The 461,373-nt window shown below is 71.5% G+C and carries 285 protein-coding genes, 2 tRNA genes and 3 pseudogenes (2 of these 290 cut by a window edge); 155 read left to right on the top strand and 135 right to left on the bottom strand.

Features of this window, described 5'->3' with window-relative positions; all coding sequences use genetic code 11:
• The 12 genes from WME75_RS22930 to WME75_RS22875 all read right to left on the bottom strand — a co-directional run.
• A protein-coding gene (locus WME75_RS22930; RefSeq protein ID WP_437494534.1) for a hydroxymethylglutaryl-CoA lyase crosses the window boundary here: on the bottom strand, window positions 1-66 show its beginning. Its footprint begins 921 nt before the window's first position; only the first 66 of its 987 coding nucleotides appear in the window; the start codon lies at window positions 64-66; its stop codon lies off the left edge, out of view.
• Between the two features lie 32 nt (window positions 67-98).
• Entirely contained in the window at window positions 99-1,541 is a 1,443-nt protein-coding gene (gene purF / locus WME75_RS22925; protein WP_437494532.1) for an amidophosphoribosyltransferase, read from the bottom strand.
• Window positions 1,542-1,834: 293 nt separating this feature from the next.
• Complete coding sequence (locus WME75_RS22920; RefSeq protein WP_437494530.1) at window positions 1,835-2,518, bottom strand: hypothetical protein; 684 nt, start codon at window positions 2,516-2,518, stop codon at window positions 1,835-1,837.
• Window positions 2,519-2,633: 115 nt separating this feature from the next.
• Complete coding sequence (locus WME75_RS22915) at window positions 2,634-3,101, bottom strand: cyclic nucleotide-binding domain-containing protein (protein ID WP_437494528.1); 468 nt, start codon at window positions 3,099-3,101, stop codon at window positions 2,634-2,636.
• 74 nt (window positions 3,102-3,175) lie between these two features.
• Window positions 3,176-4,198, bottom strand: coding sequence for an energy transducer TonB (locus WME75_RS22910; RefSeq protein ID WP_437494526.1), 1,023 nt, complete (start codon window positions 4,196-4,198; stop codon window positions 3,176-3,178).
• A gap of 19 nt (window positions 4,199-4,217) precedes the next feature.
• Window positions 4,218-4,709, bottom strand: coding sequence for an ExbD/TolR family protein (locus tag WME75_RS22905; protein ID WP_437494525.1), 492 nt, complete (start codon window positions 4,707-4,709; stop codon window positions 4,218-4,220).
• On the bottom strand, window positions 4,709-5,473 hold the full coding sequence (locus WME75_RS22900; RefSeq protein WP_437494523.1) for a MotA/TolQ/ExbB proton channel family protein: 765 nt from the start codon (window positions 5,471-5,473) through the stop codon (window positions 4,709-4,711). Before WME75_RS22900 ends, WME75_RS22905 begins: the two co-directional genes overlap by 1 nt.
• A 60-nt stretch (window positions 5,474-5,533) precedes the next feature.
• Window positions 5,534-6,757 carry a tRNA pseudouridine(13) synthase TruD gene (gene truD, locus WME75_RS22895; protein ID WP_437494521.1) on the bottom strand — a complete coding sequence of 408 codons (1,224 nt, stop codon included), beginning with the start codon at window positions 6,755-6,757 and terminating at the stop codon, window positions 5,534-5,536.
• 109 nt (window positions 6,758-6,866) lie between these two features.
• On the bottom strand, window positions 6,867-7,187 hold the full coding sequence (locus WME75_RS22890; RefSeq protein WP_437494519.1) for a hypothetical protein: 321 nt from the start codon (window positions 7,185-7,187) through the stop codon (window positions 6,867-6,869).
• A gap of 58 nt (window positions 7,188-7,245) precedes the next feature.
• Window positions 7,246-8,829, bottom strand: coding sequence for an HAD-IG family 5'-nucleotidase (locus WME75_RS22885; RefSeq protein ID WP_437494517.1), 1,584 nt, complete (start codon window positions 8,827-8,829; stop codon window positions 7,246-7,248).
• A 425-nt stretch (window positions 8,830-9,254) separates the two neighbouring features.
• Entirely contained in the window at window positions 9,255-10,103 is an 849-nt protein-coding gene (locus tag WME75_RS22880; RefSeq protein WP_437494516.1) for an SDR family NAD(P)-dependent oxidoreductase, read from the bottom strand.
• A gap of 358 nt (window positions 10,104-10,461) precedes the next feature.
• Entirely contained in the window at window positions 10,462-10,776 is a 315-nt protein-coding gene (locus tag WME75_RS22875) for an Mpo1-like protein (protein WP_437494514.1), read from the bottom strand.
• A 177-nt stretch (window positions 10,777-10,953) separates the two neighbouring features.
• Between WME75_RS22875 and WME75_RS22870 the strand changes: the two genes are divergently transcribed.
• Window positions 10,954-12,918, top strand: a complete 1,965-nt coding sequence (locus WME75_RS22870; protein ID WP_437494512.1) for a sigma 54-interacting transcriptional regulator — start codon at window positions 10,954-10,956, stop codon at window positions 12,916-12,918.
• Window positions 12,919-12,987: 69 nt separating this feature from the next.
• Here the strand turns inward: WME75_RS22870 and WME75_RS22865 are convergent, their stop codons facing one another.
• The gene (locus WME75_RS22865; protein WP_437494510.1) at window positions 12,988-14,529 is read right to left on the bottom strand and encodes a Glu/Leu/Phe/Val family dehydrogenase; all 1,542 of its coding nucleotides are present in this window, start codon (window positions 14,527-14,529) and stop codon (window positions 12,988-12,990) included.
• A gap of 230 nt (window positions 14,530-14,759) precedes the next feature.
• The gene (locus tag WME75_RS22860; protein WP_437494508.1) at window positions 14,760-15,461 is read right to left on the bottom strand and encodes a hypothetical protein; all 702 of its coding nucleotides are present in this window, start codon (window positions 15,459-15,461) and stop codon (window positions 14,760-14,762) included.
• A 1,114-nt stretch (window positions 15,462-16,575) separates the two neighbouring features.
• On the opposite strand from WME75_RS22860, the gene WME75_RS22855 reads away from it, so the two are divergent.
• From WME75_RS22855 to WME75_RS22825, 7 genes are all read left to right on the top strand, one after another.
• Window positions 16,576-18,933, top strand: a complete 2,358-nt coding sequence (locus WME75_RS22855; RefSeq protein WP_437494506.1) for a right-handed parallel beta-helix repeat-containing protein — start codon at window positions 16,576-16,578, stop codon at window positions 18,931-18,933.
• Window positions 18,934-19,716: 783 nt separating this feature from the next.
• The gene (locus tag WME75_RS22850; protein ID WP_437494504.1) at window positions 19,717-21,441 is read left to right on the top strand and encodes an ABC transporter substrate-binding protein; all 1,725 of its coding nucleotides are present in this window, start codon (window positions 19,717-19,719) and stop codon (window positions 21,439-21,441) included.
• Window positions 21,442-21,489: 48 nt separating this feature from the next.
• On the top strand, window positions 21,490-22,467 hold the full coding sequence (locus WME75_RS22845; protein WP_437494502.1) for an ABC transporter permease: 978 nt from the start codon (window positions 21,490-21,492) through the stop codon (window positions 22,465-22,467).
• Between the two features lie 21 nt (window positions 22,468-22,488).
• Complete coding sequence (locus WME75_RS22840) at window positions 22,489-23,445, top strand: ABC transporter permease (protein ID WP_437494500.1); 957 nt, start codon at window positions 22,489-22,491, stop codon at window positions 23,443-23,445.
• A complete protein-coding gene (locus WME75_RS22835; protein WP_437494498.1) occupies window positions 23,435-24,394 on the top strand; it encodes an ABC transporter ATP-binding protein in 960 nt (319 codons plus the stop codon). The genes WME75_RS22840 and WME75_RS22835 overlap by 11 nt, the downstream gene beginning before the upstream one ends.
• 2 nt (window positions 24,395-24,396) lie before the next feature.
• A complete protein-coding gene (locus WME75_RS22830) occupies window positions 24,397-25,452 on the top strand; it encodes an ABC transporter ATP-binding protein (RefSeq protein WP_437494496.1) in 1,056 nt (351 codons plus the stop codon).
• 18 nt (window positions 25,453-25,470) lie between these two features.
• Window positions 25,471-26,862 (top strand): GH1 family beta-glucosidase, encoded by a 1,392-nt coding sequence (locus WME75_RS22825; RefSeq protein WP_437494494.1) that lies wholly within the window; start codon window positions 25,471-25,473, stop codon window positions 26,860-26,862.
• A 42-nt stretch (window positions 26,863-26,904) separates the two neighbouring features.
• Here the strand turns inward: WME75_RS22825 and WME75_RS22820 are convergent, their stop codons facing one another.
• Window positions 26,905-28,092, bottom strand: coding sequence for a GspE/PulE family protein (locus WME75_RS22820; RefSeq protein WP_437494492.1), 1,188 nt, complete (start codon window positions 28,090-28,092; stop codon window positions 26,905-26,907).
• The gene (locus WME75_RS22815) at window positions 28,089-29,141 is read right to left on the bottom strand and encodes a CAP domain-containing protein (protein ID WP_437494490.1); all 1,053 of its coding nucleotides are present in this window, start codon (window positions 29,139-29,141) and stop codon (window positions 28,089-28,091) included. The genes WME75_RS22820 and WME75_RS22815 overlap by 4 nt, the downstream gene beginning before the upstream one ends.
• Before the next feature lie 237 nt (window positions 29,142-29,378).
• Between WME75_RS22815 and WME75_RS22810 the strand changes: the two genes are divergently transcribed.
• From WME75_RS22810 to WME75_RS22795, 4 genes are all read left to right on the top strand, one after another.
• Window positions 29,379-30,389: a zinc-dependent alcohol dehydrogenase family protein gene (locus WME75_RS22810; RefSeq protein ID WP_437494488.1), complete on the top strand. Its 1,011-nt coding sequence runs from the start codon at window positions 29,379-29,381 to the stop codon at window positions 30,387-30,389.
• Between the two features lie 132 nt (window positions 30,390-30,521).
• Window positions 30,522-31,637 (top strand): beta-N-acetylhexosaminidase, encoded by a 1,116-nt coding sequence (gene nagZ / locus WME75_RS22805; RefSeq protein ID WP_437494486.1) that lies wholly within the window; start codon window positions 30,522-30,524, stop codon window positions 31,635-31,637.
• Window positions 31,634-32,917, top strand: coding sequence for an imidazolonepropionase (gene hutI, locus WME75_RS22800; RefSeq protein WP_437494484.1), 1,284 nt, complete (start codon window positions 31,634-31,636; stop codon window positions 32,915-32,917). Before nagZ ends, hutI begins: the two co-directional genes overlap by 4 nt.
• A gap of 56 nt (window positions 32,918-32,973) precedes the next feature.
• On the top strand, window positions 32,974-35,370 hold the full coding sequence (locus WME75_RS22795; RefSeq protein ID WP_437494482.1) for a Tex family protein: 2,397 nt from the start codon (window positions 32,974-32,976) through the stop codon (window positions 35,368-35,370).
• Window positions 35,371-35,501: 131 nt separating this feature from the next.
• On the opposite strand, the gene WME75_RS22790 is transcribed toward WME75_RS22795, so the two are convergent.
• Window positions 35,502-36,476, bottom strand: a complete 975-nt coding sequence (locus tag WME75_RS22790) for an alpha/beta fold hydrolase (protein ID WP_437494480.1) — start codon at window positions 36,474-36,476, stop codon at window positions 35,502-35,504.
• Between the two features lie 689 nt (window positions 36,477-37,165).
• Here WME75_RS22790 and WME75_RS22785 point away from each other — a divergent pair.
• Window positions 37,166-38,098: a formin gene (locus WME75_RS22785; RefSeq protein ID WP_437494478.1), complete on the top strand. Its 933-nt coding sequence runs from the start codon at window positions 37,166-37,168 to the stop codon at window positions 38,096-38,098.
• Between the two features lie 310 nt (window positions 38,099-38,408).
• Here the strand turns inward: WME75_RS22785 and WME75_RS22780 are convergent, their stop codons facing one another.
• The 7 genes from WME75_RS22780 to gatC form a co-directional block, all read right to left on the bottom strand.
• The gene (locus WME75_RS22780) at window positions 38,409-39,701 is read right to left on the bottom strand and encodes a hemolysin family protein (protein WP_437494477.1); all 1,293 of its coding nucleotides are present in this window, start codon (window positions 39,699-39,701) and stop codon (window positions 38,409-38,411) included.
• A 216-nt stretch (window positions 39,702-39,917) separates the two neighbouring features.
• Window positions 39,918-41,144 carry a tRNA pseudouridine synthase B gene (locus tag WME75_RS22775; RefSeq protein WP_437494475.1) on the bottom strand — a complete coding sequence of 409 codons (1,227 nt, stop codon included), beginning with the start codon at window positions 41,142-41,144 and terminating at the stop codon, window positions 39,918-39,920.
• Complete coding sequence (locus tag WME75_RS22770) at window positions 41,141-42,400, bottom strand: lysophospholipid acyltransferase family protein (RefSeq protein WP_437494473.1); 1,260 nt, start codon at window positions 42,398-42,400, stop codon at window positions 41,141-41,143. The genes WME75_RS22775 and WME75_RS22770 overlap by 4 nt, the downstream gene beginning before the upstream one ends.
• Before the next feature lie 20 nt (window positions 42,401-42,420).
• Complete coding sequence (locus WME75_RS22765) at window positions 42,421-43,593, bottom strand: NAD-dependent epimerase/dehydratase family protein (RefSeq protein WP_437494471.1); 1,173 nt, start codon at window positions 43,591-43,593, stop codon at window positions 42,421-42,423.
• Between the two features lie 93 nt (window positions 43,594-43,686).
• Complete coding sequence (locus WME75_RS22760) at window positions 43,687-44,283, bottom strand: GNAT family N-acetyltransferase (protein ID WP_437494469.1); 597 nt, start codon at window positions 44,281-44,283, stop codon at window positions 43,687-43,689.
• A gap of 16 nt (window positions 44,284-44,299) precedes the next feature.
• The gene (gatA, locus tag WME75_RS22755; RefSeq protein WP_437494467.1) at window positions 44,300-45,847 is read right to left on the bottom strand and encodes an Asp-tRNA(Asn)/Glu-tRNA(Gln) amidotransferase subunit GatA; all 1,548 of its coding nucleotides are present in this window, start codon (window positions 45,845-45,847) and stop codon (window positions 44,300-44,302) included.
• Window positions 45,848-45,852: 5 nt separating this feature from the next.
• Window positions 45,853-46,164 carry an Asp-tRNA(Asn)/Glu-tRNA(Gln) amidotransferase subunit GatC gene (gene gatC / locus WME75_RS22750; protein WP_437494466.1) on the bottom strand — a complete coding sequence of 104 codons (312 nt, stop codon included), beginning with the start codon at window positions 46,162-46,164 and terminating at the stop codon, window positions 45,853-45,855.
• Window positions 46,165-46,349: 185 nt separating this feature from the next.
• Between gatC and WME75_RS22745 the strand changes: the two genes are divergently transcribed.
• Complete coding sequence (locus WME75_RS22745; RefSeq protein WP_437494464.1) at window positions 46,350-49,169, top strand: hypothetical protein; 2,820 nt, start codon at window positions 46,350-46,352, stop codon at window positions 49,167-49,169.
• A 469-nt stretch (window positions 49,170-49,638) separates the two neighbouring features.
• Here the strand turns inward: WME75_RS22745 and WME75_RS22740 are convergent, their stop codons facing one another.
• Window positions 49,639-50,550, bottom strand: coding sequence for a hypothetical protein (locus WME75_RS22740; RefSeq protein ID WP_437494462.1), 912 nt, complete (start codon window positions 50,548-50,550; stop codon window positions 49,639-49,641).
• Between WME75_RS22740 and WME75_RS22735 the strand changes: the two genes are divergently transcribed.
• Entirely contained in the window at window positions 50,549-52,018 is a 1,470-nt protein-coding gene (locus WME75_RS22735; protein WP_437494460.1) for a PEGA domain-containing protein, read from the top strand. The two genes, WME75_RS22740 and WME75_RS22735, sit on opposite strands and share 2 nt — an antisense overlap.
• 197 nt (window positions 52,019-52,215) lie before the next feature.
• On the opposite strand, the gene WME75_RS22730 is transcribed toward WME75_RS22735, so the two are convergent.
• The 9 genes from WME75_RS22730 to WME75_RS22690 form a co-directional block, all read right to left on the bottom strand.
• Window positions 52,216-53,205: a hypothetical protein gene (locus WME75_RS22730; protein ID WP_437494458.1), complete on the bottom strand. Its 990-nt coding sequence runs from the start codon at window positions 53,203-53,205 to the stop codon at window positions 52,216-52,218.
• Window positions 53,202-53,699, bottom strand: a complete 498-nt coding sequence (locus tag WME75_RS22725; RefSeq protein WP_437494456.1) for a hypothetical protein — start codon at window positions 53,697-53,699, stop codon at window positions 53,202-53,204. The genes WME75_RS22730 and WME75_RS22725 overlap by 4 nt, the downstream gene beginning before the upstream one ends.
• A gap of 62 nt (window positions 53,700-53,761) precedes the next feature.
• Window positions 53,762-54,376 carry a type IV pilin protein gene (locus tag WME75_RS22720; protein WP_437494454.1) on the bottom strand — a complete coding sequence of 205 codons (615 nt, stop codon included), beginning with the start codon at window positions 54,374-54,376 and terminating at the stop codon, window positions 53,762-53,764.
• 79 nt (window positions 54,377-54,455) lie between these two features.
• Window positions 54,456-55,067 carry a type IV pilin protein gene (locus tag WME75_RS22715; RefSeq protein WP_437494452.1) on the bottom strand — a complete coding sequence of 204 codons (612 nt, stop codon included), beginning with the start codon at window positions 55,065-55,067 and terminating at the stop codon, window positions 54,456-54,458.
• A gap of 151 nt (window positions 55,068-55,218) precedes the next feature.
• On the bottom strand, window positions 55,219-55,797 hold the full coding sequence (locus tag WME75_RS22710) for a type IV pilin protein (RefSeq protein ID WP_437494450.1): 579 nt from the start codon (window positions 55,795-55,797) through the stop codon (window positions 55,219-55,221).
• 163 nt (window positions 55,798-55,960) lie between these two features.
• Window positions 55,961-57,439, bottom strand: coding sequence for a sigma-54-dependent transcriptional regulator (locus WME75_RS22705; protein WP_437494448.1), 1,479 nt, complete (start codon window positions 57,437-57,439; stop codon window positions 55,961-55,963).
• Between the two features lie 128 nt (window positions 57,440-57,567).
• On the bottom strand, window positions 57,568-57,960 hold the full coding sequence (locus WME75_RS22700) for a hypothetical protein (protein WP_437494898.1): 393 nt from the start codon (window positions 57,958-57,960) through the stop codon (window positions 57,568-57,570).
• A gap of 109 nt (window positions 57,961-58,069) precedes the next feature.
• Window positions 58,070-59,539: a 30S ribosomal protein S12 methylthiotransferase RimO gene (rimO, locus tag WME75_RS22695; protein ID WP_437494446.1), complete on the bottom strand. Its 1,470-nt coding sequence runs from the start codon at window positions 59,537-59,539 to the stop codon at window positions 58,070-58,072.
• Complete coding sequence (locus WME75_RS22690) at window positions 59,536-60,867, bottom strand: dihydroorotase (RefSeq protein ID WP_437494444.1); 1,332 nt, start codon at window positions 60,865-60,867, stop codon at window positions 59,536-59,538. The genes rimO and WME75_RS22690 overlap by 4 nt, the downstream gene beginning before the upstream one ends.
• Before the next feature lie 273 nt (window positions 60,868-61,140).
• Between WME75_RS22690 and WME75_RS22685 the strand changes: the two genes are divergently transcribed.
• The 9 genes from WME75_RS22685 (at window position 61,141) to WME75_RS22645 (ending at window position 74,456) form a co-directional block, all read left to right on the top strand.
• A tRNA-Leu gene (locus WME75_RS22685) sits at window positions 61,141-61,227 on the top strand.
• Window positions 61,228-61,451: 224 nt separating this feature from the next.
• Entirely contained in the window at window positions 61,452-62,582 is a 1,131-nt protein-coding gene (locus WME75_RS22680) for a hypothetical protein (protein WP_437494443.1), read from the top strand.
• 66 nt (window positions 62,583-62,648) lie between these two features.
• Window positions 62,649-63,719, top strand: a complete 1,071-nt coding sequence (locus WME75_RS22675; RefSeq protein WP_437494441.1) for a DUF4190 domain-containing protein — start codon at window positions 62,649-62,651, stop codon at window positions 63,717-63,719.
• A gap of 58 nt (window positions 63,720-63,777) precedes the next feature.
• Window positions 63,778-64,086 (top strand): hypothetical protein, encoded by a 309-nt coding sequence (locus WME75_RS22670; RefSeq protein WP_437494439.1) that lies wholly within the window; start codon window positions 63,778-63,780, stop codon window positions 64,084-64,086.
• A 200-nt stretch (window positions 64,087-64,286) separates the two neighbouring features.
• Window positions 64,287-65,381: a tetratricopeptide repeat protein gene (locus WME75_RS22665; RefSeq protein WP_437494437.1), complete on the top strand. Its 1,095-nt coding sequence runs from the start codon at window positions 64,287-64,289 to the stop codon at window positions 65,379-65,381.
• Window positions 65,381-66,400 (top strand): hypothetical protein, encoded by a 1,020-nt coding sequence (locus WME75_RS22660; RefSeq protein WP_437494436.1) that lies wholly within the window; start codon window positions 65,381-65,383, stop codon window positions 66,398-66,400. Before WME75_RS22665 ends, WME75_RS22660 begins: the two co-directional genes overlap by 1 nt.
• A gap of 93 nt (window positions 66,401-66,493) precedes the next feature.
• Entirely contained in the window at window positions 66,494-68,095 is a 1,602-nt protein-coding gene (locus WME75_RS22655; RefSeq protein WP_437494434.1) for a serine/threonine-protein kinase, read from the top strand.
• A gap of 176 nt (window positions 68,096-68,271) precedes the next feature.
• The gene (locus tag WME75_RS22650) at window positions 68,272-73,437 is read left to right on the top strand and encodes a hypothetical protein (RefSeq protein WP_437494433.1); all 5,166 of its coding nucleotides are present in this window, start codon (window positions 68,272-68,274) and stop codon (window positions 73,435-73,437) included.
• 44 nt (window positions 73,438-73,481) lie between these two features.
• Complete coding sequence (locus WME75_RS22645; RefSeq protein WP_437494431.1) at window positions 73,482-74,456, top strand: S66 peptidase family protein; 975 nt, start codon at window positions 73,482-73,484, stop codon at window positions 74,454-74,456.
• Window positions 74,457-74,564: 108 nt separating this feature from the next.
• On the opposite strand, the gene WME75_RS22640 is transcribed toward WME75_RS22645, so the two are convergent.
• Window positions 74,565-75,491 (bottom strand): lysophospholipid acyltransferase family protein, encoded by a 927-nt coding sequence (locus tag WME75_RS22640; RefSeq protein WP_437494429.1) that lies wholly within the window; start codon window positions 75,489-75,491, stop codon window positions 74,565-74,567.
• A gap of 87 nt (window positions 75,492-75,578) precedes the next feature.
• On the opposite strand from WME75_RS22640, the gene WME75_RS22635 reads away from it, so the two are divergent.
• From WME75_RS22635 to WME75_RS22625, 3 genes are all read left to right on the top strand, one after another.
• Complete coding sequence (locus tag WME75_RS22635) at window positions 75,579-76,556, top strand: NAD-dependent epimerase/dehydratase family protein (RefSeq protein WP_437494427.1); 978 nt, start codon at window positions 75,579-75,581, stop codon at window positions 76,554-76,556.
• 10 nt (window positions 76,557-76,566) lie between these two features.
• Window positions 76,567-77,232, top strand: a complete 666-nt coding sequence (locus tag WME75_RS22630) for a class I SAM-dependent methyltransferase (RefSeq protein WP_437494425.1) — start codon at window positions 76,567-76,569, stop codon at window positions 77,230-77,232.
• Window positions 77,233-77,298: 66 nt separating this feature from the next.
• Window positions 77,299-78,600, top strand: a complete 1,302-nt coding sequence (locus WME75_RS22625; protein WP_437494423.1) for a hypothetical protein — start codon at window positions 77,299-77,301, stop codon at window positions 78,598-78,600.
• A gap of 91 nt (window positions 78,601-78,691) precedes the next feature.
• On the opposite strand, the gene WME75_RS22620 is transcribed toward WME75_RS22625, so the two are convergent.
• Together WME75_RS22620 and WME75_RS22615 are read right to left on the bottom strand one after the other, a co-directional pair.
• The gene (locus WME75_RS22620) at window positions 78,692-79,681 is read right to left on the bottom strand and encodes a hypothetical protein (RefSeq protein WP_437494421.1); all 990 of its coding nucleotides are present in this window, start codon (window positions 79,679-79,681) and stop codon (window positions 78,692-78,694) included.
• A 30-nt stretch (window positions 79,682-79,711) separates the two neighbouring features.
• Window positions 79,712-82,900: a TonB-dependent receptor gene (locus tag WME75_RS22615; RefSeq protein ID WP_437494419.1), complete on the bottom strand. Its 3,189-nt coding sequence runs from the start codon at window positions 82,898-82,900 to the stop codon at window positions 79,712-79,714.
• 264 nt (window positions 82,901-83,164) lie between these two features.
• On the opposite strand from WME75_RS22615, the gene WME75_RS22610 reads away from it, so the two are divergent.
• The 8 genes from WME75_RS22610 (at window position 83,165) to WME75_RS22575 (ending at window position 89,587) form a co-directional block, all read left to right on the top strand.
• Entirely contained in the window at window positions 83,165-83,941 is a 777-nt protein-coding gene (locus tag WME75_RS22610) for an energy transducer TonB (protein WP_437494417.1), read from the top strand.
• Window positions 83,942-84,110: 169 nt separating this feature from the next.
• The gene (locus tag WME75_RS22605; RefSeq protein ID WP_437494415.1) at window positions 84,111-84,827 is read left to right on the top strand and encodes a MotA/TolQ/ExbB proton channel family protein; all 717 of its coding nucleotides are present in this window, start codon (window positions 84,111-84,113) and stop codon (window positions 84,825-84,827) included.
• A gap of 111 nt (window positions 84,828-84,938) precedes the next feature.
• Window positions 84,939-85,355: an ExbD/TolR family protein gene (locus WME75_RS22600; protein WP_437494413.1), complete on the top strand. Its 417-nt coding sequence runs from the start codon at window positions 84,939-84,941 to the stop codon at window positions 85,353-85,355.
• A 5-nt stretch (window positions 85,356-85,360) separates the two neighbouring features.
• Window positions 85,361-85,813, top strand: coding sequence for an ExbD/TolR family protein (locus tag WME75_RS22595; protein ID WP_437494411.1), 453 nt, complete (start codon window positions 85,361-85,363; stop codon window positions 85,811-85,813).
• 165 nt (window positions 85,814-85,978) lie between these two features.
• A complete protein-coding gene (gene thiC, locus WME75_RS22590) occupies window positions 85,979-87,367 on the top strand; it encodes a phosphomethylpyrimidine synthase ThiC (protein ID WP_437494409.1) in 1,389 nt (462 codons plus the stop codon).
• Between the two features lie 13 nt (window positions 87,368-87,380).
• Complete coding sequence (locus WME75_RS22585; RefSeq protein ID WP_437494407.1) at window positions 87,381-88,064, top strand: thiamine biosynthesis protein; 684 nt, start codon at window positions 87,381-87,383, stop codon at window positions 88,062-88,064.
• Window positions 88,065-88,187: 123 nt separating this feature from the next.
• Complete coding sequence (locus tag WME75_RS22580) at window positions 88,188-89,240, top strand: type IV pilus twitching motility protein PilT (protein WP_437494406.1); 1,053 nt, start codon at window positions 88,188-88,190, stop codon at window positions 89,238-89,240.
• A 107-nt stretch (window positions 89,241-89,347) separates the two neighbouring features.
• Entirely contained in the window at window positions 89,348-89,587 is a 240-nt protein-coding gene (locus WME75_RS22575; RefSeq protein ID WP_437494404.1) for a hypothetical protein, read from the top strand.
• 13 nt (window positions 89,588-89,600) lie between these two features.
• Here WME75_RS22575 and WME75_RS22570 read toward each other — a convergent pair whose 3' ends face one another.
• Window positions 89,601-89,921 (bottom strand): hypothetical protein, encoded by a 321-nt coding sequence (locus tag WME75_RS22570; RefSeq protein ID WP_437494402.1) that lies wholly within the window; start codon window positions 89,919-89,921, stop codon window positions 89,601-89,603.
• Between the two features lie 464 nt (window positions 89,922-90,385).
• Here WME75_RS22570 and bioB point away from each other — a divergent pair, with 464 nt between their 5' ends.
• Window positions 90,386-91,438 carry a biotin synthase BioB gene (gene bioB, locus WME75_RS22565; RefSeq protein ID WP_437494400.1) on the top strand — a complete coding sequence of 351 codons (1,053 nt, stop codon included), beginning with the start codon at window positions 90,386-90,388 and terminating at the stop codon, window positions 91,436-91,438.
• Here bioB and WME75_RS22560 read toward each other — a convergent pair.
• The 4 genes from WME75_RS22560 to WME75_RS22545 form a co-directional block, all read right to left on the bottom strand.
• Window positions 91,377-93,137: a mechanosensitive ion channel family protein gene (locus WME75_RS22560; RefSeq protein ID WP_437494399.1), complete on the bottom strand. Its 1,761-nt coding sequence runs from the start codon at window positions 93,135-93,137 to the stop codon at window positions 91,377-91,379. The two genes, bioB and WME75_RS22560, sit on opposite strands and share 62 nt — an antisense overlap.
• Before the next feature lie 114 nt (window positions 93,138-93,251).
• Window positions 93,252-94,463, bottom strand: a complete 1,212-nt coding sequence (locus WME75_RS22555; protein WP_437494896.1) for an HRDC domain-containing protein — start codon at window positions 94,461-94,463, stop codon at window positions 93,252-93,254.
• Window positions 94,460-95,425, bottom strand: a complete 966-nt coding sequence (locus WME75_RS22550; protein ID WP_437494397.1) for a matrixin family metalloprotease — start codon at window positions 95,423-95,425, stop codon at window positions 94,460-94,462. The genes WME75_RS22555 and WME75_RS22550 overlap by 4 nt, the downstream gene beginning before the upstream one ends.
• The gene (locus WME75_RS22545; RefSeq protein WP_437494396.1) at window positions 95,412-96,065 is read right to left on the bottom strand and encodes a hypothetical protein; all 654 of its coding nucleotides are present in this window, start codon (window positions 96,063-96,065) and stop codon (window positions 95,412-95,414) included. The genes WME75_RS22550 and WME75_RS22545 overlap by 14 nt, the downstream gene beginning before the upstream one ends.
• 139 nt (window positions 96,066-96,204) lie before the next feature.
• Here WME75_RS22545 and WME75_RS22540 point away from each other — a divergent pair, with 139 nt between their 5' ends.
• The 5 genes from WME75_RS22540 to WME75_RS22520 all read left to right on the top strand — a co-directional run bounded on the left by WME75_RS22540 (window position 96,205) and on the right by WME75_RS22520 (window position 101,015).
• Entirely contained in the window at window positions 96,205-96,987 is a 783-nt protein-coding gene (locus WME75_RS22540; protein ID WP_437494394.1) for a thiazole synthase, read from the top strand.
• A 230-nt stretch (window positions 96,988-97,217) separates the two neighbouring features.
• Window positions 97,218-98,522, top strand: a complete 1,305-nt coding sequence (locus WME75_RS22535; protein WP_437494392.1) for a glycosyltransferase — start codon at window positions 97,218-97,220, stop codon at window positions 98,520-98,522.
• 153 nt (window positions 98,523-98,675) lie between these two features.
• Window positions 98,676-99,950, top strand: a complete 1,275-nt coding sequence (locus WME75_RS22530; RefSeq protein ID WP_437494390.1) for a glycosyltransferase family 4 protein — start codon at window positions 98,676-98,678, stop codon at window positions 99,948-99,950.
• Window positions 99,951-100,048: 98 nt separating this feature from the next.
• On the top strand, window positions 100,049-100,366 hold the full coding sequence (locus WME75_RS22525; RefSeq protein ID WP_437494388.1) for a tetratricopeptide repeat protein: 318 nt from the start codon (window positions 100,049-100,051) through the stop codon (window positions 100,364-100,366).
• A gap of 31 nt (window positions 100,367-100,397) precedes the next feature.
• The gene (locus tag WME75_RS22520) at window positions 100,398-101,015 is read left to right on the top strand and encodes a thiamine phosphate synthase (RefSeq protein WP_437494386.1); all 618 of its coding nucleotides are present in this window, start codon (window positions 100,398-100,400) and stop codon (window positions 101,013-101,015) included.
• Between the two features lie 36 nt (window positions 101,016-101,051).
• On the opposite strand, the gene WME75_RS22515 is transcribed toward WME75_RS22520, so the two are convergent.
• Window positions 101,052-101,645, bottom strand: a complete 594-nt coding sequence (locus WME75_RS22515; RefSeq protein WP_437494384.1) for a Uma2 family endonuclease — start codon at window positions 101,643-101,645, stop codon at window positions 101,052-101,054.
• A 98-nt stretch (window positions 101,646-101,743) separates the two neighbouring features.
• Between WME75_RS22515 and ileS the strand changes: the two genes are divergently transcribed.
• From ileS to WME75_RS22495, 4 genes are all read left to right on the top strand, one after another.
• Window positions 101,744-105,658 carry an isoleucine--tRNA ligase gene (gene ileS / locus WME75_RS22510; protein ID WP_437494382.1) on the top strand — a complete coding sequence of 1,305 codons (3,915 nt, stop codon included), beginning with the start codon at window positions 101,744-101,746 and terminating at the stop codon, window positions 105,656-105,658.
• A gap of 34 nt (window positions 105,659-105,692) precedes the next feature.
• Window positions 105,693-106,919 (top strand): AAA family ATPase, encoded by a 1,227-nt coding sequence (locus tag WME75_RS22505; protein ID WP_437494380.1) that lies wholly within the window; start codon window positions 105,693-105,695, stop codon window positions 106,917-106,919.
• On the top strand, window positions 106,912-107,160 hold the full coding sequence (locus tag WME75_RS22500; RefSeq protein ID WP_437494378.1) for a hypothetical protein: 249 nt from the start codon (window positions 106,912-106,914) through the stop codon (window positions 107,158-107,160). Before WME75_RS22505 ends, WME75_RS22500 begins: the two co-directional genes overlap by 8 nt.
• A 292-nt stretch (window positions 107,161-107,452) precedes the next feature.
• On the top strand, window positions 107,453-108,673 hold the full coding sequence (locus tag WME75_RS22495; protein WP_437494376.1) for an AAA family ATPase: 1,221 nt from the start codon (window positions 107,453-107,455) through the stop codon (window positions 108,671-108,673).
• Window positions 108,674-108,710: 37 nt separating this feature from the next.
• Here the strand turns inward: WME75_RS22495 and WME75_RS22490 are convergent, their stop codons facing one another.
• Entirely contained in the window at window positions 108,711-109,403 is a 693-nt protein-coding gene (locus tag WME75_RS22490) for an HAD family hydrolase (RefSeq protein WP_437494374.1), read from the bottom strand.
• 141 nt (window positions 109,404-109,544) lie between these two features.
• Here WME75_RS22490 and WME75_RS22485 point away from each other — a divergent pair, with 141 nt between their 5' ends.
• The gene (locus tag WME75_RS22485; protein ID WP_437494372.1) at window positions 109,545-111,494 is read left to right on the top strand and encodes a hypothetical protein; all 1,950 of its coding nucleotides are present in this window, start codon (window positions 109,545-109,547) and stop codon (window positions 111,492-111,494) included.
• Between the two features lie 33 nt (window positions 111,495-111,527).
• Window positions 111,528-113,981, top strand: coding sequence for a hypothetical protein (locus WME75_RS22480; RefSeq protein ID WP_437494370.1), 2,454 nt, complete (start codon window positions 111,528-111,530; stop codon window positions 113,979-113,981).
• Between the two features lie 42 nt (window positions 113,982-114,023).
• On the opposite strand, the gene WME75_RS22475 is transcribed toward WME75_RS22480, so the two are convergent.
• Window positions 114,024-114,578 (bottom strand): exonuclease domain-containing protein, encoded by a 555-nt coding sequence (locus WME75_RS22475; protein ID WP_437494368.1) that lies wholly within the window; start codon window positions 114,576-114,578, stop codon window positions 114,024-114,026.
• A 420-nt stretch (window positions 114,579-114,998) separates the two neighbouring features.
• Here WME75_RS22475 and WME75_RS22470 point away from each other — a divergent pair, with 420 nt between their 5' ends.
• Complete coding sequence (locus WME75_RS22470; protein ID WP_437494366.1) at window positions 114,999-115,958, top strand: serine/threonine-protein kinase; 960 nt, start codon at window positions 114,999-115,001, stop codon at window positions 115,956-115,958.
• Window positions 115,959-116,111: 153 nt separating this feature from the next.
• The gene (locus tag WME75_RS22465; RefSeq protein ID WP_437494364.1) at window positions 116,112-116,687 is read left to right on the top strand and encodes a hemerythrin domain-containing protein; all 576 of its coding nucleotides are present in this window, start codon (window positions 116,112-116,114) and stop codon (window positions 116,685-116,687) included.
• A gap of 69 nt (window positions 116,688-116,756) precedes the next feature.
• On the opposite strand, the gene WME75_RS22460 is transcribed toward WME75_RS22465, so the two are convergent.
• From WME75_RS22460 to WME75_RS22450, 3 genes and pseudogenes are all read right to left on the bottom strand, one after another.
• Entirely contained in the window at window positions 116,757-117,212 is a 456-nt protein-coding gene (locus WME75_RS22460; RefSeq protein ID WP_437494362.1) for a DUF2752 domain-containing protein, read from the bottom strand.
• 12 nt (window positions 117,213-117,224) lie between these two features.
• On the bottom strand, window positions 117,225-118,580 hold the full coding sequence (locus WME75_RS22455; RefSeq protein WP_437495127.1) for a hypothetical protein: 1,356 nt from the start codon (window positions 118,578-118,580) through the stop codon (window positions 117,225-117,227).
• Between the two features lie 126 nt (window positions 118,581-118,706).
• Window positions 118,707-118,772, bottom strand: a pseudogene (locus WME75_RS22450) (zinc-ribbon domain-containing protein); the annotation flags it as partial.
• Window positions 118,773-119,502: 730 nt separating this feature from the next.
• Here WME75_RS22450 and nuoE point away from each other — a divergent pair.
• The 8 genes from nuoE (at window position 119,503) to WME75_RS22410 (ending at window position 129,626) form a co-directional block, all read left to right on the top strand.
• Entirely contained in the window at window positions 119,503-119,985 is a 483-nt protein-coding gene (nuoE, locus tag WME75_RS22445) for an NADH-quinone oxidoreductase subunit NuoE (RefSeq protein WP_437494360.1), read from the top strand.
• A gap of 4 nt (window positions 119,986-119,989) precedes the next feature.
• A complete protein-coding gene (gene nuoF / locus WME75_RS22440) occupies window positions 119,990-121,342 on the top strand; it encodes an NADH-quinone oxidoreductase subunit NuoF (protein WP_437494358.1) in 1,353 nt (450 codons plus the stop codon).
• On the top strand, window positions 121,339-121,992 hold the full coding sequence (locus WME75_RS22435; RefSeq protein WP_437494356.1) for an NADH-quinone oxidoreductase subunit J family protein: 654 nt from the start codon (window positions 121,339-121,341) through the stop codon (window positions 121,990-121,992). The genes nuoF and WME75_RS22435 overlap by 4 nt, the downstream gene beginning before the upstream one ends.
• Window positions 121,989-122,300 carry an NADH-quinone oxidoreductase subunit NuoK gene (nuoK, locus tag WME75_RS22430; RefSeq protein ID WP_437494354.1) on the top strand — a complete coding sequence of 104 codons (312 nt, stop codon included), beginning with the start codon at window positions 121,989-121,991 and terminating at the stop codon, window positions 122,298-122,300. The genes WME75_RS22435 and nuoK overlap by 4 nt, the downstream gene beginning before the upstream one ends.
• A 1-nt stretch (window position 122,301) precedes the next feature.
• Entirely contained in the window at window positions 122,302-124,866 is a 2,565-nt protein-coding gene (gene nuoL / locus WME75_RS22425; protein ID WP_437494352.1) for an NADH-quinone oxidoreductase subunit L, read from the top strand.
• Window positions 124,863-126,866 carry a complex I subunit 4 family protein gene (locus tag WME75_RS22420; protein ID WP_437494350.1) on the top strand — a complete coding sequence of 668 codons (2,004 nt, stop codon included), beginning with the start codon at window positions 124,863-124,865 and terminating at the stop codon, window positions 126,864-126,866. Before nuoL ends, WME75_RS22420 begins: the two co-directional genes overlap by 4 nt.
• Window positions 126,863-128,389, top strand: a complete 1,527-nt coding sequence (locus tag WME75_RS22415; RefSeq protein WP_437494348.1) for an NADH-quinone oxidoreductase subunit N — start codon at window positions 126,863-126,865, stop codon at window positions 128,387-128,389. Before WME75_RS22420 ends, WME75_RS22415 begins: the two co-directional genes overlap by 4 nt.
• Window positions 128,390-128,549: 160 nt before the next feature.
• On the top strand, window positions 128,550-129,626 hold the full coding sequence (locus WME75_RS22410) for a hypothetical protein (RefSeq protein ID WP_437494346.1): 1,077 nt from the start codon (window positions 128,550-128,552) through the stop codon (window positions 129,624-129,626).
• 2 nt (window positions 129,627-129,628) lie between these two features.
• On the opposite strand, the gene WME75_RS22405 is transcribed toward WME75_RS22410, so the two are convergent.
• Together WME75_RS22405 and hisC are read right to left on the bottom strand one after the other, a co-directional pair.
• Entirely contained in the window at window positions 129,629-130,783 is a 1,155-nt protein-coding gene (locus tag WME75_RS22405; RefSeq protein ID WP_437494345.1) for a tetratricopeptide repeat protein, read from the bottom strand.
• Window positions 130,774-131,865, bottom strand: a complete 1,092-nt coding sequence (hisC, locus tag WME75_RS22400; RefSeq protein WP_437494343.1) for a histidinol-phosphate transaminase — start codon at window positions 131,863-131,865, stop codon at window positions 130,774-130,776. The genes WME75_RS22405 and hisC overlap by 10 nt, the downstream gene beginning before the upstream one ends.
• A gap of 112 nt (window positions 131,866-131,977) precedes the next feature.
• Between hisC and WME75_RS22395 the strand changes: the two genes are divergently transcribed.
• Window positions 131,978-132,919: a hypothetical protein gene (locus tag WME75_RS22395; protein WP_437494341.1), complete on the top strand. Its 942-nt coding sequence runs from the start codon at window positions 131,978-131,980 to the stop codon at window positions 132,917-132,919.
• Window positions 132,920-132,934: 15 nt separating this feature from the next.
• Here WME75_RS22395 and WME75_RS22390 read toward each other — a convergent pair whose 3' ends face one another.
• Window positions 132,935-137,086, bottom strand: a complete 4,152-nt coding sequence (locus tag WME75_RS22390; protein ID WP_437494339.1) for a PAAR-like domain-containing protein — start codon at window positions 137,084-137,086, stop codon at window positions 132,935-132,937.
• A 117-nt stretch (window positions 137,087-137,203) separates the two neighbouring features.
• Between WME75_RS22390 and WME75_RS22385 the strand changes: the two genes are divergently transcribed.
• A complete protein-coding gene (locus tag WME75_RS22385; protein ID WP_437494337.1) occupies window positions 137,204-137,449 on the top strand; it encodes a hypothetical protein in 246 nt (81 codons plus the stop codon).
• Window positions 137,450-137,579: 130 nt separating this feature from the next.
• On the opposite strand, the gene WME75_RS22380 is transcribed toward WME75_RS22385, so the two are convergent.
• The 8 genes from WME75_RS22380 to WME75_RS22345 all read right to left on the bottom strand — a co-directional run bounded on the left by WME75_RS22380 (window position 137,580) and on the right by WME75_RS22345 (window position 146,345).
• Window positions 137,580-138,344 (bottom strand): phosphoenolpyruvate--protein phosphotransferase, encoded by a 765-nt coding sequence (locus WME75_RS22380; protein ID WP_437494335.1) that lies wholly within the window; start codon window positions 138,342-138,344, stop codon window positions 137,580-137,582.
• A gap of 309 nt (window positions 138,345-138,653) precedes the next feature.
• Complete coding sequence (locus WME75_RS22375; RefSeq protein WP_437494333.1) at window positions 138,654-139,451, bottom strand: hypothetical protein; 798 nt, start codon at window positions 139,449-139,451, stop codon at window positions 138,654-138,656.
• Window positions 139,448-140,701, bottom strand: a complete 1,254-nt coding sequence (locus WME75_RS22370) for an AAA family ATPase (RefSeq protein ID WP_437494894.1) — start codon at window positions 140,699-140,701, stop codon at window positions 139,448-139,450. Before WME75_RS22370 ends, WME75_RS22375 begins: the two co-directional genes overlap by 4 nt.
• A gap of 111 nt (window positions 140,702-140,812) precedes the next feature.
• The gene (locus WME75_RS22365) at window positions 140,813-141,733 is read right to left on the bottom strand and encodes a hypothetical protein (protein ID WP_437494892.1); all 921 of its coding nucleotides are present in this window, start codon (window positions 141,731-141,733) and stop codon (window positions 140,813-140,815) included.
• A 484-nt stretch (window positions 141,734-142,217) separates the two neighbouring features.
• Window positions 142,218-143,195, bottom strand: a complete 978-nt coding sequence (locus tag WME75_RS22360) for a GHMP family kinase ATP-binding protein (RefSeq protein ID WP_437494331.1) — start codon at window positions 143,193-143,195, stop codon at window positions 142,218-142,220.
• Window positions 143,192-144,205, bottom strand: a complete 1,014-nt coding sequence (gene mvaD / locus WME75_RS22355; RefSeq protein WP_437494329.1) for a diphosphomevalonate decarboxylase — start codon at window positions 144,203-144,205, stop codon at window positions 143,192-143,194. Before mvaD ends, WME75_RS22360 begins: the two co-directional genes overlap by 4 nt.
• On the bottom strand, window positions 144,202-145,236 hold the full coding sequence (mvk, locus tag WME75_RS22350; protein ID WP_437494327.1) for a mevalonate kinase: 1,035 nt from the start codon (window positions 145,234-145,236) through the stop codon (window positions 144,202-144,204). The genes mvaD and mvk overlap by 4 nt, the downstream gene beginning before the upstream one ends.
• Window positions 145,233-146,345: a polyprenyl synthetase family protein gene (locus WME75_RS22345; RefSeq protein ID WP_437494325.1), complete on the bottom strand. Its 1,113-nt coding sequence runs from the start codon at window positions 146,343-146,345 to the stop codon at window positions 145,233-145,235. Before WME75_RS22345 ends, mvk begins: the two co-directional genes overlap by 4 nt.
• Window positions 146,346-146,576: 231 nt before the next feature.
• Here WME75_RS22345 and WME75_RS22340 point away from each other — a divergent pair, with 231 nt between their 5' ends.
• Complete coding sequence (locus WME75_RS22340) at window positions 146,577-148,529, top strand: DUF6345 domain-containing protein (RefSeq protein ID WP_437494323.1); 1,953 nt, start codon at window positions 146,577-146,579, stop codon at window positions 148,527-148,529.
• A gap of 44 nt (window positions 148,530-148,573) precedes the next feature.
• Here WME75_RS22340 and WME75_RS22335 read toward each other — a convergent pair whose 3' ends face one another.
• The 4 genes from WME75_RS22335 to WME75_RS22320 all read right to left on the bottom strand — a co-directional run bounded on the left by WME75_RS22335 (window position 148,574) and on the right by WME75_RS22320 (window position 154,187).
• On the bottom strand, window positions 148,574-151,306 hold the full coding sequence (locus WME75_RS22335) for a protein kinase domain-containing protein (protein ID WP_437494321.1): 2,733 nt from the start codon (window positions 151,304-151,306) through the stop codon (window positions 148,574-148,576).
• A 14-nt stretch (window positions 151,307-151,320) separates the two neighbouring features.
• Complete coding sequence (locus WME75_RS22330) at window positions 151,321-153,162, bottom strand: nitroreductase (RefSeq protein WP_437494319.1); 1,842 nt, start codon at window positions 153,160-153,162, stop codon at window positions 151,321-151,323.
• 112 nt (window positions 153,163-153,274) lie between these two features.
• Entirely contained in the window at window positions 153,275-153,508 is a 234-nt protein-coding gene (locus tag WME75_RS22325) for an MbtH family protein (RefSeq protein WP_437494317.1), read from the bottom strand.
• A 241-nt stretch (window positions 153,509-153,749) separates the two neighbouring features.
• The gene (locus tag WME75_RS22320; RefSeq protein ID WP_437494315.1) at window positions 153,750-154,187 is read right to left on the bottom strand and encodes a CBS domain-containing protein; all 438 of its coding nucleotides are present in this window, start codon (window positions 154,185-154,187) and stop codon (window positions 153,750-153,752) included.
• Between the two features lie 533 nt (window positions 154,188-154,720).
• Between WME75_RS22320 and WME75_RS22315 the strand changes: the two are divergent.
• The 4 genes and pseudogenes from WME75_RS22315 to WME75_RS22300 form a co-directional block, all read left to right on the top strand.
• A pseudogene (locus WME75_RS22315) lies at window positions 154,721-156,325 on the top strand (SulP family inorganic anion transporter); the annotation flags it as partial.
• Between the two features lie 87 nt (window positions 156,326-156,412).
• A complete protein-coding gene (locus WME75_RS22310; RefSeq protein WP_437494890.1) occupies window positions 156,413-159,559 on the top strand; it encodes a YbcC family protein in 3,147 nt (1,048 codons plus the stop codon).
• A complete protein-coding gene (locus tag WME75_RS22305; RefSeq protein ID WP_437494313.1) occupies window positions 159,549-160,973 on the top strand; it encodes a proton-conducting transporter transmembrane domain-containing protein in 1,425 nt (474 codons plus the stop codon). The genes WME75_RS22310 and WME75_RS22305 overlap by 11 nt, the downstream gene beginning before the upstream one ends.
• Window positions 160,970-162,487 carry a complex I subunit 4 family protein gene (locus tag WME75_RS22300; protein WP_437494311.1) on the top strand — a complete coding sequence of 506 codons (1,518 nt, stop codon included), beginning with the start codon at window positions 160,970-160,972 and terminating at the stop codon, window positions 162,485-162,487. The genes WME75_RS22305 and WME75_RS22300 overlap by 4 nt, the downstream gene beginning before the upstream one ends.
• On the opposite strand, the gene WME75_RS22295 is transcribed toward WME75_RS22300, so the two are convergent.
• From WME75_RS22295 to WME75_RS22265, 7 genes are all read right to left on the bottom strand, one after another.
• Window positions 162,430-164,409, bottom strand: coding sequence for a protein kinase domain-containing protein (locus WME75_RS22295; RefSeq protein ID WP_437494308.1), 1,980 nt, complete (start codon window positions 164,407-164,409; stop codon window positions 162,430-162,432). The two genes, WME75_RS22300 and WME75_RS22295, sit on opposite strands and share 58 nt — an antisense overlap.
• Before the next feature lie 166 nt (window positions 164,410-164,575).
• Complete coding sequence (locus WME75_RS22290; protein ID WP_437494305.1) at window positions 164,576-169,936, bottom strand: trifunctional serine/threonine-protein kinase/ATP-binding protein/sensor histidine kinase; 5,361 nt, start codon at window positions 169,934-169,936, stop codon at window positions 164,576-164,578.
• Between the two features lie 39 nt (window positions 169,937-169,975).
• Window positions 169,976-170,266: a hypothetical protein gene (locus WME75_RS22285; protein WP_437494301.1), complete on the bottom strand. Its 291-nt coding sequence runs from the start codon at window positions 170,264-170,266 to the stop codon at window positions 169,976-169,978.
• A gap of 23 nt (window positions 170,267-170,289) precedes the next feature.
• Window positions 170,290-171,381: a tetratricopeptide repeat protein gene (locus tag WME75_RS22280; protein ID WP_437494298.1), complete on the bottom strand. Its 1,092-nt coding sequence runs from the start codon at window positions 171,379-171,381 to the stop codon at window positions 170,290-170,292.
• A gap of 202 nt (window positions 171,382-171,583) precedes the next feature.
• Complete coding sequence (locus WME75_RS22275) at window positions 171,584-171,874, bottom strand: hypothetical protein (protein WP_437494295.1); 291 nt, start codon at window positions 171,872-171,874, stop codon at window positions 171,584-171,586.
• A gap of 15 nt (window positions 171,875-171,889) precedes the next feature.
• A complete protein-coding gene (locus WME75_RS22270; protein WP_437494292.1) occupies window positions 171,890-172,984 on the bottom strand; it encodes a tetratricopeptide repeat protein in 1,095 nt (364 codons plus the stop codon).
• Window positions 172,985-172,995: 11 nt separating this feature from the next.
• A complete protein-coding gene (locus WME75_RS22265; RefSeq protein ID WP_437494289.1) occupies window positions 172,996-173,817 on the bottom strand; it encodes an SAM-dependent methyltransferase in 822 nt (273 codons plus the stop codon).
• Between the two features lie 517 nt (window positions 173,818-174,334).
• Between WME75_RS22265 and WME75_RS22260 the strand changes: the two genes are divergently transcribed.
• Window positions 174,335-176,227 carry a phosphoenolpyruvate carboxykinase (GTP) gene (locus WME75_RS22260; protein WP_437494888.1) on the top strand — a complete coding sequence of 631 codons (1,893 nt, stop codon included), beginning with the start codon at window positions 174,335-174,337 and terminating at the stop codon, window positions 176,225-176,227.
• A 122-nt stretch (window positions 176,228-176,349) separates the two neighbouring features.
• Window positions 176,350-182,052, top strand: coding sequence for a sensor histidine kinase (locus WME75_RS22255; RefSeq protein WP_437494286.1), 5,703 nt, complete (start codon window positions 176,350-176,352; stop codon window positions 182,050-182,052).
• 34 nt (window positions 182,053-182,086) lie between these two features.
• Here WME75_RS22255 and WME75_RS22250 read toward each other — a convergent pair whose 3' ends face one another.
• Window positions 182,087-183,112, bottom strand: coding sequence for a cation diffusion facilitator family transporter (locus WME75_RS22250; RefSeq protein WP_437494283.1), 1,026 nt, complete (start codon window positions 183,110-183,112; stop codon window positions 182,087-182,089).
• A gap of 60 nt (window positions 183,113-183,172) precedes the next feature.
• A complete protein-coding gene (locus WME75_RS22245) occupies window positions 183,173-183,775 on the bottom strand; it encodes a GNAT family N-acetyltransferase (protein WP_437494280.1) in 603 nt (200 codons plus the stop codon).
• A gap of 517 nt (window positions 183,776-184,292) precedes the next feature.
• Between WME75_RS22245 and WME75_RS22240 the strand changes: the two genes are divergently transcribed.
• Entirely contained in the window at window positions 184,293-190,007 is a 5,715-nt protein-coding gene (locus tag WME75_RS22240) for a sensor histidine kinase (protein ID WP_437494277.1), read from the top strand.
• A 453-nt stretch (window positions 190,008-190,460) separates the two neighbouring features.
• Here WME75_RS22240 and WME75_RS22235 read toward each other — a convergent pair whose 3' ends face one another.
• Complete coding sequence (locus WME75_RS22235) at window positions 190,461-190,856, bottom strand: winged helix-turn-helix transcriptional regulator (protein WP_437494274.1); 396 nt, start codon at window positions 190,854-190,856, stop codon at window positions 190,461-190,463.
• Window positions 190,857-190,939: 83 nt separating this feature from the next.
• On the opposite strand from WME75_RS22235, the gene WME75_RS22230 reads away from it, so the two are divergent.
• Both WME75_RS22230 and WME75_RS22225 read left to right on the top strand, forming a co-directional pair.
• A complete protein-coding gene (locus WME75_RS22230) occupies window positions 190,940-191,074 on the top strand; it encodes a hypothetical protein (protein ID WP_437494271.1) in 135 nt (44 codons plus the stop codon).
• Window positions 191,071-191,874, top strand: coding sequence for an SDR family oxidoreductase (locus WME75_RS22225; RefSeq protein WP_437494269.1), 804 nt, complete (start codon window positions 191,071-191,073; stop codon window positions 191,872-191,874). Before WME75_RS22230 ends, WME75_RS22225 begins: the two co-directional genes overlap by 4 nt.
• A gap of 398 nt (window positions 191,875-192,272) precedes the next feature.
• Here WME75_RS22225 and WME75_RS22220 read toward each other — a convergent pair whose 3' ends face one another.
• Window positions 192,273-193,523 (bottom strand): zinc-dependent alcohol dehydrogenase, encoded by a 1,251-nt coding sequence (locus tag WME75_RS22220; RefSeq protein WP_437494266.1) that lies wholly within the window; start codon window positions 193,521-193,523, stop codon window positions 192,273-192,275.
• A 231-nt stretch (window positions 193,524-193,754) separates the two neighbouring features.
• Window positions 193,755-194,249: a cupin domain-containing protein gene (locus tag WME75_RS22215; protein WP_437494263.1), complete on the bottom strand. Its 495-nt coding sequence runs from the start codon at window positions 194,247-194,249 to the stop codon at window positions 193,755-193,757.
• A gap of 276 nt (window positions 194,250-194,525) precedes the next feature.
• Here WME75_RS22215 and WME75_RS22210 point away from each other — a divergent pair, with 276 nt between their 5' ends.
• The 8 genes from WME75_RS22210 to WME75_RS22175 all read left to right on the top strand — a co-directional run bounded on the left by WME75_RS22210 (window position 194,526) and on the right by WME75_RS22175 (window position 202,294).
• Window positions 194,526-195,488, top strand: a complete 963-nt coding sequence (locus WME75_RS22210) for a class I SAM-dependent methyltransferase (protein ID WP_437494260.1) — start codon at window positions 194,526-194,528, stop codon at window positions 195,486-195,488.
• Window positions 195,485-196,609 (top strand): M50 family metallopeptidase, encoded by a 1,125-nt coding sequence (locus WME75_RS22205; RefSeq protein ID WP_437494257.1) that lies wholly within the window; start codon window positions 195,485-195,487, stop codon window positions 196,607-196,609. The genes WME75_RS22210 and WME75_RS22205 overlap by 4 nt, the downstream gene beginning before the upstream one ends.
• 58 nt (window positions 196,610-196,667) lie before the next feature.
• Entirely contained in the window at window positions 196,668-196,865 is a 198-nt protein-coding gene (locus WME75_RS22200) for a hypothetical protein (protein WP_437494254.1), read from the top strand.
• Between the two features lie 112 nt (window positions 196,866-196,977).
• The gene (locus WME75_RS22195) at window positions 196,978-197,877 is read left to right on the top strand and encodes a DUF692 domain-containing protein (protein WP_437494251.1); all 900 of its coding nucleotides are present in this window, start codon (window positions 196,978-196,980) and stop codon (window positions 197,875-197,877) included.
• Window positions 197,878-197,881: 4 nt separating this feature from the next.
• Window positions 197,882-198,727: a hypothetical protein gene (locus WME75_RS22190; protein ID WP_437494248.1), complete on the top strand. Its 846-nt coding sequence runs from the start codon at window positions 197,882-197,884 to the stop codon at window positions 198,725-198,727.
• Between the two features lie 4 nt (window positions 198,728-198,731).
• Window positions 198,732-201,095 (top strand): lantibiotic dehydratase, encoded by a 2,364-nt coding sequence (locus WME75_RS22185; protein WP_437494245.1) that lies wholly within the window; start codon window positions 198,732-198,734, stop codon window positions 201,093-201,095.
• 78 nt (window positions 201,096-201,173) lie between these two features.
• Window positions 201,174-201,905, top strand: coding sequence for a methyltransferase domain-containing protein (locus tag WME75_RS22180; RefSeq protein ID WP_437494243.1), 732 nt, complete (start codon window positions 201,174-201,176; stop codon window positions 201,903-201,905).
• Between the two features lie 59 nt (window positions 201,906-201,964).
• Complete coding sequence (locus WME75_RS22175; protein ID WP_437494240.1) at window positions 201,965-202,294, top strand: DHCW motif cupin fold protein; 330 nt, start codon at window positions 201,965-201,967, stop codon at window positions 202,292-202,294.
• A 93-nt stretch (window positions 202,295-202,387) separates the two neighbouring features.
• Here the strand turns inward: WME75_RS22175 and WME75_RS22170 are convergent, their stop codons facing one another.
• The gene (locus WME75_RS22170; RefSeq protein ID WP_437494237.1) at window positions 202,388-204,085 is read right to left on the bottom strand and encodes an AAA family ATPase; all 1,698 of its coding nucleotides are present in this window, start codon (window positions 204,083-204,085) and stop codon (window positions 202,388-202,390) included.
• Between the two features lie 150 nt (window positions 204,086-204,235).
• Window positions 204,236-204,901 (bottom strand): tetratricopeptide repeat protein, encoded by a 666-nt coding sequence (locus WME75_RS22165; RefSeq protein WP_437494235.1) that lies wholly within the window; start codon window positions 204,899-204,901, stop codon window positions 204,236-204,238.
• Between the two features lie 244 nt (window positions 204,902-205,145).
• Between WME75_RS22165 and WME75_RS22160 the strand changes: the two genes are divergently transcribed.
• The 6 genes from WME75_RS22160 to WME75_RS22135 all read left to right on the top strand — a co-directional run bounded on the left by WME75_RS22160 (window position 205,146) and on the right by WME75_RS22135 (window position 212,391).
• Window positions 205,146-206,420, top strand: a complete 1,275-nt coding sequence (locus WME75_RS22160) for a glycoside hydrolase family 1 protein (protein ID WP_437494232.1) — start codon at window positions 205,146-205,148, stop codon at window positions 206,418-206,420.
• Window positions 206,421-206,446: 26 nt separating this feature from the next.
• Window positions 206,447-208,279, top strand: a complete 1,833-nt coding sequence (locus WME75_RS22155) for a radical SAM protein (RefSeq protein WP_437494230.1) — start codon at window positions 206,447-206,449, stop codon at window positions 208,277-208,279.
• A 68-nt stretch (window positions 208,280-208,347) separates the two neighbouring features.
• Complete coding sequence (locus WME75_RS22150) at window positions 208,348-209,820, top strand: hypothetical protein (protein ID WP_437494227.1); 1,473 nt, start codon at window positions 208,348-208,350, stop codon at window positions 209,818-209,820.
• Window positions 209,821-209,847: 27 nt separating this feature from the next.
• Window positions 209,848-210,282: a hypothetical protein gene (locus WME75_RS22145; protein ID WP_437494224.1), complete on the top strand. Its 435-nt coding sequence runs from the start codon at window positions 209,848-209,850 to the stop codon at window positions 210,280-210,282.
• A gap of 138 nt (window positions 210,283-210,420) precedes the next feature.
• The gene (locus tag WME75_RS22140; RefSeq protein WP_437494222.1) at window positions 210,421-211,233 is read left to right on the top strand and encodes a HugZ family protein; all 813 of its coding nucleotides are present in this window, start codon (window positions 210,421-210,423) and stop codon (window positions 211,231-211,233) included.
• A 192-nt stretch (window positions 211,234-211,425) separates the two neighbouring features.
• Window positions 211,426-212,391, top strand: a complete 966-nt coding sequence (locus tag WME75_RS22135; protein WP_437494219.1) for a hypothetical protein — start codon at window positions 211,426-211,428, stop codon at window positions 212,389-212,391.
• Window positions 212,392-212,437: 46 nt separating this feature from the next.
• On the opposite strand, the gene WME75_RS22130 is transcribed toward WME75_RS22135, so the two are convergent.
• A complete protein-coding gene (locus WME75_RS22130) occupies window positions 212,438-213,724 on the bottom strand; it encodes a PAS domain S-box protein (protein WP_437494216.1) in 1,287 nt (428 codons plus the stop codon).
• A 495-nt stretch (window positions 213,725-214,219) separates the two neighbouring features.
• On the opposite strand from WME75_RS22130, the gene WME75_RS22125 reads away from it, so the two are divergent.
• The 5 genes from WME75_RS22125 (at window position 214,220) to WME75_RS22105 (ending at window position 219,671) form a co-directional block, all read left to right on the top strand.
• A complete protein-coding gene (locus tag WME75_RS22125; protein WP_437494213.1) occupies window positions 214,220-214,495 on the top strand; it encodes a hypothetical protein in 276 nt (91 codons plus the stop codon).
• A gap of 47 nt (window positions 214,496-214,542) precedes the next feature.
• Window positions 214,543-215,442, top strand: a complete 900-nt coding sequence (locus WME75_RS22120) for a PAS domain-containing protein (RefSeq protein ID WP_437494211.1) — start codon at window positions 214,543-214,545, stop codon at window positions 215,440-215,442.
• A gap of 139 nt (window positions 215,443-215,581) precedes the next feature.
• Window positions 215,582-216,508 carry a hypothetical protein gene (locus WME75_RS22115; RefSeq protein WP_437494208.1) on the top strand — a complete coding sequence of 309 codons (927 nt, stop codon included), beginning with the start codon at window positions 215,582-215,584 and terminating at the stop codon, window positions 216,506-216,508.
• Between the two features lie 521 nt (window positions 216,509-217,029).
• Complete coding sequence (locus WME75_RS22110) at window positions 217,030-218,226, top strand: glycoside hydrolase family 19 protein (RefSeq protein WP_437494205.1); 1,197 nt, start codon at window positions 217,030-217,032, stop codon at window positions 218,224-218,226.
• A 134-nt stretch (window positions 218,227-218,360) separates the two neighbouring features.
• Window positions 218,361-219,671: a glycosyl hydrolase family 18 protein gene (locus WME75_RS22105; RefSeq protein ID WP_437494202.1), complete on the top strand. Its 1,311-nt coding sequence runs from the start codon at window positions 218,361-218,363 to the stop codon at window positions 219,669-219,671.
• 178 nt (window positions 219,672-219,849) lie between these two features.
• On the opposite strand, the gene WME75_RS22100 is transcribed toward WME75_RS22105, so the two are convergent.
• The 5 genes from WME75_RS22100 to WME75_RS22080 all read right to left on the bottom strand — a co-directional run bounded on the left by WME75_RS22100 (window position 219,850) and on the right by WME75_RS22080 (window position 224,417).
• Window positions 219,850-221,052, bottom strand: a complete 1,203-nt coding sequence (locus tag WME75_RS22100) for a hypothetical protein (protein WP_437494199.1) — start codon at window positions 221,050-221,052, stop codon at window positions 219,850-219,852.
• Window positions 221,053-221,734: 682 nt separating this feature from the next.
• Window positions 221,735-221,986, bottom strand: a complete 252-nt coding sequence (locus WME75_RS22095) for a zinc-binding dehydrogenase (protein WP_437494196.1) — start codon at window positions 221,984-221,986, stop codon at window positions 221,735-221,737.
• Window positions 221,964-222,629: a hypothetical protein gene (locus WME75_RS22090; protein WP_437494193.1), complete on the bottom strand. Its 666-nt coding sequence runs from the start codon at window positions 222,627-222,629 to the stop codon at window positions 221,964-221,966. Before WME75_RS22090 ends, WME75_RS22095 begins: the two co-directional genes overlap by 23 nt.
• Before the next feature lie 282 nt (window positions 222,630-222,911).
• Window positions 222,912-223,550, bottom strand: coding sequence for a TetR/AcrR family transcriptional regulator (locus WME75_RS22085; protein ID WP_437494191.1), 639 nt, complete (start codon window positions 223,548-223,550; stop codon window positions 222,912-222,914).
• Between the two features lie 114 nt (window positions 223,551-223,664).
• Window positions 223,665-224,417, bottom strand: coding sequence for an SDR family NAD(P)-dependent oxidoreductase (locus WME75_RS22080; protein ID WP_437494188.1), 753 nt, complete (start codon window positions 224,415-224,417; stop codon window positions 223,665-223,667).
• Between the two features lie 489 nt (window positions 224,418-224,906).
• Between WME75_RS22080 and WME75_RS22075 the strand changes: the two genes are divergently transcribed.
• Window positions 224,907-226,289, top strand: coding sequence for a hypothetical protein (locus WME75_RS22075; protein ID WP_437494185.1), 1,383 nt, complete (start codon window positions 224,907-224,909; stop codon window positions 226,287-226,289).
• Here the strand turns inward: WME75_RS22075 and WME75_RS22070 are convergent.
• A complete protein-coding gene (locus WME75_RS22070; RefSeq protein WP_437494182.1) occupies window positions 226,228-226,413 on the bottom strand; it encodes a hypothetical protein in 186 nt (61 codons plus the stop codon). The two genes, WME75_RS22075 and WME75_RS22070, sit on opposite strands and share 62 nt — an antisense overlap.
• A gap of 38 nt (window positions 226,414-226,451) precedes the next feature.
• On the opposite strand from WME75_RS22070, the gene WME75_RS22065 reads away from it, so the two are divergent.
• Window positions 226,452-227,423, top strand: a complete 972-nt coding sequence (locus WME75_RS22065; RefSeq protein WP_437494179.1) for a hypothetical protein — start codon at window positions 226,452-226,454, stop codon at window positions 227,421-227,423.
• Here the strand turns inward: WME75_RS22065 and WME75_RS22060 are convergent.
• The 6 genes from WME75_RS22060 to WME75_RS22035 form a co-directional block, all read right to left on the bottom strand.
• Complete coding sequence (locus WME75_RS22060) at window positions 227,340-227,855, bottom strand: putative immunity protein (protein ID WP_437494176.1); 516 nt, start codon at window positions 227,853-227,855, stop codon at window positions 227,340-227,342. The two genes, WME75_RS22065 and WME75_RS22060, sit on opposite strands and share 84 nt — an antisense overlap.
• Window positions 227,856-228,066: 211 nt before the next feature.
• Window positions 228,067-230,397 (bottom strand): SGNH/GDSL hydrolase family protein, encoded by a 2,331-nt coding sequence (locus WME75_RS22055; protein WP_437494174.1) that lies wholly within the window; start codon window positions 230,395-230,397, stop codon window positions 228,067-228,069.
• Window positions 230,398-230,595: 198 nt separating this feature from the next.
• A complete protein-coding gene (locus WME75_RS22050; protein WP_437494171.1) occupies window positions 230,596-232,164 on the bottom strand; it encodes a S28 family serine protease in 1,569 nt (522 codons plus the stop codon).
• Window positions 232,165-232,737: 573 nt separating this feature from the next.
• Window positions 232,738-234,315: a hypothetical protein gene (locus tag WME75_RS22045; RefSeq protein ID WP_437494168.1), complete on the bottom strand. Its 1,578-nt coding sequence runs from the start codon at window positions 234,313-234,315 to the stop codon at window positions 232,738-232,740.
• Between the two features lie 637 nt (window positions 234,316-234,952).
• Window positions 234,953-235,618 (bottom strand): DUF4347 domain-containing protein, encoded by a 666-nt coding sequence (locus WME75_RS22040; protein WP_437494165.1) that lies wholly within the window; start codon window positions 235,616-235,618, stop codon window positions 234,953-234,955.
• Window positions 235,619-236,072: 454 nt separating this feature from the next.
• Window positions 236,073-237,860 carry a hypothetical protein gene (locus tag WME75_RS22035; protein WP_437494162.1) on the bottom strand — a complete coding sequence of 596 codons (1,788 nt, stop codon included), beginning with the start codon at window positions 237,858-237,860 and terminating at the stop codon, window positions 236,073-236,075.
• Window positions 237,861-238,510: 650 nt separating this feature from the next.
• On the opposite strand from WME75_RS22035, the gene WME75_RS22030 reads away from it, so the two are divergent.
• Complete coding sequence (locus WME75_RS22030) at window positions 238,511-238,819, top strand: hypothetical protein (protein ID WP_437494159.1); 309 nt, start codon at window positions 238,511-238,513, stop codon at window positions 238,817-238,819.
• A 107-nt stretch (window positions 238,820-238,926) separates the two neighbouring features.
• Here WME75_RS22030 and WME75_RS22025 read toward each other — a convergent pair whose 3' ends face one another.
• On the bottom strand, window positions 238,927-239,760 hold the full coding sequence (locus WME75_RS22025; protein WP_437494156.1) for an alpha/beta hydrolase: 834 nt from the start codon (window positions 239,758-239,760) through the stop codon (window positions 238,927-238,929).
• A 381-nt stretch (window positions 239,761-240,141) separates the two neighbouring features.
• On the opposite strand from WME75_RS22025, the gene WME75_RS22020 reads away from it, so the two are divergent.
• Window positions 240,142-241,866: a DUF1592 domain-containing protein gene (locus WME75_RS22020; RefSeq protein WP_437494153.1), complete on the top strand. Its 1,725-nt coding sequence runs from the start codon at window positions 240,142-240,144 to the stop codon at window positions 241,864-241,866.
• Entirely contained in the window at window positions 241,863-243,239 is a 1,377-nt protein-coding gene (locus WME75_RS22015) for a DUF1552 domain-containing protein (protein ID WP_437494150.1), read from the top strand. Before WME75_RS22020 ends, WME75_RS22015 begins: the two co-directional genes overlap by 4 nt.
• A 68-nt stretch (window positions 243,240-243,307) precedes the next feature.
• Here WME75_RS22015 and WME75_RS22010 read toward each other — a convergent pair whose 3' ends face one another.
• Window positions 243,308-244,480, bottom strand: coding sequence for a S1C family serine protease (locus WME75_RS22010; RefSeq protein ID WP_437494147.1), 1,173 nt, complete (start codon window positions 244,478-244,480; stop codon window positions 243,308-243,310).
• 169 nt (window positions 244,481-244,649) lie between these two features.
• On the opposite strand from WME75_RS22010, the gene serA reads away from it, so the two are divergent.
• Entirely contained in the window at window positions 244,650-245,909 is a 1,260-nt protein-coding gene (gene serA, locus WME75_RS22005) for a phosphoglycerate dehydrogenase (RefSeq protein ID WP_437494144.1), read from the top strand.
• A 51-nt stretch (window positions 245,910-245,960) separates the two neighbouring features.
• Here the strand turns inward: serA and WME75_RS22000 are convergent, their stop codons facing one another.
• From WME75_RS22000 to WME75_RS21985, 4 genes are all read right to left on the bottom strand, one after another.
• Window positions 245,961-247,184 carry an MFS transporter gene (locus WME75_RS22000; RefSeq protein ID WP_437494141.1) on the bottom strand — a complete coding sequence of 408 codons (1,224 nt, stop codon included), beginning with the start codon at window positions 247,182-247,184 and terminating at the stop codon, window positions 245,961-245,963.
• Window positions 247,185-247,288: 104 nt separating this feature from the next.
• Window positions 247,289-248,161, bottom strand: coding sequence for an alpha/beta fold hydrolase (locus tag WME75_RS21995; RefSeq protein ID WP_437494139.1), 873 nt, complete (start codon window positions 248,159-248,161; stop codon window positions 247,289-247,291).
• 128 nt (window positions 248,162-248,289) lie between these two features.
• Complete coding sequence (locus WME75_RS21990) at window positions 248,290-249,696, bottom strand: FAD-binding oxidoreductase (protein WP_437494136.1); 1,407 nt, start codon at window positions 249,694-249,696, stop codon at window positions 248,290-248,292.
• Window positions 249,697-249,745: 49 nt separating this feature from the next.
• On the bottom strand, window positions 249,746-250,570 hold the full coding sequence (locus tag WME75_RS21985) for an N-acetyltransferase family protein (RefSeq protein ID WP_437494134.1): 825 nt from the start codon (window positions 250,568-250,570) through the stop codon (window positions 249,746-249,748).
• Window positions 250,571-251,243: 673 nt separating this feature from the next.
• Here WME75_RS21985 and WME75_RS21980 point away from each other — a divergent pair.
• The 5 genes from WME75_RS21980 to WME75_RS21960 all read left to right on the top strand — a co-directional run bounded on the left by WME75_RS21980 (window position 251,244) and on the right by WME75_RS21960 (window position 256,654).
• On the top strand, window positions 251,244-251,675 hold the full coding sequence (locus WME75_RS21980) for a hypothetical protein (protein ID WP_437494131.1): 432 nt from the start codon (window positions 251,244-251,246) through the stop codon (window positions 251,673-251,675).
• A gap of 556 nt (window positions 251,676-252,231) precedes the next feature.
• Window positions 252,232-253,056, top strand: a complete 825-nt coding sequence (locus WME75_RS21975) for a CBS domain-containing protein (protein ID WP_437494128.1) — start codon at window positions 252,232-252,234, stop codon at window positions 253,054-253,056.
• Between the two features lie 148 nt (window positions 253,057-253,204).
• Entirely contained in the window at window positions 253,205-254,422 is a 1,218-nt protein-coding gene (locus WME75_RS21970) for a glycosyltransferase family 4 protein (protein WP_437494125.1), read from the top strand.
• 95 nt (window positions 254,423-254,517) lie between these two features.
• Window positions 254,518-255,534, top strand: coding sequence for an NAD-dependent epimerase/dehydratase family protein (locus WME75_RS21965; protein ID WP_437494123.1), 1,017 nt, complete (start codon window positions 254,518-254,520; stop codon window positions 255,532-255,534).
• 4 nt (window positions 255,535-255,538) lie between these two features.
• Entirely contained in the window at window positions 255,539-256,654 is a 1,116-nt protein-coding gene (locus WME75_RS21960) for a glycosyltransferase family 4 protein (RefSeq protein WP_437494120.1), read from the top strand.
• Between the two features lie 57 nt (window positions 256,655-256,711).
• Here WME75_RS21960 and WME75_RS21955 read toward each other — a convergent pair whose 3' ends face one another.
• The 3 genes from WME75_RS21955 to WME75_RS21945 form a co-directional block, all read right to left on the bottom strand.
• Window positions 256,712-258,397 (bottom strand): hypothetical protein, encoded by a 1,686-nt coding sequence (locus WME75_RS21955; protein WP_437494118.1) that lies wholly within the window; start codon window positions 258,395-258,397, stop codon window positions 256,712-256,714.
• 240 nt (window positions 258,398-258,637) lie between these two features.
• Window positions 258,638-259,705 carry an HmuY family protein gene (locus tag WME75_RS21950; RefSeq protein WP_437494115.1) on the bottom strand — a complete coding sequence of 356 codons (1,068 nt, stop codon included), beginning with the start codon at window positions 259,703-259,705 and terminating at the stop codon, window positions 258,638-258,640.
• The gene (locus tag WME75_RS21945; RefSeq protein WP_437494112.1) at window positions 259,702-261,780 is read right to left on the bottom strand and encodes a TonB-dependent receptor plug domain-containing protein; all 2,079 of its coding nucleotides are present in this window, start codon (window positions 261,778-261,780) and stop codon (window positions 259,702-259,704) included. Before WME75_RS21945 ends, WME75_RS21950 begins: the two co-directional genes overlap by 4 nt.
• Before the next feature lie 100 nt (window positions 261,781-261,880).
• On the opposite strand from WME75_RS21945, the gene WME75_RS21940 reads away from it, so the two are divergent.
• Together WME75_RS21940 and WME75_RS21935 are read left to right on the top strand one after the other, a co-directional pair.
• Window positions 261,881-262,267, top strand: a complete 387-nt coding sequence (locus WME75_RS21940) for a hypothetical protein (RefSeq protein ID WP_437494109.1) — start codon at window positions 261,881-261,883, stop codon at window positions 262,265-262,267.
• A gap of 188 nt (window positions 262,268-262,455) precedes the next feature.
• Window positions 262,456-262,530: transfer RNA gene (locus tag WME75_RS21935), tRNA-Glu, on the top strand.
• 188 nt (window positions 262,531-262,718) lie between these two features.
• On the opposite strand, the pseudogene WME75_RS21930 reads toward WME75_RS21935, so the two are convergent.
• Window positions 262,719-263,483: pseudogene (locus WME75_RS21930) on the bottom strand (tyrosine-type recombinase/integrase); the annotation flags it as partial.
• Between the two features lie 290 nt (window positions 263,484-263,773).
• Between WME75_RS21930 and WME75_RS21925 the strand changes: the two are divergent.
• From WME75_RS21925 to WME75_RS21905, 5 genes are all read left to right on the top strand, one after another.
• On the top strand, window positions 263,774-264,583 hold the full coding sequence (locus WME75_RS21925; RefSeq protein WP_437494106.1) for a hypothetical protein: 810 nt from the start codon (window positions 263,774-263,776) through the stop codon (window positions 264,581-264,583).
• 8 nt (window positions 264,584-264,591) lie between these two features.
• Complete coding sequence (gene tnpA, locus WME75_RS21920) at window positions 264,592-264,903, top strand: IS66 family insertion sequence element accessory protein TnpA (protein WP_437494104.1); 312 nt, start codon at window positions 264,592-264,594, stop codon at window positions 264,901-264,903.
• Window positions 264,900-265,256 (top strand): IS66 family insertion sequence element accessory protein TnpB, encoded by a 357-nt coding sequence (gene tnpB / locus WME75_RS21915; RefSeq protein ID WP_437494101.1) that lies wholly within the window; start codon window positions 264,900-264,902, stop codon window positions 265,254-265,256. Before tnpA ends, tnpB begins: the two co-directional genes overlap by 4 nt.
• A gap of 50 nt (window positions 265,257-265,306) precedes the next feature.
• Window positions 265,307-267,196: an IS66 family transposase gene (gene tnpC, locus WME75_RS21910; RefSeq protein WP_437494098.1), complete on the top strand. Its 1,890-nt coding sequence runs from the start codon at window positions 265,307-265,309 to the stop codon at window positions 267,194-267,196.
• Between the two features lie 98 nt (window positions 267,197-267,294).
• On the top strand, window positions 267,295-267,786 hold the full coding sequence (locus tag WME75_RS21905; RefSeq protein WP_437494095.1) for a restriction endonuclease: 492 nt from the start codon (window positions 267,295-267,297) through the stop codon (window positions 267,784-267,786).
• A 249-nt stretch (window positions 267,787-268,035) separates the two neighbouring features.
• Here WME75_RS21905 and WME75_RS21900 read toward each other — a convergent pair whose 3' ends face one another.
• Window positions 268,036-268,272 carry a hypothetical protein gene (locus WME75_RS21900; protein ID WP_437494092.1) on the bottom strand — a complete coding sequence of 79 codons (237 nt, stop codon included), beginning with the start codon at window positions 268,270-268,272 and terminating at the stop codon, window positions 268,036-268,038.
• Window positions 268,273-268,549: 277 nt separating this feature from the next.
• Window positions 268,550-268,783: a hypothetical protein gene (locus WME75_RS21895; protein WP_437494089.1), complete on the bottom strand. Its 234-nt coding sequence runs from the start codon at window positions 268,781-268,783 to the stop codon at window positions 268,550-268,552.
• 283 nt (window positions 268,784-269,066) lie between these two features.
• On the opposite strand from WME75_RS21895, the gene WME75_RS21890 reads away from it, so the two are divergent.
• A complete protein-coding gene (locus tag WME75_RS21890; RefSeq protein WP_437494086.1) occupies window positions 269,067-269,468 on the top strand; it encodes a hypothetical protein in 402 nt (133 codons plus the stop codon).
• A 76-nt stretch (window positions 269,469-269,544) separates the two neighbouring features.
• Here the strand turns inward: WME75_RS21890 and WME75_RS21885 are convergent, their stop codons facing one another.
• The gene (locus tag WME75_RS21885) at window positions 269,545-269,946 is read right to left on the bottom strand and encodes a DUF6968 family protein (protein WP_437494083.1); all 402 of its coding nucleotides are present in this window, start codon (window positions 269,944-269,946) and stop codon (window positions 269,545-269,547) included.
• Between the two features lie 806 nt (window positions 269,947-270,752).
• On the opposite strand from WME75_RS21885, the gene WME75_RS21880 reads away from it, so the two are divergent.
• Window positions 270,753-270,968: a hypothetical protein gene (locus WME75_RS21880; protein WP_437494080.1), complete on the top strand. Its 216-nt coding sequence runs from the start codon at window positions 270,753-270,755 to the stop codon at window positions 270,966-270,968.
• A gap of 591 nt (window positions 270,969-271,559) precedes the next feature.
• Here the strand turns inward: WME75_RS21880 and WME75_RS21875 are convergent.
• The 4 genes from WME75_RS21875 to WME75_RS21860 are packed head-to-tail and all read right to left on the bottom strand — an operon-like array spanning window position 271,560 to window position 275,706.
• Window positions 271,560-272,642, bottom strand: coding sequence for a hypothetical protein (locus tag WME75_RS21875; protein ID WP_437494077.1), 1,083 nt, complete (start codon window positions 272,640-272,642; stop codon window positions 271,560-271,562).
• A 60-nt stretch (window positions 272,643-272,702) separates the two neighbouring features.
• Window positions 272,703-273,758 (bottom strand): hypothetical protein, encoded by a 1,056-nt coding sequence (locus WME75_RS21870; RefSeq protein ID WP_437494074.1) that lies wholly within the window; start codon window positions 273,756-273,758, stop codon window positions 272,703-272,705.
• Window positions 273,755-275,083: a FecR domain-containing protein gene (locus tag WME75_RS21865; protein WP_437494071.1), complete on the bottom strand. Its 1,329-nt coding sequence runs from the start codon at window positions 275,081-275,083 to the stop codon at window positions 273,755-273,757. The genes WME75_RS21870 and WME75_RS21865 overlap by 4 nt, the downstream gene beginning before the upstream one ends.
• Window positions 275,059-275,706, bottom strand: coding sequence for an RNA polymerase sigma factor (locus WME75_RS21860; protein ID WP_437494068.1), 648 nt, complete (start codon window positions 275,704-275,706; stop codon window positions 275,059-275,061). The genes WME75_RS21865 and WME75_RS21860 overlap by 25 nt, the downstream gene beginning before the upstream one ends.
• Window positions 275,707-275,864: 158 nt before the next feature.
• Between WME75_RS21860 and WME75_RS21855 the strand changes: the two genes are divergently transcribed.
• From WME75_RS21855 to WME75_RS21785, 15 genes are all read left to right on the top strand, one after another.
• Window positions 275,865-276,254, top strand: a complete 390-nt coding sequence (locus WME75_RS21855; RefSeq protein WP_437494066.1) for a hypothetical protein — start codon at window positions 275,865-275,867, stop codon at window positions 276,252-276,254.
• Window positions 276,255-276,367: 113 nt separating this feature from the next.
• Complete coding sequence (locus WME75_RS21850; protein ID WP_437494064.1) at window positions 276,368-276,691, top strand: hypothetical protein; 324 nt, start codon at window positions 276,368-276,370, stop codon at window positions 276,689-276,691.
• Window positions 276,692-277,015: 324 nt separating this feature from the next.
• Window positions 277,016-286,366 (top strand): SDR family NAD(P)-dependent oxidoreductase, encoded by a 9,351-nt coding sequence (locus WME75_RS21845; RefSeq protein WP_437494062.1) that lies wholly within the window; start codon window positions 277,016-277,018, stop codon window positions 286,364-286,366.
• Window positions 286,363-290,595, top strand: a complete 4,233-nt coding sequence (locus WME75_RS21840) for an amino acid adenylation domain-containing protein (RefSeq protein WP_437494059.1) — start codon at window positions 286,363-286,365, stop codon at window positions 290,593-290,595. Before WME75_RS21845 ends, WME75_RS21840 begins: the two co-directional genes overlap by 4 nt.
• Entirely contained in the window at window positions 290,588-296,125 is a 5,538-nt protein-coding gene (locus tag WME75_RS21835; protein ID WP_437494056.1) for a type I polyketide synthase, read from the top strand. The genes WME75_RS21840 and WME75_RS21835 overlap by 8 nt, the downstream gene beginning before the upstream one ends.
• A gap of 14 nt (window positions 296,126-296,139) precedes the next feature.
• Window positions 296,140-300,882, top strand: a complete 4,743-nt coding sequence (locus tag WME75_RS21830) for a type I polyketide synthase (protein WP_437494053.1) — start codon at window positions 296,140-296,142, stop codon at window positions 300,880-300,882.
• Window positions 300,879-306,452 carry a type I polyketide synthase gene (locus tag WME75_RS21825; protein WP_437494050.1) on the top strand — a complete coding sequence of 1,858 codons (5,574 nt, stop codon included), beginning with the start codon at window positions 300,879-300,881 and terminating at the stop codon, window positions 306,450-306,452. Before WME75_RS21830 ends, WME75_RS21825 begins: the two co-directional genes overlap by 4 nt.
• Complete coding sequence (locus WME75_RS21820) at window positions 306,449-312,196, top strand: type I polyketide synthase (protein WP_437494047.1); 5,748 nt, start codon at window positions 306,449-306,451, stop codon at window positions 312,194-312,196. Before WME75_RS21825 ends, WME75_RS21820 begins: the two co-directional genes overlap by 4 nt.
• The gene (locus WME75_RS21815; protein WP_437494044.1) at window positions 312,193-316,776 is read left to right on the top strand and encodes a type I polyketide synthase; all 4,584 of its coding nucleotides are present in this window, start codon (window positions 312,193-312,195) and stop codon (window positions 316,774-316,776) included. Before WME75_RS21820 ends, WME75_RS21815 begins: the two co-directional genes overlap by 4 nt.
• On the top strand, window positions 316,773-321,536 hold the full coding sequence (locus WME75_RS21810; RefSeq protein ID WP_437494041.1) for a type I polyketide synthase: 4,764 nt from the start codon (window positions 316,773-316,775) through the stop codon (window positions 321,534-321,536). Before WME75_RS21815 ends, WME75_RS21810 begins: the two co-directional genes overlap by 4 nt.
• Window positions 321,537-321,591: 55 nt before the next feature.
• Window positions 321,592-327,366: a type I polyketide synthase gene (locus WME75_RS21805; RefSeq protein ID WP_437494038.1), complete on the top strand. Its 5,775-nt coding sequence runs from the start codon at window positions 321,592-321,594 to the stop codon at window positions 327,364-327,366.
• Window positions 327,363-340,709 (top strand): SDR family NAD(P)-dependent oxidoreductase, encoded by a 13,347-nt coding sequence (locus WME75_RS21800; RefSeq protein ID WP_437494035.1) that lies wholly within the window; start codon window positions 327,363-327,365, stop codon window positions 340,707-340,709. The genes WME75_RS21805 and WME75_RS21800 overlap by 4 nt, the downstream gene beginning before the upstream one ends.
• A 32-nt stretch (window positions 340,710-340,741) precedes the next feature.
• The gene (locus WME75_RS21795) at window positions 340,742-346,006 is read left to right on the top strand and encodes a type I polyketide synthase (protein WP_437494032.1); all 5,265 of its coding nucleotides are present in this window, start codon (window positions 340,742-340,744) and stop codon (window positions 346,004-346,006) included.
• 122 nt (window positions 346,007-346,128) lie between these two features.
• Window positions 346,129-347,274: a hypothetical protein gene (locus WME75_RS21790; RefSeq protein WP_437494029.1), complete on the top strand. Its 1,146-nt coding sequence runs from the start codon at window positions 346,129-346,131 to the stop codon at window positions 347,272-347,274.
• A gap of 246 nt (window positions 347,275-347,520) precedes the next feature.
• A complete protein-coding gene (locus WME75_RS21785) occupies window positions 347,521-347,760 on the top strand; it encodes a MerR family transcriptional regulator (protein ID WP_437494886.1) in 240 nt (79 codons plus the stop codon).
• On the opposite strand, the gene WME75_RS21780 is transcribed toward WME75_RS21785, so the two are convergent.
• Window positions 347,761-350,637 (bottom strand): hypothetical protein, encoded by a 2,877-nt coding sequence (locus tag WME75_RS21780; RefSeq protein WP_437494026.1) that lies wholly within the window; start codon window positions 350,635-350,637, stop codon window positions 347,761-347,763.
• Window positions 350,638-350,767: 130 nt separating this feature from the next.
• Here WME75_RS21780 and WME75_RS21775 point away from each other — a divergent pair, with 130 nt between their 5' ends.
• The 6 genes from WME75_RS21775 (at window position 350,768) to WME75_RS21750 (ending at window position 372,274) form a co-directional block, all read left to right on the top strand.
• A complete protein-coding gene (locus WME75_RS21775; protein WP_437494023.1) occupies window positions 350,768-359,095 on the top strand; it encodes an alpha/beta fold hydrolase in 8,328 nt (2,775 codons plus the stop codon).
• 9 nt (window positions 359,096-359,104) lie between these two features.
• Window positions 359,105-361,864 carry a hypothetical protein gene (locus tag WME75_RS21770; RefSeq protein WP_437494020.1) on the top strand — a complete coding sequence of 920 codons (2,760 nt, stop codon included), beginning with the start codon at window positions 359,105-359,107 and terminating at the stop codon, window positions 361,862-361,864.
• On the top strand, window positions 361,861-368,001 hold the full coding sequence (locus tag WME75_RS21765) for a hypothetical protein (protein WP_437494017.1): 6,141 nt from the start codon (window positions 361,861-361,863) through the stop codon (window positions 367,999-368,001). The genes WME75_RS21770 and WME75_RS21765 overlap by 4 nt, the downstream gene beginning before the upstream one ends.
• A gap of 223 nt (window positions 368,002-368,224) precedes the next feature.
• On the top strand, window positions 368,225-369,634 hold the full coding sequence (locus tag WME75_RS21760) for a hypothetical protein (RefSeq protein ID WP_437494015.1): 1,410 nt from the start codon (window positions 368,225-368,227) through the stop codon (window positions 369,632-369,634).
• Window positions 369,635-369,940: 306 nt separating this feature from the next.
• A complete protein-coding gene (locus tag WME75_RS21755) occupies window positions 369,941-371,125 on the top strand; it encodes an alpha/beta hydrolase family esterase (protein ID WP_437494013.1) in 1,185 nt (394 codons plus the stop codon).
• Between the two features lie 336 nt (window positions 371,126-371,461).
• On the top strand, window positions 371,462-372,274 hold the full coding sequence (locus WME75_RS21750) for a response regulator transcription factor (RefSeq protein WP_437494010.1): 813 nt from the start codon (window positions 371,462-371,464) through the stop codon (window positions 372,272-372,274).
• Window positions 372,275-372,314: 40 nt separating this feature from the next.
• On the opposite strand, the gene WME75_RS21745 is transcribed toward WME75_RS21750, so the two are convergent.
• Window positions 372,315-372,521 (bottom strand): hypothetical protein, encoded by a 207-nt coding sequence (locus WME75_RS21745; protein WP_437494008.1) that lies wholly within the window; start codon window positions 372,519-372,521, stop codon window positions 372,315-372,317.
• A gap of 318 nt (window positions 372,522-372,839) precedes the next feature.
• Between WME75_RS21745 and WME75_RS21740 the strand changes: the two genes are divergently transcribed.
• The 4 genes from WME75_RS21740 to WME75_RS21725 all read left to right on the top strand — a co-directional run bounded on the left by WME75_RS21740 (window position 372,840) and on the right by WME75_RS21725 (window position 389,172).
• Window positions 372,840-384,044 carry an amino acid adenylation domain-containing protein gene (locus tag WME75_RS21740; protein WP_437494005.1) on the top strand — a complete coding sequence of 3,735 codons (11,205 nt, stop codon included), beginning with the start codon at window positions 372,840-372,842 and terminating at the stop codon, window positions 384,042-384,044.
• 729 nt (window positions 384,045-384,773) lie between these two features.
• Window positions 384,774-386,480 carry a DUF1592 domain-containing protein gene (locus tag WME75_RS21735; protein ID WP_437494002.1) on the top strand — a complete coding sequence of 569 codons (1,707 nt, stop codon included), beginning with the start codon at window positions 384,774-384,776 and terminating at the stop codon, window positions 386,478-386,480.
• A gap of 19 nt (window positions 386,481-386,499) precedes the next feature.
• Complete coding sequence (locus WME75_RS21730) at window positions 386,500-388,128, top strand: DUF1552 domain-containing protein (RefSeq protein ID WP_437493999.1); 1,629 nt, start codon at window positions 386,500-386,502, stop codon at window positions 388,126-388,128.
• A gap of 222 nt (window positions 388,129-388,350) precedes the next feature.
• Window positions 388,351-389,172 carry a hypothetical protein gene (locus WME75_RS21725; RefSeq protein ID WP_437493996.1) on the top strand — a complete coding sequence of 274 codons (822 nt, stop codon included), beginning with the start codon at window positions 388,351-388,353 and terminating at the stop codon, window positions 389,170-389,172.
• Between the two features lie 255 nt (window positions 389,173-389,427).
• Here the strand turns inward: WME75_RS21725 and WME75_RS21720 are convergent, their stop codons facing one another.
• Window positions 389,428-390,000, bottom strand: coding sequence for a hypothetical protein (locus WME75_RS21720; protein ID WP_437493993.1), 573 nt, complete (start codon window positions 389,998-390,000; stop codon window positions 389,428-389,430).
• 754 nt (window positions 390,001-390,754) lie between these two features.
• Between WME75_RS21720 and WME75_RS21715 the strand changes: the two genes are divergently transcribed.
• The gene (locus WME75_RS21715) at window positions 390,755-392,377 is read left to right on the top strand and encodes a DUF1552 domain-containing protein (RefSeq protein WP_437493990.1); all 1,623 of its coding nucleotides are present in this window, start codon (window positions 390,755-390,757) and stop codon (window positions 392,375-392,377) included.
• Here the strand turns inward: WME75_RS21715 and WME75_RS21710 are convergent.
• Window positions 392,361-397,424 (bottom strand): protein kinase domain-containing protein, encoded by a 5,064-nt coding sequence (locus WME75_RS21710; protein WP_437493988.1) that lies wholly within the window; start codon window positions 397,422-397,424, stop codon window positions 392,361-392,363. The two genes, WME75_RS21715 and WME75_RS21710, sit on opposite strands and share 17 nt — an antisense overlap.
• A 270-nt stretch (window positions 397,425-397,694) precedes the next feature.
• Here WME75_RS21710 and WME75_RS21705 point away from each other — a divergent pair, with 270 nt between their 5' ends.
• The gene (locus tag WME75_RS21705; RefSeq protein WP_437493985.1) at window positions 397,695-398,609 is read left to right on the top strand and encodes an SDR family oxidoreductase; all 915 of its coding nucleotides are present in this window, start codon (window positions 397,695-397,697) and stop codon (window positions 398,607-398,609) included.
• A gap of 60 nt (window positions 398,610-398,669) precedes the next feature.
• On the opposite strand, the gene WME75_RS21700 is transcribed toward WME75_RS21705, so the two are convergent.
• From WME75_RS21700 to WME75_RS21690, 3 genes are all read right to left on the bottom strand, one after another.
• The gene (locus WME75_RS21700; protein WP_437493982.1) at window positions 398,670-399,521 is read right to left on the bottom strand and encodes a class I SAM-dependent methyltransferase; all 852 of its coding nucleotides are present in this window, start codon (window positions 399,519-399,521) and stop codon (window positions 398,670-398,672) included.
• A gap of 82 nt (window positions 399,522-399,603) precedes the next feature.
• Window positions 399,604-401,064 (bottom strand): MFS transporter, encoded by a 1,461-nt coding sequence (locus WME75_RS21695; protein ID WP_437493979.1) that lies wholly within the window; start codon window positions 401,062-401,064, stop codon window positions 399,604-399,606.
• Window positions 401,057-403,585, bottom strand: coding sequence for a PEP/pyruvate-binding domain-containing protein (locus WME75_RS21690; RefSeq protein ID WP_437493977.1), 2,529 nt, complete (start codon window positions 403,583-403,585; stop codon window positions 401,057-401,059). Before WME75_RS21690 ends, WME75_RS21695 begins: the two co-directional genes overlap by 8 nt.
• Window positions 403,586-404,003: 418 nt before the next feature.
• On the opposite strand from WME75_RS21690, the gene WME75_RS21685 reads away from it, so the two are divergent.
• The gene (locus tag WME75_RS21685) at window positions 404,004-404,411 is read left to right on the top strand and encodes a Kazal-type serine protease inhibitor family protein (RefSeq protein ID WP_437493974.1); all 408 of its coding nucleotides are present in this window, start codon (window positions 404,004-404,006) and stop codon (window positions 404,409-404,411) included.
• A gap of 324 nt (window positions 404,412-404,735) precedes the next feature.
• Window positions 404,736-406,571 carry a CotH kinase family protein gene (locus WME75_RS21680; protein ID WP_437493971.1) on the top strand — a complete coding sequence of 612 codons (1,836 nt, stop codon included), beginning with the start codon at window positions 404,736-404,738 and terminating at the stop codon, window positions 406,569-406,571.
• Window positions 406,572-406,599: 28 nt separating this feature from the next.
• On the opposite strand, the gene WME75_RS21675 is transcribed toward WME75_RS21680, so the two are convergent.
• The 5 genes from WME75_RS21675 to WME75_RS21655 all read right to left on the bottom strand — a co-directional run bounded on the left by WME75_RS21675 (window position 406,600) and on the right by WME75_RS21655 (window position 413,556).
• Entirely contained in the window at window positions 406,600-409,386 is a 2,787-nt protein-coding gene (locus WME75_RS21675) for a hypothetical protein (RefSeq protein WP_437493968.1), read from the bottom strand.
• Window positions 409,387-409,742: 356 nt separating this feature from the next.
• Window positions 409,743-411,284 carry an NCS1 family nucleobase:cation symporter-1 gene (locus WME75_RS21670; protein ID WP_437493965.1) on the bottom strand — a complete coding sequence of 514 codons (1,542 nt, stop codon included), beginning with the start codon at window positions 411,282-411,284 and terminating at the stop codon, window positions 409,743-409,745.
• A 230-nt stretch (window positions 411,285-411,514) separates the two neighbouring features.
• Complete coding sequence (locus tag WME75_RS21665; RefSeq protein ID WP_437493962.1) at window positions 411,515-412,465, bottom strand: PAS domain S-box protein; 951 nt, start codon at window positions 412,463-412,465, stop codon at window positions 411,515-411,517.
• A 285-nt stretch (window positions 412,466-412,750) separates the two neighbouring features.
• Window positions 412,751-413,230, bottom strand: coding sequence for an SRPBCC family protein (locus WME75_RS21660; protein WP_437493959.1), 480 nt, complete (start codon window positions 413,228-413,230; stop codon window positions 412,751-412,753).
• Between the two features lie 2 nt (window positions 413,231-413,232).
• Window positions 413,233-413,556 (bottom strand): ArsR/SmtB family transcription factor, encoded by a 324-nt coding sequence (locus WME75_RS21655; protein ID WP_437493957.1) that lies wholly within the window; start codon window positions 413,554-413,556, stop codon window positions 413,233-413,235.
• Window positions 413,557-413,700: 144 nt separating this feature from the next.
• Here WME75_RS21655 and WME75_RS21650 point away from each other — a divergent pair, with 144 nt between their 5' ends.
• Window positions 413,701-414,435, top strand: coding sequence for a TetR/AcrR family transcriptional regulator (locus tag WME75_RS21650; protein ID WP_437493954.1), 735 nt, complete (start codon window positions 413,701-413,703; stop codon window positions 414,433-414,435).
• 6 nt (window positions 414,436-414,441) lie between these two features.
• Entirely contained in the window at window positions 414,442-415,656 is a 1,215-nt protein-coding gene (locus WME75_RS21645; protein WP_437493951.1) for a cytochrome P450, read from the top strand.
• A 74-nt stretch (window positions 415,657-415,730) separates the two neighbouring features.
• Here the strand turns inward: WME75_RS21645 and WME75_RS21640 are convergent, their stop codons facing one another.
• Together WME75_RS21640 and WME75_RS21635 are read right to left on the bottom strand one after the other, a co-directional pair.
• Window positions 415,731-418,466: a bifunctional acetate--CoA ligase family protein/GNAT family N-acetyltransferase gene (locus WME75_RS21640; protein WP_437493948.1), complete on the bottom strand. Its 2,736-nt coding sequence runs from the start codon at window positions 418,464-418,466 to the stop codon at window positions 415,731-415,733.
• A 295-nt stretch (window positions 418,467-418,761) separates the two neighbouring features.
• Complete coding sequence (locus WME75_RS21635) at window positions 418,762-419,589, bottom strand: TetR/AcrR family transcriptional regulator (RefSeq protein WP_437493945.1); 828 nt, start codon at window positions 419,587-419,589, stop codon at window positions 418,762-418,764.
• Between the two features lie 1,138 nt (window positions 419,590-420,727).
• On the opposite strand from WME75_RS21635, the gene WME75_RS21630 reads away from it, so the two are divergent.
• Together WME75_RS21630 and uxuA are read left to right on the top strand one after the other, a co-directional pair.
• Entirely contained in the window at window positions 420,728-424,078 is a 3,351-nt protein-coding gene (locus WME75_RS21630; protein WP_437493943.1) for a glycosyl hydrolase 115 family protein, read from the top strand.
• A 227-nt stretch (window positions 424,079-424,305) separates the two neighbouring features.
• Entirely contained in the window at window positions 424,306-425,379 is a 1,074-nt protein-coding gene (gene uxuA / locus WME75_RS21625; protein WP_437493940.1) for a mannonate dehydratase, read from the top strand.
• Here uxuA and WME75_RS21620 read toward each other — a convergent pair.
• Together WME75_RS21620 and WME75_RS21615 are read right to left on the bottom strand one after the other, a co-directional pair.
• On the bottom strand, window positions 425,304-426,548 hold the full coding sequence (locus WME75_RS21620; RefSeq protein WP_437493939.1) for a hypothetical protein: 1,245 nt from the start codon (window positions 426,546-426,548) through the stop codon (window positions 425,304-425,306). The genes uxuA and WME75_RS21620 overlap by 76 nt on opposite strands.
• A gap of 327 nt (window positions 426,549-426,875) precedes the next feature.
• Window positions 426,876-427,349 (bottom strand): SH3 domain-containing protein, encoded by a 474-nt coding sequence (locus WME75_RS21615; RefSeq protein WP_437493937.1) that lies wholly within the window; start codon window positions 427,347-427,349, stop codon window positions 426,876-426,878.
• Between the two features lie 645 nt (window positions 427,350-427,994).
• On the opposite strand from WME75_RS21615, the gene rnk reads away from it, so the two are divergent.
• From rnk to WME75_RS21595, 4 genes are all read left to right on the top strand, one after another.
• Window positions 427,995-428,417 carry a nucleoside diphosphate kinase regulator gene (rnk, locus tag WME75_RS21610; protein ID WP_437493934.1) on the top strand — a complete coding sequence of 141 codons (423 nt, stop codon included), beginning with the start codon at window positions 427,995-427,997 and terminating at the stop codon, window positions 428,415-428,417.
• Between the two features lie 262 nt (window positions 428,418-428,679).
• Entirely contained in the window at window positions 428,680-429,660 is a 981-nt protein-coding gene (locus tag WME75_RS21605) for a mechanosensitive ion channel family protein (protein ID WP_437493931.1), read from the top strand.
• Between the two features lie 57 nt (window positions 429,661-429,717).
• Window positions 429,718-431,355 carry a protein kinase domain-containing protein gene (locus WME75_RS21600; RefSeq protein WP_437493929.1) on the top strand — a complete coding sequence of 546 codons (1,638 nt, stop codon included), beginning with the start codon at window positions 429,718-429,720 and terminating at the stop codon, window positions 431,353-431,355.
• A 73-nt stretch (window positions 431,356-431,428) separates the two neighbouring features.
• Window positions 431,429-432,727: a PEGA domain-containing protein gene (locus tag WME75_RS21595; RefSeq protein WP_437493926.1), complete on the top strand. Its 1,299-nt coding sequence runs from the start codon at window positions 431,429-431,431 to the stop codon at window positions 432,725-432,727.
• A gap of 55 nt (window positions 432,728-432,782) precedes the next feature.
• On the opposite strand, the gene WME75_RS21590 is transcribed toward WME75_RS21595, so the two are convergent.
• Together WME75_RS21590 and WME75_RS21585 are read right to left on the bottom strand one after the other, a co-directional pair.
• On the bottom strand, window positions 432,783-436,430 hold the full coding sequence (locus WME75_RS21590; RefSeq protein ID WP_437493923.1) for a hydantoinase B/oxoprolinase family protein: 3,648 nt from the start codon (window positions 436,428-436,430) through the stop codon (window positions 432,783-432,785).
• Between the two features lie 15 nt (window positions 436,431-436,445).
• Window positions 436,446-436,643, bottom strand: coding sequence for a hypothetical protein (locus WME75_RS21585; RefSeq protein ID WP_437493920.1), 198 nt, complete (start codon window positions 436,641-436,643; stop codon window positions 436,446-436,448).
• A 186-nt stretch (window positions 436,644-436,829) separates the two neighbouring features.
• Between WME75_RS21585 and WME75_RS21580 the strand changes: the two genes are divergently transcribed.
• From WME75_RS21580 to WME75_RS21570, 3 genes are all read left to right on the top strand, one after another.
• On the top strand, window positions 436,830-437,243 hold the full coding sequence (locus WME75_RS21580; RefSeq protein WP_437493917.1) for a hypothetical protein: 414 nt from the start codon (window positions 436,830-436,832) through the stop codon (window positions 437,241-437,243).
• Between the two features lie 153 nt (window positions 437,244-437,396).
• The gene (locus WME75_RS21575; RefSeq protein WP_437493914.1) at window positions 437,397-438,215 is read left to right on the top strand and encodes a hypothetical protein; all 819 of its coding nucleotides are present in this window, start codon (window positions 437,397-437,399) and stop codon (window positions 438,213-438,215) included.
• A gap of 159 nt (window positions 438,216-438,374) precedes the next feature.
• Window positions 438,375-439,895 (top strand): protein kinase domain-containing protein, encoded by a 1,521-nt coding sequence (locus tag WME75_RS21570; protein WP_437493911.1) that lies wholly within the window; start codon window positions 438,375-438,377, stop codon window positions 439,893-439,895.
• 120 nt (window positions 439,896-440,015) lie between these two features.
• On the opposite strand, the gene WME75_RS21565 is transcribed toward WME75_RS21570, so the two are convergent.
• A complete protein-coding gene (locus WME75_RS21565; RefSeq protein ID WP_437493908.1) occupies window positions 440,016-440,951 on the bottom strand; it encodes a LysR family transcriptional regulator in 936 nt (311 codons plus the stop codon).
• A 183-nt stretch (window positions 440,952-441,134) separates the two neighbouring features.
• Between WME75_RS21565 and WME75_RS21560 the strand changes: the two genes are divergently transcribed.
• The gene (locus tag WME75_RS21560; protein ID WP_437493905.1) at window positions 441,135-441,989 is read left to right on the top strand and encodes an SDR family oxidoreductase; all 855 of its coding nucleotides are present in this window, start codon (window positions 441,135-441,137) and stop codon (window positions 441,987-441,989) included.
• A 67-nt stretch (window positions 441,990-442,056) separates the two neighbouring features.
• Here WME75_RS21560 and WME75_RS21555 read toward each other — a convergent pair whose 3' ends face one another.
• Window positions 442,057-443,001 (bottom strand): bifunctional methylenetetrahydrofolate dehydrogenase/methenyltetrahydrofolate cyclohydrolase, encoded by a 945-nt coding sequence (locus tag WME75_RS21555; RefSeq protein ID WP_437493902.1) that lies wholly within the window; start codon window positions 442,999-443,001, stop codon window positions 442,057-442,059.
• Between the two features lie 78 nt (window positions 443,002-443,079).
• Window positions 443,080-443,937 carry a hypothetical protein gene (locus tag WME75_RS21550; protein WP_437493899.1) on the bottom strand — a complete coding sequence of 286 codons (858 nt, stop codon included), beginning with the start codon at window positions 443,935-443,937 and terminating at the stop codon, window positions 443,080-443,082.
• A gap of 473 nt (window positions 443,938-444,410) precedes the next feature.
• Here WME75_RS21550 and WME75_RS21545 point away from each other — a divergent pair, with 473 nt between their 5' ends.
• Window positions 444,411-449,342, top strand: coding sequence for an MG2 domain-containing protein (locus WME75_RS21545; RefSeq protein WP_437493897.1), 4,932 nt, complete (start codon window positions 444,411-444,413; stop codon window positions 449,340-449,342).
• Window positions 449,343-449,417: 75 nt separating this feature from the next.
• Here WME75_RS21545 and WME75_RS21540 read toward each other — a convergent pair whose 3' ends face one another.
• Window positions 449,418-450,563, bottom strand: coding sequence for an endo alpha-1,4 polygalactosaminidase (locus tag WME75_RS21540; protein ID WP_437493894.1), 1,146 nt, complete (start codon window positions 450,561-450,563; stop codon window positions 449,418-449,420).
• Window positions 450,564-450,868: 305 nt separating this feature from the next.
• Between WME75_RS21540 and WME75_RS21535 the strand changes: the two genes are divergently transcribed.
• The 4 genes from WME75_RS21535 to WME75_RS21520 all read left to right on the top strand — a co-directional run bounded on the left by WME75_RS21535 (window position 450,869) and on the right by WME75_RS21520 (window position 454,383).
• A complete protein-coding gene (locus WME75_RS21535; RefSeq protein ID WP_437493891.1) occupies window positions 450,869-452,278 on the top strand; it encodes a sigma 54-interacting transcriptional regulator in 1,410 nt (469 codons plus the stop codon).
• Window positions 452,279-452,345: 67 nt separating this feature from the next.
• Window positions 452,346-452,897: an acyltransferase gene (locus WME75_RS21530; RefSeq protein WP_437493889.1), complete on the top strand. Its 552-nt coding sequence runs from the start codon at window positions 452,346-452,348 to the stop codon at window positions 452,895-452,897.
• Window positions 452,894-454,027 (top strand): glycosyltransferase family 4 protein, encoded by a 1,134-nt coding sequence (locus tag WME75_RS21525; RefSeq protein ID WP_437493886.1) that lies wholly within the window; start codon window positions 452,894-452,896, stop codon window positions 454,025-454,027. The genes WME75_RS21530 and WME75_RS21525 overlap by 4 nt, the downstream gene beginning before the upstream one ends.
• A 131-nt stretch (window positions 454,028-454,158) precedes the next feature.
• Complete coding sequence (locus WME75_RS21520) at window positions 454,159-454,383, top strand: DUF2188 domain-containing protein (protein WP_437493883.1); 225 nt, start codon at window positions 454,159-454,161, stop codon at window positions 454,381-454,383.
• A 116-nt stretch (window positions 454,384-454,499) separates the two neighbouring features.
• On the opposite strand, the gene WME75_RS21515 is transcribed toward WME75_RS21520, so the two are convergent.
• Window positions 454,500-454,703 carry a hypothetical protein gene (locus WME75_RS21515; protein WP_437493880.1) on the bottom strand — a complete coding sequence of 68 codons (204 nt, stop codon included), beginning with the start codon at window positions 454,701-454,703 and terminating at the stop codon, window positions 454,500-454,502.
• Between the two features lie 13 nt (window positions 454,704-454,716).
• Between WME75_RS21515 and WME75_RS21510 the strand changes: the two genes are divergently transcribed.
• Window positions 454,717-455,598 carry an SMP-30/gluconolactonase/LRE family protein gene (locus WME75_RS21510; RefSeq protein ID WP_437493877.1) on the top strand — a complete coding sequence of 294 codons (882 nt, stop codon included), beginning with the start codon at window positions 454,717-454,719 and terminating at the stop codon, window positions 455,596-455,598.
• Window positions 455,599-455,779: 181 nt separating this feature from the next.
• Here WME75_RS21510 and WME75_RS21505 read toward each other — a convergent pair whose 3' ends face one another.
• The 5 genes from WME75_RS21505 to WME75_RS21485 form a co-directional block, all read right to left on the bottom strand.
• The gene (locus WME75_RS21505; RefSeq protein ID WP_437493875.1) at window positions 455,780-456,634 is read right to left on the bottom strand and encodes a formylglycine-generating enzyme family protein; all 855 of its coding nucleotides are present in this window, start codon (window positions 456,632-456,634) and stop codon (window positions 455,780-455,782) included.
• Window positions 456,634-457,605: a hypothetical protein gene (locus tag WME75_RS21500; RefSeq protein WP_437493872.1), complete on the bottom strand. Its 972-nt coding sequence runs from the start codon at window positions 457,603-457,605 to the stop codon at window positions 456,634-456,636. The genes WME75_RS21505 and WME75_RS21500 overlap by 1 nt, the downstream gene beginning before the upstream one ends.
• Window positions 457,606-457,609: 4 nt before the next feature.
• A complete protein-coding gene (locus WME75_RS21495) occupies window positions 457,610-459,271 on the bottom strand; it encodes a serine/threonine-protein kinase (RefSeq protein ID WP_437493869.1) in 1,662 nt (553 codons plus the stop codon).
• Window positions 459,272-459,329: 58 nt separating this feature from the next.
• Window positions 459,330-459,725 carry a VOC family protein gene (locus WME75_RS21490; protein WP_437493866.1) on the bottom strand — a complete coding sequence of 132 codons (396 nt, stop codon included), beginning with the start codon at window positions 459,723-459,725 and terminating at the stop codon, window positions 459,330-459,332.
• Between the two features lie 172 nt (window positions 459,726-459,897).
• Window positions 459,898-461,373 carry the 3' portion of a pentapeptide repeat-containing protein gene (locus tag WME75_RS21485; protein ID WP_437493863.1) on the bottom strand. The gene runs 3,129 nt beyond the window's last position, so 1,476 of the gene's 4,605 nt are visible here — the last part of the coding sequence; its start codon lies off the right edge, out of view; its stop codon occupies window positions 459,898-459,900.

Here is a 461,373-nt window from a genome sequence, read left to right as displayed (position 1 = left end):
GGCGAAGAGCGGCGGGGCGGCGGCGGCGCGATCCGCGCTCGAGTGCTCGGCGGTGCCCTCGGTCATCGGCAGACCCTCAGCGCCAGAGCGCGGCAGCGTCAACCACTCACCATCCGGAGCTGCTTGTTCGGCGCGGCCGGCGTGAAGGGGATCGGGTAGTTGCCGGAGAAGCACGCGTGGCAGTAGCTGTCCGCCGACGGCCGCGCGGTGGTGGCGTCGCCCTCGCGCTCCTCGATCGACCTCACGCTCTCGACCATGCCCTCCAGCGACAGGTACCCGACGCTGTCGGCCGTCAGGTAGCTGCGGATCTCGTCCACGGAGTGGCTCGAGGCGATGAGCTCCGATCGCGTCGGCGTGTCGACGCCGTAGTAGCAGGGCCAGCGCGTGGGCGGGCTCGAGATGCGGACGTGCACCTCGCGGGCGCCTGCGTCGCGGATCATCTTGACGATCTTCCGGCTCGTCGTGCCGCGGACGATCGAGTCGTCGACGACGACGACCCGCTTGCCCTGGATCACCGCCCGGTTCGGGTTGAGCTTGAGCCGGACGCCGAAGTGCCGGATCGACTGCTGCGGCTCGATGAACGTGCGGCCGACGTAGTGGCTGCGGATGAGGCCCATCTCGAAGGGCGCGCGCGCGCGGTCGGCGAAGCCGATCGCCGCCGGCACGCCCGAGTCGGGCACGGGGATCACGACGAGGTTGTCGTCGGGCTCGACCGGCTGCTCGATGGCCAGGCGCCGGCCGAACGCCTTGCGGACCTCGTAGACGCTCACGCCCTGGATCGTCGAGTCGGGGCGGGCGAAGTAGACGTGCTCGAAGATGCAGAGCTTGCGCGGCTCGGGCGCGAAGGGGAACTCGGAGCGGACCCCGTCCGCGTTGATGATCAGCATCTCGCCCGGGGCGACGTCGCGCACCTTGCGGGCGCCGATGAGGTCGAACGCCGTCGACTCGCTCGCGACCACGGGGGCAACGCCGCCGTCGCTCATCGGCATCTCGCCCAGGCAGAGCGGCCGGATGGCGCGCGGGTCGCGCACGGCGACGAGCTCGCGCTCCGTCAGGAAGAGCAGCGAGTACGCGCCCTCCACCTGCTTCAGCGCCTCCGCGATGCGGTCGCGGAGCTCTTCCTTCTTGCTCATCGCGATGAGGTGGACGATCGACTCGGTGTCGCTCGCGGTCTGGTAGATCGAGCCGCGCGCCTCGAGCCGCTCGCGCAGGGCCTCGTGGTTCGTGAGGTTGCCGTTGTGCGCGACCGCGAGCGAGCCGCGCGCGTAGTCGACGCCGAGCGGCTGCGCGTTCTTCAGGTGCGAGCCGCCCGCGGTCGAGTAGCGGACGTGGCCGATGGCGTGATCGCCGGGCAGCGCCGCGAGATCGGACGGGGTGAAGCCGGACTGCACCCGCCCCATGGCGCGGTGGCCGAAGAGGCGCTCCCCGTCGCTGCTGACGATACCCGCAGATTCCTGCCCTCGATGCTGGAGCGCGTGCAACCCGAGGTAGGCCATGTTGGCCGCCTCGGGGTGGCCAAAGATTCCGAACACACCGCACATGCCGCCTATCTAGTACGAAAACGGGGCATGACCCACCATCATGGCGATCTGTCGTCATGATGAGGCGGCCGAGCGCCGGCGCCGAGCTCTGGGCGGATGCTTGTGCGAGATCAGGGCGCGGGCAGGCCCGCAGACCGATCGCGCCTGAAACGTAAGCAGGCTAACGATCCGGCGGCGGCGCGGGGCGCCAGGGTCGCGAGATCCCTCGGTATTTTGCTGCTGGACGAGGACGGCGCGTCAGGGACGCCGGTGCTGGACGAGGAAGGCGTGTCAGGGAAACCGGGCAACTCCCGCTATTTCGGGATGTTCCAGAGCTTCTCGATGATCTTTGTTTCCATGGCGTCGCCGTGGCACGTGCCGCACTCCATGTCCTCCTTGCTCGCGCGCGAGAGCTTGTATTGGTACTCCTCCTCCATGAACGTCTGCAGGGCCTTCTTGTCCTTGCGGTTCAGGACGTGCTCGTTCCCTGCGTGACAGCTGTCGCAGAAGAGGGTGCCGCCGCCCTCGCTGCGGAGCGGCATCACGAAATTGCGCCACATCTCGCGGGCGACCTTCATGTCCCGCGTCTCTTTCTTGAAGTCGCCCTCGGCGTGGCAGCCCTCGCAGGTGTCGAAGCCGAGCGCCTTCTGGAGCAGCGGCATCACCTTCTTCTTCTGCGCGGCCGGGAGCTTCTCGAGCGCGGGGATCTTCTTGAGGTTGATCCCGATCTTCTTCAGATCGGCCTCGAACTTGGTCGTCTGGAGCGGCGTCGACTTGGCGGGCGCCTCGTCCTCCTCGCCCTTGTCGGCCTCCGCCGTCTTCTCCGGCTTCGCGGGCTTCTCGCCCTCTGCGCCGGCGGTCGCGTCGCCCTCGCCCGGGCTCGACTCTCCGTCGAAGTCGTCCTTGTCGGCCGCCGTCTCGGGCGGCGGCGTGGCGGAGCCACAGGCTCCTGCGAAGGCGCCCATCCAGAGCGCGAGGGCGAGCGCTGCGTGCTTCATCCTGGCTGCCATACTCCTCCAAAGGAACGTTGATCGTGAGCAGAGCGCGGCTCCCCGTGCAGCAGGGCGCGCCGCCTGGGCGCGCCCCCACGGTCGCCGGGCGATCGGGCGCACTCTACTCGAATTTGCCCGAGACAGAGAGGAACGTGAGCTTGTTGTTTGTCTCGCGGAGCCGCTGGACGAGCATCCGGACGACGTTCCAGAGGACCTCGTACGCGAGCTCTTTGTGCAGGAAGAGCAGATCCTCGAACGCGTCCTTCGACACGGTGAGCAGCCGGCAGCGCTCGTGGACGCGCGCGTCGGCGGAGCGGGGGGCCTCGTCGAGCAACGCCATCTCGCCGAACACCGCGCCAGGGCCGAGCACCGCGAGCGCTTCCTCGCCGATCCCGGCGATCTCGCGGCTGATCCGGACCTTGCCGTCGAGCAGGATGTAGAGCTTGTCGCCCGGATCCCCGTGCTGGAAGATCTTGGTGCCGAGGGCGTGCGTCTCCTCGCTCGCGACGCGCGAGATGAGCTCGAGCGCGGCCGGGGTGAGGCCCTTGAACAGGGGGACCTTGGAGAGCTGCTCGATCCGTTCGGGCACGATCACAAGCTGCCGCGGAGAATAACCGAGGCGCCGGCTGCAGAGCGAATTTTCAGGCAGCTCGCGGTGAGACCCTAGCGCGTGAACGTCACCGTGATGGGCGGCGTCGTGGCGGCGATCGGCGATCCCGCGCGATCCTTGCCGGGGGTGTAGCGCCGGCTGAGCGCGCACATGCGCGCGGAGCGACCGAAACCGTGTCCGGGATCACGGACGACCTTGACCGACAGCGGGCTGCCGTCGGGTCGCACCGTGATCATGAGGACGACCTTCGCCTGATCGATCTGGTCGACGTCGGCCTCCGGAGGGAAAGGACAGTTCCAGTTGCTGCTGCCGACCAGGCCGGGCGGGGCCGAGCGGTCCGGGCCGGCGGCGGCCGGAGGCGGCGGGACCGGATCGCCCGTGCCCTTGCCGCCGACGACGCCCCCGACCTTGGCGTTCGGGTTGAAGGTGGGGGACTTCGCCGTGCCCGCGCCGGCCACCTGGCCGTAGCCGACGCCCTGGCCCTCGCCGCTCGCGATCCCGCGATCGGTCATGTCGAGGACCTCGTCCGGATCCGGCTCGCGCGTGAGGACCTTCGCCGCCTCGGCGGCGGCGGGGGGCGGCTCGTAGGGGTCGTCGTTGGGCGGCGGCGTGTTCGCCTGCGGAGGCGGCGCGACCGTCGGGACCGGCTCGGGCTCGGGCTCGGGCGCCGGCGGCTCGGGCTCGGGCGGCTTGGGCTCCTCGGCCTTCGGCGGCGTGAGGTCGACCTCATAGATCGCCCAGAGGTAGTCGTGGATGCCGACGCGCATCTCCTCGACCACCTGCCGCATGTCGCGCAGCGACCCCGAGACGATCGCCCGGGCCGAGGCCGCGCTGTGGCTGGTGAGCGCCAGCGTGACCCCGAGGACGGCGCCCACGCGCGAGGCGCGGTCGCCGAGCGCCAGCACCGCGGCGAGCGGATCCGCGGCGCGCCGCCGGTCGCCGGCGCGACCCGGGGCCGGCGCGGCGAGCGCGGTCGGGGGTCCCTTGGCGCCCCCGGGGTCGGCGCCGCCGCGCTTGTCTCGGCGGCGCCCGTCGTGAAGCGCCCCCGCGGCGCGATCGCTCGTGGCCTGGCTCATAAGCTCTCGCTCGGCGCGCTCAGGGCGCGGGGCTCGGTGTTGCCGGCGCGGGGGCGGCCGGGGGAGGCGCGGCCGGGGCGCCGGGCGCCGCGCCGGGCTCGGGCGCGATCGGCGTCACGCCGAACGCGATCTTGGAGACGCCCGCCTGCTTCAGCAGATCGAGCGCGCGGATCACCCGGCCGTGCGGGACCGTCGTGTCGGCGCGGATCACGGCGCGGAGCTCCGGGTTCTTCGCCTGGGCCTCGCGCGCGATCGGCAGGATGGCGTCCTCGCCCGCGAGCTTCTTGCCGTCCGCGAGCGTGTCGCCGTTCGCGTGCAGCTCGAGCCCGAAGATGAGCTGCACCTCCTGCCCCTGCGCCGCCTTCGGCAGGTCGAGCGGGAGCGACTGCGAGACGATGATCTTCGCGGTGACCATGAAGATGATGAGGAGCACGAGGGTGATGTCGACGAGCGGCGTGACGTTGATGCCGCTGATCATGTCGTCATCGTCGTTGCGGCTCGTGCCGGCCATCAGCGCTCCTCCTCGCCCGCGCCGCTCTTCTTGCTCTCGTCCTGACGCGGCGCCCTCGCGGCCTTGCCGCGCGGCTCGGGGGCGGCGGCGGGCGCGGCCCCGGCGAACGCCGGGTCGATCTTGAGGTGCGCGAGCAGGACCCGCGTGAGCGCCTCGGTGTTGGCCAGCGTCGACTTGATCATCCGCTGGAAGAAGTTGTTCGCCGCGACGGCCGGGATGGCGACCGCGAGGCCGACCGCGGTCGCGACGAGCGCCTCGGCGATGCTCGACATGACCGCCTGCGGCGCCATGGACTGCGACGCGGCCTGCGCGACCGGCGCCTTCGCCGCCTGGCCGAGCGCGTCGAAGGCGCCGACGACGCCGATGACGGTGCCGAACAGCCCGATGAACGGCGCGTTGTTGCCGAGCGTGCCCAGGTAGGCGAGGCGCCGCTCCAGCTTCATGCGCTGGAGCGCCGCGGCGCCGGCCATCGCCTCCTCGGCCGCGTCGGGGCCCTGATGCGCCACCGCGAGGCCGGCCGAGACGACCGCGGCCTCGGCCGAGGGCGATGCGTCCATCCGCCTGCGCGCCGCCTCGATCGAATCGTCGAGGGAGGTCCGGAGATCCCGCGCGAGGACGGCGAGGTCGTCGCGGAGCGACCAGAAGAACCAGGCGCGCTCCAGGATGATGGCGACCGAGACGACGCTGAGGACGATCATCAGCCACATGACCCAGGCGGCCCCGAAGCCGACCATGATGCGCTGCAGCCACTCGACGAGGTTCATCTTGTTCCTTGGTGCCTTTCCGATGGGTGGGGTGGGGGGGGAGCCGCGCTTCGAGAGGACCTACGGGTCGGCGCCGGGCTGCCCTTCCTCGACTGCGTCCTCCTCCTCCGGAGCGGGGGCGCCCGCCGCCCCCGGCCTGCCGACGGAGGGCTGGGGGGCGGAGGCGTCGACGAGCCGAAAGACTCGCCCAAGGACGGTGGTCGCGTAGCCGCCCTTCGGTAGCACAAACGAGACGACGATTCCTTGCTCTGCGCCCGGATCGCCCGCGGGCTGAGGCGCGCCGGCGCCCACCGCCGGCTCCCAGGCGGCGGACACCTCCAGGCCGTCCACCTCCAGCCGCAGCGGGCGCCGCGTGCCTTCCCCGGCGTGGGCGAACGCGTCGAGCCTGTGCGGGTCGCCGATCGCCGCCGTGAGCACCTCGAGCTCCAGCGCGCCCGGGGCGCCCTCGGGCCAGCGCATTTTCCGGCCGAACATCGGGCCCGTCGCCGAGATCGCGAGCGCGGCGGCGCGCGCCTCGGCGTCCGCGACCTCCGGGCCCTCGAGGGGCACGAGGAACAGCCCGCCGGTGTCGCGCTTCTTGGCGAGATCGCCGGGGAGCACGGTGCTCCAGGTGCCGTCCGCCTCGCGGCGCGCGAGCACCTCGTTGAACCAGCGCGACTGGAGCGCCGAGAACAGCAGCCGCTGCTCGCGCCGGTCGCGGGGTCCGCGCTCCCGGCCCGCGAGCCACGCGAGCGCGCGCTCGGGGTTGTCGCCGTTCCTCCCGAACCGCTGCGGGCCGAACGCGTTCGGAATGCCGGCGCGGCCGATCTCGGCGAGGCGGCGCTCGGCGAGCGGGAGCGCCGCGGGGGCGATGCCGCGGAGCGCGATCCGGAACCGGTTGCCGAGCAGGTGCCCCGGCTTGAGCTTGTTGTCGTGGCGGGCGACGGCGAGGATCTCGATCCCGGGCAGCTCGGCCTGCTCGAGCAGGGGCGCGGGATCGCGCGCGAGCGGGAGCTGGATCGAGGCGGTCTGCGTGGTGATCGCGTGCCGGTCCTTCATGCCGGCGAAGCCGGTGCTGCCCGGGTCGGCCCCGAGCGCGAGCGCGATGGCCCGCACCGCGTCGGGCGTGGTGCGCCCCGTCTTGCGGAAGGTCACGAACACGTGCTCGCCGCGGCCGCTCGCCGCGTAGGCCGGGAGCTCTTCGACGACGAAGTCCGCCGGCGAGCTCCGGAGCACGGCCGTGGGAAGGTCGCCGGGCGAGCCCGCGGCCGCGAGGTCCGCGACGGGCGGGACGGTGGTTGTCATGGGAGCGCCAGCGTGACCGAAATCGTCCCGGCGTCCAGCGGCGAACGCGCGCGTGGTTGTCGCGCGCCGCGCACCCCGGCGTCCAGCGGCGAACGCGCGCGCGCGGGGGCTACCTGGGCCCGGAGACGCCGCCGACGCCGCCGCCGCCGGGCGTGGGCCTCTGCACGGTCGCGCACTCCTCGTCGCCCGTGTCGACCGTGGTGACGTCGTAGCAGCAGAGCTCACCGTCGAAATCCGCCTCGCTGTCGATGGACTCGATCGAGCTCAGGCAACCGGGGTTCTGGAAGAACACGTACGCGTCCTCGCTGGACGGGCATGCTCCCTCGAGCTCGGTCCAGTGAAAGCACGCCCGCTTGCCGCAGCCGGCCGAGAGGAGGAGGGCGGGGGAGACGAGCGCGAGGATCAGCGGGCGGAGGCTGGCGATGCGCATGGCGATCTCCGGGAGCGGCGCCCGCGCGCGGGCGCGGAGGTGCGGTGGGCCTTGGCGATCAGAGCTCGTGCGGCATCAGATCGCGCGGGCTCCGGAAGTACTGCAGCGGCGAGTAGGCGAGCAGGTTGGAGACGCGCGACGTGTAGATGCACGCGTACTCCTCGACCTGATCGCCGAAGCTGGACGTCTCGTTCGCCTCCTTGAGCAGCGAGCCCCAGTAGGGGTGAAAGCGGCGGGCGATCTCGCGCTCCAGCTTGCCGACCTCGGCGTCGACGGTCCGGAGCTGGCCGCGGATGCGCTCGACCGCGCGCTTCGTGCGGCCCCGCTCGGCCTCGTAGAACGACGTCGCGTAGTCGATCTGGACGTGGCCGCCGGCCGCCCCCGCGAGCAGCGGGCCTCCGCCCCCGTGGGTCGCGCCGTTCTTCTTCTGCTGCTCCTCCTCGATCTTGCGGGTGAGGTCCTTGTAGCGCTGCTGGTAGAAGCGGAGCTGGTCCTCGAGCTCCTCGCGGCGCCCCTCGAGCAGCGCGCTCTCCATGTGCTCGCGCCGGCACGACTCGTGGGCGGCGACCTCGGCTTCCATCTCCTGGATGATCATCGCCGTGCGCCACGCGCTCTCCTTCTTGGAGCGGAGGATGTCGCCGTAGATGTGATCGCCCACGTAGAGGACGCGATCGCCGGAGATGTTCAGGAACTTCTCGAAGTCGTGGAGGTTGCCCCCCTCGTAGACGGCGCCGCGCTCGAGCGGCGCCGTGGCGGGGCGGACCTCGGCGCCGTCGCGGATGAGGAGCGGGCGGCGCTCCTGGAAGAACGCGGGCTTCTGCGCGGCGACCACCAGGACGTCGAAGTAGTGCCGGAAGCTCGGGTACTCGGGCATCGCGTCCCCGAGCAGGTACGTCATCATCTTCTCGGTGAACGGCCAGCGCGAGTTCGTCAGCAGGAAGAGCTTCTTGCCCGCCGAGCGGAACTTGTGGAGCGTCTGCGCCAGGTTCGGGTCGCGCTGGACGAAGCGCGGCAGGTCCGAGAGCACGACGTCGAGGATGGTGCCGTCGCGGTGCGCCTCGTCGATGCACTCGCGGATGTCGGTGAAGAGCCGCGCGTAGTCGAGCGGGACGCCGCGCCCCTCGAGGGCGTCGACGATGCCGGCGTAGAGCGTGGCCTCGCTCAGCGCGTACAGCGTGTCGATCCAGTGATAGCGGGCCGTGTTCGGCCGGATCTTGCGGTGCTGGTAGAGCGACCGGAGCTCGTCCTTCGTGAGCTCGCGCAGGCCGTGGTACCCGCGCTGGACCACCTTGAACCGGTCCATCTTGAGCACGTGGCCGAAGCGCTTGTCGATCAGCAGGCCGCGGATCGGGAAGTGGATCGGGTAGCGGAGGTGCCGCAGGAGATCCTCGGGGTAGCCGCGCGCGGCGAGCTTCGTGACGGTCCCCTGGATCGAGAGGTTGTCCATCTCGGTCTGGTCGTAGATCGCCAGGGTGTAGTCCATGTCGAAGCCGACCCAGTCGACCCCCGCAAGCTTGAGGTTGCGGTTGACGAAGACGCGCCGGGTCCGCGGGATGCGCGTGGGCTCGGTCTGGGGATGGAGCCCTCCGAGGGGGAGATCGAGCTGCTCGAAGAACACAGTGGGTCGACTATCGTATCCCACGCCCACGAGGCATACCAAGAGCCCTATCTCGACGGACGCGTCGCAGCGCAGCATCGACGCGCACGCCGCACGCCGCACGCCGCACACCGCGCGCCGCGCGCGGTGCGTCCCCGGGCGCCCTCCGCCGGATCCGCCGTCCGACGCGGCGCCACCCCCCGCGCGTGGAGGCGCGCCGCGGTCGCGCGGGCGCGGCGCCCGAAAGCTGCGCCATGGTGCGCGCCCCTCCCGTCTTGTGCGATCGCGGAGGCGGACCCCCATCCGTCGCCGACGGGCACCTCGTTCGATGCTCCTCGCAGCGCCCGGGCCGGTCTCCCGCAAGCCTCCCGTCCAGTGCCCACGTCACGATGGAGCGAGGCGGCCGCGCGGGGCGCGCTCGGCGAGCGCCAGGGAGGTCGGGCGCGCGCGGTCGTCGCTCGCGGCGGACCTCAAGAAGCGGCGGCTCCGATGACGTCCGCCCGGGTGAGGCCGACGAGCCGCGAGCTCATCTCCCAGAGCCGCGCGGCCGCCTCGGCGTCCGTCGCCATCCCCTTGAGGGGCCTCACCCGGGTCCGCTCGAAGAAGGCGGGGCCCTCCGTGGGCGACGCGTCGGCCAGGATCGCGAGGAGGTTCGCGGCGGCCTGCGTCGGGGTCGCGCCCACGACGTCGATCAGCGTCTTGAGGACGCGAGAGCTCCCCTCGAAGAGCCCCGACCGCACGAGCCCGGGATAGTAGCAGAGCACCTGGGCCCCCGTGCCCGAGAGCGCCTCCGAGAGCCGGTGCGCCGCGAGCACGAGCGCGAGCTTCGACCGCGCGGACGCGGCGAGGAACGAGTAGGAGCGCTTCGACATGAGGTCGTCGAAATCGAGCCGGATGCCGTCCACCGGCGCGACAAGGTTGACCACGCGCGCGTCGCGCGCGGCCTTGAGCCGGCCGAGCAGCAGGTTCGACAGCAGGAAATGCGACAGGTAGTTCACCTGGAACGTCATCTCGAGGCCGTCGGCGGACTCCGCGCGCTCGCGCAGGAACACCCCCGCGTTGTTCACGAGCAGGTGAACGACCCCGCACCGGTCAGCCACCTGCCTGGCCGCGGCGCGCACCGACGCGAGCCGGCCGAGATCGCACTCGACGAGGCTGACCTCGCCCTGCACCTTCAGCGCGGCGAGCTTCCTCGCGCCCTCGGAGCCGGTCCTGCGGCAGAGCACGGTCACCCGGGCGCCCTGCCGCGCCAGCGCAGATGCCGTCGCGAGCCCGATCCCCGAGGTGCCCCCGGTGATCACGGCGACCTTCCCCCTCATGCTTTGCGCACTCCCCATCTCCCGTCTCCTCGTCTCGCCGTCCTCGTCCATCTCATCGCTGCGGCGGCGGGCCGGTAACGACGCTCCGGGAGCTTGTCGGCGACAGGAGCAGGCAGCGGGCACACGCCGAAGCGCCGAGACGGCGCGGTGCCCGCCGGAAACCCCGAAGAAGAAGAGTCGTCGCCCCCCGCCCGCGACACAGGTACGACCCTGCATGCATCACGTCAAGCGAGCATTATGCATCGCAGCAGGGGCGTGATGTGGGTAATTCCACATTTTCCTTGGCTGCGGGTCGGGTGTGTCCGCGTCATAGCCGTGCACGTGGGACGGCAGAGATGGCCTAGGCGGGTGCGGCGCCTCAGGGGGCGGGCGTCTCCTCGAAGACGCGCAGGCCATATTTCTCGAGACACCAGAGCACGCCGACGATCAGGCTCCGTTTGTCGTCCACGAACGACGGCTTCTTCCCCTCGAAGTAGTGACCCGCGAACTGGAAGCCCCAGCCCGTCGTGAACATCGCGGCCGCGAGCGGGAGGCCGATGAGGGTCGCGCCCACGGGGAAGCTCGCGACGATCAGCGGTATGCCGACCTTGTGACACGCCTGGTTGCGCGGATCCTGGTGGTCTTCCTTGTACCGGCGGAGCACCTCTGTCCATTCGGCGTTGAGACGGAGCATGCGCCCATCTTACCACGCTGCCGCCCCGCGGGGCGCGGGGCGCGGGGGCGCCGGCATGCGGCAGACCGAACGTCCCGGCGCGCTTTCGTCGAAGACCGGCGGTGCCGTTGCTTCCCGGTTGCCGCTTGGAGCAATGAGGCGTAGTTGGGCAACGTGAGCGGTCACAGAACCGGTCCCATGGCGACGACTGCACCGCTGTCATTCAAGACAGGGGAGCTCATTCAGGGCGCGCGCTCGGAGAAGCGGCGTGTTCTCCTGCTCGTCTACCATCATGACGGCGTCGAGATGGCCCCGATGAGCCCCGGCGTCGGCGTCGTCGTCGGCAGGGAACCCCCGGCCGACGTCGTGATCCGGGACAGGAGCATCTCGCGCCGGCACGCGCGCTTCACCCTCGTGGGCGGCGAGGTCGTGGTCGAGGACCTCGGCTCGCGCAACGGGACGCGCATCTCGGGGCAGCGGGTCGAGAACGGCGTGGTCAAGGCCGGGGACGAGGTGCTGCTCGGCGGCATCGTCGCGTCGGTGCACGTGCTCGCCGGCGGCGAGCTGCCGCCGTTCGGCCTGGAGGGCTCCGACGCGCTCCGCGTCGCCCTGCAGGCCGAGATCGTGCGGTCCAGGTTCTTCAGCCGGAAGTTCGCGCTCGTCGTGGTCCGCTCGCTCGGCGCGCAGGCGAGCCACCTCCGCCACTGGGGGCTCCGCGTGCGCGAGGCGCTGCGGCCCGTCGATCGCGTCGCGTTCTACAGCGCCGACACCCTCGAGATCCTGCTCCCCGAGGTCACGCCCGAGCTCGCGGAGGAGCTCGCGAAGGCGATCGTCGCGCGCCGCGAGGGCGAGCCCATGCTTGTGTCGGGGGTCGCCGTGTTCCCCGACGCCGCGACCTCCACCGACAAGCTCATCGAGGTCAGCCACGAGGCGTCGCGGAGCGCGAGCCCCGCGGCGCCCGTGCACCTCGCGGCCCCGGAGGGCGCGCTGCTCTACGTCGCGCCGAAGGTCGAAGGCGCCCGGCCGCCCGAGGAGGAGGGCGCCGCGGGCGCGGTGCCCGAGAGCCAGTGGGAGGCCGACGGCCACGTCCTCTCCACCAAGAGCCCGCTCATGCGATCGCTCGTCGAGGTGGCGCTGCGGGCCGCGCGCTCCTCGATCCCGGTGCTCCTGCGCGGCGAGACCGGGACGGGCAAGGAGGTGCTCGTGAGGTTCATCCACGACCGCAGCCCGCGCCGCGGCGAGCCGCTCATCTGCGTGAACTGCGGGGCGATCCCCGCGATGCTCATCGAGAGCACCCTCTTCGGCCACGAGCGCGGCGCCTTCACCGGGGCGAGCCAGCAGCAGAAGGGCGTCTTCGAGGCGGCCGCCGGCGGCACGGTCCTGCTCGACGAGATCGGCGAGCTGCCCGCCGCCGCGCAGGCCGCGCTCCTGCGCGTGCTCGAGACAAAGCGGGTGACGCGCGTCGGCGCGACAAAGGAGATCGAGGTCGACGTCCGCGTGATCGCGGCGACGCACCGCGACCTCGACGCGATGTGCGACGCCGGCACGTTCCGGCTCGATCTGCTCTACCGGCTGAACGCGATGACGCTGAACATCCCGCCGCTCCGCGCGCGCCGCGACGACATCGCGACGCTCGCCGCGGGCTTCCTGCAGCAGGCGAACGCGGCGAACCTCAGCAGGGTCCAGTCGATCACCTCCGAGGCGCTGGCCCTGCTGAAGAGCTACCCGTGGCCCGGCAACGTGCGCGAGCTCCGCAACGCGATCGAGCGGGCGGTGGTGATCGCGGAGGGCGAGGCGATCATGGCGCGCGACCTCCCGGAGCGGATCCGCGTGGCGGTGACCTCGCCCAGCTCGCCGCCCGCGACGTCGCGCGCCCACGACCCCTCGCGCTCGTCCGAGGCCGGCATGCCGGCCCTGTCCCAGCGCCCGTCCGAGCCGCTGCCCTCGCGCGCGTCCGAGCCGGCGTCGTCGGCGGCCTCCGCGGCGGGCGGCCTCAAGACGCGCCTGGAGCAGATCGAGGCCGATCTCCTGCTGGAGGCGCTGCGCGCGTCCGACTGGAACCAGACGGACGCGGCGCGGCGCCTCGAGCTGCCGCTGCGGACGCTGCAGCACAAGATCAAGGTCTACGGCATCAAGAAGCTCGGGTACGGCGTCGCCCGGTAGCGCCGCCCGAAGGGCGTCCGGCCAGGGGCGGCCGGACGTCTGCGCCGCTCCGGCGGCCGGAGGCGCGGCCTACTGGGAGAACCCTTCCAGCATGTAGTGCGCCTCGATGCGCTTGAGCGCGAGCACCATCGCGGCGAGCCGCATCGGCAGGCGCTTGCCGAGGACGAGCCTCGTCGAGTCGTGATCGTCGGTGCGGCGCGGCCGGTCCTCCGCGATGTCGCAGATCAGGCGGTAGTTGCTCTTGATGGCGCGCTCGAGCCGCGCGTTCACCTCGCCCTCGGTCCAGTGCTCCATGCGCTTGTTCTGGATCCACTCGTAGTACGAGACGGTCACGCCGCCCGCGTTGCCGATGATGTCGGGGATGATGCTGATGCCGCGCTCCGCCAGCACCCTGTCCCCCTCGGTCGTGGTCGGGCGGTTGGCGCCCTCGGCCACGAGCTTCGCCTTGAGCCGCTCGGCCACCTCGCCGGTGATGGCGTCGCCGAGCGCGGCCGGGATGCAGATCTCCGCGTCGACGCCCCAGAAGTCGTCCCGCGCGATCAGCTGGGCCCCGCCGTAGCCGGCGACCGACCGCCGGAGGTTCTGCGGGTTCTCGCTGACGTAGGTCATCAGCGCGCCGACATCGATGCCGTTCGGGTCGACCACCGCGCCGTCGGAGTCCTGGACCGCGACGCACCGGGCGCCCATCCTGCACAGGATCTCGGCGGCGGCGGAGCCGACATTGCCGAAGCCCTGCACGATGAATCGCTCCCCGGCGAGGGAGGCGCCGCGCTGCGCGTACCACTCCTCGATGCAGTACGCGAGCCCCTGGCCGGTCGCCTTGGCGCGCCCCTCGGAGCCGCCGATACGCACGTCCTTGCCCGTCACGACGCCGCGGTGGTTGTGCCGCTCGCGCTCGCCGTCGCTGTACTGGCGCAGGAGCCACGCCATCACCTCGGCGTTCGTGCCCACGTCGGGCGCGGGGATGTCGACGTTGGGCCCGATGAGCTGCTTGAGCCGGTACATGTACCGGAGCGAGATCGCCTCGATCTCCTCCTTGCTGTGCTCGCGCGGATCCATGCGAATACCGCCCTTGGCGCCGCCGAACGGGACATGCGCGATGGCGGTCTTCCAGGTCATCTCGGCGGCGAGCGCGTTGAACAGGTCGAGCGACACGGCCTTGTGGAAGCGGAGCCCGCCCTTGTAGGGCCCCCTCGCCTGGTTGTGCTGGACCCGATAGGCCTTGAAGCGAACGAACTCGCCGGGCTGGATCCGGTAAAGCCCCTGGTCGGCGAGGCGGATCACGCCGTCTTGCACGTGGATCGAGCCGCTCCGGAGCGCCTCGGGGCGGAGGATGAGCTTGCCGTTGAAGAGCGGGGTGACGGCGGCGCGGTTCAGGATCACCGACGCGGGGAGCCGTTCGTAGGTCGCGGTCGCCTCCCCGCGGAAGGGGACGAGGCGGTCCTGGAGCTGCGTGGTGATGTAGAAGATGTGCTCGTAGTCGGGCTGCTCGAGCTCCAGCCGGATGCGGGGAGCCAGGCCGATGAGATCCGCGGCCGTGTGAAACACCGCCATGGACTCACCGAAGATGTTGGTCTCCGGCTCGCGCTCTAGGAGGGGGGCGTCTTCCATCCGCGTATGCTGCCTCGACCGCGGCGGGGGTCCAACCTTTCGCGCGGGCCTCGCGCGCCGATCGAGCCAGCCCGCTGCGACGGGCGCGTGATCTCGACAGGTCGATCGACCGGCGGGCCGCCGGCCGCGCGGGGAGCTGGTGCGGCTCCCCGCAGAGGTTCCGGCGGCCCGTCGCGTCGATCACCGCTGTTCTCGACCGGCAACGTGGCCGGCCAATTCAGGCGATGAGGTCAGGGGAAGACCCCGGGGGTCCCGCCCCCCCCCAGGCCGGCGAAGGAGCCGTACGGGGAGCCGCCGAGACCGCCGCCCAAGCCGCCGCCGAGACCGCCGCCCAAGCCGCTGCCGAGACCGCCCGGCCACCCGTAGCCGCCTCCGAGGCCGCCGCCGAGGCCGCCCGGATAGCCGCCGCCGAGGCCGCCGATGCCGCCCGGATAGCCGCCGCCGAAGCCGCCCGGATAGCCGCCGCCGAGGCCGCCGAAGCCGCCCGGATAGCCGCCGCCGAAGCCGCCCGGATAGCCGCCGCCGAGGCCGCCCGGGAAGCCGCCCGGATAGCCGCCGCCGAGGCCGCCCGGGAAGCCGCCCGGGAAACCGCCCGGGACCTGCCCGGGATCCGCCTGGCCGACGGGGCCGCCCTTGCCGATGGGGGGCCCTTGAAACGGCCCACCCACGCCCGGGCCGAGAGGCCCGAAGCCCGGGCCGCCGGGGCCCTTGATCGGCCCCTGGCCGATATCGGTCTTGCCCGGGATCGCGGGCGGGCCCACCACGCCGCCGCCCCGCGTCTCCTCCGTCTCTCCCTCCCCCTCCAATGCCTGCTCGCTCGACGCCACGTCGACGTCGGCCTGCTCCAAGTCGGCCTCCTCCGGTGTCACCGCGTCGACCGCGCACCCGGTCATCAACACGGAAAAGAGCATCACCGCTTGCGCCATCTTCATATCGATCGAGCTAACCATCCGTCCTCCTTCCATGCCCCGCCAGGACCGTCAGGCCCGCAGTGGCATGTTGAGCGGTGTCGAGAGCAGGCTGCGTGCCTGACAGCGCGTGTGCAGAGCCTGCCGCATCGGCCCTCTGCGGCTGCCGGACGGCGACGGCGAAAGTGCATTGTCTGAATCCGCGCCGGGTGGGAGCTTTGCCCCTCTTCATCGCGCCCGAGCGCCGCCGCGCTGGCGCGTATCGACGCCGCCTCGCAGCGCCGATGTGGGAGGCTCCCGAGCGCTGGAGAAAGGCAAATGTCGACGCGCGCCGCGGGGCCCCCCGCGCGCGGCGCGCGGCGGGACGGGACGAGAGCGACCCGACTTGCAGCTTTATCGGGCCCTGCAAACCGCATTTCCGAAGACCTGGTCGATCTCTGCAATCGAGGGCTGAGGAGACTCGACATCATCGCTGATGGGCGGCAACGGCCCGCGGGCCTCGGGTCCTCTGGTCACGCCGTGCTCAGCCCACGTGAGCCGACAGAGGCCCAGAGCGGCGCTCCCTCTGCGGCAACCGCGTCGGCGCGGCGCGCGCCCGAGCCTCGCTTTGCTCTGCGCACCCTCGCCATGTCGTCCCGAACGACGGCGCCGCCGCGGCCATCAGCCGCGGACGGCGGCCCCGCGAGGCAGCGGGAACGGCCTCCTCCGCGGAGCCTCCCGGTGGCGCTCGGCGCGGCCCGACGTGGTTGACAGAAAGCGTGCGACCCACACGATAGGAGGCGCGCCCGAGCCTCGCTGCCCGAGAGGGTTCACACGCCCGCGCCGGAGAGAGGAGCGCGGCGCAGACGTCCCCGGCAATGCAGGGAAAGTCGGCGCGATCGCGACGCCTCCGCCTGGCAGGAGGCTATCTCCTGTTGTAGGATTCATTACGCTGAAAGGGGTCGCGCGGCGCTGTTCAGGCGCTGTCCTCGTCATCTTTCCGCGGGCTCGATGAGGATCTCCGGCGCTCGGAGCGCCGGTTCATGCCGGACACGCGGTCTCCCGTTGTCGTGGGGGCTCCGGGCAGCCGTTCGCCCCAGGAGCGAGCGGGAGCTCGCGGGGCGCGCTGCGAGGCCGCGCTGTCCAGGGAGGGTATTGCATGCGCTTCTGCGCGACGCGCGCGGGTCTGTCTTGCCTGATCGCCGGTATCGCGGTCCTGTCGCTGCTCGCCGCGGCGTGCAGCGACCCCTCGCGCAGCTCCGACGCCGCGCTCGACGGGGAGCACGTCGCCCCGCGCTGCGCGCGGGGGCACGTCCTCGGGCCCGAGGACGCGTGCATGCCGGTGGGCATCCAGGGGTGCGCAGAGCTGTTCGTGGAGGACGACGATCTCTGCCACCCCTCGATGGCGAAATGCCCTCCGGGGACGATCCCGAAGTTCGATGAGGGCTGCATCCCCGCCGGCATCCCGCGCTGCGCTCCCGAGCTCGTCGGCGACGACGGGCTCTGCCGGCCGGCCATGGCGAAGTGCCCGACAGGCACGTTCGCACTCCCGGAAGCGGGGTGCGTGTCCGTCGATGGCCCCGACGGTTGCGGGCTCGGGCCGTGGGGGAACACCCCTCGCGCGCCCGGGAACGTGTATGTCGACCCGAGCTACGCCGGCCCGGACAGCGATGGCTCCGAGGCGAGGCCGGTCACGACGCTCGAGGCGGCGCTCGAGCTCGTCGTCGAGGGCGGGACGATCGCGCTCGCGGACGGCACCTACGACGAGCCGGTCGTCATCACGAGGCCCCTCGCGATCGCCGGCCGGTGCGCCTCGCGCGTGCGCCTCCGCGGGGTGAGCCCGCTCGTCCATCCTCCGGCGACCGTGGCCGTGCTCGGCGCAGGGGAGGTGACGCTCCGGGGGGTCGAGATCGGCGGAGATGGCGCCGGCGTGGTGGCCACGGGCGCGAGCGCCGTGACGATCGAGCGCGTGCACATCAAGGGCGCTGTCCATGCGGGCGTCCTCTCGGGCGACGGCGCGCGGCTCTCAATCGCGCAGAGCTGGATCGAGGGGACGCGCTCCGGCGCCGCGGGCGACGGCATGGGCGCCTCCGTGGACACCGGCGGCGCGCTGTTCGTGAAGGAGAGCGCCGTGACGGGCAGCCGCGCCGCGGGCGTGGCCGCGCTCGAGGTGGGCGCCACGGCGGCCGTGGTGGGCAGCCTCATTGAGGGGACCTCGTCGTCGGAGCGCCTCCTGGACGGCGAGGGGATCGTCGTCCGGGGCGGCGCCGAGGCGTCGATCGAGCGCACGGCTGTGATCGGAAACCGGCTGTCGGGGATCGTCGCGTCGGGGAGCTCCCTGGCGACGATCTCCGGCGTGCTCGTCGAGGGGACGATGCCCGGGAGCCACGAGCCGAGCTACGGCATCGGCGTGTACGCGGCGAGCGGATCGCGCGTCGCGATCGACTCGAGCGTGATCCTCGGCAACTCGGAGCTCGGCGTCGCCGCCATCGGCGAGGGCTCGGCGGCGACGATGACGCGGAGCCTGGTCAAGGGCACGGTGGCGGCCCCGTCGGGGTCGCTGCTCGGCGGGTTCGGCGTCGCCGTGGCCCGCGGCGCGGCGATGCGCCTCCAGGACAGCGCGGTCGTTCAGAACCGCGGGACCGGGGTTCACGTGGGCGATCTCGCCGCCGAGCTGGTCGCGGGCGGCAACCTCATCGAGGGGACGATCGCCGGAGGGGCCTGGGGCGACGGCGCCGGGGTGGCCGTGATGGAGGGCCGCGTGACGCTCTCGTCGAATGCCATTCGCGACAACGAGGGGACCGGGCTGTCGGTGGGGTATGACGGGTCCGAGGCGACCGTGACAGGCAACCTCGTCGAAGGGCATGTCGCCCCGGACCGTCGCGCGCCGGTGGGGCAGGGGATCGTCATCTATCGGGGGGCCACCGCGGTGCTCGCGGGCAATGTCATCCGCGGCAACCGCTCCGTCGGCGTCCTCGCCGGCGCGGAGTTCCCGGGCGGCAAGGTCGAGATCACGGGGGACCTCATCGAGGACACCTCGGGCGGCGAGGCGAGCGACCGGGGCGCCGGCATCGGTGTCGCCGCCGCGGGCTATCAGCTCCGGCTCGCCTCGTCCCTCGTCCGCGCGAGCCGCACGGCCGGCGTGGCGCTGTTCGCCGCCGAGGCGGAGATCGCACAGACCGTCGTCGACGGGGTGACCGGCGACGGCGGAGTCGGGAAGGGCGCGCGGCGCGACGACCTCGTCGCCGACGGCGTCCTGGTGCTCGCCGGGTCCACAGCCACCCTCGACGACGTGCGGGTGGCCGGCTGTGCGCGGGCCGGCATCCTGTACGACCGGAGCTCGGGTCGCCTCTCCCGGGTGCGCGCCTCGGACAACCGCTTCGGGCTGGTCGTGCAGGGCTCGCCTGCGCCCCAGCTGAAGAAGGAGAGCGAGAACGCGTTCACCGGCAACAGCGCGGCAGACGAGCTTTTTGGCGCCGACCTCCGCGTGCCAGCGCTCGCTCCCCCGCTTCCGTGAGGCGCGCCCGCTCGACCACGCCCCCCGCCCCGTCGCACGAAACGAAGGCGCCGTACGAGCCCGTACGAAACCCGTACGAGCCCGTACGAAACCCTACGGACATGGATTGGAATCTTCCCCGACACGTGGTACCTACCTGGGTTCCAGGGCTACGACCGCGGGGATCAGGGCTCCACGCGTAGAGTCGCCAGCCCCGGATTGACCCTCAGCGCACCGGCCTATCGCCCGCATCGCGCCGCGCGCGCCGCGCACGATCTCCCTGCCGCCAGCGCTGGGCGAGCGCAGCACCTCGCCCCTTCGAGAGTGCCCGTCCGCACACTCGAACGAGACCGAAAAATCTGGTCTTGTCATCGCTCACGGACGTCTGTATAGACGTGCTCCGGCCGCTCTCTGAAACGATGCGTCATCGACTGCCTCCTTGCCTTGCTGTGAACGAAGAAAATAACAGCGTCAGTGCCGGAGCCCTCAGCCGTCATGACGCGCGATGACACCATGAGACGGAGTTGCCGCCGCGAGACATGACGCGCCACGACATCTCCCTTGAAAACGCGCCTGAGTGAGCGGTGTGCGAACTTGGTAGCGACCTCGAATCCCCGTTGACACTGCTGTGCGAAGACGGCTACAGTGCCGACGTCTGGATGCCGGTATGGTGCGCTGCGTTGCGCGCGTCGGGCTCCGGCGAGTCGCTCTGTCACGTGGCGGCTTCCAGGAAGATCAATTGAATGGGAGAGGGACGGTGGGCGCTCGGGCGTGTCCACGAGGGCCCCGCTTGAGGAGCATTTCATGAGGAACTGGTTGTTGCCGCGTCGAACCTTGGTTCTGTCGGCGTTGCTTCTTTCGGTCGGCGCCGCGGCAGGTTGCGGGAAGTCCGATGCGAAGAAGGACCCGGCGGGCGGCACGGCCCCGGGCGCTCAGGGGACCGGCAAGAACCCCACGACTGCGGACACCTTCCTCACCGTCTCGATCGAGCAGCAAGCGTCGTGGGTGCGCAACTTCAATCCTCTGCTGGCCTCTGGCAACGTTCGCTGGCCAACCGTCGCTGGCATCTACGAGCCGCTCCTCGTTTACAACACGATGAAGGGCGAGTTCACCCCCTGGCTCGCCTCGAAGTACGAGTGGAGCAACGGGAACAAGACGCTCACCTTCACGACGCGCCCCGGCGTGAAGTGGTCCGATGGCCAGCCGTTCACGGCGAAGGACGTGGCCTTCACCTTCGGGCTCCTGAAGAAGCACGCGGCCCTCGATCTGCAGGGCGTCTGGAAGTGGCTGACCGCGGTCGAGGCCAAGAGCGACTCCACGGTCGAGTTCACGCTCACGCGGCCGTATGTCCCCGGGCTCGTCTTCCTCGGGCACCAGCCGATCGTGCCGGAGCACAAGTGGAAGGACGTGACGGATCCGGTCACGTTCACGAACGAGAACCCGGTCGCGACGGGGCCCTTCACCGAGGTGAAGACCTTCCAGAACCAGATCTACGAGCTCGGCCGGAACCCGAACTACTGGCAGCAGGGCAAGCCCGCGATCAAGGGGCTCCGCTTCCCGGCCTACCCGGGCAACGACCAGGCGAACCTGGCGCTCCTGAACGGCGAGGTCGACTGGGCCGGCAACTTCGTCCCGGAGATCGAGAAGGTCTACGTCGGCAAGGACCCGGCGAATCACCACTACTGGTTCCCGCTCGTCGGCAGCACCGTGTTCGTCTACACGAACACGACGAAGAAGCCGCTCGACGACGTCCGGGTGCGCAAGGCGATCAGCATGTCGCTCGACCGCGATCAGATCGTCAAGGTCGCCATGAACAACTACACGCGGCCGGCGGACGCGACGGCGCTCAGCGACGCGCACGAGCGCTGGCGCAGCCAGAAGGTCGTCGAGGGCGGCGACTGGGTGAAGTTCAACCTGGCCAAGGCGAACCAGATGCTCGACGAGGCGGGCTACGCCAAGGGCCCGGACGGCATCCGCTCGAAGGACGGGAAGCCGCTGCGCTTCGACATCAACGTCGTCACCGGCTGGTCCGACTGGGTGCGCGCGGCGCAGATCGTCACGCAGCAGGTGAAGCAGATCGGCGTCGAGGCCTCGCTGAGGACGTACGACTTCAGCGCGTTCTTCGAGGCGCTCCAGAAGGGCACCTTCGACCTGTCGATGGGCTGGTCGAACGAGGAGCCGACGCCCTACAATTTCTACCGCGACCTCATCGGCACCGCGACCGTGAAGCCGGTCGGCGAGTCGTCGGCGCGCAACTGGCACCGCTTCGGCGCCAAGCAGACGGACAGCCTGTTCGAGGCGTTCGAGGCCGCGACGGATCCGGCGGAGCAGAAGAAGCTCATCGAGCAGCTCCAGGAGACGTTCTCCGAGACGGCGCCCTCGATCCCGCTGTTCCCCGGGCCGTCCTGGGGCGAGTTCAACACCCGCCGCTTCACCGGGTTCCCCAGCAAGGAGAACCCGTACGCGAAGCTGTCGCCGAACAACCCGCCCGAGTACCTGCTCGTCCTCACCGAGCTCAAGCCGAAGTGACATCGGGCGTGATCTGATCCGGAGAGCAGGTTAGAAGAGAGAGCTTCTGTGCGTTACCTTCTTCGACAGCTGGGCTTGTACTTCATCGCGGCGTGGGCATCGCTCACCCTGAACTTCCTCATTCCGCGGCTCATGCCGGGCGACCCCGCCACGGCGATGTTCGCGCGCTTCCGCGGGCAGCTTCAGCCGGAAGCGATCGACGCGCTGCGGAAGGCGTTCGGGTTCACGGATGCGCCGCTCTACATGCAATACATCACCTACCTGCGCCACACGCTGACGGGCGATCTCGGCCTGTCGATCGCGCACTTCCCCGCGAAGGTGACGGACGTCATCGCGACGGGGCTCGGCTGGACGATGCTCCTGTCGGGCGCCGCCGTGCTCGTCAGCTTCGCGCTGGGGACGCTGCTCGGCATCGTCGCGACGTGGAAGCGGGGCGGCTGGCTCGACTCGGTCATGCCGCCCGTCCTGATGTTCCTCGGCGCGTTCCCGTACTTCTGGCTCGCGATGGTGGCGCTCTACATCCTCGGCTTCGTGCTCGGGGCCTTCCCGCTGCGCCACGCCTACAGCGACACGCTCTCGCCCGAGTGGAGCTTCGAGTTCATCGGGAGCGTGCTGTCGCACATGGTCCTGCCCGCCCTGTCGATCGTCATCGCCACCATCGGCGGCTGGATGCTCGGCATGCGCAGCGCGATGGTCACCGTGCTGTCCGAGGAGTACATCACGATGGCCCAGGCCAAGGGGCTCTCCCAGTGGCGGGTCATGTTCAGCTACGCCGCGCGGAACGCGCTCCTGCCCAACGTCACCGGGTTCGGCATGGCGCTTGGCTTCGTGCTCGCCGGGTCGCTGCTCACCGAGATCGTCTTCTCGTATCCGGGTCAGGGCTACCTGCTCATCCAGGCTGTTCGTAACCAGGACTATCCGCTCATGCAGGGGATCTTCCTCACCATCACGCTGGCCGTGCTGGGGGCGAACTTCTTGGTCGACGTCGTCTACGTGTTTCTTGATCCCCGCGCCCGAGGGCGCTGAGGGCTCGGTCCAGGAGAAGCGATGGCTGCGCAACAAAGCAACAGCGGGGGCAGCGCCACCCGTTCGGCGGGGTGGATCCGCCTCCTCCTCTCGAATCGCAAGGCGATGGTGGGCACGCTCATCGTGCTCTTCTTCCTGCTCCTCTCGGTGCTCGGCCCCGTGCTCGTCGGTCAAGACCCGCACGCGTTCGTGGGCATGCCGCACGAGGCGCCCTCGGCCGAGCACCTCTTCGGCACGACGGGCCAGGGGCAGGACGTGCTCGCGCAGACGATCGTCGGCGCGCGGACCTCGCTGGCCGTCGGCTTCGCCACGGGCTTCGCCGTGATGGCGATCGGCGCGACGATCGGCATGGCCGGAGGCTACTTCGGCGGCTGGGTCGACAACGTGCTCTCGCTGCTCACGAACGTGTTCCTGATCATCCCCGGCCTGCCGATGGCCGTCGTCATCGCGGCCTACCTGCCGGCCGGGCCGATGACGATCCTCCTCGTCCTCGTCCTCACGGGCTGGGCGTGGAACGCGCGCGTGCTCCGCTCGCAGGTGCTCGCGCTGCGCGACAAGGACTTCGTCTCCGCCGCCCTCGTGAGCGGCGAGGGCAGCGCGCGCATCATCTTCCGCGAGATCCTGCCGAACATGACGTCGCTCCTCATGTCCGGCTTCATCGGCGCCACGGTCTACGCGATCGGCGCGCAGGTCGGCCTGGAGTTCCTCGGGCTCGGCGACCTCAGCGCCGTGACCTGGGGGACGAACCTCTACTGGGCAAGCAACAACGCCGCGCTCCTCACGGGCGCCTGGTGGACCATCGTGCCCACGGGCGTGTGCGTCGCGCTCGTCGGGTTCGCGCTCACGCTGATCAACTACGCGATCGACGAGATCTCGAATCCGCGGCTCCGCGCGGAGGGGTCCTGGTCGCGCCTGCTCAAGAGCCGCAACGTCGCGGCAGGTCCGTCCACGCCGGTAGTGAGGGCTCATGGCGCCTAGTCCGATTCTCTCGGTTCAGGATCTCCGGGTCGAGTTCATGACCCCGGCCGGTCCGGTCTGCGCGGTCGACAACGTCTCCTTCGACATCGCCCCGGGCGAGGTGCTGGGCCTCGCGGGCGAGTCGGGCAGCGGCAAGTCGACGGTGGCGCAGGCCATCATGCGCCTTCTCCGGCCGCCGGCGGTCATCACGGGCGGGCACGTGTACTTCGCCGGGCAGGACGTCCTGTCCATGAACGAGGAGCAGCTCCGCGCGTTCCGCTGGCGGAAGGTGGCGCTGGTGTTCCAGAGCGCGATGAACGCGCTCAACCCGGTGCTGACGATCGGCGATCAGATCGCGGATCCGATCATCGCGCACGACCGCGTGACGCCGGCGCAGGCGATGGAGCGCGCGGCCGATCTGCTCAAGCTCGTCAACATCGACCCGACGCGCTTGACCAGCTACCCGCACCAGCTGTCGGGCGGCATGCGCCAGCGCGTCGTGATCGCGATCGCCATGGCGCTCAAGCCGCCGTTCCTCATCATGGATGAGCCCACGACGGCGCTCGACGTGGTCGTGCAGCGGGAGATCCTGCAGCAGATCGCCGAGCTCAAGGAGCGCCTCGGCTTCTCGATCCTCTTCATCACGCACGACCTCTCGCTCATCGCCGAGTTCTCCACGCGCATCGCCATCCTCTATGCGGGCAAGCTCGCCGAGACCGCCCGCGCCAAGGACCTCTTCAGCGATCCGAAGCACCCGTACACGCAGGGGCTCCTCGGGTCGTTCCCCTCGGTCCGGGGCCCGCGCCGCAGGCTGCAGGGCATCCCGGGCACGCCGCCCGACATGCGCAACCCGCCGTCCGGCTGCCGCTTCCATCCCCGGTGTCCGCAAGCCTTCGCGACCTGCCAGACCGAGCAGCCGGCCCTCCGTGAAATCGCGCCCGAGCATCGCGGCGCCTGCCACCTCTACTGACGATGACGATGACGCAACCTTATGTCTCGCCTGTCCTCGACGTGGTGCGCCTCGCCAAGTTCTTCCCCGTCGGCGGCGGGCTACGCACGCAGCAGCTCCGGGCGCTGCACGACGCCTCGTTCTCGCTGGCCGAGCGTGAGGTCATCGCGCTGGTCGGAGAGTCGGGCAGCGGCAAGAGCACGATCGCACGGCTGCTCGCGCGGCTGATGCCCCCGAGCAGCGGGCAGATCCTGTTCAAGGGTCGCGACGTGCTGAAGGAAGAGCCGACCCGCGCCTCGCTCGCTTACCGCGGGCAGGTGCAGATGATCTTCCAGGATCCGTTCGGCTCGCTCAACCCGGTGCACTCGATCGGCTACCACCTGGAGCGGCCGCTGCTGCTCCACAACAAGGCGCCGAACGCCGCGATCCTCCGGGAGAAGGTGCACGCGCTCCTCAAGACGGTCGATCTCAACCCGCCTGCGGAGGTCGCGGTCAAGTACCCGCACCAGCTCTCGGGCGGCCAGCGGCAGCGCGTGGCGATCGCCCGCGCCCTCGCGGTGGATCCCAGCGTGATCCTCGCGGACGAGCCGATCTCGATGCTCGACGTCTCGATCCGCATGGGCGTCCTGAACCTGATGGAGAAGCTCAAGGAGGAGCGCGGCATCTCGTACCTCTACATCACCCACGACATCGCGAGCGCGCGCTACGTCGCGGATCGCACGATGGTGATGTACGCCGGCCACATCGTGGAGGGCGCGCCGAGCGAGGAGCTGATGCAGCAGCCGGCGCACCCGTACACGAAGCTCCTGCTCTCGGCGGTGCCGGACCCGAACGGCTCGATCCGCGGCGAGCTCCCGGCCCGCTCCGGTGCGCCGAAGCTCGTCAACCCGCCGCCGGGCTGCCCCTTCGCCGATCGCTGCCCGAGCGTGATGAACGCGTGCCGGGAGCAGATGCCGGCGGCCGTCGACGTTGGCTCGGGGCACTGGGTCCGCTGCCACCTCTACTCGCCCGGTTCCGTCGCTCCCTCCGCGCAGTACGAGCGCAAGGTACCTGCCTCCGCCGAGGCCGTATCTGTCTAAGGAGAATCGCGAGAGAACATGTCGTCCCTGAGATTTCCCGACAAGTTTGTTTGGGGGGCAGCGACGTCCTCCTACCAGATCGAGGGTGCCACGAGCGAGGATGGGCGCAGCGAGTCGATCTGGGATCGCTTCGCGAAGACGCCCGGTCAGATCACGGACGGGACCAACGGCGACATCGCGTGCGAGCACTATCACCGGTGGCCTGAAGACATCGCGCTGATGAAGAGCCTGGGCCTGATGGCCTACAGGTTCTCGATCGCGTGGCCGCGCATCCTCCCGAACGGCCGGGGCGCGGTGAACCAGAAGGGGCTCGACTTCTACAGCCGGCTGGTGGACGGCCTGCTCGAGGCTGGGATCGAGCCGTACGCGACGCTCTTCCACTGGGACCTGCCGCAGGTGCTCCAGGACGAGGTCGGGGGCTGGCAGCACCGCTCGACGGCCGATGCGTTCGTGGAGTTCGCCGACGTTGTGTCGCGGAGGCTCGGCGATCGCGTCAAGAAGTGGATCACCCACAACGAGCCGTGGTGCACGGCGTTCCTCAGCTACGAGAAGGGGATCCACGCGCCGGGCATGCGCGATTTCGGCAAGGCGCTGGCGGTGAGCCACCACCTCCTGCTCTCGCACGGCCTCGCGGTGCCCGTGCTGCGCAAGAACGTCCCCGGCGCCGAGGTCGGCATCACGCTGAACATGAACTACGCGATGCCCGCGTCGCCGAGCGCCGCCGATTACGACGCGGCCCGCCACTACGACGGGTATTTCAGCCGCTGGTTCCTCGATCCGCTGTACGGCCGGCACTACCCGGCGGACATGATCGCGGACTACATCGCGCTGGGCCACCTCCCGCCGGAGGGGCTGACCGTGTGCAAGCCGGGCGATCTCGACATCATCGCGACGCAGTGCGACTTCCTCGGCCTCAACTACTACTCCCGGGCGGTGCTGCGAAGCAGCAAGGTGCCCGAGGAGCAGAACCTGCCGAGGACGGAGCGCGTCGCGCCCGCGTCCGAGCAGACAGAGATGGGCTGGGAGGTGTACCCGGACGGGCTCCGGCGGCTGCTCATCCGGCTGCACGTGGAGTACGGGGTGCCCAAGCTCTACGTGACGGAGAACGGCGCGGCCTACTCGACCGGGCCCGACAAGGACGGCCGCATCCCGGACGAGCAGCGGCTGCAGTTCCTGCGCGAGCACTTCGTCGCGGCGCGGCGCGCGATGGACGCGGGGGCGCCGCTCGCCGGGTACTTCGTGTGGTCGTTGATGGACAACTACGAGTGGGACCGCGGCTACTCCCAGCGGTTCGGCATCGTCTGGGTGGACTACGAGACGCAGCGCCGCATCCCGAAGGACAGCGCGCTCTGGTACAAGGGCGTCATCGCCGCCAACGCCGTCGACGACGGCGCCTCGCAGGCCACCTGACCGGCGGCGCGCGCTGCACGCAGCGCGCCACGCCAGCGGCCGTCACGTCACGCGGAGCACCTCGTCCAGGGAGGTGACGCCCTCTTTCACCTTGGTGAGCCCGGCCTGCCGGAGCGGCACGAGCCCCACCTTGCGCGAGGCGTCCCGGTACGCGCGCTTCCCGGCCCGCGCCTTCACGAGATCCCGCAGGTCGTCGTCGAGCTCCAGCATCTCGAAGAGCCCGATCCGGCCCCGGTAACCCGTCAGGTGGCAGGTCTGGCACCCGACCCCGCGCTTCAGCTCGGTGCCTTTCTCGATGAGGATCTGCTCCTCCTCGTCCGTCACGGCGGTCTCGAGCTCGTACTTCTCCGCGCACTCCTCGCAGAGCCGCCGCACGAGCCGCTGCGCGATCACCGCGAGCAGGGCGTTCGCCACGATCCACGACTCCGCGCCGAGGTCCACGAGCCGCGCGACCGTGTCGACCGCATCCGAGGTGTGCAACGTCGACAGCACGAGGTGCCCCGTGAGGCTCGCCTGCAGCGCGATCTGCGCCGTCTCTGGGTCGCGCATCTCGCCGACCATGATCACGTCCGGGTCCTGCCGCAGGATCGCGCGCAGGCCGGTCGCGAACGTGAAGCCCTGCCTCGGGTTGGTCTGCCCCTGGGTGATGTCGGCGAACTCGACCTCGATCGGATCCTCCAGCGTGACGATGCTGAGCTCGCTGGTCTTCATCACCTTGATCAGCGAGTAGAGCGTCGACGTCTTGCCCGAGCCGGTCGGCCCGCACACGACGATGAGCCCCGAAGCGCGCTCCGCGAGCCCCTGGAGCCGCGGCACGTCGCCCTCGGAGAGCCCGAGCTTCTCGAGCGCGATCAGCTGGTGGCTGAGCAGCACGCGCAGCACCAGCGTCTCGCCGTGGATCGCGGGGAACGTCGAGGCGCGCAGGTGGATGAGCGGGTGCCCGTGCAGCTCCAGGCCGAACTGGCCGTCCTGCGGCAGGCGCCGCTCGGTCATATCCATCCGCGCGAGCACCTTCACGCGCGACGTGAGCGACGGCCCGATCTCGATCGGGATCTGGCCCTGGGCGACCATCACGCCGTCGACGCGGTAGCGCACGCGGATGCTGTCGCGCTTCGGCTCGACGTGGATGTCGCTCGCGCCCATGGAGACCGCGCGGCGGACCAGGTGATCGAGCACCTTGACCGCGTCGAGATCCTCGGACGACGACGCCGGGGGGCGGCTGTGGTTCACCGCGCGCCTCCCTTGCCGACGTCGATGATGCGGAGCGAGACCATCTTGAGCTCGTTCGAGGGGGGGAACGTCGCCCAGACGCTGACGCCGTAGAGGCCGGGCCGCCTGCGGTCGTTCAGCGGGACATCGATGTCGAATCGATTGCCTGTCACCTGAAGAGGAATAGGCGTCTTGAAGCCCCTGGGGAAGAACGTCGCGTAGGGGGACGGGATCGCGTACCCGCCCATCCTGAGCAGCTTCTCCGGCGGGATCGGCTTGCCCGGCTCGATCCGCGAGATCCCGACGCCCGCGATCTTCGCCGGCGCGCGGACCTCGCCGGCCACCTGGATCACCTCGCCGACCTGCGCCCGCCTGGGCAGCTTCTGGTACGTGCCGTAGTCGTCGACGAACTCCTGCGCCATGCAGGCGATGTCGAACCCCTTGGCCTTGGCCAGCCCGACCCCGAGCGACGTGTGCGACGCTGTGAGCACGTTGCGCCGGTGCCCGTCGGCCGGGGGCTTCTCGTTCATGAAGGCGTGGTGGACCCGCTCGAGGCTCTCCGCGGAGAAGCGCGGATCCGGATCGACCTCGCGCGGGATCGCGTCGGCGAAGCAGCCGGCGTTCTCCATGACGAAGCCGTCGCCTCCGGCCGCTGTGTAACGCTCCTCCGGGACCGACCCGTCGCTGCCCCAGTGGCCGGTGAAGCCCACGCGGACCATGTCCTCCGTGTGCCGCCGCCCCGCGCGCGCCGCGGTCTCGTCCCACCGGACGGGCGGCAGCTTGTGCGCAGCCCGATCGCGGTTCACCAGCGCGAGCACGTACCGCCCCGCCTCCGCGCGGGTCATCCGCTGCTCCGGCGCGGGCGGCGCGGATGCGGCCTGCGCCTCGCCGCCGCTGCCGGGCTCGGCGTCCGAGGCCTCGCCCCCCGAGGTGCGCGCGCTCTCCTCCGTCGCTGTCTCGGCGGCCCGCGCCCCCGGCGTTCCTCCGGCCGGCTCCCTCCCGGCGCTCGCGCCGCACGCGAGCGCGTGGGCGCCCGCGGCGATGAGCCCCAGCCTGGGCGCCCGGCCCATCGTTCCTGTCTCTCGTCCTCTTCTCGTGCTTCTCGTGCTTCTCGTGCTCGCGTGCATTGTCGCGACGGTAGCGCTTCGCTGTCGCGCGCGCACCCGGGGGCGCCGCCCCTCGCCGGCGCGCGAAGCCGTCCGGGCCTCTGGCTCGCTTCCCGGGCGCTGCGCGACGCGCGGCGCCTGGCGCGTTGACCGGGTCCACCTCGCATGAGATAGCGCACCTCCGCTCTAAGGAGGATCTGCATGAAAGCGTTCGCTCTCCAGGGTTCGTTCGGCCTCGACGCGCTCCGCCCGATGGACCTCCCGGATCCGGAGCCTGGGCCCGGGCAGATCGTCCTCCGGATGAAGGCGGCGTCGCTCAACTTCCGCGACCTGCTCATGGCGAAGGGCCTTTACAACCCGAAGCTCTCGCTGCCGCTCGTCCCGCTGTCGGACGGGGTCGGCGAGGTGATCGGCGTGGGGGATGGCGTGACGCGGGTGAAGGCCGGCGATCGCGTCTGCCCGATCTTCCACCAGCGCTGGATCGACGGGGAGATCTCCTGGGCCAAGACGAAGGGGGCGCTCGGCGGAGAGCTGCCGGGGGTGCTCTCGGAGCAGGTGCTCCTGGATCAGGAGGGGGTCGTCGCGGTCCCGCCGCACCTCACGGACGAGGAGGCCGCGACGCTGCCGTGCGCCGCGGTGACCGCCTGGAACGCGCTCTTCGCGGCGAGCCACCTCAAGGCGGGCGACACGGTGCTCGTGCAGGGCACGGGCGGCGTCTCGATCTTCGCGCTGCAGCTCGCCCGGCTCGCGGGCGCCCGCGTCCTCGTCACCTCGAGCAGCGATGAGAAGCTCGAGCGCGCGAGGTCGCTCGGGGCGTCGGAGACGATCAACTACCGCACGACGCCCGACTGGGACACGCAGGCGCTCTCGCTCACCGGCGGGGCGGGGGTGGATCAGGTGATCGAGGTGGGGGGCGCGGGCACGCTCGCCCGGACGCTCCGCGCGGTGCGGATCGGCGGGCGCGTGAGCCTCATCGGCGTGCTCTCGGGCGGCGCGCCGGAGCTCAACCTGTTCCCCATCCTGATGAAGCAGATCCGCGCGCAGGGCATCTTCGTCGGCTCGCGCGCGATGTTCGAGGACCTGAACCGCGCGATCGCGGCGAGCGGCCTCCGCCCGGTCGTCGACCGCGTGTTCCCCTTCACCGAGATCCGCCAGGCGCTCGACCACATGGCGAGCGGCGGGCACTTCGGGAAGATCGCGCTCCGTTTCTGACCGGCGGGCCGCGGCGCGCCCTCCCGCGGGCGCTCCGGCGCGTCCCTCAAAAGTGGCCCCGCCGGCCCAGGTCGTTTACGAACGGACCCTGCGGCCAGCCACGCGCCTCGGCCGCGCGAGAGGTGGTGGACGGTGCAGCTCGATCTGGAGCTCGAGGTCCTGTGTGGTCAGCTCATCGTGGGCGGTTTCGACGGCGCCGAGCCGCCCGCCCGGTACCTCCGGGCGCTCGCCGAGGGGCGGAGGGGTGGAGCGATCCTCTTCCGGCGCAACGTCCCTGACCTGGACGCCACGCTGCGGCTCTGCGCGGCGCTCGCCGCGGCGGGCGGCCCGGATCGGCCTCCCTTCCTCGGCATCGATCAGGAGGGGGGCCGCGTCACCCGCCTGCCCGCGCCGTTCCTGAAGCTGCCGCCGATGCGCTCGCTCGGCGACCTCATGGATCTCCCGCTGCTGCGCCGCGCGGCGCGCGCCGTCGCGTCCGAGCTCCGGGCCGTTGGCATCAACCTGAACTTCGCCCCCGTGCTCGACGTCGACTCGAACCCCGCGAACCCGATCATCGGCGATCGCGCCTTCGGCCGCGATCCTCGCGCGGCCGCGCAGGGCGGCGTCGCGTTCCTCGAGGGGCTCCAGGAGGAGCGCGTCCTCGCCTGCGGCAAGCATTTTCCGGGGCACGGCGACACGGCGCTCGACAGCCACCTCGCGCTCCCGACCCTCGCCCACGGCCGCGGCCGCCTCGACGAGATCGAGCTGCCGCCGTTCCGCGCGGCCTCGCGCGCCGGGGTCGCATCGCTGATGACGGCGCACATCGTCGTCGAGGCGCTCGATCCCGGCGTGCCGGCGACGCTCTCCCGATCCATCTGCACCGGCCTCCTTCGCGGCGAGATCGGCTTCGAGGGGGTGCTCTTCTCGGACGACCTCGAGATGGCCGCGATCGCGGCGCATCACCCGATCGAGGAGGCCGCCACCGCGGCCATCTCGGCGGGCTGCGACGCGCTGCTCGTCTGCAAGGACGAGGACCTGCAGGACCGCGCGCACGAGGCGCTCGTGCGCAGGGCCGAGCGCGATCCGAGCTTCCGCGATCGCTGCGTCGAGGCGGCCGCGCGCTGCCTCGGGCTGCGCCGGCGGTGCCCGCCGCGGCCGGTCGCCTCGCCCGCGGCGCTCGCCGAGATCGTCGGCGGGCCCGCCTCGAGGGCGGTGCTCGCGGACATCGAGCGGGCGCGCGCCGCTCTCGCCGCCGGGGCGGCCACGTGACCGCGCCGCCGGGGGCCGCGCCGGGGGAGCCCGCGCAGCGCCCCGATCGCGCGTTCGCCGTCACCGCGCGCCGGCTCGTCACGTGCGACCCGTCCCGCGCCTCGGCCGGCGACCCGCTCGGGGTGATCGAGGACGCCGCGATCGTCGTGCGGGGCGGCGCCATCGAGGCGGTCGGGCCGCGGCGCGAGGTGCTGCGGCCCGGGGCCGGCGTCCCGGTCGCGATCGAGGCCGCGGGGGTCGTCACGCCTGGGCTCGTCGACTGCCACACGCACGCGCCGTGGGTCGGCTCGCGGGACGCGGAGTACGCGGTCCGCATGGCCGGCGGCGACTACGAGGCGATCGCCGCAGCGGGCGGCGGCATCGTCGCGAGCATGCGCGCGGTGCGCGCCGCGACCGCCGGCGAGCTCGCGGGCGCGCTCCGCGCCCGCCTCCGCCGGATGGCGGCGCTCGGCGTGACCGCCGTCGAGGCGAAGAGCGGCTACGGCCTCGACGAGGCCTCGGAGCGCAAGCAGCTCGAGGCGGTCGCCGAGGCGGGGAGGGACGCGCGCCTGCCCCGCGTCGTGCCGACGTACCTCGCCCTGCATGCGCTCCCGCCGGAGGCGGGCGGCGATCGCGCCGCCTACGCCGGCGTGGTCGCGCGCTCGTGGCTGCCTGCGATCGCCGCGGCCGGCCTCGCGCGCTACGTCGACGCGTACATCGACCGGAGCGCATTCTCGGTGGACGAGGCGCGGCCGGTGCTCGAGCGCGCGCGCGCGCTGGGGCTCGGCGTGCGCGTGCACGTCGGGCAGTTCGCGGACGTGGGCGGCGCCGAGCTCGCGGCCGAGCTCGGCGCCGCATCGGCCGACCACCTAGAGCACGTCGCGCCTGCGAGCATCGCGGCGCTCGCCCGGGCGGGCGTCGCCGCGGCGCTCTTGCCCGTGGCGAGCTTCACGCTGCGGCAGGAGCCGCCGCCCGTCGCCGCGCTCCGGGCCGCCGGCGTCCCGCTCGTCGTGGGCAGCGACGCGAACCCCGGCACGGCGCCGACCGAGAGCCTGCCGCTCGCGCTCGCGCTCGCGGTGCGGCTCTACGGCCTCACGGTCGCCGAGGCGATCCTTGGCGCGACGCGCGAGGCGGCGCGCGCGCTCGGCCTCGCCGGCGTGTGCGGCGCCGTGCGGCCGGGGCTGCGCGCCGACCTCGCCGTCTGGGACCTGCCGCACGAGAACGCGATCGTGCAGCCCTGGGGCGCGCCGCGCGCGCTGGCCGTGCTGCGCGACGGCGAGATCATCGCCGCGGCCGGGTGAGGCGGCTCCGCAAGTCAAGCCTGGACGCGCGTGCACCCTGCGCGTATGCCGCGCTCATGACCGAGACGCAGAGTCCTGTCGCTGTCCCCAGCCGCGCGGACAGCTCGTTTGATCCCGTCCCGCTCCTCGCCGAGGAGCTGAGTCTTCCGCGCCAGGGGGTCTCGGCGGTGGCCAAGCTGCTCGCCGAGGGGGCGACGGTGCCGTTCATCGCCCGCTACCGCAAGGAGGCGACCGGCGGGCTCGACGAGGTGCAGATCCGCGCGATCGAGGAGCGCCGCGCCTACCTGCTCGAGCTCGAGGAGCGCCGCGGCACGGTGCTCGCGGAGATCCAGAAGCAGGGCAAGCTCACCGACGCGCTCGCCTCGAAGATCCGCGCCTGCCAGACCAAGGCCGAGCTCGAGGACCTCTACCTGCCCTTCAAGCCGAAGCGCCGCACGCGCGCCATCATCGCGAAGGAGCGGGGCCTCGAGCCGCTCGCGGATCGCCTCTGGTCGCAGCCGGCGGACGGCAGCCCCGAGGAGGAGGCCCGCGCCTTCGTCAGCGCCGAGAAGGAGGTCCCCGACGCGGCGGCCGCCCTCGCCGGCGCGCGCGACATCTGCGCCGAGCGCATCGCCGAGCACGCCGACGTGCGCAAGCTCGTCCGCGAGGCCTACGTCAGGGAAGGCGTCATCAAGGTCCAGAAGAACGAGGAGCACGACGGCAAGCAGACGAAGTTCGACATGTACGCGAGCTTCGAGGAGGCCGTCGCGAACATCCCCTCGCACCGCTACCTCGCCATCCGCCGCGGCGAGGCCGAGGGCGTGCTCCGCGCCGCGATCGAGCTCGCGCCCGAGCCGCTCGTCCCGCCGATCCACGCGGCGGTGGGCCTGAAGCCGAAGTCGCCGTGGGCCGGCGAGCTCACGAAGGCCGCGGAGGACGCCGTGAAGCGGCTCCTGCTCCCGGCGGTGCAGAGCGACGTGCGCGTCGACCTCAAGATGCAGGCCGATCGCGGCGCGGTCGAGGTCTTCGCCCAGAACCTCCGCGAGCTCCTCCTCGCGGCGCCCTTCGGCACGAAGGCGGTGCTCGGCATCGACCCGGGCCAGCGCACTGGCTGCAAGTGCGCCGTCGTCGACGAGACGGGCAAGCTCCTCGAGCACACGACGATCTACCTGGTCGGGAGCAGCGACGCGCTGGAGCGCGCGCGGCAGGATCTGCGCCGCATCTGCCGCAAGTACCCGCTCCGCGCGGTCGCGGTGGGCAACGGCACGCACGGCCGCGAGACCGAGGCGTTCGTGAAGGACGTGCTCGCGTCGGAGGGGTTGAAGGAGGCGGCGAACGCCGATCACGGGCCCGCGTCAGGGACGATGTTCTGCGTCCCGGTGAGCGAGGCAGGCGCGAGCGTCTACTCGGCGAGCGACGTCGCGCGCGAGGAGTTCCCCGACCTCGACCTCACGGTGCGCGGCGCGATCAGCATCGCCCGCCGGCTGCAGGACCCGCTCGCGGAGCTCGTGAAGGTCGACCCGAAGAGCATCGGCGTCGGCCAGTACCAGCACGACGTCTATCAGGGGCTGCTCGCGCGGAAGCTCGACGAGGTGATCGAGAGCTGCGTCAACCGGGTCGGCGTCGAGCTCAACACCGCGAGCGCCCCGCTGCTCGCCCGCGTCGCCGGCATCGGCCCGAGCCTCGCGAAGAAGATCGTCGCCCACCGCGATCTGCACGGCGCGTTCAAGAGCCGCAAGGCGCTGCTCGACGTGCCCGGGGTCGGCCCGCGGACGTTCGAGCAGGCGGCGGGCTTCGTGCGGGTCCGGGGAGGGGAGCACCCGCTCGACGCGAGCGCCGTGCACCCGGAGCGCTACGGCCTCGTCGAGCGCATCGCCACGGATCTCGGCGTGCCGGTCGGGTCGCTCATCGGCGACACGGCGGCGATCGCGCGGATCGATCCCAAGAAGTACGAGGCCGGCGACGTCGGCTCGTTCACGCTGAACGACATCCTGAGCGAGCTGAAGAAGCCCGGCCGCGACCCGCGCGCCACGTTCGAGCCGCCGAAGTTCCGCGACGACGTGCGGACCATGGAGGATCTCAAGCCGGGCATGGAGCTCGAGGGCGTGGTGACCAACGTGACGGCGTTCGGCGCCTTCGTCGACATCGGCGTCCATCAGGACGGCCTCGTGCACGTCTCGCAGCTCGCGGACCGGTTCGTGAAGGATCCGAACGAGGCCGCCAAGGTCGGCGAGAAGATCAAGGTGCGCGTGCTGGAGGTCGACCTCGTGCGCAAGCGCATCGCCCTCACCGCGAAGAAGGGCGCCGCCCCCGCCGGCGCGCGCCCGCAGGCGGGCGGCCCGCCGGCCGGCGGCGACGCGCGCGCTCGCAACGACGGTCGCAGGCCGGCCCAGGGGCAAGGGAAGGGGCAGGGGCAGGGCAACTCGGCGGGCGGCTTCCGCAACAACCCGTTCGCGGATCTGCTGCGGAAATAGCCCCAAGGTGACGGGCGGCTCGCCGTGGGCCGCCGTCAGCGCCGGTCGAGAGGGAAGAGAAGCGCCGCGAGGACGCCGAAGACGCCAGGGGAGAAGAAGCGGAGCTCTCGGCGTCCTGGCGGGGCTCCGGTCTAGAAATCGTGGTCCGCGAAGAAGCGCTCGATCCGGAGCGAGACGAGCTCCGGGAACTCGAGCGCGGTGGTGTGGGTGCCGCCGCGGACCACGAGGATCTCGGCCAGCGGGATGCGTCGCGCCATCGACTGGGCCAGCGCCCGGGGGGTGAACGCGTCGCGGTCGCCGGTGATGAGCAGCGTCGGGACGTCGATCTGGTCGAGCACCTCCTCGACGTCGTGCATGCCCAGCGCGCGGAGGTTCCGGAGGAACGCCTCCATGTCGAGCTGGCCGAACGGCTGCGCGAGCTCGGCGAGCACCTCGCCGTCGAGCGTCTTCCCGAGCAGCCCCAGCCGCCTCAGCCATGCCACAGCGTCCGCCTGGCCGATGACGCGATGAGTCATCCTCGTCGCGGCCGTCTGAGCGCGCGCTGCGAGCGCCACGAGCGGCGGGAACAGCCGCCCGAGCCCCGGCAGCGGCCCCATCGTCTCCAGCGGCGGGCGGTGGGTGCCGTTCAACAGGACCAGGTTCGCGGCGAACCCTGGGAGCCGGCGGAACGCCTCCAGCGCGACCTGGACGCCCATGCGCCATCCCATGAGCGAGCCGTGCCGGACCCCTTCGGCCGCGAGGATCGCCTCCAGGTCGCGGACGTGGCTGGCCACCGCATAGGCCTCCGGGGCGTCCAGCGACGGGCGCTTCGACGCGTACATCCCGCGGTAGTCCCACGTGATGAAGCGGTACTGGTCGGACAGGTACTCGATCTGCGCCCGCCAGACGAGGTAGGGCCCGCCCAGCCCGTTGAGCAGGACCACCGTCTTCGCTCCTTCGAACGGCGGAGGCGTCACCCTGTAGGCGATGTCGGTTCCATCAAAGCTCGTCACCCGCCGGGTTTCCATCCGGAGCGGCGGTCGCCGCGGAGGCGATGCCTGCCGGCCCCCGCCGGGGGAAGAAGGGGGCGGCGCTTGCCGGCCCCCGCCGAGCTTGAACGAGACCATGGGCCCCTGCTTCCTACCCGGTCCCTCCGCGGAGGGCCATGCTGCCGGCGACGGCCTGCGGGTGGGGAGGGGGCGGCCTTACGCCCGGGCGAGGGCGCTGCCGCGGGTCGCGGTGGCGGCGCGGCCTGGCGATCGCTCGCCGAAACACACCTCGCGCCATGATCGCCATCGCGTTGACATTCCAGGCGGCGCGCCGCTAACGTGCGCGGCGGGTCGTCCGCTCGCCCGGGCTCCCGTTGTGTTGCTGATCTTTTCCTCCCCGCTCCCATGTCGGTCCGCTGGAGGCCGGCCCGTGTCACATCCTGTCGCCGCTCGCGCAGGAGCAGCTCCGGTTCGGGCCGCGGTGGGTCGGTTCCCTCGGGCGGGCTGGAGTTTTCAGGGCGAAGTGGTGCAGCGATCCCGTCCTCGAGGAGCCGATGGCTGAAGAAAAGAAGAAGAGCAAAATCGATCTGAAGGCTCGGCTTGGCAAAACGGCGATAGGCGGGGCCCCGGGAGCGGCCGTCCCCCTTCCCGTGCCTGGCCCGCAGCCCGGATCGGGGCCGCCTCCCGACGGGGGCCCGCTCCCGGGCGGCATGCCCTCGCCGTATCCGAGCGCGCGTCCGCCCATGCCCTCCGTGGGAGGCATTGCGCCTCCGCCGGGCATCTCTCCGGGCATTCCGCTGCCTCCGTTCGCGCAGGCGCCGCGTCCCGTGATCCAGACGCCCCCGCCGAAGCCGACGGCGGCCGCGCAGACCATCAAGGTCGAGGTCGGCGAGGAGGTCGAGCAGGAGCGCCGGAAGGCCTCGAAGAAGACGGCGCTCTACGCGAGCCTCGCGGCGCTGGTCGGCATCGCCGTGGGCTTCGCGGTCGGCGGCACGAAGGAGCGCGGCGATCGCGGCAAGCTCGCTGTCGAGGGCGCCGCGGCGCTCGAGAAGGACGTGCGGGCCGCGAACGCGAAGATGGAGGAGCTGACCAAGAAGCTCGAGGACGGCGCCGCGAAGCTCTCGCAGAAGAGCTTCCCGGCAGAGCTGACGACCGAGCTCGGTGCGATCAACGTCCCGTTCGACGCCACCAACCTGGAGGGGAAGCAGATCGGCAGCCTTCCGGGCCGGGTGATGCGTCAGCTGCTCGCCTACACGACGTCGGTCCAGGATCTCAACAAGACCAAGGACAGCCTCAAGAACCTGCTCACGGCGGCGCAGGGGTCCGTCGAGAAATCGTGGAAGGAGCAGGACGAGCCCGTGGTGAACTTCTCGGTCGTCTTCCGCCGGGACGGCGACAAGACGCTGGCCGAGCTCGTTCCCAACAAGGCGCCGTTCCCGTTCGGCAAGGACTGGCCGGCGAAGTACACGGTGACCCGCCTCGAGCGCACGCAGCAGGGCCTGAAGGCTGCCGAGAAGGAGGCCGCCCGCTGGACCAAGGGCGACATCGCCGGCGGCGACCTGCAGGCCCTTCCGGTCGACCCTCAGTCCGTGGCCGCCTTCACGAGCGAGCAGATCGTCTTCAAGCTGCGCGGCGCGATGATCGACGTCCGCCAGCTGCTCGAGGGCAACAAGGAAAACCCCGTCACCGAGACGGCCGGCCTCATCAAAGAGGGCGACGATCTCGCGAACGAGCTCCGCAAAATCTCCCTAGCCCGCTGAGCGACGCGCGCCCGCTGCGGATACGGGCCCACCTCGACGTTTTCGGTGCTCGGCGTACGAGAGTACGCCTGCGCGCCGAAAACGCCGATCTGGGCCCGTCTCCTGTGCGGGCGCGCGCCGCTCGGCCGTCGCCGTCGCAGACCGGAAGGCAGCGCTCGGGCGTCGCCGTCGCAGACCGGAAGGCAGCGCTCGGGCGGCGCAGGACGGAAGGCGGCGCGCGGCGCTTGGCCGTCGCAGGACGGAAGGCGGCGCGCGACGAATACCCGCGGCGCGGACGGGGCAGCTCGGCAGGGCCTCGCCGGTGGGCGCTTCAGGCGGCGCCGCCGGCGCCCATGGCTCGGGGGCGGACGATCTCCACCTTTCCGATGTGGCGCTCGTCGCTGTCCCGGACGATGAAGCGCAACCCGAACTTGCTCACCGCCGTGCCCACCTCGGGCACCTTGCCGACGTGCTGCATGAGCATGCCGCCGAGCGACTCGTACTTCCCCTCCCGGTCGAGCTCCGCTCCCAGGTACGCCGAGAGATCGCTCATCGACACCGCCGCGTCGGCGACAAGCCGGCCGTCGCCGAGGTCCTGGATCGATGCCCCATCGTCCGTCTCGTCATGCTCATCCCGGATGTCGCCGACGATCTCCTCGAGGACGTCTTCCAGGGTGACAATCCCAGACATCCCACCAAACTCGTCGACCACGATCGCAAGGTGCTGTCTCCGGCTCTTCATCTCCCTCAGCAGAGAGGAGAGCGGCTGCGACTCGGCGACGAAATTGGCAGGGCTCCGCGTGATCTCCCGGAGCGTCGTGTTCTTGAGACGGCGCTCCTCGAGGACCTTGAACATGTCCTTCGCGTAGAGAAGACCAGCGATGTTGTCGATCTGGTCCTTGTACACCGGATACCTGGAGTGCCCGCTGTCAGTCACGATCTCCAGCACCTTCTCGAGCGGCGTGGAGATCTCGATCGCCTCGACCTTGGACCGCGGCACCATGACGTCCCGCGCCGTGCGATCGGCGAACTCGAGCACATTCCGGATCATCTCCGCCGGCTCTCGCCCGAAGAGGCCAGAGCGCTCGACCTCATCCACAAGGATCTCGACCTCGGCCTCGGCAACCCGCGGGTTCGAAGGCTGCTCCCCGTCCCGATGCCCGAGCCGGGAGCCGATCCAGCCGAGCGGTATGGCGAGCGGCAACATCGCGATCTCGAGAGGGCGCAAGAAGCGGACCGCCATCGATGCCGCCCGATCGGCGTGCTTGCGGCCCAGCGTCGAGCTGACCTCGTAAAGGGCCCCGCAGACGACAGCGGTGGTCGCCAGCCCGAGACCGAGGGCCGCCTCCGGGACGCTTCGCCGGAAGAAGAGGTCGAAGCAGGCGGCGGTCAAGCTGGTCGATACGACCCAGCCGAGCAGGTAACGGGAGCGGAGCTTGGCGTCCTCTCGACGAATCCGCTCGTAGGCGGCCTTCGTGGGGCCCGTCGACTGCTCAATCAGCGCGCCGAGCCTCGTCGCGCTCAGCGTCGTCAGTGCGGTGTCAGCGCCGACGAACAGCGAGCCAAGTACAGCGGAGAGAACTGCAGCGCCGAGCGCTGGCAATGGAACGAAATCGGGACTCAAACCGAGACTCCTAACGGACGAATCGTAACGGAACAGGCGAGGGGAGCGCAACCGGACCGGGGCGCGAAATCTCGGGAGACGACGGATCCACGCGCTCTCGACGGTCTCGCTGCAGGGCGGACTCCCAGGCTCGACCCGCAAGGCCAAGCTCGGCCAGTGACATGAGCCGTGGATCTGCCAAAGTCCAGGGAATTGCCGCGCGTTGCGGCATTTCCATTACCTGGCAGGATTTTCACGGGTATCGGCCCCCCCGGTGAAACCACGTAGGACGGAAAATCGGGTCGTGAGCAACGCAGGTGAACTCTCGGAAGCCCCGGCGTCGATGCCCTCAGGGGCGTCCTGCGCAAGGTCCGGCGCGCCCAGCGCAACGACGTGTCCGTCCGGGTCGAGCCATACGGCGGCGCCGGGACGCGCAGGAGCCATGGAGAAGTCGGACTCGGTGAGCGATTGTCCGAGGCGCGCACGCCGGGTGCCGTCCTCGGTCAGGCGGGCGACCGGGAGGCTGGAGGCGGCTGCCTCGGCGAGCGGACGCAGGGCAGCGCGCAGCGCCCCGGCACCGGCGTCGAGGGCCACCGCCTGCGCCACCGTGAAGGCGCCGCTCGCGGTGCGGCGGAGGGCGGACAGATGCGCGGGCACGCCGAGGTGCGCGCCGAGATCGCCGGCGAGCGAGCGCACGTAGTAGCCCTTGCTGACCTCGAGCTCGAGCTCGAGGGTGGCGGGCAGGGCGTCCGCGGCCGGCGTGGCGGGCGCGGCGTCCGCGGCCGGCGTGACGGGCGCGGCGTCCGCGGACGGCGTGGCGGGCCCGCCGCGCGAGGCGCCGGCGACCGCGAGCGACCGGACCTCGACGGCCCGCGCCGCGAGATCCACCGCCTGGCCGGCGCGCGCGAGGGCGTAGCTGCGCTGGCCCGCGACCTTGATGGCCGAGTAGGCCGGCGGCGTCTGCTCCCGCCTCGCCCGCTCCGCGTCGAGCGCCGCCGCGATGCGCGGCGCCGCGCACGCGACCGCCCCGGCGCCGGGGGCGCCACCGGCCCCGGCGAGCGCGCCGAGCTCGTCGTCGAGCCACGCCGGCAGGGGCTGGGCCGCCGTGATCTCCCCGTCCGCATCGAGGGTGTCCGTTCCGACGCCGAGGACGACGCGCGCCGTGTAGCGCTTGTCCTGAGCGGTCAGGTACGGGGCGAGCTTGGTGGCCTCGCCGACGAGCACCACGAGGACACCGGACGCCATCGGGTCCAGCGTCCCGGCATGCCCGATGCGCTTCACCCCGAGGACGCGGCGCAGCCGGGCCACGACGTCATGGCTCGTCGGCCCGCGCGGCTTGTCGATCACCAGCACGCCGTCGGGGCGTGGCCTCCCGGTCGTCGCCCGCTCGGGCTCAGGGGGCGGTGCCCCTTCCACGGTGTGCTCGGGCATGGGCGGAGGATCCATCTGCGCAGTCTGCTTCATCCGAACCAGATCGACTTCCGGGTGGCCAGCGTCTCGTCGAGGAGCCCCTGGATCGTCGCACGTACCCGCTCGGCGAGGCGCCGCACAAGGATCTGGTCGTCCGCCGCCTCGGGGCCGTAGGCGTCGAACCGCACCGGCTCGGCCATGCGAATCTTCCACTTGGTGGGCGCGGGCACGAGGCCCAGCGGCCCGAGCGCGGGGAACGTCGGCGTGATGGGCAAGTACGGGATGCCGAGCGCGCGCGTGACGTGCTCGACCCGGTAAAGGAGCGGGTTCGTCTCCTCGGCCCCCACGATGGCGCAGGGCACGAGCGGCGTGCGCGTGCGCAGGCAGAGCCGGATGAACCCGCCGCGGCCGAACCGCTGGAGCTGGTACCGGTCCTTGTAAAGCTTCCCGCTGCCCTTGGCCCCCTCCGGGAACACCGCGACGAGCCGCTCGCCCGCGAGCAGCCGCTCGGCGTTCTCCTGGCAGGCCCGCACGGCGCCGAGCCGGTTCATGATCGTGCCGGCAAAGGGCAGGTAGTACACGAAGTCGTCGGCCAGCCAGCGGAGCTCCCGATGCGCCGGGTGCTCCCGCCGCACCGCCGCCCGCAGCATGAGCCCGTCGTACGGGATGGGCCCGCCCGCGTGGTTCGACACGACGAGGCACCGCCCCTCGCTGGGGACGTGCTCGACGCCCTGGAGATCGATGCGGAAGTAGTGCCTGTACAGGAAATCGAAGAGCGGCCTGTAGCGGGCCTCGTACTTGGGATCGAAGCCGAACTCGTCGACCTCCTCCGAGCGGCTGCGCAGGCCGGCGCGACCCCACTGCCGCAGGTAGAAATCGGTCGACAGGACGTCCCGCGCCGTCCCCGGCTCGGACGGCGGCGGCTCGCTGGCGTGGCCCTCGTGCGCCGCGGGCGCGCCGCCCTGGCGGGGGCCCCGCTGCGCCTCGGGCCCGCCGCGACTCCCCCCGCTCGCGTCGCGCGGCTGGCCCCCGGCGAGCATGCTCTTGAGCCGCGTCTCGAGCTCCCGGATCTGACGCTCCAGCTCGTCGGCCGTGACCGGCACGACAGGGGCGTGCGCCTCGGACGACTGCATCTTTCGCCCGTCCGAGGGCTCCGTCGGGCCGATCGGCGCCAGGTACCGGGTCTCCTCGTCCTCGACGTCGATGCTCGGGACGACCTGCCTCGACCCCGGTCGTTCGGAGCGCCCCCGCGCCGACGCCGATGGCCCGTTCACTGCTCCCTTGCGCGCTCGATCGTGCTCCGTGCCCATGCTTACCCCCCCGAACCGCCTCACGCGGGTGTCTCCTGCAGGAGCCGCACGTCCCGCAGCCGCTGCGCGCTCGTGTAATCGAGGAGCGCCTCGCGCGTGGAGTAGACCGGCCGGAACCCCATGACGCGCGCCGCCTTCTCGCCGTCCGCCACGCACACGTAGCGCAGGTAGCGCAGGAAGCTGGGCGGCGCGATCGCCGCGTGCGCAGCCCAGAGGGCAGCGACGAGCGGGCCGGCGGCGCTGTGCAGCACCGGGAAGGACGTCCGGCCCGCGAGGCGCACGATCGTGGAGACCGGCAGCACGCCGTCGCCCACGATGTTGAACGTTCCAGGGAAATCGCTGTCGATGGCGAGCTTGAAGGCGGCGATCGCGTCGACCTCGTGGATGAACTGCCACAGCGGGTCGAAGCCGAGCATGGTCATGACCAGCCGCCGCGCCAGGTACCGGGTGAGGTAGTTCTGGACGGTCGGACCGAGGATCGGCGCGGTCCGCAGGATGGTGACGGTCGTGCCCTTGGCCCTCGCGCCGAAGGCGTTGAACTCCCGCTCGGCCGCCATCTTGTCCGCGAAGAAGCGCTCCTCCGGATCGGCGCGGAGCGGGTGCTTCTCCGTGAGGAAATTGGGGTTGGTCGGGTGTGCGCCGTAGAGGATCGTCTGGCTCCAGAGGATCAGCTTGCGCAGGCTCGCCTGGCGCGCGCCGTGGAGCAGGTGCATCGTGCCCACCGACTCGAGCTCGTGGGCCCAGGCGGTCGCCGGGGTCGGCGACGAGAGGAAGCAAAGGTGGACGAGCGTGTCCACCTGCTCGGCCGCGAGCACCTCGGCGACGTGCTCCTCGGACGCAGGCGCCGTCAGGTCGACCGTGTGCAAGCGCAGCTTGGAGCCGCCCGTGTCCGGCGGCTTGAGGTCGATGGCCACCACGCGGGCGATGCGGGGATCCTCCTCGAGGATGCCGATGAGGTTGCGCCCGAGGAACGACGCGGCGCCGGTGAGGGCGACGACCCGGCCCCTCGGGCCGGACGACGCTTGCCGGCTGACCGGCGCGGCCTCGGCCTCGGCCGCCGCGGGCTCGCCCGGGCTGCTCGTCGCCGCGCCTGGGTCGGCGGCAGGCGCGGCGCGGTCTGCACCGGCGGCGGAGCTCCGCTCGGCAGGGTCGTCGTGGGCCGCAGCGTCGGGGTGCTCGAACGGGGAAGCCATGCGCGCGGGCGCGACACTACCTGGTCGGCCGGCGCGCGCAAGCGCAGCGCGACGGCCGCCGGGCCCGCCCGCGACGTCCGCAGAGCGGCGCGGTCACAGCATCCGGCGAAGGACCGGGTACGGCTCGAAAGCGTTCACCTCGACGAATCCGTTCGTCGTGAACGCGGAGACCGGGCCGGTCCACAGCTCCTCGTCGCTCACCGGCTCCTTCGGGCGGCGGGGCAGGGCCTCGAGGGCGCGCGCACCCCAGGCGGGCGCGAGCTCCACCGCGCCCGCGACGAGCGCCGTCGCGACGCCCTGCCGGCGATGGCCCGGGTGCACGACGGCGCAGCCGATCAGGAAGACGCCGGCGCGATCGCCCGCGAAGCACGGCAGCCCCCGGTACAGCCGGCGCTCGTAGGCCTTCGCCACGACCGCGGCGGGCGCGACCTTGAGCCACCCGACCACGCCCGGGACGTCCTTCGCGAGCGCCACGACGCCGCGCGCCTCGTCGCTGCCTGCGGCGAGCGCCTCGGCGAACTCCCGGCGGTTCTCGCCCTGGCCGTCCGAGCACCGCGCGAGCCACTCGTTGTTTGTGCCCCCGAAGTGGTAGTAGCGGCAGTAGCAGGGCGTGCCGGCGGCCTCGAAGAGCGCCTCGAGCCCGGCCAGGTGCTCGGGGCCGGCCGCCGCCACCGCGATCGCGGAGCTCACCTTCGCGCTCCCTTCCTCATGCGATCGACACGCGCGCGCGCAGCCCGCGCACCGGAGAGATCTGCTCCCACGCGTAGGCCGCCCTGCAGAGCCGCGCCTCCTCCAGCGCAGGGCCGATGAGCTGCAGGCCGACGGGCAGCGCAGGCCCGCCGTCGGGCGCCGGCGCGGTCGCGCACGGGACGCTGATCGCGGGCAGGCCCGCCATGCTCGCGGGCAGCGTGTAGACGTCGGCCAGGTACATCGAGAGCGGGTCGTCGACGCGCTCCCCGAGCCGGAACGCGACCGTCGGCGAGACCGGCGCCGCGATGAGGTCGACCTCGCGGAAGGCCTCGTCGAAGTCGCGCCGGATCAGCGTCCTGACCTTCTGCGCGCGCAGGTAGTACGCGTCGTAGTAGCCCGCGGAGAGCACGTACGTGCCGAGCAGGATGCGGCGCTTCACCTCCCGGCCGAACCCCTCGCCGCGCGTGCTGCCGTAGAGGCCCTGGAGGTCCGCCTTCCCGCCGCGCTCGCCGTCCACGCGCAGCCCGAAGCGCACGCCGTCGAAGCGCGCCAGGTTGGACGACGCCTCGGCGGTCGCCACGATGTAGTAGGCCGCCACGGCGTAGCGCGTGTGCGGCAGGTGCACGGGCCTGATCTCGCAGCCGAGCCCGCGCAGGCCCTCGATCGCCTCCCGCACCTTCGCCTCGACCTGCGGATCGATGCCCTTCGCGAAGTACTCCTCGGGCACGCCGATGCGCAGGCCCGCGACGTCGCGACCGCACGCGGCCTCGTAGGCGCCCACCGGCGCGTCGAGGCTCGTCGCGTCGCGCGGATCGCGGCCCGAGATCACCTCGAGCAGGCGCGCGGCGCCCTTCACGTCCTGCGCGAACGGCCCGATCTGGTCGAGGCTCGAGGCGAAGGCGATGAGGCCGTAGCGAGAGACGCGGCCGTACGTCGGCTTGATGCCGACGACGCCGGTGAGGCTCGCCGGCTGCCGGATGGAGCCGCCCGTGTCCGAGCCGAGCGAGCCGGGCGTCATCCCCGCCGCCACCGCGACCGCGCTGCCGCCGGACGACCCGCCGGGGATGCGCGTCGGGTCCCACGGGTTCTTCACCGGGCCGAAGGCGCTGTTCTCGTTCGACGAGCCCATCGCGAACTCGTCCATGTTGCACTTGCCCGGCAGGATCGCGCCGGCGTCGCGCAGGCGGGCGACGACCGTGGCGTCGTACGGCGGGCGATACCCGCGCGACGGGTCAGCCGCCTTCGACGAGCCACCCGCCGCCGCCCGCGTGAGGATCTTCGAGCCGGCGGTCGTCGGCGCGCCCTCGGTGCAGAGCGCGTCCTTGAGCCCGACCGGCACGCCGGCGAGCGGGCCGAGCGCATCGCCGCGCGCGCGCCTCGCGTCGAGGGCGCGCGCGGCCTCGAGGGCCTGCTCGCCCTGCAGGGTGAGGAACGCGCCGAGCCCGCCGTCGCGCTGCTCGATGCGCGCGAGCGCGGCCCGGGCCACCTCCTCGGCGCTCACCTCGCCGCGCTGCACGAGCGCCGCGAGCTCCGGGATGGATCGATCGAGGATCGCTGTGTCCATCGGGCTCACCCCTCGTCCACGAACGCCGGCACGGCGAACCCGTCGTCCTCGACCCGCGGCGCCTCCCGCAGGGCCACCTCGCGCGGCAGGCTCGGCGCCTCCTCGTCGGGGCGGAGCGGCAGCCGCTCGATCTGCACGTGCGCCGTCGGCGGTACCGCCGAGACGTCGAGCTCCTCGAGCTGCCGGACGTAGCTGAGGATGTTGCCGAGATCACCGGTGAGGCGCTCCATTTCCTCAGCGGAGAGGTCGAGGTGGGCGAGGCGCGCTATCGTCAGCGCCTCGTCGCGGCGGAGAGGGGGCGAGTCAGCGTTCGACATGGCGAGCGCCCGATGTAGCACCGCCGGTTCGGCGGACGCTAGAGCCGGCCGCATGGAGGGCTGCCCCGCGCGCGCCCCCCGAATCTGGCCGCGGTGCAAAAACGGTGATAACGGCGGGCTCTCGCGCGCCCGGTCGTTCTCGGTCGCTCGGGCAGGAGCCCCGACCCGCCGCGCGTTGTTGGCGAATGCTGTCCCCGAAAACGCCCTCCCTGCGCCGCGAGCGCATCGGCATCATCGTCCTCTGCATGGCCGCGGCCGTGGCGATGTCGCCGGACGTGGGCGGAGGCGCTCGAGATCGCTCGACCGCGCTCGCCGCGGAGCTCGCGGAGCAGGGCATCACCGCGGCGTCCGGCGACGTGGTCTGGGTGGACCCGCCGCGCGGCGGCTTCCGTCCGCTCGGCGTCAGGGCGCGCGCCGTCGCGCGCGGCGCGCGCCGTGACGCCGACCGCGGGGAGCCCACCGACCTCTACCTCGTCGACACGAGGCTCTCGCCCGAGGGCGTCCTGCTCGACGTCTCGGGGATCCACAACCTCACGGAGACGAGCAGCGCGGACGAGTCGAAGCCCGTGCTCCGCCGCGACGCGCTGGCGTACATCTCGCGCCCGCTCATCGAGGCCGCGTCGCCCACGGTGCACGTGCTCGATCTCGGCGGACGGGAGCTCCCGGGCGGCGCCGACTGGCCCCTCGTCGAGCGGCTCCAGCACGCCCTCTCGAACTGGCAGGCGACCGGCCAGCTGCGCGGGATCGGCCGGCGGACATTCGCGATCGACCCCGCCCCCGCCGAGGACCTCGCCGCCGAGGACCCGGGCGCGGAGGATCCCGGCGCGGAGGATCCCGGCGCCGCGGAGCCCGACGGGGGCAGCCGACGCGCCCCGAACGCGGGCGACGTCGCGATCGCCCTGGAGGACGACAGCGCGGTCGTCGTCCGCGCGGCCGGCCGCGAGGCGCGCCTGCCCCTGCACGGCGCGGACGCGCCGCTGCCCGCGTGGATCCGCGCCGAGGCGTTCGAGACGGCGCGGCCGGGGAACTTCGTCACCTGGGCGGTCGACCGGGTGCGCTTCGTGATCGGCGACGCCGCGATGCAGACGGTCAAGGCGGTGGCGTTCACGGCGCTTGATTTCGTCCTCCGTAACAAGGAGGCGGTGACGGGCGACACGGGCGCCGAGGACATCGCCTCGGACCTCGGCCAGAGCGCGCTGGATCCGCCCGTCCGCCAGAGCCCGATCGATCCCGAGATCGGCTGGCCGCCCTCGCCGCTCGAGCCGTGGGTGACGCCGGCGCTGCCCGGGGAGGGGCAGTGGAACCCGCAGGGCGGCGACGCCTTCGTGCGCAAGCTCGACGGGCTGCCGCCGGCGTTCATGACCACGTATATGCGGGCGGATCGCTCGCGCAAGGCGACGCGCGTCTACGTCGCGCTCTGGGACCCGCGGCAGGTGGAGCTGCACATGATGGCGGGCAGGGTGGAGCCCAAGGGGGCGACGGGCGAGGCGGGGCCTGGGCTCATTCCGCGCACGCCCGAGGTCATGAAGCGCGTGGTCGCGGCGTCGAACGCGGGCTTCCAGGCGATGCACGGCGAGTTCGGCATGATGGCCGACGGCGTGGTGTACCTGCCGCCGAAGCCGTACGCCGCGACCGTGGCCGTCCGGCGCGACGGCAGCACCGTCTTCGGGACCTGGTCGGAGGACGAGACGATCCCCGACTGGATGCTCTCGTTCCGTCAGAACATGACGGTCATGGTCCAGGACGAGAAGTGGAATCCGTTCGGACGCACGTGGTGGGGGGGCACGCCGCCGGGCTGGGCCGACAAGACGCACACGGTGAGGACCGGCATCTGCCTGACCCGGGAGCGCTTCGTCGCGTACTTCTACGGCGCCGACGTCAGCCCGGAGGCCCTGTCCCAGGCGATGATCCAGGCTCGCTGCGCCTACGGGATCGCGCTCGACATGAACGCGGGCCACAGCGGGCTCGAGTTCTACCATGTGGCGCCGAGCGGCGAGCTGCCCGCGCTGGGGCGCCCGCTCCAGGGCGAATGGGAGGCGGAGGGCGAGGTCTCGGGGCTCTCGGGCTACCGGTTCCGCGGCCGCCGGCTCATCCGCGGCATGGGCCTGATGAATTTCCCCCGCTACATCCGGCGGGAGGCGCGCGACTTCTTCTACATGACGCTGCGGCACCTCCTGCCGGGGCCGCCGCTCGCCCCGCGCGCCGCGCCGGCCGAGGCGGGGGAGGGCGTCTGGCGCACCCAGGGGCTCCCGCAGCACGGCTTCCCGTATGCGGTGGCGACCACCGAGCTCCGCCCCGACGCCGCGCGGCCCGACGTGCGGCTGCGGGTGCTCAAGGTCGATCCGCGGACCGTCGCGGCCACACCGCTGGGCGAGCCCGGGGGGCCCCCGCCGGCCGGGGCGGGCGCGGCCGTGGCGGTGCTCGGCGACGGAGACGGCGGCGTGGCGCCCGGCGGGGGCCGGGGCGGGGCGTCGAGCCTGTGGCATTCGGCCGGGGCCTTCTCTGCCTCGCCGACCCCCCCGGTTCGCGGCGCGGTCCGGATCGCGACGGGGGCTGACGGCAGCGCGGGGGCCGTGGCCGCTCTCGGCGTCAACGACGAGGACGGGATGCTGATCTACGTCGAGCGGGTGGCGGCTGGCCCGTCCAGCGCACCGGACGCCGCGCTGTCGCCGGACGCCTCGGCGCCGCCCCCGACGCCCGTGGACCCGCGCGACGCGAAGCTCCTCCAGGACTTCCTGGCGCGGCTCGGGTGCTCCTCGCGGATCTATCTCTCCCGGCCGCTCTCGGTGGCCCTCGGCGGCGATACAGATCTCTCCGGCGCCGCGGTTCACCCGCCCTCGGGCCCGCGCGCCGTCCGGCTCACGCGCGCCGAGGCGCCCGGCGCAGGCAGGATGTTCGAATCCACACCGATCGTTCCGCACAGCGTCTGGTATCCGCTCCAGCAGAAGCGAGTTCGATACTTCAAAAAGCCGAAGAGAGAGGAAACGACGGACGGAGACCCCTGAGCGTGGGCCGCCCGGATCCTCTCCTGGGATGCAGTAGGCGCTTGTGCGCCGGCGGTCCGAGGGACTAGAAAAAGGTCTTCGGTGCACCGTTTGCAGTCCTTCGGAGCTTGCGATCTCTCGACGTGGATCGGCGTGGGCTCGCTGGCGGAGGTCGCGCGCGCGACGTGCCGGGAGCGCGCGCGCCATCGCATCGTTGCGCGCGGTCGCATCGTTGCGCGCGGTCGCATCGTTGCGCGCGATCGAGAGCGGCGTGCGGTCGGTCCACGTCGCGCTGGGCATCTGTTTCGAGACGATGACAGCAGGCAAGCGCTTGTCCGAGGCCTCGAGCGCCGCGGACGTGATGGGGCGTTTCGCCGGCCGCGACGCGCTGGATCCGCGCGAGATCGCGGTGCGTGTGCCGTGGCTCGGTCGCCGGCATCCCCGCGATGGTGCTCGCGAAATTACCGGACCAGCGGTACGCTTCAGCGGGTCAGGTTTGCGCAGGGCTCTCCGCGCGCGCCCGCGACGAGGGCCTGCTTTTCCATGTCACGCTCATCGCGCGGTGCATGCGCGATCGTTTCCCGGAAGCCGCGGCGAACTGCGCCGCATGTCCTGAGGAGTTCTCGAACATGGCGGATAACAAGGGCGGCAGCGATCTAGACGTATTCGAGGGGCTCGCGAAGAAGTCGTCACGCGCCACGACCCCCGCTCTCGTGCCCCCCGCGCCGCCGACGCGCCAGCGCACCCTCGTCGGCGGGGTCGGCGCGCTGCAGCCGCCTCCCAACAACCCTGCGATGACGCTCCCTGGGGGAATGGCCTCTCCGCTGCCGCCGCCGCCGGTGACGGCGAAGGGGATCAGCCCCGGCTCTCTGCCGCCGCCGATGCCGAAGGGGACCAGTCCCGGCTCTCTGCCGCCGCCGGTGCTGCCGAAGGGGACCAGTCCCGGCTCTCTGCCGCCGCCGGTGATGCCGAAGGGGACCAGTCCCGGCTCTCTGCCGCCGCCGGTGATGCCGAAGGGGACCAGTCCCGGCTCTCTGCCGCCGCCGGTGCCGAAGGGGACCAGTCCCGGCTCTCTGCCGCCGCCGATGCCGAAGGGGACCAGTCCCGGCTCTCTGCCGCCGCCGATGCCGAAGGGGACCAGTCCCGGCTCTCTGCCGCCGCCGATGCCCCCCTCGGTCAAGCCGGGCGCTCTGCCGTCCGTGGTGCCGCCTCGCTCGCGGCAGCCGTCTCTGCCCGCGATCGCCGTCCCGGCCCTGCCGTCGAAGAGCCCTCTGCCGCCGGCGCCGACCAGCGCGCTGCCCTCGGTGGTCCCTCCGCCGGTGCGGGCGCCGTCGGTGAAGCCGCCGCAGAAGGCGGCTGAAGAAGCGAAGCCGCGTTCGGGCAAGGGCGCTGCGGTCGACATGAACTGGGATGACGATGAGGAGTCGACCCACGTCTACGACCGGCAGGGGAGCGACAGCATGCCCGGGCGGACGACCCCGCTGCCGGCGGGGGGCTCGCCGGCGATCCCGAAGGCGGCCGCGGCGCTGCTCGCGAGCTCCGGCGGCGCGGCGCCGTCCGCGAAGGCGCGCCCCCCCATCCCGACACCGCCGCCGATCCCGAGCGCCCCGCCCGCGCCTCCGATGCCGGACATCGGCCACCGCCCGCTGTCGCGCAACAACGACGAGCCGACGGCGATCCGCCCGCGCCCCGCGATGCAGCAGGGGGCCGGCAAGGCGGGCGTGCTCCTCGGCGGGCTCGCGCTGGTGGCCGTGCTGATCCTGGCCGTGGTCCTGCTGGTGCCGAAGAAAGGCGCGCTCAACATCGACCTGAAGACCCCGGGCGGCGCCTCCGTCGCGCGGGCCGAGATCTTCATCGACGGCCAGAAGCGCTGCGACACCGTGCCTTGCATCGTGCGCGAGCTCGATCCCGGCTCGAAGGCGGTCAAGATCCTCGCCCCCGACTTCCCGCCGCGCGATGCCGTCGAGATCGTGGAGGGCGGCAAGGAGAAGGTCGTCGTGATCACGCTCGACGGCGCGGACGCGGCGGGCACTTCGACCAACGCGTCGACGACGACCGGCGTGAAGGCGTCGGGCGCGCAGCCCGGCGTGAAGGTCCTCGTCGACGGCGAGGAGAAAGGCACGCTGCCGCTCGAGGTCAGCGTATCGCCGGGGGAGCACAAGATCCGCTTCGACGGCGGCGAGCGCTACGAGCCCGTGGAGCAGACGGTGGAGGTCGGTCAGGGCCGGATGAAGGACCTCGGGACCGTCGCGCTCAAGGTGCTGAAGGGGCAGGTCACGCTCGAGCTCGCCACGCCGGTGGCCTCGGTCAAGCTGGTGAACGCCAAGGGGACGGAGAAGAAGCTGCCGGATTCGGCGTGGAAGAAGCCGCCCGTCAAGGTGGAGGTCAATCCGTCGGAGGGCTGGAAGGTCGTCGCGTCGAAGAGGGGGTACGACGACTTCTCCCAGGCGATCTCGTTCGAGGACGGGCAGGCCGAGAAGACGATCCGGATCGCGCTTGGCGAGGCGAGCAAGCCCGCGCCGGCCGCCGCCGTCGCCGCGGCGCCCGCTCCGGCGTCTGCGCCTGCGCCCGCCCCGGCTGCGGCCGAAGCGCCGAGGTCGGAGGCGCCGGCCGCTGCGCCGAAGGCGGAGGCGCCGGCCGCTGCGGCTGCGCCCGCGGCCGCTGGCAACGCGACCCTGAACATCAACTCGATCCCGGTCTCGAAGGTGGTCCTCGACGGGCGGCCGCTGGGGAGCACGCCCAAGGTCGGCGTCAGCGTCCCCGCGGGGTCGCACACGGTGATGTTCATCCATTCGGAGCTCGGGAAGAAGTCGGTCACCGTCTCCGTGAAGGCCGGCGAGACAAAGACCGCGGCCGTCAGGTTCGAGTGACGCGACGCCAGGGACATGGGGAGAGGGAGAACCTCTCTTGAGCGTCCCTGGCGCTCCGTTCATCGTGGCGGCCTCGCTCTTCGCGCCGATTCGAGCGCTCCTCGAGGCGACCCGATGCTGGAGGCGCGAACCCCGGGCGGATCCATCGCTTTTCGCGCGTCCGGCGCGGTGCGAGCCGCTTCAGCGCTGGAGGCGGCTCACCTGTCGTGCTCGACCCGCTCCGCCCAGGCGCGCCAGGTGGGTGCGCAGCGCGGCTCATCCGCGTGGGCGCCGCCCGCGCAGTACGCCGGGTCGCGCGGGGGGCCCAGCACGAGGATCGCCGATTTGCTGACGAACGGCAGATCGCGCCGCCAGATCTCGGTGAAGCCATCGAGGCGCCGGCGGTAGGATTCTGCGGCCTGCTCCCCGAGCAGCGCGTCGAGCTGCGCGCGGATCTTCTGCTTCAGCTCCTCGTCGTCCGTGACGGCGAGGGTGCGCTGGAGGAACCGGATCTGCGCCTCGCGCTCGCCGGCGCGCCCGAGGATGCCCGCGCCGCCGAGCGCCTGCCAGCTGATGTTCGCGTCGTTGCCGCCGAGCTCCGCGGCGCGCGCGAGCATCCGGGCCCCGTCGAGCCGCCACTGCGCCTTCTCCGCGGGATCGGTCAAGTACGAGGCCGGCGCGATGAAGGCGACGAACTGGCCGAGCGCGAGCCAGAGCTCGCCGTCGAGGGGGCGGTTCTGCACCCCGCGCTCCATGATCTCGCGCGCCTTGATGACCTCGTTGCGCGGGGTCGTGGTGGTCTGGAAGGTGATGAGCGCGTCGGCGAACAGGTAGGGCTCGCGGAAGGTCGGATCGAGCGCGATGATGGCGTCGAGCAGCAGGGTCAGGTTCTCGAACCGCCGGCGCTCCATGGTGTGCAGCCCCTGCGAGACGAGCACGTGGGACCAGAGCAGATCGGCCAGCGCGGAGCGGTAGCCGAGCGAGAGGGTGACCACCTCGTCCGGCGGCGGCAGGACGTACACGTCGGAGGTCTCGGCGACGCGCTGCTCCAGCGCCGCGGCCGGCGCACGCACGCTCCCGATCGCGACGGCGGCGGCGGCCGAGAGCGCGACGGTGACGAGCGCGTCGCGCGCGCGCGCGACGCGGGAGAGGAGAGGGCGGGCTGCCGGACCGACCGCTGTCCCGGGCGCCGGATGAGCCGCCATCATTCCACCTCGCGGTCCACGAACATGCCCGGGAGTACGCGGGCCGGCTCCCCGGGGATCCGCTCGCCGCGCACCTCGAACGTGGACAGCGCGCCGTCGCCGTCGAGGTCGCCGTGCGCGGTCGCGACGAAGCGCATGGCCTTCGACGCGTCGAGCTCGCTCGTGAACTGGAAGGCGAACGCGTGCGGCCCCTCGAAGCGGAAGTCGAGCGACCGCCACGTGAGGTGTTCCCACGACTCCGGCGGATCGACCGCGCGCACACCGCGCGGCACCTGCGCCGGGGTCAGCGGGGCGGGCGGGGGGAAGCTGATCTCCTGCGGCCGCGACTCGGCGTAGGCGACCGCGCTGGTCACCAGCCGGTCGAGCCCCTCGATCGGCTCGCTCAGCTTGGACGCGCTGAGGTTTCGGAAGAACGCCGGAACGGCGACGGCGAGGACGCTGCCGCCGACCGCGAAGGCCGCGCTGAGCTCCAGCGCGCTCCAGGAGCGCCAGGTCATGGGCTCCTCTCTACCTCACCCCTCCGCGATCCAACAAGCGCGACCGAGACGGGTGGCCCCCGTCAGTCCGAGGCGTTGTTCGTGAAGATCACGGTGCTGGTCACGATCTCGCCGTCGTGCACCTCGCCGGTGCGGACCAGCGTGCACGGCGGGCCGTCGCCGTCCAGGTCCCCGCGCGCGCCGGCCTCGAACGCCGCCGAACCGCTGGGGATCGGGGCGCCTGGCAGGCCCTCGCTGACGTAGCCGCTGCCGACCTGGTACGAGTACTGGAAGTAGATGGGCTGGCTGATCGAGAAGCCGAGGCACTGCCAGCCCCCGACCGCCGAGCCCGACAGGAAGTCGACGCCGGAGGTCGCGCTCGGCTGGTATTTCCGCCCCTGAACGGCGGTGAAGTCGAGGGGGACCTGCGCGGCCGAGGCGCAGAGGGTGTGGGAGCTCGCCGCGGCGACGCCCGTGGCGGGCAGCACCTGCGAGACGTCGCGCTCGTTCTCGTACTGATTGATGGCGCTGCGGGTGATGGCGCCGACGATCTGCTTCGCTTCAGCCGTCTTTGCCGTGGCGAGATAGTTGCGCACCCCGACGATCGCCAGGGCGGCGAGCACGCCGAGGATGGCCACCACGATCATGAGCTCGACGAGCGTGAATCCGCGCACACGAGACGTTGCCGTGTATCGCATGGTACACCCTCATGACCGGCGGCTTCTGCGCGGATCGTGCTGCCCGACTCACCCGTGAGCCGGGCAGCCAGAGCTCAGATCATTCGTACTCTCGCTCGATGTGGACCTGGGTGGCCATGACGAGCTGCCCATTGGCGTCCACCTCACCGAGGCGCGTGAACACGCTGTAGACGGCCGGGGTGTCCGCATCGAGGTTGCCGAGCGCACCCGCTTCGAAATACGTCGTACCAGTGACAGCAGGCTCATCGGTTTGATTGGGGACACGCGCCGCATTATAATAGTGGTACTGGTAATAGATCGGCTGAGTCATCGCGAACCGCAGGCACGGCCAGCCCTCGGTCTCGGTGCCCTCCTCGAAGTCCTCGTCTGGGGCCGTGTTCGGCTGGTATTTGCCTCCCGCCGGAACGGCATCGGGCACCGGAGCGGCGCTCGCGCACAGGCTATGGCTCGCGGCGGCCGAAGTACCGCCGGGCGTCAGAATTTCGGAATTGGACGTCTCGCGCTCGAAGGCAGCGACCGCGCCGCGGGAGATCGCGCCCACGGTGTTCTTCGCTTCCGAGCTCTTCGCGCTCGCGAGATACCGGCGGACCCCGAAGATCGCCAGCGCGGCGAGGACGCCGATGATGGCGACGACGATCATGAGCTCGACGAGGGTGAAGCCTCTCCTGTCGTATCGCTTCAGTGCACGCATGAGTGTCAATCCTCCGTGATGCTTTCTTTAATTGGATTCCTTGCCGAGAACTGACCGTGACGATGCCTGGTGCGGGGCCCGGCCAGCCCGCCGTGCGAAAACCTCTCCCACGGACAGGCGCTCTCTGCGCCGCGCCGGGGCAAACCATCCTCTACTCCGTGTCGTTCTCCCAGTAGATCCCGGACATCGTGGATGCCGTCAGGAGCAAGGCGAGCGTCCCATCCGCGTCGCGATCGCCGGCCGCCTGGATGATGTACCAGGGGCCGTTCGGCGCGTAGTGCGCCTCTGCCAGCGGAGGCCCGGACAACCCGTGCCAGGTGAAGCCCGCGTTGGGGGTCGCGGTGAAGTTGGTCCCGACGCCGGCCACCGACGCGTACCCAAAGCGGACCGCGCCGTCCGTCGTCACGTTGAGCAGCCGCCAGCTGTCAGCGAGGGCACCCGAGCCAGCCCACGCGCGCTTCTGATCGTTGAGAGTCCCCGCAGGATACCAGTTGTCGAGCGACCCCGAGACATCGAGATAAACGAGCATCTCGGCCTTGTAGGACTCCTGCCCACCGCGGATCCCCTGTATGACGGCCTTCGGTTCGGCGATGCCCGCTGCGTTCATGTACTTGCGGTAACCGACCATGCCGAGCGCCGCGAGGACACCTACCATCGCCACGACGACGAGGAGCTCGACGAGCGTGAACGCTCGCCTCGCTGCGTTTCGCTGTCGCTGCGTGCTCCGCATCCGTCCGGACCTTCCAGCAGGCGACGTGCCAAGGAGAGCGCGGCCCGGCGTCGTCGTCGACTTGCGCGAGAAGCTCATGAGTTGCCTCGGTTTTCCTCGAGTGGAGCGGGGCGAGCTCCGGGAGGTGTGTGTTTGTGTTCGTTTGCGGTGGTGACGAAAACCGTCACTGCGGGGCACCGGGCGGTGACGATTCTCGTCGGGACCCCTCCAACTCGTCGTCGCCCTCGCCGTCGGCGGCGAGCGCGTGCTTGGCGAGCCGGTAGCGCAGCGACCGGAAGGAGACGCCGAGCAGCTTCGCGGCGGCCTTGCGGACGCCGCCGGTGCGCTCGAGCGCCTGCAGGATGAGCCGGCGCTCGACCTCCCCGAGCACCTCGTCGAGCATGCACCCGCCGGGCGGCAGCTGCGCGAGGAGCGGGGCCGGGCTCGCGCTGAGGCCGGCGACGGCGCTCGGGAGGTCGCCGAGGCCGATGGAGGGCCCTCCGGCGAGCGCCACCGCGCGCTCCATCATGTTCTCGAGCTCGCGCACGTTGCCCGGGAAGCCGTAGGCGTCGAGCGCACGCACCGCGTCCGTCGTCAGGCCGCGGACGTCCTTGCCGAGCTCGGCGGCGAAGCGGCGCAGGAAGCGCTCGGCGAGCCGCGAGATGTCCTCCGGGCGCTCGCGCAGGGACGGCAGCTCGATGCGGATGACGTTGAGCCGGTAATAGAGATCCTGCCGGAACCGGCCCTCGCGCACCTCGGCCTCCACATCGCGGTTTGTCGCGGCGAGGAGCCGGACGTCCACCGCGAGCTCCGCGGCGGCGCCGACCGGGCGCACCTTCCGCTCCTGGAGCACGCGGAGGAGCTTCACCTGCAGCGAGGCCGGCAGCTCCCCGATCTCGTCGAGGAGCAGCGTCCCGCCGTCCGCCTCCCGGAACAGCCCGAGCGCGCGCGCGCCGGCGCCGGTGAACGAGCCCTTCTCGTGGCCGAACAGCTCGCTTTCCATGAGCGCCTCCGGCAGCGCCCCGCAGTTGACGACAAGGAACGGCTTCGCGGCGCGGTCGCTCTGATCGTGGATCGCGCGGGCCACGCGCTCCTTGCCGGTCCCGCTCTCGCCCGTGATCAGCACGGTCGTGCGCGTCGGCGCGATCTTGCCGATCAGCTCCGAGATCCGCTGCATCGCGGCGCCCGTGCCGAGCGGCTCGCGCGACGGCAGATCGAGCCGCTCGAGCTGCGCGCGCAGCCGCTGGTTCTCGGCGACGATCGAGCTCTTCTCGAGCGCCTTCGCCGCGAGCGCGGTGAGCTCCGCCGGCGAGAACGGCTTTGTCACGAAGTCGTAGGCGCCGTGGCGCATCGCGTCGAGCGCGCTCTCCACGGTGGAGTACGCGGTCATCACGATCACCTCGGTCGCGCTGCTCCGCGCCTTCGCGGCCGTGAGCACCTCGATCCCCGAGCCGTCGGGCATCACGAGATCGGTGAGGATCAGCGGGAACGGCTGCGGGTTCTGGCGGATGGCCTCGAGCGCGGCGTGGGCGCCGGGCGCGAGCACGACCTCGTAGCCCTGGCGGCGGAAGGCGATCGTGAGCACCTGACGGAGGCCAGGCTCGTCATCGACGACCAGCACCCGGGTGGTCTTCGGCGGGACGCTCGGCGGGATCGTCGCCATCACGCCACCACACTATCACGATGCCACGCGCGCGCGTCGACGGCGGCCGTCGGGCCCAGCGCGCTGCGTCGTCGCGCCCGCTCAGGCCCGCGGGGATCGCGCCGCCGCGGCGGCGCGCCCGTCGGCGTTCAGGGGCAGGCGTCGTTCACGACGCCGAGCGGCGTGCGCTCCTCGACGACGAAGGACTGCCACGCGCTCTCTTCATCTCCGCTGCCCTCCAGCTCCTGCCACACGCGCAGGACGTCGCAGAGCTCCGCCTCGATCTCGAGGTGGTACCGGCCGTTCCTGTCGGTGTCGTCCTCGATCACGCCCCGCTGCGTCCGCTCGTTGAACACGCTGACGCGCGCTCCAGGGCTGCAGTTGCCCGAGATCTGCCACACCCCCTCCCGGTCCGCGGACGGCCGCATCGTGTCGGCCGGCTCGGGCGGGGGGAGGGGCAAGGTCGGGCTCAGGCACGCTGCGCCGGCGAGCAGCGAGGTCGCGAGGGCAAGAGCAAGGTGAAGCGCAGCGCGGCGGAACATCGGCACGGCACCGCTTCATAGCACACCGTGTGCCGCGCCCTCGACGCCCGTGAGCGCCGCGGTATGCCGTGATTTTCAGCCGTCGCGCCGCGACCTGCCGGCCAAGCCGTCAATTCTGTTGGCGCTCGCGTCCATCGGTTTGCAGCACGCGCAGGGCGACGCGCCGCTTCGCCGCGACCGCGCCGAGCTCCGGGGGCAGGGGGGGGAGCGCGGCGCCGCGTTCGCCCTCCTCCTCGTCGAGCAGCTCGCCCACGAGATCGTAGTCGCTCGCCTGCGTGATCCGGACGCGGCACATCTCACCCGGGCGGACCTCGCCGCCGGAGAGGTAGACCTGCCCGTCGATCTCGGGCGCCTGGCCGGCGTGGCGGCCCATGAGCACGTACTCGTGCTCGTCGCTCGTCCCCTCGACGAGCACATCGAGCTCGCGGCCGATCATCGCGGCGCTCTTCTTGTGGGCGATGCGGCGCTGCAGCGTCATGAGGCGGCGGTAGCGGTTCGCGGCGGTGCGCGCGGGGACCTTGCCCTCGAGCGCATGGCTGCGGCTCGTCTCCTCGTCGGAGTAGCGGAACACCCCGACCCGCTCGAACTCGGCCCAGCGCACAAAATCGCAGAGCTCCTCGAACTCGGCGTCGGTCTCGCCGGGGTGGCCGACGATGAACGCGGTGCGGAACGTGAGGTTGGGCACGCGCTCGCGCAGCGTGGAGACGACCCGCCGGAGCCGGTCGCCGCCGTGGCCGCGCCGCATCCTGCGCAGCATCGCGTCGGCGGCGTGCTGGAGCGGCATGTCAACGTAGGGCACGACCCGCGGGTGGTCGGCGAGGAGCTCGATGACGTCGTCGGTCATCGTCTCGGGGTACAGGTAGAAGAGCCGCACCCAGCGCACGCCGGGCACGTCGGCGACCTGCTGCACGAGCTGCGCGAGCGTCGCGCGGGCGTCGCCTTGCGCGCGGCCCGCGGCGTCGCGGCCGTAGGCGATCGTGTCCTGCGAGATGAGGTTGATCTCGCGGACGCCCGCCGCCGCGAGCTGCTCCACCTCGCGCACCACGTCCGGGATGGGCCGCGAGCGCTGCGCGCCCCGCAGGTCGGGGATCACGCAGAACGAGCAGGTGCGGTTGCAGCCCTCGGCGATCTTGACGTAGGCGCTGCCGCCGGGGGTCGAGAGCGTGCGCGGATCGCCGGCGTGGATCAGCCACTCGGCGGGGTTGCCGACGAGCATCCGCTCCGCGTCGCCCGCGAGCACCCGGCCGAGCTTGAGCATGTCGCTCGATCCGAGGAAGTGATCGACCTCGGGCATCTCGCGGGCGAGATCCTCGGGGTGGCGCTGCGAGAGGCAGCCGGCGACCACCAGCCGCTTGCAGCTGCCGCGCTCCTTGTGCTGCGCCATCTCGAAGATGGCGTCGATCGACTCCTTCTTCGCCTCGCCGATGAAGCCGCAGGTATTGACGACGATCACCTCGGCCTCGGCGGCATCGTCGACGTGCGCGTAGCCGGCCGCGCGGGCGACGCCGAGCATCACCTCGGAGTCGACGCGGTTCTTGGGGCACCCGAGGCTGACGAAATGGACCTTGCGCGAGCTCATGTCGCTGCTCCTTCGCCGTCGATGAAGACGACCCTACCGGCGGCCAGCGTCATCTTGACGCGGCCTGTGAGCTGCTTGCCGAGCAGCGGCGTGTTCTTGCTCTTCGAGCGCAGGCGCGCCGGGTCGAGGACGAAGCTCAGGTTCGGATCCACGAGGCAGAGCTCGGCGCGGGCGCCGACCTTGATCGCGGGCGCGTCGAGCCGCGCGATGCGGGCGGGGGCGCGGGTGAGCGCGTCGACGAGCCGCCCGAGGGGGAGGGCGCCCTGGCGGACGAGGTCGAGCAGGACCGGGACGACGAGCTCGAGGCCGATGAGGCCGGGCGACGCCTCGGCGAACTCGCAGTCCTTCTCGAGCGTCGAGTGGGGCGCGTGATCGGTCGCGACCGCGTCGATCGTGCCGTCAGCGAGCGCCTCGCGGAGCGCGTCGACGTCCGCCTGCTCGCGCAGGGGCGGGTTGACCTTGCACGCGGTGTCGTAGCCGAGCACGGCGGCGTCTGTGAGCGTCAGGTGGTGCGGCGTCACCTCGGCGGTCACGGCGATGCCGCGGGCCTTCGCCTCGCGGAGGATGCGGACCGCTCCGAGCGACGAGACGTGCGCCACGTGGTAGCGCGCCCCGGTGGCCTCGGCGAGCAGCACGTCGCGCGCGACGATGATGTCCTCCGCCACGCGGGGCCAGCCCCGGAGGCCGAGCCGCGTCGCGATCGCCCCCTCGTGCATCTGGGCCCCCTCGGTGAGCGCGTGGTCCTCGGCGTGCTGGATGACCGGGAGATCGAAGGTCTTCGCGTACTCGAGCGCGCGGCGCATCACCGCGCTCGACGTGACGCAGCGCCCGTCGTCGGAGACCGCCACCGCGCCGGCGTCCTTGAGGTCGGCCATCTCGGTGAGCTCGGTGCCCTTCTGGCCCATCGTGATCGCGCCGATGGGGTGGAGGGCGGGCCCCGAGAGCGCGCGGGCGCGCGCGATCATGGCCTCGGTGATGGAGCGGGTGTCGTTGACGGGTCGCGTGTTCGGCATCACGCACACGTGCGCGAAGCCGCCGGCAGCCGCGGCGGCCAGCCCGGAGGCGATGTCTTCCTTGTACTCCTGCCCGGGCTCGCGCAGGTGAGCGTGGAGATCGACGAAGGCGGGGAGGAGCAGGAGCCCCTCGCCCTGGACGACCTCGGCCCGGTCGGCGCGGCGCAGATCGTCGGTCGCTGCGCCGCGCCCTACCCGGGTGATGACGCCGTCTTCCACGACGACGTCGACCACGTCGTCGAGCTGCTGAGCTGGGTCGACGGCGCGCACGCCGACGATGAGAAGGAGAGGGGGAGGGGAGCCGATTGCCGCCATGGGAGCGCGCTCCCCTAGCACATGCGCCTCTCGCCGTGCACCGCTGCGGGTCAGCCGGGGCCGAGAGCCCGGCGGGGACACCCCTGCGAGGTCAGGGGGTGAAGCGGGTGAAGCGGTTGGAGGCACGCGCTGGCCGGTAACGAGACGAGACGAGACGCGACGAGAGGCGACGAGGCGAGCGGCGGGCGACGCGGGATGGAAGAAAAACGCTCAGGGCGTGACGCGGGGCTTGACGGATCGCGAAGGCGTGAGGTAGTGATGCCGTCCCCGCTCGCGAAGCTGGCGGAATTGGCAGACGCGCTGGATTCAGGTTCCAGTGGGGTAACTCCCGTGGAGGTTCAAGTCCTCTGCTTCGCACCAAGCGCTCTTCTTATCCTTCTTTAGCCACTGTAGTGGCCCTCTCCTTATTTGCCGTTTTTGGCGGCTCCTGCGATCGCAGCGCTTCCCGCTCCGGGGGCGCTGCGGCCGCGGCGTCCGGTTCGAGCGACGCCGAGCCCCGCTCCGGCTCCCCCGCATCGAGCGCCTCGACCGAGCCCGCCGTCGCAACGGCGCCGGTCGAGATCGCGCCTCCGCAGGGGACCGGCGTGCAGGAGTTCGTTCCCCTCGGGACCCTCGCCGCGTGCAAGGTCAAGTCGGGTGACATGGCGACCTACATCCTGCGCGAGGGGATGGGGGTGGCGGGCCGGGCCGACGGCTCGTTCGGCGCCGTGTGGCTCGTGGATCTCAAGGGCGGGGACGCGCAGATCGCGTTCGCCGGCTTCGACAGCGACGCCCGGCAGATCGCCCGGGCGAGGGCGATCTCGAACACGCGCGAGGCAGGGCTCCGGATCTTCTCTTCGGGGGACGCGTGGGCGATCACGTGGTTCGACGCGGAGGGGCTCGCGTACGCCCGGCCCCGCTGGGAGACGACTCCGCCGACGGAGATCCTGCGCGTTGGCGCCATCGGCAGGGACGTCAGCGAGCATGTCGCCATCGCGCCGGCTCCGGGCGGCGCCCTGGTGGCGGCGGCCCCCTTCGGGGCGGAGCGCAATCAGCTGGGGGTGTTCCGGTTCGCGCCGGTGGATCCCGCGCAGCCGCAGCTCAAGGCGGTGGGGGTCACGCGCCACACAAAGAAGCCGCGCTGGCCGGCGGTCGCCGCGGACGCGTCCGGCGGCTACCTCGTCGCGTGGCACGACGAGGCGGACGGGAGCATCCGGGCCTCGCATTTCGACGCGGCCGGCAGGGAAGGGAATGCCCACGTCGTGGCCAAGCCCCAAGGCAGCGACCTCTCGGCCGCGGCGGCTCAGGAAACACCGGACAGAGAGCGGCGGCTCGGGCTCGTGGCCACCGGCGGCGGGGCGCTCGTGGCGTGGAACGAAGGGTCCACCTTGATCGCCCGTGCGCTGGACGCCGAGGCGCGGCCTCGCGGGGCGCCCTGGGTCCTCGGCAAGGGCAAGTGGCGCGCGATCGCGCCGAGCGGGGACGGGGCGCTCGTGGCGTGGGTCGGCCACGATGGCAAGGCCGAGGGGCAGCTCCTGCTCGTGAAGCTGGCCGCCGACGGAGCGCCTTCTGCCCGGGGGATCCGGGTGTCGGATGGGGTGACTCCTGTAAAGGATTCTCCCAGCCTGGCCCTCGTCGGCGAGCGCGTCGGCGTCGCATGGACGGAGGCGATGAGCCGCGGTGTGAGCACGAAGCGCGCAGTCTTGCGGGTGCTCGAGCGCGCCTGCATCCCTTGAGCTCCGACGCGACGAGGGGGCGCGTACCGCGGGCGTAGCTCCGACTCTGGCGCTAGGATAAGGGACGTGAGCCCCGCATGCGGCCCGAGTCAGCCCCCGCCGAACCGCGATGCGAACGAGCCTCTGGCGGCGCTCCGGGATGCGCGGGCGGGCCTCCTGCCCGGCGAGGGTGAGCTGCCTGTCAGCGCGCCCGTCCGCGACGAGGCGGCGCGCGTCGGTGCCGCTCCCCGAGCGCCGTCGCCGAGCGGCGCCACCACGCCGCTGCCGGTCATCCAGGATCCTTACGTCACCCGGCCGCTCCCGCCGGAGCGACCGCCGTTCTCGACGCTGGCCGTGAGCTCGGTGGTCGCGGCGCTCTTCGGGCCGCTCGGGGCCATCGCCGCGATCGCCTTCGGCTGGGCGGCCCGCCGCGAGATCGAGCGGGCCCCCGAGGCGCGCAGGGGCCAGGTGCTCGCCAGCGTGGGGCTCTCGCTCGGCGTGCTCCTCACCCTCTGCTGGAGCTCGGCGATCGGCTTCGGCGTGTGGATGTGGAGCACGCACAACAGCGGCGAGACCGCCGCCGCCGCCGTCGGGGAGGGTGAGCCCTCGCCGGAGCCGGCGAGCACCGCGTCCCCGGCGGCGCCGCTGCCGGACGCGCCTCCTCCGGCGGCGCAGCCCGGCGGCAGCGTCCCTCAGCACACGATCCAGCGGCGCATCGGCGGGGTCTCCATCGTCGATATCGGCGTCGACGTCTCGACGCTCAGCGAGGAGCTCGCCAAGCAGCGCGCGGATGCGCACGCCCGGGGCGAGAAGGTCCTCGTGATGACGACGAGCGATCCGTGCGAGCCGTGCCGCGGCGTCGACCGCGCGCTCAGCGATCCGCTGATGCAGACCGCGCTCCGGAGCGTGCGGCTCGTGCGCGTGGACATCGACGTCTTCAAGGAGGACCTCGATCAGATAAAGATGCCGCGGCGGCTTTACCCCGGCTTCTTCCTGCTCTCGCCGGATCTCTCCCCGCAGGACGGGATCAACGGCGGCGAGTGGGACGACGACATCGCGCGCAACATCGCGCCCGTGCTCGGGGCGTTCGTGCGCGGCCAGTACACGACCCGCCGCCAGCCGTGGCACCCGCTGCCGGGCTCGGGCATGCGGCTCTGAGCGCCGTCGCGCGCTCGGCGGCCAGCCCGCCGCGCCCCGGACGGGGTAAGCTCAGCCCGTGAAGCGCTTCGTCCAGCTCGCCCTCTTCGCTCTCTGTGTCGCGTTCAGCTTCTCGGCGGCCTACAACGTCTTCTCCGACAACGCCGCGGTCGAACGGAGAGCGGCGCTCGTCGCGTGCGGCGAGGACGTCGGCTCGCCCGCGCCGGATCCGCGCCGCGCGAGCGGGGGCTGCAGGGCGCAGATGACCCGGCTGGAGCGGACGCCGTTCGGCCAGACCTTCGAGTTCACCACCGCGAAGCACACCGTGGATGTCCGGTGCGAGCGGGCGCTCGTGCTCGCGGGCGAGTACAGCTGCAAGCTCAGGTGATCGACGCAACGGCGGCCTCGCGGGAACTCGCGGGAAGGAGCGCGCCCCGTCCTCGGAGCGCCGGGCCGCGCGCCGGCGGCTCGGCGCAGACCGCGGCCGGCGTGAGGCAGACGGCGCCGAGGCAGCGCGCGCGGCGCCGCGCCGACCCGCGCCACGCAAGAGGCGTTACCCTCGCGAAAGTTGCGCTAGTGTGGGCGGCCGTGACGAATCACGCAGCGCGCCTGCCGCTCTCGATCGGTCCCGAGGCCGGGCGGTTCGTCGTGTGCTTCGCCTGCGCGCTCGCGGTGGCCTCGCTCGGAGCGCCGCCGCGTGCGCTCGCCGCGCAGATGCCCTCGCGGGCGCCGCTCACGTCGTCGGGGGCCGCGCCCGCGCCGTCCGGCGCCGCCCTGCCGCTGCAGGGCAGCGCGCCACCGCCGCAGGGAAGCGCCCAGGACCCGTCCGCGCCGCCGTCGATGTCGCAGGAGGAGGGGGCGGAGAAGCGGCGCCGCATCGAGCGAGCCACCGCGCTGCACGATGCGGCGCAGGGGCTCTACCAGCACGGCGAGTACCGCGCCGCCATCGCGAAGCTGGAGGCCGCGGTGGCGCTCGATCCCGAGGGGAAAGAGCTCATCTACAACCTGGCGGTCATCCACGAGCGGCTGGGCGAGATCGAGCAAGCCGAGCGCTACTATCGTCGCTACCTCGTGATGGAGGCGCTCCCGAAGGAGCGTGAGGAGGTCGCGGCGGTCCTCAAGCGGCTGCAGGGGGCGAAGCGGGAGCTCTCCAGCGCGAAGCCGCCGCCCGCGCCCGCGCCCGCGCCCTCCGCCCAGGCCTCCGCGGCGCTGCCGTATCTGCCGTATCTGCCGCGCCCGCCGCGTCGTTCCGCGGCGGCGGGCAGCGCGAAGCCGCAGGGGCCCTGGCTCTACGTCAGCGGGGGCATCGCTGCGGGGTCCCTCGTGGTCGGCGGCGTGTTCGCGGCGCTCGCCGTGGCGCGGGATCCCGGCCCTAGCAAGCGCACGGGCGGGGGCGTCTCGGTGGCCGATCTGCAGGCCGACGCGAGCGCCGCCCACCAGTGCGCCGTCGCCGCGGATGTCGCCCTGCTGGTCGCCGGGCTCTCCGGCGCAGCGGCGCTCTACCTGGCCCTGTCGCCGCGGGCTCCCGCGGCGAGCCCGCGCACCGCGCGCCCGGCCTCGGGCGCTCCGCGCTCGGGTCACGACGACGGTCCGACCTCGCGCGGCGCCCGCGCAGGGGAGGAGGCGCCGCGCGTCGGCCTGTCGCTGGGCGCCGGGGGAGCCCGGCTCCGGGTGCAGTTCTGATGGACCTCGGCGCCGCGGGGCGGAAGCTCCTCCTCGGGCTCTCGGCGCTCGCGTTGCTCGGCGTCGGGTGCGAGGTCCTCGTCGACGGCAAGCTGGGCTCCGTGCCCTGCTCGGACGAGGGCGCGATCGGGCCCCCGGCGTGCCCCGAGGGCGCCTTTTGCAGGGACGGCACCTGCATCGACATGCTGCCCGCCGAGCGCGCGCTGGGGGCGCCCTGCGCGGATCACGAAGACTGCGGAGCGCTCGATTTCTGCCTCGATCCCGCGCTGTTCGACGGCGAGGGGCCGCGCGTCTGCGCGCGCGCCTGCTGCACCTCGAGCGACTGCGATCCTGTCCGGGACGCGGTCTGCTGGATCCCCGACGGCGGAGGGAGCGGCCTCTGTCGCGTCGGCCGGGACGTCGGCCGGCCCGAGGTGGGTACGCGGCTCTCCGGCGCGACCTGCGCCGCGCCCGGCGACTGCCGTTCTGGCATTTGCAACGAAGGCGCCTGCGTTGACACCTGCTGTTCAGACACGAACTGCGCGACGAGCGGGGCGGCGTGCCGGTTCACGACGGACCTCGTCTCGGCCGGTCCGGCCTGGGCGTGCCAGCCCGTCGGCCAGGGCGAGGGCCGCTACTTCGACGAGTGCGCCGGGAACGCGGACTGCGCCTCCGGGCTCTGCGTCTACGTCGGCGGGACCCTCCGCTGCACGATCCCGTGCTGCTCCTCGGACATGTGCCCGGCCGCGCCGGGCGACGTGATGCAGAACGTCGGCTGCGCCGAGATCACGGTCGGGGAAGGCTCGACCGTCCGGGCGTGCGCGAGGCCGCTGCCCGATCACAGCTTCGCCGCCGTCGGCGTTCCGTGCGCCACGGATGATGCGTGTCGGAGCGGTATGTGCGTCAAGCATCCTGAACAAACGCAGCGATTCTGTAGCGATGTCTGTTGCAGCGAGGCGTCCTGCGGCGATGTCTCGTCGTTCGGCTGTCGCCCCCATTCGACGGGTCCGTCGTGGGCCTTGCGATGCGAGCCCAAGTGACGGACGATCCCCCCCATCGCGGTGGTAGCTCCTACAGCTGACGACCAGTTCCCAGCCAGCGCACCCGGATTGTCCGGCGAGCCCAGCAGGGCCTTGGCGCTGATTTGCCCGCGGTGCCACCACCTTGCGGCGGTCGCTCTGCACGCGAGGAGCTCGTCCAGCCTGCTCCCGCCCCCCGCCAGCGATCGCGGCTCCGAGACCGGCCCGTCCGCGAAGCTGCCGCGCTGCCCCCACGACGGGCTGGCCCTCGTGAGCCGCGAGGCGCTCGCCGAGGCCGAGGGGGACCCGTTCCTGGGGATCACGATCGCGGATCGGTTCGTGATCGTGGGCAAGCTCGGCGCCGGCTCGATGGGCACGGTGTACCGCGCGCGCCAGGAGGCGATGGGCCGCGACGTGGCCATCAAGATCCTGCGGTCGGACCGGGCCTTCGACGCGCAGGCGAAGGCCCGCTTCACGCGTGAGGCGCGCGCGATGAGCCTCCTCCGGTCGCCGCACACGGTCACCGTCTTCGATTTCGGCGAGATCGTGGACGACGCGACGGACGCGGCCTTCGGTCGCGGCCGCTCCGCGGAGCAGAGCTCGCCCGCGGAGGGGGCGACGTGGCGCAGCGGCTCGCTCTACCTCGCGATGGAGCTCCTGGAGGGGGAATCGCTCGGGCAGCGGCTCAAGCGGCAGCGACGGCTGCACGTCGGCGACGCCGCCCGCTTCGCCCGGCACGCGCTCCTGTCGCTGGCGGAGGCGCACGACAAGGGGATCATCCACCGGGACCTCAAGCCGGACAACCTGTTCCTGGCGAGGCCCCCCGCGGGCGAGCACGAGGAGATCTGCAAGGTGCTCGACTTCGGCATCGCGAAGGTGATGACCGGGACCGAGCGGCCGGTCGACGCCCTCGAGACCCAGGCGGGCACCGTCTTCGGAACGCCGCGGTACATGTCTCCGGAACAGGCGCAGGGCAGGCCGCTCGACGCGCGGAGCGACCTCTACTCGCTCGGCGTGCTGCTCTATCAGATGCTGGTCGGCCGGCCGCCGTTCATCGACGACGACGCGGTCGTCGTGATGGCGAGGCACATCAAGTCGCCGCCGGTGCCGGCGATCGAGGCGGCGCCTGGCGCCGGGATACCGTCGTCGCTCTCGGCGCTCCTGCAGCGCGCGCTGGCCAAGCGGCCCGACGAGCGGCCGCGGAGCGCGCAGGAGCTCATCGCGGAGCTCGATCGCACGATGGACCAGGCGAGGCCGAGCCTGAGCCGCGAGCGCCCCGGCCCGATCCAGCCAGCCGAGGTCGGCGCGACGAGCGAGCTGCTCGCGGTCGTGGGCGACGACGTGGACGCCTCGCAGCCGCCGAGCACGTCGCGCCGCGCGCCGCGGAAGCGCACCTCGCGCGTCGCCGTCGGGACCGTCGCCCTGTCGCTGATCGTGACGGCGCTCGCCGTGCGCGAGCTCCGCCGCCCCGCCGACGGCGGCGTGCGCAGGCTCCAGACGGGGGTGGCGCTGGAAGCCAGGGCGCTCGCGGACGCGCTCGCGCTCCCCGCCCCGCCCCGCGTCGCGCCGCCCGCCGCGACGACGCCCGCGCCCGCGCCCGCGCCGCTCCCCGCGGGCGCCGCCAGCATGGCTCCCGAGCCCACGGGCGTTCCATCCGCGTCGACGCCGAAGCGCAGGCCGCCGCAGTCGCGCAAGCCGTATGTGAAATTCGACTGATGACGGCAGGCGCGCAGCGCCGCTGCGCGAGGCCGATCCGGGCGCAGGAGGTCCGCTGGTCGACGAGGCCTGCCGCGTGAGAAGCAGCGGCGGCCGTTGGCGAATTGGGCCGAGAGTCGCTGTACGAGGCGGAGGCTAACGTGTAACTTCGCCGCGCACCGATGGATCCCCGGGAGATGGAAACGCTCATCCAGCGCCTCGTCACGAATCCGCATGACGGGGAAGCCCTGGCCTATGCGCACCGAGCCGGGGAGCAGGACCCACGCTCGTACGCGATGCTGCTCGAGCGCGTCGGCAGCTCCACGGCGGATCCGTCGTACGCGGCGCACTGGCTGAGCGAGGCGGCGAACGTGTGGTCGACCACGATCGGCGACGCGCACCACGCCGCGCGGACGCTCATGATCGCCATCGACAAGGACCCGACGCAGCGGACGGCGGCCGAGCGGCTGGCGCAGCTCTACCGCGACAAGGGCGATCAGAAGGCGCTCGTCGCGCTCCTGGAGCGGCTCGTCAAGGCGCTCACGCCGCTGCTCTTCGAGCGACCCGAGGTGCGCGCGCAGCTCTCGACGCTCCACGAGGAGCTCGGCCGCCTGTGGGGCGAGCCGCCGCTGTCGCGACCGGAGCGCGCCCTGGAGAACTGGCGCCGCCTGGCGGAGCTCGATCCGCACAACGTCTACGCCATCTACGCCGCGCGCGAGCTGCTGAAGGCCCAGCAGCAGTACGCCGAGGCGATCCCCTACTTCGCGATGGAGCAGGCGCTCGTCGACGATCCGGACCGGCGGCTCGCCCTGCTGCGCGACGAGGCCGACATCCGGCGCCGCGCCGGCGACCTCGCCGGCTCCACGGTGGCCCTGCGGAGCGCGCGCGCGTTCGTGCCGCACGACGTGGGGCTGATCCAGGCGCTCGGCGTCGCCGTCGTCGACCGCGTCGAGGCCGGCGAGCCGGTGCCGCAGCCGGAGCGCGACGAGGCCACGGAGCTCTTCGTCGCGCTCGCGGAGACGTACGACGGGGAGTACGGCTACTCGTACTCGGTGTACGCGCTGCGCGCGCTGCCGGGCCACGACCGTGCGATGCAGCTCGCCGATCACTACGCGAAGCAGCTGGGCCGCACCGCCGAGCTCCGCCCGCGCTACCTCGCCTACCTCCAGGTGAACCCGAACGGGTTCATGGCGGTCGAGGCGCGCAAGAGGGCGTCCGTGCCGCCGCCCCCTCCGCGGCTGCCGTCGGTGCCGCCGCCGGTGGGCGCGATCCCCGCTCTGGCGCGGACGTCCTCGGCGCCGCCTGCCGCGGGCGTCGCCCCTGCGCATGCGCCGTCGGTGCCCCCCTCCGGCATCCCGTCGCCCCCGGCAGCCGCCGCGAACGCGGTGGAGCTTGCCCAGCCGGCGGTGGCCGCGTTCGCGCCGGCCTCCTCGTTCGCTCCCGTGCCGGGGCTCGCGGCCTCGGACGCGCCGGCGTCGCTCCCGAGCGCCGCCGGGCCGAGCTCCGGCCCGGTGCAGGCCGCACCCGGCTCCGCGCCGGCTCCTGGGGCCCCCGGCGCCTCGCCCCCGCTGGAGGCGTCGCCCGCGGCAGACGAGGTGACCGAGCCCCGCAAGCCGCTGCCGCTCGCCAGACTGCGCGAGGTGCTCAAGGCCGATCCGGCCAACCCGGACGCCCTCGCGCAGGTCGACGAGCACCTCCGCCAGAAGCGGATGTTCGCCGAGCTGCGCGATGTCCTGCTCGCGGCGGCGCGCGTCCCCACGGCCCCCGTCGAGCGCCGGATGGCGCAGCTGCGCGACGTGGCGGGGCTGTGCGAGGCGCAGCTGCGCGACGTCGACACGGCGGTCCAGGCCTGGAAGCTGCTCTCCGAGCTCGATCCCGGCGACGCGCAGGCCCAGGCCGAGCTGCGGCGGCTGCTCGAGCGGAGCTCCCGCTGGGACGATCTCGCCGCGCTGCTCGAGCAGGAGGCCGTGGCGACCTCGGACGTCGCGCAGAGGATCGAGATCGAGAAGCAGCTCGCCTCGCTCCACGAGCAGAAGCGCCGCGATCCGATCGCGGCCGCCGAGGCGTGGGTGCGCGTCGCGGCCCTCTCGCCCGAGGACAGCGCGGCGATCCAGTCCGCGGTCAAGCTCTTCGAGCGGGGCGAGCGGTTCGACCTCGCCGCGCGGGTCCTCGCCGACGCGACCTCCCGGTTCCAGGACAAGCTCACCCGCGCGCCGCTCCTCCAGAAGCTCGGCGAGCTCCGGATGCGGCTCGACGAGCCCGGCGCCGCGGGCGACGCGTACAGCCAGGTGGCCGAGCTGCTGCGCCAGCCGAAGCTGTGGGAGCTCTCGGAGAAGGCCTACGTCGCGGCCGGCCGGCTCGTCGAGGCGGCGCGGGCGCTCTGCGAGCGCGCGCTGCTCGCGGACCGCAAGGCGCGCCCGGCGCTGTTCGTCCAGGCCGCCGAGCTGCTCCTCAGCGCCGGCGACGTCGAGGGCGCGCTCGACCGGGTCGAGCGCGCGATCGAGATCGATCCGGCGAGCGACGACTGCGCCCCCGGGATCGAGGACCTCTACCGGCGCACGAACCGCCTGCCCGAGCTCGTGCGGTTCCTCCTTCACCGGGCCGAGCTGCTCGGCGACCGGGCGGCGCGCGTCGCGGCGCGGCGGGCGGCGGCGGTGGCGCAGCGCGAGCTCGGCGACCGCGACGGGGAGCGCGCGACGCTCTCGCTGCTGCTCACCGACGGCGAGGACGCCGAGGCGCTCGCGCGGCTCGCCGAGGACGCCGGCGAGCGCGGCGATCACCAGCACGGCGTGGAGCTCCTCCACAGGCTCAGCGCGCTCACGGACAGCGAGCCCGGCAAGATCTCGCTCGTCCTGCGCGAGGCGCGCATGCTCGCGGACGGATCCGGCGACCTCGAGGCGGCGATCGCGCGCTACGAGAGCGTCGTCACCGATCTCGATCCGCAGAACCGGATCGCGCTCCGGGGGATCGCCGATCTGGAGGAGCGGCGCGGCAACCTGCGGGGCACCGCGGGCGCGCTCGAGCGCGAGCTCGCGCTCGTGGACGGCCCCGAGCAGCTCGACATCGCGCAGCGGCTCGCGGCGCTGTACGAGGGGCCGCTCGACGATCCGCACGGCGCCGTCAGGGCGCTCGAGATCGTCCACGCCGCCGAGCCGGACGACCTCGACGCGATCGCGCGGCTCCAGCGGCTCGCCGAGCGGCTGAACGACTGGCCGACGGTCGCGCGCCTCCAGGCGGTGTTGATCGAGGTGGAGGGCGACGAGGACGAGGCGTCGAACATGACCCGCCGCCTCGCCGAGATCCTGGAGCTGGCGCTCGGCAGGAGCGACGAGGCGCTGTCCCTCCTCGAGCGGCTCGCGGACCAGGGCGATGAGCGGTGCCGGGATGCCTACGTCGCGCTCGGCGACCGCCTCGGGTGGAAGGGCGTCGTCGCGACAAAGCTGGTCGCCTGGAACGAGTCGGCCGCGCGCGCGGGGCGCGAGGTCGCCCTGCGCGGGGCCTTCGACAGGTTCGTGGAGGTCGACCGCCACCGCGACGCCGCGCGCGTGGCGATGGAGCTCGCCCGCTCGCGCACCGCCGACGCCGGCCTCGCGGAGAAGCTCGAGGCGATCGCGGTGGAGCTCCAGGATCGCGAGGCCCTCGCCGTCGCGCACGAGCTCCTCGCCAGGGATCTCTCGGGCATGGCCCGCGCGGTGGAGCTCATACGGCAGGCCGAGGTCCGGGTCTCCATGGGCGCCGACCCGCTGGAGTCCATCCACCACGGCGAGGGCGCGCTGTCGAGCGTGCCGACCGCCGAGGTCGAGCCGCTGCTCCAGCGGCTCGCGGCGCTGGCCGAGGCCCCGAGCCTCATCATCGATCTCTTCGAGCGTCAGGTGGGCCGTTGCCGCACCCCGGCCGATCGCCTCGCGGCGCTCGTCCGCGCCGCCCAGATCGCCTGCGAGCGCGGCGCCATCGATCGGGCGAGGAGCTTCTTCGAGCAGGCCCTCGGCGGCGGCGTCCAGGAGGAGACGATCACCACCCTCGAGCGGGTGGCGCGGGACGACGACGAGCGGTCCCAGTCGACCGTGCTGCGGACGATCCTCGCCGAGGCGCTCGCGGCCGGCGGCCAGGGCTCGCGCGACGGCGGCCGCACCCGGGTGGCGCTGCTGCGCCGGGCGGCCACGATCGCCTACCAGGACCTCGGGGACGTCGACCGCGCCTTCAGCTGGCTCGGCGACGCCGTGCTCACGCAGGTCGACGACGCGTCGCTCGACGCCCTCGAGGCGCTCGGCCGCGAGGTGGGCGACCTGCCCCGCATCGGCGCGACGCTGAACCGCGCGCTGGACGAGGTGTTCGACGGCCCGCTCGTGCGCAAGCTCCTCCAGCGGCGGGCCAGGCTGCGGCGCGACGTGCTCGGCGACCGGCAGGGCGCCGCGGCGGATCTGAAGAAGCTCCACGACCTGTCGCCCTCGGATCAGGACGTGATGAACGAGCTGTCCAGTCTGCTGCAGGAGCTCGGCGACCACCGCGGCATGATCCTGCTGTACGAGGACCAGGTCCTCCGCGGTCGCGATCCGGCGCAGCGGGCGGAGCTCGCGCGGAAGGTGGCGCGCCTCTGGGAGGAGGAGCTCGGCGAGGCGCGGGAGGCGGCGGACGCCTGGCGCCGCGTCCTCCGCATGAAGGCGGGCGATCCGGAGGCGACGGCGGGCCTCGAGCGGGCGAAGACCGGCAAGCTCAAGCGCACCCCGCCGCCGCCCTCGCTGCCGACCCGGCCGCCGGGCCTCTCGCTGACCGAGCCGCCGCTCGCGCCCCGGTTGCCGACCCTCGAGGCTCCCGGCGTGGCGATTGGCGCCGCGGCGGCGGCCATGAGCAACGGCTACGCGGGCGGCGGGGTGCACGCCGCTGCCGAGGCGCTGCTGGTGGACGCCCCCGGGGTGGTCAGCCCGGAGGCGCCGCAGATCGCGCCGGAGCCGCAGGCCGAGGCGTACGGCGACGCGTTGATCGCGACGGCCGAGGGCGACGCGAGCAGCGGCGCCGCCGACGCCCACGCGGCGCCGCCCGAGGAGCAGGAGCTTCCTCCGGAGAGCGCCGGCCACGCCGCGCCGACCGCCGACGAGCAAGCCGTCCCTGCGCCGCGGCCGGACCTCGACGGCTACGCGGCGCCGCCGGCGTACGGCGGCCTCGACGACGGCGGAGAGGCCTACGGGGCGGAGCCCGTCGCGCCCGCTGCCCCCCCGCAGCCCGTCGCGCCGCCGCCGCCGTCGTTCGCGGCGCCCTCGCGTCCCCCCTCCATCGCGCCGCCCCTGCCTGCCTCCGACGAGGTCGATGTCGACGAGGACGCGGAAGATGTGGAGTTCCTCGACGACGACTCCGGCGCTCCTTAGCCGCGCGACGGAGAGATCTTGAGCCACAGAGGCACAGAGGAAACATGCCCCCTCTGATCCTCCCCCCGGCGCTCCGGCCGGGCGACACCGTCGCCGTGATCGCCCCCTCCAGCCCGTTCGAGCACGTCCTCGCGCGGGTCGGCCTCGGCTGGCTCGCCCAGCGCTACCGCGTGCTCTTCGATACCGGCGGAGGTCCTCCGCTCGCCGGCGACAGCCGCGGGGGCGGGGAGCCGTCGCTCTCGGCGCCCTCCAGCCACGGGATGTTCGCGCGGACCGGTTACCTGGCCGGCAGCGACGCGCGGAGGAGGGACGAGCTCGTCCGCGCGCTGTCGCACCCCGACGTGCGCGCCATCTTCGCGGCCCGCGGCGGTTACGGCGCGAACCGGTTCGTCCACCGGCTCGACTGGAGCGTCCTCGCCGAGCGCCCTCGCTGGATCGTCGGCTTCTCCGACGTCACGGCCCTCCACGTCGAGGCCACGCGCGCCGGCGTCGCCTCGCTCCACGGCGCCCACGTCACAGCGCTCGGCCGCGGCGACGCCCGCGCCCGCGCCGCGCTGATCCGCGCCCTCGAAGATCCGCTGGGCGAGCGCCGCTTCGACGGCCTGACCACGCTGCGCGCCGGCGCCGCCGAGGGCCCGCTCTTCGGCGGCAACCTGGCCCTGCTCCACGCCTGCGCCGCGGCCGGCCGCCTCCGCGTGCCGGAGGGGTGCGTCCTTGTGATCGAGGACGTCACCGAGCGGCCCTACCGCATCGATCGCATGCTCGCGACGCTGGAGGTCGGCGGCCACCTCGCGCCGGCCGCGGCGGTGATCCTGGGCGACTTCGAGCAGTGCAACCCAGGCCCGGACGGCGTCACGGTGGACGAGGTCCTCCGCGACAGGCTGCTGCCGCTCGGGGTCCCCGTCGTCGCCGGGCTGCCGATCGGCCACGGCCTCCGCAACGAGCCCGCCATCCTCGGGGGTCGCGCGCGCGTCCTCTCGCTCGGCCTCGAGGCCGTGGTCACGCTGGCGGGCGCCTGAGCGCCCGCAGGATCACGCGATCACGCGATCACGCGATCACGCGATCACGCGATCACGCGATCACGCGATCACGCGATCACGCGATCACGCGATCACGCGATCACGCGATCACCAGAAGATGTTCTTCCGCTCCTTCAGCCCGCGGTTCAGCATCGACTGGATCCGGCCCTTCACGAGGGCGACCTTCTCCTGGATCACCGCGTCGTCGTCGTCGGGATCGCCCTGGAACGTCATGGGCTCGCCGAAGTAGATCCTGTATCGGGTCGGCAGCGGCATCTGGCCGCCGGGGATCAGCACCTGAGGGATGATCGGGAACGTCGGCATCCCGAGCGCCTTCGAGACCGACTCGAGGTTGCCGAGCGAGATGTACTGTTCCTCGCCCCCGACGACCGCGATGGGCACGATCGGCGTGTCGGTCTCGAGCGCGAGCCGCATGAACCCGAGCCCGAAGTCGAGCAGCTGATAGCGGCTGGAGAACCCCTTCGAGATCCCGCGCGTCCCCTCCGGGAACACAAGGATCGCGGCGCCCATGTCGAGCAGCCGCCGCGCGTTCTCGGGCACGCCGACCACCTGGCCCACGCGCGAGAAGAACGTCGCCACGAACGGCAGGGTCTGCGTCCACTTCTCGACCATGCTCCGCATCACGCGCGGCGGCTCGGCGTCGAGGAACAGCGAGGCCGCGATCAGCAGGCCGTCGAACGGGAGCTGGCCCGAGTGGTTGGCGATCAGGAGGACCCGTCCGCTCGGGACGCGGTCGATGCCGAACACCTCGGTCCGGAAATAGAAGCGATGAAAGAAGGCCGCGACCCCGACCGCGTACTTCGCCCACGCGCGGTCGAGCCCGAACGGGTCCACCCCGTCGGCGGCGTGCGGCAGCGCGACCCGGCGCAGCCGATCCTCGAAATCCTGACCGAGCAACCGGATGGTCGCGTCGTCGATCGTGCCGCGCAGGCTGTCGACCCCGACCCGCGCGAGCGGCAGCGCGCTGTGGGTGACGAAGTGGCTCAGCCTGGCGAGCGTCGTTCTGCTGGCCATGGGCGCGGGACGATAGCAAACCTCGCGTGAGACTGCACCGGCAGGAAGGGCTTGACCATCGGCCGCCTCGAAGCGACCGTCGCTCCGATGAGCGAACGAATCCTCGGTCGAGGCCGCCGCCCCGGTGCAGACACGGATCCGTCCCTCCGGCCCATCCTCATCACCGGCATCTGCGGTCGTCTCGGACGGCGGCTCGCGCGGCGCCTCCACCGCGAGCGGCGCGTGATCGGCGTCGATCGGCGCAGCTTCGACGGGCGCCCCAAGGACATCGAGCATCACCAGATCGATATCCGCCGCAAGAAGACCCAGGACATCTTTCGCCAGGAGCAGCTCGCCGCGGTGGTCCACCTCGGGGTCATGCACGACCCGCGGGCCAGCCAGATGGAGCACCACAGCTGGAACCTCGCCGGTTTCCAGCGGCTGCTCGAGTTCGTCGCGCAGTACGACGTGCCCAAGCTCATCGTGCTGTCCAGCGCGAACGCCTACGGGCCGCGCCCCGACAACCCGCAGTTCATCACCGAGGACGCGCCGCTGCTCGGCGGCGCCTCGTTCAGCGAGATCCGCGACCTCATCGAGGTCGACATGCTGGCGCAGTCGTTCTTCTGGAAGCACCCGCAGACCGAGACGGTCATCCTCCGGCCGGTCCACATCCTCGGCTCCGTGCGCAACGCGCCGTCGAATTACCTCCGGCTCAACGTCATCCCGACGCTCCTCGGCTTCGATCCGATGGTGCAGGTCATCCACCAGGACGACGTGGTCTCCGCGATCGCCGCGGCGCTCCGCCCCGGCGTGCGCGGGATCTTCAACCTCGCGGGCCCGGCGCCGCTGCCGCTCTCGCGCGTCATCGACATGACAGGGCGGGCGCACGCGGCGATTCCCCACTTCCTCATGCAGACGATCATCCCGCGGCTCTGGCGGTTCCGGGCGACCTCGTTCCCGGCCCCCGAGCTCGATCACATCCGCTACGTGTGCATGGTCGACGACCGGCGGGCGCGCGAGCTCCTCGGCCACACGCACCAGCACGACATCCAGGAGACCGTCCAGGCGGTCGACGACATCACCTGAAGGGCGCGTCATGAAGCGATCGACCCGGATCGAGCGGCTCGTCGGCTATTACGAGGACTTCGCGCCCGACTACGTCTCCACCTGGAAGGACATCCAGCACTACGAGAAGCCCGTGCGCGCGTTCCTGCGCGATGCCGTCCCCGAGGGGGGCCGCGTGCTCGACGCGGGCTGCGGTCCGGGCCACCTCACGCGCGATCTCCCGCCGTCCGTCGACGTCGTCGGCTTCGACATCGCCGAGGGCATGCTCGAGATCGCCCGCAAGAAGCGGCCCCTCGGCGCGTACCACCGGCACGACTACCACCTCCCGATCCCCCGCTCGTGGGGGCGGTTCGACGTCGCGCTCGCGCTCGGGACGCTGGAGTTCTGCGACGATCTCGCGCTCGCCCTCACGAACCTCGCCGGCGCGATGCGGCCCGGCGGCCGGATGCTGGTGAGCATCGTCGAGCGCAGGCCGCACGTCCGGATGCACGAGCGCGCCGCGCGCCCGCTCTCCGACGCCGAGCTGTCCGGCGTGAGCATGTATCTTTACACGTTCGCCGAGCAGACAGACGCGATCCTGCGCTCGGGCCTGCTCCCGCGCAGCTACCGCCTCCACCCGGGCTGGCGACACACCGAGTACGACGTCGACGTGCTCTACGCCCTCTGGGATCTCGAGGCCCCGCGCAGCGGCCGGTGATGCGTCGAGGACACGCGGCGAGCCTTTCCGCGCCGCGCCGTCCGGGGTAAAGAGGGCGACGGTGCAATGGAAGTGAAGCTCGGGGGCGCCTTCCTGACCTGCGCGATGGGGCCGTTGCACCACGCCGGCGCGTCCATTCAGGCCAGCAGGGTGCCGGAGGGGCTCGTTACGCTCGCCCCCGAGGGGCTCCTCGGCGGCTTCCAGCGCGGCGTCGAGCAGGCGGCGAAGCTCGCCGGCGTCCGCAAGGAGGACGTCGAGCGCCTCCTCCCCATGGACGAGGTGCGCGAGGCGATCGAGCGGCTCGGCGACAGCCAGACCGAGGCCGTTGTCGCGTGGGACGTCTACGCGGGGCGCATCGGCGGGCTGCTCGAGGGGGTCGCCGAGGTGACCGACTACGGCCAGGCGCCGGACGTGGGCCTGTGCCTGGAGCGGCTGGCGAACAAGGTCCGGCGCGATCGCCCTTTCGCCGAGCCGCTCCAGGCGCTCGCCGACGACATCGCGGTCTGGAAGGCGATGATCGGCCGCTGCCGCAAGCTGCTCGACGAGAGCGGCGGTGGCGCGCTCGCCAAGGCGTACCGCCGCCGGCAGATCCGCAAGCTCGCGTCGATCGCGGTCTCGGCCCTCGTCATCGTGGCGGCGCTGTCGGTGATCGTGCGGGTTCAGACCGCCCGCGCGCGCGTCGACGCGCTCCTCGCGCGCCCCGAGGTGTGCGCCGTCCGCGGGATCGCGCCGGGCGATCTCGGCCGGGCGGCCAGCGAGCAGCAGCGGCGCGTGGCCGCGCGGATGGAGCAGTGCGCCGCGGTCGAGGCCCGGGAGGCGCGCGAGCGCGAGGAGCGGGTGCGCGCCGAGGAGAAGGCGCGCGCCGAGGAGAAGGCGCGCGCGGAGCGCGACGAGAGGTGCGCCGCGCTCGCCGTGCGGTTCAAGGCGGGTGCGTTCTCGGAGGAGGACGGCAAGCTCGCCGGGGTGAACAACGATCTGCTCCGGCGGATCGCGCAGCGGAGGCTCCTCGCCACCGACGTCGGGCCGACCGGTCCTGCGCTCCCGTGCGACGGCGCGCGCGGCGGCGACGAGCTGCGCGCGGCGTTCGCGGACGCCCTGATCGCGTCGGTCTGGACGTGGGTGCCGGCGGCCGATCCCGGCCCGAAGCTCGGCGAGGTGCTCGCGGCGCGCCGCGCGGAGCTGCCCCCTCGCGCGCAGACGACGCTGTCGTTCCGCACCGTGTACGAGGCCAAGCGGGCCATCGTGTCGGGCGATCCGGCCGCGCTCGGGCGGGCGACGCGCCTGTGCGCGCTCACGGCCGCGCTCGAGATCGCGAGCGGTGCCGGCTGCGCGGCCCTGGAGAGGATAGCGGGCAAGCCGACGCCGTGAGCCTGCGCTCAGGGACGACGCCGGGGAGGTGAGGGGAGGGGGGGCCGGAGCAGCGCGGGCGCGACGGTGAGCGTCGCGCCCGCGGGGCTGCCTACTTGAAGGCGGGGATCGAGGGCGAGTCGAGCACGCAGAAGTGCTCGGTCTCTTCCTGAGTGGGGTCCACCGCCGCGCACTTCACCTTGAGGTCCGGCGAGATGCCTGAGAGCGGGTCCCGGCAGATCGTGTCATCGGGTTCCCCTTTATTCCCACAGGGGACCAGCGGCCAGAGCCCGACGACCTTGTACCGCGCCGTGCAGCTCTCTTCCGAATACGTGACTTCCGCCTCGAACTGATTCCCGAGGTTGGCGGACGTCACGTACACGCGCAGATTGCTCCACTCGAGCTTGCGCGATCCCGGCTCCAGCGGCGGCTCGCCGGCGCCGCCCTCGCCGCCAGCACCAGCTTCACCGGCGCCGCCCTCGCCGCCAGCACCAGCTTCGCCGGCGCCGCCCTCGCCGCCCTCGCCGCCAGCACCGCCTTCGCCGCCGGCGCCGCCCTCGCCGCCAGCACCGCCTTCGCCGGCGCCGCCCTCGCCGCCAGCACCGCCTTCGCCAGCACCGCCCTCGCCGCCGGCACCGCCTTCGCCGCCGGCGCCGCCCTCGCCGGTGGGCAGCACCACCACCTCGGCGGCAGAGAGCGACGGCGCCGTGCAGATGTTGTTGTCATCCGGCTCGACCGCCGCGAAGGGCCCGATCGCGAACGCGTTCAGGTCCGGGTTCGGGTCGATCGTGGCGCCGCCGCGGTACCAGCCGCCGAACTCCTCGGTCTGGATCGCGACGAGCTTCGTCTCCCGGTCGGGGACCTGGTCGCCATTCGCGTCCGGGTTGTAGACCTGCATCCCCACGCGCTCGACAGTCCCATCCTTCCGACCGCAGGAGCTCTCTGCATCCCCGTCGATCAGGGTGAACGTGGTCGCGTACGGGTAATAGCTGGCCGTGCCGACCGTGCATTCGGGCCTGGGCTGCGAGCAGCCCGGCGACATCGCCGCGAGCGGTGAGAGCGCCGCGAGCCCCGCTATCCCAACAAGCCATCGCCTCTTCATCGCTTGCTTCCTTTCACGTACGCGTCGCGCCTAGAACGTGACCCGCGCGCCGAACCGGAACTGCCGGGGCGTCTGGTACTGTGTCGGCTTGCCGAAGTTCGGGTTCTTGGCGTTCTCCGCGAGCGGCTGGCCGTCCATGGTGGTCACGCACGTCGATTTTCCGGGCCTCGACTCCAGATCCTCGGGCGTTCCATCGACGCACGGGTTCACGTTCGCCGTCGTGTAGCGCTGGTCCACCGCGACGATCCCCTGGAAGTTGAAGATGTTGAAGACATCCATGCTGACGGTGAGCTGGCTGTCCTTCGAGAGCCGGACCGAATAGCCGAGGTGGCCATCGAAGTTGTGCTGCCAGGGCAGCCGCTCGCTGGAGCCGCGGGGCAGGATGAACGTCTCGTCATAGCTGTACAGGTAGTGCGAACCCCAGTAGTCGATGGGGGCGCCCGAGCGGGACCGGTACGTGAGGCCGAGGTCGACGAGCATGTTCTTCGGGAGCTCGAACGTCTTCGCGCCGTAGATCTTGATCTCGTGCGCGTTGTCGCCGGGCAGGGCCCCATCGCGGTTGACGAGGAGCGAGGCCAGATCGAACTCCGTGTTGATGTTCGGATCGAGCTGGTCCGTCTCGGGCTTGAAGAGGCCCGGATAGTTGCCGCGCAGGTAGGACAGCGTGTAGCTCGCCTGGGCGAGCCACAGGTCGGCGAAGGCCTTCTGGAAATAGAGGGTCAGCGCGTCGTAGTCGCGCCTCGCCTCGGGGAAGTCCTTCGCGATCCCCTTCCCGGGGTTGCCGATGAAGTAGGTGTTCGCCTCGTCCCGGCTCATGTCCTCGATGACGTTGTTCATCCAGCGCTTCGTGTACGTCGCGCCGACCCGCCCGTTCGGGATGATCTCGTACTCGCCGCCGACCACGAGCTCGTCGGACGACTGCGGCGCGAGGTCCGGATCCACCGGGGACTTGCCGCCGCCGAGCGTGTACCACGACCGGTTCGGATCGTGGCTCCCCATGATCTCGGGCCGGTTCGCGTCGCTCCGGCACTGCCCTTCGCCATAGCCCTTCCCGTCCACGGGATCCTCGGGGTTACAGCCATCGTCGCCCTTGACGTGGTAGGAGCGGATGTTCCGCTCGTCGCCGAACGCGCGATCCATCATGTCGAGGGGGACGCTCTCGTAGTACCGCGCGTAGTTCGCGAACACCTTCGACCGGCCCTGCTGCGTGATGTCGTAGACGACGCCCACGCGCGGCGACCACTGGTTCGCGAGCGCCAGCCCGAGCTTGCCGTCGCTGGCGTACAGGTACTGCGCGTCGTAGCGCATTCCGACGTTCAACGTCACCTGGTCGAGGATGCTCCAGCTGTCCTGCACGAACGCGCCGATCGTCGCCCCGAGCGACGTCACCGTGATCTTGTCCTGGATCACGTAGTCCCTGGCGCTGGGGCCGGTCGCCAGGCCATCCGGACCGGTCAGGAAGCCGAGCTGTCGCTCGTCGTGGAAGGCGTCCCAGTCTCCCTCTTCCTGGTAGCTGGTGCCGCCCGCGTACGCCTTGATGTGCTTGTACGTCGTGATCTCGCCGTCGATGCCGGCCTTGACGACGTGGTGACCGAGCGCCTCGAAGATGCTCGTCACCATCGCCTTGAGCTGGAAGCGGTTGAGCGAGGCGTCGTCGAGGAAGTCGGGGCCGCCGTTCCTGTACGTGTTCAGCGCGCACGGATCCAGGGTCTCGGAGGTCTCGCTTCCTTCCTCGCCGGTCCGCCGGCTCAGCCACCTGCACATCTGCCGGGCCTCGGGCGAGAGCCGCTCGAATTCGCCGATCGAGTGCCGGTAGGGGTCGTACTTCGCAAAGCCCACGAAGGGCCTGCCCGCCAGGCCCTCGTTCGTCCCGAGCTCCGAGCCGTCCGAGGGCAGCCGCGCGCTGCGCTGGTTGTGCCAGCCGAGCATCGCGTCGAGCAGCAGGGTCTTGTTGTTGAACGCCGAGGCCCACTTCAGCGCGACGTCGTTGGATGACGCCACGTACTCGTGCGCCATCGCGCTGTAGGCGCCGGCGATGTTGGCCACCTCGACGACGCCCCGCTGCGGGTCGTACCCGAAGTTGCCGTTGCCGCCGGAGGAGGACGGCGATCCGTAGACCGAGAGCGCGATGCTGTGATCCGGGTTGACCTGGTAGGTCAGCTTGCCGAGGTACTGCAGCGTCTGCTCCTCGGCGCGGTAGAAGCGCTGCGTGTCCGGCAGCCGGTCGAGGGCGTTGAGCCCCGTCTCGGGATCCGTCACCACCTCGAAGGTGTCGCGATCGTAGCGGGTGGCGAACAGGTTGCGCTCCAGCTCGTGGCTCTTGAACGCGACAGCGGCGCCCGCGAAGAACCAGAGCTTGTCCTTCAGGATGGGGCCGCCGACCTCGAAGCCATAGTCGCGGATGGACGACAGGCGCGTGTCCGTCTGGACGGTGGCGCCCTGGCGGCGGACCTCCTTGAACGCTCCCTCGGTGGCGCCGGGCGTGATGTTGAAGAAGACAGAGCCCTGGAACACGTTGCCGCCGCTCTTCGTGACGACGTCGAGGACGCCTCCGGTCGCGCGGCCGAACTCGGGCATGTACCCGCCGGCGATCACGTTGACCTCCTTGATGAACTCCATCGTGAGCGGCGTGCCGATGATCCCGTACGCCGGGTCGTTCACCGAGAGGCCGTCGATCACGTACTGGTTCTCGGGCGACGACGTGCCGGCGATGGACGTCCCGTACTCGTCCGACTGCGCGCCGGGCGTTGTCGCGGCGATCGCCTCGAACGAGCGCGACGCGGCGCCCTTCCCCGACGGGGGCGCCACGGCGATGCGCCGCGTGAAGTCCTCCGTGATGTTCTGGCCCACCGTGCTCGAGCCCACGTCGACCGTCGGCGCGCGGCCGACGACGACGATCTCCTCCGCCTTCAGCGCCTCCGGGAGCAGCTCGACATTGACGCGGAGGGTCGTCCCGGTGCGGACCGCGATTCCGCCGCGCACGTACGGCTTGTACGACTCCTTCTCCAGGCGGAGTGTGTAGTCACCTGGAGGCAGGTTCGGGATACGGTACTGGCCTGTGCCGTCCGTGACCACGAGCTGCTCCCCTTGCAGCGCGGGTGAGGTCGCCGTCACGACCACATCGGCGACGGGCGCTTTGCTCGAGGCGTCGATTACCCGTCCGATCAGAACGCTGTTGCCCGTCTGCGCGAGCGCCGGGACCGCGGTCAACAAAGTCATGGCGAGCAGCACCCATGCCGCCCACATCCCCAACGGTGCACGTTGTGAGCGCGCTCCGTGTTTCATCCTCTTTTCGAGAAACTTCACGGAATTCCCTCCAGAAGTGTAGGCCCCTCGAGTCTCTCCTCACCCTAGACAGGAATCGCGCGAGACAATAGACTTTTTTGTAGTACTTGCTCGCTTGTACACTCCGGGTAGGCGCCGCACGCTTCCACACGGCGTCTCCAGATCGAACAGCTCGAGTTCTAGGAGTTACGACCCCCCATGTTCGACTCGGTACTCGGTCGCAGCACCGCCACCCAGGGGCGTCTAGGGACGGGCGCAGCGCTCTCCATTGTCGCCCACGCGGCGATCGCGGCGGCCATCCTCGGGCTGGCCGCGCGCCCGGGGGGCGAGAAGCAGAAGGACGTCGAGGTCACCTTCTTCGCCCCGCCGCCGCCGCCACCTCCGCCGCCTCCGCCGCCTCCGCCGGGAGGCGGCGCGAAGCGCCCGCCGAAGGTGGAGCGCATCGAGCAGCCGAAGCCTGTCAAGACACCTGACACCATCTACGACATGCCGGAGAAGCCCAAGGCCAAGGCGCCTGAGCCGGAGCCGGCCAAGGACGAGGCGCCGGAGCAGCCGGGCGGCGTCGAGGGGGGAGTCGAGGGCGGCGTCCAAGGCGGGACCGTCGGCGGCCAGGTCGGCGGGCAGATCGGCGGTACGCTGGGCGGCCAGCTCGGCGGTCAGCTGGGCAGCACGGCGCCGCCGCAAAACGTGGTGCTGCCGTTCGGCGCCGGGATGAGCCGGCCGACGATGACCTCGGGGCGAGATCCGCAGTACACGCGCGAGGCGCTCGCCGCGCGGGTGGAGGGCCTCGCGATTGTCAAGTGCGTCATCAAGGTCGACGGCACGCTGGCCAATTGCCGCATGGTCAAATCACTGCCCCACATGGACAAGGCGATCCTCGATGCGCTCTCGGGCCGTCGCTACACGCCGGTGATGTACCAGGGGCGCCCGGTCTCGGTCGACTACGTGTTCAACATCCGGCTCAAGCTCCCTTGACCGTCGGGCCCGGGGGTGTTGTTGAACGGGCTGGGTACGTAGTAGAGAAGGGTACGGGGTAGGTCCGCTCTGATGTACTGTCGAGTTCGCTGCGGCGTCCAGAGGCGCTGATCCAGCCTAGCCAAAACCATCACGACACCATGGAGCGCCAGGAGGCGCGAGCGAGACGATGCAATTCACGTTGATTGAGCTGTGGGGCCACATGGGGCTCTTCGCGAAGCTGATCGTGTTCGCGCTGGCCCTCATGTCCGTCTCGTCCCTGATCATCTTCGGCGAGCGCCTCGTCGTGTCGTTCAAGTCGCGCGCCGCCTCCCGCGCCTTCGCGGAGCGGGTGGGGCCGATGCTCGCCCGGGGTGAGTTCGAGGGCGCCCGGGCCGCCGCCAAGCCCCCGGCCGAGCTTGGCTACCTCGGGCGCGTCATCGGCGCCGGGCTCGCCGCCTACGCGTCGAGCGCCCCCTCCCGGCTGCCGGCGCAGGGGCACGAGCGTGACGGCGTGTTCGAGTCGGTCTCGCGGGCCCTCGAGCGCCAGGCGCAGCGCGAGGTGCTCAGTCTGAAGCGCGGCTACGGCCTGCTCGCCACGGTCGGCTCCACGGCGCCGTTCGTCGGCCTGCTCGGCACGGTCATGGGCATCGTGACCGCGTTCCAGCAGATGGCGGCCGCCGGCTCCGGCGGCCTCGGCACTGTCTCGGCGGGTATCGCGGAGGCGCTCATCACGACCGCCTTTGGCCTGCTCGTCGCGATCCCGGCCGTCATGGGCTACAATTATCTCCAGGGCTGGGTCGACGCCCGGGCGATCGACATCTCGGAGTCGTCGAACGAGCTCCTCGACATCGTGGCGAAGCGGCTCGACGGCCGCCTAGCGCCGGCCTCCGACGAGGCCGCTTGACACAGAGGCCGCGCGACACGGTGCCTGTCGGGTCGCGGAGCGCGGCGCGCGGCGCCGTGCGCCCGCGGCGAGGCGCGCGCTGACGCGCTCAGCCGGGAAGCGAGCGTTCCAATGGGGATGGCTACCGGCCCGCAGAAGGGCCTCAAGAGTGAGATCAACGTCACGCCGCTCGTCGACGTCGTGCTTGTGCTGCTCATCATCTTCATGGTCGTCACGCCGATGCTGCAGCGCGGCAAGGACGTGAAGTTGCCGCAGGCCGCGAAGGTGGACGAGGAGAAGAAGGAGGTGGACCCGCTGATCCTCTCCGTGACGCTGGAGAAGACGGTGTGGGTCGAGAACGACCCGTACGATGAGGCCGGGCTCGCCGCGCGGCTCACGCGCGAGTTCGCCGCGAACAGCGGGCGCAAGGTGCTTGTCAAGGGGGACCAGCGCCTCTCGTTCGGCGACGTCCGCAGGGTGATGGAGACGGCGCGCAAGTCGGGCGCGAAGAGCGTGTCGCTGGCGGTCGAGGAGCTGAAGGGGAGGTAGCGGCGATGAGCGCTCGCGCGAAGAGAAAGTTCGTCGTCAAGCCGGCGGTGCCGCTGAACTCGGACATCAACGTGACGCCGCTCGTCGACGTCGTGCTGGTGCTGCTCATCATCTTCATGGTCGTGACGCCGCTGCTCGAGAAGGACATCGGCGTGCGGGTGCCGGACACCGAGCAGGTCAAGGTGGACACCCCCCCGCCGCCCGACCAGCTTGTCGTCCGGGTGAGCGCGCAGGGCGAGCTCCAGGTGAACGACGAGCGGGTCGAGCGCGCCGATCTCGTCGGCAAGCTCAGGCCGCTCCTCGAGCGCCAGAGCAGGCCGCAGGACAGGATCGTCTTCGTCGTCGCCGACGACGGCGCCGTCTACGGCACCGTGGTGGAGGTGCTCGACGGCGCGAAGGCGGCCGGCGCGCAGACGCTCGGCATGATGACCGAGCTCCCCGAGCCGCCTCCGCCGTGAGCGGCGCGCGCCCCCGCGCCGCGCCTTGGCGGGCGCCGGTCCGCGGTCCGCGGGCGCCGGTCCGCGGGCCCAACGCGGGCTCAGCGCGGGCGGCCTGGCGCGACGGGAGGCTTGCGTCGCGCGCGGTCGCGACCTACACCGCCCACCTCGAAAGCGAGGTTGTTGATGTTGCGGACCGAATGGGTGAGCAAGCGCGCCGGGAGCCCCAACCAGAGCCAGATGCACTTCGCGAGGAAGGGCATCGTCACGGAGGAGATGGAGTACGTCGCCCGCCGTGAGAACCTCGCCCCCGAGCTCATCCGCAGCGAGGTCGCGCGCGGCAGGATGATCATCCCTGCCAACAAGAACCACCTGAACCTCGAGCCGATGTGCATCGGCATCGCGTCGCTCTGCAAGGTGAACGCGAACATCGGCAACAGCCAGACCACGAGCGACGTGGACGGCGAGCTCGAGAAGCTGCGTTACTCCATCAAGTACGGCGCCGACACGGTGATGGACCTGTCGACCGGCGGCGACATCGACGGCATCCGCCGCGCGATCATCGCCGACTCTCCGGTGCCGATCGGGACGGTGCCGATCTACCAGGCGCTCGAGGCGTGCAAGGGCACGGACAAGATGACGGCCGCGGACCTCATCGACATGCTCGAGCACCAGGCGAAGCAGGGGGTCGATTACTTCACGATCCACGCGGGCGTGCTGCTCGAGCACCTGCCGCTCGTGAAGGGCCGCATCACGGGCATCGTCTCGCGCGGCGGCTCGATCATGGCGCAGTGGATGATCGAGCACCACAAGCAGAACCCGTTCTACACGCACTGGGACAAGGTGCTCGAGGTCTGCGCCAAGTACGACGTCACGATCTCGGCCGGCGACGGCCTCCGCCCTGGCTGCCTCCACGACGCGAGCGACGCGGCGCAGTTCGCCGAGCTGAAGACGCTCGGGGAGCTGACGAAGCGCGCCTGGGAGAAGGACGTGCAGGTCATGATCGAGGGCCCCGGGCATGTGCCGTTCGATCAGATCGCGATGAACGTGCAGAAGGAGATGGAGCTCTGCCACGAGGCGCCGTTCTACGTGCTCGGCCCGCTCGTCACCGATTTCGCGCCCGGCTACGACCACATCACGAGCTGCATCGGCGCGACGATGGCCGGCTTCGCGGGCGCCGCGATGCTCTGTTACGTGACGCCGAAGGAGCACCTCGGCCTGCCGAACGCGGACGACGTGAAGCAGGGCCTCATCGCCTACAAGATCGCCGCGCACGCCGCGGACGTGGCGCGCAAGCGCCCGGGCGCGCGGGATCGCGACGACGCGCTGAGCCGCGCCCGCTATGCCTTCGACTGGAAGCAGCAGTTCGCGCTCTCGCTCGATCCGGAGACGGCCCAGGCGATGCACGACGAGACGCTCCCTCAGGAGTACTTCAAGACCGCGGAGTTCTGCTCGATGTGCGGGCCGAAGTTCTGCTCGATGCACATCAACCGTGTGGTCGACGAGTACAACGCGCGGCAGGAGCCCGAGAACGCGCCCACGAAGCGGTCGCTCGCGCTCATCGATCAGCCGTGACGCCGGGGCGGCCGTGACGCGGGGGAGGGGTCGCGCGGTCCTCCCGCGCGCGCCCCTCGCGGCGCGCGCGGCCCTCGTCGCGTGCCTGTCGCTCGTCCTCCTCGCCCCCGTCGCGTGCGGCCGCGAGCGCGCGAATTCCTCGCGCGCCTCGTCGTCGCCCTCCTCGCCGGCAGCGTCCGTCTCGGCGGCGCCGCGTCCGCCGAGCCCTCGCCTCACGGATCCGCGCTGGCGCCTCGCCGCCGGGGACGACCCGCTGGAGTGCGCCCGGCTCGCCGAGGCCGAGGGCGCGTCCGGCCTCCTTGACGCGCTGGACGACGGCGGCGACATCGCGCTCACGGCGCTGCGCGCGCTGCCTCACGCCGACGACGCCGAGCTGGCGCTCGCGCCGCTCGCCGAGCGCGCCCGCGCGGCGAGCGGGCCGTCGCTCGCCCCCCTGCTCGACGCGCTCCTCGGGATCGCCGGCCGTCTGCCGCGCCCGCGCGAGCCGCTCGACCTGGACGGCGCGCGCGCCGCGGCCGCGGCGCTTGTCGAGCTGTCGGGCAGGCGCGACCTCCCTGCGGAGGAGCGCGCGCTCGCGATCTCGGCGGCGCGCGCGCTCGCCGAGAAGGGGCTCGTCGATCCTGGCCGGATCCCTGCGGATCTGGACCCCGCGGTCCCCGGCGCGGGCTCCGCCGGGGGCCAGGCGCCGCGGCCTTGACGTCCTGCGCGGCCGGTCGTGGGACGTCAAGGCTGCGCGGCCGTCCTGCGCGGCGCCCCTGGCCGCCGGGTCGAGCAGCCGCGCTTTGGGCCGGTCGGCGTTCATTTTGGTAGCTTGCCCCCCGTGACGACGCCGTACACCTCCGAGGCTTTCCTCCACCAGCTCCTCGGCAAGGCGCTAGCCGCCCACGCCAGCGACATCCATCTCAAGGTCGGTCAGCCGCCGGGCGCGCGGGTGCGCGGCGACATGGTTTATTTCCGGGTCGACAGGATCCGCCCCGAGGACAGCGAGGCTGCGGCGCGCGTGCTGCTTGCGGGGAGGCCCTCGCGCGAGCTGCTCGCCACGCTTCAGGAGCTTGACACCTCGTATGTCGTCCCGGGCCTTGGCCGGTTCCGGGTCAACATTTATCGCCAGCGCGGCTCGCTCGCGATCATCCTGCGCAGCATCCCGCTCAAGGTCCCCGCGTTCGACGAGCTGGGTGTGCCCTCCGCGGTGCGGGCGATGGCGGAGCACGACCATGGTCTCGTCCTCGTCGCCGGCACGGCGGGCAGCGGCAAGAGCACCACGCTGGCCGCGTTCATCGGTCAGATCAACGCGACCTTGCCGCGTCACATCGTCACCCTCGAGGACCCGATCGAGCATGTGCACGACGACAACCGCTCCAGCGTGAGCCAGCGCGAGATCGGCGTGGACACCTCGGATTTTCCGACCGCGCTGCGCTCCGCGCTGCGGCAGGATCCGGACGTCGTGATGCTCAGCGCGCTCCGCGACGGCGAGTCGCTCGATCTGGCGCTGCACGCTGCCGAGACGGGTCATCTCGTGCTTGCGGCCGTGCACACGCCGGACGTCACGCGCACGCTCGGGCGGCTCGTCGCGCTTGGCAGGAGTCCGAGCGAGGTGCGCGACCGGCTGGCCGACTGTTTCCAGGGTGCGGTTGCGCAGCGCCTGCTCCCTCGTCGCGACGGTGCCGGGGAGGTGCTGGCCTCCGAGGTGCTTGTCGCGACGGCCGCGGTGCGCGAGGCGATCCGTCGTCCGGAGGGGAGCCCGTCGTTGCGCGAGCTGATGGAGAAGGGGGTCACGCCTTACGGCATGCAGACCTTCGAGGCGCACCTGCGCCAGCTCGTCGCCCAGGGTGCGATCGCCAAGGAGACGGCCAAGGCGGTGACGTCGCTGTAGCGAGCTGCGTCGTTCGCGTCCCGCGCGGAGGTTCGGGGCGGCGACACGCCGCCGCTGGGCAGGCGTCACCGGAGGAGCGACGTTCGCTTTCTTCGGGGTAGCAAGCCATGCCACAGCAGATATCGCGCTCGGAATCGTTCAGACTCACGCCGGACAGCACGTGGGCGCTCTTCAATCCTCCGAAGTGGGCGCGGACCCTGGAGAGAACCTCGTCGATCGAGTGCGTGTCGCACGAGTTGCTCGCGCTCATCATCAAGCCGATGAGCTCTCCCGGGGGGACGAGCGCCGAGAGTGCCGCGGCGAAGGAGTCGAGCCGTTCTGCCTCGTCGCACCAGGCGAAGAAGTGAGGTCCTGACTCGCTCATAGCCGGATCACCATGATGAATTTGTTAAAACCATCAAGGGTAACCGTCTTGCCCTGGTTCGAATCGAAGAGGTAGCCGTCTTTGACGATGTACTTCGTTGGGTCGAACTCCGCCCCCTGTTGCATGATGAGCTCGACGCGTTCCACGTCTCCATCGAGCCCCTTCTTCTTCAGGGCCAGTTCAGGCTGTACGGTGTGCCGGCCCAGGCGAACGACGGCGCGAGGATCGAGAGCGCCGTGACCGTCGCGACGAGCCTCTGGAAGGCCGCGATGATCCGGCCGCGCGGCGTACGCTCGGTATTGAAGGGTTCGGCGCACCTCCGGGACCTTCGGTCGCGCTCCGGATGCTTCGTTTCCGTGCCGTGTTGCCTGGTTTCCGTGCCGTGTTGCCTGGTTTCCGTGCCGTGTTGCCTGGTTTCCGTGCCGTGTTGCCTGGTTTCCGTGCCGTGTTGCCTGGTTCTAGTGCCATATGGCTTCGTTTACGTGCCGGATGGCTTCGTTTGCGTGCCGGATGGCTTCGTTTACGTGCCGGATGGCTTCGCTTTCGTGCCGGATGGCCTCGTTTACGTGCCGGATGGCTTCGTTTCCGTGCCGGATGCATTCCTCCACGCGCAGCCCCCCGCCGCGGGCGCGCCGCCCGCCTCCACCCCCGCGGCGGCGGCACTTCCACCCCTTCTCCCTCCGCGGTTCGCTCCCCCTCCGCGGTTCGTACCCCCTCCGCGCTCCGCGCCCCGCGCGGCTCGCTTGCGGCGGCGCCTCAAGCCCGGGTATGGACCGAGCCCATGCTCGAAGGGATCGAACGAGAAACGGCGGAGCACAAGGGTGGGCGCGGCGAGCCGGGCGAGCGCGCCCCGGCGGCGGGCGCGGTCCGCCACGACTGGACGGTCGAGCAGGCGGTCGCCTTGCACGATCTCCCGCTCTTCGAGCTGATCGACCGCGCGCGCTCGGTCCACCGCGCCTTCCACGGCGAGCACGAGGTGCAGCTCTGCACCTTGCTCAGCGTCAAGACGGGCGGCTGCCCCGAGGACTGCGCCTACTGCCCGCAGTCGAGCCACTACGAGACGGAGGTCGGGGCGGAGCGCATGCTCGACGTCGGCGCGGTCCTCGCGGCCGCGGAGCGCGCCCGCGGCGGCGGCTCGACGCGGTTCTGCATGGGCGCCGCGTGGCGCGAGGTGAAGGACGGCCCCGCCTTCGAGCGCGTCCTCGACATGGTGCGCGGCGTGAAAGCCCTCGGCCTCGAGGCGTGCTGCACCCTCGGCATGCTCACCGACGACCAGGCGCGCCGCCTCAAGGAGGCCGGCCTCGACGCCTACAACCACAACCTCGACACGTCGCGGAAGGCCTACAAGTCCATCGTCTCGACCCGCACGTACGACGAGCGGCTCGTCACGCTGCGGAACGTCCGGCGGGCGGGCATCACCGTCTGCTCGGGCGGGATCATCGGCATGGGCGAGTCGATCGCCGACCGCTGCGAGATGCTCGTCGAGCTCGCGCGCCTCGAGCCGCAGCCGGAGAGCGTGCCGATCAACGCCCTCGTGCGCTCGCCGGGCACGCCGCTGGAGAGCCTGCCGCCCGTCGACCCGATCGAGTTCGTCCGGATGATCGCGGTCGCGCGGCTCATGATGCCCCGCGCGATGGTGCGCCTGTCCGCCGGCCGGACGGAGCTCTCGCGCGAGGCGCAGCTGCTCTGCATGTACGCGGGGGCGAACTCGATCTTCTACGGAGACAAGCTGCTCACCACCCCGAACCCGGGCCCGGACGAGGACCGCGCGCTCATCGAGAAGGCGGGGCTCCAGCCGATGGCGCCCGCCGCGGCTCACGCCGCCCGCCGTTAGCCGGGCCGCCGCCGTCGGCCGCGTCGGCCTGCGGGCGCCCCCCGTCGCGCGTCGCGAGGTGCAGCGTCTGCGTCGGGTGCGCGAGCCTCGACCCGGCCGAGCCGACGATCTCCAGGAAGGTGATCAGCATCTCCTGGCGCATGGTCCGGAACTCGCCGAAGTCGCGCGTCTCGAACCAGGCCATCACCTCGACGTCGAGCGACGAGGGGGCGACGCCGATGAAGCGCACGACGACGTCGTCGGGCCAGATGTGCGGGTGCGCTCGCAGCGCGCGCTCGCACCCCTCGAGGATCGCGCGGAGCTGCTCGGGGGTGGTCTCGTGCACGAGGCTCAGCACGCAGGAGAGGCGCATCCGGTCGCGCGCCGTGTACGACTCGATGTGGAGATCGGCCAGCTTGCCGTTCGGGATCGTGACGAGCGTCCGGTCGAGCGTGCGGATCCGGGTCGACCGGAGCCCGATGGCCTCGACCGTGCCGAGGAGCGCGTCGACCCTCACGAAGTCGCCGACCTGGAACGGCTTGTCGATGCCGATCGAGACCGAGCCGAAGAGGTTCTCCACCGTCTTCTGCGCGGCGAGGGCGAGCGCGACGCCGCCGATGCCGAGGCCGGCGAGGAGGCTCGCCACCGGGTAGCCGAGCTCCGACAGCACGGCGATCGCGCCGACGATCACGATCGCGACCTTCGCGATCCGCCCCATGAGCGGCACGAGCGAGCGCGCCGCGGGGTTGTCGCGCGTCGCGGGGGCGGCGAGCAGGCGGCCGCCGACGGCGTCGATCGCGCAGAGCGCGAACCAGAAGACGGCGACGAAGACGCCGGCGCGCACCACCTTGTCGAGGAACTCCTCGGCCGGCTGGTAGAGCCCGAACCACGGGAGCGCGGCCGCGATGGCGAGGAGCGCCGCCGCGAACGTGAGCGGACCGCGCGTGCCCTCGAGGAGCGCGTCGTCGATCGCGGAGTCCGTTCGCACGACGAGGCGGCGGAGCAAGGCGCGGAGGAGGAAGCTCAGCACCGCGCCGACGAGCCAGGCGGCCAGCGCGAGGACCGGCAGCGCGAGCCACTGCCACCAGAGCAGCTCGCGCGGGCCCGCGCGCAGCAGCGCCGGCGGCAGGTGGTCGCGGAGCCAGCGATCCTCGAGCCGCGCGTACCACTCGCCGACGCGGTCCACGGTCGCGCGCGAGAAGATCCAGCGCACGCCGTCGGGCGTCGCTCGCCGCACCAGGCGCACCGGCTGGGGCCCGGTCCGGGTCGGGATCTTGCCGAGCTCCTCCACGCCGGCCCCGAGGTTGTCCTGCGCGTCCCCCAGCGGGAGCGGCGAGAGCGTCTCCACGTCCAGCCAGATGTGCCGGTCGAGCACCGCCTTGAGCTTCTGCGCGAGCACCGCGCCGTCCGCCCTCGGCGGCAGATCGAGGTAGCGCGCGGCCTCGGCGTAGTCGCCCGCGCGGCAAAGCTCGATGAAGCGGCGCATGGAGGCCTGCGGCGAGTCGGGGGCGACCGGGAGCGCCTCGGGATCGACGCCGCCCTCGGCGCTCGGCGTCGAAGGCGCCGAGGGGGCAGGCGGCGGGGCCAGCTCGGCGGCGCTCGCTCCGAGGAGGACGCACCCGAAGACGAGCGAGAAGGCGAACGCAGCGCGGAACCACCACCGCGCCGCCGGCCAGAGGCGGCGCCGTTCCGGCGCGTCGGGAGGATCGTTCCTGAGCATGGGCCCCTGCTATTCCATCGCCCGGCGCGCCTGTCGACCGGGCGTCGCGCGCGTGAGCCGGGTGGCGCGCGTATCGCGCCGCGCGCGACGCGCGGTGCGTGGGCTCCCTCGCCGCTACACCGCTGCGGCGGGCGGCTCGCTCGACAGCGCCGCGGTCGCGAGCGCCGCGAGCGCCGCGCCGTAGCGCGCGAGCCGGCGCGCGCCGAGCCCGGGGATGCGCGCGATCGCGGCGGCGACCGCGGCGCTGTCGAGCGAGCCGCCCGCGAGCGCGATCTCCACGAGATCCTGCGCGCAGTGCCCGGGCAGCACGACCTGCTCGTCGACCTTCCGCGACCTCGCCTCGGCCCTGCGCCACGCGGTGATCCGGCCCTCCACCGCGCGCCGGGCGGCGAGCTCCTTCCGGGGCGGGCGGGCCTGCTGGAAGAGGGCGCGCTCGTCCTCCGGCACGTCGCCGTCGCTGCGCCCCTGCTCGATGGCGCGGAGCCACGCGGCGACGCAGCCCGCCGCACGTCCCGCCGCGGCCCCGCGGACGGCGCGCACGTCGTCGGCCCGGGCCGGCCTCCGCTGCGCGAGCTCGAGCAGCACCTCGCTGGCGACGATCTTGAAGGCGGGCTGGTCCGCCTCCTCGGCGGCGGCCTCGCGCGCCGCCACGAGCCGCCGCAGGATCGCCCGGCCCTCCGGGTCGAGCGCCTGGGCGCCCTTGACGCGCGCGTACGCGGGCCGCGGATCGCGCGGCGGACCGAGGGCGGCCGAGAGCTTGTAGGCGCACTCCTCCGCGATCTCGTCGTCGATCCCGAGCGCGCGGCCCTGCTCCGCGAGGCGCGCGTCGAGCGAGAGCAGGTGGAGCACGTCGTCGGCCAGGTAGCGCAGCTCGGCGCTCGCGAGCGGCCTGCGCCCCCAGTCGTGCTGCTGGAGCTGCTTGTCGACCTTCACGCCGAGCTCCGCCGAGAGCAGCGCCGCGAGCCCCGTCGCCGCGCAGCCGAGCATGCGCGCGGCGACCGAGGTGTCGCGCACCGCGGCGAGCGGCGCGCCCGCCTCGGCGAGCATGCGCGCGTCGAAGGTGAGGTCGTGCAGCACCTTGGGCGGCCCCGCGGCCCCGAGCAGCGGCGCGAGCGGCCTGACGGGCACGCGGAGCGCGTCGACGACCGCGACCGCGATGCCGTCCCCCTCGCGGAAGGAGAGCTGGACGGTGCAGAGCCGCGCGCGGTAGGCGAACAGCCCGTTGGCCTCCACGTCGACCGCGAGCGCGTCGGCGCGCGCCGCGCGCTCGACCAGCCGGGCGAGCTCGTCTTCGCGCTCGACGAGGAGGAGAGGGCTCTGGCTCAGGGGGCCCTCTTCCGGCCCGGGCGCGCCGTCGCGCCGCGCCGCGCCCGCGCGATGGCGCCCAGCGACGCGAGCGCGGCGGCGAGGAGCCCGCCGCCGCCTCCGCCCGGCGACGGGGCCGCGGCACAGCCGCCGCTCGCCTGCGCTCTGATGGGCTGATCTGCGGCGCACAGCTCGGAGAAGCCATGGCGCGGCGTGGGGTCGCACCCCTTGACCGGCTCCCCGGGCGGGTACACCGCGCAGAGCCCGGCGACGTCGTCGGCGTGGAGGTCGCGGAGCGCGATGCTCCCGTCGTTGTAGTTCGCCATCATGGTCGCTTCGGGATCGATCGAGTGCGAGAGCCCGAGGAAGTGGCCTGCCTCGTGGGTCGCGACGCTCAGCAGATCGGTCCCCACGCCGTCGTCGCCGAGCGTGAATGTCTGGTCGAACGAGTTGATCTCCATGTCGGCGTCGTAGATCTCGCCGGTCTTGAGGTTGTAGGTGACGGTCGTGAGCGCGAGGGTGCTCCCGCTGCCGCCGTACGGCCACCCGTCGTCCCGGAAGGTGATGATGTTCGCGTTCCCCTGGCGCTTGTTGTACTCGTGCGCGTCGCACGAGACCGGGCCCATGTAGGTGACCTCCATGCGCGGGGTCTCCCCGCCGCCGCAATCGGCCTCGGTCCACGCGGCGAACGCCTGCGCGAAGATCGCCTCGGTCTCCGCGAGCGAGACCTGGTCCGAGGCGTCTTCCTGGATGGCGTAGCCGACGCACGGCGACGGCCAGGCGAGGGGGATGCCGCAGTCGGTCGACTGCGCCGGCGTGCAGACGGCCGCGGTCGACTGCGTCTCGGGGCAGACGCTGGTGCGGCAGAAGGCCAGGGCGGCCCGGGGGTGGACGAGCGCCGCGACGGCGATCGCGCCGCAGGCTGCGGCGACGGCGCGGGCGCGCGCGCCCCGCCCGGCGGGCGCGCGGTCATTTCTGCGCATGCTTCGCCTCCCAGGCGCGGCTCACGGCGTCGATCGCCGCGTCGAGCGTCGCGCCGACGAGCTGCTCGCGCGCCGAGATCGCGGGGCCGGGCCGGGCCAGGACCGTCCCGCTGGACGGGCTCGCCGAGAGCCGCCGCACGGCGATGCGCGGCGCGCCGGCCGCCCGCCGCGTCTCCGCCCCGTCGACGATGGGGTAGTGGCCCTGGGCCAACCCGGAGACGACCAGGGCGGAGCTCGCCCGGGATACGAAGAGCATCGCCTGCGCGCCGACCCTGAGCTGCGCGTCGCCGTCCACGTGCTGTCCGATGTCTCCCACCACGCCCCCGAGCGTCCTGACCCAGACGTCCCCGTCGGGCTGTCCGGCCACGGTCCGGTCGATCGTCAGGCGGGTATACGTGACGATCCTCCTGGATCCGCCGAGCTCTTCCCACTTGCTCTGCTGCTCGGCCGCGGTCGCGACCACGACGTACGAGGCGGCGGAGACGAGCTCATCCAGCGAGAGCTGGATGGCGACGGCTGCCTGGGCCGCGCGCGGACCGGACAGGAGCGCGCCGGGGCCCACCCCGGCGGCCGGGACGGCGTCGCCTGGGGGCGCGAGGGTGAGGGCGGGGGGCAGCGCGAAGAGGAGGGCTATGAGCAAGGCTCTGGGAGACATCGGCGCGAAGATACCATGCTGGCGAGCGAGGCGCGCCGGAAGCGCCGGGGCGTGGTCGACGCGCTGGACCCTGTGTCCCGGTCCGACTAGCAGATCGTCTAGGTCGAGACCCGAGGAGCCTGCGATGACGAGCGACGCGTTGACGATCGGCAGACACACGTTCACTTCCCGACTCTTCGTGGGGACGGGCAAGTACAGGGACATGGATGAGACCCGTCGCGCGCTCGAGGCGTCCGGCGCGGAGGTGGTCACGGTGGCCCTCCGCCGCGTCAATCTGAAGGACCGGGGCGAGGGGTCGATGATGTCGCTGCTCCAGCAGCGGCGCGTCACGATCCTGCCGAACACGGCGGGCTGCGCCACCGCCGAGGATGCGGTCCGCACCTGCCGGCTCGCGCGCGAGCTCGGGCTGTCGGACCTCGTGAAGCTCGAAGTCATCGGCGACGAACGGACGCTGTTCCCGGACAACGAGGCGACGCTGGAGGCGGCGCGGATCCTGGTGAAGGAGGGGTTCACGGTGCTGCCCTACTGCATCGATGACCCGATCGTCTGTCGGAAGCTGGAGGACCTCGGGTGCGCGGCCGTGATGCCCCTGGCGGCCCCGATCGGCAGCGGGCTCGGCATCCGGAACCCGTACAACCTGATGATCATCCGCGAGACAGCGAAGGTGCCGGTGATCGTGGACGCGGGAGTCGGGACAGCGAGCGACGCCGCGGTGGCGATGGAGCTCGGGTGTGATGGGGTGTTGATGAACACGGCCATCGCGGGCGCGCGGGACCCGATCCTGATGGCGCAGGCGATGAGAGACGCCGTGAGGGCCGGGCGAATGGCGTACCTGGCAGGGCGGATGCCGAAGAAGCTCTATGCGACGGCGTCGTCGCCGGAGCAGGGCAAGATCGCCGCGCTGTAGGGGGCGCCGCGGGCGGCGCCGCGCGGCCCGCCGGGGCGGCAGGCGCACATCGGCGCGAGGTCATCGCGCCGATGTGCGCAGTCAAACGAACAGCACGCCGGTGTCATGATACGCTCACCTGCCTGAGTCACAATGACACGGAGCGCTCATCGCACGGTCGACACCTCTGTCGTGGCGCGACAGGCGCTCCGAGGACGACCGCGGCGACCTGACGGTCCGCTCAGGAGAGTATGAGCAAGCCCAACGTCTGCATGGTCGTGAACAACCTCGAGGTCGGCGGGCTCGAGAAGGTGGTGCTGAGCCTCCTCGATCGGCTCGGCGATCAGGGCTTCGACCTGTCGCTGATCTGCCTCGACGGCGAGGGGCGGCTCTTCTCGGAGGTGAAGCTCCCCCGCTCGAAGTGCCTGGTGATCACCAAGGACCTCCGGCCGGTGCTGCCCGGCCTCAAGAGCGATCCGGAGGCGCTCCTCTGGATCCGGCGCTTCTTCCACCAGCGCTCGGTGGATATCGTCCACGTCCACAACCGGGCTCCGCTCATCTTCGCCGGCATCGCGGCGCGCCTGCTCCGGAATCGGCCGCGGGTCGTCTACTCGGAGCACAACCAGATCAACCGGGCGAAGGGCTTCGATCGGCGCAAGTTCGGCTACTACGCCTACCTCGCCGACGAGATGGTCGCGGTCTCGCACGACCTCAAGCGCATCCTCGTCGACGACGTGAAGGTCCGCGCGCCGGTCCGGGTCATCCACAATGGTATCGACGGGACGCGCTTCGCCCGGGCCCTGAGCAGCGGTGAGCAGGGGCGCATCCGCGCGGAGCTCGGCATCGGCGAGCGAGAGTTCGTGTTCGGGTGCGCGGTGGTGCACATCGAGCAGAAGGGGCTCCGCTACCTCATCGAGGCGGCGCCCGAGGTGCTGCGGCGCGTGCCGGAGGCGCGCTTCGTCATCGCGGGCGACGGCCCGCTCCGGGGGGACCTGCAGCAGCGCGCCAGGGACGCGGGGCTCGGCGACCGGGTGCTCTTCCCCGGCTATCGCTCGGACGTCCCCGAGCTCGTCTCCGCGTTCGACGCCTACGTGCTCCCGTCGCTCTGGGAGGGGCTGCCGCTCGCGCTGCTCGAGGCGCTCGCGCTCGGCAAGCCGATCGTGGCGAGCCGCGTCGGCGGCGTCCCCGAGGTCGTCGAGCACGGGGTCGACGGGTTCCTCGTCCCGCCGAAGGACCCGGGCGCGCTGGTCGAGCACCTCTCGCGCGTCGCCCGCGACGCGGAGCTCCGCGAGCGCGCGCGCACGCAGAGCCCCGCGAAGTTCACCGAGCAGTTCAGCCTGGAGGCGATGGTCGACGCGCACGTGCGCCTCTTCGACGAGCTCGTCGCCCGGCGGCGCGGCGGGGAGACCTCGCCCCGGGCGGGCGCGCAGTCGGCCCCCGCGGGCTCGGCCGAGCCGGCGCGCCCTCCAGCGGGCGGCCCTCCAGCGGGCGGACCGACCCCCGGACGGGGCGAGCGGGACGGACGGCCCGGCGATCGGACGAGGCTGGATGTGTAGCTCCCAGCTGGCTTGTCCGGGGCTTCCGACAGAAGCCGACAGAAGCCGACGGAAGCCGACGGAACCCGACGGAACCCGACGGAACAGAACAATAGCCTTTGTCGGGGCGCTCAGTGCCTCGGCTCGATCAGACAGGAGGAGCTCTTGCGGCGGATGCGCGTTTTGCTTATCACGAAAATTTTCCCGAACGCGGTCCACCCGGACGAGGCGCCGTACAATCGCCGGCAGTTCGCCGCGCTGTCGCGTTACTGCGACGTCCGGGTGCTCGCGACGATCCCGTGGTTTCCTGGCATGGATCGGCTCTCGAAGTGGCCTGTCGGCGCCAACGCGCCGCGCGAGGAGGTCATCGATGGGCTGCCGGTCCGGCACCCGCGCTATCTCTACGTGCCGAGGGTCGCGCCGGCCCTGAACGGCCCGCTGTATGCAGCGTCGATGCTCCCGGAGCTCGTCGGGCGCGGCCCGTCGCCCGACGTGATCGTCGGGGCCTTCGCCTACCCGGACGGCTTCGCCGCGGTGTGCCTGGGGCGGCTGCTCGGGGTGCCGGTGGTGATCAAGGTGCACGGCTCGGACATCGACGTGATCCCGCGCGACCGGCGGCTGCGGCGGCCGCTCGGCTGGGGGCTCACCCGCGCGACCCGGGTGGTCGCGGTCAGCCGCAAGCTCGCGGACGGGGTCGCGGCGCTCGGCGTGCCGCGCGATCGCATCGACGTCATCATGAACGGCGTCGACGCGAAGCTGTTCCAGCCGCGCAGCCGCGCCGAGTCGCGCGCGGCGCTCGGCCGGTCCCCGGGCTCGAAGCTGTTCGTCTTCGTCGGCCACCTGAACCGCGACAAGGGGGTGCTCGATCTCGTCGCGGCGTTCGAGCGGCTCGCGCCGGTGCACCCGGACATCGAGCTGACGCTCGTGGGCAGCGGCGCCGAGGAGCAGGCGTGCAGGGCCGCCGCCGCCCGGCTGGGCGGCCGCCTGACGGTGACCGGCTACCTGCCGCACGACCAGGTGTCGCTGTGGCTCGGGGCCTCGGACGCCCTGGTGCTCCCGAGCCTGCACGAGGGGACCCCCAACGTCGTGCTGGAGGCGCTCGCCTCGGGGCGCCGCGTGGTGGCGACGACCGTGGGGGGCATCCCCGACGTCCTGCACAGCCCGGAGCTCGGCGAGCTCATCCCGCCCGGGGACAAGGGCGCGCTGGCGGACGCGCTGCTGCGCGCCGCGCGGCACGACTACGACCCGGCGCGGATCGTGGAGCTCGCCGGCGGGCGCGACTGGGATGACAGCGCGCGCGCCCTCCACGAGACGCTCCTCGGCGCGATCCGCAGCGCGCGCCGGCCGGGCGCGGGCGGGCAGGAGCGCGACGACGTGGCCTTCAGCGCCCCGGCCCCGAAGAGCGGGATCGAGAGCGGTGCACCGCGGACGGGCGCCCCCCTGAGCTGACAGGCGGGGCGCAGCGGCCGCGGCGGCGCGCGGGTGCGGCGGCCGCGATGGCTCGCGGGCGCGGCGCCCTCTTGACGCTCGCGCCCGTTCAGCGGCCAATGCCGCTCGTGCTCACCGGCTTCCGCGCGGCCTTGGGCCCGCTCGTGCTCCTCGCCGCCGTCGCGCGGGCTCCCTACCAGTGCGCGAGCGGCGTCGACCCGGATCATCGCCAGTACGAGGATCCGAGCGAGGCCCTGTACGACCTGGCCGGGCGCTTCAAGGCCAACGGCGATCGCCGCGCTCATGTCGATACGTTGCGCTTCCTTGTCGAGCGGTATCCTTCGAGCCGGTTCGCCCGGATGGCCCGGCAGGACCTCGAGGCGCTCGGCGACACGGGCGCTCCGGGCGGGCGCGCTCCGGGCGACGGAGCCCGCTGAGGCGCCGCCGCTTTCGCGCTGGAGGAAGGCCATGCTCACCCCGCGGTTGACCCTGATCGCCCAGACGGCGGACGTACCGGAGCCGGTCCTGCTCGCGCGGCTCTCGGCCTTCGGCGCCCTGCCGGCCGAGGCCCGCGCCCGCGTGGCGGTGCAGCTCCGCGACCCCGAGCTCTCCGGCGCGGCGCTCCACGCGCTCGGCCGGCGCCTGCGCGACGCCACCGCCGCGATCGGCGCCTCGTTCCTCGTCAACGATCGCCTGGATCTCGCGCTCCTTCTGGGCGCGGACGGCGTGCACCTCGGCCGCCGCTCGGTCGCGGTGGCCGACGCGCGCGCCCTGCTCGGCGCCGGCGTCTTCGTCTCGGTCGCGTGCCACAGCGTGGACGAGGTGCTCCGCGCGGCGGAGGCCGGGGCAGACGCCGCGGTGCTCTCGCCGATCTTCGCGACGCCCGGCAAGGGCCCGCCCCTCGGGCTGACCGCGCTGGGCGAGGCGCGGGCCCGCCTCTCGGCGGCGCCGCGAGGCGTCGGGCTCATCGCCCTCGGCGGCGTGGACGCGGCCTCGGCGCCGGCCTGCCTCGCGGCGGGCGCGGACGGGGTGGCCGCCATCCGCGCCGACTTCGACGGCGCGCTGCCGGCGCCGCGCGCGGGGTGAGCTGCGCCGCCGCGCCCGGCCCCGCCCGGCGGCGACTTACCGCGCCCAGAGCGCGGCGAGCGGTAGCTCGATCGCCTCGAACGGCTCGGCTCGCACGGCCTCGTCACCCTCGTGGGTATCGAGCAGTGACCACCGTCCGTCGTCGAGCCGGTACACCTCGAGCGTCTGCGCGACCGGGTTGATCAGCCACGCGTGGCGCACCCCTTCGCGCCGGTAGATCCGCATCTTCTTGCCGCGGTCGACGCGCTCGGTGCGCGGGGAGATCACCTCGCACACCCAGTCGGGCGCGATGTCGTAGTGCGCCGGCGCCTCCTCGGGGCCGAGCGCGTCGGGCATGCGCTCGCGGCGCCAGCCGGCGAGATCGGGGACGACCTTGTCGGGCCTCGGCCCGAGGTGGAGCTCGGGCTCGACGAGGATGACCCAGCCTCCTGGTCCACCAGCACCCAGATCGAACGGACCCCCGAGGCTCACGTTCAAACGCGACGCCGTCCGCGTGTGCGGCCGCGCGGGCCGCGGGAACGTGTACAGCTCCCCGTCGAGGATCTCGGCGACCATCTCGTCCGGCACGGCCTGGAACGCGGCCTCGACCGCGGGCGCATTGCCTGGAAATAACGGGTGCTGCGCGCTCATCGTCCGATCCTAGCACCCCTGCCGTTCGTCGGGCGCCTCTGCGCCGGCCCCAGCGCATCCCTCGACGCTGGCAATCTGCCTTGCTACTAGGCCGGGCCATGTCCGAAGCGTCCTCGAAGAAACCGACCGGCGGCCCGCACGAGCCCCTGTTCGACAAGGTGGCGACCGAGCTGAACTTCCCCGCGGACGAGGCGAAGATCCTCGCGTTCTGGAAGCAGCACCGCATCTTCGAGAAGACCCTCCGCGCCGAGACCCGCGCCACCGGCCCTTCCCGGGGCACGTTCGTCTTCTACGAGGGCCCGCCGACCGCCAACGGCATGCCGCACAACGGCCACGTGCTCACGCGCGCCGTGAAGGACGTCTTCCCCCGCTACAAGACGATGCGCGGCTACGACGTCCCGCGGAAGGCCGGCTGGGACACGCACGGGCTGCCGGTCGAGGTCGAGGTCGAGAAGGAGCTGCGCATCCACGGCAAGGCCGACATCGAGCGCTACGGCGTCGAGCCGTTCATCTCGCGCTGCGTCGACTCGGTCTTCCGGTACACCGAGGCGTGGGAGAGCCTGACCGACAAGATCGGCTTCTGGGTCGACCTCGACAGCGCCTACGTCACCTACCACCGGAGCTACGTCGAGAGCGTCTGGTGGGCCCTCTCGCAGCTGCACAGGAAGGGGCTGCTCTACCGCGGCCACCGCGTGTGCTGGTGGTGGGCCCAGGGCGGCACGGCGCTCAGCGCGGCCGAGGTCGGCTCGAACTACAAGACCGTCGACGACCCGAGCGTGTTCGTGGCGTTCCCGCTCGTCGACGAGCCCGACACAGCGCTCTGCGCCTGGACGACCACCCCGTGGACCTTGCCCTCGAACGGCTACGCCGCCGTGCGGCCCGAGTTCGACTACGTCGTCGTGGACGCCGGGGCGCCGGCGGACGCTGGCGGCGGGGCGGCGCCGGTGGCGAGGAAGCTCATCGTCGCCGCGGCGCTGCGCGAGGAGCTCGCGAAGAAGTTCAAGCGCGACCTGCCCGTGCTCCGTGAGCTCAAGGGGAGCGAGCTCATCGGCAAGCGATATCGCCCGCCGTTCGACAGCTTCGCGAGGTCGCTCGAGGGCGCCACCTTGCGGAGGAAGGACGGCAAGGACGAGCCGCTCTACTGGGTCGTGCTCGGCGCGGACTTCGTCACGCTCGACTCGGGCACCGGGATCGTCCACATCGCGCCCGCGTTCGGCGAGGACGACTTCAACGCGCACAAGCGGCGCATCGCGGATCTCGCCGAGCCGGGCGTCGCGGGCGACGTCCCGATGCTGTGCGCGGTCCGGCCGGACGGCACCTTCGAGCCGGGGCTCACGCCGTTCTCGGGCCTCTGGGTGAAGGACGCCGATCCGCTCATCCTCAAGGATCTCGCGGCCCGCGGGCTGCTCGTCCACGACGAGAAGTACCGGCACGAGTACCCGTTCTGCTGGCGCGCGGACGACGACCCGCTGATCCAGCTCGCGCGGCCCGCCTGGTACATCAGGACGCGCGAGAACATCGACAAGGCGATCGCCAACAACCGCGCGATCCACTGGCTCCCGCCCCACATCCAGGAGGGCCGCTTCGGCGACTTCCTCGCCAACAACGTCGACTGGGCGCTCTCGCGCGAGCGGTACTGGGGGACGCCGCTCAACGTCTGGGTCTGCGCGAACAGCGAGGAGCACCAGCTCGCCCCGGCGTCGGTCGCCGAGATCGAGGCGCTGAACCCGCGCGCCTTCGACCACTTCCACGAGGCGAAGAAGGCCGACCCGAGCCTGAACGACCACCTCATCGTCCACAAGCCGTGGATCGACCGGGTGACCTTCCCGTGTCCGACGTGCGGCGGCGAGATGCGGCGCGTGACCGAGGTCATCGACGCGTGGTTCGACAGCGGGAGCATGCCGTTCGCGCAGTGGGGCTACCCGCACGCGCCGGGCTCGAAGGAGCTGTTCGATCGCGCGTTCCCGGCGGACTTCATCAGCGAGGCGATCGACCAGACGCGGGGCTGGTTCTACTCGCTGCTGATGGTCTCGACGCTGGTCTTCGACGAGGCGACGCAGGAGAAGCTCGGGCTGTCGCGGATCCGGACCTACCCGCACCCGTACAGGACGTGCGCCGTGCTGGGGCACGTCTGCGACCGCGAGGGCAAGAAGGAGAGCAAGTCGAAGGGCAACTACACGCCGCCCGAGGTCATCCTCGAGCGCGTCCGGATGGAGTTCGCCGCGGCTGTCGGCGCGGAGGCTGGCATCGGCGCGATGAAGGATGGAGTCGCCTACATCGCGCGTGAAGACTACGAGGGGCTCGACCTGACGGGCGACTCGGCGAAGGTGAAGGTCTACCGAGCCGATCGCGAGGGCTCCGCGATGACGCTGGAGCTCAGGCCGACGACGGGCAACAAGCGCCTGCCGCGCCGTATCGTCGCGCTCTCCCCTGGCGATCTCGATCGCCTCGGCCTCACGCCGAGGAGCGACGCGCTCTCCGTGATGCCGAACGACGTGCCGCGGCTCGCTCAGCCCGAGCGCGTCACCATCGAGGACCCGACGACGCCCGCGCCCGGGGCCGACGCGTTCCGCTGGTTCTTCTACGCGTCCTCCCCGCCGTGGACGAACACGCGCCACTCGCTGACGAACGTGCGCGCGTACCAGAAGGAGTTCGCGGTCAAGCTCCGGAACGTCACCTCGTTCTTCACCATCTACGCGAACATCGACGGCTTCTCGCCCGCCGAGGGGAACCCCGAGGCGAGGGACACGTCGCCCGCGGCGCTCGCGGCGAGCGCCGGCTACCGGCCGGCGAAGGAGCGGTCGCTCCTCGACCGGTGGATCCTCTCGGAGCTCGCGCTCTCGACGCGGGAGGTGACGGCGCACCTCGACGAGTACCGGCTGTACGAGGCCGCGCAGCGGCTCGTCGATCTCGTGGACGCGCTCTCGAACTGGTACGTCCGCCGGAGCCGCGCGCGCTTCTGGGCCCCGTCCCCGACGTGCGTCGAGGATCGGCGTTCGCCGTCCTCTCCGGCTGATCTGCTGGACGTCGCGCCGGGCGCCGTGCGCGCGGCCCAGGACAAGCGCGACGCGTACTTCACGCTGTACGAGGTGCTCGTCGCGATCGCCAAGCTGAGCGCGCCGTTCACGCCGTTCCTCGCCGACGCCGTGTACCAGAACCTCGTGCGGCGGCCGTGGCCTGCGTCGCAGCCCGCGAGCGTGCACCTCGTGGCCTTCCCGGAGGCGGACGCCGCCGCGGTGGACGAGCCGCTCGCGATCGAGATGCGCGCCGTGCGCGAGCTCGTCTCGCTCGGCCTGCAGGTGCGCACGGCGAACAAGCTCAAGGTGCGGCAGCCGCTCGCGCGCGCGGACATCGTGCTGTCGCAGCAGGGCCTCGCGGCGGCGCTCGCCGAGCACGTGCCGCTCATCGCCGAGGAGCTCAACGTCCACGAGGTGCGCTTCCTGAAGCCCGGCCAGGAGGGGAGCGCGGTCCGTTACGTGCTCAAGCCGAACTTCCGCGCGCTCGGGCCGAAGCTCGGCAAGAAGGTGCAGCTCGCGAAGCAGGTCCTCGCGAAGGCCGACGCGTCGGCGCTGCGCGCGGCGCTCGCGACCGAGGGCAAGATCGCGATCGCGCTCGACGGCGAGCAGGTCGAGCTCGGCCCCGAGGAGATCGACGTCGCCGTCGAGGCGGGCGAGGGGTTCGCCGCGGCCGGCGGCCGCGCGGGCGTGGTCGTGCTGCACACGGCGCTCACGGACGCGCTCCGCGACGAGGGGCTCGGCCGGGAGATCCTCTCGCGCGTGCAGGGTCTGCGCAAGGAGCTCGACCTCGGCTTCACCGAGCGGATCCGGCTCGCGATCGACGGCAGCGAGCGGGCCCGCGAGGTCGCCGCGGCGGCGCGCGAGATGCTCATGCAGGAGGCGCTCGCGGCAGAGCTCGTGGTCGGCGAGGCGCCCGCGGCGTGGGGGCAAGCCGAGCGGCGCGAGCTCAGCGTCGACGGCGAGGCGCTCACGATCGCGCTCGCGAGGACGGCGTGAGGGCGCGCAGACGAGCCCTCGCCATGGGCCAGCCATGATCACCAAGGTCTTCGCCAGGAACTACCGCAGCATCGGCGAGGTGGAGCTGCCGCTCGGGGATCTCACGACGCTCGTCGGGCCGAACGCCTCGGGGAAGAGCAACATCGTGGACGCGGTGCGATTCCTCGCCGATTGTCTACGAGCGCCGCTCGGCTTCGCGATGACCATGCATCAGCGGCAGGGGTTCGGATCGCTCCTGCATCAGGGCGACACGGCGTCGTTGGGGCTGACCGTCGGTGCGGAGGTATGTACTGACGGCGGCCTGGGTATCTGGGCCTTCACGCTCCAGCCGGCAGGCGGCGACGGCGGTTTCGAAGTGAAGAGCGAGCGAGCCGCGTGGGTGCAGGGGGGAGCACCGGGCACCTGGGCAGGTCAGGAGCTGGAGAGATTGCTGCGCCTGGAGGAGGTGCCCGATCTGCAGGAGGCCTTGAGGAGCCAGCACGGCTCCGGTTTTGTTCGGTTCGGAGGACTTCATGTCAGCAAGGTCGGCGACCTCCTCGGGCAGCTTTCCCCGCCCACCCACACGGCGCTGGCGCTTCCTCAAGTCTCGGACGAGGCTCTGAGGCCGCTCGCAGACGAGCTCAATCGGGTGGCGATGTACTCGCTGTTTCCGAACGAGCTGCGCCCGCCGCGTGCGCCGAATCCCGAGAAGCCGATGATGGCGAACGGCGAGAACTGGGCCTGGACGCTCTCTTCGCTGGACAAGGAACGCTGGGGTAGCGAGCTTCTTTGTTCCTTGAGTCGCATCGCCGGGGATGTCGACGACTACCGCGTCGTGCGTGCCGGCGGGTACTTGATCCCAGAGTTCCGCCACGGCGTCGACGCGTCGGGCGACGGACGCTGGCGCGGTGCCGCGCAGGAGTCGGACGGGACGCTGCGCGTCGCGGCGATCCTCACGGCTCTCTTCCAGGAGCCACCGCTGTCGCTCATCGGCGTCGAGGAGCCGGAGCTTGCCGTCCACCCTGGCGCCCTTCCGGTGCTCTTCGATTTTCTGAGCGAGGCCTCACGCCGCAGCCAGATCCTCCTCACGACGCACAGCCCTGATCTCCTGGATCTGCTGCCTGTCGATAGTCTTCGCGTCGTCGAGCGGCGAGGCGGTGCGACCACCGTCTCGCGCGTGGACGAGCGGCAGCGCGACCTCGTGCGCAAGCGCCTGATGTCCACCAGCGATCTCCTCCACGCCGAAGGACTCCACCCCGAGGGGATCGCCGGAGATGGGTAGGGCCTACCTGGTCGTCGAGGGCCACGGCGAGGTCGAGGCGGCGAGGAACCTGGTCATCCGGCTCTGGGCCGACCTCGGGCTGCCGCTCGCGGTCTGGGGAGCCCCCAAGCGCGGCAAGGCGCTCAACGACTTCGGCGCGCTCCGCGTCTCCGGGGCGAGGTCGTTCCGCACGCTCGAGAACGCGCTGCGGTTTCTCGCCGCGCCCGGCGCTCTCGGTGTCTACCCACCTCCACGACCCTAGGGCGCGGTCCTCCGGCCTCGGTCGCGGTTCCGTACCGAGCCTCACTGTCCTGCGCGCGCGGCCACCCCGCTTCGCGGGGCGGCGCTCCTTACTTCAAGGATCTTGTTGCGGCCATCGCTGACGAGGCGTTCGATGATCCTCGTGGGGTGGGGCGCATCGGAGATTCTCAGGACTGTACCGAGGGCCGCCTAGTGCCGGCCCGAGCGGGGCGACAGCCTGCCCAGACGCCAGGATCTTTCCGCGGCGAGCAGGAGGGAGAGCCGGTCGCCTGGAGGAGGGGCTCCGTGCCGCGATGATCACCCACATCTACGTCAGCAACTACGGCACCATCGGCGCCGGCCTCGAGCTCACGCTGGGCGCGCTGACCGCGCTCGTCGGTCCGCCCGGCGCAGGGAAGGGGTGCCTGCTCGACGCCGTGCGGTTCCTCGCCGAGTGCGCGAACGGGGCGCTCGAGCAGGCAGCGGCCAGCCGGCGCGGCGGCGGCGCGCTGCAGCGCCCTTGCGGGGACGGCGCGCTCACCACCCTCGGCGTCGCGGTCTCCAGGACCGAGGGCCACGGGTTCTGGCTCGTGCAGCTCGCGCCGGGGGACCGGGACGGCGTGCCGCGCGTCAAGAGCGAGACGGCCGCGTGGTGGCAGCGCAGCGCGCTCACGCGGCTCGTCAAGCCGGGCCTGCGCGACGTCTTCGACGCCGGCACCGACCCGCCCGAGGTCTCCTTCGACCGGCTCAAGGGCAGCCCGAAGGGGTTCTCGCGCAAGGACAAGGGCCGCAGCGGCACGCTCGCCTACCGCGGGGTCGCCCCCATCGCCGTGAGCGGCGCCAGGCTCGTCCTGCCGCTGCTCTCCGATGGACCGCTCACCCCGATGCTCGACGAGCTGCGCCGCGCGGTCCTCTACTCCCTCGCGCCCCGCACCCTCCGCTCGCCCCAGAAGATCAGCGCGTCCCGCCGCCTCCGCGCGGGCGGCGAGAACTGGGGCTCCGTCCTCCGCGCGCTCGAGAAAGAGCGCTGGAGCGAACCGTTCCTCGCCAGCCTCGCGCAGGTGACCGGCGACATCGACGGCGCCCGCGCGTCCTCGTCCGGCGGGCTCCTCGTCCCGGAGCTGCGCCACGGCGTCGACGAAGGCGGCCGCGAGCGCTGGCGCGCCGCCGCGGACGAGCCGGACGCCACGCTGAGGGTGGCCGCCATGGTCACCGCGCTCTCGCAGGAGCCGCCGCTCGTGCTCGCCGGCTTCGAGCACCCCGACGCGGGCGTCGATCGCGGCGCGCTACCGACGCTGATCGAGTACCTGCGCGGCGCCTCCGCCCAGCGCCATCTCCTGCTCACGACCGAGTGCCCCGCGCTCCTCGATCTCCTGCCGCCCGAGTCCGTCTACTCGGTGGAGCTCCGCGACGGCTCGACCACCGCGTCGCCCGTGGACGCGTCGCAGCGGAAGGCGCTCCGCGAGCAGCTCGGCGCCGCGGAGCGCCAGCGCACCCAGGCCGCGCGATCCGAGCACCCGCCGCGTGTCCCGTGAGCCCGCCCGCGCGCCGTGGTCCGCGCCCGCGGCGCCGCTACCCCGCGAGCCGCTCCCTGCGCGGCGCGAGCGGCGAGGCGTCGTACCGCGCGAGGAGGTCCTCCGGGTCGCGGTAGAGCGCCGCGCACCCCGCCTCGACGAGCTCCATCTCGGGGAAGCCTCCGCAGAGCAGCCCCACCGTCAGGATGCCGAGCTTCGCCGCGGCCTCGGCGTCGGACGGCGTGTCGCCGACGAGGACCACCTCGCGCGGATCGACGCAGCCCAGCCGGTCGAGCGCCGCCTCGAGGATGTCAGGGCGCGGCTTCGACCTCTCCGCGTCGTCCGCCGACACCGCCCACGAGACAAGGTCGCCCACCCCGGCGCGCTCGGTGCTCGCGTCGAGCTCGCGGCGCGGCAGCGACGAGGCGAGGACGATCCGGCGCCCGTCGCCCGCGACGCGCTCGAACAGCTCGCGCACCTTCGGGAAGACGCGCGCCCCCGGGAGGAGCTCGCGCTCGTAGATCCGGTCGTGCAGCGACGCGATCCCCGCGCCGATCCAGCCGATCTCCTCGGGCGAAAGGAACACCGGCAGCAGCTGGTCCGCGCCCTTGCCGACGTGGCTCCGCAGCTTCTCCCGCGAGACCTCCCGGCCGAACCGCCCGAAGGCCTGCTGCCAGGCGACCGCGTGCAGATCCACGGTGTCGAGGATCGTGCCGTCGACACCGAAAATGACGGCGCTGACGCTGACCATGGCGCGACACGTGGCGCAGGGCCGGACGCACCGCCATCGGAGGGCTCCCGACGGCGCGGCCGCCGCGCGGGCCCGAGCGGCGCCCGGACGAAGGCGCGATAGACTGGTCGAGGAGGGCGAGCGGACAAGGCGATGCGATCCATGAACGGCCGGCTGACGGCACTCTCGGTCTTCCTCGGCGCACTCCTCGGGCCGCAGCGCTCCGCCGCGGACGCCGGGCCCGCGGTGGTCGTGGTCGATCAGGACGACGACGACGCCGACGGCGTGCCCGACGGCGCGCAGGCCCGCGTGCCGCCCTCCCCGGAGCTGCTCGCGCTGCGCGCGCCGCGCGGCGCGAGCCAGGCGCCCGCCGCGATCCCCGCCGGCCTGCGGCTCCTCGTCGACGGCAGCCCCGTCCAGCCGGGCGGCGCGATCCCCGCGAGCGCGCGCCGCGTCGAGATCCAGGCGGTCCGGGCGGGGCGGAGCGAGGTCGTCCTCTTCGGCGCGACGCGGACGATCAGCGCGTTCGAGGTCCGCGCCATCGACGGCGCCGGGAGGCGCATCGACATGGCGCGGTCCCACGCCTCGCTCCAGCGCACGCCCCCGGACCGGCTCGGCGACGACCCGCTCGGGGACCTCGACGATCCCGACGCGATCCGGCTGCTCGTCATCGGCGCGCCCGACGACCTGCCGCTCACCCTCGACGTCCACTCCGCGGCGCCGTCCGGCAAGGCGATCGATCGGCTGTCCAGCGTGCCGCTCGGCCACGTCCCGTGCCCCCCGGACGTCGCGCCGGGCCTCGTGTGCGGCTCGACGCGCCCCCTCCGGGCGGTCGCCGACGACATCGATCGCAACCACCCGATGATCGCCGATCGCTCCGTGAAGGGCGAGGTCGGCGGGGCGCTCGTCGTCGCCGTGCCCGGGGGGCCGAAGCTCCAGATGATCCGCGTCGCCGGCCCGCGCGCCTCGCCGCTCGGGCCCCTCGGGCGCACGCGCGCGCGCCTCCGCATCCTCATGGTGCGGCCGCGCGCCGGCGGGCCGCCGCCGATGGGCGGGGACGACGCGGGCGCCATCGCCATCGCGCGGGCGGAGGTCGAGCGCGCGAACGCCCTCTGGGGCGCGTGCGGCGTGAGCTTCGGCCCGCTGGAGGCGCTCGACATCACCTTCGTCGATCCCCCGCGGCCGCACCTGCTCGCGATCGGCTGCGACCACGGCCTCCCGGCGAGCGGCGGCGCGATCCGGGTGCGCGTCGACGGCCACGAGGTGACCGCGGCGATCCGGCCTCGCATGCGCCCCGGCGCCGCGGCCCGCGCCGTCGCCGCGGCGATCGGCGCCGCGGGGTTCTCGGTGCGCCTCTCCGACAACCCGGTCATCGGCGCGGGCGCGTACGGGACCACCGACGTGCTCGTGCGGCGCCCCGGCGGCGCGCTCGCGACGATCGAGCCGCCGGCGTCGGGCGCGCTGAGCACCGACGCCACGCTCACGGCGTGCATCGGCGCCGTGGAGCTCGAGGACGGCCTGCAGCACTTCACCGACACGGACGCCATCGCCGGCACCGTCGAGGAGCGCGCGCTCATCAAGGCGTTCGACGACGGCGACCCCGCGACCGTCGACGTCGTGATGGTCCCGAGCTTCGCCGGCGGCGGGCGCATCGGCGAGTCGTTCATCTTCGCCGACGGGGGGGCGATTCGGAACACGATCATCGAGGATCGCGCCGGCCTGCGCGCGGATCGCGCCTCGTTCGCGCTGTCGCACGAGCTCGGCCACGTGCTGCTCGACGAGCCGGGGCACCCGGACGATTTCGGGATCGACACCCCGACCCGGCTGATGGACGCCGACGCGGCCAACGCCTCCGCCTACGGGCCGCGCCGCCTCACGGTCGACGAGTGCGCGCGCGCGATTCGCCAGAGCGGCGCGGCGGACCCGCGCCAGGGCCCGCAGAGCGGCGCGCCGCCGGCGCCGCGCCCGGGCGGGCCCGCGCCGCGAAGCGTGGAGGCCGCTCCTGCGGGGGCCGCGGCGGTGAGCCCTCCCGGCGCGCCTGGGTTCCGGCCGAGCGGCCCCGTGCCCTTGCTCGCGCCGTGGCCGCTCGCCCCGCTCGGTCGAGAGAGGTGAGCGACCGCTCGACGCTGTGGTAGGAGCGGGCCCATGCGGGTCTCCCAGCGGAGCGGCCTCTTCAGCGGCGTCGCAGCCCTCGCGTGCGCCACGGTCCTGCTCGAGATCTCGCTCACGCGGATCTGCGCGGCGCTGTTCGGCGAGCCCCACGCGTTCGTCGCGCTCGCGCTGCCGCTCGTCGGCGCGGGCGCGGGCGGCGCGCTGCTCTACCTCGCCCCGTCGCTCGTCCGCCCGCCCGCCCTCTTCGCCCGCATGGCGGCCCTCTCCTCGCTCGCGTCGGGCGCGACGCTCGCCGCGATCATCCTGCTCGCGCAGCGCGGGCCCGCGTCGGGGTCGCTCCCGTGGCACGCGCTGCTCTACGCCGCGTCCACCGTCCCGTTCGCGCTCGCCGGCCTCGCGCTCGCGGCCGCGATCCGGCACGCCGCGTCCGAGATGCCCCGCCTCTACCTGCTCGATCTCGCCGGCGGCGCCCTCGGCGGGCTCGCGGCGGCCGTCGCGATCCGCGCAGGCGCGCCCCGCGCCGCGCTCGCGGCGGCGATCTTCTTCGCGGTGGCGGGCGTCTTCTTCTATCTCGGGTCGCGCTGCCGCGAGGGCGAGCAGCGGGCGTCGGGGGGCCTCGTCGCCACCTTCGTGCTCGGCGGCTTCGTGCTCCTCGCCGGCGACCTCGGCGCCCCGTGGCTCCGGCTCGCCGGCCTCCGCCGGGGCGCGCCCGACCGGACCGAGCACGAGGCCTGGAGCGAGCGCTCGCTGATCACGGTCGACCGCCCGAGGGCCGGCACGGCGATGATGCGGCTCGGCAGCGCCGCGCAGAGCCCGATCCTCGACGCGAAGACGTCGCCCCCGCCCCAGCCCGAGGACATGGCGTACGCGCTCCACAAGGACCAGGGCCCGGCGCTCGTCGTCGGCGCCGGAGGCGGGCGCGACGTGCGCGCCGCGCTGAAGGCCGGGCAGAAGCACGTGGTCGCCGTCGAGGGAGACCGCGGCGTCGTCGAGGTGATGCGCGGGCGGTACGCCGCGTTCAACGGCCACCTGTTCGACAAGCCCGAGGTCCACCTCGTGCTGGGCGACGGGCGGAGCTTCGCCCGGCGCACGCCGCTGCTCTTCCGGAACATCGTGATCCCGTCGGCCGAGACCGCCGAGGCGTCGACGACCGGCGCGCTCGCGCTGTCGGAGAGCCGGCTCCACACGGTCGAGGGCGTCGGGGACTTCCTCTCGCGTCTCCTGCCCGAGGGCACGCTGGTCCTGAGCCGCGCGGACGTCGACTTCGATCGCCTGCTCGCCCTCACGGCCGCGGCGCTGCGCCGCGCGGGCGTGGCCGAGCCGAGGGACCACCTCTTCGCGTGCACCGCCGCGCACAGGACCGCGCTCCTCGCGCGGCGCACGCCGCTCGCGCGCCAGGACGTCGAGGCGCTGCGCCGCCACTGCCGCCGGCACAAGTTCTCGGAGGCGTTCGCCCCCGACCGCCCAGGTACGCCGAGCCGCGGGCTCCTCGTCGCGGCCGCCGGGGCGCGCGCGCCCGGCGCGGGGGCCGATCTCACGCCGCCCACGCCCACCGACGACAGGCCGTTCTTCTCGTACACCGTCCCGGCGCGCCGCCTGCCCGCGGTGCTCGGCGACCTCGGGGCCCTCCGCGCCGAGCACGCGGGCCTCTTCGCGCTCGCGGCGCTGCTCGCCGTCGGCGCGGGCCTCTTCGCGCTCGCGGCGCTGCTCCCGGTGCTCGCCGCGCGCGTCGGCCGCCTCCGGCGCGGCGCCGCGGCGCGCGACGTTGGGGGGCCCGGCTCCGCGCCCCCGCCGCCGCGCGCCCGCGCGCTCTTCTTCTTCGCCGCGATCGGCGCGGGCTTCGCGCTCGTCGAGCTCGCCGTCTTCCGCCACGGGCTCCTCCTGCTCGAGCTGCCTGCGCACGAGCTCCCGGCCGTCCTCGCGATCCTCCTCGTCTCCGCCGGCGTGGGCGGGCTGCTCACCGCCCGCGTGGCGCCGGGCGCCGCGACGCGGGCCTCCGCGCGGGTGGCGGAGGCGCTCGTCGTCGCCGCGGCGCTCGCCGCGGTGGGGCTCGTCCCGCTCGCGCGGTGGAGCCTCGGGCTCGGGTCCATCCCGCGCGCGCTCCTCGCCGTCGCGATCCTCGTGCCGTTCGGCCTGCTCGCGGGCTCGCTCGCGCCGCTCGGGGTCAAGCTCGTGGCCTCGATCACGCCGGCGCTGCTCCCCTGGTGCTGGTCGCTCTGCGCCCTCGCCGGCGCGACGGCGCTGGCCCTCGGCGCCCTGTGCGCGATGCACCTCGGCTACAGCGCCCTGCTGCTCGGCGCGGGCCTCGTGTACCTCCTCGCCGCGGCGGCCGTGCCGCCCGCAGCGGCCGGGGCGACCGCCGTGGGCGACGACGAGCGGGGGCCGTCGAGCGCCGCCGACGCCGCCGCCGTCGCCCAAAGCGCGCAGCCGGCCCGGGGCGCCGCGGGGGCGCAGCCCGACGTGCCCGAGGCGGCGCCGGTCGCGTGAGCGCGCGGCGCGCCCGGCCTCACCGCCGCGCGGCCAGGAGCCTCACCGCCGCGCGGCCAGGAGAAGGTGCGCGAGCAGGCCCGCGATGTTGTACGCGTCGTCGGTGCCCCGGTGGTGCGTGCCCGCGAGCGGCAGGCCCACGCGCTCCAGGGCCTCGGCCATGCCCACCTCGCGCGACAGCGCGTGCGTCACCGCGAACAGGCTCTTCACGTTGAGGTGGCTCGGCCCGAACGGGAAGGGCACGCCGGACGCCTGGCACTGCCGCTCGAACATGCGCCGGTCGTAGTCGCCGTAGCTCGCCCAGAGGCGATCCTGCGCCTTGAGCTCGCCCCGCAGCAGCGCGCACGCCTCCCTGAACGAGACGCCCGCCTCGACGTCCGCCTGCGTCAGCGTCGTCAGCGCCGTACAGAACGGGCTCACGCGCGAGCGCTCGGGGCGCACAAGGATCGACCGCCGGTCGCGCCGCCGGCCCGACGCGACCTCGAGCGTGCACACGCCGATCTCGATGATCTCGTTCTCCTCGCCCCGCGGCGGGTCGCCGTCCCAGCAGGTCGATTCCACGTCGATCACGAGGATGAGATCAAGACGCTTCGCCATCCGTCATCGTCCCTACATGTAGTAATGAGTACGCTTTCATTGTAACGGCGATCGGGACGCAAATTCTTTCGGGATTTTCCCGACAAGCCAAAAACGCCTCGGGCGGTTCGCTTTGTCCGGGTAAAAACTGAGTAGATACGGGACATAAGCCGGCAGAGCACCTACAGCGGTTCAGTCGTTTCGGTGCCCAATCCCCTTGCTTGGAGGGCCTGGTCCATGGACACTCGTCAGGTAATTTCTGACGAGGTTCTCTACGTGGCTCCTGGTTCCCCGCTCCGTTGCTCTTCCGGTTCAGCCAGGGACAGGTCCGGGTTCGCTGAGGCGCTCCCCGAACCTGCCGCCGAGGATCCCGGTCCCGCCTCGGAGCGACGGCTGCCTCCTCGTTCCGGGATCGTCCGCCACGCGGGCCGCGACCGGGGGGTGGCGAAGGCGCACCCCGCGGCGCGCGGCGGGGCGGCGGCGGCCGGCGCGGCGGCGGGGCTCCCGGCAGCATGTGGGGCCGCGGCGGTCGATCCGCTCGTCGGCCGTACAGAGCACGGACTGCACATCGAGCGGCTCATCGCCGAGGGGGGTATGGGCGCGGTCTACGCGGCCCGTCGCGTCGCGACGGGGGAGCCGGTCGCGCTCAAGGTGCTCCGGCGCGTGCATGCGGGGGACGCGGGTATCGAGAGCCGGTTCGCCCGCGAGGTCCGGCTTGCCCGTCGCATCGACCACCCGAACGTCTGCCCTGTGCTCGGCGAGGGGCGCCTCGCGGACGGGCGCCCGTTCTTCCTGATGCCGCTCTTCGGCGGCGTCACCCTGAGCGAGGAGGTGCGGCGCAACGGCCCCCTGCCGCTGGGCCGCGCGCTCGCCCTCGCGGACCAGATCCTCGCCGGCCTCGCGGCCATGCACGAGGCGAAGGTCGTCCACCGCGACCTCCAGCCGGGCAACATCCTGCTCGTCCCCGGGGCGCCGGGCGCCGGGGCAGGGGAGGGAGCGCCGACGGTCAAGCTCATCGATCTCGGCTTCGCGCACGAGCCGGGCGTCGACACGGGCGACGGCATGACGCCCGACAGCCCCGGGTCGCTCGTGGGCACCCTGCGGTTCATGTCGCCGGAGCAGGCGATGCGCAGCCGCGCCATCACCGAGCGGAGCGACCTCTTCGCCGCCGCGCTGCTCATCTACTACGCCCTCTCGGGCAAGCTCCCCTTCCGCGGCCGGGGCGATCTCGACGTGCTCGTCGCGATCGTGCGCTCCGCGCCCGTGCCCCTCCGGCGGGAGCGCCGCGAACTCCCGCGCGCGCTCGACGAGGTGCTCTCCCGCGCGCTGTCCAAGCACCCCGACAATCGCTTCGCCGGCGCCTCGGCGATGCGCGACGCGCTCGCCGCCATTCAGGTGTAGCCCCGCGCGCGCGGCGCGTCCGCGGTCCCTTCCAGCGCCGGCCCGCTCCTTGCCACGACGGGGGCCGCGCCACGCAGCACCGCGAGCCGGGCTGTGCACGCGCTGCTCAAGGGCGGCGACGCGGCGCGGTGAGCTTCACGCGAGGGGAACCCCATGGACGCACTCGATCTCTTGGAGCAGCAGCATCTCGAAGTCAGCGACCTGATGGCGCGCATCGCCGCCGAGCCCAGCCCGGGCTTGCGGACATCGATGGTCGCGCAGCTCTCCCGGATGATCGACGCGCACGTGCGCATCGAGCAGACGTACCTCTACCCGGTGTGTGCCGAGCGGATGGCCAGCGACCGGAAGCCGCTCCACGACGCGTACGAGAAGCACGGCCTGGCGCGCTTCGCGGCGGACAACCTGCTGCGCACGCGCGTGACCGATGTGCGCTTCGAGGCGCGCCTCCGGCTCCTGCGGGATGTTTTCGCCCACCACGCCGACGAGGAGGAGGGCATCCTCTTCCCGAAGGCGAAGCGGGGCCTCACGGACGAGCAGCTCGACGTGATCGGCAGCGATCTCGAGCGCGCGTACGAGGTGCTGCTGCGCGTCGGGGTGCCCGCGGGCGTCCCGCTCGTGCGATCGCAGCGCGGCTGGCCGAGGCGCGGCACCCACACCCTGCGCGCCCTCCGGCCCATGTCGCGCCGCCGCGGCGAGGGGCCCCCGCGCCCGCGGGTGCTGAGCCGATAGGACGGAAATAGCCGCCGCGGAGCGGCGCAGAAGTCCGGCCGTCCCTGGCCGGGCTTCTGGCGGGCGGGACTAGACCGGTACGGGGCCGCCGAAGGCACCGAGGAAGCGCGCTACCCAGACGGCGAGCATCAGGGCCGCCAGCGCGGCGCCGATCCGTGTCACCCAGGCCCCCTGCACCGACTCGGTCGCGGCGATGCGGCCGTCCTTCACGTAGATCGCGGCGTTGTACGCGATCGCGGCGAGCACGAGCGGCGCCATGAGCGGGGCGAGGGGGTGGAACCGCAGCGCCTCGGCCACGTGGCCGTGCGCGAGGGCGAGGGTCGCGCGCGTGAGCCCGCAGCCGGGGCAGGGGTGGCCGGTGACGATCGCGAACGGGCAGAGCGGGACGCCGCACGCGACCAGGAGCCCGAGCAGCGCCGCTATCGCGCCGAGGCGCGCCGCGCGGCCGCCCGGACGCGCCGCGCTCCATCGGGACCGAGCCGATGGAGCGGGCGAAGGGGCGTCGGTCGGACAGGACAGCGACAACGGCGGTGCGGGCTAGGCGGCGTTCGGGTCCCAGACCTCGTTGAGGTCCTTCGCGAGGGCGTAGAGCGGGAGGAAGATGTAGAGCACGATGCCCTCGGCCTGCGGGTTGCGCGAGCCGGCCATCTGCTTGGCCCGGGTCACCTGCTCCGGCACCTTCACCCAGAGGAAGTAGTAGTTGAGCAGCGGGATGAAGACGTACCAGGGCTTGAACTCGGGATCCTTCGTCGCCTGCTGCAGCTCGTTCAGCATCGCCCAGAGCTGCCAGATCGCGTAGACGAAGCAGACCATCCCGATCACGCACACCGTGACCGGGTTGCGCGTCTCGCCCCGGCCGCCGCCCGGGGCCAGCGACCCGCTGCCGCCGTACACGCCCAGGTTGCTGGCCGCCTGGCCGAACTGGCCGGGCGGCGACAGCTGACCGCCGCCCTGCGGGCTGCCGTAGCCGCCAGGATCGCTCACGCCCTGCGGGCTGCCGTAACCACCGCCGCCCTGCGGGCTGCCGTAGCCGCCGCCCTGAGGGCTGCCATAGCCGCCGCCATCCTGGGGGCTGCCGTAACCACCGCCGCCCTGGGGGCTGCCATAGCCGCCGCCCTCCTGGGGGCCGCCGTAGCCGCCGCCGCCTTGGGGGCTGCCGTAGCCGCCGCCGCCCTGGGGGCTGCCGTAGCCGCCGCCGCCCTGAGGGCTGCCGTAGCCGCCGCCGCCCTGAGGGCTGCCGTAGCCGCCGCCCGCCTGCGGATCCTGGCCCGGAGGCGGACCGTACCCGCTGGCGCTGTGCTGCGGCGGCTGGCCGTAGCCGGGAGGCTGGCCGTAGCCGGGGGGCTGGCCGTAGCCCGGAGGCTGGCCGTAGCCGGGGGGCGCGCCGCCGAGGCCGCCCATCGGGTCCTGGCCCGGGGGCTGGCCGTAGCCTGGGGGCTGACCGTAACCCGGAGGCTGGCCGTAACCCGGAGGCGCGCCGCCGAGGCCGCCCATCGGGTCCTGGCCCGGGGGCGAACCGAAGGGGCCGCCGCCCTGCGGGGGCTGACCGTAGTTGCCGCCGGGCGGCGGAAACGCCCCGGCCGGCGTGCCGGGCGACTGCTGCCCGCCCGGCCCGCTGTATCCGGGCAGCTGGTCGATCGCCATCGTGCCGCCGAGCGGGTTCACGCCCTGGTTGGGCTGCTGGCCGAACGGCGAATACCCGCCCGACGGGCTCGCGGCCGCGCCGCCGAAGGACGGACCGGAGGGCTGCTGTCCCCCGGGGGGCGAACCATAGCCCATCCCGGGCGGGGGCGGCGCCGGGGGAGGCCCGGCAGAAGCGCCGAGCCCCGCCGGAGGTACGCCGACCACCGTGCCAGCCAGGCCCTGCGGCGGGCTCGGGATGCCGCCGGGCATGCCCGGCGGTGCGCCGGCCGGAGGCGCCGGAGGCAGAGGCGCCCCAGGAGCGCGCGGGGCCCCCGAAGACGGCTGACTCATCAGCATGGTGCCCTTGAACTTCGGTGCGGCCGCCCCCTTGAGGTTGAAGCCACACTTCGTGCACGTGGACGCCGTTTCCGAGTTTTGCGTCCCACAATTCGGACAGAACACGCACCACCTCCGGAGGGGGGTTCGCTGCTACGGATGTCCGCGCCCTGCGCGCGTCGTAATGGGCGCGAAGGGTAGTTGAAGCGCCTTCCGGTTCTCAAGTGAAAGACGAAGAACGCTGCGGACTTCTCCCGAGGCTACGCGTTCTCCGTCAGAAAACCCAGGGCGTTCTCTCGCCGCGAGCGAGCGCGCCCCCCGTACGCCGCTCCCCGTACGTCGCGCCCGGTACGTCGCACGCCGCACGCCGCGCGCTCCTCGCTCACCCCCTGGAAGGCCATGCCGCCGGGGCGCGGCGCGCCGGCGACCCGCCGTGGTCGGGGCAGGCCGGCCGGCGCTCTGCCGGCAGCGGGCGGCTGCCGGCGGCTGCGGCTGCGGGGCACCTGTCACCTGCGCTCCTGCAGGCGCCACCTTTCTGGGCCGCGGGCGGGTTTGCGTGGTTCGCTGGAGGTTTCCCCCCGGCGCGCCTTGACAGTGACCACCGTCGCTCACTAGCGTGCCGGCGCCTCGGGACGGCTCCGTACGACGGACAACCGAATGCCCGGCCGCCGGTGCGCGGGGCTGTCCGCCTCCGGCAGGCGCCTCCACACCGGAGGCGCACGAGGTAGCGCCCGGCTCTGCCGGGCAGACCCTCGTTGGAAGGGACCCGCCTTGCGGGGTCCCGACTGCATGTCGAAGCGGGCACGCCTCAATCGCGGCGCGCCCAGGGAGCCAGCGGACCGTGCCAACAGCGGACATGACCGACAAATTTGCTCTGAGCGCCGACCGGCAAACCGAGTTCGAGAAGATCCTCGCGCGTTACCCCAACCGCCAGGCCGCGTGCATCCCGGTGCTCCACCTCTGCCAGAGCCAGGAGGGGTGGGTCTCCGAACGGGTGCTCCGCTGGGTCGCCGAGCAGCTCGGCCTCCCGACGGCGCACGTCCAGGGGGTCGCGACCTTCTACACGCTCTTCAACAAGGAGCCCGTGGGCAAGCACCAGGTCTGGGTCTGCCGGACGCTGAGCTGCGCGCTGAGCGGCGCGGACGCGGTGCTCCACCACTGCGAGAAGCGGCTCGGGATCCACGCGGGCGAGACCACGAAGGACGGGAAGATCACGCTGCGCACCGCAGAGTGCCTCGCCTCGTGCGGCACCGCCCCGATGATGCAGGTCGATCGCGACTACCACGAGGGCCTCACGCTCGAGAAGGTGGACGTGATCCTCGATCGGTTGACGAGGTGACGAGATGCTCCGGCTGACGCGCTATCTGACGAAGAACTACGACACGCCCGACGGCCACAAGCTCTCGGTGTACGAGAAGGGCGGCGGCTATCAGCAGGCGAAGCGCGCCCTCGGGATGACGCGCGAGGCGCTCGTCGAGGAGATGAAGGCGGCCAACATCCGCGGCCGCGGCGGCGCGGGCTTCGCGATGGGCGTGAAGTGGAGCTTCATGCCGTGGCCCCCGAAGCCCGAGAAGCCGCACTACCTCGTCATCAACGCGGACGAGGGCGAGCCCGGCACCTTCAAGGACCGCACGCTGATGGAGAAGAACCCGCACTCCGTCGTCGAGGGGTGCATCATCGGGTGCTTCGGCATCGGCGCCCACGCCGCGTACATCTACGTGCGCGACGAGCTGCACCTCTCGAAGGCGCGGCTCTGGGCCGCGATCGAGGAGGCGCGCGCGAAGGGCTACCTCGGCAAGCGCCCGTTCGGGATCGACTACCCCGTCGAGGTCTACGTCCACACGGGCGCCGGCGCGTACATCTGCGGCGAGGAGACGTCGCTCCTCAACTCGCTCGAAGGCAAGCGCGGCGAGCCGCGGCTCAAGCCGCCGTTCCCCGCCCAGTTCGGCGCGTTCGGGATGCCGACGACCGTGAACAACCTGGAGACGATCGCCGCGGTGCCCACGGCGCTCGAGCTCGGGGGCGACAACTTCTCGAAGCTCTCGGCGCTGCACCACCTGAAGGACGGCGGCTGCCGGCTCTTCGGCGTGAGCGGCCACGTGAACAACCCCGGGATCTTCGAGGCGTGCGTCGGCGTCACGCTCCGCGAGCTCATCTACGACTTCGGCGGCGGCGTGAAGCACGGCAACCTGCTCGCGGTCATCCCGGGCGGCTCGTCGTGCCCCATCCTGCGCGCCGACGAGGTCGTCAACGCCCCGAACGAGAAGTCGCCGCTCCACGCGTGGCACGGCCAGAGCGTGCTCGACGTGCCGCTCGGCGTGGACACGTTCCGCGCGCTCGGGACGATGCTCGGGACCTGCTGCGCCATCGTCCTCAGCGACAAGGCGTGCCCGGTCCTCGCGATGCACAACCTGATGCGCTTCTACCGCCACGAGTCGTGCGGCCAGTGCACGCCGTGCCGCGAGGGCAGCGCGTGGATCCACCGGATCCTCGATCGCATCGTGCACGGCGAGGGGACGATCGAGGAGCTCGATCGGCTGCACGAGATCGCCGACAACATCATGGGCAACACCATCTGCGCCTTCGGGGAGGGCACGGCGATGCCCGCGCTCGGCTTCCTGCGCAAATTCCGCAAGGAATTCGAGGCGTACATACAGACCAAGGGCCGGTCGTCGACAGGGGTGCTCTCGCCGTGAAAATCTTCGAATTCGCCTTCTTTGGGCTGGCGTCGCTGCTCGTCCTCCTCGGCGGCGTGGCCACGGTCGCGGCCCGGAACCCGATCCGCGGCGCGATGGGCCTGCTCACGTCGATCGTCGGCATCGCGGGGCTCTACCTGATGCTCTCCGCGGAGTTCCTCGCGGCGATCCAGATCCTCGTGTACGCGGGCGCGGTCGTCATCCTCTTCCTCTTCGTGATCATGCTCCTCGGCCCGTCGGCGACGTCGCCGCGCGACGCCCGCACCGCGGTGCCGCGCTACCTGGGCGCCGGCGTCTTCGCGGCCAGCAGCATCGGCGCGCTCGCCCTCGTCGCGAGCGCCGCGAAGCCCGGGGCCCGGGTCCTCGCGGAGGCCCCGGAGTCGCTCGGGACCATCGAGGCGCTCGGGCACGAGCTCTTCACGAAGGGGATCGTGCCGTTCGAGCTCTCGGGCGCGCTGCTCCTCGTCGCCGTGGTCGGCGCCGTCGCCGTCGCCCGCGGCAAGCAGGTCGACCCCACGCTGCTGCCGGCCGGGGCCGCGTCGCCGGACGCGCGCGATCAGGTCCCCGTGCGCGACGCGGCGGCGCCGGACCCGCAGCCGGGCGCCCTCACGGGCCACTTCACCCTGTCGACGAAGGAGCCGAAATCATGATCTCCGTCCCCATCGAGTACCACCTCGTTGTCGCGGCGGTGCTGTTCGTGATCGGGTCGGTGGGCTTCCTGCTGCGCAGGAACCTGCTGGTCCTCCTGATGAGCATCGAGCTGATGCTCAACGCCGTGAACCTCACGCTCGTCGCGTACAACCGGGTGCACCTGCACGATCACACCGGGCAGATCTTCACTTTCTTCGTCATCGCCATCGCCGCGGCGGAAGCCGCAGTCGGTCTCGCGATCGTGCTCGCGTTCTATCGCATCCGGAAGACGATGCGCTCGGACGACGCCGATCTCCTGAGGAGTTAGCGTGGAAGCCCTGAGAGTCTTATTCCCCGCGTCCGAGTTCACGCTGCTCGCGGTCGTGCTCGGCCTGCCGGCGCTCGGCGCGTTCGTGAACGGTCTCTTCGGCAAGCGGCTCGGCAAGGACGCGGTCCGGCTGATGGCGCTCGCCGCGCTCGGCGGCGCCTTCCTGGCGGCCGTCATGACGTTCCTGATGCTGCCGCACGAGGGCGGCAAGCTCACCTGGACGGCCTGGCGCTGGTTCTCGATCACCGGCCGGATGGGCCAGTCGATCCCGATCGACGTCGCCTTCAGCGTCGACGGCCTGAGCGGGACGATGATCCTCGTCGTCACCGGCGTCGGCTTCCTCATCCACCTCTACTCGTCCTCGTACATGCGTGAGGACCCCGGGTACCACCGGTTCTTCGCGTACCTGAACCTGTTCTGCTTCTCGATGCTCGTGCTGATCCTGGCCGACAACCTCGCCGTCCTCTTCGTGGGGTGGGAGGGCGTCGGCATGTGCAGCTACCTGCTCATCGGCTTCTGGTTCCAGGACGACAAGAACGCGAGCGCGGGCAAGAAGGCGTTCGTCGTGAACCGCATCGGCGACTTCGGCCTCCTCGTCGCGATGGCGATGCTCGTCTACTACACGGGCACGCTGACCTTCGACGGCATCGCGGCGAACGCGGGCAACCTGCTCTCCGCGGTGAAGGTCTGGCCGATCGGCAACATGTCGGCCGAGACGGTGCCCGGCTTCCTGAGCTTCGTCATCCCGTCGCAGCCCGTGCTCATGTACGCGGCGACGCTGGTCGGGCTCGCGCTGTTCCTCGGCTGCGCCGGCAAGAGCGCGCAGATCCCGCTGTACATCTGGCTGCCCGACGCCATGGCCGGCCCGACCCCGGTCTCCGCCCTGATCCACGCCGCGACGATGGTGACCGCGGGCGTCTACCTCGTGGCCCGGCTCGCGGCGGTGTTCGTGCTGTCGCCGTTCGCGATGGCGGTGATCGCGGTGACCGGCGTGCTCACGGCGCTGTTCGCGGCCTCGATCGGGCTCTTCCAGAACGACCTGAAGAAGGTCCTCGCCTACTCCACGGTGAGCCAGCTCGGGTTCATGTTCATCGGCGTGGGCGTCGGCGCGTTCGCGGCCGGCTTCTTCCACGTCCTCACGCACGCCTTCTTCAAGGCCTGCCTCTTCCTCGGCGCCGGCTCGGTGATCCACGCGATGCACGCCCGCATCCACGACACCGACCAGTCCCAGGACATGCGGAACATGGGCGGCCTCAAGAAGTACATGCCCCTGACCCGCTGGACGTTCCTCCTCGCGTGCTTCTCGATCGCGGGCTTCCCCGGGTTCGCCGGGTTCTGGTCGAAGGACGAGATCCTGTGGCGCGCCTTCTCCAGCCGGATCGCCTCGGTGGCGACGCGGGGGCAGCCGGTGTGGCAGTGGCCCGAGTGGCTCGGCCCGACGATCTTCTTCGCCGGCATCGTGGCCGCGACGATGACCGCCTTCTACATGTTCCGCGCCTACTTCATGACGTTCCACGGCGAGTTCCGCGGCTGGAAGATCGTGCGCGGGTGGAAGGATCCGCACCCGCACGGCCATCACGACGACCACCACGCGCACGCGGCCGGCGAGAAGCTCGATGGCCCGGAGCCGCACGAGTCGCCGCTGTCGATGACGATCCCGCTGATCGTGCTCGCGGCGCTGTCGGTCTTCGCCGGCTTCCTCATGGCGGAGCCGCTCGTGCACCTCACCCACGTCCACGCGTTCGCGCCGCTCGCGCACCTGCTCGAGCCGGTCTTCTGGATGACGTCGCGGGCGGTGGAGGAGCGCGAGGCGGCGAAGGGGATGCTCTTCCCGATGATGCTGCCCGGCGTCGCCGCGTGCTTCATCGGCATCGTCGCGGCCACGTACGTGTACTGGAACCGCCGCGGCGAGCACGAGCGGCGCTTCGCCCAGGCCTTCCCGGGGCTCTACCGGCTCGTCTACGACAAGTGGCGGATCGACGAGCTCTACAACGCGACGGTGGTGGGCATGGTCGACGCCCTGGCGGACATCTTCACGATGGCCGACAAGTGGATCATCGACGGCGTCATCGCCAAGCTCTCCGCCGCGCTGGTCGGGTTCTTCGGCACGGTGCTGCGCGCGCTCCAGACGGGCCGCGTGCAGGTCTACGCCGCGTCGATGGTCGTCGGGCTCGCCGGCGTCGGCTGGTTCATGGTCAGCCCGCACGCGGACGCGAACGTCGACGACGCCGAGCTGCGCCGGTCGGGCGAGGTGAAGCTCTCGGCCGCGCCGGGGCTCGGCTACCAGTACCGCTGGGAGGGGCCCGGCGTGCCGTCGCGCGACTTCTCCAAGGCCACCGACGTCACGGTGAAGCTCGAGCCGGGCGAGAAGAAGGACGTCGTGCTCCGCGTGCGCAACGCCTTCAACCGCGAGGCGACCGAGACGTTCTCGTTCTCGCGGCCGCCGGGCCGCAAGAGCCCGACGGGCCCGACCACGCTGCGGGTCCCGGACGTGCCCACGCTGCCCCCGGGGACGACCCCGGCGGAGCAGATCCATGACCTGATCAAGCCGAGAGGCCTGCAATGAGCGCGCTCGATCTCGTAACCCATCACTGGCCGGCGCTCGCAGCCGGCGTCGTCGGAGCGCTGCTCCCGCGGAGCGCGGGCGCCGCCCGCGCGGACGGCGATCACGACCACGACCACGGGCACGGCGACGACCACCACGCGGGCGACGATCACCACGGCGACGGGCACGGTGAGGCCCAGGCCAGCGCCGGGTACACCCCGTGGCAGCGGTTCGGCCTCGGGCTGATCGCGGCGCTCACCGTGCTCAGCGTGCAGTGGCTCTGGCCGTCCGACGCGCCGGCGGCCGCGGCGGAGGCGTCCGGGGAGTGGTCGTCGCTCCTCAACGTGCTCATCGGCCTGCCGTTCGTCGGGGCCGCCGCGGTGCTGTTCATGCCGCGGCAGATGCTCTCGCTGCTCCGGGGCTTCACGCTGGCCGTGCTCGGCGCGGGCTTCCTCGCGTCGCTCTGGCTGCTCAGCGTGCCGATGACGGAGGGCTGGCACTTCCAGTCGATCAAGGAGTGGATCCCGTCGCTCGGCATCCGGTGGCACGTCGCGATCGACGGCATCAGCCTCTGGCTCGTCCTGCTCACGACGTTCATCGCGCCCATCGCGGCGTACGCGTCGTTCGGGTCGATCAAGAGCCGGATCAAGGAGCTCTGCTTCTGCCTCCTGCTCCTGCAGGGCGCGATGCTCGGCGCCTTCGTCGCGCTCGACCTGTTCCTGTTCTTCGTCTTCTGGGAGCTGATGCTGGTGCCGATGTTCGTGATGATCGGCATCTGGGGCGGCGTCGAGAAGATCAAGGCCGCGATCAAGCTGTTCGTCTACACGATGGCGGGCTCGATGCTGATGCTTGCGGGCATCGTGTACCTCGTGTGGGCGAACCAGAAGCTCACGGGCGCGTACACCTTCGACTACCTCGCGCTCTCGCGCGTGGTGCTGCCGCGCAGCACCCAGATGCTCTGCTTCTGGGCGTTCTCGATCGCGTTCTTCATCAAGGTGCCGATGTGGCCGGTGCACACGTGGCTGCCGGACGCCCACGTGCAGGCGCCGACCGGCGGCTCGGTCATCCTGGCCGCGGTGATGCTGAAGATCGGGACGTACGCGTACCTGCGCTTCTCGATGGGCCTCTTCCCCGGCCCGGCCTCCAGCCTCGCGGCCAACCTGGCCGGCATCGCGATCCTCGGCGGCGTGATCTACGGCGCGCTCGTCGCCTGGAAGCAGTCCGACGTGAAGCGGCTCGTGGCGTACTCGTCGGTCGCCCACCTGGGCTACGTGATGCTCGGGCTCTTCGGCGTCACGCCGAGCGGGATCCAGGGCGCGGTGCTCCAGATGGTGAACCACGGCGTCTCCACCGGCGCGCTCTTCCTCCTCGTCGGCGTGATCTACGACCGCCGCCACACCCGCCAGGTCTCCGAGTTCGGCGGCCTCGCCAAGGTGATGCCGGTCTACGCGGCGCTCTTCCTGATCGTGACGTTCGCCTCCGTGGGCGTGCCCGGCACGAACGGGTTCATCGGCGAGTTCATGATCATCACCGCGACCTACGTCTCCGAGCGCCTCGGGGTCTTCAGCGGGATCCACACCGTGGGCGCCGCGGCGGGCGTCATCCTCGCCGCCGTCTACATGCTGAGCGTCGTGCAGAAGATGTTCTTCGGGCCGCTCACGAACCCGAAGAACAGGCACCTGCCCGACCTCACGCCCCGCGAGGGCCTCGCGCTCGCGCCGCTGATCCTGATGATCTTCGTGATCGGCTTGTTCCCTGGGATCTTCCTCGATCGGATGAAGGAGTCGGTCCTGTCTACTTACAACCAGTTCAAGGTCGTCTCCGGGCAGGCGATCCTCTTCGCGGACGAACAGAACGCGAAGCTCCTGCCCGAGGACACGTTCTCCCCGGCCTTCATGAAGGGGGCGCCCGTGCTGCGCTCCGGTGAGGGCGCGGAGGGGGCGGGTGACGGCGGAGAGGCGCGGCTCGAGCCGGCGGCGGGCGGCAAGGTCGCGGCGCGCGCGGGGGAGGCGGCGCGATGAACCTCGGACCGTTCATCGCGGTGTCGCCGCTGCTGGTCGTCGCGCTCGGCGGCGTGCTGCTGATGCTCACGGAGGCGTTCTCGCACCGCCGCGAGGAGTCGCACGACCGCCGCTCCGGGCCCTCGTCCGACCTCGCGCTCGGGACCGCGATCACGCTCCTCGCCGGGGCGGTGTTCTCGGGCGCGGTCGGGTTCGTCGGCCCCGAGACGCTGGACGGGGCCGAGGCGCTCGCGCCCTACCTGATCATCGACCGCTTCACGCTGTTCTTCTCCTTCGTGCTCTGCCTCGGCGGCGCGCTGGCGGCGCTGCTCGCCGGCGGGTACCTCCCGGAGCACCGGCTCGATCGCGGGGAGTTCTACCCGCTGCTGACCTTCTCGACGGTCGGCGCGATCATCCTCGCCGCCGCGGGGGATCTGCTGACGCTCTTCCTCGGCCTGGAGACGATGTCGCTCGGGGCGTACGCGCTGACCGGGTTCCGCCGGACCTCGCCGCGGAGCACCGAGGCGGCGATCAAGTACTTCCTGCTCGGCTCGTTCGCGGCGGCGCTGCTGCTCTACGGCGGCGCGCTGATCTACGGGGCGACGGGGCACACCGACCTCGCCGGGATCGGCCAGGCCATCGCGGGCGCGACGGGGGACAAGGCGCCGAACCCGGCGCTGCTGCTCATCGGGGCGGCGCTGATGCTCGTGGGGCTCGCGTTCAAGGTGAGCGCGGTGCCGTTCCACATGTGGACGCCCGACGCCTACGAGGGCGCGCCGACGCCGGCGACCACGTTCATGGCGGTCGCGGTGAAGGGCGCGGCGTTCGCGACGCTGCTGCGCGTGCTGCTCGGCGCGTTCGGCGGCCCGGCGCTCTCGTCGTGGGCGGCGGGCTGGCCGCCGGCCGTGGCGGTGATGGCGCTGCTCACGATGACGGTCGCGAACCTCATCGCGGGCCGGCAGGAGTCGGTGAAGCGGATGCTCGCCTACTCGAGCATCGCGCACGCCGGCTACCTGCTCGTCGGCGTGGCGGCGACGGTGCGCGCGAGCGAGGACGCGCAGGCGAGCGTGATGTTCTACCTGCTCGTCTACACGGTCTCGACGGTCGGCGCCTTCGGCACGCTCATCCTCTGCGGCAGCCGCGGCGCCGAGGCGGTGAGCTACGAGGATCTCTCCGGCATCGGCAAGCGGCACCCGGTGGCGGCGCTCGCGTTCTCGCTGTTCCTCCTGTCGCTGGCCGGCGTCCCCCCGACGGCCGGCTTCTTCGGCAAGTTCTACATCGTCAAGGCGGCGATGGGCGCCGAGCTGTACACGCTGTCGGTGGCGCTGCTCCTCAACAGCGTGCTCTCGGCCTACTACTACCTGCGGGTGCTCGTGTTCATGTACATGCGCGAGCCGGCCCCGGGCGCGCCGATCGCCCGGCCCATGCGCTCGGGCTACGTCAACGCGGCGCTGATCGTCTCCGCGGTGCTCGTGATGGTCCTCGGCATCTGGCCGACGACCTCCCTCGGGATCGCGGTTCGCGCGGTCCTCGCTTCGCACTGATCCACACGGCCATCGCTGATCCCACGGGGGGGCGCCTCGCCGAGCCGGGGCGCCGAGGGCCTACCGCCTTCGCAGAGCCGCGGCGCGCGGCGCGGGGCAGTGCGCCGCGCGCTGCGCGCTGCGCGCTGCGCGCTGCGCGCTGCCAACTGACTTGGCAACGATGGCACCGGCGCCAGCGGCGCTCGCGTCCTTCTGCAGCGAATACGTGGTGCTGCGCGGGGCGCGCGAGTTGCTAAAGTCGGCGCCGATGCGGAACGGTGAGAAGATGCAGAGGATGGCGGGGAACTGGCGGATGCGGGCGGCAAGCGTCGCGCTGCTCGGGGCGCTCGGGTGTCAGGGGGGGAACACGGGCGGAGGCTCGCCCGCGGGGAGCGCGGCGCCGGCGGCGAGCGCGGCGGCCGCTGGGAGCGCGGCGCCGGCAGCGAGCGCGGCGCCGGGGGGGGCGGCGAGCGCCAGCGCAGCGGGGAGCGCGCAGGCGGCGCCGGCCGCGGCGTCCACGATCTCGTTGACCTCGGAAACGGTGCTGAAGGTGATGAACCCGCGGGGGCGAGCGCCGTACAGCGGGCCCACGGGGACGCTGCGAGGACGGGTCACCATCAAGGGAGATCCGCCGCCGGATACGGGGCTCAGCTTCCCGACCGGCAAGTGCGGTGAGGCAGCGGCCACCTACGGGCGGCTGTTCCGCGTGGGGCAGCAGAACGCCGTCGCCGACGCGCTCGTCACGGTCGTCAACTACAGCGGTCACGTGCCCGAGCGCGAGGAGGCAGAGAAGGTGACCATCCACGGCTGCGCGTTCTCGACCCGGACCGTGGCCATGACCTTCGGCCAGCGGATCGAGGTCGCGAACCTCGACCCGCTGGAGCCCTACATGCCCAACCTCGAGGGCGCCCCCTTCATGGCCGTCCTCGTCGCCATGCCGCAAGGCGAAGCCGTGCCGTTCCACCCCCCGCAGCCGGGCTACTACCAGCTCGTGGACAAGATGCCGAAGCCGTTCCTCAAGGCCGAGGTCTTCGTGCTCAAGTTCGCGACCCACGACGTGACCGGCCTCGACGGCAAGTTCGAGATCAAGGGCATCCCCGTCGGCAAGGTGCTCACCGCCGCGCTCCTGCCAGCCATCGAGCAGGACGTGAAGAAGGAGATCGAGATCAAGGAGGGCGAGAACACGCTCGATTTCGAGCTCAACTTCGATCTCGAGAAGCACAACGAGAAGAAGAAGAGCGCGAAGCCGTCGCGGTGAGCTCAGGGCGCGGCCGGCGCGCCCCCTGCGAGCTCGCGGTGAACGCGCTGCTCGATCGCATGCGACAGCGGATCGCGGGCGCCGGGCGCGGGGGGCGGCAGCGGGCCGAGCCAGACGAGCGCGGCGTCACGGCCGACGCGACGGAAGAGCAGCTCGGCCAACAGGAGCCGGGCGAGCCGCGAGGGGGGCACCGCGGCGCCGCCGCCCGCAGGCGCGTGGAGCGCGTCGCAGGCGCGGGTCAGCGCCTCGAGATCGCCGCCCAGATCGGCCGCCACCGCGAGCGCGACGAGCGCCGAGGCGCTCGCCGGGTCGGCCGCCGAGACGAGCTCGGCCTGCTCGCGGGCCTCGGCGCCGCGGCCCAGGGCGGCCGCGCGCACCGCGATCTCGGCGGGCGGCAGCTCCGCGTCGCGCGCCAGCCGGCGGGCGCGCCGCAGCTGCCCCAGGACCAGCGCCTCGTCGAGCTCGGCCAGCGGCCCCCGGGGAGACAGCGGCCGCCCGGAGGCGGCAGCCCTCCGCGACGCGAGCTCGCGCAGGCGCCGCGCGGCCTCCTCGGCCACCGCGCGATCGCCGGCCGCCAGGGCCACCGCGCGCAGCTCGCGCCACGCGTCCGCCGACCCGGGGCGACGCACGAGGAGCGCCCGCAACGACAGGCGCGCGTCCTCGGTCCGGCCGAGCCGCCGCAGGATCTCGGCCCGGAGCAGGATGCCGTCGTCGCGATCCGGATCGAGCAGGATCGCCCGGTCGACGCGCCCGAGCGCCGCCAGAAGCCGCCCCGCCGCGAGATCGCAGCGCGCCTGCTCGCGGTGGGCCGGCTCGTAGTCGCGATCGATCGCGCGGGCGCGCTCGAACGCGTCGTCCGCCGCCTCCGGGCGGCCGAGGCGGCAGCGCACCGACCCGACCCGGGTCCAGATGTCCGCGCTCTCGGGATCGCTGTCCTCCGCCAGCTCGTACGCCTGCAGGGCCGTCGCGAGATTGCCGCGCGCCTCGGCCTCGGCGCCGATGGCGTACAGCGCGTACGCGTACGGCCGGATCTGGCGGCCCTCGATGATCTGGCCGTCCACCGAGCGCGCGACCCGGGGCGCGGCGCAGCCGGCGCCGAGCGAGAGCGCCGCGAGCGCCGCGAGCCACGCGGCGGAGCGCGGCAGGGCTACGCGCACGCGGCGATCTCGGCGAGGAGGCGATCGTTCTCCTCGCGGAGGCCGACGGTGATGCGCAGCCGGTGCGCGAGGCGCCCGCCCGCCGCGTGGAAGCTGCGCACGAGGACGCCGCGCGCCGCGAGCGCCTCGAACACCTCCCCGGCGGGGCGGCGCGTGCCGACCCAGAGGAAGTTCGCGTGGCTCGGCGCGACCGAGAGGCCGAGCTCGGTCAGGCCGCGCGCGAGGCGCTCCCGCTCGTCGATCACGGTCGCGGCGGCGCGGCGGAGCTCGTCGCCGAGCTCCTGCAGGGCGCAGGTGGCGGCGCGCTGCGACGGGACGGGCAGGTTGTAGGGCTGGCGGACCTTGTCGAGCTCGGCCACGAGCGCCCGGTCGCCGAGGAGCCAGCCGACCCGCAGCGACGCGAGTCCGATCTTCGAGAGCGTCCTCAGCACGGCGACGTTCGGGTGCTTGCGCCAGAGGGCGAGCTGGTCGCGCGGGGCGAAGTCGATGTACGCCTCGTCGATGATCACGAGGGCGTCCTTCGCCGCGGCGATGACCGCCTCGAGCCGGTCCTCCGACATGAGCGCGCCCGTCGGGTTGTTCGGCGAGGCGATGAAGACGACGTTCGGGCGCGCGAACTCGACGGCGCGCACGAGGCCTGCCACGTCGAGATCCCAGCCGGCGTCGAGCGGGACCTCGACGGCGCGCATGCCCCGCGCGCGCGCGCTCAGCTTGTACATGACGAAGGTGGGGCTGGTCGTCACGATGCTCGCCGCGTGCGCGTCGGGCCGCGGGCGGCTGAGCGCGGTGAGGACGATCGAGATCACCTCGTCGGAGCCGACGCCGGCGAGGACCTCGTCGGTCTCGGCGCCGCAGCGGGCGGCGATGGCCTCGCGGAGCTCGAGCAGGCGCGCGTCGGGGTAGCGGCCCCAGTCCTCGGGCGCCGCGGCCCGCGCGAGGGCGGCCCGCGCCTCGGCCGAGAGCAGCGGCGGGCTCTCGTTGGCGTCGAGGCGCACGGGGAAGTGACCCGCGACCGGGGTGTAGGCGTGGAGCTCGGCGAGCTCCGGACGGAGCAGCGCAGAGAGAAAATCGGGCAGCGGCATGTCTCGGTCCACGGTCGTCGCGGGCGCGGGGAGCTGAGGAGGGGAGCTGGGGGAGCGGTATACTACCCGCGCCTGACCGGGAACATCTCGACGTGCGACACAAGGTGATCTCATGCCCACGATCCGCCGTGCGACCGTGCTCGTGCCGTCGCTGTCGTCCCCCATCGTTCCCGACCTGAACCTGATCTTCTCGCCGGACTTCCCGCTGGAGGAGCGAGACGGGAAGGCGTTCGCCGTGCGGCGCGCCGCCGAGGTGCCCTGGTCGGTCGCGCGCGTCGGCACGGCAGCAGAAGCGCTCCGGGACGTGGCGGAGGAGGTGGCGCGCAGGTTCGGCCCCCTCCCTGACGGCGCCCTGCCGGAGAGCGCGCCCGGAGACGTCGTCGGCGCGTACGCGTTCTCGTTCGTGCGCCTGTCGTTCGTATCGCCCTTCGCCAGCCAGCGTGAGGGCGTCTTCTTCGGCGAGCGCGTCGTGCCGGTCTTCGGGCTCTGGAAGGACGTCGACGACGCGACGTGGTCGCGGGCGGCGGCGCAGCTCGTGGTGCATCGCCACCGCGACCTCGATGACTTCGTGATCGAGCTCGACGCCAGGGACGATGAGCGGGTCGTTGTCGCGCGATGCCCGCGCCCCGAGACGCTCGGGGCCGCCGTCGCGGAGGTCGTCGCGGCTGTGCGGAGGTCGCGGAGCTGGCGCGGGAGATGGTTCGGCGCGAAGCCCTTCGACCGGAGCTGCGCGCTGCGGATCCCCCCGCTCGATCTGTGCGCGATCCGCGCCCATGAGGAGCTCATCGGCAAGCCGCTCGCAGGCGGGGATGACGGTCCCCGGATCGGCGACGCACGCCACGCGGTCCACTTCCGCCTGGGCTGGGACGCGCTCCCGCCGATCGGGCCCGGGCCGATCACCCTCGGGCGCGGCGATATGTACGAGCGCCCCTTCGTCTGCGACGGCCCGTTCCTCGTCGTCGTCCTGGGCGCGCCGCCGCAGGACGAGGTGCGGCTCGCCGCCTGGATCGCGGCGCCGGAGGCGCTGGAGGGCGCGACCGCCGGCGCGCCCTGAGCGGCAGGCCGCCCGTCACTGCCCGAACGTGTACCAGCGCGGTTTGACGTCCGAGATCAGGTGGCCACCGCCGTTGACGTGCAGGTTGCCTGGGGCGCTGCCGGACCCGAGGCCGGTGGGCATCCCGCTGACCAGCCCCGAGGCGCCCACGTTGCCCAGCTGCCCGGCGGAGGCCACCCCTGGAATGCCCTTCGCGGTCGCGCCGGACGTGGTCGCCCCGGTCCGGTCCGCCACGGCCTGCGCGACGCTCCGGCCGAAGGTGCTCGGCTTCGTCCCGCCGTTGCACGTGACGACGTCCACGCGCGTGCCGGGCATGCTCCCGTTGAACCCGGCGGCGTTCAGCTTGTCCGCGAGCTGCGCCCCCGAGATCTTCTTCCCCGCCCACTCGACGCTGCCAGGCCAGCCGTGCGTGTCGACGACGACATCGGTCTCGCCCTTGAGGCTCCCTGGCACGACCTGGTTCGGCTTGAGGATCGTCGCGCCCGGGTACTTCGCCGCGTACTGCGAATAGTACGCGTTGTGGAGCTTGGGATCGTTCGAGGCCGTGATGATCGTGAGCAGCCCGAGCGGGTCGATGAAGAGCGTCGGGTTCGGGACGAAGCCGATCTCCTGCAGCGAGCCCGACACGCCGATCGGATCCGGCGTGATGAACACGCGCAGGTCGGGCGCGTAGTAGCGGTACCGGTTGTAGTGGAGCCCGGTGAGCTCGTCGGCGCGCTGCCCGGCGAAGCGGAGCGCGCCCGGCTCGCCGCGCCGGTGCGCGACCTCGCCCCAGGTGGTCAGATCGATCTCTGTGACCTGGCCGGCCGCGTCGAGGTAGAGCCACGGCGTCCCTGCGGCGTCGGTCGCCACGAGGCGGAAGCTCGCTCCGCCCTGCGACTCGAGCAGCGGCATGTGACCCGGCGTGTCGAAGACACGGCGCGTGATCTGCCCGCTCGCCGTGCGCTCCTCGACGATGCTGTCGCCGTCCCAGCCGAACCAGGTGCTCCCCTGGCCGACGATCTCGGCCACGCGGCGGCCGAGCGCGTCGTAGATGTACTGGACCTTCAGCCCGTCGCCGCGCACGGCCTCGGTCAGCCGGTCGTTGTCGTCGAACGTGTACCGCCACGTGCGTTGCGGATCGGGCGCGTCCCGGCCCGCCAGCCGGCCGAGCCGGTCCCAGTACAGGGTCTGATCGCCCAGCGCGAGCGGCCGCCCGCCGGCGCCGACCGACCCTTCGCCCCGCGGCATCGCCGTGCCGTGCGGCGAGAAGGAGAACGACTCCGTCACGCCGAGCCCGCGCGCCTCCACGGGCCGCCCGTGCGCGTCGAGCTCGTAGCGGCGCTCGCCGCGCTCGGTGTCGATCACGGCGGCCAGCGCCCCGGTCGGGTGCCAGCGGTACGCGCGGGCCCGGACGACCTCCCCCGGCGCGCCCTCCACCCGGACCTCCACGGGAAACCCCTCGGCGTTGCGCCGGGTCAAGATGGCCCCGATCCCGCCCTCGCGCTGGCGGGCGCGCTCGCCGTCCTGCGCGTCGCGCTCGAAGACGAAGCGCTCGGCGGCGTCCGGCTGGCCCACGCCCATCGCCGTGACCCGCCCGTGGGCGTCGTGCTCCAGCGTCACGCGCCAGCCGGACGAGTACCTGCGCCCCACGAGCTTGCCGCCCTCGTCATAGTCGTAGCTCGTGACGAACTTGAAGCCGCCGCAGGTCTGGGTGTCGCGAAGGATCGCGCCGCGATCGTCGTACGCGAGCTCGGTCGTGCAGGCGCCGTTCGTCGCGCCCACGACGCGCCCGAGGGCGTCGTACTCGAAGCGCTCGATGAGGCCGGAGGAGTGCTCCCGCGCGACGACGTGGCCCGCGCCGTCGCGCGCGAGCCGCACGAGCGACTCGTCGGGCCGGAGGATCGACGCGAGCCGGTCCGCGCCGTCGTACTCGTAGCGGTACTGGAGGCCCGTGAACGTCGTCTCGCGGGCGAGGTTGCCGGACGCGTCGTAGACGAAGGTGCGCCGCTCGCCCGCGGCGTTCTGCATCCAGCGCAGCCGGAGGAGCGCGTCGTAGCCCATGAGCCAGCGCGAGCCGTCCGGCAGCGTCTGCTCGACGAGCGCGCTGGCCACGTAGCGGTAATGCGCGCGACCGCCGCCGGGGTACGACGTCGCCGTGCACAGCCTGAGCCCGTCGAAGGCGTGCTCGGTGCGCTGCCCGCTCGGCCCGACGACGCCGACGACGTTCCCCGACGAGTCGTACTCGAGCGTCGTCGCCGCGCCGCCGGGGGACTCGATGCGCACCGGCATGCCCAGCAGATCGTACACGTAGGCCCAGACGCGCTCTCCCTGGGCGTAGCGGATCAGGTTGCCGTGCGCGTCGTACTCGAGCGTGTCCGTGAGGCCGCTCGGGTACGTGATCTTCGTGTTCTTGCCGCGCCCGTTGTACTCGGCGGTCGTCTTGCCGCGCGCGTCCTCGAGCTCGACGACCCGCCCATGGCTGCGCCGCGCGGTGGATCGGGTCCCGTCGGGGGCGAGGGTGGTGACCCCCTGTCGCTCCGCGTCGATCAGGTACCGGACCGTGCCGCTGCCGTCGCTGAGGGACGAGAGCCGGCCGGAGGCGTCGTAATGGCGCCGCTGCGTGACGCCGGCGCCGTCGGTGACGGCGATGAGCCGTCCGACCGCGTCGTACCTGAAGAGCATCGCGTATCCGCGCGGGTCGACGTAGCGCTCGACGAGCCCCAGCGCGTTGCCCTCGTAACGGTGCACGTGGCCGAGCGCGTCCGTCACGGCGGCCTGGTGAGGCCCGGGCCCGTACGCGATGCGCGTGTGGAAGATGCCGCGCGCACTGCCGCCGGCACGCCCGTCGGGATCGCCGAGCGCGGCGAGGAGGTCCGCGCCCGGGATCTCGCCCCAGGTCTCGACGCAGCGCCGCTCGCCGCCCACGTCCTGGTACACGAAATGGAAGACGACCCCATCGGGGCGCGCCTCCGAGAGCAGGTAATGCTCCTCGTCGTAGCTGAACCGGGTCTCGGCGCCGCCCGCGTCGATCACCCGGACGAGGTCGCCCCGGCCATCGAGCTCGTAGGTCACGAGGCGCCGCCGGTGCTCCTGGCCGTCCTCGTCCGTGACGGCGACGGTCCAGATCCGCAGGTTCCCCTCGCGAGAGAGCGCCGCGCGGCGGCCGACCGAGTCCGTGATGGCCACGATCTCGTCCTGGTCCCAGTCGATGTGGGCCGCGTTGCCGAAGCGATCGCGCAGCTCGACGAGCGCATACGCCCTTGGATCCGCGGTCGGCCGGAGGACCCGCACGAGGTCGTCGTCCAGGTCGACGACGATCGTCTCGCCGTCGCGGAGCACCTTCCGGCCGTGGGGGAGCAGCAGCGCCTCGTCGGCCCCGGGCAGCGGCATCTCGGTGCGGCGCTGCTGGTCGTCGATGAGGGCGAGGCGATCGCCGTTGCGCTCGGCGCGCCAGGCGAGGCTGTGCGACCAGCCCCAGCCGAGCCCGCAGCGGTGGCGCACGGCCGAGGTGCTGTAGGTGCGGACCCATTGCACCCAGAGGAACCCGGGGAGCGTGAAGTCGACGGCCGGGATCGTGAACAGCGTCCCGGTCACGACGTCGATCGGGTGGCCCGCGGCCGCCTGGCCCTCGGCGCCCGGCGGCGCCGGCGGGCTCGGTGGCCCGGCGCCCTGGCCGCTCCCGCCGCCGCCGCCGCCGGCGTTGCTCCCGCCCTGTGGCCCGCCGCCGCCCGGTCCTCCGGCGCCGCCGCCGCCTCCCCCGCCGCCGCCGCCTCCTCCCGCGGCGTTGCTGGCGTTCGCGCCGGCGCCGAAGGTGATGCTCTTGTTCATCTGGCCCATGCTGCCGGTGATGCCGGCCATGCCGAGCTCGATGAGGACGTTGGGCGCGCCGAGCCAGGGGAAGCAGGGCCCGCCGGTGTTGAGGCTGACGACCTCCTTGAGCGTGCCTGGCTCGTTGCCGTGGCACGCCTTCATGCAGCCGCCGACCGTGAGGATCTTCGCGCCCTCGATCTTCGTGCGCATGCACGGGTCGATGATCCCCTCGGCGACGGTGCCCATGGTCGGGTAGGGGATGGGCAATGGGCTGGGCGCGGCCGGGGTCAGGCACACGCTGACGGCCATGCCGGTCATCTGGTGTCCGGATTTCTCCGTGATGGTGTCCAGGTGGAGGGCAGTGACCTTACCCATGGCCCTGGCATGCTCTCACGGGCGGGGAGGCGGCCACAACCGCGCGCTCGTCCCTGTAGTCCACCGTCGTCGCGAGCGTGGGGGAGGGGATCGAGGGAGCGGTATACTCCCCGAGCGATGAGCGCCATGAACCCCGAAGGCGGCGCGGCTGCCGACCTCGTCGTACCGGAGGATCTCCCCTTCCTGGAGAGCCTGTCGTGGTTCGACGCCCGCTGGCGTGAGCTGTCCGCCATCGAGATGCTCCAGCGCTACGAGCGCGGGTGGCGGAATCGCGGCGTGACGGCCGATCTTTCCGGCGAGGAGGCCGCGTTCGTGCGGGCGCTCATTCACCGCTTCGGGAGCGTGCTCGATGTTCCGGCGTGAGCTCTACCGCACCATGGCGCGCGTGCTCGACGCCCTCGATGCGGGCGGGGGAATGGCACGTCCAGTTCTCTCTCTCTGTCCTCTGCGCCTCTGTGGCTCATTCTCGATCTTCAAGCGGACGGTGCTCTAGCTAGACGATCGGCTCGGGTTCGTTCTTCTTCCTGGCGCTGGCGGCGCGGGCCCGTTCGGCGCGCCGCTCTTCTTCCGCCGCGTCCTCGTAGGGCGAGAGGAGGCGGTCGCGGACGAGCGCGTGCGTCTCGTCCGTGTCGTCGTCGTACTCCGCGTGCACGTGCACCATGAGGGTGCCGTAGGCCTCGTGCCACGCTTCCACCGCCTTGATCGCCGGATCCGCGCCCTTCGCCTCGGTGACGCCGAGCTTCTGGCCGTAGAGCGCGGTCCAGCTGCGGAGGCGATCGACCTCGGCCCCGAGCCCGAGGCGCTCCACCGCCGCCTTCACGCCCTTGCCGTCGAGCGCCTTGACCAGCGCGTTCATGCGCACCCACTGCTGGGAGTACACGAGCTTGACGAAGCCCGTTCCCGACGACAGCACCTCCGAGCGCACAAGCGCGGCGTCGGCCCGGCGCGCGGCCTGTTCATGGCCCACCGGCAGGATGTCGTCGTGGTCGAAGGCGCGCTCGATGCCGTCGAGCTGGGCGCCGAAGGCGGAGATGCACCGGTCGGCGCCGCGGTCGATCTCCGTCATGGTGGCGTCGGTGCTCCCGAGCGCCTCGACGGCCTCGGTGCGCGCGATGACGGACTGGACCGCTGCGTCGACCTTGGGGGCGAGCTTGGTCTTCCTGGATCTGAGCACCTCTCGATGAGCGGCGAGCTTTGTACCTGCGATGATGCACCCGGCCGGCGTGAGCCGGCGGGCGAGAAACGCGGCTTTTCTCATGATGGCGGTGGTATCACGGCCGAGCGGGCGTGGAAGCGCGGGGCAGCATTGCGTCCATGGGGGCGGTGGGTCCCCGGGGCGCGTCGGCGACGCGGCGGTGGGTCCCCGGGGCGCGTCGGCGACGCGGCGGTGGGTCCCCGGGGCGCGTCGGCGACGCGGCGGTGGGCCCCCGGGGCGCGTCGGCGACGCGGCGGTGGGCCCCCGGGGCGCGTCGGCGACGCGACGATGAACACCAGCCAGCGTTGCCGGCGCGGCGACGCGCTCGAGGTCATTCTCGCCGTCGGCGGCGCGCCAGGTGCAGCGGCCGCGTCATTCCCAGCCGCGCGTGCGCTCGAGCGCAGCGCGCAGCGCGCCGCACCGACCCATGCGATCCACGCTCGCGGCGAACGATTTCCTCACGTCATAGGCGAGCTGCGCGGGAAACCCACGGGATGCGAGCTCCATGTTGTGTGCCTTCTTCAGGCACAGCGCCTGGTCGGGCGCGGGCAGCTCATCGAGCTCCGCACGTTTTCCCTCCCATGCCTCGATGTCTCCGACGTGGCGGCCCCCGTGCTCACGGCGGCAGATCTCGCTCGCGCGTCGAACGTTCTGGTAGAGCCACGCCTCGATGCTCCGGAACGGGCAGACGAGAAGAAGATGCTCGATCTGCAGTACGGGAGCAGGCGGCTCGGCGTCGCCCTTGGTTCGTAGCCTGGTCCGAGGCGCATTGGCGCGACCGCGGTCGACGACCTGCGGCAGTTGCGTGACGACCTTCCGGTCGAATTTCGCGATGTTCTCGCTGGTGTCTCGCTCGGCCCACGGCCGATCCCCATCGATATGGAAGATCACGAACGTGCCGGGCGACAGGAGCTTGCGCGCGATGTACCTCAGCAGCCGGACGCGTCGCTCGTGCTCGCGCGGGTTCTTGCCGTCGGTCTTCCAGACATTGCCGCGCATCGCCTCCTCCTCCTTCGGCTCGCTCGGGAGGAAGTCGACGCGATGGCGTCCGTAGCCGGGAACGACGAGATCGAGCATCCGGCCGACGAGCGCCTCGACGGTCGCGCGACCCTCCTCACCGCTGTCCTCCGTGAGGATCACGATCGAGAGGCGGGCTCCCTCCGAGCTCACCACAGCCCTCGCGACTGCAGGATCTCGCTCACGTGCTCGACGCCGACCTCGTATGCGGCGAAGAACTCCCCGGCGTCCTCGTCGCTCATGTTCGCCCAGCTCCAGGCCGGTCTGCCGCCGCGCCGCTCGCCGCGACAGAGCACGAAGCTATGGTGGACCTGCTCGGGCGAGGTGATGGGGACGTAGTCGAGCAGGAGCGGGTTCTGGCTCGTCAAGAACGCCTGACGCTCTCCGATAGCTTCGACGCACGCCGTGATCCAGTGGTGATGCAGGCCGTTCACGAGCTCGTCGGCGATGACGATGTCGTCGTTGCAGGCGAGGTAATAGAAGAAGGTGAGCAGGCGCTTCTGCCCGTAGCTCAGGCGCGCGTGGGTGATGAATTCACCGCCCTCCCACCAGAACCGGAACACGAGACCCCCGAGCGTCACGTATTCGGAATCTTCACCCCACGGGTGCCGTTCGGTCACGTCCACCTTCAGCTCGGCGGCGTCGAATCCCATGATTCCCTTGATGGTGGCAAGGAAGTCCAGATCAGCGTGCTTGAAGGTGTAGTCAGATCTTGACCGCTCGTACATCGGCGCCAGCTGTCGGAGGAGGGGCTCCGGCAGGAGAACGGAGCCAGCTCCAGCTATCAGCTCCTTTTCTCGACGAATGACGACCCTCTCGTGAGCGTCACTCGGCCCCGCTAGCCACGTGAACAGCTCCAGTGACTCGTCGAATCGCCGCGCGGAGCTCCCAGCGAAGACCCTGTCGAAGATGGAGCCCATGAATTCGGGAGTCTCCAGCATGTAGCTCCAAAGGAATCCTGCGTTGAGGCATGAGAGCTCCCGACCCCCTCCGATCGGCCGGTTATCTCCGATCGTGAGTCCACGCTCGACGTCGTACCGGATGCGGCGGCGAGTTCCAGAGGACGAATCCTCGATCGTGACGTCCGCAGCAGGGCGCCAGTGCTCCGATAGGTCAATCGGGGTGCGAGGCGTTGTCTCTGCAAAGCTCGTCTGCTCCTTGTTGCCGATCGCAACGAGCACCGTCGCCTCTCCCGGCACCGCGAGCTCGTACTCGACCGCGAACTCTTCCCGGGCGAGGCTGCTGAAATCCGACCGCACGACCATCGAGATCAGCTCGAGCAGCGTCGTCTTTCCGGTCCCGTTCTGGCCGAGCAGCACGTTGAGGCCGTCCGAGAACCGGAGCTCCGTGCCCGGTGCCACGCCCCGGAACTTGTCGATCCGCAGTCGCCTGAGCTTCAGCATCACGCGCCGACGTTAGCCGGCCGCGCTGTGCCGTCAACCGCGGCTGCCTGCGCGCAGCGCCGGACAGCAGCCCCGAATCGCCGGGCGGTCACTCCGGCCGACCCGCCGCCGTCAGCGCGCGACCAGGCGCATCGCGGGGCGGTTGTGCTGGGAGTGCTCGGCCTCGAGCTCCTCCAGCTCGAACGCCCTGTCCATGTCCAGGTCGAGCTCCTCGAGCTCGCGCTGCGTGCTCTCGCCGCTGTCGAAGCCGTCGAGCTCGCGCATGAACCGGTCGATCTCCGCGCAGGTCGCCGGCGAATCCACCGGCGTCATCGATTGCTCGTGCATCAGCTGGATGAGCTCCAGGATCGTCGCGAGCTTCTGCGACACCACCTCGAGCCCCTCGCGGGTACGGCTCCAGCACTCGGCCCGCCGGTAGGCGATCGAAAGCCGCCGCTCGGATAGCCCGCGCGCGCGCCCCGCCGACGTGCTCCGCAGCGCCTCGAGCGACCGGATCGTCTCCATGAGCTCGGTGTGGTTCGTCATCGCGAGCGACTCCTGGCCGGCCTTGTGCGCGATCGCGAGGCGGATGTAGCTCATGAGCAGGCGGCTCAGGCCGAAGCCGTCGTCGAGCAACAGCGGGACGGAGCCGCCGCGGCGACGGATGTTCTCGCGGGTGCGATCGATCAGCCGGTCGAGCCGCGCGAGCTCCTGCTGGTGCCGGATGTCCATCTGACGGATCAGCGACTCGCGCGCCCGCGACCACGCCGCCCGATCGGCCTCGTCGAGCTGCGCGTCGATGCTGCGGCGGAAGTAGCCGCGCCAGGGGATGATGCACAGGATCACGAGCTCCGCCCCGAGGCCGAACAGCAAGAGGAGCGGGCTCCAGCCGATGAAGCTCAGGAGGAGCACGCTCCCCACGACGAGCAGGTTGTACGGGTGCACCATCACCCGCCCCAGGTAGGTGCGCGCGGTGCGCCTCCGCAGCGGTGCGACCTGGACGCCGAACGCGGCCAGCGTCGCCCGCGACTCGGCCATGCCGGCGCCAAGCACATCCTCCAATCGGCACAGCTCTCGATCGCACGTCGTCATGGAGCCCCCCTCCTCACCACCTGGTCCTCTGGTCCTCGTGCCACCCCGCCCCGTTCACCACCCCCCGCGGCCGACACAGCCGGCCAGGCGCTCGGCGCGAAAACGCGCGCCCCGCGCCGGCGCGCTGTGAACACAGCTCACGCTCGCCGAACCCCCGCCGGCGACCCCCAGCCCGCCAAGCCTGCCCCGGAGGACCCGGTGCCCGCCGCGCTCATCGGCTGACCACACGGTAACTCCATGAAAATTCAATATTTTATGGCGGCGTTGCGGCATCACGAGCTCCACGAATCTCATGCTTGTCTCGCTCTTGGCCTCTCGAAGGCCTCGCGAAGGCCCGCGGTGCGTCGCCGGAGCGCAGCGCCGCGGTCGATCCCGGAGCGAGCAGAGCGGGCTCCGTGCCAAGCGCCGCGACACCGCGGGGCGCACGATCGACGAGGGGGCGCGCTCAGGCGTGCGGCGGAGGAGCTGCGTCCAGCACGTGGACGCCGGGGGCGCCGAGCGACATGGGCACACGCTCGAGGCCGGCCGCGCGCGCTGCCGCGAGCCATGCCGCCGAGGGCGGCGCGCCGCCGACGTAAAGGGAGACGTCGCCGCCGCCGGCGCCGCTCGGCGCGAGCGCCGCGCCCTCGGCGGCCGCGGCAGGGCGGAGGCGCGCGAGGGCAGGGGTGACGATCGGCGCGCCCGCGCGGTCGCCGAGCTCGGCGAGCGCATCGACCTGGCGAGCCAGCGCGGCCACGAGCGCGCGGGCGTCCGCGGCAAGGACCGCCGCGCGTGCGCCCCCGGCGGCCGCGTCCAGCAGGGCGCGGTGCGCCGCCGGCTCGCGGGCGGCGAGCGCACGCACGCGCTCCAGCATGGCGCTCGTGCGCGCCGAGGCGTCGCTCGCGAAGACCTCGATCGCCAGCCCGCCCGGCAGCGCGTGCGGCGTCACAGCGAGCTCGCCGTCCGGCCCGAGCCGGCAGCAGAGCACGCCGCCGTGGACGCTCGCCGCGACGTCGACGCCGCTGCCCCCGCCCTGCGCCCGCCGGTGCGCCGCGAGCGCGGCGAGGAAGAGCGCGCGGACGTCCCAGGCAGGCATCGGCCGGCCGGGCGACGCCGCGGCCGGCGCGGACGCCGCCGCGCGCGCCGCGAGGGTGGCCACGAGGATGGCCGCGCTCGAGCCGAGGCCGAGCTTGCGGCTCGCCCCGGACGGCGGCGCGCCCGGCGAGGCCGGCGCCGACGAACGAAGCGCGGACGCGTCGAACCACACCGCCCGGTCGAGCGCGCCCGCGTCGATCGCCGCCTGGACCTCCTCCGTGACGAGGTCGACCCGGCGCGCCGGATCGGCGACGACATACCGATCGACCGCGGCCACGAGCGCGGGCGCGCCCTCGAGCACGGCGTACGCGCCCGAGAGGACGAGCTTGCCAGGCGCCCGGACGATCACGCGCCCGCGCCCCCCGCCGGAGGCGCGAGGCGGGCGCCGCCGCCGGGGACGGCCGAGATGGTGCGGAGGACGCCGGGGACGGCGAGCAGCGCACGCTCCACGGCGGCCTGCGCCTCGGGCGCCGTGAAGACCTTCACGTGCGGGCCGGCGTCGATGGTGAAGAACGCCGGCGTGCCCTGGCCCCGGAGACTCCGCACCGCGGCGATCACCTCGACGGTGGCGCCGGTCCAGTAGAGCAGGCCCGGCGAGGCGGCGATGCTCGAGGCGTGCATGCACAGGGCGCTCGCCTCGGCCGCGGCGCCGAGCGCGGCGAAGTCGCGGGCGAGGACCGCCGCGCGGACCACGTCGAAGAGCGACGGCGCGGCGTCGACCCAGGCGGGGAAATAGGGGCTCGTCGTCGCGGTGTGCCGCATGCCCTCGCTGGAGCCCACCTCCTTCGGGCCCTCGCGCGTCACCGCGATCACGACCGCGAGCGGCCAGTGCCCCTCGGGCGCGAGCGGCGTCGCCGCGAGCGCCTCGTCGCCGGGGCGCCCGGCGCGGAGCTCGACGAAGCCGCCGAACGCGGAGCGCGCGGCGGAGACCGAGGTCCTCCGCGCGAGGTCGCTCATCACGGCGGGCGCGGTGGGCAGGCCCGCGGCGGCGCTCGCGGCGAGCGCGAGCGCGGCGAACGCCGACGCGCTCGAGGCGAGCCCCGCCGCGGTGGGGAAGTCGTTGCGGCTGACCACGCGGGCGCGCTCGCGCCGCCCCGAGGCGGCGCGGACCCGGTCGAGGAGCCCGGAGACCCGGCGCGTCGCCCCCGAGTCCGGCGGCAGGGCCGCGCCGCCGAGGTGGAGCTCGTCGCGATCGAGCGACGGGTCGAAGACGACCTCCGTCGTCGTCGTCATCCCGGCGAGCGTCACGGAGAGGCTCGGCACGGCGGGCAGGTTGTGCCCGTCGGCCCGTTTGCCCCAGTACTTCGCGAGGGCGATGTTCGGATGGGCGATCGCGGTCGCCCGGCTCACGGCGCTCATGCTTGCTCCTCCGCCCCCGTCCTCGTGCCCGCCTTCACCCGGGTCACGAAGCCGCTGTACCCCGCGTCGCGCCAGGCGGCGAGCACGCGATCTGCCGCGCCGCTCGACGTCGCCGGCGCGCCGCCGCCGGGCCGAGGGGGCGGGAGCAGGGCGATGACCGAGCCGCCTCCGCCGGCGCCGGTGAGCTTGGCGCCGAGCGCGCCGGCCTCGCGCGCGAGCTTGCACAGGGTCTCGATCGCCTCGGTCGAGACGAACATCCCGGCGAGGAGCAGCTGGTTCATGTCCATCAGCCGGCCGAGCCCGATCGCGTCGCCCGCCTCGATCGCGAGGGCCGCGCTCTCGACGAGCGCGGCGATGCCGGCGATGGAGGCGTCGGCCAGCGTGGGGTTGCGCTCGAAGAGCTTCGCCACGAGCTCGACCATGCTGCGCGTGGACGACGGCACCCCCGTCGAGCCCACGCACAGCCAGAGGTCGTCGCGCGGGGCGACGGAGGTCGCGCCGTGCGCCCGGGTGAAGCGGAAGCACCCGCCGCGCGCCGCCGCCGTCGTGTCGATGCCCGACGGGTTACCGTGGAACACGCGCTCCCAGGCGGCAGCCGCGGCGACCGCGGCCTCGGCGGTGAACGCGGCCGGCGCGATGGAGGCGGCCGGCGCGGCGGCCTCGAGCGACCCGCGCGCCAGCGCGGCGACCGCACGGGCGATCGCGACCCCGAGCGCCGCCGAGCTCCCCAGGCCGCCGCCGGGCGGCAGGTCGCTCTCCGCCTCGACGCGCACCGGGCCGGCGCCGGGGAGCGCGTCGAGCAGGGCCGCGAACGCGTGCGCGATGTCCCCCTCGGCCGGCGCCGTGCCGTGCTCGCGCCCGCCCAGCCGCAGCGCGCTCGCGCGCATGTCGCCCACACCCGCGTCGACGCGCGTCGCGCGCGCGCGGGCGCCTCGCTCGATGCCGGCGGCGAGCGCGGGCGCTCCGTACACGACCGCGTGCTCGCCGAGCAGGATGACCTTGCCGGACGCCTGGCCGAGCGCCTCGATCATGCGCCTGTCCACCGGAGCGCGCTCGCCGCGCCGCACAGGATCTGCCGGGCCGACGCGCTCACCGGCAGCGACCGCCCGAGGGCCTCGGCCTCGCCGCACAGGGCGGAGAGCCGCTCCTCGACCGCGCGCCGCGCGCCGCACGCCTCGAGCGCCAGCGTCGCGGCCGCCACGGCGTCGTCGCTCGCGTCCTTGCGGCCGAGCGCTCGCTCGACGGCGCTCCGGCCCGCGGCGTCGAGGCGCCCCTCGGCCGACGCGAGCACCGCGGTGCGCTTGCCGGCGCGCAGGTCGTTGCCGACCGGCTTGCCGGTCGCGGCGGCGCTCCCGAAGGTGCCGAGGAGGTCGTCGCGCAGCTGGAAGGCGACGCCCACCGGCGCCGCGAACCGCTCGAGCGCCGCCACGGTCTCGGGCGGCGCGCCGGCGAGCGTGGCGCCGAGCGCGAGCGGGCCGCGCACCGTGTAGCTGCCGGTCTTGAGCGCGTGCATCTGCTCGACGTCCTCGGCCCGCCCGACAACGTCGAGGTGCTGCCCGATCACGACGTCCTCGTGCATCGCGCAGAACAGCCGCACGGCCGCGAGCGCCCTCGCCGGCGGCGCCTCGGCGCCCGCGAGCGCGCTCAGCGCGAGGCCCCACGTGAGATCGCCCGCGAGGATCGCGGACGAGGCCCCGAGGTGCGGATCGCCGAGCGCCTCGGTCAGCGCGACGTGCACGGTGCGGTCCCCCCTCCGGACTGTGTCGCCGTCGATCCAGTCGTCCTGGATGAGCAGGTACGTCTGGAGCAGCTCGAGCGCGACGCCGGCGTCGATCGCGGGCTCGAGCGGCGCGTCCGGCGCGACGCCCTGGTAGGCGGCGACGAGCAGGCCCGCGCGGAACCGCTTGCCGCCGCGCAGGGTGAGGTTCCTCGCCTCCATGGCCATCGCCGCGACCTCGCGGCCGTAGCGCTGCACGTGGCTCACCCTGTCGCGCCAGCGCTGCTCGAGCGCGGCCTCGATGCGGGGGCGGATCGAGGAGAGGAAGTCGAGGAACAGGCGCGCGCCTGGATCCCCCGTCCCCTCGAGCGTCCGATCGCCGGCGCGGGGCGCGCTCTCTCCGTCCTTCGTGTGCGCTGTCATGGAATGCGCGGCAGCCTAGGAGCCGCGCGCGAGCCGGTCAATCTCGGCCGAGAAACGGCGAATAGCGCGGTGAGTCGCGCCGCTCCGCGCCGCCTCCGAGGTGGCTTGGGTCCTGCAATGTGGGGGGGCCGCGTCGCGGGCCGGGAGCGCCGCGCGCAGGCTCCCTGCGAGATCGCTCCTCTGGAGTTGCGCGCCGAGCCTCGCCGCAACCGCAGGGAAAGGGGGACTTTCGTGAAGAGATCACCGGGTGGGGTGCTGGGTATCTTTCTCCTCATGACCCTCGGCGTCGCGGGGTGCAGCGGCCGCGACGCCGGCGAGGATCTCCCGGAGAGCGCCGGTGACGGTGCGTCCGGCACGGCGCCCGCTCTGACGCGGGCGTGGGCGAGGGCGAGCTTCCTGCCCGCTTACCGCGTGATCGGCCGGAGCGCCGACGTCGCGCGGGCGACCGCGCTCGCCGGCGCGCTCGGGCTCGCGGAGGAGAACTTCCGGGGCGGCGCCTCGATCGGGGCCGACGGCGCGATTCGCTACCTCGATCGCGCGCGGTTCCAGCGCTTGCCCACGACGAAGGCCGGCCCGCCCGCGCCCGGGTTCCGCGACGAGCGCGGCTTCGCCACGGCGCCGGGCGATGACGCCCTGGATTTCGAGGCGCTCGCGGCGCTGCGCGTCGTCCCGGAGCCGGACGCGGCGGCGCGGGCGTGGGCCGCGCTGGAAGGCGCGCGCCTGCCCGTCGGGCGCGAGATCGCCGTGGGCCACTCGCTCTTCGAGGCGATCGACATCGAGGGGCGCCACGTGGCGCGGGCCGAGCTCGACACGCAAGTGAGCTTTCGCGATCAGGCCGAGGGGCTCCGGCTGATCGGCCCCGGCGCCAAGGTCCGGGTGACGTTCGACGCCGAGGGCGCCGTGACCCACCTGATCTACGCGCGTCGCGACCTCGAGCGCGGGGAGGACGTCGCGATTGTCCCGGCCTCGGAGGCCCCGGCGCTGTGCGCCCGCGCGCTGGGCGGCGGCGCGGTGGTCGCGGCCGAGCCGGAGCTCGTCTATTACGCGCCGCCGCTCTCCCGCGAGGTGCGGCGGATCCTCCCCCATTTCGTGTGCAGCGCCAGGCGGCGCGTCGGGGGTGAGGTGGTGGACGTCCGCAAGGTGATCGTCCCGGCCGTCGTCGACGCTCCGAGGGCCGCGATCACCGTGCGTGTGGACGGCGAGACCGTCTCTGCGGAGGCGAGCGTCGCCGGGGGCACTGCTCCCTACACGTACAGGTGGGTATCCTCGGCGCGCTCGCTCGATCCGGCCGGCGCAGACGGCAGGGCGGTGCGGATCGCGCCGGGCGGCTCGGGCTTTCGCGGCGAGACGGAGACGCTCTCTCTCTATGTCACGGACGCCGACGGCCTTGTCGCGACGGCGGGGCGGCCGCTCTCGTTCGCGCGCACGGCGGGGCCCGCGGCGCCGAGCCCGCCTCCGTCGCCGAGCCCGTCCCCGCCGTCTCCGGGCGACGAGGGGCGCGCCATGGTCGGCGCCGAGTGGGTCGGGCTCTGCGGCGGCCTCGATCATTCGGCGGCGAACGTCGACGGGCTCCTGAAGGGCTTCCGGGCGGGGGGGGTCCAGCAGCGCTTCAACTGGGGTGAGCTCCGCGCGTGGGAGGTCGATTTCAAGGATCCGGCGCTGGGGGGTCAGGACGCGTCGTTCGCGGACTCGGTCGATCTCACGTTCTATACGGGGCACGCGAACGGCGTCGGGTTCATGTTCTGCAGCGCCATGAACGATCGGTTCCTTCACTTCAGCGACGCTCACTGGGGCAACTCCAACCTGGAGTGGATGGTGGTCGCCGCCTGCGGCCCGCTGCAGGACGACGCGGGCGCGTGGCGTGCCCGGTGGTCGGGCGCGTTCGACGGCCTGCACCTGCTGCTCGGGTATGCGACCGAGTCGTTCGACGACACGACCGAGGGCTCCCTGTTCGCGAGCTACCTGCTGGACGACGCGAGCCCGGCGCCGGTGCGGCAGGCGTGGGCGACGACGGCGATCGAGATCCAGCCCGACGACAAGGTGACCTACGCGGTGATGGGGGTCTATGGTCCGGACTGGACACTCCCCAACTACGACGATCACTTCTGGGGCAAGGGCCCGGTCGGCCCGGACCTCCGGGGCGCCGCGAGGATCGGGTTCTGGCGGATCGCCGGACCTACCTGAGCGCCGCGTCGCCCAGGCTCATCCCTGGATCCCGCCGGCTCGGCTCAGTAGCCACGCCACTTCGAATCGAGCTCGATGGAATAGTAGTCCACGAACCGGAACGCCACGCCCCCCGCATCCCCGCTCGCGCGGATCGCGTACACCGACTCGTTCGACTGAGGTCGATGGTCGGTCGGGCTGAACGAGATCGGCCCGGCCGTCATCCCGTCGAGCACCACGTTCTGGAACGACTCGAGCGCGTCCTTCAGGTCCTCTCCCGTCGGCCGCTCGTGCCCCGCGTCGACGGCCCGCTCGACGGCCTTGCGCCACATGAGCGCCGCCGCGTGGCCCTGGACGTAGAACTGGTCCTGATACCGGTCGAGCGGGTGGTCGTCCTTCTCCCGGTACGCCCGGTGGATCCGCAGCATCTCCGCCATCCCGCTCGAATGCTGGGTGTCACCGTAGATCGGGACGGGGAACAGGCCGTAGAAGATGCCAGCGCAGTCGGCCCCGCAGAGCGACAGCGTCCGCTCGCCGATGCCCCAGTTGTTCGCCATCACGCGCAGCTGCCAGCGCTCCTTCCCCGGGAACGCCCGATCGACGAGCCGCTGCGCGGCGGCGGCCCCCCTCCCGACGAAGGCCGAAGAGAGGACGGTGTTGCCGGCCCAGAACCAGCTCGCCGGGACGTAGGACGGGTCCGCCTTCTTCTTCTCGATCTCTCTTTTCACGTAGCGGGCCACCGCGTCGACGATGAGCCCCTCGTCCTCGGGGGAGGACGTCTGAGGAACGAGGAGATCCTCGCCGAGCAGCATGCCAGGCAGGTGCTCCACGTACGATTTGCCCGCGGCGAGCGGGTCGACGCAGTAAAGACACCTGTCGATGGTGTCATGCACCATCGCGATGCGCCCGGGCGCGATCTTCCAGGCGGCCTTCATCCCGATGCGGATCCCGGTCGAGTAGTCCGTGGCCGGGAAAAAGATGTACGGATAGCCGGGGCTCGTCTTGTGCTCGGTCGCCGAGAGGCTGTGTCCGAGAGCGTTGAACTCGGCGTAGCGCACGTCCGCCGAGATCGGCACCGGCGTGGCCAGCGAGCCGGCGTACGACCCGGGGATGATGAGCTTCTTCTCCTCCGCGAGCTTCGGCGCGACGCGGGTGGTCGGCCCGGTGCCGAAGATGAACAGCGTGGAGACCTCGCTCCACTCCGGCTCCCGCCGCCACGCCTCGATGGCCTCCTCCGTCATGGCCGGGTCGTACTGCGCGTCCTTCATGTCGACGTCGATGGGACAGCCGCGGAGCCCTCCCTGACTGTCGTTGAGGTGACGCAGGTAGTCGTAGACTCCGTATTTGTACGCTGGCGCGACGTCGGCGGTCGGCCCTGTTTCGCCCGTCGTGATCCGGATGCGGAGCGCCCCTGTGCAGCCGGCGCCCGCGGCCGCGGTGGACACGGCAGCGGTCGACCCGGCGAGCACGGCCGCCCCGGAGCCGGCCGAGCGCGCCTGTCCCTCCGGGCGGCGTGCGGAGATCGCCACCGCGGCGACCAGGGCGGCCACGCCGATCGCCCCGATCAGGTAGCTGCGCTGCTGAGGCGTGGCGGTCGTGGAGAGGGTCGACTTGAGGCTCGTCGAGTCGGACGTGGCGCGCCTCTGGCCAGGCGGCCCAGGGGTCCTCTGCCCGAGCTCCTCATCGAGGGGGGGCATGGCCAGGAGACGCCCTCCGTCTGCGCCCTCGATCGAGCTCGTGCAGGAGAGGCGGGGTGAGAGGAGCGCGCTCGGACGGATCGAGCTCTGCTCGATGTACGTCTTGACCTGCTGTTGCATGCTGGCGCGGCGCTCCGCGAACATGCCCAGCATCGTGGCGCCGATCTCGTCCGAGCCGGCGTCCTCGCCCGCCCCATGCAGGTAGTCCTCGAGCGCCGCGCGCATCTCCTGCGCGGTCGCGAACCGCTTCGCCGGGTCGCGATCGAGCGCCCTCGCGACGATGGCGTCGAGCGCCGGCGGGATGTCCGGGTGAACGAGCGAGGGCCGCTGGATCTCGTCCACGGCCGCCAGCTTCCAGAGCGCGCTCACGGCGTCGCCGCCGAAGAGTCGCTCCCGCGTGAGGAGCTCCCAGAGCACGATCCCGGCCACGAAGATGTCGGCCCGCCGGTCGATCCTCGCGCTGTCGACGGCCTGCTCGGGCGCCATGTAGGACGTCTTGCCCTTCAGCTTCCCGGTCTCGGTGTGGTTCGTGTTGATGGACGCCTTGGCGATGCCGAAGTCGAGGAGCTTCACCGCGCCGTCGTACGTGACGAAGATGTTGTGCGGGGAGACGTCGCGGTGGACGATGCCGAGCGGCGTGCCGTCGTAATCGCAGAGCTCGTGCGCGTGATGGAGGCCGCTCAGCAGGTCGGCCACGATCCGGACCCAGACGCCGCGCTTGAAGCCTGCCGCGCCCGGCTCTCCCTGGGCCACCGCCTTCATGATCCCGCTGAGCGGCTGGCCCTCCAGATACTCCATCACGGTGAAGTAGCCGGCCTCGTCCATGCCGACCTCGTAGGTCTGGACGATGTTGGGGTGGTTGAGGCGCGCCGACAGCTTCGCCTCGTCGAGGAACATGGCGACGACCTTCTCGCCGTCTCCGCCCACGCCGCGGTGGCGCTTGACGACGACGAGCTTGTTGAACGACCCCGGCCCCCGCGCGCTCGCCAGGAACACGTCCCCCATCCCACCGCGGCCGAGCTTCGCGATCGGCCGGTACTTGCCCATGATCGCCGTCTGGGTCGGCTCCGCGTCCGAGATGTCTTGACCCGTGCCCACCATGCCCCCGGCCGTTCTCAGACGCGCGCGCCGCTCCGAGTGGATTGGCCATAGGAGCAAAGACCGATATCCCTGTCAACGTCGCCGGCCCCGGCCACAGGGGCGACGGTCTGAGCGGGTTGAGTCGATTCCTGTGGGCGGTGCGCCGGGGAAGGGGACGCGGGGAGCCGTGCGCTCTCGAGGTGCTCGTAAGGGGCGAGCGTCGTCAGGCGCGTGTCCTCGACGGGGCCGCCGACGGTGAAGTGATAGAGGCTCTGGAAGTCGTCGCCGGCGATGCCGCACAGCTCGTGAAACACATCGTCGAAGTAGCAGCCGATGCCTGTCGCGCGCACCCGGCCGCCGCTGTCCCGCGCGGCCTCGGCCTCGAGGTACAGCGCGTGGCCGAGGACGCCGGCCTCCCAGAAGAGCCGGCGGTACCACGGCGCGCCGCGCTCCCGGAGCGTGGCGCCGAGGTCGGCGACCATCCCGAGGCTGAACGCGCCGTCGGCGGCGATCTCCTGATGACAGCTCACGATCTGCGCGGCGCTCCGGAGATCGGCCTCGGAGAGGCGATAGAGCCGCAGGTGATCCGGACACCCCTCCGGCTTCTCCCACGCGAAGGGGTGCGCGAGCGCGGCCCTCAGCCCCTCGTGCGCGGCCTCGGACCGCTCCAGCGCGTAGAGGCCCGGGGCGAGGCCGCGGACGCGGTGCACGAAGACGACAGCGTGCACCCGCGGCGCCCACGGGAGCGCGTCCCACGGGGGCACGCCGGGGCGGGGGAGGAGGTGGTCGAGCATGGCGTAGAACGTCTCGGCGCCGATCGACGTGAGGCCGTCGAAGGCGGAGGCGCTCCGCCGCGTCCGGATGATCTCGGACGCCAGGGCGCCGCCGCCGCCGTCAGGCAGCGGGGGCAGCGCGCTCTCCAGGACGGCGGCCGGCTCCTCCGTGTGGGCCTTGCAGGTGGCCTCGGCGACGTCCTCGATGACGTCCCAGTCGACGTGGCTCGGGCTCAGGGCGTTCGCCCGTCCGGCCCACGCGCCCTCGCCGGCGAGGCGCGTCAGCCCGGCGGCGCGCGCGGAGGCCGCGCGGGCGGCGGCGAGCGCCTCCTCCCGGCGCAGCGGCGCGGCGGGCACGACGAGCAGCGCGGCGTCCGGGTGCTCGCGATCCGCCGCCGCGATCCCCGCGAAGTCCGCGTCCCGATCGAGGCCGAGCAGCGCGGACAGCTCGGGATCGCCGAGGTCGTCGAGCAGCACGGCGGACCAGCCGAGCGCGGCCGCGGCATAGCGGACGGCGGCGATGGCGTGACCTGCGTCGTGCTGGCAATAGCGGAACGCGCGCTCGCCGTACTTCCACGCCTCGCGCCAGTGGACAGAGCTCAGCCCCACGAGGAAGCCGCCGGCGGGGAGGAGCTCCGAGAGCGCGCGGGAGGCTCCGGCGTCCAGCGTGGACCGGCGCTCGAGCTTGTGGTCGCGGCTCACGTAATGATAGAGGCCCGCAGGTAGGCCGGGGGCGCCCGCCGAGAGCAGGTATCCCTCGGTCGGGTGGAGATTGCCGCTCGAGGGGTTGCACCGGAGCGCCCAGCGCGAGCCTCGGTATTCCTTCCACGCGGAGAGGCCGAGGGAGAGCTCGAAGAGGGCCGCGATCGATCCGAGCTCGACCGCGGCGGGCGGCACCGCGCCGGGGCGGTAGAGGTCCCTGTACGACGCGGCGACCCCGCCGGCGCGGAGCGGCAAGAGGACCTCCGGAGCGCCCTCGAAGGTGCGGAATGGATCGGGCTGCGTGCTCCAGTCCAGGTGGCCCAGGGAGCGGGCATAACGCCTCAGGTGATGCTTTGTGCGCGTGTGATACGAGAGCGCGCGCTCGACGGGGCTTCTGGACATGGGGCCGCTCAGCGGGCACAGGGTAGCAGCGGCCCGGGGCGCCGCTACCGGACCGAGCGAGCTCTTCCGCTGGGTCCCCTGTCTTTCAAGATGAGCTCGGCGGGGGGCGCCATCAGGTTCCAGCCTCGCGCTGCACGGGTATTCCGGGCTGAATGTGTCGTTCTCGATGGATCGGTAAGGCCCATGCCTGCTCGATATAAGCGAGGCACTCCATGATGGAGCCCTGCTTGCCGGCCTCCCGCGACCCGCGCGGGATCGCGCGCTCGACCGGACAGACGGTGTACTGCTTCTCGTGATCGACGACGACGCGATAGGTGGCTGCGTCCTGTCGCTCTTCCTGGCTCATCTTCACCTCCGAGGGTCGGCCCGATTGCGCTGCGGGGTCGCACCATAACCTCGGCGCTCGCGCAGGCGAGCCCGAATCTCGGAGCGCGGATCGCAGGATCAGGCCGTCTCCGGCCCGATACGGCGTCATGCCGGGGTCAATGCCCATGTCCTGACATGGTGCCGGCGGACCGATGGACGGTGGATCGACTCCCCTGTCCGGGCCGCCAGCCGAGATCATGCAAGGCGGCCACCCGGGGCGCTCAGCTGTAGACCCCCTGCACGTACTCGGTCAGCATCTTGATCTCGGCCTCTTGTTCGCGGCTCGCCCAGTGCACGAGATCGCCGATCGAGATCATCCCGACCACCCGCCCGTCCTGGACCACCGGCAGGTGACGGCAGCGCCGCTCGGTCATGACCGCCATGGCCTGCCGCGTCGTCGTGCTCGGCTCGACGCAGACGACCTCGCAGGTCATCACCCCGGCGACCGGGGTCGTCGCCGGATCGCGCCGGGCCAAGATCACCCGCGTCATCACGTCCCGCTCGCTGATGATGCCGCTCGGGGCCCCGTCGATGCTCACGAGCAGCGCGCCCACGTGTCGCGCGCACATCGACTGCACGGCCTCGACGACTGTCGCCTCCGGCGAGATGGTGTAGACGTTCCGACCCTTCCTGCTGAGGATTTCGCCGACGCTGTCCATCGTTGCCTCCTTCCCAGACCCAGTCGGAAGCATGACAAGAAATCGAGCGGTGGGACCGGGATGCGCGCAGATTTTTCGGCTTCTTTTCACCTGAAAGCCTGGCTTCTCGCGCTCCACGGCCGCGCTCGCCTCAACGTGGGTCGCGGACCGGGGAGGGGGCGGCCGTGCTGAGGGCGCGCGGCGGCCTCCCGTCCACCAGCACGTGCAACGGGGTCGTGCGATCACGGCGCGTCGATGCGTTGGTAACGGAATAGTTGGACGTGGGTGCCTCCAGAAACATTTCTGAAACTTCGTCGGACCCGGGACTGGAAACCGTCCACCTCGTTTCCTAGTACCGCGTCGCCCAAGTTCATCCGAGGTCCGCCGCGGAGAGACCGGCGTGGAGGCGAGCCATCTTGGATGGCTCGCTGGCGCGCTGGCCACGTGAGCGACGAACCTGGACGAGCCTGGACGACAACGTACCAGCGGTCGGCGCAGCGGCTGCGGGACTCACGTCCTGCCCGCGCGCCCGAAGGTCGAATACCACCAAGCCCATGTCGAAGATCCCGGATCCACCAGCATCAGACCCCTTGACGTGGAAGAGCGATCTCGTCTCAGGATTCCTCGTCTTCTTGATCGCTCTACCGCTCTCGCTTGGCATCGCCATGGCGAGCGGATTTCCCCCCATCGCAGGCGTGCTCACCGCCGTCATCGGCGGCGTGGTCGCCACCTGGCTCGGCAGCGCGCCGCTCACCATCAAGGGCCCGGCCGCGGGGCTCATCGTCATCGCGCTCGGCGCGGTGCAGGAGCTCGGCGGCGGGGACAACGCGACAGGCTACCGCCGCGCGCTCGCCTGCATCGTCGTCGCCGCCGTGGTGCAGATCGCCTTCGCGCTCGCGCGCGCCGGCACCCTCGGCGATCTCTTCCCCTCCTCGGTGGTGCACGGCATGCTCGCGGCCATCGGGATCATCATCTGCTCGAAGCAGATTCACACGCTCCTCGGCGTCACCCCGACCGCCAGAGCGCCGCTCCAGCTGCTGCTGGAGATCCCGGCGAGCGTCCTCCGGCTGAACCCCGAGATCGCCCTGATAGGCGTCCTGTCGCTCGTCCTCCTGTTCGGATACCCGGCGCTCGCCAGGAGATCGCGATGGATGCAGAAGATCCCCGCGCCGCTCCTCGTGCTCGCGGCCTCGATGCCGCTCGCGCTCGCCTTCGACCTGGAGCACGAGCACACGTACACGCTCCCGATGACGGGCTCGATCTACACGATCGGGCCGCAGTTCCTCGTCAACCTGCCGGGGAGCCTGGCGCAGGCGATCGCCTTCCCGGACTTCAGCCTGGTCACCTCGTCCGCGTCCATCAAGTACGTCCTGATGTTCGCCATGGTGGGAAGCATCGAGTCGCTGCTGTCCACCAAGGCGGTCAGCTCTCTCGATCCCGAGCGGCGCCGCCCTGACCTCGACAAGGACCTGCTCGCCACCGGCCTCGGCAACCTCGTCGCGGGCCTGCTCGGCGGGCTGCCCATGATCTCGGAGATCGTCCGCAGCTCCGCCAACCTCGGCTACGGCGCGAGGAGCCGGCTCTCGAACTTCTTCCACGGCGCCTTCCTCCTGCTCTTCGTCGCCTTCGCGCCGGGGCTCATCCACCGGATCCCCCTCGCCGCGCTCGCCGCGATGCTGACGTTCACGGGCATCCGCCTCGCGTCTCCCGGGGAGCTCGTGAAGACGTTCCGCATCGGCAAGGAGCAGCTCGTGGTCTTCGTCGCCACCGCCGCGATCACCCTCGCGACCGATCTGCTCGTGGGGGTCGCGGCCGGCATCGCCGTGGAGATGCTCATCCACGTGCTCAACGGCGCGCCGCTCCGCAACCTCTTCCGGCCCGGTCTCGAGGAGCACGTCGACGGCGGGCGGGTCGTGCTGCGCGTCAAGCAGGCGGCCGTCTTCAGCAATTACCTCTCGATCAAGCGGAGGCTCGCGCGGCACCCGGGCGCCCCTGCCATCGAGATCGATCTCGCCGACACCGGTCTTGTCGATCACACGGTCATGGCCAACCTGCACGATCTCAAGGCCAGCCTCGCGCGCGAGGGGCGGGCGCTGACGCTCTCAGGCCTCGACGACCACGGCCCGATGTCCTCGCACCCACTCTCTGCGCGGAAGCGGAAGCGGAAGGAGAAGCCGCCTTCGCGGGCGCAGGATGATGAGGAGGATGACAAGGAGGAGCCGTCGAGCCCGCACGGTGCGGGCGAGATGCGCGACGAGATACGCGAAAGATCCGCGTGCGCGCAGCGCATCTGGAGGGATAATCACCATCGTACGATTGACATGAACGAGCCAACGTCGAAGTCCGGCGCAGACGAAGCTCCAGAAGAGCGCCTGCGCACCCTCCTCCAGCACGCCGGTCACTTCCTGCCAGCGCAGGGGCCCATCGGCGTGTTCGTCCACCACAACACGCTGCACGCGTTCCAGCACCTGCCGTTCCACGACGCGCTCGCCACGGCGAGCGCGCTGTTCGAGGCAGAACCGTTCCTCTCCGAGGCGGAGTACCGCGCGCACATCGCGTCAGGTCGGATCGACGACCAGGACATCGAGGCGGCGCTCGCCGAGCGCTTCGCCGAGAGGCCCGACGAGCGCCGACGCCCGCTGTCACGGAACGAGATCGAGCGCCTCGCGCTGCGCTTCGGCATCGAGACCGTCACCGAGGCGGGGCTCCGGTGGCGCATCGCCGAGGCGGGAGAGACGCGCAGGCTCCGGCCCGACCTCCCGACCGAGCCGTACCGCCGCCTCATCGTCAAGACCGAGCGCTGGCTCGCCGACCGCCCCGACGCCGCGGCGCGCCTCCTCGATCAGGGCGGCCGCGACCCGGAGTCCCGCGCCGCGCTCGCCCTCTGGGAGGCGTGCCGCAGCGTGCCGCTGCCGCCCGCGCCGCCCGCGCCGCCCGCCGACCGACCGCTCGCCGACCGCGTGGGGGTCGATCGATCGCACCGCGATCTGCTGCTCGCGCTCACGGGGGAAGATCCGGCCGAGCTCATCGACCCGCTCTTCATCCGGCTCCTCGGCGCCTACCTCGACGAGGGCGTCGCGCACTGGGCGATGCCAGACCGCGCGCGGGGGCTCTTTCGCGCGTTCCGCGGCCTCGTGCTGGAGGGATCGACGCCGGCCGGCGCGCACCTCGCCGGGCTCGGCGCGGAGCTCCGCCGGCTCGGCGCGAGCGCGCCGCCCGCCGCCATCGTCGTCGCCGCCCTGCGCGAGCTCGGCGTCGCGGAGGACCGATGGGAAGGCTACGTGACGCGCGTTCTGCTCGAGCTGCCGGGCTGGGCGGGCTTGATCCACCGCCTCGAGCACACCCCGGGCGACCGGCCGCAGGGCTCGCCGCCCGCGTCGCTGCTCGAGTACCTCGCGGTGCGCCTGACCCTCGCCCGGTACGCCCTGCGCGACGTGGCGCGCCGGAGGCTCGGGTTCGAGGGGCCGCTCGCGGGGCTCGTCGAGCACGCCCGGCGCGCCGCGAGGCACGCCGAGCCGCCGCGACGCTCGCCCGATTGCGATCGGCCGTTCCGCCTGTTCCAGCTCGCGCAGCTCGCGGGGCTCTCGGTCGCAGAGATCCAGCCGCTCCCGGCGGCGGACCGCATCTGGGCGCTCGAGGCGCTCGAGGCGCTCGACGAGGTGGCGCGGCGGCGCCTCCTGCACGAGGCCTACGAGCGTCACCACCGGGTCGAGGTGCTGCACGGCATCGCGGCGAACCTGCGGCGCCCGGCGGACGAGCGCGCGGTCGTGGATCCTCGGTTCCAGGTCGTGCTCTGCATCGACGATCGCTGCGAGGGCCTCCGGCGGCATTTCGAGGAGCTCTCGCCGCGGCACGAGACCCTCGGCTTCGCCGGGTTCTTCGGCGTGCCGATCCGGTACCGCGGGCTCGACGACGCCGGCCACGTGAGCCTGTGCCCCGTCGGCGTCGAGCCGGCGCACGAGATCGTCGAGCGGCCCCGCGAGGAGGACGGCGGGCTGCTCCGGAAGGGGCGCCGCAGGCGCTGGGCGCGCCTCGTCCATGCGCTCGGGCACGGGACGCGGACCCTCTCGCGCGGCCTCTTGCTCACGCCGACCCTCGGGCTGCTCTCCACGATCCCGCTCGTCGGGCGCATCCTCTTCCCGAGGGGGGCCGCGCGGCTGCGCCGCGCGCTCGAGCGCCGCCTCCTGCCGGCGGTGCCGACCCACCTCCGCAGCCCGCACGAGGACGGGGAGCCGGCCGGCAGCGGAGGGGCGCCGTTCACGGCCTCCGAGAAGGCCGCCAGGGTGGCGGCGACGCTCGAGAGCATGGGGCTCACCCGGGGCTTCGCGCCGATCGTGGCGGTGCTCGGCCACGGCGCGGCCAGCGTGAACAACCCGCACCAGTCCGCGTACGACTGCGGCGCGTGCGGCGGCCGGCACGGCGGCCCGAACGCGCGGCTGTTCGCCGCCATGGCCAACGACCGGGAGGTGCGCGCGCTCCTGGCCGCGCGCGGCATCGACATCCCGGACCGGACCTTCTTCCTCGGCGGGATGAACAACACGACGACGGAGGAGATCGTCTTCTACGACGAGCACCTCGCGCCGGCGTCGCACCGCGGCGAGATCGCGGCGCTCATCGACGCCCTCGGCGAGGCGCGCAAGCGCCACGCGCACGAGCGCTGCCGTCGCTTCGCGTCGGCCTCGGAGCGCCTGAGCCCCGAGCGGGCGCTCGCGCACGTCGAGGCGCGCGCCGTGGACCTCAGCGAGGCCCGGCCCGAGCTCGGCCACGCCACGAACGCCGTCTGCGTGGTCGGCCACCGCCAGCTCACCCGCGGGCTGTTCCTCGACCGCCGGGCGTTCCTCGTCTCGTACGACCCGGACCAGGACCCCTCCGGCGCGATCCTCGAGCGCGTCCTGCTCTCCGCCGGCCCTGTCGGGGCGGGGATCAACCTCGAGTACTACTTCTCCCGCGTCGACAACCTCCGCTACGGCGCCGGGACCAAGCTCCCGCACAACCTCGCCTCGCTGCTCGGCGTCATGGACGGCTCGCTGAGCGATCTGCGCACCGGCCTGCCCAAGCAGATGATCGAGATCCACGAGCCGGTGCGCCTGCTCGTCATCGTGGAGGCGAGCACGGAGACGGCCGCGGCGATCTGCGCGCGGCAGCCCTCGCTCCGCGAGCTCATCTTCAACGGCTGGATCCAGCTCGTCTGCGTCGATCCGGCGACGGGCCAGATCGCGCACCTCGCCCGCGGCGCCTTCGCGCCGTTCACGCCCCCGGAGCGCCCTCTGCCCACGGTCCAGCGGTCCGCCGACTGGTACGCGGGCCAGCGCGGCTTCCTCCCGCCCGCCATCGTCCACGCCGCCGCCGCGCCTCCGCGGCCCTCGCCGGAGATCGCTTCCCATGCTGCCTGACCTCCTCCTCGGCAAGCTCGCCGCGGTCGCCGTGCTCTCGCCGGCGCTCGCGTTCGCCGCGCTCGGCGCCTACCTGCTCCTGCTGCGCACGCCGGGCGAGCGCGTCGTGTCGGGCGTCGTGCTGTCGGCCCTCTCGCTCTCGCTCGCCGCCTCGCTCGTCGTCTGGGGCTCGTCGATCATGGCGCCCCACGCCTTCCTCTCGGTGGAGCTCGGGCGCTGGTTCGAGGCCTCGGGCTACTCGTTCGACATCGTCCTGCTCGTCGACCGGCTGTCGACGACGATGATGGTGCTCGTCTCGCTCATCGCGCTCATCGCCGGCAGGTTCTCGGTCGCGTACCTGCATCGCGAGGCGGGGTTCGCGCGGTTCTTCCTGCTCCTCGCCCTGTTCTCGACGGGCATGCTGGCGCTCGTGTCCGCGGGGAGCATCGACCTGCTCTTCGCCGGCTGGGAGCTCGTCGGCGCGACGAGCGTGCTCCTCGTGGCCTTCTTCCACGAGCGCGCGGCGCCGGCGCGGGCGGCGCTGCGCGTCTACATCACCTACCGGCTCTGCGACGTGGGGCTGCTCGTGGCCCTGGTGCTGATGCACGAGATCTCGGGCTCCTCCCATTTCGCCGAGGTGTTCGGCGGCGCCGCGTGGCCCGGGCCCGCCGCCGCGATCAGCGCCTCCGCCGCCACGGCGCTCGCGCTGTGCCTGTTCCTCGCCGCGATGGGCAAGAGCGCGCTGTTCCCCGTCGGCAGCTGGCTTCCGCGCGCGATGGAGGGGCCGACGCCGTCGAGCGCGCTCTTCTACGGGGCGATCTCGATCCACGCGGGCGTGTACTTGATGCTGCGCGCGGCCCCGCTGCTCGAGCGCTCGCCCGTGGCGAGCGCGGCGGTGGCCGGCGTCGGGGCGCTCACGGCCGCCTACGGGACGCTCGTGGGCCGGGCGCAGCCGGACGTGAAGAGCGCGCTCGCGTACGCGACGATGTCGCAGGTCGGGATCATGTTCGTGGAGATCGGGCTCGGGTACTACCGGCTCGCGCTTGTGCACCTCTTCGCGCACGCGTGCCTGCGGTGCCTGCAGATGCTGCGCGCGCCCTCGGCGCTCCGCGACGCGCAGGAGATCCGGGCCGCGCACGCCGGCGAGCCGCTGCCGCACCTCGGGATCGCCGCCCGCGTGCTGCCGGCGTCGCTCGTGCGGCGCGTGTACTGGCTCTCCCTCGAGCGCTTCCACCTGGAGGCGCTGCAGCAGCGGCTCATCGCCGCGCCGCTCATGCGCCTCGGGCAGGCGATCGACGGCTTCGAGCGCCGCTGGGTCGCGGCGCTGAGCGGCCTCGCCGAGCGCGAGGCGGGCGACGCGGACGAGGCGGGCGCTCGCGGCGAGCGCGCGGGCGCGGGGGCCTCGGCGCCCAGCGCGAAGGGGGCGCGCTCATGAGCATGTTCCTGCTCCTCTCGGCGACCGTGCTCGCGCCCGCGCTCGCCGCGCTGGCCGTCTCCCGCGCGCGCAGCGACGAGGCCGCGCGCCGCGTGGCCCTCGCCGGCGCCGCGCTCACCCTGGGGCTCTCGCTCGTGTCGCTCGCGCTGTTCCACGCCGCCGGCGGCGTCGCGGTCGACGCGATCGGCCCCGCGGTGCCGCTCCTCGGCGTGCGCCTCCGCCTCGGCCTCGACGGCTTCACCGCCACCCTGTTCCCGCTGCTCGGCTTCATGCTGCTCGCCCTGATCGCCGCGGGGCCGCGCGCCGCGCTCGAGCGGCAGAACCTCACGGCGCTGCTCACCACGGGCAGCGCCATCCTCGGCGTCTACTGCGCCTCCGACCTCGCGTTGCTCGCGGTGGCGTGGGTCGCCGCGTTCCTGCCGGGCGCGCGCCTGATCGCCAGGAGGGGCGCGGCCGACAAGCTCCTGCGGCGCACCTACCGCATCTTCCTGATCGGCGGCACGGCGCCGCTCGTCGTCGCGCTCGGCATCATGGCCGCGCTCGCCGCGCGCCGCGGCGTGGCGCTGCCGTTCGACCTCCAGGAGGTCGCCCGCGCCGGCATCCCCGAGGAATGGCAGTCGCCGCTGTTCGCGCTCGTCGGCATCTCGGTGCTGATGCGCATGGCCGCCGTGCCGTTCCACGGCTGGCTGCCCGTGCTGCTCGAGCGGGGGCCGCTCGGCGTGACCGTCCTGCTCGCCGAGATGCAGGTCGGCCTGTGCGTCCTCGTGCGCGTCGTGGCGCCGCTCCTGCCGGAGAGCTGCGCCGAGGACATGCCGATCCTCGCCGCGCTGGGGCTCTTCAGCGCCCTGCACGGCGCGATCCTGGCGCTCACGCAGACGGATCTCCGCCGGATGATCGGCTACCTCGTGGCGAGCCAGAAGGGGCTCGTTCTCCTCGGGATCGCGTCGATGAACCCGCAGAGCCTGAGCGGCGCGTTGCTCCAGAGCTTCGCGCTGTCGATCGCCGTCACCGGGGTGACGATGGTCGTCTGGGCGATCGAGGCGCGCACGGGCACGGCGGACATGGCGGAGCTCGGCGGCCTCGTGGCGAAGACGCCGCGCATGGCCGCCTTCTTCTTGCTGCTCGCGTGCGCGACGATCGGGTTCCCGGGGGCGCTGACGTTCATCGGCGAGGATCTCCTCCTGCACGGGATCCTGCACGTGCACCCGGTGCTCGCGGTGCTGATGCTCGGGGCGACGGCGCTCAACGGGATCACGATGTTCCGCGCGTTCCAGCGCACCTTCCTGGGCCCGATCCCGCGCGGCCGGGCGAGCGGCGCGGCGATCTCCGCGCTCCTGTTCCGCGAGCGGGCCGTCTTGCTGTCGATCCTGGCGCTGACCGTGGCCCTGGGCGTCGCGCCGTCGCGGCTGCTCGCGCTGCACGAGCCGGTGGTGAAGCGGGTCCTCGGGCGCAGCGCTCAGGAGGCCGACGTCGCTCGGCTGGAGCGGATCTCGAGCGTGGGGATGTCGCCCTGAGCGCCCGCGGCGGCCCCCTGCGCCGCGGTCGCGCGGCCGAGGATCTCGAAGACCTCGACGGGCCCCGTGGCGCCCACGAAGGCGCGCTGCCCGCGCGGCGCGCACTGAAAGCCGGCGGCCTTGGCGTGGACGTCTCCGCTCACGAGGATCTGATTCCGCTCGGCCGCGGCCTGTAGCTGGGCGGCGACGCTCACGACCTCGCCGAGCACCGTGCAGTCGAGCCGGCGGCAGGACCTCGAGCCGACCTCGGCGATGATGAGCTCGCCTGTCGCCACGCCGATGGAGATGCCGGGGACGAAGGCCGACGTCTCCCCGGCGCGGCGCGCCAGCGTCTCGAGCTGCGCGCGCACGACAAGGCAGGCGTCGAGCGCGCGCGCGACGTGATCGGGGCCGCGGAAGAGGGCCATGACGCAGTCGCCCAGGAACCTGTCGACCATCCCACCCCGCATCGAGAGCTCGAGCGCGATGACATCGAGGTTCGCGTTCAGCATCCGCACCGTCTCCTCCGCGCGCTTGCCCCGGACCGCGTCGTGGAAGCCGGCCAGATCGAGGAAGGCGACGGTGCCCTCGGCGACCTCGCACGCCCCGAAGCCGTCGGGGCTGCGGAGCCGCTCGACGGCGAGCGGGCTCGCGAACGTGCGCAGGAGGTCGTTCTCCCGGTTCGAGCGGCTGTTGTCGCGCAGCTCGCGCACCTGCTTCAGCGTCTTCTCGATCGTGAGCTCGAGATCGTTGAGCGCGATGGGCTTCACCAGGAAATCGAACGCGCCCCGGTTCATGGCGGTGCGGATGTTCTGCATGTCGCCATAGGCGGACACGACCACCGCCCGCGCGTGCGGGGTCACATCGCCGATGTGGGCGAGCAGCGTGAGACCATCCATGCGGGGCATGTTGATGTCGGTGAGGATGACGTCGATGTCGGGGTGGCTGCGGAGCGCGGCGAGGGCGCCCTCGCCGTCCTCGGCGAAGACGAAGTTGTAGATGCCCTCGCGGATCTGGCGACGAAAGCACTGCTTGATGAGGGTGGAGACGTCAGGCTCGTCGTCGGCGATCAGGATCTTGGCCGGGCGCCGCTCGTTGCCGGCGGCGAGCGCGGCGAACGCGGCCGCCATCTCGCGCGCCGACCGGAAGCGCTGGGTCGGGTCCTTGGCCAGCGCGCGCTCGAAGAACCGGTCGAGCTCTGGCGACAGCTCGGGGACGAGGCTCGACGGAGGAGGGAAGGGCTCCGTGCAGATGCCCATGACCAGGGCGGCGAGCGTCTGCGCCGCGAACGGCAGCTCGCCGGTGAGCGCGCAGTAGGCGAGGACGCCCAGCGACCAGAGGTCGCTCCGGTGGTCCACGAGGGAGCCGCGCATCTGCTCCGGGCTCATGTACGTCGGCGTGCCGATGAGGCCGCCGCCGCCGGTGAGGCGCAGATCGTCGGTCCTCGACAGCATGGTGACCACGCCGAAGTCGAGGAGCTTCACGACCTCATCGGCCTCGGTCCGGGCGAGGAAGACGTTCCCGGGCTTCAGGTCGCGGTGCACGATGCCCGCCGCGTGCGCGGCCGCGAGGCCCCGCGCCGCCTGCGTCACGATCGACGCGACCGCCCGGAGCGGGAGCCGCCTCACGTGATCGAGGCGGCGCTGGAGATCCTCGCCCTCGAGCAGCTCCATCGCGATGTACGGCCGCTCCTCGTCGATCCCGCGGTCGATCCCGTAATCGTAGATGTGCACGACGTGCTGATTGCGGAGCTGCGCAATCGCCGTGGCCTCGCGCTCGAAGCGGGCGCGCGACTCCGGCGACTGCACGTGTTCGGCGCTCATCAGCTTGAGCGCGACGCGCCGCTGGAGGCGCAAGTCCTCCGTCTCCCAGATCTGCCCCATGCCGCCGCCGCCGATATGCCGTATCAGCATGTACTTCTCGGCGATGATGGGTTCTGCCATGGCGGGCCGCATGTTACAGCCGTGGCATACGGGCGTCAATGGAGCAGCGCGCGCGCTGCCCTGCAGCCTTCATCTTCCATTGCGCTCCATTGCGCTCCATTCCGCTCCATTGCGCTCGGCGCGGGAAGATCGCTGTAGCGTCCGCGCGGTGGTCCGGTCAGGGCGCCTACACAGCGCCGAGCTCCGGGCCGGGCACGCGCTTCGGGAGCGTCACGATGAACTCGGTGAACTCCCCTTCTTCCGTCTCGAAGGTCAGGGTGCCCCCGGTGCCCTCGACGACGATGTTATGACAGATCGAGAGCCCGAGCCCCGTGCCCTCGCCCGGCGGCTTCGTCGTGAAGAAGGGGTTCATGATCCTGTCCCGGATCGCCGCCGGGATGCCGACGCCGTTGTCATGGACACGCAGCTCGACACGATCGCCGAGATCGCGTGTCGTGACCCGGATACGGGGGGAGGACTCCTGTCCGCGCGCCGGGTCTCTCCGCCGCACGGCGTAGCAGGCGTTGTCGACGAGGTTGATGACCACGCGGCTGATCTCCTGGGGGACGAGGCTCACCTGGCCGATGGAAGGGGAGAGGTCGAGCTCGATCGCGATCTCGGCCGACGAGGCGCGCGCGCGGGCGCCGTGATAACCGATGTTGACGTAGGTCGTCACGAGCGTGTTGAAGTCGACCTCCTGGCGCTCTCCGCGCTCACCCCGCGAGTGGTCGAGCATCGAGCGGATGATGCCCTCCATGCGCTGGCCGTGCTCGCCGATCTTCTTCACGCTGCTCGTCAGGTCGCCGAGCGCCTCGGTGAGGTACTCTTCGCGGCCGTCGTCGAGCCCCCGGGCGAGGGTCGATATGTCACCGCCGATGTCGTCGATGAGGCGGGCCGAGAGCTCGGCGAAGTTGTTGACGAAGTTGAGCGGATTCCGGAGCTCGTGGGCGATGCCGGCCGTGAGCGAGCCGAGCGAGGCGAGCCGGTCTTGCACGATCATGCGGTCCTGGGCCTCGCGCAGGCGCTTCAGGGTGGCCGCGAGCTCCTCGTTCTTCACCTGCAGCTCTCTTGTGCGCGCCTGGACCCGTTGCTCCAGGGTGTTGTAGAGCGCGGCGTTCTCGAGCGAGATGACCGCCTGCGTCGAGAGCATCTGCAGGATGCGCATGCGGGCCGGGGTGAAGGCGCCTTTGACCAGGCTGTTCTCGAGGTAGACGATGCCGCGCCGGCCTCCCGGGCGGCCGAGCGGGAAGCAGAGCACCGAGCCGACCGCGTGCTCGGCGATGTGGGGGTCGCGCCCGAAGCGGGGGTTCGCGGCGGCGTCGTCGAGCACGACGCTCTCCTGCGTGCGCGCGACGTAATAGACGATCGAGGTGGGCAGACCCCGGCGCCCCCGGGGCGCGAGATCGGCTATCGGGATCGACCGGAGGACCTTGGCGTCCTCATCGACGGACTTCTCGCCCTCCACCACCCACTGGCCGCCTTGCTCGAGGAGCAGGTACCCGACATCGGCGCCGCTCGTCTCCAGGAGGATCTGCATCAGCCGGGCGAGGAGGCGGTCGAGCTCGATCTCGCGCGAGAGGTCCTGCGAGGCGTTGAGGACGCTGATCAGGTCGAGGACGCTGAAATCGAGCTCGCGACCGGCCGTCTCCGAGAACTTCGAGGCCGCGAGGATGCCGGAGGCGACGTGCGGCACGAGCCCCGGGTGCTGCTTCTCCAGCGCCTTCGCCTTGGCGACCGCGCCCCAGCGCAGGTAGCCCTCGTGCGCGTCGCGCAGGTGCTGCCGCGCGAGCTTCTGGTCGCCCCGCGCGAGGTAGAAGCGCCCGGCGAGCTCGTGGGCGATGGCCGCCTCGTGCTGGTAGCCGCTCTTCACCGCGAGCTCCGCGCCGCGCTCGAAGGCGTCGCGGGCGGCGTCGTCCTGGCCGAGCACACGCGCGCGCTCGGCGCGGATGAGGAGCAGCTTGTGCTCGTAGGTGGCCGGGCAGTGCTCGCGCCACGTCTCGAGCTTGGCGATGTTCCGCTCCACGAGCGCGCCGATGCGCTCGCGCGCGGGCTCGTCGGCGTGGTCGTGGACCGCGAGGTGGGCGAGCGACTCGAGCAGCATCCACGGGGCGGCCGACGTCGACCGCTCGACGATGGCGGCGTAGGGCGCGGCGGCCTCCGCGGTCGCCGCGGCCTGCTCGTGCTCGCCGAACACGTAGCAGAGCAGCGTCTTGCAGAAATGGTAGTTGAACATCGCCCCGATGTCGCCGGCCGCGCGCTGCTGCGGGACCCGCTCGGCCTCGACGTACACGGGGCCGGCGAGCACGACCTGATCGGAGGACTTGCCGCGCAGGTCGTGCACGGTCTGCTGGTAGATCTGCATCCAGCCGAGGACCATGGTTTGGTGGAGCTTCGCGATCCCGTGCGCGTACTGCTCCATGTCGGCGGCGAGCGTCCCGAGGTCGACGCCGGCGAGCAGCCGCGTCATGCAGACCGTCACCCCCGCGTTGGCGGCCTGGTACGGCGTGCCGGCCTCCAGCGCGAAGCGATAGGCGTCCGAGAACAGCGGCGAGAGCTCGTGGAGCGGCGTCTTCACGTGAATGACCATGAAGCCGCTATAGAGATAGGTGTGCGCGCGAGACCCCTTGTCGCTCAACCGATCTGCGAGCCGCAGCGCCAGCCGGCCGAAGCGGTAGGCCCGATCGAGCTCGTCCCGGGAGAGGAGGAGGAAGCCGTAGTAGGCGTACCCGAAGGGGGATTGCGGCGCGCCCCCGCAGCGCAGCGACATCCGGACGAGCCGGCAGACCGCGATCGAGAGCAGCCTCGCCCCCGTGATCACGGCGATGTTGATCACGTGGTTGAGGAGGGCCATCCTCGCCAGGTCCGCCGGATCGCTGCACTCCGGCAGCTCGGCGAGCTCCTCGACCGGCCGGTCGCCGAGCGCCTCCGCCGTCAGGGCGAGCTCCCGCTCGACGTCCTCGGCAGCCGCGCTCTTCGGCATCTCGACGCCGAGCCGCCCGAGCGCCTCGAGGTATACCCGCATCGCGTCGGCGAGCCGCTGCTGCGAGTAGAGGGCGTGCCCCTCCAGGTCGAGGAGCTTCACCTCGTCGAGCGCGCTCGCGGCCCTCGGCCGGACGACCTCGCACAGCGTCTGCGTCGCCTCGAAGTCGCCCAGGGAGAACGCGGCCTCGGCCGCGGCGAGGTGGATGTCGCGGGCGAGCTCGTAGTGCGCGCTCCAGTCCTGGGCGCCGAGGAGCGCGATGCCCGCCTGACCGTAGACCTGCGCCTGCTGCCCCGCGCCGGCCTGGAGCGCCCTCCGCGCCGCCTGCAGATTGAGACGCGCGAGATCGATGATCTCCTCGCGCTGCTCGATCGCCGCTCGCCCCTGGTTGAGCAGCCCCACGATGTCGAACAGCCGGCCGGCCGACTCCTCCGCGCTCGAGCGCCCGAGGAGCCTCCTGCCGACGTCCCGGCGCAGGCGCGGCCCCGCCTCCTCGTCCAGCAGCGAGACGACGGCCTGCTGGATGCGGTCGTGCGCGAACCGACAGCGGAGGCCTGGCCCCGCCGCCCCCATCTGCACGGCGGAGCTGACCTGATCCATCGGGATCAAGAGCCCCTCTGCGGCCGCGCTCCACAGGTCGCGTCCGACCTCCTCCACCGGCCGCTCCGCCGCGATCGCGAGCGTGCCGAGGTCGAACATACCGCCGAGGCAGCCCGCCACCTTGAGCAGGTCCTGCGCCGCGGGCGAGAGCTTCCGCACGCGGGCCACCATGAGCTCGACGACGTTGTCGGTGATCCCGCGCTGCCGGATGCGGTCCAGGTCCCACCGGAAGCCGTCGGCGCTGCGCTCGATCAGCCCATCGGCGTACAGCGAGCTCAGGAACGCGCGCACGAAGAACGGATTGCCCGCGGTGCGCGAGAGCAGGAGATCGGCGAGCGGGGCGGCCTCCTCGGGCGAGGCGCCGAGCGCGTCGCCGACCATCTCTTTCATGGGGTCGAGCCCCAGCGGCGCGAGCGAGAGCCGCTCGACGCGCGCGCCGCGCGCCGCGATCTCCCGGACCGTCAGCGAGAGGGGATGGACGTCGGTGACCTCGTTGTCCCGGTAGGAGCCGATCAAGAAGAGCGGCAGATCCTGCGCGGCGTTGAGCAGCTCCTCCAGCAGCTTCAAGGCGTCGAGGTTGGCCCACTGGAGGTCGTCGAAGAAGATGCAGAGCGGCTGCTCCGGCGTGGCGATGGCCGCGACCAGATCGCGCACCGTCTGGTTGAAGCGCTGGCGCGCCTCGGTGGGCGGCAGGACCGGCACCTCGGGCTGCGGCCCGAGCACGAGCTCGAGGCTCGGGCACGCGTCGATGAGGACCCGCGCTCCCGCTCCCAGCGCCTCGCGCACCCGCGCGCGGAACGCCGCGAGGCGGTCCTCGCTCTCGGTGAGGAGCTGCTCGACAAGCGCGTGGAGGGCCTGCGCCAGCGCGGCGTGCGGGGCGTCGTCGCGGTACTGGTCGAACTTGCCGGCGATGAAGACGCCGCGCCGCGCGGTGAGCGGGCGGTACACCTCGTGGATGAGCGCTGATTTCCCGACGCCGGAGTAGCCGGACACGAGCATGAGCACCGCGCCCTGGTCGACCCGCTCGAACGCCGCCATGAGCGCCTGGACCTCGGCGTCGCGGCCGTACAGCTTCTGCGGCAGGTGGAACCGCTCGGAGCGGTCGTGTCGCCCGATCGGGAACGGATCGACGGCGCCGTGCTGGCGGAGCCTCTCGAGGCAGCCCGCGAGGTCGGCGCGGATGCCGCGCGCGGACTGGTAGCGATCGTCGGCGCTCTTCGCCATCAGCTTGAGCACGATCTGCGCGAGGACCTCGGGGATCGCCGGGTTCGACGCCCGCGGCGAGGGAGGCTGCCGCGCGATGTGCGCGTGCACCAGCTCGAGCACGTCGTCCGCCGTGAAGGGGAGACGGCCGGTGAGCAGCTCGTAAAGGCTCACCCCGAGCGAGTAGTAGTCTGTCCGGTAGTCGACAGACCGGTTCATCCGGCCCGTCTGCTCTGGAGACATGTACGCCAGCGTGCCTTTGAGGCCTCCGGGGCTCGTGAACGACGTCGACTCCTGCGGGAGCACCGAGGCGAGGCCGAAATCGATCACCTTCACCCGCCCGTCGGCCGGGTTCATCACGATGTTGGAGAGGTTGAGATCGCGGTGGACGACGCGGCGCTGGTGGATCGCCTCGAGGACACACACCACGTCGATGGCCAGCGCGAGCGTCCGATCGAGCGAGAGCGTCCCGGCGGCGTTCATCGCCTTGAGCGAGGTGCCGCCGAAGTCCTCGATCAAGAGGGCATATCGCCCGCCGTCCTCCTCGACGCCGTGGCTGCGCACGACGCCGTCGACGTCCTTGAGATCGCTCAGGATCGCGTGCTCGTGGCGGAGCGACGCGATCTGCGCCTGCGACGGATTCTGCTCCTTCAGGACCTTGAGCACCAGAGGGAGCCCGTCCGAACGCCGCCTCGCACGGTAGGCGGTCGAGCGGGCGCCCTCCCGGAGCCGCTCGATGATCTCACAGCCGCAGATGTCCATCATCCTTCTCCACCACGACGGGTTAGGCGACCCTCTCCCTGCTCAGCGCCGCGCGCGACCGCCGCCGGGGAGGCGATGGCCGGCCCGCGACCCCTGCGCCTCTCGGCCCGGGGGGTCGGGATCCTCGTCGGGGTCGGGACCCGGGTCACCGATCCAGGCGCATCGGCTCCACGCCCCGCCCGCGATCTCGGCCTGCGCATCGGGCGAGCGCGATCGCGCGAGCGCGGCGCGCTCCTCGTCCGTGAGCGCCGCGTCCTGCCCGCCGGCCGTGAACGCGGCGTGCTCGAAGGGGTCGACGCTCAGCTCGGTGAGCCGCTTGAAAAGACGATCCATGAATCCTCCTCTGTCTCTCTCTCTCACTCTTTTGTGGGCTTGGCGGGGCCTGTCGTGCTGCCGTCGGCCTCCGCGCGGACAGCGCTCCACGTGGGGTCGAAGGCGATGAGCCCGATGGCCTCGACGGACAGGCGCTCGCGCGACAGCGTCTCGAGCACCTTGCCGTCGCTGCCGGGCTTGTCGAGCAGATCGAGCCCGAGGAGCATCACCTGGATCTCGGACCTGGCAAACTCGAGCTGCCTTCGCGTCTGCTGGATGACCGCCGGCGCGAGCGGGTCGCCAAGCCGCTTGAGCCCGACGGTGACGAGATAGCGCGAGACGACATCCTCCGGATCCTTCTGAAGGCCGGACGTCCCGACAGCGACCGACTGCTCGAAGTGTTCGGCGCTGTGCAGGAGCGTCGCGAGCGGGCGATCGAGCACGAGCCGCTGGTTGACGTCGAGCAGGAGCGCCTCGAGCAAGGCTTGGCGCGCCTCGTCGAAATCCTTCGGCGCCCCCTGCCTCTCGCCCGCGACGAGGCCGAGGAGGATCGCCTTGAAGGCGTGCGCCCAGGCGTAACGCCGGTTGAGCTGGCACGCCCTATCGAAGCTCTCCCTCGCCCGCTCCGCGGCGCTCTCGCCGCAGCTCGCCCTGCGCGGCGCCACGTGCGCGTCGTCCAGGCCGAGCTTCGGCGCGAGCTTCGGCATCATGTCGAGCCAGTATTTGAATGTGTACGCTGCGCCGCGGTGGGCGAAGGTCCAGGCGCTCCCCGGCGAGAGCGTGATCGCCGTATCGAAGAGCTCGACCGACCTGTCCACGAGGCTGTGCTGCTCTGCCCAGCTCTGCCCGGACATGTTGTAGATCGCGTGGGTCCTGAAGGCCTCCGCCCAGTGCCCGACGGCCCAGCCGTATTCTGGTTGCAACTTCAGCGCGGTCTCGAAATCTTCGCAGCAGCACTTCCAGTCGTCGATGGCTGCGTGGGCGGCGCCCCGGTGAGCGTAGGCCCATGCGTACTCGCCGTCGATCGCGAGCGCGTCGGTGAAGCACTGGATCGCCGTTGTGTATTCGCCGTTCGTGCGGTGCACCTCGCCTTGCTGGGCGAGGCTCTTGAGCTTCGTGCGTTCTTTGTCTGTCATGCGCTCCCTCATCAGTGCACAAGCGTTGGAGCCGCCCAGGGCGCGGTGTCGCCGTCCCAGCCGATGTGCTCCAGCACGTCCGGGTCGACGGCCGCCCGCGCGATACAGAGCCATCCCCCCCGGAACTCATGGATTCGTTCTCCATTCACTTACTGGCTCACCTCCGCGCGCGTGGGCTGAGCCCGCGCTCCTGGCGGCCGGGTCACCGCGCCGCGTGGCGCCGGTCGTCCTGGAAGGCGTGGGGGCTCTCGTCCCGGAGGTCGGAGTGGTCGGGATCCTCGTCCTCGCTCGGGTCGGGGCCGGGATCCAGGAGACCGGCGCATCGGGTCCACGCGCCTCCCGCGATCGCGGCCTGCACCTCGGGCGAACCCCGCTGTTCCAGCGCGGCCCGCTCCTCGTCGGTGCGCAGCTCATCCTGCCGGTCAGCCACCAACGCGGTCTGCTTGAAGGGGTCGATGCTCAGTTCCGTGAGCAGGTCGAAGAGATGATCCATGAATCCTCCTGTGGTTCAGTCGTTCTTGGATTGGAGCTCTCGAGTTTCGAGCGACGAGAGCGGCTTCATGTGGAGTTCGTTCCACGTGGGATCGAAGGCCACGAGCGCGATGGCCTCGACGGACAGGTTATTTCGCTCGCTCACGATGGACATGCCGCCCACCCGGCCTTCGAGCACGTCCAGTCCGTGAAGCATCGTGTCGATCTCGCTCTTGGTAGATTCGAGCACCTTCCGGGTGTGCTCGATGACCACCGGCGCGAGGGGGTCATCGAGGTGTTTGAGCCCGACGGCGATGAAGTAGCGCGAGAAGACATCCGACGGATCCTTCGCCACGCCGTTGAGCCCTGCGGCCACGGACTCACGGAAAGTCCCCGCGGAGCTCAGGGCCTTTGCGGCGGCGCGGTGGACTGGCAGCCGCTTGTCGACGTCGAGCGCGAGCGACTTGAGCAGGCAGTCGTGCGCCTCGAGAAGCCCGGGCTTCATATCGGGCTGCTCGCGCGCGATGAGCGCCAGGACGCATGCCTTGAACGCGAAGACCCACGCGTACCGCGGATTGAGCTCGCTGGCCTTGTCGAGGTCCCGCAGCGCTCGCGACGCGGCGTCGCTGCCGCTCTGCGCCTCCGGCGCCGGGCGGTTGTCCAGCTCCAGGGCCGGCACCAGCCTGGGCATCACCTCGAGCCAGTACTTGTACATGTACGCCGCGCCCCGGTGGGCGAAGGTCCAGGCGCTCCCCGGCGACAGCTCGGCAGCTCGCTCGAGGAGCTCGATCCCGCGGTCGATGACCGCGTGCTGCTCGCGCCAGTCCGGGGGCGTGTCGGCCCTGCCCAGCCTGTAGCTAGCATGCATCCGATGAGCTTCCCCCCAGCGCGCGTACGCCCACCCGTAATCGGGCTTCAGCTTCAACGCCGCCTCGAAATCCTCGCAGCAGCGCTTCCAGTCGTCGATCGCCGCGCGCGCAGCGCCCCGGTGAGCGTAGGCCCACGCGTACTCGCTGTCGATCGCGATCGCCTCGGTGAAGAGCTGGATCGCCGCGGTGTACTCGCCGTTCCTGCGGTGCACCTCGCCTTGCTGAGCGAGGCTCTTGCGCATCGTGCGTTCTTTGTCTGTCATGCGCTCCCTCATCAGTGCACAAGCGTTGAATTCACCCCGGCTCCGGCGCCGCCGTCCCAGCCGATGCGCTCCAGCACGTCCGGGTCGACGGCCGCCCGCGCGATCGGCGGCACGTACAGCGTCGAGATGTCGTCCACCCGCGCCGCCGCGAGCGCCGAGAGCGCCACCCGGTCCAGCCGAGGCGAGGTCAGCGCGTGCGCGGCCGCCTCGTAGATCACCGCCTCGTGGGCGGCCGGGTAGGTCTGGCCCAGGCGCTCGACGAGGGCCTCCAGCCCGCGGCGGATGCGCGCGGCGTCCGAGGGGTCGAAGACGCCGGCGTTGCCGACGCCGCCGATCTGGCACAGCACGAGCGGCGTCCGGGCATCGATCTCCCGCCCCCGGATGAGGAAATCGGTCGCCTCGAAGAGCTGGAGCCCGTCGCGGCCAGGGTCCAGCCCGAGATCGGCGAAGAGGCAGTCGATGGACGAGACGCCGGGCAGCATCCGGGCCGAGAACCCCTCGTCGCGCGCCTGCCGGACCGCCTCGTGCGCCGCGCTCGCGAGCACGCCCGGGTGCCCGTAGAACACCGCGCAGACCTTGAGCCCCTTGCGCACCTCGGCGAGGATACGCTCGACCATCTCGGCGTAGATCGACCGTCGCGGCGTCTTGCCCTGTCCGTAGGGCAGCGACTCGGCCGCCGGGTTCAGGCTGCGCACCCAGCGCGCCGCCCACGGGTCGGCGACCGCGAAGAGCACGCGATCCGCGCGCTGGATGGCGCGCTGGGCTGCGAGGGTCGTCTGGCCGGCCCACTGGATGCCGATTCCCACGACGACGAGAGATCCATTGGTTGACATGCGCTCTGCCCTGTGCCGGCGTCCACGCGTCGGCCGAAGGGGCGAGCCATCGTCGTTCCCCCGGGCCCCATGACTTCTTTTTCTCCCTAACGTGACATCGACCCGGGATCAATCGAACGTGCGCCGGCGCCTCGGGCGCGCTCCGCCCGGCCTGCGCGCGGCGCTGTCCTCGGGCGCGCTCGCCCCGAGCTTGCCCGCTCCGCGACCCGCATCGTCATCGTCCGCGCGGTACGGCCGCGACGGCGACCGACGTCACGGGGGCGCATCGCCGGCGCGCATCGCCGGCGCACCGTTTGCCCCGGGGCGCACCTGGTGCGCGCGGCCGCGCTGCGGCGGCCAGGCTCAGGAAGAATCGATGCAGCCTGGCGGGCGCATTTCGGCCAGAATCGTGATCGAGGGCGGGCAGGGCCTGCACCTTGCAAACCCGCTCGACCCAGAGAATCAGGAGGGTACGCCAGTGTCCGTAGCAGCCAGCCAGAGCATCCAGAACTCGGTCCACTCCGAGCCGCCGCCGCCGATCTCGATCCCCGGGCTGCGATCGTCGATCGCCAACGAGAAGCTGCGGCAGTGGATCTCGGAGGTCGTCGCGCTCTGCCAGCCGGACAACGTGCACGTGTGCGACGGCTCGAAGGAGGAGTACGACGCGCTCTGCGACCAGATGGTCAAGGCGGGCACGCTCATCCGCCTGAACCCGGAGAAGCGCCCGGACAGCTACCTCGCGCGCTCGGACCCGAGCGACGTCGCGCGGGTCGAGGACCGCACGTTCATCTGCAGCCGGCGCAAGCAGGACGCCGGCCCCACGAACAACTGGGCCGAGCCGCAGAAGATGAAGGCCACGCTGCGCCAGCTCTTCGCCGGGTCGATGCGGGGCCGGACGCTCTACGTCATCCCGTTCAGCATGGGCCCCGTCGGCTCGCCCTACGCGCACATCGGCGTGGAGCTCAGCGACTCGCCGTACGTCGCCGCGAGCATGCGGATCATGACGCGCATGGGGCGCAAGGTGCTCGATGCGCTCGGCGACGGCGATTTCGTCCCGTGTCTGCACTCGGTCGGCATGCCGCTCGCTCCGGGGCAGGCCGACGTGCCGTGGCCGTGCAACGCGGAGCACAAGTACATCGTCCACTTCCCGGGCGAGCGGCAGATCTGGTCGTTCGGGAGCGGCTATGGCGGCAATGCGCTGCTCGGCAAGAAGTGCTTTGCGCTGCGCATCGCCTCGGTGCTCGGCCGGGAGCAGGGGTGGCTGGCCGAGCACATGCTGATCCTGGGGGTCGAGTCGCCGAAGGGCGAGAAGACGTATGTCGCCGCGGCGTTCCCGAGCGCGTGCGGCAAGACGAACTTCGCGATGCTCATCCCGCCGAAGGCGTTCGCGGGCTGGAAGGTGACGACGGTCGGCGACGACATCGCCTGGATGAAGCCCGGGCGGGACGGGAAGCTCTACGCGATCAACCCCGAGGCGGGGTATTTCGGCGTGGCGCCGGGGACGTCGGAGAAGTCGAACGCGAACGCGATGGCGACCATCCGGAAGGGGACGATCTTCACGAACGTGGGGCTCACGCCGGACGGCGACGTCTGGTGGGAGGGGATGACGGACGAGCCGCCGCCGGAGCTCATCGACTGGCAGGGGAAGCCCTGGACCCCGGACAGCGGGCGCAAGGCGGCCCACCCGAACGCGCGCTTCACGACCCCTGCGTCGCAGTGTCCCTCGATCGATCCGCGCTGGGACGACCCGAGCGGGGTGCCCATCAGCGCGATCATCTTCGGCGGGCGGCGGGCGACGACGGTGCCGCTCGTGTACCAGTCGTTCAACTGGGGCTTCGGCGTTTACATGGCGGCGACGATCGGCTCGGAGATGACGGCGGCGGCGGGCGGCACCATCGGCCAGGTCCGCCGCGACCCGATGGCGATGCTGCCGTTCTGTGGCTACCACATGGGCGATTACTTCAACCACTGGCTGCAGATGGGGCGTCAGATCGTCAATCCGCCCCGCATCTTCTCGGTGAACTGGTTCCGCAAGGACGATCAGGGCAACTTCCTCTGGCCGGGCTTCGGCGAGAACATGCGTGTCCTCAAGTGGATCGTCGATCGCGTGCACGGCCGCGGCTTCGCCGAGGAGAGCCCGCTCGGCTGGATGCCGCGCTACGAGGACATCGAGTGGCGGGGCATGGATCGCTTCTCGAAGGAGCGGTTCTACCAGCTGATGGCGGTCGACAGAGAGGCGTGGAAGGTCGAGTTCGGCTCGCACGGTGAGCTCTTCGAGCGGCTCTACGACCGGCTGCCCAAGGAGTTCTTGCTGATGCGCGAGCTGCTCCTGTCGCAGCTCTGGCGCTCGCCGGAGCGGTGGGAGCTCGCGCCCGAGCGCTACCTCGACGAGCACGACGAGGACGGCGACGAGGGCGAGGCGAGCGCCTAGGGCTCGGGATTGCAGCCCGGACCCCTCCGCGAGGCGCGCGGACTCGGGTGCTCCTGTGCCGGCGACGATCGCCATGGTATGCCAAGCCGCCGGGCGCCAGCGCTTCACGGAGGCTCTCCCCCATGGAAATGAGCATTGCCTCCCGGTACGCGATCACCGAGACCCTCCACGCGGGCCAGGTGACCAGCCTGCTGCGCGCGGTCCGGAGCGCCGATGGCCTCCCGGTGATCCTGAAGGTCCTCGACCCGAGGCGGAGCCGCCCGCGCGACGTCGAGCGCCTGAAGAACGAGTACGCGATCGGCAAGATGCTGAGCCACGAGGCCATCGTGACGCCGCTGGCGCTCGAGACGCACGAGGGGCTGCCAGCGCTCGTCATCGAGGATTTCGGCGGCGAGCCGCTCGACCGCTGCCTCGACGGCCCGATGGAGGTCGACCGGTTCCTCGAGCTCTCGGTTCGTATCGCGGCCAGCGTGGCGGAGCTCCACGAGCGGAACATCCTTCACAAGGATCTCAAGCCCGAGAGCCTCCTCGTCAACGCGGCCACCGGCCAGGTAAAGCTCGCCGGCCTCGGCCTCGCGTGCTGCCTTTCCCGCCAGCAGCCGCCGGTTGGGCCGCCCCGGCTCATCGAGGGCTCCTTGCCGTACATGTCTCCGGAGCAGACGGGCCGGATGAACCGGGCGATCGACAGCCGCTCCGACCTCTACGCGCTCGGCGTCACGTTCTACGAGATGCTCACCGGGCGCCTGCCCTTCGAGGCGCGGGACCCGCCCGAGTGGGTGCACTGCCACGTCGCCCGGGCCCCGCAGCCGCCCTCGGCGCTCGTCCCGGAGCTGCCCGAGGTGCTCTCGGCGCTGATCCTGAAGCTCCTGGCCAAGGCGGCGGAGGATCGGTACCAGACCGCCCGCGGCCTCAAGCACGACCTCGCGCGCTGCCTCTCGCAGCGCCGGGCCACCGGCAAGATCGAGCCGTTCCCGCTGGCCGAGCGCGATGCCACCGGCCGCTTCCAGATCCCTCACAAGCTCTACGGCCGCGAGGAGGACGTGGCCGCGCTGCTGCGCGCGTTCGAGCGCGTGGCGGGCACCGGAGCCCCCGAGCTCGTCCTGGTCTCCGGCTATTCCGGTATGGGTAAGTCGGCGCTGGTCCACGAGCTCTACAGGCCGATCGTCCGGGAACGAGCCCTATTTCTCTCGGGGAAGTTCGATCAGTACAAGCGCGACATCCCTTATTCCACGCTCGTCCAGGCCTTCCGGGAGCTCGTGCTGGACACCCTCGCCGAGAGCGAGGACCGGATCGCGGCCTTCCGGCAGCGGCTGCTCGGCGCGCTAGGGGCCAACGGACAGCTGATCGTGGAGGTCATCCCCCAGGTCGAGCTCATCATCGGCCGGCAACCGCCGGTCCCCGAGCTCCCGCCGATCGAGGCGCAGCACCGGTTCCGCGTCGTGTTCCAGCGCTTCATCGGGGTGTTCGCCCGGCAGGAGCACCCCCTCGCGCTCTTCCTCGACGATCTCCAGTGGAGCGACTCGGCGAGCCTCGGGCTCCTTGGCGATCTGCTGACGCACCCGGAGACGCGCCATCTCCTGATCATCGGCGCGTACCGCGACAACGAGGTGACCCCCTCGCACCCGCTCATGCTGGCGCTCGACCCTCTGCGGAAGGAGGGCGTGAGCATCTCGCCGATCGTGCTCGGCTCGCTCTCCCGGGAGCACCTCGCCGCGCTCGTCAGCGACGCGCTGCGCTGCCGCCGCGAGGACGCCGCGCCGCTGTCGGACCTCGTCCACGAGAAGACGGCCGGCAACCCCTTCTTCGCGATCCAGTTCCTCGCCGCGCTGCACGAAGAGCGGCTGATCGACTTCGACGGGCGCGCCGGGGCCTTCCGGTGGGACGTGGTGAGGATCCGTGAAAAGGGCTTCACCGACAACGTGGTCGACCTGATGGTCGGCAAGCTCGTGCGGCTCCCTCCGCGCGTCCAGGGCGCGGTGAAGCAGCTCGCCTGTCTGGGGAACACCGCGGAGGTCGCCCACCTGGCGATGATCCGCGGCGGCTCGGAGCAAGACGCCCACGCCGATCTCTGGGACGCGGTCTGCGCGGGCCTGGTCCTGCGCTTCGACGGCGCGTACAGGTTCCTCCACGACCGGGTGCAGGAGGCCGCCTATTCGCTCATCCCCGAGGGCGAGCGGGCGGCGGTTCACCTCGAGATTGGACGGCTGCTCGCGTCGCGCACCGCGCCGGAGGAGATCGAGGAGAAGATCTTCGAGATCGTCAACCAGCTCAACCGCGGCGCTCTGCTGATCACGTCGTGGGAGGAGCGAGAGCGGTGCGCCAGGTTCAACCTCGCCGCCGGCAAGCGCGCCAAGGCGTCGGCGGCCTTCGCCTCGGCGTTGACGTATCTGGCTGCCGGCGCCGCGTTCCTGAGGAAAGACCGCTGGGAGCAGCGGTACGAGCTCGCCTTTGCGCTCGAGCTCCACCGGGCCGAGTGCGAGTACCTGACCGGGGAGCTCGGGGCGGCGGAGGAGCGGCTCTCGATGCTCTCGCGCCGCGCAGGGAACCTCGTCGACGCAGCGGCGGTCGCGTGTGTGCGCGCGGATCTCTACACGACGCTGGATCGCAGCGAGCTCGCCGTCGAGACCTGCCTCGAGGTCCTGCAGCGCGCCGGCGTCCGCTGGTCGCCGCACCCGACGGACGAGGAGGTGCAGCAGGAGTATGAGCGGCTGTGGCGGCAGCTCGGGAGCCGGCCGATCGAGGCGCTCGTCGACCTGCCGCCGATGACCGATCCGGTCATTCGCGCGATCATGGACATCCTCAACCGGGGTCAGGCGCCGGCCTTGTTCACCGACCAGAAGCTGCACAGCCTCGTCGTCGGTCGCATGGCGAACTTGAGCCTCGAGCATGGCAACAGCGACGGATCGTGCTTCGGCTATGTCCATGTTGGCGTGGTCCTCGGCGCGCGCTTCGGCGACTACCGCGCCGCGTACCGCTTCGGCAAGCTCGGCCTCGATCTGGTGGACCAGCATGGGCTCGACCGCTTCAAGGCCCGCGTCTACCTGGACTTCGGGTGCCTGGTCAATATCTGGGCGAGGCACATGCGCACGAGCCTCGAGCTGATGCAGCGCGCCTTCGACATGGCGAGCGAGACCGGTGACCTCACCTTCGCAGCCTATGCCCGCAATGCCTCGATATTGATCCTGCTCTCCAAGGGAGAGCCGCTCGGCGACGTGCAGCACGAAGCCGAGAGCGCGCTCGCGTTCGTACGGGAGGCGAGGTTCGGTCTCATCTTTGATTGCATCATCGCGCAGCTGCAGCTCGTCCGGTGCCTCCGCGGTCTGACGCCCAGCTTCTCCTCCTTCAACGACGCGAGCTTTGACGAGGCCAGGTTCGAGCAGCATCTGGAGAGCGATCCACGCCTCTCGCTGGCCGCCTGCTGGTACTGGATCTTCAGGCTCCAGGCACACTTCCACGCCGGCGACTACGACTCTGCCCTCGCCGTGGCGACGAAGGCGGAGCGGCTCCTCTGGACGATGCGGTCGTTCCTCCACGTTACCGACTACCATTTCTATGGCGCGCTCACGCGGGCGGCGCGCTGCGGGGCGGCGCCCGCGTCGAAAGGCGAGCGGCCCGAGCACCTCGCGGCGCTCGCCGCCCACCACGAGCAGCTCGAGGTCTGGGCTTCGAGCTGCCCCGAGAACTTCGGCAGCCGCGCCGCGCTCGTCGGCGCCGAGATCGCGCGCCTGGAGGGCCGGGATCTCGACGCCGAGCGCCTCTACGAGGAGGCCATCCGCTCGGCGCGCGAGAGCGGCTTCGTCCACGGCGAGGCGCTCGCCTACGAGATCGCGTCGAGGTTCTACCGGGCGCGCGGGTTCGACCTGTTTGCCGCCACGTACCTCCGCGAGGCCCGCGCCTGCTACGCGCGCTGGGGGGCGGACGGCAAGGTCAGGCTGCTCGATCAGCGGAACCCCTCCCTTTGCGACTCGAGGACGCCCGCCAAGGCCGCCACCTTCGCGGCGCGGCCCGAGGAGATCGACCTGCTCTCGGTGATCAAGGCGTCGCAGGCCATCTCCAGCGAGATCGTCCTCGACAAGCTCCTGTGCACGCTGCTCACTGCCGTCCTCGAGCAGGGCGGCGCGCAGAGAGCGTGCCTCGTCCTGGTTCAGGACCAAGGCCTCTCCATCGAGGCCGAGGCCACCGTCGGGGAGAGCGGGGCGGCGACGATCGTCCTCCCGCGCTCGACGGAGGATGTCTCCCGGCGCGTCCCCGTGTCGCTCGTCCGCTACGTCCACCGGACGAAGGAGCGCGTCATCCTGGGCAATGACGCCGCGGATGCGGGCAAGTTCTCCGGCGACGCCTGCTTCGCGCGGGGCACGCCGAGATCGGTCCTCTGCATGCCCATCCTGAGGCAGGCCGAGGTGGCGGGCCTGCTCTACCTCGAGAACAACCTCCTCGCCGGCGCGTTCACGCCGGATCGGCTCACCAGCCTCTCGCTCCTCGCCACACAGGCGGCGATCTCCCTGGAGAACGCGCGGCTGCTCGCCAAGGAGCAGGCCGAGCGGACCGCGGCCGAGGCGGCGGAGCGGCGCGCGGCCTTCCTGGCCGAGGCCGGGGAGATCCTCTCCGGGTCGCTCGATTACGCGGAGACGCTGTCGCGCATCGCGCGGCTGTCGGTGCGATCGCTCTGCGACTGGTGCGTCATCGACGTGGTGGAAGGTGGAGAGACCCGGCGGACCTCCTGGGCGCACAGAGACGCCGCGAAGGAGTCGTTGCTCGAGGAGCTACGACGGCGGTATCCCCCTGGCCGGGAATCGTCCCACCCGGCGGCCAGGGTCCTGCGGGGAGGTGCCCCGCTCCTGATCTCCGAGCTCTCCGAGGAGCGCCTCCGCAGCTGCTGCGAGGACGAGGGCCACGCGAGGCTCATCCGCGCGCTCGGGACGCGCAGCCTCATCACCGTGCCGATCGTGATGCGGGGACAGCCGCTCGGGGTGCTGAGCGTCGTCTCGTCGGCGCCGGAGCGCCGCTACGGGGAGGCCGACCTCGAGCTCGCCCAGGAAGTGGCGCGCCGGGCCGCGATCGCGATCGACAACGCGCGGCTCTACCGCGCTGCGCAGGAGGCCGTCCGCGTGCGGGATGAGTTCCTCACCGTGGCGACGCACGAGCTCAACACGCCGATGACGTCGCTCACGCTCTCGCTCGAGGCCGCTCAGCGGACCCTCCAGTCGGATCAACCCTGGGACCCGAAGGCCATCGGCAGGCAGGTCGATCGCTCCCTCCGGCAGGCAGCGCGCCTGACCCGCCTGAACAGCGAGCTCCTCGACGTGTCGCGGACCCAGGCGGATCGGCTCTCGCTCGAGATCGCGGAGGTCGACCTCGGGGTGATCGTCCGCGACGTGGCCGAGCGGTTCGAGCTGGATCTGGCGCGCGCGGGGTGCTCGGTCTCGCTGCAGGACGGCGGCCGGATCGTGGGCCTCTGGGATCGCTCCCGCATCGACCAGATCGTCACCAACCTCCTCGCCAATGCGATCAAGTTCGGCGCGGGCAAGCCCGTCGAGATCTTCGTCACGGACGAGGCCGGGACGGCGCGGCTCTCGGTCAAGGACCTCGGGATAGGCATCGATCCGGCGCGACAGGAGCAGATCTTCGAGCGCTTCGGGCGCGCCGTGTCCGAGCGGAACTACGGCGGGCTGGGGCTCGGGCTCTACATCAGCCGCAGGATCGTGGAGGCGCACGGCGGCTCGATCCACGTCGAGAGCGCGCTCGGCGCCGGCGCCACGTTCCTCGTCGAGCTCCCGTGCGCCGGGCCGCCGCGCCTCTCCGAGCCGAGCTCTCCGCCGGGCTGAGCGGCGCCGCGCGATCGGCGGGGACGGCCGCCCGTCACGCCGGCTCGTCGCGCTCGACGTCGATGTGCACGAGCACCTCGGCGTCGGGCTCGACGGCCAGGATCGCGTCGCGCGCGCGGTCGCTCCTCGCGTGCGCGCGGGCGAGGGGGAGGTCGCCGGGGAGCTCGATGTGCACGTTGACGAACAGCGTGCTCCCGGCGATCCGCGTGCGCAGCCCGTGGTGGCCGAGGAGCTCGCCGCGCGCGCGCATGGCGTCGAGCGCGGCCTCGATGGCGCCGACGCGCTCCTCGGGGGCGCTCGTGTCGATGAGGTCGCGCACGCCGAGCCGGAGGAGGGTCCCCGCCGACGTGAGGATGTAGACGGCGACCGCGATCGACAGGAGGCCGTCGATGCGGGAGAAGCCCGTGGCGTAGGTGAGGGCGACGCCGAGGAGGACCGCGACGTTCGCGGCGATGTCGGTGCGGTAGTGGACGGCGTCGGCCTGGATGGCGCTCGACCCGGTGCGCGCGGCGACGCGGCCGAGGTAGGCCACGAGCGCCGCGGTGATCAGCGCGGCGGCGGCCATGGTGCCGAGCGTGACGGCGGCGAGGCGGAGCGGCTCGGGCGAGAGCAGCCGCCGGATCCCCTCGATGAGCAGGTAGACCCCCGAGCCGCCGATGAGCAGGCCCTGACCGGCGGTCGCGAGCGTCTCGATCTTCGCGTGACCGAACGGGTGGGAGCGATCGGGCGCGGCGTGGGCGAGCTGGATGGCGAGGGCGTTCGCCGAGGAGGCGAAGAGGTCGGTGAGCGAGTCGACGGCGCTCGCGGTGACGGCCATCGAATGGCCGAGCTGGCCGGCGATGAGCTTGCCGAGGGCGAGGCCGCCCGCGGTCAGCGCCGCGATGCGCCCGGCGCGCAGCGCGGCGCGGGCGCGGGCGGCGGGGTCGGGGCGGGCGGCGGGGGCGGGCGCGCCCGCGGGCGCAGGCGCGCCCGCGGGCGCAACGCCAGGGCCGGGGAGGGCGGTGGGGTCGGGGAGGGCGCCGGGGGGGGCGGCGCGGGCGGCGTTGGGCGGTCCGCTCATCGCGGAGAGGCTACCCCGCGGCGCCCGCGCCCGTCATGCCCGCCGCGGGCAGGACGCGCCTCACCGGCCTGCGGCGGGCGCATCGTCGGACAGTCGCAGGCCCATGATCAGGTCGTCCACGAACGCCCCGCCGTCGCCACGGACGAAATCGCGGCGCGTCCCCTCGTGCGCGAACCCGAACGACCGGTAGAGCGCGATCGCCCGGGCGTTGTCGGCCCGCACGTAGAGCTCCACCCGCCGCACGCGCCCCCCGTCCGCGTCGCGGTGCGCGCGCGCCCACCCGAGCAGCCGCTCGATCAGCGCCCGGCCCACCCCGAGCCCCTGCGCCTCCGGGTGCACGCCGATCCCGAGGACCCCCACGTGGCGCACCATCCGGGGCTTGAACCGGAGGAGCGTCACCTCCCCGACGAGGCCGCCCCCCTCCAGCTCGGCGGCCAGGCACAGCGCCGAGCCGTCCTTCGCCGTGAGCCCGGCGCGCTCCCGCTGCTCGGCGTAGGCGGCCGCGTCGACGGGCAGCTCGTCCTCGTGCTTCACGATGCCGTGGCGCGCGCGCACGATCGCCCGCTCGAGGTCGAGCTGGGCAGCGGCGTCCTCCCGCGAGATCTGCCGGAGGATGCAGTGACGGCCGCCCCGGAGCGGGGCGCGGTACGGGTCGAGGTCCATGGCGGCCTCCGAGGCTAGCCGCCGCGGCGGGCCCCGCTCGAGCGGGAAATTCACGGTTCGAGCGAGGATAATCCCCGCTGCGTGATGGCGCTGACGGACGTGCCGGCGCCCGGCTGGCTCCGTCGAGCCATGCGCTCGACAGATCGAGCAGGCGCACGCTCACGTTGGCGGTGCCTCGACCTCCGCGGCCGCGTCACAGCGCCGGGGCGGGAGTGGACGGGCGTGCACGTGAGCGTGGGCATCGCTGCTCGTCGGCGCCTGCGAGGTGCAGCGCGGAACTGCCGGGCCTCAGCCGTGGTACCTATCGATAGAGGGGGCCTCGGATGGCACGACCGCGGGAGTCCGTGACAGGGAATCCGGCGCCCGGCCGGCGCCATGCGCTCACGCCGGCCGTGCGGCTGCGTCGCCTCGGCGAGGCGCGCGGACTCGACCGTTCCGGCGTCGGCAGCTCTCCTGTCCCACGGAGCCGCCGGGCGCCAGCGCTCCATGGCGTGTCCTCGCCAGGGAGAGGGTCCCCATGGAGGTGAGCCCGGCCTCCCCCTACGCGATCTCCGAGACCCTCCACAAGGGCCAAAGGACCAGCCTACTTCGCGCGGTGCGGAGCGCCGATGGCCGCCCGGTGATCTTGAAGGTCCTCGACCCGAGGCGCAGCCGCCCGCAGGACATCGAGCGCCTGAAGCACGAGTACGCGATTGGCAAGATGCTGAGCCACGAGGCCATCCTGGCGCCGCTCGCCCTCGAGACGTACGAGGGGCTGCCGGCGCTCGTCCTGGAGGATTTCGGCGGCGAGTCGCTCGACCACTTCATGGACGCGCCCATGAAAACCGAGCGGTTCCTCGACCTCGCGGTTCGTATCGTGGAGGGCGTGGCGGCGCTCCACCAGCGGGACATCCTCCACAAGGATCTCAAGCCCCAGAACATCCTCGTCAATGCAGCCACCGGCCAGGTCAAGCTCGCCGACTTCGGCCTCGCGTCCCGCCTGTCCCGCGAGCAGCCGCCGGCGGGGCCGCCCCGGCTCATCGAGGGCTCCTTGCCGTACCTGTCTCCGGAGCAGACGGGGCGGATGAACCGGGCGATCGACAGCCGCACCGACCTCTATGCGCTCGGCGTCACGTTCTATGAGATGCTCACGGGGCGGCTACCCTTCGAGGCGCGGGACCCGCTCGAGTGGGTGCACTGCCACGTCGCTCGCGTCCCGCCGCCGCCCTCCGCGCTCGTCCCGGAGCTGCCCGAAGTCATCTCGGCGCTCGTCCTGAAGCTCCTGGCCAAGATGGCGGAGGATCGTTACCAGACCGCGCGCGGCCTAAAGCACGATCTCGAGCGGTGCCTTTCGGCGTGGCGAGCCACCGGCAGGATCGAGCCGTTCCCCCTGGCCGAGCGCGATGTCTCTGGCCGCTTGCAAATCCCCCAGCAGCTCTACGGCCGCGAGGACGACGTGGCCGTGCTGCTGCGCGCGTTCGAGCGCGTGGTCGGCACGGGAGCCCCCGAGCTCGTCCTGGTCTCCGGCTATTCGGGCATCGGCAAGTCGGCGCTGGTCCACGAGCTCTACAGGCCGATCGTCCGGGAACGAGCCTTTTTTCTTTCGGGGAAGTTCGATCAATACAAGCGCGACATCCCTTACTCCACGCTCGTCCAGGCCTTCCGGGAGCTCGTGCTCGAGATCCTCGCCGAGAGTGAGGATCGGATTGCAGCCTGGAAGCAGCGGCTGCTCGGCGCCCTCGGGTTGAATGGACAGCTCATCGTGGAGGTTATCCCTCAGGTCGAGCTCGTCATCGGCCCGCAATCGCCGGTGCCCGAGCTTCCGGCGTCCGAGGCGCAGAGCCGGTTTCGCGTTGTGTTCCGGCACTTCATCGGGGTGTTCGCCCGGAAGGAGCACCCCCTCGCGCTCTTCCTCGACGATCTCCAGTGGGCCGACTCGGCGAGCCTCGGGCTGCTTCGTGATCTGGTGACGCACCCAGAAATACGGCATTTCCTCGTCATCGGCGCGTACCGCGACAACGAGGTGAGCCGCTCGCACCCGCTCATGCGGGTGCTCGACCAGGTGCGGAAGGAGGGCGCGCGCGTCTCGGACATCGTGCTCGGGTCGCTGTCCCAGGAGCAGCTCGCCGCGCTCGTCAGCGACGCGCTGCGCTGCCGCCGTGAGGACGCCGCGCCGCTCGCGAGCCTCGTCCACGAGAAGACGGCCGGCAACCCGTTCTTCGCGATCCAGTTCCTCTCCGCGCTGTACGAAGAGCGGCTGATCGAGTTCGACGAGCGTGCCGAGGCCTTCCGGTGGGACGTGGCGAAGATCCGCGAGAAGGGCTTCACCGACAATGTGGTCGACCTGATGGTCGGCAAGCTCGTGCGGCTCCCTCGGCGCGCCCAGGGAGCGCTGAAGCAGCTCGCCTGTCTGGGAAACACCGCGGAGGTCGCCCTCCTGACGATGGTTCACGGCGGGTCGGAGGGAGAGGTGCACGCGGATCTCTGGGACGCAGCCCATGAGGGGCTCGTCTTCCGCGTGGAAAACACCTACAAGTTCCTCCACGACCGCGTCCAGGAGGCGGCCTATTCGCTCATCCCTGAAGGCGAGCGGGCGGCGGTGCACCTCGAGATCGGCCGGCTGCTCGCGTCGCGCACGGCGCCGGAGGCGCTCGAGGAGAAGATCTTCGAGATCGTGAATCAGCTCGACCGGGGGGCCGGGCTGATCACGTCGCGCGAGGAGCGAGAGCGTGCGGCTGAGCTCAATCTCATCGCCGGCAAGCGCGCCAAGGCGTCGACGGCCTTCGCTTCGGCGCTGAAGTACCTCGCCGCCGGCGCGGCGTTCCTGGAAGAGGACAGCTGGTCCCTTCGGTACGAGCTCATCTTCCCGCTCGAGCGCCACCGGGCCGAGTGTGAGTTTCTGACCGGCGAGCTCGGGGCGGCGGAGGAGCGGCTCTCCATGCTCTCGCGCCGCGCCCGGAGCCTCGTCGACCTCGGCGCCGTCACGTCCGTGCGCGTAGCCCTTTACATGACCCTGGATCGAAGCGACCGCAGCGTGGAGGCATGCCTCGAATACCTCCGGCGCGTCGACGTCGAGTGGTCGCCGCACCCGACGGACGCGGAGGTACAGCAGGAATACGAGCGGCTGTGGGGGCAGCTCGGGAGCCGCCCGATCGAGGAGCTCCTCGACTTGCCCCTGATGACCGACCCGGACTGCCGCGCGACCGTCGACGTCCTCGCGTCGTGCGAGGGGCCGGCCATGGTCACCGACGAGAACCTGCTCGGCCTCCTTGTCGCTCGCATGGTGAACCTCAGTCTCGAGCATGGCAACAGCGACGCATCGTGCCTCGCTTACGTCCGGCTCGGCTCGCTCCTCGGGCCACGCTTCGGCGACTACCGGGCGGGGTTCCGCTTCGGCAAGCTCGGCCTCGACCTCATGGAGAAGCACGGGCTGGACCGCTTCAAGGCCCGCGTCTATGTGGCCTTCTGGTACGCCGTCAACCCCTGGACGAGGCACATGCGCACCAGCGTCGATCCATTACGACGCGCCTTCCACGCGGCGAAGGAGGCGGGCGATCTCACCTATGCGTTCTATACCTTCGGCGGCTTGATCTTGCTCCTTCTCTCCGGTGGATATCCGCTCGGCGAGGTGCAGCGAGAGGCCGAGGGCGCGCTCGAGTTCGCGCGGAAGGCGACGTTCGGCCTCATGGTCGACATCTTCACCGGACAGCTGAAGCTCATCAGGACGCTCCGGGGCCTGACGTCGGCGCTCGGCTCCTTCGATGATGACCACTTCGACGAGGGCCGGTTCGAGCGGCGCCTCGAGGACGATCCGCACCTCTCGTTCGCCAGGTGCTTGTATTGGATCTGCAAGCTGCGAGCGCGTTTTTACGCAGGTGATTACGCCTCTGCCCTCGAGGCCGCGGCGAAGGCACACCGGCTCCTCTGGACGTTGCCGTCGTTCCCCGAGATCGCCGAGTACCATTTTTACAGCGCGCTCGCCCACGGCGCGCTCGCGCGGCCAGCGCGCCACGACGCGGCACCTCCATCTGCCGACGAGCGGCCCGAGCACCTCACGGCGCTCATCGCCCACCACGAGCAGATCGAGGTCTGGGCCTCGAGCTGCCCCGAAAACTTCGGCGACCGCGCGGCGCTGGTCGGCGCCGAGATCGCGCGCATCGGCGGCGAATGGGACAAGGCGGCGCAGCTGTACGAGCAGGCGATCCGCTCCGCGCGCGAGAGCGGCTTCGTCCACAACGAGGCGCTCGCCTACGAGATCGCGTCGAGGGTTTACCGGGCGCGAGGGTTCGACCTGATCGCCGCCACGTACCTCCGCGAGGCCCACGCCTGCTACGCTCGCTGGGGGGCGGACGGCAAGGTCAAGCAGATCGACCAGCAGAGTCCGCACCTCTGGGATACGAGGCCGCTCGCCCAGGCGGCCACCTTCGCGGCGCGGTCCGAGCAACTCGACCTGCTCTCGGTGACCAAGGCATCGCAGACCATCTCGAGCGAAATCGTGCTCGACAAGCTCTTGCGCACCCTGCTCACGGTCGTCCTCGAGCAGGGCGGCGCGCAGAGAGCTTGCCTCATCCTGTGCCAGGGCCGGAGCCTCTCCATTGAAGCGGAGGCGACCGTCGAAGAGAATGGGGCGGCGACGATCCTCCTCGCGCCTTTGCGGGACGATTCTTCGCCACGCGTCCCCATGTCGCTCGTCCGCTACGTGCAGCGGACCAGGGAGCGCGTCATCCTGCGCGATGCCGCCGCTGACGCGGGCAAGTTCTCCGGCGACGATTACTTCGCGCGAGTTGGGCCCAGGTCGCTGCTCTGCGTGCCCATCCTGAGGCAGGGCGAGGTGGTGGGCCTGCTCTACCTCGAGAACAACCTCGTCGAGGGCGCGTTCACGTCGGAGCGGCTCACCGCCCTCTCGCTCCTCGCCACACAGGCAGCGATCTCGCTGGAGAACGCGCGGCTCCTCTCCAGGGAGCAGGCCGCGCGGACCGCGGCCGAGGCGGCGGAGCGGCGCGCGGCCTTCCTGGCCGAGGCCGGGGAGATCCTCGCCGGGTCGCTCGATTACGCGGAGACGCTCTCTCGGCTCGCGCGGCTCTCGGTGCGATCGCTCTGCGACTGGTGCACGATCGAGGTGGTGGAAGACGGAGAGATCCGGCGAATTTCATGGGCACATGGAGACCCCGCGAAGGAGTTGTTGTTCGACGAGCTGGAGCGGCGGTATCCTCCTCACCGGGATTCGCCCCACCCCGCGGCCAGGGTCCTGCGGACCGGTGAGCCGCTCCTGCTCCCCGAGATCTCCGAAGCTGTCCTCCGGGAGCAATGCGAGGACGATGGGCACGCGAGGCTCATCCGCGAGCTCGGGACCTACAGTGCCATCACGGTGCCGCTCGTGGCCCGGGGACAGAGGATCGGGGCGCTGGGCGTCGTCTCGTCGGCGCCGGGGCGCCGCTACGGGGATGCCGACCTCGAGCTCGTGCAGGAAGTGGCGCGCCGGGCCGCGATGGCGATCGACAATGCGCGGCTCTACCGCGCCGCCCAGGAGGCCATCCGCGCGCGGGACGAGTTCCTCACCGTGGCGACGCACGAGCTCAACACGCCGATGACGTCGCTGACGCTCTCGCTCGAGGCCATGGATCGGGCCCTCCAGCCGGGTCGAGCCTGGGATCCGCGGGCCATCGGCAGGCAGATCGATCGCGCCCTGCGGCAGGCGACGCGCCTGACCCGCCTGAACAACCAGCTCCTCGACGTCTCGCGGATCCACGTCGATCGGCTCCCGCTCGCGGTCGAGGAGGTGGACCTCGGGGCGGTCGTCCGCGACGTGATCGCGCGATTCAAGCTGGATCTGGAGCGGGCCGGGTGCTCGGTCTCGCTACGGGACGGCGGCCGGATCGTGGGCCTCTGGGATCGCTCCCGCGTCGGCCAGATCGTGACGAACCTCCTTGCCAATGCGATCAAATTCGGAGCGGGCAAGCCCGTCGAGATCTTCCTCGGAGAGGAGGGTGGCATTGCGCGGCTGGCGATCACGGATCACGGGATCGGCATCGACGCGGCGCGGCAGGCGCGGATCTTCGAGCGCTTCGAGCGCGCCGTGTCCGACCGGCACTACGGCGGGCTGGGGCTCGGGCTCTACATCAGCCGCAGGATCGCGGACGCGCACGGCGGGTCAATCCGTGTGCAGAGCGTGCCCGGCGCCGGCGCCACGTTCCTCGTCGAGCTCCCGCGCGCCGCCCGTGGGATCTCTCGCGGCCCTGGAGCGCCGTGCTGAACTTCGGACTCGCGTGAGGCCTTCCGGAGCTTGCGGGCGGGCCTGAAGGCCGCGATCGCCGTCCGGCAGCGTGCCCCGACCGCGGCGCGACGCGCAGCGAGGCCCAGCTGATCGCCGCGGCAGCCCGGCGCCTTCGCTCCGCCGCTCTTGCGGCGTGCCACGGAGCGAGCAGCGCCCCTGATCTGTGCCAAGCCGACCCTGGTCTGTGCCAGGTGAGGGGGGTCCGGCACTGGCACAAACGCAATGCATTGCGACACACCGGGGTCCCGACCCCTCGACGACGTTCTGCAGAGCGCCATTCGAGGCAAAATTGTGCCAAAAACCGCGATCTGCGTCGCATTTTTGTGCCATCAGCCCGGGGAACGCCCTCGATCTTGTGCCAGAAGGGGGGTCGGGACCCCTCCGGACCGCAATTCTGAGCGCGCGCGGCGGGGCGCTCCACCGGGGCAGCCATCACGAACGCGCATCGACGGGAGAGGACGCGCCGCGCTTCGCTGCCCATCGCAGCAGCGTGTCCAGCGCCGGGCAGAGCGCTTGTCCCCACGCGGTGAGCCCGTACTCGACCCGGGGCGGCACCTCGGGGTGCGTGACGCGCCAGACCATCCCGTCGCGCTCCATCTGCCGGAGTTGCTGGATCAGCATCTTCTGCGAGACGCCGGGGATGGCGCGTTCGAGCTCCGAGAAGCGCTGCACCTTCCCTCCGAAGAGGCGAAAGAGGATCACGAGCTTCCAGCGCCCCTTGACGAGCTCGAGGGCCTGCTCGACGCGCTCGGCGGCGATCTCGGGGGTGGCCGGCTCGTCGTACTCACCTTCGGGTGCGTACCCCACCTTTTTGTGCGTTCTTGCCACCCGATGAGCCTAGCCCAACTCTGCGTGCGAGGGGCCCACGTGACGGGCCTCGGGTCATCGTCCCCCAGGAGGACTCATCCACCATGCAAGCTCCCGAACCGCTCGCAGGGTACGTCGCCGCGCAGAACGCGCGAAGCGTCGATGCCATGCTCGCCTACTTCACTGACGACGCCGTCGTCCGTCGAGATCAGATCGCGCGCCTGGAGATCGACGGATGAACACGCCCCGAAGATTCTCGATCGATCCCGAGGAGTTCGCCGGCAAGCGCGTGCTCGTCACAGGCGGCACCCAGGGGGCGGGCGAGGCCATCGTCCGCCGCCTCGGCGCTGGGGGCGCCGTGATTGCGACCGCGGCGCGCTCTGCGCTCCCTGCAGGCCAGTCGCCGAACGTGTTCGTACAGGCCGACCTCGCCACGGCAGCGGGGGTGGACGCCGTCGTCCGCGCGGTCCTGGGCGAGCTTGGCGGGATCGACCTCCTGGTCCACACCCTCGGCGGCTCCTCTGCGCCGGGCGGCGGCTTTGCGGCGCTCACCGAGGACATCTGGCACGACGAGCTATCGCTCAACCTCATGGCGGCCGTGCGTCTCGACCGCGCGCTCCTCCCGCACATGATCGCGCGAGGCTCGGGGGTCGTCCTCCACGTCTCGTCCATCCAGCGCCGCCTCCCGCTCCACGACTCGACGATCGCGTACGCGACCGCGAAAGCCGCGCTGTCCACGTACAGCAAGGCGCTCTCCAAGGAGCTGGGGCCGAAGGGCGTCCGCGTGAACTCGATCGCCCCGGGATGGATCCGCACGACGGCCGCCGACGCCCTGGTGAAGCGCCTCGCCGAGCACGCCGGTACAGATGACGACACGGCCCGGCAGGGCATCATGAACGCGCTCGGTGGTATCCCCATCGGGCGTCCCGCATGGCCCGAAGAGGTCGCGGAGCTCGTCGCGTTCCTTGCCTCCGACAGGGCGGCGTCCATCCATGGGAGCGAGTACCTGATCGACGGGGGCACTGTGCCCACCGTTTGACGGCAAATACCGGGCCCACCTGGGCACAACGCGCGCCCGCCGAACCTGCGGGTGTGCTGCGGGGCGCCGCGCCGAGCGCAGCGAGGCTCGGCGCACCGTCAGCATCAGCCGCTTGTTGGGGAGTACCGTCTGAGAGGCGCGGCTACACATCGCCGTCGCCTTGCAATCGATGAAGCCGCTTTAGGATCTCGGCCCGGTCTTTGCGGGCGCGGAGCCATTTGGGTAGCGTTTCGTGCCCGCCCAACTATCAGTCGATGGGGCAACCAAGGCCGCCGAACCAGGTCTGTCTAACTCGTCGCCTTTTGTTGTCTACCCCTGCTCGGTCCACGATCCAGCAGACGATCCGAGCCCAGTCCGAAGGTTCAACATTCGACCCGCCTCGAGGAAGCTGCGCCGGGCTACGCGACGGCGCGGCTCAGGTGGGCGGGTGTCCCCGCCGCCGACGGGCGGAGCTCGACCTTGACCCACCCGGCCTCCCGTCGATCGAACGCCTTGTAGGCGTCGATCGCCGACTCGAGCGGCGCCTGCTTGGTGATGATCGTGGTGGGATCCACCTGGCCGGTCTGCACAAGATCCACGAGCTTCGGGATGTACTTCCTGTGGTTGCAATTGCCCATCTGGAGGGTGAGGTTCTTGTTCATGGCCTCGCCGATGGGGAACGTGCGCGACGTCTGCGGGTAGACCCCGATCACGGAGAGGGTCCCCGCCTTGGCCACGCACCGGACGGCCCACTGCAGCACCTGTGACGGCCCGTCGCCGGCGCGGAAGGTGTCGCCCTTGGTGCGCGCGTCGGGGGAGATCTGCTTGACCTCCAGGTCGAACGCCTTGGCGTCCTGCTTCGCCTGCTTGCGGGCCGGACCGTCGTGGGGGCGCTCGGCGTCGACGCCGACGGCGTCGATCGCCCGGTCCACGCCGATGCCGCCGGTGAGGCGCAGGATCGCGACGAGCGGATCCTCGGCGGAGAAGTCGACGGTCTCGGCGCCCTGGTCGCGCGCCATCTCGAGGCGGTCGGGCACCTGATCGATCGCGATGATGCGGCCCGCGCCCATGAGCTTGGCGCTCGCGATCGTGAACAGGCCGACGGGGCCGCAGCCGAAGACCGCCACGGTGTCGCCGGGCCGGATCTCGGCGAGCTCGGCGCCGAAGTACGCAGTGGGGAAGATGTCCGAGAGCAGGATGGCCTGGTCGTCGCTGACGCCGTTCGGGAGCTTGACGAGCCCGACGTTGGCGAAAGGGATGCGCGCGAGCTCGGCCTGGAGTCCGTCGAAGGGGCCTGACATCTTGGGCCCGCCGAAGAACGCCGTGCCCGCGTGCTTGCCGTTCGGGTTCGCGTTGTCGCATTGCGCGTAGTACGCGGCGCGACAGTACGAGCAATAGCCGCACGCGATCGTCGACGGCACGACCACCCTGTCGCCCTTCTTCAGGTTCCTGACGTCGGCGCCGAGCTCCTCGACGACGCCGACGGCCTCGTGGCCGAGCACCGTGCCCGGCACCATCCCGGGCATCGTGCCGCGGACGAAGTGGAGGTCGGTGCCGCAGATGGCGCTTGCCGTGATGCGGATGATGGCGTCAGTCGGAGCCTTGATCTTGGGCTCCTTGATGTCGTCCATCCGGAGTTCGCCGATGCCGTGAAAGACTACCGCCTTCATGGGTTCTCGCTTTCTCCCCCCCATCGCGCTCCAGGCTGGTCGCAGGACAGGGGCGCTGCGGCCGCAGGCGGAGCAACCGAGGTGCCAAGCGGACGCGCTCCGAGCCGCGCCCGCTGAAGGCGCGTCGCCCGCGGCCGCGGCGCGGGAGCAGCGCGTGACATTTTGCCTCTCGCGTGGCCGCCTGCCGCAGGCGCCGCAGAGCTCGTCTCGAGGGGACCTGAGGCCGATTGTCTACGGCGCGCGGTGGATCGGATCGATCCAGGCGACCGCTTCCGGTCTCTCCGCCGGCGTGATGTCCAGATTGACCACGACCGCTTCGCCGTCGCTCCTCACGAGCACGCACTCGAGCGGCTCGTCCGCGCTCGCGTTGATCTCCTGGTGCGGCACGAAGGGGGGCACATAGATGAAGTCGCCGGCGCCCGCCTCGGCCGTGAACTCGAGCCGGTCGCCCCAGCGCATGCGCGCCCGGCCTTTCACCACGAAGATGACGCTCTCCAGCGGCCCATGGTGATGGGCGCCCGTCTTGGCGTTCGGGTGGATCTTCACCGTCCCGGCCCACAGCTTCTGCGCGCCGACGCGGGCGTGGTTGATCGCGGCCCTGCGATCCATGCCCTCCGTCTGGGCCGTGTTCGGGTCGAGCTGATCGCCGGAGATCACCTGCACGCCGTCATGCTTCCAGCGCGCCTCGCCGCCGTGCTCGCCGTGGTCGTCTTGCGGATTTTTCATCGGGGAATCTCCTTGCCCAGGATACACCAACTCTTCCGCCAGGTCGGCCCTTGCCGATGGCAGGCTCTGCCGGTGCGGCACGATATCGCCAGGGCGACACGTCGGCGAATGGAGAGTTACAGTCCTGTGAGATCACAGCCCGGCTCGGCCGCGTACGGCTGAAGTCCGGCGAACCCTGATCGAAATACTGGCTTGACCCCTGTATGGTGAGCATGCATCCTGCCGCCCGACACGCCGGCCGTGCGCTGACGCATGCGGTCCTGCAATGAGGGCTCGATGGAATCGTTCCTCGTCGATTACTTGCGTCATATCGGTATCACGGAGGGGGTCACGGCGTCGGCGGTCGACTGCGAGGTCTGCGGCGGAGCCGATTTTGTCACGGTCGCGGACATCGTCGACATCGGCAAGGACGCCTTCGGGAAGCTGCCGATCCAGTGCTGTACCGCCTGCGGATTCATGATGCAGAATCCGCGCTTCAACAGGCACTTCTACACGACCTTCTACAACACCTATTACCGGAGCCTCCTCTTCGGGAGCAGCGAGCCCGAGAAGGCGTTCATCTCCGACCAGGTGCGGCGCGGCGAGCTGCTCTACAGGAGCCTCACCGAGAGGGGCTATCTCAAGGAGCCGGGGAAGCTCCTCGACGTGGGGTGCTCCGCCGGCGGCCTCATGGTCAGCTTTCTGCGGCGCGGGTGGACGGGGCTGGGGACGGATCCTGATATCGGCTTCGTCAACCACGGCAAGGATCGGCTGGGGCTGCCGCTTGTCGTTGTCGACGCGGAGGACATGGACCTGCCGGCCGACGAGTACGATCTCGTCGTCATCACCGGCTCGCTCGAGCATGTCTACGACGCGAACCACACGCTCTCGTTGTGCCGCAGGGCCTCCAGGCCCGGCGCGCTGCTCTTCCTCGAGGGGCGCGCGCTCGGGCAGGGCATCCTGAGCGGCCATTTCAGCCACAACCACCGCCGGTACCTGACCGCGAGCTCGCTGGAGCTGCTCATGGTCAAGCATGGCTGGGAGCCCCTCTTCACCACGGACGCGCCCCTCTGCGGGCCGACCCGCCCGGGGGGCGTCTACTGCCTGGGACGCGCGGTCGACGTGCCCGCCCCGGAGGTCGTCCGCGCGCTCATCCGGAGCGGAAAGCGCGACGACCCTCGCGCGCTGCAGGAGCGCCTGGCGGCGGGCGGCGTCGCGGTCGACGCAGCGCCCAACCGAGACGCCAAGGGCGTCGCGTGACCGGCGACAAGAGCTCCACCAGCGCGGCGGCCTTCCCGCTCCTCTCGCCGGACATCGAGGTGGTCGGGCCCGCGGAGGGCGAGGGGCCGGACCCGCGCCGCTTCGCGCTCTACGACCGCGCCACGGACACGTCGTTCGCGCTGGGAAAAGCGGAGCTCACCCTGGCGAGGCTCTTCGACGGGCGCCGATCCCGCGACGAGGTGCTGGAGCAGGCGCGGGCGTGCGTGTCCCCGCGGCTGTCCGCCGAGAAGCTCGCGCAGTTCGAGCAGCGCCTCGTCGGCCTCGGCATCCTCCTCGATTCGAGCCGCCCCGAGAGGGCCCGCAAGGACCCCTTCGCCGGCATCAGCTTCGGGCCGCTCAAGTCGCTGCTGCTCGTGCCGCTCATCAACCTGAAGCCCGACGAGCACCTCGACCGGCTCGCGCGCGCCGCCCCGGTGCTCGTCAGCCGGTGGCTCGTCTACGGCTGTCTCGCGCTCATCGCCGCGGGCGCCTGGATCGCCGGGCTGAGATGGCACGCGTTCTCGGGCGATCTCGTGCTGGCGTACACGGGCTGGGGCTGGCTGCCGTGGCACTACCCGATCATGATCGCGTCCGTAGTGTGCCACGAGCTCGGCCATGCCTTGCCCTGCAAGGCGTACGGCGTGCGCATCAGCGAGATGGGCCTCGGCGCCTACCTCCTCTTCGTGACGGGCTGGGCCCGCCCCGTCCAGCGAGAGTGGTCGCGCATGACGAAGCGACAGCGCGTCGTGAGCATCGTCATGGGGCCCCTCGCCAGCCTGGCGTGCGCCTCGGTCGGCATGGTGATCTGGGCGCTCGCGGCGCCCGGCTCGGAGCTCGGCGTCTTCGGCGTCCGCGTGGCGGCGACCTCGGCCCTCGCGGTCATCCCGACGCTGCTGCCGGTGTTCAACGGGGACACCTATCTCTTCCTGACCGAGGTGCTGGGGATCCCCGGCCTCCGGCAGAAGTCGTGGCGGTTCGCGCGCGGCCTGCTCCGCCGCGACGCCGGGCGCACGCAGGACCTGAGCGCGCGGCGAAAGCTCCTTTACCTCTCCGTCGTCGCAGGGACCTTCCTCAGCTGGCTCATCGCCTGGGCCAGCGCGTACTCGCTGTTCCTCCGGTAGGCCCCGGCGCCTACCTTGCAATGCATCCACCACAGGCATCCTCCAGAGGAGAAGAGCAATGATTCGTTTGAATGAGCACGAAGCGGGCGACCAGCTCGAGGCGACCGGCCATGCTGCCCAGGAGAGCTGTACCGAGGCCCTCAAGGGCCCTGCCGCCGCCGCGAAGGACGAGGCCGCCCAGAAGCCGGTCGCCGCGAGCTTCGAGGATTTCGATCTCGACGACATCGAGGTCCTGGAGAGCAAGGTCTTCGCGTGACAGGTGGCTCGATGGAGGGCTGGAGAACGCTCCAGCCCTCCACCGAGCAGTTGAAAACGGGGCCGCGCTCGGGGCGATCGACCGGGCACGGCCTCCGTCAAGGAGCGCCTCTATGTACCCGAGCCTCGGAGTCGGCCTTCAGTACAATCCAGAGATCCTGGACTGGTTTCCTTTCGAGGAGATGGAGGTGGACGCGATGGAGATCCTCCTCGACACCGTGATGGGCCCCCTGGACAGCCCCTATGTCATGAAGCCGGGGGCGAAGGAGAAGCTCGATCGCCTCGCCTCGAAATACAAGCTCCTCGCCCACTCCAACTACGGGTGCGACTTCGGCTTCGAGCCGATCGACACGACGCCGGCGGCGCAGCGTCACGTCGCGCTGGCGAAGGCGATCGGCAGCCCGTGGGTGGCGAACCATTGCTTCTATGGCGACAACTCGTGGCTCGATATCTGGAGCAGCCCCGTCCAGTTCTCGACCGCCGAGGTGAAGCGGGTGGCCGGGCGCGCGCGGGCGCTCCAGGAGATGTACGGGATGCCGCTCGCGCACGAGAACGCCGCCTATTACATCCCGTGTCCAGGCGCCGAGATGCGGGAGGCCGAGTTCATGGCCCGCCTCGTGGACGAGGCCGGGACCTACCTTCACCTCGACCTGCACAACATCTACACGAACTCGATCAACCTCCCGGGCTTCGACATGGAGGATTACCTGGATACGATCCCGCTGGACCGCGTGATCGCGATCCACCTCGCGGGCGGCAGCTGGCTGGACGGCCTCTACCACGACTGGCACGACGAGAGCGTGCCGGAGCCCGTGTGGGACCTCCTGGATCGCGTGCTGGAGCGGGCCCGGCCCGGCGCGGTCATCATCGAGTACCAGGGCCAGGCGCACCACCCGTCGACGCGCGTCCTCGGGCGCGAGAGCGATCACGAGATGATCGTGCGCGACATCGAGCGCGCCCGCCGCGCGTGGGACAAGGCGTATGGCGTGGTCGCGACACGGCAGGCAGGGTGACCGCATGGAAGCGTCGACCGTCTGGACCGTCTGGCGCCGGATCCTCCGCGAGCCCGCGCTCAGCGACGTGATCTTCGAGCCCGGCTTCGCTGACCGCGCCTCGGAGCACGGCTTCACGGCGGAGCAGATCCCCATCGCGCTCGCCTACGCCGAGACGCCCCACCGCACGCGGTGGTTCATCGTCAACTACCGCTTCCGCCTCGTGAGCTCGTTCCTGTATGCGCTGGAGACGGGCGCCCCGCTGACCGTGCGCCTGCTCGTGAGCTCCGGCCACGATCTGCGCGCGCTGGGCGAGCGCTACATGGAGGCGCGGGGGTGGGAGGATCACGGGCCGTTCGTCTACACGTTCTGCGCGGACGTGCTGGACTTCCTGCAGCGCTCGGAGCTCGCCGCCGAGCTGCCCTATCTGCGCGACGTGATCGCGCTCGAGGCGGCCTCGGTGGAGCTCGTGCGCCGCCTGGCGAAGCTGCCCGCTGAGCGCTACCGCCTCCCGGCGCCGAGCGATGGAGTCGATCTGCGCGCCGCCACGCTCCGCAGGAACCTGCAGGGCATCACCGTGACCACGGAGCACGCGCTCGGGCCGTGGCTGAGGGACAAGTCCCTGCTGGGGCGGACTCCGCTGCTGAAGGGACCGCAGCACCTGCTGCTCTACGTGCCGTCGCCGACGAGCAGCTACAAGCTCGCCGGCATCCCGGAGCGCGGGGCGCGGCTCTTCAACGCGCTGACGGAGCCGCGCTCGCTCTCGGCGCTGCGCCGCTCGCTCGGGGGCGACGAGCCCCCCGAGGGCGACGACGTTGTCATCCTGCAACGGCTCTGCGGGTACGGGGTCGTCGAGGCCTCGAGAGGATAGCGCCATGGCCCTCTCGAGGACCTTCTGGCTGCGATCGGCGGGGTTCCCCATCGGCTGGGTCAGCGATCTCGGCATCGAGGCGAGCCGCCCCGTCGTCGCGCAGCTGTACCTTGTGGCGGACGAGCTGCGCGGTCTCGGCGCGGGGCGGCGAGGCGGCGGCGCGGCGGAGGCTGCGCCCGACGCGCTGGCGGTCCGGCGCAAGCAGCTGACGGAGCGGCGGGCCGCGCTGGAGGCCGAGGGCGAGGCGCTGTTCACGGCCGACGCGCGCGCCGTCAGGAGCAAGGTGGTCGAGCGCCTGTCCGGGCCGCTGGCGGAGGAGGCGCTCTTCCTCCTGAACCCCGCGGCGCTCGAGCGGGTCCGCTCGCTCGGGCAGGGCGGCGCGGCGCAGCTCGACAGCCGCCGGAGACAGCATGTTCGCCTCGCGTGGAGCTACCTCCAGCGGCTCTGCACGAAGAACGACACCGTGAGCTTCTTCGGCCCCATGGCCTGGGGGCGCATGTCCGGGCTCGACGAGCCCGTCCGGCTGAGCGCGACCGGCCCGGGCTGGATCAAGCGGCGGATCGTGTCGTTCGAGCACTGGGCAGCCGTCGCGCTGGGCGCGGCGATCTCGGCCGATCCCGAGGTGTCCCCGCACCTGCCGCTCCGGCTCAACGCGGGCTGCCACGTCGAGGGCACCGAGCTGCGGTATCCCTTGAACAAGCGGACCCGGCTCTCGGCGCAAGCCGCGGACTTCCTCCGCTTCGTGGGAGAGGCGCGGCGCCACGGCGCCTGGCCGGCGGCGGAGCTGTCCGCGCGCTTCGCCCGCGAGACGGGCCAGGGCCTGGAGGAGGTCGAGCGCGCGTGCAGCTTCCTGCTCGAAAAGGGCGTGCTCGTGCGGAACATCGAGGTCCCGACAGCGGAGCATCGCCCCGAGGAGCGGGTCCGGCGGACGGTCGCGGCCTTGCCCGAGGCGTGTCCGGGGCGCGCGCGCTGGCTGCACACGATCGACGGTCTCCTCGCGCTGCGGGAGCGCTACCAGGGCGGCGCGCTGGAGGAGCGCGCGCGCGCCTCGAGCGAGCTTTACAGCGTGTTGAAGAGCCTCGGGATCAACACGGACCGGGAAGCCGGGAGCATGTACACGGGCAGGTACGTTGTTTACGAGGACTGCGAGCGGTCCTTGTTCATCGAGCTCGGGCGCTCCGTGGAGGCGAGGCTCGGCGCGGTGCTGGAGCCCGTCTGCAACATCTACCGGTGGCTCGCGAAGCGCGCCGCGCAGCTCATCCATGCGCGCTACGAGCGCGTCTACAGGGAGCTTTGCGCCGAGGGCGACGAGGAAGGCGTCGACTTCCTGCTCTTCTTCACGACCGTGCGGAAGAGCCCCGCCCTGGAGCCCTCGGTCGAGCTGCTGAGGGGCGAGCTCAGGGCGGCGTGGGGGCGCCTCCTCGGCCCGGCGCCGGCGGACGAGGTGATGATCGAGGAGCGCGATCTGGTCCGCCTGCTCGGCTGGCTCGAGGAGAGCGGCCCCACGGACGGCGCCCCGGAGCCGCTCGGCGTCGACGTGCATTCCCCCGATCTCCTTGTCGCGGCCAGAGACCTCGAGGCGCTGCGGAGCGGTGAGTACCAGATCATCGTCGGAGAGGTGCACCCGGGCGTCCACAACGTGTCGCAGCCCGTGGCGCAGCCGTTCTCGCCGTTCTCGCGCGAGATCCAGGAGGAGGTCGACGCGCTGCTCGCCCCCGGCCGCATGGTGCTCGTCGATCCGGCGCTCGGGCACCAGCGCTCGAACCTCAACTGGCCCGTGGTGACGAACCTCCACGACGTGCTCATGCCAGGAGACGACAGCCGCTCGCCGCTCTCGCGGCAGGTCGCGACCGGGAACGGGCGCGTCGTGCTCCGCGACGGGGGCGTCAAGTACCTGGATCGCGCCTCGGGGCGCCTCGAGGACGTCATCACGGTGATGCCGCGGGATTTCCACCGCATGCTCTTCGACCTGGCCGCCGACGTGCTCGGCGCGGCGCACCCGTGCCGCATCTCGTGCGGCAATTTCATGCTGAAGCGCCGCACGTGGCGCGCCTCCGGGTCGAGCCTGCCGAACGTGAAGCTCCCCGGCGAGAGCTTCCAGTCCTTCATGGCCGTCCACGCGTGGGCCCGGGCGCTGGGGTTGCCGCGCTGGGTGTTCGTGAAATGCCCGGGAGAGCCCAAGCCGATCTACGTCGACTTCGAGAACCCCCTCGCCGTCGACCTCTTCTACAAACAGGCCCGGCAGGCCGACGACGTGACGATCTCGGAGATGCGACCGGGCCCCGACGAGCTCTGGCTCGCCGACGAGCGCGGCGCGTTCACCTCCGAATTGCGGACATCCTTCACCACCCAGGGCTCTCCCCGGTAACCGCGCCTGCGCGGGCACGGGCGCGACGGCCTTCAGGCGAGCTTGATACAGCAGATCCTGACTTGAGGAGACAGTTCTATGAGCATGCAGCACAGTGAGGTGTTCAGCGTCGGTGACGGTATCCTCGCGCCCAACGCGTCGTGGTCCTTCGGCGCGGAGGTGCCGAAGACGTTTCTGGAGCACGTCCGCAGGTCGGTGCCGCTGTACGACGCAGGGCACGACCTGATCTGTCAGATCAGCGACTTCTTCGTGAACGACGGGTCCGTCTGCTACGAGCTCGGGGTGTCGACCGGGGAGCTCCTCGGGAAGCTGGCCCGGCACAACGCGGGCAAGCACGCGAAGTGGGTCGGCCTCGACGTCGAGGAGACCATGATCGCGCAGGCGCGCGCGAGCCTCGACGGCATGAAGAACGTCGAGCTCCACGTCGGCGACGCGGTCCTGTGGGACTTCGAGAAATCGGACATGATGGTGTCCTATTACTGTCTGCAGTTCGTTCCGCCGAAGTTCCGGCAGGAGGTCATCAACAGGATCTACCAGTCCCTCAACTGGGGGGGCTGTTTCGTCCTGTTCGAGAAGGTGCGGGCGTGCGACGCCAGGTTCCAGGACATCACGACGGCGCTGTACCAGGAGTTCAAGCTGAAGCAGAGCTTCACCCCCTCCGAGATCGTCGCGAAGGCGCGGAGCCTCAAGGGAGTGCTCGAGCCGTTCTCGACCCAGGGGAACGTCGACATGCTGAAGCGGGCCGGCTTCGTCGATATCATGTCCGTCATGAAGTACGTCTCGTTCGAGGGGTTCCTGGCCATCAAGTGAGCGCGCCGGGCGCCGGCCGCACGGCGCGGGCGCGAGAGCGCAGAGAGGAGTTGTCGAGGATGAAGATTGAAGGCGTCCCCTTCTTCGTCGCCGACTGGGCTAAGGTCGAGCCGACCGAGCATCCAGGGGAGACCGGGAAGGCCATCTGGCGGACGATCGAGGCCGGCAATATCCGTGTCAGGAAGGTCGAATACACGCCGGGATACCGCGCGGATCACTGGTGCAGCCGCGGGCACGTCCTCCTTGTCCTCGAGGGAGAGCTGACCACCGAGCTCAAGGACGGACGGACGTTCACGCTGCCAGCCGGGACCAGCTACCAGGTGGCGGACGGTGCCGAGCCGCACCTCTCGTCCACGCAGGCGGGCGCGACGCTCTTCATCGTCGATTGAAGGGGAGCGCGGGCCGGCACACGGGGCGCGCAGGATCGTCGAGGAGCGGCTGCATAGCCCTCCGGCGCCGACAAGCGCGCCTCTGGGTCGCGCCTATCCCGGCTCGCCGGCCCGGATGCGGACGATCTTCCCATCGAACGCGACGGCCAGCGCATGGACCGGCGTGGCCCCGCTCGCGCGCAGCTCGGCGGCGTAGTCGCGCGTCCGGATCTGCGAGAGCGCCTCGTCGAGCACCTGATCGAGGCTCGCCCGCGGTGTGCGAGCGACCTTGAGCTCGAGCACGACACCGGGCCGGCCGGGCTGCGTCGGCCGGATCATCACGTCGGGCCGCCCCTGGCCGGACTCGCGGTTGGAGCGCACCTGATAGCCCGGCTCGAGCGCCGCGAGCAGGCCAGCGACGAAGCCGTGGTACACGGCTTCCGGAGCGACCCTCGTGCCGTCGTGGTACGAGAGCACATCGGTGACGAAAGCCTGGAGCTCCGCCTCGAACCCAGCCGCGTCGCCTGAGAGGAGCGCGGCGAGGAGCCGCTGCATGCTGGTGCCCTGTCGCTTCAGTCGCGCCTCCGCCCAGCGGCGGAACGTGCCTGTATAGAGCAGCCGCACCTCGCGGTTCGGGATCTTCAAGGCGTGCGCGGGCTGCTCCCCGGGCCCGCGCGAGCGCTTCTCGGCGCGGAGATATCCCGAGAAGACCAGGAGCCCGAACAGCGCGTCCTCGTTCTGCGCGAGATCGCCGACGGCCACGTTCTCCTCGAGCACGCGCTCGATCTCGCCGCCCTCCATCAGCACCTCCAGCGCGGGCTGCAGCGTCACGGCGTGCTCCTCGATCACCCTCTGGATGAGATCGTTGGAGCTCGTGCCGAGCCAGAAGGGGAGCGGATCCTCGTCTTCCCCCTCCAGGAAGCTGAGGATCGACCAGGGGTTATAGATGACCGCGCCGCCGAAGTCATACCCGTTGTACCAGGCGCGGATCACGTCGAGGAGACTGCGCCGGCCGGCCTTGTCCAGCAATCGCTCCACCTCGGCGTCGGTGAACCCGAAGCAGGTGTTGAAATCCGAACGGAGCAGCGAATAGACGACGACGTTGTTGAGCCCCGAGAAGATGCTCTCACGCGCCACCCGGAGGATGCCGGTGAGGACGGCCCGGTGAAGGTGCGGATTGCCCTTCAGCCCCTCGGTGAGGAGCGTGCGCACGAAGTCGAGGATCCGCGGCGCGTAGCCGTGGAGATCCCCGGCGTGGATGGGCTCGTCGTACTCGTCGATGAGCATCACGACGCGCTCGCCGTGGAGGTGGTGGAGGTGGCTGGACAGGTCCAGCAGCGCCCGGCCGTACACGGCCTCGGACGCGGTACCGTCCAGCACTTCCTTGTAACGGCGCTGCTCCACCTCCCCGAGCTGGCCGCTGTCGAGCACATAGCGATGCTGGTTGTAGAGCTCGACGATCTTCTCCCGCAGGGCCGCCCAGCAGCGCTCGAACGTCTCCTGCTTCGCTCCTTTGAATGTCAGGTAGATGACGGGATACCGCTGGAAGTGCGCGCGGTAGCGCTCTCCGGCCCGCCCTATCGAGAGGTCCTCGAAGAGGTGCGTGAGATCCTCCTGCCGCTTCTCGAAGAACCAGCGCAGCATGGACAGGTTCAGCGTCTTGCCGAACCGCCGGGGGCGGGGGAGGAGGACGACCTGGACGCCCTCCTTGTCGATCAGCTCGCGGATGAGGTGGGTCTTGTCGACGTACTCCAGCCCGGACTCGCGGAGCTTTCGGAAGTCGTCGATGCCGAGCGGGACGCGGAGGGACATGGGGTCCCAGCCGTATGCTGTCCGGACAAGCTGGAGGTCAAGCGAGCGTCACGGCCCCGGCGCCCTCTCGCCGCCGCGCCTCGCTCTTACCGTCCATGGCTGCTCCCCTGTCCGACACGGACGATCGTGCGGTCATCCCGGGTGGCTCGATCACCGCCCTTCGCGCCGCGGATCCGCGGTCCGCCCGCGCGCCGGCGCCGCGGCGTACAGCGCGAGCGCGCGCCGCACCGGGCCGCGATCGGCGCCGCCCGCCCGCACGGGATCGGCCTCGTCGACAAGCGCCGACAGGGCGCGCGCCTGGGTCCTCGCCGCGGCCTCCCGGGCGGGATCGCCGGCCTGCGCGGCCAGCGCCGAGAGCCGCCGCGCCACGCCGAGCGCCGCCGGCAGCGCCCCCGCGGCCACGTAGGCGGCCGCGAGGTCCTGGAGCAGCCCGGCGTCGGCGCCCCGGAGCGCCGCCGCCGCCTCGAAGTCGGCGATCGCCTCGTCGCGCCGCCCCTCGCGCGCCCGGAGCGCCGCCCGGGCGCGGTAGCCCTCGACGAAGCCGCGCACGTGGTCGAGGCCCACCGAGTACGTGCGCTCCGCCTCGCGCGGGTCGCCCGCCCGCTCGTACAGCGCGCCGAGCCCGAGGTACGCCGGGCCGTAGGTGGCGTCGAAGCGGACCGCCTCCAGGTACCGCGACAGCGCCACGTCCGCCTCGCCGGCCGCCGCGCGGGCCTCGGCCTGGCGCGTCAGCTCGGCGGCCTGCGCGGTCGCCCAGCCGACCCCGTCCGCCCTGGCCAGCGCGGCCCCGTGCAGCAGCGCGACGGCGAGGGCCACGGCGAGGGCGCGTGCTCCCCGTCCCGCGCCCGCCGCACCTCCGCACCGCACCGGTCCGTATCGTACGGGCGCCCGGCCGATCGGGCAATCGTCGCGCCCCGTCGCCGCCCCCGGCGCGCCCCGCCGTACGCAGCACGCCGGTCCTGCCCGTTGCGCAGGTCACGCCGCAGCGCAGCGCGCCGCGGGGTCGCGTTCCTGCCCGGAAGGCAGCCGCCCGGCGCGAGTTCGCGTAGGATGCGCGGCCATGGGTGAGGAGCTGCGCTTCCCGGACGCCTTCCTGTTCGGCACCGCCGCCTCTGCCACACAGGTCGAGGGGCACTGTGCGCAGAGCGACTGGGCCGCGTTCGCGCGCGAGCCGGGGCGTGTCCGCGGCGGCGATACGCCGGACGACGCGTGCGACCAGCTGCACCGCTTCCGCGAGGACGTCGCGCTCCAGGCGCGGCTCTGCATGGGGGCCCACCGGCTCTCCATCGAGTGGGCGCGCGTCGAGCGGGAGCCGGGCGAGTTCGACCCGGCCACGTGGGACCACTACCGCGCCGTGCTCGGCGCGCACCTCGAGGCCGGGATCACCCCGATGGTCACCGTCCACCACGTCACCCTGCCGCGCTGGGTCGCGCTGCGCGGCGGCCTGCTCTCGCAGGAGCTGCCGGCGCTCCTCGCGCGCTTCGCCGAGCGCGCCGTCGAGGCGCTCGGCGATCTCTGCCAGCTCTGGGTCACCATCAACGAGCCCAACATGCTCGCCCTCCAGGCCCACCTGCTCGGCGTCTGGCCGCCCGCGCGCAGCTCGCCCGTCGAGGCGGTGCGCGCCCACCAGAACCTCTTCCGCGCCCACGCCGCCATGTACCGCGCCATGCACGAGGCCGCGGGCCGCCGCGGCCACGCCATCGCCGTCGGCGTCGCGCACCACCTGCGCGTCATCGAGCCGGAGCGGTTCGGGCGCCTCGCCGACCGCATGTGGGCGGCGCTCTTCGAGCGGCTGTTCAACGATGCCTTCGCGCGCGCCCTCTGCGACAGCGGCCTGCACGACTTCTTCGGGGTGAACTACTACAGCCGCGACCTTGTCCGCTTCTCGCCGGCGCACGCGCGCGCGGGCTTCCTCCGGCGCCTCGTCCCCGAGGGCGCCGAGGTCAGCGATCTCGGCTGGGAGGTCTACCCCGAGGGGCTCGGCTACGTGCTCGACGCCTGGTGGCCCCGCGCCCGGGTCCCCATCTACATCACCGAGAACGGCATCGCCGACGCCGACGACGACCAGCGCCCGCGCTTCCTCGTGCGGCACCTCGCCGAGGTCGCGCGGGCGATCGAGCGCGGCATCGACGTGCGCGGGTACATGCACTGGTCGCTGCTCGACAGCTTCGAGTGGGCCGAGGGGTACGCCCCGCGCTTCGGGCTCGTCGAGGTCGATCGCGTGACCCAGGAGCGCAGCCCCCGGCCGAGCGCCGAGCTCTACGCCCGCATCGCGCGCGCGCGCCGCATCGACGCCGACGGCGCGTCGCTCGCGCTCGGCGCCGCGCCCGTGTGACCCTCAGCACCGGAAAGGCAGGACCGATGCGCATCGCGCTGCTCTACCCACCGCCCTGGAAGATCCCCGCGCCGGGAGAGGCGCCTGACACGAGCGGGGACGGCCCGCCGGCGGACTACCGCGAGGGCGATCTCGACCCGGACTTCCACCAGACCCCGTACGGGCTCTTCTCCCTGGGCGCGCAGGCCCTCCGCGCGGGCCACCAGGTGAAGGTGCTGAACCTCTCGTCGTACCCGTTCTCGCAGGTCGAGCGGATCGTGCGCGAGCTCGACGCGGACGTCTTCGGCATGTCGTGCTGGACCGCCAACCGCCGCGGCGTGGGGCTCACCGCCCGGTGCATCCGGCGGCTTCATCCCGCGGCGCACATCGTCGTCGGCGGGCCGCACGCGACCCCGCTCGCGGCCGAGATGCTGCGGCACCACCCCGAGATCGACACGGTGACGCTCGGCGAGAGCGAGCACTCGTTCCTGGAGCTCCTCGACCGCCTCGAGGCCGGCCGGCCCGCGCTCGGCCTCGCCGGCACGGCCTACCGGGTCGAGGGCCGCGTCGAGCTCGGCCCGCCCCGGGCCGCGATCGAGGACCTCGACGCGCTCGCGTCGCCGCACGACCACTTCTGCACGCACATCGTGATGACCTCGCGCGGCTGCGCCTGGGCCTGCACGTTCTGCGGCGCCGAGGCGACCTGGGGCCGCGGGTTCCGGGGCCAGTCGGTGCCTTACGTGCTCGACGCCCTCGAGGCCACGGTGAAGCAGCTCCCCGTGAAGATGGTCCAGGTCAAGGACGACACCTTCACGACGAACAGGAAGCGCGTCCTCGAGATCTGCCGTGGCATCCGCGAGCGCAAGATCTCGTTTCTGTGGAGCTGCGACACGCGCGTCGACGTGCTCGGCGACGACCTGCTCCGGGAGATGCGCCTCGCCGGCTGCCAGCGGCTGAGCCTCGGTGTCGAGTCGGGGTCGCCGGCCATCCTGAAGAACATCGACAAGAAGATCACGGCCAAGAAGATCATCGAGTCGACCGAGCTCGCGAAGAAGTACGGTATCCAGGTCCGCTATTACATGATGCTGGGCAACCGCGGCGAGACGGCGGAGACGTTCCGCGAGACGCTCGCGTTCCTGGAGGCGGCGAAGCCGCACCAGTACATCTTCTCGTGCCTCTCCATCTACCCTGGGACGCGCGACTTCGACGACGCCGAGGCGGCCGGCTGGCTCGAGCGCGCCGTCTATTTCCGCGGCGACTTCCAGGAGCTCAAGACCCCGTTCGACGCCTCGGAGGCGGACACGGCGCTGATGAGCGCGTGGTTCGAGCAGAACAAGGGTCTGCGCGAGCTCTACCGCGAGGGGGTGGAGGAGCGGCGGGCGATCCTCGCGTTGCTCGGCGATCATCACGCGGCGCACCTGGAGCTCGGCGTCGCCTACGTCGACGCGGGGCAGCTCGATCTGGCGGAGCGGCACGTCGCGCGCGCGCTGGAGCTCGGGTATCCGTTGCCGGGGCTCGCGTACAACGCGCTCGCGTGCGTCGCGGCGGGCCGGCGCGACTGGCAGGCGATGCAGGATCACTTCACGGCGGCGGCGAAGGGCGATCCGCAGCACGCCGTGCTCATCCGCAACGTGCAGGCGGCGCGGGCGTGGTACGCGAAGGGCGGTCCGGACAAGGGATTGCCGCTCGATCTCGTCGCGCGCTGCGACTTCCAGCTGCTGGAGCGGACGGCGCAGCCGGCGCTCCCCGGGCCGCTCCCGGAGGACTTCGCGGTGTGGCCGCCGGCCGCGGCGCGGCCGGCGCCGGCGCGGCCGGCCGAGGCGGGCGGGCGCGAGGCGGCGGGGCAGCAGCGCGGGCGGCTGCGGGTGGTGCCGTCGTAGCGCAGGTCGTTGGGCGGACGAGAGCGGAGCGGCTCGCCGTAGGCGTCGACTTTGAAGACAACCATGCAATGACCAGCATGAATACAACTGACCCGGGCGCCGAGGCGCCGGTGCCAGTGCCGCAGCACGTGCGCAGCCTGCTCTTGGCCCTTGCCTATGGATGGAAGCCGACCCCGGTAACTTTGGGGCCGGTTGAACAAATTCGGTATAATGGTAAGGATTTTTCGGAGCTCGCGCCGGTAGTGCTGTTACAGACAGACAGGCTTGTTGCTACCCTCGGCGGGTCGCGGTTTTACACACGCATCGACGACCTCATGCGGTCCGCGCAAGACGGCGAGCTTGACGGCGTATTCGCGGGTGGCGGGACCTTTCACGGTGAGATGATCCTGCGCGTGGCGCACGTGACGGGTCCACACGGACCCTTTACGGTTGAGGCGGCAAGCTGGACCGTGCTCACCGGAGAGGCACCATCGCTCTGGATCGGGCGAATCGAGGGCGCTGTCGAGATCAACTTTGGCGGCAATATGGTCGTCGAGCGCATCCCGGCTGGTGGATTTCGCGGCGGCCACAGACGCCACTTTCGACTATCTGGAACATATACCTACTATCTTGTTCAGGGAGGTGTTCGGGGCGACCCTGTCTGGCACCTCTTGATCGATACTGGCGCTGGTATGCCGGATACGGAGATGCTGGGTCACGATTTTTTGCTGCTCCAGTTTGTCTTAGGTTGTCAGCTGCGAATGCCAGAGTTGCTCGGCGTGACGCCTGACTGCCACACTGTTGCAGCCATGGCGGGGACTGGAGCGCGGAGAAATCTTCTGAAGCGCTCTGTTCCTCCAGTGCCAATTGAGCGAAGTAATGATGAGTGGGTGGATGAGGCATGGGCGGTAATCTTCTTTGAGCGGGTGAGCGTCGCGTGGGCCAATCGACCCAAGTGGCGTGCTGCCTATTGGATGGCGTTTGATTCATATCTAGACGCGATGACGCTTCATCTCGATGTCGACTACCTGCGTCTTCAGATCGCTCTGGAGGCGTTCTCTTATTGGGCTCTCCAGCATACTGGTCAGGAGGAGAGGGTGGTTGTTAAGGATAGGACTGCCTGGAAGAAATGGGTTAGGGATAACGAGAGCGTGATTCGTGAGTTGGCGAGCGCAGGGTTTGAGGATTCTTTGTTTAATAAAGTTATGGGTGTGTACCGTCTCTCGTCGGGTCGAATTGTGCCCAGCGCGTTTCTTGCCTACGGGGTGAAGCTTACGTCGGAGATGGTCGCAGAATTGGGCGGACGTGACGTTGTTGTGCATCAAGGTTTCATGGCGCCGGCTGGGTATGACGGTGAGCGGGAGTTGCGGCGCATTGCGTTGGTTCGAACGATGTTGGTGGCGCTGATAGCATGGACAGTCGATTACAGGGGCGCCATAAATGGCTGGGAGATCGGTCATCTAGGATACCCGCTGGAGCCGCAGGATTGGTGGAGTGTTTGCGACTGCGACCGCCGACTCGCGCGGCGAACATTTGTTGTTGAGGAGAGCATGGTTGCTTGAATAAGACGTCGCAACAGCGTTCCGGTCGTGACGGACCCAGCGGAAGCAACCCATCGACCGGAGCTGGGGGTGCTCTCCGCGATGGCCCACGGGGAGACGGAGCAAGGCGCGACGATCGCCGGCGCGGTGCTGCCTGCGCTCCAGGGGCTCGATGACGAACGCGCCCGATTCTACTACGAGCTCCTGCACAATTCCCTGAACGAGGCGGCTCGCCGGGCGCTGGAGGCCATGATGAAGGGCTACGAGTACCAGAGCGATTTCGCGAAGAAGTACGTCGCGCAGGGGCGCATCGAGGAAGCCGCCCGCGCGCTGTTGACCGTGCTCCGCGCGCGCGGAATCGCGGTGCCGGACGCAGCACGCGAGCGCATCGTCGCCCAGAAGGACCCGGAACGCCTGGAGCGCTGGCTCGAGCAGGCCGCCACCGCCGGCACGCTCACCGACGTGCTCGACGAGCCGAGCTGAACCGAGGGCGAACAGGAACCGGCCGGAACGCACCGCCTCTGCCATCGAGCGATCCGAGCTCGATGCACCGCTGAGTGCCCCTGATGTGCACCGTCTCCCGGGTTCCCGGCAACCCCCCGGGCGTGCTACCCGCTTTCCATGTCGACGCCCACAGATCACGGCCGGCCGGGCTCTGCCTCGGAGGTGGCGCCCCCTGTCCAGCACGCTCCGTCGCCTAGCCACGCCGAGCGCTGCCGCACCCTGGCGCAGCGGGCCCGCTCCGCCACGCTGTGCACGCTCGCGCGGGACCCCGCCGGCTACCCTTACGGCTCGCTCGTCACCGTCGCCGTGGACGCGCACGGGCGGCCGCTGCTGCTGCTCTCCGCGCTCGCCGAGCACACCGGCAACCTCAAGGTCCGTCCCGAGGCGTCGCTGCTCGTCGCCGAGCCCGCCGAGGGCCTGGCGGACCCGCTCGCGCTCGGTCGTATGACGCTGATCGGCCCGTGCCGTCCGCTCGAGGGCGCCGAGGCAGCCGCCGCCCGGACGACCTTCCTGGCGGCGCACCCGCGCGCGTCGTACTACGTGGATTTTACTGATTTTTCCTTCTACCGGCTCGACCCCGTGTCGATCCGCTACGTCGGCGGTTTCGGCCGGATGTCGTGGGTCGACGCCTCCGATTACGCGGCCGCCGAGCCGGATCCGCTCGCGGCGGACGCCGCGCGCATCCTCGAGCACATGAACACCGATCACGCCGACGCCGTCCTCGCGTATGCGAAGGCCCTCGCCGAGATCAAGGACGCCACCGGTGCGACGATGACCTCGGTCGATCGTTACGGCTTCGAGCTGGACGTCATCACCCCGGCGGGGCCGAAGGTGGCGCGGCTCCCGTTCGACGCGCCGGTGTCGACGTCGGACGAGGTCCGGAAGGCCATGGTGGCGCTGGTGCGCGAGGCGCGCGGGCGCAGCGTTTGAGCGCTGGCGGTGGCGGCGGAGTCATCCTCGCCGAAGCGCTTGAAAGCGCCCGGCCAGGCGGCCGGGCCCTCAAGGGTGGCGACGCCGCCCCCGCCATGGCGGCGCCATCTCCGCAGCGCATGCCTCACCCCGGAACCCTCGCTGTTGGACCCATCCGCGCCCCCGGCACGCGATCTGCCAGGTGCGCGGCGTATGGGAGACGCCGACATCACCTTGCGCCACATCGCCCGGAGATGCCCCGGAGACCTGGCGCGCGTGTTCGTCCCCGAGGGGCGCTCCGTCGAGGTCCTCGGGTGGGTCGACACCCAGGTCACGAAGCTCGAGCGACGCCTAGACAAGGCCCTGCGCCTGCGCGTCGGCGGCGAGTTGCGCGTGCTGCACGTCGAGTTCTGCTTCGCGCTGCGCGACGACGTGCCGGATCGGGTCTTCGAGTACCTCGGCTTCCTCTTTGCCGCGCTTCGCACCGAAGCGCCCGGAGAGCCGGTGCCGCCCATCGAGAGCGTCGCCGTGGTCCTCTCGGGCCACCGGCGGCGCCTGCCCGCGACGGGCGAGCGTCGCACGGCCTGGCCGGAGCGGCCGTTCAGCGGCGCGCACTTCCGCATCGACGCGGTCTACCAGCGCACGATCGCCGAGCTCCGGGCGCGCGGCAGCGTGTTCTGGCTGGTGTTCGCCCCGCTGGCCCGCGACGCGACCGCGGCGGCGCTGCGGGAGGTCGTCGCGGAGATCCACGCACGAGCGTCGACCGACGAGGAGCGGGTCGAGCTCTACGCCGCGCTCTTGGTGATGGCGGCCATCGACCCCTGGGGTCACAATCTGCGAAAGGAGCTCGTCATGCTGTTCGACGACAGGGAGACGGAGAAGAAGCTGCTCCGGAGCATGCCGATCATCGGGGAGATGATCCTCGAGGCCGAGCAGCAGGCCGCGCAGCAGGCCGCGAAGAGCGCGGAGAAAGCGGCGGAGAAAGCGGCGGAGAGGGTCATCGCCGAGCTCCTCGGCCGCCTCTTCGCGCGGCGGGTGGGGCGCCGGCCGACGACCGAGGAGGAGCGCTCGATCGTCGAGCGCGCACAGGCGATCGGACCGGGCGAGGTCGAGGACGCCTTGCTCGATCTCGATGGCGACGCGCTGGTGCGCTGGCTCGCGGAGCCGATGCGCCGGTGAAGCGCTTCCCTTGACCCGCCCCTGACCGTGGTCGCCCGCCTGCTCCTCAGCCTCCGCGGCGCCGCGAGTCGCCCGCCCTGCTCCCGCGCCGCGAGCGCCCGAGCGCGTGGTGGAGCCCGCTCTGGAGCGAGCTCAGCGTGACGATCTCCCGGAGATCGATGCCGATACCCACCATCGTCTGCGCCACCTCGGGGCCGACGCCGGTGAGGATGACCTCCGCGCCGAGCAGCTTGACCGCCTGAGCCGCCCTGAGCAGCGAGTCCGCGATCTCGGTGTCCACCACCGGCACGCCGGTGACGTCGAGGATGACCGTGGCCGCGCGCTGCGCCACCACCCCGCGCAGCAGCCGCTCCAGCAGCTGCTCGATGCGCACCCGGTCGAGCCGCCCGACGAGGGGCATCACGAGGATCCCCGCGTCGAGCGGGATGAGCGGCGTCGAGAGCTCCCGGATCGTCGCCTCCTGCGCGTCGATCATCTGCTCTTGAAGCGCCGCCCGCTCCGCCTCGGCCCGCCGGAGCTCGGTCACGTCGTACCCCTCGGCGATCACGAGGACGCTCTCGCCCGACACGTCGAGGATCGGCTTCATCTTGAGGTCGAGCGTGGCCACGCGCCCGCCCGTGCCGCGGATCTCCAGCTCGCACGAGGTCGGCTCGCCCGACGCGGCCCTCTGCGCGCACGCCTTCACCCGCTCCTCCACGCCCGGCGCGCCGCCCCAGAACGGCGCGCGCCAGAGCGGCTCGCCGCGCCCGTCCTCCGGACGAGCCCCGATGAAATCGGCCATCGTCCGGTTGCGTTCGAGCAGCTCTCCCCTCGGGGTGAGCAGGCTGATGAAGATCGATGTCTCGTCGAAGATCGCTCGAAACTTCTGCTCGCTCTCGCGCAGCGCCTGCTCGCGCCTCAGCTGCTCCGTGAGCGGGCGCGAGAAGGCCGAGAAGAACTTCTCGTCACCGCTGCGGACGAGGTGAGAGCTGACCTCGACGTCGATCAGGTGGCCGTCCTTGTGGATGTGCCTCGTGATGAACCGGAGCGCCCCCTTCGCCTTGATCTCCTCGATGATCGCGGCGACCTCGTGGGGCGATTGCGCGTCGATCTGGCCGATGTTCATCGTCAGGAGCTCGCTCCGCTCGTAACCCACGATGCGGGCGAAGGATGGATTGCAGTCGAGGATCTCGCCGTTCATCCCGACGACGTGGAATCCCTCGACGGCCGCCTGCAGGATCAGCCGCGTCCGCTCCTCCCGGCGCCCCAGCTGCTCATGCAGCCTGTCAACCTCCTTGCGCAGTCCGGCGTTCTCCACCCGGAGCCGCTCGATGCTGTCGTGATCTGTCGCCACCTTCGGTCTTCCTCCCGTCATCCGTGCCGCGGCCGCCCACGCCCGGCCGAGGGCCGCTCTCCCCCTCGCGCGCCGCGATGAAGAGGACGATAGCCCATCTTGACGCCGCACCGAGCGCTCGCCGGCCCGCGCGCGCTCTTTCGACCCGCGCCCGCGCGCTCCGCAGCGGACAACCTCTGCAGAGCGGATGACACCTGCGACGGCGCGGCCCCGGGGTACGGCTCGGCTGCCCGCGCGCGCGACGAGGCGGCGGCGGACGATCAACCGCCGCGCCGGGAGCGCCGCCGGCGCGCGAGGCGAGGCGCAGCCCCGGCGACCCGCGACGGCACCGCCCGCAAACGCCCGGGCTCTGCCGGACGGTGTGGTCTGGATTACGCCTATTGAGTTCGAGTCAACAGATGGGATGTGCGTGCGATCACGCTGATTGTTGACACTTCCCGTGCCAGGGAGTCCAATGTTTGCCTCGCAACATGGCGATCAAGGAAACGCGAAGGCATGGGATCCTCGGACAGCACCCCTCGATGTGAGCGCGCCGAGCTGGTGGGGCGCCTCGGGCGGACGCTCGGCAGCGCCGCGGCGGCGGAGATCGTCGACCGGGCGGGCGAGCGGCTCGCGCTGGAGGGCGCGCTCTTGCCGCTCGACGACGCGTACGACGTGCTCGAGCCGCCGGCGGCGATGCCCGGCGGGATCGGCACCGCGGCCAGCGTCGCGCGGGCCGAGCTGCGCGTCGCCTCGGTCCGGCGCCGGCTGGAGCAGCGGAATCGGCGGTAGACCCGGGGGGGCCCGCGGCGGGGCCGGAGCGACTCGAGAGGAACTTCATGTCTTCGGAATCAGCAAGTCGACCTATCCTCGTCGTGGACGACAATCCGGACATCCATGGATTGATGGAGCGGATGCTCGTGCCCAGGCCGATCCACGATCCGGAGATGATCCGCGGGCTGCAGGCCCTCGAGTCGCGCCTGTTCGGGGCCGAGCCGCCCGAGGAGGAGCCGGACCCCCTTCACGGGCTCAGGTTCACCATTGAATCGGCCCACTCGGGCATGGATGGGATCGCGCTCGTCAGGGCCAGTCCGCGCAGGTATTTCCTTGCCTTCGTCGACATGCGGATGCCGCCGGGGCTCGACGGTATCCAGACGATCAAGGGGATCTGGAGCGTCGCGCCGGACATCTACACGGTCATCTGCACCGCCTACTCGGACTACAGCTGGGATGAGATCGCGATCGAGCTCGGGTGTCCGCCGAACCTGCTCATCCTCCGCAAGCCGTTCGAGGCCATCGAGGTCCGGCAGATCGTCACCACCATCGCGCGGATGTACGATTCGCTCGCCGGCGTGAGGACGTCGGTGAGCCAGCTGGAGGAGGAGCTCGTGATCGCGATGGAGAGCGTCTCGCAGCTCGAGGAGCGGTCGAGGGCGCTCCTCGCCGAGATCGCCGATCCGTGCCTGCTGCTCGACAGCGCGGGGGAGATCCTCGGCGCCAACCCGAGCGCTCACGACCTGTTCGGCGTGGACGAGAAGCGCCTTTACGGGCGCGACGTCGCGTCGGTGCTCGTCGACGTGCAGGCCCCGCTCCCGGCCGCGCGCGCGGTCGCGCGGAGCCGCCTCGTCTGCCCGCGCAGCCGCGCGCTCGAGGCCAGCGTCACGCTGACCCCGCTCAAGACGCAGCCCGGCGCGGGGGTCGAGTTCATCGCGCGGATCCGGGTGACCCAGGACGCGTGAGCGCGCCGCCAGCTCCGGCGCTGGGGCGCCGGGCGCTGGCACGTTATTTTCTACCTCCTCGCTCCAGCATCGATCCACGGTCGATTCGCCTCCAGCCGGATGCGGCGCCGTGGCACTCTTTGGCACAGGAGCGAAACCCATGACAGTCCATCGTCTTTCTTGGTTCCACCTCGGCAGCCTGCTCTCGCTCGCCGTCTCCCTCCCCGGGGCCCTCGCGGGCTGCGACATCACCCTCGTTGACGGGACCTGTGAAAGGGATGGGATCGTCTACCACCCTGGCGACTCGTTCCCGGACAGGGACGGGTGCAACAGCTGCTACTGCACCGAGGATGGAAGTGTCGAGTGCACCCTCGTGGCCTGCGTCTCCGGCTGCACCTACGAGGGCGTCGACCACGCCCCCGGCGCGTCGTTCCCCGCCTCGGATGGCTGCAACACCTGCACGTGCGACCCCTCCGGCAGCGGCAATGTCGGCTGCACGAAGATCGCGTGTCATGCCTGCGAGCCGGGGGAGGAGATGCCGGCGGGCGACGGCTGCAACACCTGCACGTGCGACGCGGACGGCAACCTTGCCTGCACGGACGCCTATTGCCCGGAGACCTGCACCTACGGTGGCGCGAGCCACGAATCGGGGGACGTGTTCCCGGCGGACGATGGCTGCAACACCTGCACGTGCCACGTGGACGGCAACGTCATCTGCACGGACGCTGGCTGCCCGGAGACCTGCACCTACGGCGACGCGAGCTACGAGCCGGGCGGCTCGTTCCCGTCGCTCGACGGCTGCAATACCTGCACGTGCCTGGCCGGCGGCGACGTCGCGTGCACCGAGCGCGCCTGCGCGTGCGACCCGAAGACCGAGTGGTGGCGCAGCTACGTGGGCAGCAGCCCGGAGGAGTGCACGCTCATCGACTTCATTTGCCCCGAGAGCACGGCCTACTTCCAGAGCGCGTGCGGCTGCGGCTGCGAGCAGGACGCGAGCTGCCCTCCCTCGTTCAACTGCATGCCGCCCGAGCCGTGCGACGTCGAGGCGATCCAGCAGCGCTGCCCGTATTCCGAGATCGTGTACTGATCTCTGGCCTCGCGCGCCGCGCGCGCATCCCTCCGCCGCGTCACGCGAAGTCTGGGCGCTGGCATCGCTTGATGGGCGGTCCGCCGCCGTGCTTGGCTCACATCGTGCTGCGACATCGGCCCATCCCTCACCCCGGAGCGTCCCCTGGAAGATGGCATCCACGCTGCACTGCGGGGGCGGGCTGGAATCGATTCCCTGTTTCTTTTGCCGGATCACAGGTTCCCGCGCCTCGTCGCCCGGCTCGTGATGATCGACAGGGGCGATCCTGGGGATCACCGGAGGGCGATCCCCAGGATCGCCCGAGGGGGTGATCGGGTGGATCACCCGCTCGGGCGCGATCGCCGCGCGCGCTGCGCTCATCGCTCCACGAAGGCCAGAAACGGCGCTCGCTGAAGGTCGCCGGCCACAGGCCTGCTCCTTGCGATGCAGCGGGTCAACCCTCGCGATCGGCGACGCTGCGCTGAAACGGCCGGCGGGGCTGCCTGCGAGACACCCCCTGCGAACTGCAAAGGAGCACTGCCATGTCGCACCAACTCGGCATCATCCCTGGTTCATTGCTGTCCCTGGTCCTCGTCGCCGCGGCCGTGAACGCGAGCGGATGCGTCGCGGAGGCCTCGCTGGACGAGGACGACTTCGACAGCCAGGAAGCGGCGCTCTGTGCGAGCGCATCGGGCTGGGCCGAGGGCGTCGCGTACACGGTCGGATCGGTCGTGAACTACGGCGGCAGGTCCTACTCATGCAGGCAGAGCCACACGAGCCTGGCGGGCTGGACGCCCTCCGCCGTGCCCGCGCTCTGGCTGGAGACGGGGACCTGCTCCAGCTCGAGCAGCACCAGCGCCAGCTCGGGTGGCAGCGGCGGAGGAGGCGGCGGCGGCGGCGGCGGGTGTAGCTACCCCGCATGGCAGCGGGGCAAGAGCTACCGCACGGGCGATATCGTGGTCTTCAACGGGTCTCCCTACATCGCCGAGCACGATAACCCCGGCTACGACCCGACGATCAGCACATGGTTCTGGGACCCCCACGCCGGCTGCGGTGGGGGCGGTGGCGGTGGCGGTGGCGGCAATGGTGGTGGTGGTGGCGGCGGCGGCGGCGGCGACGGGTTCGGCGCGATCCTGAGCGAATCGGTGTTCAACACCATGTTCCCGGGCCGCAACCCGTTCTACACGTACCGGGCGCTGATCGCCGCGGCGTCGACCTTCCCCGGGCTCGCCACCACGGGCGACGCCGACACCCGCAAGCGGGAGGTCGCGGCCTTCCTCGCCAATGCCTCGCACGAGACCGGCGGGCTCGTGTACGTCGAGGAGATCGCGAAGGCGCAACTCTGCGATACCTCCTGGGGTCCGCCGGGCTGCAGCTGCGCACCGGGCAAGTCGTACTACGGGCGCGGACCGATACAGCTCTCCTGGAACGGCAACTACTGCGCTGCTGGCAACGCGCTCGGGTTGCCCCTCCAGAGCAACCCGGACCTTGTCGCGCAGGACGCGAACGTCGCGTGGCGTACGGCCTTCTGGTTCTGGACCACGCAGACCGGCGCCGGCACCAGGACCGCGCACGACGCCATGGTCACAGGCGCCGGATTCGGCGAGACGATCCGTACCATCAACGGAGCGCTGGAGTGCAACGGCCGCAACCCCGCCCAGGTGCAGAGCCGCGTGGACAGATACATGCAGTTCACGCGCCTCCTCGGCGTGAGCCCCGGGAACAACACCGGCTGCTGAGCTGCCCCGGCGCCTCATCGCGGTGATGGAACACCGTGTGCAGCACGCCGGATCGCACACCGCATGGCCACACTGCAGCAGGCAAGGTGGCCGTCAGCCTTCATTCTTCTCCACTTAGACAGGGAATATCTACCATGTTGCTCAATTCTGCTACCACGGTTTCTGGGCTGTCATTCATCCTCGTCGCCATCGCCACGAGCGGCGTCGGATGCCTCGGTGCTGGTTCGCCGCAGGACGAGATCGACGTCGAGCAGAACGAGTCTGCCGTGTGCGCAGGCGCTCCGGAATGGCGGAGCGGGCAGTGGTACGACGAGGGGACCGTCGTGAACTACGAGGGGTCGGTCTACATCGCCGAGCACGGCAACCCCGGCTATAGCCCCACCATCAGCACGTACTTCTGGGAGCCGTACACGGGCTGCAACGACAGCCCGGGCCCCGTCGACGAGGCGTGCAGCTACCCGCAATGGACAGAGGGCGCGTGGTATGACGAGGGGGCCGTCGTGAGCTACGAGGGGTCGGCCTACATCGCCGAGCACGGTAATCCGGGCTATATCCCGACCGTCAGCACGTACTTCTGGGAGCCGTACGCAGCCTGCAGCGACAGCCCCGACCCCGATCCCACCCCAGGCCCGATCGGCGCGCTGCCCGCCAAGGTCGTCGGTGGCTATTATCCCAACTGGACGCCGTCGCCCGTCCGCATCCGCGACGTCAACAGCAACTACAACGTGATCTACCTCTTCGCCGCGACGCCCGTGGGCGGGTCGCCCGGCACGACGGGCGCCGTCACCTGGACGCCGCCGGGCGATGGCAGGGGAGCGGCGACGAACCTCAAGGCAGACATCCAGTACGCGCGGACGACCCAGGGTCGCAAGATCATCCTGTCCGTCGGCGGCGCCGGCGCTGGCATGAGCTTCCCGAATCGCACGAAGTCGCAGACCTTCGTCGATAGCGTGGTCGGGATCTACAACGACCTGGGTGGGTTCGACGGCATCGACTGGAACACCTTCGAGGCCGATCAGGCGCCCGACACCGCCGAGATGAAGTGGATCAGCCTGGAGCTGAAGCGGCGCTATCCGGGCTTCCTCATCACCTCGCCTCCGGCCCCCTGGAACAACCGCGACAAGACGTTTTGCAAGGAGATGGTGGAGGCCGGCGCCATGGACTACGCGGCCCCGCAGTATTACGACGGTCCCGATCTGGACCAGCAGTCTTATATCGTCAACAACGTGAACGAGTGGGTCGGGCTGCTCGGCCCGACGCACGTCGTCGTGGGGTTCGGGATCTGGGACCAGCCGAACTACATGTCCGTCGACGAGGCGATCCCCACGTGGAACCAGATCGAGAGCAACCACCCGACGCTCCGCGGCGCGTTCGACTGGCAGATCCACACCGACGAGAGCCTCGGGTGGCCCTTCGCCAACCGCGTCGGACCGCTGGTCCAGTAGCGAGACGCCATCGCGAGGGCGCCGGGCCGGGCCGGGCCGCCGCGCTACCGGCGCGGGTCCGTTGTTGACGCTGCCGGTGGAGCGCCTCCGAGGGTCGGTGAAGCGCCTCGGAGGCCGGGTGGACCCCCCAGATCCCCGGTATCGGTCGCGGACAGCGGTCGAGGTCGCAAGAGACGCTTCAGAAGGACGGGTAACAGCTCTTGCCGTCGGTGGTGATCGGTTTGTCCTCGGGCTCGGCCTGCGTGAGGTCGATGGCGTGGAGATCCGTCACGTCGTCATGGCGCAGGCAGTAGACGAGGGACGTCGCGTCGGGAGCGATCGTCACGCTCGACATGTAGGTGCCGGGCTCGGCGAGCACGAGGGGGGATATCATGGCTGTGGCCATGTCGTAGGCCAAGAGGGCGCTCGTCTCTACCGTGGTGTCGTTGACCGGAATATCGATGGTTCCGACGAAGACAAAGCCGCTGCCGTCGCCGACCCAGCTCGCCGTCGTGAGGGAGGGCCGCACTTGGCCTGCGCCGTAGCCCTCATCCACGAGCTTCCTGGGGTTGGTGCCGCCCGTGCCCGGATAGAGGAAGATGCCCTGATCTTCCGAATTCACGCACACGCTGTGAACGAGGAGGATCTCGCCGGTGGCCGGGTTGACCGAAGGTTCTATGACCGTGCAGCTCGACACCGCGGGGAAGAGCTCCGGCAAGCCACCTCCCGCGGGTACGCGCCACGGGGAAGAGCCGCCTTGGAGGCTTGTCCCCTCGTACCACCAGTTGCCAAAGTCATAGAGAATGCCGGTGCCATCGGCCGTGAACATCGGTGCGTCCACCGAGATTTCGAAGCCCGTAAGGCCCCCGTTGTCGTTGGGAAACACCGGCGTGAGGCGGCGGAAGTCGGTCCCGTCGGTGGCGAGGCTCCAGAGGCGGCGGGTCGCGATGTGGGTGTCGTTGTCTGCCTTGGTGGGGCCGTAGAGCGAAGCGAGGACGATGCGGGTGCGGTCGGGCGAGAGGGTGTGGCCCCAGATCTCCCAACCTTCACTACCGTCGCCGCGCAGATCGGTGACTACGCGCTCGGCGCCGGTCGCGAAGTCTCGCGCGATGAGATGATCGTGATCGGCCGTCTCTGCGCGCACGTAGAGAAACGTGCCGGCCGGGAGGGCACTCGCGCCGGTGGACGAGCCGCCGCTGCCGGAGGAGCCCGTGCCGCCCGATGTGCCCGTGCTGCCGGAGGAGCCGCTCGGGCCAGCGCCCCCGCCGCCGGAGGTGCCCGCGCCGCCGGAGGTGCCCGTTGTGCTGGTGGACGACGCGCTCTCGGGCGTGCACGCCAACGTCGAGCCCGCGGCGATCGCAACGAGACCGAAAACTAGCCAACTGTTCTTCGTCGGAATCATGTGACCAGCGTAACAAGTTCTGCTCGCGCAAACTCGTCTTTCTCTCCGGCTGGATCTCAGGCTCGACCCTGTGCTCTCGACGCTTCCCCCGGCGTCAGCCCTCAGTCCTCGATGCGCAGCACGAGCCCCGCTGGCGCTGCTCATCGAGTGTTACTGAGCACCGTCGTTGATGCCGATAGTGCGCTGCTCGGTCCAGCTCCTTGATGGCGGGGCGCCCGACCCCCCGCAGAGCATCATCGCCGATGCGGATCAGGCTCGATGGCGGCGTTGTCCCGGGCGGCAAGCGGCCACGGCGTTCCCCGACGATGCATTGTGCCATGACGGATAGATTTCTCAGCGTAGCTCCTGCTGAGCACGATGGCGCCGGCCGGATGCAGGAGCACAGGAAAAGTGAGATCGCGCATTCCGCTCACCTCTCGAAAATTACCAGAACGAGTCTGAGCATAACCGCGAGAATTGAGGGACCCCCGCGCACGGAGATGGAGGGACGCGCGACCCTGCGCGGCCGCGACCCGACCCAGGTTGCGCGACCCGGGATCGCACGAGGCGCGGGAGCGCTTCGTGCTGCACCTTTTACCAGCTCACGCCGCGGGGAGAGGTTGTGCGTTTGAGCGTCCATGCGGAGTGCGCGCCTCCCGAGCCCGCTGCAGACGAAAGGGCCGGATGCGCTGCGTAGCCCCGCTCAGTCGTCGTGCGCCACGGTGATGACGACGGCGCCTTTCTTGTGATCTTGCTCGACGTACCGGTGGGCTTCGACGATCTGATCGAGTGGATAGCGCCGAGCGATGACGGGCCGCAGGAACCCGTTGTCGACGAGCTCGGCCAGCTCCTCAAGATCGCGCGCCACGAATTCCGGTGTCCCATCGTCGACCGAGATCGAACGGCCACCGGGCGCGAGCGCGTTCGAGCCCTCAGCCGAGCGCCCCTCCGCCATCGACCACGCTCGCGGGCAAGCCCCGCGCGGGGGCGCGCAGCGCAGGATCGTCGCCCGAGAGCTGGGGCAGCATCGCGACGAACGCCCAGTCCTGCGCGCCCGAGTCGTCGAACGTCAGGTGAATGCGGTCGCCGTCGCGCTCGAACGTGATGGAGAACAGCGCACGGTCGAGCGCGGCGTCGTCCGACGTCGTCGTGAACTGATCCTCGTAGTCCTCCTCGACGAGGAACTCGCCCGACGCCGCCGCGCGCGCCTGCGGATCGTCCACGCGCACCGCCAGCCGCGGCAGGTCGGTGCAATGCACCGCGCCGAGCCCGCGCAGCAGCACCGCACGCAGCCACGCGCCGCCGAGATCGAAGCCGCCGCCCCAGAAGAACACGAGGCGATCGACGCAGAGCACGTTCGCCTCGTCGTTGAACAGCCCCTTGAGCATGAACCGCGACGTTGCGTCGCCCGGCCACGGCACGCCGTGCCGCCGACCGAGCTCGACCAGCGGCGCGGGCACGGCGCCCTCGCTCCACGGCGCATCGGCGGTCTCCTCGTAGGTGACGTAGTCCGCGACGAGCCGCCGCAGCTCCGCCTCCGCCTGCGCCGCCGCGGCGACCGTCGAGAACTCCGCTGCCTGCATCACGACGTGGCTCATGCGTGCAGTGTATACGAGTCCGCGGGGCGACCGCGAGGAAACCGCCTGTTCGCGGGGCGCCGGCGGTCATGGTGAGGGGGGCGCACTGGCCAGGGCTCAGGCCGGGGACATGGCCGTTGCCGACATGGGTATCGGAGGGGGTCACGGTCCGGTCCGGCGACAGCAGCACCTCGACGCTCGTGTCGCCGCAGGGGGTCGTGCCCTGGTCGCAGGAGGATAGCCCGCGCAGAGCCATTCCGACCTGTACGCGACCTCGGCGATGAGAGCCTTCGTCGCAGCTCGTCAGCGCGAGCCGCGATGCCCTTTCGGAGCCGCCCCGGGGGCGCCGTAGCGCAATCCGTCGATCAACAGGTCGACCATGCGCCGGCTGTGGAGCGCTCCGTCCTCCCCGGTGGCGGTGGCGAGGTTGCCCACCGCACGCAACAGGTCGTACGCCGCGACGTCGTCGCGGATCTGACCGGCTGTCACCGCGGCGTCGAGCAGCGACTGCAGGGCTGGCTCGTGGGTCTGCCGGAAGTAAGCAGGCAGACTATCGAAAGCTGGATCACCGGAGTGCAGGGCCGCGGCGAGTCCACGTTTTGTCGCGATGAAGCTGGTGTATCGCCGTAGCCAGCGCGCCAGGGCTTCGTCCGGCTCGTGCTGGCGCGCCAACGCGGGAGCGGCGGCCGCGCAAGCGTCGATCTCGCGTCGAAACACGGCCGCGACAAGGTCGGAGCGCTGCGGGAAGTGACGGTAGACCGTCGCGACACCGACGCCTGCCCGCGCGGCGATCTCACGCACGGGGGCGTCCACGCCCGAGGTGCTGAACACGGCCTTGGCCGCTTCGAGCAGCGCGTCGAGGTTGCGCTGGGCGTCGGCGCGCACGCTGCGTGCCGCGGGGGCCTCCGCCTCGGGCTTCTTGGCTCTCGCGGAGGGTTTCACGTCGTCCCCGCCTCGGTCGGATCCTGCTGGCGGAACAGCTCCGGCGTGAGCTGCGGCGCTCTTCGAAGACTTTCGAGTCAAGACGGGCAAAGTGTAGCGCCAAGCGACGCTCGATCACCAGGGGATCGGACCGCTGGCGCTCGAAAACGTGCCCGTCGGACCGTTCGCGTCAAGCAGCGCGAGGCGTACCGGCTCACGCGCGGCCTGTTCGACGGTCTGCGTGCCCTCGAAGTTGTTGAGGGCCGTCGCGGTGAAACCCGGGCACGCGGCGTTGACCTTGATGTTCGTCTTCTCGAGCTCAATCGCGAAGCTGAGCGTGATCGCGTTGAGGGCGGTCTTCGAGGCGGTGTAGACGACGCCGAACATCTCGCGGATAGGATTGGCTGGGTTCGCGTTGCTCGTCAGCGAGCCGGCGCCGCTCGATACGTTGACGATGCGCGCTGCCGGCGCTTCACGAAGGAGTGGCAGCATCGCTTGCGTGACGGCGAGGACGCCGAACACGTTCGTCTCGAACACCGTGCGCACCTCATCGAGAGACGCGACGCTCGCGCGGCTCGACTTCCCTATCTCGTGGAGTGGGGTGCCTGGCTTTCCCGCATGGGAGATGGCCGCGTTGTTCACCAGCACGTCGAGACGGCCGAGCTCGGTCCGGATGCGCTCCGCGGCTGCGGCGATGGAGGCCTGATTCGCGACGTCGAGCTGGAGAGCGCGGGCATCCGCTCCGACGCTCTTCGCGGCGGTCTCCCCGTGCTCGAAATTGCGTGACCCGACGAGCACGGTGAAGCCGTGCGCCGCGAGATCCTTCGCGATTTGAAGACCGATTCCTTTTGTAGCGCCGGTGACCAGGGCGACGGGGCTGTTTTGCATGGCGGTTCCTATTCTTGTCTACGATCTGCCGTGTCATGGTCGACGATACGGAACGGTGTTCCGTTTGTCAAGGCGCTCGCGCCCGCCCGCACATGTCGAGCCGATCATGCACGCAGAGCTGGCGGTGCACGTCGAGGCGGCCACGAGAGGCAGGATCGCTCGCCACGGCCCTCGCCCGCTTCCAGGCCGCGCCCGTCGGAGCGGGCGGGCCATGAAGTCAGCAAAACTTGCTGACGCGGCAAGACTTGCTGTCCCCCCCGGAGCGCCTCGCGCAAGGCTTGCTGTGTCACCGTCAACCTGCGACCGGAGCGAGCGCGGGGCGAGGGCGTAGGAGCGCTGTGGAGCGGGGCGTTCAGCCCGGTGGCACAGCGTCTGCTCAGGCGCACTGGCCAGCGTTGCCGCAGCGCCGCGGCCCCGCCGTCCGGCAAGGACGCCGGCGCCCCCGCGGTGGCTGCGCCCAGCGACGAACGCAGAGACAGGAGGCATCCCTTGAGACTCATTTCCCCTCTCGCCCTCGTGAGCATCACCTCGGCGGCCGTGGCCGCGTCTGGCTGCGTGGCCCCGGAGAACGACGAGCCGCTCGCGTCGGTGGCGCAGCCGGCCGTCGATGCGGGCGAGCGCCAGCATTCCCCGGTGTACGTCAAGAACTGGCCCACGACCGACGGACGTACCCAGTGGTCGAACGTCGTCATCGTCAACCCGAGCGCGCAGCCAGTCTCGGTGAGGCTCGTGGTCCACCCGACCGACGGAGGCCCGCTCCTCGGCGTCGTCTCGAAGACCATCGCGGGCTTCGCGACGTACAACGCATACGGCGACCCCGCCTGGAACGGCATCGCCGAGAGCGACCCGGCGAGTCACCGCTCGCTCGGGTGGATCGAGCTACAGTCCAGCGCGCCCGTCGTCGCTTCGCACCGGATCACCATCCGCGACGGGAGCACGTACGACGCGCCCGCGCGCCTCTTCGAGGACGAGCCGTTCATCAAGAGCCCGTCCACCCGTCTGCTGTCGAGCTACTTCCTGAAGAACTGGCCCGCGTCGGGCAACAAGACCCAGTGGTCCAACATCCATGTCGTCAACCCAGGACCCGTGGCCGCCCACATCACGATCAAGGTCCACAGGAACGACGGGAGCGGCGTGCTCGCGACGCTCTCGCGCACCGTGCCGGGCACGGGGGCGTGGGGCTCGTACGGCGACGCCGGCTGGCTCGCGATCCCGAACACCGACGTCGCGAACACCGGAGCGTACGGGTGGGTCGAGGTGACGTCTGACCAGCCCGTCGTCGCGAGCAACCGGATCTCCCTGCGGACGGGCGCCACGTACGACGCGCCCCTGTTCCTCCTCGACGACCTGGCGTTCACGCCCTCGACGTCGACCGACCTTGCCGGGAGCTTCTTTCTGAGGAACGTCTCCGCGACAGGGACGCTGACCCAGTGGTCGAACCTCGTCGTCAACAACCCGAGCCCGACGCCGACGGACGTCGTGGTCACCGTGCACCGGACCGACGGCGGGCCCGATCTCGCGTCGTTCACGAGGACGATCCCGGCGATGGGGGCGTGGAACGCCTACGGCGACCCGGGCTGGAACGGCATCCCGGACAGCACGCCGGGCCGCTCCATCGGCTGGGTGGAGATCCACGCGAGCAGCCCTGTGTTCGGGACCAACAGGGTCATCCTCCGCGAGGGGAGCGCGCCGAGCGCGCCCGTCGCGCTGCTCGACGAGGAGCCGCTCGTCCAGGCGACGGAGAACAGCCTCTTCAGCTCGCTCTACCTCAAGAACTGGCCTGCTGGATCCGCCGCGCGCCGGCGCTCGACTACGTCTGGGGCAGCGCGAACCCCGCGGTCGAGGGGTGGCCCGCGGCGGGGTCGTCCGTGACCTGGAGGGCCCACGTCCGCAACCGGTCGAGCGCGGCGGCGACCGCCGTCCCGTACCGCTGGTCGATCCACGGCGCGGTCGCCGCGACAGGCACGGTGAATGTGCCGGCCAACGGCACAGCCACCGTCGATCTCCCCTGGACCTGGAGAGGCGCCGAGCGGCGTGCTGGACCGGATCCGGCTCGACAAGGTCGTCGTGGTGCCCGACGACGCCCTGCCGCTCGCGGGAGGGTACCCGACCAACAACCCGAACCTGAACGACAGGACGGTCGACCTGCAATGGGGGTTCCCGAACGACGCATCGATCGGGACGTTCTACGGGGACCACGCGACGCGGAGCTCGAGCAACCCGTTCTACTACGAGGCGTCGCTGCTCCACGAGCTCGGCCACGCGCGTTACCTCGTCGACGTCTACGGGTTCAACGTCCACGTCTCGGCGGGTAACCGGATAGACATCCTCGAGAACGGCGCCCCCATCGTGGGCACCCCGTACATGCCGTACGTGAACAGCTGGCGCGATGCGGTCCGCTACACGCCGTACACCGGGCTGATGAACGGCAATGGCCCGACGGTCGACCGCCACAGCGCGGTGGCGCTGAACCTGATCCGCGGTCGCCGCGCCACGCTCGGCAACTACAATGCACCGGGGAACCTCGGCGCCTACCTGAACGACCTGCCGGCGCAGAACGAGCTCACGGTGAGGGACGCGAGCGGCGCGGCGCTGCCGGGCGCGAGCGTCAGGATCTACCGCGCCGGGCCCGGGGAGGGGTGGTACGCGAAGGTCTACGACAACACGGCGGACATGAGCTTGACCGCCGACGCGGCGGGCAAGGTGCTGCTCGGCAGGTGCCCGTTCTCCGCGACCGGGGGCATCACCCACACGAACAACCACTCGAACGGGGTCGCGATCGTCCGCGTGCAGTCGGGCGACCGGGTGGGATACGGGTTCATCGAGGCGACGGACTTCAACCTCGAGTACTGGCGCGGGCGCACGGCGCTCGGCCGGCACGAGCTCCGCGTCGCGCTGCGGAAGCAGGGCAGCGCCGTCGGCTCAGTCGACGAACACGCTCCAACAGAGCGCGTTTCGCAGCCTCTGGTCGTCAAGAACGAGGTCTCTGATCTCGTCGGGCAGTAGCTCCCGCTGCCATTGACGTTCGGCTCGTGCAGCCGCGTCCCCTCGGCCCGATGGTGCCGCTTCCCTGGCAGCCCTGATGGCGTACGCCGCAGCCCCTAGCTCATGGGCGGCTACATGCGCCACGGCCACCGCCTGACCCGCCGCGAGGGCGGCGAACCGGGCGGCGGGGGGCGCCTCGCGGCCTGCGGCGTTGGAAGCGAACGCCGCCTTGTGACACTCTCTCATTGTGGCCTCGCCTCGGGTCCAAGCCCGCACCAGCGCGATCGCTCGACGCGGCCGGTCATCGTCTGGCCTGAATTCATCGAAGAACCCCGCGACGTGCTGCGCGCAATCTGCGGCCCAGATTGCCAACGCGTGATGGGTGCGTTCATCCAGGAGCCCTCCGCGGCGGATGGTGATGAACCGTGGGTCACGTTTCTTGGGAAGAATCATGGTGCTCCTCCTTGCCAGCCAACATACCGAGCAGCGGGGGGGCTCGCGTTCACGCGGGGACCCCACCACCGGAGACGCCGGTCCGACCTGAACGACGCTTGGCCTTCTGCCCGCGAGCGCTCGTGACGGTCTCGATCCGCGCGCGAAGCTCCTCCGACCTGTCAAGGATCTCCCGCCACGCGGCGAGCGACGCGAGCGCACCGGCCGGACGCTAGGTGGCGGCCACGGTGATCCAGTTGCCTCCCCGCGCCTCGATCGTGCGCGACCCGCGCGCCGTGCTGAGCCCGGGGATGGTCGCGGATCCGTCGATGGTCTCGGACAAGTTGCCGTCCAACGTGACCGTGTTCGTGCTGGACGACATGTTGTTGAAAGCGATCTGCTCGCCATCGTGCCCGACGGCTGTGGGCAGCGCGACCGTGAACCCGCCGGCTGTCGGATCGCACGGCACGCGCTCGCCGTACGTCGCCGTATACGTCGTGGTGACATTCGCGATCCTGCTGTCGAATCGCGGGGGTACGTACTTGTGATTACAGGGCAGCAGATAGCGACCGGACTGAACCCACGAGCCGCCCGATAGCGTGCCGGCGGTAGAGCCGATGACCGTGCCGGCGATGACCGTTCCGGTGCCTTCGCTGAGCGCGTATTTCGCGGTCATGCCGGCCGGCTCCTTGCCGTCGTAGTAGTCGGCAACCGCCGCCTCTTCCGCGTCTTCGATCGAGAGGCTCGCGCCGTGCCCCACGAGAAACCCCTGGTACAGGCCGAGCGCGCTGGTCAGCGGGGAGATTCCTCCGACTGCCCATCCATCTTGGGACGTGATGGCCGCAGCACTCGTATAGACCCGCTGGAGGTACCGCCCGTTGCAGCAAAGCACGGCTTCCTGTCGAACCGCGTCGAAGAACACGAACACCCGATGCCACCGATACTGTTGCATGACGGCGGTGTAGGCCGCCGGTTGAATGCATGTCCCGGTGCTCTTCCAGTACACGGCGAGGCGACCCAGATTGTGCCCAATCACGCATCCTTCCTGATACGGGTGCTCCTGCTGGAGCATCACATTCAGTTCGCTGGGCAGCGAAAACGGCATGTACCAGACAGCGCAGTAGAACGAATTGGCCCCCGGCGCCAGCGATGCCTGCGTCGGGATGGTGATGCGGTCCGTGGTTGCCCTGAGCTCCACGCACGCCTGCGCGGGACGTCGCACGAAGTCGCGCGGCACGCGGTCGGACGCGTGGCCCGGGCCGACCGCCTGGACGACGGCGCGCCCCAGTCGGTCGCCCATCATCTCGTAGCCGTCCGCCGTGGGATGCACGCCGTCGATGTTCACGGCGGCGGTCAGCGGCGAGGCGACGTCGACGTAGGCCCAGAGCCGCCCGAGCTGCGGGAGGCGCACGTCGCGGAGCCACTCGTTGAACTGCGCCGCCACGGTGTTGCAGTCCTCGTACTCCGCCGCGTTAGGGTAGAACCCGAGGATCGCGGGCCTGTACTTCCTTGCGTTCGGGTTGCCGGCGGCGATCGCGGCGGCGTCAATGCGTGCCTCAAACGCGATCTCTGCCTCCTGGAGCAGCGCAAGCGTGTCCGCGATGGATACTCCAGTATTGATGTTCTGGATGATGTCATTCGTGCCGCCGCTGGCGATGATGTCGGTCGGCGCCGCGTCCCACGTCTGCGCGATCGCCGGGAGCATCTCCACCAGTCCGAGCGACAGGGAGATCGAGCCGGATCCCGCGTCAAGGATCGTGAGCGCCGTGGAGCCGCCATCGTACTGCGACACCTGGAATGTGCCAGCTCCAGCGCCTCCGACGTTGGTGACCCAGTACAGCGGCTGCACGACAGAGAATGTGGGGATCGTGCCAGTGGACGCAGGTGCGAACACTTCGCCGTCGACCAGACCGTTCCCTGGAGCGGTGATGAACCCGGTGCTCGTGTTGACGTTGGTGACGGCCACGGACTGCGTGAGCCGATAACCTGGATATGCGTTGTGCCGCACGTCGCGCGGCGTGAACGCGGGCGCATCGTGAATGTCGGACACGTTCGGATTACGCCCGTTCGTGGCCCCGAGTCCATTCAGCGCACCGAAGCCGCGCCCGACGTTGCGAAAGCGAACGCCATTCTCCGAGAGGACCCGCTGGAACGGCAGGCGCCACCCCATCGCGTAGTCGAGCGACGGTCCGCCGCCGTACACGATGCTGTCGCCGAGGAGGGCGAACACCAGCTTCTGCCGCTGCTGAACCGCCCTGCTGAGCGACTGCGTGACAGCTCGCTCGCGAGACGGGGGGAGCGACAGGTACAGCCTCACTTTCATCGAGTGCGAGTCGCCGGAGATCTGCGTCACCTGCAGCGGCTCGACGTCGCCGACCTCGAGATCTGTCAGGGTGCGCGCCTCACCCTTGGATCCCGTCAATCGCACGATGAGATTGCCAGAGCCGCTCACCACACGGAGCCAGCGCACGCCGTTCGGCACGGTGTGCCAGATGCCCGCGCCGATGGAGACGGTATCGATCTCGACGCCGTCGGCCGCGCTCTGCACGTCATCGTAGGCCATCACGTCCCTCCACGTTCGCCACGGCACGCATCATGCCATGGTGTTCCACGTGTGTCGAGGCCGCCCGGCTAGGCGTTGGGGGCAAGGGTCGTTCAATTCTTGAGCGACGCGCGACGCGTGCGGGCACGTCCGCGATCGCGGTGAGCCGCATCGTTCTCACGCGCAGAGCCGGAGGGGGGAATCTCACCTTGGCCGCGATCAGCGGTGGGAGCGGCGGTGCAGGCGATGCAGCAGCTGGAGGGACGGCGGCAGCGGCGTCGGCCTGGAGCGCCGGAGGCCGCTCGGGGAGCGCGGGCTCACGCCGGTCCAGGTCTCCAGCGCGGTGAGCGCGGTCTGCTGATCTGCAGCGACGAGGCCGTAGATATTCGCGCTGTGGTTGCCGCCTGGCATGACGAGCTTGTACGAGTCTCGCGCGCCGCCGAGCTCGAAGGCGCCGGCGGTCCAGGGATCCGTCTCCCCGTAGATGAAGAGGATCCGCTCCCCCTCCGTCGCCAGCCAGGCGGAGATGTCCTGCATCGGCGCCGGGTCGAACTCCGGCTCGATGGGGACGCTGGGCAGATCGTCGACGGTTTCCCAGTCGAAGAGCAGGAGATCTTCGAAGTAGGACGTGTCGATCGCCGGCGCGCCGAGCTGCGTGTAGGCTTGCCAGTAGTAGGGCTCCAGGGCGAGGATGAAGTCATCGGACGCGGCGAACGGCGAGCCGATCTCGTCGAGGAAGCTCCAGACAGAGTTGTCGGAGGCCTCTTGCGAGGGGATGTCGGCGCAGCGATCTTGCCCCTGGGACTGCCAGAACCCGAACGCCAGGCTGATGGTAATGCTCTCGAGGGTCGCGTCGAGCCCGAAGAGGTCATAGGTGATCCCTACTACCGTCGCTTGCTTGGCCATGCGCGCGAGCATGGCGTCGCGCCGGAGCAGCGCCTCGCGCTGGAAGTCTCTCAGGGCTTGCCGGCAGCCGGCGTCGCCGACCTCGTTGAGGAAGTCGACGTACCGCGGGTCCGCGACGGAGTTGCTGTGTGGCGCGACATACGCCACGGTGCCGTCCACGTCCTCGGGGTAGAAGCGGTGATGATACACGGAGGTCATCCCTCCCTTGCTGGCGCCGGTCGAGATCCAGGGGCCGGTGTAAAGCGCGTGAAATGCCTCGGAGATGCTGTGCTGGTCGGCGGCTGCCTGCTCGATGTTGAGCCTCGTCCAGTCCGCCGGCTCAGGGCGCGACGGAGTGAAATAACGGTGCTCGATGTTGAGCTGATTCCCACCGAGCAGCCCGGTCGGCTCATCGATGTACTGGTACTCTGAAGACACCATCAGGAAATACCCCGAGTTGGCGAGCACCAAGGGAGCGCCGGCATCGCGGTGGTGTAGCGCGAGGCGCTGCGAGAAGTGCTGTCCCGCCGGATCGGCGTGATCGATGGGCTGGTCGAAATCGATGAGGAAGAAGCGATAGTCGTCGAGGGCCGAGCGCTCCTCGACCACGTTCGTGACGCCGGGGAGCTCCCGGAGCTGCTCCAGGACATCAGGCTGCACGACGCCGCCGGAGCCGCCGTCCCCGCCCGCGCCGCCGGAGCCGCCCGCCGACGAGCTGCTCGTGAGGCCGTCTCCGCCCGCGCCGCCGTCTCCGCCCGCCGAGGAGCTGCTCGTGCTGCCGTCCCCACCGGCGCCGCTGGAGCTTGTCGTGGCCTGGGTGCTGGTCGTGGGCCCCGGGGGCGCCGCGCCGTCGCCGCAAGCGGCGAGCCCGAGGAGGGCAAAGGGAAGGGTCAGAGAAGCCATCCGGAGTGGTTGCATGTCCGGGAGAGTACACCTCAAAGGAACGGCGTGGTCGGCGTCCTGCGCGCCGCCCAGGTGTCGAGCCATGCGGAACGGGTGATCAGCGAAGAGACCGGGCTCGATCGAACCCTGCAGGCACCGACTCCTGATCATCGGGCGCGTGGAAGCGCTCGTGGGAGAGCCGCGAGGAGATGCAGGGGTCCACGAACGAGGTCGGCGCGGGTCAGCGTCCGTGGCGTCGTGCTCACCTCGCGGCTGAGGAGCCGCCAACCACGTACAAGGATCGCGGTCTCCGAGGATGGATCCTGGCCACAGGGGTTTCCACGGCAGCTTGGCGTCGTTCCCCGATCGATGCAGATCTCGGTGTTGCTGAAGTCCCTCAACGGCTTCTTTGCGCCGATCGCCACGGGCGCGAACCGAGCCATGGGTGAGCTCGGGATCTCCGGGAGGGCCACGGGGAACGTGCTCGGGTCCACCAATGCTTCGCCAGATCAAGAGCAATCGATGGAGCTCCAGACTGAACAGATAAGACAGACGGTGGAGGACGTCCAGACGTCCATGCGTCCAGACGCCTGGCTAGTACATCAGGGTGCCCTGGCCGAGCTGGTAGTTGATGTTCGAGCCGAACTGGTCTCGCGCGTTCATCACACGCGACAGGGCGTTCGAGATCCGGTTCTGGCGCTGCGACCAGGTGGCGGCCGCGAGGCCGGCCGCGATCTCGCCCTTCGCCTGCTGCAGGTGATTCTGGGAGATCGCGTGCAGCGGGGGGTTCGGGGCCGGCACGCCGAGGACCTCCAGCGCGTCGTCGAGCTCCACCTCCGCGAGCTCCATCAGGCGAAGCTGGATGTCCGCCCGCGTGTCATGGAACTGGTTGGCGAGCGTCTGGGCCGCCTGCAAGCGCTGCTTCGCGATGTCGAGGTTGAAGGCGGCGTTGAGGACGCGGAGGAACCGGCCCATCTTCACGATGTCGTCGCCGTTGAAGACGATCGGGGTGCCGAACCGCGCCTCCAGCTCCAGGCCCGCCGGCGAGTTGGGGAAGAAGTTCGGGGTGGTGTAGAAGGAGATCCCGTCCTCGATCGTGTTCCCGAAGGCGTTGGTGTGGAAGAACGGCGGCGTATCCGCGGCCTCGATGAGGGGCGGCGGGCTGAACGTGCCGTCGCCGTACGCGTTGAGGAACCCGGCGTCCACGGCGTCGAGGTTGGGCGCGGCCTGCCCCAGCCCGCCGAACCCGCCGTCGAACGCCCCGATGGTGCCGCTCGCGGGGGCCTTGCGGGTCCCCGTGTCCAGGTTGCGGTTCAACCCCGAGTCCAGGTGGTTCGCGCCCGCGTTGGTGTGGCACACGTTGCAACGACCCCGCTGCGGGTCGAGGAACGCCTGCCGCCCGTCGTTCGCTTGGGAATCGAAGAGGTTCACCTGCGTGAGGTCGAGATCGTTCGTCCGGCCGACGCTCCTCTGGAACGCCAGCGTGAGATCGAGCTCCTCCTCGGTCGAGAGCCGGAACGACACCCCCGGCTGGCGGCTGAGATCCTTCGGGAAATGCTGGGTGATCGCGCCGGTGAGGAACGAGCGGAGCGAGCCGTCGCCGGGCGCGCCGTCGCCCGACCAGCCCGTGCGATGGACCGGCGGGACCGCCGTCCCGTCCACCGGATCAGGGGTGATGCTCGTCGCCATGGAGAAGATGTGGGGGACCGCCCGCATCGTGAACTTGTTGTCGAGGTCCTCGAACCCGTCGACGTTCTCGAGGATCAGCCCCAGCGTCCGGAGCTCGAAGGTCTCGAGCCCGGCGAGGGCGGCGTCGTGCTCGAAGACGAACAGCGGATCGCTCGGGTTGCTCGCGTCGAGCGCCGTGATGAAGGGAACGTCGATCGTGTAGTTGTTCGCGACCGGATGGCAGGTGCCGCAGGTGCGGCCGTTGCCCTCGAACGTCTCGCGGAAGAAGATGTCCGCTCCCGCGCAGACCTCCGCGGACACGAGCCCGGCGATCACGCGCGGATCCTGGTCGCATGCGGCGAGCCGGTCCTGCGCGGTGAGCGCGCTCGACACGGATCCATGGCGCTCGGCGCCGCCCCCGGGCTCGGGAGCGGCGCAGGAGGTGAGCAAGACAGTTGCGATCGCCGAGCCAAGGGACAAGAACCCGGGTTTCGGGAATGACATGTCAATCGATCTCCTTGTTGCCGTTGCGCGGTGCTCGCTTGCCGTGCACCGCGCTGGAGGGCCTGCTCCGGGCGCTCTCGTGCGTCGCCGTACGAGAGGGGCGTGGTGCGCGCCCGTCAATGCCTCATCGATGCCTGGAGCAAGAACTCAACGCTTCAGAAAGCTTCTCAAAACTGTTTTCGGAACGACATGACGAATCGGTGATGGGATACGAGGGCACCCGCAGGCGCTGCCGCCGCGAAGGGAGGCCGGACCGGCCGCTCGGGAGGCGTGCTCGACGCGCAGCCGGCGCCGGGGGAGCTGCTGTCTCTGCCACCGCGCGCCACGTGCGTCGTGCTGCGTGCCTCGGCAGTGTGCGACGATGGATGAACATGACGCCCGCGACGGCCGGCGGCGCCCTGCGCGGACCTCTCTACCGCAGAGGTCGGATGCCCCGCATCCATGGAGCATCGGAAGGCATGACTCCAATGCATAACTGTCATGGACCTCGTGCAGGAGATTCATCTTGGTCCGGGCCCGCTGGACCTGCCCGAGGCGACGCGCCGCCGGTCGTGCGTCGATCTCCGCGGGATTTCAACGTGATCAGCGCTCCAGCTCCAGACAGTGTCACCCCGCGCCAGCTCCAGAGGCCGAAGAGTCAATGTTGCTTGGCCTTCTGGTTCGCCTTCCAGCGCATCAGGAAGCCGAGCTCCTCCTCCGAAGGAAGCGCGTCAAGGTCGATCTCGCCGTTGACCCCGCACGTCAGGTCGTTGCTCGTGACCTCCTTCCCCTTCTTCAGGTTCATGCCGCCCGCTGTATACACGGTGAAGGAGCCGTCTTTTTTGTGCTTGTACGCCTCCGGCTTCAGGTACAGCGACGACGCCAGGATCTTTCGCCCGGGTAGCTGCTGCGAGAGCTGGCACAGCAGCCTCTCCCCGCTCTTCCCGCCGCCGACGTGGCATCCGACGAGGAAGATGTAAGCGTTGGGTGCGAGCTGAGCCGCCAGCGTCGTCAGCAGAGCCTGGATGTCACCCAGCGCGTCGACGCAGATGTCCTTGCCAGGGCTATAATCGTAGGCTGAGCCTGAGCCCACGCCCAGGATGCCCTTCGCGCCGTGGCCGCAGATCGTGAGGTACTCGATCGGCTGTGTGATGGTACGCAAGCGGACGTCCATCTCACCGAGATCGGCGACGCCGAAGATGTGGTCATTGGCGCCCGAGGACACGAGATAGCGGCAATCGTACGACGGATCGGCTTCCTCATCCTTTCTCTTGGTGTTGGTCTTATCGTAGACGAACACCCGAACAGGCACCGGTTGTTGCATGCGTTGCAGGGTACGAGTGGCTCCGGTCGCGAGGCCCTTCGGTGGGACGGCCGACGACGATGACCGCTGGACAACGGTGGCCGGGTGGGGCGGGCGCGCCGCCGGGAGCGGGCGCTCGCGCCGCTGGACAACGGTGGCCGGGTGGGGCGGGCGCGCCGCCGGGGACGGGCGCTCGCGCCGCTGGACAACGGTGGCCGGGTGGGGCGGGCGCGCCAGGGGCTCGCCCTCCGCTTGGCCACTACCGAGGGGCGAAGGGCGTCGCTTCTGCATTCCGACATATCTCCTTGGGGCGATGGAGGAGCCACGGACACGAGGACCGAGCGGACCGCTTCAGCACTATACTGGAGCAGAGCTTTCAGCAGGAAAATCCGTGGAGCGGTCTGCCGCCGGCGGGCTCCACGACGGCGCCGCGGCCGCCACGGACGCCGCCGGGTCCAGGGGGCCCGGACGTCGCTCAGAAGAGCCCGAGCGGCCCCGGCGACCACGGGAGCTCGATCGTCTCGCCGACCGCGGGCGGCGAGACGCGGCGGAGCTTCCCGTCGCGCCATGCCAGGAGCACGAGCCCTGGATCCTCGAGCGGCGCGCCCAGATCGATCTCGAGCCGCGTGGGCTTCCCGTCCTCGACCTCCGCGACCCGGATCGTGCCGCCGCACTGGCGGATCTCGTAGCCCGGCTGGATCGGCGCCTCCGGCGCGCGGTAGAGGCTCTCGAACGCTCCTGTCAGCATCGTCTGACCGATGGGCGCGAGGGTGAACGACGATTCGCCGGTGCGCGTGAGGCGGTGTGAGGCCTTGGTCATCGAGAGCATCGCCCAGCAGGAGATGGCGTCGGGCGACTCCAGGGCGATGATCGTCTGAGGATATATGGATGCCATGGGATCCGAGGAGGCGGCGATGAAGACCCGCTTGTGGGGCGGCGCCCCGATCTCCGCGGTGCGCGCGACGTCCTCGAGCTTCCGCGCGATGTCCGCGCTCGAGGCGGTGGCGAGGAGGAACATCGGCGGCGCGAGCGCGACGTGCACGACGCCGAGAAACCCCGCGCCTGCGCGGCGGGGCCACGACGCGGGCCCGTGCGATGGACCGCGGCGGAGCCCGCGCACGATGAGGACGGCGAGGAGCGGCGCGATCCCGAGGTTCGGGAGCAGCAGGAGGCGCGACCCGGGGAAGCCGCCGAGGCACGTGACGAACGCGAGGAGCGCCCCGGGGACGAGCCAGCGCAGGGCGGCGCGCTCGCGCTCGGGGATCGCCGGGAGGCAAGCGCGGTAGAGCAGGGCGGCGCCGGCGGTCGCCGCGAGGCCGATGACGACGAAGGGGCCTTTGGGGAACGCGGTCGAGAAGTCGGCGGGCACGGTCACGATGGCGTTGCCGAGCAGGACCGGCAGGCGCACCGCCGCCGTGGCCACGAACCTGAGCGGATCGGCGAGCGGGTCGACGTAACCGCCGGTGTGCGCGGCGCCGCCGCCGGCCGCCTTGTAGGCGGCGAAGTACACGAGGAGACCGAGCACCGGGAGCGCAGCCGCTGCCCGGGCGCGCCAGCCGGCCGAGCGGCCCGGCGGCACGGGGCCGGCGAGCTGGTAGGCGATCCAGTACGCTGCCCCGCCGAGCGCCGCCTCGCCGCCCAGGAGCCCGATCCCGAGCCCGAGCGGGCCCAGGTACCGCCCCGGGCGCCACCCCTCCTCGCGGTAGCGGAGATAGGCCGAGAGCCCGAGCACCACCGAGAGCGCCGCGAGCAAGAGGTGCTGGCAGGCGATCCAGCCGGCCGAGTGCATGTGGCTCGCGCTCACCGCGAAGATGAGCAGCGCGAGCGCCGCGGTCGCGCCCGGGAGCACCCGCAGAAACAGCCTGCCGGCGGCCGCGACCAGGGCGACATACAGCGCGATGGAGACGAGGTGGTACCCGAGCGGGGCGCGGCCGAAGACGGCGTTCTCGAGCGTGAACAGCGCGCTCGCCAGGGGGCGGACGAGGTGGAGCCTGAGCTCGGGATCGGTCCACCACGGCAACCCGGTGAGGGCGATGTTCGCCTGCGTCCGGTGCGGGTCGCCGCTGAAGAAGTTGTAGAGATCGTACCAGGGCGGCGAGCCGGGGATCAGCTCCGCGAGATAGCACAGCAGAATATAGTCATCGCTGTAGAAGGCGAGCGTGATGGTGGACGCCGCCAGGGCGAGCGCGAGGAGCAAGACGGCCTTGAAGAAGCGAGGGTGGCAGAGCCACCGCTCGAAGCGAGGGGAGAGGTCCGGTTCCATTCGAGCTCGCAACATAGGGTATGCGCAGCGCCCCGTGTAGATGGGCGCTGCGCGTCCCGCACGTCGCCGCCGTGCGCCTGTCGCACGTCGCCCGCCGCCCCGTTTCATGAGCCGTCGGCGCGATGTGAAGGGCCTCACCGACGCGCGACGGCGAGGCGTCCGCAGGGAGCTGCGCTGCGAGCGAGCCCTGTTGCAGAGGGGCGCTGCGCGATCCGGTGACGCGGGCCTTCCGTTCCGCGCGCAGGAGGGTCGGTGCGCGGAGCCCGGGGGCATCCATGCGGCGCCGGCCGCGCGCATGACGGCGATGTTCCGGGTCGACTCGGACAGAGCGCGACAATGCTTTCTCGCCGGAGCCTCATCCTGTCTTGGCTCCTGCCTGACTGCTTCGTTCGAAAGCTCACGCGACAGGCGAGGCACGCGCTGTCGGCGCGCGCCGAGCGGCGACCGGAACGCACGACACCTCGGTGTCCGGCGACGCTCCGGCGCTCTCGATTCCGGTGCGCTCGCTTCATCGTTCTCCGGTGTCGGAGAGGAGAAAGTCAATACTGTGAAATTTGTTGAATCTCGCGCTCTCGCAGCTAGGTTTCGTGACCATACAAGTCGACGTCCCGGCGCGATGACGCGTGCGGCGTGTCGACTGGGGGTGCGCCATGAACAAGATCATCGGTTACGGAGCTTCGCTTCTCTTTGTCGCGGGCGCCTGCGGGCTCCTCTTCGGCGTGTCACAGGCGGAAGCCGGCGACCGCCACCACGACCCGCCCGGCGCTCCCGAGGACGACGGGAAAGACAAGTGCGACAAGCTCTGTGAGTGTCTGGAGAAAGTCCTGGATGACATCAAGTACGCTGAAAGGAATGGCGCTGGCAAGGTCAAGCACGCTGACAAGGTCGTGGACGACGTCGAGAAGGATCTCGAGCGCTGCGTGGAGAAGTTCTGCGACAAGACGTCGTGTGACCAATAGCCGGTCCTGAGCCGGATACCAGCGAGACACGCGGGATGTAGCCGGCTGCCTTCGGAACAGCCATCCGGAGGCGGCCGGGTCTCGCTCGCGCGCTCGGCTTCGAGCCGTCAGCGCATCTCGGCGGCGGCCCCGCGGATGAACTCCAGGAGATCGCGCCGCATCTCGCCGCTCACCGTGTGGCCGACACCCGGGTAGCTCTTCAGGCTCGCCTTCACGCCGCGCCCGCCGAGCGCCGCGATCGCGTCGCGGGTGGGGCCGATCGGGACGCGCCGATCGGCCTCGCCGTGCAGCGCGACGAGCGCCAAAGGCGCCGGCTCCGCCGCGCTTCCGCCGGGCAGCACCGCGGGGGGGACCCAGCCGCTGACGGGGAAGGCGGCGCCGACGGCGCGCGGGTGGTGCAGGGCGAGCGCGAACGTGAGCGCGCCGCCCTGGGAAAAGCCGGTCACGATGGCCTTGCCCCGCGTCGGCCGCTCGGCGGCGATCCGCTCGATCGTCGCCGCGAGCGCGGCGGCCGCGCGCAAGATGCCCTGTCCGACATCCTCGCTCGCGAGCGCCTGCTGGAGCGGAAACCACGAGTAGCCGTCCCCGTACGGCGTGAGCCCGCGGGGCACGATGAGGCGCGCCTTGACGTCGGCGCCCGCCAGGACCCCCGCGAACGACTCGGGCCGATCGCCGAGCCCGTGAATGGCGACGACCAGGGGGAGCGCCTCGCTCCTGTCCGCGCCGCCCGTGACCTCCTCGAGGTACTCGACCGCGATCGCCGCGGCGGCGGCCGGCGGCGCGCTCGCGACCGGCGCGGCCGGCGGCGCCTCCGTTCCGGGGCCCGCCGGGGAGCCGCCCGCGGGCGGCGCTGCCCGCCGCTCGCAGGCAGAGAGGGCCGCGAGCGACGCGAGCGCGAGCGCAAACCACGTGGAGACGAGTCTAGGGCGACAGGTGCGCATGAACGACAGACTGCTGAATTGTCTCCGCGGGAGCAACAGAGAACCTACATGAGGCTCCACGCGCCCCCCTGCGGTGAATCGACGCACACCCGGCCGCCCGCGGTTGCGCGGCATCCATCGAGAGCGCGTGATCGCCGGCGATTTTACCCCGGCGCGAGCATGGGAGTTCCGGTGATGTTCGATTTGTCCAGCGTCGAGCGGTTGTGGAGCGAACGTGGCGCGAGCTTGCAGCGAAATTGGAGCGAAATTGGAGCCCGGAGCTGCAATTTGAACCGACACGACGTTCAAACAAACAGGACGGTTTCCTGTTGATGGCAGTTGAATTAATAGCTATGCTGAACGAGCTGCTTAGTCACCAGAGCTCTTAGTCAGGAGAGAACGATGACCCCACCGTCTTGTTCGATGACCGGCTCGCCGCGATGGAGGCGGGCGCTCGGCGCGGGGCTCTGCGCCACGGCGCTCCTGCTCGGGGCGTGCATGGGCTCCGTGGGCGAGCCTGGGGAGGGGGAGGGCGACGGCCCTGGCCCTGGCCCTGTGCCGGGCGGCTTGCCGGAGGGCGCGGCAGAGACGCAGGTCGCCGGGCGCAGCATGTTCCCGCGGCTGAGCCACGCGCAGTGGGAGAACACGGTGCGCGATCTCCTGCGCCTCGACGACAGGCCCGGTCTCTCGGCGTCGTTCACGAGCGATCCGCTCGGCGGCGTGTTCGACAACAACGAGGCTGCGCTCCTCGTGACGCCGGGGCTCTGGAGCGATTACCAGCGCGCCGCCGAGGAGCTCGCGGCGATGGTCGCAAGCGACCAGGGCAAGCTCGCGCGGCTCCTGCCCGCGGACCTGCCGGCCGAGCCGGAGGCGCGGGCGCAGGCGTTCGTCGAGCGGTTCGGCGAGCGGGCGTTCCGGCGCCCGCTCTCGGCCGACGAGCGGGGCGCGTACCTCGCGCTGTTCGACCGCGGCAAGGAGCTCTTCGAGGGCGAGGACCCGTTCGTCGCGGGCGTGCGCGCGGCGCTCGAGGCGTTCTTGCAATCGCCCCACTTCGTCTACCGGGTCGAGCTCGGCGCCGGGCCGGCGAAGGGCGGGCTCATCCCGCTGAGCGGGTACGAGATCGCGGCCAAGCTCGCGTACCTCTTCTGGAACACGATGCCCTCCGAGGAGCTGCTCGCGGCGGCGAAGGCGGGCGAGCTGTCCACCCACGAGGCGGTCCGCGCCTACGCCGAGCGCATGCTCGAGGACCCGCGCGCCCGCGAGGTCGTCGGCGCGTTCCACCGGCAGCTCTACGACTACGAGCAGTACCACGACCTCAACAAGGACCAGGCGCTGTTCCCCGAGTTCGTCCCCGAGATGGGCGACGCCATGCAGCGCGAGGCGGAGCTCTTCGTGGATCACGTCGTCTTCGACAAGGAAGGCGGGCTCACCGACCTGCTCACCGCCCGCACCGCGTTCGTGAACGGTCACCTCGCGGCGGCCTACGGCATCGACGGAGAATTCTCCAATGAATTCAAGAAGGTGGAGCTCGATGGGGCGGAGCGCTCCGGGCTGCTCACGCGCCTCGGCTTCCTCGCGTCGAGGGCGACGGCGCGGCAGCCGGACTCGATCCATCGCGGCGTCTTCGTGAACCTCAGGATCCTCTGCGCGTCGCTGTCGCCGCCGCCCGACGACGCGACCGCGGTGCCGCCGGGCGAGCACGCGACGAACCGCGAGCGCGTCGCGGCGCACACGGGCAAGGGGACGTGCGGCGAGGCGTGCCACGCGACGATGATCAACCCTGCCGGGTTTGCCTTCGAGCACTACGACGCGATCGGCAAGTACCGCGCGACCGACAACGGCGTGCCCGTCGACGCCGCGGACGTCTATTATCTCGGCGGCCAGCCGAGGAGCTACGCGGACGCGATCGCGTTCAGCCAGGTCCTCGCCGAGAGCAGCGAGGCGCACGCGTGCTACGCGAAGCACTGGGTCGAGTTCGCCCACGGCCGCGACGCGGCCGCGAAGGACCGGGGGCTCATCCAGGCGCTCGGCGACGCGTCGCGCGGCGGCGCCTCGACCCAGGAGCTCCTCCTCCAGATCGTCTCGTCCACATCCTTCCTCGCTCGCGTTCCCGCGGAGGCGCCATGATCACCCGACGACGTGTGCTTCGAGGCCTGTTTGGCGTCACGGTCGCGCTCCCGTTCCTGGAGACCTTCGCGCCCCGGCGCGCCGCGGCCGGCACGGGCGACGCGCCGCCCTTCGCGATCTTCATGCGCCAGGCGAACGGCGTGGCGCAGGAGGTCGACGACGAGCCCGAGATGTTCTGGCCGAGCGAGACGGGCCCGCTGACCGCCGAGTCGATGGAGCGGGACAGCGACCGCGCGGTCAGCGAGCTCAAGGACTACGCGAGCCAGCTGATCATGGTGCGCGGCCTCAGCTTCGCGTTCAAGGCCAACGGGTGCGGCCACTCCGGCGGCGGCAACCAGTGCCTCACGGCCGCGCGCGTGTCGGACGATCCGTCGGGCAACGAGTCGCTCGCGATGGGCGAGTCGATCGACAACCGCATCGCGACCGAGCTCAACCCGGCGGGCGTCGAGCCGCTGACGCTCTACGCGGGCAGGATGGTCGGCTACATCAACGAGGTGCTCTCGTACCGCGGCCCGAAGCAGCTCCGCGCCGCCGAGCGCGACCCATTCAACGCGTACAAGAAGCTCTTCGGGCTCGCCGACGCCGACGACGGGGTCGCGCAGTCGCTGGCCGAGCGCCGCACCAGCGTGAACGACCTGGTCCGCGGGGAGATGCAGGCGCTCATGGGCCGGAAGGACCTCAGCAAGAGCGATCGCGAGCGGCTACAGCTGCACTTCGACAGCATCCGCGACCTCGAGGTCGCGCTCGCCTGCAAGCTGCCGCAGGAGCGGGTCGCCGAGATGGAGGCGATCTCTCCGGAGGTGCGCAGCCACGACAACGTGGAGGCTGTCGCCCGCATGCAGATGGACATCATCGCGCTCGCGATGGCGTGCGGCGTGACGCGCGCGGCGACGCTCCAGGTGGGCGACGGCAACGACGGGACCGAGTACACGATCCACGGCGCGCGGCAGAAGAGCTTCCACAAGATCTCCCACCGCATCGACGGCGACGGCTCGGAGGGGCCGCCGATCGAGGGCGCGCAGGAGCTGCATCACCAGATCGACCGGATCCACGGGCGGATCTTCAAGCACCTGCTCGACAGGCTCTCGTCCTACGAGCTCGGCTCGGGGACGCTGCTCGATCACGGGGTGGCCGTGTGGCTCAATGACAACGCTGACAAATACCACTCCTTCCGGAGGGTCCCGTACATCCTCGCCGGCGGCGCCGCGGGCTACCTGAAGACCGGCCAGTTCGTCGACGTCAAGGCCACCAACAACAAGCTGCTCAACACGATCGGCGCGGCCGTCGGCTGCACCAACGGCCAGGGCGGCCCTCTCGACACCTTCGGCGACGAGAGCCTCGAAGGCGGGCTCCTCGATCCGATCATCGCCTGAGCGCGCCTTCGCCCGCCGAGCGGCTCATCGCTCCTCCCGAGGGACACCGCTCGGCGGCCGCCGGCCGCTCAGCTGAGGAGCTCGACCGCGATCTCGACGGTGGTCTTCTGGCCGCCGCGGAGCAGGTCGACCTTCACCTTCTCGCCCGGCTTCTTGCCGTCGAGCGCGTTGTAGAGCGCGTCGTAGTCCGCGACCGGCGCGCCGTCGAGCCCGACGATCACGTCGCCCAGCACGAGCCCGCGGTCGCCCTCGGAGAGGCCGCGCAGGCCTGCCTTGGCGGCGGGGCCGTCGGGGATGACGCTCATCACGATGACGCCGCGGATGCCGTTGCGCCGCTCGAGGCGGCGGGCCGGGTCGAGCTGGATGCCGAGGCCGACCGTCTCGGCCTTGCCGGTCTTGATGATCTGCGGGACCACCCGCGCGATCATCGTCGAGGGCACGGCGAAGCCGATGCCGGCGGAGGCGCCGCTCTTGGAGAAGATCATCGTGTTCATGCCGATGAGGTGCCCGCTCGAGTCGAGCAGCGGGCCGCCGGAGTTGCCGGGGTTGATGGCGGCGTCGGTCTGGATCATGTCGCGGATGGTCACGCCGCCGGCGCCCTCGACCTGGCGGCCGACCGCGCTGATGATGCCGGTCGTCAGGGTGTGATCGAGGCCGAACGGGTTGCCGATCGCGATCGCCTTCTGCCCGACCTCGAGCGGGTCGCGCAGGGGAGCGACCTGGATCGGCTTGAGCATCTCCTTCGGCGCGTCGATCTTGAGCACGGCGATGTCCTTGCGCGGCTCGACGCCGATGAGGCGCGCCGGGAACGTCTTCTCTCCCTGGAGCCGGACGATGAGCGACTGCGCGTTGTCCACGACGTGGAAGTTCGTGACGATGTGCCCGTCAGCGTCCCAGACGAAGCCCGAGCCCGAGCCGGCGGGGACCTCGACCGCGGTCCCGAAGAAGCGGTCCACCACGAGGCGGCGCTGCGTCACGAACACCGTCGCGGACGCGACCTCGCGGAACACCGAGATCGTGTTGCGCTCGTCCTCGATGAGCGCGTTCTTCGACGGCGGCGGGACCGGCGGCGGCATCGTGTCGATCGTCGTCGAGGCCGGCGGCGCCGCGGGCGCGTCGTGGGCCGTCGTCGCGCTCTGCGGCGGGCCGCCGGGGCTGGGCTTCCCCTTGCATCCAGGGGCAGCGGCGAGCGCGGCGACGGCGAGGAAGGCGGGGAGTCGAGCGGTTCTGCGGTGGCGCATGCGGCGCAATCTAGCCTGCCATGGGCAAGGCGTCTCCCCTGCGGCGCGCGCTCGCGGGGCGGTGCGGCGATCTGCCGCGCGCAACGGATGCGCGGACAGCCGCCCCGGCGGCGCCGGATCGGATCCGAGATGCAAACGGGCCAAGTTGCGGTAGAGGTGGCCCTGACGGATGAAGCCAATGACGCCAACTTCAACGAAACTTCAGACCACCCCCCCAGCCGCGAAGGAGCCCATCAAGGTGCTCCTGCTCGAGAACATCCACCAGAGCGCGCACGAGCTCTTTCGATCGCGGTCGATCGAGATCGAGACACGGAGCTCCGCGCTGAAGGAAGACGAGCTCATGGCCGCGCTCCCGGGCGTGGACATGATCGGCATCCGGAGCAAGACGCACGTCACCGCGCGCGTCCTCGAGAAGGCCGACAAGCTGCTCGCCATCGGCTGCTTCTGCATCGGCACGAACCAGGTCGATCTCGACGCGGCGAACCGGCGCGGTGTGCCGGTGTTCAACGCGCCGTTCAGCAACACGCGCAGCGTCGCCGAGATGATCATCGCCGAGTGCGTCATGCTCTCCCGGCAGCTCGGCGATCGGTCGCGCGAGGTGCACGCCGGCACCTGGAAGAAGGTCTCGAAGGCCTGCTACGAGATCCGCGGCAAGACGCTCGGCCTGATCGGCTACGGCCACATCGGCCAGCAGCTCGGCGTGCTCGCCGAGGCGATGGGGATGCGCGTCGTCTACTTCGACATCGGCCAGAAGCTCCCGATGGGCAACAACCGCCCGCTGCCGACGCTGGAGGCGCTGCTCGCCGAGTCGGACTTCGTCTCGCTCCACGTGCCGGGCACGCCGGAGACGCACAGGATGATCGGCGCCGCCGAGCTCGCGCACATGCGCAAGGGCTCGTACCTGCTCAACGCGAGCCGCGGCACGGTCGTGGTGATCCCGGCGCTGGCCGAGGCGCTGAAGAGCGGGCACCTCGCGGGCGCGGCGATCGACGTCTACCCGGAGGAGCCCGAGTCGAACTCGGACGGCTTCCACACGGAGCTGCAGCGGCTCCCGAACGTCATCCTGACGCCGCACATCGGCGGCTCGACCGAGGAGGCGCAGGAGGCCATCGGCCGCGAGGTGTCGCGCGCGCTGACGCAGTTCGCGATCACCGGGGCGACGACGGGCGCGGTGAACTTCCCGAACGTGGAGCTCCCGCCGCTCAAGGGCACGCACCGCATCCTCAACGTCCACCGCAACGTGCCGGGCGTGCTCCGTGACGTGAACCGCATCGTGTCGGACGTGAACGCCAACATCGACAGCCAGGTGCTGTCGACGGACGCCAACATCGGCTACCTCATCATGGACCTCTCGCAGGACGTGTCGGCCGAGGTGAGCCGGCGGATCGGGGCGCTGGAGACCAACCTCCGGACGCGCGTTCTTTACTGAGAGCAGGGCCCGGTCGCCGGCGGGGGGGCCGGGGCCCCGCCGAGCTCGCCCTCAGGCGGCGGCCTCGACCCGGCTCCGCTCGCGCCGCCGCGCCGCCGGGTCGTCCCCCGCGAAGACGAGGGCGAAGACGACGAACCCGGCCCACAGCACCGCCAGGTGGTAGAGCATCGCGACGCCGCCCGAGGCCTCGTAGAGGGCGCTCGACACCGGGGGGCCGAGGAGCATCCCGGCGGCGTAGAAGACGTTGTAGAGCGAGTTCGCGCGGCTGTAGTCGCGCGGCGCGGTGACGACGCCCTGGAGCGCGAGGCTGAGCGGCGAGATCGACGCGAGCGTCGCCCCGGCGACGAGCACCGCAGCGCACATCGCCTCGTAGCGATCCAGGTACACGAAGCCGAGGATCATCAGCGTGCCGATCGCGCCGAGCACGCGCATGAGGAACAGGTGGCCGCGGCGATCGCCGATCCGGCCAAAGACGTTGGTGAAGACGAGCATCCCGACCGCGAAGTAGGCAGGGATGAGGATCGTCTGCTCCAGCGTGACGCCCTTCGACGCCATCAGGTACAGCGGGAGGAACAGGACGACCGAGGCCTGGAAGTAGCCATAGGCGAAGGTCGCGAAGCACGCGGTCTTGATGCGCCAGAGGATCGAGGCAGAGGTCGCCTGAGGCTCCCCGCCGTCCGGCGCGCCGGCCTCCCCGTGCGCCGGCGCGTCCCTCGGGTCGCGATCGAGGCGCGCGAGCACGAGGAGCGCGGAGAGCGCCGCGATGACGCACGAGACAACGAACGCCGCGGGCATCGAGGCGAGCGCGACGATGCCCTTCGCGCAGAGCGGGCCGATGACATAGCCGAGCGCCATCGCGACCGCATAGAGGCTCGTGATGAACGCCTTGTTGTCCTTGTCCGACCGGGCGAGCAGGATCGTCTCGCAGCTCACCCAGATGCCGACCGAGCACGCGCCGTCGAGGAAGCGGACCGCCGCGATGGAGGCGAAGCCCGGCAGGTAAGGGAAGACGCCGACCGCGGCCGCGTACCCGGCCAGCGAGCTCACCAGCGTGGCCTTCGCCGAGAACCGGCGGATGAGCGCGCCCATGGGCAGCGAGAGCAGGACGATGCCGAGCGCGAAGCACGAGGCGAGCAGCCCGATGTCGCGCTTGGTGAACCCGCGCATGTCCAGGAAGACCGCCGTGAGCGAGATGGCGATGCCGTAAGCGAGGCCGAGGAGGAAGATCGCGCCGTAGACGAGCCAGATATTCCGATCAGGGATGCGGCGGAGCATGTTCGCCCGGCAGGGTCGATCGGCCGCACCGCCGTGTCAAACGGGTCCGTGGCGGCGAAAAGCCGCTTTGACGACGGCGCGGCGCGACCGCGCTGCCGCGGGCTTCACCGCAGGAACTCGAGGAGGAGCTGATTGACCCTCTCCGGCCGGTCGTAGTGCACGAAGTGGCCCGCGTCGGGGACGCGGGCGACACGGGCGTTCGGGACCACCTCCGGATCCGGCTCGGCGAGCTCGGGGCCGAGGAAGCGGTCGTGCTCGCCCCAGATCACCAGCACGGGGGCGTCGACGCGGGGCGTCCTGGCCAGCCCGCGGAGGTTGCTCGGGCGGAAGCCGGCGCGGTAGTAGTTGATCGTGGCCGTGAGCGCGCCCGGCTGCGACCACGCCTCGACATAACGGGCGAGCTCCTCGTCGCTCGTCGCGCCCGGCCGCTGCGGTTCATGCTTCACCGCCGCGCGGAGCCACGCGTAGTCCTTCCTGCGGGCGAGCAGCTCGGGGAGCTTCGGGAGCTGGAAGAAGAACATGTACCAGCTCTTGCGGAGCTGCCGCGCCGTGCGGAACGCGGCGAGCAGCCGCTCGGGCCGAGCGCCGTTGAGGACGACGAGCCGATCGAGGAGCGCGGGATACCGCGCCGCGAACGTCCAGGCGACGGCGGCGCCCCAGTCGTGGCCGACCACCGCCGCGGCGCGCTCCGCGCCCGAAGCTTCGATGAGCGCCGCGACGTCCGCGGTCAGCTCGCCGAGCCCGTAGGCCGCGACGCCCCGGGGCTTGTCCGAGAGGTTGTAGCCGCGCATGTCCGGCGCGATCACGCGGTAACCCGCCTCGACGAGCGCGGGGATCTGGTGGCGCCACGAGTACCAGAGCTCGGGAAAGCCGTGGAGGAGCACGACCAGCGGCCCCTCGCCCGCCTCGACGTAGTGAAGGCGCACGCCGCTCCGTTCGGTGAACCGGTGCGATAGCTTGGATTCGTCGAGGGTCATCGTCTCTCCTTTTCGCAGGACGGCCGCCGGCGCGCCGGGGCCGATCACGCGCTGAATGGCTGGGTTTCTACATGCCCGTCCACCGGCGTCGCGCCGGATGCCTCTGGCCGAGGGGGCCTGGGACGCGCTCAGACATCGAGGATCTTGCCCGGGTTCATGAGGTTCAGCGGATCGAGCGCCCGCTTGATCGATCGCATGATCGAGAGCTCTTCGGGCGAGCGCGAGTAGGGGAGGTAGTCCTTCTTGAGCAGGCCGATGCCGTGCTCGGCGGAGATGCTGCCGCGGTACTTCTTCACGAGCGTGAAGATCGCGTGATCCGCCTCGTGGGTGCGCTGCAGGAACTCCTCGCGGGTGAGGCTGTCGGGCTTCATCACGTTGATATGGAGGTTGCCGTCGCCGATGTGACCGAAGAGCGCGATCTCCCACCCTGGATAGCGGGCCTCGAAGAGGCTCTCCAGCTCGGAGCAGAAGCCCTCGAGCTCCTGGATGGGGAGCGACACGTCGTTCTTGTGCGGCAGCCCGGTCGCCGACAGGCTCTCGCTGATCCCCTCGCGGAGGGTCCAGAGCTCGGCGGCCTGCGTCGCGTGCTGCGCGAGCGTGCCGTCGGTGACCAGCTCGCGCTCGAACAGCGAGGTGATCCACGCGTCGAGCGCCTCGGGCTCGCCGCGCTCGACCTCGATGAGCACGTAGTAGTCCGACGGCGCGGCGAGCGGCGTGCGCACGTTCCGGTGCCGGCGCAGGCGCGCCTGGCACTTCTCCGTGAAGAACTCGTAGGCCATCACCACGAACGGCCCCATCCGGGCCTCGCGGAACAGCGCGAGCACGCCGGCGAGGTCCGGCACCGCGAACAGGAACACGTTGAGCCCCTCGGGCACGCGCGTGAGCTTGAGCGTCGCCTCCGTGATGATCCCGAGCGTGCCCTCGCTGCCGATGAAGAGCTGGCGCAGGTCGATCCCCGTGTTGTTCTTCTCGAGCGCGCCGTTCAGGTCGAGCACCGCGCCGCTCGGGGTCACGACCGTGAGCCCGAGCACCCACTGCCGCGTGAGTCCGTAACGGATGACCTTCACGCCGCCGGCGTTGGTCGCGATGTTGCCGCCCACCTGGCTCGACCCCTTGGAGGCGAAGTCGACAGGCCAGGTGAGGCCATGCGGCGCGACGTGCTGGTGCACCACCTCGGTCACCGCGCCGGCCTCGACGCGCACGGTCGCGCCGAGCACGTCGACCGGGCCCATCCGGCGCATCCGCTCGAGCGACACGACGAGCTCGCCCTTCGCCGCCACGGCGCCGGCCGCGAGCCCCGTGCGCCCGCCCGAGGGCACCACCGGGACGCGGTGCTCGGAGCACAGGCGGAGCAGCCGTGAGACCTCGTCGGTCGAGCGCGGGAGCGCGAGGGCCGAGGGCCTGGGCTCGTGGACCTTGGTCCAGTCGCGGCCAAACGTCGCGAGGTCAGCCGCGTCCGTGGAGAGGAAATCCGCGGGAAATTCGCGCTGGACGGCCGCGAGGAAGTCGCCGGGGAGGCCGGGAAGTGGGCTCATGGCCGGCTCGGTACTGCGGTGTGGCTGCGAGGGCAAGCGGCCTTCGCGCTCAGCCGGGCTCCGGGATCTCGCCGCGAAAGTGCGCGCCGACCAGCTGCACTGTCGCGCCCACCGCGCGCAGCGCGGCGGCGAGCGCGTCGTCGTCCTCGACCGTGACGAGGAGGGCCTCGGGGGCGCACGGGGCGTGGGGGCGGATGGCGTCGAGCAGGGGAGCGGCGAGCTCGGGAGCGGCCACGCGGAAGGGAAACGCGCCGGGGAGCAAGGGGTCGAAGCTGACGAACCCCAGCGGTGCGGCGCCCGGCGCGGCGGGGTCGAGGAGGCAGAGGAGCACGAGGCCGCCCCGGCCGCGGGCCTCGGCGATCTGGCCGGGCAGCAGGTCGAACGACGCCTCCAGGACGGCGTCGTCGGGCGGCTCGACCGGGCGGGCGATGACCGGGCGGGCAGGGCGCGGGAGGCGCGCCGCGGCGTCCCAGGCGAGCTGGAACGTGGTCATGGCGTAGACGTGCTCCATTCCGGCGCTCCGGTAGAGCCGCACGGCAGCGGTGTTGTCCGGCTTCACGTTCAGGCACCAGCGCGTGCAGCCGCGGCCGAGGAGGTGCGCGGCGACGGCGCGCATGACCTGGACGCCGACGCCGCGGCCGCGGTGGGGCGGCGCGACGACGACGTGCCGCACGTAGCCGACCCCGCGCAGCGGCTGGACATAGGCATAGGCGACCACCTCGCCGTCCGCCTCGAAGAACAGGGTGTCCCTGGCCAGGGCGCTCTCCCAGCGGTCGCGAGGCAGGACCGGGTGGTCCATCCCGAGCTCCACGAAGAGCCGAGCAAAGTGGTCATAATCGGAGGGGCGCGCAGGGCGCGCGACGAGGCGAAGCATGGGTCGAGCTTACCTTCGGGGCCGCCGCGCGGCGCGCGTTCTCGGCGACACGTTCGGCGGGCGTTATGTCATGGGCTTCTCCAGCGGGCGCGCGCCGAGGAGTCGGCCCGACAGGTGCTCTGGTGCGCACGTCGCGACACGCCCGGAGCGCTCTTGTTGAGTACCTTTGCCTACATGAGCGCAGAGCAATTCGGCTGAGCGCGCCGCGCGGGGAGGCGCGGATCGTCCGATGATGGTGAGTGCTGGTATGGCGTTGTCGCCTGTTGACAGCTCGTGTCGGTGGCGAGGCTTCGAATCGTCGGAGACGCCTCGTGGAGGCGCCCTGCGCCGAGAAGCCGGCGGCTCGCGAAAGGCGTGTTTTGCGCGAGTCGTCGCGTCGTTCAAGGGCGCCGGCCGCGGCGAGCTGCTGTGCGCTGCGCGCGCCTCGAAGCGCCTTATCTGCTCAGCGATCCAGCGCGGGTGAACGCTCCTCCACTGCGAGGTTGTGCGCTGTTTAGGATTGTCGGTTTGTCGCTGCCTCCCGCCCGCTGCGCGCGCCCTCGGGCGGCAGCCTGTGCACACCGGCTCTCGGGCACGAGCGCTGCTCTCTGCTCAATCCGACTGACCTGACGGCCCGCGGATGTCGCGGGTCGTGGAAGGGGGAGAAATGGTTGAGCTGTTGAATAGCAGGTGGATGCATGTTGCGATGGCGATGGCCGCCCTGACCACCGGGTGCGCGGCGGGCGAGGCGGGCGCCGACGAGATCGACATGGACGAGGCCGAGGCCGTGGAGGTCGAGGAGACCTCGCAGGCGCTGTACGGTGATGGGACCCCGCGGAGCTGCGGCTGGGGGGGCAACCGGTGGAACAACCGGCCGCGCAACCCCTGGAACAGGGGCGGCGGTCTCAGCCCCTGGGGGGGCTCTTTCGGCAGCCCCTCCTGGGGGGGCTCTCTCGGCGGCCCCTCCTGGGGGGGACCGTTGTCCGGCGGCTTCGGCCCGTCGTTTAGCAGCGGCTATGGCCCTGGCTATGGCTCCGGCTACGGCTACGGCTACGGCGGCGGCTTCAGCGGTGGCGGCTACGGCCCCGTCGGTGGCGGCTACGGCGGCGGCTGCCCCCGGTGGTAATCGCCCCGCGCCGGCGCTGCGAGGCGAAGGCGAGCTCCGGCCCCGCGCCATGGCGCGGCGCGCTCTCGAGACCTCGACAGGGAGCCGCGCTGCGCTCAGCGTCTGAGCCGCGGGTCGCCTGAGGCAAGTCGCCGGGGCGCTGGCCGCCGGGAGCTCGCGGTCAACGCGCTGCTCCAGGCGGCCAGGCGCCCCGGGGGCTTTCCAGTTCCGCTACGGCCGTGCCCCGGCGGCTACATTCCAGGGCTCCTCACGTGATGCATTTTGCGACATCGGCGGCTGGGCGCGCTGACCTCGGGCTCATCGCCCCGGAACTGCCCAGCTCGTCGCACACCCCCCGGCGCAGATCGCGCGCCCACGCGCGACGCCTGCGCCGGCGCGGTCGGCGGTGCGCCCGCTTGCGGCGCCCGCGCGCGGCGCTGCGCCATGCCTTTCGCTCAGAGGCGACCGGGCGCGGCCGCACGTTACCGCGTCACGGATCGCTTCTTGCTCGCGTCTGCTGCGCGCTCACGCGCCGCCTGCCCGAGACCCGCGCCGGCGTCCTCGAGGAATCCTCCCCATGATGCGCTTTGCGACACCTGTCTCGCGTTACATGACCTGCGAAGTCATCACAGCGCCCGACACGACCCTCCTGCCCGGGGTCCACCGCTCGTTGTGCGAGCACGCAATTTCCTGCGTACCCATCGTCGATGCGGCGTCGCGCGCGCTAGGGGTGCTGTCACGCACCGACCTGCTCCGGCTCGGCCAGTTCGAGACGAAGACCAACAGCCGCGGAATGCGGTTCACCTTGCCCGACGTCCCGGCGCGTGACGTGCTGCGCCCCGGGATCATCACGGTCGGGCGCACGACGCTGGTCGTCCAGGCGGCGAGCGTGCTGCTGAAGCACCGCATCCACCGCGTCTTCGTCCGCGAGGACGCCACCTTGACCGGCGTCTTCAGCACGAAGGATCTCCTCCTGGCCCTCGTCGAGTCGCGGGAGGCGACGCCGATCGCCGAGCTCATGTCGGCCCCCGCGTACACGATCCCGCTCGAAGCGCCGCTCGCGCTGGCCGCCGACCGCCTAGCGACGGCGCAGGTGAGCGGGCTCGTGGTGGTGGACCCGGGCGGCTGGCCGGTGGGGATGTTCACCCAGACCGAGGCGCTGCTCGCGCACGGCGTGCTGTCGGACTCGCCGGTCGAGGACGTGATGAGCCCTGCCATGGTCTGTCTCGACGCCCGGACGCCGCTCCACCGGGCCGCAGCCGCCGCGCACGCGTCGCAGGCGCGGCGCGTGCTCGTGGTGCAGGGGCGGCGGCTCCGCGGCGTGCTGACGGGCCTGGACTTCGCGCGGGCCGTCGCCGGGACAGGCCTCATTTCCATGGCCGCGAGGGCCAAGGCCGGCTAGCTCGCCGCTTCAGAAGCGCGCCAGGGAGCGCTGACGCGTGCAAAAATCCGAAGGCGCGAGCGCTCCGGGGGCCGAGGGCTCATGAGCCAGGGCGCGCCGCGTTCTCCGGATGAATGCCGGCAGGCATCCGTGCATCGGAGGACGCACGGTGAGGATCCTCCTTATATCTCAATCGTATCACCCGGAGCCGATATCGCGGGCGCATCTGCTCGCCGAGGCGCTGGCTGCGCGCGGGCACGAGGTGACGTCGATCACCGCATTCCCGAACTACCCGCACGGCCGCCTCTACGCGGGGTACCGGCAGCGCCTCTGGGACGTGGAGCACGTGAGCGGCACCCGGGTGATACGGCTCCCGAGCTACCTCGACCACAGCCGGTCGCGCCTGCGGCGGACGCTCAATTACGCGAGCTTCGCCGCCTCGACCGCGGTGCTCGGCCCCGCGCTCTCCGGGCGGGCCGACGTTGCCTGGGTTCACAATCCCGCGCCGAGCCTCGCGGTCGCGGCCTCCTGGCTCGCCGCGCTCCGCGGGATCCCGTGGGTGTACGAGGTCCAGGACCTGTGGCCCGAGACCGCGGCCGCCTCAGGCATGCTCGACAACCCGCGCGTGCTCGCCGGGATCGACCGCGTGAACCGCGCCCTGTACCGGAGAGCCGCGTCGCTCATCGTGATCAGCCCAGGCCTCGTGCGCGCGCTCTCGCGCAAAGGCGTCCCTGAAGGCAAGGTGCACGTGATACCGAACTGGGCGGACGACCGGATCTACCAGCCGGTGGAGCCCGATCCGCAGCTCGCAGCGGCGCACGGGCTCACAGGGCGGTTCGTGGTCCTGTTCGCGGGCAACATGGGCGCCGCCCAGGCGCTCTCCAGCGTGCTCGACGCGGCGGCGCTGCTGCGGGACCTCGACGACGTGCGGTTCGTGATGGTGGGAGACGGGATCGACGCGCCCAGGCTCCGGCGCGAGGCGGAGGCGCGCGCCCTCTCGAACGTCGTCTTCATCGGCCAGCAGCCGCACGAGCGCATGCCTCATCTCTTTGCGCTCGCCGACGTGCTGCTCTCGCACCTGCGGCGGGATCCGCGCTTCGACATCACGATCCCTTCGAAGATCCCGGCCTACATGGCCGCGGGCCGGGCGGTGCTCGTCGGGGCGGGCGGAGCTTCGGCGGATCTGGTCCGGGACAGCGGGGCGGGCCTCGTCTGCGATCCCGAGGATCCTGCGGCGCTCGCGGGCGCGGTGCGGCGGCTGCGCGACATGACGCCCGAGGCGCGGCGCGCGATGGGGGAGGCCGGGCGCCGCTATTTCCTTCGCTCGTTCACGCGCGACGCGCTCGTGACTCGCTACGAGGAGGTCTTCGCGCGCGCGGCGCAATGAGCGTGTCATGAGCGCGCCGGCGCGCGAATGCGCCGGCGCGGGGCTGGGCAACGGCAGAACGCAACGCACCGGCGCGTTGCGATGAGGAGGATTCCATGCGCGAGGCGACAGAGGACATGTCGGGCATCAGGCAGAATTACAAGGGCAGGCGGGTCGTCGTGACCGGGGGCGCGGGCGCGATAGGCAGCTCCCTCACCGTGGCCCTGGCCGACGCGGGCGCGGAGGTGATCGTCGTGGAGGACTTCTCCTCCTCGCCCCGGTGGTCCATCGGGGCACGGAGCGACGTGCGCTTCGTGGAGGGGAGCGTCGTCGACGACGACGTGCTCGCGGAGGCCTTCCGGGACAAGCCCTCTCACGTCTTCCACCTCGCCGCGCTGTTCGCGAACCAGAACTCGGTGGACAACCCGGAGCGCGATCTCGAGGTCAACGGCCTCGGCACGCTGCGGGTGCTGCGCCACGCGCGGCGGAGCGGGGCCCAGCGCGTCGTCTTCGCTTCGTCCGGCTGCGCGGTCTATGGCAGCGATCCGCCGCGGCCCGTCCCGGAGGACTACGTCTCGCTCGACGTGCATACGCCTTACCAGGCCACCAAGCTGCTCGGCGAGCTCTATTGCAATTATTTCACGGGGCAGGCAGGGATGAGCACCGTGCGGGTCCGCCTCTTCAACTCGTATGGTCCGGGCGAGGTCCCTGGCCGCTACCGCAACGTGATCCCCAACTTCATCTGCTGGGCGTTGCGGGGCGAGCCGCTGCCGATCACCGGCACGGGAGAAGAGACCCGCTCGTTCACGTACGTGGGCGACATCGTCGACGGGCTGCTCCGGGCTGGCACCACGGCCGGCGCCTCGGGCGAGGCGTTCAACCTGGCGTCCGGCAGCGAGACGACCATCCTCGACCTCGCGCGCGCCATCAATGAAATGACGGGCAACCGCGCCGGCATCCAGCTCGTCGAGCGCCGCGCGTGGGACACGCAGCGCCGTCGCCTCGCGGCCACCGAAAAGGCCCGGCGCGTCCTCGGCTTCGACGCGCGGATGGGCCTGCACGAGGGGCTCGCGATCACCGTGACGTGGTTCCGCGAGCACTGGGCCCAGATCGCCGCCGAGGCGCGGTTCTAGGGCCATGCGCGTCGCGCTCTGGGGCCCCCTCCCGCCGCCCGCCGGCGGGCTCACGCGGTGGGTGCGGACCTACCTCGACGCGGCGCCGGCGGCGGGCATCGAGGCGGACGTCATCGACACCTCGCCCCGCAGCGCCGCCATCGACCCGACGAGCAAGCTTCGCCCTGCGCGCGTGGTCCGCGCAGGCGAGGCGCTCTCCGAGCTCCACCGGCTGCTCGCGCGACGCCGGCCGGACGTCGTACACCTGTGCACCACGCTGTTCTGGGCGACCGCCCGCGACGGCCTCGCGGTGGAGCTGTGCCGTCGCGCGGGTGTGCCGGCCATGCTCCACCTGCATTTCTCGTCGCAGATCATCGCCTGGCATCGCGCCCTTGCGTGGCCCGCCCGGCAGGCGGTGCGAGCCGTGCTCGGCCGCGCCGCCGCCGTCGTCACGCTCTCGGAAGAGCTGCGGCATTACGTGCAGGGCCTGGTCCCGGGCGGCCGCGTCGTCCGGATCCCGAACCCGGTCGACACCGAGGGCTTCCGCCCCGCCGCCGCGCCGCGCTCGCCCGGGGGGCCGCTGCGGGTGCTCTTCGCGGGCCTCGTCACCCCGCAGAAGGGCGTCCTCGAGCTCACGCGGGCCGTGCTGGCGGTCGAGGGCCTGACCCTCGTGCTCGCGGGGCCCCGCGCGGCCGGGAGCGCCGCGGGCCACGCTCGTCGCCTGGACGAGGCGCTCGGGGAGCTCGCGCGGCAGGGCCGCCTGGACCTGCTCGGCGAGCTGCCGGAGGACGCGATGCCCGCGGCCTACCGCGGCGCGGACATCTTCTGTTTACCGAGCCACGGCGAGGGCCTGCCCAACGTGCTGCTCGAGGCCATGGCCAGCGGCCTGCCCTGCGTCGTCACGCCGGTCGGCGCCGTGCCCGACGTCATCGAGGGCGAAGACGGCCGCGCGGCCCTCACGGTGGCCCCGAGGGACGAGGCCGCGTTGCGGGATGTGCTTCGCTCCTTGCGCGACGACCCCTCGCTCAGGACGCAGCTCGGCGAGGCCGCGCGTCGGCGCGCCGAGCGCCGTTACGCGACGCGGACGGTCATGGCGGAGTACGCCGCGCTCTATGCGCAGCTCACGTCGGCTGCGCGGTGAGAAGTTCCATGATTTCGCGCTCTTCGCGGCCCCCGGCGCGGGTCGCGTGACCGCTGATCACCGCGCCGCGCGGATCGCCGTCCGCTCGACCACCTCATCGGGATCGGCGAGCAGGCGCGCGGCGAGCGCGCGGGCGGCGGCGGGCGACGCGGAGGCGACCCCCTGGATCGCGCCGAGCCGCGTCTGCCGCGGCTGGCGCGGGTCCGCGGCGATGGCCTGGAGCTCCGCGACCACGCGCGCGGAGGGCGCCGAGGCCGCGGCGGAACGGCCGGCCGCCGCGAGGGCGCGCGCCCTGGCGTGCACCGGCGCGCCTTCATCGCGGCCGACCGCGAGCAGCTGGCCGGCGTCGGCGCCGCCGGCCGCGCCGAGCCGCGCGAAGAAGCCCGCGCCCCCGGCCGCGCTGTGCCCGCAGAAGTGCCCCCCGAGCAGGATCGCGGCGCGCGGCGGGAGCGCCGCCCCCCAGGCGCGGCGGTCGGGCGCCGCGGCCCGCGCGTCCCCGCTCGGGGCCGGCGGCGCCACGGGCGCTCCGCTCGCCGGCGTACCCGGGCCGGCCGGGAGCGGAGCCGCCGCGCCGCCGCCGTCCTCGACGATCCCCCGGTAGAGCGCGCTCGCCTGCACGATCGTCGTCTGCTGCGGCGTCATCGTGCTCGAGAGGTCGCCCCCCGTCGGAAACATGATGTTGTCGTAATCGGGGCAGCCCTCGAGCTGCGAGAGCACGTCGTCGCACTGCGAGGTGTCGTCCAGCGGATCGGCGAAGCCGGCGTAGAACTCGGTGGTGTGGAACAGCCCGGCGAAATGGCCGAGCTCGTGGCGCAGGATGATTGTGTCGACCCCGGGGTCCTCGAAGAGCGTGACGACGATCCCGCTGAGGTGGGTCCCGTGCTCGACCGCGACCGCGGGTGCGGCGGGCGTCGCGCCGGCCGCGCCCGCGAGCCGCCCGTGGAACTCCGACACCGCGATCACGTTGAGCGCCGGCCTGCCGAGGGCGCCGGCCGTCTGCTCGAGCACGCCGGGGAGGCGCTCCTCGTCGACGCTCGCCCACTCCGACCCGATGTGATGGACGGTGATGCTGCCCACGTCGAGCCCCACGAACCCCCTGTAGGCGGCGAGCAGCGCGCGCTGCATGTACTCCTCGGAGATCGCGTTTCCGGCGATGAAGGCGTTGATGTCGATCTTCCCGCCGTGAAAGCGCCCGTCGAGCGTCTGACGGCGCCACACCGAGAGGCGCGCCGGCGCCGCCAGGGGGCCGGAGCTGCCGTCGCCGGTCGCGATCCAGTAGGTGCCTGGCACAAGTGGCACGGTTGCAGCCGTGCCAGTCTGGGGCACGGCCGCCGTGCCGATCCCTTGGTTGTAAAAGAGGGCCATGGTGCCGGGAATCGAGTAGTCCGTCACCAGCATCCTGCCGTCAGGTCCAGTGATGCTCTTGATCCCGATCGGCTCCCAGCTCGGCGGCGAGGTCATGAGCTGAGCGACGGCCGTGATGCCGAGGGTGCCGGGCGGGACCACCACCGCGACGGACTCCCCGGCGACGAGTTCGACGAACTCCTGCTTCACGAGGGGCGGAATCGGCGGCGCGCCGCCCTCACCGATGTCGCCTCCTTGGCCGACGCCCGATGAGCCTGGCGTGGCGGAGCTCGGGGTCGCTCCGGAGCCGCCGGTGCCGTCGGTGGGCTCGAACCCGTCGACCACCACCCTGCCGCCGCAGGCGCCTGCGGCCAGCGCGGCCCCCGCGGCGAGCGCCACCGCGGGGAGCAGGCCCCGACGGCGCGCCCGCGTTGCCCCGCGCTCATCGTCCAGCGTCCCATTCTCGCGAAACGGACCTCTGGCGCTCGATGCGGGTGCAAGCGACTCTGACATAAGCGTACTCCTTATCGTGGGTAAGGGCGTCCCTTACCGCGCGCGCAGTATGCTTGGGTCCTGGCGCGATGTCACGCGCCGCGCACCCTCTTGACGTCCCGCGGCGCAAGATCGCGGGCTTGGAGGTCATTCCACTTGCTTGACGCGCATTATCACCCGTCCTGGGGAAACGTCGGTCGCGCCTTCGAAGCGCTCGATCACGGCGACGAAGCGCGACTGGCCGTCTGCGCTCTGGACGAGCCATGCGGCGTCCTTGGCCGGGGCGGGGGGGCTCGACCCGGGATCGAGCCATCGCCCCGTGAAGGCCGTGGCGATGTGGTCGCCGCGGTACGCGACCGCGGGATCGGTGAGGGCGGCGTGGTCGGCGGCGTTGAACCGCGCTTCCTCCGACTCGGCGGTCCGCGCCTTGACCTCGGCGAGCGCCTCGGAGCGCTCCTCCTGTTCCTGGAGATCGGCGCCGCGCGCGGTCCCGGGGCCGCCGAGCTCGCCGTTGACGCTGACGAGCGACCGGCGGAAGCAGATGTGCCACGCCGTCGACGCGCGCGCCTCTTCCGGCGTGAGCCTCAGCTGCTGGTTGCCGGCGAGGTCGAGGCAAGCGCTCGGCGCGGTGTCAACCTGCTCGATGCCGCCCGCGGTCGCGTCGAGATCCTTGATGTCGACCGTCGGGCCGGAGCCGTCGGGGAACACCTCGGCATAGCGGAGCTGGTAGAGCCCCGTGACCGGCGCCCCGTCCACCTCGCCGTAGAAGGAGAGGATCTGGAGCTTCCAGTACCGCCCTTCGTGCTCGATCGCCTGGATGTGATAGCGGCTGAAGGCGACGTGCGTCTGGCCGTCGTAGGCGTACCAGCGCGTGAAGGCGCCGCCGGCCTCGTCCTGGAGCAGGAAGGGGGTGCTCGGCAGCTGGCCTGCTCGGTAGTCCTCCAGGCTGATCGGCAGCGCTCCGCCATCCCCGGGGCCGCTGAGGCCGCTGTTGGTGAGGACGTCGTACCCCGAGAACGCGAGGTCCCAGTCGGTGGACGCCGCGGCGTCGCCGGCCGGGACGACGACCTCCGGCGTGGCGAGCTGGAGGAAGACGCGGCCGGAGGCCGGCACCTCGACCTCGAGGAGCGTGCCGTCCCCGGGGGGCTGCTCGTCCCCGCTGCTGCACGCCGGTGCGAGCAGGAGAAGCGCTATGGCGATTGACCCTCTTGTCATGAGTCCTCCCACGGTAGCCCGGCGACGACGCCGAGGTAAACGGTGCGCCCCTCGAGGGGCCGGTGATCTCCGCGGCGGTCAGGATCCTTCTGCGCGCCAAGGAGGTTTCTGACGCCGACGTAGGCCTGCGATGAAGGCCAGAGCGGCCGCGCGAGGCGCGCGTCGAGCGTGGTGAAGCCGGGCGCGCGCAGGCCCTCCTCGACGAACGCGCTGGAGATCGTCCGCAGCCGGGTGACGAGCTCGATCTGGAGGGGCAGGCCGGCGCGGAGGGCCGCCTGCGCTGTGTGCGGCGGCTTGCCCGAGAGCGGCTGCCCGGGGTTGGCCGTGTCGTTGTTGCGCGTCCAGAGGTAGGCGTAGCCGGCCTCGGCGCGGAGCCACGACGCCGCCTGGAACGTCGCCGAGAGCTCGACGCCTGCGGTCCGCGCCTTGGCGACGTTCTTGTAGGTATACGTGTCGACGCCGCCGGAGGAGCGGATGGGTCTCGGGTTGATGTCGATCAGGTCGTCGACCCAGTTCGCGAAGGCGCCGGCGCGCACCGTCAGGCCTTCCCTGGGGATCCATGTGACATCGCCGTTCGCGCCCCAGGACGTCTCCGGGGCGAGCTCCGGATTGCCCTCGAGGATGTAGCCGAGGCCCGAGTGATCGAACGAGAAGCCGAGCTCTTTCGCGCTGGGCGTGCGGAACCCTCGGCCGCCGGAGATGCGCAGGGTGAGCGACGGCGCGGGCCGGTAGGCGAGCGCGAGGCGCGGGGCGATGACGCCGCCGTAGCGCGGCCAGTACTCGCCGCGGACGCCGGGCATGAGGGTGAGTCGGCCTGAGAGCTTCCACGCGAGCTGGCCGTAGAGCGCGGCGCTGCCGAGCTCGGTGTGGGGCACCTCATCGATGGCGCTCTCGGAGATGCCCGAGGTGGAGACCTCGGTGCGATCGCGCTCCTGGGTGAGCGACTCGACCTCGGCGCGCGCGCCGGCGACCCAGGTGAGCTGTCCCTGGGCGACGGTGGCGATGGCCTCGTAGCTCTGCAGGGTGCCTGTGCGGTCGCGCGTCTCCGCGAAGGGCGAGCCGCGCAGGTCGCGTCCGCTCGTCCGGAAGGCCCACTGGCGGCCGGCGGCGAGGCGCAGGTTGGAGCCGCCGCCGAGGTCGAGCGTCTCGGTGAGGTGGAGGGTGACGCGGTCGGTGACCTCGGGGAGGTCGTAGAGGTAGACGGGGAGGCCTGGCAGCTGCGGCGGCTGCTCGATGCCGTCCTGCTCGTCGTGGATCCACCGCGCGCGGAGGCGCACGTCGATGCCGCGGCCGAGGTCGGCGCCGGCGCGCAGGCCGACGAGGTGCTGTGCGCGTTCGGGCAGGGTGGTGGCGGCGCTGTCGTCGAGGAGGGAGAGGCTGTCCTCCCGCTGGAACGAGGCGTCGGCGCTGGCCCAGGCGTGCTCGCCGCGGTAGGCGCCGGACCCCTGGACGAGGAGCCCGGCGCGGCTGCGGCCCTCGATGCGGCCGCGTCCGCTGAAGCCCGGGTGGGCCGGGGGAGCGGAGAGGACGTTGACGACGCCGCCGATGGCGCTCGCGCCGTAGAGCGAGCTCGTCGGTCCGGTGACGAGCTCGATGCGGGAGACGTCGCTGAGCGGGAGGGAGGAGAGGTCGATGGCGCCGCCGCTGTCGCCGATGACGCGCTCGCCGTCCTCGAGGACGAGGACGCGGTCGAGGTCGAAGCCCTGGATCTGGATGGCGCTCGGGTTGCCGAGGGAGCCATAGGCGCTCGGGTTGACCTGGACGCCGAGCTCGCCGTCGAGCGCCTCGCCGACGTTCGTGGCGCCGCGGCGCTCGGCCTCCTCGCGGGTGACGACGCGCGTGCGCACGGTGGCGCGCTGGCTGCTCTCGGGGGTGCGGGTGCCGGTGACGACGACCTCGAGGGGAGGCGGGGCGGGGGAGGGGGCGGGGGCGGGGGCGGGGGCGGGGGAGCGGGGAGAGGGCGGCGCGGGCGGAAGCTGCGCGAGCGCAGGGCGCGAAGGGGCGGCCGAGAGGAGCGCCGGGAAGAGGCAGAAGGCGAGCAGCGCGGGGCGCGTCAGGCGCCGAGGGCGATGCACGGTCCTCCCTGGGACGTCGGAACGGCAGGCCCGAGGGGCAGCAGCGGAAGCATGGGGAAGAGGTCTGCCTGTGTGGCGCAAGGTGGGTGGCGCGGCTCGGATGGTCGCCCGATTCAGCGCGGTCGTCCAGCGGTTCGCGGTTGCGTCGAGCCCTGCCGAGCTCACCGGCGCCCGGTTGGCCCCCTTGCGGTGCGCCTCGACGGCTCCAGGTGGTCTGGAGACGCCGGAACAGCCCGAGGAGGTGCGCATGGAGACGAACGAGAAGGGATCGGAGGAACGAGGGGCCGAGACGTCCAGGAGCGCCGCCGACGCGCCCTCGCAGGAGCGGAAGGCCGGGAGCGGGCAACACAGGCACGTCCCGGGGGACCCCGTGGAGGGCCACGAGGCCACGGCGGACGAGGAGACGGAACAGAAGGTCGACGAGGCCGTGGAGGAGTCGTTCCCCGCGAGCGACGCTCCGGCGTGGACGCCGGCTCACTCCGGTTGACCCCGCCGCAGCGGGCAGCGGGCCCACGAGGACCGGCGCCTTCCCCCGGGAAGCCCGCCGCGACGAGCCGCCGAGCGGCCGGCTCGCGCCGCGGGCTTTCCGGGGAGACGGGACCGGACGGAACGGGCGATGCGAGTTGGGCTTGCATTGCTCGACGACGGACGGTAGCTTCCCGCGCCGCATCGCCGGTCCCCATCGTCTAGCCCGGCCCAGGACTCAGCCCTTTCAAGGCTGCTACGCGGGTTCGAATCCCGCTGGGGACGCTCCGCTTTCCGTAAGCATTTCCGCGCAGTAGGCCCCAGGTGGCCGGTCCCTCGGACGATTCATCGGGCGAAACCAGGCGCGCGGCAGGGAGCGGCGGGAAGGGCTCGCCCACGGGGTGCATGAGGTTCTCGGCCTCGCGCACGTAGCCCATGGTGGTCGCGATGTCCTCGTGGCCGGCGCGGCGCATGATCTTGATCGGCTCGTCGCCGCGGAGGGCCATCCACGTGATGCCGGTCGCGCGGAGATCGTGGAAGGTGAGCTGTTTGCGGGTGGCGTCGTTGGCGAACAGCTCGGCGCGCTCGATACCGGCCCACCCGAGGTATTGCCGCAAGCGCACCGAGAGATCGCAGCCGGGCGGCATGTTGATCACGCGGCCCCGGGGTGTCTTCCCTTGCATCGCCAGGAGCAGGGGGAGCAGCGTGGGCTTGATGGGAATGCGGCGCGGCCTGTTCGTCTTCGTCTCTTTCACCTCGCCCGTCTCGGAGCGATCGATCGCCCGGTGGATGTGGATGAGGCGCCGATCGATGTCGACGTCTTCCCATTCGAGCGCTTCGAGCTCAGCGGCACGCGTGTAGGTGTAGACCGAGAGCGCGAACAGCTGGCGCCAGCGGATCGGCACGCGGTCGCACGAGACCACAGCAAGGAACTCCGAGGGGAGGCGGCGAGCCCCCTTCCGCGGGCGCTTCACCTGCGCCTCCTGTAAAATCCTCAAGGGGGAGCCGCAGGCCGGCGGGCCCGTCTGCGGAAGGGGAAGCGGACGGGCGACGGGCCCATCCTGAAGGCAGATCGGTTCCTTGGCCCCTCGAGGGGCGTAGGGATACAACGGACATGTCGGACCTCGTTCGTGCGGGGTTCGGCCACTCCGCCCGGGGTGCTTCCAACACCCACGGGCGGCACTTTGCTTGCCCGGCAAGCTTACGTGGTCATCACGAGAAGAGCAGTCGATACCCATGCTCGGCGATGACTGAATCGCACGGTCCGACTTTCTGACAACGCGACGGTCGTCTCGTTGACGGTAGACCCTACGCGAGGCCGTTATTGCAGGCGACTCGGTCTCACATTCGATGACGTGGGGCATCTATGCCGCCCAGGTCTCCAAGTCGCTTGCCGTCGTCCGCTAACATCACTGCGCGCATTACATTAGCCTGATCAAGTCGAACACTAGTCCCACAGGCTCGAGACGTTCTTCATCGGTTCCGCCACAAAATCGTGACCGACGACTAAAGCAACACGAGGCAACAAATGAACGACGACTTCGAAAAGGCGATAGCCGCGCTTGACCCGCCCCTCAAAGAGGTGTTCGACAAGTTTGAAGAGCCAGACCAAGAGAAGTTCCGCAGGGAGATTCCCCCCAACCTGCTTGCTCTCTATCTTCGACTCTTATCAATGAATTGGTTGTCTCGGGAGAGCTTCTCCGAGAATGTGGCGGCGGCAGCGGATGTCATTGCCGGCGAGACCGTCTTAGGGGGCTCGAACGATCCAGCGACCGACGCCTCCAGCAAACCTTGGCTCTGGCTGCTGAAGGAAATGCGACAGACGCCGGGAACGGCGGCAGCGCTAGCTCGTCGATGGTACCGCCACCTGGTCAAACACGATCGCGAGCAGGGGACCTCGTCCAAGAATCGGGGCGTTGCGGCATACATTACAGCCTCCTTGGAACTTGAACGCAATAACGCTGCTGTGGCGCGGCGCTGGCTTCACATCGCCGCTACGGAGGATGCGCGCGCAAACCATAAGGGTGTAGCGCGGACCGTGCTCCTTGAGAACATGGGGGAGACGCCTTCCGCCCTAGATGAGTTGGCCGCGTTAGTGCAGAACGAGAGAGTAGCTCAGTCCGATTTTCGCGCACACGCCGAGTATCTGCTCACGCGGTGGTACTTGAGTCGTGACCTCAGACAGTCTGACGTGTCGATGGACTCGGAACATCAGCCTGATCCGTGGCTACTGCAACAGCTCGTCAACAGCCTTCCTGCACCACGGCCGAACACGAAAGTTCAAGGTAAGCGCTGCGCGAAGCGCCGTCTCCCCCCAGCGGCGCCGTCCAGTTCATGATGGCGAGCATGACAAGGACGAAGGCGACAGAAGCGGTGTGGGCCGAGCGCGTTCGCGCGTGGCGCGAGAGCGGTGAAACGGCGGAGGAGTTCGCACGAAGTCGCGGATTTGCGACATCGACGCTGCACGGCTGGTCGAGCCGGCTGTCGCGGGCCGAGCCCCCGCGCTTTCTGCGCCTGGTGCCGAAGGCGCCCGCCGTGACGAGCAGCGCTCCGGAACTCGTCGTCGAGGTCGGCGGCGCGCGGGTGCGCGTCGCCGCGGGGTTCGACCCCGCGCTGCTGGCGGAGGTGGTCCGCGCCCTCGGCGGAGCGGCGCGATGATTCCGGCGGGCGTGCAGGTGTTCGTCGCGCTGGAGCCGGTGGACATGCGCTACGGCTTCGAGCGGCTTTCGGGTCTCATCCGTGAGCGCGTGGGGTACGAGGCGCGCTGCGGAGCGCTGTTCGCGTTTGTCGGCAAGCGGCGGACCACGATCAAGATTCTCTTCTTCGATGGCAGCGGAATCTGCCTGTTTTCGAAACGCCTTGATCGCGGGGCATTCGCGCTTCCCGACCCGCCGACCGAGGGCGCGACGCACGTCGAGGTAGACGACGCGACGCTCGAGACGCTGCTCGACGGCATCGAGATCACGCCTACGTCCCCGCCTCGAAGGCGCGCGCCGCGCCGGGTTCACTGAGCCGCATAAATTCGCTCGACAAGGACGCTCGGCTTACGTAGAGCGGCGTCGTGCACGACGCCGCCGACAAGCCGACGCTCTCGGCCGAGCAGCAGCGCATCGCGCAGCTCGAAGCGGAGCTCGCCGCGGCAAAGAGCGAGCTCGTAGGAGCGCGCGATGCGCTCGCGCAGCTTCGGCGCGCCTACACCCGTGCGCTCGAGCAGCTGCAGCTGCTGCGACGTCGACTGTTCGTGGCCAAGGCGGAGCGCGCCGAGGTGAGCGCGGAGCAGCTGGCGTTCGACTCGATGTTCCTCGAGGTCCAGCGCCTCCAGAAGGCGCTCGACGCCGCTGAGCGCAAGAGCGGCGAAGAGCGGCAGCACGACGACCCCAAGGGGCCGAAACGAAGGTCCGGCGGCAAGGGCCGTCGCGACCTGTCCGAGTCGGACCTGCCCGTCGTCCGCATCGAGCTCTCCTGTCCTGAGCTCGATGCGACGGCCACGCGCATCGGGGTCGAAGAGACCTCGCGGCTCGGCTACGAGCGCGGCGGAATGCGCCGCATCGTGCTCGCGCGCGTCGTGTACAAGGCCGAGAGGCCCGTCACGGATGCGAGCAGCTCGGGCGAGGGGGAAGCTGCCCCGCTCCAGGTCGTCGCGAAAGAAGTCCCGACGCCGACGCCCGCTGCGAGCGTCAGCCCGAAGGACACGGCAGCGGTCGGCGAGTCGAGCGCTTGCTCCACAGCGCTCGACAGGCCGCCGCCGGCGCCGGGAGAGACCTGCACGGTCTTCATCACGACGCCGCTTCCGAAGGAGCTGTTCCGGCGGTCGTTTCTCGCGCCGTCCATCATTGCGCACATCCTCACCAGCAAGTACCTGCTCGGTGTCCCGTTCTATCGACTGGAGCAGCAGCTGGAGCTTCAGGGGGCGTCGCTCGATCGCGGCACGATGTGCCGTTACGCCGAAGACGCGGGCGCGACCCTGGGCGCCATCGTCGAGGCCGCGCGCAAAGAGGCCTTCGAGACCGCCTTCTGCCTCTCCACGGATGCCACTGGAGTCTCCATCCAGCCTGGGCCCATCCAGGAGCGCAAGGACAAGAAGCCCGGGCCGTGCCGCAAAGGACACTTCTTCGTCGTCCTCGCGGACAAGGATCACGTCTTCTTCGAGTACCAGCCCAAGCATACCAGCGCTGCGGTCTGCGAGATGTTCCGCGGCTTCTCGCGGTACATTCAGGCGGACGCCCACGCCATCTATGACGCTCTCTTCCGCGGCACACCGCCGCGGGGCGGTGCCGCTGACGGCGAGCGCGGCCCGCCCCCGACCGAAGTCGGATGCTGGTCGCATTGCCGTACCAACTTCTGGGAGGCGGCGGTCTGCAAGCACGAGCTCGGTGTCGATGGGCTGCGTCGCATCAACGCCCTCTTTGCCGCCGATCGCGCGCTCGCGGATCTTGCACCCGCGCAGCGCAAGGTGCGTCGCGATGCCGTCGTCCGCCCTCTGGTGGATGCGTTCTTTGCCTGGGCCAGGGCCGAGCACGCTCGTCCCCGCGAGCGCGGCCTGGTCTCCACCGCGCTCGGCTACGCCCTCAACCAAGAGCAGCCGCTGCGGCGCTTCCTCGACGACGGTCGGCTGCGCCTGGAGAACAACGCCAGCGAGCGAGCGCTGCGATCCATTGCGGTTGCGCGAAAGTCCTGGCTCTTCTTCGGCAGCGACGACCACGCCTCTGCCGCGGCCAACCTCTTCTCGCTCGTGGCCAGCTGCAAGCTGCACGGTCTCGACCCCGAGGCCTACCTGGCCGACGTCCTCCGCGTGATGCCCTACTGGCCGCGGGAGCGCTACCTCGAGCTCGCCCCCAGGTACTGGGCGCGCACCCGCGCCAGGCTCGCCGACGACGAGATGAAGCCCGCCCTCGGGCCGATCACCGTGCCTCCTCCTCTTCCCACGGAAGAGCAGCGCGCCACGAGCTGACCGAGCCGGCTCCATCGCCCCCATCTTGCACCGGTTGGCCGAGGTTGGGGCCGACGGCGCTTCATGCAGCGCTTACAGTTCAAGGTGATGCGCTTGAGATGCTCGCCGCCTACCTATTATCCCACATTGTGGGCTGCTTCCCTGTGCGCAAGTCGGAAACCTCCGACTTCGAGAACGACCTCGTCATCCGCAACCTCAGTCGGCACGTCTCGCCAGCACTTGACATCTTGGGAAGGTACTTTCTCGTGGAGTGCAAGAATTGGAAGAACACCGTTGGGACGCACGAGATCGCGTACTTTGCCAATCGCGTCCGGTACGGCCGTGTGAGGTTCGGGGTGTTGTTTGCTCGAGAGGGCATCAGCGGCGACGCCGAGGACGGCGGAGGTGAGAACGGTCGCTTCATGATTCACCGCGCATACCATCAGGACGGCATTGTGGTGGCCGTGGTCACAGCGAGCGATCTTCAACGCATCTGCGACGGAACCGAATCGACTTTAGCGATGCTGCTTCGGAAGCACGATGAGGTGCGCTTCGGCGCATGGTCCAGAGCCGTCGGCCCGCGAGATCAGTTGCTAGGAGACACGGATTAGAATGCGCCGATGCGCCACATACAAGCGCGGCCGGCCGTTGGGGGCAAGACGAGAACGGGAGAGGACTGCACAGAATCTGACCGCTCAGCAGACCCGCAATGCCGCTGACGTCCTCGGCTAGCCGCCCGCCGGCTATGCATTGACATGAGGTCAATTCCGGTGTCCGCGGCAGCACCTGGTGCGCGGAACTGCCGCCCGATCACGATCATCAGCGTGGCGATGCGCGCCGCCTCGACATAAGCGCCCACGCTAACCACCGCGCCGGCTGCGCTCGGCGGCGAGGTCGATGACGCCGCCCGTGTCCGCGCCCGGCGCGCCGAGCAGGCGGCCGATGGTCTCGTGGGCGATGCGCGCGGCCTCGACGTCGCCCGCGGCGAGCGCGGCCCTCATGCCTTCCGCGAGCTGGCCGAGCAGCACCGTCCGCGGGTCCTCCGGTTTCGTCCGCGATTCGTCCGGCTCACGAGGTTTCGCGCACTTAGCCGCCACGGTCTGCACCTTCCCCTCGCCGCCAGCATGCGGAAGCCTACGTGATCCCTGCGGATCTCGACGCACTTCCAGGGTTCGAATCCCGCTGGGGACGCAGTTCATACCGCCTCCGAGGAGGCCCGCCTTCCCGGTGATCGTGAAGCGGCGGCCCTCGGTGGTCTCCGTGGGCGTGAAGGTCAGCGGACCGGCCAGGAGAGCCTCCAGGAGCTTCCGGCCTTCCTCGGGGTGACGTCGAACCAGGCCCCGGAGGTCTGCAAGACGCTGACGGGCTTCCTTCTCAAGGCGACGGACCTCCAGGTCGAGATACCGAGGGGGCCGTCTTGAGGGCAGCGACCTTGGCTTCGACGATGGCCAGGTTCCGCTCTCGCTCCCCCATCATGGCGACCAGGGCGTGCGGGGGCTCAGAGGTGGCCACGATCGCCTCCCCGAGGCGGCTGATCTCGGTCCGGAGCTTCCGGGTCTGCTTCTCCATCTCCTCGATGTCGGAGCCGTTCGAGGGCTGGAAGATCAAAATCTTCGCCCGCCATGTTGATCGGCGGGCCCCTCGCTCTGTAGACGGGGCATGAGAACCCGACCCCATAGAAGCGCCTCCTACAGATCGAACCCCGAGCCGATCAACAGCACCCGGCGAACTCCTCGATGCTTCGTCGAATCACCATCCACAACGATGCCGCCCGGCTTTGGGGATCGGTGTACGAAGGGATCATGCCCGTCTCCTACCTCTGGATGTTCGTGGACCTACGAGGCCCCAGCCTCGTGAGTCCCAGAAACCTTATCCAAGGAAGGAGGTGGCCATGCCCACCCCGAATGACATCGATGACGACAGCCTCGAGTCCGACTGGATTGACCTGACCCCCGCGTCTCGCGAGGAGATGATCAGGGACGCCCTCTCGGCCGCGGCCACCGAGCTGGTCGACGCCGAGCGGCTGACCCCGCACCGGCTCAAGAGGATCCTCCACCAGCTCAGCCCGGCCGATCGCAGACGCCTCCGCGAGCGGGCACGGAGGCGAAACTGGCAGGTTGACCGGATGGCTCGGCACTACATCGGGATCGGCCTCCTCGCGTTCGTCGAACTCGGGCCTTCCGGCTACTGGGTCGACGATGAGGACGTCCACGCGCCCCTGCTCGTCCGGGCGCTGAGGTCGGGCCTCATGGCCCACCTGCTCGCTTCCCCGGACGAGGACGACCCGGTGTAGCCCCGTCCTCAGACCAGGCGATCGAGACACCCGCGGTCACGCCCCCTCTCGGAGCATGGTGCGCCGGGAGGCGGCTTCAGCCGGGCGCCCCCTTCTTCTTCGCCTCCACGGCCTTCTCGATCTCATCCTCGATCAGCCGCTCCATCCTGTCCTCGAAGGTGCGTCCAAAGATGTACGGCACGGCGATGGGGAATCCCGTCTCTCCGGGCTCTCCGTCGCACCAGGTGACGGGAAGCCCAGACCTCTTGAGGGTCTGACGAGCTCCCTCGAAGGCGAGCTGTAGAGCTTGCACGGCGTCCACGCCGTAGGCCGAATCTCGCACCGCCTCCTGAAGTCCCTGAATATCGACCGGGCACGCCCAGTCGCCGGACGGCTTCCGCATGGGCTTGCCGATGGTGACGATCACCATCCGGCCGGGCTCGCCTACGACCGAGAGGCGGCGTTCTGCGATGGGTTCGAGTGGGGTGTCGTCCTGCATAGGACGCACCTTGCGGCCCCTTCCCGCAGGGTGTCAAGCGGACGTCCTCTTCACGTACCGTAGTGCCAGTAACACCAGCCGAGGCACGCGACCAAGCTACCCTTCGCTGCCGCCCAGCAACCGGCCCTCAAGCGAGGATCCGGTGGCAGCTGGGAGCAGAATTGCTCCATCGCCTGCTGTCCGTTCCGACATGCCCGGTTGCACTCGTCCAGGGAGTCAGGCAGTTCGACCTCGCCGCTGGCCGCTTCAGGTTCGTCCACCTCTGGCGATGCTCCACATCCCATCGTCGCCGCCATCCCCGCAGCTCCCAGCAGACCCAGCACGCACAGCAGGCGTCTCATGTGCTTCCCCCGAAGAGCACGTGGAGCCCGGCCCCTGGTCACGTCAAGGACGAGCCTGCCAGGCTGTTCGACGCCATTCTTCTCGTCTCTTCAGCGTGAAATCTTGATGTAGGAAAGCCGTAATTGATTGTTTGTTCGATTTCGTACGTCATACTTCCAGACGTACGATGGCTTGTGCAGTTTGCAGACATGAAGCTCGTGCGGAGATCGAGCGGATTCTCCGAACGAACGAGCTTTCCCTCCGGCGTACTGCTCGGAAATTCGGCATTTCCGACCACATGCTCGTGTGGAACCACAAGAATCAATGCATGCCGGGTGCCCCCGTCGTCCCGATCAGCAGCTATCCAGGCGAGGAAGACGAGGTCCCCGTCCAGCGGACGAGGCGCGCCCCCCTCACCACCAAGCAGATCGATCTCTCCGGCAAATCGGCCAAGGAACGCCTCGAAACCCTGCTCGAACTCACCAGTGGGACTGGTCAACGCAGGGCCGGAATTCAGTCGTCTTGAGGCCCTGAAGCAGGCCAAGGCGCTGATCCTCGACATCGATTCGATCGAGAAGGTCGAGCAGCCCGTGACTCCAAAGGGGCCCGACGCCTCGGCCCTGACGGCTTCGATCCTCGACAAACTCGGATGGCAGGGGGCTACGCGGCCAGGATCGAGATCTCTTCCAGGGGCAGGATGAGGAGGGACCCGCTGGGGACACCAAAAATTAAGTGATATCAAGTAGTTGCCTGTGTCTGTCCCACGCCCATCGCGCTTGGGCAGAGAGCTTCGGGTGAACGAGGTGAGTATCGCGCCGGCACGTCACGCGATAGTCGGTCTCGTTCAGGACCCGTGTCCGCGGGACGCACGCTGAGCACAGGCCTTTGACCTATCGCCGTATGCGGACGAGATCGGCGCCGGCTCTCGTCATCCGAGCCGCCGGAACTCCGCCATGGTGTCAAAGCCGTGCTCGAAGGACGCAGTTTCGTCGATCAAGCCCTCGCGCTGAAGACAACGAGCAGCGCGTCATTGAAATTGAGCCTTCCACCAACGGTGTCGAGCGTGTCGATGATCTCGTCGAAGAGTCGCTCGGCTTCGTGATCAACCCACCTGATTTCGCCATCTGCCGCCCACTACAGCGGCTCCGCGATGCGGCGGGCGGCTCCGCGAAATGCGCCCGCCCGACTGTGAACGCCGGGCACGCTGGCTCCACGTGAACAGGAGGCGCGTGGGATGGCGCACCGTCTCGCGCGCAACGGGCTCGGGCTCACCGTGGGCGCGGTCGCGCTGCTCAGGGGCAGCTCGACGCGGTGTAGAGCCCGTCGGCGTCGAAGCGTCCCTGGGTGAGCACGGTATGGGACCCGTACAGCCTGCACGAGACCCCGCTCGCGTCGATGCTCAGGATCTCGATCGTGCCGCCGGCGAACACGCCGCTGATGGGCTCACCAGCCGTGCAGTCCGCGCTCGCCGGGTAGGTGAAGGAGAAAGACGCAGCGATGGTCGGATCCGTGAGATCGAGGATCCCGGGCTTCTGGTAGGCCGGCGGGAGGCTCAACGTCACGCGCGAAGCGCCGGTGCACGCGAGGGGCGACCAGGGATCCGCGCAACTCTCTGCCGCGCTCCCGAGGAACAGATGGAGCGCGTCGGGATCCGGGGTCGGCCCGCCAGGAGGCGTGGCCAGCGCGGCACCAGGGATCGCGCGCCCCGGTGAGGGCGGGCTCGGCAGCGGCGGATCGCCGCAATAGGCGGCCGTGTAATCGCCGCCGATGTCCAGATCGGGCTTGTACGGCTCGTCATTGAACTTGATCTGCCACGGCGGCGTCCCCCAGTAGAGCTTCACCGAGACGGAGCTCGCGTCGCTGCTCACGATCTCGAGCGTCCTTGGAGCCGTCCCTCCAATGGCGTACCCCGCCCCGCCGCCGAGGAAGGTCGAGCCGCCGCGCGAGGGGGCCCATACGGCTAGGTACGTCGTGACGCGTTGGTCCCTGAGGTCGATGAGCCCGGGCCGATTGAGCTCCGGCGGGATGAACATGGCAATCTGCCAGAAGGCGTACGGGGCCGGAGGGGAGAGCAGCCCGTCCGGCCCCCGCCCGATCAGCGGCACGCTGCACTGCTGCACGGAATCACTGAAGAAGAGCGCGAGTGAGTCGGGGTGCGGCAGGTACTGGAGCTGCAGCCCGTTCATCAGCACCTCCCTGTTGAACGGGTCGGACAACAGGTCACCGAACCGCACGGCGATAGCGTTGGGCGAGGGCGGCTCCTCCACGAGCGCCTCTTCCCCCGGCCCCGCCTCCACCGGGCCGAGCACGATCTGGGTGCACCCGCCGTTCACGATCATCGCCGTTGCCGCGAGGGCCGTCATCCAAAGTTTCATTTGATCACCTCCAGTGCGAGCTCCTGAAGTGAAGACCTCAGGGGTGTCCGCCACGGCTCATCAAAACCAACCAAAGTCGACGCCGGCCGAGGGGAGTACGATCGGTCTGCCCCAGGTCGCGGCCTCGCTGGCGGCGAGCTGGACCGAGACCCCTTGAAGGATCGCGCCGACCAAGACGTCGGCGCGGACGCGGAGCATGGGTGTGGGGGCGAAGGCGAGGCCGGCGCGCGCGAACGGGGCCGCCGTCGCCGCGGAGACGGATCGCGCGACAAATCCTGCGCTCGCCGTTCCGTCGCTCTGGAGCAACACGGCCATCGCGCCGAGATCCACCGAAGGCGCCCACCGCGCCGCGCGGGGGGTCGGGACGAAGCGCAGGCCCACCCCGGCGAGCAGCGCCGCGAGATCGGCGCCGCCCTGCGCGCCTTCCACGCGCAGCCTCGCCAGCGGGATCGCCGCGAACCCGCTCACGCCGACATGCGCGCTGGGCATCCAGGCGACACCGACATCGAGGCTGGCCGCGGCGCCGATGCCGCCGGAGCTCCAGAGCATGCCGGGAGCGAGCGAGAAGCGGAGCGCGGGCGGCGGCTCCTGCACGAGCGCGCCGGGCTCCGGGAGGGCCAGCTTCGCGCGGATCTCGGCCGTCGCCGGGACCTCACCGGGAGGCGGCTCCGGCAAGGCGACCTCGAGGAGGCTCGCGCGCAGGAGATCGACCGTGCGCATCGCGAGCGCGCCGTCGCCGTCGAGCGCATCCTCGGCGCCGGCCATCGCGCGAACGACGGTCTTGCCCGTGACGCGATCGGCGATCCACACCTCGACGCCGCGCTCCGAGGGGACCGCGCGGATCGCGGCGACGGCGCCGGCCGCGCGCGCCGCCTCCTCCAGCGACGCGCGCGAGGCTGGCTCGGTCGTGGGATCGAGCAGCACGGTCCGGAAGCCCAGCGCCTCGATCTCCGCCTGGACGCGGAGGCCGAAGCGATCACCGGGCGCGCAGAGGACCGCGACGGTGGAGACCGCCTCCGTCGACGCCTCATCGTCGGCGCGCACGGGCGGCGTGGAGGAGGCGATCGCGACGAGCGCCGCGCAGGCGAGGGTGAGCGCCGAAGAGCGTCGCGTCACGGCGTCGCGCGCGCTCCGCGAGCGAGCACGCCCCGCGCATAGGCCGCGTGCGGGCCGCTCGGGTGGGCCGCGAGGTAACGCTCCGCCGCGCGGCGCGCTCCGGCCTCGTCCCCCATCCTGTCCGCGACCTCGACGAGGCGCCCCGCCGCCTCCGCGGCGTTCTCGCCGCCCGGCCGCTCGCTCAGGTACCGCGTGAACCAGCCCGCGGCGCCCGCATAGTCGTTGCTTTGATCCTGCGCGATCCTCCCGAGCATGAACGCCGCCGTCGCCGCCTCCGGCGACCCGGGGAACCGCGCGCGGAGGGACGCGAAGGCCTGCTCCGCGCGCGCCGGATTGCCGCCGAGCCGGGTCACGTCGCCGAGGATGCGCAGATCACCAGCGCTCGCGGCCGCGCAGATCGCGTCGAACCCCTCGATCTCGGCCGCCGCGAGGGCATCTTTGTATCTCGCCTCGAGCGCGAGGGCGCGCCAGTCAGGCGCCGCCAGCCGCGCCGGAGCGGCCGTGACCTCGGCGCTCGCGCGAACGCGTGGTGAAGGCGGCGCGGCCTCCACGGCGCGCGCCGGCGGGCCCGGCGAGGGCACGCTCGGCGTTACCTCGACCGGCTGCGCGCTCGGCGCAGGCGCGCCGGGGATCATCGCCATGGGCGCGGGCGCCGAGGCTTCGTCGAGCGCGCCGACCTGGAGCGTGCCATTCGCGGGCGAGATCGTGAGCCGCTCGCCCGCGCGGACCGCGCGCGCGTCACCTACGAGCGGCCCCGAGACGGTGATCGCCCCTTCACGCAGCGCGACGACGAGCTGCTCGGTCGTGGGATCCCAGCGGGTCTCGAAGCGCGTGCCGATCACGTGGACCTGAAACGGACCGACGCGCACTTTCCAGCGCGTGTGATCGCGGTGGACGATGGAGAGATCGAGCGCGCCCCGCTCGAGCGCGATCTCGGCGCCGTCCGCGTCGACGGCGGCGACGCGGGCGCGCCCTCCCGGCGCGAGCAGAAGCCAGGATCCATCGGAGAAACGGATCGGGAGCTCGGCCGTGGACGACGCCGCGATCCACGCGCCGACGGCCCCGGGCTCACCCGCGCCGAGCGAGAACCGGAGCGGCCGAGGCCGCGTCACGACGCCCGCCACGATCGCGATGGCGAGCAGCGCCGCCGCGGCCGCCGCGCCGAGCCGGACCGCGAGCGGCCTCGTCGGGGGCGGGGCGCGGAGCTCGGCCGCGCCGAGCCGCGCGCGCCCCCGCGCGTGATCGAGCCGCGCCTCCGGCGCCTGGTCTTGCAGGGCCGCGACGCGCCGACCCAGGCCGATCAGCGATCGGTCGGACTTGCCCATCGGGTACCTCCCTCGAGCCACGGCTCGAGCGCGGGATGTCTGCGCGCCTCGGCCTCGAAGCGCACGCCGGCGCGGGCGAGGCGCCGCTTGATGGTCGCCAGCGAGGTCGCGCACGCCTCGGCGACCTCGGTGAGCTCCATGTCGTCGATGAAGCGGAGCGCGAAGGCGATACGCTCCTCGGCGGGGAGCGCCTCCAGCGCGGCGTAGGTTGCCCGCATCGCGTCGAGCACCTCGCCGGATGGCCCGCTGGACGCGACCTCGGGCAGTTCGTCCCCGGGCAGGAACCAGAGCCACCTCTGGCGCCGACGTCGGGTGATCGACGACTTCGCGACGTGGACCGCGATCATGGTGAGCCAGCCCTTGAGGCTCCTTGGATCCTCGATCTTCGCGATCGAGCGAAGCGCGCGGACGAAGACGTCGTGGTGGAGGTCGGCGAGGTCACGATCGAAGCCCAGGATCCGGTAGAGAACACGGTGGACGTGATCCGCGTGCCGTTCGTAGAGGGCGTCGCGTGCCCTGGGATCGCCGCGCAGGAAGGCCTGGACGAGCTCGGCGTCATCGCCGACGAATGCGTCGCCGCGGGGCGCGGGCGGTGATTGGAGGAGCTTGAGGCGAGCGCGCACGGAGGGGGTCCTGCGCGTGAAGACTCCGGAGGGCCGGGCCCACGGCTCACGGGGAGGACGAATCCTCGAACCTAGCAGGGCCGTGGGCAACCGTGCTTGCTCGCCCGTACCGCCGTCCACATCGAGCAGCGCCTGCGCGTTCGGCCGGACAGCGCGGATTGATCCAGTCGGCGAAAGTGACCCTCCGCTCGACCGCGGTCTCGGTGCGTGCGCTGTGGCGGATCACATCAGCGAGCCTGTCCTTGAACGATGTTCTCAAAGCCGGCAAGACGTACGTCAAGTTCCACCTCTTGTTCGCCGTCTCCGCTATCATCGCGCAAGTGAACAAGCTGCCGACGCTTGTGGTCAATCCGTCGGCGACGGTGAAGGCGGCCGAGCGCGCGAACGAGATCCTTCCACTTGCAGCGACGTGCGTGGAGAACGCCCTGCAAAGCGCACTCCAGCAGGCTCAGCTCAGCAGCTCTTGCTCTTCTGCACCCGACGGCGGCCCGTCGCCAGAACGTGCTATCCATCACTGCGCCTCCCCTGGCGACGGCGGTGTGAAGTAACGGTTCCAGTCGGTGGGTGTGAAGATTGAGGAGCGCGCGCGATCTCTAAGCCGGGCCCAAAGTTGCGCGATCACCGGTCCGCGATCGTCGTGCGACCAAGAAGTATGTGACCCATGGTACCGCTCTTCATTCAGTGGGACCGCAGCAGCAAGGGAAGGTGGGTTCATTGCCAGGATGAAGATCGGAGGCACATGCCCGGCAAAGGCATCATGCAATGCACGAGCGCGCGCTTCGAGCTCCTTCGGCTCAGCCCACGCCTTCTGACCGATGACGTAGAATCGTGCAGCGGCTCGACAGGGGCGCGGCGTGACGAAGCCGCGGACAGCGCAACCCCGCGCCCGCTCCACGCCTCGCCCACCACCGACCGCAATTCCGTGCCGCGCGCCGCGCACCCCGACGCCGGCGAGCGCTCGTGGCTCGCACGCTGGCTCAGCTGATCCGCGGCCCAGCAGTGCGACGGCGCTGGGGAGAAACTGGGTGCGCCTCCGCGCCGCGATAATGACGAGGAAACCCACATCGTTCGTCATTCGCGGTGCGGCACGCCGCGAACTACCTGATCGCCCGTCCACTGCCGCCCCGACGCGCGAATGTGAATTCAATTCCTCGATCCTGGCTCCGGACTACGGACTCGGCCTCCTCTCTATCAAGGAGCGAGACGGAAGGCGCTGCCTCGCTCCGTGGCGCTATTGTCCGGGGCATAAATGTGTGTTACGTAGCTTTCATATGGATTGCCCAAATGCCGTTGACGGTAGATTTGTTCAATGAGCTGGGATTTTTCCAGAGGGTCCTGGACGGCAGCGGCGGTCCAGGCCTGGCTGATTGAGCATCTCGCCTCGGGCCTCGGGATCGACCCGAGCGCGATCTCGACAGGGGAGCGATTCAGTCGTCTGGGCCTCGACTCACGTCGCGCGACGGGCCTCATCAGCGATCTCGGCGCCGCGCTGGGACGTCCGCTCTCGCCGACGCTCGTGTGGGACTGCCCGACCATTGCCGAGCTCTCTCTGTTTCTTGCGGGTGACGCGCCTGTTTCGCCTCTGTTACCATTGATCGACGCGCCGGCGTCCATCGGCGGTGACGATCTCATCGCCATCATTGGCCTCTCCTGCCGCTTCCCGTCCGCGAACGATCTCGACGCCTTCTGGGCGCTGCTGCGCGACGGCGTGGACGCGATCTCCGAGGTCCCGCGGGATCGTTGGGATACGGAGGCCTTCTACGATCCCGACCCGTCGGCGCCCGGGCGCACGAGCACCCGATGGGGCGGGTTCCTCGATCAGATGGATCGGTTCGATGCGCAGTTCTTCGGCATCTCGCCGCGCGAAGCCGTCCAGATGGATCCGCAGCAGCGCCTGGTCCTCGAGCTCGCGTGGGAGGCGCTCGCGGACGCGGGCGTGCCCGCGGAGGCGCTCCGCGGCAGCAAGACCGGCGTCTACATGGGGGCGATGTGGAGCGATTACGCCCGGTGCGCCGCCGGGAGGGCCTCGCACATCACGCAGCACACGGCGACCGGGCAGGACACAAGCATCATCGCCGCACGGGTCTCCTACTGGCTCGGCCTCCAGGGCCCGAGCCTCGCGGTGAACACCGCCTGCTCGTCATCGCTCGTCGCGATCCACCTCGCCTGTCAGAGCCTTCGGGCGGGCGAATCGACGATGGCGCTCGCGGGTGGCGTCAACCTCCTCATCGACCCCGAGAGCACCGTGGCGATGACAAAGTTTGGCGCCATGGCGCCCGACGGGCGCTCGAAGGCGTTCGACGCGCGCGCGAACGGCTACGTCCGGGGGGAGGGAGCCGGGGTCGTCGTTCTGAAGCCGCTCCGCCGCGCCCTCGCGGACGGGGATCCCATTCGTTGTCTGATCCGCGGGAGCGCCGTGAACAACGACGGCTTTTCGAACGGCCTCACCGCGCCGAACCCGCAGGCGCAAGAGGCGGTGCTGCGCGACGCCTACCGCGCCGCCGGCGTCGCGCCGGAGCGGGTGCACTACGTCGAGGCGCACGGGACCGGTACGATGCTCGGCGACCCGATCGAGGCCAAGGCCATCGGGGCCGTGCTGGGGCGCGCGCGGGATGACAGCCGACCGCTGCTCATCGGCTCGGTCAAGACAAACATCGGACACCTCGAGGCGGCCTCGGGGATCGCAGGGCTGATCAAGACCGTGCTCTCGATCCAGCACCGGAAGATCCCCCCCAATCTGCACTTCGAGCAGCCGAACCCCTATATCCCCTTTGCCGAGCTGCGCCTCGCGGTGCCGCCAAGGCTCGTCGACTGGCCCCATGAGGACGAGGCCGCGCTCGCGGGCGTGAGCTCCTTCGGCTTCGGAGGGACGAACTGCCACGTGGTGATCGAGGAGCTTCGCCAGAGCCCGGCGCAGATCCTCCCGCTCGCGGCCGACACGCCGGAATCCCTCGCCGCGGTGGCGCGAGAGATCCGCGCGCTCGCGGGCGCGCCCGGCCCGGAGCCGGCGCTCTCCGATCTGTGCGCGACGGCCGCGGCGAGGGCGATGCGGAGCCAGGGGCGGCACCGGATGGCCGTCACGGCCAGCTCGCGCGCAGAGGCGGCGGCGCTGCTCGATGGCCACCTCGCCGCGCTTCCGCAGAAGGGGCTCTCGGCTGGCGACGCGGCGGGGCTCCACGGACGGGTGGTGTTCGTCTTCGCCGGCAGCGGCTCGCAATGGCCGGGCATGGGGCGCACGCTGCTGCTGCAGGAGCCGGTCTTCCGCGCGGTGATCGAGCGCTGCGATCGAGCGCTGCGCCGGCTCGCCGGCCTGTCGCTCGTCGACGAGCTCCTCGCCGACGCGTCGCGCACGCGGCTGCGCGAGGTGAACGTGCAGCAGCTGTCGCTCTTCGCCGTCCAGGCGGCGCTCGGCGCGCTGTGGCGGTCATGGGGCGTCGAGCCCGCGGCGGTGATCGGCCACAGCGGCGGGGAGATCGCCGCGGCGCACGTGGCTGGCGCCCTCGATCTCGAGGACGCGCTGCGCATCGCCCACCACAGGAGCAGGCTCCAGGAGCGAATGAACGGCCGTGGCGCAATGGCCCTCGTGGAAGTGCACGCCGAGGAGGCCGAGCGCCTCTGCGCCGCGCACCCGGGGCGCCTCCATGTCGCCGGCTACAACAGCCCGATCTCGACCGTGATCTCGGGCGAGGAGGCCGCGGTCGCCGACACGCTCGCCGCGCTCCAGCGCGAAGGTCGCACAGGCCACCGGATCAAGGTCGACTTCGCGGCCCACAGCCCGGCGATGGATCCGCTCGTCCCCGAGCTGCTCTCTGCGCTGGGAGAGCTAAGGCCCCGGCGCGCGTCGGTGCCCATCGTGTCGACGGTGACCGCCGCCGCGCTCGACGGAGCCGAGTGCACGGCGGCGTACTGGGCCCGGAACCTCCGGGAGCCGGTGCGGTTCGCGGCGGCGCTCGAGCTGCTCGTGAGCGAGGGGCACGACACCTTCCTGGAGATCGGGCCGCACCCGGTCCTGCTCCACAACATCGAGCAGACCGTGCAGCGTGGCGGCCGACGCGCGACGGTGCTCGCGTGCATGCGCCGCGGCGAAGACGAGGCGGCGACGCTGCGCGAAGCGCTCGGCGAGATCTACGTGCGCGGGGCGTCGATCGGCTGGTCCCGCCTGGTCCCGGCCGACGCCCGCCCCGTCGCGCTCGCGGACCTCGCGCCCTCCGCGGTCGCCCGGGCGGAGGTGTCGCTCCTGCCCCTCTCGGCGCACACGCCGGAGGCGCTGCAGGCCCTCGCCCGAGCGGTGTCGTCCCAGCTCCGGGACCGCCCTCCGTTCGCGCTCCACGATCTCTGCTACACGGCCGCGGCGCGGAGGGGGCACCAGGACCACCGGCTTGCGGTGCTCGCCGACTCCGTCTCGGGGCTCGTCGACGAGCTCGACGCCTTTGTCGCGGGTGAGGTGCGCCCCGGGCTCACCGTCGGGCGCTGCCCTCCGGGATCACGTCGCAAGATCGTGTTCGTGTTCGCAGGGCAGGGGGTGTCGTGGGCCGGGATGGGGCGCGAGCTCCTCGCGAGCGAGCCGGTGTTCCGCGAGGCGATCGAGCGCTGCGACGCCGCGCTCTTCCCGCACCTCGGCTGGTCGGTGCGGGAAGAGCTGCAGGTCGACGCCTCGCGCTCGCGCCTGTCGCGGTCGGATGTGGCGCAGCCCATGTTCTTTGCCCTCCAGGTCGCGCTTTCGGCCCAGTGGCGCGCGTGGGGGGTCGTGCCCGATGCGGTCATCGGCCACAGCGTCGGCGAGGTCGCGGCCGCCCATGTCGCCGGCGCGCTGGAGCTCGAGGACGCGGCGCGCATCGTGAGCCACCGCGGGCGGCTCGCGCACCGGGCCGCCGGACAGGGGCGGATGGCCGTCACCGGGGTGTCCTGCGAGGAGGCCGAGCGACTCGTCGCGGAGGCTCCCGGGCGGCTCTGGGTGGCCGCGATGAACAGCCCCTCCTCGACGGTGCTCTCGGGCGAGCCGGACGCCCTCGCGGCCGTGATCGAGCGCCTCGAGTCCCAGGGCAAGAGCTGCCGCTTGCTCGACGTGGATTTCGCCTCTCACAGCGGCCAGATGGCGCCGCTTGCCGAGGAGCTCGAAGCCGCGCTGGAGCGGCTCGCTCCGCGGAAGGCGGCGCTGCCGATGCTCTCGACCACGGTGGGGCAGCCGGTCCTGGGGAGCGAGCTCACGGGCGCCTACTGGGCGCGCAACCTGCGCGAGCCGGTCCGGTTCGAAGCCGCGGTGTCCGAGGCGATCGGGCAAGGGTACGAGATCTTCGTCGAGATCGGTCCGCACCCTGCGCTCGCACGGCCGATGGCCGAATGCCTGGAGCGCTCCGGGCGCAGCGGGACGCTCCTCGCCACGCTGCGGAGCGAGCGGGGCGAGCGCGCCGTGATGCTCGAGTCGCTCGGGGCCCTCTATGCGCTGGGTCACCCCGTCCAGTGGCGGGGGCTCTATCCGCACGAGGGGAGGCTCGCGCCGCTGCCTGCCTACCCGTGGCAACGGCAGCGTTTCTGGCTGGAGGCCACGCGCGTCGCGGAGGAGCACGAGGCCCCTGTGTCACCGGCGGCGGAGGAGCAGGACGCGCGCTTCGGGGCCTACGAGATCCAGTGGGAGCGAGGCGCTGTCCTCGCCGCCCCCGAGCCCTCGTCACGACCGGCGTCCAGCGAGCGCTGGGTCGTCCTCGCCGATCGCGCGGGCCTGGGCGATCGGCTGATCGAGCGGCTCGAGGCCCTGGGCAGCCGCTGCGTGCGCGTCGATGCGGGGGCGGCGTTCGAGCGCCCGGCTCCGGACCGCTATCTCGTCGATCCAGCGCGCCCCGAGGACCTCGTACGCCTCGTCGCCGAGGCGCTCGGGCCGGATCAGCCGGCGTGCGCGGGGATCGTGGACCTCTTCGGCCTCGACGCCGCGGCGCCCGAGGAGACCTCGGTGGCGAGCCTCGCCGCGGCGGAGGCGCTCGGTTGCGCGGGCGTGCTGCACCTCGTCCAGGCGTTGACCGCGGCCGGCCGATCGCCGCGCCTCTGGGTCTTGACGCGCGGCGCGCAAGCGGCAGGCGAGGAGGTCCTCGCCGTGTCACCGGCCCAGGCGTCGCCCTGGGGCCTCGGGCGGGTGATCGCCCAGGAGCACCCGGAGCTCTGCGCGACCCTCGTCGATCTCGATCCGCGCGGCGGCGCGGACGAGGCGTCGTCGCTCGCCGAGCTGCTCCTCTCCGCGACGGACGAGCCGCAGTGGGCTCTGCGCGGCGACGCGCGCTACGTGGCGCGGCTCGCCCGGCGCCCGATGGCGGCGCTCGCCGATCCCGGCGCCAGGTCGGCCGACGCCACAGCGGCGGACGAGAGCCGGTTGCGCCCGGACGGCGCGTACTTGATCACGGGCGGCCTCGGTGCTCTGGGCCTCGAGGTCGCGCGGTGGATGGTCGAGCGCGGGGCGAAGCACCTCGTGCTCGTGGGTCGGAGCGGCGGCTCGCCTGCGGCGCAGGAGGCCGTGGGGGCGCTGGAGCGAGCCGGCGCCCGCGTCGAGATCGCTCGGGCCGACGTGGCGAACGCGACCGAGCTTGCGACGGCCCTCGCGCGCGTCGCGCTGCGGATCCCGCCCCTCCGCGGCGTCGTGCACGCCGCGGGGAGCGTCGACGACGCCCCGCTCGTGGATCTCGATCGCGAGAGGCTCGCGGCGGTGATGGCGTCCAAGGTCGCCGGCGCCTTCAACCTGCACAGCCTGACGCTCGGGGCTCCGCTCGATTTCTTCGTCCTGTTCTCGTCCGTGGCCTCGATGCTCGGCACCGCCGGCCAGGGGAACTACGCGGCAGCGAACGCCTTTCTCGACGCGCTCGCGCACCACCGGCGCGCGTGCGGTCTGCCGGGCCTCAGCATCAACTGGGGTCCGTGGTCCGAGGTGGGTCTGGCGGCGCGCGAGGATCGCTCTGCCTTCCTCGCCGCGCGCGGGATCGCGAGCCTCTCGCCCGGCGACGGGCTTCATGCGCTGGCGCGCCTGCTGCGGGCGGACGCCGCCCAGATCGGCGTGGTCGCGTTCGACGTGGAGCGATGGTGCGAGACCCACGCGTCCGCCGCCGCATCGCCGTTCTTCGCGCGCCTGCGCAAGGCTCGGCCGGCCGCGCCCGCGGCGCTCGCCGCGCCCGAGCACCGGCTCCGCGAGGCGCTCGCGAGCGCGCCGCCGGGGCGAGCGCGCCGCCTCCTGCTCGAGGCCCACGTCTCGCGATACCTCGCCTCCGTCCTGGGCCTCCCGCCTTCGTCGCCGATCGATCCGGACACCTCGGTACGCAAACTGGGGCTCGACTCGCTCACCGCCGTCGAGCTCCGCAACCGCGTCGGCGCGAGCGTCGGGCTGACGCTGCCGGCGACGTTCGTGTGGAACCACCCGACCATCTCCGCGATCGCGCGCTTCCTCGCGGATCGGCTGGGGGTCTCGCTCGAGCCCGACGCGGCAGCCGGCTCCCACGGGGAGGCGATGGGGCGCGACGGCCACGTCCTTGTGGACGGAGACGGCTCCTCCCGCGCGCAGAACGGCGCGGCGCGGGAGCCGGTGAACGGCCACGCACCGACGAACGGCGCCTCCGCCGCGCCGGGTCCGCCGAGCGCCCCGCCGATCGCCATCATCGGGATGGGCTGCCGCTTCCCCGGAGCGGTCGTCGATCCGGCGTCCTTCTGGGCGCTCCTGCGCGACGGCGTCGACGCGGTCACCGAGGTTCCCCTGGAGCGCTGGAACGCTCAGGATCTCTATGACAACGACCCGGCCGCGCCCGGGAAGATGAACACCCGCTGGGGCGGCTTCCTCTCGAGCATCGGCGACTTCGACGCCGACTTCTTCGGGATCTCGGCGCGCGAGGCCGTCGCCATGGACCCGCAGCAGCGCATCGCGCTCGAGGTCGCCTACGAGGCGCTGGAGGACGGCGGGCAGACCCTCGAGCGGCTGGCCGGCAGCGCGACCGGCGTCTTCCTCGGCGTGCAGAGCCACAGCAACGACTACGCGCGGCTTCAGTTCGCCGATCCGGTCAAGATCGACGCCTACAGCGGCACCGGCACATCCCACAGCATCCTCTCCGGGCGCCTGTCGTACATCTTCGATCTGCGCGGCCCCAACGTCGCGCTCGACACCGGGTGCTCTTCGGCGATCACGGCGATCCACCTCGCGTGTCAGAGCCTGCGCGTCGGCGAGAGCGATCTCGCGCTTGCCGGCGGGGTGAACCTCATGCTGACGCCCGAGTTCACCATCGCGGCGTCGAAGGTCGAGTTCCTCTCGCCGGACGGGCGATGCAGGACGTTCGACGCCCGCGCGAACGGCTTCGTGCGCGCGGAGGGGTGCGGCATCCTCGTGCTCAAACGCCTCTCCGACGCGCTCCGCGACGGCGATCGCGTCTGGGCGGTGATCCGGGGCACGGCGCTGAACCAGGACGGGCACTCCAACGGCATCACGGCGCCCAACGGATTGTCGCAGGCGGCCGTCATCCGACAGGCCCTCCGCAACGCGGACGTCGACCCGTCCGGGGTGACGTACGTCGAAGCGCACGGTACGGGCACGACGCTGGGCGATCCGATCGAGGTGGAGGCGCTCGCAGAGGTCTACGGGAAGGCCGGCGCCGATCGCTGCTTGCTCGGCTCGGTGAAGACGAACATCGGCCACTCCGAGGCGGCGGCCGGCGTGGCCGGCATCATCAAGACGGTGCTCTGCTTCGAGCATGAGGCCGTGCCTCCTCACCTCCACTTCGAGACCCTGAACCCGCACATCACGATCGACGGCACCCGGTTCGCGATCCCGACCGAGCTCTCTCCCTGGCCCGCCGGTGGGAGCGCGCGCCGCGCCGGCGTCAGCGCGTTCGGCTGGTCCGGCACCAACGGCCACCTGATCCTCGAGGAGGCGCCGCGCGGCGCCGCCGCCGGCGCGCCGGTGGAGGACGGACGCCCGCTCCTGCTGCCGCTCTCGGCGGCGAGCCCGGACGCGCTGCGGGCCCGCGCCGAGGCGGTGCGGAGCCTGCTCGGCCGCCCCGAGGACGCGCCCGCGCTGCGGGACCTCTGCTACACGGCCGCGCTCCGCCGGAGCCACCTGAGGCACCGCCTCTCGCTGGTCGTCCGCAGCCGCGAGGACGCGCTCGCGGGCCTCTCGGCCTACCTCGACGACAGACCGCACGCCGGCCTCGTGAGCGGCCGAAAGGCGCCGGAGAGCTCGCGCCGCCTCGCGTTTCTCTTCTCGGGGCAGGGCTCGCAGTGGCTCGGGATGGGGCGCGAGCTGCTCGCGCGCGACGGCGTCTTTCGCGCGATGATGGAGCGGTGCGAGCGCGTCATGCGAGAGCATGTCGCGTGGTCCCTGATCACGTCGCTCACGGCCGAAGGCGAGCGCGCCCGCTTCGAGGAGATCGACTTCATCCAGCCGGCCCTGTTCGCCATCCAGGTCTCGCTGGCGGCGGTCTTTCGCTCGTACGGCGTCGTGCCCGACGTCGTGGTGGGGCACAGCATGGGCGAGGTCGCGGCCGCCTGCGTGGCAGGCGCGCTGAGCCTCGAGGACGCGGCGCGCATCATCTGCCAGCGCAGCCGCCTGCTCCGGCGCGTGAGCGGGACCGGCGCGATGGCCCTCGTGGAGCTGCCCGAGGCCGAGGCCGAGGCCGCCATCGCCGGCCACCGTGACCGGCTGTCGGTCGCGGTCATCATGAGCCCCCGCGGGACCGTCCTCGCGGGCGATCCGGCGGCGCTGGACGAGGTGCTCGAGGAGATCAAGGGCCGCGGGATCTTCTGCCGCCGGGTCAAGATCGACGTCGCCTCGCACAGCCCGCAGATGGATCCGCTGCTCGGCGATCTGACCGCAGCGCTGGCGGGGATCGCGCCCCGGCGCGGTTCGATCCCGATGTACTCGACGGTGACCGGGCAGCCGACCGACGGCAGCGATCTCGACGCCGCGTACTGGGCGCGGAACCTGCGGGCGCCGGTGCTCTTCTCCGGGGTCATCCAGCGGTTGCTCGCGGAGGGCTTCAACGTCTTCGCGGAGCTGAGCCCGCACCCGGTCCTGCTCCCGGCGATCGAGTCCGGCCTGCTCGATGCCCGCCCAGGCGGCGTGGCGCTGCTCCCGTCGCTCCGCCGGGAGACGGGCGAGCTCGACGTCCTGCTGGAGTCGCTCGGCGCGCTCCACGTCCGCGGGCATGCGGTGGACTTCCGCCGGCTCGTCCCGACAGGCCGCAGCGTCCCCCTGCCGTCCTACCCCTGGCAGCGGCGGCGCTTCTGGATCGACGACGCGACCGCGGGAGAGCCCCTCGCGGCGCAGGGAGACGCGCCGGCGGCGCTCGACGCCTCCGCGCTGCTCGCCGCGGCCCCCGACGAGCAGCGCGCGCTGCTGGAGCGTTACCTGCGCGATCTGATCGCGCGGACCACGCGGCTCTCGGCGGCCCAGATCGCCGCCGATCGGCCGCTCAATGAGCTGGGCATCGACTCGCTCATGGCGATGCAGCTGCGCAACCGCGTCGACGCCGATCTCGGCGCGGCGCTGTCGATCGTGCAGATCCTGATGGGGTCGAGCGCGTCGCAGCTCGCCGCCGATCTGCTCTCGCAAATCAGGTCACGCGCGCTCCTCGACACCGTGCACCAGCGCGCCCCGGCGCCCGATGCAGGCCAGGAAGAATGGGAGACCACGCTCATATGAACGAGGGCGTCACCGAGCTGCTGGGCGCGCTTGCCCAGCAGGGGATCAAGCTGTCGGTCGAGGGCGATCAGCTCGCGATCGGAGCGCCGAAGGGCGTGATGACGCCGGAGATGCGCGCGCTCATCGGGCAACGCAAATCCGAGCTCATCGCGCTGCTCCGCCGGAGCAGCGGCCCGGGCGGCAAGCCCGTCGCGCGGATCACGCCGGCCCCGCAGGATCGCTACGAGCCTTTCCCGCTGACGGACATCCAGCAGGCGTACTGGATCGGGCGGAGCGCCGCGTTCGACCTCGGAGACGTGTCGATCCACGCCTACTCGGAGATCGAGGCGACGGGGATGGATCTCGGGCAGCTCTCCCGCGCCTTTCAGCGGCTCGTGGAGCGGCACGAGATGCTCCGGGCCATCGTGCTCCCCGACGGACGGCAGCAGATCCTGGAGCGCGTACCCGCGTATTCGATCGAGGCGCACGATCTTCGCGGGCTCTCGCCGGAAGCGGCGGAGGCAGAGCTCTCTGCGACGCGCGAGCGCCTCGCGCACCAGCTGCTCCCGGCCGACGCGTGGCCCACGTTCGAGATCCGCGCGTCGCTGCTCGACGGGGATCTCACCCGCGTCCACATCAGCCTGGATCTGCTCCACATCGATGGCGGGAGCCTGCTCAAGCTCGGCCATGAGTGGGCGATGCTGTACCGGGATCCGGGCGCCTTCCTGCCCCCCATCGAGCTCTCGTTCCGCGACTACGTGCTCGCCGAGATGGAGCTCAAGGGCTCGCCGCAGCACCGGCAGGCCATGGAGTACTGGCGCGAGCGGGTCGCGGTGCTGCCTCCGCCGCCGGAGCTCCCGCTCGCGATGAACCCGGCTGCCCTGTCCGAGACCCGCTTCACGCGCCGTATCGGCAAGCTCGAGCCAGAGGCGTGGGCGCGGCTGAAGACGCAGTCGCTGAAGCAAGGGCTCACGCTGTCGGCTGTGATGATGACCGCCTACACGACGGTCCTCGCCGCGTGGAGCGAGCACCCGGATCTCACGATCAACGTCACGATGTTCAACCGCCTGCCGCTGCACCCGCAGGTGAACGATCTCCTCGGCGACTTCACCTCGCTGGTGCTGCTCGGCACGAGCAACACCGCCGGGGACACCTTCGAGGAGCGGGCGAGGCGGGTCCAGGAGCAGCTCTGGAACGATCTCCAGCACAGGTCGAGCGGGATCGAGGTCCTGCGCGAGCTGGCCCAGGCTCGGCGGCGGCTCTCGGGCGGCATGATGCCGATCATCTTCACGGGCATCCTCGGCCTCGCGTCGGAGGGCTTCCCGCTGTCGCTCTCCCTCTTCCACGAGCTTGGCGAGGTCGTCTTCAGCAGCGTTCAGACCCCGCAGGTGTGGCTCGACCTCCAGGTCGCGGAGGAGCGCGGCGGCTTCATCGCCCACTGGGACGCGGTCGCCGCGCTGTTCCCGCCCGGGATGGTGGACGACATGTTCAACGCCTTCTGCCGGCTGGTCCGGGGGCTCGCCGACGATCCGGCGACGTGGAAGAAGGACGCTCGCCGCCTGATCGAGCTGCCGAAGGAGCAGCTCGAGCGATGGGCGGAGCTCAACGCCACGGACGCGCCCATCCCCACGGGCACGCTGCCGGAGCGCTTCGCGGCCCAGGCCGCGCAGACGCCGGAGGGCGTGGCCCTCGTGTCGTCACGCGGCAGCCTGACGTACGCGGAGCTGTCGCGGCGGGCCAACCAGATCGGCCGCTGGCTGCGCGAGCGCGGCGCGCGCCCCGACGCGCTCGTGGCCGTGGTGATGGAGAAGGGGTGGGAGCAGGTCGCGGCCGTGCTGGGCATCCACGCGGCAGGAGCGGCCTATCTGCCCGTCGACCCGAGCCTGCCGCGGGAGCGCCGTGACTTCCTCCTGGAGCACAGCCAGGTGGAGCTGGTCCTCACCCAGTCGTGGCTGGACGGGTCGCTCGAGTGGCCCGAGCGCGTCCGCAAGCTCGCCGTCGACGAGATCCCGCCCGACCTCGACGCCTCGCCGCTCGCGCCGGTCAACCGCCCGGAGGACCTCGCCTACGTGCTCTACACGTCGGGATCCACGGGCGTGCCGAAGGGGGCGATGATCGAGCACCGGAGCGTGCTGAACCGCGTGATCGAGGTCAATCGGCTCCTCGAGGTCGGCCCCGGCGATCGCATCATCGGCCTGACCGCGCTGCACCACGATCTCTCGGTGTACGACGTGTTCGGCGGCCTGCTCGCGGGCGCGACGCTGGTGCTGCCCGACGCCGCAAAGCTGCGGGATCCGGCGCACTGGGCCGAGCTCCTGGTGAGCGAGCGCGTCACGTTCTGGAACTCGGTGCCGGCGTTCCTGGAGATGCTGATCGAGTACCTCGAGCACACGCCGCACGACGCGGCGAGGCTGCCCGGCGCGCTCCGCCAGGTGGTCCTGTCCGGCGACTGGATCCCCGTCACGCTGCCGGACCGCCTGCGGGCGTTGACGCCGGGCGTCCGGATCCTCGGCGCCGGCGGGCCGACCGAGACCACGGTCTGGGACATCTGCTACCCGATCGCGTCGGTCGATCCGGCGTGGAAGAGCATCCCTTACGGGCGGCCGATGACGAACGCCCGGTACTACGTGCTCGACGACGCGTTCGCGCCGTGCCCCGAATGGGTGTCGGGACACCTCTACATCGCCGGAGCGGGCCTCGCTCGAGGCTACTTCCACGACGAAGAGCGGACCGCCGCGAGCTTCGTCCGGCACCCGGAGACCGGCGAGCGCCTCTATCGCAGCGGCGATCTGGGGCGACGCCTCCCCGGCGGCCTCATCGAGATCCTCGGCCGCGCAGACTTCCAGGTGAAGATCCAGGGGCAGCGCATCGAGCTCGGCGAGATCGAGGCGGCGCTGAAGCAGCACCCGGCGGTGCGCTCGGCCGTGGCGATGGCCGTGGGAGAGGAGCGCAACAAGAAGCGCCTCGTCGCCTACGTGGTGCTGGACGCGCCTCCGGGCGCAGGAAAGGGCGCCCCGGCGGAGGAGCCCGCGAAACCGGAGGGCGGGATCGACGATCCGCTGGCCCGCCTCGAGTTCAAGCTCAAGCAGCACGGCCTGCGCGCGGACGGCCCGGAGCGGCGCCGGATCTCGCTGCCTGTGCCGCCGGTGGACGAGGCGACGCGGGCGCTCTTCCTGGAGCGCCGGACCCACCGCCAGTTCTCGCGCGGGCCGGTCCAGCTGGACAGGTTCTCCGCGCTCCTCTCCTGCCTCCGCCAGATCGACGTCGATGGGTATCCCAAGTACCGCTACCCGTCCGCGGGGAGCCTGTACCCCGTCCAGACCTACGTCTACGTGAAGCCGGGTCGCATCGAAGGGGTGGCCGGGGGGACCTACTACTATCACCCGCGCGAGCAGAGCCTGGTGATCCTCACGGAGGGCGCCGTCCTCGATCGGCGGATTCACTACGCGCACAACCAGGCGCCGTTCGAGGAGGCGGCGTTCTCGCTGTTCCTCGTCGCGCAGAGGAACGCCATCCTGCCCCTGTACGGCGACGCGTCGCACGACTTCTGCGAGATCGAGGCAGGCTACATGGGCCAGCTCCTGATGACGGCTGCGCCCGGCCTGGGGATCGGCTTGATGCCCGTGGGCAAGGTGGACTTCGCGGCGGTCCGGGATCTCTTCCTGCTCGACGAGGGCCACATGTACGCGCACGCGCTGCTCGGCGGCGGCGCGGTCGACGGCTCCGTGAGCGGCTGGCCTCTCGACATGCAGGCCGCTCCGCGCTCGCCGGAGGACGCGCTGCGCGAGCTCCTCAAGGTCAAGCTCCCGGCGCACATGGTCCCTGCCTCGATCGTTGTGCTCGACGCGATGCCGCTCACGGCGAACGGCAAGATCGATCGCAAGGCGCTCTCCGAGCTGAAGGCCGATGAGCCGGAGCGGAGCGCTGCTGTGGTGCCGCCGCGCGACGAGACAGAGCGGGCGATCGCCGCGGTGATCGGGGAGATCCTTGGGCTCGATCACGTGAGCGTCGAGCAGAGCTTCTTCGAGCTCGGAGCCAACTCGATTCACGTGGTCCGCATCGGCGTCCGGCTGAGAGAGGCGCTGGGCGCCGAGCTCTCCACGATCGAGCTGTTCCAGTACCCGACCGTCCGCGCGCTCGCGGCGCGCCTCGCCGGGGAGGGGAACGAGGGCGCCTCCCTCAAGCGGGGCCGAGACAGGGCAGCGGCACGGCGCGCGGCCCGCGCCGGGCGCGGGGGCGGAGATGAGTGATCCGGGGTCCGCGGAGGGGAGCGACATCGCGATCATCGGCATCGGGTGCCGCTTCCCGGGGGCGCGGGGTCCGGAGGAGTACTGGCGCAACCTGCGCGATGGAGTCGAGTCCGTCTCGTTCTTCTCGGAGGCGGAGCTCACGTCGTCGGGCGTCCACCCCGCCGCGGCGCGGGATCCGAGCTACGTGCCGGCCGCGGGCGTGCTCGACCGGATCGAGCACTTCGACGCGTCGTTCTTCGGCTTCACGCGGCGCGAGGCGGAGCTCACCGATCCCCAGCACCGCCTGTTCCTCGAATGCGCGTGGGAAGCGCTGGAGAGCGCGTGCTGCGTCCCCGAGGGCTACGAGGGGTCGATCGGGGTGTTCGCGGGCTCGAGCTTCAGCAGCTACCTGGTGTCGAACATTCAGCCCGATCTGAGCTACATGCGCCTGCTGCAGTGGACGCAGGCGCTCGTCGCCAACGACAAGGACTACCTGTCGACGCACGTCTCTTACAAGCTGAACTTGAGGGGCCCGAGCGTCGGTGTGCAGACCGCCTGCTCCACCTCGCTCGTCGCCGTGCACCTCGCCTGCCAGAGCCTCTTGAACCGCGAATGCGACGTCGCGCTCGCCGGCGGCGTGACCGTCCGCGTCCCGCACCTCGCGGGTTACGTCCACGAACCGGACGGGATCGGGTCGAGCGACGGTCGCTGCCGGCCCTTTGACGCGTCGGCGCGCGGCACGGTCTTCGGGAGCGGCGTGGGGGTTGTGACGCTCAAGCGGCTCGCGGACGCGCTCGCCGACGGCGACCGCATCCGCGCGGTGATCCGGGGCTCGGCCATCAACAACGACGGCGCGGTGAAGGTCGGGTTCACCGCGCCGAGCGTCGAGGGGCAGATGCAGGTGGTCGCGGAGGCGCAGGCGATCGCCGGCGTCGCGCCGGAGACGATCGACTACATCGAGGCCCACGGTACGGGTACGCTGCTCGGCGATCCCATCGAGATAGCCGCGCTCGCGAAGGTGTTCGGCGAAGCCCGTGGCGCAAAGCGAGGGTGCCTGATCGGCTCGGTGAAGGGGAATTTCGGCCACCTCGAGGTGGCCGCGGGCGTGGCCGGCCTGATCAAGACCGTGCTTGCGCTCGAGCATCGCGCCTTGCCGCCCAGCCTCCACTTCGTCGAGCCGAACCCGCGCTGCGAGCTCTCGAAGGGGCCGTTCAGCGTCAACACGCAGCTCACGGAGTGGAAGCGGACGCGGACGCCACGCCGCGCAGGCGTGAGCTCGTTCGGCATGGGGGGCACGAACGCGCACGTGGTGCTGGAGGAAGCGCCTGCGCGGCCGGAGGTGAAGGCTGCGGCGGAGCGGCCGGCGCAGCTCTTGTGCATCTCGGCGAAGCGGGAGGACGCGCTGCGCGCCCTGGCGGGGAAGTACGCGGAGCACCTCGCGTCGCACCCGGAGGAGCGGGTCTCGGACGTGTGTTTCACGGCGCGCGCGGGGCGGGCGCGCTTTGCGCACCGGCTCTCGGTGGTCGGGGCGTCGCGCGAGGAGATGCAGGAGCGGCTCTCTACGTATGCGCGTGGCGAGCCAGCGGAGCAGACGGAGCAGGGGTGGGTAGAGCGTCCTGACGGCCCGCGGGTGGCATTCCTGTTCACCGGGCAGGGCGCGCAGTACGCGGGCATGGGGCAGGAGCTGTTCGCGACGGAGCCCGTGTTCCGGCGGGCGATCGAGGAGTGCGATGCGCTGTTGCGGCCGCACCTGGAGAGGCCGCTGATCGAGGTCTTGTACCCGGCGGCGGGGCAGGCGAGCCCGCTGGATGAGACGGAGTACACGCAGCCTGCGCTGTTCGCGGTGGGCTATGCGCTGAGCGCGCAGTGGAAGGCGTGGGGGATAGAGCCCTTTGCGGTGCTGGGGCACAGCGTCGGGGAATACGTGGCGGCGTGCGTGGCGGGGGTGTTCGGGCTGGAGCAGGGGCTCGGGCTCATCGCGGCGCGAGGGCGTCTGATGCAGGCGCTGCCGAAGCAGGGGGCGATGGCGGCGCTGTTCGCGGACGAGGCGACGGTGGCGGAGGCGGTGAGGCCGTACGCGGCGGAGGCGTCGATCGCTGCGGTGAACGGGCCGTCGGAGACGGTTGTATCGGGGGCGCGAGGCGCGGTGACGGCGGTGGTGGAGGCGCTGGGAGCGCGCGGCGTCAAGAGCCGGTGGCTGAACGTATCGCACGCGTTTCACTCGCCGCTGATGGCGCCGATGGTGGAGGCGTTCGAGCGGGCGGCGTCAAAGGTGAAGATGGCGGCGCCGCAGCGGAAGCTGATCGCGAACGTGACGGGGAGGGCGGCGCGCGAGGAAGTGACGCAGGCGGGGTACTGGGCGAGCCATGTGCGCGCGCCGGTGCGGTTCATGGAGGGGATACGGGCGCTGCACGAGGCGGGGGTGGAAGCGTTCGTGGAGGTGGGGCCGAGCCCTGTGCTCGCGGCGATGGGGCAGCGGTGCGTGCCGGAGGGGGCGGGGGTGTGGCTGCCGTCGCTGCGGCCGAAGCGCTCGGATTGCGCGCAGATGCTGGAGAGCCTGGGAGCGCTGTACGTACGAGGCGCGAAGGTGGACTTCGCGGGCTTCGACCGCGACCGAGCCGGCCGAAAGCTCGTGCTCCCGACCTACCCCTTTCAGCGCGAGCGCTACTGGATCGATCCACCTCCGCGATCGCAGTCCGCGCGGCCCGTGGAGCGCGAAGGTCCGGCGGATGGACACCCGCTCCTCGGACAGCGGCTCCGGTCTCCGGCGATCCGCGGCGTCGTCTTCGAGACCCGGCTGAGCACCCGAGCGCTGCCGTTTCTGAACGATCATCAGGTCTTCGACGTCGTCATCTTTCCGGCGACCGCCTACCTCGAGCTGGCCTTCGCCGCAGGCGCTGTCGTGCTCGGACCCACGGCGCGGGTCCTCGAGCAGGTCGTCATTCACGAGGCGTTGCCGCTCCCTGCCGGCGAGGAGCGGGTCCTGCAGACCGTCCTCGTGCCTGGCGGCGCGGGCGAGGCGTCGTTCGAGATCTTCAGCGCGCGCGCCGAGCCGTCCGGCGGCGAGGTCGACTGGCGGCTCCACGCGTCGGGGGCGATCCGGAGCGAAGGTCCGCACGACGTCGGCGCGGCGCCGTCTCTCGATTCGATCCGCGCGCTCCACGCGGGCGAGATGACGGGAGAGAGCTACTACCGGCAGACGAGCGCCGTCGGCGTCCACTACGGCGACGCCTTCCGCGGGCTCTCCACGCTGTGGCGGCGGGACGGAGGGGTCGTGGCGGAGATCTCCGCTCCGGCCGCGCTCGCCGAGGACGCGGGCCGCTACTGCTTCCACCCGGCGCTCCTCGACGCCTGCCTGCACATCGTGGGCGGCGCGCTGCTCGGCGCGGATGGGTCGATGAGGACGAGCGAGCCTTACCTGCCGGTCGCCTTCGACCGCGTCCGGCTTCACGGCCGGCCCGGCGATCGGCTGTGGAGCCAGGTGACCGTGCGGCCGAGCGCCGGGGGGCACGGCGCGGCGCTCCACGGCGAGATGCGCGTGCTCACCGCGGAGGGGGGGCTCGTGCTCGAGGCCGAAGGGCTATCCCTGCACAAGGCCTCACCGGAGGCGCTGCGGACCGCGACGGGGACGCGACTCGAGAGCTGGCTCTACAAAGTCGAGTGGCAGCCGCGCCGCCGCGCCCTCTCGGAGGGGGCGCCGGACGCCGCAGCCGGCGGGCGGTGGTGGATCTTCGCGGATCGACGTGGCCTCGGCGCCGCGCTCGCGGAGGCGCTCCGGCGCCGCGGAGAGCGATGCCTTGTCGTCCCGAGCCCGACGGAGCCGCCGCACGCCGGTGAGGTCGCGCGGTTCGAGGACGTGGTCCGCGCGCTGGAGCAGGATACGACCGACCGTCCGCTCCGCGGCGTTGTGCACCTCTGGGGCCTCGACGCGCCTTCCGCGGGCGAGCTCACCGCCACGTCGCTCGCCGCCGCCGAGGAGCGGTGCTGCGGCAGCGTCCTTCGCGTGGTGCAGACGCTCGGACGCGCGAACCTGTCCACGCGCCTCTGGCTCGTTACCCGGGGGGCGCAGCCGGTCGAGCCCGGCGCGCAGATCGAGCTCGCCGCCGGGCCGATCTGGGGCCTCGGCCGCACGATCGCGCTCGAGCATCCCGAGGTGTGGGGTGGGATGATCGATCTCGATCCCGCGCACGACGCGGAGCGCGCGGCGGCGCTGCTGCTCGGCGAGGTGGATCGGCCGGACGGGGAAGATCACGTCGCGTTCCGCGATGGGCAGCGGTACGTGCAGCGCGTCGTGGCCGACGGCGCGCTGGATCTCTCGGCGCAGGTCGCGCCGCTCCGCCCGGATCGCACCTACCTCATCACGGGCGGGATGGGCGGCCTCGGGCGGCGCGTGGCGCGCCGCCTGGTCGAGCGTGGGGCGCGGCACCTCGCGCTCATGGGGAGGCGCGAGCCCACGGCCGAGGCGGCGGAAGAGCTGCGCCAGATCCGGGAGAGCGGCGCCGAGATCGCGATCTTCATCGCCGACGTCTCCATCGAGGAGGACGCGGCTCGCGTGCTGAGCGCGATCGCGCGCGAGATGCCGCCGCTCGCAGGCGTCGTCCATGGGGCGGGGCTCCCCGGCGATTCGGTGCTCCTCCGGCACACCTGGGAGCAGTTCGCGGCGGTCCTCGCGGCGAAGGTGCAGGGCTCGTGGAACCTCCATGTCCTGACGCGCGACCTGTCCCTGGACTTCTGCGTCTATTTCTCGTCCCTGGCGGCGATCGCCGGCGCGCCAGGTCAGAGCAGCTACGCGGCCGCCAATGCCTTCCTGGATGCGCTCGCGCACCATCGCCGCGCGCTCGGGCTGCCCGCCCTCAGCGTCGACTGGGGCCCCTTCTCCGAGGTCGGCATGCTGGCGACGCTCGGAGCGAATGCCTTGTCCGACGCGGGCCTCGTCCGCATCCCTCCCGATCTCGGCGTCAGGATCCTCGACCAGCTCATCGAGCGGGGCGGCGTCCAGACGAGCGTCGTCTCGGGCGATCTGGCCAGCTACATCCATGGCCTCGCGGCGGGGCGCCCTGTCCCGATTTTCTCGTCGCTCCCGCAGGTCGCCCGCGCGAGGCGCGCGGCCCGGGATGAGGTATCGGCCGACGCGCCGCTCACGCTGCAAGCGCAGATCGAGCGGGCGCCATCGAGCGAGCGGCGCGATCTCGTGTTCCGCCATGTCCACGAGCTGGCGGCGCGGGTCCTCGGGGTTCGCCCCGTGGAGCTCGTGGATACGCGCCGGGGCTTCTTCGAGATGGGGATGGATTCGCTCTCGTCGATCCTCCTGAAGAATCAGCTGCAGACCGGTCTCGGACGGCCGCTCCCGTCGACGGTGACCCTCGACTATCCCAGCGTGACCGCGCTCTCGCGGTTCGTATGCGATGACGTCCTCTGCCTCGAGCGCGGTGAGCCTGCGCCGTCCGCCGCGCCCGTCGTGTCGGAGGACAGGAAGCTCGTGGCCGAGATCAAGCGGCTCTCGCAGGCCGAGCTGGAAGCGCAGCTCGCCGAGCTGACCTCGTTCGAATAGGGGAACATCCTGGGATGAGCAGCACCTCCGACATCGGGTCCGACGAGCTATCGCCGCTCCAGAGCGCGCTGTTCGCGCTCAGGAAGATGCGCGCTCGACTCGATGCGATCGAGCGGGCGCGCCGCGAGCCGATCGCCATCGTCGGGGCGGCGTGCCGCTTCCCCGGCGCGTCCGATCCGGAGTCTTTCTGGAGCGCCCTTCGCGAGGGGCGCGACGCGGTCCGGGACGTGCCGAAGGACCGGTGGGACATCGACGCGTACTACGATCCGACGCCGGGCGCGCCGGGGAAGATGTACACGCGCCGCGGCGCCTTCCTCGACGAGGTGGATCGGTTTGACGCGGGCTTCTTCGGCGTCTCGCCGCGCGAGGCCGAGGGCCTCGATCCGCAGCAGCGCCTGCTCCTCGAGGTGAGCTGGGAGGCGCTCGAACGGGCCGCGATCGCCGCTCCCGACCTGGCAGGCACGGCGACCGGCGTGTTCGTCGGGATCATGAACGGGGACTACGGGCTGCTCGTCGCCGACCACGTCAGCGAGGAGCGCCTCGATGGCTACGTGGGCACGGGCAACGGCTTCAGCTTCCAGGCGGGCCGCCTCTCGTACGTGCTCGGCGTGCACGGTCCCTGCATGGCGCTCGACACGGCGTGCTCCTCGTCGCTCGTCGCGATCCATCTGGCCTGCCAGAGCCTGCGAGACGGCGAGTGCCGCGTGGCCCTCGCCGGCGGCGTGAACCTGATCCTGTCGCCGCGCCCCAACATCGTGCTCTCCCATCTGCGGGCGCTGGCGCCGGACGGGCGGAGCAAGGCGTTCGACGCGTCGGCGGACGGCTACGGTCGGGGCGAGGGGTGCGGGGTGGTGGTGCTCAAGCGCCTGTCCGACGCGCTGACGGACGGCGACCCGATCGTGGCGGTGATCCGCGGCTCGGCGGTGAACCACGACGGGCCGAGCGGCGGGCTGACGGTGCCGAACGGGGTCGCGCAGCGGGCGCTGATCCGGCGGGCGCTGGAAGCCTCGGGGGTGGAAGCGTCGCAGGTGAGCTACATCGAGGCGCACGGCACGGGCACCGCGCTCGGGGACCCGATCGAGCTGAACGCGCTGGGGGAGGTGTTCGGTCCGGGCCGCTCGCCGGAGCGTCCGCTGTGGGTGGGAGCGGTCAAGGCGAACATCGGGCACCTGGAGGCGGCGGCGGGGGTGGCGGGCGTGCTGAAGGTGGCGCTCGCGATGCAGCACGGAGAGCTGCCTGTGCAGCCGCATCTGCGGCAGCCGAGCCCGCACGTGGCGTGGGCGGAGCTGCCAGTGCGGGTGCCGATGGAGCGGACGCGGTGGCCCTCGGCGGAAGGCGAGCGGCGCGTCGCCGGGGTGAGCTCGTTCGGAATGAGCGGGATCAACGCGCACGTGGTGCTGGAAGAGGCGCCTTCGCTGGCGGAGGTGAAGGAGGCCGGAGCGGAGCGTCCGGCGCAGCTCTTGTGCATGTCGGCGAAGCGCGAGGGGGCTTTGCGTGAGCTGGCGGGGAAGTACGCGGCGCACCTCGGGTCGCACCCGGAGGAGCAGCTCGGGGACGTGGTGTTCACGGCGCACACGGGGAGAGCGCACTTCGCGCACCGGCTGTCGGTGGTGGCGTCGTCCCGGGCCCAGATGCAGGAGAGGCTGTCTGCGTTCGCGCGAGGCGAGGGAGGGGAGCAGACGGAGCGTGGGCAGGTGGAGCGGACGGAGGGGCCTCGCGTGGCGTTCCTGTTCACGGGACAGGGGTCGCAATATGTGGGCATGGGGCAAGAGCTGTTCGCGACCGAGCCCGTGTTCCGGCGAGCGATCGAGGAGTGCGACGCGCTGTTGCGTGGTCACCTGGAGAGATCGCTGATCGAGGTGCTGTATCCGGCGGAGGGGCAGGCGAGCCCGCTGGATGAGACGGAGTACACGCAGCCGGCGCTGTTCGCGGTGGAGTATGCGCTGAGCGCGCAGTGGAAGGCGTGGGGGATAGAGCCCTTTGCGGTGCTCGGGCATAGCGTGGGCGAGTACGTGGCGGCGTGCGTGGCGGGGGTGTTCGGGCTGTCGGAGGGGATCGAGCTCATCGCGACGCGAGGGCGGCTGATGCAGGCGCTGCCGAAGCAGGGGGCGATGGCGGCGCTGTTCGCGGACGAGGCGACGGTGGCGGAGGCGGTGAGGCCGTACGCGGCGGAGGCGTCGATCGCTGCGGTGAACGGGCCTTCGGAGACGGTTGTATCGGGGGCGCGAGGCGCGGTGACGGCGGTGGTGGAGGCGCTGGGGGCGCGCGGCGTCAAGAGCCGGTGGCTGAACGTATCGCACGCGTTCCACTCGCCGCTGATGGCGCCGATGGTGGAAGAGTTCGAGCGGGCGGCGTCGAAGGTGAAGCTTGGGTTGCCGCAGCGGAAGCTGATCGCGAACGTGACGGGGAGGGCGGCGCGCGAGGAAGTGACGCAGGCGTTGTACTGGGCGAGTCATGTGCGCGCGCCGGTGCGGTTCCTGGAGGGGATTCGGGCGCTGCACGAGGCGGGGGCGGAAGCGTTCGTGGAGGTGGGGCCGAGTCCTGTGCTCTCGGCGATGGGGCAGCGGTGCGTGCCGGACGGGGCGGGGGTGTGGCTGCCGTCGCTGCGGCCGAAGCGCTCGGATTGCGCGCAGATGCTGGAGAGCCTGGGGGCGCTGTACGTGCGAGGCGCGAAGGTGGACTTCGCGGGCTTCGACCGCGACCGGGCCCGGCGCAAGCTCGTGCTGCCCACCTATCCCTTCCAGCGCGAGCGCTACTGGTTCGAGATCGAGAAGCACCGCACCGCCCGCGCGTCGGCGAACGACACTTCCCGGCAGGAAGGCGCAGGTTGTTACGAAGTCGACTGGCAGCCTCGGCCCCACACACCGGGAGCTCCGGTGCCGGCGGGGAGCTTTCTGCTGCTCGCCGATCGGAGCGGCGTGGGCGAGGCGCTGGCTCGGAAGCTCGTCGAGCGCGGGCATCGCTGCGTGCTCGCCTTTGCCGGTGAGCGCCTGGAGCCCGGCGCCCATGGGGTCTTTCGCGTCGATCCCGCGAGGCCGGAGGACCTGAAGCGCCTGCTCGTGGAAGCTCTCCCCGAGGGCACCTCCGCGTGGCAGGGCGTCGTGCACCTGTGGAGCCTCGACGCGGTCGCGGCGGAGGGCGCCTCGTTCTCGGACGACGCGGCCCTCTCGCTCGGCGCCGGCAGCGTGCTGGGCGCGATCCAGGCCCTCGCCGGCTCCGCGGGTGGAGGTCGGTTGTGGGTGGTCACCCGCGACGGCCGGCCCGCCGCGGGCCGCGCCGGGCCAGGAGCGCTCTCGTGGGGCCTCGGTCGCGTGATCGCCCTCGAGCACCCCGAGCTGTGGGGCGGCCTGATCGACCTCGACACCGCGCCGGCGGAGGTGCAGGCCGAGCGGCTGGGCGAGACGCTCCTCGAACCCGACGGGGAAGATCAGATCGCGTGGCGCGAAGGCGCGCGGCTCGTCGCCCGCCTCTCGCGGCTCCGCGCTCCTGCGGTGCCGCCCGGCCCGGCGGCGCTGCGGCCGGATGCTTCCTACCTGATCACCGGCGGGCTCGGGGGGCTCGGGCTGCAAGTCGCGCGCTGGATGACCGAGCGCGGCGCGCGGAATCTCGTCCTGGTCGGGCGGCGCTCTCCGCCGGAGGAAGCCCAGAGGGCGCTTCACGAGCTCGAGGCGATGGGGGCGAGGGTGCTCGTCGCGCAGGCCGACGTCGGGCGCCCCGAGGATGTGGCGCGGGTCCTCTCCGAGATGGCCGCCGGGATGCCGCCCCTCGGGGGCGTCGTGCACGCCGCCGGCGTCCTCGACGACGGGGTGCTCCAGCAGCTCGATGGAGAGCGCTTTCGTCGCGTGCTCGCCCCGAAGGCCGCCGGCGCGTGGAACCTCCACGTGGCGACCCGGGATCGCGCCCTCGACTTCTTCGTCCTATTCTCGTCGGCCGCCGGGGTGCTGGGATCGCTCGGACAGGGGAGCTATGCCGCGGCCAACGCGTTTCTGGATGCGCTCGCGGTTCACCGGCGTGCCCTGGGGCTTGCGGCGCTGAGCATCGCGTGGGGGCCATGGGACGGCGCCGGGATGGCGGGGACGACCGGCAAGCGGGAGCGCGAGCGCTGGCACGAGTGGGGCATCGACCTGATCCCTGGCGCGGAGGGGCTCGCGCTCCTCGAGCGTCTCCTGGCGGAGGACAGGTCGCACGTGGTGGCCGTGAACGCCGACTGGGGGCGCTTCGCGCGGAGCGCCCGCGGTGGCGCGTCGCTCCGGCTGCTGTCCGATCTGGTGGAGAGGCCGGGCGAAGGGCCGCCGGGCGAAGGGCCGCCGGCCGAGGCGCCGCCCGACCTGATGCAGCGGATCGCCGAGGCCGAACCGGCAGATCGGCGGGGGATCCTGCTCGCCCACGTGCGCCAGGAGGTCGCTCGCGTACTCGGCTTCGGCGACGATCGCGCGCTCGACGCCAGGGGCCGGTTTGCAGACATGGGGATGGACTCGTTGATGGCCGTCGATCTGAAGAACCACCTCCAGCGCAGCGTGGAGCGCGCGCTGCCGGCGACCCTGGCGCTGAATTACCCCTCGATCGAAGCGCTCACGAGCTACCTCGAAGCAGAGGTGCTCGCGCCGGAGCCGGCGGGGCGGGCGACCGAGGTGGAGGCGCTCGGGAGGATCACCGAGGTGGAGGCGCTCGGGGGGCTTCTGGACAGGCTGGAGCGACTCTCGAACGACGACGTCGAGCGGATGCTGGCCCGGATCGCGTCCGGAGGGCCTTCGTGAGCAGCTTTCTCGACCGCATCAGCCGCCTCGATCCCCGGCGGCTCGTGCTGTACGCCCACGAGCTCAGCGCGCGCGTCGAGCTCCTCGCGCGCGCCGAGCGCGAGCCCATCGCGATCGTCGGAATGGGCTGCCGGATGCCCGGTGGGGCCGACAGCCCCGAGGCGCTCTGGAGGCTCCTCCGGGACGGCGTCGACGCCATCGCCGAGATCCCCCGCGACCGCTGGGACATCGACGCGTACTACGACCCGGATCCTGACGCCCCGGGGAAGATGTCTACCCGCTGGGGAGGCTTCCTGGACGATGTGAATCGCTTCGATGCCAGCTTCTTCGGCATCTCGCCGCGGGAGGCCGCAGGGATGGACCCGCAGCAGCGCCTCGTGCTGGAGGTCGCCTGGGAGGCGCTCGAGCGGGCCAATCTCCCCGCGGACGGGCTCCTTGGCAGCCGGACCGGCGTGTTCATCGGCATCGGCACAAATGACTACCTGCGCCGAGCGCAGCGGCTCATGCCGACGCCTGCGAGCATCAACGCCTACCTCGGCACCGGCAACGCCCTGAGCGCGGCGTCGGGGCGTCTCTCCTATGTTCTCGGCCTGCAGGGGCCGAGCATGTCCATCGACACCGCGTGCTCGTCGTCGCTGGTGGCGATCCACCTCGCCAGTCAGAGCCTGCGTGCAGGCGACTGCACGCTGGCGCTCGCCGGGGGGGTCAACCTGATCCTCGAGCCGGACGCCAACATCGCCTTTTCCCGCGCGCGGATGCTCGCGCCCGACGGACGGTGCAAGACCTTCGCAGCCTCCGCCGACGGCTACGTGCGCAGCGAGGGCTGCGGGGTCCTCGTGCTGAAGCGGCTCTCCGATGCGCGTCGCGACGGCGATAACGTCCTCGCGATCCTCCGCGGCTCGGCGGTGAACCAGGACGGCGCGAGCAGCGGGCTGACGGTGCCGAGCGGACCTGCGCAGGAGGCCGTCGTCCGGGCAGCCCTCGAGCGCGCCGGCATCGAACCGTCGGTGGTCAGCTACGTCGAGGCGCACGGGACCGGCACGTCGCTCGGCGATCCCATCGAGGTGGAGGCGCTGGGCGCGGTGCTGGGCGCGGGTAGGCCTCCGGATCGGCCGCTGCTGATCGGCTCGGTGAAGACAAACATCGGCCACCTCGAGTCGGCGGCGGGCGTGGCCGGCGTGCTGAAGGTCGTGCTCTCGCTCTTGCACCGGGAGCTCCCGCCGCACCTGCACTTCGTCGCGCCGAACCCCCTCATCGACTGGAGCAAGGCGCGCATCTCGGTGCCGGCGACGGGCGCTCCCTGGCTGCCTGTCGAAGGGCGGCGCGTGGCGGGCGTGAGCTCGTTTGGCTTCGTTGGCACGAACGCGCACGTGGTGCTGGAAGAGGCGCCTTCGCTGGCGGAGGTGAAGGAGGCCGCAGCGGAACGGCCGGCGCAGCTCTTGTGCATCTCGGCGAAGCGCGAGGGGGCTTTGCGTGAGCTGGCGGGGAAGTACGCGGCGCACCTCGAGTCGCACCCGGAGGAGCAGCTCGGGGACGTGGTGTTCACGGCGCACACGGGGAGAGCGCACTTCGCGCACCGGCTGTCGGTGGTCGGGGCGTCGCGCGAGGAGATGCAGGAGCGGCTTTCTACGTATGCGCGTGGCGAGCCAGCGGAGCAGACGGAGCAGGGATGGGTAGAGCGTCCTGATGGCCCGCGGGTGGCATTCCTGTTCACCGGGCAGGGCGCGCAGTACTCGGGCATGGGGCAAGAGCTGTTCGCGACCGAGCCCGTGTTCCGGCGAGCGATCGAGGAGTGCGATGCGCTGTTGCGGCCGCACCTGGAGAGGCCGCTGATCGAGGTCTTGTACGCGGCGGAGGGGCAGGCGAGCCCGCTGGACGAGACGGAGTACACGCAGCCGGCGCTGTTCGCGGTGGAGTATGCGCTGGCCGCGCAGTGGAGAGCGTGGGGAATCGAGCCGTTTGCGGTGCTCGGGCACAGCGTGGGCGAGTACGTGGCGGCGTGCGTGGCGGGGGTGTTCGGTCTGTCGGAGGGGCTCGGGCTCATCGCGACGCGAGGGCGTCTGATGCAGGCGCTGCCGAAGCAGGGGGCGATGGCGGCGCTGTTCGCGGACGAGGCGACGGTGGCGGAGGCGGTGGAGCCGTACGCGGCGGAGGCGTCGATCGCTGCGGTGAACGGGCCGTCGGAGACGGTGGTGTCCGGGGCGCGCGGTGCGGTGACGGCGGTGGTGGAGGCGCTGGGGGCGCGCGGGGTCAAGAGCCGGTGGCTGAACGTATCGCACGCATTCCACTCGCCGCTGATGGCGCCGATGGTGGAGGCATTCGAGCGGGCGGCGTCGAAGGTGAAGCTTGGGTTGCCGCAGCGGAAGCTGATCGCGAACGTGACGGGGAGAGCGGCGCGGGAGGAAGTGACGCAGGCGGGGTACTGGGCGAGCCATGTGCGCGCGCCGGTGCGGTTCCTGGAGGGGATACGGGCGCTGCACGAGGCGGGGGCGGAAGCGTTCGTGGAGGTGGGGCCGAGTCCTGTGCTCTCGGCGATGGGGCAGCGGTGCGTGCCGGAGGGGGCGGGGGTGTGGCTGCCGTCGCTGCGGCCGAAGCGCTCGGATTGCGCGCAGATGCTCGAGAGCCTGGGGGCGCTGTACGTGCGAGGCGCGAAGGTGGACTTCGCTGGCTTCGACCGCGGCCGGGCCCGGCGCAAGCTCGTGCTGCCCACCTACCCCTTCCAGCGCGAGCGCTGCTGGATCGACCCGCCGCCGCGGTCGCAGCCCGCGCAGAGCGAAGGTCCGGGGGGCGGGCACCCGCTCCTCGGGCGGCGGCTCCACTCGCCGGCGCTGCGGGAGATCCTCTTCGAGGCCCGATACGATCCCCGGTCGAATTCGCTGCTGAACGATCACTGGGTGCAGGGCATGGCGATCGTCTCGGGCACCACGGAGATCGCGACGGTGCTGGACGCCGCGATCCGGAGCCTCGGCCCCGGGCCGTACGCGCTGGAGGACGTCTTCTTTGCCCAGCCGATCATCCTGGCCCCGGAGCGCCCGCGCAACGTTCAGGTCGTCCTCTCCGCGGACGAATCTGGAGAGCGCACTTTCCGGGTCTTCAGCCACGACGCGGCCGAGGAAGAGCCGGAGTGGACCCTGCACGTGACCGGCAAGCTCCGCGCGGCGGCCGATGCGACCCCCGCGGCGCCGCCGTCGCGGGACGACGTGCGGGGACGCTGCCGAGAGTCGATGTCCGGAGAGGCGTTCTACGGGGATCTGATCGGGCGCTTCGGCTTCGAGTTCGGGCCCTCCTTCCGCTGGATCGAGGAGATCTGGCGGCGTGACGGAGAGGCGCTGTGCCGGATGCGGCTCCCGGAGGTCAGCGACGGTGTAGACGCCTATGGCTTCCACCCCGGGCTGCTCGACGCCTGCTTTCAGCTCGCGATGGCCGCGGTCTCCCGCGTCAAAGTGGGCGTCCCCCTCGGGATCGAGCGCTTCGTCTTTCATGGCCCGCCCCGCGATCGCCTGTGGAGCCACGTCACGCTGCGCGGCCCCGACGACGCCCAGGCCGAGGTCGTGAGCGGCGACGTCTGCATCGTCGACGACGCGGGCCGGGTCGTCGCGGAGATGATCGGCTTCCGCGGCCGGCCGGCGACGCGCGACACGCTGCTCCGCACCGGAGGAGAACCGGAGCGCGCGCGCGACTGGCGGTACGATCTCGCGTGGCGGCCGAAGGCGCGTGGGCGCCCGGCGCCGGGCCGCGCTGGCTCGGGGCCGGGTCGCTGGCTGATCCTCGGCGACGACCAGGGCGTCGGCGCCGCCCTCGCGCGGCGCTTGACGGAGCGCGGCGACGATGCGGTCGTGGCGCCGGAAGACGCTCGCGAGGCCCTCTCGGACGCGACCCGCGCGCACGCCTGGCTGGGCGATCTGGCCTCTTCGCCCGGCCTCGCATGGCGCGGTGTGGTGCACCTCTCGGGCCTCGACGGCGCGACGCCGGAGGCGGCCGGCGCACCCTCCGCGAGCCTGCTCCACCTCGCGCAGGCGCTGTCCCGCCGTGGGGATATGGGACGCCTGTGGGTTGTGACCCGGCGCTGCCAGCCCGTCGCCTGCGCGCCGGACGAGGCGTCGCTCGGCGTCGCGCCGCTCTGGGGGCTCGGCCGGGTCATCGCTCTCGAGCATCCGGAGCGCTGGGGCGGCCTCGTCGACCTGGGGCCCGAGATCGCGCCCGAGCAGGAGGCCGCGCTGCTCTGCGACGAGATCGAGGAGCCCGACGGCGAAGATCAGATCGCGCTGCGGGGCAAAGAGCGGTTCGTGGCGCGCCTCGCGCGCGGCGCGGCCGGTGAGAACGTGGCGGGGACAGCGCTCGACGGCGGCGCGGCCTACCTGATCACCGGCGGCCTCGGCGCGCTCGGCCTGCACGTGGCACGGTGGATGGTCGAGCGCGGCGCGCGGCAGCTTTACCTCATCGGGCGGCGCGAGGCGCTGGAGCCGGCGCAGGCCGCGCTGCGCGAGCTCGCAGACGCGGGAGCAGAGGTCGTACCGATGCAGGCCGATGTGGCCGACGATGCGGCGCTCGGCCGGGTGCTGGAGACGATCTCCGCCAGCGGTCGTCCGCTGCGCGGCGTGGTGCACGCCGCCGGCGTGCTCGACGATGGCGTGCTGGAGCAGCAGAGCGCGGAGCGCCTCGCGCGGGTGATGGCGCCGAAGATCGCGGGCGCGTGGAATCTGCACCGCCGCACGCGGGCGCTCGATCTCGATCTGTTCGTGCTCTTCTCCTCGGGCGCGTCGCTGCTGGGGGCGCCCGGGCAAGGCAACTACGCGGCGGCGAACGCCTTCCTCGACGCCCTTGCGCACCACCGCCGGGCCCTGGGGCTCGCGGGGCTCAGCATCAACTGGGGCGCCTGGGCCGGCGCGGGGATGGCGGGCGGCGTGAAGGTGTCCGCGCAGCGACGTCAGGCCGCCCGCGGCGTGGGAGCGATCCCGCCGGCGGAGGGGCTCCGGTGGCTCGATCGGCTCCTGGCCGAGGGCGCGACCCAGGCCGCGGTGCTGCCTGTCACCAGGTGGTCACAGGACCTCGAGCCGTACCCTGCCGGAGCGCCGCCTGTGCTGGCCGAGCTCGTTCGCGAGGATCGCCGCGACGGCGCGGCCGACGCGGATCGCGACGATCTCCGCCGAAGGCTCGCAGAGGCTCCGGCGCCCGCGCGCCGCGGGCTGATCGACGCCTTTGTGAGGGAGCAGGTCGCCGCGATCCTCGGGCTCGGGCCCACCCACCCGCTCGAGATCCGGCAGCGGCTCTTCGATCTGGGGCTCGACTCGCTGATGGCCGTCGAGCTCCGAGGCCGCCTCCAGCGCCACGTGGGCCGCGCGCTCCCCTCGACGCTGCTGTTCGACTACTCGACGGTCGAGGCGCTGACCGGCTACCTGGCCGACGAGGTGCTTGCGATCCCGGTCGCCCCGGCGCCTTCCGCTGTCGTGCCTGCCCCCGCGACCGACGAGCGGGGAGCGCGGCTCGAGAGGCTGAAGGAGATGTCCGAGGGCGAGCTTTCGGAGCTCCTGCTGGAGAAGCTCGATGCGATCAAGAAGAGGTTGAAGTGAGCCAGAGCAAGCAGGACCAAAGCACGGCGCTGCTCAGCGCGCTCGTCGTCATCGAGGAGCTGGAGGCGCGGCTCGCGTCCTTCGAGCGCACGCGGACCGAGCCTGTCGCCGTGATCGGGACGAGCTGCCGCATGCCTCTCGGCGCCGACAGCCCGGAGGCCTTCTGGGAGCTGCTCCGCGAGGGCGTGGACGCCACGAGCGACATCCCCTCCGACCGGTGGGACATCGATGGTTTCTTCGATCCAGACCCCGAGCATCCGGGCAAGAGCTACGTCCGCCGGGGCAGCTTCCTGCGCTCCGTCGATCAGTTCGATCCATCCTTCTTCGGGATCTCGCCGCGCGAGGCGCAGAGCCTCGATCCCCAGCAGCGTCTGCTCCTCGAGGTGAGCTGGGAGGCGCTCGAGCGGGCAGGGCAATCCCCGGACGCCCTGTTCGGGAGTGCGACAGGCGTGTTCATCGGGATGATGAGCAACGATTACGCCCACCTGATCAACGCGGCGCAGGCGCGCGGCGGGAGCGACGGGTACACAGCGAGCGGGAACGAGTTCAGCTTCGCCGCGGGCCGCCTCTCGTACGTGCTCGGCCTGCAGGGCCCTTCGATGGTGGTGACCACCGCGTGCTCGTCGTCGCTCGTGGCGATCCATCTGGCCTGCCAGAGCCTGCGGAACGGCGAGTGCCGCGTGGCCCTCGCCGGCGGCGTGAGCTTGATGCTATCGCCCGATCCATGGGCCGCGCTCTCGCGGCTCCGGGCGCTGGCGCCGGACGGGCGTTGCAAGACGTTCGACGCGTCGGCGGACGGCTACGGCCGTGGCGAGGGGTGCGGGATGGTCGTGCTCAAGCGGCTGTCCGACGCGCTGACGGACGGCGACCCGATCGAGGCGGTGATCCGTGGCTCGGCGGTGAACCACGACGGGCCGAGCGGCGGTCTGACGGTGCCGAACGGGGTGGCGCAGCGGGCGCTGATCCGGCGGGCGCTTGCGGCGTCGGGGGTGGAAGCGTCGCAGGTGAGCTACATCGAGGCGCATGGCACGGGCACATCGCTCGGGGACCCGATCGAGCTGAACGCGCTGGGTGAGGTGTTCGGTCCGGGCCGCTCGCCGGAGCGTCCGCTGTGGGTGGGAGCGGTCAAGGCGAACATCGGGCACCTGGAGGCGGCGGCGGGGGTGGCGGGCGTGCTGAAGGTGGCGCTCGCGATGCAGCACGGAGAGCTGCCTGTGCAGCCGCACCTGCGGCAGCCGAACCCGCACGTGGCGTGGGCGGAGCTGCCGGTGCGGGTGCCGATGGAGCGGACGCGGTGGCCCTCGGCGGAAGGCGAGCGGCGCGTCGCCGGGGTGAGCTCGTTCGGAATGAGCGGGATCAACGCGCACGTGGTGCTGGAAGAGGCGCCTTCGCTGGCGGAGGTGAAGGAGGCCGGAGCGGAGCGTCCGGCGCAGCTCTTGTGCATGTCGGCGAAGCGCGAGGGGGCTTTGCGTGAGCTGGCGGGGAAGTACGCGGCGCACCTCGGGTCGCACCCGGAGGAGCAGCTCGGGGACGTGGTGTTCACGGCGCACACGGGGAGAGCGCACTTCGCGCACCGGCTGTCGGTGGTGGCGTCGTCCCGGGCCCAGATGCAGGAGAGGCTGTCTGCGTTCGCGCGAGGCGAGGGAGGGGAGCAGACGGAGCGTGGGCAGGTGGAGCGGACGGAGGGGCCTCGCGTGGCGTTCCTGTTCACGGGACAGGGGTCGCAATATGTGGGCATGGGGCAGGAGCTGTTCGCGACCGAGCCCGTGTTCCGGCGAGCGATCGAGGAGTGCGACGCGCTGTTGCGTGGTCACCTGGAGAGATCGCTGATCGAGGTGCTGTATCCGGCGGAGGGGCAGGCGAGCCCGCTGGATGAGACGGAGTACACGCAGCCGGCGCTGTTCGCGGTGGAGTATGCGCTGAGCGCGCAGTGGAAGGCGTGGGGGATCGAGCCGTTTGCGGTGCTCGGGCACAGCGTCGGGGAATACGTGGCGGCGTGCGTGGCGGGGGTGCTCGGGCTGTCGGAGGGGCTCGGGCTCATCGCGACGCGAGGGCGGCTGATGCAGGCGCTGCCGAAGCAGGGGGCGATGGCGGCGCTGTTCGCGGACGAGGCGACGGTGGCGGAGGCGGTGAGGCCGTACGCGGCGGAGGTGTCGATCGCGGCGGTGAACGGGCCGTCGGAGACGGTGGTGTCCGGGGCGCGAGGCGCGGTGACGGCGGTGGTGGAGGCGCTGGGGGCGCGCGGCGTCAAGAGCCGGTGGCTGAACGTATCGCACGCATTCCACTCACCGCTGATGGCGCCGATGGTGGAGGCGTTCGAGCGGGCGGCGTCGAAGGTGAAGCTTGGGTTGCCGCAGCGGAAGCTCATCGCGAACGTGACGGGGAGGGCGGCGCGCGAGGAAGTGACGCAGGCGGGGTACTGGGCGAGTCATGTGCGCGCGCCGGTGCGGTTCATGGAGGGGATACGGGCGCTGCACGAGGCGGGGGCGGAAGCGTTCGTGGAGGTGGGGCCGAGTCCTGTGCTCTCGGCGATGGGACGGCGGTGCGTGCCGGAGGGGGCGGGGGTGTGGCTGCCGTCGCTGCGGCCGAAGCGCTCGGATTGCGCGCAGATGCTCGAGAGCCTGGGAGCGCTGTACGTGCGAGGCGCGAAGGTGGACTTCGCGGGCTTCGACCGCGACCGGGCCCGGCGCAAGCTCGTGCTGCCCACCTATCCCTTCCAGCGCCGTCGATGCTGGATCGACCCGCCTTCCGCCACAAAGAACGGCGCGGCCGCGCCGGCCAGCGCCGATACGTCGGTTGCCCGCTACTACGATGCGCTCTCCACGGTGGACGCGGGCGACTCGCCCGAGAGGGATTCGCTCGAGCAGGCCTATCTCACCTTCCCGCCGTTCCGGGAGGCCGTTCCGGAGTTCTCCTGGCTCAGGACCATGGCTCGCCCGCGAAGGCACCCGGCGGATTTCGCGCGCATCGGCGCCGCCCAGCGCGAAATGCGGCAAGTCGCGTTCCGGCACGTCGATTTCCTGTCCTGCTCCAAGGCGCTCGACTTCGGTTGCGGCCACGCCGCGGATCTCGTCGCGCTCGCGGAGCAGTATCCGCACCTCGAGCTCCACGGCTACACGATCTCCCCGGAGCAGGCCCGGCTCGGTCATCGAAAGCTCCGCGCCCACAGGCTCGAAGATCGCGTGAAGATCTTCAACTGCGACAGCACGCGGCACGACTTCCCCTCGCAGTACGACGTGATCCTCGGGTTCGAGGTGGCCGCGCACATCGCGGATAAAGACGCGCTCTTCGCGAACGTCAGCCGGCACCTCCAGCAGGGCGGCTTCGTCGTGATGGCGGACTTCGTCTCGAATGGCGCGTCTTCCATCGTGCACGAGGAGACGTCGTCGTACCTCGTGACTCGGGACGAGTGGTGCGACCTCTTCGCGCGCTACCGGCTCAGCGTGGCCGAGTGCGTGGACGTCAGCCGCGAGGTCGGGAACTTCTTCCACGACGAGCGCCTGGAAGAGCACTTCGCCGAGGTCGGTCCGGGGCTCGATCCGCTCGTCCTCCAGAGCTTCCGGTCGTACGCGAACCTCGGCAGGATGCTCGAGAAGAAGCTCGTGAGCTATGTCCTCCTGGTCCTGCGCAAGGACGGCTACGCGCGCGCAGAGCACGTCTCCCGCGCCGCCCGAGCCCGGATGAGCGCGCCGCTCCCGTATGCCGCGGCGGCCCGGGGCGAGGAAATGCCCGCCGCCGCGCTCGAGAACGGCGCGCCCTCTCCGCTCTCCGCCGGCGCGCGGGCCGAAGCCTCGCTCGATGCCGGGGTGTACGCGGTCGAGTGGTCGCCGCTGGAGCGCCGCGATGCCTCGTCGCGGCCGGCGTCGGAGAGCCCGGGTTCGTGGCTCGTCGTCGCCGATGGCGGAGGGGTGGGCGCTCGCCTCGCGAGCTTGCTGGCGGCGAAGGGCGAGCGCTGCGATCTCGTCCGCCCGAGCGACGCCGCGCGCCGCGAGCGGCTCGCGGAGATCCTCCGGGACGCGGCGCAAAGGGACGGCCGGCCTCTCCGCGGGCTCCTGCACCTCGGGAGCCTCGACGCGGGGACGGCGGAGCCAGCCTCGACGGAGGCGCTCGACGCGGCGCAGGCGATGGGCTGCGTGAGCCTGCTCGCGTCGATCCAGGCGCTCGCGGACGTGCCGGAGGCTCGCTCCGCCCGGCTCTGGGCCGTCACGCGTGGCGCGCAGCCGGTCTCCGGCGCAGCTCCGGCGATCGCGGCGGCGCCGGTATGGGGGCTCGGGCGGGTGGCGGCGCTTGAATACCCCGAGCAGTGGGGCGGGCTCGTGGATCTGGCGCCGGAGGCGTCCGACGCGGACGCGGCGCAGCTGCTCGACGTCATCGAGCGCCCTGACGGCGAGGATCAGATCGCCCTCCGGGGCGGCCAGCGTCACGTCGCCCGGCTCGCGCCGCAAGCCGTCCAGGAGGCGTCGCGGGTCGAGGTGAGCGCCGACGCGATCTACTTGATCACGGGCGGGCTCGGCGCGCTGGGCCTCGCGGTGGCGCGATGGCTCTTCGCGCGCGGCGCGAAGCACCTCGCGCTCGTCGGACGCCGCGGGCTGCCGCCGCGCGACACCTGGGCCGATCTGCCGGCGGATCACCCGCTCCAGCCGGCGATCTCTGCCGTCCGCGCCCTCGAGGCGGAGGGGGCGAGCGTGCAGGTGATCGCCGCCGACGTGGGGGACGAAGCGCGGATGACCGAGCTCTTCGCGTCGCTGCGCGCAGCGGAGCTCCCGCTGCGCGGCGTCGTGCACGCCGCGGGCTTCGCGGACACGCGGCCGATCCGGGCGCTCGACGAGCGCGCCGTCGAGGCGGTGCTCCGCGCCAAGGTGAGGGGTGCGTGGCTCCTCGATCGGCTCGCGCGCGGCGCGCCCCTCGACTTCTTCGTCTCGTTCTCGTCGATCGCGTCCGTCTGGGGCTCCGCGGGGATGGCGCACTACGCCGCGGCCAACGCCTTCCTGGACGCCCTCGCGCACGCGCGCCGGCGCGAGGGCCGGCCCTACGTCAGCGTGAACTGGGGGCCCTGGGCGGGCGGAGGCATGGCCTCGCCCGAGCTCCTGGCAGAGCTCGAGCGGATCGGGATCTCCGCCCTCTCGCCCGAGGACGGCCTCGCGATGCTGGGGCGCCTCGCCGGCGGCGGCGTCGCGCAGGCGGTTGTCGCCCGGGTCGACCTTCGCGTCTTCAAGTCGATCCAGGAGGCGATGCGGCGGCGGCCGCTGTTCGAGCGCTTCGAAGGCGCGTCCCGCGGGCCTGCGCCCGCGGCCGGCGAAGAGCATGGCCTGCAGCGCGAGCTCTCCGAGGCGCTCCCGCGGGCGCGCTCCTCGATGGTGGCCGAGCATGTCCGCTCGCAGGTGGTGAAGATCCTGAGGCTCGATCCCTCGGACCCCATCGACCCGCGCCGCCCGCTCCGCGAGCTCGGCCTCGACTCGTTGATGGCGGTCGAGCTCCGGAACCTCGTCGAGCGCTCCACCGGCCGTCGCTTCTCCGCGACGCTCCTCATCGACTATCCGACGCTCGAGGCGCTCTCGCGGAAGGTCGCGGAGGAGCTGCTCGGGCCCGAGGTCGGGCCGGACGGGCTCGACGCGAAGCCGCCGGGAGCCGAGCCGCCTCGGCCGGAGGCCGCGGCCGATCTCGACGATCTCTCGGAAGACCAGATGGCCGCCGCGCTCGCGGAGGAGCTCGCCGCGATGCGGACTCTCAGGCTGACCTCATGAGCAATCCTGTCGATCGCATCGATTACCGCGGGCTCCTCAAGGAGGCGACCCTCGAGCTCCGGGAGATGCGCGCCCGCTACGAGGCCCTGCAGCGCGCCCGCACCGAGCCCATCGCCATCGTCGGCATGGCCTGCCGCTTCCCGGGCGCCGACGATCCCGAGGCTTTCTGGCGGCTGCTCCGCGACGGCACGGACGCGATCCGCGAGGTCCCGCCCGAGCGCTGGGACGTCGACGCCTACTACGACCCCGACCCCGGGACGCCGGGGAAGATGTACACCCGCCAAGGCGGCTTCCTCGACGGCATCGATCGCTTCGACGCTGCGTTCTTCGAGATCGCGCCGCGCGAGGCCGCGCGCGTCGATCCGCAGCAGCGCCTCCTCCTGGAGGTCGCCTGGGAGGCGCTGGAGCGCGCCGGCCGCGCGCCGGACCAGCTCGCGGGCACCGAGACCGGCGTGTTCGTCGGCATCAGCAACACCGACTACGCGCAGCTCTGCATCGGCGGGGGGGATCCGACCCGGATCGACGCATACCTGCCGACCGGCACCATGTTCAGCGTCGCCGCGGGTCGTCTGTCCTACGTGCTCGGCCTGCACGGACCGTGCATCGCTGTCGACACCGCCTGCTCGTCGTCGCTCGTCGCGATCCACCTGGCCTGCCAGAGCCTGCGCAGCGGTGAGTGTCGCGTGGCCCTCGCCGGGGGGGTGAACCTCATCACCTCACCGCTCTCCACCATCGCTGTCTCGCAGCTGCGCATGATGGCCCCGGACGGCCGCTGCAAGACGTTCGACGCCGCGGCCGACGGCTACGTGCGCGGCGAGGGGTGCGGCATCCTCGTGCTCGAGCGCCTCTCCGACGCCCTTGCCAACAAGAGCCCCATCCTCGCCGTCGTCCGGGGCTCGGCGGTCAACCACGATGGGCGCAGCGGCGGGCTCACCGCTCCGAACGGCCCGGCCCAGGAGGCGGTCATCCGCCGCGCGCTCGCCAGCGGCGGCGTTTCGCCCGCGGAGGTGAGCTACGTCGAGGTGCACGGGACCGGCACCTCGCTCGGTGATCCGGTCGAGGTCGGCGCGCTCCGGGCGGCGCTGCGCCACGGGCGCTCACCGGAGCAGCCGCTCTGGCTCGGCTCGGTCAAGACAAACCTGGGACACCTCGAGTCGGCGGCGGGCATCGCCGGCCTGATGAAGGTGGCGCTCGCCTTCCAGCACCGCGAGATCCCGCCCCACCTGCACCTCAAGGAGCTCAGCCCTCACATCACGCTCGACGACATCCCGGCGTCCGTCCCGACGCAGCGGACCGCCTGGGAGGTCTCTGTCGGGCGGCGCATCGCCGGCGTCAGCTCGTTCGGCTTCGGCGGGACCAACGCGCATGCCGTGCTGGAAGAGGCGCCGGCGGCGGCGGAGAAGGTGCCCCCGGCGGAGCGCCCGCCGCACCTCCTTTGCCTGTCGGCCAAGCAGCCGGAGGCGCTCGAGGCCATGGCCTTGCGCTACGCCGCGCACCTCGAACAGCACCCCGAGGAGCGGCTCTCTGACGTCTGCTATACGGCGGGCATCGGGCGCGCCCACTTCGCGCAGCGGCTCGCGATCGTCGCGGACACGCGCCGGGAGATGCGCCAGGCGCTCGACGCTTTCGCCCGGGGGGAGCTCGGGGCCGGCGCGGCGCGGGGCGAGGCGCCGATCGAGGGGCCTGCCCGGGTTGTGTTCCTCTTCTCGGGTCACGGCTCTCAATGGGCGGGGATGGGAGGAAGGCTCCTCGACGAGGAGCCCGCCTTCCGCAAAGCGCTCGAGGCGTGCGACGCCGTGATCCAGCGCGAGGCCGGCTTCTCGGTCGTGGCCGAGATCTGTGCCGATGAGCGGAGCGCACGGCTCGATCCGATCGACGTCGGCCAGCCTGCGCTGTTCGCCCTCCAGGTAGCGCTCGCGGCGCTGTGGCGATCGTGGGGCGTCGAGCCCTGGGCGATCCTGGGGCACGGCGTGGGCGAAGTGGCCGCGGCGCAGGTCGCCGGAGCGCTCACGCTGGAGGACGCCGCGCGGATCATCTGCCGGTGGAGCCGCCTGCTCCGCAAGGTCAGCGGGAAGGACGCCACGATCCTGCCCGAGCTCCCGATGGAGAAGAGAGAGCCGCTGGGCGCGGAGCTCTCCGCCGCGCTGCGCGGGATCGCTCCGAAGAGGGCGAGCCTGTCGATGCGCTCGACGGTGACGGGAGAGATCGCGCACGGAGAGGAGCTCGGCGCGGAGTACTGGGCGAGGAGCCTCTGCGGCCCCCTGCAGCTCGCGCGCGCGACGCACGCCTTGATTGAAGGCGGTAACGCGGTGTTCCTCGAGGTGAGCCCCCATCCCATCCTCGCGCCGGCCATCGACGAGACCCTGCGCGAAAAGAGGCGAAAAGGGGCGGTGATCGCCTCGTTGCGGCGGCACGCCGAGGAGCGGCGAAGCTTGCTCCAGGCGCTCGGCGCGCTCTACGCCCACGGCGGCGTCGTGGACTTCCGGCAGATCCATCCCGAGGGCCGCGTCGTCGTGCTGCCGACCTATCCGTGGCAGCGGGAGCGCTACTGGGTCGATGTCGAGCAGGCGTCCGGGGGCCCTTCGGGGCCGCAGGGCGCAGGGGAAGGCTCGCCGTTCCTCCTGCAGATGTGGCGGCGCGCGGAGCCGCAGGGCGCGCCGGAGGTGCCGGCGCCGAAGGGATCCTGGCTGCTCCTCTCGGACGAAGCGGGGCTGGCGAGAGAGGTGCAGTCGCGCCTCGAGGCGCGCGGGGAGACGGTGGTGCGCGCCGGGCTGCGGGACCCGGAACAGGGCAACGAGGGCGGCTACACGCTGGATCCAGCGGCTCCGGCCAGCTTCGATTCCCTGCTGCGCGACGCCTTCCCGGGCGGTGCTCCCCGCCGCGGCGTGATCCATCTGGGGAGCCTCGACGGCCCCGCGCCGGAGTCGATGACCGCGGCGTCCCTCGACGCTGCGCAGACGCGCGGCGCTGGCTGCGCGCTGCACATCGTGCAGGCGCTCGTCCGCGCAGGCTTTCGCGATATGCCGCGCCTCTTCCTCGTCGCGCGGGGGACGCAGGCGATCGACGGCGAGCCCCGCGACGTCGCGGTCGCGCACGCGCCGCTCTGGGGCCTCGGGCGCACCGTCGCCCTCGAGCACCCCGAGCTTCGGTGCACGCGCATCGACCTGGATCCCGCGGGCTCCGCGGGCGAGGCCGAGGCCCTGGTTCGAGAGCTCCTCTCGGAGCGGTGGGAAGAGGAGATCGCGCTGCGGGCCGAGCGCCGCTACGTCGGCGCGCTGTCGCGGGTGTCCGATGAGGAGGTGCGCGGGGCGGAGCAGGACAGCGCGCGGCCTGCCATTCGCGCCGATGCCACGTACCTGATCACCGGCGGCGTGGGGGGCCTCGGCCTGCTCGCCGCGAAGTGGCTCTCGGACGCGGGAGCGAAGCACCTCGTGCTCGTCGGGCGGCAGGGGGTGACCACGGAGGCGCAGGCCGCGGCGATCGCCGCCCTGGAATCGGCCGGCGTCGAGGTGACGGTGGCGAAGGCCGACGTCGCCGATCCGGCGGAGCTCGCCGCGCTCGTGCGCGACGTGAGGGCGCGCCTGCCAGAGCTCCGCGGCGTGCTCCACACCGCCGGCGTGCTGGATGATGGGCTCCTCATCCACCAGGACATGGAGCGCTTCCGCAAGGTGTTCGCGCCGAAGGTGCTCGGCGCATGGAACCTTCACGCAGCGACGCTGGACGCGCCGCTCGATTTTTTCGTTCTCTACTCGTCGTCGGCGTCGCTCTTCGGCCCGCCTGGCATCGGGAACTACGTGGCAGCGAACGTCTTTCTGGACGCGCTGGCCCATCATCGCCGGCACCGCGGGCTGCCCGCGTTGAGCATCAACTGGGGGCTCTTCGCCGGCGTCGGCATGGGGATCACGGCCGAGCGCGAGGGGCGCATGACGCAGCGCGGGTGGCGCAGCATCACGCCCCAAGAGGGCGAGGCGCTCTTTCACCGCCTGCTCTCCGTGGACCGCGCGCAGATGGGCGCCGTGCACTTCGACGCGCGGCACTGGGTTGATCTCCACCCGCTCGTGGCCTCCTCGGAGCGCCTGTCCTCGATCGTGGCCGAGGCCCGCGCCGCCGCGGCCGGAGCCCGCGCCGCCGCGCCGCGGCTCGCCGCGCTCGTGCGCGAGCTCCGCGAAGCGGCGCCGGACGAGCGCCGGCGGAGGGTCGAGAAGCTCGTGCGCGAGCAGGTGGCCGCAGTGCTGCGGATCGACGGCGCCCGCATCGACGCGCGGGCGCCCTTCAGGACGCTCGGGTTCGACTCGATCATGGGCCTCGAGCTGCGCAACTGCCTCGAGTCCGGGCTCGGCCTCACGCTCTCGGCGACGCTGGTCTGGACCTATCCGACGGTCGCCGCGCTCTCGGAGCAGCTCGCCGTCGAGCTCGAGCCCGTCGACTTGCCGGGCTTGCCGGGCCCGGACGCGAAAGCCGGGCCTCTCGACGGCTCGCCGGAGGCCGACGTGGCCCTCGATGTGCACGCTTCGGACGACGATCTGCTCGCGGCCTTCGACGCGTCGATGAGCAGGATCGAGAGGGGACGCAAGGAATGACCACGGCCCTGCTGGAGGAGTACCGGGCGCGCCTGCGCAAGGCGATGGTCAAGCTCGGGGAGCTGGAGGCCGAGCTCGAGGCGACGCGGCGAGCGGCGGCCGAGCCGATCGCGATCCTCGGCATGGGATGCCGCTTCCCGGGGGGGGCGACAAGCCCGGAGGCGTTCTTCGGGCTGCTGGAGGGAGGCGCGGACGCGGTCGCCGAGGTGCCCGGCGAGCGCTTTCACCTGGGCTCCTCCGCGGCGGATTCCGCCGATCCCGGGGCAAGGGCGGCGCGCTGGGGCGCGTTCTTGAAGGAGGACGTCGGCCTCTTCGATGCGGCCTTCTTCGGTATCGCTCCCCGGGAGGCGCGGGCGATGGACCCGCAGCAGCGGCTCCTGCTCGAGGTCGCGTGGGAGGCGCTGGAGCGCGCCGGACAGGTCCCGGAGAAGCTGTTCGGCGGCCGGGTCGGCGTCTTCGTCGGCACGTCGATGACCGATTACGCCGAGCTCAGCGGCGCCAGCATCGCCGAGTCGGGTGACGTCTATACGGTCACCGGGACGGGACACTGCTTCACGGCGGGCAGGCTGTCCTATGCGTTCGGGTTCCAGGGGCCGAGCATGATCGTCGACACGGCCTGCTCGTCCTCGCTTGTGGCGGTTCACCTCGCCTGCCAGAGCCTGCGGAGCGGCGACAGCGCGCTGGCCCTGGCCGGCGGCGTGAACCTCATCCTCTCGGCCACGCCGATGCGGCTCCTGGCGAGGAGCCAGGTGCTCTCGCCGGACGGCCGCTGCAAGGTGTTCGACGCCGGGGCGAACGGCTTCGTGCGCGGAGAGGGGTGCGGGATCATCGTGCTGAAGCGCCTGTCGGACGCGCAGCGCGACGGCGACCCGATCCTCGCCGTGATCCGCGGATCGGCGGTGAACCAGGACGGCCGGTCCACCGGGCTGACCGCGCCCAACGTGCTGTCGCAGAAGGCGCTGCTGCGAAAGGCCCTCGAGAACGCGCAGGCGGCGGCCTCGTCGATCGGGTACGTCGAGACGCACGGGACGGGGACGTCGCTCGGCGATCCGATCGAGCTCGAGGCGCTCAAGGCCGTGCTTGGAGCGCCGCGCGCGGACGGCGCGGCGTGCGTCCTCGGCGCGGTGAAGACCAACATCGGACACCTCGAGGCGGCAGCCGGCGTGGCAGGGTTGATCAAGGCGGTGGTCTGCCTGGAGCGCGAGATCGTTCCGCGGAACCTGCACTTCAGGGCGCTGAACCCCCGGATCACGCTGGAAGGGACGCCCTTCATCGTCCCCACGGCGCCCGTCCCATGGAAGCGCGGAGAGAAGCCGCGGCTCGCGGGCGTGAGCTCGTTCGGCCTGAGCGGGACGAACGCGCATGTCATCGTGGAAGAAGCGCCCAGGCTGGAGCCTGTGGCGGACGCGCGAGAGGCATCGAGCTACCTCCTGCCGCTGTCGGCGAAGAGCCCGGAGGCGCTCTCGGCCCTCGCGAGGCTGTACGGCGAGGCGCTGGTCGTCGAGGCGTCCCAGGAGGGCGGGGCGCGCCTGCACGACATCGTGTACACGGCGAGCGTGCGGCGCAGTCACCACGAGCACCGGCTGGCCGTGGTAGGGCGCGGCCGGGCGGAGATGGCCGCCGCGCTCTCCGCGTTCGCGCAGGGGGAATCGCCGGCGGGCCTGGTCCGCGGCAAGGTGCCTCCGGCGGGGCGAGGCCGCGTCGCCTTCGTCTTCTCGGGGCAGGGCTCCCAGTGGGTCGGGATGGGGCGCTCGCTCCTCGGCGAGGAGCCCGTGTTCCGCGCCGCGATCGAGGCCTGCGACGCGCTCGTTCAGCGGCACGCGGGCTTCTCGTTGCTCGAAGCGCTCGCCGCGCCGGAGGTGAGCTCGCGCCTGAACGAGACCGAGGTCGCGCAGCCTGCCTTGTTCGCGATCCAGGTCGCGCTGTCGGAGCTGCTGAGGTCGTGGGGCGTCACCCCGGACGCGGTGGTGGGCCACAGCGTCGGCGAGGCGGCGGCGGCCTACGTGGCCGGAGCGCTGAGCCTCGAGGCGGCGGTGCGCCTCGTCTGCCTGCGCGGACGCGTGATGCAGAAGGCGACAGGGCTCGGGAAGATGGCCGCGGTCGCGCTCGGCGCCGGGGACGGGGCGCGCGCCCTCCGCGGCCACGAGGACCGGCTCTCGATCGCGGCGATCAACGATCCCGGCTCGGTGGTGCTCTCCGGAGAGGCCGCGCCGCTCGAGGAGCTCCTGGAGCGGCTCCGGGGGCAGGGCGTGCTCTGCCGGATGCTGGGCGTGAACTACGCGTTCCACAGCCCGCAGATGGCGCCGCTGGAAGGCGAGCTCGCGCGCGAGCTGGGGCGGCTCGCGCCGCGCCGGGCGGCGATCGCGATGTACAGCACGGTGACGGGCGCGCAGATCGAGGGCGAATCGCTCGATTCCGGGTACTTTGCTCGGGGCATCCGGGCGCCGGTGCTGTTCGCGCAGGCGGTGGAGGCCGCGGCTTCGGACGGCTGTCGGGTCTTCGTGGAGATCGGCCCGCACCCGGTGCTCGCCGTCAACCTGAGGCAGTGCCTCGGCGAGGAGAGCGGCGAGGGCCGGAGCGTGACCACGCTGCGTCGCGGGCACGACGAGCGCGAGAGCCTGCTGCGCGCGATGGGCCAGCTGTACGCCCACGGCCAGACGGTCGAGTGGCCAGCGCTCTTCTCTCCGGGAGGCCGCACCGTGGCGCTGCCGACCTACCCCTGGCAGCGACAGCGGTACTGGCTCGATGCCCCCGGCGCGACGCCGCGCGGGAATGTGACGTCGGAGACGTCGGAGACGGCGGAGACGTCGCGGCCGGAGGCGACGGAGGGCTCGTTCGGCGTCGCGCCCGCGGACTGGCTGTACGAGGCCCGATGGCGTCCGGCGCCGCTCGCGCCGTCGCGGCCTCCGGCGCCGGCGCACTGGGTCGTGCTCGCGGACGAGGGGACGGTAGGAGACCGGCTGGCCGACGCGCTCGAAGCCGAGGGGGCGACCTGCTCGCGGCTTCGCTCGGGGACCGCATCGGATCTGCAGGGTCAGGACGGGGCGCCCCTGGATCCGGCCTCCGCGGCGGAGCTCGGCGCGTGGTGGGCCGACCTGCTCGCGGCGCGCGGACCGGTCCGCGGGGTGGTGTACCTCGCTGGCCTCGACGCTGTGCCGGAGGGAGGCGAGGGGCTCTCCGCGGCGATCGGGCGGAGCGTGACCCGCGCGCTCGCCTGGGTGCAGGTGGTGGCCAGGAGCGAGCTCAGCCCGCCGCCGAAGCTCTGGCTCGTGAGCCGCGGGGCCGTCGCGGCGGCTCCGGGCGACGCCGTGCCCGCGCCGTGGCAGGCGCCGCTCTGGGGCCTCGGTCGGGTGCTGGCGCTCGAGCACCCGGAGGTATGGGGAGGGCTCGTCGATCTGGCCCCTTCGGTCGAGGACGGCGAAGAGGCCGCGCTGGCGGCCCACCTGCTCGCGTCGGACGGTGAAGATCAGATCGCCTTGCGAGGCGCCCAGCGCTACGCGGCGCGCCTCGTGCGCGGCGCCCTTGGCGAAGGTGCGCGCGAGGTGGCGCTCGATCCCGGCGCGACGTACCTCGTCACGGGCGAGCTCCGCGCGCCGGCGCTCGATGTGGCGCGGTGGATGGTCGACCGCGGCGCGCGGCAGCTCTGCCTCCTCGGGGCGGACGAGCCGGACGAGGGCGCCCAGGCTGCGCTGCGCGCGCTGGAAGCGAGGGGAGCGCGTGTCACGGTGATCCGGGCCGACGTCGCCGACGCCGCGGCGCTCGGGGAGGCGCTCGCCGCGCTCACGGCCGGCGGCTGCCCGCTGCGCGGCGTTGTGCACGCCGCGGAGGCGCTCGAGGACGGGGTGCTGCTCCAGCAGAGCGCCGACCGCTTCGCGCGCGTCCTGCGGCCCAAGGCGGAGGGGGCGTGGAACCTGCACCTCGGCACGCGCTCGCTCGACCTCGACTTCTTCGTCCTGTTCTCGTCGGGCGCGTCCCTCCTGGGCGTGGAGGGGCAGGGCAACTACGCCGCGGCGAACGCCTTTCTGGATGCCCTCGCTCACCACCGCCACGCCGCGGGGTTGCCCGCGCTCAGCATCAACTGGGGCGCGTGGGCGGGGACGGCGCTCGCCGAGGCGCTCGAGAGGCAGGCGCTGCGCTGGCACGGAGCGCGGGGCGCGGGCGTGATCGCGCCCGCCGAAGGGCTGCGCTGGCTCGAGCGGCTCGTCGCCTCGGGCGCGGTCCAGGCCGCCGTGCTGCCGATCGACGCGTCCCGCCGCGCGGAGCCTGCGGCCTACGGCGCTGTGCCTGCCCTGTTCTCCGAGCTCGCGCGGGAGGCGCGCGCACCCGAGGCAGAGGCTCGGCCGGATCTGCGCGCGCGCCTCTCGCAGGTCGCGCCGGGGGCCCGACGGGCGATGGTCGCGGAGCACGTGCAGGGCGAGGTCGATCGTGTGCTGGGCATGGATCCTTCGCAGAAGGCGCCCCCGCAGCGGGGTTTCTTCGACATGGGCATGGACTCGCTCATGGCGGTCGAGCTGAAGAACCAGCTCCAGCGCAGCGTGGGGCGCCCGCTCCCCTCGATGGTCGTGTTCAACCATCCGACCATCGAGGCGCTGGCCGAGCACCTCGCGTCCTTGCTGCTCGACGACGGCGCCCCCGCGCTCCCGCTGGAGCATGCCGGGGCGCCCATGCGAGCGGAGATGATCGACGAGGTGGAGCAGCTCTCGGACCACGAGATGACGGCGCTCATCGATCGCGAGCTGTCGAGCCTGCTTTCCGCATGAGGAGCGAGCGAGTGATCCACCGAAACCAGGGCGACACCGCGTCGAGAAACCGACCATGAAGGATGTCCGTGACCGCCTCGATCAGCTGAGCCCCCTGCAGCGGGCGACGCTCGCGCTCAAGGAGATGCGCGCCCGGCTCGACGCGGTCCTGCATGCGCAGAAGGAGCCGATCGCCATCATCGGGCTCGCGTGCCGCTTCCCCGGCGGGGCCAACAGCCCCGAGGCGTACTGGCGCATCCTGAAGGATGGCGTCGACGCGACCTCGGATGTTCCGCGCGATCGCTGGGACGGCGACGCGTTCTTCGACCCCGATCCCGACGCGCCCGGCAAGATGTACACGCGTCGATCCGGGTTCCTGAAGGGGCACGACGTCGACCGGTTCGACGCCCCGTTCTTCGGGATCTCGCCGCGCGAGGCCTCCATGATGGATCCTCAGCAGCGCCTGCTGCTCGAGCTCTCCTGGGAGGCCCTCGAGGACGCGGGACAGTCCCCCGATCGGCTGGCCGGCAGCCGCACCGGCGTGTTCGTCGGCGTCGCGACCGCCGACTACGCGCAGATCGCCGGACAGGGCGGGCTCTCCGCCCTGGACCCCTATATCGGCACCGGGAACTCGGTCAACACGATGGCGGGGAGGCTGTCGTTCGTCCTCGGGCTGCACGGGCCGGCCGTGGCGCTCGACACCGCGTGCTCGTCATCGCTCGTCGCCTCGCACCTCGCTTGCCAGAGCTTGCGCGCGGGCGAGTCGGACATGGCGCTCGTCGGCGCGGTGAACCTGATCCTCACCCCGGCGGTGAACGTGCTCTATTCGCGGATGCGCGCGCTCGCGCCCGACGGGCGGTGCAAGACCTTCGATGCTTCCGCGGACGGCATGGTGCGCGGCGAGGGGGGCGCGGTCGTGGTGCTCAAGCGCTGCCGCGACGCGCAGCGGGACGGCGATCGCGTCCTCGCGGTGATCCGCGGCTCGGCGGTCAACCACGACGGTCGCTCGAGCGGGCTCACGGTCCCGAGCGGCACCGCGCAGCGAGCGGTGCTGCGCGCTGCGCTCGCCAGCGCCGGCGTCGCTCCGGCCGAGGTCCGCTTCATCGAGACGCACGGCACCGGCACGCCGCTCGGCGATCCCATCGAGGTGAACGCGCTCGTCGCGGAGATGGGCGAGGGGCGCGCCGAGGACGCGCCGCTGACGCTCGGCTCCGCGAAGGCCAACATCGGGCACCTGGAGGCGTGCGCCGGCCTGGCAGGGCTCATCAAGGTCGTGCTCGCCCTGCGCCACGGCGAGATTCCGCCGCAGATCCACTTCCAGCGCTTGAACCCCGAGATCACGGAGGGCCGCTTCCCGCTCGTCATTCCGACGAGCGCGGTCCCGTGGCCCGAAGGCGACGCGGCGCGCATCGCCGGCGTCAGCGCGTTCGGCGTGAGCGGCACCAACGCGCACGTGATCCTCGAGGCGCCGCCCCGCTCGGCCCCCGCGCCCCTCGGGGACGCTCCCGGTCGGAGCGCCTCGCCCGAGATCGCCGATTCGCCTGCCGCTGCGAGGCCCGTCCCCGGCGATGCGTGGCTGCTCCCCATCTCGGCGAGGAGCGTGGACGCCTTGCACGACCTGGCACGAGCCTACCACCTGCGGCTCGCGGACGGGGCCGACCTGCGGCTCGCGGATCTCTGCCACACCGCGTCCCTCCGGCGCGCGCACCTCGAGCGGCGGCTCGCGGTGGTGGGTGGATCCCGCGAGGAGCTCGCGGAGGCGCTCTCGGCCTTCCTGCAGAAGGAGGTCCACCCGCGCTTCTTCGCCGGCAACGTGCAGCTCGGCCGCTCGCCCCGGATCGCGTTCGTCTTCTCCGGGCACAGCAGCCACTGGGTCGGCATGGGCCGCGGGCTCCTCGAGCGCGAGCCGGTGTTCCGGGAGGCGCTGCTCGCGTGCGACCGCGCCCTCGCGCCGTATTTCGTCGGGTCGGTCGTCGAGCAGCTTGCCGCCGCGGACGCCGAGGCAGCGTGGGAGCGGCTCGAGATCGTGCAGCCCGTCGCGTTCGCGATGCAGGTGGCGCTCGCCGCGCTGTGGCGGTCGTGGGGCGTCGAGCCGCAGGCCGTCGTCGGCCACAGCATGGGGGAGATCGCCGCGGCGCACGTCGCGGGCGCGCTGAGCCTCGACGACGCTGCGCGCCTTGTCTGCCGCCGCAGCGAGATCCTCGGGCGGGTGCAGGGCAAGGGGGCGATGGTGGTCGTCGCGCTCTCGGCGGAGCAGGCTCGCGCGGCGCTCGCCGGCTTCGAGGACCGGGTCGCCGTGGGCGTCTGCAACGGCCGCGCGTCCACCGTGCTGTCCGGCGATCCGGCGGCGCTGGAAGAGCTCCTCCCGAAGCTCGTGCGCCGCAACATCTTCGCGCGCAAGGTCAAGGGCGCGACCGCGGCCGGCCACAGCCCGCAGATGGACCCGCTGCTGCCGGAGCTCGTGCGCGCGCTCGCCGGCCTCGCGCCGCGCGCGGCGGCCGTGCCTTTCTATTCGACCGTGACCGCCGCGCCGCACGAGCCCGCGGCGCTCGGCCCCGAGTACTGGGCGCGGAACCTCCGGGAGCCGGTGCTGTTCGCGCAGGCGATCCAGCAGATGGGGATCGATGGATACGACGCCTTCATCGAGATCAGCCCGCACCCGCTGCTGCTCGGCGCTATCGAGCAGGTGCTCCGGCCGCAGGGCGGCGAGAGCACGCTCGTGCCGTCCACCAGGTCCGACGAGCCGGAGCGGATGACCCTGCGGGCTTCGCTGGGCCGGCTCTACGCGGCGGGCGCTCCGCTGGACTTGTCGCGCCTCGACGCGCCGGGCGGCCGGTTCGTTCCGCTGCCCACCTACCCCTGGAAGCGGCAGCGGTACTGGGTGTCGCCGCCGGCGCCCGCGCCCGCGCCGGCCCCCGGGGTCCCGGCGCCCTCACGGTCCAGCGCGTCGCATCCGCTGCTCGATCGGCACATCGCTTCGGCCCGCCTCGCCGGCGAGCAGTACTGGGAGCTCGATCTCGATCGGGAGCGGCGCGCGTCCCTCTGCGCGATCCGCCTTCAGGGGATCGCGCTCGTGCCGGCCGCGATCTTCGTGGACATGGTGCTCGGCGCTGCGGCGGCGCTCCTGCCTCCCGGCGGGAGGGTGTTCGAGGATCTCGTCCTCCGCGACGCGCTCCTTCTGGAGGATGACGCGGAGGTGACGTTGCAGCTGATCCTGACGCCCGGGCCCGCGGGCGCGGCATCGTTCGAGATCTGGAGCCGCGCCTCGCGGCCCGGGAGCGAGCCGAGCGGCGGGATCCTCCGGGCGTCGGGCCGCGTTCGGGCCGCAGACGCCGACAGGGACCTCACGGGCGACGGGCCTTCGCTCGAAGCCCTGCAGGCGAGCGCCGGGACGACCTGCGACGGCGCGGCGTGCTACGCGCAGATCCAGGGGCGGGGGCTCGAGGTCGGTCCGGCGATGCGGGCCATCGAGCACGTGTGGCGCGGGGAGGGCGAGGCGCTCGGCCGGCTCCGCCTCCCGGATGCGGCGGCCGCGGACCCGGGAGCCCATGGGCTCCATCCAGCGCTGCTGGATGCGGCGTTCGAGCTGCTCGCGTCCCTCGCGCACGATCCGGAGACGCCGCCGATCGAGGGCGAGGCGCTCCTCCCGACGGGGCTCGAGCGGCTCGTCCTCCATGCGGCCGGGCCGTCGTCCGGCGCGGCCTCGTGGTGCCACGCCACGGTCCACCCACCGTCGGCGGACGCGGGCTTCTCCGGCGATCTCCGCCTGCTCGACGCCGAGGGCAGGCTCCTGGCCGAGGTCCGAGGCCTCTGCCTGGATGTCCCCGATCGTCAGGCGGCGCGGCGCATCGTCGGGGCGCGCCTCGACGGGTGGCTCTATGAGCTCGCATGGGAGGCGGCGCCGCCGGCGGCGACCGCGGCGCCGGCGCCCGCTCCAGCTGGCCGCTGGCTGATCCTCACGGACGCGAGCGGGCTCGGCGAGGATCTGGCGCGCCTGCTCGCGCGGCGCGGCGAAGGCGCCCTCCTGGTGCGCCCGGCCCCGCGCTTCGCGGCGCCGCCGGAGGGCCCGTGGGCCGTCCCGCCCGAGGAGCCGGAGGCGTTCGATCGCCTGCTCGCGGAGGCGCGGGTCTCAGGCCCTCTGCGCGGTGTCGTCCACCTGTGGAGCCTCGACGCGACCCCGCCTGCGCAAATGAGCGTCGCGTCCCTCGCGGCGGACGAGGCGAAGGGTACGACGGCGGTGCTTCACCTCGTGCAGGCCCTCGCGCGCTCGAACCAGGCGTCGCCCCTGTGGCTCGTGACGCGCAACGCTCAGCCGGTGCCGCGCGGCTCCGACGATCTCGCGCTCGCCCAGGCGCCGCTGTGGGGGCTCGGGAAGGTGATTGCCCTCGAGCACCCCGAGCTGTGGGGCCGCGCGATCGATCTCGACCCCAGGGCGAGCAGCGATGAGGCACGGGGCCTGCTCGGCGCGATCGACGCCCGCGACAGCGAGGACTTCGTGGCCCTCCGCGGCGGCGAGCGCTACGTGGCCCGCCTGGTCCGGAGCGACGGGCCCAGGATGCCCGCGCAGCCGCTCGCGCTCCGGGCCGACGCCGCTTATCTCGTCACCGGTGGGCTCGGCGGGGCAGGCCTTCAGGTGGCCCGATGGCTCGTGGATCGGGGCGCCCGCCACCTTGTCATCCTGGGCCGGCGGGGGCTTCCGCCGCGCGAGCTCTGGGACACGCTCGCGCCCGGCAGCGACGCGCGGCAGAAGGTGGAGCTCGTGCGATCGCTCGAGGCGCGCGGCGCGACCGTGCGCGCCCTGTCCGCGGACGCGGGCGATCCGGCCGCCATGGCCGAGGCTCTCCTGGCGGTGCGCGCCGCCGGCCTGCCGCTGCGCGGCGTCCTCCACGCCGCGGGCGTGACATCGAACACGTCGCTCCTGGAGACGGACGTCGAGCTCCTCCGGTCCGTGCTCCACGCCAAGGTCGCTGGCACGTGGATCCTGCACGAGCTGACGCGCGATCTGTCGCTCGATTTCTTCGTCTGCTTCTCGTCGCCGGCCGCGGTCTGGGGCGCGGCGAGGCTCGGCGCGTACGCCGCGGCCAACCACTTCATGGACATCTTCGCGCACTACCGCGGCGCGCTCGGTCTACCGGGGCAAAGCATCAACTGGGGCGGCTGGGGCGGCGGCGGCATGATCACCGCCGACGTGCAGCGCTTCGCGGCGCAGATGGGCTTCGGCGTCATGCCGCCTGCGCACGTGCTCGAGGCGCTCGACGCGGTGATCCAGGGAGGCCCGGCGCAGCGCACGGTCGCGCGGGTCGACTGGCGCCTCTTCAAGGCGATCTTCGAGGCCCGGCGGCGCCGGACGCTGCTCGATCGGATCGAGATCCCGGCGGAGCCGAGCACGGCGAGCGGCGAGGCGAAGGGCGCGTTTCGCAGGCGTCTCGACGAGGCCGAGCCAGCCGATCGGGGAAAGCTCCTCACGGCGCACGTCCGGGAAGCGGCAGCGTCGATCCTCGGGATGGCAGACCCGCTCGCGCTCGATTCGGACCAGGGATTTTTTCAGATGGGCATGGATTCGATGATGAGCGTTCGATTGCGCAACCGGCTGGAGATAAGCCTCGGCAGCTCGCTGCCGCCCACGCTCGCGTTCGAGCATCCGACGGTGGACGCCATGACCGGCTTCCTCGCGCGCGAGGTCCTCGCCCTCGCTGTGCAGGCCGAGCCGCTCGCGCACGCTCCGCCGCCTGCCGGGGCGCGGGCGCGCGCGCGCGTTGAGGACGCGTCGCTCGATCGGCTCTCCGAGGACGAGCTGGAGGCGCTCCTGGCCGCGGAGCTCGGCGGCGCGCCGCAGGACGCCGCGTCGTGAGCGCCGACGCTGACCGTTCGCCCGTCCTCAAGCGGGCCCTGCTGGAGCTGCGCGATCTCCGCGCGCGGCTCTCTGCCGCGGAGTCGGCCCGCAGCGAGCCGATCGCCATCGTCGGCATCGGCTGCCGGTTCCCCGGCGGCGCCGACACGAAGGAGGCCCTCTGGCAGCTCGTCCGCGACGGCGTGGACGCGACCCGAGAGGTGCCCGAGGACCGGTGGGATGCGGCCGCGTTCTACGACCCGGACCCCGACGCGCCGGGCAAGATGTACACGGCCCGCGGCGGCTTCCTCGATCAGGTCGACGGCTTCGACGCGCGCTTCTTCAGCATGTCGCCGCGCGAGGCGCAGAGCCTCGATCCGCAGCACCGCCTGCTCCTCGAGGTGAGCTGGGAGGCGCTCGAGGACGCCGCCATCGCGCCGGATCGCCTCGCGCACAGCCGCACCGGCGTCTTCGTCGGGATCTCCTCGAGCGACTACGCCCATGTCCTCGGGGCGAGCGCGTCGCTCTCCGGTCTCGACGCCTACTTCGGCCCCGGCACGGCGCTCAACTTTGCGCCGGGCAGGCTCTCCTATCTCCTCGGGCTCCAGGGGCCCAGCGTCGCCGTCGACACCGCGTGCTCCTCCTCGCTTGTCGCTGTCCACCTGGCCTGCCAGAGCCTGCGCAGCCGGGAGACCGACCTCGCGCTCGCGGCCGGCGTGAGCCTCATCCTGACCCCTGCCGCGCACATCGTGCTGTGCAAGACGCGGGTGCTCTCCCCCGAGGGCCGCTGCAAGACCTTCGATGCCTCGGCGGACGGCTACGGGCGGGGCGAGGGCTGCGGCGTCGTCGTGCTCCGCCGCCTGTCCGACGCGGTCTCGGCGGGCGATTGCATCCTCGCCGTCATCCGCGGCTCGGCGGTGAACCAGGACGGCCCGAGCAGCGGCCTCACGGTCCCGAACGGGTCGGCGCAGCAGATGCTCGTGCGCGAAGCGCTCGCGAACGCCGGCGTGGAGCCGCACCACGTCGACTACATCGAGGCGCACGGCACGGGGACGCCCCTCGGCGACCCGATCGAGGTGCGCGCGCTCGCGGCGGCCCTCGGGGCCGGGCGCGAGCCCGAGCGCCCGATCCTCCTCGGCTCGGTGAAGACAAACATCGGCCACCTCGAGGCAGGCGCGGGGATCGCGGGGCTCATCAAGGTGGCCCTCTCGCTTCATCACGGGGAAATCCCGCCGCACCTGCATTTCAAGACGCCGAACCCGTACATCGAGTGGGACCGGCTGCCGGTGCGCGTGGCGGCGACGAGGATCCCGTGGCCGTCGGTCGACGGCCGTCGCATCGCGGGGGTGAGCTCGTTCGGGGCGAGCGGCACGAACGCCCACGTCGTCCTCGGCGGCGCGCCCGCGGCGCAGGCGGCTGCCGCCTCGGCGCCCGAGCGACCCGTCGAGCTCCTCTGCGTCTCGGCGCGGAGCGAAGAGGCGCTGCGCGTGCTCGCCGACCGTTACGAGCGCCACCTCGGGTCCCACCCGGAGGAGCGGCTGGCGGACGTGTGCTTCACGGCGCGCGCGGGGCGAGCGCGCTTCGCGCATCGGCTCTCGGTGGTCGCGTCGTCGCGCGAGCAGCTCTCGGCGCGGCTCGGCGCGTTCGCGCGGGGCGAGCGAGCGGAGCAGACGCAGCAGGGCCGCGTGGAGCGAAAGGAGACGCCGCAGGTGGCGTTCCTGTTCACCGGGCAGGGCGCGCAGTACGCGGGCATGGGGCGGGAGCTGTTCGCGACCGAGCCCGTGTTCCGGCGGGCGATCGAGGAGTGCGATGCGCTGTTGCGGCCGCACCTGGAGAGGCCGCTGATCGAGGTCTTGTACGCGGCGGAGGGGCAGGCGAGCCCGCTCGACGAGACGGAGTACACGCAGCCGGCGCTGTTCGCGGTGGGCTATGCGCTGAGCGCGCAGTGGAAGGCGTGGGGGATCGAGCCCTTTGCGGTGCTCGGGCACAGCGTGGGCGAGTACGTGGCGGCGTGCGTGGCGGGGGTGTTCGGTCTGTCGGAGGGGCTCGGGCTCATCGCGACGCGAGGGCGGCTGATGCAGGCGCTGCCGAAGCAGGGGGCGATGGCGGCGCTGTTCGCGGACGAGGCGACGGTGGCGGAGGCGGTGGAGCCGTACGCGGCGGAGGCGTCGATCGCGGCGGTGAACGGGCCGTCGGAGACGGTGGTGTCCGGGGCGCGCGGCGCGGTGACGGCGGTGGTGGAGGCGCTGGGGGCGCGCGGGGTCAAGAGCCGGTGGCTGAACGTATCGCACGCGTTCCACTCGCCGCTGATGGCGCCGATGGTGGAGGCGTTCGAGCGGGCGGCGTCGCAGGTAACGATGGTGGCGCCGCAGCGGAAGCTCATCGCGAACGTGACGGGGAGGGCGGCGCGCGAGGAGGTGACGCAGGCGGGGTACTGGGCGAGCCATGTGCGCGCGCCGGTGCGGTTCATGGAGGGGATACGGGCGCTGCACGAGGCGGGGGCGGAGGCGTTCGTGGAGGTGGGGCCGAGCCCAGTGCTCTCGGCGATGGGGCGGCGGTGCGTGCCGGAGGGGGCGGGGGTGTGGCTGCCGTCGTTGCGGCCGAAGCGCTCGGATTGCGCGCAGATGCTCGAGAGCCTGGGGGCGCTGTACGTGCGAGGCGCGAAGGTGGACTTCGCGGGCTTCGACCGCGACCGGGCGGGCCGAAAGCTCGTGCTCCCGACCTATCCCTTCCAGCGCGAGCGGCACTGGGTAGAGGCCGGGCTGACGCAGGCACGGGGAGAGGAGACGGCGGTCGGCCCATCGCCCGTGGGGGCGCCTGCGACGCTGCTCGGGCAGCGCCTCGTGTCGCCTGCGATCCGGGACGTGATCTTCGAATCGCAGCTCGCCGCCGAGATGCTCCCGGTGCTGCGCGATCACCGCATCTACGGCCGCGTTGTCGTGTCGGGCGTCGTCCACCTCTCGCTTGTCGCCGCGGCTGCCGTCGCGGCGTTCGGCCCCACGGTCGGCATCGAGTACGAGGAGGTCTCGTTCTCGCAGCCGCTCATCCTGCCCGAGTCCGGCGCCCGTACGGTCCAGACGATCCTCACGCCCGGCGAGCCCGGCGTCGCGTCCTTCCAGCTCGTCAGCCTTGCGCCGGAGGGCTCCGGCGCGGACCGCTGGACGCTTCACACGACCGGCCGCGTGCGCGTCTCGGGCACGGCTCCGCCCCGCCCGGCGGCGCGCTCGATCGAGGCGCTCAAGGCGCGCTGCAGCGAGGAGCGGGACGGCGCCGAGTATTACGCGCGCCTGTGGCGCCGGGACGAGCACTACGTCGGCGCGAGCTTCCAGGTCATCGAGCGGATCTGGCGCAGGGACGGCGAGGCCGTCGCGCGGCTCGCGCTCCCTTCGGAGGACGTCGTGCGCCCGCGCGGCGTCGAGATCGATCGCGACGTCGTCATGAGCATGTGCATGGACGAGGTCTACGGCCAGGTGCTGATGGCTGCGGTCCCCGGCTACGAGGAGCTCGCGCGCGAGTCCGGGCAGACGTTCATCGGGCAGCGCGTGGATCGCTGCCAGGACTACGCTTCCGCCTCGCACCACGCCGTCTATGCCCACGCCGTCCTGCGCCCGTCCGAAGGCGAGGATCTCTGCGGGGACGTGTACCTCCTCGACGAGGGCGGCGCGGTCCTGGCCAGGGTCGAGGGCATGCACCTCCGTCGAATCGGGCGGACGCAGCTCAAGCAGGCGATCGAGCGCAGCGCCCGCCGCGCTCGGCGAGGCGCTGTGTCGCTGGACGAGCTCCGCGCCCAGAGCCCGGGCGAGATGCATCGCCGGCTGGACGACTACCTGCGCGGGCAGGTGGCCGACGTCCTCTCTGTCCCGGTGTCCGCCGTCTCCTCGCTCGACTCGCCGCGCGATCTCGGGCTGGACTCGCTGATGGCCGTCGAGCTCCGGAACGGCGTGCGGGCCGATCTCGGGATGGCGCTGCCGCTCGCTGACCTCTCGCAGGGGGCGACCCTCACGCAGCTCACCGCGTGGCTCGTGAAGGAGCTCGGCGCTGAGCGCCCGCCCTCGTCCGTCGAGCCGGCGCCGCCCGCGGGGGCCGAGGGCGCGCCGTCTTCCCCCCCTGCGATCGCGGTGGCGGCGCCTCCGCCCGCTCCCGCCGCCATGCATCGCGCGCCGGCGCCCGATCGCGGCGATCGCTGGATCCGCCGCTTTGCGACCGGCGCCGCCGGAAAGCCACGGCTCCGCCTCTTCTGCTTCCCGCACGGCGGCGGCAGCGCGTCGGCCTACAGCGCCTGGCCGCGGAGCCTCCCGCCGGACATCGAGGTGTGCGCCGTCCAGCTGCCCGGGCGCCAGGAGCGGTTCGCGGAGCCGCCCATCACGCAGATCGCGCGGCTCGTCGAGGCGGTGGCCACGGCGATCGAGCCGTATCTGGACGGCCCCTACGCCCTCTTCGGCGCGAGCAAGGGAGCGCTCGTCGCCTTCGAGCTCGCGCGCGAGCTGCGCCGCCGCGGCGCCCCCGCGCCGGAGCACCTGCTCGTCGCGGCGTACCCGGCGCCCCACCTGCCGAACCCGCTCCGCGCGAGGGCGGACGGGGTCGCCTCGCTGCAGACCGAGGACGCCTCGGCGATCGACGCGCTGCGCCGCTTCGGGGTCGTGCCCGAGGCGCTGCTCGATCCCGACGTACTCCGGCTCGCGCTGCCGGCGCTGCGCGCCGATGCGGAGGTGATCCGTGGCTACGAGCACCAGGAGGAGCCGCCGCTGGCGATCCCTGTTTCGGTGTTCGGCGGGAGCGAGGACGTCGACATCCCTCGCGACGATCTCCTCGGCTGGGCGCGCCACACCGACGGCGCCTTCGAGCTCCAGGTGCTGCCCGGGCCCCACCTCTTCTTCCTGACCGGCGCGACGCGGCTGCTCCGAGCTGTCGCGCGGTCGCTGGCCGAAGCACCGAGCACCGCGCTCCTGCCGCGCGCGCCACAGGTCGCGACGGCCGACGAACCGATCGCGATCGTCGGGCTCTCGTGCCGGTTCCCTGGGGGCGCGGGCGATCCCGAGGCTTACTGGCGGCTCTTGCGGGACGGGGTGGACGCGATCCGCGAGGTGCCGGAGGGGCGCTGGGGGCCCTGGGCCTTTGCGGGCCTCCGCCCCGGAGAGCCCTGGGAAGCGGCGGTGCGTCGCGGCGGATTCGTGGACGGGATCGAGCGGTTCGACGCGCGGCGGTTCGGCATCTCCGACGCCGAGGCGGAGCAGATGGACCCGCTGCAGCGGCTGGTGCTGGACCTCTGCTGGGAAGCGCTGGCGCATTCCGGGCAGGCGCCGCTCGGGTCGGCCGGGCGCGCGGGCGGCGTGTTCGTCGGGGCGTGCGGCGGCGAGTACGCCCAGCTGAAGGCGCAGCACGGCGCGGCGATCGACGCCTTCCGGCTGACGGGCGAGAGCGCGAGCCTGCTCGCCGGCCGCGTCTCGCACGTGCTCGGGTGGCGCGGGCCGAGCCTCGTCGTGGACACGGCGTTCTCGTCGTCGCTCATGGCCGTGCACCTCGCGAGCGAGGGCCTGCGGAGGCGCGAGTGCGACGTGGCGCTCGCGTGCGGCGCGCACTGGATCTTGAGCCCGCTCGGGAGCGTGAAGCTCTGGAAGATGGGGGTGCTCTCGCCCGACGCGCGCTGCCGCACGTTCGACGTCGAGGCGAACGGGTTCGTGCGGGGCGAGGGCGGCGGCGCGCTCGTGCTCAAGCGGCTGTCGGACGCGCAGCGCGACGGGGATCGCATCTGGGCGCTGCTCCGGGGCGGGGCTTCGACCCACGACGGCCGTACGGACGGGCTGCTCGCGCCGAGCCCCGAGGCGCAGGAGGCGATGCTGCGGGCGGCGTGGGCGCGCGCGGGCGTGACCCCGGAGCAGATCGGCTACATCGAGGCGCACGGGACGGGCACGAGGGCGGGCGATCGCGCCGAGGCGCGGGCGATCGGGCGCGCGCTGGGCGATGGGCCGGGCGTCCGGTGCGCTGTCGGATCGGTGAAGACCAACCTCGGGCACCTCGAGGCCGCGGCCGGGATGGCGGGCCTGATGAAGGTCGTGCTCTCGCTCGCCCACGAGGAGATCCCCCCGCACCTGCACCTCAGGCAGCTCAACCCGAGCCTCTCGCTGGAGGGCGGGAGGCTCGACGTGCCGACGTCGCGGCGGCCGTGGCCGCGCGGCGGGCAGCGGCGCATCGCGGGCGTGAGCGCCTTCGGGATGAGCGGGACCAACGTGCACGTCGTCGTCGAGGAGGGGCCTCCCGCGGCGCGCGCGGCGGTCTCGCCGCTCCCCGACGGGTCGGCGGAGCGCGGCGCGTCGCAGGCGCTCGCGCGGAAGCGGTACCCGGTCCTCGTCATCGAGCGCGGCGCGACGGACGGGGCCCTCGCCGAGCGAGCCCCGGAGCTGACGGGGCGCGCGACGCGGGAGCCCCCGCTTCGAGCGCTGCTGCGCGGGACGGCGGCGCTCGAGCGGCGCCGCGCGCTGCTCGAAGAGGTCGCCGCGTGCGTCGCGCGCCTGGTCCCGGCGCAGGGCGCGCTGGATCCCACGCGGCCGCTGCATGATCTCGGGCTCGACTCGCTCGGCGCGGTGGAGCTGCGCGGCCTGCTCGACAAGCGATCGGGCCTCACGAGCTCGGACACGCTGCTCTTCAGCTATCCGTCGATCCAGGCGCTCGCCGGCTACCTCGACGCGGCGCTCCAGGAGGACCTCGATCCGCGCGACGACGCCGTGGCCTCGAGCCCCGCGCCGCTCCCGCGGCCTTCGAGCGCGGCCGCGCCGCTCGGACATGCCGAGGAGCCGATCGCCATCGTCGGGCTCGCGTGCCGGTTCCCCGGCGGCGCGGACGATCCGGGGGCGTTCTGGGAGCTCCTCCGCGAGGGGCGGGACGCGGTGACCGAGATCCCTGCGGGCCGCTGGGACGTCGAGGCCTTCTACGACCCGTCCCCGGACGTGCCCGGCAGGATGTACACGCGGAGCGGCGCGTTCCTGCGCGACGTCGATCGGTTCGACGCGGGCTTCTTCGGGATCTCGCCGCGCGAGGCCGAGGAGATGGACCCGCAGCAGCGCATCCTCCTGGAGGTGTGCTGGGAGGCGCTCGAGCGGGCAGGGCAGCCTCATGACCAGCTGCAAGGTCGGTCGGTCGGCGTGTTCGTCGGCGTGTACCGCCACGACTACGGCTGGGTGAGGCAGGACCGGCTGGGAACGGACGGCATCACGACGTACAGCGGGACGGGGGATCTGCTGAGCGTCGGTCCCGGGCGCGTCGCGTACGCGCTCGGGCTGCACGGGCCGAGCATGGCGGTGGACACCGCCTGCTCGTCGTCTCTCGTGGCGGTGCACCTCGCCTGCCAGAGCCTGCGCTCCGGGGAGAGCGAGATGGTGCTGGCGGCCGGGGTCAACCTCATCCTCTCGCCCGAGGGGCACATCGAGCTCTCGCAGATGCGCGCCCTGTCGCCGGACGGCCGCTGCAAGACGTTCGACGCGCGCGCGGACGGCTATGGCCGCGGCGAGGGCTGCGGCGTGCTGGTGCTGAAGCGGCTCGCGGATGCCCGTCGAGACGGCGACGAGATCTGGGCGCTCATCCTGGGCTCGGCGGTCAACCAGGACGGCCGCAGCAACGGGCTCACCGCGCCGAACGGGCTCGCGCAGCGCGGCATGCTGCGCAAGGCGCTCGCGAGCGCGGGCATCCGGGCGGAGCAAGTCGACTACATCGAGGCGCACGGGACGGGCACGCCGCTCGGCGACCCCATCGAGGTGGAGGCGATCAAGGAGGTCTTCGGCGCGCCGCGGCCGGACGGGTCGCGGTGCGTCCTCGGCTCGGCCAAGGCGAGCATCGGGCACCTCGAGTCGGCCGCGGGCGTCGCGGGGCTCATCAAGACCGTGCTCTCGATGCGGCACGAGACGGTGCCCGGGCAGGCTCATTTCGAGCAGCTGAGCTCGCGGTTGTCGCTCGACGGCACGCCGCTCGTGATCCCGCGGCAGCCGCTCCCGTGGCGGCGCGGGGTCCGGCGGCGCGTCGCCGGGGTCAGCTCGTTCGGCATCAGCGGCACCAACGCGCACGTCGTGCTCGCGGAGGCACGGGAGGCGGAGCCGCCTCCGGAGGCGGCGGCCTCGGGGCCGCTCGTGCTCCCCATCTCGGCCCGCAGCGCCGGCGCGCTCGCGGCGCTTGCCCGTGCCTACAAGGACCTGCTGTCCTCCGGAGACGCGCCGCCCGTGGATGCCGTGTGCAGGACGGCGAGCGTCCGCCGCAGCCACGAGCCGCACCGGCTCGCGGCGGTCTTCGCCACGCGCGCGGAGCTCGTCGAGCAGCTCGACGCCTTCCTGGCGGAGCGCCCCGGCGTCGCGTCGGGCGTCGTCGAGGAGCGGCCGCCCCGGCTCGTGCTCGTCTTTCCGGGGCAAGGCTCGCAGTGGGTGGGCATGGGGCGCGCGCTCCTCCAGGCCGAGCCTGTGTTCCGCGCCGCGATCGAGGCCTGCGAGCAGGCGATGCGCCCGCACGTCGACTTGTCGCTGACGGCTCAGATCGGCGCGGATGAGGCGTCGTCGCGGCTCGGCGAGATCGACGTCGTGCAGCCTGTGCTCTGGGCCATCGAGGTCGCCCTCGCGGCGCTCTGGCGGTCCTGGGGCATCGAGCCCGACGCGGTGCTCGGGCACAGCATGGGCGAGGTGGCCGCGGCGCACGTCGCCGGCGTCCTGAGCCTCGAGGACGCGGCCCGGATCATCTGCCGGCGCAGCCGCCTCATGCGCCGTGTGAGCGGGCGCGGCGCCATGGCGCTCGTCGAGCTCGCGGTGGCCGAGGCTGAGCGCTCGCTCGTCGGGTACGAGCAGCGGCTCTCGATCGCGGCGAGCAACGGTCCCCGGTCGACGGTGCTGTCGGGCGACGCGCGGGCGCTCGACGAGGTGCTCGCGCGGCTCGAGGGGCGCGGGGTCTTCTGCCGGCGCGTCAAGGTCGACGTCGCGTCGCACAGCCCGGAGGTGGAGGGGGTGCTCGACGAGCTCGTGGGGGAGCTCGCGGGGATCCGGCCGCAGCGAGCGCGCGTGCCGATGCTCTCGACCGTGACGGGGCGGTACGTCGAGGGACCCGAGCTCGACGCGCGTTACTGGGCGCGAAACCTGCGGGAGCCGGTGCGGTTCGCCGCGGGCGTGGAGGCGCTGAGCGCGGAGGGGCCCACGGCGTTCCTCGAGGCGAGCCCGCACCCCGTGCTGCTGCCGTCGATCGAGGACGGGCTCTCGGCGGGGTCGCGCCGGGGCGCTTGCCTGCCCTCGTCGAGGCGCGGCGAGGACGAGCGGCGCGTCCTCCGGACCTCGCTCGCCGCGCTCTACGTGCTCGGCGCGGGGGTCGCGTGGAAGCAGCTCTACCCGGGGGATCACCCGCCGGTCGCGCTGCCTTCGTACCCGTGGCAGCGCGAGCGCTTCTGGATCGACGCGCCGCCCGGCGGGCCCTCGCGATCGCGCGCCCGCGGCGCCGCCGCGCTGCTCGGTGAGCGCCGCGATCTCTCCGCGGATCCGGCGGTGCACACCTGGGAGGTCGAGCTCTCGGCCGCGCGCGTGCCGTACCTGGCCGATCACCTCGTCGCCTCGACGGTCGTCCTGCCGGCCACCGCCTATGCGGAGATGGCGCTCGCTGCTGCGCGCGCGGTCCTCGGCCCCGGTCCGCACGCCGTGGAGGCGATGCTCCTGGAGCACGCGCTGGCGCTGCCAGACACGGGGGCGCAGCTCGGGCAGGTCGTGCAGACGGTGCTGCGCGTCGACCACGCCGACCGGGCGACCTTCGAGATCTTCAGCAGGTCCGGGGCTGCCGCCGACGCGGATCGGCGCGACGCCGGGTCGCCCTGGACGCGGCACGCTCGAGGGGCCGTGCGCGCGGCCGCCGGCGCCGAGGAGCGGCCGCCGCTCGACCGGGCCGCCATCGAGGCGCGGTGCACCCGCGTCCTCTCGCGGGAGCAGCACTACGCCCACATGGCGGCGATGAGCCTGCCCTACGGCCCCCGCTTCCAGGGCGTCGTCGAGGTCCGCTGCGGCCTCCGCGAGGGCCTCGCCCGGGTGCGCCTGCCCGAGCGGCTCGTGACCGCCGGACACGTCATTCATCCGGCCCTCCTCGACGCATGCTTCCAGGCTGCGCTCTCCGTCGCGACCTCTGGCCTGGGCGGCGCCGCCTGCATGCTGCCTGTCGGCGTGGAGCGGCTCCGCGTGGGCGAGCGGATCGAGACCGACCTCGCGTGTCACATCGTCCTGCGCGATCGTGACGCCGGCGCCGTGGCGGAGCGCGCGATCGCGGACGTTCGGCTGATCGACGCCGGCGGCCGCGAGGTCGCCGAGGTGCTCGGCTTGTCGTTCCAGCGCGTCGAGCTCGGGCAAACCGAGCCCGCGAGCGCCTTGTACTACGAGGTCGCGTGGCGGCTCGCGCAGGCGGACGCCGCGGCGCGAGCGCCCGCCGAGCGGCCCTTGACCGTCCTCGTCCTCGCGGATCGGGGGGGCGTCGGCGAGGCGCTCCTCGGGCGCCTCACGGACGCCGGCGCCGCCTGCGTGCTGGTCCGGCGGGGGCCGCGTTACCGCAGGATCGCGGCCCGCGAGCTCGAGGTCGAGCTGGAGGACGCCGACGGGATCGCGACGATGCTCCGGGAGGCCGCCGCCGAGCTGGGGCGGCCTGCGCCGGACGCCATCGTCCACCTCGTCTCGCTCGACGCGGTCCCGGCCGAAGCCGCCACGGCCGACGCGCTGAGCGCCGCCTGCGCGCTCACGTGCGGCAGCGCTCTCGGGCTCGCGCAGGCGATCGCGCAGGCCGGCTACCGCGACGCCCCCCGCCTCTGGCTTGTCACGCGCGGCGCGCAGCCTGTGGAAGGGGAGGGGGCGGCGTGCGCGGTGGCGCAGGCGCCGCTCTGGGGCTTCGGGCGGACGCTCATGCACGAGCACCCCGAGCTGCGCTGCTCGCTCGTCGATCTCGACCCGCTCGCGGAGGGCGCGCTCGACGCGCTCGCGCGCGAGCTCGGGGCTGACGGCGCGGACGACCAGATCGCCTTCCGCAGCGGAGATCGCCATGTCGCGCGGCTCGTGCGCGCGGACCGACCCGCGGAGGCGCCGCCGCGCGTGCGCGCGGGCGACCGCGCGTTCCGCCTGGAGACCGACCGGCCGGGCGTGCTCGATGGGCTCGTGCTGCGGGCGCGCCCGCGCCGCGCGCCGAGCGCGGACGAGGTCGAGATCGAGGTCGCAGCGGCGGGCCTCAACTTCCGCGATGTCCTGCTCGCGCTGGGGGCGCTCCCCGACCCGGGCACGGACGCCTCGGGGCCGCCGCTTGGCCGGGAGTGCGCCGGTCGCGTCGTCGCGGTCGGCGCCGGGGTCCAGGACCTGCGCGTGGGGGACGAGGTGATCGCGCTCGCGTCCCGCTGCCTCGGCACGCACGCCGTCGCCCCGCGCCGGCTCGTGCTCCCCCGGCCTCCCTCGATGAGCGCCGAGGACGCCGCCTCCATCCCCCTCGCGTTCCTGACCGCCTTTCACGCCCTGCACCACGTCGCGCGGCTGCGGCGGGGCGAGCGCGTGCTCATCCACGCCGCGGCGGGCGGCGTGGGGATGGCGGCCGTGCAGATCGCGGCGCGCGCCGGGGCGGAGATCTTCGCCACGGCCGGCTCGGAGGAGAAGCGGAGCGCCCTCGCTGCGATGGGTGTCCAGCACGTCATGAGCTCGCGCGATCTCTCCTTCGCCGGCGAGATCGACGAGCGCACCGGGGGACAGGGCGTGGACGTCGTCCTGAACTCGCTGGCCGGCGACTTCATCCCGAGGAGCCTCGAGCTCCTCCGGGACTACGGGCGCTTCATCGAGCTCGGCATGCGCGACTACGAGGCCGATCGGCGGATCGGGCTCCGGCCCTTTCTGCGCAAGCTGACCTTCGCGCTCGTCGACCTCCGCGGGATGATCGTCGAGCGGCCCGACGACATGCGCGCGCTCTTCGAGGAGGTCATGGCGCTCTTCGCGGCCGGCGAGCTCAGGCCGCTCCCGCGCCGCGTCCTGCCGATCGCGGACGCGGGCCAGGCCTTCGCGCTCATGGCGCGCGCCGAGCACATGGGCAAGGTCGTCCTCTCGCTCGACGGCGCCAAGGACGCGCCGATCGCCCCTGCCCGCAACGAGGAGCCGCGCATCACGGAGGACGCCACGTACCTCATCACGGGCGGCCTCGGAGGCATCGGCCTGCGCCTCGCGGCGTGGCTCGTGGCGAAGGGGGCTCGCCACCTCGTCCTCCTCGGGCGGAGCCCTGCCTCGGAGCGGGCCGAGGCGGCGATCGCCCCGCTCCGCGCGGCGGGGGCCGACGTGCGCGTCGCCCGCGCCGACGTCGCCGTTCGGGCCGAGGTCGATGCGGTGCTCGACGACATCGATCGCTCGATGCCAGCGCTCCGGGGCGTCATCCACGCCGCGGGGCTCCTCGACGACGGCGCGATCGCTCGGCTCCGCTACGAGCGCGCGGAGCGCGTGATGGCGCCGAAGGTCCTCGGCGCGTGGAACCTGCACGAGCTCACGCGGGCCCGGCCGCTGGACCTCTTCGTGCTCTGCTCTTCGGCCACCGCGCTGCTCGGCTCGCCGGGGCAGGCGAGCTACACCGCGGCCAACGCGTTCCTCGACGCGCTCGCGCACCACCGGCGCGCGCTCGGGCTGCCGGCGACGGCGATCGACTGGGGCACCTGGAGGGAGGTCGGCCTCGCCGCGGCCCAGGAGAACCGGGGCGAGCGGCTCGCCTCACGCGGCCTCGATGGGCTCGCGCCCGACGAGGGCGTCGAGACCTTCGCGCGGCTCCTCTCGCAGGGCGCCGTCCAGCGCGCGGCCATGCGCTTTCACCCGCGCCGCTGGCAGGAGTTCCACCTCGCCGCGGCGCGCTCGCCCTTCCTCGCGGAGCTCGCCGACGACCTCGCCGGCCAGGCGGACCCGCGGGGCGCCGCGGGCTCCATCCGATCGCAGATCGCCTCCGCGCCTCCGGGAGAGCGCCGGGCCGCGCTGGAGGCGCACCTCCGGGATCAGATCGCTCGGGTGCTGCGCTGCGAGCCGTCGCGCGTGGGCGCGGGCACCCCGCTTCAGCAGGCCGGGCTCGACTCGCTCATGGCGATGGAGCTCAGAAACCGGCTCGAAGCGAGCCTCGGCGTCTCGCTGAACGTCACGTTGATCTGGCGGCACCCGACCGTCGTCGACCTCGCGGAGTACCTCGCCTCCGCGATGGACATCCCGCTCGGCGCCTCCGCCGAGCCCGCGCTCCCGCCTGTCCCCGAGGCGCCCCCGGCGGCCGCGTTGACCGACGACGGCGCGCAGAAGATCGCGAAGGTGCTGCGCGCGCTCAAGAGGCTCTCGGCGAGCCGCCGAGGCCCTTCGGAAGAGGGCGGAACGGACCGGTAAGCAGCCGTATGAAAGAAGAATTGACCGAAGCCATGCAGGCGGTTTCCGAGCTCGTCGGCGAGCTCTCGCCCGACGAGCGCGCGGTGCTCTCGTCGCTGCTCGCCCCCCGGCCGGAGCCGATCGCCATCGTGGGCATCGGGTGCCGTCTCCCCGGGGGCGCGGGCGACCCGGCGTCCTTCTGGCGCCTGCTCGCGGAGCGGGGCGATGCGGTCCGCGAGATCCCGGCCGATCGCTGGGACGTCGACGCCTTCTACGACCCCGACCCGGACGCTCCCGGGAAGATGTACACGCGCTACGGCGCGTTCCTTGACCGCGTCGACGGGTTCGACCCTCACTTCTTCGAGATCACGCCGCGCGAGGCCGCGCGCATGGACCCGCAGCAGCGGCTCTTGCTCGAGGTCGTGTGGGAGGCGATCGAGGACGCGGGGCAGCCTCCGGACGGGCTGCGCAGGAGCCGGACGGGCGTCTTCGTCGGCGGCAGCTGGCGCGACTACGAGCTCTTGCACACGCGGGGCGGGAGCCTCGCCCAGGTCGACGCCCACACGCTGACGGGCGATCTCGCGAGCGTCCTTGCGGGCCGCGTCTCGTACACGCTCGGGCTCGAGGGCCCCAGCATGACGGTGGACACGGCGTGCTCCTCCTCGCTCGTCGCGATCCACCTCGCGTGCGAGAGCCTGCGGGGCGGCGGGTGCGACCTCGCGCTCGCGGGCGGCGCGAGCCTCATCCTTGCGCCCGACGGCTTCGTGAAGCTCTCGAAGATGCGGGCGCTCTCGCCCGACGGCCGCTGCCGGACGTTCGACATCCGCGCGAGCGGGTTCGCGCGCGGCGAGGGGGTCGGGGTGCTCGTCCTCAGACGCCTCTCCGACGCGCAGCGCGCGGGAGATCGCATCTGGGCCGTCCTCCGCGGCTCGGCGGTCAACCACGACGGCCGCAGCGCGGGTCTGAGCGCGCCGAGCAGCCTCGCCCAGCGCGCCGTGATCCGTGCGGCGCTCGAGGCCGCCGGCGTCTCGCCCTCCGAGGTCGGGTACATCGAGGCGCACGGCACGGGCACCCCGCTCGGCGATCCGATCGAGATGGAGGTGCTCAAGGACATCTTCGGAGACCCGCGCCAGGGTGGATCGGTCTGCGCGGTCGGCTCCGTCAAGACGAACATTGGCCACATCGAGGCCGCTGCGGGCGTCGCGGGCGTCATCAAGGCGGTCCTCGCGCTCCGGCACGGCGTCATCCCCGCCCACCTGCACTGGACGCAGCTCAACCCGCGCATCTCGCTGGAGGGCACGCCGCTCGTCATCCCGGTCGAGGCGCGGTCCTGGCCGCGCGGCGGCGCGGAGCGCATCGCCGGGGTCAGCTCGTTCGGCATCAGCGGCACGAACGCGCATGTCGTCCTGGCCGAGGCGCCCGAGCCCGAGCGCCGGCCCGAGGGCCAGCGCCATGGCTACCAGGTCATCACGCTCTCGGCGAAGACGGAGGCCGCGCTCGGGGAGCTCGCGGCCCGCTACGCCGCGGCGCTCTCGGCCGACGCCTCGATCGAGCTCTCGGATGTGGCCGCCACGGCCAACCTCGGCCGGGCGCGGCACGCCTTCCGCGCCGCGATCGTCGCCGGCTCGACGGCGGAGGCCGCGCCGCTCCTGGCGGCGTTCTCCCGCGGGGATCGGCCGGCGGGCGTCCTTTCCGGCGAGGCGACCGCGCGCCCCAAGGTGGCGTTCGTGCTCTCCGGCCGCGCCGGTGATCGGGCCGGCTTCGGCCAGCATCTCTACGAGACCGAGCCGGCGTTCCGCGAGGCGCTCCACCGCTGCGACAAGCTCTTCCGGCCGTTGCTCGACGGCTCGGTGCTCCGCGCCTTGCTCCCTCCTGCGGGCGCCCCGGCGGCGTCTCCGGCGGGCAAGTACGAGCGCCCTGCGGCCTTCGCGCTCGAGGTGGCCCTCTGCGCGCTGTGGCGTGCCTTTGGCGTCGAGCCGGACCTCGTGATGGGGTGCGGCATCGGCGAGGTCACGGCGGCCTATGTGGCCGGAGCGCTGTCGCTCGAGCAGGCCGCCGCGCTCGCGGCTGGCCGCGAGCCGCCGATCGACGCGCGTCCACCGGCGCGCATCGGGATCGTGTCCTGCTCGATCGGCCGGTTGATGAGGCCCGACGAGGTGTCGGATCGCGCCACATGGGCTCGCCTCCAGCGCGGCACCGCGGAGCTCGAGGCCGGCGTGCGGGCGCTTCACGCCGAGGGCTGCGGGATCTTCGTGGCGCTCGGTCCGGCCAGCGGCCTGCCTCCGGCCGCCCCCGCGGTCTGGATCCCCTCGATCGTGGCCCCTGGGGACGAGGTGGTGCCGTTGCTCCGCGGTCTCGCGGCGCTCAGCGTACGGGGCGTCCAGGTGGACTGGGCGAAGCTCCACGAGTGTCGCCCTGGCCGGCGCATCAGCCTGCCCACGTACCCGTTCCAGCGCGAGTCCTTGTGGCTGCCGGTGCGCCGGCCCTCCGGGGGAGACGCGCGGCGGCTCCTGCCGCGCGCGGTCGCAGCAGCGGGGGATCCGCTCCTCGGCGAGCGCGTTGCCTCGCCGATGTCCGCGCTCCAGTTCGAGGCCCGCGTGGCCGCTTCCTCGATGCCCTTGCTGAGGATGGAGTCGCGCCCCGGGTCGACGGAGTCCGCGGAGTCCCGCCCCACGTCGATGCATCCGCTGCCCGAGGAGCCCATGCTCGTTCCCGTGGCGATCCACCTCGGGCGGCTCCTGGCTGCGTCGAGGCAGGCGCTCGGGTGCGAGGAGGCCCTGCTCGAGGACCTCGCGTTTCCCGAGCCGATGCTCCTGCGCCGGCGTGACGAGGAGCGCATCAGCCATCTCACCCTCGTACCGGAGCCGACCGGGGCGCTCTTTTCCGTGTCGATCGCCAGCATCCCGGGCGACGGCCCGCCCGACTGCGCCCGCTGGACGACGCACGCGACGGGGAGGCTCCGTGACGTCGAGGCGGGACCGGCTCCGGCCGCCATGAAGCCGGAGGCGATCGGCGGGGGCGCCGCAGCGGTCGTGGACCGAGACGGCTTCTATGCCCGCCTCGCGGCGAGCGGCCATCGCCCCCTCGGGGCAGCCCGCTGGGTGGAGCGTGCCGCCCTGGGACCTGACGGCGTGAGCGCGGAGATAGCGCTCCCTGACGGCAAGGAGGGCGTGGCCCTCCCGCTCTCCGTCGCTCTCCTGCACGCCGCCCTGGAGGTCGCCCTGGCGGCGGCGCTGGCGCATCCGGCCCCCGAGGGCGCGCTGCCCGTGCCTCTTTCGCTCTCCCGGCTTCGCTATGCGGGAGCGCGCCGAGGGGAGGGCCCATGGACCTGCGCTGCGCGCGGGGTCCCGGGCGCCCCGGGGGAGCCGTTCACCGTCGCATGGACGCTGCGCGACAGCGCTGGCCGAGCCGTCGCCGATGCGGCGGGGCTCGCGATCGGCTGGCGCTCGCGATCGGACCTCCTGGGCAAGCTCACCGCGCGCCAGGCCGAGCTCCTGTACGAGCTCTCGTGGCGCCCGGAGCTGCAGGCGCCGGATCGATCCGTGCGGGCTCCTGCTCGCTGGATCCTCCTCGCGGGCGGCTCCGAGCTCGGGCAGGGCCTCGCGGCGTGTCTCGAGCAGCAGGGCGGAGCGCCGATCCTCGTGCGCGCCGAGGCCGGCGGTGATCTCGACGCGCCTCTCGCCGAGGTTCTTCGCCTGCTCGACGGGGATGACAGGCCTTCTGGCGTGCCGGTCGCCGGCATCGTCGATCTTCGAGCGGCGGACGGACTTCGAGCGGCGGACGGAGCTCCCCGGGGCGGGCAGCGCGCGTCCGGTGACCCCGCCGATCCGCGCCTTTGCGACAGCGTGCTGCGGCTCGCGCGCGCTCTCGCGGACCGGAAGGGCCGCACCGGGACGGGCGCGCCGCCGCGGCTGTGGCTCGCGACCCGGGGCGCGCAGGCGGTGCAGGCGCATGAAGGGGACGGCGAGCGCCGATCCCCGGCGCAGGTGGAGGACGCGCCCGGCTTCGCGGGGGCCCCGCTCTGGGGGCTTGGCCGTGTGCTCGCCGCCGAGCACCCGGACCTCTCGGGTGGGCTCATCGACCTCGATCCGGCGAGGCCGCCTGCGGAGGAGTCCCTGCTTGCCGAGCACCTGCTCGGGGCAGACGTCGAGCCGGAGATCGCCTTCCGCCGCGGGGTCCGTTACCTGCCGCGCGTGGCCCGCTGCCCGGGCCTCGCCGGCGCGGGCGAGCCCACGGCGCTGCGCACCGGAGCGACCTACCTGATCACCGGCGGCCTGGGCGCGCTCGGGCTTCACTGGGCGGGGTGGATGGTGCGCCGCGGCGCCCGTCACCTCGTCCTCGTGGGCCGGCGTTCGCCGGGCCTCGAGGCGCAGGCTGTGCTCTCGGGGCTGCGCGCACGAGGCGCGCGCGTCCACGTGGTGCAGGCGGACGTCGCGCAGCGGGACGACGTGGCCGCCCTGTTCCGGCGCATCGACGCGATGCCGCCGCTCGCCGGCATCGTCCACGCGGCCGGCGTGAACGAGGACGCTGTCCTGACCCACACCGACGCGGCGTCGCTCGAGCGCGTCCTCGCGCCCAAGGTGCGTGGCAGCGAGCACCTCTGGGCGGAGGCGCGCGGCCGAGATCTCGACTTCTTCGTCTTTTTCTCGTCGGTGTCGGCCTTGCTCGGCAACCCTGGGCAGGCCGCCTATGCCGCCGCGAATGCCTTTCAGGACGCCTTCGCGGCTCATCTTCGCGCGCAGGGCGCCCCGGCGCTCAGCGTCGCCTGGGGGCCGTTCGCCGGAGCCGGCATGGCGCACGACGTCCTCGACGTGCTTGGCAGGCGCTGGGGTCTCTCGGGTCTTGCGCCCGACGAGGCGCTCACCCTCTTCGAGCACATGCTGCGATCGAACCGCGCCCACCTCGTCGCGATGGACCTGGATCCCGTGCGGCTCTCGAAGCGCGCCGCCGAGGCGACCTTGCCCGTCCTCTTCGCCGGCATCGCCGCCCCTGCGGAGCCGTCGGAGGCCGAGAGCCCGCACGGGGAGAGCGACCTCGCGCGGCGTATCCTCCGGAGCTCTCCGGACAGGCGCATGGCCCTGTTGATTCACGAGGTCACCGCCGTCGCGCAGGGCATCATGGGGCTTGATCAAAGCTTGTCCCTGAGCCCCGATCAGCGCCTGGACGAGCTCGGGATGGACTCGATGCTCGCGATCGAGGTGGTGCAGGGGCTCAGTCAGGCGTTCGGCATGACGCTGCCGGTGACGATGGCGATGGATCACCCCACCGTCGCCGCGATGGCCCGTTACCTCGAGCGTGAGCTCGGCGCTCTGCCGTAGCGGGCGCGGGCTGGCGCGCATCCCACAGGAGCGGTCTTGGCAACTCGTGTCCATTCAGAACGCGGCCTCTCTCTTCGACGGAGTTCGATGGAGGTCCGACGGAGGTCTCTTTGCCGCACAGCGTGAACGCTTGGTTTCTTTATCCGGGTACGGGGACGGACATCGGAAAGCTCGGGGAGCTGGTCCAGGAGGATTTCGAGCTTCGCGACATCTCCAGCGCCGAGGTCCTGACAGAGCCGCTGTTCGGGTGCTGGGAGGGCAACATGACCCATGCCCTCACGCGCAAGCCCGTCGACATCTGCAAGCAGCGCGGCGAGCCCCGGGTGATCATCGGAAACACCGGCGTGGTCCGCGTGCTCGAGGTCGGCTCGGGCGTCGAGGGGTTCAAGCCTGGTGATATCGGCATCATTTTCTGCGCCTCGGTGGTCGACGCGTGGGGTTACCCCGAGAAGGCGCTGGCGTACGACGCGCCGGGCACCATGGGCTGCCTCGCGACGAGGATGATCCTGCGGCCGCACGAGATCATGCGCATCCCGGAGGACACCCGTCATTCGCTGCCTCAGTGGGCGGCGTTCTCGGGGCGCTACGTGACGGCGTGGTCGAACTGGGTGCAGGCCCATGGCTCGTTCCGTCTCCTCGTCCCGAGCGAGGAGCTCCCGTCGCCGCATGTCTGGGGGTGGGGCGGGGGCACGACGCTCGCCGAGCTGGATCTCGCGCGGCGGCACGGGTGCACAACCGTGATGCTCTCCGGCAACGACAGGCGTCTCGAGCTCATCCGGCGGACGGGCGTGACGGCCCTCGATCGCCGGCAGTTCGGGGAGCTCAGCTACGATGAGCGCCGGTTCGTGACCGACGCGGGCTACCGCCGGTCGTACCTCGAGGCCGAGGGCAGGTTCCTGGAGGACGTGGAGCGGCGCACGGCCGGGATGAAGGTGCAGATCTTCGTCGACTACATCGGCACGCCGGTCTTCCGTGCGACGCTCAAGGCGCTCGGGCGCCAGGGGGTGATCACCAGCGCTGGGTGGAAGGAGGGGATGGTCCTCTCCTCGCTTCGCGCGTCGGAGTGCATCGCTCGGCACCAGCACGTCAACACGCACTACGCGCGCTATCCCCAGGGCGTGGAGGCGATCGCGTACGCCGAGGCCGAGGGCTGGATGCCCGAGGTCGACGAGCGGATCTACGGCTTCGACGAGATCCCCGAGCTCGCCCGGCGGTTCTTCGAGGGCGACGTCGGCTTCTACCCGATATTCTCGATCAATGCGCCTTGAACGGCGCTGCCGTACCTCGGCGGTTCGCACCCCCAGCGGCAGGACAGCGCGAGCGCGCCGCCGGGCTCACATCGGGCGTGGGCGCAGCCGAGCCAGGCCGTGTGCGCATCGCGCGGGCCCGATGCGGAGCGGCCCGATTCGCCAGATTCCTGAGCCTTTTCTCTGGATCCAGGGTCCATTTATCCAGATATTTGAGTGAATTCTCTGGATGTAGCTCTCAATTAGCCAGATTCTGGGGACAAAACTCTGGATGAAGCCTGCGCGCACCTCGAATCCAGGATCAATTCTCTAGATTTCGTCCACTTTTGTCCTGTTCGTTGGCCAGGATGTCTCGATGCCCTGGTCCCTGCGCCCCCCGTCGCCCCGCGCGGCTACAGCGCCGTCGAGCTGGCGCGCGCCGCCGGCGTGAGCACCGGCACGATCAAGCACTGGTTCGCGGAGGGGCTGATGGACAAGCCCGCGTTCCGCGGTCGCCGAACGGCGTGACTACGGCTGCAGCCAGCACCACCTCATGAAGTCAGCTATCGTGGCCACGTTCCTCATCCCGACGCCGTGATTGGGAGGCGTAAAGTTTCTCTTGATCTTGTCGAACGCGTCGAGCGTGTTCCGCGCGTACTGATTGCTCGGATTCTCCTGCTGCGCGAGCCCTCCGCCCGCCGCGAAGACCCTGGGCACACCGGCCGCACCTGCAGGCCAGACGAGGTTGCTCTGGTAAGGAAGAAGGCTCGGACCATTGTAGAGCTTGATCAGCATCGCGAGTAACTTGCGCGGGTCGGTCAGGACGCCGCGCTCATCGGCTGCGCCCGCGACGCCGGTGCCGTTCAGAAATTCGGTGAGCCGACCCTTTGTGTCTTGAAGGTCCAGATCGGCCTCGGCCGCGCCCTTCTCGCCCGCGGGGACGGTCGTCAACAAACGCGTCCGCTCGCGCTCGATCGCCCAGCTCTTGAGGTCCCTGGAGAACGGCTTTTTCAACCGGACGACGGCCTCCGCCACGTTGGCGCGCCAGTCGACGAGCTGCCGGAACTCGGGAGGTGAGATCTGGCCGACCCCGCAATCCGTGGGCGGAGCGATCGTCGGCATTCCCTGCGCCCTCATCTCACGCGGGGGCGGCGGCATCGTGACCGGGCCGCGTCCCCAGATCTCGGCTCCGTGGGGGACCTCGATCTCCTTCCCATTCTCATCCTTGACGGGACGCAGCGCGTACTGGTTCAGCATCGCCGTGTAGTCGAAGTGGTTGAAATAGGACTCCTTCACGAACAGCGCGAGCAGCAACATGGCCAGGTCGATCCCGTTCAGGCCGAGCGCGCCCTGGTGCGGGTACCCGTCGACGAATTGGCGCGCCGTCTCCGCTCGCAGGTGATCCCAGAACGTTTGCCAGCGAACCTCCCAGAAGTCGTAGCCGACGACGCGGACCTCCAGCGGCAACACCGCCGCCAGCGGCTCGAGGTCCCGGCTGATCTCGCCGCCGAGCAGCGCCATGCCGCAGACGGGGCCGGCGCCCTTGCCCTTGTTTCCCGCCCAGATCGCCTTCGCGGTCAGGCCCAGCGCCGCGCGATCTGTCGCGGTGATGGAGCGGTCATCGAGCTCGAGCTCCGTCGGCGTCCACGGCTCGGAGAACAGCTGACGCACGCGGCGCGCGGGCGACGTCCGCAGCTGAAATGAGATCCACCGCCCGTAGCTGATCTTCCATTTCTCTTCGGGGACGCCGAGGCGCTTCGCGGCCCAGGCCTCGTACCACTCGCGCGGATGATCTTTGAAGCTGAACTTCGGATCGCGCCAGGGCGCCGCGGTGCGCACCGTCGCGGACCAGCTGACTCGATAAGATCCCACGCCGAAGGTGTCGAACAGCCAGGTGGGATCACCGGTCACCGCCAGGGCGAAGGTGTCGCGCGTGTCCCCCGCCGCGTCGTTTGGCGTCAGCTCGACCCTCGGCTCCGCGGGTTCGGCGAGCCACGCGTCCCGCGCCTCCGCCCGCCCCGAGGACGGGACCGCCCTGCCCAGCGAGGTGAGCGGCACATCGAGCACGAGCACCCTGGCGATCTCGGCGCCGTTCGCCAGCGTCAGTGTCCGCTGTCCGAGCGTGAGGTCCACGGGCAACGTGAACCGCCATCGACCCTTCTCGGTGACGGCGCTGCCCACGCTCACGCCGTCCACCGCGAGCTGGATCGTCACCTCGCCCGGCGCGATCGGGCCGCCTTGATTCGCCGGCGCGCGCACGCGTCCTTCGAGCGTGATCGGGAGCGGCGCTCCCTGCGGGGGGATCAGGCGCGCATAGACGTACTCCAGCAGGCCGGCGCCGGTCGTCCGCGGGATCGGGGGCACCGGCTTCTCGATGACGATGCTCGGCGGAGGACCGGCGACGTAGGTCAGCTGCGTCCTCGCGGTGAGCTTCAGCCGCCAGCTCTCCGCGGCGGCCTGCGAGCGGGCCCCGTTTTCCGGCACCTGAATCGCCGTCCGTTCGGTCCCTACATGGAGGCTCGCGGTGGCGTGCGTCGCCCCGCTGGGTCTCGCCGCGACAATGCGACGTTGTCCGGCGAGGAGGCCGAGCTCCACGAGGGGGCCCGGCTCGAACTGCAACAGGAGCGCGCCGGTGGCTGTGCCGCGCGGCAGGTGTCCGTGTTGATCTCCGTCGGGAGGAATGAAGAAGTCCGCGAACAGCCCGAACGGCCCCGCCAGCACGGGCTTCAGCAAGGAGGACGCCTGCGCCTCCGAGCTCACCACCGCCTTCGCGCCGGCGAGGAGGGCGCCGTAAACGAACAACAGCGGGAGCGCGGAGCCATCGGCGAGCTCGCACAGGAGCGTCACCGGCCCGGCATCGAGGGTGCCGATCACCTCGCCCGCGAAGACCTCGAGCGCTGGAGCCGGAGCCGCCCGGAGGGTCGCGAGCAGGTCCGCCGCGGCCTCCGCAGCCGTCGCCGCCGGCCGGCGGACCTTCATTTCGGCCAGCCGCCTCTCGACCGCCTTCCTGGGCGCGAAGCCGCTCAGCGACAGCCCACGGAACGTCCACCGCGCGATGAACGGGAGGGGTGTCGCGTCGCTCGCCGCGGAGCGGTCGAAGCCAAGAAGAATGCGAGAGAGATCGAACGCGCTGTCGATCACCACCTGTTCGACACCCTGTCGCGTGGTGAGATGCAGCGAGCCCGTCGTCGGCGCGCGCAGATCGACCTGGTCCGTCGGGGCGTGCTTGGTGATCGTGTTTTCCCACGCGCCGGCGACAAGCGTGTGCGTCAACCCGGGGACGGTCGGCGCGGATTGGGCGGTCGTGGCGCGAAATGGCAGTCCGACCGACCACCGATCGACCTCGGTCGGCGCGGGGCTCCGCACGGCACCGACCATCGCCAACACGTCGTCGAGGAGGGCCATGGTCGAGCGCTCGAAGTGTCGTTTATTCGAGTTGGACTGTCAATGCTCGCTGGACTCGGGTGGGCGTCGTCGATAGCCTTGGCTTTCAGCGCGGTGAGGCGGAGGTTTTCTCCTTGAGAACTGTGGCGCCTTGAGTCTCAGCTTCAATATTGCGGAGAGTGTCGGGGCGCTGCTGCGCGCCGTCGGTGTCGTCGACGTCGACGGCAATCTCGTGGGTGGCTGGTTCCAGGACCCGTTCACCGCGCTCGGAAAGCTGTTCACGAATCCGGAGCAGCGCGCGGGGCTCCTCGCGCTGCTCGACCAGCTCCTGCCGCCGCCGCCGCGCGCCGCCCCCGCGGCGAGTCGATGGTATCCGCTCCTCGACCCGGGGCTGCCCGGCAATATCTATTTCACCGCGACCGGCACGGTGATCGGCGTCGCCGCCGAGCTGGCGACGCCCGCGGGCGCGTCACCCCGCGTGAGGGCCGGCTTGCGGCTCCCGATCCTGGAGACCGACGGCGTCCTGGTCCCCATCGCCGGCACGGCCGCGGGGCCGCTCGAGATCGCGGTCGACGTCGAGCTCGACCCTCCGGCCGCCGCGACCGCGGTCCGCGTGCGGGCGACCGTGGATCTCGAGCCCGCGGCGACGTTCAGCGTCCGGCTCGAGGGCGTTCGAGCCGGCGGCGAGCCCGAGACCCTGGAGATCTCCTCCGCGCACGTGGGCGCGGACCTGATACGCGTCGTCGAGGTCCTGCTCCGTGACGCCCTCTCGCACGCCTCGGGCGAGCCTCGCGTGGGGTTGCTTGTGGAGCATCTGTTCGGCGCCCTCGGGCTCGACGGCTCGCTCCCCCGGTTGCCGGTCGAGGCGCTGGCCTCGGATCCCGGCCAGATGCGGGCCTGGCTGGCGGCCATCGCCGGCGATCCGGCGACCTTGTCGGTCTGGTTCACCCACCTCGCCGGGCTCCTCGGGGCCGCCCCGCCGACGGCGGCGGACCCGCTCGCCGCGACGCTCCTCTCCGAGTCCGGCGTCGCCTTGGTCCTCCGGGCCTCGGCCGCCGGAGGTGAGCTGCACCTCGCGCTGGCGCTCGAAGGGCGCGCCGCGGAGTGCTCGATCGAGGCCTCGGTGACCCTGCTCGCGATCCCGCTCGCGGGCGGCGCTCCCCTCCGCGCGGTGCCCGGAGCGTCCGTGCTGGTGCGCGCGTTCGGCCCCACCGGCGTGCTCGTCGACGCCGGCACGGCCGTGAGCGTCGGCTCGCTGGCCGGCGGCATCCGCTTCGACGGGGTCAAGCTCGTGCCGGAGCTCGTCGCGCTGGGCGTCGTCCTCGACGACACGACCTACGACCGCCTCGATCTGACCGACGCCACCGCAGTCATGGGCGCGGCCGCCGCCGGCTTGAAGGACGCGATCGAGGAGGCCCTGGGAGGCGCGGGCCCGGCGCTGGCGCTGCTCGGCTTGCTCGGCGTGGCGCCGCCGGCGAGCGATCCGACCTCTCCGCACCTCCTGGAGCTGGCCGCGCTGGGCTCGGACCCGACCGCGGCCATCGCCGCCGTCCATCGGGCGGCGCTCGGCGATCCATCGCACGGCTGGTCCCACCTCTTCGGCGAGCTGGCCACGCTGCTCGGCCTGGACACGGCGATCACCGGCACCGGCATCGACGCCGACCCGTGGTGCGCCAGGGTGGCGGCCGACGGGGCGCTCGCGCTGGATCTCGTCGCCTGGAACGCGCGCGCGGCGGACACCCCGGCCGGGGAGGAGCGCCTCCGCCTCGGGCTCGCCGCGAGCGCGTCCGTCGGCCTCTGGTCGACCCGCCTCCAGAGCGAGCTGCTCGCCTTCGATCTTCCGCGGGACCGGCCCGCCGCCGTCCGCCTGATCGACGACCAGCGCCTCTCGATCGCCCTGGCGCCGGTCCCCGAGGCGGCCTCCGCGGCGGGGCTGGAGCTCCACGCCGACGCGCTCCGCGCCGTCGCTTCGTGGCGTCCGGGCGCGCGGCTCTCGTTCGAGGTTCGCGCCGAAGGCCTGACGGTCGCCGCCGATGGACACCAGGTCGGTCCGCTCACGCTGACCTTTCCTCCGGGGGATCCATCGGCTCCCGACCTCGGGCTCGGCCTCTCGGTCGCGGAGGGGCTGAAGCTCCTGCGCCTGCTCGCGCGGCACGCGCTCTCCGCCTGGGGAGGCGAGGCGGTCCACGCCCTCGGCGAGCTGCTCGGCCTCTACGGCGACGAGGGCTGGCCGCTGCTCGAACCCCCGGACCCGGCCGATGCCTGGAGCTTGTTCGAGCGCCTGGGCGAGGCGATGCGCAGCCGCCTCCGCCGGGTGCTCCTCGAGGTCGCGAACGACGGCGTGCCCCATGCCGAGCGCGCGCTCGCGTCGATCGCGGCCCTCCTCCAGAACCGGGCGCAGAGCGCGCTCGACGGTGCGACGCCCTGGCCGGACGGTCGGGCCGCCGCCGGCCTCGGCACCTACGAGATCCCCTGGGCGCTGCCGCTCGTCACCGAGGGAGGCGAGGGGATCGAGATCGTGGCCTGGCTCGAACCGGACGGACCCCCGTCGAGCTGGGCCGCGCTCCACGCCGCCGAGGTCGCGGGCGCCGCCGACGCGCCGGCCCTGATCGCGCTCGTACCCAGGATCGCCGCGTTTTTGCCGGAGCTGCCGGCGTGGATCGGGTCGGCGCCGATGGGCCCGGCGCTCACGCGGCTCGCGGCGTGGCTCGCCGCCGGGGACGGCGCCGTGCCGCTCGTCTCGCAGCTGCCCGTGCTCCCGGGGTGGCGACACGGGATCGTCCTCGCGAGCCCTCACGCCGCGCAGCCGCGCGACCCGGCCGCCATCGCCCAGATCGTCGACCAGCTCGACGCCTGGGCCGACCCGGCAGGCCGCGCCGTCCTGCTCCTCGGGCCCGCGTTCAGCGGCCGCTCGATCTGGGACGATCTCCTCGCCGCCGCCGAGCCGAACCCCGCCCGGATCGCTCATTTCGATCTGCGTCAAGCCGATCCGCGGGCGGCGATGATCGCCGCCGTGACCTCGGTGGCCACCCACTACACCCTCGATCTCGACGACGACGGCCGCGGAGACGCGGGCGCGCTCGCCGATCAGATCGCCGCCGTCGTCGATCGCGTCCTCGCGCTCACCGGACGCACCCAGGTGCTGCTTGTCGCGCATTCCACGGCCGGCGTCGCCGCCCGCGTGTTCGCGGCCCGGCGGCCGGAGCTCGTCCGCGGCGTCGTGACCCTCGGTACCCCGCACGCGGGGGGCGCCCTCGCTCCGCTCCTGGACGCCGAGCTCGCCGAGGCCGTGCGCGCCGCCCGCGCGCTCGGAGGGGGGGCGCCGAGCGCAGCCGAGCTCGCCGCCGCGCTCGAGCGCCTGGATGCCTCGCTGGCCGGGGTCGAGGGCGCGCTCGCAGCGGCGGCGTTCGCCGGTGCGCCCGCCGGCATCGTGGACAGCGTCCCCGGGTTCGCGCTCGGATCGGCGCTGGGTGGGGACCTCGTCGCCGCGCTCGCCGCGAGCCTCGCCACGCGCCTGTCCGCCGCGGCCGGTGACCCCGCGCGCAGGGCGCCCACCGACGTCGGCCTCGGCGTTCGGGTACGGCTGCCGTTCCCGCTGTCACCCGACGGCGCCCTCGCCGCGGAGGCGTCGCTCCGCCTCGATGCGGGGCGAGTCCGTCTCGTCGCCGGAGCCCCTGAGCCGGCGCGGGCTCCGTGCGCGGCGCTCGTCCAGGTGGATCTCGCCCGCCCTGGTGGCTGGATCGTCGGCGAATCCGCGGGGGTAGGGCCCCGGATCCGGTCCGCCGAGCTCGCCGTCGCTGTCGTCGCGACCGCGGGCGCGGTGAGCGCGGTGCCGAAGCTCGTGTTCCGCGACGTCGCCCTCGGAGGCGCAGCCCGGCAGGACGTCCGGCTCGACGATCCGCGCGCCGCCGCCGCGCTCGCCGCGATCTGCGAGGAGATGGCCATGCCGGCCAACCGTTCGCCCGAGGAGGCGGTGATCGCGCTCGCCGCGGCGGTGGGCATCGTGGAGCTCGACGAGGCCGGCGATCCCCATCCGGACGCGGCTGCGATCGGCCGGCTCGCGAGCGCCCCCGTCGCCACGGTCGCGGCGCGCGGCGATGCGCTGCTCGACGCGCTTGCGGGCATCGTCGGGGGCGCGCTTGAAGTCCCGCTCGCGAGCCTCCCGCTGACCCTCTCCTTCGATCGGGCGACCCGGAGGATCCACCTCCGGACCACCGCGGAGGTGACGCTCTCCGAAGGGATCGCCGCCGAGGTCGAGGCGCGGATCGACGCTGCGCGCCTGGAGTTCGAGCTCGATGCCGCGCTGTCGATCGGCGCGGTCAGGCTCGCGTTCGCCGCAGCGGACGGCACGTTCACGCTCTCGGCGCCGCCCTGGCTCGCGCCGCTCGTCCTCTATCCGGCTCCTCCGCCGCAGGCGCTTCGCCGGGCGCTCGCGCCCGTCCTCCCCCGCTTCGCGCTCTCCTCGGCGCTCTCGGTGCTCCTCGGCGCCTTGCTCGAGACCGGAGGCGTGGTCCTGCCGCTCGATGCGCTGTTCGCCGACCCGGGCGCGGCGCTCGCGCACCTGAGCGGCGACGAGCTCCAAGCCCTGCTCGAGAGCCTCTCGCTCGCGCTCCGCGGCACGGCGGCGCCCGGTCTCGCGCTGCCCGGCGGCCTCCTTCTCTCCGCCTCCGGTTCGACGTCGCTCCGGCTCGCGCTCGCGGGATCGCTCGGGCTCGGCGGCGGCAACACGCTCGTGCCCGGGGTGACCCTGGAGATCGACGCCGCCCAGCGGACGGTCGCGGTCGCCGCCGCGCTCACCATCGACCTCACGCTCCCCGGCACGTTCGGCCGCACCGCGATCGCCTTCTCCGCCGGCCCCGCCGGTGTCGGCCTGGTGGTGACGCCCGCCGGCAGCGCGCCGATCACGCTGCTGCCGCACTTCAGCGGCTTCGGTGCGCTCGTCGCCGCCGGCACCTCCACCTTGCTGCCGCACCTCTTGCAGGCGATCGTCGACGAGCTCCTCCCCGGCGGCACCTCGCCCCAGGGGGTGCTTCGCGCCGCGCTCGCCCTGGCGACGGCGCTCGAGATCTACGCGGACGACGGCGACGGATTCGAAGCGCCGGCGCGCGCGGCGAAGCTCGCCTCCATGGTGCAGCCCGGCTTCTTCGAGCAGCTGGCCTCGCCGGGAGACCTGGCGGGCCTGCTCGCCGGCCTCTTCGGTCCGCCGCCGCTGCTCCAGCCTCCGCTGGGATCGATCGCCCGCGACGGCGACCGGATGGTCTGGGTCGCCCGGCTTCCCGGCGGTGCCAACCTGCGCGTCGAGCTCGGCTGGAGCGGCTCGGGTGTGCCGCAGATCGCGGTCGGCGTGGCGGCGCTCGACCTCGGCCCCCTGGTGATCGAGGAGATCGAGGGCGGCTACGACGGCGCGCTTGTCTTCGCGCTCTCGCTCCGCCTGGACCCGGGCGCGGACTTCGCCTTCCTCGCGCCCGTCTTCCAGCTCGGCGTCGTCGGCGACCGGCTGTCGATCGAGCTCCTGCCGCTCGGCGAGGCCGGACGCTCCCAGGTCGCGCTCGCGTTCGCGCCGGCGCCTTCGCTCACCTTCACCGAGGCGGGCGCGTTCGCGCTGCTCGAGAAGTGGGGAGTTCCGCTCGTCGCGACGCTCCTCCTCCGCGCCCTCGATGCGCAGCTCGGCGAGCAGCTCTGGTCGAATGGCCCGACGGCACGCGGGATCCTCGAGGGCGCCGGGCTGATCCGCGCCGGCTCGAACGCGCTGGCCGCGCCCCTGCCGCCGGCGGTGGATCTGGTCCTCGGCGCGGCGCAGGCGCTCGCGTCGGGAGCCTCGATCGACATCACCGACACGCTCGAGCTGTCGGTGGTGAACGAGGCCGGGCGCACCGGCCTCGTGCTGCGGGGCTACCAGGACATCGTCGGCGAGGATCTGACGGCCACCCTGCACTTCGGCGACGCCGATTGGCTGACCGAAGCCGACGGCGGCGGCGCGGCGCTGAGGTTGATCCGCTCGGCGCCGGGACAGGCTCCGCCGATCGCCGTCGCCCCCGGCCTGGCGATGGTCGGGCTCGGCGTCACCGTGGCCCGCACCGACGGCGATCCCCTGGTCCGCGGCGCCGTCGAGGTCGGCGCGGTCGGGGGCCTTGTCTTCCTCGACCTCGAGCTCCTCGACGAGAACGGAGACCCCGCGGTGACCGTGTCGCGCGTCGGCGCCGCGCTCGAGCTCGACGACGCGCGGATCGTCCTTTCGTCCGACGACGGCGACGGCTTCATCCAGCAGATCCTGCCGCCCGAGCTGCAGGCGCCCTTCTCGCTCACGGTCGTCGCCCGCGAAGGTCGGGCGCTCGAGGTCCACGGCGGCATCGGCAACAAGCCCGGCGAGATCGAGCTCACCTTTCCCATCGATCTCGACCTGGGGATCGCGCGCATCCGCGAGCTCTTCCTCGCCGCGCGCCCGCGGACCGGCGGCGAGATCGCGCTCCAGGCGGGGCTCTCGGGCGACGCCGCGCTCGGGCCGGTCGCCATGGTCGTCGAGCGGGTCGGGCTCGAGGCCTTGCTCGGCCCGGCCGGGGTCACCTTCGGCTTCAAGGCGCCGAGCAGCCTCGGCCTCTCGCTGTCGACGCCCACCGTCAGCGGCGGCGGTTATCTCTCCATCGACGCCGATGCCGGCCAGTACACCGGCGTCGCCGAGCTGTTCGTCGCCAAGCAGTTCGCGCTCACCGCGATAGGCATCCTCAACACAAAGCTCCCCGGCGACGTCGAGGGCTTCTCGCTGCTCCTCCTCGCGACGTTGACCGTCGAGACTGGCATCCAGCTCGGCTTCGGCTTCACCCTCAAGGGCCTCGGCGGCCTGATCGGCGTCAACCGCACGATGAAGGTCGACGCCATCGAGGAATCAGTCGCGGATGGACGGATAGACTCGATCCTCTTCCCCAAGGACGTCGTCAAGAACGCGCCCAAGATCATCAGCGACATCCAGTCGATCTTCCCCCCGCTCCAGGACCAGGTGGTCCTCGGGCTCATGGCGCGGATCGCCTGGGGGACTCCGGCGCTCATCAAGGTCGATCTCGGTCTCATCATCGAGCTCCCCGATCCCATCCGCATCGCGATCCTCGGACGGCTCTCGGCGGATTTGCCCACCGAGGACAAGGCGCTCCTGGTCTTGCGGATGAAGGTCGTCGGCGTCCTCGACTTCGCGCAGCGGCTGTTCGCCATCCGCGCCGACATCAATGATTCGCGCCTGCTCACCTTCGCCCTGACCGGGGGCATGGCCATGCGCCTCCGCTGGGGCGCCGACGCGTTCTTCGCGCTCGCCGTCGGCGGGTTCAACCCCCGCTTTCAGCCGCCGCCCGGGTTCCCAGAGCTCAACCGCATGGGCATCGTCCTCTTCGACGAGGAGGACCTCGAGCTCCGCGCCGAATCCTACTTTGCGCTCACGCCGAGCACCTTGCAGTTCGGCGCCGCGATCGACTTCTCGGCCAAGGCCGATACCTTCATCGGCAAGTTCAGCGCCGCGGCCAGCCTGGGGCTCGACGCGCTGATCCAGTTCTCACCCTTCTATTTCATCGTCGACGTTCACGGCCTTGTCGCGATCTACCTCAACGACGAACCGATCCTCACGGCGCGCCTCGAGCTCTCCGTCGAGGGCCCGGGTCGCTGGCACATCTGGGGCTTCGCTGCCTTCCACTTCCTCGGCGCCGAGCGCCGGATCCCTGTCGACGTGAGCTTCGGCGACCAGCCCGAGCAGGACGTCTTGCCGCGCGTCGCCGTGCGAAGGCTCCTGCGCGAGGCCCTGTCCAACCCGGGGAGCTGGAGCGCGCAGCTGCCGGCGACCGGAAGCACCGCGTTCCGCCTGCGTGAAGTCGACCTTCCAGGCGCGGTCGTCGTGCATCCGCTCGGGCAGCTCACGTTCCGGCAGCGGGTCGCCCCGCTCGACGTGGGGCTCGAAAAGTTCGGCGAGGCCGACATCGACGGCGACCGGACGCTGGCGCTGACCTACTCCATCGGTGGACGGGTGCAGGCGGCGCCGCAGACCGTCGAGGACTCGTTCGCGCGCGGGCAGTTCTTCCACGCCGACGCCGGTCAGAAGCTCAGTCAGCCGGAGTTCGAGCGCCTGACCTGCGGCCACACGAACATCGGCCAGGCGGGCATGACCTTCGATCTGGGATCGCGCAGCCGCTCCTGCGACTACGAGGTCACCCTCGTCGACGATCCGGTCGCGCCACCCGTGCTCGTCGTCGATGCGCCCGCGCTGCTGTCGGCGGCCGCCGCGTCCCGGTCGGCGTCGCCGCAAGGAGAGGCCGCGCTCCTCGCCGAGCGCAACGCCGCCGCCAGGGCGGCGCGCGCCGTGGGCGTTCGCGAGCGCACGTACCGGACGCTGGTCGTGGGCCCGGATGAGCGGATGACGGTCTCCAAGCCGACGTCCTTCCACCGAGCGACCGAGGGACATCCAGGCTCCGCGCAGGTCGCCGTCGCGCACGGAGTGGGCTGAGGAGATCTCATGGGCACCTCGCGCACCTTCCTGTCGTGGTTTCGCAGCGGACTCGGCAGCATGATCGGCGCCGGCGCGCAGGTCGCCCCCGGGGCGGATCGGCGGGCGCGCCTCGAGCTGGCGGTGCGCGCGCAGATCAACGGCGAGGCCGAGGTCGACGACCCCGCCGACGAGCGGCCGAAATTCTACCTCTACGGTCCCGGCGACGTCCTCGGGTTCGACGCGAAGCTGGTGGTGAGCCAGTGGCCGCCGCACCTCTCCGCGGGGGCGGATCCGACCTACTTTCCCACCATCGAGTTCGCCGTGCCCGACTTGCCGTGGGCCTTCTCGCCCGGCGCGCCCGACGGGGATCGGCTGAACCCGTGGCTCTGCCTGATCGCCGTCGAGAAGCGCGACGGGCGCATCGCCGCGCCGGGCGGAGGCCGGCCGCTGCCGATCCTGCGCGTCCGCCGCGCCGAGCTCCCCGACCTCGCCGAGTCCTGGGCATGGGCTCACGTGCAGCAGACCCACGACGACGCCGATCCCTCGCCGATCCTCGAGCGGCTGACGCGCTTCCCCGAGCGCACGCTCTCTCGCCTGATGTGCCCGCGCCTGCTCCGGGACTCGACGACCTACCTCGCCTGCGTGGTGCCGGTTTACCTCGACGGCGTGGAGGCCGGCGGCGGGTCCGGCGATCCGGCGACGCCCGGGGCGACCGCGACAGCGGCGCTCGCCTGGACCGACGATCCGACCGATCGCGAGCTCTCCCTGCCGGTCTATCTCTCCTGGGAGTTTTCGACGGGTGTGCGCGGCAACTTCGAAGCTCTGGCGAAGAAGCTGCAAAAACGGCGGCTCCCCGTCGACGCCGGGCAGCCGGTCGGCACGAGGCCCCTCGATCTCTCGCAGGCGGGCCAGGGCCTCGTTCCATCGACGCCGGAGGCCAGGCCGCTCCTCGGCGGCGCGCTCGGCAGCGGGCCACCGGCGACCTTCACCGACGCGCCGTGGCAACATCGTCTCGCCGAGCTGGTGAACGCGCGCACGCGCCCGGCGGGGAGCGACCTGGCGGTGGCGGCGCCGTGTTACGGGCGCTGGCACGCCGCCGCCGCCGAGCTCGACGCCGCTTCGACGACGCGGACGCCCTGGCTGGGTCGTCTGAACCTCGATCCGCGCTACCGCGTGGCCGCCGCCCTCGGGACCCAGGTCGTCCAGGATCGCCAGGACGAGCTCATGGCGCAGGCGTGGGAGCAGGTCGCCGAGGTCCAGGCCGCGAACCAGATCATCCGCGAGGGCCAGCTCGCCGCCGCGGTCGGGCAGAGCCACCACGACAAGCTCAGCGCCACCGACGTCTCCGACGTGGCGGTTGTCGCGCTGACCGCGCCGGCCCACCTGCGCGTCGTGGCTCCACCGGGGACCGTCGAGCGACCGCTGCCCGGCGCCGGCGTGGCGACGGTCCGCACCGCGATCGCGCGCTCCGACGTGCCGGCGGCGGCCTTCGGTGGTGCCTTCCGGCGGCTGGCGCGACCGCGCGGACCTCTGGCCCGGCGCGCGGGCGCGCGGAACGCCGGCGCCGCGCCCTGGAACGAGGGCCTCCTCGATCGCCTGAACGGCGGGCCGAGCGCGGCCGGCAAGCCGCGCGTCGGCCTCGACAGCGACGGCGGCGCGACCCTGGTCAGGTCGACAACCGACTCCGATCGGCGAGCTGAGCTCGATCGCTTCTTCACCGCGCCGCCGAAGGGGAAGGGAGCGACCGCCGACACAAGGGCGCTCGTCGACGCCCTCCACCTCGCCCTGAAGCCGATCCGACCTCGCCCCGTGGAGGAGCCTCCGCAGCCACGGCGGCTCGCCTTCGACCAGCTGGCGAGCCAGATCAAGGCCACGCTCGACCCGAAGGTCACGGTGATCGCCGACGTCAATGCTCGGCTTGTGCTCCCCGGTGGGCCGCTGAACGCGCTCGACGTCCTCCTCGCCGCCCCCGAGTTCTCCGATCCCATGTACAAGGACCTCCTCCGGCTCTCGCCCGAGTGGCTCCTTCCCGGAGTCGGCAACGTCCCGCCGAACACGATCGCCGGGCTCTATCCGAACAACGCCTTCATCGAGGCCTATCTGGTGGGCCTGAACCACGAGATGGCGCGCGAGCTGCTCTGGCGCGGGTATCCGACCGACCAGCGCGGCACCTACTTCAAGCAGTTCTGGGATCCGAGCGGCCGCGTCCCTTTGCCCGCCGACCGCGCCGAGCTCCTGGACCTGCGCACTCCGATTCACGAGTGGCAGAGGGACCTCGGGGAGCACCTGGCGAGCGGCGGCTCCGGCTACGTGTTCCTCATGATCCGCGGCGAGCTCCTGCAGCGCTTTCCGCGCGCCGCCATCTACCTCATCCCCGCCAGACGCGTGGGCGCGCAGCGGGTGCCCGACGAGTCGGCGACGGCCACGTTGCCCGAGATCCGCGCCTTCATGCCGCCCGACACAACCTTCCTCGGCTTCCGGATCGCGGCCGCGCAGGCCAAGGGCGAGCCGGGCGCCTTCTTCGTGATCGAGCAGCCGCCCATGGAGCCGCGCTTCGGTCTCGATGAAGGGGACGGGGTGGCGCCGACCGCGTGGAACGAGCTCGATTGGGACGATGTGGCGGTGAACGCCGGAGGCTACATCCGGCTCGCGGGCGGCCTGGGCGCCGCTTCGCCGCCCACGCCGCCGCCTCGCTGGGACACGTCGTCGACGGCAGCGCAGCTCGCAGAGATCACGCTGCAGACCGCGGTTCGGATCGCCATTCACGCAGGGAACGTGTTGCCATGACGCCTGCCGAGCTCCTCGCGGCCTGGAACCAGAACCGCAGCGACCTGGCCCAGGCGGAGGGCAACCTCGAGACGCAACGGCAGGCCGTGGACCAGCTGGCCGCCGACGAGCGACCGCAGAGCCTGTCGGCGGCGGCCGCCGCTGCCGCCCTGCAGACGACCCGGCAGACGCTCGCCGAGGTCACCGCGTTCCTCGCCGAGCGCGCGCGCCTGGAGACCGACGTCGCCGTCGCGATCGAGCGCCTGAACGCCATCCACGAGCAGCTCGCCGCGCGCCAGCAGCTCTCCGCGATGGCCTCGGGCGGCGCGGTCGATCTCGCCTTGCTCGGCCGGTTCATCGACGGGCTCGCTGCCCTCGGCTGGCCTCCGCTCGCCGCGCCGATCCAGCAGCTCGGCATGATCCGCAACCTCCTCGCGTCCGGAAATCCTGTCCGGATCGCGAGCGGCCGGGCGCAGCTCCTCGGCGCGCTGGCATCGACGCAGAGCGCGCTCGATCCCTTCCTCGGCCAGACGCAAGCGGCGCTCGGAGCGAATTCGGCGGCCCTCGGCCAGGTGATCGCCGAGCTGGCCCTGCGGCCGGATCGGGCGACGCTCGAGGCCCAGCAAGCCACCCAGGACCCGATCGCTCGGGCGCTGAGCGAGACGCTCGCCACCACCCAGGCAGCCCTGGCGTCGGCGCGGATCGCGCTCGTCCACCTGACGGCGGCGGTGCACCGGCTGCGGCTCGCCGTGCCGCTGACAAGCGGCCTCGTCGCCGCGCTCGATCCGGCGCGTCCGATCGCGCTCTTGCCGGTGCGCCTCGAGACGCGCTTCTTCGAGCGAGACCCGCCGTCTCCCGGCGCCGTCGAGCTCCGCGTCCGCATCTATCCGGACGACATCCACCAGGACGGTCTCCAGCGCGGGCTGCGGCAGCGCGAGATCGATCGCGGCCAGGCCTACTGGAACGAGGTGTGGGCGGCGGGGACCGCGGACCCCGGCCGGGCCCGGCGCGAGAAAGCCTGGAGCGATTTCATCCGCGAGGTCGGACCGGAACGCGCCGCCTGGATCGCGCGTTCGCTTCGCCCCACGAACGATCGCGGCGACCCGGCGCCGGTGTTCCCGGCGGTGAGCGCGCGCGCCGCCGCCGCGCAGGGGCCTGCGCACGCGGCGTCCCTGCCCGATCGCTGGGTGATCCTGGGTTACAGGGAGAGCCGTCGCGTCTTCGCCGCGTGGGGGCGCCCGGTCGCCGGCCCGCTGGCCACCACGCCGGCGGCACCGCAGAGCGACCCGGTTGCACCCGGGGTCTGGGCCGACGACGCGACGCGCTGGATGGTCGACTTCGACACCGCCGAGGCCGTCGGGATGGGTGTCCGGGTCGCCGTCGATCGGCAGATCGCCGTCGCCGGCCTCGAGGTCGTCCTCGCGGTGGGCGTGACAGCGACGATGGACGCGGAGAAGGACGGCGCGAGCCTCGAAGCCCTGCTCGAGTCGCACCGCTACACGGACGGCCTCGGCTTCGCACGCCAGGGCGTCCCCACCAACCACACCGACGCCGATCGGGTGCCGCCGGCGAGCCCGCGCGGCCTCCTCGGCGCCTTCCGTGAGGAGCACGCGGCGCCCACGCTCGCCCCCGCGCAGGCCCTGGACACCTCGGCGCCGGCGACCTTCGCCAACGGCAGCGTCATGGCGCGCGCGCTCGGACTTCTGCCGGCCGCCGGCGCAGGCTCGGTGTTCGAGGGGGTCGTCGACGCGGAGCTCCCAGAGGCGCTCTGGGCGCACGACATGAACCTCCTCGCCTGGCCGGCGACCTGGGGTTACTTCCTCGATCAGATGATGGGCGACGTGCTCATCCCGATGGTCGGCGAGACGCTGGGCGTCGAGGATCCTGCGCCCGCCATCGCGGCCTGGCGCCCGTTCCTCGACCGGCAGCGCGACTTCTTCGCCTCGCACGTGCGCGCCCGCGGTCCGCTGCCGGCGCTGCGCGTCGGCCGGCAGCCCTACGGCGTTCTCCCCGCGACCTCGCTGGATCTCTGGCGTCCGGAGGGCGCCGCGGGGACAGGCGTGTGGCTCTTCGAGCAACACGGCGGCGATCTCTTCGTTCGCAAGTCGCTGGCGCTGCCGGCCGCCGGCGGCGACCTCGCGTGGTCGCGCGACGACGCCCAGGCTTCCGGCCACGCGCCGCCGGCGTCGCGCGTCACGGTCACCGAGCTCGAGGGCGACGGCCGCGTGCACGTGGTCGCGGCGAGCGCCAATCCCTTGCGCCTCGGCGTCACGCCCACGCGCGATCCGGCCACCGGCATCCTCGAGGACGGCGGGCTCGAAGCGCCGCTGCCGTTCGCCGGCGACCGCGTCGACGGCCTCGCCTGCCTCGATCTCGACGCCGACGGCGCCGGCGCCGACGTCCTCCTCGCCTACCATCCACCCGGACCCCCGGAGATCAGCGTGCTCGTCGTCGGCCGCGGGCTCGGCCGCGACGCTCAGGCGGGAAACTGGAGCGCGCCGCTCGCGCTGCCGTCGCCGCCGGCCGGCGCGGTCGTCCTCGGCGCCGCCGTGGCCGCCGCCGACCTCGACGGCGCACATCGTCGACTGTTCCCGGAGCTCCCGGGAGTCCTGGATCCGCGCCCGCAACCGAGGCCGAGGCCGCCCGTCCTCGTCCCGACCCTGTCGATCGACATGACATTCGACGCACGCCCGCACGTCGTCTGGGTGCGCGCGCTCGCGATCGGCGCTCGACGCGTCCTCGAGATCTCGACCGGACCCGTCCTCGATCCCTCGGGCCTCGTCGGCAGCTGGGCGACCCGCGCGATCGATCTCGATGGCTTCGCCGGCTTCCTGGCCACCGCCCCGGCGCTCGACGTGGCCGTGGCGCTCGTCCCGCACGACGCGTCGGCCGACCTCGTCGTCGCGCTGTCGGACGGCGTTCTGACGGGCCTGTTCAAGCTCGGCAACCTTCGCCCGACGGCGACCTTCGACGGCGCGCCGATCCCGCTGGTGATCTTCGGAGCCACCCCGGGGGCGCGCCTCGCCGGTCTGGTGCTCGGAGAGAGCGCGCGGCGGCGCGGTCCGTCGCTCGGCGCCACCGCCGCCGATTTCGGAAACCTCCTCGAGGATCTGCGCGCCGTCTGGCGGCAGCGGGCGCACGCGGTGCCGAGCCTCGAGCGGGGCGCCCGCGAAGAAGACGTCGACCGCGCCTTCCTCGAGACCGTCGCCATGGAGGGCGTATCGACGGGCGTGCTCGGGCGCCCCGCCGTCGGACCCCACGCCTGGAACCAGATCCGCTGGGCAAACAGCGGCTTTTCGCCCGCGCATCCGCCGGCTCCCGATCCCTGGCAGCAGGAGCGCGACCGGCTGCAGCAGGTCCTCGCCACGAGCTTTCGCGTGCCTTTGCGGCCGCTCCCTCACCTCGGCCCGCTCCGCTTCGACTGGTACCGCGCCTGCGGTCTGGGCTTCCTCGATCCGCGCCCGCTGGCCTTCCCCGCCGCCGAGCGGACCCGCCTGATCACCGGCTGGTTGCGCGCGAATCCGCCGAGCTCGATCCACGCCGCGCGCCCTGGCGTGAAGGGCGCGCCCGCCGACAGTCTCCTCTATCAAGTCCTCCGCCACGCCACGCTCTGGGCCTACGCGGACACCGCGTACGTGCTCGAGCCTCCGCCGCAGCCTGCGCAGATGCCGCTCGCCTTCACGCGCGACCCCGAGCTCATCGATTTCTTCGGTGCCCCCGACGGTCCCGACCGCCACTCGGGCGCCGGGACCGGCACGCCCACGCCCTGGCGCTACCTCGAGGCCAGACAGCCCGACGGCAAGAGTCGAGGCGACCACCTCTTCAACGACGCGGCCGGTCTCACCGGCTACCTGGCGTTGCCGACGTTCCTCGGCGCGCTCGAACGACTCGGAGATGCCGAGCCGGACGACCCCGAGCTCCTCCTCGCCGAGACGCTCGACCTCGCGTCGCACCGGCTCGACGCCTGGGTCACCGCGCTCGCCGCCCAGCGGCTGGACGAGCTCCGCCGCGCCCGCCCCACCGGGATCCATCTCGGCGGCTACGGCTGGGTGGTGAACCTGCGAATGCGCACGGACCAGCCGATCTCGACCGGTTTTCTGCACGCGCCCTCGACCGCCCACGCGGCCACCGCGGCCGTCCTGCGCTCCGGCTCGCTCGCGCGCGGCGGTGGACTGATGTCCTTCGACCTGACGTCGGGGCGGGTGCGGCTGGCGCTGGAGCTCCTCGACGGCGTGCGGCGCGGCCAGCCGCTCGGCGCGCTCCTCGGCTACCGCTTCGAACGGGGCCTCCGCGATGCCGGGCTCGCCGCGCTGACCCCACGCTTTCGAGGCATCGCGCCGCTCGCCGCCGGCAAGTTGACCCAGCGCGTCCCCGCCGAGGAGCCTGTCGAGTCCATCGCCGCCAACAACGTCGCGGATGGCTCCAGGCTGCTCGAGCTCGGCGCCGATCTCTGGAATGAGCCGAACCTGCCCGCGCCCGGCTCGCCCGAGCGCGCGGCGGTGCAGGGCCTCCTCGATGCGCTCGCCGGCGCCGCCGGCGCCGTCCGCGACCTGACCCTGGCCGAAGGTGTCTTCCAGATGGTGCGGGGCCGCCCGGAGCGCGCCGCCGCCGTCCTCGACGCGACGACCCGCGGCGAAGCGATGCCGGAGATCGAGTTCGCCGAGACGCCGCGCACCGGCACCACCCTCACGCATCGCGTGCTGTCGATCCTGACGCCGGGTCGATCTCCGTCGCTCCCGTCCGGCTGGGCCGCCCAGCGGCCGCGCGCGCTCGCCGAACCCACCCTGGATAGCTGGCTGGGACGCCTGTGGGGCGATCCGGCGCGCTACACCTGCACGGTCAGCTATCCGCGCGCCGTCGGCTCGGCGGAGCTCCGGACGCGCACCTTGTCTCTCGCCGACCTCGGGCTCTGTCCCCTCGATCTCCTCGCTCTGCCGCCGCCTGCGTCCGGGACCGCGGGCCAGGGTGAGCTCGGCGAACGCGTACGCCGCGCCGCGAAGGCTCTCGTCCCCGGCTTCGTCGACCTCGCGACCGACCTCCAGGTGAGCTTCGCGCGCGCCGGCGCCGGCCTCGGCTTCGCCGACCTCCTCACCTTGGTCGCCGCGTTCCGCGGGCTGTTCGGCTCGGTGCGCGCCCTCGCACCCGGCGATCTCGTGCGGGGGCAGGCCGCCGCGGTCGCCTTCGTGCCCGACGAGCTCGAGGCGCGAGAAGCAGCGGCACGCGCCGCGCTCGATGCGGCGACCCAGGTCCTCGGCAGCACCGCGAGCAGCGACGACGCCCTTCGCGCCGCCCTCGAGGTGGCCGCCGGCTTCGGGATCCCCGGCGCCCTCACGGCGGCCGTCTCCGATCGCGCAGCCGTCGCCACCGAGGCGGCCCAGCGGCTGACGCGCCTTCGGCCGGCCGACCCGGCGCCGGCGGATGCCGACGAGCGCGTCGCCCGCGCCAGCGAAAATCTCCGCATCCTCTTCGGCAATGCCTTCCCCATCCTGCCGAGGCTCGCGGTGACTTCGGACCACGCCGCGACGCTGCTCGCGGCGCAGGCCGCGAGGCAGGCCGCCGGGGACGCGCCGCCGCCGGTGGTCACCGCCTGGCTCCGGCGGGCGGCCCGCGTCCGCGAGGCGGTCGGGCGCTTCGAGACCGCGTCGCTCTGCGCCTCCGCCGTCGCTCCCGGCGGCCTCGCGCTCCTCGCCGGACAGATAGCGCAGCTCCCCGCTCCCGCGCCGGGCAAGATCGACGGCTGGGTGGCCGTCGCCACGAGAGACCCGCGCGCCGACTGGCCGTCGAATCCGATCTCGATCTTCGCCTGCGGCGACCTCGGCGAGCTGGCCGGAGCCTCACCCCTCGTCGCCGGCCTCATGGTCGATGAGTGGACGGAGCTGGTCCCCAACCGCACCGAGACCACAAGCTGGGTCTTTCACTTCGACGCGCCGGGGGCGACCGCGCCGCAGGCCGTCCTCGTCGCGGTGCCGCCCGCGCCCGGGCGTCGCTGGGATCTCCGGACGCTCGAGGCGATCCTCCTCGGAACCATCGATCTCGCCAGGATCCGTCTCGTCGATCTCGAGGCGCTCGCCGGCCACGATCTGGCGCGTTTTCTCCCGGCGATCTACCTCGCCGCCAACCCGGCCGACGAGACGATCGCCGCCCACGTCGACGGCTAACCCAAGGTGAAGCACGATGCCATCGATCACGACCTGGACACGCCTCGAGCCCAAGGATCGCAGCCCCAGATTGCCGGGGCTGGCCGCGCGTGTGCACGACCCGCTGTGGCTCCTCGGCCGCCAGTGGCAGCTCGGCGAGTGGAATGGTGAGGATGCTGCGTCGCCCGTCTCGGCGACCCTCGAGACCGAGGAGGCGCCGCTCGAGCGGTATCTCCCTGCTGCGGTGACGCAGGGCTTGAACACGACGTCGATCCCCTATCCGACCAACACGCCGCTCGAGGCGGTCGTCGAGGCGGAGACTGTCGCCGCCGCGGGATCGGCGATGACGTTGTGGATCTCCGCCTTGGCCGGCCTCGACTTCCTGGCGCTCCTGCCGGCTGAGCTCGCGCCGGCCTGGTCGACCCTTTTCCCGCTCGCCGAGCCGTCCTCGGCCGAATCGTCGTCGTTGCCCGCGGATCAACGGGCGATGTGGCGGCTGCTCGCGCAGGGCGGCCTCGCCGACGGCCGCGCCATCTACGAAGCGCTCGCGCCTGGCGCTGCCGTCGCCGCGCCGCTGCCGCAGGCGCCCGAGCCGGCGCTCGTCGACGCCTGGCGAGCCGCTTATGGATCGTATTTCCAGCCGATCGCCAGCCAGACCTGGAGCGGCGAGCGCCTGAAATACCAGTTCGGCGTCTCGGCGTTCCTTTCGCGCCGCGAGCTCGTCCTCGGCGCCGCCGACTACGACGGCGCCGGGCTCGACTGGTCGTCATTCGACGTCGAGCCGGCGATCACCACGCGATCGCCCATCCCGCGTCGAGACACCGTCTCCACCCCGGCGCGAATTCCGGTTCCTGTGACCTTTCCCGGCATGCCGGTCTCGCGCTTCTGGGAGTTCGAAGACGCGCGGATCAACTTCGCTTCCGTCGACGCCGAGCGCACCGACCTGGCGCGCCTCCTGTTTCTCGAGTTCACCCTGGCGTTCGGCAACGACTTCTTCCTCATACCGCACGCCATGCCCGTCGGCTCCGTCTGCCGCACAGCGTCCCTCCAGGTCAGCGACACCTTCGGCGAGCGGATCTCGATCCCGCCGGCGGATGCGGCGTGGCGGATGTTCCAGCCCTCCGACCGCGCAGGCGCCGCGCAGAACCTGCTCTTTCTGCCGCCGGTCCTGCCGCGCCGGCTCGAAGGCCCCGCCCTCGAGGAGGTGCGCTTCGCGCGCGACGAGATGGCCAACATCGTCTGGGCTCTGGAGAAGCTCGTCGCGGGCCCGCTGGCCCGGTCGATCCGCCGCGCGGAGCAGTACATCGAGACGCATCCGCGCGACGGCGCACCACCCACCCCGCCCGCCGATGGATCCCGCCGCTACCGTCTGGGCACCGCCGTCCCGGACTACTGGTTGCCCTTTGTCCCGGTCACCGACGACGGAGCCCTCTTCTTCAAGCGTGACGGCCTCCTGCCGCCGCAGGGCGCGATCGTCGGCGGCAGCGCTCTCGTGCGTGAGGAAGAGATACCGCGCGAAGGGGTCGAGGTGTCCCGCAGCTTTCAGCTCGCGCGCTGGATCGGCGGCTCGACCTTCCTGTGGGTCGGACGCAAACGCGGCGTCGGCACCGGCGAAGCGTCGAGCGCCCTCAAGTTCGACCAACTGGACCCGTAGGGCGGGGCTTCGTCTCGGCCGCCGAGCGTGCTAGAGTGATCGAGGGCGTCAAGGGTGCGCGAGCCCCGGCTTCTTCGAGCGGGCGCCGCAGGCGCCTGCACCACGAGGTATAGGCCAGTATGCCCATGCCTCGCTCCAGCGGTCTCGGCTATGAGCTCGTCGTAGTCACCTGCATTGGGTGACGCGAGGACAGATGGCGATCCGGGAGCAGGGAGGCGCGGCCGCTTGGCGATGTTTCGCAACCTCGGCACGACCGCTCCAGAGGTCATCGCGTCCGTGGCCTCCGGCAAACAAAGGTGCTGACCCATGATGAACCGAAGAACGAATTCGCCAAAGCAGATCCTGCTGTCAGGAGCGCTGGGCATCGCCCTCTTGGGCTGCGGCAGCGGCAGCGACGGGACCACCGCCGGCGGCGACGGCGGTGGCTCCAGCGGCAATACAAGCGCGGGTCCCTCGGGCAGCGGCGGTAGCACCGCGTCCGCGGATACGACGACCGCGGCAGCGGGCACGACGAGCTCGGCCGGCGGCAACGGCACCGGTGGGAGCGGCGCCGGCGGCGCGGGCACCGGCGGCGCGGGTACCGGCGGCGCGGGTACCGGCGGCGCGGGCACCGGCGGCGCGGGCACCGGCGGCGCGGGCACCGGCGGCGCGGGCGCCGGGGGCAGCGGCACGGGCGGCGAAACCGGGAGCATCACCTGCCCGTCCACCGCGTTGAGGGCTGGCGACACGAACAAGACGGTGACGGTAGGTTCGCAGAATCGGAGCTACGTCTTGCACGTGCCTGCCACGTACGACGGCAGCAAGCCGGTGCCTCTCGTTGTGGACTTCCACCCGCTTGGCGGCTCTGGCCCGTCGGAGCGATCGGGCTCGCCCTATCCGGCGCAGACCGACCCGGAGGGCGTGATCATGGCCTTCCCGAGCGGGCTGTCCGGACCCTCGGGCGGCGCCTGGAACGTGGGGCCCTGCTGCGTGGCCGACACCGACGACGTCGCGTTCGCCAAGGCGCTGGTGGCGCAGATCCAGGAGACCGCCTGCATCGACCCCAAGCGCATCTATGCCGTTGGCTTCTCCATGGGGGGCGGGATGTCCCACTACCTCGCTTGCCACGCGGCCGATGTGTTCGCGGCCGTGGCGCCCGCCGCCTTCGATCTCCTGGAGGAGAACATCGGCGGCTGCGAGCCAGCGCGTCCCATCAGCGTGATCTCGTTCCGAAGCACGTCGGATCCCATCGTGCCCTATGCCGGTGGCTACTCCGCGGTGGTGCGGGGCATGCCCATCACGTTCCTCGGCGCGAAGTCGACCCTCGCGAAGTGGGCCGACATCAATGGCTGCACCGGCTCGCCCTCGGCCGAAGATGGCCAGGGCTGCTCGACCTATTCGAATTGCCGGGACGGCGTCGAAGTGGCGCTCTGCACGAAGCAGGGAGGTGGCCACGACCCCGGCAACGCCGCGGTCGGCTGGCCCGTGCTGAAACGACACACCATGCCCTAGCGCACGTCTGCCATTCTCGGGGAAGGGCGCCCACGAGATTCACTCATCTCTGCGCCCCCTGCGGCGCCGGCTGGGACATCCAGCAGAAGAGCTTCGACTCGCATGACGGCGCGTCGCCCGACGCGCGAAGCGTTCAGCGTTCAGCGTTCAGCTTGCAGCGCCGTTGAAATAATCTGCTCTTGATACACGATCGCATCGTGAGCGCGCCGCCACAGGATGAGCGAGCTCGCGCGTTGACCGCTGACACCCCGATCGGCCATACTGGCGAGCGCTCCTTTGCCTTGCTGCTGCCTGCGCGACCTCGTCGTTCAGTGGCAGGAGCCGATTGGCTGGTCCATGAAGGTCAGCGGAACCACAATATTGACGCGGAAGACCTTGGTGAGCCGGCGATTCGGCTCGGAAGCGTGGCGCGGCTTCTTTCGTGACGTGGCGCTGGCCAACCCCTGGTTCAGGCAGCCGATCACCGCCAGCAGCCTGGTTCCGCTGCCCGAGTTCCTCACGTTCCACGACGAGCTCGTTCGGCGGTTCTATTCCGATGGCCAGGACGCGCTCTTCGAGCTCGGGGCCGAATCGGCCCGCTGGGCGCTCGTCGACGGTCCGCTGCAGCGCTTCGTCCAGGATCCCGAGATCTCCTCGCTGGTCGCGACAACTCAGAGCATCTGGCACCGGTACTTCGCCGAGACGGACAGCCGCTCCGAGGCGACCCTGAAGGATTCCGGCATCGAATTCCGGGTGCGTGACCTCCCCGTCTGGCACCCGTATTTCGAGCATTTTGTGATCGGGTACACAAAGGAGATGCTGGAGATCTATTGCGCCAACCCGGTCTGGGCGCATCGGCTTACGGGGGCACGCGGGACGGCGTACGGCTATCTGCTCACCACCGATCCTGTTCCACGCGCCCCGCCGATCACCGATCGCTCCGGTGCCCGGCACGATCGGCTCCTTCGGCCACGAAAGTCGCTCACGGCGCGCGAGCTGGAGGTGCTGCGGCTCGTCGGGACCGGCAAGACGAACCGCGAGATCGCCACCGTCCTTCGCATCTCGGCGAAGACCGTGCAGCACCACGTCGCCCACGCCTACGACAAGCTCGGCGTCTACAGCCGCGCCGGCGCGACGCTGTGGCTGGCCGAGCGGGGGCTCCTGGGTTGACCTCCAAGGAAGAATCGAAACCGTCGGGTACGCGACGTGATCAACGCCGAGATCGCCCACCTACATCGAGCCCGTTCTCGAGCGTGCCCGTGTAGGCGCTCCCGGCGCCCCTGCTGACGGTCTCCACCTCGCTGCCGGTGATGGCATCGACAGGAGCAACGTCCATGGGGAAGGCCGGGAACCTGTGCCTCAGGTATCCGAGGTCCTCGATGGCGATGTCGTCGGAGAGACCCGTTGAGGCAGCCATCGCCATCTCACCCGGGGCGACTGCGTTCTTTCAAATCCACGCTGGCGTCGCGGTGTCCACACTTCATACTGCGCAGCGGGCTCATCGTGACCGCATTGCAATGCGGCCGACAATGCGTTGGTTGAGCCTGGGTTTTGCCTGGCGCCGGCTCTTGTTGTCCGGATGACCAGGCGGCCGTGATGCCTGCTGAGCGTACGACAGAACAGCAGCAACGTGTGCGTGCAGGTGTGCGCGTGTCGAGCGTCTCGACGCGGCGTGCGGTGGTTTCTCGCGCATCGATGCAACCGACCCCTACCCACTACAAGGAGGTCATCTGCGATGAACGAAATGTGTTATTCGCCGCTCTCTCTGGAGCAAGAGCGCGCCTGGGGGCTCCACCGGAGCCGAGGCGCCGCGCCCGGCTTGCATGAACGGGGCGCGGTGTGGCTGGATGGCGAGCTGGACGTGCCCAGATGGGTCCAGGCCATCGAGAGGCTCGCGGCGCGCCAGGAGATCCTGAGGACGTCCTTCGCAGAGCGCGATGGGCAGCCGGTGCAGGTCGTCTCGCCGCAGGCCGAGATCGCCTTCCGCGAGGTGGATCTCGCCGCCGACGGGCGGTCCCTCTCGGAGGATTCCGCGCTCGAGATGGCTCGCCGGGAGACCTCGCTGCCCCTCGACCCGGAGCGCGGCCCGCTCTGGCGCGTGAGCCTCATCCGCGTGCACCCGAGGCGCCACCTCGTCGCGCTCTCCATGCATCCGATGGTCTCCGATGGCGAGCCGAGCGTGGCGCTGTTCTTTTCGGAGCTGTTCGACGGCTATCACGGCGTCGAGCGGCCGGCGCCGGCGATGCGCTATCAGGACTACGCGCGTCGGCAGCGGGAGCGCAGGACTCCGGAGCTCCTCGACAGGCAGCTCGCGCACTGGCGCCGCGAGCTCTCGGGGGCGCCGGAAGCGCTGGAGATCCGGACGGATCGGCCGCGGCCCGCGGCGCCGACCTTCGCCGCGGGCTCGGCGGAGCGCGCGCTCGATCAGGAGCTCGTGCGAGAGCTCCGCGCGCTGGCGCGGGAGGAGGACGCGGCGCTGTCCGCGGTCTTGCTCGCGGGAATGCATGCCGTGCTCCACCGCACGACAGGCCAGGACGACGTCCTCCTCGGCGTAGCGCTGTCCGGGCGAGATGGCGAGGAGACGAACGGCCTCATCGGGGCATTCGGGAACCTCGTGGTCGTACGGGGCAGGCTGGGCGCGGATCCGAGCTTTCGCTCGCTGTTGCGTCAAGTGCGCCGCTCCATGCAGGAGGGGAAAGAGAACGGAGACCTCTCCTTCTCCTCCCTGGCCGAGCAGCTCTCGCTGCCGCGCGATCCGAGCCGCGCGCCGCTCGTCCAGGCCACCTTCGCCAGCGAGCCGGGCACGCTGGAGCCGAGGCGAGGCGCCCTGCTCACCCTGACGCCGGCGGCGCTAGAGGCGACCGAGGTGGCGTTCGAGCTCGCCGTCCGTGTCGAGGAGTCCGAGGCGAGCGTGATCGCGCGCGTCGAGTTCAATCGCGGCCTCTTCGACCACGCGACGGTCGAGCGGCTGCTCGGGCACTGGGCGGTGCTGCTCCGCGGCGCCGCGAGCGAGCCGGCGCAGCGCGTCTCGGCGCTGCCGCTCCTGACCGAGGAGGAGCGCCGCACGCTGCTGTTCGCGTGGAACAGCGGCGGGGTGTTCGAGCCGCCGCGCGATCGGGTGCACGAGCGGGTCGAGGCGCACGCCCGGCGCACCCCCTCCGCGGTGGCGGTGGTCTTCGAGGAGCAGCGCCTCACCTATGCCGAGCTGGATCGGAGGAGCAACCAGCTCGCCCACCTCCTCCGGGAGAGCGGCGCCGGGCCCGAAGTCCGTATCGGCGTCTGCCTGGAGCGATCGCTCGAGATGATCGTCGCGCTGCTCGGCGTCCTCAAGTCCGGCGGCGCCTACGTCCCGCTCGACCCCTCTTACCCCGAGGAGCGACTCGCCTTCTTGCTGGAGGATGCCAGCGTCCGCGTGGTCCTCACCGAGGAGCGCTTCGCCTCCCGGCTCCGGAGCGGGAGCGCCAGGGTGGTGTCCCTCGACGCGGAGCGGGCCATGATCGAGCGGCAGCCCGAGGACAGGGTAGGGCCCGCGCCGAACGAGGGCCCGGAGAACCTCGCGTACATCATCTACACCTCGGGATCGACAGGGAAGCCCAAGGGGGTGATGGTCACCCACGCCAACGTGGCTCGTCTCTTCGACCACACCGAGAGCGATGTTGGCTACAGCGACCGCGACGTCTGGACGCTGTTCCACTCCTATGCCTTCGATTTCTCCGTCCTGGAGATCTGGGGCGCGCTCTGCCACGGCGGACGGCTTGTCGTGGTGCCATTCCTCACGAGCCGCACGCCGGACGCGTTCTACAGGCTCCTCGGCGACGAAGGGGTGACCGTCGTCTGCCAGACGCCCTCGGCGCTCCGCCAGCTCATCCACGCCGATGCGGCGGCCGAGCCGTCGCTCGGCGGCCGCCCGCAGCTGCGTCTCGTGATCTGCGGCGGCGAGGCGCTCGACGTGGCCATGCTCAAGCCGTGGTGGGAGCGCCACGGGGACAGCCACCCCACGATCCTCAACATCTATGGTCCCACCGAGACGACGGTGTTCGCCACCCGCCGCGCGATGGGTATGCCGGATCTCGAGCGGCCGTGGTCGAGCTCGATCGGCTCCGCGTGCCGCGATGTCCAGGTGCTGCTCCTCGATCGCCACCGCGCGCTCGTCCCCGTCGGCGTCGCCGGCGAGCTCTACATCGGCGGCGCCGGCGTGTCGCGTGGCTACCTGAACCGGCCCGAGCTCACGCAGGAGCGGTTCGTGGAGAGCCCGTTCGGCGCCGGGCCGGGCTCTCGCCTGTACAGGACAGGCGATCTCGCGCGTTATCTCCCCTCGGGCGAGATCGAGTTTCTCGGCCGGATCGACGATCAGGTGAAGATCCACGGCCACCGCATCGAGCTCGGCGAGATCGCGGCGGTGCTGGGCCAGCACCCTTCGGTGCGCGAGGTCGCGGTCGTGGCGCGCGAGGACGCGCCGGGCGACAGGCGGCTCGTGGCGTATGTCGTCCCCCGCGCGGTCGAGGGGGGCTCCGCCAGGGACGAGCGGGCGCTCCTTCCCGCGCTGCGCGCCCTCGCGCAGCGCCATCTACCGGGCTACATGGTCCCGTCCGCCTTCGTGCCGCTCGACGCGCTCCCCACCTCGCCGAACGGTAAGGTCGACCGCAGGGCGCTCCCTGCGCCCGGCGGCGACCGCCAGGAGCTCGCACGCGCCTTCGTGGCGCCGCGCTCCGAGCTGGAGGAGGCGCTCGCAGGCCTCTGGAAGGAGCTCCTGCGCGTGGAGCGCGTGGGCGTGCACGACAGCTTCTTCGAGCTGGGCGGCAGCTCGCTGCACGCCGTCCAGCTGTTCTCCCGCCTCCGCGGCGCCTTCGGGATCGACGTCGGGTTCCAGGAGCTCTTCGATCATCCGACCGTCGCCGGGCTCGCCGCGCTGAGCAAGGGCGGCGGCCGCGCGGCCCCCCGAGAGGAGCATGCCATTCCGCGAGGCACCCGGACGGGGCCAGTCCCCCTGTCGTTCGCGCAGGAGCGCATGTGGTTCCTCCACCGGCTCGCGCCGGAGAGCCGGGCCTACAACTGCCTCTGTCCCTTCCGCCTCACCGGGGACATCCACGTCCAGGCGCTCGACAGGAGCCTCCGTGAGCTCGTCCGCCGCCACGAGATCCTGCGCACCGTCTACACCGAGATCGACGGCCAGCCCGTCCAGATCGTCGCCGAGGACGCCTCCTTCCGGCTCGACGTCGCGGACCTCCAGCACCTCTCGGAGGGCGAGCGCGAGGCCCAGGCGCAGCAGCACATCGAAGCCGAGGCCCAGAGGATCTTCGACCTGAAGCGCGGCCCCGTCTTCCGGGCAGGGCTGCTCCGGCTCGGGCCGCGGGATCACGTCCTCTGGCTGCACATCCACCACATCGCCGTCGACGGCTTGTCGCTCGAGGTGGCGTACCGCGAGATCGCGGCGCTCTACGATGCCTTCTGTCGGGAGGCTCCCCCTCCGCTGCTCGACACGCCGCTCCAGTACGCCGATTTCGCCTCGTGGCAGCGCGAGCAGCTGACGGAGGAGACCCTGTCGGGGCTGCTCGCCGGCTGGAGGCAGAGGCTCCTCGACGTGCCGCCCTTGCTCCAGCTGCCGAGCGATCGCGTCCGGCCGCCGGTCCAGACCTTCCGCGGCGCGACGATCCCGTTCCAGCTCGATCCGGCGGTCGGAAGGGCCATCCGGGACCTCGGCGCGCGAGAAGGCGTGACCGTGAACATGGTCCTCCTGGCCGCGTTCGCCGCGCTGCTCCACCGCGTCACGCAACGCGACGACCTCCTGATCGGCCTGCCGAGCGCGGGCCGGGAGCACGCCGATCTCGAGGCGGCGATCGGCTTCTTCGTCAACGTGGTCCCCATCCGGATCGACGTCTCGGGCGAGCCGTCCTTCGAGGCGCTGCTCCGCCGCGTGAGGGATGTGTGCCTGGACGCCTACGCGCACGACAGGCTCCCGTTCGAGCGGCTCGTCCAGGAGCTCCAGCCCGAGCGGGACCCCAGCTACAGCCCGCTCGTGCAGATCGTGTTCGCGCCGCAGCCGCCCGCGGAGCGCGAGCTCCACCTCACCGGGGTCGAGGCGCGCGCCATCGACACGGATACGAAGAAGACGATCTTCGACGTATCGCTCTATGCCTGGGAGAGCGCCGACAGCGTCGCCGGGATGCTGGAGTACAGCACCGACCTCTTCGAGCGGGCCACGATGGCGCGGATGATGAATCACCTCTTCACGCTCCTCGCCGCCGCGACATCGGACCCTGCGCGCTCCGTCTCGTCGATGCCGCTGCTCGCGGAGCGCGAGCAGCGCCAGCTGCTCGTCGAATGGAACGAACCCGGCGCCGATTTTCCTCGCGACCGGCGCGTCCTGGATCGGTTCGAGGAGCAGGCGGCGCGCGCGCCGCACGCCGCCGCGGTCGTGTCCGATCGCGGATCGCTCGCGTACGGAGAGCTCGATCGCCGGGCGAACCAGCTCGCGCGCCGCCTGCGAGAGCTCGGCGCCGGGCCCGAGACCCTTGTCGCGATCTGCGCGGAGCGCTCGCTGGAGCTGGTGGTCGGGATCCTCGGGACCCTCAAGGCGGGCGCGGCGTATCTCCCCGTGGACGCCGAGATCGCGAGAGAGCGGCTGGCGTTCATCCTCGAGGACTCCGGGGCGCCGGTGCTCCTCACGCAGGCGCACCTCTCCGATCGCCTCCCGCCGTTCGCGGGCGCGGTGATCCGCCTGGACGCCGACTGGCCGGAGATGGCGGCGCTGGAGGAGGCGTCGCCCCCTCCGGTGTGCGCAGGCCCCCGGGACCTGGCCTATGCCATCTACACCTCGGGCTCGACCGGCCGACCGAAGGGCGTGCTCGTGGAGCACCGGAGTCTCATGAACCTCGTGGCGTGGCACGTGCGGCGCTTCGCGGTCTCCTGCGCGGATCGCGCGACCCTTGTCGCGAGCCCCGGCTTCGACGCGTCGGTATGGGAGCTCTGGCCGTATCTGTGCGAGGGAGCGTGCCTGTTCATCCCCGGGGAGCCGCTCCGCCGTTCCCCGGACGAGCTTCGAGCGTGGCTCGTCGCGCGAGGGATCACCGTCTCTTTCTTGCCGACGCCCATGGCGGAGGAGCTCCTGCGCCTCGACTGGCCTGCTTCCACCGCGCTCCGGTACCTGCTCACGGGCGGAGACAAGCTCCGCGTCTGGCCTGGCGCGGCGCTCCCCTTCGACGTCGTGAACAACTATGGTCCGACCGAGGCGACCGTCGTGGCGACCTCGTGCCTCGTGCCGAGGGCGCGGCCGGACGGCGGGACGGCGACGGTCGATCCCTCGATCGGCCGCCCCATCGACAACCTCCGGGTCTACCTGCTCGATCCGCGCGGGGAGCTCGTCCCGGTGGGCGTCCCCGGCGAGCTCTACCTCGGAGGCGTCGGCGTCGCCCGCGGGTACCTGAACCGGCCCGAGCTCGACGCAGCGCGGTTTCTCCCCGATCGGTTCTCGGACGAGCCGGGCGCGCGCATGTACCGCACCGGCGATCGCGCCCGGTGGCTCGCCGACGGGACCCTCGAGTTCCTGGGACGGGTCGACAACCAGGTGAAGATCCGTGGCTATCGTATCGAGCTCGGCGAGATCGAGGCCGTGCTGCGAGAGCACCCCGACGTGGAAGAGGCCGTCGTGGTGGCGCGGGAAGAACCGCCGGGCAACAAGCGGCTTGTCGCCTACGTCATCCCGCGCCTCGAGCACGGCGGCGCCACGGAGCACGCCCCGGCCCTGCAAGCGGAGCACGTCTCGGCGTGGCAGGCGCTGTACGACGGCACCTACGGGAAGGGCGACGCCGGCGTGGATCCGGGCTTCAACATCACCGGCTGGAACAGCAGCTACACCGGCGAGCCCATCGACGCCGGAGCGATGCGCGCATGGCGGGACCACACCGTCGAGCGGATCCTCTCGTTCCAGCCGCGCCGGGTCTGGGAGATCGGCTGTGGGACCGGGCTCCTGCTCTTGCAGCTGGCCCCGCAGTGCGCCGCCTACCTCGGGACGGATTTCTCGGAGCAGGCGATCTCGCTGCTCCGCCCCGAGATCGCGCGCGGCACGCTCTCGCACGTGTCGCTGCAACGCCGGGAGGCCAACGACTTCAGCGGTGTCGAGCCGGGCAGCTTCGATGTGATCGTCCTGAACTCGATCCTCCAGTATTTCCCCGGCGCCGATTACCTGCGCTCGGTGATCGAGGGCGCCGTGCGCGCGGTGGCGCCCGGCGGCGTCGTGTTCCTGGGCGACCTCAGGAGCCTCCCGCTGCTCGAGGCGTTTCACACCTCGGTGCAGCTCCACCGCGCGCCCGCGGGCGCCACCTCGGCCGAGCTGCGGGCCCGGGTGCAGCGGGCGGCCTCGGGTGAGGAGGAGCTCGTCCTCGCGCCCGAGCTCTTTCACGCGCTGCGCGGCCAGGTCCCGGGCGTGGAGCACGTGGAGGTCTGGCTCAAGCGGGGTTCGGGCTCCGACGAGATGACGCGCTTCCGTTATGACGTGGTGCTGCACGTCGGCGTGGCGCCCGAGCCCGTCGTCGTCGGCCGATCGCTGGACTGGGCTGCCTCGGAGGGCCTCGCCGGCGTGGAGCGAGCGCTGCGTGAGGAGGGATCGCTCGGGCTGGAGGTCCTCGGGATCCCGAACGCGCGCGTGCACGCCGACGTGATCGCTGCGCGCCGGCTGCTGGAAGGGGTGCAGGAAGGGGACGGCGTCGCGCTGGCCCGCGCCGCCACGACGGCCGCCGAGGGAGCGATGGCCGCGACCGAGCCGGAGGCGCTGTGGGCGCTCGGCGCGCGCCTCGGCTGCTCGGTCCGGATCACCGGATCGAGGACCTCGGGTCCGGGCTGCATGGACGTGCTCTTCGAGCGCGCCGACGACGCGCCGCGACCGCGCGCCTGGATCCAGGCGCGGCCCGGGGAGACCTTGCCCGAGCGGTCGCTCGCGAACAGCCCTCTCCGGCGGCAGAAGACGCGCGCGATGCCGGCAGGCCTGCGCGAGTTCGCCGCGGCGAAGCTCCCCGACTACATGGTTCCGGCCGCCCTCGTGAAGCTCGACGCGCTGCCGCTCACCGCGAACGGGAAAGTCGACATGGCGGCCCTCCCGGCCGACGACCGCGCAAGGCCCGAGCCGAGGGCGGCGACGCCGGTGCCCGCCTCGAACATCGAGGTGATCCTCAGCGACCTCTGGCGCCAGGTGCTCGGCGTCGACGAGGTCGGGCTCGACGATCCTTTCTTCGAGCTCGGCGGTCACTCGCTGCTCCTCGCCCGGGTCCGCGCGGGCATCCGGGCGCGGCTCGGCGAGGACATCCCCATCATGGACCTGTTCCAGTACCCGACGATCCGCAGCCTCTCTGCCCACCTGAAGAGGGGCCCTCTGGCGGCTGCCTCGGGCGAGAGCACGGTCTCCAGGCGTGGACCCGGCGCCGTGGCCCCCGCGGCCGAGGCGCCGGCGCGGGAGGCGCTCCCCGAGAACGCGATTGCCATCATCGGAATGGCGGGTCGATTCCCGAAGGCGCGCAGCGTCGACGCGCTGTGGTCGATGCTCGAGGACGGGGGGGAGGGGATCGGCTTCTATTCGCCCGAGGAGCTGAGGGCGCTCGGCGTGGACCCGGAGCTCACCCGGTCGCCCAGGTTCATCCCGGCGGCCGGCGTGCTCGACGACGTCATGTGCTTCGACGCGGCGTTCTTCGGCTACAGCCCGCAGGACGCCGTGCTCATGGACCCGCAGCAGCGGGTCTTCCTCGAATGCGCCTGGGAGGCCATGGAGAGCGCCGGGTACAACCCGCTCGCCTACCCGAAGCCGATCGGCGTGTTCGCCGGGAGCGACGCCCCGAGCTACTGGATCGAGCGCGTCGGGCCGCCTCCGGTCGCGCCGAACTCGGAGCACCAGCGGATCTATACCGGGAACGTGACCGACTCCCTGACCACGCGCGTGGCCTACAAGCTGGGGCTCCGGGGGCCGGCGGTGAGCGTCATGACGGCGTGCTCGACGTCGCTCGTCGCGGTGCACCTCGGCTGCCAGAGCCTCGTCACAAGGGAGAGCGACATGGTCCTCGCCGGAGGGGTCGGCGTCCTCTCGCCGCGGAGGATCGGCTACCTCCACGAGGAAGGCTCGGTCACCTCGCCCGACGGCCATTGCCGTCCTTTCGACGCCCAGGCGAGCGGCATCGTGGCCAGCAACGGTGTGGGGCTCGTCGTCCTCAAGCGGTTGAAGGACGCCCTGGACGACGGCGACACGATTCACGCCGTGATCCGCGGATCCGCCGTCACAAACGACGGTGCGCTCAAGGTGGGTTACATGGCGCCGAGCCTGGAAGGGCAGCTCGAGACAATCGCCCGGGCCCACGCCGCTTCGGGCGTCAGCCCGGAGAGCATCACGTACGTCGAGGCGCACGGCGCGGGCACGCGGCTCGGCGACTCGATCGAGGTGGCCGCGCTGTCACGGGCGTTCCGGAGGGCCACCGACAAGGTCGGCTTCTGCGCGCTCGGCTCGGTGAAGAGCAACCTCGGCCACCTCCGCGCGGCCGCCGGGGTGACCGGTCTCATCAAGGCGGCGCTGTCGCTGGAGCACGAGCTCATCCCTGCGACGCTCCATTTCCGCCGCCCCGGCCCCGAGATCGACCTCGCGAGCAGCCCGTTCTTCGTCAACTCCGGGCCGCGCGCGTGGAAGCGCGGCGGAGCCCCGCGCCGCGCCGCGGTGAGCGCCTTCGGCATCGGTGGCACGAACGCGCACGCGGTGATCGAGGAGGCGCCGGAGCCGGCGCCGTCCGGCCCGTCGCGGCGCCGCCAGCTGCTCGTCGTCTCGGCGAGGACGCGCGCCGCGCTCGAGAAGAGCACCGATCGTCTGGCCGAGCACCTGCGGCGCGCGCCGGAGGGCTCGCTCCCCGACGTCGCGTTCACCCTGCAGCGGGGCAGGGTGCCTTTCGCGCACCGCCGCGCGGTGGTGTGCGCGGATCCGGCCTCGGGAGCGGCCTCCCTCGATCGGCGCGACCCGGCCCGCGTCTTCACGCAGGCTGCCGGCGGGCGGCCGCCGGAGGTCGTCTTCATGTTCCCCGGCGCGGGCGCCGAGCGTGTCGGCATGGGGCGTGAGCTCTACCAGCACGAGCGCGCCTACCGCGAGGCCCTGGACCGGTGCGCCGACCGCTTCCGTCGCGAGCTGTCGGTCGACCTCCGCGACCGGCTCTTCCCCGAGGAGCAGGGGCGCTCCCGCGGTGAAGCAGACATCGGCCCTCCGCGCCTCCGCGCGGCCGCCCTCTTCTCGACCGAGTACGCCTTGGCGCAGCTCCTGATGTCGTGGGGGATCCGCCCCGCCGCGCTGTTCGGCCACGGCGTGGGCGGGGTCGTCGCCGCGTGCGTCGCCGGTGTGCTCTCGCTCGACGAGGCGGTCGCGCTTGTCGCGCTGCTCGGGCGCGCGGAAGCGGAAGCGGAAGAGGAGGTCGCCGGGCCGCTCCTCGCGCGCATGGCCCAGCTGGCCGCGTCGATGGCGAGGAGGGCGCCGAGCATCCCCCTCGTCGGACACCTCGCCGGCGACTGGGTGACGGAGACCGACGTCCACGATCCATCGTACTGGGCCCGGCTCCTCGCGGGATCGGCTCGCCCCGACGACCGCATCGCCACGCTGCTCGCCTCGGCCGCTCGCGCCCTCCTCGAGGTCGGGCCCGGCTCCTCCCTGGCCAGCCTGGCGTCGCGGCACCTGGGCGCGGGGGCGGAGCGACCGAGCGCGACGACCCTGGCAGGCCCCGGCGAGGGCCCTGGCGACCTCGAAGCGTTGCTCGCCGCGGTGGGCCGGCTCTGGTGTGCTGGCGTCGACGTCGACTGGGCCGCTTTCTCCGGGGACGAGCGCCGGCGGCGCGTGCCGTTGCCCACGTACCCGTTCGAGCGCGTCCCGCACCAGCTCGACACCACCTGCACCGTGGGCCCAGCCACGGTGCGGTCCCTGTCGCCGAAGCTCTGCAGCCCGCCGGACTCGTCCGGCCCGCCCACGGGCTCGCCGGCGAGCGTGCGGCTGCGGGACGCGCCGCCGCCGGACTCGCCTGCGCCCCTGAGCGCCGCGCTGACGCAGCGGAGCGGGAGCGCCGCGATCCTCCTCCCCCACCGGCGCGCGACCGGACAGCTCCTCGTCACGCTGCAGGCGGGGGCGCCGGACACCGCTCCGCTGTTCCTGATCCCGCCGCTCGGCGGTACGGTCCACGCCTATCACCCCCTTGTGCAGCGCCTGAGCGGCGAGCTGCCCGTCCACGGGATTCAGCCCACCGGCGCCGAGCCGGGCGAGCCGGGCTTCACGTCCGGCTTCACATCCATCCCCGCGATCGCGGCGCGGTACGTGGACGAGCTCCTGAGCGTCCGACCCGAGGGGCCGTACCTCCTCGGGGGGCATTCGGCCGGCGGCGTCGTCGCGTACGAGATGGCGCAGCAGCTGCTCGCGCGAGGGCGCAAGGTGCCTTTGCTGCTGCTGCTGGACACGGGCTTCGACCAGCGCGCGAGCGATCGCTCTCCGGCGAGCGGCCTCGCCCATGAGATGGCGAAGCTCGAAGCCGTCGCGTCGCAGCGATACCGCAGCTTCGTCGCGGCCATGGCGGACGACGCGCGGCTCCGCGCCGAGGTCACGAGCACGTGGCAGGCCCTCGCGAGCTACGCGCCGAAGCCGACGGACGCCAGCGTCCTGTTCCTGCGCGCGCGGGAGCAGGTCAGCCCGGAGGACGCGGCCGCCGTCAGCGCCTGGATGGAGCTGGCGCGAGCGGCGTTCGCCCTGCAGGTGGTGCCCGGCAACCATTTCACGATGATGGAGCCGCCCCACGTCGCGCACGTCGCCCGCGCGATCCAGCAGCACATCGCGGGCGCGCTGAGGCCCGTGCTCGTCGACGCCCTGGAGGGGCGGGCGCTCCGGAGGCCGAGGGCGAGGCCCCTCGGCGCGGAGAGCGGGCCCGAGAGCGGCCCGCCGTCGCGCTGAGAGCCTGCTCTCCGCGCCGTCAAGGACCAGTCTGGCCGCTCACGCGTCGATCGGTGGAGTAGCCCACCTCGGGTCGCGCAGCGCGTTGTCCACGGTCGCGCAGCGCGTTGCCCACGGTCGCGCACCGCGTTGTCCACGAACGATTCAAACGTCAGAATGGCCCAATTGCACCTTTCTGGATGCACTGGACTCGTGAGGAAAGCGCGTTCACGCCAGAAACGCCGGTCTTTAGCGGCCGAACGAGCTCCCGTTGGGTGCTCCCTGGGGCGGGCAAGGGCCCGCTCGATATCCGCGCTTCGCTCGTCGTGGCGCTATCCGGCATGGCTGGATCGCGCGCGCGAACTTTCCGGTTGATGTACCTCGCGGATGGAGCTCTAAAGTAAAGGTGGCTCGTCGGCGTGCGGCTGGCGTGACGAGCCGAACGTCCACGGCGAGCTGCGCGTGATCCATGGGCGAGGCATCACGAACCCGGAGTCTACCGTGCGCTACGCGGCGGAGCGCCGGGGGCCTCGTGCGCGCCGCCGCCCCGCTCGGCGGAGGCACGGCCCTCGACAATCGAAGCGGGCAGCAGCGCACCGCTCGTACGCCGGTGTTTCACAATCACGTCTTCAAAGGAAACCGTCGGCGAGGCGCCCGTGCTCACGCTGATACGAACCTCGGGCTCGTTACAGCTTTTGACTCGCTCCCGTGATCAACTCGACATCGACCGGGAATAGGAGGCGTATGCGCATGCGACTATTAAGACACCTCTCGTACATCGGTACGACAATTTTTCTCGCCTCGACACCTTTCATCGCTGGCTGCACCGGCAGCATCGCGGACGGCGCCGAGGATGACGATACTCCCCCCGGCGGTACCAGCAGCGGCACGGGGGGCGAGCCGAACAATGGGCCCCCGGATGTCTGCATCCCCGGCCTCCCGGCGACGAGCCAGATCCCTCGCCTCCTGAACCGGCAGTACGACAACACGGTGCGGGACCTCCTCGGCGTCACCACCGTGGGTGCCGACAACCTGCCGCCGTCCGAGCTGCTCGTCGACGACTTCGACGGCCCGATGACGCCTGACGCGTGGCGCTTCTATCAAGATGCTGCCGCGGCGATCGCCAAAGCAGTGATGGCTGGGCCGAACAAGTCCAAGTTCATCAGCTGCGACCCTTCGGAGAGCGGCTGCTTGACGCAGACCATCCAGACCTTCGGCCGCAAGGCGTTCCGTCGCCCGCTGACCGCCGCGGAGGTGACGCGATTCGAGAAGCTGGGCCAGACGACGCCGGCAGGAACGCCCGACGAGGTCGCCGAGACAACGCTGATGGGCTTCCTCGTGTCGCCCTCGTTCCTCATGCTCCCCGAGCTGACGACCACCCCGGATCCGTCGGGTAAGGGCATCCAGCTCTCCGGCCACGAAGTGGCGATGAGGCTCTCGTACATGCTCTGGGGCTCCGTCCCGGATGACGTGCTGAACGCGGCGGCCGACAACAACGAGCTCCAGACCAAAGAGCAGATCTTGGCCCAGGCGCAGCGAATGATTGAAGTGCGCGAGATGACCGGGCCGCTCGTGACAGCGTTCCACCGCAACTGGGCGCAGATGGACAACGGCGCCGCCCACTGGTGGAAGATGGATCACGACACCGAGACGTATCCGTTGTACTCCGCGGACGCCAAGCCCAGCTGGAAGGCCGAGCTCGACGCCTTCTTCGAAGAGGTGGCGTTCGCGGGCGGTTCGTTCAAGGACCTCCTCCTCAGCAACATCGCCTTCGTCAACAAGGACAACGCGGCGATCTATGGGCTCGATCCTTCGGCGTACGGTACCGAACTGACCAGGGTGGAGCTGGACGCCAACGAGCGGCCGGGCTTCCTGACTCGCGCCGGGTTCTTGAGCTCCTACTCGGGCTACAACGCCACGAGCCCGATCCTGCGAGGCGCGTTCATCGCGACGTACCTGCTCGGTGTCAATCCGGGTGCGCCCGATCCCGCCGCCACCATGATGACGGTTCAGGGCGACTTCGAGACGCAACGCGCGTACGTCGAAGAGCTGACGAAGCCTGCTGGCTGCAAGGGCTGCCACGCGATCATCAATCCGCCGGGATTCGTGATGGAGAGCTACGACGGCATCGGGAAGCTGCAGACGACCGATCCTCGTGGTGGTGCGATCGACGCGAGCGTCACGACGAACAGCGTCAACTTCGGCGACGGTAACGTGAAGGAGATCTCCTCTCCGTTGCAGTTCATGCAGGAAATCACTCAGGTTCAGAAGGCCAAGCAGCTCTACGCTCAGGCGTGGATCTCCTATGCCTTTGGGCGGGCTCCGAACGGGAAAGATAAATGCGTCGTCGATATGCTCGACACCAAGCTGTCTGAGAGCGGCTACAGCATTCTCAATCTGCTCGCCGATCTTACTCAAGCGGATTCCTTCCGTGTGCGAGTCCGCGAAACGCCCTGAAAGCTGAGGAATGTCGAACATGAGCAAGCAACTTAACCGAAGAATTTTCCTCCGTGGCCTGGGCGGAGCCGCCTTGGCCGCGCCGTTCCTCAGCTCCGTGTGGGAACGCACCGCGAAGGCCGACACCTCCTCAGCTGGGAAGACGCTCATCGTGATGTTCACGCACTATGGGTGCGTCACGAATAACTGGTTTCCCGCGAAGACCCAGGGTGAGCTCACGGCGGCTGATCTCACGCCGACGAGCCTCGCGGCCCTCGCTCCCTATGCGAAGAAGCTCCTCATGCCGCGCGGCATCCGCACGATGAACGAGTGGACCGCCAACATGACGCGCGGACAGGGGAACGACTCCCACACGCAGATCGTGGGGTCGTTCTTCACCTGCCAGCCGGTCACTCCGAACAGCAACGACCCGTTCAGCTTCGACCAGGCGACGAAGTTCAATGCAAAGCCTGTCGGTCCTTCGCTGGATCACGTCATGGCCAAGCAGCTCAGCCCGCAAGGCACTCCGTTGCTCTTGAACACGGCTGGTCAGAATGACAACGCTCAGTCGGCGATCTCCTACTCCGCCGCCGAGACCGTTTACAGGGGCCTCAACGCGTCGCAGGCCTTCAGCAGCCTCACGGGCCTCTTCCAGTCGGGTGAGCCGATGAACCCGGACACCTACGCGGCGATCCGCGGCCAGAGCGTCCTCGACCTCGTCAAGGATGATCTGCAGACGCTCGAGCGGTTCGATATGAGCAGGGCCGACAAGCAGAAGCTCGAAGCCTGGAAGGAGCTCCTCAGCTCGACAGGAACCGTGGTGGCCTCCGCGCAGTGCAACGAGGCGCTCGGCGCGATGCTCGGTGCGACGGCGGCGAACGCCTCGAAAGCGGCGGGGGGTGGCTTCGGCACCGACGTCCTCACGACCAAGGTCTCCGGCGACCTGGATGGGGCGGATGTCTATTCGGCCATCGCAGCGCTCGCGGCCGCCTGCAACGCCAACCCCGTGATTTTCATGAAGTACCCGGGAAATTACAATTTCAAGGGGCTCGACATCACGATGGAGTCGCATTCGCTCTCGCACCGCCTCGACAATGCAGGCATGTCAGGCAGCTGCTTGCCCAACGCGATCGAGATGCTCCTGAAGGTTGACGCCTATTACGCGCAGAAATTCGCGAACCTCGTCAAGATGCTCGACAGCATCCCCCAGGGGAATGGGACGACGGTCCTCGACAACTGCGCCGCTATCTGGTTCAACGAAATGTCGGACGGCAACGCGCACAACCTCAACAACGCTCCGATCATCCAGGCCGGTAGCGCCGGCGGCTACTTCAAGACCGGTCAGATCATCAACGTCGATCCCGGGTCGACCCCGACGAACGGGAACAGCATGTCGCAGTGCGCCAATGGCACCGGCCAGGTCAACGGTATCAATCAAGGCACCGGGACCGATCCGAAGATTGGCAACGCGCCGGTCAACAAGTACTTCTGCAACATCATGAACGCCATGGGCGTGAAGGCGGGGGCGGATGGCTTCCCTGCGGAGGGTGGCTCCGCGGAAGTGACTCACTTCGGCTATTCCGACAAGACGGAAGAGTTCATCGGCGGCAAGGGCAAGGTCGCCGCCAAGATCCACAATCCGGGCGGGTTCACAGAGCTCAAAGCCTGAGGGCTCCCTGGGCGAGGTCCTGAACACTCGGACGAGCTCGGGTCCAAAGACCCCTTCTTACCGGAGGGGTCTTTGGGCTTGTGCGTCGCCGGTGACCGCGGGCGCCGGCGCCCTGAGCCGCCTGCTCGTCGTCACGAACTGCCGCTCTTCATGATGTGCCTCACTTCGCGACCCCGTGCTGCCCGACGATGGCGGGCAGCGACAGGCTGGGCATCTCTTCTCATGTTCATGCTGGCGAAGCGTCTCCTCATCCCTGCCGCTGTGCTCCTCCCGCTGGCCTGTTCGAGCGAAGCGAGCTTCAGCAGCGGGGGTGCGCCGGCTCAGACCAGCGGCGGCGAAGCGAGCGGCGGCGCCGGGGCGGGCGGGGACCTGGGGGACGACGCGCTCATCGTTCCGGAAGACCTCACCGTTGTGGCGCTCCCCGGCGGAAACGGCGTGCTCAACGTGATCGCGTTGACTCTTCGCAAAGGGCCGACCCACACCGAGCTCTACGCCGCCTTGAGGAACGACGGGGATATCCCGGCCTGCAGCGCCGCCGTTTCAGTTGAGCTCTACGACAAGACCGGGCAGTCCCTGGCAGCTGGGATCAACGGGTTGCTTACTCAGCATTTTTATCGACTCACGGATGGCTCGGGCGCCATCGCTGCGTGCGTGGGTCCAGGTGACGTGACCATGGCCGCGGTGACGGACCTGCCATCTGACATCGTGATCGAAGACGTGGAGCACGTCGTCTACCGGTGCCCTTACTTTGCCCTCGACGTTGCTCCCATCGATGGCCTCACCATCAGCCAAGTGAAGGCCGTAACTCGTGGCGCCGCCACGGCGTACACGGGCATGCTCCTCAACGGGCTCGACGTGGCGGTGAGCAGTCCCTCCGCCACGGTCTTCTCGGTCAATCGCGTCGGGCGCCCGCTCGGCGTGGCGATCGGCAGCGGCACAGTCCAGATTCCGCCGGGTGGCAGCTGGGCCTTCGAGACGAACACCGTGGACACGCCCGGACCTGATCAAGCCGCATACCCGGCCGCCGCGATTGCAATGGAGTAGACAACCCCGTGAGTCGCGCGGCTATCCCCCGACAAGTCGGGCCGAGAAGCGAGCCGCCATGACGCCAATGGCGCCAAGAAACCAGGGAAGTAGGAGGGAAAATGCCGGGACGGTGCGTCCCCTCTCCGCTTGGCGACCTTGGCGCCAGGGCGGATTTCTGCTGATCCGGGGCAACCTCCGGCAGTAGTGCTAGGGCGGGTCGGCAAACCTGCGCCTGTGGGGCGCCGCAACCCGTCGGCGTCTACTCGCCAAGCCCTACTCCAGCGCGCCGTCGGCGATCCACTGCGTGATCGCTTCGATGTAGTCGGGGGGTACGCACGCGGCATCCCCATCGTTGATGCACTCAAGGGGCATCCGCGGAGTTCCGCCGCACGGTCCCTTCAGGACCTTGATGATAGCGCTCTCTTGCGGGTTGCCGACATTGACGAGCGGGCCGCAATTCTTGGATATGTGCGAGGTTATCGTCGTGTGCAGCTCTTCCTTTATCATCAAGTTCAGGCGGTTCATATCATCGTTATGGCAACCCGCCCCGAAACAAGCGCTTTGTGCGACGTACTTCACCGTCTCGAACGTTGGCTCGATTTCGCTGCCACTGCCGGTCGAGCCGCCGCCACCGGTGCTCGCGCTGCTCGAGCCAGCCCCGCCCGAACCGCCGGACCCGACCCCACTCGAGGTAGACCCACTGGCGCTCGTGCTTCCGGCATCCGAACCGCCGGCGCCGCCGGCGCCTCCTCCGCCGGTGTCGTCAGGGGTTTCGGCGCAGCCGGCAAGCGGTGACAGGATGGCGACGATTGCTACCGCGATGAAGCTTGAGAGTCGAAGTTTCATGGTTCACGACGAAGATGGTGAGAGAGAAGGTTTAGCTCTTGTTCCCGTTGGATCAAAGCCAGAGGCTTCGAGCTTCGGATTGCAGAGGCGACGTGCGACCGGTGCATGGGATTGGTGAAGTCGAACTTTTCTGATCACGTCGCCCGCAGGCAAGAGCTGCGCGAGGCGAGGAACGTCCTCTTGGGCGGGTAGGATGAGCAAATGCGTTCGAAAAATCAAGCGGTTCGTGGCGGCCATCCTCGCGTACAGCCATGCTGTACACGTCGATTGACGCTCGTGCCGTGTGCGTTCACAAGCCGGTCTCAGGTGCCCAAGAGCGCCTCTCAGAACCTCCCGTCACCAGGCAGTCGAGGTCGGACGCATCGCGTCGTCGCTCCTCGTCGCACCATCTCAGTAAGGCTCCTCACTGCGCCTGGCGCTGCACCCGCGCTCGGCTGCCTGGCGATGGGAGGTTTTGAGAGGCGCTCTGAGGTCAATTATTTGCCCGCGCAGCTTTGCGAGGGCACCCCGACGCCCTGTTCCGAGATTGCTCTCGAGGACTGCCGCGATGTGCCGAGCTGCCGCGTCGAGTGGTGATCGGCGGGGCATCTCTCCGCCCGACGAACGCGCCGGGCCGAGCGAGATACGTCAACGGGCCTGCGGGCATGCAGGGAGGATGGAGACGTGGTAGACGTGGGCATTCAGAGGGCGTTCGGAGTGGCAGCCGGGCATTCAAGTCCATTGAGGGTGGGATAATAGGACCATGGCAAAGCGCGTGAACCGAAGAATCTTCCTCCGGGGGCTGGGCGGAGCTTGCGTCGCAGCGCCGTTCCTCAGCTCGATCACCGACCGCACCGTGAAGGCGCAGCCGGCCACGCCACCGAGGCGGCTGATCGTGATGTACACGCACTATGGCTGCATCACGACGCGGTTCTTCCCGAAGAAGTCGCACGGCGCGCTCACCGCCGCGGACCTCGAGTCGACGACGCTCAAGCACCTGACGCCTTACGTCGACAAGCTCCTCCTGCCCCGAGGCATCCGCGCGATGAACGAGTGGACGCCGAGGATGGAGCGGGGGCAGGGGAACGATCGCCACTTGCAGGTGAACGGGTCGTACTTCACTTGCCACCCGGTCACTCCCAATAGCAACGATCCGTTCAGCTTCGACCAGGCGACGAAGTACAACGCCAAACCGACCGGCCCCTCGCTGGACCACGTCATCGCACGGCAGCTCAGCCCGGACGGCGAGCCCCTGTTCATGCGCGTGGGAAACAACCGCGACGGCGCTTTCTCGGCGATCTCGTACTCGGCGCCCGAGACCCTGTATTCGGGGCTGGGCGCGCCGGCGGAGATCCTGGCCAAGCTCACGGGCTTGTTCACGGACCCCCTCCCGTCTCCGGACACGTACCAGGCCATCCGCGGCAAGAGCATCATCGACCTCGTGCGGGACGATCTCGACACGCTCGCGCGCTTCGACATGAGCCAGGCGGACAAGAACAAGCTGGAGGCCTGGAAAGCGATCCTCGACGAGACCGTGAAGACCGTCGCTTCTGCGCAGTGCAACACGTCCCTCGCCACGGCGCTCGGTGCGACGCAAGAGAACGCCGCCCTGGCGGGCACGACCACGAGCGTCGACGACGTGCTGACGCGGCGAATCTCGGACAGTCTGGACGGAGCGGACCTCTTTTCCAACCTCGCCGTGCTCGCGGCGGCGTGCAACGCGAGCCCCGTCATCGTCCTGAAGTACCCCGGGAACTTCAATTTTCGGGGGCTCGGCCTGACGATGGAGAGCGCGAGTCTCTCGTATCGCGTGGGCAGTGCGAGTATGCAGGGCACCTGCGTCCCGGGTGTGATCGACATGCTCCTCAAGATCGACGACTACTATGCGAGGAAGTTCGCCCACCTCGTCGAGCAGCTGAACCGTATCGACGAGGGCGACGGGACGCTCCTCGACAACAGCGCGGCCGTCTGGTTCCAGGACGCGTCGGACGGCTGCGCCCGCAACCTCAACAACCTGCCGATCGTCCAGGTCGGCAGCGCCGGCGGCTATTTCAAGACCGGCTGGGCCGTGAACGTCGATGACGGCTCGCCCGATCTCACGACCGGCAACAGCGAGATCACGTGTGCCGACGGCGCTCCGAGCGAGGTCGACGCGACCACCCAATCCACGGGAACCGATCCGTCGCTCGCCAACGCGCCGATCAACAAGTACTACTGCAGCTTGATGAACGCCCTCGGCGTCAGGGCAGGCACGGATGGTTTCCCGGCACCGGGCGGTTCGGAGCCGGTGACCCACTTCGGCATGTACGACCGGACGGAAGACTTCATCGGTGGCGGGATCAATCCTCCCACCATCCACGATCCCGGCGAGTTCGCCGCGCTCAAGGCGAGCTCCTGAGCGGTCTCGCGCCGGGCCTCCCCACCCGCTGCAGGGCGTAGGCGATGCCGCTCTGGAGCGTCCCCTGCGTGACCACCGTGCCGAAATCGATCTGCAAGCCGATGAGCGTCTGCGCGACGTCGGGGCGGATGCCCGTGATCACGGCCTGCGCCCCGAGCAGCCGGAGGGCGAGGGCGGTGTTGATCAGCGTGCTCGCGACGTCGGTGTCGACCGTCCTCACGCCGGTGATATCGATGATCACGACCTCGGCGCCGGTCGATTCGACCCCCTTGAGCGCCGTGCTCAGGACCTGCTGCGCCCGCTGGCTGTCCATCATCCCGATGAGCGGCATGACCATGATCCGGTCGCTGATCGGGATGATGGGCGTGGAGAGCTCCGCGAGGCGGGCGTTCTGCACGCGGATGATCTCCTCCTGGAGCTCCACCCGGGCCTGCTCGCTCCGCTCCCGCTCCGAGAACTCGACCCGGAGCTGCTCCTCGGCGCGGTGCAGCGCCTCCGTGCGCCTGTGCAGGTGCGCGTAGAGCACGGCGTTCTCCACCGCGGTCGCCGCCTGCGCCAGGAGCAGCTTCGACAGCTCCAGCCGGGCCGGCGTGAACACGTTGGTCGCCGTGCTGTTCTCCAGATAGAGAACGCCGGTCGTGCGCCCCTTGTGCACCATCGCCAGGCAGAGGATCGATCTCGGGTTGTGCGCGGCGACGTAGGCGTCCGCGGCGAAGCGAGGCTCCTGGCTCGCGTCCGCGATCACCACCGGCAGCCTCGTCCTCGCGACGTACTGCACGATCGAGGACGGGACCTCGGCGCTGCCCTCGACGGGGGCGAGCTGACCCACCTTCACCGTGCTCGGATCCACCGTGATGGACGCCTCGATCATCAGCTGTTGATCGCGCTCCAGGACGAGGACCCCCTTCTTTGCGCCCGCGTTCTGGATCGCGATATCGAGCAGCCGGTGAACCACGCTGTCGAGGACGACCTCGCCGGCGATGGCCTGAGCGGCCCGGATGACCGCCTCGACGTCGAGCACGCCGGTGCTGAGCCTCGTCGTCGAGGTGGTCTGGACCGTGGTCCGGGCGAGATCCAGCACGCCGGGCGGCGCCGACGCGAGCTCGATCCGCTGCACGAGGTGCGGCGCCTCGGCCGCCAGCCGGTCCGCCTTGGCGGTCGCTCCCCACTGCATGTAGCCGTGGTGGGCGTCGGTCATGTAGGCGCGAGCGCACCGGGTGAAGCCGCTTCCGCGGTAGAACTTCGCGGCGAGCTCGCTCGCTATCGCCTGGTCGCGCGTGAACCCGGCCTCCTCGGCGGCCTCGATCGCCCGGTCGTAGAGCAGCGCCGCGGCGTGCCTGTCGTCGCCCGACACGCGCGCGATCTCCGCCGCGACGAGGAGGTGCTTGTGCGCGTAGTTCTGGGGGCAGAGCTCGGCCCAGCGGGCGAGCTTCTCCCGCTCCGTCGAGATCGTCGCCACGAGCCGCTCCTTCTCGGGGGCCGGCGCTCCGTCGCACGAGGCGGCGAGGCTCAGGCACGAATAGAAGACGAGCTCGGTCGCCCAGAAGTTGTTCACGCAGCCGGCGGTCATCCTCTCCACGGTGGCCATGAGCGAGCGCACGGCGGCGTGGTCGCCGTACAGATAGGCCAGCTGGATCTTCTGCGTGTGGTACCAGGCGGCCACGTAGGTGAGCTCCGGGACCGAGATGGCGCCGGCGAAGGCGGCCTCGTCGAAGGCGCCGTCGCTCAGGGTGTGCGCCCCGGCGGTGCCCCCCGTGAGGTTCGCGGCGACCTGCCTCGCGCACGTCAGGATGAGCGTCGTGAGCTTGTCGTTCGTCCTCCGCATGAGCGCGAGATCCTGCTCGATCTCCTCGGCCACCGAGCCGAGATCGTCGCCGAGGCCCAGGCTCGCCGAGACCATGTGAATGCAGCAATACGACGAGTAGGCCAGATCCCCCGACTCCAGGCCGGCCTGCCGGGAGCGGGTCAGGAGCTTGATCGTGTCCCGGAGCGGCTCGAAGAAATGGAGGATGGACGCGAAGGTCGTGAGGAGCATGCACGCGATGCGCGGGTTGGGGACGCGCTCGTTCAGCTCGATACCGACCTTGGCGAACTGGTAGGCCTCCCTGTACCGGTCCTCCGCGGTCCTCGGCTCGAAGACGCCGTCGATCAGGAGCACCGCATAGAGCACGTACGCGTACGCCGACGAGCTCGAGTTCCCGTGCTCGATCGCGAGGTTGATCTGCATGATGAGCGTGAGCGGACCGAGGACCGGCAGCCCGAGCGCGGAGGCGGGCTGCGTCATGTCGGCGAGCAGGCGGAGGAGGGTCTGCTTCTCTGGATCGGCGGCGGTGGGCAGCCCCAGCAGCTCGGTGATCTGGCGGCCTGCGAGGTGGGCCTGCATCGCCTCGAGCTCCCTGCCGAGCCGCGCGCGTTGCTCCTCGGCCACCGTGGGGATGTCGACGCCGAGCAGCGCGAGGGCCTCGAGGCCGCACCTCACGACGTCGGAGAGATTGCCGCGCATCAGGTGGAACGACATGCGCAGGTTGCGGACCTGCGCGCTGTCCAGCCGGGATCTCGCGTGCTCGAGGAGGGCGTCGAACAGCCGTTCGCCAGCGTCGAACTGGCCTGTCAGGCACAGGCACTCCGCGAGCCCGGTGGTCAGCGCGAAGGTGAGATCGTGCTGCTCGTCCCAGCGCCTCGGGCCGAGCGTCGTCGCGCCGGCCTCGAAGTAGCTCGCGGCCGCCTCGTACGCCGCGCCGGCCTTCGCCCTCCTGCCCGCCTCGAGGTTCAGGCGCGCCAGCGTGACGCGCTCTCCCGGATCGCCGATCCGCGGCGACCCGAGGTTCATGTGGGTCGCGATCTCGAAGACCTTGCCCTCCGCGTCTCCGGTGTCGCCCTCCGCGAGCATGAGCCGCCCGATCTGGAGGTGGACCTCCTGCTTGCGAGGGTCGTCGAGGAGCCGGTAGGCCGCTTGCTGCACGCGGTCGTGCAAGAACCGGTAGGAGGCGTCGACCGAGAGCTCCGGCTCGTCGGCCTCGCCGGTCATCGCGCCGTGGAGGGCCGCGTCGAAGAACCTGGAGTCGGCGCCGACGGCGAGGACCAGACCCTCGCGGAGCGCCGCCGAGAGCTCGCCTGCCACCTCGCGGCGCGGCTTGCCGTCCACGATCGCGAGCGTCTTCAGGTCGAAGCGATATCCGATGCACGCGGCGAGCGTGAGGATGCGCTGCGCGCGCTCGTCGAGCTCCCGGAGCCTGCCCGTCATGAAGTCGACGACGTTCTCCGTGACCTTCATCTGCTGGATGCGCGGCAGATCCCACGTCCATCCGCGCAGGGCCGGGTCGAAGGCGACGAGCTTCTCGGCGTGCAGCGCCTTCATGAACTGGTTCATGAAGAACGGGTTGCCGTGGGTCTTGGTCATGACATGACGCGCGAGCGGCTCGGCCCGCGCGGGATCGCAGGAGAGGGCGTCGGCGAGGAGGCGCGTCACGACGGGGAGATCGAGCGGCTTGAGGTCGATCTCCCCGACGGTCACCCCGGCCTTGCGCAGCTCCGCCAGGGTGATCGAGAACAGGTGGCTCTCGTCGACCTCGTTCTGTCGGTACGCGCCGATCACGAGCAGGTGCTTGACCTCCGATGCGGTCAGGAGCTGCTCGAGGAGCTTGAGCGAGGCCGGATCCGCCCATTGCAGGTCATCGAGGAAGATGACGAGGGGGTGCTCCTGGGCGGGGATGGCGCCGCAGAATTTCTGGAACGCGAGGTGGAAGCGAGCCTGGGCCTCGGTCGGGCCGAGCGGCGTGACAGCGGGCTGGGGGCCGAGGATGAGCTCGAGCTCGGGGATGAGATCGATGAGGAGCTGGCCGTTCTGCCCGACGGCGGTCGCGATCTTCTGCGTCCAGAGCGCGAGCGCCTCTGCGGGCTCGGTCAAGAGGGCGCGGACGAGCTCCCGGAAGACGTGCGCCACGGCCGCGTAGGGGACAGTCCGGTTGATCTGGTCGAACTTGCCGGCGACGACGGTTCCCTTGCCCTGCGCGACGGATTTCTGGATCTCGCCGACGAGGAGCGACTTGCCGATGCCGGCGTGGCCGGACACGAGGAGCAGCTCGCTCGCGCCCTGGCTGATGCGCCGCCACGCGCCTTCGAGGACGGCGAGCTCCGCCTCGCGGCCGTAGACCCTCTGCGGGATCCGGAGCGCGTCCACGTAGTCGTGGCGCCCGAGCTCGAACGGCTCGATCCTCGACGTCGCGTCGAGCTGCGTGAGGCACTCGACGAGATCCATCCTGAGCCCGTAGGAGCCCTGGAACCGATCATCGGGGCTCTTCGCCAGGAGCTTCATGATGATGTCGGAGACCGGGCGCGGTACGTCGGGCGATATCTGCGCCGGCGGCGGCGGGAGCCTGGCGATGTGGCAGTGCACGAGCTCCAGGAGATCCTTCGTCTGGAAGGGGAGCCTGCCTGTCACCATCTCGTACAGGGTGACCCCCAGGGAATAGAGATCCGTGCGCAGATCGATCACGCGGTTCATCCGGCCGGTCTGCTCCGGGGACATGTACGCCAGGGTGCCCTCGAAGGCGGCTGGGCTCTTCGACCGCTGCGCCTCCTGTGAGAGGCGGGTGGCGCTGCCGAAGTCCATGATCTTGGCGTCCCACGTGGACGGCTCGACCATGATGTTCTGCGGTTTGATGTCCATGTGAATGACACCGCCGCGATGGATGGATTCCAGCGTGCTCGCGACGGAGATCGCGATCCGGAGCGTGTCCTGGAGGGTCAGGGAGCGCGCGCCGATGAGCTCATGGAGCGAGCAGGCTCCGGCATCTTCCATGATGAGCGAGAGGCTCGCCCCTGCCTTCACGACGCCCAGGACCTTCACGACGCCGGGCAGCGCGAGCTCCTTGGCGATGGCGTACTCGTAGCGAAGCCTCGCGAGCTCGGCCGGCGCCGGGCGCTCGTTCCTGAGGCGCTTGACCGCGACGGGGGCGCGGTCCTCGTTTCGAACTCCTCGGTACACGGTCGACGCGGCGGATTCGTGGATGAGACCCGTGAGAGTGTACCCGGGGATACTGATCATAGTTTACTTGTAGAGCGCTTCTCCGCGCTGCATCAAGCGGCACCGCGTGACCGCTTGAGGTACCACGTGGTGGCTAAACGTCGCATCGATGGGCAGGTGTCGTGGTGGCGACTGGACGCGCGTGCCATCTGCTGTCGAGTGCGACGCCCCGGCACGACCTCCGCCCCCCTCGCCGAGCATCGCGGCGGTCCCGGAATACCTGACAGGAGGTGTCAGGATTTCCGTGCGACCCTCGCGCGCGTTCTGGCCAGGATAAGGAGACGAGGGAGCATGAACGGAGCACTTCACGGCAAGGTGGCGCTCGTCGCGGGCGCGACGCGCGGCGCGGGCAGGGGGATCGCGGTCGAGCTGGGGGCGGCGGGCGCGACGGTGTACGCCACCGGTCGCTCCACGCGCGCGCAGCGCTCGGAGATGGATCGACCCGAGACCATCGAGGAGACCGCCGAGCGGGTCACCCGGGCGGGGGGCAAGGGGATCGCGGTGCAGGTGGATCACCTGGAGCGCGAGCAGGTCCGGGAGCTCGTGGCGCGCATCGAGCGGGAGCAGGGCCGGCTCGACGTGCTGGTCAACGACGTGTGGGGCGGCGAGCACCTGTTCGAGTGGAACAAGCCGCTATGGGAGCACTCGCTGGACAGCGGGATGCGGCTGCTGCGGCTGGCCATCGATACCCACATCCTCACGAGCCACCATGCCCTTCCGCTGCTCATCAAGCGGCCGGGCGGGCTGGTCGTCGAGATCACGGACGGCACGGCCGACTACAATGCAGGACACTACCGCGTCTCGTTCTTCTACGACCTCGCCAAGACGGCGGTCCTCCGCATGGCGTTCGCCCAGGCCGAGGAGCTGCGGGCCCACGGCGGCACGGCCGTCGCGCTGACGCCCGGCTGGCTGCGCTCGGAGATCATGCTGGGTCATTACGGGGTCACCGAGGAGCGCTGGCGCGACGCGCTCGCGAAGCAGCCCCACTTCGCGATCTCGGAGACCCCCGCTTACGTCGGCCGGGCGGTGGCGGCGCTCGCGGCCGACCCGGAGGTGGCCCGGTGGTCCGGGCAGTCGCTGTCGAGCGGCCAGCTCGCGCGGGTCTATGGCTTCACCGACGTGGACGGCAGCCAGCCCGACGCGTGGCGGTACCTCGTCGAGGTCCAGGACGCCGGCAAGCCCGCCGACGTCACCGGCTATCGATAGCCAGCCGGCGCCTCGGCGAGCCCTGTCCTGAGCGGGGCGCACCCGGCCGCTCCGCCCGCGTCAGCGCGCCTCGCCCGCGCCGGCGCGCCGGCCCACGACGATGTACTGCTCGGGCAGCTCCTCCGCGACGACCTGGGGCGAGAGGCCCCCGGCGCGGAGCTCGGCGGCGACCGCCTCGGCGGTGATGCGGTGATCCTTCGGGGGGCCGAGGCGCGCGGCGTCGGTGAAGTCGACGACGACCACCGCGCCGTCCGGGCGGAGCGCGGCCTTCAGCTTCGCCGTGTAGGCGGGGCGATCGGGGATGTGATGCCAGGTGTTGACCACGAGGATGCGGTCGACCGAGCCGGGTTCGAGCCCGGGATCGTCGGAGCGGACCTCGCGCGCGGTGACGTTGGCGAGGCGCTCGCGGGCCGCGCGCTCCGTCATGTAGCGGACCATGTCCCGCTCGATGTCGACGCCGATGACCGCGCCGGCCGGCCCGACCGCGCGGGAGAGGTGCGGCAGGAAGTAGCCCGTGCCGGCCCCGAGATCCGCGACCCGCATGCCCGGGGCGACCTGCATGGCGGCGACGACCTCCGCCGGCTTCTGCCAGGCGTCGCGCTCGGGGCCTTCGAAGGCGGCCACCCATTCGTCGGCCCGCTCGAAGCGGTGGACGAGCGGCCCGGCGCCGTGCGCGTCCCCTGCGGGGTGGCCGTGCGCTGCGGGGTGGCCGTGCGCTGCGGGGTGGCCGGCGTGCCCCGCGCCTTGCTGACCGGGCGAAGGGGCATGGCCCGCGTGGGCGGCCTGCGCGCCGCTCGCGGCCTCGCGCCGTCCGCCGCTGCCCGGCGCGGCAGCGTCCGGCGTGGCGCCGCAGCTGCTGAGGAGGGCGGTGAGGACGGCGCAGGAGGCGGCGAGGCGAGGGCGGCGGCTCATCCGCGCTCCCTACCACGAACCAGGCGCGCCGGTCCCGGGGGGCCCACCGCCTGCGGCTCGCACCTCTCCTCGTGAAGCCGCGCTATCGTGATCCCACCGCTGCCGCCGGCGCGGCGGCGCGGCCGGGAAGGAGGAAGGCGCAGCCGATCGTCAGGAGCAGCGCCGCGCCGAAGATGGACGTGGCCATCGTGTGCTCGCGCATCACCACGTCGCCCGCCGGGCTGTCGGTGAGGACGAGGCCGAGCACGGTGAGGCCGGCGATGCCCCCCATGTAGCGCATCGTCGAGGTCAGGCCTGCGGCCATTCCGCTCTTCTCCCGCGGGACGTCGCTCATCGCCGCGGCCTGTGACGGCGCGGACGTCAGGCCGAGGCCGGCGCCGAGCAGCGCGAGCGCGGGGATCGCGTCCGTGAGCGCGCCCAGCGGCCGCACCGCGAGCAGGACCATGCCGGCCAGGGCGAGCGAGCAGCCGGCGAGCGCCACCGCGCGCGCCCCGAAGCGATCGGAGGCGCGCCCCGCGAGGGGCGAGACGACAACCATCGTCCCCATCATGGCCAGCAGCGTCGTGCCGACGTCGCGCGGCCCGACGTGGAACAGCCGCCCCGCCACCTGCGGCAGCTCGAAGATCGTCGCGTACATGGCGAAGTTCTGGAGCGCGATGAGCAGGCTGCCGCCGACGAACGCGCGCCGCCTGAACAGCGAGAAGTCGATGACGGGGTCCGCGGCGCGCCGTTCCCAGAGCACGAAGGGCACGAAGCCCAGCGCGCCGAGCACCGCGGCCCAGCGGAGGTGGGCGGACTCGAGGCCGAGGGCGAGCCCGATGAGCGACGCACCCAGCAGCACCGAGCCCACGACGTCGAACCGCGGGCGCGGCGCGGCGGGCGTCACGGCCGCGGGGCGCGGCGGCGCGCCGAGGTGCGCGAGCGCGGCGGAGAGGAGCAGCACCGGGACGTTCGCGAGAAAGATCGAGGTCCACCCGAAGGTCCCCACGAGCAGCGCCCCGATCGCCGGTCCGGTGCCCGCCGACAGCCCCATCACCGCCCCGAAGGCGCCGAAGGCGCGCCCGCGCACCTCGGGCGGCAGCTCCGTGCGGAGCATGGCCGTCGCGCTCGGGACCACGATCGCGCCGCCCGCGGCCATCACGACGCGCGACACCGCGAGCACCGGGAGGACCGGCCAGAGGGTCGCGAGCGCGGCCCCGACCGCCAGGAGGAGCTGGCCCAGTCCGAGCGCGCGCCGGTGGCCGAGGCGATCGCCGAGCTTCCCGCCGGGGCTCTGCAGGACGATGTTCGTGAGCAGGTAGCTCGTCACGAGCGCCTGCCGGAGCGTGCCGGAGTCGACGCGAAGCGTGCGCGACATCTCCGGCAGCGCCACGGCGACCATCGTGGAGTTGAGCGGCGCGAGCGCCGTCGAGAGGGCGATGGCGGCGAGGAGCCGCACCGGCAGGCGCGACGGCGGCTCGGGCACGGACACCGGCGGGCGCGACGGAGGCTCAACCACGGACGCCGGCGGGCGCGACGGAAGCTCGGCCAGAGGCTCAGCCACGGGCGAGCTCGCCCGCGCCACCCTGACGGTCGCCCTGGCGCAGGAGCGTCACCCGGCCCTCCGTCCCGTCCACGAGGATCTCCTGGCCGTCCGTGATGCGCTCGGTCGCCCCGGCGGCCCCCAGCACCGCCGGGATCCCGTACTCGCGCGCGACGATGGCCGCGTGGGAGACGGCGCCGCCGGCGTCCGTCACGACGCCCGCGGCCAGCGTGAAGAGCGGCGTCCACGCGGGGTTCGTGTAGCGGCAGACAAGGATCTCCCCCGCCTTCAGCCGCCCGAACTCCCGCTCGTCCCGCACGAGGCGCGCCTTGCCGCGGACCACCCCGGACGACGCCCCGATGCCGCGGAGCTCGTCGCCCGAGGCGCGCCCGGCGCCCGCCCCGACCGCGCTCTTCTGCCACCTCGCGTTGACCACCCCGTACGTCGCGCGCCGCCGTCGAACGAGCCGCTTCACCTCGTCGAGCGGCGGCGCCTCCCCCTGGAGCCACCCCCGGACCTCGGCTTCCGTCAGGTAGAAGACGTCGTCAGGGCTCGGCAGGCGCCCGCGCTCGCCGAGGCGACGCGCGATCTCGGCCACGATCGCCTGGAGCGCGGAGAACGAGCGCACGAGATCGAAGTGCGTGCGCTCCCGGAAGACGATCGCGCTCCGCAGCTGATCGAGGGTGCGGCGGAACGCGTCGGGCAGACCCGGTACGAAGCGGATCCCGCGGGCGACCTCCTCGAGCGTCGCCCGGTAGCGCGCGAGCCCGGCCTCCTCGGACGGCGGCTTTGTGGCGTCGAGCAGGCCGCGCAGCAGCCCCCACAGGGGCGCGGGATCCTGGCGCCACGTCGGCGCCGAGAGGTAGAGCCCCGTGGTCTCCCGGTGCCCGTGCTCGTCCAGGAACGCCTCGACCTCGGTCAGGTAAGCCCGGCCGGCCTCCGATTCGCGGAGGGCCTCGGGGCGCCCCTCCCGGATCGCGCCGGCGAGCTCCGGCCCGGCGCTCGCCGCCCGGCGCGCGAGGTGGAAGAGCGCCAGGTTGACGTCGGACGTCCGGGTGTGCAGGCCCGCGACGAGGTCGCTCATGGCGGCCGCTGCCCGCTTCGGTCCCACGGCGAGGGTGACCGGAACGCGGAGGGCGATCGCGGCCAGCTGGCTGGCGCTCCTCTCGAACCGCTCGCCCAGGACCGCGGTCGTGGTCTCCCCGATCCGGTCGGCGCGGCGGAGGAGCGCGGCGTCGTCCAGCGCGCCGAGATCGACCGGCGCGCAGGCCTCCTGGAGCCGCTTGAACCCGTCGCTCTCCCACCACGCCATCGCGTCGTAGCGCAGGCTGGCCGCGACCTTCTGCGGCAGCCGGAGCAAGCGGAGGGTGGGTCGCATCTGCGGAGGGACGAAGACCGGGCGCCACACCTGGTCGACCCACGCGCGCTCCTCGGCCTCGTCCACGTCGACCCCCAGGAAGCGCACCATGCGCACGAGCGCGGGGAGCGTCACCCGGAAGCTCCATTGATCGAGCGGCCTCGGGGCGATGGGAAACCGGTCGTTGTCGTTGGCCTCGAGCATCTTCCGCTGCATGCGGTTGAGCTGCGGGGGCGGGGGGAGGGGCTCGATCTCGGCCGTGCCGAGCGTGGTGATCGGGCGCGACTGGAGGAGGTGAATGGAGCCCCCGACGAAGGCGAACTCCACGTCCTGCGGGCAGCCGAAGTGGGCCTCGAGGCGGAGCCCGATGCGGCCCAGCTCGAGCACCAGGGCGTCGCTCGGCGCGGGGCGGCCGGCTTCCCGGCGGTCGCGGTCGTCGATCGCGAGGTCGTCCGTCGCGGGGCGCGCGGCCCCGTTCGGCCTGTCCGAGCCGGGCGCCGCGGCTCCGGCGAACGGCGCGCGCCGCAGGCGGTACACATCGCCGGTCGTGTGCCCTGACACAACGGCCTCGCCGAGGCCCGGGGCGACCTCCAGGAGCATGCGGTCGGCGCGCTGGGCCACCGGATCGACGGTGAACAGGACGCCGGCGAACTCGGCCGGCACCATGCGCTGCACCACCACGGCGATGTGGACCCCCAGGTGATCGATGCCGCGCGCCGCCCGGTAGCCGAGGGCCCGCGGGCTCCAGAGGGACGCCCAGCACCGCCGCAGCGCGAGGAGCAGCTCGTCCTCTCCCGCCACGTCGAGGTACGTCTCGTGCTGGCCCGCGAACGACGCGTCGGCGAGGTCCTCCGCCGTCGCCGAGGAGCGAACGGCGACCGACGGCGCGCCGAGCTCGCGGTACGCGTCTCGGACCGCGCTCTCCATCCCGGGCAGCATCGCGCCCCGCTCGAAGAGCGCCGCGGCCTCCGAGGCGGCCGCGTCCCAGCCGCCCGCGGCGAGGTGCGCCGAGAGGCGCTCGGCGAGCCCCCATGCGCGCGCCTGTTCCGCGTACGCGCCAGCGCTCACGACGAACCCGGGCGGCACGGCCAGCCCGAGCCGGAGCAGCTCACCGAGGTTGGCACCCTTGCCGCCCGCCGTGGCGAGGTCGGCTCGGGACAGCTGGCTCAAGCGATGAACAAGCATCAGGCGTCTCCTACGGCCAAGAAAGGTTGCTTCGCCTGCGTCCCGAGCTCCCCGGCGTTCGCCCGCCCTCCGGGCAGCGCCTCGCTCGATCCGCCAGCGTCAGCGTCGATTGTCACCTGGAAGTCATTGTGACGTCACGCAGTAAGTACGACGCGGTCCATCGAACGCTCGCGCCGGCCGCGCCGGCCGGGGACACGGCCGCGTCGACACCCGCATTGCCGCGCAGTTTGGGCAAACCCTCGCTCACGTGAGCAACGCTCTGCTCGATCCGGACGGCCTGGACACCGCGGCAGCGCGCGCAGGCCGCGAAACGCGCGTGGCGCGGCTCCTGCTAAGGGGACCACGCGCCCGCTGCCCCGCGAAGGTGGCCTCGATGAGGTCTCATCGCGGGGCGGCGAGGCGACATGGGAGGAACATCATGAACGTTCAGGGTCGTATCAAGAGCCATCGGTTCGCCTCGTTCGTCTGGCTCGCGCTCTCGATGAGCCCGCTCGCCGCGGGCTGTCAGCTGGAGGTGGCCGACGGCGCCTCCGAAGTGGTCGACGCCGAGTCGCAGGAGGTGAGGGCCGGCGGCGGGGGCGAGGGGCGCGTCTGCGGCGGCCTCGCCGGCCTCGCCTGCAAGCCCGGCCTCTTCTGCGACTACGCGCCCGAGGCCATGTGCGGCGCGGCCGATCAGACGGGCGTCTGCACGCCCATCCCGGAGCTGTGCACGAAGGAGTACAGGCCGGTCTGCGGCTGCGACGACAAGACGTACAGCAACGCGTGCGTGGCGAACTCGGCGGGCGTGCCTGTCGCGTCGCCCGGCGCGTGCGCGCCGCTCCCGTGAGCGAGCGCCTCGGGGGCCTGCAGCGCCGCGTCCCCCGGGGCGTCGATTCGACAGCTCCCGCCGCTCTCCTGCGTCGATGTCGTCCTGTCTTGCTCTCCTCGGGGAGCGCCGGACGGGCCTGCGCGATCGACGCGGGAGGGCGTGCGGCGAGCGCCCGCGCCGCCCTCCGTCAGGGTGGAATGTTCCACCATCGTCTCGTGTGGAATGATCCGCCCTGACTGCGTCTGAACCGCTTCACATTGGGCCTCGGCGTGGATTTCGTCACACGATCGATGCACTGTTGACATAAGATCGCCTCGGACCGCCGAAGCTGAGGAGCGATCAATGAACTTACGAAATCTGCATTATCTGTTGCCTTTCGCCGTGTTGGCAGCCGCGCCCCTTGTGGGCTGCGGCGGTTCCGACGATCCCGGTGCGACCGGGACGAGCGGCGGCACAGGCGGGGGCGGTTCTGGCGCGGGCGGGAACGGCGCCGGCGCGGGCGGGAACGGCGCCGGCGCGGGCGGGAACGGCACCGGCGCGGGCGGCGCAGGGCAGGGCGGCGACGCGGGCGGTACCCCCAAGGAGGCGCCCGATTACGCCGCCGCATTCCCGCAAGACCAGGTTCCCCGCATCGACATCACCATCGCGCCCGAGAAGTGGCAGGAGATGGTCGATGACATCACGTCGATGATCGGCGAGTTCGGCGCGCAGGCCGGGGGGCCCGGCGGTTTCGAGCCGCCGCAGGAGTGGGTCGACGCCTGCAACGGGCTCGTGGTCGGCGACGACTGCACGATCGACCTCTTCGGCACCGACACCGAGGGGACGTGCTCGGAGCTCCCCGGCGGCCTGACGTGCCAGCCAAAGCCGCAGGAGCCCGGCGAATTCGAGCCGCCGCAGGACTGGATCGACGCCTGCGACGGGCTCGCGGCGGCCGACGCCTGCTCGATCGACCTCTTCGGCACCGCCACCGAGGGCACGTGTACGGAGCAAGAAGTCGGCCTGGCCTGCATGCCGGCGGGCCCGGGCGGGCCGGGCGGCGGCGATCCCGGGCTCATCAGCAGCGTCGACCATTTCCCGCGCTCGCCGCTGTACGTCGAGTGCGACGTCGCCACCGAGGACCGGCAGTGGCAGCACGTCGGTATCCGCTTCAGGGGCAACGTCAGCCTGCTCCTGCCCTGGATGACGGGTGTCTGGAAGCTGCCGCTGCGCCTCAATTTCGACAGGTTCGAGGACACCTACCCCGAGATCAACAACCAGCGCTTCTACGGGTTCGACGGGCTGGCGTTCACCAGCAGCTACCTGGATCCGTCGCTCCTGCGCGAGAAGCTCGGCACCGACATCTTCTCCAAGGCGGGGATCCCGGCGCCCGCGACAGCGTTCTACCGGGTCTTCATCGATCACGGGGAGGGGCCGGTTTACTTCGGGCTGTACACCGGGATCGAGGTCCCGTCGGACGACTCGTTCCTCGACACGCATTTCGGCGGCCACAAGGGCAACCTCTACAAGCCCGACGGCACCGGCGCGCGGTGGGAGACCTGGGATCCCGACTCCCTCATCAAGGAGAACCACGAGGAAGAGGCCGATTTCTCGGACGCGCGCGCGCTGTTCGACGCGCTGCACGCCGACAGGACCGACGCCGCCGCCTGGCGCGCGGGGCTCGAGGCGCGCCTCGACGTCGACGGCTTCCTGCACTGGATGGCGCTGAACGCGGTGATCGAGGACTGGGACGTGTACGGCCGCCTGCCGCACAACTACTACATGTACTCGGACCCGAACAAGAACGGGCAATTCGCGTGGATCCCGTGGGACCACACCTTCGCTTGGACGGACCCCGACTCCGCGGGCGCGAACGTCGGTCTGAAGGCGCTGCCCCTCTCGATGGACGAGGTGAGCGAGCACTGGCCGCTCATCCGCTTCCTTCTCGACGATCCGGCCTACCTCGAGGTCTACCGCGGCTACGTGAAGCAGGCCGCGGAGGAGGAGTACGAGCCGGCCAAGGCCGAGGCGTGGTTCAGGGCGGCGCACGAGCTGATCGCGCCGTACGTCGTCGGGCCCGAGGGCGAGATCGAGGGGCACACGCACCTCGCGTCGCCCGCGGCCTTCGACGACGGCCTCGCCACGCTGATCGCTCACGCCAAGGAGCGTCCGGCGGACGTGGCTGCCTACCTCGCGCAGTGACGCCCCGGGGGCGGATCCGGGGTCAGCCTCAGGGCGTGCTCGCCGGATCCGCCGGATCGGTCTCCGCGTCTTCCTCGTCGCCGTCGAGCGCTCCATCTCCGTCGCGGTCGATCGCCATCCGCACCCCCGAGCCGGGCGGCGCGCACGTATAGGTCAGCGGGCTCCCCGCGGTCGCGCGCTGGCGCAGCGCCGCGTCGCTGATCGCCGCCTGCGCCGCCCTGCTCCGGCGGAACGTGCCGTCGCCCTGGTAGAGGAAGCCCACCTCCTCCTGGCGCACGCGGCGCTTCACCACGAGATCGCACTCGCCCGCGCCGGCGCGCGCGATCAGGAGATCCACGCGCTGCCCGGCCGCCGTGTCGCCGGCGCCGGCGAGCGTCGCCTGCTGGCCCACGATGGGCGCCAGGTTTGTGTCGAAGGCGTGCAGAAACGAGGTCACCTGCCGGCGCAGCACGTCGCCTGGCTCGCCCGGAGGGAAGCCGGCGATCCCGGGGGCCTCGTTGAAGCCGGCCTGATCGTCGAAGCGGAAGACCGTATCCACCGCCCCGTCGTGGGCGACGCCGAACCCGCGGATCTGATCGCCCATGAACTGGTGATCTCGGTTGTTGAAGCGGGGGTTCTGCACCATGCCGAACATGCCCACCTTCTGATAGACGTTGCGCAGCTGGGCGACCTTGAAGCTCTGGAAGATGAAGTCGAACGTGTAGCGCCCGTCGGTCCCGAAGAAGCCGGGGAAGGGAACTCCATGCTCGGCGTTCCCCGCGGGATCGAGCACATGGCACGTGCTGCACGCGCCGCCCGGCTCGGTGAAGAAGGCCTTGCCCGCCGCCTGGTCGGGGGTGAGCGTGTTGTCCAGCGAGCGAATGGGGTTGGGCGGATACATCACCTGGAGGATGAAGTCGGTGAACGCCTGCATGTCCGCCCCGGAGATGGGCGCGCTCCGCCCGAGCAGGCCGACGAAGGCGACATTGAACTTCTTGAACGCGGCGTCCTCGTCGAAGGTGCCGCTGTCCGGCTGCGCGCTCGGCGCGTCGTTCCCGCCGGTGCGGTCTCCCCGCCAGTGCATCGGACCGTGGTTGGCCATCCCGCGCAGGCTCTGCGTCGTCATCGGCCCCTTGAGGGCGGCGAACTCGGCGGGCTGACCGAAGAGCGCTGGATCGAGCACGAAGGGCCCTGGCATCGGCGTGGTGACCGCGTCGGGGTCGCCGAGGTCCCACGCCAGGCTGTCGACGTCGCCGTCGACATGGCAGCTCGCGCAGGCCGAGTCACCGTGGCTCGACGAGAACGAGGCGTCGTAGAGGAAGCGCCGGCCGCTGACCACGCTCTCCGGCTCGGGGCTGTACATGGGCACGTGCGCGATCTCGGCCCGGTCCTTTGTGTCGATGATCGAGATGGAGTTGTCGAAGCGCGTGAGGACGTAGAGCTGCTTGCGCGCCTCGTCCAGCACCACGCCGGTCGGCCCGCCGCCGGAGACCGGGATCTGGCGGGAGAGCTTGGGCACGAAGGTGTCGGCCTCGAGCGCCGCGGTCGAGAAGACGCCGATCTTGTCCGAGCCGAGCGCGGCGACGTAGAGCTTCTTTCCGTTCCCCGAGACGGCCATGCCCTGGGGCAGCGCGAGGCTCTTCCCGTTCTCGGCGCTCGGGATCGGGGCGCAGCACGTGTTGTAGTCGATGTGCTTGTTCAGGTGCCGTGGGGCCACGCCGCCCGTCGCCGGATCGAGCACCGTGATGCGGTTGTGGTTGAAGCGGCCGCGCACGCTGTGGCCGGCGAAGACGCCGGCGCCCTCGAAGCGCTGCTCGTTGAACGCCTCGGTGTTGGCCACGTAGACGCGCCCGTTCACCGGGTTGACGGCCATGTTGTAGAGGACCGTGCCGACGCCCTGGAAGGCGCCCCCGGCGCCCGCGACCGGCGCGGGCGGGTCGGCCATGGCGTCGAGGACGAAGACGTCCTTGTCGGGCAGCGCGAAGTTCACCTTGTCGTCCCAGGTTCGATTCAGCTCGTCCACCCAGTGCTGGCCGTCGAATTTGACGATGAGGGGGGCTGACGGCTGCGCGGCGCTGGCGGCGTTGGTCGTCGGCGGGGGCAGGCCGTGGCCCAGGTTCACCAGGTTGGTCTCCACCACGGTGGTGCGGTTGCCGGAGTGGAAGGCCGCCGCGTAGACGCGCGCGCCGTCGGGCGTGGCGGCGAGCGCGCGCGGCGTGTCGCTGAAGAGGGTGATGACGGTCAGCGGCGCGGGGCTCGGGCTCGCCGCGGAGAAGACCCAGACGTCGGCGCGGCCCACGCCCGGCGTGGTGAGCGCCGGATCCACAGGGCTGTTCTGGCCGCGGTGCGCGGTGGTGATGAAGGCGCGGCCCTTGCCGGCGCCGGCGAAGACGATGTCGCGAGGCTCGTCGCCGACGAGCAGGGTGCGCACCACGCGGGCCTTCCTGGGCCTCGAGACGTCGACGACGCTCACGCTGTCGGAGAGGTGGTTGACGACCCAGACCTCGTCGTCGCTGCGGGCCGCGACCGCGACGGGCTCCAGGCCGACGGCGACCGAGCCGCGGTGCACGAGGCTGCCCCGCCTGACCGTGAAGATCTCCAGCCGGTTATCCGGCGTGTTGACGGCGAAGAGCGTCGATCCGTCGGGCGAGAGGGCGAGAGGGCGGACCTGGCCGCTCTCGAAGAGGGTGTAAGGCCGGGGGGCGGTGAGCGCGCTCGGGGCGCTCGCCGTCGCGGGGGATTCGTCGACTACCGGGCTTTCTTCGACCCACGTGCCGTTGTCGCCGCAGGCGGCGATGGCGAGCGCCGGGAGCGACAGGAAAACGAGCTTCATCATGGACACCTCGGAGGCTGAAGGAACATTCAATGATGACATAAATGTGCATCCTCCGATCAAGTGCGAAGTGTAGAATTATGATGAGGTTGTTTGATAAGACACTTTTCTAGGGTGAGAGCCCCTCGTGGGAGGAGCGCTCCATGAGGCGCTACAGGTCTTCGATGGTAGGGGTATGACCCACAGCAACGACGCAGACGGCGCAGTCGGCGCAGTCGGCGCAGTCGGGAAGACGTCTTGTCGCCGTGGTGAGGGAGCGCGCGTCTCTTCGACGGTGCGCATCGCGCGCCGGGGGCGCGGCCTTCGCCGCCGGTTTCAATGGATGGTGAGATCTCGCGCCTCGGGTCGGGCAGCGAGGATCAAGCCGCGGCGCGCCTGGCCGGGCGACGCATCAGCGTGAGGGCGACGTAGACCACGAACGAGATCGCAAAGCCCGAGAACCACGCGTAATGGTAGAACTCCATCCATGCGCCGGGGACCGTCACGACGTGGATGGTGCCGAGGAAGCCAGGCAAGTTGGGCAGGATCCCGGCGACGAGGGCGACGATCGCGATGGGGTTCCACCCGTGCGTGTACCAGTAGGGCCCCTCCCGCCTGTAGAGCTGGACGAGATCGAGCTGGGTCCTCCGGATCACGTAATACTCTGCGATCAGGATCGCGCCGACGGGGCCGAGCAGCGCCGAGTAGCCGACGAGCCAGGTGAAGATGTACCCCGTGGGGTCGCTGACGAGCCGCCAGGGCTGCATCAGGACCCCGATGACGCCGGTGATGAAGCCGCCGGTACGGAAGGAGATCCGCGACGGCCAGAGGTTCGAGAAGTCGTTGGCCGGGCTCACCACGTTCGCGGCGATGTTTGTCGCCAGGTTGGCGATGCTGAGCGCCGCGAGCGAGACGATCAAGACGATGGGGCTCTCGAAGCGAGCGAGCAGGACGACCGGGTCCCAGAGGGTCTCGCCGTAGATGACGACCGTGGCGGAGGTGACGGCGACGCCGATGAACGAGAAGAACGCCATGGTGGGCGGCAGGCCGATGGCCTGCCCGAGGGCCTGATCGCGCTGGGAGTGCGCGTAGCGCGTGAAGTCGGGAATGTTGAGCGCCAGGGTAGACCAGAAGCCGACCATCCCTGTCAGCGCAGGGAGGAAGAAGCTCCAGAGCTGGCCCTCCTTGGGTTGCCCCGCCGCGAAGGCCGACGGCTTCTCGAGCATGGGGCCGAACCCGCCGGCGCGGTTGTAGGCCCAGAGGAGCAGCAAGAGGCCGAGGCCGACGAGCAGGGGCGCCTTGATGTTGAGCAGGATCCGGATCGACTCGATGCCGAGGTGAATGATCCAGAGGTTGATGCCCCAGAACAGCAGGAAGCAGACGAGCTGGGGGGTGTTGATGCCGAGCGGCGTCGCCGGCATCTGCTCGATCGAGGGCATGAAGACCGCGACGATCTTGTAGATGGCCCACCCGCCGAGCCATGTTCCGATCCCGAACCAGCCGCAGGCCACGAGGGCTCGTAGCACCGCCGGCACGTTGGCCCCTCGGACGCCGAAGGCGCTCCGGCAGTAGACGGGAAATGGAATGCCGTACTTCGTGCCCGCGTGCGCGTTGAGGATCATGGGCAGGAGCACGATGATGTTGCCGAGGAGTATCGTGAGCTCGGCCTGCGCCCAGCTCATGCCCTCGGCGATCAGGCCCGAGGCGAGCATGTACGTGGGCGTGCAAGCGCACATGGCTACCCACAGTGCGGCGATGTCCTTCGTCCGCCATTTGCGCTGATCCAGGCGCACGGGGGCGAGGTCTTCGTTGATGTAGCGGGAGTCGAACTCGCCTTCTGTCCCCTGGACGCCGTCGCTGGCTCTTGCGTCGTGAGCAGCGGGGTGCACGTCGGAGCGGGCGGTCGTGTGCGTTTGCGCCATAACCGATGAAGATACCACGCAGGATGGGAGACCGGATACCGGATAGAGGAGAGGTGCAGCGCCGGGCGCCGCGCGTGCTTCCTCGGCGCTTGGGCTCGGCGCTTGGGCTCGGCGCTTGGGCTCGGCGCTTGGGCTCGGCGCTTGGGCTCGGCGCTTGGGCTCGGCGCTTGGGCTCGGCGCTTGGGCTCGGCGCTTGGGCGCCGGGCCGCCTGGAGGCGCCCTCCGGGGCTCTAGCGGGACGGCCGTCGACGATCGGCGGGGCCGCGCCGCAGGGCGAACGCGATCCCCTCCTTCAGGGTCCGAAGCGTCACGATGTCGCCTACACTGACGCCCTGCGCGACAAGCGTCTGCGCGATCCGCGGCTGGATGCCGGTGAGCACCACCTGGGCGCCGAGGAGCCTCACCGCCTTGGCCAGCCGGATCATCGCCTCGGCTACCTGGGAGTCGATGACCCCCACGCCGGTGATATCGAGGACCACCGTCGTGGCGTTGTGCGCGACGACCCCGTGGAGGAGGGTCTCGAGCGCCGCCGTGGCGCGGGCGCTGTCGAGGAAGCCGATCAGCGGCATCGCGATCACCTGATCCGCCACCGGCATGAGTGGGGCCGACAGCTCGCGAACCATCTGTTCGAGCCTCATCGTCTTCTCCGCCACGCGCAGCTCGAGCTCGGCGTTGAGGCGCTTCACCTCGTCCTCCGCCTCCCGGCGATCGGTGACGTCGACGCCGATCGCCTGGAACTCGGCGTGCGTCCCCCCCTCGCCGAGCGGGGCGCGGTTGGTCCAGTGCATCCAGCGGATCGAGCCGTCGGGGCGCACGACCCGGTGCTCGGTATGGACGATCGGGTTCCCGGGGCCGAGCTTCGCGAACTGCTGATCGAGGAGCCGCTGGTCCTCGTCAGGGACGAGCGGCGTGAAGTGATGGCCGACCAGCTCCTCCCGCGTCTTGTCGAAGTACCGGCAGTACACGTCGTTGACGAAGGTCAGCGTGCCATCCATCCGGAAGCGGCAAATGAGCTCGGTCTGGTCCTCGACGATGCCCCGGTAACGGGCCTCGCTCTCCCGCAGGGCGACCTCCACTCGCTGCTTCTCGGCGAGCTCCTGCTCGAGCTCGGCATTGCGCCGGCGGAGCCTCTCCAGCTCCGCCTCTGCTGTGGTGCCAGTTCTCGCATCGCCCTGGTTCATGATCCCCGTGGCCCTTCGAAGCGCCGACGGACAGCGGCGCGTTCTCCGCCAGCCTACCAAACTGACGGCCGTCCTGGGCGAACTTCGGCCGCCGGCTCGTTGCGCGCAGCGTCGCCGATCGCCCCGCACGACGCCGCTCGGTTGGCGCACCCGAGCGCACCGTTGCGCAGCATCGTGGTTGAAGGCGGTGCCGGTGTTACTGCCAGTCGGGACCCCTTCGTGAAGGCAGATGGGCTGGCTGGGGACGAGGGGACGCCTCGGGGGAAAAGCGGTCGCCGTAGCGCATCAACTCGACGAGAGCGCGGGGAGGATCTCGGCGAGGCGCTCGAACGTCTCGCGCATGCCGGCCTCCATGCCCGACTGCAGGTGCGCGTCGCGATCGGCCTGGGACTGGTAGACGATCCTGCTCGTCAGCGTCGTCTTCCCGTCGTGCTCGTCGTACGTCGCCGTCGCGAGCATCTCGTGGCCCGGCCCCAGCGGCTCGTAGTTCTCGGTGCACACGACCCGCTCCGGCCGCACGATCTCGCGGTACACGCCCGTGAACCCGTGCTCGCTCCCGTCGGGCGCGCGCAGGACGTAGCGCCATCGGCCACCCACGCGCAGGTCGATCTCGCAGACCGACATCGTGAGGACCCTGAGGCCGTACCAGCGCTTCACGTGCTCTGGCGTCGTCATCGCGTCGAACACGATGCGCCGCGGCGCAGCGAACGTGCGCGTGATGACGATCTCGCGATCCGACCTGACTTCCAGATTCGTCGTATCCACCTTCACCTCTTCTCTTCGTTGCGCTGGATCTCGGCCAGCAAGTCGTCGAGCTGCTCGAAGCGCGCGCCCCAGATGTCCCGGAAGCGCTCGAGCCACTCGCTGAGCTCGCGCAGCGGCGCCGCGCGCAGCCCGTAGATGCGCTGTTGCGCGCGCGGCCGGACGTCGACGAGCCCGGCGTCCCGGAGGACGCGCAGGTGCTTCGACACTTGAGGCTGCGCGAGCGGCAGGCGGTCGCAGATCTCGCCGACCGGCCGGGGCCCGGCGCGAAGCAGCTCCACGATGCGCAAGCGGGTCGGATCTGCGAGCGCCGCAAACGTTTCGAGCATCGTGCGGATGATATTCCTCGATCGATATATACTTGTAAAGGAATATAACCGTCAGGTGCTGGAGCCTACGCTTTACGCTGTATGACCTGTTGACGTTTGACCAATTTTAAAATCTGGTCATGATTCGAGCAACGGAGGGCGCTGGTGGCCGACGGAGATTTCTCGAAGCAGCGGCAGCGGGCCGAGCGGATCCTGGATGCAGCGGCGGAGCTTGTGCTCCGCTGGGGGTACAAGCGCGTCACCATCGACGAGGTCGCCAGGCGGGCGAACATCGGCAAGGGGACGGTCTACCTGCACTGGAAGACGCGCGAGGCGCTCTTCCTCGCGGTGCTCGCGCGCGACGCCCTGAGGATGTTCGACAGGTTCGCCGCGGCCATGCGCGAGGATCCGGCGGAGCTCCTGCTTCACCGCGTGATGCGGAGGAGGCTCCTCTTGCTGGAGGAGTTTCCGCTGCTGCAAGCGCTGTTCACCCGTGACACCGAGGTGCTCGGCAACCTCGTCAGCGAGAGCACGGCGCGGCCGCTCCAGGCCCACAAGTTCGCTTATCTACGCGAGTACTGCGGGCTCCTGCGGTCGCACGGCCTGCTGCGCGCCGACGTGGATCTGGGCGCCCAGCTCTATGCGATCAACGCGGCGGTGCTCGGCTTCTACCTGCTCGATCCGCTGCTGCCGGCCGAGGAGAGGCAGCCGATCGAGGAGAGGGCCGAGATGGTCGCCACGATGGTGCGCAGGGCCTTCGAGCCCCCCGATCCCCCCGACCTCGACGTCCTGCGCGCGCTCGCGCCCGGGATCATCGACCGATTCGAGCAGCTACGCGCTCACTACGTGCAGTTCTCACAAGGCAACACCACCTCAACGCGGGAGAGCCCCGAGGAGTGATCCGATATGAGCACGACCGACGTGACCCCCCAGCCGAGCCAGCCCACCCTGGACGCCTTTCTGACGTGGCTGCGCAATGCGCGGGAGGTGAGCCCGGTTCTTCACGACGAGAAGCAGCGCACCTGGCAGCTCTTCGGCCACGCGGAGATCCTCCGCGTGCTGTCCGATCCGGCGACGTTCTCGTCGGACATGTCCCGGTTCATCCCGCCGCAGGCCGACTTCGCGCTGTTCTCCAGGGGCAACTTCGCCCGGATGGACCCGCCGAAGCACCGGAAGCTCCGTGATCTGGTCAGCCAGGCGTTCACGCCGCGCGTGGTGTCCGGGCTCGGGCCGCGGATCGCGACGGTCACGAGCGAGCTGCTCGCCAGCGTCGGCGACGCCGAGCGCTTCGATCTGGTCGGGAGCCTGGCCCATCCGCTGCCGGTGATCGTCATCGCCGAGCTGCTCGGCATCCCGGCCGAAGACCGGGACGCCTTCCGGACCTGGGCGGACACGATGCTGTCGAGGGAGAGCGAGGGCCCGGGCACCCTGCCGGACCAGGCCACCATGAACCGCTTCGGGCCGGTCCTCGGCGAGATGAACCGCTACCTCCTCTCGCACATCCAGCAGCGCCGCGAGCGCCCCACGGACGACCTCATCGGCCAGCTGGTGGGCGCCGAGGTCGAGGGGCACCGCCTGGAAGACGAGGAGATCGTCGGCTTCGTCGGCCTGCTGCTCATCGCCGGGCACATCACCACGACCGCGCTGCTCGGGAACGCGATCCTCTGCCTCGACGAGCACCCCGCCGCCGCGGCGGAGCTCCGGGCCGACCCGGCGCGGCTCCCGGCGGCCATCGAGGAGGTGCTCCGCTACCGCGCGCCGTTCCCGCGGCTCGCCCGGCGGACAACGCGAGAGGTGGAGCTCGGCGGGCAGCGGATCCCCGCCGATCAGCTGCTCATGCTGTGGATCGCCTCGGCCAACAGGGACAGCGCCCATTTCCGGGACCCCGACACGTTCGATATCCACCGCAAGCCCAACCAGCACCTGAGCTTCGGGCACAGCATCCACTTCTGCCTCGGCGCCCCGCTGGCCAGGCTCGAGGCCAAGATCGCCCTGGAGATCCTGCTCGATCGGTACCGGAACATCGCGGTGGCCCGCGAGGATCGGTGCGAGTTCCACAACCCGTGGATGATGATCAGCGCCAGGCGACTTCCGGTGGACGTCCAGCGAAGCTCGCACTGACGAGGGAGCCAGCGCGCGCCGGCCGGGGGGGTTTGAACCCACCTCCCCGCCGGCCCCGCATCGCCTGGACGCCCCTACAGCACGAGCTCCGCCCTGGAGGTCGAGTCCTCCAGATCGCGGGTGATCCGGAAACCGAGCTTCTGCGCCACGCGCTGCATCTCCGTGTTCTCGGCCAGGATATCGGCGCTGATGCGGGAGAGCCCCTCGTCGCGGGCGATCTGGACGAGGAGGCTCAGGAGCCGCGACCCGAGCCCCTGTCTCTGGTGCTCGTCGCTGATCAGCAAGGCGAACTCGGAGTCGTTGGTGCCCGGCAGCTTGCTCAGCCGGCCGACGCCGATGATCTCGCGATCGGCGCCGCCCGCGGGCGGCTTCTCGACGACGAGCGCCATCTCACGGTCATAGTCCGCGAAGCAGACGCGCGTCAGCCGCTCGTGCGCGGTGCGCAGGTCGAGCTGCATGGGGTAGAAATACCGGAGCCGCACGGTGCGCTCGGAGAGCTTCTGGTGGAACTTCACCATCAGCGGCTCGTCCTCGGGGCGGATCGGGCGGATCGTGAACGCCTGCCCGTCCTTGCCCTTCAGCTCCGTCACGTACTGCGTCGGATACTCGCGGATCGCCGACGTGGGGAGCGCCGACTCGGGCGTGTCCGCCGGGTGCAGGACGACGCGCGCGTCGAGGGCGATCGCCTGCTCGGCGCTCACGGCCAGCGGGTTGATGTCGATCTCGCGGATCCATCGCTGCTCGACCACCATCTGCGAGAACCGCACGAGCAGGTGCTCCAGCGCCCCGAGGTCCACCGGCGCGCGGCCGCGCACGCCCTGGAGGGCGCGGTAGATCTTTGTCTGCTCCATCATGCGCCGGGCCAGCGTCGCGTTGAGCGGCGGCAGGCCGAGCGCGCGGTCCTTGAAGACCTCGACGAGCTGACCGCCGGCCCCGAACAGGAGCACCGGGCCGAACTGCGGATCGATCGAGCTGCCGAGGATGATCTCGTAGGCGTCCTTCAGGGCGATCATCGGCTGGACGGTCACGCCCTGGAAGTGCTGCGCGCCGGCCTTCTGCGCGACGCTCACGTGGATCTCGGCGAACGCCCGGCGGACGGCGTCGTCGTCGCGCAGGTTGAGCTTCACGCCGCCCACGTCGGTCTTGTGCGTGATCGTCGTGCTGTACAGCTTGAGGACGGCCGGATACCCCATCTGCCTCGCGGTGGCCAAGGCCTCCTCGACGCTCCGGGCGATGGCCGTCTGCACCGTCGGGATGCCGTACGCCGCCATGAGCTGCTTCGACTCGAACTCATCCATCAGCGTCCGGCCCGACGCGCGGACGGCGGCGATGAGCGCCCCGGCCTTCTCGCGATCGACGTTCAGCGCGCGCTCATCCATGCTCGGCGTCTCGTACAGGGCGCGCAGGTTGTACGCGTAGCGGGCCATGGAACAGAACGCGCGCGCGGCGATGTCGGGGTACTCGAACGTCGGGACCCCGGCGCGGTTCAGGATCGATTTGCCCGCCTCCACCTCGACGCCGCCCATCCAGCTGGCCAGGACCGGCTTGCCCTCGACGTGCGCGTGCTTGCGCAGGGCCTCGGCGGTCTCGGTCGATTCGGTCATGTCCTGCGGCGTGAGGATGACGAGCACGCCGTCGTTGTTCGGATCCCTGGCGCAGATCTCCAGGGCCCTGGCGTACCGGTCGGCGCCGGCGTCGCCGAGCACGTCGACCGGGTTGTTGCGGCTCCAGGCGGCGGGGAGGAAGCTGCTCAGCTCGCCCAGGATCTCGGGCGAGATCGGCGCCAGATCGCCGCCGTGGGCGACGAGCGCGTCGGTCGCCAGGACGCCCGGGCCGCCGGCGTTCGTGACGATGCAGAGGCGGTTGCCGCGGGGCCGCGGCTGCTTGGCGAGCGTCTCGGCCATCGAGAACAGGTCCGCGATGTCGTTCACGCGCAGCACGCCCACGCGCCGGAACGCCGCGTCGAGCACCTCGTCCGAGCCGGTGAGCGAGCCGGTGTGCGACGCGGCCGCCTTCGCCGCCGCCTCGCTGCGGCCGGGCTTGATCACGATGATCGGCTTGTTCAGCGCGACCTCGCGGGCGGCCGACAGGAACGAGCGAGCGTCACCGATCGACTCCATGTAGATGAGGATGCTGTTCGTCTTGGGGTCGTTGCCGAGATAATCGATGAGATCGCCCCAGCCGACATCGAGCATCGAGCCGATGCTGACGAACGCGCTGAAGCCGACCTGCTCCTGGAGGCTCCAGTCGAGCACCGCCGTGCAGAGCGCGCCGGACTGGCTGATGAACGCCACCTTGCCGGGCCGCGCCTGCCCCTTCGCGAACGTGGCGTTGAGGCCGCCGATCGGGTTCATGACACCGAGGCAGTTGGGCCCGATGATGCGCATCTTGCCGCGGGCGCGCTCCATGATCTGCTGCTCGAGCTGGACGCCCGGAGGGCCCATCTCCTTGAAGCCGGCGGAGATGATGATGGCGCCGCGGACGCCGGCGTCCACGCACTCGCCGAGGAGGCCCGGCACGCTCGCGGCGGGCGTGACGATGACCGCCAGATCCACCTTGGCCGGAACGGCCGCGATGTTCGGGTACGCCTTGATGCCGAGGACGCTGGACCGCTTGGGGTTCACGGGAAAGACCGTCCCGCCGAACGGGTTGCTGATCAGGTTCCAGAGGAGCGTGCGGCCGACGGCGCCGCTGTTCTCGGTCGCGCCGATGACGGCGACGTTCCGCGGCTTGAAGATCGGGTCGAGGCTCTGAAACTCCTGGCGAAGCACGTCGTGGGCGCGGTCGGTCGTGGGCAGGGAATCAGGCATGACGCTCCTCTGGAGGCTCGCTTGGCGGTCGGTGCTGCGGGGGCTTGTCGGCTCGCCGCCCGGCGGCGACGGCGGCTGTCATGCCACGGGGCCGAGCCGGACGCACTGGACGTCTCCTGAACGATGATCGATGCAGTTTCCGTGCCTCAGGAGCGGTTCTGTTCGGCTGGCGGGCTCGGCCATCGAGCTGCCGTGGACTCGCCATCTCGACGGTCCGCGCTGGCCGTCAGACCGCCGATCAGGGGCGGTTCGTGGAGCCGTGGAGTCGAATGCCGCTCGATGGCTCCTCTCTCCCTCACACCTGGCTCATGCCCTGTCGCCCGCGCCGCTCCGAGATCAGGAGCGAGACGGAATCAAGGATGCGCTCCACGCCGAAGCGAAACGCGTGCTCCGGGCTCGACGCCCCCTGGTACGCTTCGCCCGCCGATTGCCCGACGCGCGTCGCCACGGGGAACCGCCTCGCGTCGATGACCTTGTCGAGCAGCGGGGCGGTGGCGACCCACCACTCCACGTCCGTCATGCCGCTCTCCTGCCGGGTGCGCCTCGCGCTCGCCTGCGCTCGCGCCGTGCCCTCGACGTGCGTGAGGAGGAGGGTGAGCACCGAATCCATCTCCACGTCGGTGAGGCCCAGGCCGTCGAGCGGCCGCAGCTCGGCCTCGTACTTGAGCGAGGCGTTCGGGCCGATCACGGGGCGCCCCTTGACGAGCTCGAGCAGCCATGGGTGCTTCTGGTAGAGCTCCCAGTTGCGCGCGGCGATGGTCTCGAGCGACCCGCGCCACCCCCCCGGCTGCCGCGAGGGCGCGTCGACATCGTCGTAGAGGTCGCCGAAGACTGTGTCGACCATGAGATCGGTCAGCTCGGCCTTGCCGGGAACATGTGTGTAGAGCGACATGGTCCCGACCTTCAGCTGGTCCGCGAGGTGCCGCATGGAGACGGCCTCCAGCCCCTGCGCGTCGGCGAGCTCGATCGCCGCCGACACGATGGCGCGCACCGTCAGCCCGGACCGCCCGGGCTTCCCGTGAGAGCCCCAGAGCAGCGCGAGGCTCTTCGCCGGGTCGGCCGCGCGCCGCTCGCCCTCGCGCTGCACGCGCTTTCTGGCCGGCTTCGTGGGGCCCTTCGTCATCGCGTCGCCCCTGGAATCTCGGGCTCGACAGCGACCTGCCCAGCCGTACCGTGTATGGTACGCATCACGGAACGCCGCATCTGGGGAGTATGGGCGGGAGCGAAGCAGCGCGTCAACGCAAGACGTCGCTGCCGGGCCAGCCTCCATCACGGGGCAGTCCCTGGCCGGAGAGGCCTGCGTGCCGCCGCGCCACCGCGCCACCGCGCCGCCGCGCCGACGCGCCGCCCGTCGCCGGAGCCACCGGGCCGCTGCGTGTCACGCGCGGCTTCCCGTGCCCGGCCAGCGGGTGTAATAGCGGGGTGTGCCTTGCCTCGTTCCTGCCCAGCGCCCTCTCGCCATCGCTCGCTGCGCCTTCAGGGACGATCCCGGCGGCGGCTCCGGTCCGAGCGGCGCGGGCGCAGCCGGCGGCGGCACCGGGACGGGGGCAGGCGGCGGAGGGGAGGGGACGACAGAATGATTCGACGATGTCAAGAGCGAATCACCGCGCCCGCCGCAGACGACAGGAGATCCGTTGTGCGGTCCGCTCACCCTCCCGGAAGAGCGATGAGCCATCGATAACCTCTCCACGTCTCGAAGGGCCGCCTCCGGTCCACCGCCTGCGGTGGCTGGCATCACGAGCTTGGGAGTGGCGAGCACGTGAGAGACAGGGAAGGCAGGCAGTGCCGGCCGCGAGCCGAGCCGCGCAGATCTCGGCGATCTGCCGCCCCGGCGGGCGTTCTTACGCGTCGTCGATGATGCCAGCGCGATGAGGGTTGCGTTGCTTACATCCTCCTCCGATAGCGTCGATTGTGAGATCAGGTCGGCCCTTCATGGGAATAGGTACGACGCCTAGATTTCATCAGATTCGTTTGGTTACTTACGGGCTCGAAGGTCGTCATGGTTGGAAGAATTTTCCAGCCGTGGTCGACGGGTCCGCGGCTCCGTCGATTCAACACGAACCGGACCACTGCAGGCGCACGCCTTCGAGGGACATCGGTCATTGCACACGAGCAGCCTGCCTCAGCGCCGGATGACACGGCCGGCGCCGGACGCGGGCGAGCCGACCACACCGGTCAGCCGCATCAACGAGGAAAACACCGTTATGAGCTATGCACGAATGGGCATCAGAGAGGGTCGAATCGGACCCTCGCTACTCTGCTTGTTGCTTCCCCTGTCGCTCGCCACGCTGACCGGCTGCGGGTCGGACGGCGCGAACGGCGGGCCGGGCGAGCAAGGTCCGCCGGGGGAGCAGGGGGAGCCGGGGGAGCCGGGGGAGCAGGGGCCGCCGGGAGAGAACGGCGGGTCGGACGAGCCCGACCTGCCGGCAGGTGCGGCCGGCCCGGGCAAGTACGTCTCGAGCGAGGGTGGAGCGGATCGTTTTCCCCTGGCCGTGAACGGCAAGGTGGCTCCGCTGGTGGTCAGCTCCACCGATTACGACGGTGTGATCCGCGTCGTGAACGACCTGGCGGCGGACATCCAGCGGGTGACCGGCGCCGCGGCGACGGTCGTTCCGGATGAGATCCCGGAGTCGGCGACCGAGGTGGTCCTGATCGGCACGCTGGGCAAGAGCCCGCTCATCGATCAGCTGGAGGAGGAGGGGAAGCTCGACGTCTCGGGTGTGACCGGGAAGTGGGAGACCTTCGTCACGCAGATCGTCGAGGACCCGGTGGAGGGCGTGGAGCGGGCGCTCGTGATCGCGGGCAGCGATCAGCGCGGCGCCATCTTCGGCGCGTACGACCTCTCCGCGCAGATCGGCGTGTCGCCGCTGTACTGGTGGGACGACGTCCCGCCCCAGAGGAAGCACGCGCTGTACGTGCTGCCCGGGCTTCACACGCAGGGTGAGCCCGCCGTGAGGTTTCGCGGCTTCTTCATCAACGACGAGAACCCGGCGACAGGCAACTGGGCAGCCAAGATGTTCGGCCCGGGCAAGGCGCCGAATCAGCCGGGTGGGCTCAACCATTTCTACTGGGAGAAGGTCTTCGAGGCCGCGCTCCGGATGAAGGCGAACTACATCTGGCCCGCCGTGTGGGGCCGGGCGTTCGGCGAGGACGACCCCGACAACCACAAGACGGCCACGCGCTACGGCATCGTGATGGGGACCTCGCACGAGGCCCCGATGATGCAGGGCATCGAGGAGTGGAATCGCCACGTCGTCCCCGAGGTGAAGGACGCGAGCGGCAACGTCGTCACGCCGAAGACGGACCCCTACGGCGGCACCGGCGACTGGCGCTTCTCGGTCAACGCCGAGGCGCTGAAGAAGCACTGGACCAAGGGCATCCAGCGGATGGTCGACGAGAAGATCGAGGGCGTCGTGACGCTCGGCATGCGCGGCCCGGGCGACGTCAGCCTGGCCCCGGAGGACGGCATCCCGCTGATGGAGTCGATCGTCGCCGCCCAGCGGGAGATCCTTGAAACCGTGACCGGCGAGGACGCGGAGACCATCCCGCAGGTCTGGACGCTCTACAAGGAGATCCAGGGCTACTGGGACGCGGGCATCCGCGTGCCGGATGACGTCACGGTGGTCTGGGCCGACGACAACTGGGCCAACATGAAGCGCCTGCCGAAGCCGGGCGAGCAGCGGGCCGGCGGTTACGGCCTCTACTACCACTTCGACTACGTCGGCGGCGGCCGCAACTACAAGTGGGTCGACACGACGCTCCTGCCCAACGTCTGGGAGCAGCTCCACCTCGCCTACAGCTACGGCGTGGATCGGCTCTGGGTGGTCAACGTCGGAGACTTCAAGAACGAGGAGCTCCCGCTCCAGTTCTTCCTCGACTACGCCTGGAACCCGGATCGCTGGCCGGTCGAGAGCATCGGCGAGTGGAAGCGGCAGTGGAGCGAGCAGCAGTTCGGCCCGGACTACTCGGACATCATCGCCGACATCCTGCACAGCTATTCGCAGCTGCAGTCGGATCGCAAGCCGGAGCTGACGAACCGGAAGATCACGGTCGATTACGACGTGCTGCACAGCGCGCCGACGACCACGGTCCCGGACCCCGACACCGCCGCCGTCACGTACAACGACAGCGCCAGCCCGTTCAGCCTCACCAACTACCAGGAGCTCGAGCAGGTCGCGGACGAGTGGGAGTCGCTGGCCTCGCAGGCGGAGTTCGTGGCCCAGCTGCTGCCGCACGAGGCGCAGGACGCCTATTTCCAGCTCGTGCTCTACCAGGTGAAGGCGACCGCCAACCTGTATGCGCTGCGCCTGGCGGGCTTCAAGAACCGGCACTACGCGGCGCAGGGGCGAGCGGCGACCAACGACCTGGCGGTCATCGCGGAGGCGCGGCTCCAGGACGACCTGGCGCTCTCGTACTACTACAATCACGACCTCGCCGACGGCAAGTGGGAGGGCTTCCAGACGCAGCCTCACATCAGCTACGGCGCGCCTGGCAACCCGTCCTGGCAGCAGGCCGAGTACCAGTACAACAACATCCAGGAGTTCATCTGGCCTGAGCTCGTGTCGATCGACGTCCCCGCGGCGGCGGAGCTCGGCGTGGCGATCGATGGATCGAGCAACTACTGGACGGCGGGCGGGGCAGGCGACGCGAGCGAAGAGCTGCCCGTGCTGCCGACGTTCAGCCAGTACCAGACGCAGCCGGAGCAGTACATCGAGGTGTTCAACCGCGGCAGCGAGCCGCTCGAGTACACGATCGAGGCCGCGCTCCCCGTCGCGTGCCCGGCCGGCTGGGCCGGCTGGGGCGGGGGCGCCCCGTGCCCGCCGTGGCTGAACGTCTACCCGAGCCATGGCGTCGTCGACAAGGAGGTGCGCGCGACGGTGCGGGTGGACTGGACCCTCGCTCCCACGACGTACCCCAACCCCGCGGATCCGACGCAGCAGCTGCCGCTGGAGTTCCCGCTCGACATCCCGATCACGGTCACCGGGTCGGATGGAAGCTCGGTGGTGGTCACGGCTCGCGTCGACGACCCGCGGAAGATCGAGTGGAAGCCCAACCGCTACATCGAGGCCAACGGCTATGTGTCGATGCTCGCGGATCACTACAGCCGCGCGGTCCAGACGGAGGAGATCTGGTGGAAGCGGCTTCCGGACATCGGTCGCACCGGAGCGGGGATGACGCCGTTCCCGGTGACGGCGGAGGCCCAGGAGCCCGGTGACGATTCTCCCCGGCTGGAGTACGACATGCACCTCACCAGCAGCGGCGAGGTGACGGTCTGGGTGTACGTGTCGCCCAGGAACAACTTCCAGAACTGGGAGGAGGGGATGCAGTACGCCGTGTCGATCGACAATGGCGAGATCCAGCCGGTCAACATGACCTATGCCGTCGAGCTCAACGGCAATGGCAACAAGATCTGGGAGAGGCACACCTCGGACAACGTCAACATCATGCGCACCAAGCACACGATCAACGCGCCGGGGGACCACGTGCTGAAGTTCTGGATGGTCCATCCGGGCGTGATTCTCCAGAAGATCGTGGTGGACGCGGGTGGCGTGAAGGACAGCTACCTGGGCCCGCCTGAGAGCTACTGGATGGGCAAGGGACTGGGACAGTAGCAAGTCGGCTGGTTGCTACCTTGGAGAGCCCGCCGTGCACGGGGTGCGCGGCGGGCTCTCGCCGTTTGTGCCCGCCCGCTTTTTGCGCCCGGGATCTCTTGGCTCTGCTTCCAGCTCGCTGTACGATGCCAGTGCCCGCAGCGCCGAGGCCGCGCCGCTCGGCCCCGGAGGTCGACCCGGCCACGCGCGCTCGCGAGCCGAGGACGTCGCCCGAGGAGATCGCAACGATGAAGATGACCTTTCGCTGGTACGGAGAGAACGACCCCGTCAAGCTGGAGTACATCCGCCAGATTCCGGGCCTGTACGGCGTCGTCTCGGCGATCTACGACGTGCCGGTGGGCGAGGTGTGGCCGGTCGAGAAGCTGCAGGCGCTCAGGGCGCGCATCGAGGGCGTCGGGCTGAAGTTCGATGTGGTGGAGAGCGTGCCGGTGCACGAGGACATCAAGCTCGGCAAGCCGACCCGCGAGCGCCTGATCGACAATTTCTGCCAGAACATCCGCAACTGCGCGGCCGCCGGCGTGAAGGTGATCTGCTACAACTTCATGCCGGTCTTCGACTGGACGCGCACCGAGATGGCCATGGAGCTGGCCGACGGCTCGCTGACCCTGGCATTCGACGCCGGGGCCGTGGCGAAGATCGACCCGGAGCAGGGCATCGCGCTGCCCGGCTGGGACAGCAGCTACAGGCCCGAGCAGCTCCGCGCCGTCCTCGGCGAGTACAAGAACATCGGTGAAGAGGCGCTGTGGGAGCACCTCGAGCACTTCCTCCGGCGCATCATCCCGGTCGCCGAGGAGGTCGGCGTCCGCATGGCCATGCATCCGGACGACCCGCCCCGACCGATCTTCGGTCTGCCGCGCATCGTCAAGAACCGCGACGATCTGATGCGCCTGGTGAAGATCGTCGACTCTCCGGCCAACGGCATCACGCTGTGCTCCGGCTCGCTGGGCGCGGACCTGTGCAACAGCATCGAGTCGCTGGTGCATGAGTTCGGCGGCATGGGCCGCATTCCCTTCGGGCACCTGCGCAACGTGGCGGTCCAGGAGGACGGCACGTTCTTCGAATCCGCTCACCTGTCCTGCGAAGGCTCGCTCGACATGGCCGCCATCGTGAAGGCGTACCACGACGTCGGCTTCGACGGTTACGTGCGTCCGGACCACGGCCGCATGATCTGGGGCGAGACCGGCAAGCCCGGATATGGTCTGTACGACCGCGCGCTCGGCTTGGTCTACCTCAACGGCCTGTGGGAGGCGACGTGCAAGCTCTCACGCGGACCTGGCATCAAGGCGAGCGGCCCCGCATGAGCGGGTAGCGCGGCGAATTGCTCGACGACCCTCGGCAAGCTCAGGTTGACGGACGCGCCGTGGTCCGCCTCGCCGAAGTCGACAAGCTGGGTCTCGGCCCCCTGCGCATCGAGCAGCTCCTTGCAATAGTGCGCGTTCGCGATCGGCACATCGCGATCCCCGGTCGACGCATACAGATGCACGGGCACGCCGGGGCGCCAATCGCACGTGCTGTCGGCCTCCTGAAGCGCCTCGAGGAGCGTGCCCGTCGGATTCCGCAGGTAGCCCAGGAACTGCGGCGTAAAGAGCTCCTCGAGCGTCGCGGGCAGCGCGTCGAAGATCTGCTCGCCGGTGTGGTGGCCATCGAAGAGGTCCTCGACGATCTCGTCGTGGGGGGCGCGGAACGCATCGCTCGGCGCGTCGTACAGGTGGTGGATCCGGTGCCACGCGACCGTCAAATAGGCCACATAGGGCGCGACGTGCTCGATCCCGCTCGTCACGGCGGTCTCGAGCGTGCCGCTCACGTCGTAGGGCCCGCTGATCGGCGCGATCGCGCCGACGCTCAGCTCGGCGTCGGCGCCTTGCTGCAGGGCGCGGCCGAGGGCCAGCGCGCCGTTGCCGCCCTGCGAGAACCCGCTGATCAGCACGCGCTCGTCGAGGCGCCGGGCGCTCCGTTCGACGAGCGCGCGGGTCGCGCGCAGCGCGTCCACGGACGCAGTGGCCGTCGACGCTGCGTGGTCGTAAGGATGAAAGCCGGGGCCGAGCCCCAGACCGAGGTAGTCCGGCGCCGAGGTCGCATAGCCGGAGGATGCGAACAGGAATGCCGCCGCCCGATCGGGGCTCTCCGGGTTCACCGAGGCGACGTCGCGCCGGTAAACCGTCGTGCCGTGCAGCCACGCGACGACGCGCAGCTCGCTGTCGTCGTTGACGGGCAGCGCCACCAGGCCGCTTGCGGTGGTCGGCGCGCCGTCCGTGTCGATCGTTCGGTACACGATCTGGTGTGCCGCCACGCCGAAGCGCACCTGTGACGTGTCGAGGCCGAGCTCCTCCAGGTAGTCGGAGACCTCGTCGGCATCCAGCACCGCCACCGGGGTGGCGGAGATCAGGGCTCCGCGCTCCGCAGGCTGCGTCGCCGTCCCGGTCGTGGTGCATGCGCTCGACGCCGCCATGAGCGCGGTGACGCAGGCCATCGTGAGGCTGCGGCATGCGACGCGGGCTGGCGACGCATGCGGTGCGTGAACCATGAAACCGTCGCGCCGTGATGCGCGCGGCGCGGGGGTGCGGGAGGTCTTCCTTGCCATGCCCCTCTGTGCCCGGCGCTCTTCGTTTCGTTCAGAGGCCGGGCCCGGGTGGGCGTAGCAGCAGCCCAGGTCATCGTGGCGGCAGGGGAAGCAGCCCCGACGGACGAGCCACCCGGCGGCCACTACCCGCGAGCGCGGGAGACCCGCGGGCTCCGGTGCGAGAGGCGTCCTGTGCAGGTCGCCTGTTCGACTGGCGTGCTCGTGGCGGGCGACACCTCACGACGAGCCGCCCGCGTCATCGGGCTTCTTCATGCCCCAGGCCAGATCCTCACGCACCCAGCCCTTCCCGCCCTTGACGTCGACGACCTGGAGCCAGCGCCCCTTGCGGTCGAGGACCTTGAACACCTCGCCGCGCTCGGCCTGGAACGCGACCTCGGCGGAGGTCGTCGGCGCCTCGCGGACGTTGCCCCGTGCGGCCTTGATCACGATGGTCTTGACCCTGGCCAGGAGGCGATCGGCCACCCACGCCAGGTCGCCCTCGAAGTCCTTGATCTTGCACCACCCGTCCTCGCGCTCCACGATCTTGACGGGGTAGTAGCGGGTCGCGGTGAACTCGACGGGCTCACTCGTGGACGGGCCCGCGCGGAAGTTCGCCACGGGGACCTTGACGCTGAGCATCTCGGCCCGCACTGCGCTCGGGAGCGCGACGACGAAGAAGATGAGCACTGGCAGTAGCGGCCGGATGTCCAAGTTTTTCCTCCTCTGTTGATGGTCGTTCGGCAGCGACGGTCCCGGGATGAATCGATGCTGTCAAGTTTTCGATCCCGGTCACCGCGCTCCGCCCGAGGTGATGCGCACCGGCGTGCGTTCGTGCCGTCCAGCCTCGTCCGAGGGGGGCGGCGCGGCTGCGGTTGCGGGCAAGTGCCGCGCCATCGGCGGAGTCCCTGTCCCTGTCAGCGGTCGCCGCAGTGCCCCGGGCACGGACGCCGGCGGCGCGGCCGATTCGACTCGTCGGGGACATCGTGGTGGCGGCGACGCGCAGCGCCGGGAGCGCCCTGCAGCGCGGCTCGATGGCTCGAGGCGGTCCGCCGTGCTACCGTCCGCGTGGAATGAACGCCCGCCTGCACCTCGAATCGTGTCCGTGGCCTCGCCGCGGCGCGCGTGGCGCGTTCGTTCTCCCGCGGACCCGGCTGCTCTGTCCGAGGTCGCCCGCACGCTCGTAAGGGAGCGGTCTTTCGGCGCTTTTCGCCGGCCGCTCCCGGGATGAAGCGCGGCTTTCGTCGAGCGCGCCTGCGTCCGGACGGACTGACCGGGCGCGATCGACGGTCTGCTCGCCCGACGCGGGCCCTCGGCCACGGCCTGGATCGAGTCGACGACACAAGGAGATCCCTGTTCATGGCACCTCATACGAACCCCATTGTCATCACCGAGTTCGACCGCGACCGGCTCACACGGTTGCTCGAGGCCCTCCGCGAGCGGCCGGGGGCCGATCCCCCGACCCTGGAGGCGCTAGAGATCGAGCTCGAGCGCGCGGACGTCGTGAAGCAGCAGGAGGTCCCGCCGGACGTCGTCACCATGAACTCCAGGGCCCAGCTCGTCGACCTCGACACGCAGGAGGCGCTCAGCGTGACCGTGGTGTTTCCCGGGTCCGCGGACGTGAACAGCGGGCGAATCTCGGTGCTCGCGCCGATGGGGCTCGCGCTGCTCGGCTGTCGAGAAGCAGAAGAGGTGGAGTGGCCCACGCCGAGCCGAACGCGCCGCCTCCGGATCGAGCGCGTCGTGTATCAGCCCGAAGCGTCCGGTCGCTTCGACCTCTGACGCCGCTCCGATCGCTGCGCGATCCGCCACGCCGGAGGCCGGCGCCCGCTCACGACGCCGGCCTCCGCAGCGCACCGCTCGGCTCGCGGCGCCGGGATGCACGACGCCTGCGACAATTCGGCTCCTCTGCGACATCGTGTCGCACCGGCGCGCGAGCGGTCCGCCCGCCGCAGCACCGCGCGCGCCCGCCGCGGGGCCTCGCGGCCCCCGAGCTCGCTGGCATGTGGGTTGCGGACGTCCTGCGGTGGAGGTGCCATCGCTCATGCCGCAGCTCGACTCCTGGCTCGACATCACGTTCTGGCCGGACGTTCTCCGGCGCACCGTCGCGTGGGCCATCCACGCCTTGCCGGCCGTGCTGCTGATCCTGGTCCTCGCGCTCGTGCTGCTCAAGGTGCTCCACTTCCTGTGCAGGCGCGTGGAAGTGTCGTTGATGAGGCGCGGCCGCAGCGGCGACGTGAAGACGGTGCGCGAGATCGAGAAGCGCTCTGACACGTTGCTGGGCATCTTCCGGACGACCGGGAAGGTCGTCATCTGGATCATGGTGGCGATGCTCCTCCTCGTTCAGCTCGGGGTCGACATCGCGCCGCTCATCATGGGCGCGGGCATCGCCGGTCTGGCCATCGCCCTCGGGGCGCAGGAGCTCGTGCGAGACGTCATCTCGGGCTTCTTTCTGCTCCTCGAGAACCACCTCCGGGTCGGCGACGTGGTGGTCGTCAACGGCACCGGCGGTGTCGTGGAGCAGGTCGGCCTCCGGACGGTCACGCTGCGCGACGAGTCCGGGGTGGTCCACGTCTTTCAGAACGGGAAGATCAACGCGCTCTCGAACATGACCAGGGAGTGGTCTGCCGTGATGTTCAACGTGGCTGTCGCCTACACCGAGGACGTCGACAGGGTGATGCGGGTGATGCGCGAGGTCGCGCACGAGCTCCACGAGGACAGGCGCTACAAGGCGAGCCTCCTCGAGCCGATGGAGCTCTTCGGGGTGGAGTCGTTCGACGAGCAGGCGGTGGTCGTCCGCGCGCGCATCAAGACGCAGCCCGCCGAGCAGTGGCAGGTAGGCCGGGAGTACCGGAGGCGCCTCAAGAAGGCGTTCGACGCGCATGGCATCGAGATGCCGCTCCCTCACCGGACGGTCCACGCGGCCCAGACGAAGCCGCCGTCCAGGGCCGACGCGAGGGCGGCGAACGGCGCGCCGGACGGCGCGAGCGGCGCGCGGTTCGAGGGAGCCGGCGCGCAGGGCTGACGCGCTCCGCAGCGCTTGGTTTGCAGCCGGGCGCCCTTCGACCTACCCTGTGCGGCCTTGAACGGCGAGATCGTCGACCGCAAATACAAGCTTACCCGCTTGATCGGCGAGGGAGGGATGGGCTGCGTCTACGAGGCGCGGCAGCTCGATACCGGCGAGCAGGTCGCCGTGAAGCTCATCAGCGGGCAAAAGCGCCGGGAGAGCGGCACCGCCCTGGGCCGCTTCCAGCGCGAGGCGCGCGCCGCGGCAGGCATCGAGACCCCGCACATCGTCCGTCTGCTCGACGCCGGGACCGACCCTGTGACCGGTTCGCCGTACCTCGTGATGGAGTACCTCGAAGGGGAGGACCTGGGGCAGCTGCTGCACCGGCTCGGGCCGCTCCGGCCCGACGTCGCGCTGCGCGTCGTCGTCCAGGCGTGCCTCGGCCTGCAGAAGGCCCACGAAGCTCGGGTGATCCACCGCGACATCAAGCCGGCGAACGTGTTCCTGGCGCGCTCCGGCGACGGGGAGATCGTGGTCAAGCTCCTCGACTTCGGCATCGCGAAGATCAAGCCGTCAGAGGGCGGCGCGACCACCGGGCTGACCACGACCGGGAAGATGCTCGGCTCGCCGCTCTTCATGGCGCCGGAGCAGATCGAGGACATCCGCACCGTCGATTACCGCACCGACATCTGGTCGCTCGGCGTCCTCCTGTACGCCGCGCTGGCGGGGAACGCGCCTCGTCATGACATCGCCTCGATCGCGCGCCTCTTCGTCCTGCTCTGCACGGAGCCGGCCCCGCCGATCCAGGACGTCGCGCCGTGGGTCCCCCGCGAGATCGCCGCGGTGGTGCACCGCGCGCTCCAGCTGAAGATGGACGACCGCTTCCAGGGCGCGGAGGAGATGCTCGCCGCGATGCACCCGCTGCTCCCCGACGGCCACGCGCTGCGGCAGGAGGCGCTCGTGGCGGTCACCGACGGAGAGCGCGCCGTGCTGGCGCCGAGGCTCGACGTCGGCCCGGCGGCGCGCCAAGGCAGCCAAGGCAGCCCGGCGAGGGCCGACGAGGGGAGCCGGAGCGACCCGACAGGGGACGGCGGGCGCGGCCCTGCCGTGAGCGGGTCGTCCGGCGATCCGGCCGCGAGCGGATCGGCGAGCGGCGCGTCGCTGAGCTCCGCCGCGGCGCGGTCGCGGGGGCCGGCGGTCCTGCTCGTCCTCGGCGTCGCCGGCGCGATCGCGTTCCTTGCGGCGCCGCGCGCGGCGGACCCGGGCGGCGACGCCGCGCCGGCAACGAGCGCGGAGCCGGCGACCAGCGCGTCGGCGGCGGCCAGCGCGGCGCCGGCGACGCCGCCCGATGCGCTCGATCCCGCGCCCGCCGTCCTCCGGCGGGTCGCTCTGTCCGTCGCGCCGAGGGACGCCGCCGTCGAGGTGGACGGGGCGCCCGCCGAGGTGCGCGACGGGCTCGTCGAGATCGCCGGCGTGCTCGGCAGCAACCACCGCGTGCGCCTCGTCAGCGCGGGGGCCGAGCGGGTGGAGGATGTCGTCGTGACCGAGAACGGCGCGTCTCCACCGCGGATTGCGCTCGATGTCCCGGCGGTCGGACCGACCAGCGCGCCCATCGCCAGACCGCAGTCGCCACGCCGGCCGGCCCCGGAGAAGGCGCCTCCGGCAGCGCCCATGCCCGCGGCGGACCCGCTCGTCCCGAGCACGCTCCACTAGCGGGCGGCGCCCCGAACCAGGTTTCGGGAAAGGGACAGGGTTCCTGTAAGCTGCGGGCGCCGCATCCTCGACCATGCGAACCCGGATCTGCCCTCCCCGACGCGTCGCTGCGGCCGCCGCGTTGCTCCTCGCCGCGTGGGCGGCGCCGCTCTTCGCGCAGGACGCCGGACGCACGGAGCCCGCCGCCAGGGCGCCCACCGCCGGCGTGCCCGCCACCGCCGGCGCGTCCGCCGTGAAGGCGGACGCCGCGAAGGCGGACGCCGAGGCCCGCTTCCAGCGCGGCCTGCGCATGTACAGGGCCGAGGCGTGGGAGGCCGCCGCGGCCGAGTTCCTCGAGTCGCGGCGGCTCTTCCCGACCTGGGGGGCCACGTCCAGCGCCGCACGCTGCTTGCAGAAGCTCGGGCGCACCACCGACGCGCTCGAGCTCTTCGAGTCGCTCCTCTCCGACTTCGAGGACGTGCTCCCGGCCGATGCGAAGCAGGCGGCGCTCGCCGAGGTGGAGCAGCTGCGCGAGGTCGTCGGCGTGATCGCGATCGAGGGGGGCCTGCCCGGCGCGGTGGTGCTCCTCGACGGCGAGCGCCGCGCCGAGCTGCCGCTCTCGTCCCCGCTGCGCGTCGCGGCGGGCGCGCACGCGGTGCGCATCCAGAAGGATGGATTCGAGCCGTTCGAGGCGCGCGTCGACGTCCTCGGCCGCCACACGGCGCGCGTCACGGCGAGCCTCAAGGCGCTCGAGACGCGCGGGCGCCTGCGCATCTCGGAGACCACGGGCAGGCGGCTCGGCGTCGCGCTGGACGGCGTGCGCGTGGGCACGACCCCCTGGGAGGGCAAGGTGGAGCCCGGCGCGCACGTGGTCGTGCTGTTCGGGACCGACGGCTTCGGGACGCCGCAGACCACGATCTCCGTCAAGGCGGGCAAGGTCGTCGACGCGTCTCTCCGGGCGGTGAAGGCGCGCCCCATGCTCACCGCGGCGGACCCGATCGTGCTCGACTACGAGGAGGGCGCGCCCATCCCCCTCGGGTATCGCCGCGAGACGAACGCGCGCAGCGGGCTCATCACCGCGGGAGCGACCGTCTTCGGCGTCACCTACACGACCTTCTCGGTCTCGGGCTCGACGCTGGGCTACGACATCCTCGCCGTGCCGGTGGCCGGTCCGCTGATCCACGCGGCGCAGGTGGACGGAGGCGAGGTGTTCTTCGTGACCGACGCCATCCTGCAGGCGGCGGGCCTCGCGATGATCGCGAGCGGTATCCTGTTCCCGAAGACGACGCTCGTGCGCGAGGACGTCGCGCGCTCCGGCCCGCGCCTCCTCGGCGCCTCGCCCGCGCGCCTCGGCCGCGATGGCCTCGGGGTCCAGGTGGCGGGCAGCTTCTAGAGAGGGCCTCCGGAGGGAGCGGCTCTCCCTCCTGCTCCGTCGTCCTCCGCGCTCCTCATCCAGGCACGGGCGCTCCATACCCGCCGCCTCCCGGCGTCTCGATCACGAACACATCGCCGATCCCCATCTCGACCGACCCGATGTGCGCCAGCACCTCGATCGAGCCGTCCGCGCGCGCCACGAGGTTGCGCCCGGGCTCGCCCGCGCCCCCGCCGGCCACGCCGAAGGCAGCCGTCGAGCGCCCGTTGGACAGGATCGACGCCGTCATCGGCTCGAGGAAGCGCACGGCGCGCGTACCGCCGTTCCCGCCCGGAAAGCGCCCGGCGCCCCCCGAGCCCTCGCGGATCTCGTAGCGGTCGACCCGCACCGGGAACCGATGCTCCAGCACCTCCGGGTCCGTCAGGCGCGAGTTCGTCATGTGCGTCTGCACGACGCTCGTGCCCGGGAAGCCGCGCGCGCCGCCCGAGCCGAGCTCGATGCCCGCGCCCGAGCCGCCCGAGATCGTCTCGTAGTACTGGACCCTGTCGTTGCCGAACGTGAAGTTGTTCATGGTCGGCTGGCTGCTGGCCAGCACGCCGAGGGCGCCGTACAGCGCGTTGGTCACGCAGGTCGACACCTCCACGTTGCCGGCCACCACCGCGGCCGGCGGGCGCGGGCTCAGCATCGAGCCCTCGGGGACGACGACCTCGATGGGCTTCAGGCAACCGGCGTTGAGCGGGATGTCGTCGTCCACGAGCGTGCGGAAGACGTAGAGCACGGCGGCCAGGGTCACCGCGCGGGGCGCGTTGAAGTTATTGTCCATCTGCGCCGACGTGCCGGTGAAGTCCACCACCGCCGAGCGGCGCGCGCGGTCGATCCGGACGGCGACCGCGATCGTCGCGCCGTTGTCGAGCGGCAGCGTGAAGCGCCCGTCGCGGAGGAGCGCCGGGTCGAGCCGCGCGATCGCGAGGCGCACGCTCTCCTCGGCGTTGTCCTGCACGTGCTTCATGTACGCCTGCACGGTGTCGAGCCCGAACTGGGCCACCATCGCGCAGAGCTCCTGCGCGCCCTTCTCGTTGGCCGCGATCTGCGCGCGCAGGTCGGCCAGGTTCTGCTGCGGGCTCCTCGCCGGGTAGGGGCCGCTGCCCAGCGCCGCGAGGATCTCGGCCTCGCGGAGCCGCCCGGCCTCGACGAGCTTCAGGTTGTCGAGCAGGACGCCCTCCTCCTCGATCGTCCTGGAGAACGGCGGCATCGAGCCCGGGGTGATGCCGCCGATGTCGGCGTGGTGGCCGCGCGAGGCCACGTAGAACAGCACGCGGGCGCCCTGCTCGTTCCATACCGGCGTGACCACCGTCACGTCGGGCAGGTGCGTGCCGCCGTGGTAGGGGTCGTTGAGCACGACCACGTCCCCGGGCTTCATCCCGGGATTGCGCGCGATCACGGTCCTGATCGACTCGCCCATCGAGCCCAGGTGCACCGGCATGTGCGGCGCGTTCGCGATCAGGCTGCCCTCGGCGTCGAACAGCGCGCAGGAGAAGTCGAGCCGCTCCTTGATGTTGACCGAGTGCGCGGTGTTCTGCAGGCGGAGCCCCATCTGCTCGGCGATGTTCATGAACAGGTTGTTGAACACCTCCAGCATCACCGGGTCGACCGCGGTGCCCACCGCGCGGCGCTCGGGGCGCGGCGACGCCCGGGTGAGCACCATGTGACCGAGCGCGGTGATCTCGGCCTGCCAGCCGGGCTCGATCACGGTCGTGGCGTTGGCCTCGGCGACGATGGCGGGGCCGTCGATCATCGCGCCGCGCTCCAGCCGCTCGCGCCGGTACAGCGCCGCGTCGCGGAAGGCGCCGTCGGAGTAAATGCGCACGCGGGCGTCGGCCTCGGGGCGGTGCGGGCGCGCCTCGGCGGGCCGCTCCTCGGCGGCGTCGCCCGGCCCGATCGCCTCCACCGAGACGCTCTCCAGGACCAGCGCCTTGTCGGGCATCAGGAAGGCGAACCGGTTGCGATAGGCCGCCTCGAAGGCGGCGCGGATCGCCTCGGCGCTGCCGTACGGCACGACGAGGGCGGTGTCGGTGCCGTCGTAGCGCACGTGGACGCGCCTTCGCTGCCGCACGCGCTCCGGCGAGAACCCTTGCCCCACGAGCTCGGCCTCCGCGTCGCCGCCGATGCGCGCGAGCGCCTCGTGCGCTGCGGCCAGGCCGGGCTCGTCGAGGCGCCGCTCCACCGCGGCCTCGCGCATCGCGTTCTGGTCGGAGAGACCCATGCCGTAGGCGGACAGGACGCCCGCGAGCGGGTGCACGAGGACGCGGCGCATGCCGAGGGCGTCGGCCACCGCGCAGGCGTGCTGGCCGCCGGCGCCCCCGAAGCACTGGAGGGTGTACCGGGTGACGTCGTAGCCGCGCGCGACCGAGATCTTCTTCACCGCGTTGGCCATGTTCGCGACGGCGATCTGCAGGAAGCCCTCGGCCAGCTGCTCCGGCGTGATCGGGCGCGACGTCTCGCGGCGCACGTCCTCGGCCATGGCCTGGAAGCGCTGCTCGACGACCTCGCGGTCGAGCGGCTCGTCGGCGCCCGGCCCGAACACGCGCGGGAAGAAGTCGGGCTGGATCTTGCCGAGCATCACGTTGGCGTCGGTGATGGCCAGCCGGCCGCCGCGGCGGTAGCACGCGGGGCCGGGGCTCGCGCCGGCCGACTCCGGGCCCACGCGCAGCCGCGCGCCGTCGAAGCCGAGGAGGGAGCCGCCGCCGGCGGCCACGGTGTGGATGCTCATCATCGGCGCGCGCATGCGCACGCCGGCCACCTGCGTCTCGAAGGCGCGCTCGAGCTCGCCCGCGTAGTGCGACACGTCGGTCGAGGTGCCGCCCATGTCGAAGCCGATGACCTTCTCGTGCCCGCCCGAGAGCGCGGTGCGCACCATGCCGACGATGCCGCCGGCCGGGCCGCTCAGGATCGCGTCCTTGCCCTGGAACCGGTGGGCGAGCGTCAGCCCGCCGCTCGACTGCATGAAGTAGAGCGGCACGCCGGGCATCTGGCTGGCCACCTGCTCGACGTAGCGGCGCAGGATGGGCGAGAGGTACGCGTCGACCACGGTGGTGTCGCCGCGCGAGACGAGCTTCATGAGCGGGCTGACCTCGTGCGAGGCGGAGACCTGGGTGAAGCCGACCTCGCGCGCCATCTCGGCCGCCCGCCGCTCGTGCGCCGTGAAGCGGTAGCCGTGCATGAACACGACGGCGCAGGCGCGGATGCCGGCCTCGAACGCCGCGTCCAGGTCGCGGCGCAGCGCCGCGACGTCGAGCGGCTCGACCCCCTCGCCGCGCGCGTCCATGCGCTCGCGCGCCTCGATCACGCGCTCGTACAGGAGGTCGTGCAGCGCGATGTGGCGGTCGAACAGGCGAGGGCGGTTCTGGTACCCGATGCGCAGCGCGTCGCGGAAGCCGCGCGTGGTCACGAGCACGGTGCGATCGCCCTTGCGCTCGAGCAGCGCGTTGGTGGCCACCGTGGTGCCCATCTTCACGCACGCGACCTTGTCGGGGGTGATGACCTGACCGGGCGGGAGGCCGAGCAGGCGGCGGATGCCCTCGACCGCTGCGTCGGCGTACTGCTCGGGGTTCTCCGACAGCAGCTTGGCGGTCGTGAGGGAGCCGTCCGGCCGTCTGGCGACGACGTCCGTGAACGTCCCGCCGCGGTCGATCCAGAACTGCCACTTGCTCGAGGTCGACGTCATGGGCTCCGCTCCTTGCTAGCGTCTCTTCAGGGGCTGCGCTCGCGCGCCGGGGGCGCGGGCGCCTGCGCCTCCGGGCTCCAGCGAGCCGGCGGCACGGGTTGCCTGGTCGTACGCGCCGGACAGCCTGCGCAGGAGCCGCACGACCTCGCCGAGCTGGTGGTGACATTTTGCCAACAAAGTGTAATCGAACGATAAGTTTTCGTTCTCGTTCATGAATCCAGCCTCGGCCCGCCGTTCGCGCCGTGCGCCGTGCGCCCGTTCGATGCGTGCGGCGCAGGCGTGCGTGCGAATGGACAGGCGAGGTCTGAATTACGGAGAGCCGCCTGAGTTGATGCGTAAAAGTGCATCGCCAAAAAGGGTGTCGGCGGTGTGCCCATGAGGCATTGTGTCGATCGACCGATGCAGACCAACACGCATGATGCGCTGTTCAAGGCCGCCTTTTCGCAGGTCGAGCACGCGGCGGGAGAGCTGCGGCAAGCGCTGTCGCCCGAGCTGTCGTCGCAGATCGATTTCGCCGAGCTGCGGCTGCAGCGGCTCCTGGCCGCGGTGGGCGAACCCTGGAAGGAGGAGATCGTGTCGGCAGCCGATCAGCTGGTGGAGCGCGGAAGACAGGAGGGGCTGCGGGAGGGGCTGCGGGAAGGCCTGCAACAGGGGAGCCGCCACATGCTGCTGAAGCTGCTCGCCGTGCGGTTCGGCGCGTTGCCCGATGCCGCCGTCGCGCGGATCAACGCCGCCGACATCGCGGAGCTCGATCGCTGGTCCGAGCGCGTGCTCACGGCGCCGACACTGGCCGGCGTGCTGAGCGAGCCCTGAGGGCACCTCTCGCCGGCTGGACGTGGCTCCGCCGCCTCACCAAGGCCTCGTGCCCGCGTACGCGCGCCTGGGAACCGGGGTTCAGCGCTGTACAACTGTTTGCACGGTGTGGTAAACGCCCGAGCAGCTCTGGAAAACAGAGAGCCTGCTCGAATGTCCAGACAGAAACCCCTTCCGCACGTCACCGCCGCCCACGCGGCGGAGCTGGCCGCGCTGCTCGGCGCGACGGATCCCGCCGCGGCGGATGAGCGCGCCGGGAGCGCGGAGAGGCACTTCGGGCGGGCACGGCAGGCGCGAGCCGCGCGACGTCAGGCGCCCGCGACGCCCGACGCCGGCCCGCACCCGCCGCCAGGCAACGCGCCGACGGCGGGGAGCGCGCGGGAGTACCTGCAGGCAGCGCCGACGCGCTCGCCGGTGCTCAACGCGTTCCTGAGCGAGCTCGGCACGGAACGCGGGGAGCTCGTGCCGCCGAACGTCCATGTCTTCGACGAGCACACCCTCGCGCCGAGGCTCGTGGAGATCGCCCGCCAGCGCGTGGTCTCGATGCTGCTCGCCGTGGGCAGGACCGACGTCGCCCTGACCCTCGCGGAGATGCCGCCGATCGCCAACGAGCGCGCCGCGCGGCTCTTCATGCGACAGGCGGTCCACGTCGGCGGCGACCTCGGCGCCATCACGCGCGACTACGCACGGCACTACAGGCGCTCGGGGGCCCCGGACCGCGACGACCAGCGCGCGGCCTGCATCATGGCGACGTTCGCCGGGCGCCTGAGCGCCATGGCGGAGAAGCTCCTCGGCCCGCACGTGCGCGCCGAGCTGCGGCGCGCGCTGGAGCCGCTGACATCGCAGGGCAGCGCTCCCACGCGGCGATCCAGGGCGAGCGAGCTCCGGGCCCCGCAGGGCGCCGGGCGCGCCGCCGCCGCGCCGGCAGCGCAGGGCGCCGCAGGCTCGACGACGCGACCGAGACGCAGGTAGGCGGCTCGCGCCGAGCGAGACAGGCGACGCCACGGCGCGCGCTCCCGGGCCGGTTCCTGTTGCGGGGGGCCCGTTCGTTTGCTTCGTTGGGTGCGAGACGCCCCGGAGCGCTGGCTCCCGGGCCCCTGGATACGTCATCCCAGCGAGAGGCCGAAGCTCATGATTTCGCTCGCAGAAGGCAGTGTCATCGCTGGAAGATACCGCCTGGAGCGGATGCTCGCGCGAGGCGGCATGGGGGCGATCTGGGTGGCCCGGCACCTCCAGCTCGACGCCGGGGTCGCGATCAAGCTCATGGCGTCCGAGTACGCGGCTTCGTCCACCGCGCGGGCGCGCTTCGAGCGCGAGGCGAGGGCCGCGGCGCAGCTCAAGATCCCGAACGTCGTCCATGTGCACGATTACGGGATCGAGGGCGACACGCCGTTCCTCGTGATGGAGCTCCTCGACGGCGAGGACCTCGAGACGCGGCTCGCGCGCGAGGGGCGCCTCTCGATGGCGGCCACGCTGAGCATCGTCACGCAGGTGTGCAAGGCCCTGCGCCGCGCGCACGAGATGGGGATCATCCACCGCGACCTCAAGCCGGCGAACCTCTTCCTCTCGCGCCAGGACGACGACGAGCTCGTGAAGGTCCTCGACTTCGGGATCGCCAAGGCCCCGGGCATGCTGCTGGCCGGCAAGGAGACGAAGACGGGCACGCTCGTCGGCTCGCCCTACTACATGAGCCCCGAGCAGGTGCGCCGGAGCAAGTCCCTCGACTGGCGCAGCGATCTCTGGTCTGTCGGCGTGATCGCCTATCGCTGCCTCACCGGCAGGCTCCCGTTCCCAGGCGAGGAGATCGGCGAGGTGTTCGTGGCCATCTGCACCGAGGACGCCCCCCTGGCGTCCAGCCTCGCGCCGGAGGTCGGGCCCGAGGTGGACAGGTTCTTCTCGCGCGCGCTCATGCGCGACCCCGAGCATCGGTTCCAGAACGCGAGCGCGCTCGCCGAGGCGCTCGGCGCGGCGGTCAGCTCGCCGGGGGCGAGGACCGGAGCCCCGGCGCCGCTGGCACCCGTGGAGGGCGCCTCTCCCGTGCTCGTCGTCCGCGGCGACGCGCCGGGAGCGAGCCCAGGCGCGATGGGAGCCCGCCCTGGAGCGCCGAGATCAGGCCCCGACGCGAGGGAGTCGGACGGCGGCGCGTTCCTGTCCACCCTTCCGGCAAGCCCATTGGACCTCCCGCGGGGCTCGCCGGGCAGCGGCGCCCCGGAGGGCGGCGCGCCGGCCTTCCAGGAGACCGCGAGCACGCTGGCGCCGGCCGGAAGCAGCGTGATGGTGCCGCCGAGCCGCGGCCGCCGCGTCTGGATCCCGCTCACCTTCGGCGCGCTCGCGATGGGGCTCGTCACCTACGCTGTTCTTCGCATCACCGCGTCGAGCGACGCCCCGACACCGCGGCTCGACTCGGCGGACTCGCCTGCTTCCGCAGCAGCGCTGTCCGCGACAGCGCCCTCCGCGGCGGCGACGGCGCCTCCTCCGCCGCCCGCCGACAGCGTCCCCGCCGCGGCGAGCGCGACGTCAGCCCCCGCCGCGCCGACCAGCGCATCCGCATCCGTGCGCGCGCCGCCTTCGCCTTCACCATCCATCAGAAAAGGCACGTCGCCACCCGCCAGGCCAAGGGCCGCTCCTGACGATCCCACCGAGCACATGTGATCTCGTCGGCTGCTCCGCGCGGCGGATGGCGGTCAGCTTCGAGGCGGAATGCGGGAATGCAGGACGAGGACATCGACGATCTTCCCGCCTTCATGCGGGCTCGCTCCGGCCGGTGAGCCGCTACCTCCCGGCGTCTGCTCCTCCCTCTCGCCGGTTGCGCAGCGCGGGGGCCATGCGCTCGCGCACGAGGTCGAGGAACACCTTGACCTTCGGCGATAGGTGCCGCGTGCCGGGATAGACGACGTGGAGCGGCACGTCGGCCGGGCTCCACTCGTCGAGCACGCGCGAGAGGCGCCCCTCGCGCACGTCCTGCTCGCAGCGCATGGCGGGTAGCATCCCGATGCCCACGCCCGCGAGCGCGATCCGGTGCAGCACCTCGAGGTTGTTCGCCGTCGCTCGCGGCGTCACGCGCACCTCCGCGCGCCGGGCGCCGCGGTCGAGCACCCACCGCGCGCCGGGCTGCTCGCCCGCGCGCGCACCGGCGGACACGAGGACGTCATGGCCCGCGAGGTCCGCCGGCGCGCGCGGGGCGCCGCGCCGCGCGAGGTACGCGGGCGCCGCCACGAGGTAGCGCGGGAGCGCCCCGAGGCGGCGCGCGACGAGCGAGGCGTCGCTGGGCGCGCCGAACCGCAGCGCCACGTCGAACCCCTCGGCGACGAGATCGACGATGCGATCGGTGCAGACCACCTCCACGCTCGCCTCGGGGTGATCGCGCAGGTACTCGGCGACCACGCCGCCGATCCACCCGAAGTGCAGCGGGGCCGTGACCCGCAAGAGCCCGCGCGGCCCGTCCTGCATCTGCGTCACGGTCCGGTCCGCGTCGTCGAGATCGGCCACGATGCGCGCGCAGCGCTCGTAGTACACCGCGCCGACGTCGGTGAGACCGAGCTTGCGCGTGGTCCGCCGGAGCAGCTGCGCCCCGAGCCGCGCCTCGAGCTCGGACACCTTCCGGCTCACCGTCGACTTCGGCATCCCGAGCTCGCGCGCAGCCCGCGTGAAGCTGCCCGCCTGGACGACCCTGGCGAAGACCGCGATCTCGTTGAGGTCGGGCAGCATCAGATTGTCCCATTCATGGAACGATCCTTCCTGAAGGTCAATACTAATCAATCCCGTGGAACAGTCCTAGGTTCTCTCCAGAACGGGTGGCTCGGCCCGGCCCGGTCGCGATCGCGATCGCGACACGACGGCTCACGCGCGACTCACGGGTTGATCCGAGGAGTCACCTGGAAGGAGACACTCATGTACCTGGTCACGGGTGCTACCGGTAATGTCGGGAAGGAAGTCGTCGAGGAGCTCCTCGCCGCCGGAGAGAAGGTTCGAGTCTTCACGCGCGACGAGCGCAAGGTGGCTCGCTGGGGAGCCAGGGTCGAGAAGGCCGTGGGGGACCTCACGCGACAGGACACGATCGCGCCGGCGCTCGACGGCGTGAGGGCGGCGTTCCTGCTGCCGGTCGCGGCGGCCGACGGCATCGATCACGTCCGAGGCTTCCTCGCGGCAGCGCAGGCGAGCGGCGCGCCCCGCATCGTCCTCCTGTCGAGCATCAGCGCCGGCGCGCCTACGGTACAGCTCGCCCGCAGCCACGCCGAGAGGGAACACCTCGTCAAGACGTCCGGGCTCCGCTGGACGTTCATCCGCCCCGGCACGTTCATGTCGAACACCTTCCAGTGGGCCCGGTCCATCCGGGCCGAGCGCGTGGTGTACAATCCGCACGGAGACGGCAAGACCGCGCCGATCGCGCCGCGCGACATCGCCGCGGTCGCCGCGCGCGCGATGATCACGGGAGAGCTCCTGGGACAGGCGCTGGAAGTGACTGGCCCCGAGCTCCTCAGCACGCCGGAACAGGTGGAGATCCTCGCGCGCGTCCTCGGCACGCCGCTGCGGCGCGTGGACGTCTCGATCGACGCCGCCAAGCGGAGGATGATCGAGGCCGGGACCCCCCCGTCGCTCGCCACGGCCGTCGGCGAGCTCATCGAGCGTATCCGCGCGGGGAACGGCGCCATGCAGACCGACACCGTCGAGCGCGTGACGGGGCGGAGACCGGTGACCTTCGAGGCGTGGGCGCGCGAGCACGCGCGGGCGTGGACCGGAGACTGACGCCGGCGAGCGCAGGCGATGACGGCTCCGCGCGGCCGCGCGCCTCACCGCCGCGAGCGCGCCGGGCTCACGCGGTCGGGTGGGTGTTCTTGTAGAGCCGCAGGCTGTTGCGGATCGCCATGGTCACCGTCATGGGCCCGACGCGCGGCACGAACACGCTCGCCTTGCTCTGGATATCGTCGCTGAAGTTCTTGATGGTGGAGAAGTTGATGCAGAGGCTGCCCTCGCGGATCTCGGCGGCCTGCACGTGGGGGAAGCTCCGCGAAGGCACGCCGGTCACCACGATGTCCGCCTGCCGCAGCGCGCTCGCCCGGTCCACCGTCGTCTCGTGCACCTCGTGCGTGCCGCCGGACGAGCTGGGGACGAACAGCAGGGGACCGTCGATGTCGAAGGAGATCACGTGCGCTCCGTCGTGCGCCATCATGCTCGCGAGCGGCCTCCCGACGACCTCGCTGCGGTTGAAGATGCACACGCTCCGGCCCTCGAGGGGCCGCTCGCCCTGGCCGAAGAAGCCGGCCGCCTCGGCCAGCTTGACGATGGCCAGCGGCGTGCAGGGCAGGATCGCCTTCTTCGTCCTCGCCTCGTCCAGGAAGCGCTGGTTCCCGTACAGGCAACGTGCCCAGAACGTGTGGAGCCCCTCGATGTCCTTGGACGGCTCGACGCTGTCCCGGAGATAGACGTCCTGCTCCGTGCCGAAGATCGGGTAATACACCATGATCCCATGCACGCCCGCGTCCTCGTTCGCCGAGCGGATGGCGGCCTCGGCGCTGAGCCGCGTGGCGTGGCGGATCTCGAAGCGGACCCCCACGTCCTCGCACGCCTTGCGCGTGTACTCCGCGTATGTATACGAAGGCCCGTGATCCGCCGCGAGCACGCCGACCAGGAACAGCGGCTCAGGCAGGGCGGCTATCTCCGCCCGGATCTCGCTTCGGAACGCCTCCGCCACCGCGGTCGGATCGAGAACTCTGGCCGTGCCCGTGTCCCGGCGCGCCGGCTTGTCGTGCGGGTCCATTTGGGCGCGGAGACGAGCACGCGCCAGCATCGCTGTCAAGGTCGAGACGGGCACCGTCGAGCGGCCCGTATCGTGAGCTCACCGTGAGGGGCGCTGCCGCTCGGCTTCCACCGCTTCCACCGCTTCCACCCCGGCCACCCCTTCCACCCCGGCCACCGCGGCCCCGGCCCCCGCGTCGACGGGCTCTCCAACGCGGCTGTCGGCGGCCTCGCCGGGGCCGCTCGTGCCGGGCACATTGAGGACCATCCCGCCCTTGTCGCGCAGCTCCTCGACGAAGTCCGCGCCGAACACCTCCTCGGGCGTGTCGCCGTCGAGCCCGCCCATGCCCGAGAGCCCCTCGAGGTCCGCGAGGTTCCCGTCACGGCGCCTGGGCGCGGGGCGCAACCGCAGGACGTCGTCCCGGGTCACCGTCAGCGCCACGACGTCCTCGCGCATCACCTCGATCCACGATGCGGGGAAGTCGGCCTCGGCGCCCGCGGGGCCGCGCACGCGGAGCCGCGAGATGTCATTGCCGGGGTCGTTCGCGCCGATGCCCACGAGCTGCACCTCGGCCTCATCGGCGGTCATCACCCGCGTCTCGGGGCCGAGCTCGACCGTATCCTCGGTGACCCCAAGGGCCTCTTCCAGCTCCTGCCTCCGCTCGGGCGGCTGCGGGACGAGCGAGGTGTCGACCCGCCCCGCCGGCTGCACCGTCGTCCGTCCGTCGTAGTACCGAGGCAGCGCCAGGAGCTCGTCTCGACCCGGCCGCAGGCGGAGCTGGCCCCCCGTCGTGCCCTGCACGAGATCCATCGATACAAGGAGCTCTTCGCTCGCCAGCGGTGAACGGAGCACCACATGGGTCAGCACGCCCCGCTCCCGGTCGACAAGGACCCGGTCGAGCACGCCCGCATCGAGGCCGCCGTCCGCGATCACAGGCATCTCGAAGTCGATCTGCATGGTTCCTCCTGAACGAAGAGCCTCGTGCTCGAGCGAGAGCCTGAGACGGTCGGGCGCCGATGTCCAGGGGAGCGCCAGCGAGCGAGGAGACCCGACAACCCTTGTCCTGGGCTGCGTCGGCGTGTTGTCAGGGAGGTCATCTATGCTGATCGCGCGAGCCCGAACCGCGATCCTGACAGGGCCGGCTCGCGGCGACTCTCCGGTGCGATCGCGAGATGGCCGCCACGCTTCATGACGAGCGCCCCCTCCGGGCGCCGTCGACCGCCGTCGCCCCCGCGAGCGCGGAGCGACCCCTCCACGAGCGCCGCGCCGGGCGCATCGCGTGAGCCAGATCCCGGGCACAAGGTGGCACATCCCCGGGACGACCCGCGTCTATTCCCGCGGATTTGCTGCTCGAGCGTCGTGGTACGCCGGGTGCAACCTGCGCGCCGGTCGCTGGAGCTGTGCCAGCGCCGTTCGGGAGGACTGGACTTATGCGCGTTCGCTTCGATGCATTCCGCCGACGCTGGAGCTCACCCCACCTGCTTGCCGCGCTGGCGCTGGCGGGCGCGTCCTCGGGGGCAGCTTGCTCCTCCGACGAGGCGCCGCAAGCGCCGTTCGGCCGCCCTGATCAGCCGCAGAACGGCACGATCGAGGTCGACGAAGCGCAGCTCAGGGGCGTGATCGAGGAGGGCGACCTGCGCCTCCGGATCCCGGTGCGCAACCTGACCGCGGGGGCGACGCGCGGCCACCTGCGCGTGACGCTCGTCGATATCGACGCGGACAGGGAACAAGGCACGACCGAGGTCGACGTGGAGATCTCGAGCGCGGCGGCGGCGACCGCGGAGGCTCGCCTGCCTGCGCCGGCCGTGAGCGCGCAGCCGGGGCTCGCGCGCTACCTCGTCCGCATCGACGACGGGTCGGAGAAGGGGCTGCTCGTGACGCGGAGCCTGCTGCGCGTCATCCCACCCTACGACGTGCAGCTCGAGGGGCCGTCGCGCGTGGTGCGCGGGCGCGCCGCGAGCTACCGCGTGCGCGCGACGGACGCCTTCACCCACCAGCCCGTGCCCGAGGTGGCCGTCGAGCTCGCCGTGGGCGAGGGGGGCGCGGCGCGGGAGCTCCGCGGGACGACCGACGCGCTGGGCGCCGCGGTGTTCGAGGTGGAGCCCGGCGAGATCGGCGCGCTCCCCGTCTCCGCGCGGGCGCTCGGCTTCGGCGTGAGCGCGGTCGTCGACGAGAGCATCACCGTCGAGGGCCCCGGCCCGAAGCTGCTCCTCACCACCGACAAGCCGCTCTACAAGCCCGGCCAGACGATCCACCTCCGCGCGCTCGCGCTCGAGCGGGGGAACAACGCGCCGCTCGTCCGCGAGGCGGTCACGTTCGAGGTGGAGGACGGCAAGGGCAACAAGATCTTCAAGAAGCCTGTCGTGACCGACGCCTTCGGCGTGGCCGCCACGACGTTCCGGATCGGATCCATCGTGAACGTCGGCGAGTTCAAGGTGCGCCTCGTGAGCGGAGAGACGACGACGGAGAAGACCGTCAACGTGGGGCAGTACGCGCTGCCGAAATTCGAGGTCGCCGTGAGGACCGACAAGCCCTGGTACAGCGCGGGCGACACGGTGACCGGCACCATCGACGCGCGCTATTTCTTCGGCAAGAACGTCGCCCGCGGCAGCGTGACCATCGAGGCGGCGTCGCTCGACGTCGGTCAGACGACGTTCCAGCGCATCCTGGGCGAGCTCGACGCCGAGGGGCACTACGGGTTCAGCCTGGCGCTGCCGCCGAGCCTCGCGGGCCTGCCGCTGGAGCAGGGCGACGCGGCCGTGACGCTCACGGTCACCGTCGCGGACACGGCAGGACAGGCGGTCACCAAGGCGATCCCGGTGAAGGTCGCCGCGGACGCGGCCTCCCTCGTCCTCGTGCCCGAGGCGCGCGAGCTCGTCCCGGGGGTCCCGAACACCCTCCTGCTCTTCGTCACGGACCCGCTCGGGGCGCCGATCCCCGATACCGACGCGGTCATCACCGCGCCGGACGGGGCGAAGCTCGCCGCGCGCACCGACGCCTTCGGCCAGGCCGCGGTGAGCTTCACCCCGCCGCTCGGCTCGGCGGCCGGCGCCTTCTCGGTCCGGGCCACGGTGGGCGATCGGGCGGTCGAGCGGGAGTTCTCGTTCGCGGCCCAGACGGGCGGCGAGCACCTGATCGTGCGCACGGACCGCGCCGTGTACGAGACCGGCGAGACGATCGAGGTCGCCATCGAGGCGAGCGAGGAGACAGGCAGCGTCTACGTCGACTGGCTCAATGACGGTCAGGCCGTCGACATGCGCTCTCTCGAGCTCGAGGGCGGGCGCGCCCGCTTCAGCATGCCCGTCGACGCCGGCCTGCTCGGCAGCAACCGGGTCGAGGCGTACCTGGTCGACGACGACGGCAACCTGGTCCGCTCGGGCCGCACCGTCTTCGCGCGGGGCGATTCGGCGCTCAGCATCGAGGTCACCGCCGACAAGCCCCTGTATGCGCCGGGAGAGACGGCGACGCTGCGGCTCTCGGTCAAGGACGACGCGGGCAACCCGAAGGTCGCCGCGGTCGGCGTCCAGGTGGTCGACCAGGCCGTCTTCGCGCTTGTCGACGCGCAGCCCGGGCTGCTCCGCACCTACTTCGAGCTGGAGGACGAGTTCGCGAAGCCGAGCTACGAGATCCACGGCCCGCAAGCGAACCTCCAGAACCTCCTGTTCAGCGCGACGGCGAGCGAGGACCCCGAGCAGGCCGAGGCCGCGCAGCGCACGACCCAGGCGTCGCTCGCCGCGCTCGCCGGCACGTCGCTCACCGGCCTCCAGGCGCGCACGTGGCCCTCGGTGCTGACGGAGGTGCAGACCGAGCTCGCGCCGTTCCACGAGCGCCAGCGGGGCGCGCTCCAGCCCTGGCTCGCCGAGGCCGCGGCGAGCGCCGCGCAGGACCTCCGGGCGCTCGGATGCGAACCGAGCCAGTACTACTGCGCCGAGGGCGAGTACGTCACGCTGCTCGGGAGCCGGACGACCGAGCGCTTCCGCGCCTTCGACGTGTGGGGCAACGCGTACAAGGTGAGCTCCAGCTGGACGGGGCTCACGGTGGTCTCGTCGGGGCCCGACGAGGTGGCGCAGACCGCGGACGACGCGTCGATCGTGTTCGAGTTCGGCGCGCTCGGGGTGGAGGTGCCCGCGCAAGAGGAGTGGGCCGCCGACGGCGACAACGGCGGCTGGGCCGCCACGGGGGGCGTCGGAGCGGGCGGCGGCTCCGGAGCGGGCGGCGCCTCCGCCGAGGAGCCGGGCGGCGGCGGCGAGAGCGGGCCGCGCGTGCGGCGCGAGTTCCCCGAGACCCTGTACGTCAACCCGAGCGTGATCACGAGCTCCGACGGCACGGCGACCCTGAGCATCCCGCTCGCCGACAGCATCACCGAGTGGCGGCTCTCGGCGCTCGCGAACTCGACCGACGGCAAGCTCGGCGGCGTGCAGAGCGGCTTCAAGGTGTTCCAGGACTTCTTCGTCGACGTGAGCTTCCCGGCCACGCTCACGCGCGGCGATGAGGTCGAGTTCCCGATCGCGGTCTACAACTACCTGGAGACGCCGCAGACGGTCGATCTCAGCCTGGAGCCGGGGAACTGGTACACCGCGCTCGGCGCGACCTCCTCGAGGGTGTCGCTCGCGCCGGGCGAGGTGCTCGGCGTCCGGTTCCCCGTGCGCGTGGACACCGTGGGCGTCAACTCGCTCACGGTCACCGCGCGGGGCACCGAGGGCGCCGACGCCGTGGCCCGCACCGTGCGCGTGGTCCCGGACGGCAAGCCGTTCGCCGAGAGCCAGTCCGGCATGCTCGAGACGGGCAGCGTCGCCCACGCTCTCTCGTTCCCGGAGGGCGCGGTCACCGGCTCGAACCAGCTCTATCTCGAGATCTACCCCGCGTTCCTGTCGCAGGTCGTGAGCGGCATGGACAGCATGCTCCAGGTGCCGTCGGGCTGCTTCGAGCAGACCACCTCGACCACCTGGCCCAACGTGCTCGTCACGCAGTACATGAAGCAGACGGGCCAGATCACCCCGGAGATCCAGATGAAGGCCGAGTCGCTGATCTCGGCGGGCTACCAGCGCCTGCTCACCTTCGAGCACCCCGGCGGCGGCTTCTCGTGGTTCGGCGAGCAGGACGGGCACCCCTACCTGTCGGTCACCGCGTTCGGCGTCATGGAGTTCGCCGACATGGTCAAGGTGCACGCCGTGGACGAGGCGATGCTCGCCAGGACCGTGGCCTGGCTCGCCGGGCAGCAGAAGTCGGACGGCACGTGGGAGGGCGATCAGACCGAGTTCTTCAGCTTCCACACGGGCACGCTCCGCAACAGCGCCTTCGTGCTCTGGGCGCTCGCGAGCGCGGGGTACACGGGACCCGAGATCTCGGCGGGGCTCGCCTACGTGGGCAGGTCGGTGAAGCCGGCGACCGACGACCTGTACACGCTGGCCATCGTGGCCAACGCGCTCGCCGTGGCCGACCCCTCCGGCGCGCTGACCGACCGGGTGCTCGACGCCCTGGACGACCGCAAGACGGCCGAAGGGGACGCGTTCTTCTGGGACGACGGCGGGACGCAGACCGCGTTCTACGAGGTCGGAGACGACGCGAAGGTCACGACCACCGCGCTCGCGGCGCACGCGCTGCTCTCCGCGGACGCGCACCGGTCGAGCGCCGACGGCGGGGTGAAGTTCCTGAGCCAGTCGAAGGACCCGAACGGCAACTTCGGCTCCACGCAGGCGACGATCTGGAGCCTGCGGACCCTGCTGCTCGCCGCGAGCAAGGGGACCGAGGGCGCCACGGGGACGGTGACCGTCGCGGTCGACGGCGAGCCGACGGGCACGGTCTCTCTGCGCGACGACCAGGCCGACGTCATGACCACGGTCGACCTGACGCACCTCGCGACCGCCGGCGCGCACGAGGTCACGCTCGCCTTCGCGGGGGAGGGGAAGCTCAGCTACAACCTGGTGAGCCGCCACAACCTGCCCTGGAGCGCGGTCCCGAGCGACGGGGGCGGGCCGCTCGCGGTCAGCGTGAGCTACGACAAGACCTCGCTGTACGTGAACGACATCGTGACCGCGTCGCTGAACGTCCGGAACACGACGAGCTCGGCGCAGAACATGGTCCTCGTGACCGTCGGGCTCCCGCCCGGCTTCCAGCTCCTGACCGAGGATCTCCAGCAGTACATCGCCGCGGGCCTGCTCTCGAAGTTCGAGATCACGGGCAAGCAGCTGATCCTCTACGTGAAGGAGATCCCCGCGGGGGGCGCGGCGATCTTCGATTATCGGCTGCAGGCGACCATGCCTGTCCGGGCGGAGGACGGCGGCGCCGAGGTGCACCCGTATTACCAGCCGGAGCAGCAGAGCTTCTCCGAAGCGCAGCTCCTGCAGGTGATGGGGGAGTGAGCGGCTGAGCGGGCGAGAGGGCTGGCCGCCGGCGCGCGGCCAGCCCTCGCGCCGGCGGGGGACGGCGCGGGCGGCTCAGGGGCAGGCGATGCGCCAGGCGTCGAGATCGAGCTTCTTGATCAGCGTCGAGAGGCCGAGCGGCTTGGTGGCGGCGCAGACGGCGTCTGCCCTCGACGCGGCGACGTACTCCGCGTGGAAGACCGCCTTGCCGGCGCGGATGAACGGCGTGAGCATCTCGCACTCGTCGTACGCGTGGCACTCCTCGTTGAGCGCCCAGTCGAAGTCCCCGACGAGATCTCTCACCTGATCGAGGTCGTTCTTCAGCCCGATGGACAGCCCGCGCGCGTGCGCCTCGGCGGCCAGGAAGCGGTTGTAGTCGAGCTGCGTCGCCGCGGTCAGCGGGAAGCCGGGACGGTTTGTGTAGCCGTCGACGTTGTCGGGCTCCACGCCGTCGCAGCGCTTCGTCACGGCCAGGTCCAGCCGGGCCTTCATGACGTCGCGCACGCCGGCGCTGCGGGTGTCGAGCCACCGCTCGCCGGGCCAGCCGTCGAGCGGGTTGCCGAGCGCCGCGGCGGGGAACTCCGGCGCATCGCTGCGCCAGTCCTCGTGGCTCCCCGCGCTGAAGTAACAGACCACCTTCTTGCCGGCCGCGCGCAGGGCGTCGATCGTCGCCTGCGGGGCCTCGAAGAGATCGATATCGTACATGGCGACGTCCAGGCTGGTATCGAGGGTGCCCGTGAGCTGCCATTGCCACGTCGTCCCCGGGGCGGGCACCCAGACGCCGCCGCTGCCTGTGGAGCCGCCGCCGCTGCCTGTGGAGCCGCCGCCGCTGCCTGTGGAGCCGCCGCCGCTGCCTGTGGAGCCGCCGCTGCTGCCTGTGGAGCCGCCGCTGCTGCCTGTGGAGCCGCCGCCGCTGCCTGTGGAGCCGCCGCCGCTGCCTGTGGAGCCGCCGCCGCTGCCTGTGGAGCCGCCGCCGCTGCCTGTGGAGCCGCCGCCGCTGCCTGTGGAGCCGCCGCCGCTGCCTGTGGAGCCGCCGCCGCTGCCTGTGGAGCCGCCGCTGCCGGTGACCGCATCGCCGCTCGCCGCCGAGGCGACGTCCGCGCCGGCGCCCGGATCGGCGCCGCACCCGGCGGCGGCGAGCGTGGCGGTCAAGCACACGGCGACGTGGCGCAGCGCGCTGCGGCGCGCGAGAACGGACGCCGGACGGCTGGAATAAGTCATGGGTTCTCTCCTCGGTTCGTGCGGTTCGTGAAGCTGGGCGCACGGCGGCGCGGGGCGGCTCTCGACGCTCCGCGGTCCCCGCGATGGCTCCCGGCGACGGCGGTTTCCGCATCGTCTCCGTGCGCGCTGGAGAGGCACTGCAAGGCGAGGGCCAGCGCGCACGCTCCGCGTTCGCCCCGCGCTCTCGCGCCCGTGCCGCGCTGCGCCGTTGCTGAGCGTTGCGCAAGCGTCGTACACTTGCGCAACCTTCGAACGGCATGACGGAGCGAGATCCTCGTCGACTGGCAGCCCCTCCGTCAGGCGAGGTGCCGCCGCCCCTCGCGGCCGAGGTCGCGACCGAGCTGGAAGCCGCGGAGGGCGCGCTCGGCGGCCGGACGCCCCAGGGGCAGGCGTCGCTCATCGTCCGCGCCGCCGACGGCACGGCGCGGGTGATCGACCTGACCGAAGGCGACGTGGTCGCGATCGGCCGCGCGCCGGAGTCCGCGGTCTGCGTCGACGACCCCCGCGTGTCGCGCAACCACGCGATCGTCGCGCGGCACGGCGACGCCCTCGAGGTCGTCGACTGCGGGAGCCGCAACGGCACCTCGGTGAACGGCGCCGTCTTGCGCGACGCCGTGCGGGACCTCGCCGGCGGCGACGTGATCCGCATCGGCCCGGCCGAGATCGTCGTCGCGATCGCCGCGCCTGCGCGTCTTCCACCGTCGACGCCGCCGGGGTCCGCGCCGGTGGTGGAGGACGCGCTCTCCGGCGCCGGTTTCGTCGTCGCGGACGAGGCGATGGTGAAGGTCTTCCAGGTGGTGCAGCGCCTGGCGCGCGCCCGGACGACGGTGCTCGTCCTCGGCGAGACGGGCGCGGGCAAGGAGGTCGTCTCGGAGCAGATCCACCGCGCGAGCCCGCGCGCCGGCGGCCCGTTCGTGCAGCTCAGCTGCGCGGCGCTGCCCGAGACGCTGCTCGAGAGCGAGCTCTTCGGCCACGAGAAGGCCGCGTTCACCGGGGCGGATCGCCGCAAGATCGGCTATTTCGAGGCGGCGCAGGGCGGCACGCTGCTGCTCGACGAGATCGGCGAGCTGCCCCTCGCCATGCAGGCCAAGCTGCTGCGCGTGCTCGAGAGCCGGCGCATGGCCCGGATCGGCGGCACGCAGGAGATCGAGCTCGACGTGCGCGTCGTGTGCGCCACGCACCGGGACCTCCAGGCCGAGGTGGCGGCCGGGCGTTTCCGGCAGGATCTCTACTATCGCATCAGCACGTTCGTCCTCCGCGTGCCGCCGCTCCGCGAGCGGCGCGCCGAGATCGCGCTGCTGGCGCACCGCTTCGCGCAGCAGGTCGCCGAGCGCATGGGGGAGCGGGCGCCGCGCTTCGCGCCCGCCGCGATGCAGGTGCTCGAGGCGCACGCGTGGCCCGGCAACCTGCGCGAGCTGCGCAACGCGGTCGAGCACGCTGTCGTGCTGGCCGAGGCCGGCGTCATCGAGGTCGAGCACCTGCCGGCCGCGGTGGCCGGGGACGGCGCGGCCCCCCCGAGCGCGGGCGCGCCGGCCAGCGCGGGCGCGCCCGCGGAGGACGCGTCGATGCCGGCGCGCCTCGCCGAGCTGGAGAAGAAGAGCATCGAGGACGCGCTCGCCGCCGAGGGCAACAACCAGACGCGCGCGGCGAAGCGGCTAGGCATCTCGCGGCGCGCGCTGCTCTACAAGCTGGAAAAGTACGACCTCCGGCGGTGAGCGCGGGCGATCGAGCGCGAGGGCCCGCAGGGACGAAGGGCGGGGACGACATTCCCAGGAAACGGTCATGAGGATAGTCAAGAACTCCATCGCATACAAATCATGCTCTGTGCTGAGGCTCGCCTTCGCAAAGATGGTTCACGGGCGGAGGCTGGAGCTCGGGGGCGTGGGGATGCTCGGGGAGAGCTGCTACGTCCTCGTCTCGCCCAGGGGGACGCTCAAGCTCGGGAGGAGGGCGATCCTGGGCGACCACACGGAGCTGCAGGCGGACGGCAGCCTGACCATCGGAGACAACTTCGTCATCAACCGGTACTCCAGGGTGGTCGCGTTCGAATCCATACGCATCGGGAACAACGTGACCATCGCTCAGCACGTGGCGATCGTGGATCACGATCACAACTACACGATGGAGGGCGACCGATTGCTCCTGAAGGGGTACAGCACGTCGCCCATCGTGATCGGAGACAACGTCTGGCTCGCGGACAAATGCACCGTCTTGAGGGGGGTCACCATCGGTAGCAACGTCGTCGCTGGAGCGAACACCCTGATCAACAAGGATGTTCCATCCAACTGCGTCATCGGCGGTGTCCCGTTCAAGATCCTCAAGGAGCTCAAGTGAAGACGATCCTCCTGCTCGGCCCCGTGCTGTCCAAGCTCAAGAACGCGTACGGGGGCGGCACCGGCGGCTACACGCGCAACATGTCGGTGTACCTGAACCATTTCAGGTCCGATGAGTTCACGATCGTCCCGTGCTTTCACACCGTGAGAGGCCAGTACGACTTCGGTCCATTCACCGCTCCCGCGCGGCTTGCCAAGGACATCTCCGCCTTCATCTCCGGCCTCGTGAAGGCGAGGCCAGACGGCGTTCATATCCTCGCGCAGTACCGGGGGGCGATCCCCCGGGAGTTCGCCGTGGTGCTGATCTCCAGGATGGTCGGGAAGCCGGTCCTGTACGAGATCAAGGCAGGGGCCTTCATGCAGTGGTACAGCAGCACGAACCCTCTGTCGCGGCGCCTCACCGATTTCTGCCTGAAGAGCTCCAAGGTCGTCCTCGCCGAGGGGAGCGTGTACCTGGACTTCGTCAAGGAGACGTTCGGGAAGGAGGCGCACTATTTCCCGAACTTCATCCCGACGGAAGAGATCCCCGACGAGGTCTCCGACAAGCTGAGAGATGAAGAGCTCAAGGTCCTGTTCGTGGGGTACTGCTACAAGGACAAGGGCGTCTACGAGGTCGTCTCGGGCTGCGAGGAGGCCGCCAGGCAGGGCACCAGGATCAGCCTGACCATCATCGGGAAAGAGCACGATGATTTCACGCGGTGGATGGACTCCAAAGCCGAGCAGCCCAACCTGAAGATCCAGCGCCTTGGATTGCAGCCGCACAAGGAGGTGCTGCGGCATTTCAAGCTGAACGACATCTTCTGCTATCCCACGAGCCACAAGGGGGAAGGGCACAACAACTCCATCAACGAAGCGCTGATGATGGGGCTCGTGATCATCACCACCAAGAAGGGCTTCCTGGGGGACATCCTGAGCGATGAGAGCGCATATTTCCTGAAAGAGGTGTCCACCGGCGAGGTCGGCGAGGCGCTCAGGGCGATCGACGGGCAGAGGGAGGTTGCGACGAAGAGGTCGAGCAACGGGAGGAGGCTCTTCCAGGAGAGATTCACCAGCGAGGTCGCCTTCAAGAAGCTGAGCCGCTGCTATGACGAGCTTGTACGTCGTTCCCCGAGGGCGAAGGACGGGGGGTGAGCCGTCGCGCTCCGGCGCTCCCCTCGGCGTTCGCGCGGGGCGCAGCTCGACCGAGGGTTCGGCGAACGCGGCAGCGCCGGTCGCTTGCGGATCGCGGGCGTCGCTCTAGCTTCTGGGCGAGAGGTGACGCCATGATGAGGAAATTCGCGTATCACGTCCTGCCGGATCCCGACGGCCGGGGGTGGATCGTCGCGGTCGAGGGATACGTGGCCCACTCGCTCCCGTACGGCACGAAGGAGGAAGCGATCGAGGTGGCGGAGGGGCTCGTCCGCCGGTACCCGGGCAGTACGATCGTCGTCGACGAACAGCCCCCGCGGCTCACTCCGATCGAGCTCGAGCACCGGCTCGCGGCGTGATATCCACCCGTCCGATCTCGCGCGGCTCGGGGTGAATGTCGATGTCGCGCGGGGAAACCCATGGCCAATTCGCCTCCGTCGTCCTACCCTCGGAGCAACATGAGACTCCACAGCTTCTACTGGGTTGGATTGGCGGTATTGGCGAGCTTCGTCGGATGCAGCGACGCGGCAGACACCGAGCAGCCCCTGCCGCAGCCGGCCGGCAGCGCGGGAGGCGTCGGGGGAGACGCGGCTGGCACCGGCGGGGGCAGCACCAGCACCAGCACCACCAGCAGCAGCGGCGGCGGCGGCAGCAGCAGCAGCAGCAGCAGCAGCAGCACAGGAGTCGGAGGCGTGGGAGGAGCGGGAGGCTCCGTCGGCTCGGGCGGGGCGCCCTCGGCGACGGCGTGTCCCGAAGGGCCGTTCCCGGCGCCGGAGGCGGTCACCTCCACGGCTATTTGTGAGGGTTTCCGGTACAGCTACGGTTACAACGAAGGCCCGACGTGGATCGCCGCGCAAAACGCGTTCTTCTTCACCAACTTCGTGCAACACGCCGCAGGCAACAATTTCACCGGCGACATCATCAAATATACGCCTGGCGGCGGCTGCGAGGTGTTCATCTCGGACGTGGGCGCGAACGGTCTCGCGGCGTCGATCGACGGGAACTTGCTGGGCGCGAGCCACAAGACCCGCTCGATCAGCTCGTTCGACGTCGCCACAAAGCAGGTGACGATCCTCTCCGACATGTACATGAACCGGCTGCTCGACTCACCGAACGATCTGATCGCGCACAAGAGCGGCACGATCTATTTCACGAACCCGACCTATGAGGTCGGAAATCGTCCTCCCGGCGTCGGGCGCGCGGTGTTCAGGCGAGATCCCGAGGGGGTGTTGTCGATCATCAAGCAAGGCGGCGACCAGCCGAACGGCATCGCGCTATCGCCCGATCAGACTCGACTCTACGTGGTGAACGCAGGCCTCTACGATGTGGACGCGGCCGGCGTGACGTCGAATCAGCGCGATTTTCCGCTCAACGCCGACGGCATCGGCGTCGACTGCGACGGCAACGTGTACCTCTCGGGCGGGACCATCGTGAACCCCGAGGGGCAGACCATCGGCGACTTCCCCGGCGGCACCAACCTCGCTTTCGGCGGCGCCGACGGCAAGACCCTCCTGGTCGTCGGCGGCGGGACGAAGGCGCGCGTCGTGCAGATGAACGTGCCGGGGTTGCCTTGATCTGACCCTCCGCGCGGCGCGGCGACCCGAGCGGATTCGCCTGAGCCCTCGGTCGTTCGACGGAGGCGAAAGCGCGAGGGCAGCTCGGCTCAGACACAGGCCCTCCCGCGCCGCGCGACGACCGCGGACTCCTCGGGGCTCGCCGCTCGGAGAAGCAGGGACGAACGCGGGCGACGCGGCGCTAGCCGCTGCAGCAGCGGAACCCGATGGTGTGGTCCGTGTCGGCGCGCTCGCGCACGTCGCGCGCGTCGCACCGGAGCTCGTCGAGCGAGTCCCCGCTGTCGAACGCTCCGCCCCGCGTCCTGCAAAGGTCGCCGGAGCCGGTGTCGCCCGAGCACGCGTCTTCCCACTCGCGGACGTTGCCGTTCATGTGCTGCAGGCCGAGATAGCCGCCCTCGCACGCCATGCTGGCGTCGTCGCCGACCGGCACCGTCGCGTCGCCGTCGCCGTTGCACAGCTGCGCGTCGAACTCACCGGTGGCGTGAGAGCGCGCGCCGCCCTCGCTGCACGCCTCGAACCACTCGCCCTGCGCCGTGTCGCCGGCGTACGGCAGCGGGCCGCCGTGGGCCTTGCCGCAGAGGCGCTTGCCCAGGCTCTTGCAGAAGGCGCGGGCGTCGCACCAGTCGACGCAGGTGGCGGGGTGCCGGTCGTCCTCGCGGCGGGTCGTGCACACGTCGGGCGCGCCGGGGCCGGTGTCGAACGCGAAGCTGTCGTTGAACAGACAGAACGGCTCCTGCGCGGCGACGTCCGGCTGCGTGGCCAGGAAGGCGCGGTAGGCGGCGTTCGACACCTCGGTCTGGTCGATGCAGAACGAGCTCTCGATTGTCACCATGGCGGCGGGGCACTGGCACACGCGCGCGGCGCACGAGGCCGTCGCGCAGTCGGCGTCGGCCTCGCACGGCTGGCCGTACAAGCACGAGGCGTTCCCGGCGCCGGGCTCGCAGGTGAGGCCGTGCAGCGGGCGCACCAATGTGCACGCCGAGACGAGGGCGGCCGCGAGGGCGGCCGCGGCGGCGTGGGCCGGCCGGGGACGCATCAGAAGGCCCCTTCGAGGCCCGCAGCGGTACCGGCGACGAACGGCCGGAGCGCCGGCCCGGGCGCGCCCGCGCCGGCCTTCGGAGGACTCGCGGCGGCCGGCCGGGTCGCGTAGAACCACGCCGCGGCCCCCAGCGCGACGACGCCCACGCCGAGGCCGATGTCGGCGACCGCGTGCTGGACGCGGATGGCGCGCACCTCGTCGGCCGCGCAGCGCGGGGCGCACGTGGCGCGCAGGTCGGCCTCGGCGCTCAGCGAGAGCGCGCCGGCGACGGCGAACACGGCGAGCCCCGCGGCGCCGACGGCGCCGGACGCCCACACGAGCCCGGGGATCGCGGGCTTCGCAGGCGGCGGGGCGGCAGGCGAGGCGGTCGGCGGGGCGGCAGGCGAGGCGGTCGGCGGCGTGGCAGGCGAGGCGGTCGGCGGGGCGGCAGGCGCGGCAGGCGGCGGAGGAGAGGCCGGCGCGCCGGCCGAGGGGGCGCCCAGGGGCAAGGTGAGCGCGCGGTTCTTCTCACCCTCGCGGATCAGCACACGCTCCTCGACCGCGGGGCCCCAGGCGGGCTGGTACCGGAAGGTGTGCGGGCCGGGGTCGACCGGCAGCGCCTTGCCGTCGAGCGCCGCCGCGAGGAGGCGCCCATCCACGAGCACGCGCACGTCGAGTCGCTCCCGCCCGTGCGCGTCCGTGGCGGCGATGACCACGGTGGGCAGGCTCTTCTCGACCTCGGCGAGCCATGGCCCGCAGTCGGCCACGGCGGCCGCCGGGCAGGTCGGCTGCGAGCACGCGATGAGCGCCTCCCGCGCCGCGAGGAGCTTGCCGTCCCGGCGGAGGCCCTGCGCGCGCTCGTAGGCGGCGGCGCACGCCCGCTTGTGAGGCTCGGCGCGGGCGCGGGCGCCGGTGAGCGCGAGCGCCGCGGCGACGGCGACGGCGAGCGTGGGCGCGGGCCGCGCGCGAGCGGGAGAGGAGGCGTTCATCGGGTCACATGCACTCGGGCTTGAGCCGGCGTATACCGGCCTTGTCCACGGTATAGGGCGGGGAGCAGCGCTGGGCGGCGACGCCGGCCGCGCGCGACGTGGGCGCAGGAGCGCGCGCACCCGCCGCCGGGCGTGCCGGCCTCCGGGCGGGCGCGGTCACGGCGGCGCTCGACGCCGGCGGCGGGCTCGGCGCGCTCCCCGGGCTGGACGCCGGCGGGCTCGGCGCGCTCCCCGGGCTGGACGCCGGCGGGCTCGGCGCGCTCCCCGGGCTCGGCGGCGGGGCGGGAGCGGCGGGGATCGCGCTCATCGCGCCCGGCGGGTTTGGCGCCGGCAGGGCTGCGGTCGGGGGCGCGCCGGTTACGCCTGGCATCACCACCCCCGTGCCGGTGGGCTGCGCCGCGGGCGCGTGGGCCGCGCTCGCTGCGTCCTCCGGCCCGGGCGGACCGCGGCGCACCCACTGCGCTGCGAGCGCGGCCGCGCTGCCGAGGAGCACCACACCCACCAGCGCGAAGGCCGGGCGCGCGCGCTTCGACGTCGCGGCGGGCGGGACGTCGCGCGGCGCGCCGTCTCCCGGGGAGAGCGCCATGGAGAGCCCGCTGGACGTCGCGGATCCCGGCGGGGGCGCCGCCGCGCTGCCCGGGCCTGCCGCCTGGGCGTCTTCCAGGCCCGCCGCCTGGGCGTCTTCCAGGCCCGCCGCCGAGGCGCTCTCGATCGCCGCGACGCGGGCCGCCCGTCGCGCGAGCGCGTCGCCGGCGAGCTCCTCCACCCACTCGCCCACCGCGCGCGGCGACGCGAGCGGGACCGCGCCCTCGATGGCGATCGCGAGCTCGCGGGCGGTCGGGTGGCGGCCTTCGGCGTTCCGCTCGAGCGCCCGGAGCACGATCGCGTCGAGCGCCGGCGGCACGTGCGCCGCGAGCGAGCTCGGGGGCGGGATCGGCCGCTCGAGCACGGCCCCGATGAGCGCGGCCTCGTCGACGCCGTCGAACAGCCGCTGGCCCGCGAGCGCCTCCCACAGGACCACACCCGCCGCGAACACGTCGGTCCTCCGGGTCACGTCGGCGCAGAGGATCTGCTCGGGCGACATGTAAGGCAGCTTGCCTTTCAGTTGCCCGCCGCGGGTGGTGCTGAGCCGCCCGCGCGCCTTGGCGATGCCGAAGTCGAGCAGCCGCGCCGTCCCGTCGACGCCGACGAGCACGTTCTCGGGCGAGACGTCCCGGTGCACGATGCCGAGCGGCTCGCCGGACTCGCTGTGCGCCTCGTGGGCCGCGTGGAGGCCGTGGAGCGCTCCGCACGCGATGCTCGCGACGATCGGGGCTGGCACCGGCGCGCCGCGGGCGCGCGCCGCCCGGAGCAGGCGCGCCAGCGACTCGCCCCGCACGTAGTCCATGACAAGGAACGCCTCGTCCTCGGCGATGAGGAGATCGAGCGTGGCGACCACGTTGGGGTGCTGGATGCGCGCGACGATGCGGGCCTCGCCGCGCAGGCTCTCGGCGATCTCGGGCGCCTCGGCGAGCTGGGGGTGCAGCCGCTTGATGGCCACGGTGCGCGCGAAGCCCGCCTCGCCGACCAGCCGGCCGAGGTGCACGGACGCCATCCCGCCGGACGCGATGGGGCTGTACAGCAGATACCGCCCGATTCGCCTGGGCTGCGACGGCTCCGACGACATGCCGGCGCGATGATACACGAGCCCGCACGGCCGCGTCCCCGGTCGTCGGGCGGGGCCGTCAGCCCGGCAGGGGCGTGCTCGGCTCGACGAAGCAGAGGCGGTAGCCGTCGGGGTCGGTGACGACGACCTCCCGCGTATGCCACGGCTGGTCGCGCGGCCCGTCGACGGCGGCGCCGGCTGCAGCGGCGCGCGCGGCGATCGTCTCGATACCGAGGTCGCCGGTCGCGCTGAAACAGACGATCACGCCGAGGCCGCGCTGACCGGCCAGCGAGACACCCGGCGGCGTCGCGATGAGAAAGAGATCGGCATGGGGCGCCCAGCGCAGGTGGACGAACACCGGATCCTGGTGAGCTCGGGTGAAGCCGAGGAGCTCGTAGAACGAGGCGGAGCGCTCCGCGTCGGCCACGAGGAGCTTGACGTAGGCGGACATCACGTAGGGATCGTCGCTGTGCATGGTGGCTGGGCGCGAAGGTGCGCCGCGCCGGGTCGGAAGGCAAGCCGCGAGACGCGGGCGGAGCAGGCGTCCGCGAGCCCGGCGGGCGCGGTCAGCTGCCTCTGTCCTGTTCGCTGCTCCGACGCTGGGCTCGTGAGCGCGCGGAAGGCCCGCGGCGGGATGTGCCGCGAGCTCACGCGGCCGGGATTGTATAGAGAGGCTCCTCGTCGGGAACCCGGAGGCGCTGCGGAAGATATCCTTCTAGCTCGCCGGGCTCGAATCGACAAAGACCGATCAGGTGCCAGAAGGCGCCGTGAATCTCGCCGCGCAGCTTGAAGCGACCGCCCGGGGTGAACGAGGCCCAGCCCTCGGAGCGAGGGAGAAAGATCGCGAGGCAGGCGCGGGTGACAACATGCCAGATGCGGACGGTGCCGTCGTGGGAGGCCGAGGCGACAAGCACACCGTCGGGGCTGAAGGCCACGGCAGAGATTGGCGCCTCATGCCCGCGCAGGGCCTTCGGTTTCTCCATGTCCCGATCGCAGATTATCAGAGCGCCGTCGTCCGCCCCTGCGACGAGCGTCCAGTTTTCCGGGTCGTGGATCGGACTGAATGCCACACACCGGATCGCGACAGCGTGACGCAGCACTCTCCTCTCCTGCCCAGAGCTCGTTTCCCAGATTCGCACCGTCTGGTCGCCGGACCCTGACGCGATCATCCGGCTGCTGGGCGTGAACGCCACGCCGGTCACCGCTTCGTCATGTCCCCGGAGAACACGTAGCGCTTTGCCCGAGCTTGCCTTCCACAGCCGTACCGTCCGATCATGGCCGGCGGAGGCCAGGGTGGCGCCATCCGGGCTATAGCACACGCTGGTGAGGAACGACTCGTGGCCTTCCAGCGACTTCGAGCTGCCGGTGCGCACATCCCATAGCCGCAATACTCCGTCGCTGGACGCGGAGGCCAGGGTCCGACCATCGTGGCTGAACGCGATGCCCCTCACGCGGTTTTTCAGGTCCGGAAGCGTGAGCACGACCTGTCCCCAGACTGTCTCCCAACTTCGTATGGATCCGTCGTCGCCTCCCGATGCCAACGCGTTGCCATCACGGCTGAATGCCACGGTCCGCACCGGCTCCCTGTTACCTTTCAGCAGCTGCAGCGCCCTTCCCGAGGCGACGTCCCAGATCTGCACGCTCCGGTCGCTGGCGCCGAGGGCCAACGTGCGGCCATCCGGGTTGAAGGCGACGCTCAGGACCGCCGCGCCGTGACCCTGCAGCGCGAGCGATGTCTGACCCGACGCGGCCTCCCACAAGCGCAAGGAACTGTCCTTCGCGCCAGATGCAACGATCTGTCCTTCAGGGCTGAAGGCGACGCTCGTGACCGAGTTCCGATGGCCTTGCAGCACGTGCAGCATCTGCCCCGTGGCCACGTCCCACAGCCGCACCGTGGCGTCCTCCGCTCCCGAGGCTATCATCTGCCCACCAGGGCTGAAGGCGACGGCGTTCACAGTTCCTGCGTGGCCAGAGAGGACACGCAGCGCCAGGCCCGAGGAAACTTCGTAGAGGACCACCGTCCGGTTTTCCGTCCCGGAGGCAACCACATGACCATCCGGGCTGAACGCCACGCTTGTCACTCGACCACCTCGGTAGGCCTGCAAAATATGCAGCGTCCGGCC

Source organism: Sorangium sp. So ce1014, assembly GCF_051521505.1.
Taxonomy (GTDB): Bacteria; Myxococcota_A; Polyangia; order Polyangiales; family Polyangiaceae; genus Sorangium.
Note: the sequence above shows the minus strand (reverse complement) of the source record. Positions and strands in the feature narration are given on the sequence as shown.

Excerpts from the sequence above, each read along its gene's own strand:
- purF (WP_437494532.1), bottom strand. The coding sequence starts at position 1,541 with ATGTGCGGTGTGTTCGGAATCTTTGGCCACCCCGAGGCGGCCAACATG.
- WME75_RS22920 (WP_437494530.1), bottom strand. The coding sequence starts at position 2,518 with ATGAAGCACGCAGCGCTCGCCCTCGCGCTCTGGATGGGCGCCTTCGCA.
- WME75_RS22910 (WP_437494526.1), bottom strand. The coding sequence starts at position 4,198 with ATGAGCCAGGCCACGAGCGATCGCGCCGCGGGGGCGCTTCACGACGGG.
- WME75_RS22905 (WP_437494525.1), bottom strand. The coding sequence starts at position 4,709 with ATGGCCGGCACGAGCCGCAACGACGATGACGACATGATCAGCGGCATC.
- WME75_RS22900 (WP_437494523.1), bottom strand. The coding sequence starts at position 5,473 with ATGAACCTCGTCGAGTGGCTGCAGCGCATCATGGTCGGCTTCGGGGCC.
- truD (WP_437494521.1), bottom strand. The coding sequence starts at position 6,757 with ATGACAACCACCGTCCCGCCCGTCGCGGACCTCGCGGCCGCGGGCTCG.
- WME75_RS22890 (WP_437494519.1), bottom strand. The coding sequence starts at position 7,187 with ATGCGCATCGCCAGCCTCCGCCCGCTGATCCTCGCGCTCGTCTCCCCC.
- WME75_RS22880 (WP_437494516.1), bottom strand. The coding sequence starts at position 10,103 with ATGAGGGGGAAGGTCGCCGTGATCACCGGGGGCACCTCGGGGATCGGG.
- WME75_RS22875 (WP_437494514.1), bottom strand. The coding sequence starts at position 10,776 with ATGCTCCGTCTCAACGCCGAATGGACAGAGGTGCTCCGCCGGTACAAG.
- WME75_RS22870 (WP_437494512.1), top strand. The coding sequence starts at position 10,954 with ATGGCGACGACTGCACCGCTGTCATTCAAGACAGGGGAGCTCATTCAG.
- WME75_RS22865 (WP_437494510.1), bottom strand. The coding sequence starts at position 14,529 with ATGGAAGACGCCCCCCTCCTAGAGCGCGAGCCGGAGACCAACATCTTC.
- WME75_RS22860 (WP_437494508.1), bottom strand. The coding sequence starts at position 15,461 with ATGAAGATGGCGCAAGCGGTGATGCTCTTTTCCGTGTTGATGACCGGG.
- WME75_RS22855 (WP_437494506.1), top strand. The coding sequence starts at position 16,576 with ATGCGCTTCTGCGCGACGCGCGCGGGTCTGTCTTGCCTGATCGCCGGT.
- WME75_RS22850 (WP_437494504.1), top strand. The coding sequence starts at position 19,717 with ATGAGGAACTGGTTGTTGCCGCGTCGAACCTTGGTTCTGTCGGCGTTG.
- WME75_RS22840 (WP_437494500.1), top strand. The coding sequence starts at position 22,489 with ATGGCTGCGCAACAAAGCAACAGCGGGGGCAGCGCCACCCGTTCGGCG.
- WME75_RS22835 (WP_437494498.1), top strand. The coding sequence starts at position 23,435 with ATGGCGCCTAGTCCGATTCTCTCGGTTCAGGATCTCCGGGTCGAGTTC.
- WME75_RS22830 (WP_437494496.1), top strand. The coding sequence starts at position 24,397 with ATGACGATGACGCAACCTTATGTCTCGCCTGTCCTCGACGTGGTGCGC.
- WME75_RS22825 (WP_437494494.1), top strand. The coding sequence starts at position 25,471 with ATGTCGTCCCTGAGATTTCCCGACAAGTTTGTTTGGGGGGCAGCGACG.
- WME75_RS22815 (WP_437494490.1), bottom strand. The coding sequence starts at position 29,141 with ATGGGCCGGGCGCCCAGGCTGGGGCTCATCGCCGCGGGCGCCCACGCG.
- WME75_RS22810 (WP_437494488.1), top strand. The coding sequence starts at position 29,379 with ATGAAAGCGTTCGCTCTCCAGGGTTCGTTCGGCCTCGACGCGCTCCGC.
- WME75_RS22795 (WP_437494482.1), top strand. The coding sequence starts at position 32,974 with ATGACCGAGACGCAGAGTCCTGTCGCTGTCCCCAGCCGCGCGGACAGC.
- WME75_RS22790 (WP_437494480.1), bottom strand. The coding sequence starts at position 36,476 with ATGGTCTCGTTCAAGCTCGGCGGGGGCCGGCAAGCGCCGCCCCCTTCT.
- WME75_RS22775 (WP_437494475.1), bottom strand. The coding sequence starts at position 41,144 with ATGAAGCAGACTGCGCAGATGGATCCTCCGCCCATGCCCGAGCACACC.
- WME75_RS22770 (WP_437494473.1), bottom strand. The coding sequence starts at position 42,400 with ATGGGCACGGAGCACGATCGAGCGCGCAAGGGAGCAGTGAACGGGCCA.
- WME75_RS22765 (WP_437494471.1), bottom strand. The coding sequence starts at position 43,593 with ATGGCTTCCCCGTTCGAGCACCCCGACGCTGCGGCCCACGACGACCCT.
- gatA (WP_437494467.1), bottom strand. The coding sequence starts at position 45,847 with ATGGACACAGCGATCCTCGATCGATCCATCCCGGAGCTCGCGGCGCTC.
- gatC (WP_437494466.1), bottom strand. The coding sequence starts at position 46,164 with ATGTCGAACGCTGACTCGCCCCCTCTCCGCCGCGACGAGGCGCTGACG.
- WME75_RS22745 (WP_437494464.1), top strand. The coding sequence starts at position 46,350 with ATGCTGTCCCCGAAAACGCCCTCCCTGCGCCGCGAGCGCATCGGCATC.
- WME75_RS22735 (WP_437494460.1), top strand. The coding sequence starts at position 50,549 with ATGAACTGGGATGACGATGAGGAGTCGACCCACGTCTACGACCGGCAG.
- WME75_RS22740 (WP_437494462.1), bottom strand. The coding sequence starts at position 50,550 with ATGTCGACCGCAGCGCCCTTGCCCGAACGCGGCTTCGCTTCTTCAGCC.
- WME75_RS22730 (WP_437494458.1), bottom strand. The coding sequence starts at position 53,205 with ATGATGGCGGCTCATCCGGCGCCCGGGACAGCGGTCGGTCCGGCAGCC.
- WME75_RS22725 (WP_437494456.1), bottom strand. The coding sequence starts at position 53,699 with ATGACCTGGCGCTCCTGGAGCGCGCTGGAGCTCAGCGCGGCCTTCGCG.
- WME75_RS22720 (WP_437494454.1), bottom strand. The coding sequence starts at position 54,376 with ATGCGATACACGGCAACGTCTCGTGTGCGCGGATTCACGCTCGTCGAG.
- WME75_RS22715 (WP_437494452.1), bottom strand. The coding sequence starts at position 55,067 with ATGCGTGCACTGAAGCGATACGACAGGAGAGGCTTCACCCTCGTCGAG.
- WME75_RS22710 (WP_437494450.1), bottom strand. The coding sequence starts at position 55,797 with ATGCGGAGCACGCAGCGACAGCGAAACGCAGCGAGGCGAGCGTTCACG.
- WME75_RS22705 (WP_437494448.1), bottom strand. The coding sequence starts at position 57,439 with ATGGCGACGATCCCGCCGAGCGTCCCGCCGAAGACCACCCGGGTGCTG.
- WME75_RS22700 (WP_437494898.1), bottom strand. The coding sequence starts at position 57,960 with ATGTTCCGCCGCGCTGCGCTTCACCTTGCTCTTGCCCTCGCGACCTCG.
- rimO (WP_437494446.1), bottom strand. The coding sequence starts at position 59,539 with ATGAGCTCGCGCAAGGTCCATTTCGTCAGCCTCGGGTGCCCCAAGAAC.
- WME75_RS22690 (WP_437494444.1), bottom strand. The coding sequence starts at position 60,867 with ATGGCGGCAATCGGCTCCCCTCCCCCTCTCCTTCTCATCGTCGGCGTG.
- WME75_RS22660 (WP_437494436.1), top strand. The coding sequence starts at position 65,381 with ATGGACCTCGGCGCCGCGGGGCGGAAGCTCCTCCTCGGGCTCTCGGCG.
- WME75_RS22650 (WP_437494433.1), top strand. The coding sequence starts at position 68,272 with ATGGAAACGCTCATCCAGCGCCTCGTCACGAATCCGCATGACGGGGAA.
- WME75_RS22645 (WP_437494431.1), top strand. The coding sequence starts at position 73,482 with ATGCCCCCTCTGATCCTCCCCCCGGCGCTCCGGCCGGGCGACACCGTC.
- WME75_RS22640 (WP_437494429.1), bottom strand. The coding sequence starts at position 75,491 with ATGGCCAGCAGAACGACGCTCGCCAGGCTGAGCCACTTCGTCACCCAC.
- WME75_RS22635 (WP_437494427.1), top strand. The coding sequence starts at position 75,579 with ATGAGCGAACGAATCCTCGGTCGAGGCCGCCGCCCCGGTGCAGACACG.
- WME75_RS22630 (WP_437494425.1), top strand. The coding sequence starts at position 76,567 with ATGAAGCGATCGACCCGGATCGAGCGGCTCGTCGGCTATTACGAGGAC.
- WME75_RS22625 (WP_437494423.1), top strand. The coding sequence starts at position 77,299 with ATGGAAGTGAAGCTCGGGGGCGCCTTCCTGACCTGCGCGATGGGGCCG.
- WME75_RS22620 (WP_437494421.1), bottom strand. The coding sequence starts at position 79,681 with ATGAAGAGGCGATGGCTTGTTGGGATAGCGGGGCTCGCGGCGCTCTCA.
- WME75_RS22615 (WP_437494419.1), bottom strand. The coding sequence starts at position 82,900 with ATGACTTTGTTGACCGCGGTCCCGGCGCTCGCGCAGACGGGCAACAGC.
- WME75_RS22610 (WP_437494417.1), top strand. The coding sequence starts at position 83,165 with ATGTTCGACTCGGTACTCGGTCGCAGCACCGCCACCCAGGGGCGTCTA.
- WME75_RS22605 (WP_437494415.1), top strand. The coding sequence starts at position 84,111 with ATGCAATTCACGTTGATTGAGCTGTGGGGCCACATGGGGCTCTTCGCG.
- WME75_RS22600 (WP_437494413.1), top strand. The coding sequence starts at position 84,939 with ATGGGGATGGCTACCGGCCCGCAGAAGGGCCTCAAGAGTGAGATCAAC.
- WME75_RS22595 (WP_437494411.1), top strand. The coding sequence starts at position 85,361 with ATGAGCGCTCGCGCGAAGAGAAAGTTCGTCGTCAAGCCGGCGGTGCCG.
- thiC (WP_437494409.1), top strand. The coding sequence starts at position 85,979 with ATGTTGCGGACCGAATGGGTGAGCAAGCGCGCCGGGAGCCCCAACCAG.
- WME75_RS22575 (WP_437494404.1), top strand. The coding sequence starts at position 89,348 with ATGCCACAGCAGATATCGCGCTCGGAATCGTTCAGACTCACGCCGGAC.
- bioB (WP_437494400.1), top strand. The coding sequence starts at position 90,386 with ATGCTCGAAGGGATCGAACGAGAAACGGCGGAGCACAAGGGTGGGCGC.
- WME75_RS22560 (WP_437494399.1), bottom strand. The coding sequence starts at position 93,137 with ATGCTCAGGAACGATCCTCCCGACGCGCCGGAACGGCGCCGCCTCTGG.
- WME75_RS22550 (WP_437494397.1), bottom strand. The coding sequence starts at position 95,425 with ATGCGCAGAAATGACCGCGCGCCCGCCGGGCGGGGCGCGCGCGCCCGC.
- WME75_RS22540 (WP_437494394.1), top strand. The coding sequence starts at position 96,205 with ATGACGAGCGACGCGTTGACGATCGGCAGACACACGTTCACTTCCCGA.
- WME75_RS22535 (WP_437494392.1), top strand. The coding sequence starts at position 97,218 with ATGAGCAAGCCCAACGTCTGCATGGTCGTGAACAACCTCGAGGTCGGC.
- WME75_RS22530 (WP_437494390.1), top strand. The coding sequence starts at position 98,676 with ATGCGCGTTTTGCTTATCACGAAAATTTTCCCGAACGCGGTCCACCCG.
- WME75_RS22525 (WP_437494388.1), top strand. The coding sequence starts at position 100,049 with ATGCCGCTCGTGCTCACCGGCTTCCGCGCGGCCTTGGGCCCGCTCGTG.
- WME75_RS22520 (WP_437494386.1), top strand. The coding sequence starts at position 100,398 with ATGCTCACCCCGCGGTTGACCCTGATCGCCCAGACGGCGGACGTACCG.
- WME75_RS22515 (WP_437494384.1), bottom strand. The coding sequence starts at position 101,645 with ATGAGCGCGCAGCACCCGTTATTTCCAGGCAATGCGCCCGCGGTCGAG.
- ileS (WP_437494382.1), top strand. The coding sequence starts at position 101,744 with ATGTCCGAAGCGTCCTCGAAGAAACCGACCGGCGGCCCGCACGAGCCC.
- WME75_RS22505 (WP_437494380.1), top strand. The coding sequence starts at position 105,693 with ATGATCACCAAGGTCTTCGCCAGGAACTACCGCAGCATCGGCGAGGTG.
- WME75_RS22500 (WP_437494378.1), top strand. The coding sequence starts at position 106,912 with ATGGGTAGGGCCTACCTGGTCGTCGAGGGCCACGGCGAGGTCGAGGCG.
- WME75_RS22495 (WP_437494376.1), top strand. The coding sequence starts at position 107,453 with ATGATCACCCACATCTACGTCAGCAACTACGGCACCATCGGCGCCGGC.
- WME75_RS22490 (WP_437494374.1), bottom strand. The coding sequence starts at position 109,403 with ATGGTCAGCGTCAGCGCCGTCATTTTCGGTGTCGACGGCACGATCCTC.
- WME75_RS22485 (WP_437494372.1), top strand. The coding sequence starts at position 109,545 with ATGAACGGCCGGCTGACGGCACTCTCGGTCTTCCTCGGCGCACTCCTC.
- WME75_RS22480 (WP_437494370.1), top strand. The coding sequence starts at position 111,528 with ATGCGGGTCTCCCAGCGGAGCGGCCTCTTCAGCGGCGTCGCAGCCCTC.
- WME75_RS22475 (WP_437494368.1), bottom strand. The coding sequence starts at position 114,578 with ATGGCGAAGCGTCTTGATCTCATCCTCGTGATCGACGTGGAATCGACC.
- WME75_RS22465 (WP_437494364.1), top strand. The coding sequence starts at position 116,112 with ATGGACGCACTCGATCTCTTGGAGCAGCAGCATCTCGAAGTCAGCGAC.
- WME75_RS22455 (WP_437495127.1), bottom strand. The coding sequence starts at position 118,580 with ATGCCCGGCGGCATCCCGAGCCCGCCGCAGGGCCTGGCTGGCACGGTG.
- nuoE (WP_437494360.1), top strand. The coding sequence starts at position 119,503 with ATGACCGACAAATTTGCTCTGAGCGCCGACCGGCAAACCGAGTTCGAG.
- nuoF (WP_437494358.1), top strand. The coding sequence starts at position 119,990 with ATGCTCCGGCTGACGCGCTATCTGACGAAGAACTACGACACGCCCGAC.
- nuoK (WP_437494354.1), top strand. The coding sequence starts at position 121,989 with ATGATCTCCGTCCCCATCGAGTACCACCTCGTTGTCGCGGCGGTGCTG.
- WME75_RS22420 (WP_437494350.1), top strand. The coding sequence starts at position 124,863 with ATGAGCGCGCTCGATCTCGTAACCCATCACTGGCCGGCGCTCGCAGCC.
- WME75_RS22415 (WP_437494348.1), top strand. The coding sequence starts at position 126,863 with ATGAACCTCGGACCGTTCATCGCGGTGTCGCCGCTGCTGGTCGTCGCG.
- WME75_RS22410 (WP_437494346.1), top strand. The coding sequence starts at position 128,550 with ATGGCACCGGCGCCAGCGGCGCTCGCGTCCTTCTGCAGCGAATACGTG.
- hisC (WP_437494343.1), bottom strand. The coding sequence starts at position 131,865 with ATGCCGCTGCCCGATTTTCTCTCTGCGCTGCTCCGTCCGGAGCTCGCC.
- WME75_RS22395 (WP_437494341.1), top strand. The coding sequence starts at position 131,978 with ATGCCCACGATCCGCCGTGCGACCGTGCTCGTGCCGTCGCTGTCGTCC.
- WME75_RS22390 (WP_437494339.1), bottom strand. The coding sequence starts at position 137,086 with ATGGGTAAGGTCACTGCCCTCCACCTGGACACCATCACGGAGAAATCC.
- WME75_RS22385 (WP_437494337.1), top strand. The coding sequence starts at position 137,204 with ATGAGCGCCATGAACCCCGAAGGCGGCGCGGCTGCCGACCTCGTCGTA.
- WME75_RS22380 (WP_437494335.1), bottom strand. The coding sequence starts at position 138,344 with ATGAGAAAAGCCGCGTTTCTCGCCCGCCGGCTCACGCCGGCCGGGTGC.
- WME75_RS22370 (WP_437494894.1), bottom strand. The coding sequence starts at position 140,701 with ATGCTGAAGCTCAGGCGACTGCGGATCGACAAGTTCCGGGGCGTGGCA.
- mvaD (WP_437494329.1), bottom strand. The coding sequence starts at position 144,205 with ATGAGCGCCGTGAGCCGGGCGACCGCGATCGCCCATCCGAACATCGCC.
- mvk (WP_437494327.1), bottom strand. The coding sequence starts at position 145,236 with ATGATCGAGGCGCTCGGCCAGGCGTCCGGCAAGGTCATCCTGCTCGGC.
- WME75_RS22345 (WP_437494325.1), bottom strand. The coding sequence starts at position 146,345 with ATGACAGCGCACACGAAGGACGGAGAGAGCGCGCCCCGCGCCGGCGAT.
- WME75_RS22335 (WP_437494321.1), bottom strand. The coding sequence starts at position 151,306 with ATGGTGGGCACGGGTCAAGACATCTCGGACGCGGAGCCGACCCAGACG.
- WME75_RS22330 (WP_437494319.1), bottom strand. The coding sequence starts at position 153,162 with ATGTCCAGAAGCCCCGTCGAGCGCGCGCTCTCGTATCACACGCGCACA.
- WME75_RS22325 (WP_437494317.1), bottom strand. The coding sequence starts at position 153,508 with ATGAGCCAGGAAGAGCGACAGGACGCAGCCACCTATCGCGTCGTCGTC.
- WME75_RS22320 (WP_437494315.1), bottom strand. The coding sequence starts at position 154,187 with ATGGACAGCGTCGGCGAAATCCTCAGCAGGAAGGGTCGGAACGTCTAC.
- WME75_RS22310 (WP_437494890.1), top strand. The coding sequence starts at position 156,413 with ATGCGCGACGAGATACGCGAAAGATCCGCGTGCGCGCAGCGCATCTGG.
- WME75_RS22305 (WP_437494313.1), top strand. The coding sequence starts at position 159,549 with ATGCTGCCTGACCTCCTCCTCGGCAAGCTCGCCGCGGTCGCCGTGCTC.
- WME75_RS22300 (WP_437494311.1), top strand. The coding sequence starts at position 160,970 with ATGAGCATGTTCCTGCTCCTCTCGGCGACCGTGCTCGCGCCCGCGCTC.
- WME75_RS22295 (WP_437494308.1), bottom strand. The coding sequence starts at position 164,409 with ATGGCAGAACCCATCATCGCCGAGAAGTACATGCTGATACGGCATATC.
- WME75_RS22290 (WP_437494305.1), bottom strand. The coding sequence starts at position 169,936 with ATGATGGACATCTGCGGCTGTGAGATCATCGAGCGGCTCCGGGAGGGC.
- WME75_RS22285 (WP_437494301.1), bottom strand. The coding sequence starts at position 170,266 with ATGGATCGTCTTTTCAAGCGGCTCACCGAGCTGAGCGTCGACCCCTTC.
- WME75_RS22280 (WP_437494298.1), bottom strand. The coding sequence starts at position 171,381 with ATGACAGACAAAGAACGCACGAAGCTCAAGAGCCTCGCCCAGCAAGGC.
- WME75_RS22275 (WP_437494295.1), bottom strand. The coding sequence starts at position 171,874 with ATGGATCATCTCTTCGACCTGCTCACGGAACTGAGCATCGACCCCTTC.
- WME75_RS22270 (WP_437494292.1), bottom strand. The coding sequence starts at position 172,984 with ATGACAGACAAAGAACGCACGATGCGCAAGAGCCTCGCTCAGCAAGGC.
- WME75_RS22265 (WP_437494289.1), bottom strand. The coding sequence starts at position 173,817 with ATGTCAACCAATGGATCTCTCGTCGTCGTGGGAATCGGCATCCAGTGG.
- WME75_RS22255 (WP_437494286.1), top strand. The coding sequence starts at position 176,350 with ATGGAAATGAGCATTGCCTCCCGGTACGCGATCACCGAGACCCTCCAC.
- WME75_RS22250 (WP_437494283.1), bottom strand. The coding sequence starts at position 183,112 with ATGAGCGGACCGCCCAACGCCGCCCGCGCCGCCCCCCCCGGCGCCCTC.
- WME75_RS22245 (WP_437494280.1), bottom strand. The coding sequence starts at position 183,775 with ATGGACCTCGACCCGTACCGCGCCCCGCTCCGGGGCGGCCGTCACTGC.
- WME75_RS22240 (WP_437494277.1), top strand. The coding sequence starts at position 184,293 with ATGGAGGTGAGCCCGGCCTCCCCCTACGCGATCTCCGAGACCCTCCAC.
- WME75_RS22230 (WP_437494271.1), top strand. The coding sequence starts at position 190,940 with ATGCAAGCTCCCGAACCGCTCGCAGGGTACGTCGCCGCGCAGAACGCG.
- WME75_RS22225 (WP_437494269.1), top strand. The coding sequence starts at position 191,071 with ATGAACACGCCCCGAAGATTCTCGATCGATCCCGAGGAGTTCGCCGGC.
- WME75_RS22220 (WP_437494266.1), bottom strand. The coding sequence starts at position 193,523 with ATGAAGGCGGTAGTCTTTCACGGCATCGGCGAACTCCGGATGGACGAC.
- WME75_RS22215 (WP_437494263.1), bottom strand. The coding sequence starts at position 194,249 with ATGAAAAATCCGCAAGACGACCACGGCGAGCACGGCGGCGAGGCGCGC.
- WME75_RS22210 (WP_437494260.1), top strand. The coding sequence starts at position 194,526 with ATGGAATCGTTCCTCGTCGATTACTTGCGTCATATCGGTATCACGGAG.
- WME75_RS22200 (WP_437494254.1), top strand. The coding sequence starts at position 196,668 with ATGATTCGTTTGAATGAGCACGAAGCGGGCGACCAGCTCGAGGCGACC.
- WME75_RS22195 (WP_437494251.1), top strand. The coding sequence starts at position 196,978 with ATGTACCCGAGCCTCGGAGTCGGCCTTCAGTACAATCCAGAGATCCTG.
- WME75_RS22190 (WP_437494248.1), top strand. The coding sequence starts at position 197,882 with ATGGAAGCGTCGACCGTCTGGACCGTCTGGCGCCGGATCCTCCGCGAG.
- WME75_RS22185 (WP_437494245.1), top strand. The coding sequence starts at position 198,732 with ATGGCCCTCTCGAGGACCTTCTGGCTGCGATCGGCGGGGTTCCCCATC.
- WME75_RS22180 (WP_437494243.1), top strand. The coding sequence starts at position 201,174 with ATGAGCATGCAGCACAGTGAGGTGTTCAGCGTCGGTGACGGTATCCTC.
- WME75_RS22175 (WP_437494240.1), top strand. The coding sequence starts at position 201,965 with ATGAAGATTGAAGGCGTCCCCTTCTTCGTCGCCGACTGGGCTAAGGTC.
- WME75_RS22170 (WP_437494237.1), bottom strand. The coding sequence starts at position 204,085 with ATGTCCCTCCGCGTCCCGCTCGGCATCGACGACTTCCGAAAGCTCCGC.
- WME75_RS22160 (WP_437494232.1), top strand. The coding sequence starts at position 205,146 with ATGGGTGAGGAGCTGCGCTTCCCGGACGCCTTCCTGTTCGGCACCGCC.
- WME75_RS22155 (WP_437494230.1), top strand. The coding sequence starts at position 206,447 with ATGCGCATCGCGCTGCTCTACCCACCGCCCTGGAAGATCCCCGCGCCG.
- WME75_RS22150 (WP_437494227.1), top strand. The coding sequence starts at position 208,348 with ATGACCAGCATGAATACAACTGACCCGGGCGCCGAGGCGCCGGTGCCA.
- WME75_RS22140 (WP_437494222.1), top strand. The coding sequence starts at position 210,421 with ATGTCGACGCCCACAGATCACGGCCGGCCGGGCTCTGCCTCGGAGGTG.
- WME75_RS22135 (WP_437494219.1), top strand. The coding sequence starts at position 211,426 with ATGGGAGACGCCGACATCACCTTGCGCCACATCGCCCGGAGATGCCCC.
- WME75_RS22125 (WP_437494213.1), top strand. The coding sequence starts at position 214,220 with ATGGGATCCTCGGACAGCACCCCTCGATGTGAGCGCGCCGAGCTGGTG.
- WME75_RS22120 (WP_437494211.1), top strand. The coding sequence starts at position 214,543 with ATGTCTTCGGAATCAGCAAGTCGACCTATCCTCGTCGTGGACGACAAT.
- WME75_RS22115 (WP_437494208.1), top strand. The coding sequence starts at position 215,582 with ATGACAGTCCATCGTCTTTCTTGGTTCCACCTCGGCAGCCTGCTCTCG.
- WME75_RS22110 (WP_437494205.1), top strand. The coding sequence starts at position 217,030 with ATGTCGCACCAACTCGGCATCATCCCTGGTTCATTGCTGTCCCTGGTC.
- WME75_RS22105 (WP_437494202.1), top strand. The coding sequence starts at position 218,361 with ATGTTGCTCAATTCTGCTACCACGGTTTCTGGGCTGTCATTCATCCTC.
- WME75_RS22100 (WP_437494199.1), bottom strand. The coding sequence starts at position 221,052 with ATGATTCCGACGAAGAACAGTTGGCTAGTTTTCGGTCTCGTTGCGATC.
- WME75_RS22095 (WP_437494196.1), bottom strand. The coding sequence starts at position 221,986 with ATGGCGGAGGGGCGCTCGGCTGAGGGCTCGAACGCGCTCGCGCCCGGT.
- WME75_RS22090 (WP_437494193.1), bottom strand. The coding sequence starts at position 222,629 with ATGAGCCACGTCGTGATGCAGGCAGCGGAGTTCTCGACGGTCGCCGCG.
- WME75_RS22080 (WP_437494188.1), bottom strand. The coding sequence starts at position 224,417 with ATGCAAAACAGCCCCGTCGCCCTGGTCACCGGCGCTACAAAAGGAATC.
- WME75_RS22060 (WP_437494176.1), bottom strand. The coding sequence starts at position 227,855 with ATGATTCTTCCCAAGAAACGTGACCCACGGTTCATCACCATCCGCCGC.
- WME75_RS22055 (WP_437494174.1), bottom strand. The coding sequence starts at position 230,397 with ATGGCCTACGATGACGTGCAGAGCGCGGCCGACGGCGTCGAGATCGAT.
- WME75_RS22050 (WP_437494171.1), bottom strand. The coding sequence starts at position 232,164 with ATGGCTTCTCTGACCCTTCCCTTTGCCCTCCTCGGGCTCGCCGCTTGC.
- WME75_RS22045 (WP_437494168.1), bottom strand. The coding sequence starts at position 234,315 with ATGTCATTCCCGAAACCCGGGTTCTTGTCCCTTGGCTCGGCGATCGCA.
- WME75_RS22040 (WP_437494165.1), bottom strand. The coding sequence starts at position 235,618 with ATGCAACAACCGGTGCCTGTTCGGGTGTTCGTCTACGATAAGACCAAC.
- WME75_RS22035 (WP_437494162.1), bottom strand. The coding sequence starts at position 237,860 with ATGGAACCGGACCTCTCCCCTCGCTTCGAGCGGTGGCTCTGCCACCCT.
- WME75_RS22030 (WP_437494159.1), top strand. The coding sequence starts at position 238,511 with ATGAACAAGATCATCGGTTACGGAGCTTCGCTTCTCTTTGTCGCGGGC.
- WME75_RS22025 (WP_437494156.1), bottom strand. The coding sequence starts at position 239,760 with ATGCGCACCTGTCGCCCTAGACTCGTCTCCACGTGGTTTGCGCTCGCG.
- WME75_RS22020 (WP_437494153.1), top strand. The coding sequence starts at position 240,142 with ATGACCCCACCGTCTTGTTCGATGACCGGCTCGCCGCGATGGAGGCGG.
- WME75_RS22015 (WP_437494150.1), top strand. The coding sequence starts at position 241,863 with ATGATCACCCGACGACGTGTGCTTCGAGGCCTGTTTGGCGTCACGGTC.
- WME75_RS22010 (WP_437494147.1), bottom strand. The coding sequence starts at position 244,480 with ATGCGCCACCGCAGAACCGCTCGACTCCCCGCCTTCCTCGCCGTCGCC.
- serA (WP_437494144.1), top strand. The coding sequence starts at position 244,650 with ATGAAGCCAATGACGCCAACTTCAACGAAACTTCAGACCACCCCCCCA.
- WME75_RS22000 (WP_437494141.1), bottom strand. The coding sequence starts at position 247,184 with ATGCTCCGCCGCATCCCTGATCGGAATATCTGGCTCGTCTACGGCGCG.
- WME75_RS21995 (WP_437494139.1), bottom strand. The coding sequence starts at position 248,161 with ATGACCCTCGACGAATCCAAGCTATCGCACCGGTTCACCGAACGGAGC.
- WME75_RS21990 (WP_437494136.1), bottom strand. The coding sequence starts at position 249,696 with ATGAGCCCACTTCCCGGCCTCCCCGGCGACTTCCTCGCGGCCGTCCAG.
- WME75_RS21985 (WP_437494134.1), bottom strand. The coding sequence starts at position 250,570 with ATGCTTCGCCTCGTCGCGCGCCCTGCGCGCCCCTCCGATTATGACCAC.
- WME75_RS21980 (WP_437494131.1), top strand. The coding sequence starts at position 251,244 with ATGCATGTTGCGATGGCGATGGCCGCCCTGACCACCGGGTGCGCGGCG.
- WME75_RS21975 (WP_437494128.1), top strand. The coding sequence starts at position 252,232 with ATGATGCGCTTTGCGACACCTGTCTCGCGTTACATGACCTGCGAAGTC.
- WME75_RS21965 (WP_437494123.1), top strand. The coding sequence starts at position 254,518 with ATGCGCGAGGCGACAGAGGACATGTCGGGCATCAGGCAGAATTACAAG.
- WME75_RS21960 (WP_437494120.1), top strand. The coding sequence starts at position 255,539 with ATGCGCGTCGCGCTCTGGGGCCCCCTCCCGCCGCCCGCCGGCGGGCTC.
- WME75_RS21950 (WP_437494115.1), bottom strand. The coding sequence starts at position 259,705 with ATGACAAGAGGGTCAATCGCCATAGCGCTTCTCCTGCTCGCACCGGCG.
- WME75_RS21940 (WP_437494109.1), top strand. The coding sequence starts at position 261,881 with ATGGTCGCCCGATTCAGCGCGGTCGTCCAGCGGTTCGCGGTTGCGTCG.
- WME75_RS21925 (WP_437494106.1), top strand. The coding sequence starts at position 263,774 with ATGAACGACGACTTCGAAAAGGCGATAGCCGCGCTTGACCCGCCCCTC.
- tnpA (WP_437494104.1), top strand. The coding sequence starts at position 264,592 with ATGACAAGGACGAAGGCGACAGAAGCGGTGTGGGCCGAGCGCGTTCGC.
- tnpB (WP_437494101.1), top strand. The coding sequence starts at position 264,900 with ATGATTCCGGCGGGCGTGCAGGTGTTCGTCGCGCTGGAGCCGGTGGAC.
- WME75_RS21905 (WP_437494095.1), top strand. The coding sequence starts at position 267,295 with ATGCTCGCCGCCTACCTATTATCCCACATTGTGGGCTGCTTCCCTGTG.
- WME75_RS21890 (WP_437494086.1), top strand. The coding sequence starts at position 269,067 with ATGCCCACCCCGAATGACATCGATGACGACAGCCTCGAGTCCGACTGG.
- WME75_RS21885 (WP_437494083.1), bottom strand. The coding sequence starts at position 269,946 with ATGCAGGACGACACCCCACTCGAACCCATCGCAGAACGCCGCCTCTCG.
- WME75_RS21875 (WP_437494077.1), bottom strand. The coding sequence starts at position 272,642 with ATGAAACTTTGGATGACGGCCCTCGCGGCAACGGCGATGATCGTGAAC.
- WME75_RS21865 (WP_437494071.1), bottom strand. The coding sequence starts at position 275,083 with ATGGGCAAGTCCGACCGATCGCTGATCGGCCTGGGTCGGCGCGTCGCG.
- WME75_RS21850 (WP_437494064.1), top strand. The coding sequence starts at position 276,368 with ATGGTACCGCTCTTCATTCAGTGGGACCGCAGCAGCAAGGGAAGGTGG.
- WME75_RS21845 (WP_437494062.1), top strand. The coding sequence starts at position 277,016 with ATGAGCTGGGATTTTTCCAGAGGGTCCTGGACGGCAGCGGCGGTCCAG.
- WME75_RS21840 (WP_437494059.1), top strand. The coding sequence starts at position 286,363 with ATGAACGAGGGCGTCACCGAGCTGCTGGGCGCGCTTGCCCAGCAGGGG.
- WME75_RS21835 (WP_437494056.1), top strand. The coding sequence starts at position 290,588 with ATGAGTGATCCGGGGTCCGCGGAGGGGAGCGACATCGCGATCATCGGC.
- WME75_RS21830 (WP_437494053.1), top strand. The coding sequence starts at position 296,140 with ATGAGCAGCACCTCCGACATCGGGTCCGACGAGCTATCGCCGCTCCAG.
- WME75_RS21815 (WP_437494044.1), top strand. The coding sequence starts at position 312,193 with ATGAGCAATCCTGTCGATCGCATCGATTACCGCGGGCTCCTCAAGGAG.
- WME75_RS21810 (WP_437494041.1), top strand. The coding sequence starts at position 316,773 with ATGACCACGGCCCTGCTGGAGGAGTACCGGGCGCGCCTGCGCAAGGCG.
- WME75_RS21805 (WP_437494038.1), top strand. The coding sequence starts at position 321,592 with ATGAAGGATGTCCGTGACCGCCTCGATCAGCTGAGCCCCCTGCAGCGG.
- WME75_RS21795 (WP_437494032.1), top strand. The coding sequence starts at position 340,742 with ATGCAGGCGGTTTCCGAGCTCGTCGGCGAGCTCTCGCCCGACGAGCGC.
- WME75_RS21780 (WP_437494026.1), bottom strand. The coding sequence starts at position 350,637 with ATGGCCCTCCTCGACGACGTGTTGGCGATGGTCGGTGCCGTGCGGAGC.
- WME75_RS21770 (WP_437494020.1), top strand. The coding sequence starts at position 359,105 with ATGGGCACCTCGCGCACCTTCCTGTCGTGGTTTCGCAGCGGACTCGGC.
- WME75_RS21765 (WP_437494017.1), top strand. The coding sequence starts at position 361,861 with ATGACGCCTGCCGAGCTCCTCGCGGCCTGGAACCAGAACCGCAGCGAC.
- WME75_RS21755 (WP_437494013.1), top strand. The coding sequence starts at position 369,941 with ATGATGAACCGAAGAACGAATTCGCCAAAGCAGATCCTGCTGTCAGGA.
- WME75_RS21750 (WP_437494010.1), top strand. The coding sequence starts at position 371,462 with ATGAAGGTCAGCGGAACCACAATATTGACGCGGAAGACCTTGGTGAGC.
- WME75_RS21745 (WP_437494008.1), bottom strand. The coding sequence starts at position 372,521 with ATGGCTGCCTCAACGGGTCTCTCCGACGACATCGCCATCGAGGACCTC.
- WME75_RS21740 (WP_437494005.1), top strand. The coding sequence starts at position 372,840 with ATGAACGAAATGTGTTATTCGCCGCTCTCTCTGGAGCAAGAGCGCGCC.
- WME75_RS21735 (WP_437494002.1), top strand. The coding sequence starts at position 384,774 with ATGCGACTATTAAGACACCTCTCGTACATCGGTACGACAATTTTTCTC.
- WME75_RS21730 (WP_437493999.1), top strand. The coding sequence starts at position 386,500 with ATGAGCAAGCAACTTAACCGAAGAATTTTCCTCCGTGGCCTGGGCGGA.
- WME75_RS21725 (WP_437493996.1), top strand. The coding sequence starts at position 388,351 with ATGTTCATGCTGGCGAAGCGTCTCCTCATCCCTGCCGCTGTGCTCCTC.
- WME75_RS21720 (WP_437493993.1), bottom strand. The coding sequence starts at position 390,000 with ATGAAACTTCGACTCTCAAGCTTCATCGCGGTAGCAATCGTCGCCATC.
- WME75_RS21710 (WP_437493988.1), bottom strand. The coding sequence starts at position 397,424 with ATGATCAGTATCCCCGGGTACACTCTCACGGGTCTCATCCACGAATCC.
- WME75_RS21705 (WP_437493985.1), top strand. The coding sequence starts at position 397,695 with ATGAACGGAGCACTTCACGGCAAGGTGGCGCTCGTCGCGGGCGCGACG.
- WME75_RS21700 (WP_437493982.1), bottom strand. The coding sequence starts at position 399,521 with ATGAGCCGCCGCCCTCGCCTCGCCGCCTCCTGCGCCGTCCTCACCGCC.
- WME75_RS21690 (WP_437493977.1), bottom strand. The coding sequence starts at position 403,585 with ATGCTTGTTCATCGCTTGAGCCAGCTGTCCCGAGCCGACCTCGCCACG.
- WME75_RS21685 (WP_437493974.1), top strand. The coding sequence starts at position 404,004 with ATGAACGTTCAGGGTCGTATCAAGAGCCATCGGTTCGCCTCGTTCGTC.
- WME75_RS21680 (WP_437493971.1), top strand. The coding sequence starts at position 404,736 with ATGAACTTACGAAATCTGCATTATCTGTTGCCTTTCGCCGTGTTGGCA.
- WME75_RS21675 (WP_437493968.1), bottom strand. The coding sequence starts at position 409,386 with ATGATGAAGCTCGTTTTCCTGTCGCTCCCGGCGCTCGCCATCGCCGCC.
- WME75_RS21670 (WP_437493965.1), bottom strand. The coding sequence starts at position 411,284 with ATGGCGCAAACGCACACGACCGCCCGCTCCGACGTGCACCCCGCTGCT.
- WME75_RS21665 (WP_437493962.1), bottom strand. The coding sequence starts at position 412,465 with ATGAACCAGGGCGATGCGAGAACTGGCACCACAGCAGAGGCGGAGCTG.
- WME75_RS21655 (WP_437493957.1), bottom strand. The coding sequence starts at position 413,556 with ATGCTCGAAACGTTTGCGGCGCTCGCAGATCCGACCCGCTTGCGCATC.
- WME75_RS21645 (WP_437493951.1), top strand. The coding sequence starts at position 414,442 with ATGAGCACGACCGACGTGACCCCCCAGCCGAGCCAGCCCACCCTGGAC.
- WME75_RS21640 (WP_437493948.1), bottom strand. The coding sequence starts at position 418,466 with ATGCCTGATTCCCTGCCCACGACCGACCGCGCCCACGACGTGCTTCGC.
- WME75_RS21635 (WP_437493945.1), bottom strand. The coding sequence starts at position 419,589 with ATGACGAAGGGCCCCACGAAGCCGGCCAGAAAGCGCGTGCAGCGCGAG.
- uxuA (WP_437493940.1), top strand. The coding sequence starts at position 424,306 with ATGAAGATGACCTTTCGCTGGTACGGAGAGAACGACCCCGTCAAGCTG.
- WME75_RS21620 (WP_437493939.1), bottom strand. The coding sequence starts at position 426,548 with ATGGCCTGCGTCACCGCGCTCATGGCGGCGTCGAGCGCATGCACCACG.
- rnk (WP_437493934.1), top strand. The coding sequence starts at position 427,995 with ATGGCACCTCATACGAACCCCATTGTCATCACCGAGTTCGACCGCGAC.
- WME75_RS21605 (WP_437493931.1), top strand. The coding sequence starts at position 428,680 with ATGCCGCAGCTCGACTCCTGGCTCGACATCACGTTCTGGCCGGACGTT.
- WME75_RS21595 (WP_437493926.1), top strand. The coding sequence starts at position 431,429 with ATGCGAACCCGGATCTGCCCTCCCCGACGCGTCGCTGCGGCCGCCGCG.
- WME75_RS21590 (WP_437493923.1), bottom strand. The coding sequence starts at position 436,430 with ATGACGTCGACCTCGAGCAAGTGGCAGTTCTGGATCGACCGCGGCGGG.
- WME75_RS21585 (WP_437493920.1), bottom strand. The coding sequence starts at position 436,643 with ATGAACGAGAACGAAAACTTATCGTTCGATTACACTTTGTTGGCAAAA.
- WME75_RS21580 (WP_437493917.1), top strand. The coding sequence starts at position 436,830 with ATGCAGACCAACACGCATGATGCGCTGTTCAAGGCCGCCTTTTCGCAG.
- WME75_RS21575 (WP_437493914.1), top strand. The coding sequence starts at position 437,397 with ATGTCCAGACAGAAACCCCTTCCGCACGTCACCGCCGCCCACGCGGCG.
- WME75_RS21570 (WP_437493911.1), top strand. The coding sequence starts at position 438,375 with ATGATTTCGCTCGCAGAAGGCAGTGTCATCGCTGGAAGATACCGCCTG.
- WME75_RS21565 (WP_437493908.1), bottom strand. The coding sequence starts at position 440,951 with ATGCTGCCCGACCTCAACGAGATCGCGGTCTTCGCCAGGGTCGTCCAG.
- WME75_RS21560 (WP_437493905.1), top strand. The coding sequence starts at position 441,135 with ATGTACCTGGTCACGGGTGCTACCGGTAATGTCGGGAAGGAAGTCGTC.
- WME75_RS21555 (WP_437493902.1), bottom strand. The coding sequence starts at position 443,001 with ATGGACCCGCACGACAAGCCGGCGCGCCGGGACACGGGCACGGCCAGA.
- WME75_RS21550 (WP_437493899.1), bottom strand. The coding sequence starts at position 443,937 with ATGCAGATCGACTTCGAGATGCCTGTGATCGCGGACGGCGGCCTCGAT.
- WME75_RS21545 (WP_437493897.1), top strand. The coding sequence starts at position 444,411 with ATGCGCGTTCGCTTCGATGCATTCCGCCGACGCTGGAGCTCACCCCAC.
- WME75_RS21540 (WP_437493894.1), bottom strand. The coding sequence starts at position 450,563 with ATGACTTATTCCAGCCGTCCGGCGTCCGTTCTCGCGCGCCGCAGCGCG.
- WME75_RS21530 (WP_437493889.1), top strand. The coding sequence starts at position 452,346 with ATGAGGATAGTCAAGAACTCCATCGCATACAAATCATGCTCTGTGCTG.
- WME75_RS21520 (WP_437493883.1), top strand. The coding sequence starts at position 454,159 with ATGATGAGGAAATTCGCGTATCACGTCCTGCCGGATCCCGACGGCCGG.
- WME75_RS21505 (WP_437493875.1), bottom strand. The coding sequence starts at position 456,634 with ATGCGTCCCCGGCCGGCCCACGCCGCCGCGGCCGCCCTCGCGGCCGCC.
- WME75_RS21500 (WP_437493872.1), bottom strand. The coding sequence starts at position 457,605 with ATGAACGCCTCCTCTCCCGCTCGCGCGCGGCCCGCGCCCACGCTCGCC.
- WME75_RS21495 (WP_437493869.1), bottom strand. The coding sequence starts at position 459,271 with ATGTCGTCGGAGCCGTCGCAGCCCAGGCGAATCGGGCGGTATCTGCTG.
- WME75_RS21490 (WP_437493866.1), bottom strand. The coding sequence starts at position 459,725 with ATGCACAGCGACGATCCCTACGTGATGTCCGCCTACGTCAAGCTCCTC.